The sequence below is a fragment of the Nonomuraea thailandensis genome (genome assembly GCF_024172165.1).
Classification (GTDB): domain Bacteria; phylum Actinomycetota; class Actinomycetes; order Streptosporangiales; family Streptosporangiaceae; genus Nonomuraea; species Nonomuraea thailandensis.
The window spans coordinates 113,590-570,297 of the sequence record NZ_JAMZEB010000002.1 but is presented as its reverse complement, the minus strand read 5'-3'; the positions used below and the strand labels follow the sequence as shown (position 1 = coordinate 570,297).

The following is a 456,708-nucleotide window of genomic DNA, read 5'->3' as shown; positions in this document are numbered from 1 at the left end:
GCGACCCAGTCGCCGACGCAGGGCAGCGCAACCGGGTCGGCGGCGGCGGCGCGGCGTACGCGGGCGGTGTACCTGGCCTGGTGCTGGCCGTCGGCGGCGATGACCTCGGCCGCGCCGCGGTCGACGCGGGAGACGCGGGCCGGGACGGTGCCCTCAGGCAGCTCGGCGGCGCGGAAGGCGGTCCAGCCGAGCAGGGAAAGATCGTAAGACAACGTAGTGAAACCTTTGATCGAGAAGGAAATGCGAAGAAGAACGGGCTGGTCAGACGAGAGCCCGGAAGTGAGCTGAGGACACGTTGAACAGGACGACCCGCATAGTCCTCACCTCCTCGATCAGTTGCTGCAGCGACTCTACGCAGAGTGGCCCCGGCGATGCAATCGCATTATCTTCCGCGATCTGTTGAACCGTGCCAGGGCGGCTCCCCGTACCACCTCTCGACGGACTGAGAAAGGGGAATGATGCGAATCAGCACGTATCCCCCGCCCTCGGCCGAGGGAGCCGCCCCGATGGGCAAGCCGCGCTTACGACACCTGATCCGGCGCGTACGCCCGGACGACGAGGTGGTCGTGTCCGCGCTCTACCGGGAATACCACAGGCCGCTGCTGGCCTTCGTGATCCGGCTGACCGCGGGCGATCGGCAGTGGGCGGAAGACGTGGTGCAGGAGACCATGATCCGGGCCTGGCGCAGTGCGGAGCAGCTCGACCCCGACTCGGTCTCGCTGATGCCCTGGCTCGCCACGGTCGCCAGACGTATCGTGATCGATGACCGGCGGCGCAGGGACGCCCGGCCCCAGGAGTCGGGTGACGGACCGCTGGAGAGCATGCCCGTGCCCGACGAGATGGAGGGACTGCTGCACCAGGTGGTCGTGTCCGAGGCGCTGAAGGCGTTGTCGCCGGCACACCGCGAGATCCTCAACGAGACGATCCTGCGGGACCGGTCGGTCAACGACGCCGCGGAAGCGCTCGGCATTCCGGTGGGCACCGTGAAGTCCCGGGTCTACTACGCCGTGCGCGCGCTGCGCATCGCGCTGGAGGAGAGGGGGGTGAAGGCATGACGTCGAGAGTCGAGCACACGGACGTGGGAGCGTACGCGCTCGGGCTGCTGGACGAGGACGACCGGCTGGCCTTCGAGGCCCATCTCCTCGGCTGCTCCGCCTGCCGGTACGAGCTGTCCGACCTGGCGGGGGTGGCCAGCGTGCTGCACGGGATCGGCCCCGTGGAGGACCTCGGCCCTCCTTCCCTTGAGCCCCAGGGCGACGTGGTGGACCTGCTGCGGCGCAAGAAGGCGGCCGACCGGCGGACGCGCAGGGGCACGTTCGTGATCGGGATGGCGGCGGCGGTCACGCTGGTGGCCGGCGGGCTGACGATCGGCACGCAGCTCAGCGCGGGCGAGGCACCGCAGGTGGCGCAGGGGCACGGCGGTCACATGGGGACGAACATGGGCCCGGCCGAGCAGTTCTACGCCGACGGCAAGCCCATCGCGGGCACGGGCGTGGCCGGCGTGACGGGCGGGCTGGTCGTGGAGTCGAAGGGGTGGGGCACGCACGCGGCGCTCAAGCTGTCGGGGGTGAAGGGGCCGCTGGAGTGCGAGCTGATCTCGGTCGGCAAGTCGGGTGACAGACGGGTGATGACGGGGTGGTCCGTGCCTCCAGCCGGGTACGGAGTGCCGGGATCGCCCGATCCGCTCTACATGCACGGCGGCAGCGCGACGCAGTTGCGGGACATCGATCATTTCGAGGTGGTCACGTCGGCGGGCAGGAGACTGCTCACCATCAAGGCCTGACTCTGATCGAGTGATGCCCTCTCACCGCTGGTGGGAGGGCATCTTCGTGTGCCGTTGCGAAGGCGGGAAATTGCCGGCCCAGGGATTGAACCTCTCCGGCTCGCGGCGCGTACTGCCTGCCGTACCGATTGAAATATCGAGCCTTTTATGAGGTTTCCTGATGTCTATCCGTAAGATCGCTATTTGTGCGGTTTTAGGGGCGGGTGTGCTTGCCGCCCCCGCTGTGCCCGCGCACGCGTCCGGTGACGAGGTCCATCTCGCGGCGGCCCTGCGCGGCGCGAACGAGGTGGGCGCCCCCGGCGACACGGACGGCCACTCGACGGTCGTGCTCAGGATCAGCGGGAACGAGGTGACGTTCGCGGCCCGCTGGGACAGGATCGGCACCCCTACCGCCGTCCACGTCCACCTCGGGGCCAGGGGCGCCGACGGCGACGTCCGGCTCGGCCTGCTCACCACGCCCCCGCCGTCCTCCGCCCGCGGCGTCACCGGCACCGTCAGGGCCGGGAACGACCTCGTCCAGGCACTCGTCGCCGACCCCGCAGGCTTCTACGTCAACCTGCACGACGCCGCCCACCCCAAGGGCGCGGTACGCGGCCAGTTCCACCGGCTGAGCAAGCCCGTCGACCTCGGCGGCGTCCTGCACGGCGGCGACCAGGCCACGCTCTCCTCCCAGGCCGGCGGCGGCCGGCACGTGCCGGGCGGCGACGCGGACGGCAGGGCCGTGTGGTGGCTGAGGCCCGGCGGCTCCTCCATCGCCTACACCGTCTCCTGGAGCGGGCTGGGCCGGGTGAGCGCGGGGCGCCTGCACAAGGGCGCGCCGGGCAGGAGCGGCGCGGTGGTGGCCGACCTGTTCGCGGCCGCGCGGGGGCTGCCCGAGAACGTGACCGGCGTCGCGGGGGTGACGCCGGTCAGCGCCGGGGTCGCCGAGCGCATCGCCGCGAAGCCGGACGCGTACTACACGAACCTGCACACGCTGGACTTCCGCGGCGGCGCGGTGCGCGGCCCGCTCTCCGGCGAGCCGTTCACCCACCCGCGCGCGCTCACCGCGGAGGTGCTGCGCGGCTCGCAGATCTACGCCTGCACGCCCCTGCCGGCGGGCGGCCACGGGTTCACCCAGCTCGGCGTGACGGCCAGGCTGCGGCGCGGCATCGACCACTCGTTCGTCACGCCGGGCTCGGGGCCGCCGCAGTGGATCGCCCCGGACGGGAGCGCGGTGCGCGGCTCGGTCGTCACCAGGACGCCGAACGGCGGCCACATCCCCGAGCTGGTCCTCGACGCCGCCCAGGCGGGCGCGGGCACCGGCCTGCTCGCCCACGCCACCCAGATCCTGCGCCTCAACACGACCGGCGGCACCGCGCCCGCGGGGGCCTGCGTGCCGGGCACGGAGGCCAGGGTGCCGTACGGGGCCGACTACGTCTTCCTCGGGTGAGCCTGGAGCTTGAGCCCGAGGCTTGAACCTTGAGGCCTTCAGGGGACGATTCGGTCCCGTCCCTGGAAGGCCGTCCCAGGCCGATCCGGACCAGTCCTCCGGGCCGGGATCGGCCACCGCGACGGGGTACTCCGGCCCACCCCGATCGCACGAAGCACCCCACCGCGCACCGGGAGCCCGCGCGGTGGGGTGCTTCTCTCGTGCCGGAGATTCCTTACAGGCCGGGGGCCGGGAACTGGGCGGTGAGCTCGCTGACCTCGTGGTGGACGCGGGTGATCACGTCCTCGGCGTCGCCCTTGGCCAGGGCGGTGACGACCTCGTCCATCCACGCGCCGATCTGGCGCATCTCGGCCTCGCCCATGCCGCGCGAGGTCACCGACGGCGTGCCGATGCGGATGCCCGACGGGTCGAACGGCTTGCGGGTGTCGAACGGCACCGTGTTGTAGTTGGTCTCCAGGCCCGCGCGGTCGAGCGCCTGGGCGGCCGGCTTGCCGCCGATGCCCTTGGGCGTGAGGTCGAGCAGGATCAGGTGGTTGTCGGTGCCGCCGGAGACCAGGTCGAAGCCGCGCGAGGACAGCTCCTCGGCCAGGGCCTTGGCGTTGCGCACCACCTGGTGGGCGTAGTCGCGGAAGGCCGGCTGGGCGGCCTCGTGCAGGGCGACGGCGATGGCGGCGGTGGTGTGGTTGTGGGGGCCGCCCTGAAGGCCCGGGAAGACGGCCTTGTTGAGCGCCGTGGCGTGCTCGTCGGACGTGGCCATGAGCATGGCGCCGCGCGGCCCGCGCAGCGTCTTGTGGGTGGTCGTGGAGATCACGTCGGCGTGGCCCACCGGGGACGGGTGCGCGCCGCCCGCGACCAGGCCCGCGATGTGCGCGATGTCGGCGGCCAGCACGGCGCCGACCTCGCGGGCGATCGAGGCGAAGCCCTCGAAGTCGATCGTGCGCGGGATCGCGGTGCCGCCGCAGAAGATCAGCTTGGGCCGGTGCTCCAGGGCGAGCCGGCGGACCTCGTCGAGGTCGATGCGGCCGGTGTCCTTGCGCACGCCGTAGCGGACCGGGTTGAACCACTTGCCGGTGGCCGAGACGGACCAGCCGTGCGTGAGGTGGCCGCCGAACGGCAGGCCCATGCCCATCACGGTGTCGCCGGGCTGCACGAAGGCCATGTAGACGGCGAGGTTGGCGGGCGAGCCGGAGTAGGGCTGGACGTTGGCGTGGTTGACGCCGAACACGGCCTTGGCCCGCTCGATGGCCAGGGTCTCGACCTGGTCGATGACCTGCTGGCCCTCGTAGTAACGCTTGCCGGCGTAGCCCTCGGAGTACTTGTTGGTCAGGACGGTGCCGGTGGCCTCCAGCACGGCCTTGGACACGTAGTTCTCCGAGGCGATCAGCTTGACCGTGTCGGACTGGCGGCGCTCCTCGGCCTTGATGAGCTCGGCGATCTGCGGGTCGACGCTAGCGAGAGAACTCATGACTCTCCTGTCATCGTTGACGATGTGCGAAGACCCAGGCGCACGGCCTCCGCTCCTTTCGCTCCCTGGTGGTCGATCCCACCCAATGCGCCAGTCGCGTCTCGTTCCTAGACCTTATCGGATGCGCCAGGGGCTTATTTCTTCGTGATCAGCAGGTTCGCGTAGTGTCCGAGGTTCTTCATGTCCAGGTCGACCGTCGTCACGGCGGCGGGCACGGCGCGGAAGACGGCGAAGAAACGCCGCTCCTGGCCGGCGGGGATGAAGTCGCCGGGAGCCATGCCGGAGCAGGCGCACCGGTCGTCCTGCCACAGGGGCCTGATGGGCAGCGGATCATCGGGCAGGAGCAGCTCGATGTCCCCCAGGTTCGAGGAGTTGGACTCGGTGAGGCCGTAGACGCCGAGCGAGTTCTGCGAGTGGTCGTTGCGGATGGTGAACTCGAGCCTGACGTTCTCCCCCTGCCTGCGGAGCGAGGCGATCCGGATGACGGCCGGGTACTCGTCCCAGCCGTTGTTGATCTTCCTTGACACCACCGCCTGCTTGCTGCCGGGGGTGACGGTGGCCGGCGGCTCGGCGGTCTCGGAGGCGGGTCCCGTCTGTTCCCGGTCCGGGGTGGCGGCGCCCGATCCCGCCGTGGTGGTGACGGTCTCCTGGACGGTGCGAAGGACCGTGGGCGTGCCCGCGCCCGCCTGCCACGGCCGCCACATCGCCAGCGCGCCGCCCATCGTCAGCGCGGACGCGAGCACCGCCGCGGCCGCGGGCGCGACCCAGCGGCCGCCCTGCCGCCGCTCGCGGGACGTCGCGGGGGGCGGGGACGTCGCGGGGGGCGGGGGCGGCGTCCGCCCGTTCAGGAGCGGCGTCCAGGCGTCGCTGACCGCGCGGGTGGCCGAGGCGACCGTGGCGCGCTCGCGGCCGAGCAGCCGGTCCAGGAGCTGCTGGGCGCTCGGCCGCCTGGCCGGGTCCTTGCGCAGCGCCTGCTCCACCAGCTCGCGCAGCCGCTCGTCGAGCCCGTCGAGCCGGGGCTCGTGGTGCGCCACCCGGTACAGCACCTCCGGCACCTGCCCGGTGCCGAACGGCGGCCGGCCGGTTCCCGCGTACGTGACGACGCCGCCCCAGGCGAACACGTCGCTGGCGGCCGTGATGGGCCCGCCGCCCGCCTGCTCGGGCGCCATGTACGCGGGCGTGCCCACGACGACGGCGGACTGCGTGGCGTCCGGCTCGGCCAGGCGGGCGATGCCGAAGTCGATGACGCGCGGCCCGACGGCGCTGAGCAGGATGTTCGACGGCTTGAGGTCGCGGTGCACGACGCCGGCCTCGTGGATGGCGGCCAGCGCGGTGGCCACGCCGACGGCCAGCGCCTCCAGGTTGGCGCCGCGCATGGGGCCGCGCGTCTCGATCATGCCCGTCAGGTCGGGGCCGTCGACGTACTCGGTGACGAGGTAGGCCGTGCCGCCCTCGATGCCGGCGTCGAGCACGGGCGCGGTGCAGAACCTGGCCACCTGCCTGGCCGCCTCCGCCTCTCTGGTGAAGCGGCGCCGGAAGTCCTCGCGGCCGGCCAGCTCGGGCCGCAGCACCTTGAGCGCGACCGGGGCGAAGCCGGGGTCCTGGGCGAGGTAGACGATGCCCATGCCGCCCTCGCCGAGCTTGCGTACGAGGGTGTACGGTCCGATCCGCTTCGTCTGATCATTCACAGGAGACATTCCGTCCGTCGGGGACACCGGGCTCATGCCCCGGTGACGGCCACGTTCTTGATCGAGCCGAGCGGCCCCAGGTTGACGTCCACCCGCTCCGCGGTCTCGGGCAGCCCCTCGAAGACGGCCCAGAGCTGGAGCTGCGCGCCCCCGGGGAACGAGGCCTTGGGGACGGTGAAGCACTGGCAGGCGCCGTCCTTGAAGGCCGGGTAGAGCGGATTGCCGACCCCTGGCGGGACGATGCTCACGCGCGAGACGGTCTCGTCGAACACGCCGGAGCCGAGCTTGCCGACCAGGGGCGCGTTCTCGGTGCCGACGTTCTTGACCGTCCACTGCAGGCGGGCCCTGGCGCCCTCGCGCACCAGCGAGTCGACCCGCACCTCTAGCCGGCTGCCCAGGGCGTCGATCGTGGCGGCGGCCGCCGGGGTGCCCGGCTGGACGCCCGGCCGCTCCCCGGGGCGTACCAGGGCGAAGGTGACGCCCGCCCCGACGGCGGCGGCGACCACGGCGCCGACGATCGCCAGCCAGGGAAACGCGCGACGCGGAGCGGACGGCCGCACGACGGGGGGCCGCCAGCTCTCCGAGACCGCCTCGGTGGCGGCGGAGACCGGCACGCCCGTGCGGCCGAGGAGGCCGTCCACGAGCTGCTGGGCGGTCGGGCGGCGCGCCGGGTCCTTGTCCAGCGCCCGTTCGACCAGCGGCCTGATGCGCTCGTCGAGCCCGTCGAGCTTGGGGGCGTGGTTGATGACGCGGTAGACGACCTCCGCCACGCCGCCGAGGCCGAAGGGCGGCCTGCCGGTGCCGGCGTACGTCACCAGGGCGCCCCAGGAGAAGACGTCACCCGCCGGAGTCACGTGCTCGCCCCTCGCCTGCTCCGGCGACATGTACGCGGGCGTCCCCATCATCGTCGCGATCGTCGCCACCGCGCCCGGGGTGTCGGCGAGCTGGGCGACGCCGAAGTCGATGACCCGCGGCCCGACGGGGCTGAGCAGCACGTTGGACGGCTTGAGGTCGCGGTGCACGACCCCCGCCTGGTGGATGGCGGCCAGCGCGGTGGCCACGCCGACGGCCAGCGCCTCCAGGTTGGAGCCGGTCAGCGGGGCCTGGGCGACCACCGAGGACAGGTCGGGGCCCTCGACGAACTCGGTGACGAGGTAGGCGGTGCCGTTGTCGAACCCGGCGTCGAGCACGGGCGCGGTGCAGAACCTGGCGACCCTCCTGGCCGCCTCGCTCTCCTTGCCGAAGCGCCGCCTGAACTCCTCCCGCCCGGCCAGGTCGGGCCGCATGGTCTTCAGCGCCACGCGCCGCCCCGACGGGTCCTGCGCGAGGTGGACGACGCCCATCCCGCCCTCCCCGAGCTTCCTGAGGAGGGTGTACGGCCCGACCCGCTGCTGCACGTTCACCGGTGGGATTATTCCGGACATGATCCGGCGGCGGAATGGTTATCTGGTACGGCTCACGCCCGGCCAGAGCCGGTCGACCTCGGCGTTCAGGATGGCCCCGATGAGCACGGCCAGCGCCGTGATGTAGAGCCACAGCAGCAGCGCGATGGGCGCGGCCAGCGAGCCGTACACCGAGACGGGCGAGAACCAGGCGGCCAGCACGGCGCGCAGCACGGCCGCGCAGACGATCCACAGGAACAGCGCCAGGATGGCCCCCGGCAGCTCGCGGTACCACTTCGTGCGCACCGGGACGCTGACGTGGTAGAGCACGGTGAGGAACAGCACCGAGCCGATGATCACGACGGGCCAGTAGAGCAGGTCGATGAGGATGCCGTAGTCGGCGGGCAGCGCGTCCTTGATCAGGGTCGGGCCGACGACGAGGATCGGCATGACGATGATGCCGATGATCAGGCCGATGACGTAGAGGCCGAACGACATCAGCCGGGTGCGGATGATGCCGCGCTCCTCCCCCAGCCCGTAGGCGACGGAGATGAGGTCGACGTACACGTACAGCGCCCTGGAGCCGGACCAGAGCGACAGCAGGAAGCCCAGCGAGATGATCGACACCTTGCCGGCGTCGTCGCTGAGCACGTCGGTGAGCAGCGGGTTGATCACCTTGTTGACCGCGTCGTCGGTGAACAGCAGCCCCGCCTGCTCGATCACCCAGGTCTTCACCTGGGTGACGACGGTGGGGCCCAGCCAGGTGCCGAGCTTGCCCAGCACGCCGATCAGGCCCAGCACGAACGGCGGCAGCGAGAGCAGCGCGAAGAACGCCGCCTCCCCCGCCAGGCCGGTGACGCGGTAGGTGACGCCGGCGTTGGTGGCGGCGCGCACGATCGCCCACGTGTTGGTGTCGAGCACCCAGTTCAGCCTGGCCCGGGCATGGGAGACGAGCCCGCGCTTGGGCCGGGGAGGCGCATCGGTGGACGTCATGGCACCCAACGGTATGTCGCAGTGACTCTTCGGGACAGCTTACGTCCCGGCGCCACTGCTAGTCGTTGTCCACGATGCGCGCGCCCAGCGGAAGGAGGGAGACGGGGATGAGTTTGATGTTCGCCACGCCCATCGGGATGCCGATGATCGAGATGAACAGCGGGATCGAGGTGACCACGTGGCCGATGGCCAGCCAGATGCCGGCGACCACGAACCAGATGATGTTGCCGACAAGGGAGAGGACGCCGGCGCCGGGGTCGCGGACCACGGTGCGGCCGAAGGGCCACAGCGCGTACTTGGCGATTCTGAACGAGGCGATGCCGAACGGGATCGTGACGATGAGGATGCAGCAGATGACCCCCGCCAGCGCGTAGCCCATCGCCAGCCAGATCCCCGCGAACACCAGCCAGATGACGTTCAGGATTGTGCGCATGCTCACAGCATGTCACGGATCATGACGTGAGCGTCATCCGGAATGACCCTGATTCACCCCCGATTTGGGGCTCCGTCCCTTTCCGGGTGGCCCCGCGAAGCACTGCGCGATCTCCATCCAGGCCCGCGCGGGCTCGCCCACCGGCTCCAGGGCGGTGTCCGACAGATGGATGCGCTGGGTGACGACGAGGCAGAAGTCCAGGGCGGTGCCGCGGACGAGCGAGGGGGCGTCCGGCGGGCCGGCCGTCCAGGCGCCGCCGCCGGGCAGGACGAGCTCCACGCGTACGGGCTCGGCGGGGGCGGGCAGGCCGCGGACGGCGAAGCTGTACGGGCGGGCCCTGAAGCCCATCATGGCCACGTGCCGCAGCCGCGGCGTCGGCTCCCTGGTGACGCCGAGCGCGTCGGCCACGTCCTGGCCGTGCGCCCACGTCTCCATCAGCCGCGCCGTGACGAACGAGGCGGCCGACATGTCCGGCCCGAACCACGGCAGCCGGTCGCGGGCGTCGAGCCCGGCGAACACCTCCAGGCTGCGGGCGCGGGACGCGCGGAACCAGGCGAGCAGCTCCCGCGGCGCCATCGCGCGGGCCTCGGCCGCGACGTCGTCCACGGACGTGAAACGCGCCAGCGAGGCGCGGTGGCCATCGGGGTCGCCGGCGGCCAGCACGGCGGCGTCGTCGAACCACGCCAGGTGGCTCACCTGGTCGCGGACCGCCCAGCCCTCGGCCGGCGTGGGCCGCTCCCAGTCGCCGTCCCGCACGTCGCGCAGCAGCGCCTCGAAGGACTCGGTCTCGGCGCGCAGATCGGCGAGCAACTCGGCCATGAGGTCCACGCGCGCCAGCCTAACGTGAGCGACGTTCTGGGAGAATAATGTCGTAACGTGATCTGCGAGAGCTGCAAGGACAAACGCCACGAAGACTGCCGCGGCGGCTCGTGGTGCGACTGCCAGCACAAGGAGCAGGCGCTGCCGGAGGAATCGGAGCTCGACTGGCCGCGTCAGGGCTGAGGCCCAGGCAGAGGGGGCCACTATCCCACACTCTGGACCCGGTCTTGGACATCTCGGACAGCCAGAGTACTCTCGAAGCATGCCAGCGGACCCCATGCTCGTCGGTCGACGACACGTCGACCTTCAGCGTGTCCGCAGTGCCATCTGTTGCGACGCCCGCTAACCCACGTCGATTTCCACCGCTGAGCGCGTCGCACTCCATCCTCTCCAGCCCTGCCCTTCGACGATGAAGGCAGGAGGAACGTTGCGCGCGCCCATGATCTTAAGGACGCGCAATGAGCACCCCTGCCAGCCGCACCCCTGCCAGCCGGCACCACAAGCGCCCGCGCGGCGAAGGCCAGTGGGCTCTCGGTTACCGTGAGCCGCTCAACAAGAACGAAGAGAACAAGAAGAACGACGACGGTCTCAACGTCCGCCAGCGCATCATCGACATCTACTCCAAGCGGGGCTTCGACTCGATCGACCCGGCCGACCTGCGGGGCCGCATGCGGTGGTACGGCCTCTACACGCAGCGCAAGCCGGGGATCGACGGCGGCAAGACGGCCATTCTGGAGCCGGAGGAGCTCGACGACAGCTACTTCATGCTGCGCGTGCGCATCGACGGCGGCCAGCTCGACCTGGCCCAGCTCCGGGCGATCGCCGACATCTCCAACGACTACGCCCGCGGCACGGCCGACATCACCGACCGCCAGAACATCCAGCTCCACTGGGTGGAGATCGAGTCGGTGCCCGACATCTGGGAGCGCCTGGAGGCCGTGGGGCTGTCGACCACCGAGGCGTGCGGCGACACCCCGCGTGTGATCATGGGGTGTCCGCTGGCCGGGATCGACGTCGACGAGGTGCTCGACGCCACCCCGCAGATCTCCGAGATCTACGACCGGGTCGTCGGCAACCCGGCGTACTCGAACCTGCCGCGCAAGTTCAAGACGGCGCTGAGCGGCTGCCCGGCGCACTGCACGGTGCACGAGATCAACGACGTGGCGTTCGTCGGCGTGGTCAACGAGCGCGGCGAGGCCGGCTACGACCTGTGGGTGGGCGGCGGCCTGTCGACCAACCCGATGCTGGGCAAGCGGCTGGGCGTGTTCGTCAGCCCCGAGAAGGCCGCCGACGTGCACGAGGGCGTCGTCGGGATCTTCCGCGACTACGGCTACCGGCGGCTGCGGCACCGGGCGCGCATCAAGTTCCTGGTCAACGACTGGGGGCCGGAGAAGTTCAGGGAGATCCTGGAGACCGAGTACCTCAAGGAGAAGCTGCCCGACGGGCCCGCCCCCGAGCAGCCGCGCAGCAACCGGCGCGACCACGTGGGCGTCTTCCCGCAGAAGGACGGCAACTTCTACGTCGGCTTCGCGCCCAAGGTGGGCCGGGTCGACGGCGACAAGCTGCACCTGATCGCCGACATCGCCGAGCGGCACGGCTCCGGCCGGGTCCGCACCACGGTCGAGCAGAAGATGGTCATCCTCGACGTCGCGCCCGAGCGGGTCGACTCCATCGTGGCCGAGCTGGAGGCCAACGACCTGCAGGTCAAGCCCTCGACGTTCCGCCGCCAGACGATGGCCTGCACCGGCATCGAGTACTGCAAGCTCGCCATCGTCGAGACCAAGGCCACGGCCATGGACCTGATCGACGAGCTGGAGCGGCGGCTGCCCGACTTCGAGGAGCCGCTGACCATCAACCTCAACGGCTGCCCCAACTCCTGCGCCCGCATCCAGGTCGCCGACATCGGCCTGAAGGGCCAGCTCGTCGTGGACGAGAACGGCGACCAGGTCGAGGGCTTCCAGATCCACCTGGGCGGCTCGCTCGGCGTCAACGCCGGGTTCGGCAGGAAGGTGCGCGGTCTCAAGACCACAGCCAAGGCGCTGCCCGACTACGTGGCGCGCGTCGTGTCCAACTACGACAGCCAGAAGAAGGAAGGCGAGTCGTTCGCCGACTGGGTTCAGCGAGCAGACGAGGCCGACCTGAAATGACCACACGAGCGGTTCCCTTCCACTGCCCCTACTGCGGCGAAGAGGATCTCGAACCCTACGAGGGTGATGGCGGCTGGTACTGCCGCGCCTGCGCTCGTGCCTTCAAGCTGAAGTTCCTTGGAATCGGAGTGAAGATATGACGCTGGTCGACATCGAGGTCGGACTGAGAGAGCAGCGCGGCGCGCTCGACCTTCAGGACATCGTCGAGTCCGCCGCCAAGTTCCTGGACGACGCCCCCGCGCGGGAGATCATCCGCTGGGCGGCGGCGACGTTCGGCGACCGGCTGTGCCTGACCTCCTCGATGAGCGACGCCCTGCTCATCGACCTGGTCAGCCGGGTCAAACCCGGCGTGGACGTGTTGTTCATCGACACCGGCTACCACTTCGCCGAGACCATCGGCACGCGGGACGCCGTGCGGCAGGTCTATGACGTCAACGTGATCGACATCAAGCCGTCGCGGACGGTCGCGGAGCAGGACCGCGACCTCGGGCCGCGCCTGTTCGGCCGCAACCCCGACCTGTGCTGCTACCTGCGCAAGGTGGAGCCGCTGAACCGGGCGCTGGAGCCGTACCTGGCGTGGATCTCCGGCATCCGCCGCGACGAGTCGTCCAGCCGGACCGGCACCAAGGTCGTGGAGTGGGACGCCAAGCGGCAGATGGTGAAGGTGAACCCCATCGCCGCCTGGACGCAGGAGGACGTGGACAACTACATCGCCGACAACGGGGTGCTGATCAACCCGTTGCACTACGACAACTACCCCTCGATCGGCTGCGCGCCGTGCACGCGGCAGGTCGCGGAGGGAGAGGATCCGCGCAGCGGACGCTGGGCGGGCCTGGGGAAGGTCGAATGCGGCATTCACCTGTGATCCCCAGCGGGGGACCCGTCCCGTTGGCAGGCGGGACGGCCCCCGGCCGCGTGCCACTGGTGGCGGTGGCGCACGGGTCTCGCGACCCGAGGGCCGCCGCCACCGTGGCCGCGTTGCTCGACCGGGTGCCGCTCGACGTGCGGGTGGCGTACCTGGACCACAGCGCCCCGACCCTCGGCCAGGCCCTCACCGGCCTGCGGGAGGCCGTGGTGCTGCCGCTGCTGCTCACCGAGGCCTACCACAGCCGGGTGGACCTGCCGGCGGCGCTGAACGAGGCGCGTGCGCGCGAGCCCCGGCTGCGCGTCCGCTACGGGCACACGCTGGGCCCGCACCCGCTGCTGCTGACCGCGCTGGAGCGGCGGCTGGGCGAGGCGGGCGTGCCGGCGGGCGACCCGGAGACGGCCGTGGTGCTGGTGTCGGCCGGGTCGAGCGACGCGCGGGCCAACGCGGTGATCGCGGAGACGGCGCGGGTGTGGCGGCGGTCCGGCTGGTGGACCGTCACCCCCGCGTACGCCTCCGCCGCCTCCCCCACGCCGGCCGAAGCGGTCGCCTCACTGGTCAGGGCGGGGGCGCCGCGGGTGGTCGTGGCGCCGTACCTGCTGGCTCCCGGGTACTTCGCCGACAAGGTGCGCCGCGACACGCTGGCGGCGGGCGCCTCGGTCGTCTCGGACGTGCTGGGGCCGGCGCCCGAGCTGGTGGACGTGCTGATGGAGCGTTACGAGGCCGCTCAGCGCCAGCCGGTCACCCTGGCCGGCTGACGGCCTCCGGTCACCCGGGCTCGCCGGCTGTCCTGCCCTCCCCGTCCCGCAGGAGCGGGGAGGGGGAGGGCGGGCCGGTCGCGGGGATGGGGCGGCTCGCCCCGCCGGGCCGCAGGTGTGGGACGGCTCGCCCCGCCGGGTCACAGGCCCAGGCGGCGATGGTCCTCGCGCAGCTGGCGGCGCAGCTCGCGTCCCTCCTCGCGGACCTGGCGGCCGATCTCGCGCCAGTCGTCGCCGTGCAGCCGCCGCCAGTGCTCGCGCCACGCCGCGAAGCCGCGCTGGAGCGGCTGCACCTGCGAGTCGCCGATCACCTTGACGTCGCCCATCACGGCGTACGCCTGCACGCGCACCACAGGCACGTTCATGCCGGGAGGCGCCTGCATGACGTTGACCTTCTTGTCGCCCATGACCGCCATGCCGTCGAGGTCCACGTACACCCCGTCGGGCACGATGATCTTGACGTCGCCCATCACGGAGACGGCCAGGATCTCCACCCGGTCCGTGCGCACCTCTGCCTCGCGCAGGTCGAGCAGGACGTCGCCCATCACGGCGACGGCGCCGAGCTCCTGGTCGATGCGCCAGGTGCCGCGGCGCTTGGAGTCGCCCATGACGCCGACGAACCACCGCCGCTTCTTGCGCTCCGGCCCGGCGACGGGGGCGGCGACCCCGGCCGCGGGCAGGTCCTGGGTCAGCATGGCCAGCTCGGCCTGGGTGGTCGCGGTGTAGGCGGCCTCCGTGCGGTCGGTCAGCTCGGCGAGCGTGAGCCGCCCATCGACCGAGGCGACACGGAGCTGCTCGACGACGGCCTCGCGCTCGGCGTCCGACGCGCGGACCTCCCCGGGTTCAGTCATACTCGCAACATATCGCGTTTGTGCCCGGCTGCAGCTCCTCCTTCCGGAGGAATCCCGCCATCCATCGAAACATGCACATTCAGTATGAAATCTGAACCGGTGCGCGGGCGGGGCGCGTACCACGCCATGACACGGGGCCCCGGCCTTGGTCCGGGGCGCGGCCGGACCAGGCTAGGGTCCCTTGTCATGCATGCAGAACAGCTCTACCGCGCGGCGTTGATCGGCGACATCGAGACCGTGGGCAAGCTGCTCGCCGGCGGCCTCGACCCCAACACGCCCAGCGAGGGATCAGAAGAGGGCGGGGCGGAGGGCGGGCTGGCCCTGTGCGCGGCCGCCTCCCGCGACCGCGCCGAGGTGATCACGGCGCTGCTGTCCGCGGGCGCCGACGTCAACGCCACGGAGGACGGCGGCTGGACGGCCCTGCTGTGGGCCGCCGCCAACGGCCACGCCGACGCCGCCAGGCTGCTCATCGAGGCGGGCGCCGACGTGAACGCCACCAACGAGGTCGGCGACATCCCGCTCACGCTCGCCGCCAGCCGCGGCGCCCCCGGCGTGGTGCAGGTGCTGCTGGAGGCGGGCGCCGACCACGAGAAGTACGACGGCGACGGCGACACCCCGCTCGAGGTCGCCCTCGGCTGGGCGGGCGTGCACCTGGAGACCGCGCTGCTGGAGCAGATCGAGCAGGACGGCTGGGAGTACGTCGTGGCCCGCCAGTACGCCAAGGACGGCACCGAGCTCATCACCGTGGCCGGCCGCTCCCCCGACGGCGAGCAGAGCGAGCAGGTGCAGGCCCAGCGCGGCCACGCCGCCGTCGCGACCCTGCTGGAGGACGCGGCGGGCGTCTACACGCCGTTCGAGCAGCTCGTGGCCAGGGCCCTGGCGCACCGCGACGTCGACGAGGACGCCGAGACCTGGTGGATCGTGGCCGACTCGCTGGGCAGGCGGGCCGACGAGGAGACGTACGAGGCGCTGGCCAGACTGTGCGTGAGCGAGGACGCCAGGGAGCGCGAGTTCGGCGTGGACGCGATCGCGCAGTTCGGGTTCGCCGACGGGGAGAAGCCGTACCTGGAGCGGACCCTGCCGCTGCTGCAGAAGATGGTCACCACCGAGGGCAACCCGCAGGTGCTGCGCTCGGTGCTGTCGGCTCTCGGGCACCAGGGCGACCCGCGGGCGCTGCCGTACGTGCTGGACGTCCTCGGCCGTCCCGGGCACAAGCGCACGATGACGGACCCGATCGCGCTGTCCGACGTGCTGCCGCCGGACCACGAGGAGGGGCTGTCGCTGCTGATCTCCATGACGGAGGACGAGGAGTCGGAGATCCGCGACTGGGCCACCTCCGGGCTCGCCGGGCTGGCCGCCGACACGCCGCGGATCAGGGAGGCCCTGGCCGCCCGGCTGTCCGACCCCGACCTGCGCACGGTGGCCGAGGCCACCCGCGGCCTGGCCGACCGCGGGGACGAGCGGGCCGCGCAGGGCGTCTCCCGGGTGCTGGCGGAGAGCGACGACGAGTACGCCAGGGAGCTGGTCACCCGGCCCGCCGCCGGGGCCTGACCCGCCGGCACGAGGGCTCAGTCGCCGTTGAGCACGCGGGTCACCCAGTCGAGCGTCCCCGTGCTCAGGGCCTCCTCGGCCAGGCGCTTGCCCGTCTCGGTGGTGATCGCGGCCAGCGAGCTGTCGATCCACCCCTGGACGTTCTGGTGGCCCTGCTCGCGGTACTCGACGGCCTGGATGAGGCACTCCAGCTTGTCGGCGTCGCGGGCGCACACGGCTTCGAGGGTGGCCTTCTCCTCGTACTCGGCCACGGCGTCGCTGACGATGGAGGCCACCTCGGCCGGCAGGCCACGCACCTGGTCGGCCGTGACGTCCTCGTTGGAGGCGGCCGTGAGGTAGCGCTTGCCGATGTACGGGATGTCGGTGACGCGGGTCTCCTGCGTGTCGTGGAAGAGGCTCATGAACGCGGCCCGCTCCGGATTGCCGCCCTCCAGCCCGGCGATCACGGCTGCGATGACCGCCGCCCGGAAGGAGTGCTCGGCGATGCTCTCCGGATCGCGGACGCCCGCGACCAGCCAGCCGGTTCGTTTGTAGCGCTTGAGCAGCCCGAACTCGTACAGAAACCCCGCGAGACCCGTCACGTCACCCGCCACGAGGACCCCCTTCTCGTCTTGCGCAGAGTCTGATTCCTGCCCCGAAATCACGCCGCGAATGCCGTGACCGGCCGGGCGGCCACGGCTTTCGCGGGACGTCGCGCGTTCAAGCGCCCGGCTCCGGGTCAGCCTTCGTCGCCGCCCTCGTCGCCGCCCTCGTCACCGAAGGGGGACCACTTCTCGACGTCCCACGCGAACGGGTCCTCCTCGTGGTCGTGCTTGACCGGCTTGTGGTCGTCCTTGATCGGGCGGTGGTCCTTGATGGGGCGGTGGTCCTTGATGGGGCGGTGCTCGTCCTTGACGGGCTTGCGAGCGTCCTTGACAGGCTTGCGCTCGGCCTGCACCGGCGGCTCTTCCGGCCGCTCCGGGGCCGGCTCGACGTGGTGGCCGACGCCGGTCGGGACGGCCGACGCGCCGGCGACCCCCTGGCCCGCGGGAAGGAGCATGAGGCCCGCGGTGACGCCGGCCACGGCGAGCGCCGCGAAATGCCGACGCTTGTGTGGAATTTCGGTATTCACATGCATTTTTCATCCTGGGTAGTTCGGCCCGGAATCCCGCGCCCCTTTCCGGGGCACTCGGACAAGGGCAGGCGTACCCATGCACGGAATCGCCTTTACCTCCACCGATCTCAATAACCCGTCAAATCACCAGCACGAATAGCCGCGCGGTAATTAGTCCCTTTTTATGGGGTTACGGGCCTGAAAGGGCGGGGGCGGTGGCCAGCACGTCCCTGGCCAGCGCGAGATCACCCTCCAGGTCTGCGGGGAAGTCGGCGGGATCCCCCCTTCCGCCGAGCAGGAAGCAGAATTTCTTCACGTCGGCCGTGATGCGCGCGTCGGGCTCGCCCGGCGCGGCGTCCTCCACGCCCAGCGCGACCCGCCACTCTCCGCCGCCCTCGCCGGTCAGCGTGAGGTGGAGGGTGCGGCCCGTGCCGTCCACGCCGCCGAAGAGCATCGTGAAGGGCAGCAGGCGGGCGCACAGGTCGGCGGTGGGATGGACGTGCCGCGCGATCGGGTCGGGCAGGCGGATCTCGGCCGTCTCGGCCGCGTCGGAGGTGTGGACCCACGTCTCCAGGCACCTGGCCAGGATGTGGTCGTTGACCGGCGCCTCCAGGCCGTCGACCGTGGCCTGGGTGGTGGGAGGCAGCTCGGCCAGGTGGCGGCAGAGGGCGTCCGCCTGGGCGCGCCAGTCCCTGCGGGTCTGCTCGGGGCTGCGGGCCCGCTCGTAGGCCTGGACGTCGTTCGTCCGGGACAGCGAGTCAACCGCGCCGATCGGCGGGCCCAGCACGGGCGCGCCGACGGAGGCGGCCAGCAGGCCGTCCTTGGCCGCCAGGTGGGCGACGAGCTCCTGGAGCGTCCAGCCCTCGACGATGATCCGCGACCAGTCGTCGTCCACCGCCGAGGCCAGCAGCGCGTCCATCGCGGCCACGCGGCCGGCGTACGGCTCCGCCCAGGCGGCGGTGGGGGCCGCCGGCCGGCGCCTGGCCCGGGCCCCGGCGAGGAGCTGGGGCCGCAGCGAGCGGGCCGGCACCTCGGGGTCCTCCATCAGCGCGTCGAGGTAGAGACGCTCGACGGGGTCCATCACACCTCTTCCTGCGTTTGCGGGTACGCCTCGGCCGTGTGCGGCGGCCCGGCGTCCATCACCCTTCTTCCCCGGACCGTGTGCGGCGGCCGGGCTTCCATCACACTTCTTCCTCTGCCAGCGCGTCCGCCAGGCGCCGCAGCGCCAGCCGGATGCGCGACTTGGCCGTTCCCTCCGGCACGCCGAGCTCCTCGCCGACCTGCCGGTAGGTCCTGCCGCCGAAATAGGCCAGCTCGACGGCCTCACGTAAGCCTTCGGGCAGGGACGTCACCGCTTGGCGTACCCGCTGGGCCTCGTCGGCGGCCAGCACGGTGTCCTCTAGTCTCACGGGCTCGCGCTCGAACAGCCTGGGCCCGAGCGCCGACACGCGCCTGCGCTCCTCGGCCCGCACGTGATCGACCGCACGCCGGTGCGCGATCGTGGCCAGCCAGGCGCGCAGGGTGCCGCGTTCCGGGTCGTAGGCCAGCGGCCGCTCCCAGAAGACCAGGAAGACCTCCTGCGTGATGTCCTCGGCGATCACCCGGTCCCTGGTGACCCGCAGGGCGAGACCGAAGATCAGCGAAGAGAGCCGATCGTAGACCTCCCCCAGCGCGGACTCATCGCCGCCGACCACCCGCTGGTGCAGCAGGCGGTCGTCGTACGGTGCCTCCACTGGCACCACACTCCCGTTTATTCCGGACCAAGGCGGCGGGTGCGCCGCGACCCGAGCATGTCACTATTCGCGCCAAATGTAGAGCCGGATGACCGGCGGGCAAGACTCTTTCGCGCCACGATAAGGTCGAAAGGTAACAACGGAGGGAGCAATCGTCATGGCCACCACCCGCACCGCCACCACCCAGTGGAAGGGCGCCCTGATCGACGGTTCGGGCACCGTCGCGCTCAACACCTCAGGCGTCGGCACGTTCGACGTCTCCTGGGCTTCCAGGTCCCAGTCGGCCGACGGCAAGACCTCCCCCGAGGAGCTCATCGCCGCCGCCCACTCCTCGTGCTTCTCGATGGCGCTCTCGCACGCCCTCGCCGGCGCGGGCACGCCGCCGCAGTCGCTGGAGACCAGCGCCGACGTGACGTTCCAGCCGGGCGAGGGCATCACGGGCATCGTGCTCACGGTGAAGGGGCACGTGCCCGGCATCACGGCCGAGCAGTTCCAGGAGGCTGCCGAGACGGCCAAGGTCAACTGCCCCGTGAGCAAGGCGCTGGCCGGCACGACGATCAGCCTCAAGGCCGAGCTCCTCTAGCCCCCTGCGCACGCGGGAGACAGCGATCCGGTCATTGGAAGACCAAGAGCGCTTTCGCGTGCGACAATCGGGTCACATGCGCGAGGTCTGGCCGGGCGAGCCCTATCCACTCGGCGGCACCTGGGATGGCGTTGGCACCAGCTTTTCGGTGTTCTCCGAGGTCGCCGAGCGGGTCGAGCTGTGCCTTTTCCACGATGACGGTTCCGAGGAACGCGTCGACCTGCCCGAGGTCGACGGGTTCGTCTGGCATGGCTACCTGCCGGGCATCCAGCCGGGGCAGCGTTACGGCTACCGGATGCACGGGCCGTACGAGCCGTCGCAGGGGCACCGGTGCAACCCGGCCAAGCTGCTGCTCGACCCGTACGCCAAGGCCATCGACGGCGACCTGGAGTGGAACCAGGCGCTGTTCCCCTATTACTTCACCGACCCCACCCGGCGCAACACCGAGGACAGCGCGCCGTACATGCCGAAGAACGTGGTGATCAACCCGTTCTTCGAGTGGGGCAACGACCGGCCGCCGCGCATCCCGTACCACCAGACCGTGATCTACGAGGCGCACGTGCGCGGGCTCACCATGCGCCACCCCGACGTGCCGCCGGACCTGCGCGGCACGTACGCCGGGGTGGGGCATCCGGCGATCATCGAGCACCTGCTGTCGCTCGGGGTGACGGCGGTCGAGCTGATGCCGGTGCACCACTACGTGCCCGAGCACTTCCTGGTGGCGCGGGGGTTGACCAACTACTGGGGCTACAACACCATGGCCTACCTGGCCCCCCACGGGCGCTACTCCAGCGCCGGCACCAGGGGGCAGCAGGTGCTGGAGTTCAAGGCCATGGTGCGGGCGCTGCACGAGGCGGGCATCGAGGTCATCCTCGACGTGGTCTACAACCACACGGCCGAGGGCGACCACATGGGGCCCACGCTGGGTTTCAGGGGCATCGACAACGCCGCCTACTACCGGCTGCACGACGGCGACCGGCGCTACTACCTCGACTACACCGGGTGCGGCAACTCCCTCAACGTGCGCTCGCCGCACGCCCTGCAGCTCATCATGGACTCGCTGCGCTACTGGGTGCTGGAGATGCACGTCGACGGGTTCCGCTTCGACCTGGCCTCGGCGCTGGCCAGGGAGCTGCACGACGTCGACCGGCTGAGCGCGTTCTTCGACCTGATCCAGCAGGATCCGGTGATCTCGCAGGTCAAGCTGATCGCCGAGCCGTGGGACGTGGGGCCCGGCGGCTACCAGGTGGGCAACTTCCCGCCGTTGTGGACGGAGTGGAACGGCAAGTACCGCGACATCGTCCGCGACTTCTGGCGGGGCACCCACTCCGCGCTGCCCGAGTTCGCCTCCCGCCTGACCGGCTCCGCCGACCTGTACGAGTCCTCCGGCCGCCGCCCCGTCGCCTCGATCAACTTCGTCACCTGTCACGACGGGTTCACGCTGGCCGACCTGGTCTCCTACGACCACAAGCACAACGAGGACAACGGCGAGGACAACCGCGACGGCACCAACGACAACCGCTCCTGGAACTGCGGCGCGGAGGGCCCGGTCGAGGACCCGCAGATCGTCACGCTGCGCCGCCGCCAGCGCCGCAACTTCCTGGCCACGCTGTTCCTGTCGCAGGGGGTGCCGATGCTCTCCCACGGCGACGAGATCGGGCGCACGCAGCGCGGCAACAACAACGCCTACTGCCAGGACAACGAGCTGGCCTGGATCGACTGGTCGCTGGTGAACGCCGAGTCGGAGCTGCTGGAGTTCGTGCGGGCGCTGGCCAAGCTGCGCCGCGAGCACCCGGTCTTCCAGCGGCGCCGCTTCTTCCACGGCCGCCATCCCGACAACGGGGCCCGCGACCTGGTCTGGCTGACGCCCGGCGGGCGGGAGATGACGGCCGGCGACTGGCACATCAGCTACGCCAAGTCGCTGATGGTCTACCTCAACGGCGAGGCGATCACGGAGATGGGGCCGCGCGGCGAGCGCATCGCGGACGACTCGTTCCTGCTGCTGATCAACGCGCACCACGAGAGCCTGCCGTTCACGCTGCCGGGCGAGGAGTTCGGCACGCGCTGGCTGCCCGTGCTCGACACCACCCATGACGTGGTGGAGGAGGGGTTCGCCGACGACGGGTGGCAGGCGGGCGATGTGGTGGCCGTCACGGCGCGCTCGCTGCAGGTGCTGCGCCGCCCCAGGAGCGCCAAGCCCTGACAGGCCGGCGAGCTCAGAAGACGCGGGTCGCGCTGGCGGTGAGGAAGACCAGCGTGAACGCCGTCACCCCGGCCAGGCCGTGCAGCGTCACGGCCAGGGCGGGGAAGCTCCGGCCCGCCATCTGGTGGCGGCCGGCGCCGAGCCAGCGGGTGAACATCGCGAAGCCGAGGAGGGCGGCCACCGCCAGGCCCGCGAAGGCCGCCCAGGCGAGCGCGCGGCTGCCCGTGGCGAGGCCGGCGGCGTAGCAGACCAGCGCCGACACCGCGAGCGCCGGGTGGGCGAAGACGAGGGCGGCGGGGAAGCGGGTGACCTTGGCGCGGCGCAGGCCGCCGCCCGCCAGCCACAAGGAGAGCAGGTACACCCCGGCGAGCGCGGCGACCGTCCATGCCACGGCGGTGAGCAGCCCCACAGCGTGCCTCCCGTCAATCCCCATCCCTATCGTCACGTTAAGCGGAGAATCGCCGGTACGTCCGCCGATACGGAAAAGCGGTATCCGTGGCGAAACCCTGGCCGATCGAATGTCGGTGGCGTGTGCCAAGGTAGAGGGGTGCGGCGCATCTATCCCGACATACAGGACAACCCGGATATCGTGCAGGCCTACGCCTACCCCGGCGACCGGCCATGGCTGCGGCTCAACATGGTCGCCAGCGCCGACGGCGCCGCCTGGCTGAAGGGGCGCTCTGGCCCGCTGTCGAGCAAGGGCGACAAGCGCATCTTCCAGACCCTGCGCGGGCTGGCCGACGTGGTCGTCGCGGGCGCCGCGACCGTGCGCAAGGAGGGGTACGGCCCCGTCCCGCCGCGCGACGCCTGGGCGGAGATCAGGCAGGGGCGGCCCGAGGTGCCGCCCATCGCCGTGATCACCCGCAGCCTCGCGCTCGACCTCGACGGCGACCTGTTCTGCGACGCCCCCAGCAGGACGATCGTGATCACCTGCGAGGCCGCGCCGCACGAACGGCGCAAGGAGGCGGCCAAGCTCGCCGACCTGATCGTGGCCGGCGAGGAGAGCGTCGACATGCGGCAGGCCGTGGCCGAGCTGCACCGGCGCGGCCTGACCAGGGTGCTGTGCGAGGGCGGCCCCCGGATCAACGCCCAGCTCTCGGCCTGCGACCTGGTCGACGAGCTGTGCCTGTCGATCAGCCCGCTGCTGGTCGGCGGCGGTGCGGCGCGCATTCAGAACGGCGAGCCCGCGCAGGTCGCGCTGGATCTCAGCCAGGTGCTGGAGGAGGATGGCGTCCTCTTCTGCAAGTACACGAGGGCCACTCACGGGGACGAGGGAGAGCAGCCATGACCGACGAGCCGACCGCACCGGAGGTGCCCGAGGAGCCGGAGCCGGTGCCCGACCTGGTGGTGCGGCCGCCGGTGGCGCCGATGCTGGCCAAGCCGGTCAAGGCCATGCCGAAGCAGGACGGCACCCTGCTCTACGAGCCGAAGTGGGACGGGTTCCGCTGCATCATCTTCCGCGACGGCGACGAGGTCTACCTGGGCAGCCGCAACGAGCGGCCGTTCACCCGCTACTTCCCCGAGCTGGTCGACGCGGTCAGGGCCGAGCTGCCCGACAAGGTGGTGATCGACGGCGAGATCGTGCTGCCGGTGGGCACGCAGCTCGACTTCGACGCCCTGCAGCAGCGCATCCATCCGGCCAAGTCGCGCGTGACGATGTTGTCGGAGCGCACGCCGGCCCAGTTCATCGCCTTCGACCTGCTGGCGCTGGGCGAGGAGTCGCTGATGGAGACGCCGTTCTCGCAGCGGCGGGCGCGGCTGGAGGGGTTGTTCGGCGAGAAGGCCGGCTCCGTGCGGCTGACGCCCGTCACGACCGACTACGAGCAGGCCCTCGAATGGTTCGAGACGTTCGAGGGGGCCGGGCTCGACGGCATCATCGTCAAGCCGGGCGACCAGCCGTACATCCCTGACAAGCGCACGATGTTCAAGGTCAAGCACGAGCGCACCGCCGACGTGGTGATCTGCGGCTACCGCGAGCACAAGACCGGGCCGATCGTGGGCTCGCTGCTGCTCGGCCTGTGGGGCGACGACGGCCGGCTGCACCACGTGGGCGTGGCGGCCTCCTTCCCCATGAAGCGCAGGGCCGAGCTGGTCGAGGAGATCAGGCCGTACCTCGCGGAGCTGAGCGAGCACCCCTGGGGCCACTGGGCGGAGCAGGCGCAGGCCAACATCGGCCAGCCGGCCGCCGGGCCCGCGACGGGCGGGCAGCGGGTGCCGGGCGCGGTGTCGCGGTGGAACGCCAAGAAGGACCTGTCGTTCATCCCGCTGCGGCCGGAGCTGGTGATCGAGGTGGCCTACGACCAGATGGAGGGCGACCGGTTCCGGCACACGGCGCAGTTCCGGCGGTGGCGGCCCGACCGTACGCCCGAATCATGCACCTATGAGCAGTTGGAGCGTCCGGTTAGTTACAACCTTGACGACATCCTTGCCCGCTAGCACCGGATCCCGTTATATCTCGACATATGAATACAGGGGATGAGTTACGGGCCGCCGTGTCCGCGCGGCGGGATCTGGGGCCCGAGTACGAGAACGAGGTCGTCGAGTCGTTCCTCGACAAGATGGGGCAGGAGATCGACCGGCGGGTCGACGAGCGGCTGGCCACGACCGCGCCCAAGGCCAGGCCGGTCAACCAGACCGTGGCCGACGGGCAGCGGCTCGCCCTGGCCATCGTCTCGCTGGTGCTGGGCACGGGAGCCACGCTCGCCTTCGTCCTCACGGGCAACGACGCGTCCTACGTCATCCCGGTCTGGATCGGCGTCATCATCGTGAACGCGATCTTCAACAGCAACCGGGCGAAGGGCTAGACCAGCCAGATCAGCCCGGCGAACCGGCCGCCGGGCTGCTCCCTGCGATGGGAGTAGAGCTCCTGCGCCTCGATCGTGCAGCGCGCGTCGTGGCGCACGTCGGCCAGCCCCGCGGCCCGGAGCTGGGCCTCGATGCCGGCCCGCAGGTCGAGCGCGGGCGTCTGCCACGACGTCGTGGACCACGTCGCCGGCACCTTGGACGCCACCCGCTCGCGCAGGTCGGCGGGCACCTCGTAGCAGCGGCCGCACGCGCCGGGCCCGATCAGCGCGAGCATCCTGCCCGGCTCGGCGCCCTTGGCCGCCATGGCCTCCACCAGCGCCGTGGCGATGCCCGCCTCGGTGCCGGGGCGGCCGGAGTGCGCCGCGCCGACCATGCGGGCCACCGGATCGGCCACCAGCACCGCCGGGCAGTCGGCTCCGAGCGAGGCCAGCGCCAGGCCCGGCTCGGTGGTGAACACGCCGTCGAGCGGCGGCGGGTCGTCGCCGAACGGCTCGCTCACGTACGCGACGTCGGCGCTGTGCACCTGCCGCATGAACACCACGGCCCGCACGCCCAGCTCGTCCCGGACGCCGTCGCGGTTGGCGCGCACGCTGGCCGGGTCGTCGCCGACGAGGCCGCCGAGGTTGCGCGAGCCGTAGGGCGGGGCGCTGACGCCTCCGTGGCGGTCGGTGACGGCGACGTGGACACCGGGGGCGAGCTCCATGCCCCCGATCTTAGATCCCCTGCCGGTCAGGAGGGCCGGGACGTCCTCCGGGACCGGGCCGCGCACACGTGCCCAGGGGCGGGTGATATCGAGGGAAGGCAAACGGGCAGAGCTGGAGCTGTGGGGCGAGGACGACACCGGCCGTCGCACCACGCCCGGGCGCGCCGAAGTGATCCATGACGAGGAGACCCCTGATGACCAGCCTTGCCGGCCTCCATGCCCTGATGTCCCGGCTCGGGCACCCGGTTGCGCAGTCCGCCGCGCCCTCCGGGGCCGGGTTCGCGGACGGGGCGCCGTACCGTTTCGAGATCCCCAGTGTCGAGGGGCCCGAGGTGCTGGAGGCGGTGGTCGCGGAGGCCGACCGGCTCGGCGTGCCCGTCGCCAGGACCTCGCAGGGCAGCGGCGTGATGATGCTGACCGACGAGGAGATCACGCGGATGGCCCGGATCGGGGCCGAGCGGGGCATCGAGGTGAACCTGTTCCTCGGGCCGCGCGCCGCCTGGGACACCGGCGGCCAGGCCAAGCTCACGCAGGCCGTCGGCGCCGCCGCGCGCGGCAACGCGATGGTGGCGGCGTGCCTGGCGGACGCGCTGCGGGCCTGCTCGCTGGGCATCCGCAGCCTGCTCGTCGGCGATCTCGGAACCCTGGACGTGCTGCGCGCGCTCAAGGCGGACGGGACGCTGCCCGCGAACCTCGTCCTGAAGACGTCGGTGCTGATGCCGCTCACCAACGGCCCGACCGCGGCCCTGTACGAGCGGCTCGGCGCGACCACCGTCAACGTGGGCACCGACCTCACCGTGCCACACCTGGCCGAGATCCGGGCGGCCACCGGGCTGCCGATCGACCTCTATCTGGAGGTGCCGGATGATCAGGGCGGGTTCGTCCGCTTCTACGAGGCGGTGGAGATCGTCCGGGCAGCCGCTCCCGTCTACCTGAAGATGGGGCTGCGCAACGCGCCCAACATCTACCCCGCGGGCGGGCATCTCGGAGCGGTGCCCAGGGAGCTGGGACGCGAGCGGGTGCGGCGGGCGGCGCTGGTGCAGCGGCTGATCGAGGAGCTCGACCCGGCGCTCGCCAAGCCGTCGCAGACCTCCGACCTGGGCGTGCCCGAGGTCCAGCCGCGCGGGTGATCGGATCGTCATGTGAGCCGAAGGGTTCGGCGAAGGGCCGTGCGCCGGGCCCCGGCCGCCTCACGAGCTCCGCGATGCTGGACGGGCCTCGCGGAACCCGCTCGTGGATCGGAGTGGACGCCTTGTCCCAGACCTATGACCCTCGCCGGACGGCCGTCCTGCTGGTGGACCCCTACAACGACTTCCTGTCGGAAGGCGGCAGGATCTGGCCGCGGGTGGAGGCCGTGGCCACGCAGGTCGGGCTGCTCGACCACCTCCGGTCCGTGATCGCGTCGGCCCGCGAGGCCGGCGTCCACGTGATGTTCGTCCCGCACCGGCGCTGGGAGCCGGGCGACTACGGGACGTGGGACCACCCCAACCCCACCCAGCGCGGCATCATGGAGCGGCACAGCTTCGCCCGCGGGACCTGGGGCGGGGAGTTCCACCCCGACTTCCGGCCGCGGCCGGGCGACGTCGTGGCCCGGGAGCACTGGGCGCAGAGCGGCTTCGCCAACACCGACCTCGACATGCAGCTCAAGCAGCACGGCGTCACGCACGTCGTGCTCGTCGGCCTGCTCGCCAACACCTGCATCGAGTCCACCGGCCGCTTCGCCATGGAGCTCGGCTACCACGTCACGCTGGTGCGCGACGCGACCGCGGCGTTCCTGCCCGAGATGATGCACGCCGCGCACGAGTTGAACGGCCCCACCTTCGCCCACGCCATCACCACCACCGCCGAGCTCACCTCGGCGTTCGGCGCGGCGCGCGCCTGAGCGGCCGCCGGAGGTCAGGCGTGCAGGCGGTGGACCGTGAGAGGGCCGCCGCCCCAGCGCCCGATCGCCTCCTCGTCGGCGAAGGCGAGCACGCGCATCATGTTCCCGCCGTCGCTCAGCTCCACGTTGCGGCGCAGCCGATTGACCAGGTCGGCGGGCAGCCTGGTGGTGCCGGCCTCGATGGTGTCGCCGTAGTGCGGGGCGAAGGCCACCCCGGCGAAGCCGCACCGGCCGAGCAGCGTGCGCACGGTCTCGGAGGAGTAGAACATCAGGTGGTTCTTGGTGAAGCCGCTCCAGGCCGGCCCGTACGCCTTGAGCAGCAGCGAGCGCGCGTTCACCGTCAGGATGAGCAGCACGCCGCCGGGCGCGAGCAGGCTGCGGAAGCGCCGGAAGTCCTCCAGCGGCCTGGGCAGGTGGGCGAGCACCGACCACAGGGTGATCACGTCGAAGCCGCCGGCCGCGATCTCGGGCACGTCCTCGGGGGCCCCGAAGAAGGTGCGGGCCCGGCTGAGCCGCTGGTTGGCCTGCTCGACCGACTCCGGCGACAGGTCCACCCCGTAGGCGTCGAACCCGCGCTGCTCGGCCAGCTCCAGGAACAGCCCGACCCCGGAGCCGAAGTCGAGCAGCCGCCGCTCCTTGCCCTCGTCGAACACCGGGGCGAACGCCCTCATGGTGAGGTCGTAGCGGCGCTGCCGGTTGGCGGCGTACTTGCCGGTCAGGAAGGTGCTGTAGCCGGTGGCGTACAGGTCGCCGAGCCGCTCGGGCAGCACGTTGGGATTGCGGTAGAGGAAGCCGCAGGACGGGCAGCGGACGACGTGGTAACGCCAGCCCTTCCCGCCGGTCGGGGTGAAGAGGGGCTGCTGGCGGGACTCCCCGCACATCATGCAGCTCAGGAACTCCTCGATCTCGCCCAGGGGCCGCAGCTGCTGGTACTCGGCCAGCGACATGACCTTCGCCTGCCTGAGCAGCAGGCGCCACTGCGCCTCCCGGATGAGCCGCTCCCCTGGACGGACATAGACCCTCTGGCCCCAAGGGACCCGGTCGTAACGTGAGCCGTACGCCAGCCGGCCGAGCAATTTGTGCGCCATAGTCACCACCCTTGTGCGTTTGTGCCCATGGGTTTCCCGGCTATGCGCGCGAATCCGGGCGCTTTACATGATCTTTGGACTGGCCGGGCGAGTTGAGCAAGCATATGCTTGGTTTCATGCCTGAGTTCCGCAACCTCATCGGCGGCGAGCTGCTCCCCGCCACCCGCACGATGGACACGGTCAACCCGGCCACGGGCGAGGCGTGGGCCACGATCCCGGCCGGCGGCGCCGCGGAGGCCGAGGCGGCCGTCGAGGCGGCCGGGCGCGCCTTCCCCGCCTGGTCGGCGCTGCCCGCCCTGGCCAGGGCGCACTACCTGCGCAAGGTCTCGGAGGTGTTCGGCCGGCACGCCGAGGAACTGGCCCGGCTGGAGACGCGCGACAACGGCCGCATCCTGCGCGACACCCTCAAACGGGACCTGCCGGGCATGGCGCACCTGTGGCAGCTCGCCGCCGGTCAGTGCCTCGACGCGGTCAAGGGCGACACCGTGCTGCTCGGGCCGGACGCGCTGGGGCTGACGCGGCGCGAGCCGTACGGGGTGGCGGTCTGCATCATCCCGTGGAACTCCCCCATCTCGACCTTCTCCGCCAAGGCCGCGTACGCGCTGGCGGCCGGCAACACGGTGATCGTCAAGCCGGCCGAGCAGGCGAGCGCGTCCGTGCTGCGGCTGGGCGAGTTGCTGGCGGAGGTGCTCCCGCCCGGGGTGCTGAACATCGTCAGCGGCCTGGGTGAGGAGGTCGGCGACGCCCTCGTACGGCACCCCGGCGTCGCCAAGATCAGCCTCACCGGCTCGACCGCCACCGGCCAGGCCATCACGCGGGCCTCGGCGGACGCGCTCAAGCCGATGACGTTCGAGCTGGGCGGCAAGTCGCCCAACATCGTCTTCCCGGACGCCGACCTGGACGCCGCCACCCAGGGCGTCACCGTGAACTCCGTCTACACGGGCAACGCCGGGCAGGTGTGCGTGGCCGGCTCGCGCATCCTCATCCACCGCTCGATCTGGGACGAGATGCTCGGGCGCATCGAGCGGGCCTGCGCCGGGCTGGTCCTCGGGGACCCGCTCGACCTGGCGACGACGATGGGGCCGATCGTGTCGGCCGGCCAGTACGAGCGGGTCACGTCGTACCTGGAGCTGGCCGAGAAGGAGGGCGCGCGGCTCGTCTTCGGCGCGCGGACCGGCGCGGACGTGGTGCCCGCCCTGCCCGGGGGCTACTGGGTGGCGCCCACGCTGTACGCGACCGAGGACAACGCGCTGCGCGTGTGCCAGGAGGAGATCTTCGGGCCGGTCGCGGTGGCCATCCCGTTCTCGGCGGAGGAGGAGGCGGTGGCGATCGCGAACGACTCGCCCTACGGGCTGGCCGCCGGGGTGTGGACGCGCGACCTGGGGCGGGCGCACCGGCTCGTCCGGGATCTGCGCAGCGGTACGGTGTGGGTGAACACCTTCAGGCAGATGCCGCCGGGGCTGCCGTTCGGCGGGGTCAAGGACAGCGGGTACGGCCACGATTCGGTCCTGGAGTACACCCGCGAAAAGGCCGCCATTATCCAGATCTAGTTGGATAGATTTACCCCTCATGAGCGAGGGGATCAAGGACCATTCCGGGCTGTCCGAGGCGGCCGCCCAATCCCGGGCCTCGGTGCTGCGCAGCCGGGCCGAGTCGTACATCGCACTCTCGCGGCACGACGCCGCGATCGCGGACCTGACGGAGGCGATCGCGCTGGCGCCGGACAACGCCCGCGCCTGGCGGCTGCGCGGGGAGAGCCACCGGGTGATCGAGCGGCACGAGGCCGCGCTGGAGGACTTCGGCGAGGCGCTGCGGCTGGAGCCCGACAGCGCCTACGCCCTGGGCTCGCGCGGCCAGACCTACGCCGCGATGGGCCGCCTGGACGAGGCCATGGACGACTTCGAGCACGCGCTCACCCTCGCGCCCGACTCGTTGTGGATCCTGGAGGCGAAGGCGGACGCCCTGGTGGACCTGGACCGGCTGGACGAGGCGCTGGGCGAGCACTCCAAGATCATTTCTTTGAACGAGGGGCTCGCGTACTCGTGGGTGGCCCGGGGCGACCTGTACCAGCGGATGCAGCTCTACACCGAGGCCGTAGACGACTACTCCAAGGCGCTGGAGGCGGACCCCGACTACGTGCGCGCGCTGAGCCGGCGGGGGGAGGCGTTGCGGATGATGGACCGCTACGAGGAGGCGCTGACGGACCTGAACCGGGCGCTGGAGCTCGAACCCGGGAACGACCGGGCGCTCGGGAGCCGGGGGGCGGTGCTGAGCGAGCTGGGGGACAACGAGGCGGCGTTGAAGGACCTGGACGCGGCGATCGAGCTGGATCCGGAGTACGTGTGGGCGTTCCGGGCGCGCGGGGAGATCCTGCAGGAGCTGGATCGGCACGAGGAGGCCATCGCCGACTTCACCCGGGCCCTGCACCTGGACTTCGGCGACTGAACCCTCGGCCGCGACCGGGCGGCGGCCAACCCATGCGGCGGCGGCCTTCGGCCGCCAGCCACTCCACGGCCGCCGTGCCGGACGAGGGCAGCACCGAGATGTGACCGTCACCGGGCGACAGGCGGAGCTCGGCCGTGGGGCAGAGGCGGGCCAGCCGGCCGGCATGGCCGACGGGCACCACGCGATCCCTGTCACCGTGGACGAGCAGGATCGGGGCCGTCACGGCGGCAACGTCGCAGCCCCACGGGCTCACGTAGGCCAGGTCGTCGGCGATGAGCCCGCCGGGCCCCGCCGCCACGGCGGGGCCGACCACGCTGTCGAACCAGGACCACTTCCCCTCGAACGCCGCATGGTCTTCGGGGGTGAACATCTCCGGGTCGTACCCGGCCGCGGCCTCGTGACGTTCCTTGGCCGCCCGCCCCTGGGCGGCGGCGCGCAGGGAGGCCTCGCAGGAAGGCGCCATGCCCGCGAACCAGTCGAAGTCGTCCGCCGCGCGCGCCGCCCGACCGGCCTGACCGCGCGCCGCCTCCCCCGTCACGTCCTGCGGCACGGGCGCCGCCGCGCAGGGCGCCAGGCCGGACACGCCGGCCACGGCCAGCACGCGCTCACCCAGCAGGGCCGCGCAGGCCAGGGCGTGGGAGGCGCCGCCGGAATGGCCCATGACGGCGAAGCGGCCGAGGCCGAGGGCGCCGGCGACGTGGCTCGCGTAACCGGCCGCCGACGCCAGGGTGCGGCCCGGCTCGGGGGTGGAGCCGCCGTAGCCCGGGCGGTCGTAGGAGATCCAGCGCAGGCCGAGCCGGTCGTCGAAGAGAGGCTCGGGCGGCGCGCCGAGGTTGGGGGTGCCGTGGTGCCACAGGACCGGCAGGCGGTCGGTGGCCCCCGGAGCCGTGTCGTAGACGTGCAGGATCCGGCCGTCACCGATCGTGAGTTCGAATTCCTTCGTCACGGGACCAGCCTAGCCCCCGCCGGGACCGCGCACGACGGAAAAGCGAGCACCGGCGGGCGGGAGCGAGGGCCCCGGCGTCCCGCCGCCGGGGCCGCGTGCGGCGGACCCGCCGTCCCGCCGCCGGAACCGCGTACGGCGGCCCCGGCGGGCGGTGTCACAGGGCCAGCAGGGTGCTGACCGGGAGGCGGGAGTCCGACAGGGGGCGGATGGCGATGCGGAGCAGCGCCAGCGCGTTGTCGTCGCCCGCGATGCGGTTGGCGCTGAGCCCGCCGCACGACTGGCAGCAGTGGATGATCAGCCACTCCCCGTCGCGCCGGACGGTGACGCTCAGCGCCGCCATCCGGCCCCGGCAGCCCGCCCGCCGATCCCCCGGGACACGGTGGTCGACGTGCAGGCTGGTCAGGCAGTGCGGGCAGTGGTTGCGGTGCGCGGTGCCCGGCGCGATCATCGGCACGTCCATGCGGCACCCGACGCAGCGGAACGCGTCGCCGGGCTCGCCGTGATGGGCCTTCTTGCGCCGTTGCGGCCGTTCCCGGCCCGGGTTCCTCCTGGGCATGTCACAGATCACCGAACGCCTCGAGCGGGAACGGCGGCTGCGCCAGCGGCCGTACGGCCATGCGCATGAGGATGAGCTGGTTGTCGTCCCCGCAGATGGGGTTGGACGTGAGCGCACCGCACCGGGTGCAGCGATGGATGATCATCCACTCGCCGGTGCGCAGGACGGCGATCGAGATGGGGATCATTCGTGACCTGCACTCGTCGGGCAGATGCAGCGAATGCAGGCAGCTCGGACAGTGGTTGCGGCGAACACCGTCCGGCGCGTGCGCGGTGACCGTGAGGCCGCAGCGTACGCACTGGAAGGTCTCGGTGCTCGCGATGGAACGGGATTTGCCGTTGGCAGACAACCTGGGTACTCCTTGCCGGAATGGTGGATCTCAGGACAGCAAGGAAGCCCTGGCGTGCCTCGCGGGCATGCTCTTGATGCGGCGGGTGGTCGTTAGGGGCAGGATCCGCCGATGACACAGCGAGGCGCGCAGGGCGCGGTGCCAGGCATAAATCCCCCTCCTTGACGGGCGCGACAGGCCCGGATCTCTCCACCGAACGGACGCAAGCGAGCGTAACGGGACACGCTGGCCGATCGCCAACCATTTTCCGGTGGCCATCGACCGAACGAAGTTCTAGGGTCGGCCCATGGGCATCGGGTTGACCGAGGAGCACGTGGCGCTGGCGGCCTCCGTCCACGGGGTGGCCGGGCGGGGCGCCGATCACGCGGCACTGGCGGCGCAGGGGCTGCTGGGGCTGCATCTGCCGGAGGAGTGCGGCGGGCAGGGGTTCGGGCTGCTGGAGCTCTGCGTGGCGGTCGAGGCGCTGGGCGAGCGGCGGATCCGCGGGGCGTACCTGCCGACCGTGCTGGCCTCGGCGGTGCTCGGCGCGTACGGCGCGGAGCTGCCCGCGGGCACCAGGCTGGAGCTGCTGCGCGGGCTCGCCGGCGGCTCGCTGACCGCCGCCGTGGCGCTGCTGCCCGGCTGCGCGATCGGGTCGGCGCAGGCCGAGCTGTTCGTCGTGCCGGCCGGTGACGGCGGGTGGGCGGTGCTCGATCGGGGCGACGTCACCGCCGGCCCCCTGGAGGGGGTCGATCCGGACCGGCCGCTCTGCGCTGTCACCGCCCGCGCCGTCCCCGCCGGCCGGGTGCTCGGCGGGGCGCCCGTACGCGAGCTCGCCGCCGTGCTGCTCGGCGCGGACGCGTGCGGGGTCGCGGCCTGGGCCGTGGCGACGGCGGCCGGGCACGCCAAGGTACGCGAGCAGTTCGGGCGGCCGATCGGGCAGTTCCAGGGGGTCAAGCACCGGGTGGCGGGCGCTCTGGTGGCCTTGGAGCAGGCGCGGGCCGCCGTTTGGGACGCCGCCAGAGCCCTGGACGAGACACGCGGCCCGGCTTCCGGCACGGAGCCGGCCGCTGGAGCGGCCCCGGGGACGGCTGCGGAGCCCGGGGCGGTCACGAAGCCGGAGGCCTTGTCGGAGCCGGGGGCGGTTACGGAGCCGGGGGCGGCGGGTGAGGGGCTTGGCGAGGAGGTGCGGCTGGCCGTGAGCGTGGCGGCCGTGCTCGCGCCGGACGCCGCCGTCCGCTGCACGGCCGACGCGATCCAGGTGCTCGGCGGCATCGGCTACACCTTCGAGCACGACGCCCACCGCTACTACCGCCGCGCCCTGTCCGGCCGCATGCTGGCCGGCGACCCGGGCCCGTGGGCCGAGGAGGCGGCGCGGATGGCGGTGGCGGGGGTCCGGCGGCGGATGGAGCCTGACCTGCCGGCGGAGGCCGCCCCTGTCAGGGACGCCATCAGGGCGCAGGCCGAGTCGCTGCGAGCCGGGGAGCAGGCGGCCAGGCGGGCCCGGCTCGCGCGGGAGGGCTGGATCATGCCGCATCTCCCCCGCCCCTGGGGCCGGTCCGCCACTCCGCTGGAGCAGGTGATCATCCATCAGGAGTTCCGCGACCTCGGCCGCCCCAACCTGGGCATCGCGGCGTGGGCGGTCCCGTCCATCGTCCGTTACGGCACCCGCGAGCAGCAGGAACGTTTCCTGCCCGGAACGTTCGCCGGCGAGATCGTCTGGTGCCAGCTCTTCAGCGAGCCCGGCGCGGGGTCGGACCTGGCCGGGCTGACGACCAAGGCCGCACGGGTGGAGGGAGGCTGGTCGCTGACCGGCCAGAAGATCTGGACGTCCCTGGCGCAGTACGCCCACTGGGGCATCTGCCTGGCCCGCACCTCCCCGGACAGGCCCAAGCACGACGGCATCTCCTACTTCCTGGTGGACATGTCGTCCCCGGGCGTCACCGTCAGGCCGCTCAAGGAGATCAACGGGGACGAGATCTTCAACGAGGTGTTCCTCGACGACGTGTTCGTGCCGGACGACCTGGTCGTCGGCGCGGTGAACGAGGGCTGGCGGGTGGCCCGCGACACGCTCTCCCACGAGCGGGTCGCGCTCGGCGACTCCTGGGGCCCCGGGTCGCGGCACACCGACATGGCCCGGCACATCGCCCGGCTGCCCCCGCTCAGGCAGGCGCAACGCGAGCAGGCGGGCCGCCTGTGGGCCGAGGGCCAGGCCATCTCGGCGCTCGGGCTGCGGGTGACGCTGTCGCAGCTCGCCGGCGCCGACCCGGGCGCGGCCCCGAGCGTGCGCAAGCTGCTCGGCATGCGGCACGCGCAGGCGATCTCGGAGTTCTGCTGGTCGCTGGACCCGTCGGACCGGTACTGGAGCCGCATGATCCTCGGCACCCGGGCGTTCACGATCGGCGGTGGCACGACGGAGGTGCAGCTCAACATCATCGCCGAGCGCGCGCTCGGCCTCCCCCGGGATCCGTGATCAGCGCCCGGGACGGTACGGGGCCGCGAGGTGGGCGTACACGATCGTGTTGTCCTCGTAGCTGTGCGCCTGCCGGTCGAACGCGCCGCCGCAGGTCACCAGCCGCAGCCCCGGGTAGCGGAGCTCGCCGTATACCTTCTCGGCGGGGAAGCGCCGCTTCGGGGTGTGCTCGACCTTTTCGACGACGAAGACGGCCACCGAGCGGTCGGCCCGCAGCACCTGCACCTGGGCGCCGCGCTTGACGTCCTTGAGCCGGGCGAAGACGGCGGGGCCCGTCCGCGTGTCCAGGTGGCCGGTGATCACGGCGGCGCCGCGCTGGCCGGGGACGGGGCCGTAGCGGTACCAGCCGGCCAGGTTCGGCGGGTCGAACGGCGGGTTCTGGATGGCGCCCCTCGCGTCCAGTCCCAGCTCCATCAGCGGGGCGGCCACGCCGATGGAGGGGATGTAGACGGCGGTGGGGCGGGCCGCGCGCATGGGCCCGGCCACCTTGGACGGCGAGATGCCGGCCAGCTCCTTGAGCGGCGCGGCGGTGGCGCCGGGCTGCCGGGCGGCCGGGGCGGGGGCCGTGTCGCCGCCTCCACCGAGCGCGCCGCCGACGCCGAGCACGATCAGCAGCACGCCCGCCATCGACACGGCCGCCGCCCCGCCCAGCACGAGCCGGTTTCCCGGCGTTCGCGGGGGCGGGGGCAGGTCAGACGACATCCCTGCGGCGCCGTACCGCGAAGCCGGTCAGGCCCGCGCCGGTGAGCAGCGCCACCCCGCCCACCGCGAACGGCCACAACGGCCCGCCGGCCGCGAGCCCGCCGCCTCCCGTCTCCGGATGGCCCTCGGGCACCCGGTGCTCGTCCTCTCCCGCCGGCCGCCACGGAGGCTCGGCCCCGGCAGGCCAGGAATCGGTGGGCACGGGGGCGTTCGACCAGGACTCGTTGGGCTTGGGAGCGTCCGGCCCGGACTCGTGGGGCTCGGGGGCGTTCGACCACGAGTCGTGGGGCTGGGGCGCCTCGGAGTGCCCGGGAGCGCTCGACCACGAATCGCCGGGTTCGGCGTCACCCGACCAGGATTCGTCCGCGGGCTCGTCGCAGAGCAGCGGCAGGTGCACCATGCAGGTGGACTCCGCGCCGGGGACCTGGGGATCGGTGCCGGCCCAGGCGGGGCCGGCGAGGCCGGCCGCCAGGCTCGTCCCGGCCACCACGAAGGCGGTCGCCGCTCCAGCCGCCGCGAGACGTCGCGCTCTTGCCATGAGAAGGCTCCAGACTCCGGTTGTCGCCCCCCGATGCATAAGTGAGCCTTGCGAACTATTAGACCGGCAGTCAAGTAATGTGACCGAAGTGAAACCGTCCAGACACGGAGGGTTTGGCTCTGGCGCGGCGTGGCAGGAGATACCCCACAAAGGGGGACAAAACGCCATGAGCAATCCACAACAGCCAGAGCTGCGCAGGTCAGGCAAGGCCAGCACCGACTCCAAGTCCGCGGACGCCGTCAGGGAGACGAAGAAGCGTTCCGGCCGCTCACACGGCACGGACAAGGGCCGCAAGGGCGGCGGCAAGGGCGGCGGCGTGCCCCCGGCCCAGCGACCTCAACATCCGGAGTGAAGTCACGTGAAGGGAAGCCTGCAGTTCATCGGGAACGCCACCACGCTGATCCGTTACAACGGCTTCACGCTGCTGACGGACCCCAACTTCCTGCACCGGGGGCAGCGGGCGTACCTCGGGTACGGCCTGTCGTCGCGGCGCCTCACCGACCCGGCCGTGGAGATCGGGGACCTGCCGCCGCTGGACGCGGTGCTGCTGTCCCACCTGCACGGCGACCACTGGGACAGGGTGGCGCAGCGGGGCCTGGACAAGGCGACGCCCGTCGTCACGACCACCGCGGCGGCCGGCCGGCTGCGCCGCCGCGGCTTCCGCAGGAGCGTGGGGCTGGAGAACTGGCAGCAGCACGAGCTGCGCGGCCCCGGGGGCACCGTGCGGATCACCGCGCTGCCCGCCAAGCACGCGCCGGGCGCGGCCGAGGCGCTGCTGCCGCCGGTGATCGGCACGATGGTGGAGTTCTGCAACCAGGACGAACGGGTCGAGCTGCGCATGCACATCAGCGGTGACACGCTGCTCGACCGCCGCCTGGACTCCATCCCGCGCCGCTTTCCCGACATCGACCTGGCCATCGTGCACCTGGGCGGCACCAAGCTGCTCGGCACCATGCTCGTGACCATGGACGGCGAGCAGGGCGCCGCGTGGGTGGACCTGATCAACCCGCACACGGTGGTGCCGGTCCACTACGACGACTACTCCGTCTTCAGCTCGCCGCTGGACGACTTCCGCCACCACATCGAGCAGGCCGGGCTCGCCGATCGGGTCGTCTACCTGGAGCGGGGCGAGACGCGCGAGCTCGCGCCGCACCACCTGGTACGCCACTGAGCCAGGCCGCGCCACCTCCTCGCCGCGCGGGGCCGGGCGACCTCGGGGCGGCGCGCGCGTTGGCGGAACCGCCGTTTCGGCTTCGGGCAGACCACCGGTGCACTACGATCTGCGACGAAATCGTTTCGCATCGTGACCATCGTCGAAGGCGGGCGGTCATCTCCATGAAGCATGCGCTCAGGCCGGCCGCGGCCGCACTGGTGATCGTGGGCGTGGCGGCGATCGGCTGCGACGGCACGACCTCACTGACCGAGCGGCCCCGGATCATCCCCATGCCGCGCCCCGTGGCTCCGGAGCTCGCGGTGACGATGCTCGTCTCGCCGACGCCGCCCGTGCCGTCGCCCCTTCCGGAGTCGAAGCCGGAGCCGAGCCCGGCGTCCAGCACGGAATCGAGCACAAAATCGAGCACAAAATCGAGCACGGGATCGAGCACGGGGCCGACCTGAGCGAGCGGGCGGGCAGCCGTTACGTGTCGGACCGGGCCTTGCTCGGCTGGACGCGCTTGGGCTCGCCGGGCATCTTCGGATAGTTCGGCGGATAGGGCAGATCGCCCCGCTCGTCCTCGGCGTACAGGTCGAGGAGGGCCTCGATCGAGTACGCCCGGTCGTCGATGGCCGCGTGCGCGTCGCCCAGCTTCGCGAAGCGGGCGGGCACCGTGCGGATGTCGAAGTCGCGCGGGTCGGCGTCGGCGAGCTCGTCCCAGGTCACGGGCGTCGAGACGGGGGCGTGCGGCTGGGCGCGCACCGAGTAGGCGCTGGCCACGGTGCGGTCTCTGGCGTTCTGGTTGTAGTCGATGAACACCCGCTCGCCCCGCTCCTCCTTCCACCAGGCCGTGGTCACCAGGCTCGGGTCGCGGGCCTCGACGGCCCTGGCCAGGGCGATGCCGGCGTGGCGTACCTGGATGAAGTCCCAGCGCGGCTCGATGCGGACGGCGATGTGCGCGCCGCGGTTGCCGGAGGTCTTCACGAAACCCTCCATGCCCAGCTCGCCGAGCACCTCCCTGGTCAGGAACGCGGCCCTGCGCGCGGCGTCGAACTCCAGGCCCGGCTGCGGGTCCAGGTCGATGCGCAGCTCGTCGGGGTGCTCGACGTCGCCGGCCCGCACCTGCCAGGGGTGGAAGTCGATGGTGCCGAGGTTGGCGCAGTAGGCGATGGCCGCCACCTCGGTGACGCGCAGCGACTGCGCGGTGCGCCCGCTGGGGAAGGTCACGGTGACCGATTCCAGCCAGTCGGGGTGCTTGGGCGGCATGCGCTTCTGGTAGATCGCCTCCGTCTGCACGCCGTCGGGGTGGCGCTTGATGTTCGTCGGCCGGTCCTTGAGCGCGCGCAGCGCCCCCTCGCCGACGCTCACGTAGTACTCGACCAGTTCCCGCTTGGTGGCGCCGATCTCAGGAAAGTAGACCTTGTCGGGGTTGGTGACCTTGACGGTCCGCTCCCCCACCTCGAGCTCTATGTACGGCGATGCCATGTCCCCGAACCTACTCCAAGCGGGGTGGGCCCGTCCCGGAGCCTCCTCGGTGGCGGGACCGAGGGCTCGACGAGACGGGCCGCGAGACCATCCGCCGCCGTTCCGGGCGCTGGCGCGCCACCCGGCCGGCCGTGGCGATCCCCAGCGGCGCCAGCACGGGCGTGGGCTGTGCCGCTCAGCGGGATCTGCGGATGATCACCCCTTGGCAAGGAGGCGATGACACCCCCTTGCCTACAAAGACGCAAATTCACCCCAGAACAGATGCTTCACCCTGCGGAGATCTCTTTTTGCACGATCTCGTACGCTGGACGTATGGACAAGGTGGTCAAGAGCGAGGCCGACTGGCGGGCCCAGCTGTCGCCAGAGGAGTTCCACGTCCTCAGGAAGGCCGGGACCGAGCGCCCGTTCACGGGGGAGTACGTCGACACCAAGACCGAGGGCGTGTACTCGTGCCGCGCCTGCGGGGCCGAGTTGTTCCGGTCTGACACGAAGTTCGAGTCGCACTGCGGGTGGCCGAGCTTCTTCGAGCCGTCCGAGACCGACGCGGTGCGGCTGATCGAGGACCACAGCCACGGCATGGTCCGGACCGAGGTGCGGTGTGCCCGGTGCGACTCGCACCTGGGGCACGTGTTCCACGGCGAGGGTTATCCGACGCCGACGGACGACCGCTACTGCATCAACTCGATCTCCCTGCGGCTCGAACCCAAGGGGTGATCAAGCAGCGACGCGGCGTATCGATCGCCTTCCACGGGTACGAGTGCCGCGTGCGCTTTGTCCACCTTCGACACCGGTGGGTGACCATCGAGTCCATCGGGCGCGTCGTCACCCAACGGTGCGAGGTGTGCGCGAAAACGCGGGTCCGAGTCCGCTGACCCGGACCCCGCCGCTCAGCCCGGGGCCGGGTGGGTGACGCGGCAGCTCCGGTCGGCGGGGCCGAGGATGTTGGCGAGCACCGGGTTCCCGTTTCCGCCGAACTCGGCCTGCACGAACACCACCGGATCCTCGACCCCACGGCTGCGGAGGTAGGCGAGGCCGCGTTCGCACAGGATGATCGCGGTCAGCGAGTTGTCCGCCGTTTCCGGCAGGTCCGTATAAATGCGCAAATATCCACCGACGCTGCGGACGTCCTTGAGTCGTTTCATGGCCTTGTCGTCCGGGCCCCAGTTCGTACGGAAGTACTCCGCCGCCTGGTGATCCGTGTGCCGTGAAGGGCCGTCGGCCCGGTAGTCGTCACCGTCCCCGGGGTCGGGGCCGCCCGCCAGCACGTCCTCCGGGGCCGTGGTGCCGGACACCATCCCCGGGCGGGGCCCTCCTGGCTGACCGGAGGTGGCCGCCGGGTCCGGCGCCTGCGAGCGCTGCGCCTCCCGCATCCGCGCCTCCGCGCTCGCCTCCGCGCTCGCCCCCGTGCTCGCCCCCGTGCTCGCCCCCGTGCCGATCCCCTCGGTCCCCGCGGTCCCGCCGTCCCCGCCCGAAGCCGCCGCCGGCCCACCAGGACCGGTCGCGCCCGTCCCGCCCTTCACACCTGCGGAGGCCGGGCCGCCCCCGTCGTGCCCCTCGCCGCCGTGCGTGCCCGCGGCACCGGCACCCGACTGCGCTCCTCCGAGCAGCGCGCCCGGCCCGATCCCGCCGTACGCGCCGAGCACCGCGACCACCCCACCGGCCAGCACCAGCACCACCGCCGCCAACCGGCCCCTCCGCACCGCCGACCGGCCCCTCCGCCATGCCGACCGGCCCCTCCACACTGCCGACCGGCCCCTCCGCACCGCCGACCGGCCCCTCCGCCATGCCGACCGGCGCTCCCTCGCACCCGCACGCCCGCCCGCACGCGCGCCCGCCTCTCCTTCGCGCACCGGAGAGCGCCGCGACCCGGCCGCTCCCGGCCCGCTCCCGATGACCAGCGGCCCCGTTCCCGCCCCGCCGTCCTCCAGGGCCCGACGTCCCGTTCCCGGCCCGCCGTCGTCCGGAGCCTGCCGCCCCTCGCCCGTCGCCGCCCCGCCGCTCCCCGTACGGCGCCGGGCGTGCCGGGGGCGGTGTCCCGCGGCATGGCGTCCGGCCGCGTGCCGACGGCGGCCTCGTCCTCCGGTCTCCTCCACCCCGACCGACCTCCCCGCAATAGGCCCGTTCCCTAGACGCCCGGCCGCCTTGGAACGTTCACATCGGCCCGCCCCCGAAAGCGCGATCCCCCACCGCGCCCATGACTCAAGGAGACCACCGCCGGCCGCGCCAGGCAGCCCGATGGCGCAGAAGGAAGCACGAAGGCGCCCGGCCGGACGAGCGGACGGGCGCCTTCGGACGCGGAGGTTACGGAAGAGCGGCGACGAGCTCCTGCAGCGGCTTGCGCGCCCCGGTGTAGAACGGGATCTCGACACGGGTGTGGCGGCGGGCCTGCGCGCCCCGCAACGTACGCATGAGGTCGACGATCCGGTGCAGCTCGTCGGCCTCGAACGCCAGCATCCACTCGTAGTCGTTGAGCGAGAAGCACGCCACCGTGTTGGCCCGCACGTCGGGGTAGTCGCGCGCCATCCTGCCGTGCTCGGCGAGCATGGCCCGGCGCTCGGAGTCCTCCAGCAGGTACCACTCGTAGGAGCGCACGAACGGGTAGACGCTCACGTACGCCCGCGGCTCCTCCTCGGCGAGGAAGGCCGGGATGTGCGACTTGTTGAACTCGGCCGGCCGGTGCAGCGCCATCGCCGACCACACGGGCCTGGTGTTGCGGCCCAGCCGGGTGCGGCGGAAGCGGGAGTACACGTCCTGGAGATCCTCGGGCGTGGGCGCGTGCCACCAGAACATGAAGTCGGCGTCGGCCCGCAGCCCGGCCACGTCGTAGACCCCCCTGGTCACGACGTCCTTGCCGGCGGCCTGGTCGAGCAGCTCCTGGACCTCGGCCGCGAGCCCGTCGCGGTCGCCAGGACACGGCTCGGTCACCTGGAAGACCGACCACATCGTGTAACGGATCACCTGGTTGAGATCGCGGGCCTTCGGCCGCGGAGCGCCCTCTGTCATGGTGACTATTCTCCTCGCCTGGTGAGGTGGTCCAGAATCCGGGCGGCGGCCGTGCGGGCGGTGCCGACGCAGGCGGGGATGCCGATGCCGTCGTAGGCCGCCCCGCACACCGCCAGGCCCGGCTCGACCGACACCGCGGCGCGCACCCGGGCCACCCGGTCGAGGTGGCCCACGTTGTACTGCGGCAGTCCGCCGCCCCACCGCGTCACCCGCGTGTCGAGCGGCAGCCCGCGCACGCCCATGACGTCGCCCATCTCGGCCGTGGCCAGCGACACCAGCTCGGCGTCCTCGCGCTGGAGCAGGTGCTCCTCGCCGATCCGGCCGACGGAGCAGCGCAGGATCACCAGGTCCTTGGTCAGGTGGGGCCACTTCACCGAGCTGAACGTGACCGCCTTGACCGGCCGCCGCTCCACCGGCGGCACGAGGTAGCCGCTGGTGCCGGGCTGCTCGGGGAAGGCGTCCATCGGGTAGGCCAGCGTGACGACGGCCATGCTCGCGTACTGGATCCGGGCCAGCTCGGCGGCGGCCTTCGGCACCTCGGACTTGAGCAGCCGGCCGGCGGCGGGCCCCGGCGTGGCCAGGATCACCGCGTCGGCCTCGATCACCTCGGGACGCGGCACGGGGCCGGTGACCAGCCGCCAGCCGGTCTCGGTGCGGTGCAGCTCGCGGACGGTGACGCCGGTCCTGACGTCCGCCTCCGACGCCTTGGCGACGGCCTCGGGCAGGGCGCCGACGCCGCCGCGCAGCGAGGTGAAGACCGGCCCCGCGTCCTTGGGCGTCTCCGCGGCCAGGTGCCTGGCCGCGCTCAGCAGGGAGCGCTCGGAACGGGCCACCGCCGCCACCCGCGGCATCGTGGCCTCCAGCGACAACATGTCGGCCCGGCCCGCGTAGACGCCGCCGAGCAGCGGCTCGACCAGCCGGTCCACGATCTCGCCGCCCATCCTGGCGCGGATGTAGGCGGCGACGGACACGTCGGTGCGGACGAGGGTCGGCGGCAGGATCTGGTCGAGCGGCACGCGCAGCAGGCCGCCCGGCGACACGATGCCGGACTTGGCCAGCTCGGTCAGGTCGGACGGCACGCCCATGATCTGCCCCTTGGGCAGGTGGCGCAGCTCTCCCCTGCTGTAGACGGCCGAGCTCAGCGTGCCGGGGAAGACCAGGTCGTCGCCGAGGCCCACGGCCCTGGCCAGCTCCTTGCCCTCGGGCCGCCTGGCCAGCATGGACTCCGCGCCCGCGTCGACGCTCACCCCGGCGACCTCCGAGGCGTACAGCTTCCCGCCGATGCGCGGCGAGCCCTCCAGGACCGTCACCCTGACGCGATCGCCCGCACTCTGGCGGAGATACCACGCGGCGGCGAGGCCGGAGATCCCCGCGCCGACGATGACCACGTGCGCCCGATTCCCTTCCACGCCTCCTGACGCTACCGCCTCAACGGCTCGGCCAGCCGCGCGGGGCACGTGACCGTACCGTGATTCCCCCTGTCAAACCGGGGAGGCCCGCTGCCCGTCATAAGGGGCATGACGAGATTCCGGTACGGCCTGGCTCTCACCGCGGCCTGCTCGGCCGTGTTACTGACCGCCTGCGGTGGCGGCGGCTCCGCTGTCCGGTCCGGCGCGGAGCCGGCCTCCATGTCCTCCTCCGCGCCCGAGGCCGCCGCCCGCGGCGAGAGCGCGGACAAGGAGCCGCAGGCACGGCAGACGGGCCAGAGCGGCGGGGTCGCGTCCGGCGTCGAGGTGGCCCAGCAGCAGCGGCAGGTCATCTACACCGGCAGCATGACCGTGCGGGCCGAGCGGGTGACGCCGGCCGTCCAGCAGGCCAAGCAGGTGGTCACGGAGGCCGGCGGCTACCTGTCGCAGGAGGAGAGCAACTCCTCGGCCGACAGCGAGGCGTCCGCCATGCTGGAGTTCAAGATCCCGACCGCGAAGTACGCCGAGGTGCTGCGGCGGCTCGGGGGTGAGCTGGGCAAGCAGCTCTCGCTGGACCAGAAGGCCCAGGACGTCACGCTGAAGGTGGCCGACGTCGAGAGCCGGCTGAAGTCGGCGCAGCAGTCGCTGGAGTCGCTGCGCACGCTGCTGAAGCGGGCGGACACGATCGGGCAGGTGCTGGACGTGGAGCGGGAGATCTCCACCCGGGAGGCCGATCTGGAGTCGTTGCAGGCCCAGCAGAAGGAGCTGGCCGCCCAGACCGCCATGGCCACGCTGACGTTGCGGCTGGTGGGGCCGGTGACGGAGGTGGACGACCCGGACGACGAGCCCCCCGGGTTCTTCGGCGGGCTGACGGCCGGGTGGCGGGCGCTGGTGTCGTTCACCAAGACGGCGCTGACGCTGGTCGGGGCGCTGCTGCCGTGGATGGCCGCATCGCTGCCGCTGGTCGTGCTGGTGGTCTGGCTCGTACGCCGCGACCGCCGCCGGCGCCCGGCCCCGGCCGCCCGCCCCGGCCCGGAGTCAGCCTGAGGTCACCGGTGCTCGTGGACCAGGTCCGTGAGGCGCTTGAGCTGATCGGGGTCGGTCGAGGGCAGCACGCCGTGGCCCAGGTTGAACACGTGCCCCTCGGCCGCCTCGCCCTGCCGCAGCACCTCGCGGGCCTTGCGCTCGACGACCTCCCACGGCGCGAGCAGGATCGCCGGGTCGAGGTTGCCCTGCAGCGCCCTGCCCGGCCCGACCCGCCGCGCGGCCTCGTCGAGGGGCACCCGCCAGTCGACCCCCACCACGTCGGCGCCCGCCTCGCCGAGCACTCCGAGCAGCTCTCCCGTGCCCACTCCGAAGTGGATGCGCGGCACGTCGGCGACGCTTTCGAAGATGCGCCGCGTGTGCGGCAGGATGAACTCGCGGTAGTCGTCAGGCGCCACGGCGCCGACCCAGGAGTCGAAGAGCTGCACGGCCGACGCCCCGGCCGCGATCTGGATGCGCAGGTGCTCGGCCACGATGCCGGACAGCCGCTCCATGAACTGGTGCCACAGCTGCGGCTCGCCGTACATCATGGCCTTGGTGCGGTCGTGGTTCTTGGACGGGCCGCCCTCGATGAGGTAGGAGCCGAGCGTGAACGGCGCGCCGGCGAAGCCGATCAGCGGGGTGCCGCCGAGCTCCCCGGTGAGGGCCTGGATCGACTCGGTGACGTAGGGCACGTCGCCGGGCTCCAGCGGCCGCAGCGCCTGCAGGCCCCTGGCGTCGCGGATCGGGTCGGCCACGACGGGGCCGACGCCCGGCTTGATGTCGAGGTCGACGCCGATGGCCTTGAGCGGGACCACGATGTCGCTGAAGAAGATGGCCGCGTCGACGCCGTAGCGGCGGACGGGCTGCATGGTGATCTCGACGATCAGGTCGGGCGTCGCGCACGCGGTGAGCATCGGCACGCCCTCGCGGACCTTCAGGTATTCCGGCAGCGACCGCCCGGCCTGGCGCATGTACCAGACAGGGGTGTGCGGGACGGGCTGGCGGCGGCAGGCACGCAGGAACGCTGAGTCGGCGAGGTTCACCTCACCAGGGTAGTGGCTGGGGGCGTGGGTGCGGGGTGCGGGGAACGCGGGCACGGAGGGCCGGGACACGGGTCCGAGGTGTCGGAAAAAGATGCATTGGACACCCCAAATCATGATCAGATAGCCAGATGAAGGTTTACCGGTCTGCTCGGCATCGGCACCGCACACGGGTCGAACACACCCCATGTCCGGCCAGAGAGCCGGTCTCGACTGGGCCAAATGTTCCCCAAGCCACCGCGCGGCATCGATTCAGCGACCACTTTCGGGACACGCCGAGCGCGTTGCGGGGAATTGTCAGCGGCTCGTGCCAACGTCGGAGCCACGACCCGAAGAAAGGCCCCGGTTCGATGACTCGTGCGATGACCGCGTTGTGGACTTCCCCAGAGCGCCGCAGTGAGCGCTGCCCTACCTGCGCCGAGGAACGGGCGTTCGAGCAGCCGCCGTGCCTGGACGGGCACGAGCCGGGCCACTGCCCCGAGTGGGCCTGCGTCGGCTGCGGCCACGCGATCATGTTCGCGACCGCCGAAACCATCCGCCCGGCACGCCAGCTCGTTACGGCATCGGCTTGATCACGAAGGATGAGCACCCCCGTGGTCCCCTTCCGCCCGTCTTCGACCTACGCTTCCGCTATGACACTCGGTGACCAGCCACCGCCTCCGGCCGTGTTCACGCGCGCCGCGCAGAGCCTGCGGCGGGCCGAGGTCAGGCCGGAGATCGAGCTCGAGGACCTGCCCGCGCCGCAGCGGCTGGCCCCCTACTCCGCCGCCATCGGCGCGTCGGTCTACCGCGACGACGACGAGCTCGCGGTCGGCCGGCTGATCCTGCTCTACGACCCCGACGGCCAGCGCGGATGGGAGGGCCCCTTCCGGCTGGTGGCCTACGTCAGGGCCGACATGGAGCCGGAGATCACCTCCGACCCGCTGCTCGGGCCGGTCGCGTGGAGCTGGCTGACCGAGGCTCTCGACGCGCATCAAGCCGACTACTCCGCCGCTGGCGGTACCGTGACAAGAGCCGTGTCCGAGGGGTTCGGCAACAAGGCCGACGACCCGGTCACGACCGAGCTCGAGCTGCGGGCGTCGTGGTCACCCGCGCAGGAGGATCTGTCCGGCCATGTCGCCGCGTGGTGCGACCTCATGTGCCTGGCGGCGGGCATCCCGCCGCTTCCCCCCGACGTGGCCGCCCTGCCCCGCCGACGTGATGATCCGGAGAGTGACCGAACGAAGTGAGGGCACCAGTCAAGACAGCACCAGCGTCATGAGGTCGGTGAGCTCATGACAGAAGAACGCACAGTGGAGCCGCTGCTGGAGCCGCGTGACGGCATACCCGCGGTCATCGCCGACGCCACCGGGCTGGCGGAGGTGGTGGCGAGGTTCGCCGCCGGCAGCGGCCCCGTCGCGGTGGACGCCGAGCGGGCCTCCGGCTACCGCTACGGCAACCGCGCCTACCTCGTGCAGCTGCGCCGGGCCGGGGCTGGCACCGCGCTGATCGATCCGATCGGGTGCCCCGACCTGTCGGCGCTCGACGAGGCCGTGGCCGACGCGGAGATCGTCCTGCACGCCGCCTCGCAGGACCTGCCGTGCCTGATGGAGGTGGGGTTCAAGCCGCGGGTGATGTTCGACACCGAGCTGGCCGGGCGGCTGCTCGGCTACGAGCGGGTCGGGCTGGGCACGATGGTCGAGACCGTGCTCGGGCTGCGCCTGGAGAAGGGGCACTCGGCGGCCGACTGGTCCACCAGGCCGCTGCCCGAAGACTGGCTGCGCTACGCCGCGCTCGACGTGGAGGTGCTGGTCGAGCTGCGCGACGTGCTGCACCAGGAGCTGACGGAGTCGGGCAAGCTGGACTGGGCGCGCGAGGAGTTCGCGGCCGTGCTCGACACCCCGCCGCCGTCGCCGCGCTCCGACCCGTGGCGGCGTACGTCGGGCATCCACAAGGTGCGCAACGTGCGCGCGCTGGCGATCGTGCGGGAGCTGTGGACCATGCGCGACCGCATCGCCAGGGAGGCCGACCTCGCCCCCGGCCGGGTGCTGCCGGACGCGGCGATCGTCACCGCCGCGCTGGAAGGACCCCGCACCAAGAAGGCATTGACCGAAATTTCGGCATTCACCGGGCGAAGCGCGCGAAAGCACATGAGCGACTGGCTCGCCGCCGTGGCCAGGGCGCGCAACCTGCCCGACAACCAGCTCCCCCAGCCCAGCACGCCCGGCGACGGCCCGCCCCCGCCCAACCGCTGGGCCGACCGCGACCCGGCCGCCGCCAAGCGCCTGGCCGCGGCCCGCGCCGTGGTCGCCGCGCTGGCCGAGGAGCACCACATGCCCACGGAGAACCTGCTGCAGCCCGACGCGGTGCGCAGGCTCACCTGGGAGCCCCCCGCCGAGATCACCGAGGAGAGCGTGACGGACAGGCTGCGCGAGCTCGGCGCTCGCGAGTGGCAGCTCTCCCTGGCGGCCGCTCCCATCTCCAAGGCCCTGGCCAGGCTGGGGACGCGCGGCGAGCTCTAAGCTCGGCACCGGGCGCCCCGGCCGGAGGTCCGGCAGGCCCACCTGAGGTTCGCGCTACTTGACGCCTTCGGTGGCCCGGCCGTACGGTTCGGGAAAGCGCTTTCCAGATGTTGTGCCTGAAGGGATCCTCATGAGCGTGCGCACCATCGGCGTCGTGATGAACGGCGTCACCGGACGGATGGGCTACCGCCAGCACCTGGTCCGGTCCGTCCTGGCCATCAACGAGCAGGGCGGCGTGACGCTCTCGGACGGCTCCAGGGTGAAGCTCAAGCCGGTACTGGTCGGCCGTAACGCCGACAAACTTGCAGATATCGCGGCAAAGCATGAAATTGCGGATTTCACCACGGACCTCGACGCGGCACTCGCCGCCGACGACAACCTGATCTACTTCGACGCCCAGGTCACCAGCGCCCGCGTCAAGGCCGTGCTCAAGGCCATCGAGGCCGGCAAGCACATCTACGCCGAGAAGCCGACGGCCGAGTCGACGCAGGAGGCCATCGCGCTGGCCGAGGCCGCCACCGCCAAGGGCGTCAAGAACGGCGTCGTGCAGGACAAGCTGTTCCTGCCCGGCCTGCTCAAGCTGAAGCGGCTGATCGACGGCGGCTTCTTCGGCCGCATCCTGTCGGTGCGCGGCGAGTTCGGCTACTGGGTGTTCGAGGGTGACTGGCAGGAGGCCCAGCGCCCGTCGTGGAACTACCGGGCCGAGGACGGCGGCGGCATCGTGCTCGACATGTTCCCGCACTGGCACTACGTGATGGAGAACCTGTTCGGCCGCGTCACGTCGGTCTACGCCCAGGCCGTGACGCACATCCCGGCCCGCGTGGACGAGCAGGGCAGGGAGTACCCGGCCACCGCCGACGACGCCGCGTACGGGATCTTCGAGCTGGAGGGCGGCATCGTCGCCCAGATCAACTCCTCCTGGACGGTCCGCGTGAACCGCGACGAGCTGGTCGAGTTCCAGGTGGACGGCACGCACGGCAGCGCCGTCGCGGGCCTGCGCAACTGCCGCGTCCAGCACCGCTCCGCCACCCCCAAGCCCGTCTGGAACCCCGACCTGCCCGCCACGGCGCGCTTCCGCGACGGCTGGCAGGAGGTGCCGGACAACGCCGAGTTCGACAACGGCTTCAAGATCCAGTGGGAGGCGTTCGTCAGGCACGTGCTGGAGGACGCGCCGTTCTCGAACGACTTCGCCTCGGGCGCCCGCGGCGTGCAGCTCGCCGAGCTGGGGCTGCGCTCCAACGCCGAGGGCCGCAGGATCGAGGTGCCGGGGCTGTGAGGATCGAGCTTCCCGGGTTCGGCTCGTACCCGCTGAGCGAGCCCACGACCTGGCCGGCGGTGGACCGGCCGGCGACCAGCCGCATCGTGTACGCCGCCGCGCACGTGGTGGCCGACCCGCTCGGCGACAACACCCCCGGCTCCCCCGCCGCCGTCGACTGGGAAGCCACCCTGCGCTTCCGCCGCCACCTGTGGTCGCTGGGCCTGCGCGTCGCCGACGCCATGGACACCGCGCAGCGCAACATGGGCCTTGACTGGGCCGCGACCAGGGAGCTGATCCAGCGCAGCGCCGCCGAGGCCCGCTCGTACGGCGACCCCGCCACGCTGGTCTCCTGCGGCGCCGGCACCGACCACGACCCGGACGCCGGCACCCTGGACGCGATCGCCGCCGCGTACGCCGAGCAGATCGAGACCGTGCAGTCCGCCGGGGCCGGCGTGATCGTCATGGCCTCCCGCCAGCTCGCCAGGATCGCCTCGGGGCCGGCGGACTACCACCAGGTGTACGGCAAGCTGTTCGGCGTGGCCGAGCGGCCGGTGATCCTGCACTGGCTGGGCGAGATGTTCGACCCGCAGCTCGCCGGCTACTGGGGCTCGCGCGACGTGGCGGCGGCCACCGGGTCGTTCCTGGAGCTGATCCACGCCAACGCCTCGATGGTCGACGGCGTGAAGGTGTCGCTGCTGGACGAGGAGCACGAGATCGGCCTGCGGGCCGCGCTGCCCGAGGGCGTGAAGCTCTACACCGGCGACGACTTCAACTACCCGTCGCTGATCAAGTCGGGCTCGCACGCGCTGCTCGGCATCTTCGACGCGATCGCCCCGGCCGCGGCGGCGGCGCTGCAGGTGCTGGACGCGGCCGAGGCGTCCTGCACCGACGAGGGCCGGGAGCGGCTGCTGACCCAGTACGACGAGATCCTCGCGCCGACCGTCCCGCTGTCGCGCAAGATCTTCGAGACGCCCACGTACAACTACAAGACCGGCATCGTCTTCCTGGCCTGGCTGAACGGCCACCAGGACGCGTTCGCCATGGTGAACGGCGCCCAGTCGGCCCGCTCGCTGCTGCACCTGTCGGAGGTGTTCCGCCTGGCCGACCAGGCCGGGCTGCTGGCCGACCAGGAGCTGGCCGTGCGCCGGATGAAGTCGCTGCTGGCGGTGAACGGCCTGTGAGCCTTTCGCTGAACCAGTGGACGACCCGGCACTGGACGCTGCCCGAGGCCGTGGACGGGTGCGTCAGGCACGGCCTGGAGGCGATCGGGCTGTGGCGGGAGAAGGTCGCCGAGACGGGCCTCGCGCAGAGCGTCAAGCTGGTGCGGTCGGCCGGGCTGCGGGTGTCGTCGCTGTGCCGCGGCGGCTTCCTCACCGCGGGCGGGCTGCCGGGCGAGGACGGCCGTACGGCCTTCGCGCAGGCGCTGGAGGAGAACCGGCGGGCCATCGACGAGGCGGCCGAGCTGGAGGCGGCCTGCCTCGTGCTGGTCGTGGGCGGGCTGCCGGGGGTGAAGCCCGGCGAGCCGCTGCCCGCCGCCTTCTCCCGTGACCTGGCAGGAGCCCGCGAGCGGGTGGCCGAGGCGCTGGCGGAGCTGGCGCCGTACGCCGGGGAGCGGGGGGTCAAGCTGGCGCTGGAGCCGCTGCACCCGATCTACTGCCCGGACCGGGCGGTGATCTCCACGCTCGGCCAGGCGCTGGAGCTGAGCCTGCCGTACCCGGTGGAGCAGGTCGGCGTCGTCGTGGACACCTTCCACGTGTGGTGGGACCCGCGCCTGTTCGAGGACATCGCGCGGGCCGGGAGCCGGATCGCCGGCTACCAGGTGTGCGACTACCTGCACCCGCTGCCGGAGGACGTGCTGCTCGGGCGGGGCATGATGGGCGACGGCGTGATCGGCTTCCGGCCGATCACGGCGGCGGTCCAGGCGGCCGGATACACGGGGGACGTCGAGGTGGAGATCTTCAACGCCGACGTCTGGGCGGCGGACCCCGACGAGGTCGTGGCCACGATGAAGGCCCGCTACGAGGAGGTCGTGCTCGCCTGAGCACCGGACGGGCGGCGTCTCGGCCGGAGACTCCGCCCGCCCGCACCCGACTGGATGAGGCGCCGCTCAGATGAGGTGGCGCTAGATGAGGCGGCGTTCCATCGCCACCACCACGGCCGCCGCCCTGTTGTCCACGCCCAGCTTGGCGAAAACGTGCTTGAGGTGCGTCTTCACGGTGGTCTCGCTGATCAGCAGCGCCCGCGCCACCTCCTTGTTGGCGGCCCCGCGCGCGATCAGCCTCAGCACCTCCAGCTCCCGCGGGGTCGGCGCCGCCGCGGGCTTGCGGCCCAGGCCGTCGATGAGCTGCGAGGTGATCCGCTGGGCCAGGACCCGCCCGCCGGCCGCCGCCGTCCGCACGGCCGCCTGGAGCTCCTCGCGCGGCGCGTCCTTGAGCAGGTAGCCGGCCACCCCGGCGGCCAGCGCCCGCGACACGTCGGCATCCGTGTCGTACGTGGTCAGCACCACCACCCGGATCCGCGGATGGTCGGCGGACAGCCGCTCGATCGCGCCGACCCCGTCGAGCCCCGGCATGCGCAGGTCCATCAGCACCACGTCGGGCGAGGCCGCCCTGGCCTGCGCGAGGGCCTCGTGACCGTCGCCCGCCTCGGCCACCACCTCGATGTCCGGCACGCCGTCGAAGATGCCGCGCAGCCCGTCGCGGACCACGGGGTGGTCGTCGACGATCATCAGGCGCAGGGGATGCTCACGCACAACGCCGTCCCTTCTCCCAGCGCCGACTCCACGGTGACGGTGCCGCCCGAGCGCGCGGCCCGTTCGCGCATCGCGATCAGCCCGTACCCGCCTGCCGTGCCTTCGGGGTCGAAGCCCGCGCCGTCGTCGAGCACGTCCAGGGTGACCTCCTCCTCCATGTACGACAACGTCAGGACGGCGCGGCGCGCCCTGGCGTGCTTGGCCACGTTCGCCAGGCCTTCCTGGGCGGCGCGTAACAGCGTGGCCTCCACGTCCTCGGGCAGCCGCCGCGGCCCGCCGTCCACCGAGACGGTCGCCGGCACGCCGGTCGCGGCCGACCAGCGCTCGGCCACGCCTTTCAGCGCCTCGTGCAGCGGGGCCCGCTCCAGCGGCTCGGGGCGCAGCGCGTCCACCGAGCGCCTGGCCTCCTTGAGGCTGTCGCGGGCCAGTCGCTTGGCCTGCGCGATGCGCTTGCGCACCGCCTCGGGGTCGTCGATGCCCTGCTCGGCCGCTTCGAGCTGGGCGATGATGCCGCTGAACCCCTGGGCGAGCGTGTCGTGGATCTCCCTGGCGAGCCTGGCCCGCTCCTCCATCGCGCCCAGGATCAGGTTCTGCTGGCTGTGCCTGACGAGGTCGTGCGTCAGGAGCCCCATGATGAGCGTCAGCGCGGTGCTGCCCACGACGTACGCGAGCACGGACGGGTCGCCGGGGATGGCCTCGAACGCCCCGGCCCCCGCGGCGCTCGACAGCACGAACAGCACCGCTCCGGCGTAGCCCCACCGCCCGGGCAGCAGCACGTAGGGCAGCGCGACCATGCCGTACGCCATCGCCTGGTAGGCGGGGTTGGCCCTGACGAGCGCGTAGTTCAGCGCGACCAGCACCAGGAAGTGCCAGGCCATGGGGTTGAGCCGTTCGAGGAACGCGGGCCTGCGGGCGATGAAGAACGTGTACCAGGCGGCCAGGAGCGTGGCCAGCCCGAGCCCGGCGGGATCGGGCCCCTCCTCCACGGTCGCGATGGTGATCGCCATCGCGAGGCAGGTGTAGAAGAGCAGGTGGAAGACCCGGGGCCAGGCTGCCTCGTCCAACGTGCGATCACTCCCAGCGGAACAACGCGACCGCGATGGCGGTGCCGACCACAATAGTCGCCGAGACGATGAGGAAGGGCATCGCCGAGGGGGCGCCGAACCAGCTCTCCCGCAGCACGGTGACGGCGTGGGTGAGCGGCAGGTACTCGCCGATCTCGCGCAGCTCCCCCGGCACGCCCTCGCGGGGGATGGCCGCGCCCGCCAGGAAGATCATCGGGAACATGACGAGCAGGCCCATCAGGTCCGCCGTCCTGGCCCGGGGCGCGAGTGCGGCCAGCACGAAGCCGATGGCGTAGCACATGAGCGCGCACAGCACGAAGGACAGCACCAGCGCGGCCGGATGCGCGGGCAGCGCCACCCCGAACCCGAGCACCGCCACCCCGACCAGGATGGCGGCCCCCGCGAGCGCCATCACGAGCTGGGCCGCGATCTGCGCGGTGAGCAGCGCGAACGGGGAGACAGGGGTGGTGGCCATGCGGCGCAGCACCTTGCGCTCGCGGTAGCTCGCCATGACGCCGGGCAGCGTGGAGATCCCGCCGATGGCCAGGACCATCGCCAGGTAGCCGGGCACGAAGACTTCGAGGTCGTCGTTGCTGCCGTTCAGGAGCAGCAGCATGGCCGGGAAGGCGACCATGAAGAACAGGGTGCCCGGGTCCCTCGACAGCAGCCGCAGCTCCGACGCCGACAGGTGCGCGAACGCCCTCATCGCCCCTCCTCCGCCAGTGCCAGGTACGCGTTCTCCAGCGAGTCGGTGCCGGTGCGGCCGGTCAGCTCGCGCGGGCTGCCGAGCGCCACGATCCTCCCCTTGCGGAACACGGCGACCCGGTCGCACAGCTCCTCGGCCTCGTCCATGTAGTGGCTCACGAGCACCACCGTGGTGCCGGCCGCCTTGAGGTCGCCGATGAGCGTCCACGTCTCGCGGCGGGCCACGGGGTCGAGCCCGGTGGTCAGCTCGTCGAGCACGACCAGCTCCGGCCCGCCGACCAGGGCCAGGGCGAGCTTGAGCCGCTGCTTCTGGCCGCCGGACAGGTCGCCGTACGCCTTGGCCGCGATGGGGCCGAGGTCCCAGCGCTGCAGCACCGCCCGCCAGTCGTCCGGGCGGTCGTACAGGGCCGCGAACAGCCGCATCGCCTCGGCCACCTTGAGCCGGTCGGGCAGCTCGCCCTCCTGCAGTTGCACGCCCAGACGCTGGGCCAGGGCCCGGCGGCGGCGCGCGGGGTCCTGATCGAACACGCGGACCGTGCCGGAGTCCGGCCTGCGCAGGCCGGACAGGCATTCCACCGTGGTGGTCTTGCCCGCGCCGTTGTGGCCGAGCACGCCGAACGTCTCGCCCTTCGCCACCGTGAACGAGACGCCGTCCACGGCGCGATTGTGGCCGTAGGCCTTGTGGAGGTCCTCGACCTCGATCACTGTCATGCTCCGAGCCTCGCGGGAGGCGGCTCGGAGCGGCATCGCCCGATCGTGCGCCCGGCATCCTCCTTCCGGAGGATGGCGATCAGGCGGGCTTGTCCCAGACCAGCAGGTAGCGGTGCAGCAGCAGGCGGCGGAACCGGCAGCCCGGCAGCGCCCGGCGGGCCAGCCGACCGGTCTCTCCCCAGGACAGGACGGGGTCCATGGCGGGCACGGCCTTGCCGGGGCCGCTCTTGGGGCCGTTGCGCAGGCGCAGCGCGCGGGAGGCGAGCTGCCCGGCGCCGCTGACGATCCAGTCGAGCGGCGTCCGGTTCCTCGCCAGGCCGATCACCACCAGCCGCCCGCCGGGCGCCAGCAGGCGGGCCAGCGCCGCGGCGGCCTCGGTGAAGCCGGCGTGGTGGACGACCGCGACGGCGCTGACGAAGTCGTGCTTGCCCTCGGGGAGCAGGCCGCGCGGGTCGTCGAGGTAGTCGGCCGTGACGAACTCGACGTTGTCCAGGCCGCCGTGGCGCTCGCAGGCCATGGCGACCGCCTCGGGAGCGCGGTCGGCGGCGGTGACGTGGGCGGCCCGGGCGGCCAGCCTGCTCGCCAGCAGCCCGTCGCCGCAGCCCACGTCGAGTGCCCGCCGGCAGCTCGCGGGCATGAGCTTCATGACCAGGCGCTGGTAGTGGACGTTGTGGTTCCAGTACGGCACTGACACGTGATCACGTTAGCGCCGGGGCTCGCGTCAGCGCCTGACATATGGCGATTTGTCAGGATTTTTCGAGGATTGTCACCGTTCCGGCGGCGCCGTTCACCGTGATCTGCTGCCCCGAGGTGATGCGGTGGGTGGCGTCGGGCACGCCGACGACGGCGGGGATGCCGTACTCCCTGGCCACCACCGCGCCGTGCGACATCGCGCCGCCCATCTCCATCACCAGGCCGCCCGCCGTCAGGAACAGCGGCGTCCAGCCCGGGTCCGTGGAGGGGCAGACGAGGATCTCGCCCGGCTCCAGGTGGGCGCCGATCGGGTCGAGCACCACCCTGGCCACGCCCGTGACCGTGCCGGGCGAGGCGGCGCTGCCCGTGAGGGCGCCCTCCGCGGCGGGCTCCTGGAGGGCCTCGGGCTCGGTGCCGTCGGAGAGCAGCACCCGGGGGACGTGCCTGCGGCGCCGCTCCTGCTCGTACGTGGCCCGCCGCCCGGCCACCAGCTCCCGCAGGTCGCCGCCCGCCAGCGCGGCCCTGGTCTCCCTCAGGTCCAGGAAGAACACATCCGCCGCCGCGTCCAGCACGCCCAGGCCCACCAGGTGCTCCCCCACCACGAGCAGGCTGCGCCGGACCGCCGCAAGCGTCTTGACCAGGTAGAACTTGGGCAGCTCGCGCAGCCCGGCGTACCGGCGCGTGCGTCCGAGCCCGAAGCGCACCACGGCGGCCCGCCACCGGCCCCCGCGCCGGGCCCTGGCCGCCACGTGCGCCATGGTCGCGCGGGCCTGCCTCGCCCCGTCGGCGAACTGCTCGGAGGGGGACAGCTTCTGGTCCATGCGCAGGTAGTTGGCCAGCACGCCGAGGATGTGGCCGGGCTCCTCCGACCATCGCGGCACGCCCAGGTCGATCTCGGCGATGCCGCGGTGACCGTACCGGCCGAGGAACGCGGCGATCTCGCGCTGAGCGATCGGCGGGAGCCCGCCCTGGCGATAGCGGGCGACCAGCTCCGGCACGGACAGCTCCCTGAACGGCTCCGGCTCGATGCGGGTGGACAGCTCCCACAACTCCAGGTCCATCTCGGTGGTCGGGTTGTGCGGCAGGCTGCGCAGCACGTCGCTCATCTCGGGCACGGGCACGCCGGAGAGCCTGGAGGCCAGCGCGAACAGGCCGTAGCCGGTGATGACGGTCGGCATGATCGAGATGATCAGGGGGAAGGTGCCGGCCAGGACGCGTTCGGCGTGGTCCAGGCGCTGCTCCGGAGTCGCGGAGGCGGGCACCCTGAGCCTGCCGTCCAGCGCCTCGCCGAGCCGGACCGTGGCGGCCACGGCCTGGTCCGGCCTGGTGAGCGCCGTCAGGATGCGGCGCGGCAGGCGGAGGTTGCCGGCGAACCTGACGAGTCCGCGCAGGAAGGGCCGCATGGACGTGTGCGCCGGAGTCAGGCGCGGGTCCTCGAAGAGCCGTTCCATGACGCCCACGGCGCGGGCCTCGCCCAGCGTCAGCACGCGCGGGAGGATGGCGCGGCCGGGGCGGCTGCGTACGGCGGTGGTGAGGTCGAGCCAGAGCCGCTCCCCCGAGACCGTCACGAATCCGGCCCCGCCGAGGAGGTCGGCGGGCCGGTGACCGGCCAGGCCCGCGCCGCCCGCGCTGATCACCCGGAACGCCGACTGCCCCATCGGCGTCAGCGGCCCCATGACGCCCTGCACGACGTTGACCGAGAAGTACACCCGCAGGCCCGGCCTGGCGTGCTCGGGCAGCGGGTAGAGCGTGGTGATCGGCCTGGCCTGGGTGAGCCAGAGCGTGCCGTCGTGGTCGATGGCCCATTCGGTGTCCTGGGGCGCGCCGTAGTGGGCCTCGACGCGGGCGCCGAGGGCGGCGAGCTCGCGCACCTCGCCGTCGATCAGGCAGAGCCCCTGCCCGTCGGTCTCGACGCGTTCGGTGCCGCCGCCGGGCAGGGAGCGGATGGCCAGCCGCTTGTCGCCCGCGTGGCGTTCGAGGATGCGGCCGTCGTGGACGCGGAAGCGGTCGGGGTTCACCGCGCCGGAGACCACGGCCTCGCCGAGACCGGGGCTCGCGTCGATCACGCTCTCTCGCCGCCTGCCCGTCACCGGGTTGGCGGTGAACATCACGCCCGCCACCCTGGCGTCCACCATCACCTGGACGACCACGGCGAGCCGGACGGCGGCGTGGTCGATGCCGTTCGACTCGCGGTAGGCGACGGCGCGGTCGGTCCAGAGCGAGGCCCAGCACCGGCGTACGGCCTGGACCACCTCCTGCGCGCCCACCACGTTCAGGAACGTGTCCTGCTGCCCGGCGAAGCTGGCGAACGGCAGGTCCTCGGCGGTGGCGGAGGAGCGCACGGCCACGGGCACGTCGTCACCGAGCGCCTCGTACGCCCGCACGATCGCCTCGTGCACGGCGTCCGGCACCGGCGCCTCCATGAGGTGCCGCCTGGCCCGCTCCGCCAAGCCTTCCCCCTCGACGCGCAGGCCCTGCGCGACCTGCCGGTACGCGTCCGTGGTGAGCACCCAGCCCGGGGGCACCGGCAGGCCCGCCCTGGTGAGCTCGCCGAGGTTGGCCGCCTTGCCACCCACTTCGGCGAGCATGCCCGCGTCGATCTCGGAGAAGTCCAGGGCCGTCTTCATCGCGCGTACTCCTGCCGTTCAGCGTCCTGTCATCCCAGTGTTCCGCGTTCCGGCCAAGAATTCAACACTTGATGAATCAGAGGTCCAGCGGGACGCCGTCCAGGCCCCAGGCGGGGTCGACGGGCACGCCGAGGGCGGCCAGCGCGGTGGGCCCCACGTCCACCAGCCGGGGGGCCGCGAGCGGGCGCCCTCCCAGGTCCTCGCCCAGGCGCGCGGCGATGACGAAGACCGTGCGCTCCTCGTCCGAGGTGCCGCCGTGCCCGCCCTCGTCCACGTGGCCGTGGTCGGTCGTGACCAGCACCGTCCAGCGCTCGTCCGCGTACGAGGGGCGGGCGCGGATCGTGTCGAGGAGGCGGCCGAGGTAGGCGTCCTGGGCCTGGAGGGCGGCGGCGTACTCGGGGCAGTGCGGGCCGAGGTCGTGGGCCACCTCGTCGGTGTCGCCGAGGTAGACGAAGCTCGCGTCCGGGCCCTGCCCGGCCAGGTGACGCTCGGCGGCCTCGGCGACCTGCTTGTCCGCGGCGGCCCAGCCGACGGCGTACCCGTCGAGCACGAACCGGTGATCGATCGCCGGGCCGAACGCGCCGTGCTCGGCCAGGGCCGCCCAGCAGAAGAACGCGGAGGTGGTCAGGCCGGGGCGGGAGCTCTTGGCACGCGTCAGAAAGTCCGGATATTTCTGGAACTGCGGGCTTCCGAAGCCGTTGTCCACGACGCCGTGCTTGTCCGGCCAGACCCCGGTGGCGATCGACGACCAGCCGGGGCCGGAGTCGGTACGCGACCTGATCACCCGGCCGCCGTCGCCCGACTCGGGGGTCTTGGGGACGACCTCGCCCGGGGACTCCGTACGGGGTGTCCCGGCTTCGCCGTAGGGGAGCCTGCTGGTGCCGTACGCGCCGGTGGACATCAGGCCGGCCAGGACGGGAGCGTCCAGGGCGAGCAGCCGGTCGAACCTCAGCCCGTCCATGCCGACGACGAGCACCTTGCTTTTAGATGCGGACATCCCCCCATCTAAGCGGTGAAACCGCCGCAAAGCGCGATCCGCCACACGCCACACGCGGCTCGCCGCCGTCACGGGGCGCAGCACCGCACGCGACTCGGGACCATCACGAGGCAAGGCACCACGCGCGGCTCGGGAGCGTCACGAGCCGAAGCGCCGCACCCACTCGGCGGCGCCGGGCAGGATCTCCTCGACCGGGGCCACCTGGGGATACCACGTGCGCTCCCACTCCAGCGACACCCACCCGCCGAACCCGGCCGCCCGCAGCAACTCCCCCGCCTCGTCCAGCGGCACCGAGCCCGTCCACATGGGGACAGGGGTGGTGTCCTGCGCCGAGACCGCGTCCTTGACCTGCACGTAGTCCAGGTACGGCGCCAGCGCCGCCAGCGTCCGCGCCGGCGGCTCGCCGTGCCGCCAGGGGTGCAGCAGGTCCCAGAGGGCACCGGCGGTCCCGGGACAATCGGCCTCGGCGAGCAGCGCGGCCACGGCCTCGCCGGTCGCCATGCGGTCGTGCGTCTCGACGAGCACGCGGCGGCCGAGGTCGCCGGCCGTACCGGAGACGGCTTTGAGGCGGCGGGCGCCGGTGGCGACGTCGTCACCGCGCGGGAACACCCGCACCCCGGGCGCGCCGAGGTCGGCGGCGAGCCGCAGATCGGCGAGGAGCGCCTCGATGACCGGTTCGTCCGGGCCCGGCTCGCAGATGCCGGTATAGCCGGCGAGGGCCGAGATCTCCAGGCCGGCCTGCTCGATCCGCTCCCGCACCGAGCCGCGTTCCGCCGCGTCCAGGCCGGCGTGCACGCCGGTGTCCGGGTGCAGCCGCAGCTCCAGCCCCTGGCAACCGTGCCCCGTCGCGATCTCGATCGCCCTGTCCAGCCCTTCGCCGGGCATCCCCAGCGTGCTGACCGCCAGTTTCACGCCATCCTCCACATCACGTCGTCAGGGTTTCCGCTCGCTCATGCCGGTCCCGCCGCCCGGCTCCCGGCGGCGCCGGCCATGGGCACCATGCGGCCGATGGACGAGCTCGACGGAGCGGGCCTGCGCCCCACGCGACCGACGGACGGCACGCGGCACCCCGGCGGCAGGCGCCACGCGGCCGGCGGCGGCACGCGGCACCGGCGCAGCGGACATGGAATTCCGCGGCCCGGGCGGGCGGCGGGCCGGGCGGAGGGGTCACGCCATTCTCCGGACGCTCTCCCGCAGCACGACCTCGCCGGCGACCTTCTCGACCACGATCGGGTCGTCCTCGTTCAGCGCCAGCTCCAGCGCTCGTGCCCCCATGTCCTTCAGCGGCAGCCGGACGGTCGTCAGCGCGGGCACATGATCACGCAGAGTGACGATGTCGTCGAAACCGGCCACCGAGACGTCCTCCGGCACCCTGACCCCGCGCTCCCGGTAGGCCGCCAGGGCGCCGACAGCCATCACGTCGTTGACGGCGAACACGCAGGTCGCGTCCCCCACCTGCTGGGCGGCCGCGTAGCCGCCGTCGCGGTCGAACGGGCCGTGGATCACCTGAGGGGCGGGCAGCCCGAGCTCGTCGAGGGCCTCGGCGAAGCCGGCGCACCGGTCGGCTGCCGTCACCAGGTGCGGCGGGCCTGCGAGGACCGCGAACTTCGTGTGGCCGAGCCCCGCCAGCGCCCTGGCCAGCTCGGCGGCGCCTTCCCTGTTGGCGGGTGCGACGGTGTCGACGCCGAGGAGGTCCTGGCCGACGCAGGCCGCCCGGCCGCCGCCCGCCTGGTAGCGGGCCAGCTCCTCGCGCAGGCGCTTCGTCACGCCCTGGTCGGCGACGCGGGAGCCGACCAGCAGGACGGCTCGCACGCGCTGGGCGTGCAACGTGGCCAGGTACGCGATCTCCTGCTCCGGGTCGCGATGCGTGGTGCCCACCATGACCAGCAGGCCCTCGGTGGCCGCCGCCCGCATCGCCCCGTCGGCCAGGGCCGCGAAGTAGGGGTCGGTGAGGTCGTGCACGACGATGCCGATGACGTTGCTCGCCCCGCGGGCCAGCGTCTGGGCGGCGATGTTGGCCCGGTAGCCGAGCTCGTCCGCGGCCCGCTCGACGCGTGCCCGCAAGGCGGCGCCCACCTGGCGGGTGCTGCCGTTGAGCACCCGCGAGGCGGTCGCGAGCGAGACGCCCGCCTGCTTGGCGACGTCTTCAAGCGTGACCACGAGACCTCCCGGAAAGCGGTTTCCAAGTCTGCCAGACCGGCACCTGGATCCGCATCCTGCCACGCCCACGGCTCCTGGGGACAGAACGCCCCGTCCAGGAGGGACGCTCCCCGCGCCAGCGCCGGCCAAGCGCCGCCGGCGCTGCATGCCGGCGGGCCACCTTGGGCGAAACTACGACGCTCGACGTCGATGCACCGACGCACGGACGGGCCCCTGCGCGGTGCAGCCCCGCGCGCCGGCCCCGCCCCGGCGCATGGCCGGGCGGGCCGGGGGCGAACAAGTCAGGCGAGGGCCGGGCGATGAGCCAGGCAGGGGCCGCCGGACGGCCAGAGGCCGGAGGCAGGGGGTCAGAGGGTCAGGGAGTCAGGGGTCAGGCCCAGGGGAACAGGATGTCGAGCAGGCCCTTGCGCTCCTCCTGCGTCGGCGTGGGGGCCGGCGCGTGGGTCGTGGCCGGAGGCTGGGTGGACGGCGTCGAGTCACCCGTGTCGTCCGTGCTGTCCTGCTGCTTGTTCGTCCCGGACGACGAGTCGCCGCCCCCGTCGTCCTGCCCCCGCGAGTCCGCCGTGTCGTTCATCGTGCCCTGCGGCTCACGGGTGGGCTTGCGGGTCGGCTCGGCGGTGGTCCTGTCGCGCGTGGCCGTCGGGCTCGGCTCGGCCTCGCGCGTGGGGCGGGACTGCTCCCGCGCCGGGGTCGGGATTGCGGACTCGGGCTCGGTCGGCTCGTCGGTGACCGAATCGGTGGGGTCGGGGGTTTCCTCCGTCGCCTCCTCGACCGGCGTGTCCTCCGGCGCGGCGGACTCGGACGGCGAGGTCACCTCGCCCGCGCTGGCGCACTGGACGCCCGCGCAGGGGTCGTCGGAGGAGGTGCCCGTGAGCATCCAGCCGGCGCCCACGCCGACCAGCACCACCGCCACGGCCGCCACGAGCAGCACCCTGGTACGGCGCCGCACCTCCCCCTCACCTCCGGACGGGCGCCCGTCGTGGGAGTCGCCGGAGTCGTCGGTCCAGCCCGAGCCCAGGAAGCCGCGCTTGGGGCGGTCCTCCTCCAGGTCGTCGTCGCGGGCGTAGCTGCGGTCCAGCGGGAGGTAGGGGTTGTCGTCGCCGTCCTGCACCCGGTGCGGCCCGCTGTGGTCGGCGAGGTCGGCGAGGTCGTCGTAGGTGGCGCCGGTCCGGGCGTCGCGAGCCCCGCTCAGCTCGTCGTAGGCGCCGGCCCGCGTGTCGTGCGGCCCGCTCAGCTCGTCGTAAGCGGCGGCCCGCGTGTCGTGCGGCCCGCTCAGCTCGTCGTACGACGCACCGCCCGGCACGTCACGCGCCCCGCCCAGCTCGTCATAGGCGGCGCCGCCGGAGCCGTAGGAGCCGGCCGCGCCCAGCACGTCGTGGGGCCCGCTCTGGCCACCGAGCTCGTAGGAGGAGCCGCCGAGTGGCGGGGCGGGGTCGTCGAGCACGTCACGCGGGGTCTCACCGATCAGCTGCGGCTCGCCGGTCAGCGCGCCCCTGTCGGGCGGCAGGATGTAGGTCTCGTTGCCGACGACCTGGATGGCGGGCTGCTCGTCGGTGTCGTCGGTGCTCCACCGCGGAGAGAGCACGTCACCCGTCATCTCCGGGTTTAACGACTTACCCTGCCCGCCCTCGTATGGCCTGTCGTTCTCGTCGCGTGCCACGGTGGAACCTCTCTTGTACGAATAGTAACCGCGCCCCTTCCTACCACTACTTGTCCGGAAATTTCACTTGTTTCCCTAAAATCACTCTGAGTAACAATCGCACCAGAGTGTCACCGACCGAGCACTCCCGCGAGCAATTCGTCGAGTGCCGACTTCACCCGCTCGACCGCCACCCCGCACTCCCTGATCCGGTGGGCGAGCAGCGGCGCGGCGAGCGGCGCCAGCAGCGCGTCGGCCAGGCAGGAGGCGTCGGCCTCGGGCCGCTCCAGCCCGATCAGCATGACCAGGTGCGCGTGATAGGCGCCGTACGCGCCGCCGAAGCGCGCCATCGGCCCCGCCGTCTCCGCCATCAGCAGCAGGTCGAGCTGCTCAAGGATCCGGTCCGTCAGCGCCCGCAGGAACGCCCGCGCCCGCTCGGCCGGCTCCGCCCCCGGCCCGAGCGGCGGCGGCCCCTCGATGAACGCCGCCTGGAACTTCCGCTCCCGCGCGTCGATCAACGCGTAGGCCAGCCCGGAACGATCGCCGAAGCGCCGGTAGAGCGTGCCGACCCCGACACCGGCCGCGGCGGCCACCTCGGCCATGGACAGGCCCTGCACCCCGCGCGCGGCCACGATGGCCTCGGCCGCGGCGAGGATCTTGGCGCGGTTGCGGGCCGCGTCGGTGCGCTCGCGTCTCACGATCACCATCCTTGCACCGCTTGTATCCGGAATGCATTCCGCTTAGTTTGAAACGGAATGCATTCCGGATAGGGGGAGTCAGCATGACAAGAAGAGTCGCCCTGGTGACGGGCGGGAGCAGGGGCATCGGCGCGGCCGTCGCGCGCCGGCTGGCGGGTGACGGGTTCGACGTGGCGATCACGTACCGGAGCGCGGGCGACCGGGCCGCCGGCGTGGCCAAGGAGGTCGAGGCGGCGGGCGGGCGCGCGCTCGCCGTGCGGGCCGAGGCCGCCGACCCCGACGCGCTCGTGGCGGCGGTCGAGCGGACGGTGCGCGAGCTGGGCCGGCTCGACGTGCTGGTGAGCAACGCGGGCATCGCGCCGTACGGGCCGCTGGAGGAGGTGACGCGGGCCGAGGTGGACGACGTGTTGGCCGTGCACGCGCGGGCCTCGTTCGTGCTGGCCCAGGCGGCGGCCCGGCACATGGAGGCGGGCGCGCGCATCGTGCTGATCGGCAGCAGCCTGGCCGAGCGGGTGCCGTCCGCGGGGTGGACGGCGTACGCGATGAGCAAGTCCGCGCTGATCGGCCTGGCCAAGGGGCTGGCCAGGGATCTGGGCCCGCGCGGCATCACCGCGAACGTGATCAACCCCGGCTCCACCGACACCGACATGAACCCGGCCACCGGTCCCGAGGCCGGGGAGGAGCGGCGGCTCACCGCGCTGGGCCGCTACTGCGACCCCGAGGAGGTCGCAGCCGCCGTGTCCTACCTCGCGGGAGAGGGCGGCCGGGCCGTCACGGGCGCGTCGATCGCCGTGGACGCGGGCGTGACGGCCTGAGCGCCGGTCACTTGCACGGGTCGGTGTTGCTGTCGACCACCTTGTCCTTGAGCGCGTCCGGGATCGCCGACTGCACCCGCACCCCTGGCCAGTCCTTGCCGATGACGAGCTGGATGACCGGCCCGTCGGGCGCCTGCGCGGGCGGCGTCTTCAGCGCGTACGGCTGCGACGTGACGGCCTTGACCTTACCCTGAACGGGCGTGCGCTTGTCCTTGGACAGCCGCGCCGCCACCGCGTCACCGTAGGCGGGCCCGTCCTGGGCGTCCTTCTTGGCGTACCGGATCGTGGTGGTGTCGGTGGTCGCGGCGTTGCCCACCTGCGTCACCACGAACCCCTGGGCGGCCATCGCGTCCGCCACCTGCAGGGCCTTGCCCTGCTCGCCGGTGCCGTTGAGCACCTGCAGGCGCACCTGCTCGTGCTCGATCTTGGGCGCGCTGGACTTGCCGGGGGACGGGCTGGTCCTGATGTCGGTGTCGTTGCGCACGGCCTCGAAGAAGTCGCGCGCCGCCGGCTGGGCGAACTGCACCCTCGCCTTGTCCTCCGGGTACGCCTCCACCGGCACCGTGATGCCCTTGAGCTCCTTGGCGGTCAGGCCGCTGACGCTCCTGGCGATCTCCAGCATGCGGTCGAGGCCGAGGCCGTCGTCCACGGTGACGGCCTGGGTGGCGGCCCGCAGGAAGGCGTCGAGCTTGCCGGGGTCGGTGAGCAGGCCGCCGCTGGTGACCTTCTCCATCACCTGGGTGAGGAAGATCTGCTGGCGCTCGATCCGGCCGAGGTCGCTGCCGTCGCCCAGGGAGTACCTGGTCCGCACGTACCCCAGCGCCTGCTCGCCGTTGACCACGTGCCTGCCGGCGGGGAGCACGAACTTGGCCTCTTTGTCGTTGACGGCCTTGGGCAGGCAGATCTCGATGCCTTCGAGGGCGTCGATGATGCCCTTGAAGCCGGTGAAGTCGACCTTCACGAAGTGGTCGATCTTGATGTTGGTGAGGGATTCGAGTGTCTTGATCGTGCAGTTGATGCCGCCGTCGTTGAAGGCCGAGTTGATCTGGCGCAGGCCGCCGGGCAGCACGGCACCGTTCCTGCCCTCGCAGTCGGGCACCACGACCATCGAGTCGCGCGGGAAGCTGATCATGGTGGCGGAGTCCCGGTTGGGGGCGATGTGCAGGACCATGATCGTGTCGGTGCGCTCCCCCGCCCCCACGGTCGTGGCGCCGTACTTCTTGTTGTTGCCCTCGCGGGAGTCGGAGCCGACGAGCAGCACGTTGAGCGCGCCGGTGTCGGGCGGGCGGCTCGCGCCGGTGTCGATGGGCACGCGCGGGATGCGGTTGTCCAGGAAGCGGTAGTAGCCGTACGCGCCGAGCGCGGCGGCCACCAGCACCAGCGTCAGCACCACGCTCACCCAGCCGAGCGGCGTCAGCGGGTTGCGCGAGGGTGTGGAGCGGCGCTTGCGCGAGGCAGGCGGAGGCTGCGTGAGGGGCTGAGAGTCGGGCAGCGGGGCGACGCGCCGCCCTGGGCCGCCCTCGTTCCGCCGTTCCCTCACGCGGTCCACCCCTTGCGCCATGATCGCGAAGCATAGCTACAAACTGGTATACGCAAGATAAGTACTGTCATCTCGGCTTGTTCGCCTGTTCATCATCAGCGAGACGATGGCCTCACGGATAGTCCCCTCTCACCCCGATCGAGGGCTCCATCCAATGCGCGGGAATCCGGAGCGTCGCGACGCACGGTGACGCCATCATGACGGTCATGCTGTTGACCGAGATGGCCCCTCCCCCGGGCGCCCAGGAGCTGGCCGGGCTGCGTGCCAGGGCGAGGGCGGCCCGGCGTGGCGCGCTCGTGGCGCTCACCGCCTCGATCGCGCTGCTGACGAGCGTGCAGTTGCTCGCCGACCGGGCCACGACCAGGGAGCAGACGCTGCCGCTGGCCGTACTGTCCCTGGCGCTCTTCGCCGCCGCCCTGCCCGTGATGGCGATCACCCAGTACGTCTGGGGCGCCCGCGCCCGCCAGGTCCGCCGCCGGGAGCGGGAGCTGTACGCGGCGGCCCGCTCCGGCAGGGCGCGCCCGCTGACCCGGATGGCCGTGGCCGCCTGCTGGGCGGTGACGCTGCTGCTCGGCTGGACCGTTCCGCGCTTCTTCCGCGAGGCCGCGCTGCACGCTTTCGCCGGCACCCTGAGCTGGGCCGTCGAGGCGCTGTCGGTGATCAGCGTCGCGGCGGGGGTGTTGTTCCTCCTGTGGTGGGCACGGGACGCGGTGGGGATGCTGGCGCGTGCCCTGCGCTCGGGCGGATCACCTGGCGATCCATGGGACCCCGGCGGCGGCACGCGCCACAGGGAGGGCGCGGCGCTCTGGACGGCCGCGGCCGTGGCGGTCGCGGCCCTGCTCGGAGCCCGCGCCCACCTGTGGGAGCCGGCGACGGGCGTCGTCTACGCGTTGCTCACCGCCGCCCTCGTCTGCGGGGTAGTTACTGACGAGTAGCATGGGCACGGAACCCCTTTCAGCAACGAGGAGCGAATCCGTGCCTTCCTCTCGTGACGTCGTGTTCGTCGACGGCGTACGCACGCCTTTCGGCAGGTCAGGGCCGAAGGGACTGTACGCGGAGACCCGCGCGGACGACCTGGTCGTCCGCGTCATCCGCGAGCTCGTCCGGCGTAACCCCAACCTGCCGCCCGAGCGCGTGGACGAGGTGGCCATCGCCGCGACCACGCAGATCGGCGACCAGGGCCTGACCATCGGCCGCTCGGCCGCCGTGCTGGCCGGGCTGCCCAAGACCGTGCCCGGCTACGCCATCGACCGGATGTGCGCGGGCGCGATGACCGCGGTCACCACGGTCGCGGGCGGCATCGCGTTCGGCGCGTACGACGTCGCCATCGCCGGCGGCGTCGAGCACATGGGCCGCCACCCGATGGGCGAGGGCGTCGACCCGAACCCGCGTTTCCTGTCGGAGAAGCTGGTCGACCCGAGCGCGCTGGTCATGGGCATGACGGCGGAGAACCTGCACGACCGCTACCCGACGATCAGCAAGCAGCGCGCCGACGCGTACGCGGTGCTCTCGCAGGAGAAGGCCGCCAAGGCCTACGCCGACGGCAAGATCCAGCCCGACCTGGTGCCGACCGCGATCAGGACGGCGGAGAAGGGCTGGGGCCTGGCCGTCGAGGACGAGGCGCCCAGGCCGGGCACCACGATGGAGGGGCTGAGCGGGCTCAAGACGCCGTTCCGCCCGCACGGCCACGTCACGGCGGGCAACTCCTCCGGCATCAACGACGGCGCCACCGGCTGCGTCGTGGCCGCCGCGGAGGTCGCCGAGGAGCTGGGCCTGGCACCGAAGATGCGCCTGGTGTCGTACGCCTTCGCGGGCGTGGACCCCGAGGTCATGGGCGTCGGCCCGATCCCGTCCACCGAGAAGGCCCTGCGCCTGGCGGGCCTCGGCATCTCCGACATCGGGCTGTTCGAGATCAACGAGGCGTTCGCCGTGCAGGTGCTGGCGTTCCTGGAGCACTTCGGCCTCGCCGACGACGACGCCCGCGTCAACGCCTACGGCGGCGCCATCGCCTACGGGCACCCGCTCGCCTCCTCCGGCGTGCGGCTGATGACGCAGCTCGCCCGGCAGTTCGGCGAGCGTCCCGACGTGCGTTACGGCATCACCACGATGTGCGTCGGCATGGGCATGGGCGGCACCGTGATCTGGGAGAACCTGGCATGAGCAACATCGAGACCTGGCGCGCGCTGCTGAGCGAGCGCAACACGGACGAGGTCGTCACCAAGGCGCTGGTGCGCGACGTGCAGCTCCCCCACGGGGCGGGCACGATGGCGCTGATCACGCTGGACAACGGCTTCGACCACACCAAGCCCAACACGTTCGGGCCGCACGGCCTGTTCGCGCTGAACGGGGCGCTGTCGGAGATCGCCGCGCGCACCGACCTGGCCGCGGTGGGCGTGACCGGCAAGCCGTTCATCTTCGCCGTCGGCGCCGACCTCAAGGGCGCGGCCTCCGTGACCTCGCGCGAGGAGGCGCTGGCCATCGGCGCGCTCGGCCACCACGTCTTCCGCAGGCTGGGCGAGCTGCCGGTCCCGTCGTTCGCGTTCGTCAACGGCGCGGCCATGGGCGGCGGGCTGGAGATCGCGCTGCACTGCACGTACCGGACCATCTCGTCGGGCGTGCCCGCGGTGGCGCTGCCGGAGTGCTTCCTCGGCCTGGTGCCGGGCTGGGGCGGCACGCAGTTGCTGCCGCGCCTGATCGGCCCGGCGAACGCGGTCAAGCTCATCATCGAGAACCCGCTGTCCAACAACCGCATGATCAAGGGCAGGGACGCGTACGAGCTGGGCGTCGCCGACGCGATGTTCGAGCCCGCCGACTTCCTGGAGGAGTCGCTGCGCTGGGCCGCCCGCGTGGTCAACGGCGAGGTCGCCGTGGCGCGCGAGGAGCACGACGGCTGGGACAAGGCCGTCGCCGACGCCCGCTTCCTGGTGGACATGAAGCTGCGCGGCGCCACGCCGGCCCCGTACCGGGCGCTGGACCTGATCGCGCAGGCCGAGACCGCCACCCGCGACGAGGGCTTCGCGGCCGAGGACGAGGCGCTCGCCGACCTGCTCATGGGCGACGAGCTGCGGGCCGGGCTCTACTCCTTCGACCTGGTGCAGCGCCGCGCCAAGCGGCCCGCGGGCGCGCCGGACAAGTCGCTGGCCCGCAAGGTCACCAAGGTCGGCGTGGTGGGCGCGGGCCTGATGGCCTCGCAGATGGCGCTGCTGTTCGCGCGCCGCCTGGAGGTGCCGGTCGTGCTCACCGACCTCGACCGGGCCCGGCTGGACAAGGGCGTCGGGTACGTGCACGCCGAGGCGGACAAACTGCTCGCCAAGGGCCGCGTGTCGCAGGACCAGGCCAACCGGCTCAAGGCGCTGGTGACCGGCTCGCTGACCAAGGACGCCTTCGCCGACGCCGACTTCGTGATCGAGGCCGTGTTCGAGGACATGGCGGTCAAGAAGCAGGTGTTCGCCGAGGTCGAGGCCGTGGTCTCGGCGGAGTGCGTGCTGGCCACCAACACCTCCTCGCTCTCGCTCACCGAGATGGGCTCGGGCCTGGCCCGCCCCGAGCGGCTGGTCGGGTTCCACTTCTTCAACCCGGTCGCCGTCATGCCGCTGCTGGAGGTCATCAGGGGCGCCTCGACCGACGACGCCACGCTGGCCACGGCGTTCGCGGTGGGCAGGTCGCTGAAGAAGTCGTCGGTGCTGGTCAAGGACGCTCCGGCGTTCGTGGTCAACCGGCTGCTGACCTGCTTCATGGGCGAGGTCGTGGCGGCCGTGGACGAGGGCACGCCGCTGGAGACGGCCGAGCACGCGCTCGACGGGCTCGGGCTGCCGATGACGCCGTTCGCGCTGCTGCAGCTCGTCGGCCCGGCGGTCGGCCTGCACGTGGCCGAGACGCTGCACGAGGCGTTCCCCGACCGCTTCGGCGTCTCGGAGAACATGGCGAAGCTGGTCGAGTCGGGCAAGCCCGGCGTCTACCGGCCGGACTTCACGCTCGACCCCGAGGCGGTGGCCCTGTTCGAGGGCGGCGCCTCCCCGTCCACCGCCGAGCAGGTGCGCGAGCGCGTGCTGAAGGCGCTGGCCAGGGAGATCCGGATCATGCTGGAGGAGGGCGTGGTGGCCGCGCCGCAGGACATCGACCTGTGCATGATCCTGGGCGCCGGCTGGCCGTTCCACCTGGGCGGCATCACGCCGTACCTGGACAGGTCGGGCATCGCGCAGCCGCGTTTCCTCGCATCCGGCGTGGCGTCCGTCCCCGCCTGACTTTGCGCACTCTTTGAGGAGGTCCTGACCGGACCTCCTCACCTGCGCACGCACTCCGTCGTAGCCTTTGGTGCCGTCCTACGAACGGAGAGTAACCATGATGAAGGCAGCCGGCGCCCTCGCGCTCTGCGCCGCCCTCCTGGCGGGCGCCTCCTCGCCCGCCCAGGCCGCGCCGCCCCCGAAGGCCAAGCTCAAGATCGTTGACGGGATGAAGGGCGGGCCGGTGAAGTCGGTCTGGCTCCACTGCGCGCCCGCCGGCGGCACCCACCCCGAGGCGCAGGCCGCCTGCCGCCTGCTGCGGCAGGTGAAGGGCGAGCCGTCACAGCTCAACGTCAGCCCGAAGGCCTCGTGCACCCAGGAGATCAAGCCGCACGCGGTCGCCATCGCGGGCACCTGGTACGGCAGGAGCGTGCGCTGGGCGAAGTTCTTCGCCAACGAATGCCAGATGCGGGCCATGACCGGCTCCGTCACCGCCCTCTGAGCATCCCCGTGCGGTCAGCGGCGGGCCTTCTGCCGGGAGAAGGCCTGCCTGCTGTTCCAGTAGCCGAAGCCGAAGTAGACGACCAGGCCGATGAGCATCCAGACGAGGAAGCGCAGCCACGTCTGCGCCGGCAGGTTCAGCATCAGGTAGAGGCAGGCCAGCACGGACACGATCGGCAGGAACGGCACCAGCGGCGCCTTGAACACCCGTGGCAGGTCGGGCCGCGTCCGCCGCAGGACGACCACCCCGATCGAGACGACCACGAACGCGAACAGCGTGCCGATGTTGACCAGCTCGGCCAGCTCCCCGAACGACACGAACCCGGCCAGCACCATCGTCACGAGCCCGATCAGCACGGTCAGCCTGGCCGGCGTGCCGTAGTGCGGGTCGACCTTCGCCAGCCAGCGCGGCAGCAGCCCGTCGCGGCCCATCGCGAACAGCACACGGGTCTGGCCCAGCAGCAGCACGAGCACCACGGTCGTCAGGCCCGCGATCGCGCCCACGCTGATGATCGTCGCCAGCCAGGCGTGTCCCACCGAGATGAAGGCGTCGGAGAGCGGGGCGGCCGTGCTCAGCTCGCTGTAGCGCTGCATGCCGACGACCACCAGGGAGACGGCGACGTACAGGACGGTGCAGATGGCCAGCGAGCCGATGATGCCGCGCGGCACGTCGCGCTGCGGGTTGATCGTCTCCTCGGCGGCGGTGGCCACGATGTCGAAGCCGATGAAGGCGAAGAACACGATCGCCGCGGCGGAGAAGATGCCGATCACGCCGAAGGCCACCGGCGTGATGCCGAAGATGAGCTGGATGAGCGGCGCCTTCAGCCCCTCCACCCGCGCCGTGGACGTCGCCTCGGGGATGAACGGCGTGTAGTTGGCGGCCTTGACGAAGAACAGCCCCGCCACGATGACCAGCAGCACCACCGCGATCTTGGTGATCACCAGGACCAGGTTCACCCGCGAGGACACCTTGATCCCCGCCACCAGGACCGAGGTGAGCAGCAGCACGATGAGGATGGCGGGCACGTTCACCACCGGATCCTCACCGGCGATGGAGGCGGGCAGCTCCATGCCGATGGAGGCCAGCAGGGAGGCGAAGTACCCCGACCAGCCGGCCGCCACCACGGCTGCGGCCAGCGCCAGCTCCAGGAACAGGTCCCAGCCGATGATCCAGGCGGGGAACTCGCCCAGCGTGGCGAAGGAGAAGGTGTAGGCCGAGCCCGCGACCGGGATCGTGGAGGCGAACTCGGCGTAGCACAGCGCCGCGAGCCCGCACACGATGCCCGCCACGACGAACGAGACCGCCACCGCCGGGCCCGCCATCTCCTTGGCCACCTGACCCGTGAGCACGAAGATCCCGGTGCCGACGATCACGCCGATGCCGAAGACCGTCAGGTCCGTGGCGGTCAGGCGTTTGCGGAGCTGGTGCTCGGGCGCTTCGGTGTCGCGGATCGACTGCTCGACGCTCTTCGTGCGAAAGATGTCCACGCTCGGTGATCCTTCCCACGCCAGGAGTGATCATGCCCGGATCAGGGTGGGATCGGGGACGATCCCGGTGGTGTCGCGCGATCCGGGTAGCAGGCTGAGGCTATGCTCAACGATCTGCTCGACGCCCTGGCCGGGCAAGACCTCGAAGTGGTGCTACCACTGTTGCTGGTCTTCCTGACGCTGGACGCCTCGGTCGGGATCGGCCTCGTCACGCCGGGCGACGGGCTGCTGCTCGTGGCGGGCGCCACGGCCGACAGCGCGGGCGAGGCGCTGGCCCTGATCGGGGCGGGCCTGGTGGCCTGCTTCGCGGGCGCCTCGGGCGGTCACTGGCTCGGCCGGCGCTACGGCTCGCGGCTGCGGCACGGCAGGCTGGGGCGGCGCGTCGGGGAGCGCCGGTGGGCGAGCGCGGAGCGGTTGTTCGAGCGCAACGGGTGGGCGCTGGCGCTGGCGTACTTCCTGCCGGTGCTGCACGCGCTGACGCCGGCCGTGGCGGGCACGGTGGGCATGCCGTACCGCAGGTTCATGCCGTGGGCGATGCTGGGCAGCGCCGCCTGGGTGAGCACGTACGTGACGCTCGGCGCGCTGGCCGGAGAGGTGGCGCGGCGGCACGCGGAGTGGCTGCTGCCGGTCGTGGCCGCGGCGGTGGTCGTCGTGATCGGGATCACCGCCGCGGCCCGCAGGGTCGTCAGCGGCGGGCGGGCTCCACGGAGGAGGTCCGCTTCGCGACCGCCTCGGTGATCTGGCGGGCGAGGTCCTGGCCGGTCAGGCCGACCTTGCCGAGGATCGCGGCCCGCTTGGCGTGGTCGAGGAACTGCTGCGGGATGCCGAAGGTGCGTACGGGCACGTCGACGTCGCCGTCGCGCAGCAGCCGGGCCACGGCGTCGCCCACGCCGCCGACGCGGCCGTTGTCCTCCACGACCGCGACCAGCTTGTGGGCGCTCGCGGCCAGCACCAGCGCCTCGTCCAGCGGCTTGACCCAGCGCGGGTCCACGACGGTGGCCGAGATGCCCTGCGCGTCGAGCAGGACGGCCGCGTCCATGCAGACCTGGGCCATCGGGCCCACGCCGACCAGCAGCACGCCCGGATCGCCGTCGGCGGCCCGCAGAACGTCCATCTCGCCCAGCTTGCCGACCGGCTCGATCGCCTCGGCGACCGGGCCCTTGGGGAAGCGCAGCACGGTGGGGCCGTCGGTGACCGCCACGGCCTCGCCCAGCAGCTCCGTGAGGCGGTCTCCGTCGCGCGGCACCGCGATCCGCAGCCCAGGCACGACCTGGAGGATCGACAGGTCCCACATGCCGTTGTGGCTGGCGCCGTCGTCGCCCGTGACGCCCGCCCGGTCGAGCACCACGGTGACCGGCAGGCGGTGCAGGGCGACGTCCATGAGGAGCTGGTCGAAGGCGCGGTTGAGGAAGGTGGCGTAGACGGCCACGACCGGGTGCAGGCCGCCCAGCGCGAGCCCGGCGGCGCTGGTCAGCGCGTGCTGCTCGGCGATGCCGACGTCGTAGATGCGCTCGGGGTAGGCCTCGGCGAAGGCGTTGAGGCCGGTCGGGTGGAGCATCGCGGCGGTGATCGCGACGAGGTCCTCGCGCTCCTTGCCGAGCCGGACGAGCTCCTCGCTGAAGACGTTGGTCCAGATGCGGCCCTTGGGCTTCTCCGCGCCGGTGGCCCGGTCGAAGGCGCCGGGCGAGTGGAACTGGTCCTCGTCGTGGTTCTCCGCCGGGGTGTAGCCGCGGCCCTTCTGGGTGAGGGCGTGCACGATGACCGGGCCGCGGAAGTCGCGGGCCTGGCGCAGCGCCGCCTCCATGGCCTGCTCGTCGTGGCCGTCGATGGGGCCGACGTACTTGAGGCCGAGGTCCTCGAACATCACCTGCGGCGACAGGACGTCCTTGACACCCTTCTTGAAGCCGTGCAGCGCGTCGTACAGGACGGGAACGTTCCCGATCTTGTCCTTGACGAAGTCGAGCATGTCCTCGTAGCGGCGGTTGACCCGCAGCGAGGACAGATGGGAGGCCAGGCCGCCGATCGTCGGCGAGTAGGAGCGGCCGTTGTCGTTGACCACGATGACGAGCGGCAGGTCCTTGAACGCCGCGATGTTGTTGAGCGCCTCCCAGGCCATGCCGCCGGTCAGCGCGCCGTCGCCGATGATCGCGACGGCCGTGCGGTCGTGCTCGCGGCGCAGCTTGAACGCCTTGGCCAGGCCGTCGGCGTAGGACAGCGCGGTCGAGGCATGGGAGTTCTCGACGAAGTCGTGCTCGGACTCGGCCTGGCTCGGGTAACCCGACAGGCCGCCCTCCTGCTTGAGCGCGGCGAAGCCGGCCGCCCTGCCGGTGAGGATCTTGTGCACGTACGCCTGGTGACCGGTGTCCCAGATCACGGGGTCGTGCGGCGAGTCGAAGACGCGGTGCACCGCGATGGTGAGCTCCACCACACCGAGGTTGGGGCCGAGGTGACCGCCGAACCTGGCGCACGAGTCGACGAGCACGTCGCGGATCTCCCCCGCCAGCCGCGGCAACTCCTCGACACTGAGCCGTTTGACGTCCTGCGGTCCCTTGATCGAGCCCAGCAACCCGCTCACGGATGCGTCTCCCCTCTGCTCTTTTGCGCCGATCCCCCCGAGTCTAGTTCGCGAAGGCCCCACTGACTCCATCGAGTCAAATCCACCCACATATGTCCGATCTTGACCTAGTCTTTCGGTACCTATGAACTCCGTCCCCAAAAGCAGACTCCTGACCCTCGTGGCCGCCGTGCTGGCACTCGTCCTCGCCGCGGCCGCCCTGGTGATGGTGCTGGCGGACGTGGCCACGACGTCCACGGACCCCGTCAACGAGGCCCAGCAGTACGCCTCGCCGCCCGCGAAGGTCTCCAGAGAGAAGACGGGGACGGGCCTGGCGTCCAGGAAGCTGGCCGTGGCCAACCCCCTGTACAAGACCGGGCGGCTCACCGACGTGAACTGCTCGCCCGGCGACCTGCCCGCCGGGAGCATGGTGGCCTACCGGCGCTTCCTGACGCGTGTGACGGCCTGCCTGAACAAGGCGTGGGGGGCGCAGTTCCGCAAGGCGGGCATGCCCTTCAGCAAGCCGCGGCTGCGGATCATCACCAGCAAGGTCAGGACGCCCTGCGGAGCCTGGAACACCGGGGCGGACGGGGTCTACTGCTCCACCGACCGCACGATGTACCTGATGATCAGCAAGGCGCAGCTGCGCAACCCGTTCCCGCTGGGGATCACCCGGCTGGTCGCCCACGAGTACGGCCATCACGTCCAGCAGGTCTCCGGGGTGTGGAGTTACTACTGGACCGCGCGCAGCACCGCCGGCAAGGCCAAGCGGCTGCAGTTGTCGCGCAATTCCGAGTTGCAGGCCGAGTGCTTCTCCGCGGTCTTCATGAGCACGATGAAGGGCACGCCTCTGGTCACTCAGGATGACTGGGCGTACACGGTGAACTGGTTCAAGAAGAACGGCGCCAGGGGCTGGCCGCAGAACGACCACGGAAGGGGCCCCACGCAGGCGTCCTGGATGACCCGCGGGTTCGATCGCGGCGCTCCCGGCGCGTGCAACACCTGGGCCGCAAATCCGCGAAATGTCACCTGATGGCTCTTTAGTCCCGCTTTACCTGGAACTCCCTCTTTAATAGGGTGCGTTCCCATGCGTATCCCTCGATTGGCGCTCATGGCGGGCGCTATGGCCGGCGTGCTGTTCGCCGGCACGGCCCCCGCGGCCGCCTCTTCGGCCCCGTCGTACAAGCCGGTCCTGACGAAGAACGCCCTCTACAAGACGGGCAAGCTGGGCGTGACGGCGTGCGAGGAGCCGCAGGTCCAGAACGGGACGGTCGAAGAGGCCGAGTACTACTTCCAGGCCGTGATGGACTGCCTGAGCAAGGCGTGGTCCCCCATGGTCAAGAAGGCGGGCTACCGCTTCAGCGCGCCGAAGCTCACCGTGGTGACCAAGGAGGGCACGAAGATCGGGAATTGCGGGCGGTTCCCGTGGGGCGCCCAGGCGGTCTACTGCCCCAAGGAAAAGTCGATGTACTTCCTGCTGAGCGACAACGTGATCGAGGAGCCGACGGACCTCGCGCTGATGCAGACGCTCGCTCACGAATACGGCCACCACGTCCAGCAGCTCACCGGCATCCTCAAGGCCACCGACGTGATCATGCGTAAGGACAGCAAGTCGCGTGCGCTGGAGGCTCTGCGCCGCTCCGAGCTGCAGGCCCAGTGCCTGAGCGCGGCGTTCGTCGGCCGCGTGTGGAACTCGCTCGGCCGCGCCGACACCGACTGGAGCATCCTGCTCAAGGGACACCACAACGCGGTCGCCGCCCTGGGCGCCCGCAGTGGCTCCGAGGAGACCCACGGCAGCCACGCCAGCAACAAGCTGTGGCTGGAGAGGGGCTTCAAGGCCCAGTCGGCCAGCGCCTGCAACACCTTCAGCGCACCCAAGAGCAAGGTGCACTAAGGCAAAACCGCACAAGAAGGTCTAAGATCCGCGATCGTGCGCATTCCCCTCACGGCGTTCGCCGTGTGCATGGTCGCGGGTCTCCTCGTTCCCGCACCGGCCGCCGCGGCGGGACGGGTCGGCCAGGCCGGCCTGATGGGCGCGATGGGCGGCGAGGTGGTGCCGCAGAAGTGCGCGGTCCCGGCGATCCGCGTGGGGAGCGTGGCCTCGCTCAGGTCCTTCCACCAGGCGATGGCCGCCTGCGCCGACACGTTCTGGGCGGGCAGGTTCGCCGCGGCGGGGCTGCCGTACAGCTCGCCCGAGGTGACGATCACCACGGGCGGCGACTCGGTGTGCGGGGCGATCACCAGCAGCGGGGCGCAGTACTGCCCCGACCACCGGACGATCGTCATCCGGATCATGAAGCATGACCTGCGGGACCCGTTCAGGATGAACATCGCGCACTCGGTCGCGCACGAGTGGGGTCATCACGTGCAGCAGCTCATCGGGGTGCTGACCGCGCAGGCCGCACTGTACGAGCCGGCCCCGGAGGGGGCGCGCAGGCTGCTGAGCCACCGGCTGGAGATGCAGGCCGAGTGCTTCGCCGGGGTGTTCTACAGCGCGACGCTGAAGTCGATCAGGCCGGGGATCTCGTGGCAGGACTGGCTGTCGGCGGTGCGCAACGCCGACGAGAGCGACGTCCACGGCAAGCCGCGCAACCTGGCGCGCTGGCAGGACCGTGGGTACCGGGGCGGGGCCGCGGGGTTCTGCAACACGTGGACGGCGAGCAAGAACAAGATCACCTGAGCGGGGTCAGGCGTTGGCGCGGGCCAGGACTTCCAAGGGGTCGGACAACACGTGGGCGAAGGCCAGCTCGGCGGCGCCCACCAGGGTCGCGGCGTCCCCGAGCGCCGAGGTGCGCAGCCGTACGCGCTCCCGCTGGGGCGCCATGGCGTGCAGCGTGAGCTGCGAGCGGACCTGGGCGGCCGAGCCCAGGTAGATCTCCCGCAACATCCCCCCGAAGATCACCATCTCGGGGTTGAAGATGTTGACCAGGTTCGCGACGCCGAGGCCCAGCCAGTCGCCGACGCGGCTGAGCCCTTCCTGGGCCACGATGTCTCCGCGGTCGGCCGCGTCCACGACGGCGCGCACCGCGTCGCGGCCCTGGTGACCGGCCGAGACCCGGCCCGCCGACTCCAGCAGGGCCCGCTCCCCCACCTCCGCCTCCAGGCAGCCGTGCGAGCCGCAGGCGCAGGCGCGCCCGCCCGGGTTGACCACCATGTGGCCGACCTCACCACCGTAGCCGTCGTGGCCGCCGAGCAGGTGTCCCGCGGCGATGATGCCGCCGCCGATGCCGACGTCCCCGTGCAAGTAGATGAGGTCGCGTACGGCGACGCCGACACCGCGGCTGTGCTCGGCCAGGGCGGCCAGGTTGGCGTCGTTGCCCACGCTGACGGGCAGGCCGAGGCCGAGCCGACGGCCCAGCTCCTCGCCGAACGGCACCTCCTCGGCCTTCAGGTTGGGCCCGAACGTGACCACGCCGTCGGCCTTGCGCACGCCGCCGGACACGGCCGCGGCAGCGCCGACGCAGACCGTGTCGTCCCTGGTCTTGCGGCGCATCTGCCGGGCGAACCCGGCCAGCGTGCCGGTCAGCTCGTCCACCTCGAACCGGCCGCGGTCGCGTACGGTCTCGCGCCGGTCGAGTATCACCCCGCCCAGCCCGACGCGGGCGACCGCCAGCCGGTCGGGGCCCACGTCGAAGGCGAAGACGTAGACCCGCGCCGACTCCGGGCGCACCACGAGCGAGGGCCGGCCCGCGCGGCCCGTCTCGCGCGGCAGCTCCTCGCGTACCAGGCCCGCGGCGGTGAGATCCGACGTCAGGGCCATGATCGTGCTGCGGTTGAGCCCCATCCTCGAGGTCAGCTCGGCGCGCGAGATCGGCCCGCCCAGGTGGACATGGCGAAGCAGCGCGCCGAGGTTGTGGCGCCTGATGTCCTCTTGGGAGGGGCCGGCACGCATCGTCTGGGGTTCCTTCAGGGGCTGTGAGTCGCTGATCACCTTAGACCAGCGGCAGCCGCCCGCTTGCGCGCCAGGGCGTCGACACCCGCGGCGAGCAGCAGGACGGAACCCGTGACCAGGTACTTCACGCTCGCCCCGTACCCCATCAGACCCATGCCGTTCTCGATCACGGCCACCACGGCGCCGCCGAGCACGGCGTCGAGCACCCTGCCCTTGCCGCCGAAGAGGCTGGTGCCGCCGATGACCGCCGCGCCGACCGCGTACAGCAGGACGGAGCTGCCGCCCGTGTTCGGGTCGACGGAGCTGGCCCGCGAGGCGGCCACGATGCCGCCGACGGCGGCCATCGAGGAGCAGATCACGAAGGCGCTGATCTTGATCCGGTCCACCGGGATGCCGGCTCGCCTGGCCGCCTCGGTGTTGCCGCCGACCGCGTACAGATGACGGCCGAACCCGGTGCGGCGCAGCACCAGCGTCCACGCGACGAGCAGCACCAGGATCACCGGCACCACGATCGGCACGCCGGTGAGCGAGACCAGCGCGGGGTTGCGGCTGCGCTCCAGGTTGAGCGCGGCGACCGCGAGGCCGGCGAACAGCGCCAGCATGCCGACGCGGAAGGCGATCAGCGAGAGCGGGTCGGCGACCAGGCCGCGCTTGGTGCGGTTCCTGGCCCTCCTGAGCTGCACGGCGGCGAAGATCGCCACGCAGAGCAGGTAGAGCGCCCAGCCGAGCCACGGCGGCAGGTTCCTGTTGGCGATGGCGACGACGACGCTGTCGCGGATGGAGATGTTCGTGCCCTCGTCCACCAGCACCAGCACCAGGCCCTGGAAGGCGAGGAAGGCGGCCAGCGTGACCACGAACGACGGGATGCCGACCTTGGCGACCAGCGTGCCGAGCACGGTGCCGATGATCACGCCGGTGAGGATGGCGGCCGCCATGCAGACGTACCAGGGCAGGCCCGCGCTGGTCAGCGTGACGGCGAGGACGGCCGCGCAGACGCCGCTGGCGAAGCCGGCCGACAGGTCGATCTCGCCGAGCAGCAGCACGAACACCAGGCCCATCGCGATGAGCGTGACGGCGGCGCCCTGCGTGAACAGGTTGGCGAAGTTGATCGCGGTGACGAAGGAGGGCCGGGCCACGGCGAAGACCACGCAGAGCACGACCAGGCCGAGCACGGCGGGCAGCGCGCCCATGTCGCCGCCGCGCACCCGCTGGACGTAGGCGAGGAAGCTGTTCTTGATCGAGGGTGCCTGCGCCGCGGCGACGATGGCCTCGCCGGGCAGTTCCTTGACCTTGTTCATGGGGTGACCCCGTTCTTGAGGCCCAGTTCGCCGCTGCGGCCGGAAGTGATCAGTTCGACGACCTGCGCGTGCGTCACGTCGGCGGTCTTGACCTGGGCGGCCATCCTGCCGAGGTAGAGCGCCGCGATCCGGTCGGAGACGGCGAACACGTCGTTCATGTTGTGCGAGATGAGCACCACGGCCAAACCGGTGTCGGCGAGCCTGCGCACCAGCTCCAGCACCTGCGCGGTCTGGGCCACGCCCAGCGCCGCGGTGGGCTCGTCGAGGATGACGACCTTGCTGTTCCACAGCACGGCCTTGGCGATGGCCACGGTCTGCCGCTGCCCGCCGGACAGGCTGGAGACCTGCTGCCTGATGGATTTCACCGTGCGGACGGACAGGCCGCTGAGGGTCTTCTCCGCCAGCTCCTCCATGCTGTCCTCGTCGAGGAAGACGCCGTTCTTGCGCTCCCTGCCGAGGAACATGTTCTGGACGATGTCGAGGTTGTCGCACAGGGCGAGGTCCTGGTAGACGATCTCGATGCCCAGCTCGCCCGCGTCGCGGGGGCTGTGCACGTGGACCTCTTTGCCGTCGAAGAGCAGCTGGCCCGAGTCGATCGGGTAGATGCCGCCGATGCACTTGACCAGCGTGGACTTGCCGGCGCCGTTGTCGCCGACGAGGGCGGTGACCTCACCGGGGTACGCGGAGAGCTCGACGTTGTGCAGGACCTTCACCGGGCCGAAGCTCTTGTCGATCCCACGCACTTCAAGGAGGGGGGTCATGGGGCTCCCTAAAACGAGGGCACGGCCCCCGCTCGTGGCGCGGGCCGTACCCCTCGGTGTTATTGAATTCCTGCCTCGGTGCACTTGGCGGCGAAGTCACCCGTGCACAGTTCCTCCTTGGTGACGTAACCGTCGGCCACCACGTCCTTGACGTTGTCGGCGTAGATGGCCTGCGGGTCCATCAGCTCGGCGGGCACGTCCTGACCCGTCTCCGGGTCCTTGACGCTGCTGCTCGCCGTGGGCTTCTCACCCTTGGCCAGCGCGACGGCGAGCTTGGCCGCCGCGTCGGCCTCCTTCTTGACCGCCTTGTAGACCGTCATGCACTGGTCACCCGCGAGGATGTTCTGCAGGCCCTGGACGGTCGCGTCCTGGCCGGTGACGGGCACCTTGCCGTTGAGGTTGTTCTTCTTCAGCACGGTGATGGCGGCGTTGCCGAGGCCGTCGTTGGCGGCCAGCACCCCGGCGATCTTCGGCTGCTCGGTCAGCATCTGCTCGAAGAGCGTTCCGGCCTGGGTGTTGTCCCAGTCGGGCACCGACTGCTCGGGGCCCTTGACGTACTCGCCGGCGTCGAACTTGGGCTTGAGCACGCCGTCGTAGCCGGCCTTGAACAGCGTCGCGTTGTTGTCCGTCGGCGAGCCGTTCAGGTAGGCCACGATGGGCTTGTCGGCCTTCTTGTCGGTCAGGCACTTGCTCAGGCCCTCGCCCTGGAGCGTGCCCACCTTGGTGTTGTCGAAGCTGACGTAGTAGGCGGCGCCGCCGCCGAGCGTCAGCCGGTCGTAGTCGATCGTGGCCACGCCCTGGGACTTGGCCTTGTCGATGACCGTCTTGCCGGTGCCGCTGTCCAGGTTCACGATCATCAGGACGGTCGCGCCGTTGGTGATCATCTGGTCGGCGATGGTCTGGAACGCCGTCTTGTCGTTCTGGGCGTTCTGGATGTCGTACTGGACGCCGGCGGCCTTGAACGCCTCTTCCAGGTACTTGCGGTCCGCCGTCTCCCACCGGGCGGAGGACTTGCTGTCCGGGAGGATGACACCGATCTTGCCGGCCTTGGCCGCGTCCGTGGCCGAGGCGGTCGACGTCGACGTCGTGGTCTGACCGCCGTCGCCCCCGCAGGCGGTGAGACCGAGGGCGAGCGCGGCTGCCGCGGCGGTCAGGCTGAGGATCCCCTTGCGCATGGTGCAGGGTCCTTTCTTCCGGAGGGGCCCGGATGAATGTTGTTTGCGGCAACGTATTCCGGGACGGACCACATTGGAAGGGGGTGGAGGCGGCTAGTTTGTTGTTTCTGGTAACAATCCAGAAACGTCACCTCAACCTTCTCGACTCCTAAGGGCCAAGGTGAGGGCCGGCCGGGATCGGACCTGTCCCCCGATGGGGGCACATCGGCCGATCAGCGCCGGCCAACGGTGGACAATGCTGCAATGATCCGTACGCGGTTACGCGCGCTGTCTCTCGCGCTGCTCCTGATCCCGGCCTCCGGTTGCGGGCTCCTCGGCTACACCGTCACCATCTCCTCCGAGTCCATGGAGCCGACGATCAAGAAGGGGACGAGCGTCCAGACCCGGCGCGTCGGCGACTACGCTCCCCGCCGCGGCGACATCATCGTCTATCGCACGCCCGAAGGCTGGAACGGCACCACAGCGGGTACGGCCCGGGTCGGACGGGTGATCGGCACGCCGGGCGGCACAGTGAAGTGCTGCGACGCCGCCGGGCGGCTGGAGGTCGACGGCAAGGCGCTGGACGAGCCGTACGTGGCCTCGCCTCCCGCTTCCCACCGGCCGTTCGAGGTGCGGCTCCCGCAGGGCCGGCTCTGGATCATGAATGACAACCGCCACGTCGCCCTGGACTCCCGCGCGTACCAGGACGCCCCCGGCGGCGGAACCGTCGGGGTCTCCGACGTGACGGCCGTCGTCTCGCGCGGCTGACCACGCGCCCGCGTCGAGGTCACCGCGATCTCGACGCGGGCGGGCTCGCATCGGTGACGTCCACATGCGGACACGACTCGTGACAAACCGCCCCGTCATCTGCGATACATCGATCGAGGCCATTCGGCGTGCGGGGACGCTGTTCCTACCCATCTGGGGGTTCCGTGAAGCGGTTCTGCAGCGCCCTGGGCACGATCCTGCTCATCTCCGCCGCCTTGATCGCCGGGAACGTTCCACCCGCGGCGGCGTTACCCGCGCAGTTCCAGAAACAGACGGTCTTCAGCGGCCTGAACCACCCGTCCAACATCGAGTTCTCGCCCGACGGGCGGGTGTTCGTGGCCGAGAAGAGCGGCCTGATCAAGGTCTTCGACTCGCTGAGCGACACCACGCCGGCCACGTACGCCGACCTGCGCACCCAGGTGCACAACTTCTGGGACCGCGGCCTGCTCGGCCTCGCGCTGCACCCGGACTTCCCGTCCGATCCCCGCATGTACGTCCTGTACGCCTACGACGCCGTCCCCGGCGGCACCGCCCCGCGCTGGGGCACCCCTGGCGGCACGGACGACCCCTGCCCGACCCCGCCCGGCGCCACCGCCGACGGGTGCCTGGTCACCGGCCGCCTGTCGGTGATCTCCCCCACCGGGGCCGAGACGCCGCTGATCACCGACTGGTGCCAGCAGCACCCCAGCCACTCCGTGGGCGACCTGCAGTTCGGTCCCGACGGCGCGCTGTACGCCTCCGGCGGCGACGGAGCCAGCTTCAACTTCGCCGACTACGGCCAGGACAACCTGCCCGCCTCCGACATCACCCCGGACAACCCGTGCGGCGACCCGCCGTCCCCGGTCGGCACCGCGCTGACCCCGCCCGCCGCCGAAGGCGGCGCGCTGCGCTCGCAGGACGTGCGCACCGGCGCCGACCCGGCCGGGCTGGCCGGCACGGTTATCCGGATAAATCCGGATACGGGGGCTGCTGCGGCCGGGAACCCCAACGCGAGCAGCGCCGACCCCAACGTCGCCAGGATCGTCGCCCACGGCCTGCGCAACCCGTTCCGCATCACCAACCGCCCGGGGACGAGCGAGATCTGGTCCGGCGAGGTCGGCTGGAGCACGTTCGAGGAGATCAACCGGGTCGCCTCGCCCACGACCGCCGTGCCCAACTTCGGCTGGCCCTGCTACGAGGGCGCCGGCCGCCAGGCTGGCTACGACAACCTCAACCTGAACCTGTGCGAGAGCCTCTACACGGCCGGCGCCGCCGCGCACACCACCCCGTACTTCGCCTGGAACCACAACGCGAGGCCCGCCCCGAACGACCCGTGCCCGACCGGCGGCTCGTCCTCCAGCGGCGTGGCCTTCTACGAGGGCGGCGACTACCCGGCCGCCTACGACGGCGCGCTGTTCTTCTCCGACTACAGCCGCTCGTGCGTCTGGGTGATGACCACCGGCGCGAACGGCCTGCCCGACCCCGCCACCGTGGCCGGTTTCGACTCCGGCATCCCCGCGGTGGAGCTGGAGATCGGCCCCGGCGGCGACCTGTTCGCCGTCGACTACACCAACGGCGCGATCGTCCGCTACATCTACGACAACACCCCGCCCACCGCCGTCATCGACGCCACGCCCGCCTCCGGCGACGCCCCGCTCACGGTGAGCTTCTCCGCCGCCCGCTCGGGCGACGCCGACGGCGACCCCCTCACGTACGCCTGGGACCTGGACGGCGACGGCGACCTCGACGACTCCACCTCCGCCACCCCGTCCTTCACCTACACGCAACCCGGCTCCCCGGTGGTGCGGCTGCGGGTCAGCGACGACCGCGGCGGCCAGGGCGACGCCACCGTGACGATCAACGTGGCCAACACCGCGCCCGCGGCCACCGTCACCGCGCCCACGGCGGCCACCACGTGGGCGGTGGGCCAGTCGATCGCCTTCTCCGGGAGCGGGAGCGACGCGCAGGACGGCACGATCCCCGGCACGCGCATGCGCTGGGCGCTCATCATGCACCACTGCCCCAGCACCTGCCACGAGCACGAGATCACCACGTTCACCGGCGCGAGCGGCTCGTTCCAGGCTCCCGACCACGAGTACCCCTCGCACCTGGAGCTGCGCCTGACCGTCACCGACGCCCACGGGCTGACCGACACCGAGAGCGTGCTGCTGCAGCCCAGGACCGTGCAGTTGACGTTCACCTCCGCGCCGTCCGGGCTGCGGCTGGGCTTCAACAGCGAGCAGGTGGCCACGCCGTTCACGCGCACGGTGATCGTCGGCTCCGGCAACTCGGTCTCGGCGCCGTCGCCGCAGAGCGCGGGCGGCCAGAGCTACGCGTTCGCGTCGTGGTCGGACGGCGGGGCCGCCTCGCACCAGGTGGTGGCGCCCGCGACGGCGAGCACGTATACGGCCGCCTACACGCTGGTGCCGCCCGCGGGCGGGCTCGTGGCCGCGTACGGCATGAACGAGGCCTCGGGCAGCTCGGTGACCGACTCCTCAGGCAACGGCAACACCGGCACGGCCAGCGGCACGAGCCGCACCTCAAGCGGCAGGTACGGCCGGGCGCTGTCCTTCAACGGCCTGCTGAGCTGGGTCGACGTGCCGGACTCCGCCGGGCTGCGGCTGACCGCCGGCATGACGCTGGAGGCTTGGGTACGCCCGTCGAGCGTCAGTGGCTGGCGCACCGTGGTCATGAAGCGGCACTCGGGCGGCCTGGCGTACGCGTTGTCGGCCGGCGCGCCCGACCAGCGGCCCCACGCCCGCGTCCACACCACCGCCGCCGCCGACCTGCCCGGCACCGCCGCGCTCCCGCTCAACACGTGGACGCATCTGGCGGCCACGTACGACGGCTCGCTCCTGCGGCTCTACGTCAACGGCACGCAGGTGGCGCAGCAGCCCGTCACAGGCCCGATCCGCACGGACGGCGGCTCGCTCAGGATCGGCGGCAACGGCCTGCTGAACCAGGTGTTCAGCGGCCAGATCGACGAGGTGCGCATCTACGGCAGAGCCCTCACGGCGGCGCAGATCCAGACCGACATGAACACGCCGGTGAGCTGACCCGCCGAGGCCCGGCGCGGTGCGGCGCGCCGGGCCTCACATGGCGGTGATCACGTTCTGCGCGATCAGCCCCACGGCGGACAGCGCCGCCACCGTCAGCACCGCCACCCGCACCTTGCCCCCGTCGAGGTAGCGCCGCAGCGGCCCCGACACCAGGAACCCGAGCACCATGGGGACGATGAGCACTCCCCCGGTCAGCAGCGCCTGGCCGGGCAGCTCCCCCACGATCTGGAGGATGACCAGCGACTGGGCGGCGCTCAGGAAGAAGAACATCGCGAGTGTGGCCCTGATCTGGGGCCCCTTGGCGTTCTGGTAGACGAGCGCGATGGGCGGCCCGCCGATGCCGGTGGCGGTGCCGGTGATGCCGGAGACGAACCCGGCCGAGGTGATCGTGTACCCGTTGCGCGGCACGCTCAGCGCCCTGGCCGTCAGCGCCACGGCGATCAGCACCATGACGGCGACGAAGATGCCTCGGGTGTAGACGGATACGTAGACAATGATGACTGCGGCGATGGCGCTGCCGGGGAGCCTCCCGAGGAGCGCGAAGCCCAGGCCGCGCCAGTCCACCCGCCGCCATTCCACGGCCAGGGTGAACAGCGGGAGCGTCATGTTGACCACCTGGATCGTGCCCGGCATGAGGTCGGGGGCCAGCATGGTGAGCACGGGCGCGGCGACCAGGCCCAGCCCGAAGCCGACGCCGCCTTGGACGATGGCTCCCACGAAAACCGCCAGGCTGCCCACAATCAGCACCAATGCCGCATTTGTCATGCGGACGAGTCAATCACCTTTACTCTGCGTTGCCATAACCACCCTGAGAGTGAAAGGTGCGCTGTATTGTTTCCGGCAACCCGGGACCGTATCGCGGCACTGGCCAAGAAGGCAGGTGAACCCATGACCGCGATCATCGACCAGGCCATCCGCGAGATGGAGCGCAAACAACGCTGGCAGCACGTCGCGGAGCAGATGGAGCAGACGCGCAGAGAAGATCCACAAGCATGGGCCGACTACCTCGCCGAGTCCGAGCTGGTCCAAGGCCCACCACCACGCTCCACCCGCACCGCACCGGAGTGGGAGGGGCTCATCACGTTTCCCGAGGAGAGAGATGAGGGTGATCCAGGGCGAGATCTGGCTCGCTGACCTGGGCGAGCCGTCCGGCAGAGAGCACGGGCCTGCAGAAGCCCAGCTGGGCCATGGTGGAGCACGTGCGCAGCGTGTCGCCGCACCGGTTCACGGCCAGGATCGGGATCGCACCGGACGAGATCGTCCACGAAGTCACGGACTGGATCACCGACAGCATCTGAGAAGTTCGCCGCCCGGCGAAAAACCGGTTCGCGGGGTGGCGTCTCCCATGCTGTCACAGCCCGCGCATCCCTAAGCTGCCAACCGTGCGATCCACACCCCTCGTCCTCGCCGCGCTCCTCCTGGGAGCCCCGGCCTCCCAGCCCGCGCACGCCGCCACGTCCCCGTTCCCCAAGAGCGCCGGCAGGCTGGCCGTCACCGCGTGCCCCGAGCCGCCGCTCAGCTCCGGCGGGATCCCGCGGACCCGCGAGTACCTCGACACGGTCGTGAAATGCCTGAACAAGTCGTGGTCGGCGTATCTCGCGCGGGCGGGAGTGCGTTTCGAGCGGCCGGCCGTGCGCTACGCCGAGGACGGCACGGTGTGCGGGGTCCCTGTGGCGGACGTGGACGCCTTCTACTGCCATCCCGCCAGGGCCCTGGTGTTCCCGCTGACCGGCCGCTGGATCGAGGGCCGCACCGACCTCTACCCGTTCAAGGTCGCCGCCCACGAGTACGCCCACCACGTGCAGACCCTCACCGGCGTCCGCCGCTCCTACGAGGCCCGCCACCGGGCCGAGCCGCACGCCCGCGGCGAGTTGCGGCGCCGCTTCGAGCTGCAGGCCGACTGCCTGGCCGGGGTATTCATGGGCAGCGTGCGCGCCTCGCTCGCGCGTACGGGCGAGGACTGGTCGGCCCTGTACGAGGCGGTGCGCGCCGGTGGCGACGACGGCGACCGGCGCAGCCACGGCAGGGGCGCCGGCCGGGTCTACTGGTTCAAGCGCGGCGGCGCCACCGTCTCGCCCGCCGCCTGCGACACCTGGTCGGCGCCCGCCGCCAGGGTGGCCTGAGCCGTCACGCCGGTGATGAAGGAGCGCAGCAGGGCGAAGAAGCGCTCGCCCTCGGTGTCCGGGATGAAGTGGCCGGAGCGTTCGAACACCTCCAGGCGCGCGCCCGGCAGGCCGTGCACGATCTCCGTGGCCGCGCCCAGCGGGGTGATCGGGTCGCGGGAGCCGGCCACGACGAGCGCCGGGCACCCGACGGAGGCCAGGCGGGCGGTCAGGTCGAACCGGGCGGTGGACATGAAGCTCATGGTGAGCCCGGGGTTGGGGATCATGCGGGCCATGGCCTGGATGTCGGGCTCCGCGGGGAAGCCCGGGTCCGGGCTGTAGGCGGGGGCGCAGAGCCGGCCGAAGGCGGCGAACGTCTCGGGGGTGCCCTCGGTGAGGAACGCCTTCGCGGCCGTGGCCGCCTCCTCGCCCGCCTCGGTGCGGAAGCCTTCGACGACCCGGTCCAGGTCCCAGCGGGCGACGGTGCTCTGCAGGATCAGCGCGGCCGGGTGGCCGGGGTGGCGGGAGGCGTAGCTCATGGCCACCGCGCCGCCCCAGGACCAGCCGAGGACGATCGGCTTGACGATGCCGAGGGTGTCGCACAGGGCGCGTACGTCGTCGCCCCACTGGTCGAGGTTCCAGGTGGCGGGGTCGGAGCCCTGGCTGCGGCCGTTGCCGCGCTGGTCGACATAGACGAGCTGGGCCAGGTCGGCGAGCTGCCGGTAGGCGGGCTTGAAGATCGTGTGGTCGTGGCCGGGGCCGCCGTGCAGTAACAGCAGGGTCGGTTTCTCGCGCATCGTGTAGCCGTCGGGCTCCAGGGCGGCGCCCTCGACGTCGACGTACAACGACGTGCCGTTCACCTGCACACGCATGGGATCCTCCAGTCGGCGGGCTTCTTGATCAGTCTCGCCGCGCCCGCCGGCGGGGGCCATGAAGGCCACCCCCCGACGCCGGTAGGGAGGACCCCACCGTCAGCCGGTCAGCGCGCCGGCGAGGCGGCCGGCCTGGGCGGCGAGGCCGGGGATGCTGGAGGTGATGAACGACCCGCCTCCGGCCAGGTCCCCCAGCACGTGCAGGCGGGGGTCGGCGGGGACCAGCCCGCCCGTCGGGTGCAGCGCCGCCCGGCCTTCCGCGAGCAGGGCGGTGACCAGCGGTTCCGCCGCGCCGGGCACGGCGTGGGGCGGCGCGTTCACGGCGTTGACCGCGACGTCCACGTCCAGGTCGCCGCCGTCGCCCCGGACCCGGAACCCGCCCCGCGCCGCCTCGATCTTGCGTACGCCGGCGACGACGGACAGTTGCCCCGACTCGAACAGGCGCAGCAGGGCGGCGGCGTTCACCGGCACCATCGGCGAGGCCACGCCGGTGGCCAGGCGGGTGTGGCGGCGCAGCCGCTCGCGGTCGGGCTCGGGCAGCAGCCGCCACGCGAGCGGGCCGACGATGTGGGCGGCCTCCTGCAGCGCCCGCCGCGCGATCGCGGGATCGCCGACGGCGGCCAACTGCCGTCGCAGCCGCTCGACGGGCGGCTCGGACGCCGCCGACAGCAGCTCCCGCGTGAAGGGCGCGAGGTCCTCGCCCGCCGCCTCCAGCTCGGCCCGCAGCTGCCCGGCCAGGTCGTCGAGGGTGACGGCGCCGCGCTCGCGCCGCAGCGCCTCCACCCGTTCGACGGTCAGGTGCCGCCGCTGGTGGCCGAGCGGGCGCTGCCAGACGGCGGGCAGCATGCCGCTGCGGGAGACGAGGGCGATCCGCCCGGCATGACCGCGCGCGGCCAGCGACACGACCACGTCCACGGCCGTCAGCCCGCTGCCGATCACCGCCACGTCGGCCTCGCCCGGCACGCCGCCGAGCGTGCCCGCCAGCGGGTACGGATCGCCGGCGAACCCGGGGGCGCCACGCAGCCCGTAGTGGTCCTGCGGCGTCCCCACGCCCACGCACAGCACGACCTGGTCGGCCGGATGCTCCCGCCCGTCCGCTGAGCCCACCCGGAGCCGGGACCCGTCACCGGCCACCGCGGTGACGCGGGAGGCGACGACGCGGGTCCGCCAGCCCCGGGCCCGCAGCCGTGCCAGGGCGGCCTCGGCGGTCTCGGCCAGGTACTCGCCGTAGCGGGCACGCGGTACCAGTGGCTGCCCCAGCAGCTCGTCCAGGTGGGCGGCGGCACGCTCGGGGCCCAGCCAGGCGGCGTAGTGCCCGGAGTCGGAACCCCGGACGGACATGATCGCGGGCGGCGCGTTGACCAGCACGCTGTCCAGGTCCGGCCCGTAGGGACGGCCCCGCCACAGGTTCGTGCCCGGCTCGAACACGGTGACCTCCGCCCCCTCCGCCTCGCTGACGGCCAGCGCGTCCAGCAGGCCGACCGTGGCGGCGCCCGCCCCGATGATCGCGATATGCACGGCGTTCTCCTTCGTACTCGTCCACGTGACCGGTACGAGCCTCGCGGGCGTCGCGGCCCCGCCCCATCCCCCGCGCGCGGCCGGTCCCCCGGGGAATGACCCCCTCAGACGGGGGGTTGGCGAAACAGGGCAGTCCAGGCAGGCTGGCTCGCGAAGAGGAACCGGGGTGCCCTGAGGAGGCTCGATGACCCGCCCGCACCGCCACGCCGAGGTCCTGACCGCGGCCGAGCGAGCGGCCGACGCGCTCGACTGCTTCGGCCGCGCCTCGGCCCGGCTGCGGCGGCTGGTGCCGTTCGACGCCGCCGTGTGGTCGGCGACCGACCCGGAGACGGGCCTGGTGACCGCGCCCATGCTGGTGCAGAACCTCGGCTCGGGCGAGGGCTGCGGCGCCTACTGGGAGAGCGAGCTCCTGGAGGAGAACGTGCTGCCCTTCCGCGACCTGGCCCGCGCCGCCGTGCCCGTGGCGGGCCTGCGCGCGGCCACCGGCGATCTGCCCGCCCGCAGCGCCCGCTTCCGCAACCTGCTCGGCGGCAAGGGCATCGACGACGAGTTGCGGGCCGTGCTGCGGATCGGCGGCCGCCCGTGGGGCTCGGTCAGCCTGTTCCGCATGCGCGGCGCTCCCGCGTTCGGGCAGGACGACATCGCGCTGCTCGCGGAGCTGTCCGCGCCGCTCGCCGACCGGCTGCGCCGTCTCGCCGTCGCGCACCAGCCGGACGTGGGAGAGAGCAAGGCGGCGCCGGGCCTGCTGCTGTTCGACGAGAACGGCGAGGCCACCTCGATCAACGAGGAGGCGCGTGCCCATCTGGCGTCGCTGCCGGACGGGCCGTCCACGCCGTCGGCGCTCGGCGTGCGGCTGCCGATCTGGCTGGTCGGCACGGCGCTCCAGGCGCGCGCCATCGCCCAGGGCCGCGACCGTGGCAACGCCCGCATCCGCCTGCGCACCCGCGACGGGCGGTGGCTGAGCTGCCGCGCCTCGTCCCTGAGCGGCTCAGGGGGACGGCCGGGCCCTGTCGTGCTCGTCATCGAGCCGGCGGCCCCCGCCGACCTGGCCCTCATCGTCGCCCAGTCGTACGGTCTGACGCCGCGCGAGTTCGAGATCGCCCGGCTCGTGGCGCAGGGGCTGGCCACCTCGGAGATCGCCGCGGCGCTGTTCATCTCCCCGCACACCGTCAGGGGCCATCTCAAGGCCGTCTTCGGCAAGGCGGGCCTCTCCAGCCGTGGCGAGCTCGTCGCCCGGCTGTTCGCCGGCTGAGCCGCTCCGGGAAGGCAAGAGCCGCCTCGCGGGGGGTGTCCCGCGGGGCGGCTCTGTGGGTGTCGGGTGGTTCCCCCGATGCGGGACGCGTGAGGATCGCGCCCCAACCCCCGCCTTCCCGCCCGGCTCATGACCGGGCGGGAACGCGGGAAGACCTAGCTCACTTGGCCAGCAGCGAGCGCAGCACGTACTGCATGATGCCGCCGTGCCGGTAGTAGTCGGCCTCGCCCGGCGTGTCGATGCGGACGACCGCGTCGAACTCGACGTCACCGGCCTTCACGTGCACGGTCCGCGGGATGCCGGTGCCCTTGTTGAGCTCCTCGACGCCCGTGATGTCGAACGTCTCCTCGCCCGTCAGGCCCAGCGCCTGCGCCGAGCCGCCCTCGGGGAACTGCAGCGGCAGCACGCCCATGCCGATCAGGTTGGAGCGGTGGATGCGCTCGTAGGACTCGGCGATGACCGCGCGCACGCCCAGCAGCGCCGTGCCCTTGGCCGCCCAGTCGCGCGAGGAGCCGGAGCCGTACTCCTTGCCCGCCAGCACCACCAGCGGCGTCCCGGCCGCGGCGTAGTTGACCGAGGCGTCGTAGATGAACGACACCGGGCCGTCGGCCTGGGTGAAGTCGCGGGTGTAGCCGCCCTCGGTGCCCGGCGCGATCTGGTTGCGCAGGCGGATGTTGGCGAACGTGCCGCGGATCATCACCTCGTGGTTGCCGCGCCGCGAGCCGTAGGAGTTGAAGTCCTTGACCTCGACGCCGTTGGCCTGGAGGTACTGGGCGGCGGGGGTGCCCACCTTGATGGAGCCGGCCGGCGAGATGTGGTCGGTGGTGACCGAGTCGCCGACCTTGACCAGCACGCGGGCGCCCTTGATGTCGGTGACGGGCTCCGGCTGCTCCGGCATGCCGTCGAAGTAGGGGGCCTTGCGCACGTAGGTGGAGTCAGGGTCCCACTCGAAGGTGTCGCCGGTCGGGATCGGCAGCGAGCGCCAGTGGTCGTCGCCCTTGAACACGTCGGCGTAGTCGCGCTCGAACATGTCGCGGCCGATCGAGGAGTTGACCACCGCGGTGATCTCCTCCGGCGACGGCCAGATGTCGCGCAGGTAGACCGGCTCGCCGTCGTTGCCGAGGCCGAGCGGCTCGGTGTCGAGGTCGAGGTCCATGGTGCCGGCCAGCGCGTAGGCCACGACGAGCGGCGGCGAGGCCAGGTAGTTCATCTTGACGTCGGGGTTGATCCGGCCCTCGAAGTTGCGGTTGCCGGACAGCACCGCGGTGACGGCCAGGTCGCCCGCCTGGATCGCCTCGGAGATCTCCGGCAGCAGCGGGCCGGAGTTGCCGATGCAGGTGGTGCAGCCGTAGCCGACGAGGTTGAAGCCGATCTTGTCGAGGTACGGCTGGAGGCCGGAGCGCTCGAAGTAACCGGTGACGACCTGGGAGCCCGGGGCCAGCGAGGTCTTGACCCACGGCTTGCGGGTCAGGCCCTTCTCGACGGCGTTGCGGGCCAGCAGGGCCGCGCCGAGCATGACGAACGGGTTGGAGGTGTTGGTGCACGAGGTGATCGCGGCGATCGAGACGATGCCGTGGTCGATCTCGAACGAGGTGCCGTCGGCCAGCGTGACGGGCACCGGCTTGTGCGGCCGGCCGCCGTTGGCGCTGGCGTTGGAGGCGGGCGCGTCGGAGGCGGGGAAGGTCTCCTCGACGGCCTCGTCCACGCCGTCGGCCACGTAGTTCTGCACGTCGTGGCGCCAGGTGGACTTGGCCTGCGACAGGACGATGCGGTCCTGCGGGCGCTTGGGGCCGGCGATCGACGGGACGACGGTGGCCAGGTCGAGCTCGATGTACTCGGAGAACTCGGGCTCGGCCGCGGACGGGTCGAGCCACAGGCCCTGGGCCTTGGCGTAGGCCTCGACGAGGGCGATCTGCTCCTCGGAGCGGCCGGTCAGGCGCAGGTAGTCGACGGTCTGGCCGTCGATCGGGAAGATCGCGCAGGTGGAGCCGAACTCGGGGCTCATGTTGCCGATCGTGGCCCGGTCGGCCAGCGGCACGGACGAGACGCCCTCGCCGTAGAACTCGACGAACTTGCCGACCACGCCGTGCTTGCGCAGGATCTCGGTGATCGTGAGCACGAGGTCGGTGGCGGTGGCGCCGGCGGGCAGCTTGCCGCTGAGCTTGAAGCCGACCACGCGCGGGATGAGCATGGAGATCGGCTGGCCGAGCATCGCGGCCTCGGCCTCGATGCCGCCGACGCCCCAGCCGAGCACGCCGATGCCGTTCTCCATCGTGGTGTGGGAGTCGGTGCCGACACAGGTGTCGGGGTAGGCCTTGCCGTCGCGGGTCATGACGACGCGGGCCAGGTGCTCGATGTTGACCTGGTGCACGATGCCGGTGCCGGGCGGGACGACCTTGAACTCGTCGAAGGCCGTCTGGCCCCAGCGCAGGAACTGGTAACGCTCGCGGTTGCGCTCGTACTCGCGCTCGACGTTGCGCTGGAAGGCGTCGGGGTGACCGAAGTAGTCGACGATGACCGAGTGGTCGATGACCATCTCGGCCGGGGCGAGCGGGTTGATGCGCGCGGCGTCGCCGCCGAGGTCGCGCACCGCCTCACGCATGGTGGCCAGGTCGACCACGCACGGCACGCCGGTGAAGTCCTGCATGATGACGCGGGCGGGCGTGAACTGGATCTCCACGCTCGGGGCCGCCTTGGGGTCCCACTCGCCCAGCGCACGGATGTGGTCGGCGGTGATGTTGGCGCCGTCCTCGGTGCGGAGGAGGTTCTCCAGCAGGATCTTCAGGCTGTACGGGAGACGTGCGGCGCCCTCGACGGCATCCAGCCGGAAGATCTCGTACGACGCGTCGCCGACGCGGAGCGTGTCACGGCTGCCGAAGCTGTTCGCGGACACGGTGATTCGCCTCCTCCATAGACAGGTGTTCAGACAGAATCCTCCCGCACTACGGAAGCAGCCAGCACGTTAGGTAACCCTAACCACCTGGCCCTGCGGCAGGTTGTCTCGACGTCAAGATATCCTCAGAATATCTCGACATCAAGTTAAACCGGCGCCAGCCGCCAGAACAGCAGCCCGACGATCGCCACCGACAGGATCGGCGCCAGGATCTTCTGCTCGAACTTCCTGCCCGTCTTGATGCCGATCTTCCACGGCAGCACGAACTTGGCCGCCAATGGCCACAACACCGGGCATCCCCGCTCCGTCATGCAGTCGCCCACGACATGCATCAGGCAGCCGACCCCCACCGCCAGCCCGAGCCAGGCGTAGCCCACGTCGAGCGACATGAACACGGCGTACAGCCCCGCGGTCATGCCGATGTTGACCATGATGGAGCCGATCTTGTTGCCCGGGATGCCCACGCCGATGGCCCGCAGGGCCAGACCGATGAGCAGCACCACCATGATGTCGCGCCCGATCGGGTAGGTGTCGGCCAGCCAGTGCGCGCCCAGCCCGAGCGCCACCGCGAACACCAGCGAGTGCGTCGCCCCGCGGTGCCCGCCGCTGATCCACGAGACGAGCTTGCTCAGCCCCCAGGTGAGCGGCCCGAACGTCTGCGCGATCGTCGCGCTCGGATGGTCGAGGTCGGGCAGCATCGCGGCGCCCGCGCAGATGATCGCACCGGCGATCAGCTCGGCGGGGCTGAGCGCGGTGGCCATGATCCCCGTGTCGATGAAGCGGGAGGACTCGTTCAGCAGCGGCAGCGCCGCCAGAGGGGGAGCCAGCCCCAGCCAGGCGATGGCCCCGGTCATCGCGTGCGTGTGCCCCATCATGATCGGGACTGTACGGCAAAGAAGCTCTTTACGCGCGAGGCGTGCCGCGCGGCCGCTCGCGAGCGGCCTTGAGAGGTCCGCAAACGCAGACGAGGTCGTCTCCGCGGCGACAGCACCCCCCAGCCCTGCCGACGCGGAACGACCTCGTCTGCTGTGAATAACGACGCCCTCCCCAATCCTGTTCCCGGATTCCGCAACTTTTTCGTGATCTGGCTCACTCCCCGGCTGGGCTTGCTGGCGACACACTATCGATATATCGTTGACGCATCGAGAACAGATCGCGATATAGGAGGAAATGACATGACGCACCACTTCGCAGCGAGCGGGCCCTGGCCCGGCGCGCACGAGTACAAGCGCGCGCTCCGCGAGACGCTGCACGCCATGAGCGACGCCTTCGACCAGGTGGGCGAGCAGTTCGGGCGCGGCGGCCGCGGCGAGGGACGCGGCGGTGACCGCGGCGGCCCGCACGACCGGCGACATCGGGGCAGGAGGGGCGGGCCCGGCCCGTTCCCGTTCGACTTCGGGCGCGGCGGCCCGTTCGGCGGCCCAGGCGGGCCGTGGGGCGGCGGTCACCGCGGCTGGGGCGGTCGCGCCCGCAAGGCCAAGCGGGGCGACGTCCGCGCCGCGATCCTGGCCCTGCTCGCCGAGGAGCCGCGCAACGGCTACCAGATCATCCAGGAGATCGCCGAGCGCAGCGAGGGCGGCTGGAAGCCCAGCCCGGGCGCCGTCTACCCGGCGTTGCAGCAGCTCACCGACGAGGGCCTGGTCATCTCGGAGGAGAACGAGGGCCGCAAGACCTTCCGGCTCACCGAGGAAGGGCGCACCTACATCGAGGCGCACGCCGACGAGGTGCGCGCCCCGTGGGACGAGATGCGACCCGACATCGACGACAACACCGCCGATCTCTGGCATATCGCCCGCCAGTCGGCATTCGCCATGATGCAGGTTCTCCAGACCGGAAACGACGCACAAATCCGCGAAGCGCGTAAGACTCTGGTTGAGACCCGGCGCAAGCTCTACCAGATCTTGGCGGACGGCGACGAACCGGGCGAGGAGTAGCGCGAGGGAGTGCCGTCGCCGGGAGGAGCGGCGGGAGCGCGGCGACCAGAGCGGGGGAAGGCGGCGGCGTCCGGCGACCGAGCCCCCGAACGAAGTGAGGCAGTCAAACGCAGCCGGCGTCGCACCGGATGGCCGGTTCGGGGAGAGCGAGGAACCTGGGATGGACCGCAACGATCTCCGCATCGGCGACGCCGAGCGCGAGCAGACGATGGCCGCCCTGCGCGAGCACTTCGCGCAGGGCCGCCTGACCCACGAGGAGCTCGACGAGCGCCTCGACCGGTCGCTGGCCGCCAAGACGGCCCGTGACCTCGCGCAGGTGACGGCCGACCTCCCGGGGCAGGAGCCGGCCCACCGCGAGCCCGCCTCGCCGTACGGGGCGGGCGACTGGCACGCGGCCATGCACGCCCACCGGGCGCAGGTGCAGGCCATGCACCACGCGCAGCGGGAGATGCACCGCGTCGCCTGGATGGCCAGGAGGCACGGGCGCGGGCCCCGTCGCGGGCCGCATCCGGTCCTGCCCGTGCTGGCCGCGCTCGCGGTGGTCGGGCTGATCGTGGGCGGCGCCGGGATCTTCAAGGTGCTGTTCGTGGTGTGGGTGGGGGCGATGGTGTTCAGTCTGGTGCACCGGCGTTTCCACTACCGCGGCTGAGGGCCCCGCCCTGATCGTTTTTGGGCCTTGACCCTGTCAGGGGCCCACCTGATGATCTGGGCGGGCCTTCGACGCGAAAGGGACATCCACATGGCCGAGCAGGGCACTCCGGTCCGCCTCACGAACCCGTTCGCCGCCGTCGCGGGTGCCGGCGGCGTCGTCATGGACGTGCCGGAGTACCAGGCCGGGTTCGACCGCGACCACGCGGTCTGCGCCGAGCCGATGTGGAAGCTGGAACGCGCGCAGGACTTCTACGAGCCCGACGTGGCGAGCTGGCGGGCCATGATGGACGGCGACTGGGAGCGCTCGCTGACCCTCGTCCACGCCATGGCGGGCCCGCTGGCCGACTACTTCCTCCGGTACCAGCCCGTCCGGCGGTTACGCGTGGCCGAGCTGCCGGTCACCCCCTATCTGCAGTGGGAGATGCACGTCCTGGCCCTGCGCGCCGCGGCCGGCTCGCCCTGCCGGGTGGTGCCCGCCGCCCGGGTGGCGGACCTCGATCCGCTGCCGGAGCTGGTGATCTTCTCCCCGTTCCTGATGTACGAGGTGCTCTACGACGAGTACGGCGGCGGGCGCGGCGGCCGCCGGATCACCGACCGCGACGTCGTCGAGCCCTGCCTGCACGCCGTCCGCGCCCTGTTCGACGAGGGCGAGGACGTGCGCGACTTCCACGAGCGCGAGATCGTGCCGCTGCCTCCGCCTGCGGTCACCGACGAGATGCGGGCCGCGCTGCCCGCCTACGCGCACCGTACCGAGGAGTTCAGGATCTGACCTCCTCGTTGAGGCATCTCAGGACCGGGAAGCGGGTCAGCGCGCCCGGGTCCAGCTCGCGGCCGGTGGTCACCTCGAAGACGGCGCTCTCCCCCGGCAGCAGCGTGACGAGCTGGTCGTCCACGCTCGCGGCGGGATCGAGCCGGTCGGGGAAGAGCGCCAGCTCGCGCAGCACGCTCGACGCGGTGACCGTCACCCGGTAGCCGTCCGGCGAGCGCTCCACGTGCGCGTCGTAGGCGGCGGGCGGGTAGGCCACAGCGGGGTCCTCAGCGTAGCAGCGCACCGTGCCCGCCTCGCCGAGCCGGACCGTGAGCAGCTCGCGGGCGGGGTCGTCGGGTGCGGCGACCGACGGCGGGAGCGCCACCCTGAGCACCGAGCGGGGAGCGGCGTGCACGGCGACGACCTCCTTGGCCAGCGGCCGGCCGTCGAGGCCTCTCCGCTCCAGGCGCAGCTCGCCCGACCAGGGCTCGCCGGCGTCGTTGACCAGGGCAGCCTCGCCGTCCTGGACGGTGATCAGCCGGTCGGCGTAGGCGCGGCGCAGCGCGTACCACAGGGGTTTGCGCCGCCCGTCGCCGTCGACGGCCGACCAGGACGTGACCGGCCAGCAGTCGTTGAGCTGCCAGACGATCGTGCCCATGCAGTGCGGCATGAGCGCGCGGAACCGCTCGATGCCGAACGCCATCGCGCGGGCCTGGTTGAGCTGCGTGAGGTAGTGCCAGTCGTCGAACGTCTGCGGCCGCGGCAGGTGGTCGCCGAGGCCGCGCAGCAGCTTGGCCTGCCCGTCGATCGCCTTCTGATGGGCGGAGTCGGGCGTGAGCGGCTCGTCGGAGGAGGCGCGGCGCAGCGTGGCGTGGGCGGGCGGCCCCTGGAAGCCGAACTCGGCCACGAACCGCGGCCGGTAGGCGGCGTAGCGGCGGTAGTCCTCGCGGTTCCAGACGTCCCAGATGTGGATCGTGCCCCGGGCCGGATCGTTCGGGGGCAGGCCGGGAGCGCCCGAGTACGGGCTGCCCGGCCAGTACGGGCGGCCGGGGTCCAGCTCGGCCACGATCGACGGGAGCAGGTCGTGGTAGTAGCCGGCGCCCCAGCTCCGCCCTTCCAGCTTCTCCCGCCAGCCCCAGTCGGCGTGACCCTCCAGGTTCTCGTTGTTGCCGCACCACAGCACCAGGCTCGGGTGCGCGGCCAGCCTGGCGACGTTCTGCCTGGCCTCGGCCTCGACCTCGGAGCGCAGCGGCTCCTCCTCGGGGTAGGCGGCGCAGGCGAACGGGAAGTCCTGCCAGACCAGCAGGCCGAGCTCGTCGGCGAGGCGGTAGAAGTCGTCCGACTCGTACAGGCCGCCGCCCCACACCCGCAGCAGGTTCACCCCGGCGGCCGTGGCCTGCGCGAACCGCCCGGCCAGGCGTTCCCTGGTGACGCGGGAGGGGAAGCAGTCGTCGGGGATCCAGTTGACCCCCCTGACGAACACGGGCACGCCGTTGACCTTGAGCCTGAACGCCTCGCGATCCAGCTCGACGTCCCTGAAGCCGATCCTGCCGCGCCACTCCTGCTGCCCGAGGCGCACGGTCAGGTCGTACAGGGGCTGCTCACCGTAGCCCCGGGGCCACCACAGCGCAGGTCCGGGCACGCGCAGCTCCACCGTCCCGGCGCGCCCGTCCAGGCGCCGCTCCGCGGTGAGCCCGGCGATCTCCGCGGTGAGGGTGAGCGGGTCCTCGGTCGTGCGCTCGACGCGTACGTGCACCTCCACGCGGCCGTCGGCGCGGGCGAGCGGGCGCACCTCGGCCAGCCGGGCGCCCGACCAGCTCTCCAGCCCGATCGGCCGCCAGATGCCCGCCGTCACCAGGGTGGGTCCCCAGTCCCAGCCGAAGTTGCAGGCCATCTTGCGGATGAACGGGTACGGCTCCGCGTAGGCGCCCGGCCGCTCCCCCAGCGCCGCCCGCCGCGCCTCGGCGTAGTCGTAGGCCGAGGAGAAGCGCACGACCAGCTCGTTGGCGCCCTCGCGCAGCAGGTGGCGCACGGGGAAACGGTAGGAGCGGTGCTGGTTGGCCGTCTCGCCGATGGGGACGCCGTTCAGCGTGATCGCCGCGACCGTGTCGAGCCCGTCGCACACCAGGTCGGTGCGCTCGTGCTCGTCCGCCGACCAGGTGAACGCCGTGCGGTAGGTCCACTCCGTACGGCCGATCCAGGCCAGCCGGTGCTCGTTGCCGTCCAGGTACGGATCCTCGATCTTCCCGGCCGCCAGCAGGTCGGTGTGCACGCACCCGGGCACACTCGCGGGGATCTCCCCCGTGTCCCGCGACGACAGAGTCCAGCCGCTGTGCAGCGGACGGTACGTCAAGAAGCTCTCCTTAGCAGGTCTCGAGCCGGGCGCACGCCACGAGATGCCCGGCCTCGGCCTCGAACAGGCCGCCCGAGCCGCCCTCGCGGTGGTACAGGCAGGCCTCCACGGGCACGGCGTCGTCCCAGGCCTCGTGCAGGCGCGGCACGGCCGACAGCAGCTCGCGCGTGTACGGGTGCAGCGGGTCGCCGAAGACCCGCTCGGTCGGCCCCATCTCCACCACGCTGCCCTGGCGCAGCACCACCGTGCGCTCGGCGAGGTAGTTGCCCAGCGACAGGTCGTGCGTGATGTAGAGCACGCTCAGCCCCCGGGTCTTGAGCTCGGCCAGCAGGTTGAGCACGTCGATGCGGGTGGAGGCGTCGAGCATGCTGGTGATCTCGTCGGCGACCAGCAGCTTGATGTCCAGCAGCAGCGCGCGGGCGATGAGCAGGCGCTGGAGCTGGCCGCCGCTGAGCTGGTGCGGGTACTTGCCGAGCACCTGGTCGGGGTTGAGCCGCACGTCGCGCAGGGCCGCGCTCACCCGCCCGGCCCACTCGGGCGCCGGCACGGCCGGGTAGTACGCCTCCTTGATCATGGCGAACACGCGGTCGGCCTTGAACACGGGGTTGAAGGAGCTGAACGGGTCCTGGAAGATGCCCTGGACGCGGCGGTAGTACTCCTTGCCGGAGCGCACGGGCAGGCCGTCGAAGGTGATCGAGCCGCTGGTGACCGGGTTCAGGCCGAGGATCATCCGGCCGATCGTGCTCTTACCGCTGCCGCTCTCGCCGATCAGCGAGACGACCTCGCCGGGCACGACCTCGAACGTCACGCCCTTGACGGCCGCGACGCGTCTGCCGCCGAAGGCGCCGACGCGGAATTCCTTGGTGACGTCGTGGAGCTTCAGCATCAGGCCTTCCAGCAGGCTACGTGGTGGTCGGGGGCGAGCTCGGTCACCGGCGGATCCTGCGCGCACTGCTCGCCCGCGATGGGGCAGCGGTCGCGGAAGCGGCAGCCGGCGGGCGGGTTCAGCAGCGACGGCGGGCTGCCGGCGATGCCTTCCAGCCTGCGGTCGGCGTAGCGGACGCCGACCTCGGGCAGGGAGTCGAGCAGCAGCTTCGTGTACGGGTGCCGCGGCGCCTTGACGATCACGTCGGCGGGCGCCTTCTCGGCCAGCCTGCCCGCGTACATGACCATGATCGTGTCGGCGATGTGGTGGGTGAGCGCGAGGTCGTGGGTGACGAAGATCATGCTCTTGACGTAACCGCTCTCGCGGAAGCCGAGCAGGGCGCGGGCGACGGCCTTCTGGGTGGAGACGTCGAGCGCGGAGGTGACCTCGTCGGCGATCAGCAGCGACGGGTCCAGCAGCGTGGAGATGACCATCACCATGCGCTGCTTCATGCCGCCCGACAGCTCGATCGGGTAGCGGTCGAGCACCTCGCGGGGCAGGCCGACCTGCGACATCCGGCGTTCCAGCTCGGCGAGGTCCGGCGTGGCGCCGCGCGACCTGAGCAGCTCGGTGACCATCCTGCGGATCTTGCGGGTGGGGTTGAGCGCGCTCATGGCGTACTGCGGGATGAGGGAGACCTCACGGAAGCGGAACTCGTTCATCGCGCGGTCGTCGTCGATGGGCAGCTCGCGGCCGTCGAGCACGACCGTGCCGCCGACGCGGCGCATGCGGCCGTCCATGCGGATGAGCGACTTGCCCAGCGTGCTCTTGCCGCAGCCCGACTCGCCGACCAGGCCGAGGATCTCGCCGTCGGCCAGCCCGAACGTCATGCCGTCGAGGGCGCGCACGTCTCCCCTGAGCGTCCTGTAGTGCACCTTCAGCTCGCTGACCTGCAGACTCATGTCTCCCTCAGTTTCGGGTTGAAGACCTCGTCGAGCCCGACGTTGGCCACGTACAGGGCGCCCACGATGGCCGTGATGGCCGCGCCCGGCGGCACGAACCACCACCACAGGCCGAGCTGGAGCGCGCTCCACTGGTTGGCGTTCTGCAACATCAGGCCGAGCGAGACGCCCTCGGTGGGGCCGAGGCCGATGAAGTCCAGCGAGGAGGCGATCAGCACCGAGCCGCCGAACAGCAGGATGAACGTCATGAACAGGTAGGAGCTCATGTTCGGCGCGATCTCCCTGGCGATGATCCTGCCGGTGCCCGCGCCGCTCATCCTGGCCAGGTCCACGAACTCCCTGGTACGCAGCGAGAACGTCTGCGCCCTGATCGCCCGCGCCGCCCACGGCCACTGCGTCAGCCCGATGAACAGGCCCTGCACGGCCACGCTGCGGATGCCCAGGTAGGCGTTGATGATCAGCAGCACGGCCAGCGTGGGGATGACCAGGATGACGTTGGTCAGCATGTTGAGCACCTCGTCCACGATCCCGCCGCGGTAGCCGGCCACGAACCCGACGAGCATGCCGATGACCGCCGCGATGCCGCCGCCGATCACGCCGACCGCGAACGTGCTGCGCAGCCCGTGCACGAACTGCAGGAACACGTCCTGACCGAACGTGGTGGTGCCGAACCAGTGCTCGCCCGAGGGCGGGGTCATGGGCTTGGGGCCGTACTCGTTGGGGACGCCCGCGAACAGCACGGGGCCGAGCAGCCCCAGCAGGAGCAGCACGAGCACGATGCCGAAGCCCGCCATCAGCTTGCCGTTGCGCACCGCGAAGTAGAGCGCCTCGCGCCGCACCCCGGCGGGCTCGCGCGGAGCGACTTCCTGAATCGTGGTCATGCCTGCGCACCCGCCATTCCCGCCCTGGTCCGGGGGTCGACCACGACGTAGACGATGTCGATGATGAAGTTGGCGATCAGCACGCCGAGCACGATGAACAGGAACGCGCCCTGGAGGAGGAAGAAGTCCTTGTTCTGGATGGCCTTGAGGATGAGGCTGCCCAGGCCCGGATAGGCGAAGACGATCTCGGTGACCAGCGCTCCGGCCACCAGCACGCCCAGTTGCAGGGCCAGGCCGGTGATCTGGGGCAGCACGGCGTTGCGGAAGGCGTAGCGGCGGATGAGCCTGCTGGGCGCGCCCAGCGCGGACAGGTAGTTGGAGTAGTCCGACTCCAGCTCATAGATGATCATGTTCCGCATGCCGATGGCCCAGCCGCCCAGCGCCACCAGGAACAGCGACAGGAACGGCAGCGCCCAGTGGTGCACCAGGTCGAGCACGAACGTCATCGACCAGTTGGGCCGCATCGAGAAGCTGTAGCCGCCCGCCACCGGGAACCACCCGAGTATCACGCCGAACGCCCAGGCCAGCAACACGGCCAGCCACATGTACGGCATCGCCGTCAGCACGTAGCCCACCGGCAGCACGGTGTTGTCGAGCAGCTTGCGCCGGGCCGCGTACGCGCCGAACCGGTTGCCCACCACCCAGCTCAGCAGCACCGACGGCACGATCAGAGCCAGCGTGTACGGCACCGCCTGGGTGATCACGTCGCTCACCGGCGTCGGGAACAGCCAGATGCTGACCCCGAAGTCCCCCCGCAGCAGGGCGCCCCAGAAGTTGAGGTACTGCTGCCACAGCGGCTGGTCCAGCCCGAACAGGCTGGTGTAGTACGCCCGCATGGCCTCCACGGCCTCGGGCTTGGTGACGTTGGCCCGCGCGACCATGCTGGCGACCGGGTCGCCCGGCATGAAGCGCGGGATCATCCAGTTGACCGTGACGGCGACGAAGAAGGTCAGTCCATAGATGAGCAGTTTCCTGCCGAAATAACGACGCACGTGTGTTGTCTCCGGGGAGGTCCCTCCGCCCCGGGGATACGCGGGGCGGAGGGATCGGGGGGTTCGTCCGGGCGGCTCGTCAGGAGGCGGCGGGCTGGAGCTGGGTGAGCGTCTCGAAGCCGCCGAGCTCGAGCCAGTTGCGCCACATCACCGCGCCGGTCTTGGGCGCGCTGCCCGCCGCGGCCGGCCAGTTCTTCCACACGCTGGTGCTGGACTGCGCCCACAGGCCGTTGTACCAGAGCGGGATCACCGGCATGTCGTCGAGATGGATCTGCTGGAGCTGCGAGATGACCTTCTGCATGCCCGCCGTGTCGTCGGTCTTGATCTGGTCGAGGTCCTGGACCAGCTTCCAGGCCTGCTCGTTCTCGTAACGGGCGAAGTTGACGGTGTTCTGCTGCTTCTGCACCGGGAGCTGGAACATGTACTCGTAGTAGGTGTACGGCGAGTTCGACAGCTGCCGCTCGTTGTTGATGAGCAGGTCGAAGTCGCCCTTCGCGCGCTGCTCGACCAGCGCGTTGAAGTCGGGGAACTCGGGCGTGATCTGGATGCCGGCGCTCTTGGCGCTGGCGGAGATGGATCTGGCCGACTCCATCCAGTCGGTCCAGCCCGACGGCACGATCAGGGTCAGGCTGATCTTGGAGCCGTCCTTGTTCTCGACGAACCCGTCGCCGTCGGTGTCCTTGTACCCGGCGTCGGACAGCAGCTTCTTGGCCTTGGCGGCGTCGAAGGCGAAGCCGGCGGAGGAGACCACGCTCTGGTCCACGTACTTGTCCCACTGGGGCAGCAGGCCGGTGGGGCTGGCGGCCTTGACGAGGTTGCCGTACACGCCTTCGACGATCTTCTTGACGTCCACGGAGGAGGCCAGCGCCTTGCGGAAGGCCGGGTCGTCCATCGGCTTCTTGGTGGTGTTGGGCACCAGCCACGCGGTGTTGGCCGACAACATGTACGGGGGCTCGTTGTAGTACGTCGTCAGCCCGAAGTTGCCCTTGACCAGGTTGGCCACGCCGGGCAGGAAGTTGTTGCTGAGGTCCAGGCCCTTCTGCAGCAGCATGCCCATCGCCACCTCGTTGCTGGGCGTGGCGATGTCGACGATGTAGCGCGGCTTGGGCTCCATGTTGAGCGCCGTCTTGCCCCACCAGTCGTCGCGCCGCTGCAGGACCACGCGGTCCTGGTCCTTGCTGAGGAACTTGTACGCCCCCGTGCCCACCGGGTTCTCGTTGGTCCCGTCGAGCACGTCCTTCTCCGAGCGGCCCTTCCAGACGTGCTCGGGCACGATGGAGCGGCTGTAGAGGTTGAAGTCCCACTGCTGGTAGTTGGCCTTGGAGAAGGTGAACTTCACGGTCTGGTCGTCGACCGCCTCGACGGTCTTCAGCCAGTCCCACAGGTGGTGGTACGGGATGGTCTCCATCTTGCCGAGCTCGAAGGAGAAGACGACGTCCTTGGCGGTGAAGGGCTGGCCGTCCGACCACTTGATCCCCGGCCGCAGCTTGACCTGGTAGGTGGTGTCGTCGGCCCATGAGCCGCTCTCGGCCAGCCAGCCGTTGAGCTTGGCCGCGTTGGGGTCGTAGTGGAAGAGCGTCTCGTACACCAGGCCCTTGGTGCCGATGGCCGAGTCCCACTCGCGGATCGGGTTGAAGTTGGCCGGCGGCCCCCACTGGGTGCCCGTGGTGTAGAGCGTCTCGTTGCGCGGAAGCTGGTCGGGGTTGGCACTGGCCGCCGCACCCTGGCTCTGCGGCTGGGCGGCCGGCGGGGTCGGCGTGGCTCCGCCACCGGAGCAGGCCGCGGCGAGCAGGCCCGCCGCCACGAGCGGAATCATGATCCGAGCCCGGTTACGCATCGCTTCTCTCCTTCCTCCGCGCCCGGCGCGAAGGGTACGTACGCCTGTCAGACCCCCGAATTCGGCCCCTTGGGAGCGCTCCCAGGGCTGACGCAAAAAGCGCCCGCGCACAAAGGGCCGGTGACCGATTTCTCTGTTCATCAAGTGCGGACCCGGAAGGGCTCGCTGAACCGGATAAGTACCGCGAACGTAAATTCCGCGCGTCCATACAGTCAAGAGCCGTGACGCTTTCGAGACGTGCCCCGCAAACGCTCTCAGAAAACACCCGCCGAACGTTTCAACAGGCGTCACCTGCCAACCAGGCGACACACTCCGCCGTCCTACATCCGTCACATTCGCCACATACGTGAAGGAACTCGACGGTGAGACTTGCCTCCACGCTCGCGACGCTGTTCACCGCGGCCGCGACACTCGGCACGGCGCTCGGCACGGCGCTGCCCGCCCAGGCCGCCGCACCCGCCCTGCAGATCGTGAAGATCTACTACGACTCGCCGGGGGCGGACCGGCGCTCCAACGAGTCGCTGAACGCCGAGTACATCACCCTGCTCAACACCACCAGGAAGGCCATCGACCTGGAGGGGTGGAGCGTGCGGGACAAGACGGGCTACGCCTACGAGTTCGGCGCCGACGTGGTGCTGGGGGCCAAGAAGCGGATCACGGTGCGCACCGGGCAGGGGAACGACGGCACCAGCAGCGTGTTCTGGAACCGCAGGCAGTACGTGTGGAACAACGACCAGGACACCGCCTACGTGCGCAACTCCGGCGGCAAGCTCGTCGACTCCTGCTCCTACAAGGCGCGCAGCACCTCCGCCTACGTGACCTGCTGAGCCTGCGGGACGGGCGGCGGGCTGCCGCTGAACGTCGGAGCGGCCCCGTCGGCCCGCGAGATCGGGCGGCGGCGCTCCCGGCGGCCCCGGGAGCGCCGCTTCGCGCTATTCGCAGAGCGTGACGGTCTCCGCGTCGCACTTGTCGGCGCCGTCACCGCCGTTCGCGCTGTCGGCGCCGTCGCCGCCGAGCAGCACGTCGTCGCCCGTCTGGCCGGCGAGCCGGTCGTCGCCCGCCTCGCCGGCCGCCTGGTCCGTGGCCGTCCCGCCGAAGAACAGGTCCGAGCCCGCACCGAGGACGACCCTCGAGCGCAGCGTGGTCCTGTTCGTCAGCGTGTCGTTCCCCGCGCCCGTGTCGGCCACGATCGTGGTGACGCCGTCGGCGTCGCAGACCGACACGTTCTTGGCGGTCGCGGTGCAGCCGGCGCCGGGGAACAACAACCCGCCGTCGTTCCTGACCACGAGCCTGCCGCCCACCTGCGTGATCGTGATCGCGTCGGCGGCGGCGTCCGCGGTGATCTGCAGCAGCGGCGCCGAGACGCTCACGTTGGCGGCGGCGTGGGCCGGCCCGGCCACGGCGAGCAGCGAGGCGGCCGCGGCGGCGGCCACCGTGGCGCCCGCCGTCAGGGCGCGCACCCCGTGCCGGCGCAGGACGGTGGCCCTCGACCGGCTGCCGGTCCCCCGTGTCGTACTCATACATCCCCCTCTGTCGGATGACAGGCCGCCGCGATCGGCGGCCGAAGATGAGTACAGCTCGGAGGAGGGCCTGGGCTCAGTGCCGGAACGGACACGCCTTCTGTGCCGAATTGCATGGTGTCGCTCGAAGGCGTGGTGTCGCGCTCGATGGCGTGGGGTCGCTCGATGGCGTGGGGTCACGCTCATGGCGTGATGTCGCGCTCGATGGCGTGGGGTCGTGCGGTGGCGTGGGGTCGTTCGGTGGCGCGGGGTCAGAGCCAGCCCATCTGCTGGGCCGTGCGGATGGCCTCCAGCCGGTTCTGCGCGTTCAGCTTGGTCATCGCGCTGGACAGGTAGTTGCGCACCGTGCCCTCGGTCAGGTGCAGCTCGCCGGCGATCCTGGAGATCGTGGCGCCCTCCGCCGCCAGGCGCAGCGCGTCGCGCTCGCGCTCGGTCAGCGGGCTGTCGCCGGCCGCCATCGCCGCCGCCGCCAGCTCCGCGTCCAGGTAGCGGCCGCCGGACTGGACCTTGCGGATGGCCATCGCCAGCTCCTCGGCCGAGGCGTCCTTGCCGAGGAAGCCGCTGACGCCCGCCGCCATGGCCCTGCGCAGGTAACCGGGCCGGCCCAGGCTCGTCAGGATGACGATCTTGCACTGGGAGCTGATCTGCTCGGCCGCGCTCAGCCCGTCCATGCCGGGCATCTCGATGTCGAGCACGGCCACGTCGGGACGGTGCTCGGCGACCGCGCCCACCACCTCGTCCCCCCTGCCCACCTGGGCGACGACCTCGATGCCGTCCTCCAGGTCCAGCAGGGCCGCGATGGCGCCGCGGATCAGGTGCTCGTCGTCGGCCAGCAGCACGCGGGTCGTCATGCGGGCACCGCCGCCCGCAGCAGGTACCGGCCGCCGGCCACCGGCTCGGCCTCCAGGGTGCCGCCCGCCGCGCGCACCCGTTGCGCGAGCCCCGCCAGGCCGATCGGCGCGTGCTCGCCGACCGGTCCGCTGACCCCGTCGTTGGACATCTCCAGCACCCCGTTCTCGATGGTGATCGTGCAGCGTTCGGCCTTGCTGTGCTTGAGGACGTTCGTCGCGCCCTCGCGTACGACGGTGGCCAGCAGCGTCCTGGTCTCGGGCGGCAGCGAGCCGGTGTCGGCCCACACCGTGCAGCGCACGTCGGCCGCCTCCAGCACCGCGCGCACGCTGGCCAGCACCTCGTCCAGGTCGATGGCCCGGTAGTTCTGCACGACGGTGCGCACCTCGCGCAGCGACCTCCTGGACAGGTCGCGCACCTCGAACATCTCGGCCGCGGCCGCCTCCCGGTCGACGGCCAGGGTCCGCTCGGCGTGCTCGGTCCTGACCGCGACGTCGGTGAGGCTGCGGCCGAGCAGGTCGTTCAGGTCGCGGGCGAAACGCAGCCGCTCCTCCGAGACCGCCAGCTTGGCCATCGCCTCCTCCCCCTCGTGCGCCTCCAGGGTGAGCCGCCACAGCTTGAGGTTGGCCAGGACGGCGCCGACGCAGATCGCGGTGAAGAAGGACTGCACCACGAGCAGCAGGGGGACGTTGAATCCCGGGGCGAAGGAGGCGTAGAAGTTGAACAGCACGATCGAGGCGACGGACACGGCGATGATCGTGCGCTTGCGGACGAACGGCGCCAGCAGCGACAGCCAGGTGGGCAGCGCGAACACCTGCCCGGCCGCGGCCAGCAGCACGGCGATCGTCCCGGTGATCGCCAGGATGGCCGTGGGGCGTTTCCCCCCGCGGATCGCGATCCTGAACGGCCGGGTGCTCAGCACGTTGAAGACCAGCAGCAGGCTCGCGCCGACGGCGATCAGCGGCCACGCCACGGCCATCTCCCGCCAGCGGATGTACAGATCGAGGTACCCGAGCACGGGCACCAGGAGCACCAGATCCGTGCAGTAGACGACGAGCCAGCGGACCTTGTCCAGCTTGGACGCGTTCCGCACGCGGTCGAGGACGTTCATGCCGGCACCACCGCGCGCAGGAGGAACCGCCCGTCCGGCGCGGGCTCGGCGGAGAAGGACCCGCCCACGGTGACCAGCCGCTCCGACAGGCCGCGCAGGCCGCTCCCGGGCGCCGCCGGCAGCTCCGTGACCCCGTCGTTGAGCATCTCCAGCACCCCCTCGTCGATTCTGATCTCGCACCGCGTGGCCGCGCTGTGCTTGAGGATGTTCGTGCCGCCCTCGCGGACCGCCCAGGCCAGCAGCATCTTGGCGGACGGCGACAGGCCGCCGGTGCTGGCCTCGATCGCACAGCGGACCCCGGCCGCCTCCAGCGCCGCGCGCACTCCCGCCAGCTCCTCCTCCAGGTCGAGTGCCTGGTAGCCGTGCACCGCCTGCTGCACCTCGAACAGCGACTCGCCGGCGAGCGCGCGCACCTCGGCCATCTCGGCCGCCGCGCGGCCGGCGTCCTTGGTCGCCAGCTTCGCGGCCAGCTCGCTCTTCAGCGTGATGACGGACAGGCTGTGCCCGAGCAGGTCGTGCAGGTCGCGGGCGAAGCGCAGCCGCTCCTCCGCCACCGCGAGCCTGGCCCTGGCCTCGCGGCTCTTGTTGGCGTCCCTGATCACCCACCAGAGCCAGCGCCACAGGACCATGGCGCCGATCGTCAGGGTCGAGTTGACGACCTCGACGAGCAGGACGCCCTGCCAGGGCTGGTCGGTCACCTGGCCGGCGTAGACGGCGATCGCGACGGCCAGCGACGCGGCCATCAAGACCGTCGTGCGCGGTCTGAGATAGAGGGAGGCCAGCGCCGCCCACAGGGTCGGCGTCTGCAACCACGTGGCGACCGAAGCGCCGTCGAGGGGCAGCACCAGGAACAACGCCGCCGAGAACGTGCCCGCGAGCAGCAGCTTCATGGTGGGCCCCGGGCGGTGCTCGAAGGCCTCGTGCAGCAGGAAGGGGGTGAGCGCGTAGAAGCCGGTCGCCAGGACGGCGCTGCACGCCGCTCTGGCGACGGTCAGCCCGCCGCTCGACACGTCCTCGACGATGAAGAGCAGGGACATGAACCAGGCCAGGCCGAGCGTGCCGTACATCCAGTACAGCAGCAGCTTCTTCGCGGTGTCAGGACGTGTCGTCATCACGCCCTCCCCTGCTCGCTGAAGCCACCCTGGTCAGCGAAATCCTATCTTCAGGGCGGAGTTCGCCAAAGAATGCGTGACACGTCCGGCTTCGGGGTGACTCCGCGCAGTGAAAGCCAGGCCAGGCCGTGGCGGGCGGCGTAGTCGGTCAGCACGCGGGCGTCGCGCTCGCTCAGGTCGCCCGCGTCGGCCAGCACCGGGGTCAGCGCGATGCGCCGCCACACCTGGCCGGGGTCCGCCAGCCCCTGGGCCGGCGCGATCTGCTCCGCCGCCGCCCGTACGGACGCCGCCACCCGGCCCAGCCGCGCGCCCGTCGAGGCGCGCGGCTCGATGGGGGCCAGCAGGTTGACGGTGGCGACCTCGGCGCCCGCCTCGTGGGTGGCGCGCAACATCGCGGCGTCGCCGGGGGCCAGGCCGTCGCGGCGCAGCGGCAGCGTGAAGCTGACCCGCAGGCGCCGCTCGCGCTGGACGGCATGGATGGCCCGCGCGCGGCGCAGCACCGCGGCCCGGTCGGCGCTGTCGCGCACCTCGAAGTCCACGGCGGCGGCGTCGAACGCGCCGACCACCCGGCGGTAGGCCGCGGCCAGCCCGCCCGGCCTGGTGCAGGTGGCGGCCAGCTCGGGCCCGCCCGGGCCGCCGAACACGGGCGCGGCGTCGCCGCCCATCGCCCTGAGCCGCCCGATCCGGTTGGCCACCGGGTTCCTGCCCGGGTCGAGCAGGCCCGCACGGCCCACGGCAAGGGCGCCCGCCGAGTCCGCCGATCCGGCCGCAGTGCCTTCCGAGTCCGCCGATCCGGCAGGAGCGCCCGCCGAGTCCGCCCGCCCGGCGCGGCCGGAGGAGAGGTCGCCGTCCGAGTCCACCAGCGCGGTGCGCTCGGGACCGGGAGCGCCGTCCGGCTCCAGCAGGCCGCTCCACTTGGGCGAGCAGCCGTCGCCGCCCGCGATCAGGTGGCCGAGCGCGTACCGGCGCACGCCTGTGCGGCGGGCCTGGGCGGGCAGGTCGAAGGCGGGCTCGCGGGCGGTGTCCACGAACGCCACGAACGCGGCGGGCACCGGCCCCACCGGCGAAGGCGGAGCCGTGACGGGCGGGCGAGCGACGGGGGAACGCGGCTGGGCGGCATCGGCCGGCAGCAGCCGCACCACCGCGGCGGTGCCGGCGGCGAGCGCGAGCGCTCCGAGAACGGCGAGCGGGCGTGGGAGCAGGCCGGGCTCCCTCTTGTGCCGAGGCATGGGCCACCCCGAGTGTCCGGTCGGCTACGTACAGCACTGACCCCGCACGTTAGCAAGCCCGTACGGCGCGGCGCGGGCCTTTTCCGGTTCACGTCCGTTGTGTGCGGATAATGTGGACCATGAAGCTGCGGATCTTCACCGAGCCCCAGCAGGGCGCCACCTATGACGACCTGCTCACCGTCGCCCAGGCCACCGAACGGCTGGGTTTCGACGCTTTCTTCCGGTCCGACCACTACCAGCGCATCGGCCCCGGCGACCCGGGCCCCGGCTCCACCGACGCGTGGATCACGCTTGCCGGCCTGGCCAGGGAGACCTCCGGCATCAGGCTGGGCACGCTGGTGTCGCCGGCCACGTTCCGGCTGCCGGGGCCGCTGGCGATCAGCGTGGCGCAGGTGGACCAGATGAGCGGTGGCCGGGTCGAGCTGGGCTTCGGCACCGGCTGGTTCGATGGAGAGCATGCGGCCTACGGCATTCCGTTCCCGCCGGCGGGCGAGCGTTTCGGCCGCTTCGAGGAGCAGTTGGAGATCGTCACCGGGTTGTGGACCGCGCAGGACACCTACTCCTTCGAGGGCAGCTACTACCGGCTGGCCGACTCCCCCGCGCTGCCCAAGCCGGTCCAGCGGCCGCGCCCGCCGCTGATCATCGGTGGGGTCGGGGTCAAGCGCACGCCGCGGCTGGCGGCCACGTACGCCGACGAGTACAACGTGCCGTTCCACACGCTTGCGGACACCGGCGCGGCGTTCGACCGGGTGCGCGCGGCGTGCGAGGCGACCGGCCGCACCGTGCTGCTGTCGGCGGCGCAGGTCACCGTGGTCGGCAAGGACCGCGCGGAGGTCGAGCGGCGCGCGACCGCCATCGGTGAGGACCCCGACCGGCTGCGCGAGAGCGGGCTGGCGGGCACCCCGGAGGAGATCGTGGCGAAGATCGGGGAGTTCGCCGGGCTCGGGGCCGAGCGGATCTATCTGCAGATCCTCGACCTCGGCGACCTGGACCACCTGGAGCTGATCGCCGCCGAGGTCCTGCCGCACGTGTGATTCCCGGGGTTGCGCCGCCGGTAATCGGTTGGCGGCGCTTTGCTGGGTTACGGCAGACTTGGGGCGTGCTGCTGACGATCACGACCACCGCCAGGCCCGCCACCGACCTGGGCTTTCTCCTGCACAAGCATCCCGGGCGCGTGCAGGAGTTCGGCCAGTCGTTCGGCACGGCCACGGTGTTCTATCCCGAGGCGGGCGAGGAGCGCTGCACGGCGGCGCTCATGCTCGAGGTGGATCCGATCGCGCTGGTCAGGTCGCGCGGCAAGAACTCCCCTGACTTCAGCCTGTCGCAGTACGTCAACGACCGCCCGTACGCGGCCTCGTCGCTGCTGGCCGTGGCGCTGGCCGACGTGTTCCGCACGGCGCGGGCGGGCCGGTGCAAGGCCAGGCCCGAGCTGCCCGGCACGCCGCTGCCGCTGGAGCTGCGGCTGCCCGCGCTGCCCTGCCGGGGCGGGCCCGAGCTCGCGCGGCGGCTGTTCGAGCCGCTCGGCTGGGAGGTGGACGCGCGGCCCGTGCCGCTGGACGAGAACTTCCCCGAGTGGGGCGACTCCCGATATGTCGGGCTCACCCTGCGCGGCACCGTCCGCCTGTCCGACGCGCTCAACCACCTGTACGTGCTGCTGCCCGTCCTCGACGACGGCAAGCACTACTGGGTCGCGCCCGACGAGGTGGACAAGCTGATCAGGGCCGGCGAGGGCTGGCTGGGCGGCCATCCCGAGCGGGGCCTGATCACCCGGCGCTACCTGGGGCGGCGCTGGGCCCTCGCCCGTACGGCGCTGGCGCGGCTGGCCGAGCTGGGCGACGAGACGGAGGAGGAGCTGGAGCCCGCGGTCGAGGAGGACGCGCCCGCGGACGTCACGGCCGCCGACGAGGCGGCCGCCGCCGAAGCCGAAGCCGCCGCCGAAGCCGAGGCCGCCGCTCAGACGGGAGCCCGCGACGCCGCTCAAGCGCAGGCCCCGGACGCCGCCCAGGAGCAGGCGGCACCCGAGCCCAAGGCCAGGCCACTGAACCTGCTGCGGCGCGAGGCCATCCTGGCCAAGCTGGAGGAGCTCGGCGCCGTCAGCGTGATCGACCTCGGCTGCGGCCAGGGCGAGCTGGTCGGCGCGCTGCTGTCCAGGCCCAGGTTCGCCAGGGTCGGCGGCATGGACGTCTCGCCGATGGCGCTCACCATCGCCGCCCGCAAGCTGCGCCTGGAGCGCATGCCCGATGCCAGGCGGGCCCGGCTCACGCTGTTCCAGGGCGCGCTCACGTACACCGACAAGCGTCTGTCCGGCTACGACGCCGCGGTGCTCATGGAGGTGATCGAGCACGTCGACCCGCCGCGCCTGACCGCGCTCGAACGCGTGGTGTTCGGCCGCGCCAAGCCTCAGCACGTGCTGGTCACCACCCCCAACATCGAGTACAACGTCCGCTACGAGTTCCTGACCGGCCTGCGCCACCCCGACCACCGCTTCGAGTGGACCCGGGCCGAGTTCGCCGGCTGGGCCACCCGGGTGGCCGCCCAGTACGGCTACCAGGTCGCCTTCGTCCCGGTCGGCGACGACGACCCCGAGCTCGGCCCCCCGACCCAGATGGGAGTGTTCACCCGTGATCAGCGTTCCTGAGCTCTCCCTCGTGGTGCTCGTCGGCGTGTCCGGCAGCGGCAAGTCCACGTTCGCGCGCAGGCACTTCAGGCCCACGCAAGTCATCTCGTCCGACTTCTGCCGCGGCCTGGTCTCCGACGACGAGAACGACCAGGCGGCCACCCCGGCGGCGTTCGACCTGCTGCACCACATCGTCGGCGTGCGCCTGGCCAGGGGCCTGTTCACGGTGGTCGACGCCACCAACGTCCAGTACCCCGCCCGCAAGAGCCTCATCGACCTGGCCAGGCGGCACCACGTGCTGGCCGACGCGATCGTCCTGGACGTGCCGGAGGAGGTGGCGATCGAGCGCAACGCCGCCCGTCCCGACCGCGACTTCGGCCCCGGCGTGGTGATCAGGCAGCGCAAGGACCTGCGGCGCTCGCTCGGCAAGATCTCGGGTGACGGCTTCCGGCGGGTGCACGTGCTGCGCGGCCTGGAGGAGGTCGAGGCCGCCACGATCACCTACGAGAAGGCGTGGTCCGACAAGACGGAGCTGACGGGTCCGTTCGACATCATCGGCGACGTGCACGGCTGCCGCTCGGAGCTGGAGGCGCTGCTGCGCGAGCTGGGCTGGCAGGGTCCGCGGCACCCCGAGGGGCGCACGGCGGTGTTCGTCGGCGACCTGGTGGACCGCGGCCCCGACACGCCGGGCGTGCTGCGCCTGGTCATGGACATGGTGGAGGCCGGCACGGCGATCTGCGTGTCCGGCAACCACGAGCAGAAGCTGGTGCGCGCGCTCAACGGCCGCAAGGTCAAGGTCGCGCACGGCCTGCAGGAGTCGCTCGACCAGCTCGCCGCGCAGCCGCCCGAGTTCGTGGCGCGGGCCAGGGCGTTCATGGACGGCCTGCTCAGCCACTACCGGCTGGACGGCGGCCGGCTCGTCGTCGCGCACGCGGGGCTCAAGGAGGAGTACCACGGCCGCGCCTCGGGCCGGGTGCGCGCGTTCGCCCTGTACGGCGACACGACCGGCGAGACCGACGAGTACGGCCTGCCGGTCCGCTACCCGTGGGCCGACGAGTACCGCGGCCGCGCCATGGTCGTCTACGGCCACACCCCCATCCCGCACCCCGAATGGGTCAACAACACGATCTGCCTCGACACGGGCGTGGTGTTCGGCGGCCACCTGACGGCGCTGCGCTACCCCGAGCGGCAGCTCGTCCAGGTGCCTGCGGAGAAGGTCTGGTACGAGCCGGCCAAGCCGCTGTCGGCGGCCGGCGGCCGCGACCCGGGCATGCTGGACATCAACGACGTGATCGGCACCCGGCACGTGGAGACCAGGTTCGGCTCCCGGGTCAAGGTCATGGAGCAGAACGCCGCCGCCGCGCTGGAGGTCATGAGCCGCTTCGCGGTGGATCCGCGCTGGCTGGTGTACCTGCCGCCGACCATGGCGCCGCCGGAGACCTCCCGGCTCGACGGCTACCTGGAGCACCCGCACGAGGCGTTCGAGGAGTTCGCGGCGGCCGGGGTGCGCGAGGTCGTGTGCGAGGAGAAGCACATGGGATCGCGGGCCGTGGCCGTGCTGTGCCGTACGCCGGAGGTGGCCGCGGCCAGGTTCGGGGTGGACGACGGCAGCGCGGGCGCGCTCTACACCCGTACCGGGCGGCCGTTCTTCACCGACACCGCGCCGCTGGTGGAGCGGCTGCGGGAGGCGTGCGCGCCGCTGTGGCCGGAGCTGGGCTCCGACTGGGTGGTGCTCGACTGCGAGCTGCTGCCCTGGTCGGCCAAGGCCGGGGAGCTGATCAGGTCGCAGTACGCCTCCGTCGGCGCGGCCGCGGGCGCCGCGCTGCCGGAAGCGGTCGCGGCTCTTGAGGCGGCGGCCGGGCGCGGGCTGGGTGTGGGCGATCTGCTTGACCGCGCCCGACGCCGCACCGGCAACGCTGCCCTGTTCCGCGACGCCTATGCCCGTTACTGCTGGCCCGTCGACGGCCTGGAGGGGATCCGCGTGGCGCCGTTCCAGATCCTGGCCTGCGAGGGGCGGGCCACGGCGCTGGAGCCGCACGCGTGGCACCTGTCCACGCTGGCCCTGCTCGACTCGCCGCTGATCACCGCGACCCGGCACGTGTTCGTCTCCCTGGACTCGCCGGAGTCCAGGGCCGGGGCGACCGAGTGGTGGGAGTCGATGACGGCGGCCGGGGGCGAGGGCATGGTGGTCAAGCCGGCGGCGTACGCGCCCGGCCGGGTGCAGCCGGGGGTCAAGGTGCGCGGGCGCGAGTACCTGCGCATCATCTACGGCCCCGACTACACCGAGTCGCTGGACGTGCTGCGGCGCCGCTTCCTCGGCAAGAAGCGGTCGCTGGCGCTGCGCGAGTACGTCCTCGGCCTGGAGGCGCTGTCGCGGCTGGCGGAGGGGGAGGCGGGCTGGCGGGTGCACGAGCCGGTCTTCGCCGTCCTCGCCCTGGAGTCGGAGCCGGTCGACCCGCGCCTGTGAGCCCTGACCGGGGAATACGTGGGTGATCGACGGGTAGTTCCCCGACCATTCGGGGGAGGTGCCTGCATGGCAACGCAATACACCCATCATGAGCATCTGGGGCATGTCATCTTCATCACGGCAGCCGCGGCCATCGGTGGGTTCCTGTTCGGTTACGACAGCTCCGTCATCAACGGCGCGGTGGTCGGCATCCAGAAGCACTTCCAGGTGGGCTCGTTCGAGACCGGCTTCGTGGTGGCCATCGCTCTGCTGGGCTCCGCCCTGGGCGCCTGGGTGGGTGGCGGGCTGGCGGACCGGTGGGGGCGTACGCGGTCGATGCAGGTCGCGGCGTTGCTGTTCGCGGTCAGCTCCATCGGGCAGATGTTGCCGTTCGCCATCTGGGACCTGGCGCTGTGGCGGATCGTGGCGGGCTTCGCGATCGGCATGGCGTCGGTGCTCGGCCCCGCGTACATCGCCGAGGTCGCCCCGCCCGCCTACCGCGGCCGGCTGGGCTCCTTCCAGCAGCTCGCCATCGTGCTCGGGATCGCGGTCTCGCAGCTCGTCGACTACCTGATCGCCCGCCTGGCGGGCGGGGACGTCAACAACATCCTGTGGGGGCTGGAGGCGTGGCAGTGGATGCTCGGCGCCTGCGTCGTGCCGGCGCTGCTGTTCCTGCTGTTCGCCTCGACCATCCCCGAGTCGCCCCGCTACCTGGTCATGTCGGGGCGGACGCGGCGGGCCCGCGAGGTGCTGTCCGAGATCGAGGGCGACGACGTGGATCTCGACAACCGCATCGCCGAGATCCAGCACGTGCTGCGCACCGAGCGCGTGCCGGGGCTGAAGGACCTGCGCGGCCCGGCGATGGGACTGCTGCCGATCGTGTGGATCGGCATCGTGCTCTCGGCCTTCCAGCAGTTCGTCGGCATCAACGTGATCTTCTACTACTCGTCCGTGTTGTGGCAGTCGGTCGGCATCAACCAGAGCGACTCGCTGCTGATCAGCTTCTCCAGCTCGATCATCAACATCGTGGGCACGTTCATCGCGATCTCGCTGGTGGACAAGATCGGCCGCCGGCCGCTGCTGCTGGTCGGCTCGGCCGGCATGGCGATCTCGCTGGCCACGGCGGCGTGGGCGTTCAGCTCCGCCCAGGGCCAGGGCGAGGCCGTCTCGCTGCCCGACCCGCAGGGCGCGATCGCGCTGATCGCGGCCAACGTGTTCGTGTTGTTCTTCGCTCTGTCGTGGGGTGTGGTGGTCTGGGTCCTGCTGGGCGAGATGTTCCCCAACCGCATCCGCGCCGCCGCCCTGGGCGTCGCGGCGGCGGCCCAGTGGATCGCCAACTGGCTGATCACGGTGTCGTTCCCGGCCCTGGCCGAGTGGAACCTGCCGCTCACCTACACCATGTACGCGATCTTCGCGCTGCTGTCCTTCGTGTTCGTGAACAAGTGGGTCAAGGAGACCAAGGGCCGCAAGCTGGAGGAGATGGGCTGATCACCCTCCTTCATCGGCTACCCTCCGGCACGTGCTCGACGACGTTCTCGGCCCCTCGCTCGACGTGCTGTTCTGCGGCATCAACCCCGGCCTCATGTCCGAGGCCACCGGCCATCACTTCGCCCGCCCCGGCAACCGCTTCTGGCCGGCGCTGCACCTGTCGGGCTTCACGCCGCGCCTGCTGGCGCCCGCCGAGCAGCACCTGCTGCCCTCGTACGGGCTGGGCATCACCAACATCGTGCCCCGGGCCAGCGCCAAGGCCGCCGAGCTGACCCGCGACGAGCTGGTGGCGGGCGGCGAGGCGCTGGCCGCGAAGGTCGCCTTGGCCGGCCCGAAGGTGCTGGCCGTGCTCGGCATCTCCGCCTACCGCACCGCCTTCGCCCGTCCCAAGGCGGTCATCGGGCCGCAACCGGAGGCGGTCGGCGGCGCCCGCGTGTGGGTGCTGCCGAACCCGAGCGGCCTCAACGCCCACTGGACGGTGGCGACGATCGCCGGGGAGATGGGCCGCCTGCGCTCGTCGCTCTGAGGAGCCGCCTTCACGCCGGGGCCAGGGCTCCCGGAGGACCCTGGCCCCGGTCACAGGCGAAACCCGATCACCTGGCCGCGAAGTTCTGGGTCCAGTAGAGGGTGCCCGAGGAGTCCTTGGCCACGCCGACCCCGATGAGGTTGTACTTGCAGTTCATGATGTTGGCCTTGTGCCCGGGGCTGTTCATCCAGGACTGCATGACCTGGGCGGGCGTGCGCTGACCCTTGGCGATGTTCTCGGCCCAGCCGGAGCCTCCGGTGAAGCCGGCCGCCCTGATGCGGTCCATGAAGGAGCGGCCGTCCTTGGACGTGTGGTCGAAGTAGTTCTTCGCCGCCATGTCCGAGGAGTGCCCGAAGGCGGCCGCGCGCAGCTGCGGGTCGTGCTTGACGGCGGAGCAGCCGCCCTTGGCCCGCTCCTCGTTGACCAGCCGCACGACCTCGTTCTCCTCGGCGGTGCCCACGGCGCCGGAGGACGGGGCCGAGGAGGTGGGGCTCGGCGCGGGCGACGTGGGGGCGGGCGAGGTGGGGCTCGGGCTGGGGGTCGGCGTGCCACTGCCCGGCGTGCAGGTCAGCTTGGCGGCCTTGGACTTGACCGGACGGCCGCGGTAGTCGGTGGCCATCGCGTAGTAGGTGCCGGGCTCGCAGGCGAGCGTGAGCGTGAGGCGGCCCTTCCTGGTGGCGCCGCTCTTGACGACCGGGTCCTTGCCGGGAACGGCCCGCATGATGCGGATGCGCAGCAGTGCGGAATTGAAGCAGCCGCGCCGGGCGGCCGAGGTCTGGATCTTCAGTGTGTCGCTGACGTGCGGCTTGGCCACACTCACGCGACACCGCGCCGCTTCCGACGCCGCGGCAGCCTGCGCCCCGCTCACGGGCGTGGCGATCGCTGCCAGGCCGACGGCTGCGGCAAGTACCCCAAGGGGTCTACGCATAGGGGGTTTCCTCCAGTTGCGGTAGACGCTGGATGGCACCGCATTCTGTCGGGACCGATACCGACTTGTCATCTAAAACGGAATATTTCCCTAAAGCGGGTGTAAACCAAAGTGATCGATGAGGCGTCCGCGCAGGCCATCGGCGTCGTCATCCGGCAGGACCGAAAACCCCCCACGCCTGCCTGATACGCTTCGGAATGGACGGCCCAGCGCGGCATCCCGCGCCACTCACCGGCCGGCGCCCGCACTTCGCCTGCGCCGCCATCCGGCCCATCGCCGTCCTCTCAGCCGAACGACCAACGGATCAGGACGATCCGTCGTCCAACGGCGTCCGGATCCACGACCAGTGAGGAACGATCCGGTGAAGCGCTACATCCTGACCGGCACCCCCGGAGCGGGCAAGACCGCCATCCTGCGGTCGCTGGAGCTCGATGGCCACACGGTCGTCGAGGAGGCGGCGACCGACGTCATCGCCCTGCGCCAGGCCCAGGGCGACGACGAGCCGTGGACCGGAGCGTCCTTCGTGGCGGACGTCGTCGCCCTGCAACGGCGCCGCCAGGAGCGGGCCGCCGCCCTGCCCGGCGGCGCGCAGTTCTACGACCGCTCCCCCATCTGCACCTACGCCCTGGCCACCTACCTCGGCCACCCCGTCCCACCGGCCCTGACGCGCGAGCTGGAACGGGTCGAGGAGCGGCGGATCTACGACAGGACGGTCCTGTTCGTGTGCAGCCCCGGGTTCGTCACCCCGACCGCGGCACGACGGATCACCCACGAGGAGGCGCTCCGGTTCGAGCGGATCCACCTGGAGGCCTACACCTCGTTCGGGTACGAGTGCGTCCCCATCCCGCCGGGACCGCTGGCGGATCGGGTGGCGACGGTGACGGAGCGGCTCGGCCGTCACCGGTGACGCCTGGCTCGCGACCCGGCGGGCTCAGTGCTGGGAGAGCAGGTGGGCGAGCTCCTGCTCCACCTCCTGGCTGGCCACGAAGAGCAGCTCGTCGCCGGCCTCCAGCGGGTCGTCGGCCGTCGGGACCAGGACGCGGCCCTCGCGCAGGATCGCCACCAGGGCGGAGTCGACCGGCCACGGCACCGAGCCCGCGCGCTGGCCCACCACCGGCGCGTCCTCCGCCAGGGTCAGCTCCACCAGGTTCGCCTGGCCCTGGCGGAACGTCATCAGGCGCACCAGGTCGCCGACGCTGACCGCCTCCTCCACCAGGGCGCTCAGCAGGCGCGGCGTGGAGACGGCGACGTCCACGCCCCACGACTCGTTGAACAACCACTCGTTGTTGGGGTGGTTGATGCGGGCGACCACGCGCGGCACGCCGTACTCGGTCTTGGCCAGCAGCGAGACCACCAGGTTGACCTTGTCGTCGCCGGAGGAGGCGACGACGACGTGGCAGTTGTTGAGGCCGGCCTCGTCGAGCGAGGCGATCTCGCAGGCGTCCGCGAGCAGCCACTCGGCGCGGGGCACGCTGTCGATCTTGATGGCCCGGGGGTCGCTGTCGATCAGCAGGACCTCGTGGCCGTTCTCCAGGAGCTCTGCCGCGATGGAACGGCCGACGGCGCCCGCTCCGGCGATGGCGACGCGCATCTCACTCGTCCTCTTCCGGTGCCGCGGCGAGCACCTTGTTGATCCGGTCCATGTCGCTCTCCGCGGCGATGACGTGCAGCACGTCGCCCTCCTGCACCACGGTGTCGTGGGAGATCGTGACGGCCTCGCCCATGCGGTTGAGGAAGGCGGCGCGGGAGCGGGTGCGGCTCTCGAGGTCGACGACGCGGGTGCCGATCCAGGAGGTGTTCACGGTGACCTCGGCCAGGACGACGGTGCCGGTGGGGTCGCGCCAGAGCGGCTCGGCGCCCTCGGGCAGGATGCGGCGCATGATCTGGTCGGCGGTCCAGCGCACGGTGGCCACCGTGGGGATGCCCAGCCGCTGGTAGACCTCGGCCCTGCGGGGGTCGTAGATGCGGGCCACCACGTTGTCGACGCCGAACGTCTCCCGCGCCACCCGGGCGGAGATGATGTTGGAGTTGTCGCCGCTGGAGACCGCGACGAAGGCGGTGGCCGACTCGACGCCGGCCTCGGTGAGCACGTCGCGATCGAAGCCGACGCCGGTCACCCGCCGCCCGCGGAACCCGGCGCGCAGCCGGCGGAACGCCTGCGGGTCACGGTCGATGATGGCGACGGAATGTCCGCTGTCTTCAAGGATGTGCGCGAGGGTCGATCCCACCCGGCCACATCCCATGATCACTATATGCATTTCCCCCCGCATCGTCAGCGGTCGGCCGGTTGCTCGACACCAGTATGGCCCCAGGGGGGAGCCGCGCGTTTAGGGCCTCGGCATGGGGCTAGCATCTCGTTACGTGGCGAAGGTAACGGATCTTGTCAAACGCCTGCTCGTGGGACGCGCCCTGCGAAGCGGGCAGCTCCACGAGCAACTACTCCCCAAACGGATCGCACTGCCGGTCTTCGCGAGCGACGCGCTCTCCTCCGTCGCGTACGCCCCCCAGGAGATCCTGGTCATCCTCTCCCTGGCCGGCGTCTCCTTCTACTCCTTCAGCCCCTGGGTCGCCATCGCCGTCGTGGTCGTGATGCTCACGGTTGTGGCCTCGTACCGGCAGAACGTGCACGCCTACCCCAGCGGCGGCGGCGACTACGAGGTCGCCACCACCAACCTCGGCAAGAACGCCGGCCTCACCGTGGCCAGCGCCCTCATGGTCGACTACGTGCTGACCGTCGCGGTGTCCGTCGCGAACGGCGTCGACTACGTCGGCGCCACGATCCCGTTCGTGGGCCAGCACAAGCCCGCCGTCGCCATCGTCATCGTCGTCCTGCTCACCGTGGTCAACCTGCGCGGCATCCGCGAGTCCGGCGCCGCCTTCGCCATCCCCACGTACGCGTTCATGATCGCCGTTCTGAGCCTGATCGCCTGGGGCGGGTTCCGGCTGCTGGTGCTGCACGAGGACATCGAGGCGCCGAGCGCGCACTTCACGATCGAGCCCGAGCAGCACAACCTCACCGCCTTCGCCGCGGCGTTCCTGGTCCTGCGCGCGTTCTCGTCGGGTTGCGCCGCGCTGACCGGTGTGGAGGCCATCAGCAACGGCGTGCCCGCCTTCAGGAAGCCCAAGAGCAAGAACGCCGCCACCACGCTGCTGATGATGGGCCTCGTCGCGATCACCATGTTCAGCGGCATCATCGCTCTCGGCCTGGCGTCGGGCGTGAAGGTGGCCGAGCCGTCGGTGGTCGCCCGCGACCTGCTCAGGCCCGATGGCACGCCCGTCGGCCCCGACTACTACCAGCAGCCGATCATCTCGCAGGTGGCCGACGCGGTGTTCGGCGGCGGCTCCGTGCCGTTCATCGTGATCTCCGCGGTGACGGCGCTGATCCTGTTCCTGGCGGCGAACACCGCCTTCAACGGCTTCCCGGTGCTCGGCTCGATCCTGGCGCAGGACCGTTACCTGCCGCGCCAGCTCCACACCCGGGGCGACCGGCTGGCCTTCTCCAACGGCATCATCATCCTGGCGCTGGGCGCGTGCCTGCTGCTGTGGGGGTTCCAGGCGGACGTCAGCCGCCTGCTGAACCTGTACATCGTCGGCGTCTTCGTCTCCTTCACGCTCAGCCAGACCGGCATGGTCATCCACTGGACCCGCCACCTGAAGACCGAGACCGACCTCAGGATCCGCCACCAGATGCACCGCTCCCGCGTGATCAACTTCTTCGGCGGGGTCATGACGGGGCTGGTGCTGATCGTGGTGCTGCTGACGAAGTTCCTGGTCGGCGCGTGGATCGTGGTGATCGCGATGCCGATCCTGTTCCTCATGATGAAGGGCATCAGGCGCCACTACGACAAGGTGGCGGCCGAGCTGGAGCTCACCGAGGACTACGAGCCGGCCATGCTGCCCGCCCGCAACCACACGATCGTGCTCGTCTCCAAGCTGCACAAGCCGACCATGCGCGCCCTGGCCTACGCCCGCGCCACCCGCCCCTCCACGCTGGAGGCCGTCACGGTCGGCGTGGAGGGCGAGGAGGCGCGCAGGCTGCAGGAGGAGTGGGAGCGGCGGGGCATCCCGGTGCCGCTGAAGATGCTCGACTCGCCGTACCGGGAGATCACGCAGCCGATCCTCGACTACGTCAAGACCATCCGCCGGCGCTCGCCGCGCGACGTGGTGACGGTCTTCATCCCCGAGTACGTCGTCGGCCACTGGTGGGAGCACCTGCTGCACAACCAGAGCGCGCTGCGGCTCAAGGCGCGGCTGCTGTTCAAGCCCGGCGTGATGGTGACCAGCGTGCCGTGGCAGCTCCACTCGTCCGACCGGCTCCAGGGCAGGCCGGAGCCGTTCGCGCCGGGATCGGTGCGGCGGCCCTGGCACCAGACGGTCAAGGAGGAGTCGGAGCAGCTAGCCGACAAGCGCCCGTAGCCGCCACGTGTCGTGCGGGCTCCAGCCCGGCGGCGCGGCCACGGCGGCCCAGCCGTCGACGATGTTGGCGCCGTAGCGGTGGCCGTGGCCCGGCGGCACGTCCAGCGCGCTCGTCATGTCCACCAGCACCTGCCAGAACGTCACCAGCGGGAACCAGTTCATCTCCGGGTTCACCCCCGGCCCGCGCGGGCCCTCCAGCCACGCCGGCCTGCGGTAGATGAGCCGGGGCGACCACCACACGACGGGGTCGGAGGCGTTCTGCAGGTAGACCACGCGCGGGCGCGGCCACGGCGCGCCCGGCAGGTGCAGGTCGGCGGGGTGCTGGGCGAACCTGGCGGTCCTGCCTTCCTGGTAGACGGGCCGCCACACGGGGCTGCCGCGATCGCGGCCGGCAGTGAGGCGCTGCCAGATGGGGTTGGCGTTCGGCGGCCCCACGAACACCGCGCCGTCCGCCCGCGCCACCAGGTCCTCCAGGTCACCGAACGCCTGCTCCAGCTCGTAGGAGCCCAGGCTCTCGCCCGACAGCAGCAGCCTCGGCCGCGCGCCGGTCGGCAGCCGCTCCCACCGCTCGCGCACGGCCTCGAACAGCGCCCTGCCGGCTGCCGCCGCCTTCTCCCTGTCGACCAGGAACGACACCCAGCTCGGCAGGTACGAGTACTGCATCGCGACCATCGCGGTGCGGCCGTTGTACATGTACTCCAGGGTGTCGGCGATGTGCGGGTCGACCCAGCCGGTGCCCGTGGTGCCGAGCACGGCCAGCACCGGCCTGCCGAACGCTCCCGTGCGCTCCAGCTCCCGCACGGCCAGGGCCGCCTGGGCGGCCGTCGAGGCCGCGCTGTCAAGGCCGATGTAAACCCTGATCGGCTCCGTGGCCGGCCGTCCGGAGAAGGCCCGCAGCCGCGACGGCGTCGCGGCCGTGCCGGTGAACCGGCGGCCCTCCCGGCCCAGCGACTCCCAGCTCACCAGCGACTTCGGCCCGCCCGACAGGTACGCCGAGGCCGGTGGGCGCACGCCCGGATGCGTGCCGTCGTTCGCGACCGAGGAGATGTCGCTCATCCTGGCCACGAACCCGTTGAACAGCACGTCGTTGGCGAACACCGCCACCAGCGACCCGATGACCAGCACCCCGACGGCATGACCCACGTACACGGGGACGTACCGGTCGAGCCAGGCGATCAGCCTGCGGCCGCCGAGCCGTACCAGCCGGGCGGCCAGCAGCGCCGCGGCGAACAGGACGAGCGTCACGGCCAGGATCACCGGCGGGAACCACGTGATCCGCGTGTCCATCCCCATCAGCGCCCGCAGGTCGCGCTGCCAGTCGAAGCTGTACCACAGCGCCACCACCGCCAGCACGCCGCAGCCGGCGAGCATCACCCGCCAGGCGGCCCGCCGCCCCCGCTCGGGCAGCCGGATCACCGTACGGCACAGCGCCCCGATCGCCGCGCCCACCGCGTACCCGAGTATGCCGGTGACCGCGCCCATCACCCCCTGGTACAGCCACGTGCGGGGCAGCAGCGACGGCGTCAGCGAGGCGCAGGCGAACAGCGTGGCCAGCAGCGTCCCGCCGAACCCGAGCCGCCGCCGCACCACCCTTCCCATGAACACCCAGCGTAATGGATCAAGTCCGATAAGTGGTCATCCGGGCAAGGGCACTAAGGTGTCGGATGTGGAACAGGCATCTCTCGAGCTGACGGTAGGTCCGGTCGCCCATGGCGGCTGGTGTGTGGCGCGCCACGAAGGGCGGGTGGTGTTCGTACGGCACGCCTTGCCAGGCGAGCGGGTGATCGCCGACGTCACCGAGGAGACCTCCCGCTTCCTCCGGGCCGACGCCGTCGAGATCCTCGAGGCCTCCCCCGACCGCGTCGTGCCGCCCTGCCCCTACGCGGGCCCGGGCCGCTGCGGCGGCTGCGACTGGCAGCACGCCACACTGGAGGCGCAGCGCCGCCTCAAGGCCCAGGTCGTGGCCGAGCAGCTGCGCCGCCTGGCGGGCATCGAGCGCGAGGTCGTCGTGGAGGAGGTGCCCGGGGCCAAGGACGGGCTCGGCTGGCGCACCCGCGTGCAGTTCGCCGCCACCCCCACCGGCGAGCTGGGCTTCCGCCGGCACCGCTCGCACGACATCGAGGTCGTCGACGCCTGCCTGATCGCCCACCCCGAGGTGGAGGCGGCCGGCGCCGAGGACCACCTGTGGCCGGGCGCCGCGGGTGTCGAGGTCATCGCCTCCTCCGGCGGCGACCGCGCCGTCGTCGTCGCGCCCCGCGCCCGGCGCAGCGTCACCGTCCCCGACCTGGAGGCGCCCGCCTCGGTCCTGCTCGACCAGGGCAAGGGCCGCACGGTCCCGCGGCGCGGCTCGGGCGTGCTGCACGAGCAGGTCGGCGACCGGGAGTTCCGGGTCGCGGGCAGCGGCTTCTGGCAGGTCCACCCCGGCGCCGCCGAGACCCTGCTCGACGCGGTGCTCGCCTACGCCGCCCCCGAGCCCGGCGAGTGGGCGCTCGACCTCTACTGCGGCGTCGGCCTCTTCGCGGCCGGCCTGGCGGAGGTGGTGGGCCCGGAGGGAGCGGTGTTCGGCCTGGAGTCGGAGGCCGCCGCCGTGCGCGACGCCCGCGCCAACCTCCGCGACCTGCCCCAGGCCCGGGTGGAGCGGGGGCGCGTGGAGGAGGCCCTGGACCGCTTCCAGATCGAACGCGCCGACCTCGTCGTGGTCGACCCGCCCCGCTCCGGCCTGGGCCGCGACGTGGTCGACCGCATCGTCTCCCTGGACGCCCTGCGCGTCGTCTACGTGTCCTGCGACCCGGCCACCCTGGCCCGGGACCTGGCCTGGTTCAGGGACGGCGGCTACGCCCTCTCCGACCTGCGCGCCTTCGACGCCTTCCCGATGACCCACCACGTGGAATGCGTCGCCCTGCTGGTCAAGGAGTAGGTGGGCCCGCGCACGCCCGCCCGCGGCCTCGGCCCTCCGGCCACCGCGAACACGTACCCCTTGACCACCTCCGCGCCGGCCACCTCGCCGTGACCGGCGACCTCACCGGCCGGCGCGAGGTCGTAGCGCCGGAGCCGGACGCCGAACTCCAGGCGGCCGTCCTCCTCCTCGCCCGCCGGCCAGGTGATGGCGGCGGGTCGAGCACCTGGGCCTGGTCGGCCACCCGGCGGCGCCGTCCGGATGGCCGGCGTGGCGCGTGTCCACCCGGAAGACCTGCCCCGCCTCGGTGAGCGGCGCCTGGTTGACGGACTCCTGGACCCAACCGGCGCCGTCGATCGCCGAATGGCCCGCCGGCACCCCGGACACCTTCCCGACGGGCGCGGCGACGGTCAGGGTCGCGCCTTCGCCGGGGTGACGGCGTACTCGGTGAACCGGCCGCAGGAGCGGAAGCCCAGACGGCGGTAGACGGGTTCGCCGTCCGCGGACGCCTGGAGGACCGCGATGCGGTGATGGCGGCGGGCGGTGTGCAGGGCGGCGAGGGTGATGGCGGCCCCGTAGCCGCGCCGGCGGTGACCGGCGAGGGTGCAGATGTTGTAGATGCCGGCCACGCCCGCGTGCAGGAAGACCTCGGCCGAGCAGACCGGGCGGTCGTCCACGTACCCGACCAGGTAACGGGCCTGGCAACCGGTGGCCAGCGCCTGCGAAGCGGCGCGGCCGAAGAAGCGGCGCACGGTCGCGGCGGGCGGGTCCCAGTTGGCGGCGAGAACCGTGGCGTAGTCGGACAGTTGCTCGGGGGCGGTCACCGCGCGGATCTCCAGGCCGTCCACGGGCGGTCGCGGCGGAGGGTCCCGCAGGTCGGCCCACATGGCCGTCTCGTGTTCCGTGGCCGGCAGACCGGCCGCCGGAAGGCGGGTGTCCAGGTCGTCCGGGGTGGAGGCGGGGCCCACCCACCAGGAGAAGGGGCGGCCGGTGGCGGCCAGCGTCCGGACCGTCTCGGCGATCCGCCGCCGGGCGGTGGCGGGGGTGAAGCGGGCCGCCGCGACGATGTTGAACGTGTCGTCGGCGAGGCCGCTGTCGGCGACCAGGAGGTCGCCGGTCTCCAGGACGGTCGCGCCGTCCAGCCGGCGGTGCAGGTGACAGGCGTGCTCGGCCAGGTTCCGCTCCATCCTGGCCGGCAGGTCACTCTCATCGCGCAACTGACTTCTCATCGCACTCACCCTGATCGATCCCGTCCCGGACACGCGACTTCTTTCCGGCCGTGACAACGATGCTTCCGTCTGAACCAACGAGCCGATACATATAGACCAAGCGATACGCATGGGTCTAGCATGCTGCCATGACCAGGAGTCCTCACACGGTTACAACGCGCAACGCTCGTGCCTGAGCCACCGTCCGCGATGCCCCCGCACGACGATCGACGCGCCGCCGGACTGTCCGCCTTCTGAGCACCCCGCGCCCGACATCCGCAGCGCCCTCATCCACTCCAAGCGCATCCCCCGCCGTCCCTCGGGTTCGACGTGCGGTCACCCAGTCACAGCTAGACGGAGGAGAATCACGTGACCGATACGCATGACCACCACCCCAGAGACGCCCCCATCAGGGAGCGCGAGAACGAAGGCGCTGATGCAGACCCGGGCGCGGACGGGGGTGACCAGGCCGGCAGCAGAGGCCAACGCCGCGCCCCCGCCTTCGACGTCCCGCACGCCTTCCCGCACCCGGCGCCCCCGCAGAACGGCCACATCAGGATCGCCTGGGGCCCTTCGTGGGGCAGGGCCCCCTCCATCAGGATCCGCGACCTCACCTGCGAATGCCTGCCGACCAGCTACGAACTGTGCGCCGGAGGCGGCCTGCTGCACATCCGCCGAACCCAGAGGAGACCTCAAGGCACACGGATCAGCGAAAGCCCCTGGGTCAGAACAGCAGAAGGGCTGGCACTCTGGATCGCCCTGCTCGAAGGCCGCGCCAGATAGGGCCGTCGGGACCCGTTCCAGCGTGAAGCCCCTCGCGACCTTCCCCGCGAGGGGCCTCACGCTGGAACGGGTCCGGTCTCAGTACATGCCGTACCCGTGACCGTGCTCGTCCTCCTCGTCCTCCTCGTCCTCGCACCCGGTGATCGTGGTCCGCACGGACATCGGCGAGCCCATCCTGATGGCGTAGGTCACTCCCTTGTCGCACATGGTGATGGACGGCCCGCGGTAGTCCAGGTCCTCGTCGGCCAGCGCGGGCACGGCGGTGAGGAGCAGGGCGGCGGCGGTCATGGTGAGGGCGGCGATGGCGCTTTTATACATGGTGATCCCCGATGCGGTGTGAGGTGGTCGTTCGCCTGCCTTCGTACCCGCACGAGTGGATCAAGTGGTTCAGGGTTCGATGCGAAGATCTTTACCCGGGGTGGATCCCCCACTCCTCCCGCAGCCCCGCCAGCGCCTCGTGGAAGCCGGGGAACGTCTTCTTCACGCATCCGGGGTCGTCCAGCGTGATCCCCGGCGTGCGCAGCCCCGTGACGCTGAACGACATGGCGATCCGGTGGTCGCCGTGGCAGGCGATCTCGGCGGGACGGGGCCGGGCCGGGGTGATCTCGATCCAGTCGCGGCCGAGACTCACCGGCACGCCCAGCCGCCGCAGGTTCTCCGCGCAGGCCTCCAGCCGGTCGCACTCCTTGACGCGGGTGTTGTACACGTCCTCGATCCGCACCGGGCCGTCGGCGAACGGAGCGATGGCGGCGAGCGTGGGGACGGTGTCGGAGATGTCGCGCATGTTGACGGTCAGGCCACGCAGGCGGCCCGTACCGGTGACGGTCATGGAATCGGGTGACATCTCCACCGAAGCGCCCATCCGCTCCAGCACCCCGGCGAAGCGGACGTCCCCTTGCAGCGCCCCGGAGCCCAGCCCGGGGATCGTGATGGTGTTCCCGGTCAGGGCCGCCGCGGCGAGCGGGTAACTGGCCGTGGAGGCGTCCGGCTCGATGGCGTAGTCGGCCGCCTCGTACCCGTGCGGCGGCACGTGGAACGTGTCCCCCTCCCGCCGCACCTCGGCCCCGAAGCCGCGCATCATCGCCAGCGTGATCTCGACGTACGGCGCCGACACGAGGTCGGTGACGGTGATCTCCAGCCCTTCGGCGGTCAGCGGGCCGACGAGCAGTAACGCGGTGAGGAACTGCGACGACAACCCCGCGTCCAGCGTGATCCGCCCGCCCTTGATGCCGCCGGCCCGCACGGTCAGCGGGTGATGCCCCTCCTGCTCCTCATGCGTCAGGTCCACGCCGAGCTCGCGCAGCGCCCGGGTGAGAGGTCCGAGCGGGCGGCGGCGCATCTGCGCGGAGGCGTCGAAGCGGAACACGCCGCGCCCGGCCGCCGCCAGCGCGGGCAGGAACCGCGCGGTCGTGGCGCCGTCGCGGCAGAACACCTCCGCCTCGCCGTACGCGGGCCCCTCCGGCCGGCCGCCGATCGTCCACGCCCGCGGCCCGCGCTCCACCCGGTAACCGAGCGCGGCCAGCCCCTGCGCGAACCCCTCCGTGTCGTCGGAGACCAGCGGGCGCCGCAGCACGGTCGTGCCCCGCGCGGCGGCGGCGAGGAACAGGGCGCGGGCGGTGACGGACTTCGAGCCTGGAACCTGCATGATCGTCATGCACGGCAGCCTAGACGCGGGGCCGCCCCGCTCGGCTGCCCGCCCCGGCCGCCGACGAAGGCGCCGATCCGGCCCTGGCCAGCACTCCCGCCACTCCCAGCACCGCCACCGACAACGTGACGGTCAGGACCTCGTGCAGCGGATTGATCCCGTGCACCGCCATGACGGCGATCACCGGCACCAGCACGACCGCCACCCGCCGCCCGACGGGTGAGCGCAGCGCCAGCGCCCCCGCGACCAGCACGAGCACGGCCGCGACGGGCAGGCCTGCCCATCTGGCGATCATGGCCGCCAGAACGGACGACCCGGCCACCGCGACCGTCCACTTGAGCAGCCGCGGCGTGCCCGCGGAGCCGGGGCCGGGCGAGGGTGCCACGGCCAGCATGACGGCGCACAGACCGGACGGCACCAGGCCCATGGCGATGTCGCTCACCTCGACGGGATTCGCCTGCACGAGCACACCGTCGGCATTCCCCGCCGCGAATTCGTAGTCCCGCCGAGAGATCGACCACCCCGTTAACAGCGAATATCCCGCGGCGCACGCGACCGCCGCCCAGCGCCGGTTGAGCCAGGCGAACAACGCCAGCAGCCCGTACGGCAGCGCGGACGCCCCCGCCTCCCCCATCAGCCGCAGCCCCTCCCGGTTGAACTCCCCCCGCAACACCCACTCGCCGTAGGCGGCGGCGCCCAAGAGGTGGATCACGAAGAGGGCGAGGGGCGCGAGCAGCGCGGCGATGTTGAGCGCGTCCCGCCAGTACAGGCTCGACCGGTCATCGACGGCGCGCCGCAGCCGGATCGCCAGGCCGCCGCGCACCACGTCGAGGGCGTCCCTGGGCGACGGCCGCCGCCGGCCGGGCGCCGAGCCCGCGAGCAGCACCGCGATCATCTCCTCCTCGTGCCGGGCCCGATGCTCCTTCGGGTAGGCCGCCATCAGCCGCCGGAAGCCCCGCTCCAGGCCCGTCATGCGCCACTTCCCATCGTCCCGAGGCCGTGCCGTGATCGCAGCCGCGCGGTCGCGGTCTCGACGTTGCGCCGCAGCTGCTCGGTCTCGGCCGCCAGCCGTTCCGCCCCGGGCGGGGTCAGCCGGTAGTAACGCCGCGCCCGCCCGTCCACGACCTCCTCCCGCTCGGTCTCGACCAGCCCTTCCCCTTCCAGCCGGTCGAGCGCCGCGTACAGGGTGCCGGCGCGCAGCCGCACCCGCTCACCGGAGATCCGCAGCACGTCGGTGATGATCCCGTACCCGTGCTGCGGCCCGGCCGCCAGCGCCGTCAGGATCAGGAACGTCGGCTCCTGCATCGCTCGTTTCATCACATCGACGATATATACCGGTGATCTGACCATGATGCAAGCGGGGCAAAGTTCACCTGTCTTTCACCTGCCCCACCGGATGCCGGCCTGCCCAGGGGTAGGGGGCGAGCATGCGCTACAACGTGCTGGCCTGCGACTACGACGAAACCCTGGCCAGGGACGGCCAGGTGGACGACGCGACGATCGAGGCGCTGGAGCGGCTGTCCCGGGCCGGGTTCAAGCTGCTGCTGGTCACCGGGCGCGAGCTGGACGACCTGCTCTCGGTCTTCCCGCACCCCGCCCTGTTCGACCTGATCGTGGCCGAGAACGGCGGCCTCCTGTACGACCCGCGCCAGCGCACCTGCGACGCCCTCGCCGCGCCGCCGCCCGCCGAGCTGGCCGAGCGGCTGCGGACGGAGGGGGTGAGCCCGCTGGGCGTCGGCCAGGTGCTGGTCGCCACGCGTGAGCCCCACGACGTGCACGTCCTGGGGCTGATCCGCGAGCTCGGCCTGGAGCTGCAGGTCATCTACAACAAGGGCGCGGTCATGGTGCTGCCTCCCGGCGTGAACAAGGCCACCGGCCTGTGCGCCGCCCTTGACCGCATGGGCCTGTCACGGCACAGCGTGGTCGCGGTCGGCGACGGTGAGAACGACCACGCGTTCCTGACCGCCGCCGAGTGCGGCGCCGCCGTCGCCAACGCCCTGCCCGCGCTCAAGGACGCCTGCGACCTCTGCCTGGACGAGGCGAACGGTCGCGGGGTGAGCGAGCTGGCGGGGCTGCTGCTCACGGGCGACCTCGACGAGCTGGACCTGCCGCGCCACGACGTCCTGCTCGGCCACGCGGGCGAGGAGGAGGTACGCCTGCCCTCGTACGGCATCGGCCTGCTGGTGGCGGGCCCGTCCGGCAGCGGCAAGTCCACAGTCACCACCGCGCTGCTCGAACGGCTCACCGGCGACGGCTACCAGTGCGCGATCGTGGACCCGGAGGGCGACTACGCGGAGTACCCGGGCCTCACCGTGCTCGGCGACCCCGACCGGGTGCCGGCCGTGGACGAGGTCGTGCACGTCCTGGAGCAGCCCGGCCACAGCGTCGTGATCAACCTGATCGGCCTGCAGCTGCGCGACCGGCCCGCGTACTTCGCCGAGCTGCTGCCCCGCCTGACCGGCCTGCGCGCCAAGCTGGGCCACCCGCACTGGCTCATCATCGACGAGGCCCACCACCTGATGCCCGCGGAGGTGCGCCACGTGCCCATCCAGCACCCCGGCGATCTCGGCGCGCTCCTGATGATCACCGTTCATCCCGACGCGATGAGCCCCGCCGCGCTCCGCCTGGTCACCAGCACGATCGCGGTGGGCAGGGAGCCCGGCAACACGCTGGCCGCCTTCGCCACCGCCCGCGGCCTCGACGCGCCCACGGTGCGCCCGGCCCCGAAGGGCGATCTGGCGCTCTGGCGGGACGGCGCGCAGTACGCGCGCGAGCTGACCCTGGCCCCCGCCCGCGCCGAGCGCACCAGGCACCGGCGCAAGTACGCGGCCGGCACCATGGCCAAGGACAAGAGCTTCTACTTCACCGGGCCGCAGGAGCGGCTGCGGCTGCGGGCCAGGAACCTGCACACGTTCGTGGAGCTGAGCGAGGGCGTGGACGACGACACCTGGCTGCACCACCTGCGGCGCGGCGACTACTCGGCGTGGATCCGCGACAAGCTGGGCGACGCCGAGCTGGCGGACGAGGTGGCCGCCGTGGAGCGGGCCGAGGGCGAGCTGTCGCCGCGGGACGGCAGGCAGCGCGTGGCGGACCTCATCGGCGCCCGCTACACCCTGCCCGCCGAGCCCACCGACTTCGACCCCGACCACAGGGACCGCTGACTCCCCGGCGGCGCCGGGGAGCCGTCAGGCGGGTGCGACAGGTGGCTTGATCGGCGTGCGGCCGCGGCCGAGCATCCACAACATGGCCGCCAGCGCGGCGACCTGCAGCGGCCAGCCCATCACGATCTTGGCGAAGCCGAGCGCCGCCACCGCCTCGTCGCCGCCGCCGAACAGGTACACAGGCCCCTGCACGGCCACCCGGACCGCGCAGGGCAGCATGAGCAGCCACGTCAGCCGCGTGCACAGCCGCACGATGCCGGGATCCTTGTGCCAGGCGGTCGGATCGCCCGTCACAGAGCCGATCAGGAAGCCGACGACCGGCCACCGCGTGACGATCGAGATCAGCATCGCCACCGCGTAACCGGCGTTGTACAGGATGCCGGGCAGGAAGTAGTCCTTCGCGTCGCCCGACCTGCTGGCGAAGAACGCGCCGATCGCGATGCCGATCAGGCTGTTGATCACGAACTGCGGTGTGGAGCGCTGGATGAGCCGCACCGCCAGCAGCACCACCGACAACCCGATGCTGATGATGAGCGACAGCTTCAGGTCTTCCGTCGTGATCCAGGACAACGTGAACGCGATCGTCGGGACGGCCGCCTCGATGATGCCGCGCACTCCGCCGAGGGCCTTGGCGAGCTGTGCTCGCACCGCCGCCTCAACGGTGTCGTGGGCGACCTCTTCCGCCTCAGCACTCACCTGATCAACTCCCTGGGCGCAGCTCGTAACGCGGATTGAACATCACCTTGCGCCCGTCCTGCATGCTGACCAGGCCCTCGGCCTTGACCGTGCGGCCCGGCTCGATGCCCGCGATCTTGCGGCGGCCGAGCCAGACCAGGTCGATCACGTCGGACCCGTCGTAGAGCTCGGCCTCGAGAGCAGGGGCTCCGCCCCTCGGACGCAGAGTCACCGTACGTAGCGTACCCGCCACACAGAAGCGGCGGCGACCGCCACACGAGACGATCGGGGTGGCGCCGACCTCGTCGGCGTCCTCCCGGAGTTCCTGGGCCTCGATCTCGGACTGGCTGGTGGCCAGCCGACTGAAGAACCCGCGCAATCCCCCACGTTTAGGGGGCTCTGCCGTACTCATGATGCATCAGCCTATGTGATGTCAGCTCTTAGCGAATCTCACTGATTTCAGGTCCCCGCTTGAACGGGTTGAAACCCTGCCGCTGCTCGCCGGCCTCACCCGCCTGCTCGTTCGGACGGCGCAGCGGGATGGGCTCCTCGCGGGCCATCGGCTCGTCGCCGCGGACCACCACGACGTCCTTGATGAAGTCGATGTACGCCTGCGCGACCGTGTCGTCGGCGGCCGCCTTGCCGGAGATCACCGCCAGCAGGAACCAGCGGGGGCCGTCGATGCCGAGGTAGCGGGCCGGGCGGCTGTTGCCCTCGACCTTCATCTCGCCGGTCAGCTCGCTGCCGAACGGCCCCTCCCGCTCCTCCAGGTGCTTGGCCTGGGCCGAGATCTTGGTCTTGACCTCGTCCCACAGGCCGGAGCTGCGGGGGGCGGCCAGGGCCTGGAGCTGCAGCGAGCTCTCGTCGTACAGGACTACCACCCCGACGTGCTGGTCCCCGACGGAGGCCAGCCGCACGTCGAAGTCGGGGTTGTGCGGCAAACGCAGGCCGCCCAGGTCGATGCGCTCGGCCTCCGGGTGGGGCTCGTCGGCGTCCCACGGGCCGGATTCGCGCGTCGGCTCAGCGGCCTCCTGCTCGACCGCCTGGTCCGGCTGCTCACGACGACGACGTCGGAACACGTTCCTCACTCTCCCTGTTCGTCGGGCCGCTGCCGGGCCCGTAGTTCGCTCGGGCCCCGCAGGGCCCCTTCCCACGCCACGATCAGCGCCCCGCCGATCCGAAACCACCGGTCGGTCCGAAGCCGCCGGTCGATCCGAAGCCGCCGGCGCCGCGCACGGATTCCGGCAACCGCTCGGCCTCCACGAACGCCACGCGTTCCACCCGCTGGATCACGAGCTGCGCCACCCGGTCGCCCCGCCGCAGCCTGAACGGCTCCTTGAGGTCGGTGTTGATCACCGTCACCTTGATCTCGCCCCGGTAACCGGCGTCCACCGTACCCGGCGCGTTGACCAGCGTGACGCCGTGCTTGGCCGCCAGCCCCGAACGGGGATGCACGAACGCGGCATAGCCGTCGGGCAGGGCGATCGCGAGCCCGGTGCCGACGACGGCCCGCTCGCCGGGCATCAGCTCCACGTCCTCGGCGGCGTGGAGGTCGGCTCCCGCGTCGCCCGGATGGGCGTACGACGGGACCGGCAGCCCGGGGTCGAGCCGCTGGATGAGGACCTCTGCTCCGCTCAAGGGTTCACCTCGTAGTCCTGATGTTCGGCGGCGATGGCGGCCAGATCGCCATGCTTGGCGAAGTGTTCCATGTTCACCTCGATGAACAGCGCTGCCGCGCGGACGGCGACCGGACCGTCTGGAGCGCCGATGCGCCCCTCAGCCTCAAGGTACGCCTTTCTGCCGTCGATGCCGTTGCACCAGGCACGCAGGTGGAGTGTCGTGCCCACGGGAACGGGGAGCACGTAGTCGGTCTCCAGCCGCCCTGTCACGTAGGGCTTGTGGAACAGGTAGACGGACATGCCGATGACTTCGTCCATGGCGGCGGCCAGGACGCCGCCGTGCGCCAGCCTCGGCGCTCCCTGGTGCGCCTCCCCCACCGTGAACTCCGCCTCCACGGTGGTGCCGTCGGGGGTCCTGGCGTTGAGGTGCAGCCCGGTCGGGTGACCGGTGCCGCAGCCGAAGCACTGGCTGTAGTGGGAGCCCAGGGCGCTGCCCGCCGGCGGCGCGTCGGGATGCGCGGCGGGCGGCTGCGCGCCGGGCGGCGGGGTGGTGAGGGAGGAACGCGTCACGGGTGACGAGGTTACTCCGTGTCCTTCCCCCGCTCGCCCCCAGCGGCCGCCGACACGATCGGGCCTTCCGATCGCGGCTCGGGGGCGCCGGGCCGCGTCGCCGGAGCGTCGGGCCCCTCGTCGCGGCCGCCGGGCCCGCCTTCGCCGCCGCGGAACCCGCCGCCCGCCTCACCCGGGCCGGGCGGTGGTGACCCGCCCGATGAGGTGTCGTCATGCCCCGGCGGCAGCGCCGGTGGCTGATGCCGCAGCTCCGGCAGCGCCCGGTAGATCACCGCCGCCACCGGCACGGCCACGGCGGCCCCCGCGATGCCCGCCAGGATGCCTCCGATGGACAGCACGAGGATGATGGCCAGCGGGTGGAAGTTGAGCGCCCGCCCCACGATCAGCGGCTGCAGCACGTGGTTCTCCAGCTGCTGCTCCACGATGAGGATGCCGAGGAAGATCAGGGCGTACACGAGCCCCTTGGCCCCCAGCGTGACCAGGGTCGCGATCGTCCCGGCGAAGAAGATGCCGACGATGGGGATGAAGCTGGCGAAGAAGATCAGCACGGCCAGCGGCGCCCACAGCGGCACCCCCATCCCGGCCAGCACGATGCCCATGATCAGGCCGTGCACGGCGGCCACCGCCACCGTGCCCTGCACGTAGTGGGAGAGCGTGGCCCACGCGGCCCGCCCGGCCCGGTCGACGCGCGGCGCCACCCCGCCGAACGCCTTGAGGAACCACGTCCAGATCCGGTCGCCGTCCTTGAGCAGGAAGAACGTCACGAACAGCAGCAGCACGATGGACGCGAGCACCTCGACGGCCACCGCGCCGGCCGACAGCACCGTGCCGGTGATGGCCGTGCGCTGGGCGTTGAGCATGGCGGCGATCTCGTCGACGTAGCCGGTGATCTGCGTCTGCTCCAGATGCAGCGGGCCCTGGATCAGCCACTCCTGCACGGATCTGGCCGTATCCTGCACCTGCTCGACCAGGTTGGGGAACTCCTCGCTGGCCCGCGCCCCGACCAGCCAGCCGGTGCCGACGAGCACGGCCAGGGCCACCAGCATGGTGATCCAGGTGGCGTAGATGGGCCGCATGCCGGCGCTGCGCAGCGAGTTCGTCAAGGGGAAGAGCAGCGCCGTCAGCAGGAGCGCGATCGCCACGGGCAGAGCCACGAACGCCAGGCGGGCGATCGCCTGGACGATGAAGTAGACGACCACGCCGACGAGGATCAGGCACCCACTCCATGCGGCCATCCTGGCCAGCACGGGTGGCACGAGCTTGGTGGGGCGGTCGGTCAGCACGTGTTCAAGACTGGCACGTCCGGGCTCCGGATGCGCGCGGATATCGGGCCGGCAGCTTTGAGCGTAATGGAGCAGCGCCTCCCCGCCCTGTTCTCGGGCGAGATCGGGCCTGTGCAGGGGCGGGGGCCCGTGCCACCGTCGTGGTCATGAAGGCTGTGATGGTCCTCACCGTGCTGGCGTCCCTCGTCGCCGCCCCCGCCCCCGCGTACGCCTCCCGCGCCGCCCTGGCGCTGGAGGTGCTCTCCAGCCGCCCCGACCAGGTGACCGGCGGCGACGCCCTGATCAGAGTCCGCGGCACGGGCGGCGCCCGGCTCAGGGTGCTCCGCAACGGCGAGGACGTCACGGCGGCCTTCAAGCAGACCAGGGACGATCTCACCGGCCTGGTGAGCGGCCTCGCCGCCGGCGACAACACGATCACCGCCACGGCGTGGCCGCACAGGCGCACGATGAGGATCCGCAACCACCCCGTCCAGGGCCCGGTCTTCTCGGGCGCCCACCAGTACCCGTTCCTGTGCAAGACCGAGCGCAGCGGCCTGGGCCCGCCCGTCGCGGACAACCAGGACGGCCAGGGCATGCGCGTCACCGGCGGCTGGAGCAGGGACTGCTTCGCCCCCACGGTCACCGACCGCCTCTACCGCTCCATGGACGGCACGTACAAGCCGATGCCGGAGCAGGGCCGCCCCGCCGACCTGGCCACGACCACGCTGCTGGACGGCCGCACGGCCGACTTCGTGGTCCGGCGGGAGCGCGGCGTGATCAACCGCTTCCTCTACTCGATCGCCATGCTGGAGGACGGCTGGAACGGCAGGGCGATGTACCGCTTCGACGGCGGCGTGGGCATCGGCCACGACCAGGGCACCCTCGGCGGCAGCGCCCTGGACCCGTACGGCCTGGGCCAGGGCTACGCGATCCTGCACTCCTCGGGCACCCGCACCTCGACCCACTACAACCTCATCCTCGGCGGCGAGACGGCCCTGATGGTCAAGGAGCGCTTCGTCGAGCGGCACGGCCTGCCGCTCTACACGGTCGGGGTCGGCGGCTCGGGCGGCGCCATCCAGCAGTACATCTACGCCCAGAACCACGGCGACCGGGTGATCGACGCAGCGATCCCGCAGTACTCCTACCCGGACATGGTCACCCAGACCATCCACGTGGGCGACTGCGAGCTGCTCGAACGTTACATGGACGCGCGTCCCCGCTGGGCGCGGTGGGACGATCGCACGGCCCTGATCGGCATGAACGCCAGCGACACCGTCGTCAACCCGACCACCGGCAGGCCGGGCTCCGACGAGTGCGTCAACGGCTGGCGCGGCCTGACCCCGCTGACCATGAACCCGCTGTGGACGAGCAACAACGATCCCGAGTGGCAGCGCATGGACCCGCCGGGCGTCAAGGACACCGTCCAGTGGACGCACTGGGACGACCTGCGCAAGGTGTACGGGGTGGACGAGCAGGGCTACGCCCGTTCGACGTGGGACAACGTGGGCGTCCAGTACGGCCTCAAGGCGCTGACGGACGGCGTGATCACCCCGGAGGAGTTCCTCGGCCTGAACGCCGAGGCGGGCTCGTGGAAGGAGGCGGCCGACATGGTGCAGGAGGGCTGCCCGTTCGTGCCGTCCGCCTGCCCGGCCGACTTCGACCCGTGGAGCGCCCGCAACGCGAACCTGGGCGGCGATCCCGCCCCGAGGCGTACCGGCGACCCGGTGGCGATCAGGAACGTGCGCGGCAGCGGCCTGGTGTTCGGCGGCGACGTCGACCTGCCGGTCATCGACTGGCGGCACTACCTGGAGGAGCAGCTTGACATGCACAACGCGCACCAGTCGTTCGCCTCCAGGAAGCGCATGCTGGACCACGACGGCCGGGCCGGGAACCAGGTCATCTGGTTCACGGACGCCCGCCCTGACGGGCCGAGGTTCGACCAGACGCCCGAGGCGCTGCGGGTGATCGACGCCTGGATGGCCAATATCCGGAAATATCCGGCGCGCGGCGTCGCCGGGAACCGGCCGCCCCAGGCCGTGGACCGCTGCTTCGCCACCGACGGCACCGAGCTGGCCGCCGGCCCGAACGTCTGGGACGGCGTCCTCGACCGCCGCGCCCCCGGCCCGTGCACCCAGCGCTTCCCGCTCCACGGGACCTCGCGCACGGTGGCGGGCGGCCCGATCGAGGGCGGCGTGTACAAGTGCCGGCTTCAGCCGGTCGAGCGCGCGATCGCCAGGGGCCTGTACGGCTCGTGGCGGCCGGACGCCGGCCAGCGGGCCAGGCTGAAGCAGATCTTCCCGACAGGGGTCTGCGACTACTGACGCTCCTCCACCACGGGCAGCTCCCGCATCGTCCGCATGGGCGAGGTGAACACCCACAGGAACGCCAGGCAGGCCCCGACACCGGCGACCACCAGCGTGCTCCTGACGCCGATCACCTCGCCCAGCACGCCGCCGAGCAGCCCGCCCAGCGGCATCGTCCCCCAGACGAGGAAGCGCATGGTGGCGTTCATCCGGCCCAGCAGTTCCTCGGGCGTCGCGGCCTGGCGGAAGCTGAGCTGGGTGACGTTGTAGACGACCACGCCCGCCCCGACGAAGAACTCGTAGACGACGACCAGGCCGAGCCGCCAGTCGTCCTGCACCCACGGCAGCAGGAACGTCAGCGGCGCGGGGATCACGATGGCCAGCCACATCGTCGGCCCCTGCCCCAGCCACCGGGCCAGCCGGGCGTTGAGCACCGCGCCCACCAGGCCGCCGAGCCCGCCGGCGGCCATGAGCAGGCCGATCGTGCCCGCGCTCACCTTCAGCTCCCCGGCCAGCAGCAGCAGGAGCATGGGGTGGGCGATCGCGCCGAACAGGTTCGCGGTGCCGGTGCAGCCGGCGATGCGGCGCAGCAGCCGGTGCCCGAACACGAACCTGACGCCCTCGCCGATCTCCTTGGCCAGATGCGCGCGGGGCCGCTCCTGGCGCGTCTCCCGCTTGCGGATGGTGCCCAGGCACAGCGCCGACCAGGCGAATCCGGCCACGGTGACGACCAGCGCGAACGGCGCGGTGAGGAACTGGATCAGGTAGCCGCCGACGCTCGGCCCGCCGAGCTGCGCCACCGTCCGCACGATCTCCAGCGTGGAGTTGCCCTCGACCAGCCGCTCGCGCCCGACGAGGTGTGGCAGGTAGCTCTGGTACGCGGCGTCGAAGAACACGGTGAACACGCCGAGCACCAGCGCCACGGCGTAGAGCTGGTACATCGTCAGCACGCCCAGCCACCAGGCGAGCGGCACGGAGGCCAGCGCCAGCGCCCGCGCCCAGTCGCTGACCACCATCACCATGCGCTTGCGCCGCCGGTCCACGATCGCGCCGGCGGGCAACCCGATCACCACGAACGCCAGCGTCTCGCACGCGGTCAGCAGCCCCAGCTCGAACGCCGAGGCGTCCAGCGCGGTCACCGCCACCAGGGGGAGGGCCAGGAACAGGAGCTGGGTGCCCACCTGGCTGGCGGAGTCCGCCAGGAACAGCCCCCGGAAGTCGTGCTCGCGTAAGAGGCTCACGAGTCAGAACCTCTCACAACCGATTGACGAATTTCAACCGGTTGTAGGGTGGCCTCCCATGGGCACCCGACGCCGCCCCGCGACCGAGGCCGAGGCCCGCGCGCTGGCCTCCGCCATCCGGCTGCGCATCCTGCGCCTCTGCCTGGACCAGGCACTGACCAACAAGGAGATCGCCGACCGGCTCGGCGCCAACCCCGCCACGACCCTGCACCACGTCCGCAAGCTGGTGGAGACCGGCTTCCTGGCGGCCGAGCCGAGCAGGCCCGGCCCGCGCGGCTCGACCGAGATCCCCTACCGGGCCACGGGCAAGTCGTGGGAGATGGACGTCCGCGAGAGCGGCGTGACCGGCGGCAGGGCCGCCATGCTCGACGCCTTCCTGGAGGAGGTCAGGATGGTGGACATCGAGGAGGTCAGCTTCACCAGGCTCGGGCTCAGGCTCACCCCCGAGGGCCACGCCGAGCTGCTCGAACGCCTCCGAGAGGTGTTCGACGAGTTCTGCTACCGGCAGCCGCCGGCGGACGGGAAGGCGTACTCGCTGTTCTTCGCCCTCCACAGAGACGTCAGCAGGGACGCCAGCAGGGACATCAGCAGGGACATCAGCAGGGACATCAGCGGAGACATCAGCGGAGACACCGACAGGGACACCGGCGGAGACGCCTGACGCCGGGCGCGCACGCGCCCGGGCGTCAGAAGGGGACCGCTCAGCCCAGCTGCACCTCGACCTTGAGCGTGTCACCGTACTCCAGCACGAACTCCTCGACGTTGCCCGCCGCGCACAGGTCGTCCTGCGCCTGCCGCACCAGCTCCACGTCGGGCGCCCACACGGTCAGCCGCGACACCTCGGCCCGCATCGACTGCTTGGCCTCGGACTTGGCCTTGCGCACCTGCCCGAGCACCTCGGAGGCCACGCTCAGCACGGCCGGGTCGCCCGCGCCGCGCTCCACCGCGGGCCAGGAGGCGTGGTGCACGGAGCCGTCGCGCCACCACGACCACACCTCCTCGGTCACGAACGGCAGGAACGGCGCGAACAGCCGCAGCAGCACGTCCAGCGCCTGCCGCAGCGCCGCGTGCGCCGAGGCCGAGGCGGCGCCGGACTCGTACGCCCTGGCCTTGACCAGCTCCACGTAGTCGTCGCAGAACGCCCAGAAGAACCGCTCCACGGCCTCGATGGCCCGCGTGTGGTCGTAACCCTCGAACGCCGCCGTGGCCTCGCGCACGGCGTCGGACAGCGCCGCCAGCATGGCCAGGTCGAGCGGCTCGCTCACCTCGGCGGCGGACTCCTCGGCGGCCAGCCCCAGCACGAACTTCGAGGCGTTCAGGATCTTGATGGCCAGCCGCCGCCCCACCTTGAGCTGCCCGGCGTCGAAGGCGGTGTCGACGCCGTAGCGGCCGTTGGCCGCCCAGTAGCGCACCGCGTCGGAGCCGTGCTGCTCCAGCAGGTCGATCGGGGTGACGACGTTGCCCTTGGACTTGGACATCTTCTTGCGGTCGGGGTCGAGGATCCACCCCGAGATCGCCACGTCGCTCCACGGCAGCGTGCCGAACTCGTAGTGCGACCTGACCACGGTCGCGAACAGCCAGGTGCGGATGATCTCGTGGCTCTGCGCCCGCAGGTCGGCGGGGTAGACGCCGCGGAACAGCTCGTCGTCGGTGCCCCACCGGCCGGCGATCTGCGGCGTCAGCGACGAGGTGGCCCAGGTGTCCATGACGTCGGGGTCGGCCATGAAGCCGCCGGGCACGCCGCGCTGCTCCTCGGTGTAGCCGGGCGGCACGTCGGAGGACGGGTCGACCGGCAGCATCTCCTCGGTGGGCAGGATCGGCGCGTCGTGGACGGGCTGCCCGGACTCGTCGATCGGATACCACACGGGGAACGGCACGCCGAAGAAGCGCTGCCGCGAGATCAGCCAGTCGCCGGTGAGCCCCTCGACCCAGTTGTCGTAGCGCACCCGCATGTGCGGCGGGTGCCAGGTCAGCTCCCGCCCGCGCGCCAGCAGCCGCTCGCGCAGCTCCTCGTCGCGCCCGCCGTTGCGGATGTACCACTGGCGGGTGGTGACGATCTCCAGGGGCCTGTCGCCCTTCTCGAAGAACTTCACCGTGCGCTGCACCGGACGGGGCTCGCCGTCGAGGTCGCCGGACTCGCGCAGCAGCTCCACGATGCGCTCGCGGGCGCTGTGCACGGTCTTGCCGGCCAGCTCCTTGTACGGCTCGGCGTCCACGCCCTCCGGCGGCTCGGGCAGCAGCCGGCCGTCCCAGCCGATCACGGGCCGGGTGGGCAGGTGCAGCTCCCGCCACCAGGTGACGTCGGTGAGGTCGCCGAACGTGCAGATCATCGCGATGCCCGTGCCCTTGTCGGGCTCGGCCAGGCGGTGGGCCAGCTCCGGCACCTCGACCCCGAACAGCGGCGTCAGCACCGAGGTGCCGAACAGCTCCTGGTAGCGCTCGTCGTCGGGATGGGCGACCAGCGCCACGCAGGCCGGGATCAGCTCGGGCCGGGTCGTCTCGATGTGGACGGGCCCCTTCTCGCCGTAGAAGGAGATCTTGTGGAAGGCGCCGGGCCACTCCCGGTCCTCCAGCTCGGCCTGGGCCACGGCGGTGCGGAACGACACGTCCCACAGCGTCGGCGCCTCGGCCAGGTAGGCCTCGCCGCGCAGCAGGTTGCGCAGGAACGCCCGCTGCGCCACCGCCCGCGACTCGTCGCCGATCGTGGTGTAGAGCAGCGACCAGTCCACCGACAGGCCGATGCGCCGCCACATCTCCTCGTAGGCCTGCTCGTCGATGGCGGTCAGCTTGTGGCACAGCTCCACGAAGTTGCGCCGGGAGATGGAGATCTCCCGCTTGCCCGGCTTGTCCGGCGGCACGAAGTCGGGGTCGTACGGCAGCGACGGGTCGCAGCGCACGCCGTAGACGTTCTGCACGCGGCGCTCGGTCGGCAGGCCGTTGTCGTCCCAGCCGATCGGGTAGAACACCGTCTTGCCGAGCATCCGCTGGTAGCGGGCCATGATGTCGGTGTGCGTGTAGGAGAAGGCATGACCCACGTGCAGGGAACCGGACACGGTCGGCGGCGGCGTGTCGATGGAGAAGACCCGCTCGCGCGGCGCCGACCTGTCGAAGCGGTAGGTGCCCTCGTCCTCCCAGCGAGCTACCCATACCTGCTCCAAGCCGTCAAGGGTCGGCTTGTCGGGCATGGATGCATGGCGTAGTCGCTGTTGAGTCATGCCTCCTTATGGTACGGCTTCGCAGGCCCGGCAGGCGTTAGAGACTAGTGTTCGTTACAAAGGGGAAGGGAGATCGGCATGGCGGAGGACAAGCCCGATATCGCCTGGCGCGTCGTGGGCGGCCTGGTGGGGCTCGTGACGGCGTGGGCGGCCAGGAAGATCCTCGGGTTCGCCTGGAAGAAGGCGACCGGCAAGGAGCCGCCCATCGACACCGACTCGCCCGAGGTCAGCATGGGCGAGGCGATCGGTTACGCCGTCGTCATGGGGGTCGGCATGTCGGTGGCGCAGATCGTGGTCAACCGGACCGCCAAGAAGCGCTACGACGCGTGGAAGTCGCTGAAGCAGGTGACTCCAGGGCAGTGAGGAACTCACTCGCCCAGCGGTCCACGTCGTAGGTGGCGACCCGGCGGCGCATCGTGCGCATCCGCCGGGCCAGCTCGTGCGGCGTGGCCCGCATGGCCGCCAGCATCTGCCGCTTGACGTCCTCCACGTCGTACGGGTTGACCAGGTACGCCTGCCGCAGCTCGTCGGCGGCCCCGGCGAACTCGCTCAGCACGAGCGCCCCGTGCAGGTCGTGGTGACAGGAGATGTACTCCTTGGCCACCAGGTTCATCCCGTCGCGCAGGGGCGTGACGACCATGACGTCGGCGGCCAGGTAGAGCGCGGCCAGCTCGTCGTGGCCGTACGACTGGTGGAAGTACCACACCGGCTGGTAGCCGAGCTGCGCGTGCTCCCCGTTGATCCGGCCTACCTGCAGCTCGATGTCGTCGCGCAGCTTCCTGTACTCGTCCACCCGCTCCCTGCTCGGCGTGGCGATCTGCACGAACACGGCCTCGCCCGGCTGCAGCCGCCCGTCCTTGAGCAGCTCGCCGAACCCTTCCAGGCGCTGCCCGATGCCCTTGGTGTAGTCGAGCCGGTCCACGCCCAGCAGCACGTGCTCGGGGTCGCCGAGCTCGACCCTGATCTCCTTGGCCCGGTCCACGATGCGCGGCTCGCGCACGAGCGAGTCGAGCTGCGCGAAGTCCACGGAGATCGGGAACGCCTGCGTGGTCACGATCCGGTCGTCGAGGAAGATCTCGTTCCCCTTGTACGGCAGCCCGAGCAGCCGCCGGCACAGCCTGCGGAAGTTCGAGGCCCCGCCGGGGAGCTGGAAGCCCACGAGGTCGGCCCCGAGCAGCCCCTCGACGAGTTCCTTGCGCCACGGCAGCCGCCAGAACAGCTCCGTGGGCGGGAACGGGATGTGCAGGAAGAACCCGATGCGCAGGTCGGGGCGGAGCTTGCGGAGCATCGCGGGCACGAGCTGGAGCTGGTAGTCCTGCACCCACACGACCGCGTTCTCCTCGGCCGCCCGCGCGGCGGCCTCGGCGAAGCGCTGGTTGACGCTGCGGTAGGTCTCCCACATCTCCCTGTCGAACACCGGCGTCGCGACCACGTCGTGGTAGAGCGGCCACAGGGTGGCGTTGGAGAACCCCTCGTAGTAGAGCTCGACCTCACGTGCGGACAGCGGGATCGGGATGAGGCTCATGCCGTCCTGTTCGAACGGCTCCAGCGTCTCGTCGGCCGCCCCGTGCCAGCCGGCCCAGGCTCCGTGACGGCGCTGCATCACCGGCGCTATCGCGGTGACGAGGCCGCCGGGACTCCTGCGCCACGAAGCCGTTCCGTCAGGCTCGATCGTGCGATCGACCGGCAACCGGTTCGCGACGATCAGAAACGAGCTACGGCCACTCAACGCAGTCCTCCTATGGGGTCATGTGTCAGGAAAGCCGCCAAGCGCACGGCTAACAGCGGCCGCCACCGACTCCGGCCCCGCATGGGGGATGATCGCGGCGATGTGGGAATCGGGCCTGATGAGCCATGCCTCATCCGGCCCGGCGCCGAGCCTCTCAGCGAGCGAGCCAGTCCCATCCATCTCCGCGAGCCCGCGTACGGCGAGCGGCGCCGGTATGACCTTGCCCAGGACCTGCACAAACAAACTCGAATCGCACATATCGCCCAACAGCACGAGGAATCCGTCCCGCGTGAACTCCCGCAATCTGCCTCCCGGCAGCGGCAGGTCGGGCAGGATCACGCCGGGCGCGGGCGTGCACAGGGCCCCCTTGGGCGGCCGTCCCAGGAAGGGCCGGGCCGGCTCCGGGGTGGTGAGCGGCGAGTCCACGTACCAGAACGGCTCGGCGAACCGCCCCGAGTCCACCTCCTCGATCCGCCCGCCCTCCAGCGCCGCGCGCCTGCGCATCCGCTCCTCGACACTCCCGGGGGCGAGGAAGCGCATGGTGGCGGCGGTGATCTCCAGGTTCTCCAGCGCGGCGGCGTGCCGTTCGGCGTGGTAGGACTCCAGCAGCTCGGGCCCGGCCCAGCCGTTGAGCGCGAAGGCCAGCTTCCAGGCCGCGTTCTCGGCGTCCGGCACGCCCGAGTTGAGCCCGCGCGCGCCGAACGGGGCCACCAGATGGGCGCAGTCGCCCGCCAGAAGGACCCGCCCGACCCGCATCCGGGAGGCGATCCGCGAGTGGAAGCGGTACGTGCTGTGCCAGAGCAGCTCGTACGGCCGATCCCCGATGATTTGCCGGATTTTTCGCGATATATCGACATCTGTTGGGATGAAGTCTGGCGCGATCTGCCAGTCGATCCGGTACGTGCCCCCGGGGCACGGATGAATGAGCACCTGGCGGCCCGGATTCCAGACGGGGTCGAAGTAGAAGCGCCGCTCGCTCTCCAGGCCCGGCAGGTCCGCCTTGATGTCGCAGATCAGGAACTGGTCCGCGAACGTCTCCCCGGAGAACGACACCCCCAGCGACGCCCGGATCCCCTGCGCCCTGGCGCCCGCGCAGACCAGCACGTACGGCGCGCGCAGCCGCCGCTGGCCGCAGTGCACGCTCACCCCGGAGGCGTCCTGGCTCAGCCCCGTGACCTCGTGGTCCCAGCGCACCTCGATGAGCGGCTGCCCGGCGATGGCCTCGTCGAGGATCTGCTCGGTGCGGGCCTGGGAGATGTTCACGCACGGCGGCAGGGGCCCCTCGCGCTCGAACGTCCAGGAGAACAGCTCGCGGTCGCGGTAGTAGGTGCGGGCCGTGGTCCAGGCCAGCCCCTCCTCGGCCACCTTGCCCGCGCCCGCGGCGGCCCAGATGTCGAGCACGTCGCGCTGCTGGCAGATGGACTTCGACCCGCCGCTCCCCCGCCCCGGCCGCTGGTCCAGCACCAGCACCTGCACACCCCACCGGGCCAGCAGCAGCGCCGCGCTCTGCCCGACCGGCCCGGCCCCGACCACGATGACCTGCGCCTGGTTCATGACTGCAGCTCGTCCCACACCTGGCGGTCGCGCTCGGCGGTCCACACGCGCGGCCGCTCGACGCCGTGCAGCTCGTCCCAGAGCCTGGAGACGTTGAACGGCAGGCAGTGCTCGAAGATCGGCCAGCGGCCGTAGCGGGGCTCCAGGGCGCGGTGCGTGCGCTCGAACGCCTCCTTCAGCGACCCGGCCCCGCCCACCTCGCGCAGCATCACGGCCAGGAAGTCGCGGGTCTGCCCGATGGCCGACTCGACGCCCTCCTTGCCTCTGGCCACCGCGCCTCTGCCGCCGACCAGGGTCTCGGCGCCGAGCGAGGCGACCCGGTCGAGGGTGCCGGAGGACCAGTCGCGGTGGAAGGCGTCGCCGGTGTAGAGGGCGGCCTGCGACTCGACGAGGTCGCCGGCGAACAGGATGCGGTGCCTGGGCAGCCACGCCACCAGGTCTCCCTCGGTGTGGCCGCGCCCGCAGTACTGCAGCACCAGGTCGCCGCGCCCGCCGCCGAGGTCGATGGTGAAGCGGTCGCTGAAGGTGGCCGTCGGCCAGGTCAGGCCCGGGATCGAGGCGGGGTCCTTGAACAGGCGGGGCATCCTGGCGTACTCGCTGGCCCAGTCCTGCTCTCCGCGTTCGGCGATCAGCTCGCGGGTCTTCTCGTGCGTCACGATCACGTCCGCGCCGAAGGCCGACGCGCCGAGCACGCGGACCGCGTGGTAGTGCGACAGCACCAGATAGCGGATCGGCTTGGTGGTGTGCTCGCGCAGCCTGGCCAGCCAGTCGCGGGCGGCCACCGGGGTGGCCAGCGCCTCGAAGCAGACGAGGAAGTCCTCGCCCTCGATCGCGCCCACGTTCGGGTCGCCTTCGGCGGTGAGCGCGTACACGCCGTCCGCGAGCACCTCCAGTGACTGTTGTTTCTCGCCGAGATCCGCCGACGAGGCGAACGGCTTGGCCATCGCTGCTCCTCCCGCTCAGGCGTGGTTCCGTGAGAGGCATACCCCGCGGCGCCGCTCGAACCTGCGGCCCGGTCCCTTGACAGGGAAGTCAGGCCGATGATTTGTTTACCGAACATTCGGTCAGTTAACAAGGGAGATCCGCGTTGGAGAGCGCGCGTCGCATGATGGACGCCGACACCGCCTCCGCCGCCCTGGGCATCGAGCTGGCGGAGCTGGGCGAGGGCCGGGCGGTGTGCCGCATGGCCGTGACCGACCAGATGATCAACGGCCACGACCTGTGTCACGGCGGGTACGTGTTCCTGCTGGCCGACACGGCCTTCGCGTGCGCGTGCAACACCTCCGGCCCCGTCACGGTGGCGGCCGGCGCGGAGATCGCGTTCGTCTCCCCCGCCCGCGCCGGTGACGTGCTGGTGGCCGAGGCCGCCGAGCGCACCCGCTACGGGCGCAGCGGCATCTACGACGTCACCGTGCGGCGGCCCGACGGTCAGGTGGTCGCGGAGTTCCGCGGCCGGAGCCGGGAGTTGAGATGAGACTTGGAGATCCCCCCGCCGGCCACGAGCTCGACCCGATCGAGCGCGTGTCCCGCGACGAGCTCATGGCGCTCCAGCTCGAACGCCTTCAGCGCACCCTGCGCCGCGCCTACGAGCACGTCCCGCTCTACCGGGACAAGTTCGACCGGGCGGGCGTGCATCCGAGCGACTGCAAGGAGCTCGGCGACCTGGCGAAGTTCCCCTTCACCACGAAGCAGGACCTGCGCGAGTCCTACCCGTTCGGCATGTTCGCGGTGCCGCGCGAGCAGGTGGTGCGCGTCCACGCCTCCAGCGGCACCACCGGCCAGCCCACCGTGGTCGGTTACACCAAAAACGACATCGACGTCTGGGCGGAGGTCGTGGCCCGCTCGATCCGCGCCTCCGGCGGGCGGCCGGGCGACATCGTGCACGTCGCCTACGGCTACGGCCTGTTCACCGGCGGCCTGGGCGCGCACTACGGGGCCGAGCGGCTCGGCTGCACGGTGGTGCCCGTCTCCGGCGGGATGACGCCCCGTCAGGTGCGGCTCATCCAGGACTTCCGGCCCGACGTGATCATGGTGACGCCGTCGTACATGCTGGCCCTGCTGGACGAGTTCGCCGCCCAGGGCCTGGACCCGCGCGAGTCGTCGCTGCGGATCGGCATCTTCGGCGCCGAGCCGTGGACCGAGAAGATGCGCGCGGAGATCGAGGACCGCTTCGACCTGCACGCCGTGGACATCTACGGGCTGTCGGAGGTGATGGGCCCCGGCGTGGCCAACGAGTGCGTCGAGACCAAGGACGGGCTGCACATCTGGGAGGACCACTTCTACCCGGAGACCGTCGACCCGTTCACCGGCGAGCCCGCCCCCGAGGGCGAGCTGGTCTTCACCAGCCTCACCAAGGAGGCCATGCCGGTCATCCGCTACCGCACGCGCGACCTGACCCGGCTGCTGCCCGGCACCGCGAGGCCGGCCTTCCGGCGCATGGAGAAGGTGACCGGGCGCACCGACGACATGATCATCCTGCGGGGCGTGAACGTGTTCCCGACCCAGATCGAGGAGCTGGTGCTGGGCATCGAGGGCCTGTCGCCGCACTTCCAGCTCCACCTGACCCGCCCGGAGCGGCTCGACGTGATGACGGTCAGGGTCGAGGCGCGCCCCGGCTTCTCAGGCCGGGCGGAGGCGGGCGAGGTGCTGGCCAGGGCGGTCAAGGACACCGTCGGCGTCAGCGTCGAGATCGACGTCGTGGACCCGGAGACGCTGGAACGGTCGGTCGGCAAGCTCAGGCGCGTCGTCGACAGGCGGGACGGCTAGCACCCACCGGCCGGCACCGCCTGGCACCCGCCGGCACTGCCTGGCACCGGGTGGCACCGCCTACTACCACGGCCGCCGGAGCCCCGCGCGGCCGGGCGGTCCGCTCTGCCGCCTAGGGGGCGAGCTCGTCCCGGCCGGGGTCCTGGGGCAGCGAGGGACGCTTGACGCGCAGATCGTTGCGGATGGCCTCGCCCAGTTTCTTGGTGGCCATGCGGTTGAGCGCGCCTCCGGCGATGGCGCCGGTCAGGAACGGGCCGAAGGTGGTCAGATGCCGCCCCAGCGTCCGCATGAGACGGTTGCGCAGAGCCGTCTTGGTGGCGGCTCCCAGAGCCAGGGAGACGGACGCGGGTGCGAGGGGGTCGATGCCGCGTTGTCTGGCCCAGGCCGCGGTGAACGCGATGGCGCGCTGGGTGCCGGTGCCCTGCACGTGTACGCCGTAGACCTCGTGCAGCTCGGCCAGCAGCTTGACCTCGATGGCGGCGACGACGATGGTCTCGGCGACGAGCTGGGCGGGGGCGGAGAGCAGGAGGGGTGGCGCGGCGAACTCGGCCGCTGCCAGTGCTCCGCCGATGGCGCCGACCGTCATCGTGGCCTTCTGCGCGGTGCGCACCAGGTCGTCGGCGAGCTCTTCGCCGGTCAGGCCATGATGATGCTCGGCAAGGGTGTGCAGATCCCTGATCGGGATGCGCGGCGCGATGTTGAGGAAGACGTCGGCCAGCCAGCGGCCCCGGCCCGCGCCGGTCGCCCGTGCCTTCTTCGCCCCGGCGGACAGCGCCTGGGCTAGTCGGCCGAGCAGCCTGCGCCGCTCGGCCGGCTCGAGTTCACCGGGTCCGGTGAGCCTGCCAACGAGCTCGCCGACCTCACGATCGGGGTCGGCGATCTCACTGCCTGGTTGCTGGTCTTTCTCTGGTACGGCCACGCGGTGCCTCCATGTCTCTTGGTCGCGATCGCCCAGGGTGTGCCGTCTCTCTGCCCGCCCCGAGCTCCTTCGCTCCAGGAATTAGGCGGCGCACTCCCGGCAGACCTGCTGGCCGTTCTTCTCGGAGGCCAGCTGGCTGCGGTGGTGCACCAGGAAGCAGCGCGAGCAGGTGAACTCGTCGGCCTGACGGGGGATCACCCGCAGGGAGAGCTCTTCGTTCGACAGGTCCGCACCGGGCAGCTCAAGCGACTCGGCCAGGTCGGTCTCGTCGATGTCGATGCTGCCAGACGACTTGTCGGTGCGCCGCGCCTGCAGCTCCTGGAGGCTGTCCTCCCCCAGGTCGTCGTCTGTCTTGCGCGGGCTGTCGTAGTCGGTAGCCATTGTGCTTACTCCATCCCCCTCATCCATATGTGTTCGCGCTCATCGCGCGTCTTCTAACGTCCGGGAAGCCCATCTTGTGCCCGTTCCGTCGGGGAGATTTCCCATCGGTACCCCGCGGAAACGGACAACGAACCTCCCAACACGTCAGGGCCTGCTGCCGACGGCAATGGTTAGCCAAATATGGCGAAACCCACAGCCTTGGCGTCATGCACCACCGTGTTCGACGGCACATCCAACCACATGTGCGGCGTGGATGAGACGCCCCCCGTGACTCAACACGCACACGAACGCGCCACGGCGGCACAGCCGTTCATCGCCTCGGAAGCCGAATGGTCACGACCAGCCCTCCACCATCGCGCGGCACGGCGGCAACATTCCCGCCGTGCGCCTGCACCACCGCACGGACGATGGACAGCCCCAGACCCGATCCCTTGGCCGAGTCCACACGGTCCGCGTGGAGCCTCCTGAACGGCTCGAACAGGCTGTTCACCTCGTACGCCGGCACATGCTGTCCTGTGTTGGCCACCTGAACAACCAAGGCACCGTCCGCCATTCCCGTCCGGATCCAGACTTTTCCGTTTTCGGGAATGTTGTACTTGACGGCGTTCTCCAGCAGGTTGCTGACAGAGCGTTCCAGCAGCACCGGATCGCCTATGGTAGGCGCGCTGACCAGTTCGGTGGAGACCGTTACGCCGTGCTCTTCGGCGAAGGGCGCGAGCTGTTCCACGGCGGTCTGGGCGACTTCCATGACGTCGAGCGGTTTGCGCACGGCGAGTTCGCGTTCGCTCCTGGCGAGCAGCAGCAGCCCCTCGATGAGCTTCTCGTTGCGCGCGTTGACCTCCAGCAGGGTGCGGCCGAGCGCCTTGAGGTCCTGCGACGCCTCCGGGTCCGACAGGGCGATCTCCAGGACCGTCCTGTTGATGGTGAGGGGGGTGCGCAGCTCGTGCGAGGCGTTGGCCACGAACCTGCGCTGGGTGTCGAAGGCGACGTTGAGGCGGGTGAGCATGGCGTCGAAGGTGTCGGCCAGCTCCTTCAGCTCGTCGTTGGGGCCCTCCAGGGCGATGCGCTGGTGGGCCAGGGTGCTCTCCGACAGCTTCTTGGCCGTGGCGGTCATCTGCGCCACGGGCCGCAGCGCCCGGTCGGCGATGAAGTAGCCGATGATCAGCGCCAGGATGCCGACGCCCACCAGCGCCATCACGGAGCTGGTCAGCAGCGCGTCCCTGGCGTACTGCACCGCCAGCTTCTGGTAGCTGCGCATGTACTCCTGGAACTGCGCGTCCAGAGTGGGCGGCAGGTTGGTCTCGAAGATCGGCCATGCCGCGCTGATGGCGTTGCCGACGATGGCGTAGACGGAGAACAGCAGCGCGGCCGCCGCCGCGAAGACCAGCGCGCTGTAGGTGATCGTCAGCCGCCAGCGGATGCTCACCTTGCCGGGAAGCTCCTTCACACGCTCCATGGTGGAGCGTGGAACCACCGGCTGCGCAGGCGGGGGCGGGCCGTCCCAGGCGGGCGGTCCGCTGGGCGGCGGGGCCGCCTGCACGCGCGTCGCCTTCCTCGCCGAGTGCGGGCTGATCATCGGGTGCGTCGGCCCCGCCTCACGCTCTGGCCGTTCAGTCACAACTTGTACCCAACCCCGGGCACAGTCTCGATCACCTGAGGCTCACCCAGCTTCTTCCGCAGCGTCATCATGGTCACGCGGACCACGTTCGTGAAGGGATCGATGTTCTCGTCCCACGCCTTGTCCAGCAGGTCCTCCTGGCTGACCACGGCCCCTTCGGCCCGCATCAGCTCCTCCAGCACCGCGAACTCCTTCTTGGTCAGCACGACCTCCCTGCCGTCGCGCTCCACCAGCCGCTTGCCGGGGTCGAGCCTGATCCCGGCCCGCTCCAGCACGGGCGGCAGGGCGGGGGCGGAGCGGCGGCCGAGCGCGCGCACCCGGGCGACCAGCTCGATGAACACGAACGGCTTGGCCAGGTAGTCGTCGGCCCCCAGACCGAGCCCCTCCACCTTGTCGTCCACGTCGCCGGACGCGGTCAGCATCAGGATGCGCGAGGCCGTGCGCTGCTCCACCAGCCGCCGGCACACCTCGTCGCCGTGCACCACCGGCAGGTCCCGGTCCAGCACGATCACGTCGTAGTCGATGTAGGAGGTCCGCTCCAGGGCGCCGCCACCGTCGTAGGCGACGTCCACCGCCATGGCCTCGCGCCGCAGCCCCGTCGCGATCGCGTCAGCGAGCACCCGCTCATCCTCTACAACCAGCACGCGCACGCCGGTACACCTCTCTCCGATTCTGGGCACTCATTCTGCCCACAGGCTCGATAAGCGCACGGTAAGGCATGTTCAGGGGTCGGTGACCCCGGCGCGAGTCGAAGCGGCGCGAAATTCATGTTTCGGAAGGCGACAAGCCGGGGTATGCCTGCGGGACACCCCTTGCCCGGTCTTCATCCGGCAACGGGAGACTTCGCCCCCCGCATGAGTCGAACCCCCAGAGAGTAGGTGAGATGGGCGAGTTCACGACCACGATCGAACACCGCCTCGACCAGGCTTACAAGGGCCTTCGGGAGGCCCGTAGCGTCGGCGACGACTACCTCGCCGACACCCTCACCGCCATGATCGAGGACCTGCGCCGTCTGGCCGACGATCACGGCATCCCGTTGCCCCGCTAGCCATGCGAAACGGCCGGAGCCCAGGGCTCCGGCCGTTTCGCCACCAGATCAGGAGTCGCGTTCGGGGTTCAGCGGCGCCAGCAGGTCATGCAGCTCCTCGAACAGCCCCGGGGCCGCGCACAACGCGTAGTCGGGGCTGGCAGGCCGCCCGTTCAGCCCGCCGAACCTGGCGCCCGACTCGGTCGCCAGCAGGCCCGCCGCGGCGTAGTCCCACTGGTTGATGCCGCGCTCGTAGTAGGCGTCCACCCGCCCCGCCGCCAGCGAGCACAGGTCGACGGCGCACGATCCGCCGCGCCGGATGTCGCGGACGCGCGGCAGCACCTGGGCGACCACCTCGCCCTGCACCGCGCGCCGGGTCTCGGAGTAGCCGAAGCCGGTCGCCACCAGCGCCTGGGCCAGCGGCACGCCCGTGTTGCAGCGCAGCCGCGAGCCGCCCAGCCAGGCGCCCTCGCCGCGTGCCGCGGTGAAGACCTCGCCGCGCGACGGCACGTTGACGACGCCGGCCACGACCTCGCCGCGTACCTCGACGGCGATGGACACCGCCCAGTCCGGCAGGCCGTACAGGAAGTTGACGGTGCCGTCGACGGGGTCCACGATCCAGCGCACGTCGGACTCGCCGGGGTCCTCGCCGCCCTCCTCGCCGAGGACGCGGTCGCCGGGCCTGGCGGCCAGGATGCGCTCGCGGATGAGCTCCTCGGACTCCTTGTCCAGCGCGGTGACCACGTCGGTGGGGCTGGACTTGGTCTCGATCTCGCCGGACATCGTGGGCCGCTTGGCCAGCAGCATGTCGCCGGCCTCGCGGGCGATGTCCTCGGCGAGCCTCAGGAAGTCCGTCATCACGCCACCGAGTCCGGGCGCTTCCACTCCTGGCCGAGCACGTGCTGACCGAGGAAGGCCAGGACGGTCTCGTACCAGGCGACGATGTTGCCGGGCTTGAGGATCCAGTGGTTCTCGTCGGGGAAGTACAGGAACTTCGCGTCCACCTCGGTGCGCCGCAGGTCCCACCACAGCCGCAGCGCCTCGCCGATGGGCACCCGGTAGTCCTTGTCGCCGTGGATGACGAGCATCGGAGTGGTGATCTTGTCGAGGGCGTTGTGCGGCGACAGCAGCGAGTAGCGCTCACCGCCGGGCAGGCCGAACTCGCGCTGCCAGTACATCGCGGCGTCCGTGGTGCCGGCGAACTGGTCGAGGTTCCACAGCGAGGCGTGCGTGACGATGGCCTTGTAGCGGTCGGTGTGGCCGGCCAGCCAGTTGGCCATGTAGCCGCCGAACGAGCCGCCCATCGCGGCGATCCGCTCGCTGTCGATGTCGTCCCTGGCCAGGGCGGCGTCCACGATCGCGTCGAGGTCGGCCTGGGTGCGCGGGCCCCAGTCGCCCCAGCCGCGGTCGATCATCTCCTGGCCGTAGCCGGTGGACATGCAGGGGTCGGGCATGAGGACGGCGTACCCGTGCTGGGCCAGGATCCACGACTGCCAGCGCCACTGCCAGTCGTTCCAGGAGCCGAGCGGGCCGCCGTGGATGAACAGCACGAACGGCGCGGGGCTGGCGGCGGAGGCGCCCTCCGGCAGGGCCAGCCAGCCGCGGATCGTGGTGCCGTCGTCGGCGCTGGCGGTGACCTCGGTGAGCGTGCCGGTCACCTCCGGCCGCGGCGCGGGCGAGAGCAGGTCGGCGATCTCGCCGGTGGCGGCGTCGATCCTGGCCGGGGCGGGGGCGAGGTCGACCGCGCTGCGCAGGGCGTAGATCCAGCGGCCGTCGGGCGACGGGTTGAGGCCGAGGTAGGAGGCGTCGTCCTGGGTGAGCCTGGCCGGCTCCCCGCCCAGCGGGACCCGGAAGACCGGGCGGCGGCCCTGGTGGTCGGCCGCGATGTAGACGGCCGAGGAGTCCGGCGCCCAGTCGACGTCCGAGGGCCACAGGCCCGGCGCGTAGGCGCGGCCCTGACCGGTGGCCAGGTCGGCGATCCACAGCTCGCTGTACGCCGAGACGTCGAGCGAGGTGAGCCGGTCGCGCGAGCAGGCCAGCCTGGCGCCGTCGGGCGAGATCGCCAGCGGCCCGGTGAAGTCGTGGGCCTCGTCGGACAGCAGCACGCGCCGCTCGCCGGTGGCCACGTCGATGGCGACCAGCTCGGTGCGCGACTCGCCCTTCGGCAACTGCACGCGCCAGGTGCTGATCACGGTGGTGCCGTCGGGGGTCAGCTCGAACCCGCCCTCGCGCAGCGCGTCGCCCGCGTCGGGGGTCAGGTCGCGCACGTCCTCCAGGCGGTCGGCGCCGAGCCTGGCCGCGAACAGCCTGGGCCGGCCGGGCCCGAGGTCGTGGTCCCAGTAGCGGACGGGGTAGCCCTCGTGCAGGATCGCGCTGATGCCGGCCTCCTTGCGGGCCTTGCGCTTCTCCTCGTCGGCCGACTCCTCGCCGTCGAGCACGTCGGAGACGAACACGACCACGTCGCCGGCCGTGCGCACGCCGCCGATGCCGCCGGGCCGGGTGGCCACCTGGCGGGCCTCGCCGCCCGCCCGGGGCAGCAGCCACAGCGCGGGCACCTCCTCGCCGGGCTCCTTGGCGGTCGGGTCGGGGCGGGCGGAGGTGAACAGCACGTCGCCCGCGTCGGTGAAGACGGCTGCGGACTCGCCCTTGGCCGAGCGCGTCAGCCGGTACGGCTCGCCGTCCAGCGGGACGGCCCAGAGCGCGGTGCCGAACGACTTGCCGTCGGGATTGAGGGACTGAACGGTGGAGATCAACCTGGAGCCATCAGGCGAAAGCCGCAGAGAAAGGACCCGGGGAATGGCCACATAGTCACGAATGTCGTTGAATGCGCTCACTCGATCGAACCTACCTCGCGGGGAGGACCGCCGACACTCCCCCATAGTGTGGTCACGTGGGAATTTACGACGCCTTGCTGGTCCTGTCGTTCGGCGGTCCCGGGGGTCCGGACGACGTGATGCCGTTCCTGGAGAATGTCGTGCGCGGCCGTGGCGTGCCGCGCGAGCGCCTGCTCGAAGTGGCCGAGCACTACCAGAGCTTCGGCGGGGTCAGCCCGATCAACCAGCAGAACCGCGACCTGGTCGAGGCGCTGCGCCCGGTGCTCGACGTGCCGGTCTACTGGGGCAACCGCAACTGGCACCCGTTCGGCGAGGACACCGTGCGCCAGATGCGGGCCGACGGGGTCAGGAAGGCCGCCGTCTTCGCCACCTCGGCGTTCGCGGGCTACTCGAGCTGCCGCCAGTACTACGAGGACATCAGGCGGATCTCGATCGAGGGCGGCCCCGAGCTGATCAAGATGCGCCACTACGGCGAGCACCCCGGCTTCGTGGCGGCCATGGCCGACCACACGAGGGCGGCGCTGGAGCGGCTCGGCCGCGACGACGCCCGGCTCGTCTTCACCGCCCACAGCATCCCCGTCTCCATGGCCGAGACCGCGGGCCCCGAGGGCGGGCTCTACGAGGAGCAGCTGCGCAGGAGCGCCGAGCTGGTCAACCAGGCGCTGGGCCGCACCGGGCCGTGGGACCTGGTGTGGCAGTCGCGCAGCGGGCCGCCGCAGGTGCCGTGGCTGGAGCCGGACGTCTGCGACCACCTGCGCAAGATCGAGGCGCCCGCCGTGGTGCTGGTGCCGATCGGGTTCGTCTCCGACCACATGGAGGTCGTCTACGACCTCGACACCGAGGCCAGGGCCGTGGCCGCCGAGCTGGGCCTGCCGCTGGAGCGGGCCGCGACGGCGGGCACGCATCCGCGGTTCGTGGGGATGGTGCGCGAGCTGATGGCCGAGCCGGAGCCGGTGCCGTGCCCGCTCACCTGCTGCCCGGCCCCCAAGCGGCGGCCTCAGGCGTAGGTCTTCGCGTACGCGTCGGCGATCGACATGACCTTGTTCACGTAGTCCCACGAGTGGTTGTAGAACCAGATCGCCTTGCGCAGCCTCTCGCCGCCCTGCCCGGCCTTGTTGGCGCACAGGTAGTTCGCCGCACCGGGCACGGCGTCGTACGGGCTCCAGATGTCCTTCTTGCCGTCCCCGTCGCCGTCCACGCCGTAGTGCTTCCAGGTGGCGGGCATGAACTGCATGGGCCCCAGCGCGCCCGCGCTCGACGGCCCGTTGTTGCGCCCGTGGCTGCTCTCCACCTGCCCGATCGCGGCCAGCACCGTCCATGACAGCCCGGGGCAGCGGGTGGCGGCGGCCTTGTAGAGCTCCAGGTAGCTGCTCGGCCGGCCCACGCTGACCTGCTGCGGCTGCTCCTGGGCGGGCTGTTGCTGCTGCTTCGGGGCACGCGCGGCGGCGTCGAGCACGACGACCTGGGCGCCCTTGCCGAGCGCCTTGCGCACGCCCGCCTCGCCGATCCTGCCCTCCTTGCCGTGCAGGAGCACCGCCACGCCCTGCGCGAACCCCAGCGTCCTGCCCACGTCCGCGCTGATCAGCCCGTCCACGCCGGTCAGCCCGAGCGCGGCCGAGGCCGCGACGCGCAGCCTGGGCCCGCCGTCCACCTGGTACACCGCGCCCAGGATCATCCCGAGCCTGCGCATCGCGGTCGTCTCGGCGACGAGCTCGCCCCTGGCCAGCGCGCTCCACACGGCGGGCTGGTCGGCGACGGGCTGCGGTGTCCACGAGCGGAAGCCGGACGGGTCCACGGCCAGCAGGTTCAGCCCGGTGCCCGAGATCTTGACCGCACCCGCGTCCACGATGGTGACCTTCTGCACGTGCTTCAGCTTCGCGAGCTTGAGCCTGGTCTCCCTGGGGACGGTGCCCGCGGCGATCGCCAGCACGCGGGCCGGCGTGGAGGTGACGCCGGGGCCGCCGGCGCCGAAGTCCCTGACCGGCTCGGTGGTGGGCACGAGCTGGTCGAGGCGGGGTGCGGCCGCCGGCTGCTGGGTGGCGCGGGGCCGGCCGCGTCCCGGGTCCTGGGCGCTGCCGCTGAGCAGGTCACCGTCCATGAGGACCACGACGCCGCCGGCGGCGGCGGTGACCGCGAGCACGGCGATGAGCATGAGCATGACCGCACGGACAGTGGGAAGACCGGACACTCGGGACACGTTAACTCACGCCAGCCCGAAACCACTTGCGATCCCGACATATGTGCGCAATGGTTAGCTGCTTGAGTAAGGGGGAAACAGCGTGGTCGGGCCTTACCGGGGGTTGTTCGAAAGGCCCGGAACGAAGGCGTTCGTGCTGGCGGGGCTCGTCGGCCGGATGCCGATGTCGATGCTCGGCATCGGCGTCATCCTGCTGATCACCGCGCTGACCGACAACTACGCCACCGCCGGCGCCGTCGGAGCCGTCTCCAACCTGGCCTTCGCCGCCGCCGCCCCGCTGTCGGGCCGGCTCGCCGACAGGTTCGGGCAGGGCCGGGTGATCCCCCCGTTCGCCGTCGTCAACGCGCTGGCACTGGCGGCCCTCATGCTCTCCGCCGGCGGCGGGCTGCCCGAATGGACGCTGTACGCCGCGGGGCTGGTCATCGGCGCCACGTCGCTGTCGCTGGGCTCCATGGTGCGGGCGCGCTGGTCGGTGATCCACGGCGGCACGGACCGGCTGCACACCGCCTTCGCGTTCGAGTCGGTGGCGGACGAGGTCGTCTTCGTCACCGGTCCCGCGCTGGTCACGGTGCTCGCGACCACCGTCAACCCCTACGCCGGCCTGATCGTGGCCCTGGTCTGCATGCTGGCCGGCTCCCTGGCGCTGGCCGCGCAGCGGCGCACCCAGCCACCCGTGCAGCTCGTCAGGTCGTCGGGCGGCACGCCGATCCTCATCCCCGCCGTCGCCCTGCTGGCCGCCGTCTCCCTGGCGCTGGGCGCGATCTTCGGCTCCGTGGACCTGATCACGGTGGCCTTCGCCGAGGAGCAGGGGGTCAAGTGGGCCTCCGGGTTCCTGCTGGCCTCGTTCGCGGGCGGGTCGATGGTGTCGGGGCTCTGGTTCGGCTCGCGCAGCTGGCGGATCTCGCTGCGCGCGCGGTTCGTGCGCGCGCTGGCCCTGTTCGTGGTGGGGCTGTTGCCGATCCTGTTCATCGACACCCCGGGCATCATGGCGGCGGCGCTGTTCCTGGCGGGGTTCGCCATCTCGCCGACGCTCATCACCTGCTTCTCCCTCACCGAGCGGCTGGTGCCGCAGTACCTGCTCACCGAGGGCATGGCGTGGATCTCGACCGCGATCACGCTCGGCGTGGCGCTCGGCTCGTGGGCGGGCGGGCAGCTCACCGAGACGTACGGGGCCTCCGACGCGTACGTGTTCTCCATCGTCGCCGCGGCCGTCGCCGTGATCGTGGGCATCGGAGGTTCGGGTTTGCTGAGACTTCCCGAGGCTCCTTCACCCGCGAAGAGCTGATCCGCTACGGTCGGGACATCCCTCGCAACACCCATCACACTGGAAGCACTAGTTATGTCCCGACAAATCAGTTCACTTCTAGCTATCGCGGCTGTTTGCGTGACCCTTGCTCCGGCGCCGGCCTTCGCGCAGGCTCCGAAGAAGGAGCCCGTGGATTGCGATCAGGTCAAGTGCATCGCGCTGACCTTCGACGACGGGCCGGGCAAGTATGCGGGCACGCTGCTCGACACGCTCAAGAAGTACGACGCCAAGGCGACGTTCTTCCTTGAGGGCCAATACGTGAAGAGCCGCCCGCAGTACGTCAAGCGCATGGTCGCCGAGGGCCACGAGCTCGGCAACCACAGTTACAGCCACCCGGACTTCACCAAGAGCGAGCCCGGGACGATCCGGAGCGAGATCCAGAAGACGCAGGACGCGGTGAAGAAGGCCGCGGGCGTCGAGCCCAAGCTGCTGCGCCCGCCGTACGGGATGGCCGACCTGCAGGTCTCCGACATCGCCGCGGAGTTCGGCATGCCGATGATCCTGTGGACCGCGGGCTCCCAGGACTGGAGCTCCAAGAACGTCGACGCCATCCAGAAGCAGACCCTCGCCGTCGCCAAGCCGAACTCGATCATCCTCATGCACGACTGGGTGAAGCAGACGGTGGACGGCATGCCCGCGCTCATCAAGACCCTGCAGAACAAGGGCTACCACCTCGTCACGGTCTCCGACGTGGTCAAGAACGAGGACCTGAAGCCCGGCGACATCTTCCCCGTTCCCGACGGCTGGGAGAAGTGAGTATCGTTCACGTTTAACCGGAACGATGCTCTGGAGGGGTGCCCGTGGCCTTCGTGAACTGGGCGCGCAACCAGTCGGGCACCCCCGCCGAGGTGCGCTCCCCGTCCTCCGTCGAGGACGTCGTACGCGCCGTGCGCGACGCCGCCGCCTCCGGGCGGCGGCTCCGCATGGTCGGCACGGGGCACTCCTTCACCGGGGTGGCGCTCACCGACGGCATCATGCTGCGGCCCGGCGCCCTGACCGGGGTCAGGACGTGGGCGGACGACCGCGTCACCGTGCTGGCCGGCACTTCCCTGCGGGCGCTGAACGAATCACTCGCCCGGCGCGGCCTGGCCCTGGCGAACATGGGCGACATCACCGAGCAGACCGTCGCCGGCGCCATCCAGACCGGCACCCACGGCACCGGCCGTGACAGCGGCGGCCTCGCCGACCAGGTCACCGAGCTGGAGCTGGTGCTGGCCGACGGCACCGTGGCCACCGTCGCGCCCGGCGAGGACCTGTTCGACGCGGCCCGGGTGGGGCTGGGCGCGCTCGGCGTCCTGACAGCGGTGACCTTACGGGTGGAGCCCGCGTTCCTGCTGCGCAACCGGCGGCGCAGGCTGCCGCTCGGCGACATCCTCGGCACGCTCGACGAGCTGACCACCGCCAACGAGCACCTCGACTTCTTCTGGCTGCCGCACACCGACGCGTGCCTGGTCAAGACCAACAACCGCAGCCCCGGACCGGCCCGCCCGCCGGGCGCGTTCCGCCGCTGGCTGGACACCGTCTTCCTGGAGAACACCCTGTTCGGCGCGGCCTGCGCGCTCGGGGCCCGCGTGCCCGCCCTGATCCCGCGGATCAACGAGCTCAGCGCGGCGGCGCTCGGCGACTCCGAGTCGGTGGACGCCTCGTACAGGGCGTTCACCGCGCGTCGGGACGTGCGCTTCCTGGAGATGGAGTACGCCGTGCCGCGCGAGCGCCTGGCCCAGGCGTTGCGCGAGACGCGCGACCTGGTCGAGCGGATGGACTGGAAGATCACCTTCCCGGTGGAGGTGCGGGTGACGCCGCCCAGCGACGCGTGGCTGTCCACCGCGTACGGGCGGCCGTCGGCGTACGTCGCCTGCCACCTCTACCGCCCGACGCCGAACCCCGACTACTTCGAGGGCGTCGAGGAGATCATGACCCGCCTGGACGGCCGCCCCCACTGGGGCAAGCTGCACACCCGCGACGCCGCCTACCTCGCCAAGGTCTACCCCCGCTTCGCGGACTTCGCGGCCCTGCGCGACCGCCTGGACCCCGGCCGCCTGTTCACCAACGCCTACCTGGACACCGTGCTGGGCGCCTGAGCAGGCGGAGTGCCCCGCTCCGTGCCGGGCGCCTAGCCCGGCGGCGTGCCGTGCTCCGGCTCGGCCCGCTCCGTGTCGGGTGACGGCGCCTCCTCGACCACGTCCGGCTCCTCCTGCGTCGGCGGGGCGCTGGGCGTGCCCTCCTGCGACGGCTCCACCGTCTCGGACGGGGTGGGCGCCGGGGTCGGCGTCGGCTCGGGGGTGGGCGTGACGGTCCTGCTGGGCGTGGGGGTGGGCGTCGGCGCCGGGGTGTCCTCAGGGGTGACCGGCGCGTCCGTGTACGCGGGCGGCCCCTCGCTCACGGTCTCCCGCGTGGCCGGCGCGCGCTCCTCCTCCTGCTGTTTCTGCTGCGCCTTCGCCGGTGTCCTGCCCGTCACCTGCTCGTGCACGGTCTGCTGGGCGGCCGCCTGGTAGACCAGGATGCTGCCCATGCTCACCCCGAACACGATCGCCGCCGCCGCGCCGATCTTCAGCCACGGCAGCCGCCACCTCGGCGCCGGCCGTACGGCGGGCATCACCAGCGTGACGTCGCCACCCGGCCGCTCCTCCTCCTGAGACCCCTCGCGCCGGACTACCAGCGGCGTGCGGTGCTTGACCCGCTCCCCCGTCTGCTTGAGATAGTGCGTGTAGACGGCCGTGGCCACCGTGCTGGCGACGCTGACCACCGCCGCCCCGATCACCGTCCCGGCCACGCCCAGATACGACGCCGCCACCGCCGCGGTGACCGCGGCCAGCGCGCTGCCCAGGATCTGCGGCACGCTCAGCTCGAACTTCCGCTGCTCGCCGCTCATCCCCCGGATCAGTCCTTCCTTGCCCCGCGTTCGGTAAAGACCTGTCTCGTGAATAGACGCGAGCGCGTGTCCTGTTGTTCCTGTGACCTGCGTGACAGGCATCCTTGCCGATCGTGCCCCGACGACTCGGCCTGCCCTCCGTGTACCTCGCCGCGGCCGTGGCAACGGCCGCGGCGACCGCCGCCCCTCTCGCCATGACCCCCGCCGCGGGACTCACGCTGCACCCCGACCATCCCGAGCCCGCCCGGCCCTACATCGTCACCGCGCGCGACCGGGAGGCCGCCCGCGACCTCGTCGGCGAGGTGCGCTGGAGGGTGCGCCGCTACTACACCTCGGCGCTGCCGGGGTTCGCCACCTTCCTCACCGCCTCCGAGCTGGAGGAACTGCGCGCCGACTCGCGGGTGCGCACCATCGAGCCGGACCGCCAGATCCATCCCATGGCCCTGCGCGCCCCCCAACGCCCGCCCTCGGCCCGGGGCGGCGGCGCCGGCACCACCGTGTACGTCCTGGACAGCGGCGTCGCCATGCGCCGCGCCGAGTTCGGCGACCGGGTCTGGCGCGCCTTCGACGCCACCGGCGGCACCGGGCGCGCCTGCGGCCGCCACGGCACACGCGTCGCCGCCCGCGCCCACGACGTCGCCCCCAAGGCGGGGATCGCCTCCGTGCGGGTGCTCGGCTGCGGCGGCTCCGGCACGCTGGCCGACATGCTGGCGGGGCTCGACTGGATCCACCGGCACGCCCGCGGACCGTCCGTGGCGCTCCTGCCCACCGACGGCGCCGACTCGCCCGCCCTCACCCGATCCGCGCGCTCGCTCGTACGCTCGGGCGTGTTCGTCATCGGCGCCGCCAACGGCGGCGCCTGCCGGCTCACCTCTGACGGCCGGGCGTTCTCCGCCCACGCCCCGCACCTCGCCGGAGCCGCCGCCCGCCATCTCGAACGTCATCCGAACACCGACCCCGCGACCCTTTCCGCCTGGCTGGACTGCACGACGGCCCGGGGCGCGATTCGCCAGAACCCGTCGAGGCCAAATAACCTCCTGGTACGCAACGGCGGGCTCTAGAGGGATGGACACCACAAATGTGACCGGCGTCACATCGCCCCGGGGCTATCCCAGGAAGGCGATGTTCGGACATGCCGGGTACGGTGCTGGCAGGCAACCGGCACACGCGAGAGACTCAAGGGTCCGGGGGAAGAATGGCGACGCTGACGAAGGGACTCGCATGCAGGAGCTCCGACTCGTCGCGGTGAGTGAGGACGGCACCTACCTCGTGCTGGCTACTGCGGGGCGAGGTACGCGCTTCACGCTTCCCGTGGACGACCGGCTCCGTGCTGCCGTCCGCGGCAACTTCTCCCGTCTCGGCCAGTACGAGATCGAAGTGGAGAGTCCGTTGCGCCCCAAGGAGATCCAGGCCCGCATCCGTGCCGGAGAGACGGCGGAGGAGATCGCCGCGACCGCCGGGATCCCGGTCGAGCGTGTCCGCTGGTTCGAGGGGCCCGTGCTCCAGGAGCGGGAGTACGTCGCCCAGCAGGCGCAGCGCGTCGCCGTCCGCATGCCGGGCGAGTCCGCCCCCGGTCCCACCCTCGGCGAGCTCGTCGCTGAGCGGCTGACCAGGCGCGGCGTGCCCACCGACGAGATCGACTGGGACAGCGCCAAGCGCGACGACGGCCTGTGGCGGGTCAAGCTCGGCTACGTGTGGAACGGTCACACGCGCCACGCCGAATGGCTCTTCGACCCGCGCAAGCGGCACGTCACCCCGCACGACGACGAGGCCATGCGCCTGTCGGCCGCCGACTTCGACCCCGAGCCCGCCGTGGTGGAGGACACCACGGTGACGCCGTTCGCGCCGCGCGTGGCCAAGCTGCAGCCCGTGCCGCCGCTGGCCTCCGACCCGCTGCCGTTCCCCTCGGTGGTGCGCGGCGAGCCCGAGCCCTACTCCCCCTCGTCCGAGACGGCCTACCCGCCCTCCCGCGAAGCGCCCTTCGATCCGCCGGCCAGAGAAGAACCGCCGTCACGCGAGCCCTTCCGGCCCGAGCCGCCCGCCCGCGAAACCGGCTACGCCCGCCCCGGCGACACCTCGTCCCGCCGCGGCGGGTCTTCGCCATGGCTGCCCGACTTCGGGTCCGGCCGGGCGGAGCACGAGTCCATCTACGCCCCGGCCACCCCGCCGTCGTCCCGCCCGGACCCTCGGCCGGCAGCACAGCCGACGGCCGAGGAGCCCGCACCCCCGTCCAGGCCGGTCCCCGCACCTGCCGCCCAGACCGGGCCCACGGCTCAGCCGGTCGCCGAATCCACCGCGCGCGTCGAGCCGGTCGCCGCACCGGCCGCACAGGCCCAGACCGTGGCGGGACCGGTCGCCGACCCCGCCGCGCGCGCCGAACCCGCAGCCGAGCCGGTCGCCGCGTCCGCACCCCAGGCCGACCCCATGGCGGGCCGTGTCATCGAGGTTCCGACGCCCACGACTCCCGAGGCCCCGGCCAGGCAGGAAGCATCGCCCGCCGAAGCGGAAGCACCGCGCGCCGGGGCAGAGCCGCCGCACGCCGAGGCGGCGCCCGCCCCGAGCGCGGCGGCTTCCACCCAGGCGGCGCCCACCGCAGGCACTGCGGCTTCCACCGAGGTGGCCGCCACTGGCGCGGAGGTGGCCGGTGCGCCGGTCGCCGACCTCGGCACACCCGCCGTCCAGGGAGCGGTCGCCACCGAGCCTGCCCCTGCCGCACTGCCTTCCGCCCAGCCGGACGCGCCCACGGCCACCGTCAGTTCGCCCCCGTCCGCCACGCCGGCCACCGACGCGGAAGCGTCGTCCCGGCCGAGCGTCGCTCCCGAGGTCTCCACCCAGACGAGCACCGACACCGAAGCGGCCCCGGCAGCTCCCGCCGCGGCAGTCGCCGACGCGGCTCCAGCAGCCGCGAGCACCGACACCGCCGCGGCAGCCGCAGGCACCGGCACGGCCAAGGAGCCGACAGCCGTCGCGGAGCCCGACGTGGTCACTGCCACCACGGCAGAGCCCCAGGCGTCCGCCACCCCGAGCCGGCCCCAGGTGGCCACCGCCCCTTCGGGTCAGCCGCAAGTGGCGCAGACGCCCGCTGCACAGGCCGTTGCACCCGAGGCCGTTGCGCCCGAGGCCGTTGCGCCCGAATCCGTTACGCCCGAGGCCGAGTCGGTCTCGAGCCCGGCAGCGGCGGCAAGCCCCACGCAGGACGCGAGCCCCGCACCGGCCGCAGGGGCCGCACCGGCCGGCGGCTCCGAGCTTCCCGCCCGCCCTGAACCGGCTGCGAGCACGCAGGCACCCGCGAACACGGAACCGGCCGCGCGGACGGAAACCGTCGAGAAGGCAGAGGCCGTCGCGAGCGGTGACGCCGTCGCGAGCGGCGACGCAGCCACCGCCCAGACCGCCACTGCCCAAGCCGCCACGGTCGAGGGCGCCGCGGTCGAGTCCGGCACAGCCGAGACCGCCACGGTCGAGGCCGCCGCGACTCGGGCCACTGCGCCTGAGCCGGCGTCAACCGCGACCGAGGAGCCGAAGCCCGCGGCTGAGGAGCCCGCCGCCGAGGAGCCCACGGTCAAGGAGACCGCGGCACAGGAGACTCCGGCACAGGAGGCTGCGGCCCAAGAGGCTGCGGCCCAGGAGGCTGCGGCCCAAGAGGCTGCGGCCCAAGAGGCTGCGGCCCAAGAGGTTGCGGCTGAGGAGACGGCCGCGGTCGTCGCCGAGCAGCCGGTGGTGGCAGAGCCCGAGCCGGTCGTCCCCGAGAAGCCCGCCGTCCCGGAGCCCACGCCGGCCGCCGAGCAGCCGGCCGCGCCCGGGAAGAAGGCGGCGCAGCCGGAGCCCGTCCAGGAGAGCAAGCCTCCCGCGCCCCAGCCCAAGCCGAAGCCCGCTCCCGCGGTCCCGGCGGCGCGGGCCGGCAAGGACGAGAGCAAGGAGGAGCCGCCCGTGCCGGTGCCGTCTCCGCCGCCCGCCCCGGCCGCACGTCAGGCGCGCAAGAACTCGCGGGGGCGCCGGGCGTCCGTGCCGACCTGGGACGAGATCATGTTCGGCGCCCGTCGCCAGGACTGACCGCAGGAGACGACGACACCACCGAGCACGCCGTAACCCCCCGGGCACGCAGCGGCCGCGCGCCAGGAAACCCCTCCACGGCCGCCCACGAGCGACCGGCCCGGCCAGGGTCCACCGCGCTCCAGAACCACCGCGAACCGGCCCGCCGGGATGGCAGCGCCCCGCGAACGGCGCCGGCCGGGTCCGTCAAGACTCGCCGCGCTCCAGGAACGGCGCCAGCCACTCGGGCGTCACCTCCGCGGCGAACTCCACCCCCTGCGCCTCGGCGACGTCGATCGCCGAATAACCCCCCTTGCCGGCCCCGACCCCGGCGATCAGCGTGAGCACCCCGGCCCGCCGCTGGAACCAGGTCTGCCGCAGCCGCCACCCCACCACGGCCCGGCGTTCGACCACGGCCTGCGCCCGCCGCAGCGACCCCGACCGCACCGCCAGGCGCCCGCCGTCGTAGCCGTGCCCCAGCGACGCGTACCTGTCGAGCCCCAGCGGCACCCCGCCGCCGGCCAGGAGCAGCGCTAGCACCAGCAGGACCCACCAGAAGACGCCCCCGGTGGCCCAGAGGCCGGCGACGCTCACGGCGGCCAGCACCAGCCACGGGAAGACGGCCCGGAACAGGCGGCGCCTGCGGGCCACGGGCGGATGAGGGCGCAGGGCCGCGTCGTAGGGGCCGATCGCGTCGCCGGTCACCTGGAACGCGACCGTCCGCGGCACGTCGGGCAGGAGCTGCCCGCGCGTCTCCGAGTCACCGAGCCCCGTCACGATGGCCCACACGCGTACGACCCCGGCCCACCGTTCGGCCAGGCCGTCCACGATCTCGTAGCCGCGCACCCGCTTCGACTCCAGCGACACGCTGCGCCGGTTGATCAGTCCGCGCTCGGCCACCAGGTAGCCGTCGCGGCGCTTGAGCTCGAAGTTCCAGTTGAAGACCGCGTACATCAGCCCGCCCGCGAACGGCATCGCCAGCACGAGCAGCACCGCCACGCCGATCAGGAGGTAGGGGTGCCCCCAGAGCCACTCCCCCGCGCTCAGGGCGTCGTCCTGGCTGAGGCCCAGGTCGTCCCCCCACTGGAAGGCCAGCCCGACCGCGCCGCCGACGAAGGCGAAGGGGGTGAGCAGGTACGCGCCGGACAGCGGCCCGTACAGGAGCCACTTGCGCGGCACGCCGATGATGGTGCGTTCCTTGGGGCCCGCGGCGGCGTGGGGGACGTGCGCGTCCCCGGCGGGTTCGGCCGTGCGGCGCAGGAGGAGCGCCTTGAGGCGTTCGGCCTCGTCCAGGGAGACGCCGGCGAGCTTGGCCTCCTCCTCGTCGCCGCTCGCCCCCGTGTCGATCTTGAGGATGGTCAGGCCGAGCAGCCGGTGCATGGGCGGGGTGGAGACGTCGACGCCGCGGATGCGTTCCAGCGGGATGGTGCGGACGGAGCGGCTGATCAGCGAGCGCTTGGTCTCCAGGCGGTCGCCGACGATCTCGTACGTGAAAGTGGCCCACCTGACGGTCGCGAACACGATGGCGGCCAGGACGCCGACGGCCGCGTAGGCGTACGACCTGGCCGAGAAGCCGCCCACGAACAGGACTCCGACCAGAGGGAGGAGGAGTGAGGGCAGCATCCGCACGGGGTCGATGAGCAGCACCTTGGGGCTGAGCCGCTGCGGCGCCCGCCCCGCAGGCGGCGGCCAGGGAAACGGCCCCCCAGGCCCCGGGTACGGCCCGCCGGCGCCAGGATGCGGCCCGCCAGGCCCGGGATACGGCCCCCCGGGCCCGGGGTAGGGCCCCCCGGGCCCGGGGTAGGGCGGCCCGCCGGGCACCGGTGGTGGCGCTCCGTGCGCGGGAGACGGCCCTACGGGTCCGGGCACGGGGCCTCTGGGAGCCGCGGGCGGCTCGCCACCGGCCGGCGGAGGAGGCGTGGGCGAGGCCCAGCCGCCGTCCGGGCCTGGGGCGGGTTCGTCGGGACGGGGGTCGGTCATGTGGCGTCGTCCCTGAGCTCTTCCGCCCGGCGCGCGAGCTGCTCGGCCAGCTCGGCCGCCACCCGGTAGTCGAGACCCTTGATCGTCGAGGACCCCGCGTGGGAGGCCGTGCGGATCTCCAGCGTGGCCAGCCCGAGCAGCCGCTCGAACCACCCCTGCCCCTTGTCGACGGTCTGGATGCGGCTCACAGGCACGAACACCCACTCCCTGGTCAGGAACCCCGACCGGGCGTAGACGACGTCCCCAGAAAGCTCCCAGCGATGCACGAAGTACCGTACGAACGGCTCGGCCACCAGGAACGGCACCGTCACCGCCATGACCGCGACGGGCAGCAGCCACGCGTCCGCCGCCAGCCATCGCGGCACCCACGACCAGTCGCTGCCGTCGACCCATCGCGACACGAGCAGCGAGCCGCCCAGGAAGAACACGAACGCGACCAGCGACTCCAGCAGCCACATCCGGATGGCTTTGGGCGAGACGCGGTTCGCCGGATCACGCAGAGCGCCCATTGACGTCACAAGGCCAGCTTATGGCGCGAACCCGGCAGGCGATCTGTCAGCGGGCCGGGAAAGGGACGGGCAGGTGCGGATTTCCGCCCGGCGGGGCGGGCAAAGATCCGCGCGCCGTCCCGGCGTGTCTGCCGACCCCCGGCCCGGCCCCGGTGCCATGCTCGGTGGCGGCCCGGCCGCAGGCTGTCGAGCTTGGCCACGTCGGCGGCGCCACGTACGTGCCAGCCAGGTTCGGCCAGCGCGTCGTGACCGCACCACTGCGCGAGCGCCTCACGCGACGTGGCAGCCGCCGTCCGCATCCAGGGGCCCGTTCTTCTCCGGGAAGCCCCGATCTGGCGCGCCTGGTTTCTGCGCCGCCGCCTGCCCGAAACCCATGTCCGTTTCGTGGGGTGGTCGCCGGGTCCACCTCCGCCGCGCGCCATGACATACCAGCAGGCGGATGAGGCTGCCCCGGCGGGGGCTGATCCGCACGCCAGGAGCCCGCGCGCGGGCGTCGTTGTGGCCAAGCTCACTACGCGAATGCCCGCATTCTTGGGCTTTTCGGATCCTTTACCGACCACCGACCATCGAGAAACGGTCTGCGCACCGCCGAGAGCCGCGTAGCATCGTCCGGCATGGGGCTGTGTAACGCGGCATCGCGCATGCGACGCTTCGTCGTCAGTGTGACGGCGGCGGCTGTCGCGTTGTCCCTGTCGGGTTGCAGCAGCCTCAGCTTCATCGGCAGATCCCAGGCTCAGGACATCGCCGAGATGAACGTCACGAGTCCTGAGCTGCGCGAGGGCAAGCCGCTGCCCGGCGACTACTCCTGCCAGAGCGACCAGGGCAGCCCACCGCTGCGCTGGTCCAGCCAGCCGCTGCAGGACGCCAAGTCGATCGCCATCGTGGTCGACAGCCACACGTCCTCGAAGTCGGCGGTGCACTGGGTGCTCTACGACATCCCGGCGACCACGACCGAGCTGGGCCCCAACGCCGCCGCCGACCCTCCAGAGGGCACGGGGCAGGCGAGGGTCACCAGCGGCAGGGTGGGTTACGAGCCGCCCTGCGAGAAGGACGCCAGCTATCGCTTCACGGTGTACACGCTCAGCGGCAAGGTCGCTCTCGCGGCGGGCTCCCCGCTGCCCGCGATCCTGAAGAAGATCGCGGAGCAGACCATCGCCAGGGGTCGTCTCACGGCGGTGAACATCCAGTGAGAGGCCGAACACGGCAGGTAGTGCCGGTGTACCAATTATTCACGTAGGGTGTGACAACTCTCATAGTGGTCCGACACAATCAGATCCAATTGTTAGGCACTGGTGATCAAAGGGGGCAGATCGCGTCGATGGCCGCGCGATCTCATCGGTGCCAGAGGGAGGCCATGGCTTTGAGGGTGGTGCAATGATCGCGGTCGTAGTGAGCTTGGTCGCTGTCGTGCTCCTCGTGCTCGTCGTCGTGGCACTGGGCATGCGCTCGATGAACCGCAGGGAGAGCTCGCTTCCTCCGGAACGGCTGAAGGAGATGGCCGAGAAGGAGGAGCAGACACAGACTCGTTCGACGGACCAGTTCGCGGCGCACGAGCCGCGGATGGCCAATTTCAGCCCGGACTTCAGTCCCATCGACGAGGTCAAGCAGAAACCGGTGCGCACCGGTCAGCGTGGCAGGCGTGGCGTCGACGAGTGGGGCAACCCCACCAACGACGACGATGACGAGGAGTTCTGGGCCAACATCCGCAGCGATGCGGAGGAGGGCGAGTTCGGCGCCGGGGGCACGGTGGCCGCCAGGAAGGCCGCCTCCCGCCCGGTCGAGCGCGAGCGCCCCGCCGCCGAGGCCGAGCGTCCAGCCGAGCGACCCGCCAAACGTTCCGCGCGCGCCGCCAAGCCGCGGCCCGCCACCGCCTCCGCCGACGTCGACCCCAACGCGGCCACCGTCCAGGCCCCCCTGCCGCAGCGCCAGCCCGCCGCCGCGTCGGCCGCGGCCAACCTCGCCGACCTGGTCGAGCCGCAGAAGCGCACCCCCAGCCAGGCCGAGCTGGCCGACCAGCGCACCGTGACGTTCGCGGCGCCGACGGCCGACGTGCTGAGCATCCTCGGCGCGGGCGCCCAGCCGGTGCCCGCCCCCACGCGCCCCGAGCCGTCCCCCTCCCCCCGGCCCGCCCCCGTCTCCTCCAACTCGGTCTCCTCCAACAGCGTTTATCCGGCCGCCGTTAACGGCAGCGGCTCCTTCCCCGCGGTGAGCCCGACCTCCAGCGGCAACTTCCCGGCCGCTCCCGCCCCCATCCACGGCGCGCCGACGAGCGACCCGTTCCCCGCCTACGGCGGCGGCGCGGCCGACCCCGTCGAGACCACCTGGAGCCAGCAGCCCGCGGGCACCACGTCCGGCTCCTGGGCGGCCTCGGCCGACATCCTCGACGACCCGGCCCCCGCCCCCGCCCCCGCCCCCGCCACGCCCTACGCCGGTGCGAGCTCGTGGCCGGCGTTCGAGCAGCCCGCCGCCCGCTCGTCCTATCCCGCCTCGTACGAGGTGCGCTCCGGCTGGGCCGTGGCCGACGACTCCGACCCGCTCACCGGCCCCTCACCCGCCGCCGGCACGCCGACCGTGCCCGGGCGGGCGGTCTCCAACTACGACGTGCTGTCGGCTCCCACCCCGCCGGCTCCGCCGGTCTCCCCGTTCGCCGCAGGCGCCTACGAGACCGGCGACATCACGACCAGTCCCGCGGCCTGGCCCGCGCCGCCGTCGGCGGCCAACGGCGCGCACGGGGGCTGGCCGGCCCAGCCCCCGCAGCCTCAGGCCAACGGCCACGGCAACCACCGGCGAGGCCCGGAGCAGCAGGACCATCCGCACGACTACTACCGGTGATCTTCAGCACCCATTAATCCGTAAAACCAGCGCGACGCCCCCTTAAAGCGAGGACGTCGGAGCAATAGGGTTTGCTCCATGTTCCGCGACACGCAGAGTAGCTGGATGAGCACCCTCCGGCATGATGTGCCAGCCTCGCTCGTGGTCTTCCTCATCGCGGTGCCCCTCTCCCTGGGCATCGCGATGGCCTCCGGAGCGCCGCTGGCAGCCGGACTGATCGCCGCCGTGGTGGGCGGCATCGTGGCCGGTGCCCTGGGCGGCTCGGCCGTCCAGGTGAGCGGCCCCGCCGCCGGTCTGTCCCTGGTGGTCGTGGACCTCGTCCACACCTACGGCTGGCGGGCCACCTGCATGATCACCCTGCTGGCGGGGGCCGTACAACTCGTCCTGGGGGTCTTCAAGGCGGCCAGGGCGGCGCTGGCGGTCTCGCCGGCCGTGATCCACGGCATGCTGGCGGCCGTCGGCATCATCATCGCCCTCTCCCAGCTCCACGTGGTGCTGGGCGGCAGCTCGCAGAAGTCGGCCATCGCGAACGTGCTGGAGCTGCCCGGCCAGATCGCCGACCTCCACGGTCACAAGGTGGCCGTCGGCATCCTCACGATCACCGTCCTGGCGCTGTGGACGCGGCTCCCCAAACGCGTCAAGGTGGTCCCGGCGCCGCTGGCGGCGCTGGCCGCGGCGGCGGTCACCGCGTGGGCGTTCGGCTGGGACGTCACGCGGGTGGACCTGTCCAACAGCCTCACCGAGTGGGCCTTCCCGGTGCTGCCGCAGGGCGACTGGCACCTGGTGGTGTCCGCGGTGCTGCTCGTGGCGCTGCTGGCCGGCTGCGAGTCGCTGCTGTGCTCGGTGGCGGTCGACGGGATGCACGGCGGGCGCCGGGTGGACCTCGACCAGGAGCTGACCGGTCAGGGCGTGGCCAACATGGTCACCGGCGCGCTCGGCGGCCTGCCCGTCGCCGGGGTGATCGTGCGCAGCACCGCGAACGCGCAGGCGGGCGCCCGTACCCGCTGGTCGGCGATCCTGCACGGGGTGTGGGTGCTGGTGTTCGCGCTCGGGTTCGGCTGGACGATCACGCTGATCCCGCTGGAGGCGCTGGCCGCGCTGCTGGTTCTCATCGGCGTGCAGATGGTGAACCTGGGCCACATCAGGAAGGTCCACGGGCACGGCGAGGTGCCGGTGTACGTGGTGACGATGGCCGCCGTGATCCTGCTCGGCCTGGCCGAGGGCGTGCTGGCGGGGCTGGCGCTGGCCGCGCTGCTCGCGCTGCGCCGCCTGACCTGGGTGACCGTGCTCAAGCGGGAGGACCGCGACGGCCGGCTGCACGTGACGATCTCGGGGTCGCTGACGTTCCTGGGCGTGCCGCGGCTGACGCACGAGCTGCGTACGATCCCCGCCGCCACGATCGTGGACCTCGACCTGAACATCGACTTCATGGACAACGGCGCCTTCGAGGCCATCCATTCGTGGCGGCTGGACCACGAGCGGATGGGCGGCACCGTGGTCATCGACGAGCTGCACGACGAGTGGTACGCGCTGGCGGCCAGCGGGGCGCGCATGTTCCCCGCCAAGTCGCCGCCGAAGGCGCCGGACCGCTGGTGGCTGCCGTGGGCGCACCGGCGACGCGAGGCGGAGCCGATCACCATGCCGTCCGACGGCACCACGGAGTGCCTGCTCACGGCCGGGGCGCGCGAGTACCACCGGCACACGGCGCCGCTCGTGCGGCCCATCTTCACCGAGCTGGCCCGCAAGCAGCAGCCGTCGCACCTGTTCATCACGTGCGCCGACTCCCGCATCATGCCCAGCCTGATCACGGCGAGCGGGCCCGGCGACCTGTTCACCGTGCGCAACATCGGCAACCTGGTGCCGCGCAGGGGCACCGAGCCGCACGACGACTCGGTGGTGGCCGCGATCGAGTACGCCACGCAGGTGCTGGGCGTCCACACGATCACGGTGTGCGGGCACTCGGGCTGCGGCGCGATGGCCGGGGTGCTGAGCGGCGGGGTGCAGGCGGGCAGCCTGCCGGGGCTGCGCAGGTGGCTGCGGCACGGGGACCACAGCCTGGCCACGTTCATCGAGACCGAGGGCGACCGGCTGCACGCCGGGGCGCTGGACGTGCTGTGCCGGGTCAACGTGCAGCAGCAGCTGGAGAACCTGCGCACGTACCGGAAGGTCGACGAGCAGGTGCGGGCGGGCAAGCTGGAGCTGGTCGGGCTGTACTTCGACATCGGCTCGGCCAGGGTGCACATGGTGCCGCCGCTGCGTCCTACGCTCTCCGTGAAGACGTTCGATCGCCGGTTGGTGACGAGCGAGGATTGAGCCCATGAAGGTTCTGGTCATGGGTGGGTCGGGGTTCCTGGGGCGCGCCGCCGTGGAGGCGGCGCTGGCCCGGGGGCATGAGGTGACGACGTTCAACAGGGGGCGCAGCGGGGCCGACGTGCCCGGCGTGGAGGCCGTGCGGGGCGACCGTGAGGCGCCCGCTGACCTGTCGCGGCTGGTCGAGGGCCGCTCGTGGGACGTCGTGATCGACACCTGCGGTTACGTGCCGCGCGTGGTGGGCGAGTCGGTGCGGGCGCTGTCGGGCCGGGCGGCCACGTACGCGTTCGTGTCCAGCGTGTCGGCGGTCGACGGCTTCCCCGCCAAGCCGGCCACGGAGGAGGGCCAGGGCTGGGCGTGCGCGCCCGACGCGGGGCCTGACGACGGCGACTACGGCGTGCTCAAGGCGGGCTGCGAGCGGGCGGTCGAGCAGGGCTTCGACGGCAACGCGCTGATCGTGCGGCCCGGCCTGATCCTCGGGCCGCACGAGGACGTCGCCAGGCTGCCGTGGTGGCTGACCAGGATCTCCCGCGGCGGGAGGGTGCTGGCGCCCGGCGACCCGTCCGCCCCGCTGCAGCTCGTGGACGCGCGCGACGTGGCGGCCTTCACGCTCGACCAGGCCGAGCGCGGCGCCTCCGGCGGCTTCCTGGTGACGGGCCCCGCGGGTGAGACGACGTACGGCTCGTGGCTGGCCGCCTGCGTGTCGGCCACGGGCTCCGACGCGGAGCTCGTGTGGGTGGACGACACGTTCCTGGTCGAACGGGAGGCGGGGGCGTTCGTGGAGCTGCCGCTGTGGAGCCCGCCGTCGGAGACCAGGGACAACTTCTGGAGCGTCCCGACGGCCAAGGCCGAGGCGGCCGGGCTGCGTACCCGGCCGGTATCGGAGACGGTGCGCGACACGTGGGCGTGGCTGCGCGAGATCCCTGAGGACAGGCGCAGCTACGGCAAGCGCAACCGGCACGGCATGGACGCGGAGAAGGAGGCGGGCATCCTGGCGGCGTGGGATGCGCGTTCTGCGTAATCCTCCGCAGAACGGGCGGCGGGGGCGGGGTTAGGGTCACTGTGCCAGCGAGGTTCTCCACTTGCCCATGGCGCTCCTCGCGACGCCGGTCCTCACTCCCAGGGGCCGGAGGGGCGGAGGTGCCCGCCGGCGAGCCATGCCCTCTGGACGGGGCCGCCGATGATGGCTCGACGGCAGGACGGATCACCTCCGCCCCTCACCATGCCTGCGTGCGGTCGCGGAGGCCGTCGGGGTTGATCGCGCAGCTCGGCCGTCTCAGGACGGTCGTGTGCCGAGCGCGGCGGTCACTACGGCCGTCTTGGGAAGGACGAGACCGCGCGCCGCCGCCACCTCGGCGGTCTCTGGGCCGGGGCCGAGCGCCGCGGTCGCCTCGGCCGGCTCAGGAAGGGCGGGGCCGAGCCCCATGATCACTTCGGCGCGGTGAACGACGTCCTCCGCGCCGTTCGTCGTGTGCTCAGTGGTTGAAGCCCGCCGAGTGGTCGCCCGACGCGGTCACGGTCACCGTGCCGGCCGTCTCGGCCCGCGCCTCGGCGACCATGGCCCGGAGCCGGGCCGCCAGCTCCTCGTCCGCCGCCATCAGCCTGCGGATCTGCACCCGCAACGCCGCCTGCAGGTCGGGGTCGTCCGGAGCCTGCGCCAGCTCGATGACCGTCTCCGGGACGTCGTCCTCGTCCGGCCGCACGCCGAAGATCTGCTGGAGCATGCGCCGCCCCCACCCCACCGTGGCGTCGGCCGCCTCCTCCTGGGCCCGCGCCAGCACGGTGGCCCCGTACGCGCCCACGGCGGCCGTCACGTACGGTGACAGCTCACCGACCAACGTGGCCAGCTCAGCGCCCATCTCCCCGCCCCCCTCATGACACCCGGTCCTCGACCGAGCCTGGCCAAGAATCTAGCGTGCCCTTCGAGGCTCGGGCTTCGGCTCTCACGAACCCGTCACTTCATGGCTACGGCCTTCGTGCTCTCCAGCCCCGGCTAACACCGTGGAAACAGCAGGGCAGGAATGCTGCCTGCCATGTATTTCATGGCATCGCACGATATTTCCCCTTTTCTCCCCGCTGCGTGCGGGTAGGGCGGCGTGCTGCCCACGAAGCCTGGGCCGCGGCTTCCGCCCGAGCCCGAGGCCCGGCCACCCGCGACGCCCGAGGCGCGGCCACCCGCGACGCCCGAGGCCCGGCCACCCGCGAAGCCCGAGGCCCGGCTGCTTGTACCACCCGAGGCGCGGCCACCAACGACACCCGGGGCTCGGCCGTCCGCAAAGTCTGGGGCGTGGCTGCGCCGACGGGTAGCGCTGGCGGGCGCGCTCGTGCCGCTGGCCCTCCTCGCGTCGAGCGGTGTCCCTCATACCCTGCCCGCAGCCGCGACCCTTCCCCTCTCCCCCGTCGCCATCACGTCCGCGCCGGAGCCGGCCAAGCAGCCCGCACCCAAGCAGCCCGCGTCCAGGCGGCCCTCGTACAGAAAGGGCCTGACCCGATCGCTCGACCGTTACCTCGACGACCTGCCGGGCGACCTCGCCGTGTCGGTGCGCGAGCTCTCCTCCGGCCTCACCTACTCCTACAACCGCCGCCTCAGAACGGCCACGGCCAGCATCGTCAAGGTCAACATCGTGGTGGCGCTGCTGCTCCGCGCCCAGCGGGAGCATCGCAGGCTGACGGGATGGGAGAAGCGCGCGGCGGCACAGGCGATCAAGGTCAGCGACAACGACGCCGCGTCCCGGCTGTGGGCGGCGATCGGCGGCGCCTCGGGGCTGGCCGCGGCCAACAAGAAGCTCGGGCTGCGGGACACCCGTCCCGGGCCCGGCGGCGCATGGGGATCGACCACGACGAGCGCCGCCGATCAGGTACGGCTGCTGAACGCGCTGGTGTCGTCCAGCAGCCCGCTGTCGCCCCGCCACCGCCGCCACGTGCTGGAGCTGATGGGGCACGTGGCGCCGGAGCAGGCGTGGGGCGTCAGCGCGGCCGGCAGCGGCGCGCAGGTCAAGAACGGGTGGCTGCCTCGGGAACGCGACGCAGGGCGATGGACGGTCAACAGCATCGGGCGCGTACGGGAGCGGGGGCGTACGTACCTGATCGCCGTCATCTCGCGCCGGCACCGCTCGCTGGGGGCGGGGATCAAGGCGGTCGAGCACGTGAGCAAGCTGGTCGCCAAGGTCATCGGCAGGGCCGCGAAGAACTGATCGTGCGGCGAGGCATGCTGGAAAGAGCCGTTCTGAGGGGATTCGATGACGCGACAGGCCGATTTCCAGCATCCGCGCTTCGCCCAGGCGTACGCCCGGGTGGCCGAGCTCGTGGACCGGCGGGGCGCCTACGACCACCGCCGGCGGTTGCTGGCCGGGGCCGAGGGGCGGGTGATCGAGGTCGGCGCCGGCAACGGCCGCAACTTCGCCCACTACCCGCCGGCGGTCACGGAGGTCGTCGCCGTCGAGCCGGAGGACACGTTGCGCGACCTGGCCGGGGCGCAGGCCCGGTCGGCGCCGGTACCGGTGTCGGTGACGTCCGGGCACGCCGAGGAGCTGCCCGCCGGCGACGGCGCGTTCGATGTCGTGGTGGTGTCGCTGGTACTGTGCTCGGTGCCGTCGCAGGAGCGCGCCCTGGCGGAGGCCGCCCGCGTGCTCAGGCCCGGCGGCGAGCTGCGGTTCTACGAGCACGTACGGCCGGCCAACCCCGCGCTCGGCCTGCTGGCGGACATCGTGACACCGGTGTGGCGGCGGGCCGCGGGCGGCTGCCGGCCGAACCGGGACACGCTCGGGGCGATCCGCCGGGCCGGGTTCGAGGTGGTCGAGGCCGACACGTTCGGGTTCGCCCCGCAGCCGGGGGTGCCGCGCCTGACGCACGTCCTGGGGTACGCCCGGAAATGACGGTGCCCGCCGCCGGCGAGGCCGCTTTCACCAAGACACGCTGGCGCGAGCGTCAATAACCACGATCGCCCTGGTCAGGGGCCGTAAACTGATGTCGTACCGGTCAGTAGCAGCGCACGATACTCACACCCGCTCGCCCTCACATCCGTTGCGCGGGCCGAGCATGCTTCGCAGACACGTCATCACTCGGAAACGGCGTGCTCCCCAACGGAGGTAGGCGGGATGGACAGTCGCTGGCATGTGACGCTCGCCCTCGGCGTAGCGGCCATCGTGGCCTTGTTCGTGGCGATTTTGGTCCTCGTGGACACCAAGGCCGAGCTGATGGCCGCGGGCACAGCGGCCGGGGCCTCCTTCGTGGGGGTGGCCGGGCTGGCGCTCACGATCGTCGGCCTCAGCCACAGAAAGCCCTGACATCGATGATCAGACCTCGCTGGGGACTCCGCTCACAGGAAGTCCAGCACCAGGTGTACCGCGCCGAGGCCGAGCGCGATCGTCCCCAGCATCAGCCCCGCCACTGACATGCTGCGGTTGGACACCGTGGAGATCGTGGGCTTGCTTCGCAGTCCAGGCCATGCCAGTGCCAGCGCGACGATCCCGAGAGCCGGCATGGTCCAGCTCGATGGTGGTGCTCCCCATCTCTCTCCCAGCGGGGTGCCGGCGAGCACGGCGAGGATGGCGACGATGAGGGAGAGGGGACCTAATCGGTCGAACAAGCCCGTCATGACGAGCGAGTGTAGATCACTCGCCCGCCTTTTTCGCGGTGACCGTACTCTGCTTGAGGGGTGACGAGCCGGCCCGTAGGCCGGGTTCCTTTCTCGGTTCGGCATGAGCTGCTGGGATCTTCGTCATGGGGGTTGCGACCTGCACGTTTCGTTCTCGCAGCTTCTCAACGTTTCGTGCATGATCGTGATGTCATGCGCCCCGAATGTGCCCTGCGCATCATCATCGCCGTGATAGGACTCGAACCAGATTCTCCCGTGTCAGTCAGTTCACGCTGATCCGGATGCGAGGTCAGGCCGGGCAATCGAGTCCAGACCCGTTCACACTGATTCAGCGCGTGTGGCTCTCCACTTGACTCCCCCTTGGGCGTTCAGCCAATCACGCCCTTGCAAGTGTGCCGTGCGATCTGCGAGACGTCGGGAGGATGTCCCCGAGCGTTGGCCGCTGGTCGACAAGAAGGTGGGTACGCCGAACACCCCGGCTATTCTCTGAGGCTCGCGGTACGGCAACTCGACAGCTAATGTCGCATGGATCTCGCGAGATCCCTGACCTGCCGAAGCTGACTCTCGGTAAGACGTCGCACGTCCCAGATCAGCTCGGCCACGTCAGCAACATCTGGTTTCTGAACCGAGGCTGCGCCAGGCAGCGCAACGCCGGTCAACGCTGCCAGGTCGTCGGCGGGGACATCGAGCACAGCGGAGAAATCGGCCAGGAGCTCGGGAGTCAGCTGCGTACGGCCGTGGCCCACCCCACCGTAGGTGGCAGGAGACCAGTACCGCCCTGTGAGTACCAGGAACGTCTTGGCTGTGGCCGTCCAGCCGAGATTTCGGTTCCGGGCCATGCGCATGAGCAGGGCACCAGGACCCGCCAGGTACTGCTCGTGCACCGGTGGTTTGTGAAGGGGCTGGGCCCGCTCCTCCTGCGGCAGGGACGCTACGAACTGGCGTAACGCGGTCCTTTCCTCCGGCGGCAGAGTGACGGCGTCTCGGACCAAGTAGGGAACGTGCCATCCGGCCGTGGCATCCAGGGGAGCGAGGTCCTCGGGTATGTCTAGATCTGCGATGGCAAAGAGGTCTGCCGCGTGCAGACCGAGCACGAGTGCGAGCCGCCGTAGCGGAGACGGGCTCGGCGCCCCACCCTGAAACACTGCCGGCAGCTCGGCCTCGGGGACGGAAGGCAAGGCAACGAGGTCTAGGCGCCTGCGATCCGCTAATCGCTTCAACGCCACACCGAAGCCGTCTTCCCATGCCATCAGGCCAGCCTAGTGCGGTGATCACACCCATGTCAGAATCAGCTGTCGGCACGAGGATGGGATCGAACCCTTGACGCCTTCGATGCGAAGCACTCATGGTAGATCTCTGTGCTGACTGTTTCGCCTGATGGGACCACGTTGCGATGTGCATTGAGGTGCATGATCGAGCAGCCTTGGGCATTGCTGATGTCACTCGGTTTGTCACTCACGGGGATACCCGGGCAGTGAGTTCGTTGGCGACCACTCTAAGAATCCGCAGGTGACAACGATATTTGTCGGAGTCGACTGTCATCATGACGACATGACCCTGCAGCCCCTCGATATCTCGTGGCTTTGCGGCGAATACGCCGAAGAGTGCTACAGCTTCATCTATGTCCGTGCCACACCTGAACAGGTGGTTGCACGTCTCGGTGGTCGATGGGAGGACTTCACGTCGGGGCCCTTCCCCGACAACGCCGATTACTACTCAAGCGGACCCCTCGGCGTCACCTCCATCGGCGATTGGACGTTCGTTTTCGATCCCGACTGGCTCGGCACCGACGAAGACCTGATCACTAGACTCTCCGAGGGCACCTGCCTCGTTTCCCAAGCCGCACTCGGCATCAAGTGCTTGGACTACTTCTATTGGTGTGAGGACGGTGAGATCAGATTCGCTTGGGGAGGCGACGAGGGATACCTGACAGAGATTCCGGACGAACTCGTGGACACGATCACAGAGATCGACATGCTCTTTCCATCGTCTCTCCGGCTCTACGAGGGACCGGCCTTCCTGCTCGTAGAGCACCTGACCGGGATCAGAGCGACGGAGAACCTCCTGAAGAGCTCCCCGTTCAAGTGGGGCGTCGTCCCCAAACCAACCAAGTCGTAGCCCCCTTGGCCTGCCCGTCTGCCGTCGCCCCACCCGAAGAGGTAACGGGGCCGGCCGCGGGGCCGCCCCTGCCGCGCGCCCGGCGCCAGGACCGTGATGGAAGGAAGGCGGCCCGCGGCTGGTCTGCTAGGGCTTGCCCTGGGACGGCGGCAGGCGGGCAGGCTTCCACCGCAACCCGATCGACACGGAACGATCTTGGCCTGCCCGGAGCCGTAGACCCCCGCCGGGACGTCCCCATGCCCGTTCGTCGCGGCGACGATCCGACAGCAGGTCCAGCACTTCGACCTGGCTTCCGATGATGACCTGTGCCTAACCGGCCGGGGCACGTGACCTTCCACGATCTTCGCCGCACGTTCGCGAGTACCGCACTGGAGGAAGGCGTCCCCATCTCTGAGGTGTCCCGGTGGCTCGCCCACAAGTCCATCACCACCGCCGTGGATCTGTACGGCCGTCTGGTACCGGAGCGAGACGCACTCGACAAGGCGTTCAAGCCCGCGCTGAAAGTGCCCTGCGGGATCTTGAGGATGGCTGCGGTGCAGGTCAGAAGGATGATGGGGTGACGAGTCGGCCTGTAGGCCGGGTTCTGTCCTTCGTACGAAGGGGCGACCATCCATCTAGGACCGCCGTTGCCGGCGGTCTCGAGCGGTCTACCCGCGCGGCTCGGGCGGGCAGCCCTCGAACGTCGCGCGCGGAACGCCCCGAAGAGCGTCCCTTCTTGACCTTGCTCCGGGTGGGGTTTACCTAGCCGCCCACGTCACCGTGGGCGCTGGTGGTCTCTTACACCACCCTTTCACCCTTACCTCCCGGCCAGGCCGGGAGGCGGTCTGCTTTCTGTGGCACTGTCCCGCGGGTCACCCCGGGTCGGCGTTACCGACCACCCTGCCCTGTGGAGCCCGGACCTTCCTCGGCGGGCCTGATGAGGCCCGACGCGGTCGCCCGGCCGACTCGTCTGGTGGACTGTATCAAATCTCAAGCCGTTCCCAACTCAACGACAAGATCGATTCGCTGGAATGGCGGAGTCATCGCCTGAGGGGGGCGGTGGCAATGCGGCGGTCGTGCCGGGTGCGTCACTGGTGGCGCCCGGCACGGCTCCGCTCTCAGCGCAGGTGCGAGGTGTCGTTGAAGGTCTTCACGACGGCCGGCCCGTCGGCGTAGTACTCGATCAGCGACAGGCACGCCAGGTCGAGATGCATGCGGTAGAGGGACTGCAGCGGCGCCAGCAGGGCGTCTCTGAGCAGCAGCTTGATCGGCGTCACGTGCGAGACGGCCAGCACGGTCTTGCCTTCGTACCGCTCCACCAGCCGCTCTCTCGCCGCCTGCACGCGGCGGGCGGTCTGCGCGAAGCTCTCGCCGCCCGGCGGGGCCACGTCGGGGTCCGCCAGCCAGGCTGCCAGCTCGGCGGGCCAGCGGCGCTGGACCTCCGTGAACGTGTGGCCCTCCCAGGCGCCGAAATCCGCCTCCCTGAGCTCTTCGAGCACCTCGACCTCGACGCCCGCCTGCTCGGCGACCGCCTGCGCGGTCTGCCTGGCGCGCCTGAGCGGGGAGGTGACGACCACGTCCAGCCGGTACGGGTCGCGCGACAGCCGTGCGGCCGCAGCCGAGGCCTGGGCCAGGCCGTTCGCGGTGAGCTCGGCGTCTCCGCGACCGGAGAACCTGCGTTCGAGCGACAGCTCGGTCTCGCCGTGCCTGAGGAGGAGCAGGGAGGTGGCGACGCGGGTGGGCGGAGCCCAGCCCGTGCCCTTGGCCGTGCCCGTGGCCCTGGCCTGGGCGGTGGCCACGGAGGCCGTGGGGGCGGAGATGTCGCCCCCGTCGAGGAGGTCCGTCTGCCGGCCGGTCGTCGGCGCGGCACCGGTCGCGGCAGCCCGCGCGCCCGTGCCGGCAGGCCCTGACGCGTCGCCCGTGCCGCCCGTGCCGGCAGGCCCCGGCGCGCCGGCGCCGGTCGTGCCGCCCGCCTTCCACTTCAGGCCCTTGGCTGCGGCGTCCATGGCCTCGTTGGCGAGGCGGTCGGCGTGGGAGTTGCGTTCGCGGGGGATCCACGTCCACTCCGTCACCCGCAGCCGCCTCACCAGCGTGCCGGCCTCGGCCGCCAGCGGGCGCAGGCCCTCGTTCTTGATCTTCCAGCGGCCGGCCATCTGCTCGACGACCAGCTTCGAGTCCATCCTGACGGCCACGTGCGCCCCGTCGCCGCCCAGGTCGAGCACGGCCCGCAGGCCGGCGATCAGGCCGCGGTACTCGGCGACGTTGTTGGTCGTGACGCCGATGGCCTCGGCCGCCTCCGCCAGCACCTGGCCGTCGGAGGCGTCCATGACGACCGCGCCGTAGCCGGCCGGGCCCGGGTTGCCGCGCGAGCCGCCGTCGGCCTCGATGACGTACGAGGTCACAGGCCCGACTCTGCGGTGCGGACGAGGATGCGGCGGCACTCCTCGCACCGGAGCACCTCGTCGTGGGGGGCTGCCTTGATGCGGTTCATCTCGGCGATGGACAGGGCCACCTTGCAGCCCTGGCACCGGCCGCCGTGCAGCATGGCGGCGCCCACACCGTACTGCTCCCTGAGCTTCTCGTAGAGCTTGAGCAGGTCGGCGGGGATGTCGCCGACGACGCCCGCGCGCCGGCCCTGCACCTCGCCCGACTCCTTCTCGATCTCGCTCAGCGCGGCGTCGCGGCGGTCCTCCGCCGTGGAGAGCGTGGCGCGCTCCTCGTCACGCTTGGCCACCAGGTCGGTGACCTTGGTGTCGGCGGCCTCCCTGCGCTCCATGATCTCCAGCACGACCTCCTCCAGGTCGCCCTGCCGCCTGTGCAGCGAGGTGATCTCGGACTGCAGGCTCGCCAGGTCGCGCGGCGAGGTCACGGCCCCGGAGTCGAGGCGCTTCTGGTCTCGGTCGGCCCGGGTGCGCACGGCGTCGACGTCGCTCTCGGCCTTGGCCTGCTCGCGGGCGAGGTCGCCGGCCTCGGTCTCGGCCTCGATCACCTGGGTGGAGAGCCTGGCGAACGCCTTGGAGCGCTCGTCGATCTCGGCCAGCTCGGGCAGGGTGCGGCGGCGGTGCGCCAGCCGATCAATCACGGAGTCGAGCTCTGCCAGGTCGAGCAGTCGCTTCTGTGCCTCAGGGGCTGCTTTCATGATCAATATCCTCTTGTCCAAGCATCGGTGACCGTGGCGGAGACACGTGTTTCAACGGTAACGCCACTCTCGCGCAGGATGGACGCCGCACTGTCGAGCCAGGGCCACTCGGTCGCCCAGTGCGCGGCGTCGATCAGCGCGGGCCCGCCCGACTCCACGAACTCGCTGGCAGGATGGTGCCGCAGGTCCGCCGTGAGGAACACGTCGACGCCCGCGGCGGCGGCCGTACCGAGGAGCGAGTCGCCCGCGCCGCCGCTGACGGCCACGCGCAGGACCGGGCGCGACAGGTCGCCCGCCACGCGGATCCCCCACGACGTGCGCGGCAGCCCGTCGGCCGCCCGCCGCGCGAACTCGCCCAGCGTCGTCTTCTCCGGCAGCTCCCCGACGCGGCCGAGCCCGCGCCACGGGTCGTCGGGGAACGGCCGCAGCGGGACCAGGTCGCCGGCCAGCCCGACGGCCCTGGCCAGGGCGTCGGAAACGCCCGGGTTCGCGACGTCGGCGTTGGTGTGGGCGGTGTAGAGGGCGATGTCGTTCTTGATCAGGGTGTGGACGAGCCTGCCCTTGGGCGTGGTCGCGGCCACGGAGGTGGTGCCGCGCAGGTAGAGGGGGTGGTGGGTGACGATCAGGTCGGCGCCGCAGTCGAGCGCCTCCTCGGCCACGGCGGCGACCGGGTCGACTGCGAACAGCACCCGGCGCACCTGCTGGGCCGGGTCGCCGCTGACCAGCCCCACCGCGTCCCACGACTCGGCCCGGGCGGGCGGGTAGGCCGCCTCGAGCACCTCGATCACGTCAGTCAACGTCACAGCAGCCACCTGCGCAGACTACCGGCCCGCGGGACGCCTCGCGGCGGGCGCGGCGAGGGGTGTCTTCGGAACGGGGTTCGGCGTAATGTAAGTGAATCCTGACTTACGTGCGGAGGGCGGCATGGCACCAAGCGTCGCGATCGTCGGAGCGGGTTTCGGCGGGCTGTGCATGGCGATCCAGCTCGAACGGGCGGGGATTCGCTCGTACACGGTCTTCGAGAAGGCCGGGGATCTCGGCGGCACCTGGCGGGACAACAGCTATCCCGGGGCGGGGTGCGACATTCCCTCGCATCTGTACTCGTACTCCTTCGAGAAGTACGCGAGCTGGAGCCGCCGCTACCCGGAACAACCAGAGATTCTCGAATATCTCGAACATTGCGCCGACAAATACCACGTGAGGGAAAAGATCCGCTTCGGCACGGAAGTGCGGCGGGCCGTTTTCGACGGCACGCGATGGCAGGTCACCACGCCGGGCGGCACGGAGGCGTTCGACGTGCTCGTCATGGGGGTGGGGCAGCTCAACCGGCCCCGCCTGCCGGACATTCCCGGCATGGCGGATTTCGAGGGGGTGTCGTTCCATTCCGCCCGCTGGGACCACGAGCACGACATCTCCGGCCGGCGCGTCGCCGTGATCGGGAACGGGTCCTCCGCGGCCCAGCTCATCCCCCGCGTCGCGGAGCGCGCCGAGCACCTGTACGTCTTCCAGCGCACGCCCAACTGGGTGATCCCGAAGCCCGACGCCACGTTCGGCCCGCTCACCCGGCTGGCCTTCCACTACGTCCCCGGGCTGCAGCGGGCCTATCGGGAGTGGATCTATCGGTACGCCGAAGGCACCCTCTACCCGGCACTGTCCGAGGGGTGGAGCACGGGGCTGCTCAAGCAGCGGGCGCTGCGGCACCTGCGCGACCAGGTGCCCGACCCGGGGCTGCGGGCGAGGCTGACGCCCGACTACCCGCCCGGCTGCAAGCGGGTGGTCATCGACAGCAGCTTCTATCCGGCACTGACCAGGCCGAACGTGTCGCTGGTGACCGACAAGATCGTGCGGGTCACGGCCAAGGGGATCGAGACGACCGAGGGGCCGTACGAGGTGGACACGATCGTGTACGCCACCGGCTTCAAGAGCACCGAGTTCCTGGTCCCCATGGAGGTGGTGGGACGCGGGGGGCGGTCGCTGGAGGAGCGGTGGGACAAGGGGGCCGAGGCCTATCTGGGGATCTCGGTGCCCGGGTTCCCGAACATGTTCATGCTGTACGGGCCGAACACGAACCTGGGGCACAACTCGATCATCTTCATGATCGAATGCCAGGTGAACCATGTCATGTCCTGCCTGCCGTACCTGGCGGGGAGCGGCCCCATCGAGGTGCGGGCCGAGGTGATGGCGGCGTGGCGCAGGCGGCTCGACGCGGCGATGGCCGGGATGGTGTGGGGGGCGGGGTGCCAGAGCTGGTACAAGACCGCGTCCGGGCGCGTCACCAACAACTGGCCGGGGACCACGACGCTGTACCGCAGGCTCACGGCCCGGCCGCCGCAGCCCGCCTACCGGCCGACCGGCCCGGCCGGCTGAGGCGAACCGGCGTTCAGCCGGCCCGGCCCGCTGAGGCGAACCGGCGTTCAGCCGGCCCGGTGGGCGGGCAGTCCATCAAACCCAGGTCGTACAACTGATCAAAAAAATCGGACCTGGGACGCATTGGAGCAGGTCCCAGCCTCGCGATACCGTCCTGCCATGACGCTTCCCCTGCACCAGCGCGCTGTCGTGGCCGACACTCACAACGACCTGCTGATGGCGGTCTCCGCCAGGCCTCCGCACCAGTGGGCCTCGTTCTTCCGGGAGAGATGGCTGCCGCAGCTCCTCGACGGAGGCGTCAACCTGCAGGTGCTGCCCGTCTTCATCGACGACCAGTTTCTCCCGGAGGGCGCGCTGCGGCAGACCCTGCGCATGATCGAGTGCGCGCACGTGCTGGCGGAGGGCAACCCCGACCACGTACGCCTCTGCCTCGACGCCTCCGACATCGACCGGGCGCTCGACGACGGCAAGATCGCCCTGGTGCTCGCGATGGAGAGCATGCCCGGCCTCGACGCCAGCGTCGAGCTGATCCCGACCGTGCACCGCCTGGGCGTTCGGGTGGCCTCCATCGCCCACTTCGGCCGCACCCCGCTGGCCGACGGCAGCGGCGAGGACGCCACGGGCAGCGGCCTGACCTCAGCCGGCGTCGCGGCCCTGCAGGAGATGGAGCGCCTGGGCATCGTCTTCGACGTCTCCCATCTGGGCGCCTCGGGCGTCGCCCACGTGCTGGAGCTGGCCACCAGGCCGGTCATCGCCACCCACTCCTCCGCCCGCGCCCTGCGCGACCACCACCGCAACCTCACCGACGACCAGCTCAGGGCCGTCGCCGCCACCGGCGGCGTCATCTGCGTCAACTTCTTCGCCCCGTTCCTCGCCGAGCGCGAGGAGGACATGACGCTCGACCGCCTGCTCGACCACATCGAGCACATCGTGTCCGTCGCCGGCATCGACCACGTGGGTCTCGGCCCCGACTTCATCCGCGAGGTGATGGACGACCTGACGCCGCCCTGCTGCGAGGACCTGCACACCAGAGGGGTGGACCCGAAGCAGGCGATCCAGGGCCTGGAGGGGCCGCGCGGGCTGCCCATGGTCACGGAGGGGCTGCTCGCGCGCGGGCTGCCGGAGAAGGACGTGATGCAGATCATCGGCGGCAACGTCCACCGGCTCTTCGGCGAGCTCCTCTCGTGACAGCCCCGGCCCCTGCCACCCAGCCGCCGCCGAGCCCTGCCACCCTGCCGTCACAGGGCCCTGCCACCCTGCGGTCGCGGGGCCCTGGCGCCCGGCCGTCGCAGGTCTCGCACAGCAGGCCGAAGTCACTTCTCGGAGGACGACGATCATGAGCATGATCGACAACACCTCCCAGCAGGCCGCCGGCATGGTCGAAGACCTGGAGGAGCTGGTCCTGTGCGAGTCCTTCTCCAGTGACCTGGAGGCCGTGGCCCGCAGCGCGAAGGTGGTGGCCGCGATGGGCGCCCGCCACCTGGGCACCGGTCCGGAGTTCCTGGTGATCGACGGCGTCACGCACCTGCGCTGGTCGTTCGGCACGCCCAGGGTCCTGCTGCTCGGTCACCACGACACCGTCTGGCCGATCGGCACCCTCGCCACCCACCCGTGGTCCCTGGTGGACGGGGTGGCGCGGGGGCCGGGGGTCTTCGACATGAAGGCGGGGCTGGTGCAGACGTTCCACGCGCTGGCCGGGCTCGGCTCGCTCGACGGCGTCACCTTGCTGATCACCGGCGACGAGGAGGTCGGCTCGCTCACCTCCTCGCCCCTGATCCAGGAGACCGCCCGCGGGCTGGCCGCCACCTTCGTCATGGAGGCCGGCGCCGACGGCGGAGCGCTGAAGACCGCCCGCAAGGGCACCTCCAACTACACCGTCAACGTGCACGGCAAGGCGGCGCACGCCGGGCTCGAGCCGGAGAAGGGCGCCAACGCCGGCATCGAGCTCGCCCACCAGATCCTGTCGGTCGCCGCCATGGGCGCGGGGGCGACCACGGTCACGCCGACGGTGCTGTCGGGCGGCACGTCCTTCAACACGGTGCCGGCCGCCGCCTCGGTGGGCGTGGACGTGCGGGTGGCGGAGGTCGCGGAGCAGGCTCGGGTGGACGCGGCGATGCACGCGCTGCGCCCCGTGGTGCCGGGCACCCGCCTGGAAATCCTCGGCGGCCCCAACCGGCCGCCCCTGGAGGCCTCGATGTCCGCCGGCCTCTTCGCGCTGGCGCAGGAGCTGGCGGCGGGGCTGGGGCTGGGCACGCTGGCATCGGCCTCGGTGGGCGGCGCCTCCGACGGCAACTTCACGGCCGGGGTCGGCTGCCCCACCCTCGACGGGCTGGGCGCGGTGGGTGGCGGCGCCCACGCGGATCACGAACACGCCATCGTCGCCGAGATGCCGGGACGCACGGCCCTGCTACGGGCGCTCATCGAGGCGGTCCGGTAGGGGCGGGCGGGCGTCAGCGCGCGGGCGGTGTGAGGGTGCTGAAGGGCCGTCCATGCGCGGGCGGCGTGAAGTGCTGAAGGGGCGTCAACGCGCTGGGTTGGGCGTGGGCATGATGCGCGGCCAAGGTGGCGAGGGGCGATGTGATGTCAGGGGCGGTCCCAGATGCGGGCTGTGGCCCAGGCGTACTCCCAGGCCTGGATGTCCGGGGGTTGGATGCCGAAGGCTGTGAGGATGGCGCAGACCTGCTCGCGATGGTGATTGGCGTGGTTGAGAGCCTGGGCCAGGAAGATGCCGGCGCGGACCTCGCGTGTTTCCTGGTCCACGACGATCACTCGTTCCGCGTCGATCGGCTTGGCCAGGATGTCCTCCCAGACCTGCTCCGACGCCGAGGCCCGAGCGAGCAGTTCCTGCAGATCGACCTCGCCCTCGCTGTGCACCCAGGGGAGCTCGGCTCCGGCGAGGCGCTGGGCGTAGCTTCCGTCGCAGTCCACGATGTGGCGGAGAGTGGCGAGAATGCCGCCGAAGGTGCCGACTCCGGGCACCTCGAGTTGGTCCGGCGGAAGGTTCTGGGCCTGGCAGAACTCGATGAGTCGCCTGGTGGCCCAGTTGTTGTGGCGGATCGCGTCGAGCAGGATCTCGTTCATGGCCTTCCTTTCCTTCGTCCGGCACGTCGCCACGATCCTGTTCGGCCGCAGGTCGGAAGCGCAAAGCAATTAGGCGTGGTGGGGGGGCGGGCGAGGGGCGAGGGTGTTCGGTACGGGCCCTGGGCTCGGCTCGCCGGGAAGGTCGTCATCCGGTGCGGGCCAGTGCAGCTCGCAGTGAAGGGCGTACGTGGTGTGGGGAGGGCTGGGCTTGGCAGGAAGGTGGTCATCCGGTGCCAGGCGAACTCGGCTCACCGGGAAGGGGCATGCTCGGTGTGGGCGGCCCTCGGCTCACCGGGAAGGGGCATGCTCGGTGTGGGCGGCCCTCGGCTCACCGGGAAGGGGCATGCTCGGTGTGGGCGGCCCTCGGCTCACCGGGAAAGGGCATGCTCGGTGTGGGCGGCCCTCGGCTCACCGGGAAAGGGCATGCTCGGTGTGGGCGGCCCTCGGCTCACCGGGGAAGGGCATGCTCGGTGTGGGGCGGCCCTCGGCTCACGGAAAAGGGGCTTGTTCGGTGTGGGGTGGGTTGGGCTTGTGGGGAAGGGCGGCGTGCCACTGGTCGACTGCCTTGCGGCTGCGTAGCACGATGACGTTCGTGGGGGCGGTGACGTGCTCGGCCAGCAGGGCGCGGACGCGTGGGGCCATGGTCTTCCGGTAGCGGCAGATGTAGGTGATGAAGTCCCAGGTGATGCGGTCGTACACGCCGGTCTCGGCATGCTGGCCGCCCCGGTGTCGCCATCGGCGGGTGGCGATGCCCCGCAGGCAGGTCAGGGCGGGCAGGTCGAGGAAGATCACTGTGTCTGCGGCGGCGAGGCGGATGGGGAGGGTGGAGGCGTAGTTGCCGTCGGCGATCCATGACTCGCGGGCGACGAGCGACCGTTGCCGCCGGGCGAACTCCTCCTGCGGCAGCGGTGTCCAGGTGTCGTCGTAGTAGAGGGCGTCCAGGTGGGTGACGGGGATGCCGAGTGCCGCGCCGAGGCGGTTGGCCAGGACGGTCTTCCCGCTGCCACCGCAACCGAGCACCGCGATCCTGCGCGGGCTCCGGCCCGCCGGCCATGTCATGCCTGAGTCACCGTCCACCTCACCAGCCGCGTCATGCCCGAACAGCCGTCCGCCCATGCCACCGGCCGCGGCACGCCTGGATCACCGTCCGCCGCCCCGCCGGTCAGGTCGTGCCCGAATCACCGTCCACCCACGTCACCGGCCGCGGCATGCCCGGGTCACCGTCCACCCACGTCACCGGCCGCGGCATGCCCGGGTCACCGTCCGCCCGGCCCGCCGGGCGCTTCAGGTCTGGGTCACTCTCCACCGGGACCGTGCTCTGCTGCGCCCGCGCGGGTGAAGCGGGCGCCCCAGGTGCGGAGCTGGTCGAGCAGCTCGGGTGGGTCGAGAACGTGGAAGTCCGCGTCGAGCACGCCCAAGGCCATGATGGGCCATTCCAGGGAGTCGACGACCATGCGCACCCGGCACCGGCTCTCGTCGATCTCCTCGACCGTGCTCCACCTGCCGATGCGCTCCCGCACCGCCCCGGCAGGGGCGTGCACCAGGACCTCCACCTGGTAGGAGCGGGGCAGGCCGTCCAGGCCGGCGCGGACGAACTCGGCGGCGTCGGCCGTGGGCAGCGTACGGGGGCGGAAGCGGGCGCCGGTGCCCTGCGGCGCCGACAGCCGGTCGACCCGGAAGCTGCGCCAGTCGTGCCGCTCCAGGTCGTAGGCGACCAGGTACCAGCGGCGGCCGAGTGACACCAGCCGGTGCGGCTCGGTGTGCCGGTCGGTGCGCCGGCCGTCGGCGGCGGTGTAGGAGAAGCGGAGCCGTTCGGTGTCGCGGCAGGTCAGCGCGATCGCGGTCAGGACGCCCGGGTCGACGCCCGCCCTGGCCTGGCCGGCCCAGCCTGCGGAGACGGTCATGGCGCGCAGCGCGTCGATCCGCCGCCGCAGCCGGACCGGCATCACCTGCACCACCTTGGCCAGCACCCGGACCGAGGACTCCGCGATGCCCTCCACCGGGTTCTGCGCGGCGGCCTGCAGCCCCACGGCCAGGGCGACCGCCTCCTCGTCGTCGATCACCAGCGGCGGCAGGGCGGCGCCCGCCGCGAGCTGGTAGCCGCCGTCCACGCCGCGCTGCGCCTGGACGGGGTAGCCGAGCTCGCGCAGCCTGCCGACGTCCCTGCGCAGGGTGCGGGCGGAGACGCCGAGCCGCTCGGACAGCTCGGCGCCCGGCCAGTAGCGGTGGGTCTGCAGCAGGGAGAGCAGCCGCAGCGTCCGGGTGCTGGTGTTCGCCATGTTCCCGATTCTTCCGCCATTCAGGTCAGGAAGTGGCCGCTATGGCTGACAGTCTGTTTCTTGAGCGAGAGGAACGCCTCACTGTTCTCGAGCGGCAGAACATCCCAACGGAAGGCAGCGATCATGACCGTCAACACGCCGAACCCGGGCAGCACCAGCGACGTGACCGGGGAGCGCGCCGACCTGCTGGCGGCGCTGGCGCAGAGCCGTCACTTCCTGCGCTTCACCACCCGCGACCTCACCGACGAGCAGGCCGGGACGCGGACGACCGCCAGCGAGCTGACCCTGGGCGGTCTGATCAAGCACGTGGCGCAGATGGAGCGGAACTGGGTGGACTTCATCCTGCAAGGCCCGTCGGCGATGAAGGACTTCACCGCGATGACCGAGGCCGACCTGGCGGAGTTCACGGACGGGTTCCGGCTGCTGCCCGGCGAGACGCTGGCCGGGGTGCTGGCCGAGTACGAGGAGGCGGCCAAGAGGACCGATGAGGTGGTCGTCACCCTGCCGGACCTGGACGTCGATCACCCGCTGCCGGCCGCGCCGTGGTTCCGGCCCGGCGAGCGCCGGTCGGCCAGGCGGGTGCTGCTGCAGCTCATCGCCGAGACGTCGCAGCACGCAGGGCACGCCGACATCATCCGCGAGTCGCTGGACGGCGCCAAGAGCATGGGCTGAGCAAGCGGCTGCGGCGAGCGCGCGGGCCGGCCGAGCGGCCGATCGTGCGGCGAGCGGCTGGAGTGACAGGGCGACGCCTGCCCGGGAGGCAGGCGTCGCCGTCAGGTCTCTGCCGGCTAGCCGGCGACCGGGCCGAGCTCCCGTTCCAGCACGCACCGGTTCGGGAACTCCTCGTAGTACGACTCAGGCCGCCCGTACCAGTGTCCCTGCGCCTCCACCTCCACCGGATCCCAGATCAGCGGACAGGGCCCGGGATCGACCTCCAGGTCGTGCAGGTAGCCGTCCACCGAGCGCAGCGCGTCGCAGGCCGCCCGCGGGTACGGGTGCAGGCCCCCGTCAGGGTCGCAGGTGAGGCGCATCGAGTACGCGCCGCCGTCGCGCGGGGTGACGGTGATGTAGAGGTCCGCCCCGGCGGCGGCGTGGGCGGGAAGCGTCGTGAACGGGCCGGCGATTACCGCGGCGGCGCACAGTCCGAGCGCAGCCAGCCTGCGGGCGGCGGTCAGCACGAGCGACATGATGTCCTCCCTGGTCAATGGGCGTCCCGGCATGGGACGACGCACCCACCATGACTACAGGGAGTGAGATGGCGATGACCAGGATCGGCGTAGGTATCACTCCGTGATGGATCAGATACAGACAGCTATCTTCGCAGCTCATAGGCAGAGCAGCCGTGACCGCGTGCGTAAATGGAGGGATGGAGCATGAGGAGGCGGCGGCCAGGGCCGGCGTGGTGATCAGGGAGCTGCGGGAGATCGGCGAGTTCGAGCAGGTCTACCGGCTCTTCGACGAGATCTGGCATCCGGAGCCGGCGAACGTGCCGGTGACCGTGGAGCTGATGGCCGGGTTCGCGCACACGGGCAACTACGTCGCCGGGGCGTTCGCGGGTGACGCCCTGGTCGGGGCGTCCGTGGGGTTCCTGGCGTCGGGCGAGGCGCTGCACTCGCACGTCACGGGGGCCGTCATCGGCAGGGGCGTCGGGTACGCGCTGAAGCTGCACCAGCGCGCCTGGTGCCGGGAGCGCGGGCTGGCGCGGATCACGTGGACGTTCGACCCGCTCGTCCGGCGCAACGCCCACTTCAACCTGGTCAAGCTGGGCGCGCGGCCGGAGGCGTACCTGACGGAGTTCTACGGGGCGATGGCGGACGCGATCAACGAGGGCGACGCCTCGGACCGGCTGCTCGCGGTGTGGCGCGTCACCGGCGGGCAGGAGGAGAAGGCGTGCCCGGAGGAGGCGTACACGCTGGTGCGGGAGGCGGACGACGGCCGCCCCGTGATCGGGGACCCCGGCGGGCGCCGGGTGCTGCTCGTGGGGACGCCGCGCGACGTGGAGGGGTTGCGGCGGCAGGACGCCGGGAAGGCGATGGCGTGGCGGATGGCGGTGCGCGACGCGCTCGGCGGGGCCATGGCGGCCGGGGCGCGTGTGGCGGGATTCACGGAACGAGGCGAATACGTGGTGGTAATTAACTAGGTATTCCACTGGTGTTTCGGGTCTCTGTAATGTGGCGGGCAAGCAAGCTGAGCAAGGAGATCCGCATGGCGGAATTCACCCCCACCGTTCCTGCGCGAGTCCTACCCACCGTCGCCGTGCGCGACCTACCCGAGCCGCCCCGATCGACGTGGCGGGTCATCGGCCCCGGCCTGGTGGGCGCCGGTGTCGGGCTCGCGTCGGGCGAGTTCATCCTCTGGCCGTACATCGCCTCGCAAGTCGGCCTCGTGTTCATCTGGGGAGCCGCGATCGGCATCATCACCCAGTGGTTCCTGAACATGGAGATCGAGCGTTACACCCTGGCCACCGGCGAGACCGCGCTGACCGGATTCAGCCGCATGTGGAAACACTGGGGCCTGGTCTTCGTAATCATGACACTCTGCTCGAACCTCTGGCCGGGCTGGGTGACCACGTCCGCGACCATGGTCACGTACCTGACCGGCTCGGGCGAGGGCGCCGTACGGTGGATCGCGATCGGCATGCTGCTGCTGATCGCGATCAGCCTGACCATGGCGCCCGTGATCTACATCCTGCTCGAACGGGTCATCTTCGTGAAGATCGCGCTGGTGGCGACGCTGATCGTGGTGGCGATCCTGTTCGCGATCAACGCGGAGAGCTGGGTGGAGCTGGGCAGGGGCCTGACGGTCGGGGCCAGGTTCCCGGTGCCGCCGCTGGAGTTCGCGGTGCTGATGGGCGCCATCGCGTACGCCGGCGCGGGCGGCGGCCAGAACCTGTGCCAGAGCAACTGGATCCGCGACAAGGGCTTCGGCATGGGCGTGTACGTCCCGCGCCTGGTCAGCCCCGTCACGGGTCACGAGGAGGCGGTCTCCTCGACCGGCTTCCAGTTCGCGCCGACGAAGGAGAACCTGGCGCGGTGGAAGCAGTGGTGGCGCTTCGCCAACATCGAGCAGGCGTGGACGTTCGCCATGGTGTCGTTCGTGACGATCGCGCTCATGTCGATGCTGGCCCACTCCACGGTGTTCGGCCGGCCGGGGCTGGAGAACAGCATCGGCTTCCTGGAGGTCGAGGGCCAGGTGCTGCAGAGCACGGTCGGCACGTGGTTCGGCCTGCTGTTCTGGGTGATCGGGGCGCTGGCCCTGTTCGCCTCGGCCATGGGCATCGTCGACTACACCTCGCGGCTGGCCTCCGACACCATCAAGACGGTCTACCTGCGTGACAGGTCCGTCTCGGTGAACCGGGTCTACTTCTACACGGTGTGGGCGATGGCGCTGATCGGCACCGTCATCCTGCTGGCGGGCCTGGACCAGCCGCTGATCCTGCTGGTGTTCTCGGCGTGCTTCGCGGCCGTGATGATGTTCGTGTACTCGATCCTGCTGATCATCCTCAACCGGCGGGCGCTGCCCGAGGCCATCAAGGTGCGGTCGTACCGGCTGGGCGCGCTGGTCTGGTCGGTGGCGTTCTTCGGCACGCTGACCGTGATCGTGGTCGTCCAGCAGGCTCAGCGCCTCATGGGAGGTTGACCTCAACCGAGCTTGAGGTACCACACTCGGCGCCATGAAGATTGCCGAGGTGACGAGGTTCGGCGGTCCCGAGGTGCTGGTGGCCGGGCGGGCGCCCGACCCCGAGGCGGGGCCGGGGCAGGTCGTGATCGGCGTGTCGGTGGTGGACGTGATGTCCGTCGACACGCAGCTGCGTGCCGGGTGGGGGCGTGACTGGTTCCCCGCCCGGCCGCCGTACGTGCCCGGCACCGGCGTGGCCGGGCGGGTGATCGCGGCCGGCGACGGGGTCGAGGCCGGGTGGGCGGGGCGGCGGGTGGCCGCGCTGCTCCCCGGCGGCGGAGCCTACGCCGAGCGCGCCGTGGCGGGCGTGGAGACGGTCGTCGCGGTGCCCGACGAGGTGCCGCTGTGGCAGGCCGCGGCACTCGTCCAGGTCGGTCCGGCCGCGCTGAGCCTGGTGGAGGCGGCGGAGCTGCGGCCCGGCACGCGGGTGCTGGTCACGGGGGCCGGTGGCGCGCTGGGGCTGCCGCTGGTACGGCTCGCGAGCGCGGCCGGCGCCCTGGTGACGGCGGCGGCGCACGGCCCGGCCAAGCGCGAGGCGGCCTTGGCGGCGGGGGCGGCCCAGGCCGTGGACTACTCGGAGCTGACGGGACCGGCCGCCGAAGCCGCCGGGGCCGGAACGAGAGCCGGAACAAGGGCCGACGCGTTCGGCGGGGCCGGAGGCCAGGCCGCTGCTGGGGCTTTCGATGTCGTCTTCGACGGGGTCGGTGGTGAGGTCGGCGCGGCGGCGTTCGCGCGGACCGCACGCGGCGGAACGTTCTTCGCGTACGGAGTGCCCAGCGGTTCGACGGCCCCCGTCGAGAGGGCGGAGGCCGAGCGGCGCGAGGTCCGGGTGATCGGCATGGAGCAGGTCCAGTTCACCCCAGACGAGTTCACCCGCCTGGCCGAGCAGGCGCTGAAGGAGGCGGCGGCCGGACGTCTGGCGACCGCCGTGGGCCTGGTCGTGCCGCTGGAGCGGGCGGCCGAGGCGCACGCCGCGCTGGAGGCCCGCGAGCTGGTCGGCAAGGCCCTGCTGCTGGCCTGCGCGCAGGCCGTCCGCTACGACGGGCACGGCGGCCCCGAGGTGCTGGAGCTGACGGAGATCCCGCTGCCCGAGCCGGGCCCCGGCCAGGTGCGGGTGGCGGTGAGGGCGGCAGGCGTGAACCCCATCGACTGGAAGATGCGGCGCGGCTTCCGCGGCGCCCCGCCCGACGGGCCGCAGGGGACCGGCATGGAGCTGGCGGGCACGGTGGACGCGCTCGGCGAGGGCGTGACCGGGCTGCGGCTCGGCGACCCGGTGTACGGGCAGGTGGCGCCGGGCGCCGTGGCCACGCACGCGATCGCCGAGGCGGACGCGCTGGCGTACAAGCCGGACGACCTCACCTACGAGGAGGCCGCGGCGCTGCCCGTGGCCGTCGAGACGGCCCGACGCGCGCTGCGCGACCTCGCCCTCCAGGAGGGCGAGACGCTGCTGATCCACGCGGTCGCGGGCGGCGTCGGCCTGGCCGCCGCGCAGCTCGCCCTGGCCAGGGGCGCCACGGTCGTCGGCACGGCGAGCGAGCGCCACCACGAGTTCCTGCGCGGGCTCGGCGTGCGGCCCGTGACCTACGGCGAGGGGCTGGAGCGGCGCCTGCCGCGGTCCGTCGATCGGGTGCTGGACGCCTCGGGCCGGGGCGAGCTGGCCCTGTCGATCGAGCTCACCGGCGACCCCGGCAGGGTGATCACGATCGCCGACCGGGAGGGGGCGGAACGGCTCGGGGTGCGCTTCTCGACCGGCGACGGGGCCGTGGCCGCCGCGCGGGCGCTGCGCGAGTCGCCGCACGTACGGCTGCCGGTCGCCGAGGTGTTCCCCCTGGAGCGGGCGGCGGACGCCCACCGCCGCAGCGAGGAGGGCCACTTCCTCGGCAAGCTGGTCATCACCACGGAACTCGTCAACACGGCAGTCGTCAACGTGGAAGCCGTCAACGCGGCGGTCATCAACACGGAAGCGTCCTTGCCGCAATAGCGGGCACACTGGTGCCCATGCTGGAAACCTCGGCCCGCCTGCTCAAGCTCCTGTCCCTGCTCCAGGCGCACCGCGACTGGTCGGGCCCGGAGCTGTCGACCCGGCTCGGCGTCTCGACCAGGACCATCCGCAACGACGTGGAGCGCCTGCGCTCGCTCGGCTATCCGGTGCACGCCACCCCGGGCGTGGCGGGCGGCTACCGGCTGGGGGCGGGGGCGGCGCTGCCGCCGCTGCTGCTGGACGACGAGGAGGCCGTGGCGGTGGCGGTCGGGCTGGGCCGGGCGGCCGGGGGCGGCGTCGAGGGCATCGAGGAGACCTCGGTCCGCGCCCTGGCCAAGCTGGAGCAGGTGCTCCCGTCCCGGCTGCGGCGGCGGGTGAGCGCGCTCAACGCCTACACGGTGCAGATCCCGGGCAACGCGCCGTCCGTGCCGCCGGAGGTGCTGACCACGATCGCGAACGCGGCCCGCGACCACGAGGGCCTGCGCTTCGACTACACCGGCCACGAGGGTGACGCGACGATGCGCAACGTCGAGCCGCACCGTCTGGTGCACCGGCGCGGCCGCTGGTACCTCGTGGGCTACGACGTGGACCGCGGCGGCTGGCGCACGTTCAGGGTGGACAGGATGCGCCTGCGCACGCCGTCGGGCCCCCGCTTCACCCCGCGCGAGCTGCCGGGCGACGGCGACGTGGCGGCGTACGTGGAGAAGGGGCTGAACACGGCGATGTGGCGCTACCGCGCGACGGTGCTGCTGCACGCCCCCGCCGAGCGGATGCGGGAGCTGCCCCTGGGCCTGGAGGTCGAGCCGGTGGACGAGGCCACCTGCCTGCTCAAGCTGGGCGGCGACGACGTCAACGGGATGGCGGTGTGGATCGGGTTCCTCGGCGTGGACTTCGAGGTGCTCGATCCGCCGGAGCTGGCCGAGCACGTGCTGCGGCTGTCAGAGCGCTACCGGCGGGCGGTCAGCGGCCGGTAAGGCGGCGGTCAGCGGGCTCGGCGAGGCTGCCCTACATGAAGAACATGACCCACGTGGCGGGCGGCAAGGACGACTTCCAGCTCGTCACCCACCTCACGCTCACCGGCAGCCAGTACGAGATCGGCAAGGCGCTCGCCGAGGAGGCCCGCAGGCTCGGCTGGTCCGCCATGCCGATCGACCCGGTCGTGGGCCGGGCGCGCCGGACGTGGTTCGAGCGCCACTGGCCGCAGCACCACGCCCGCATGGACGGCGCGGCGGCGGTGCTCGGCCTCGACCCCGACCAGGACGGGCTGGTCCTCGACGACCAGGGCTACATCCCGGCGGGTCACGGCTGCTCGGCCCTGTGGATCCCGCCCTCGGCCGCGACGGACGGCCACGGCAGGGTGGGCCGCAACTACGACTTCTTCCCCACGACCACCAGCGAGATCATGGGCGGCGAGCGCCGGCCGGGCGAGCTGCCCATGGCCTCCCGCCCGTACGTCATCACCACGATCCCCGACGAGGGGCTCTCCTCCACGGTGCTGACGATGTCGGCGCTCGACGGCTGCATGGACGGCATCAACTCGGCGGGCCTGGCGGTCATGCTGCTGGTCGCCGACTTCGAGTCAGCGGAGGCGCCGGAGGGCTTCGCGCCGCAGGTCGGGGTGAACAGCGTGCAGCTGCCCCGTTTCCTGATGGACACCTGCGAGAACGTGGACCAGGCCAAGCAGGCGCTGCTGGGCGCCAAGCAGTACGACCACGGCATGCCCCTGCACTACCTGGTCGCCGACGCGCACGGCCAGGCGTTCGTGTGGGAGCACGGCAGGGACGGCAGCGAGCACATCATCGAGTTCGGCGACGGCCCGCTGTGCGTCACCAACCACCTGCTGCACCGCCACCCCGACCCGATGAGCCTGCCGGAGGACACCGGGTCGAGCTTCGCCTCCTACAGCCGGCTGCGCACGCTGTACGAGCGCAGCAAGGGCGTCACCATGTCGGCCGGCGACCTGCGCGAGAGCCTGCGCGCCGTCGCGCAGCCCGAGGAGGCCGCCGTGCCGTTCCGCACGCTGTGGAGCACGGTCTTCGACACCGCCGACCGTACCCTGTCCACGCGCTTCTACCTGGGCGAAGGCGGGCGTTACAGCGAGGAGCTGGTGTTCCCGGCGAGGTAGTCGGCGCGCACCTTCGAGCGCGACAGCTTGCCGGTGGGGGTGCGCGGGAGCGCCTCCCGGTACTCGATCACCTTCGGGTGCTTGAACCTGGCGATGCGCGGCCCGCAGTGCTCCATCAGCTCGACCGTGAGCTCGGGGCCCGGCTCGATGCCCTCGGCCGGCTGCACGAGGGCGACCACGTTGTGTCCCCATTCCTCGTCGGGCACCCCGATGACGGCCACGTCGGCCACCGCGGGGTGCTCCAGCAGGGCGGCCTCGATCTCGGCGGGGTAGATGTTCACCCCGCCGGAGACGATCAGGTCGGTGCGCCGGTCGCACAGGAACAGGTAGCCGTCCGCGTCGAGGTAGCCGATGTCGCCGGGCGCGTACCAGTCGCCTCTCTTGCTGGCGGCGGTCTTGGCCGGGTCCTTGCGGTACTCGAAGGAGCCCATGCTGGACTTGACGTAGATCATGCCGGGCTCGCCCGGCGGCAGCTCCTCGCCGCCGTCGTCGAAGATCTTGGCCTCGAACGTGGGCGCGGGGCGGCCCACGGTGCCGGGCCTGGCCAGCCAGTCGTGCGGCTTGACCGAGAAGGCGATCGTGGACTCGGTCGAGCCGTAGTACTCGTACAGCACCGGGCCCCACCAGTCCATGATCTGCTGCTTGACGGAGACCGGGCAGGCGGCGGCGGTGTGGATGACCTGGCGCAGGCTCGACACGTCGTACTTGGCCCGGACGTCCGCGGGCAGCTGCAACATCCGGTGGAACATGGTCGGCACCATCATCGCGTTGGACACCCGGTGCCGCTCGACGAGCTCCAGGATGTGCACCGGGTCGAACCGGGGCGTGATCACCACGGTGTGCCCGAGGTGCAGCGCGAACTGGGCGTGCGCGCAGGGCGCGGAGTGGTACATCGGCGAGGTCACCAGGTGCACCGCGTCGCCCGGCCTCAGATCCACGACCTCGCCGAAGAACCACGTGTACAGGGGCACGATCGCCTCCGGCTCGGCGCCGGGCAGGCCGCGCTGGACGCCCTTGGGGAAGCCGGTGGTGCCGGAGGTGTACCACATGACGGCGCCCGAGGTCCGGCCGGTGGGCGCGTCCGCGGGCTGCCCCTCGGCCAGCCCGGCCGTCCCGACCTCCGCGCCGGGCACGGGCTGGTCAGGCCCGGTGACGACGACCTTGGCGTCGCAGTCGCCCAGGATGTACGCGATCTCGGAGTCGGTCAGGTGCCAGTTGATGGGCACGTAGTAGAGGCCGATCTGCCCGGTCGCCATGACCATGATCAGCGCGTCCACGCCGTTGGGCAGCACGCCCGCCACCACGTCGCCGGTGGTGAGCCCGCGGGCGCGCAGGCCGTGCGAGACCTGGTTGACCCGGGCGAGCAGGTCTCCGTAGGTGACGCGGGTGTCGTCGGTGTCGATCACCGCGAGGCGGCCGGGGTCGGCGGCGGCGATGGCGTAGAAGCCCGGTAGCTCGCTGACGTCCATTACAGCTCCAGCAGTTGTCCGAGACGGGCGCGGTGGTTCCGGGGCGGGCCCAGCAGCACTTCGTCCGCCTTGGCCCGCTTGTAGAACAGGTGGGCGTCGTGCTCCCAGGTGTAGCCGATGCCGCCGTGCAGCAGCAGGTGGTCGCGGGCCACCTCGAAGCAGGCACGGCCGACGTAGGCCTGGGCGAGCGCGGCGGCCTCGGGCAGCTCGTCAGGTGACTCGTCGGCGGCCCAGGCGGCGTACCTGACGATCGACTCGGCCTGTTCGAGCTTGCAGTGCATGTCGGCGAGCTTGTGCTTGACCCCCTGGTAGGAGCCGATGTAGCGGCCGAAGGCCACACGGATCTTGGCGTAGGCGACGATGGCGTCGAGCGCCGCCCGCATCACGCCGAGCTGCTCGGCGGCCAGGGCCACGCACAGCCGGTCGAGGACGCCGGTCTCCGTCGCCGGGCCGAGCACGCGCGCGGGCGCGCCGTCGAGCACGACCTTCGCCTGGCCGCGGGTGAGGTCGAGCGTGTCCAGCGCGGTCCGGGTCACGCCGGGCCCCGACAGCTCGACGGCCACCAGGACCAGGGCGCCGGCCTCACGCGCCGGCGCGAGGAGCACGTCGGCCTCGCCGCCCGAGAGCACCTGCGCGAGCGTGCCGCTGGCCGTGCCGCCGTCGTAGGTCAGCTCGGTGCTGTCGAGCGTGGCCGCGATCCGGCCTTCGGCGATGCCGGTCTGCAGCTCCTTGTCGGGCGCCTGGGTCAGCGCGAGCGCCGCGAACGCGGTGGCCAGGAACGGTCCCGGCAGCAGCGCGGCGCCCGTCTCCTCCAGCGCGACGGCCAGCTCCGACATGCCGGCGCCGGCGCCGCCGTACTCCTCGGGGACGATCAGCCCGGACAGGCCCAGCTCGCCGTTGAGGCGCGCGTACACCTGCGGGTCGTAGCCCTCGCGGACCTTGGGCAGCGGCGAGGCGGTGCGCAGGAAGTCGCGCACGGCCGCGCGCAGCTCCTGCTGTTCCTGGCTGAGTACGAGCTTCACGCCTGCGTCCCCACCTTCAGGTCCTTGAACGGCACAGTCTTGTCCACCCGCGGCTCCGGCGGAAGGCCCAGCACGCGGTCGCCGACGATGTTGCGCATGATCTCGTTGGTGCCGCCGCCCAGCGCCATGCCGGGAGCCATCGAGATCGCGCGGGCGAGCGGGTGGTCGGCCAGCGCGGCCTCCGGGCCGACCAGCCGCGTGGCCAGGTCGGCCTGGTAGAGGGTCAGCTCGGCCAGCAGCAGCTTGGCCGCGCTGCCCCGCGCGCCGGGGAAGATGCCGGCCCGGGTCTCCTGGGCCAGCCGCTGGTTGAACAGCGCCAGCGCGCGGCTGCGGACGTGCAGCTCGACGAGCTCGTCGCGGACCAGCGGGTCGCTGGTGTCGAGGGCCTGGCGCAGCGCCTCCAGCGAGGCCGGGTGGTCCTTCTGGCCGCCCATGCCGACGCCCGCCGAGATCGACAGCCGCTCGTGCAGCAGCGTCGTGACGGCGACGCTCCAGCCGTCGTTGACCTCGCCGACGCGGTGCTCGTCGGGGATGGTGACGTTGTCGAAGAAGATCTCGTTGAAGTTGGCCCTGCCGGACATGTCCTTCAGCGGCCGGACGGTCACGCCGGGGTGGTGCATGTCGATCACGAACATGGTCAGGCCCTTGTGCTTGGGCACGTCCACGTCCGTACGGGCGAGCAGCAGCCCCCAGTCGGCGTGGTGGGCGACGGAGGTCCACACCTTCTGGCCGTTGACGATCCAGTCGTCGCCGTCGCGTACGGCCCTGGTCTGCAGGCTGGCCACGTCGCTGCCGGCGCCGGGCTCGGAGAAGAGCTGGCACCAGACCTCCTCGCCGCGCAGCAGCGGCCGGACGAACCGCTCGCGCTGGGCGTCGGAGCCCCGGTCGACGATCGTGGGGCCGGTCATGCCCAGGCCGATCGAGAAGATGTAGGTGGGCAGGGTGTAGTCGCGGGCCTCCTCGGCGAACACCCGGTCCTCGGCCTGGGTCAGCCCCTGGCCGCCCCACTGTTTCGGCCAGGTGATGCCGGAGTAGCCGGCGTCGTAGAGCTTGGCCATGAACTCCTTGGCCCGGGCGATCCCGTCGGCTTCCGGGTAGTCGTCGGTCGGAGCGTTCTCCCGCAGCCAGTCGCCGGCCGCACGCCGATAATCAGCAAGGTTCACATCGACTCCTCGGCATCAGTGCTCACTTACTCTAGTCAGCGCATCCGGGGACGTACAGAGCATTGCTCTGGACAAACGCGCCCGTTTCGTCCTGGGGATGCCGGTAAGGGATCACTGAGGCGGGTTTGCGGGACCCCGGCCGAAGCGCGTTCGGGTAAACGCGGCTACCATGATCAACGTGACTGTCGGTGAACGGGTAAGCCGGATTGTGCCCGGGTTCCTCATACCAGAACAGATCACGCCCGGTTTGTCCTATAAATACTAGTGATCAGAAGTTAGAGTTACTCGCTGTGACAACAGGTTTCAGCCGATTACGGCGCGAGGATTTGCTGAAAACGGCCTGCGAGGTGATCGCGGAGCAGGGATTCGGGCACACCAGGACCCTGGACATCGCCAGGGCCGCCGGAGTCAGCCAGGCGCTGCTCTTCTACCACTTCGAGACCAAGGAGCGGCTGTTCGCCATGGCGTTCAGCTACGCCGCCCGTCAGCATCTCAACGCGCTGACCGACGTCGAGCAGTCGGCGGGCACGCCCATCGACCGCCTGCGCTCCCTGCTGCGGCTCTGCTCCCCCGCGATCCCCACGGAGGGCTGGCGGTTGTGGATCGACGCCTGGTCCGAGGCGATGCGCAGCGACGAGTTGGAGGAGACCTCGCGGCGGATCGACGCCAGGGGCCGCACGCTGATGCGCGGCATCATCGAGGCCGGCGTGGCGTGCGGCGAGTTCGAGTGCCCCGACCCCGACGCGACGACGTGGCGGCTGTTCGCGCTCATCGACGGGCTGGCGGTCCAGACGCACGCCCATCCCAAGGTGTTGTCACGGCGCCGGGTCAACGTGCTGATCCGCTCGGCGGCGGCGAACGAGCTGGGGGTGCCTTCGGAGAAGCTGTGAAATGCCGCGAACCTCACCCTCCCCAGTCTTATTGGATTCTCCGTACAATTACTGGGCGAGGAGAGGAGTGCACGCGATGTCATCCGCACCGAGCTCTACCGCCGCCAGGGAACGCGACGAACAGGTCGCGAGCCGCAGCGCGTACCGAGCGGTCATCGAACGCCTCTCGAAGGCGTCGGTGGACAAGCACTGGGAGCCGTACCGGGACATCCCGTGGGACGACCCGGAGTTCCACGTGGACCAGACCGATCCGCGCTGGGAGCTGCCCGGGGTGGACCGCCTCGGCGGGCACCCCTGGTACCTCAGCCGCTCCCCCGAGGTGCGCGCGCGGATCGGCCTGTGGCGGGTGGCGACGGCCATGAAGGTCGGGCTGCAGTTCGAGAACCTGCTCAAGCGCGGGCTGCTCAACTACGCCTACCGGCTGCCGAACGGGTCCCCGGAGTTCCGGTACGTCTACCACGAGACCACCGAAGAGGCGCATCACGGGATGATGTTCCAGGAGTTCGTGAACCGTACCGGGCTCCCCATCCGCGGCATGCCGGGGCCGCTCTCGGTGGTCGCCCAGGTGGCGCCCTGGATCCCGCTCATCTCGACCGAGCTGTTCTTCGTCTTCGTGCTGGGCGGCGAGGACCCGATCGACCACGTGCAGCGCCGGCTGCTCAAGGACGGCCGGGTGCACCACCCCCTGGAAGAGACGATCATGCGCATCCACATCGCGGAGGAGGCCAGGCACATCTCCTTCGCCCGGCACTACCTGCGCAACCGGGTGCCGCGCATGCCCGCCTACCGCAGGCTGCTGCTGGGCATCGCCTCGCCGATCATCCTCGGCGTCATGGCCCGGATCATGCTGGCGCCGCCCGGGCCGATGATCCGGCGCTTCCGGATCCCGGCGAGCGTGGTGGCCGAGGTCTACCTGCGCAACCCCGCCGCCCGGCAGGAGATCCGCGACTCGGTGGGCAAGACGCGCGAGCTGTGCGCCGAGATCGGGCTGATCAACCCGCTCACCCGGCGCGTCTGGCAGGTCATGGGGATCTGGGAGGCCGCCGCGCCGTCAGCACCTCGGTGATCGACTCCAGCTCCCAGCGGCCCGACGGGTTCGCCGCCAGCAACTGCCGCCTGGCCTCCTCCTTGAAGGCCGCCAGCCGGTCGCCGAGGCGGGCGGGGGCCGAGTAGGAGTACGAGAGCTGCAGCCCGATCACGGCGTCGAGGCCGTACACCTGGCGCTCCTCGTAGTGGGCCCGGTCGAGGACGCTGAACGGCGAGGTGGCCAGCACGTCGTCGTGGTGCTCGCCGGTGGCCTGGAAGGAGCTGGACGCGCTGAAGGTGTTGACGCCGAACTGGTCGCGCACCCGGCGGGTGACCGGCTCCCAGGGCTCCTCACGAGGCTCGCGGGTCGGCCCGACGAGGGCCACGACGCCGTGCGGGGGCAGCAGCTCGTCCAGCTCCGCCAGCACCGCGCGGCGGTCCATCCAGTGGAACGACCTGCCCATGACGACGTGGTCGAACGCGGGGAGCTCGCGCAGCGCCGTCGAGTCGGCGTTGATCCAGCGGATGTTCCGCTCCCGCGCGGCCAGGCGCCTGCCCTCGGCGAGCATCTCCTCGTCGGGATCGACCGCGAGCACCTCACGGACCCGCCTGCTCAGCGGGATGGCGATGGTGCCGGGGCCGCACCCCAGGTCCAGGACGACGCTGTCGCCGCCGAACGTCATGGCCAGGTGCTCGATCGCCGGATCACCCGGTCTCGTGCGGTACTTCGCGTAATACGGTGCCGCGCCGCCGAACAGGTCTTCCATGGATGGGACCATATACGGGTCCGCAACGTGTTTTATGGAAGGTTCTGATCTGTGAGGCGGCTACTCACGGTCCTGCTGCTCGCGTTCGCCGCCGTGGGGGTCACGTACTCCCCGGCCCAGGCGCACAACGTGCTGATCGGCAGCGACCCGGAGGACGGGGCCACGCTGACGGCCTCGCCCTCGCAGGTGACGCTGGTGTTCGACCAGGCGGTGCGTCAGGGGTACGCGCAGGTGGGCGTGACGGGCGCGGACGGGTCGGCGTGGGCCGACGGGAGCGCCGTGGTCGCGGCCGAGCGCGTCTCCGTGAAGGTCAAGCCGCTGCCGGCCGGTGGGTCGTACGTGGTGGGTTACCGGATCCTGTCGGCCGACGGGCATCCGGTCACCGGGAAGATCAGCTTCAGGCTGGCCGCGGATGCGGCCGGGGTGGCGGCGGGGGTCGCGGCGGGCGGTTCCAGCGCCGAGGCCGCCGAGGCGGCGGCCAACGGCGGGGCCGGGATGGCCGTGGTGTGGATCGTGGGGGCGCTGCTGGTGCTCGCGGCCGGGACGGCGGTCGCCCTGCGCCGCGCCGCCCCGGCCGGGCGCGCCGCCTCCGGCACGGACCCCACCTCGGGCACGGACTCCACCCCCGGCACGGACTCCGCCTCCGGCGAGGGCGCCGGGGTGGGGGCTCAGGCCGGAAGCTCGACGGTGGCCGAGGGCGTGGCCGCGGGTGAGGGCGCCGGGGTGGCGGGGCGTCGTGAGGGGGCGGGCGCGTGACCGTCGTCGCTCCTCCGCTGCCGCGGCAGCGGGCCGGCGGGCGGCTGGTGGCCGGCGCGTTCGGCGTGTGCGCGGTCGTCGCGGCCGTGGCGGCCAGCTCGTTCACCGCCCAGGAGTCGGTGCCCGGCATTCCCATGCCCGGCCCGGTCGTGTCGGTCGGGCTGCCGATCGTGCGGGTGCTGCTCGACGTGGCCGCCGTGGCCGTGGTCGGGCTCAGCCTGCTGCCCAAGCTGCTCGGCTTCGGCATGCCGGAGCGTACGGAGCCGGTGATGCTCAGGGTGCGCCCGCTGGCCGTGATGGCCGCCTGGGCCTGGGCGATCTGCGCGCTGCTCACGATCGTCTTCCACACCGCCGAGCTGAATCCCGGCGCCGTGCCGACGTTCGGGTTGATCGCCGGATATGTCGGCAGTGTCGGCACGGGCCAGGGGCTGCTGTTCAGCGCGGCGTGCGCGCTGGCGGCAGCCGGGATCGGGCTGATGGCGGTGCGGTTCGGCGAGAAGGTCCCGGCCGAGCTGCGGATCATCGTGGCGCTGTTCGGGCTGCTGCCCATCCCCGTCACCGGCCACGCGGTCAACTCCGTCTGGCACGACCCCATCATGATCTCGATGGAGATCCACGTCATGGGGGCGGCGGCGTGGACGGGCGGGCTGGTGGCCACGGCCGTGTTCCTGGCGCCGCACCGTGACCTGCTGGCCGTGGTGCTGCCCAAGTTCTCCAGGATGGCCACCGTCTGCCTGCTGCTGGTGGCGCTGTCCGGGCTCGTCACCGGGCTGGGCACGATGGCGCTCACGCCCGGCGTGACCCTGCCCGACGCCATCGTGACCAGCCACTACGGGGTGCTGGTCGTGGTCAAGACGGCGCTGGTCGCGTTGCTGGTGCCGCTGGCGGCGCACATCCGCTTCCGGCTGCTGCCCGTCATCCGCCGCGGCGGGGCCACCGCCCTGGTCGGGTGGGCGGCGGCCGAGGTCGGGGTGATGGGGCTGGCGTACGGGGTGGCGGTGGCGATCACCCGCGCCTCCATCGCCTGAACCACCCCCCACGTACGGCCGGCTGCGGTCGGGAAGGCGGCTGAGGGCCGGTGCCGGAACGGCTGCCGGCCCTTGGGCTCGCTACGGCGTGGCGGGCGCGACGACCGGGAGCGGCGTGGCCCCCGCCGGCTGGGGCCTGCGCCTGCCCGCGACCCACTCGATGGCCAGCCAGGCGGCGAGCAGGCCCAGCCCGGCCCACACCGCCGACGGCGTGGCCGGCGGGGGCGCTCCCAGCAGGCCCTCCTGGCCCTTGATCGCGCCGTACACCGGGCCCATGATCGCGCTCTGCGCCACCAGCGCGCCGTACGTGACCGCCGTCACCCCGGCCGCGCCGAGCACCGCGCGCACGACCGGCATCCGCACCAGGAACGCCAGGTCCACCAGCAGCCCGGCGGCGACCATGAAGAACGGCACCGCCGACGGCGGGAACCCGGTGAAGGTCAGCAGCGGCCAGATCAGCGTCCTGAACAGCACGTAGCCGCCCGCGACGAGCGTGGCCGCGCCGAACCTGCCGACCAGCAGCCTGGCCGCGACCAGCACCGACAGCACCCCCACCACGGCGTAGACCGGGTACAGGTAGTCGGGCACGGGCAGCGTGAACCCGGCCATCATCGTGCGGTCGATCGGCCGCCCCATCTGGTCGGCGGCGAACTCCAGCAGGATCGGCTCGGCGTAGGTCGCGCGGTTGTCCCACGCGCCGAGCGACAGGATGCCGTACTCCTGGTGCTGCTCGGGGAAGTGCATGTTCTCCAGGAAGAACGCGAAGAAGGCGCCGAGCACGACCACGCGCTCGCGCCCCTGCCGGGCCCCCAGGAACCAGCCGCGGATGACGCCCGCGATCATGAAGAACGTTCCAACGTAGAGCAGGATGTGCGACGGGCTCCACGAGGTGATGTCGAGCCCGTTGACGCGGTGGTTGATCAGGTCGAGCGGCACCGCGATGAGGAAGATCCCCGTGCCCCACTGGATGAGCCGCAGCGCCATCTTGTCGACGCCGTACCCGGTGTAGCCGTGGATCAGGGTGAGGGCGACGGCGATGACCGTGCCGGCGGAGTTGAGCAGGTGCGGCGGGGCGAGGTCGTCACGCAGCCACTTGAAGTGCCACGAGACGTCCCAGGCCGAGCCGAGCACCTTGAGCGTGAACGCCGCCAGCCAGCCGAAATAGAGCACCCTGAACAGGTCTTGCGGAGTTTCGCGGCCCGCCTCGCCGCGAGTCCAGTAGGGCAGGGCCCAGGCGGCGGCCCTCTTGAACGATGCTGGAGACTTCACGGCAGAGAATCTTACGGTCATCTGCCCCGTACGGCCCGATCGCGGGGCCCTACTTCGCCCATGCCCGCAGGGAGTACATGAGAGGAACCCTCGGAACGCCTTCCGGGCGGCGGTAGCAGCCGCCGGCCTCCACCAGGTCGGTGAAGCGGCGGAACAGCGTGTGATCGTGCTCGTGCAGGAACTCCAGGCGCAGGCCGGCCGCTGCGACGGCGCTGACGACGTCGCCGAGCCCGTGCTCGAACTGCACGGAGGTCTGGTGTTCGAGGCTCTGGCCGCCGGTGTAGCTGGAGGGGTAGTCCCAGATCTGGGGCTTGCGGTCGAAGTAGTCGTGGGTGACCCGGGTGCCGGTGTCGTCGTCCAGGACGTTGGTGAACGGGTGGAACTCCGCGAGGTACAGGAAACCGCCGGGCTTCAGCAGGGCGGCGACCGTCTCGGCCCAGCGGGTCAGGTCGGGCAGCCACACCAGGGCGCCGATGCCGGTGTAGACGATGTCGTAGGTCTCGCCGAGCGCCCGGGGCGCGTCGTAGACGTCGGCCGTCACGAACCTGGCCGGGACGCCGCACTCGGCCGCGATGCTCCTGGCCTGCTCGATGGCGGCGTCGGAGAAGTCGAGGCCGGTCACCTCGGCGCCGAGCCTGGCCCAGGAGAGGGTGTCGAGGCCGAGGTGGCACTGCAGGTGCGCCAGGCTGCGGCCGGCCACGTCGCCCACCTCGGCCAGCTCGAACTCCCGCAGCGCGCTGCCGCCCGCCTTGAAGCCCGCCACGTCGTAGAAGTCGCTGTCGAGGTGGACGGGGACGCGCGCGTTCCAGTTGGCCAGGTTGATGCGCAGGTAGTCGACCATGCGGGTGATCCTAGGCAGGAGGCGCCGCCTGTTTCCACGCGTTTCACGGCCGGCGGCGCAGGCGTACCGGCAGGTGCTTGAGCCCGTTCTGGAAGTTGGAGGTGAGGCGGCGCGGGCTGCCGGCGAGCTCGACGTCCCAGGTCAGCAGCTCGCGGAAGACGGAGCGGAACTGGGCGCGGGCCAGGTGCGCGCCGAGGCAGAAGTGCGGGCCGAAACCGAAGCTGACGTGGTCGTTCGGGGTGCGGGCGAGGTCGAAGCGGTCGGGGGCGGGGAAGACGGACGGGTCTCGGTTGGCGGAGGCGTGGTAGACCACGACCTTGTCACCTGCGCGGACGGCCTGGCCGGCGAGGGTGACCTCGCGCGCCGCCGTCCGCCTGAAGTGCATGACCGGAGGCCAGAAGCGCAGCATCTCCTCGATCGCGCAGTCCAGCAGGGACGGGTCGGCGCGCAGGCGGGCCAGCTCGGCGGGGTGCTGGAGCAGGGTGAGCAGGCCGCCGGGGATGCCGTTGCGCAGGGTCTCGTTGCCGGCGACGGCGAAGAGGAAGAACATGTTCTCGAACTCCTCCTCCGTCAGGCCGCCCTCGCGCATCGCGGCCATGATGGACTCGCCGTCCACGGGCGTCCGCGCCAGGGCGTGGGCGTAGGCGAACATGTCGCCCAGCGCGGCCCTCGAACGCGGGTTGACGCCCGGCCCGAGCTCGGGCCGGGCCGCGAGCGCCAGGCGCCCGACGGGGGTGAGGGATGCGACGTCCGCCGTGGACAGGCCCGCGTAGTCGTCGTCCTGGTAGCCGATCACGCGTGACGCCCAGTCGTACAACAGCCGCCTGTCCTGCGCGGGAACGCCCATGACGTGGGCCAGCGTCCACACGGGCAGGTCTGCGGCCACCTCCACGAAGTCGCACTCGCCCTCCTCGAACAGCGCCGCCGCCCGCTCGGCGATCGTGCGCTCCAGCGCCCGTACGGCGCGCGGGGTGAACGCGGCCGCCACGATCCGGCGCAGCCTGGAGTGGTCCGGCGGGTCCATGTTCAGCATCTGGGCCTGGACGAAGCGCAGGTCGGCGGAGGTGTCGGGGTCGCGGATCTGGGTGGCGCCGAGGCGGGAGGAGAAGTCTTGTGGGGTGCGGAGCACGTGCTTGACGTCGGCGTGCCTGAACACCGCCCAGAAGCCGGAACCCTCGCGCCAGGGGCCGATGGGCGGCTCGGGGATCCAGCGGACGGGAGATTCCTCCCTGAGGCGGGCGAACAGGTCGTACGGGACGGCCGTGTCGTAGGTGGACGGAGTGAAGATCTCGACCGGAGACCGGCCTGCTGCGTGACCGTCATGCGTCGCCGACATTCCGTCTTTCGCCTCCCATGGTCCGGACGGTCATCCACAGCCGGCCCCGGACCGCGGCGACTTGTCCACAGGCTCCGGGCTCGGCCTCTCGCACACCCCGTCCAGCGTGCATGATGAGCCCGTGACTCCAGAAGACGCAGAGGCGATTCTCCAGGAATACTTCGCCCCCTGGATCCAGCAGCTCGGCCTCCGGGTGGAGGAGGTGGGCGACCGTCACGCGATCGTGCGGCTGCCCTGGTCCGACGAGCTGGCCAGGGAGGGCGGCGGGCTGTGCGGGCAGGCCATGATGGCGGCGGCCGACACGGCCACGGTGCTGGCCGTCTCCTCGGCGCGGGGCGGGTTCGTGCCGATGACCACGGTGCAGCAGGCCACGACGTTCCAGCGGCCGGTGGTGGGCAAGGACGTCCTGCTCGACGTGCGCATCACGAAGCTGGGGCGTACGCTGGCCTTCACCGAGATCACCCTCACGGCCGAGGGCAGCGCGGAGACGGCCGCCCACGCCACGACGGTCTACGCGATCATGGGTTGACCGCGCCCCGATAGCCGTCCCCCTTATCTCTCAGGTAATCGCCAGACCGCACCGATTCGAGGAGACTGACGAGTGCAGACACCGCCATAACGGATTTGGGGGACGAATCATGACGACTCTGGACACGGTGCAGGAGCTGCTTCGCCGGATCGGTGAGGGCGACGCCGACCGGGCCGCCGAGCTGTTCGCCGAGGAGTGCGACTGGCTCTACAACTGGCCGGCCGAGGGGCATCCGGCGGTGCCGTGGATCCGTCCCCGTTCCAGCCGCAGTGACGCGGCGGATCTCTTCCGCGCGCTGCGGAAGTACCACGTGCCCGAGCTCAACGACACCGTCGTCACGCGGATCCTGGTCGACGGCGACGACGCGGTCGTGTTCGGCCAGTTCACGCAGACCGTCGCGGCCACGGGCCGGCCCTACACCTCCGCGTTCGCCCTGCGGCTCACCGTCGCCGACGGCCGGATCGCCCGCTACCACATCTACGAGGACAGCCTCGCCGTGGCCCGGGCGCACTCCGAGGCCGCCACCCCGGATCAGCAGGCCTCGTGATGAGCGGCCCTGGCAGACTCCGTGATCCACCCGTCCCGCCTTTCGGCAGGTCCCGCCGGGAGTGCGTCTCAGCGATCTCTCAGGTGCGGAAAGTAGGCTCGCCGCATGAAGCGTGTGGCCGCCGTGGTTGCGGCACTCGCCCTCATCGGGGTGACGACGTGGCTCGTGTGGCCGTCGGCTCCGGAGGTGCGGGGCCAGGACCAGCGAATAACCGTCGTCGACGGACCAGCCGACGACCAACGGGTCGAGCTCGATACGACGTTCTTCCCGCCCCCTGACGGGGGGAAGGCGCCTGCCGTGCTGCTCGCCCACGGTTTCGGCGGCAGCAAGCAGAGCATGCGCGACCAGGCGGTCCGCCTCGCCCAGCAGGGCTATGCCGTGCTGACCTGGTCGGCTCGCGGCTTCGGGCGCTCGACCGGGCAGATCGCGCTCAACTCGCCCGACTACGAGGTCAAGGACGTCAAGCAGCTCATCGACTGGCTCGCCAAGCGGCCGGACGTCCGGCTCGACGCCTCGGGCGACCCGCGCGTGGGCATCGCGGGCGGCTCGTACGGCGGGGCCATCGCCTTGATGACGGCGGCCCACGACCAGCGGGTCGACGCGATCGTGCCGCAGATCACCTGGTCCGACCTGGCCGACGCCCTCTTCCCCAACGCCGCCGCACAGCCCGCCGTCCCGAGCACTGAGACCACTACGAGCACGGACGCCGGCACAAGCACGGACGCCGGCACAAGCACGAGCGCCGGCACGAGCGCCGAGGCCGGCGCGGCGGGTGCCGCCGGCGCCAGCGGCGTCTTCAAGCGCATGTGGGCCGGGATCTTCTTCGGTCAGGGCGTTTCGCTGGACGCCACGTCGCTGCTGGGCCGCAGGGAGGCGGCGGCGGGTCCGGTGACGGAGGAGCAGGCGCGGTGCGGCAGGTTCCTGCCCGCGATCTGCGACATCTACCAGCAGGTCGCCGAGGACGGCCGGGCCACGCCGGAGGCCGTCGCGCTGCTGCGCAGGTCCAGCCCGATCACCGTCGCGGGCCGGATCAAGGCTCCGACCCTGCTCATCCAGGGCCAGCGCGACTCGCTGTTCCCCCTCGGCCACGCCGACGCCAACGCCAAGGCCATCGCCGCGGCGGGCACGCCGGTGAGCCTGGCCTGGTTCGACGGCGGGCACGACGGCGGCAACGGCGAGGCCGACTGGCTCTTCGACCAGTCGGCGGCCTGGTTCGCGCGCTATCTCAAGGGCGAGGGCTCCGGGCAGGCCGCGCCGCCGGTGAGCGCGTTCACGGTGACGCGTGACGGCGGGCGCGACCCCGGCACCCGCCAGCGCATCCGGCTCCACCCGGAGGCCGCCTCCTACCCCGGCCTCGCGGGCACCGGCACCACCACCGTCGCGCTGAACGGCCCCGAGCAGAACATCGTCAACCCGCCCGGCGGCGCCCCTGCGTCGATCTCGACCGTGCCGGGCATCGGCGGGCTGCTGGGCGGCCAGAACACCGGCGGGGTCTCGATCGACATGCCGGGCCAGAGCGCCGCGTTCGAGTCCGGCCCGCTCAGCGCGCCGCTGCAGCTCACCGGCAGCCCCACCGTCAAGATCAAGGTGACGGGGAAGGGCGAGGCGACGCTGTTCGCGAAGCTGTACGACGTGGCGGACGACACCCAGCTGCCCACGTTGCCGGCCGGGCTGGTGGCGCCCGTCCGGGTGACGATCCCGGAGGGCGCGGGCAGCGCGGAGGCCACCGTCACCCTGCCCGCCGTGGACCACCGCTTCGCCGTCGGGCACCGGCTCCGCCTGGTCGTGACCACGACCGACATGGGCTTCGCCACCCCCGCGCAGCCCGCCGCCTTCAAGGTCTCGCTGGTCTCCCCCGCCGTCAGCGTGCCCACGGTGGGCACGCTGGCCGCGGCTCCGACCGGGGTGGCCTGGTGGGTGTGGGCGATGCCGCTGTCCGCCGTGGTGATCGCCGCGATCCTCCTGGCCACGGGCCGCACCACCTCCCGCCGCCGGCAGGCCGGCCTGGCCCGGAGCGTGCCGCCGGTCACGACGGACACCCCGCTCCTCACGCCCTCCGCCAACGGCACCGCCCATGACGCCACCGCCCATGACGCCACCGCCGACGACGTCACGGCCGAAGGCGCACTCGACGCCGCCGCCTTCCACGGGACGGAAGACGGCAGCGGTGACCGTGCCGGCATCGGAAGCGCCGGCACGAGCGGTGGCGGTAGCTCCGGTGCCCTCGACCCCAGAGATGGCGTCTCCGGCTCCACCGGTGACGGCGCGTCCTCCCACGGCCGTGGCGGGGCCGAGGTGCCGCTGGAGATCAGCGGTCTGACGAAGGCGTACCGCAACGGTGAGCTGGCCGTCGACGACCTGTCGTTCCGGGTCGAGCGCGGCCAGGTGCTGGGCCTGCTCGGCCCCAACGGCGCGGGCAAGACGACGACGATGCGGATGATGATGGGCCTCATCCGGCCGGACGCCGGCGAGATCCGCATCTTCGGCGAGCAGGTGACCCCGGGCGCGCCGGTGCTGTCCAGGCTGGGCTCGTTCGTCGAGGGGCCGGGCTTCCTGCCGCACCTGTCGGGGCGCGACAACATCGCACTGTACTGGGCCGCCACCGGCCGCCCCGTGGCCGACGCGCACTTCGACGAGGCGCTGGAGATCGCGGACCTGGGCAAGGCGCTCGACCGTGCCGTACGCACGTACTCGCAGGGCATGCGCCAGCGGCTGGCCATCGCGCAGGCCATGCTCGGGCTCCCGGACCTGCTGGTGCTCGACGAGCCCACGAACGGGCTCGACCCGCCCCAGATCCGCGAGATGCGGGAGGTGCTCAAGCGGTACGCGCGCGACGGCCGTACCGTGATCGTGTCCAGCCACATGCTGGCCGAGGTGGAGCAGACCTGCAGCCATGTGGTGGTCATGCAGCGCGGGCGGCTGGTCTCGGCCGGTCCCGTGTCGCGGCTGCTGAGCTCGGCCGCCACCGTCGCCAACGGGCACGGGCCGCGCCTGGAAGACGTGTTCCTCGACCTCATCGGAGACAAGTCATGACCGCCGCGAGCGGCTACGCGCCGAACCGCACGCTGCCGTTGCGGGTGGAGATCGTCAGGCAGTTCAAGCGGCGGCGCACGCTGGGCATGTTCGCGCTGCTGCTGGCGCTGCCGTGGATCCTGGTGATCGCGTTCCAGATCGGGCCGCAGTCGAGCTCGCAGGGCCAGTCGGCGCTGCGCATGTCGGATCTGGCGACGCAGAGCGGCCTCAACTTCGCCGCGTTCGTCCTGTCGGTGTCGGCGAGCTTCCTGCTCGTGGTGGCGGTCGCGCTGTTCTGCGGCGACACCGTGGCGAGCGAGGCCAACTGGTCGTCGCTGCGGTACCTGCTGGCGGCGCCGATCCCGCGCGACCGGCTGCTGCGGCAGAAGCTGGTCGTGGCGCTCGGCTACTCGGCGGCGGCGGTGATCTGCCTGCCGCTGATGGGGCTGCTCGCGGGCACGCTGGCGTTCGGCTGGGACGACATCACGGTGCCCGGCACGGGCGAGACCATCCCGGCGCTCGACGTGCTGCCGCGCTTCGGCATCGTGATCGGGTACGCGCTGGTCAGCCAGCTCGTGGTGGCGGCCCTGGCGTTCCTCATCTCGACCATGACCGACTCCCCGCTCGGCGCGGTGGGCGGGGCGGTCGGGCTGTGGATCGTCTCCACCATCCTTCAGGCGGTCGAGGCGCTGGGGGTGCTGCGCGAGTTCCTGCCCACGTTCTGGAACACCGCCTGGACCGACGCCCTGGTGCCCGAGCTGGACTGGAGCGGGATGGCGAAGGGCGCCTCCGTGTCGATCACGTACGCGGCGATCCTGATCGCGGTGGCGTTCCGGCGCTTCCGCCGCAAGGACGTGGTCAGCTAGCAACCACCGCCTCGGGAGGCGGCCGGCCACGAGGTGGCCGGCTGCCTCGGGAGGTCAGTCGGTGGTCCAGTCGAAGGCCTTGGTGACGGCCTTCTTCCAGCCCGCGTACGCCTTCTCGCGCCGCTCCTCGTTCCACGCCGGGTTCCAGCGGCGCGACTCCGCCCAGTGCGCGCGCAGCTCGGCGGTGTCCTTCCAATAGCCGACCGCCAGCCCGGCGGCGTACGCGGCGCCTAGCGCCGTGGTCTCGGCGACGACGGGGCGGCTGACCGGCACGCCCAGGATGTCGGACTGGAGCTGCATGCACAGGTCGTTGGCGGTGACGCCGCCGTCCACCTTGAGCACGTCGAGCACGACCCCCGAGTCCCGCTGCATGGCCTCGACGACGTCGCGGCTCTGGTAGCAGATGGCCTCCAGCGTGGCGCGGGCGAGGTGGGCGTCGGTGTTGTAGCGGGACAGGCCGACGATGGCGCCGCGGGCGTCGGCACGCCAGTACGGCGCGAACAGGCCGGAGAAGGCGGGCACGAAGTACACGCCCCCGGAGTCGGCCACCTGGCGGGCCAGCGTCTCGCTCTGGCCCGCGGAGGTGATGATGTGGAGCTGGTCGCGCAGCCACTGCACGGCCGAGCCGGTGACCGCGATGGAGCCTTCCAGCGCGTACACGGCGGGCTGGTCGCCGAACTTGTAGGCCACGGTGGTGAGCAGGCCGCTCTGGGAGCGTACGCGGTCGGTGCCGGTGTTGAGCAGCAGGAAGTTGCCGGTGCCGTAGGTGTTCTTGGCCTCGCCGGGCGAGAAGCAGACCTGGCCGACGGTGGCGGCCTGCTGGTCGCCGAGGATGGCGGTGATCGGCACCTCGCCGCCGAGGGGGCCGAACCGGGCGGTGGTGCCGTAGCCGGAGGGGTCGGCGGACGGGCGGATCTCCGGGAGCATGGCGCGGGGGATGCCGAAGTACGACAGCAGCTCGTCGTCCCAGTCGAGGGTGTCGAGGTCCATCAGCATGGTGCGGCTGGCGTTGGTGACGTCGGTGATGTGCACGCCGCCGTTGACGCCGCCGGTGAGGTTCCACAGGGTCCAGGTGTCGGTGTTGCCGAAGACGGCCTCGCCGCGGTCGACGGCCTCGCGGACGCCGGACACGTTCTCGAGGATCCACTGGATCTTGCCGCCGGAGAAGTAGGCCTCGGGCCGCAGGCCGGTCCTGTCGCGGATGACCTGGCCGCGCTCGTCCTGGTCGAGGGCGGCGGCGATGCGGTCGGTGCGGGTGTCCTGCCACACGATGGCGTTGTAGTACGGGCGGCCGGTGCGCGGGTTCCACACGACCGTGGTCTCGCGCTGGTTGGTGACGCCGAGAGCGGCCAGGTCGGTGTCGTGCAGGCCGGTGCGTTGCAGCGTGGTCTGGATGACGGCGGCGGTCCTGGTCCAGATCTCGATCGGGTTGTGCTCGACCCAGCCGGCCCTGGGCAGGATCTGCTCGTGTTCGAGCTGGAACTTGGCGACCTCGGCGCCCTCGTGGTCGAAGATCATGAAGCGCGTGCTGGTGGTGCCCTGGTCGACGGCGCCGACGAAGTCCGGCATGGTGCTCTGCTCTCTCCTCGAGGTCCTCAGTCGGACGGCTTCACGGTGTCGCGGTCCTCTCCCTGCGGGAGGAAACGGGCGATGCACGCCTGGTAGAGCCCGGCGCCGAGGACGCCGCCGACCAGCGGGCCGACGATCGGGACCCAGAAGTAGAGGTCTCCGTACTGATCCCGCCACGCGCCGCCGTAGCCGGTGAGGAAGCTGGCCAGGCGGGGCCCGAAGTCGCGCGCCGGGTTGATGGCGTAGCCCGCGTCGGTGCCGAAGGACATGCCGATGCCGACGACGAGCAGGCCGATGACGAACGGCCCCAGGTTCGCGCTCGGGGCCATGTTGGCCGTGTCGGACAAGGCGAAGATCACGAAGAGCAGGATCGCGGTGCCGATGACCTGGTCGCGCAGGGCGCCCCACAGGTCCACCGGCAGGGTGCCGTTGCCGGGCAGGGTGGAGAAGACGATCTGCGTCTTGATCGTGTGGCCGGGGTCGGCCATGGCCAGCACCTCGGAGTAGTTCCAGCGCACGAGGAGCGCGGCGAGGAACGCTCCGGCGGTCTGCGCGACGGCGTACGGCAGGACCTTGTGCCAGGGGAAGCCCCTGAAGAGGGCGAAGCCCACCGTGACGGCGGGGTTGAGGTGCGCGCCCGTGGTGCGGCCGGCGACGTAGACGCCGAGCATCACGCCGATCCCCCACGCCCAGGCGATGCTGTCGTGGTCGCCGAGCTGGGCGGCGACGACCTGGGCGACGACGCCGGCGCCGAACAGGATGAGCACCATCGTTCCCGCGAACTCGGCGACGAGCTCTCCCGTCAGTCTTCTGCGGGCGGGACGTCCGGCCACCGGTCACCTCCTTAACGCGGCGTTGTGTGCATTCCCTGATCCAAGGAATGAACACACTCCGTGATTCACGCATTACAGAAAGCGATGAGGGGCGCGGGCGTGCCAGTGGCAGGCGTAGCCGGGCGGAGACGTGCGGAGACGAACGGGGGCGCAAGGAGGGCGCATGGGGACGCCCGGGGACGCATGGGGACGCGCGGGGACGCATGGGGACGCGCGGGGACGCGCGGGGACGCGCGGGGGCGCATGGGGACGCGCGGGGACGCATGGGGACGCGCGGGCTGCTGGCGCAGAGCCGCGGCCTCGCGGCGGGCAAGCCGGGCCTGGGCACCGGCACGGGTAGGGGCACGCGCATGGCCGGGGCCGGAGCACCGGCATGGGCTGGGGTCTGGGCCGGACCGGGGCCGGGGACGGGGCACGGGGCACGGGCATGGGCATGGGTCGGATCGGGCCGGGGCACGGGCGTGGGCTGGGCGCGGTGGAGCAGGAGGTGGCGGGCTGCGTGGGGCCGGAGTCGCCGGCCCGGCTCAGGCCCTAGAGGGGTCGGCTGAAGGTGACCAGGCTGGTGCCGGGCCCGTGATAGCCCGGGACCGGCTCGCTCGCCGCGAAGCCCATGCGGCGGTGGAAGGCGATGGAGACGCCGTTGACCGGCGCGGTGACGGCCTTGACGACGCGCCGCCCGTCGGCGCGGGCCAGGTCGAAGAAGCGCTCGTACAGGGTGCGGGCCAGCCCGCCCTCGCGCGCGCCGGGCGCGACGCCGACGAAGTGGATGTACGCCTCGTCCGGCAGCGAGGGCGACAGGAACCCGATCAGGAAGCCGGCCAGCTCGCCGGAGGGGCCCTCGGCGACCAGGCTGGTGCGGTGGAAGTGATCGAGGAAGAGCCTGGGCAGGGCGCCCTGGATCGGGCGGCCCCACCAGTCGTCGAGCACGGCGGCGATGGCGTCGTAGTCGGCGGGGGCGGCGGGGCGCAGCGCGTACACGGTAGGGATGCTAGTCCCAGTGGGGCGGGCGGTTCTCCAGGAAGAAGGCGTCGCCGTCGGCCTCGCGCCACTCGCCCCAGCCGAGATCGGTGTCGTCGGCGGTCTGCTCAGGTAGAAAATCCTTCACGACAGACATGCTACCCAGGCGTACAAACCGGCACCGAGCGTGTCCGCGGGATCAAGGACAGGCCGCTACCACGGCGGTACGATGCGAAGGCAGGTGTCGCCTACCCCCGTGAGGCTGCTCATGGCCACCCCGACAGGCTGGCGGCGTGAAGGCAATCTGCCGGCGGAGCTCACGAGCTTCGTCGGCCGCACTCGTCTCCTCGCCAACCTCAAACGGCACCTCAGCGAGTCGCGGCTGGTGACCGTCACCGGCATCGGCGGGGTGGGCAAGTCACGCACCGTGCTGCGCCTGGCGCACCAGGTGCGCTCCCACTACCCCGACGGCGTCTGGTTCGCCGACCTCGCGCGGCTGCAGGACGCGGGCATGGTCAAGCACACCATCGCCTCCGCGCTGGGCATCGCCGACCAGTCGTCGCGGGCGGAGTCGGAGTCGTTGTCGGAGTGGGTGGGCGAGCGCGACATGCTGCTCATCATCGACACCTGCGAGCATCTCGTGCAGGGCTGCGCGGAGCTGGTGCACGAGCTGCTGGAGGCGGCGCCCAACCTGAAGGTGCTGGCCACCAGCCGCCAGTCGCTGCACCTGCCGTACGAGCACGTGGTGCCGGTGCCGCCGCTGCAGGTGCCGGGCGACGACCCGGCCGAGAGCCTGTTCACCAACGAGTCCGTGCAGCTCTTCGCGGCCAGGGCCGGGGCCAGCGTGCCCGACTTCGTGCTCGACGAGGACAACATCGCGCCCGTCGCGGAGCTGTGCCGCAGGCTCGACGGCATCCCCCTGGCGATCGAGCTGGCCGCGGTGCGGCTGCGGGCGCTGTCGGTGGAGCAGATCCTGGGGCTGCTGGCCGACCGGTTCAGCCTGCTGGCCGGCGCGAGCCGTACGGCGCTGCCCCGCCACCAGACGCTGCGGGCGGCCATCGGCTGGAGTCACGAGCTGTGCGAGCCGGCCGAGCGGCTGCTGTGGGCGCGGCTGTCGGTGTTCGCGGGCGACTTCGAGCTCGACGCGGCCCGGTTCGTCTGCTCCGACGGGCGGCTGCCGTCCGAGGACATCACGGACCTGGTCACCGGGCTGGTGGAGAAGTCGATCCTGCTGATCAGGAGCAACCACGCGGGCGTGCGGTACAAGCTGATCGACACCCTGGCCGAGTACGGCGAGGAGTGGCTCGACAAGCTCGGCCAGAAGGAGCAGATGGCCCAGCGGCACCTGGAGTACTACCTGAGCCTGGCCCAGCGCAGCGAGGACGCCTGGTCGGGGCCGCGGCAGATCTACTGGTTCGTCCGCATGCGGCAGGAGCACGACAACGTGCGCGTCGCGCTGGAGCACGCGCTCAAGTCGCCCGGCAAGTCGGCGCTGGCGCTGACCCTGCTGTCGTCGTTGTGGTTCATGTGGGTGTGCTGCGGGTTCGCCCGCGAGGGGCGCCTGTACCTGGAGCGGGCGCTGGAGGCCAACCCCGCGGTGAGCAAGGAGCGCTGCAAGGCGCTGTGGGTGCTGTCGTACGTCAAGAGCGCGCAGGGCGACAGCGCGGGAGCGCTGGCGGCGGCCGAGACGTGCAGCACCGAGGCCGTCCGGGTCGGCGACTCGCGAGCGGTCATCCTGGCCTCGAAGATGCAGGGCACGGCGGCGCTGCTCCAGGGCGACCTGCAGAAGGCCAGCGCGCTCCTCGGCGTGGCGATCGAGTTCAACACCGAGAACAGGGAGCTCAACCCCGGCCTGCTGCCCGCCATCGTCGAGCTGTCGATCGTGCTGACCACGCAGGGCGAGCTGTACGAGGCCGAGTCGCTGCTGCAGGACTGCCTTCAGGTGTGCAAGGAGCGCGGCGAGCTGTGGGTCAGCTCCCACGCGCAGTGGGCGCTGGCGAGCACGCGCATCGCGACCGGCAGGGTCGAGGACGCGTTGCAGAACGCCAGGGAGGCGCTGCGGATCAAGCGGCACTTCCACGACACGCTCGGCACGCTGATGGCGCTGGAGACGGCGGCGCGGATCTTCGTCCTGTCCGACCGGCTCTCGATGGCCGCCCAGCTCCTCGGCGCGCTCCACCAGAACTGGAAGACAGCCGGGCTGCCGCAGCTCGGCGCGCCCTGGATGACCGACGAGCACAACTCGTGCATGCGTGACTGCCGGCAGCGGCTGGGGGAGCTGGCCTACAAGAACGCCTTCGAGGAGGGCGCCCGGCTGGATCTCGATGAGGCGTCCGCGCTCGCGCTGGACGACCCGGACGCCCCCGACGAGAGCTAGGGTTCGCCGACCGTTAGACGGCCTGCGGCCACTGGGTGCCGTCAGGCCAGGCGTGCACGTAACGCGCACTGCCGAGGGAGAACTCGATGTGGCCTCGCACCCAGTGCTCGAGGCCTCGTACGTACTTGCGGACCGGGAGCGGAGCCCACTGCTCCAGCGCCGCGCGCCGGTCGACGAACGCGGCGATGGCCTCGTTGTGCATCTGGGCGACCTCGCTCAGCGCGTCCTGCAGGACGAGGGACTTGTGCGTGGCCAGCACCGTGACCAGGTTGTGCCGGGCCTTGTCGTTGCCGCGCTCCTTGGCGTACGACAGGAGGTCGTTGTCCCAGCCGATGAGGTCGCACGCCAGGTCGGACAGCGCGCGAACGTCGGGATGGTGCCACTCCTCCGCTTCCAGGCGGTAGCCGCCGCCCGCGTCGATGAGGGCGAAGCAGGTGTAGGTGGCTCCGGTGATGCGGCGCATCAGCACGTAGTCGTCGGGTGTCGGGATGAGGTCGACCTCGCGATTGGCGGCCTCCCAGATCTGGGCGAACAGGTATTCCTTGACCGTGATGCGCCACCGGTCCACCTGGGCGGGGGTGGCGTACTCCGAGATGCGGCGCAGCAGCTCGTTGAGCGCCAGGCCGAACGGGTCGTCGGCGTCGGGGTCGCGCCGCCCGTCGAGGATCTCGAGGAGCGGCGGCAGGGCGCGGGCCAGTGCGGAGGCCCGGTGCCCCATCAGCTCGCCCTCGCAGAACGCGTCGTCGAAGGCGAAGAGCCAGTTGTACCAGTCGTTGATCAACCGGAGGCTGTCGCGCGGCACGGTCGGGTTGGTCCGTGCCGCCAGCATGCCGATCTTCGAGCGCCGGAAGTGCTCGATGGTCTCGGCGCCGTTGAGCATCTTTGAGGCGGCCAGCCATGCGTGACTCTCCGCGTCGACCTCCGAGGCATGAACGTTGATCTCGTTCGGGAACGGACATGGCAGCGGAGGGATGTGGAGCGGTCGCCTGCTGAAGGAGTGCGCAGAAGTAGCCACGTCCTCCAGCATGACTATGGAGTGTTCGAAAGGCCACACTCGGCAACTTCGAGCCCTTTAATGCTTATTTCATACTATGAATCGCTTTGCGTGAACCATTGGATAAACTGGTCATTCGCGAACATTCGCGCGGTCTCCATCGCGGACGGCTGCCCCGCGTGCGGGTCGGCCCCGGCGTCCAGCAACGCTCTGACCACAGCAGACTCCTTCTTGAAGACCGCGCCCGCGAGCGGCGTCTGCCCGCGGTCGTTGGCCCGGTTCGGGTCGGCGCCGCTTGTGACAAGCATGCGTACGGTCTCGGCGTGACCGTAATAAGCCGCCAGCATCAGCAAAGTGTCACCTTTGCCGTTGGTCAGGTCGACCGGCACCCCGGCCTCCACGTACGCGCGCAGCGCCTCGGTGTCGCCCGCCCTGGCCAGGCCGAACAGCTTGGTGGCGAACTCTTCGAGCTCGGGATCCCCGTCCATGGAGCCCATTGTGCCCCGATAGGGTGCCGTGCACGGAATCGATCCGACGCGCCGTAGGTTCTGGTGAAGAGTACCTAGGGAAAGGCTGTTCAACCGTGTTCGACCCGAAGGATCTCTACGAGCTCGCAGACGACGCGCCCGAGCTTGCCGATCCGGTGTTGCTGTACCACTTCGACGGCTTCGTCGACGCGGGCTCGGCCGGACGGCTCGCGCTGGGCCACCTGCTGGCCGAGCTGGAGCACCGGGTCGTGGCGACGTTCGACGTGGACCGGCTGCTCGACTACCGGTCGCGGCGACCCATCATGACGTTCGACACCGACCGGTGGGTGGAGTGCGAGAGCCCCGAGCTGGCCGTCCATGTCGCCAAGGACGCGACGGGGACGCAGTTCCTGGTGATGAGCGGGCCCGAGCCCGACCGGGAGTGGGAGCTGTTCGCCAAGGCCGTGGCGGCTCTGGTGGAGCGGCTGAAGGTGAGCAGGCTGGTGACCTTGCACGGCATCCCGATGGCCGTGCCGCACACCCGCCCGCTCGGCATCACGATGCACGCCAGCAGGCCCGAGTTGCTCAACAATGCGCAAAGCAGTGTGTTCGGGCGTGTCCAGGTGCCCGGCAGCGCCGCGGCGCTGCTGGAGCTGCGGCTGGGGGCGCAGGGCCACGACGCGCTGGGCTACGCGGTGCACGTGCCGCACTACCTCTCGCAGGCCGAGTACCCGACCGCCGCGGTGAGCGGGCTGGAGGCCGTGACGCGCGGGACGGGGCTGGTGTTCCCGATGGACGCGCTGCGCGAGGCCGCTCGGCGTACGACGACGGAGATCGAGGAGCAGATCCGCGCCTCCAGCGAGCTGTCCACCGCGATCACCGGGCTGGAGCAGCAGTACGACGCGTTCGCCGCGGGCTCGGAACGCGAGAACCTGATGGCCGAGACCACTCCCATGCCCACCGGCGACGAGCTCGCCGCCCAGTTCGAGCGCTTCCTCGCCGAGCGTGACGACGAATAGACCGGCACCCCCGATACGCTGGCTCGATGACTGAGATCCGCGTCGGCCTCGTCGGTTACGGCACCGCCGGGGCGTACTTCCACGCCCCGCTGATCCACGCCACCCCCGGCCTGTCCCTGGCGGCCGTCGTCACCAGGAATCCCGATCGCCAGGCCGAGGTGGCCGGCCGGTACGGCGCGGCCGGGGTGAGCGACGTGCGGGAGCTGTGGCAGCGCTGCGACCTCGTCGTGGTCGCCTCCCCCAACAGGACGCACGTGGCCACGGCCGCCGCCGCCCTCGACCAGGGCCTGCCCGTCGTCGTGGACAAGCCGCTGGCCAGGACGGCCGAGGAGGGCCGCGAGCTGGTACGGCTGGCCAAGGAGCGCGGGGTCATGCTCACCGTGTTCCACAACCGGCGCTGGGACGGCGACTTCCGCACCGTGCGGCGGCTGGCCGGCGAGGGGCGGCTGGGCGAGGTGCTGCGGTTCGAGTCGCGCTTCGAGCGCTGGCGGCCGGTGCCGAAGGGCGGCTGGCGGGAGGCCGGCGGCCCCGAGGAGGTCGGCGGGCTGCTGTACGACCTGGGCAGCCACCTCGTCGACCAGGCCGTGCAGCTGCTCGGGCCGGTGCGCGAGGTCTACTGCGAGAGCGACGTCAGGCGTGCGGGGGTCTCGGCCGACGACGACACGTTCGTCGCCCTCACCCATGTCGGCGGCGCCCGGTCCCACCTGTGGGCCAGCTCGATGGCCGCCCGCCTCGGCCCCCGCTTCCGGGTGCTGGGCTCCGCCGCGGCCTTCGTCAAGCACGGGATGGACGTGCAGGAGGAGCGGCTGCGGGCGGGGATGACGCCCGATTCGCCGGGGTTCGGCGACGACGAGGAGGACCGCTGGGGCGTGCTCGGCACCGAGGGCGACCGGGAGATCGTGCGGACCGAGCCGGGAGCGTACCTCGACTTCTACCGGGGCGTGGCGGCGGCGCTGCGCGAGGGCGCGGCGCCGCCGGTGGACCCGGACAGCGCGGTGGACGTGCTGGCGATCATCGAGGCGGCCCGCCTCTCGGCTACCCGGCGGATCGTCGTCCACCTGAGCTGACGTACGACGCCCGGCATGCGGCGCCGACGCACGGCATCAACGGACGGTGCCGAGGAGCGGTGCCGACGCGCGGGGCCGACGCACGGGGCCGACGCACGGGGCCGACGCACGGGGCCGACGCACGGGGCCGACGCACGGGGCCGACGCACGGGGCCGATCAGTCGCGCAGGCGGGCGCGCATCACGGCGGTGTCCTCGTCGGTCCAGCCGTTCCGGGCCAGCCAGCCCAGCGGCCCGCCGAAGCGCTCGTCGAGGACGCCGAGGAACTGCTCGATGTAGCGCGCCCTGGGCAGGTGGTCGTCGGCCGGGCGCGAGTCGAGGTCGCCCCGGTAGGTCTCGCTGGCCCGCAGCCGCTTGAGGATCAGCTCCAGCCGCTCCCCCGTGGCCACGTAGTCCTCGACGATCGCTTCCCGGGTCGCCCCGGCGATCTCCAGCGCCAGCGCCGACAGCACCCCGGTGCGGTCCTTGCCCGCCGCGCAGTGCACCAGCGAGGCCCCGTCGCGCAGCGCCATCGCCCGCAGGGCCGCGATCACCGCGTCCGGCCGGTCGCGCAGGTAGCCGAAGTAGAAGCCGGTCACCCGCAGCTCCTCGTCCACCACCCGCTCCACCCACGGCAGCACCCGGTCACCGTCGATCGTGTCGGCCTCCACGTCGGTGTGCCGGCCGCCCTCGGCGAACAGCGTCAGATGGTGGTGCCGCACCTCGGGCACCCGGGTCAGCGGGCCCGGCCCCTCCAGCGACACCTCGGCGTTCGAGCGCAGGTCCACCACGTGCCGCAGCTTCAGCTCGCCCACCAGCAGCTCCACGTCCGCCGGCGTGAGGCCCTGCAGGTTGTCAGCGCGGAAGATCTGCCCGCGACGGGTGCGGCCGCCGTCACGAGTAGGCAGTCCGCCCAGGTCACGCGCGTTGACCGCGCCTTCCAGATCGATCCACCTCGTCATCTCACTCATTATTACGACCCTATATGTCCGCCAAATATGAGCGAATTCGAGGTTCATAACGCAGCATGAACGTATGGATCCACGAGTGCTGCCTCCACGGCTGGTGATCGATCCATCGCTGCACCCGGAGATCTCGGTCGAGCTGCGGTCGAGTCCGCACATTCTCCGCTTGGCTCGGTCGGGCGCGCGAATGGACACCACACGCAACCCCGCCATGCTCTTCGTCCTACCGGCCTTCTTGATGTTTATCCTGATGGTGGCCGGTGTGGAGTACTTCTTCGTAGCGAGCATGGGAGTCGGCCTGATCGTCCTCATCCGGTGGATGGCGATGGACAGCACCTATCGATCCACCAAGCGAAGACTCAGGCTGGCGCGCGAGCACGCCAACCAGTACATCCTCCCGGAGGACCTCGACTACCCCTGCCAGCAGCTCCTGCGCCGCGCGCAGAACGCGGTCGAGGCGATCATGGCCTCGGCGGTCCACAAGGCCGGCCTGATCGACAGCATCGAGAACCAGGTGTCGCTGCCGGAGGAGGTCTGGCAGATCGCCACCCGGCTGCGGAAGCTGTCGTCGATGCACGCCGAGCAAGGGAAGATCATCCCGCGCGAGCTGCCGAAGGGCATGGAGGACGCGTTCAAGCCGTACACCAGCGCGCTCGACGCCGCCTGGACGTCGCTGTCCCAGCGCGTACGCCACCTGGAGAAGTACGCCAAGCAGGTGCTCAAGGCGGACAAGGTCTACCACGCCCACACCCGGCTGGAGAAGCTGGCGGCCAAGACCCCGGAGTACCAGCAGCTCATCGCCGAGACCGTGCGCGACGAGCTCGCCCACGAGCGCATCAGGGAGCTCTCGGACCAGGCGGCGCACGTGCGCAAGCTGTTCGAGGAGAGCATCCTTCAGGCCAGGCAGGCGGCCGGGGAGCTGCTGCGCTCCCCGCTCACGTAGAGGGCACGGCGCGGCGCAGGAGCTCCAGCGTCCTGCGCATGCCGGCCTCGTTGCCGAGGCTGCGGTAGATCTCCCTGGCCTGCTCCAGCGGCTCCACCGCGGCCGCGCGCCCGCCCGCGTCCAGGTGCGCCTCGCCGAGGTAGCGCAGGCTCCTGGCCATCCACCACCGGTCCTCCAGCTCGGCGAACTCCCGCACCGCCCGCCGCAGCTCCTGCTCCGACTCCTCGATGCGCCCGAGCCTGGCCAGCGCCCGCCCGGCGGACACCGCGGTCCTGGCCACCCCCCACGAGTCGGCCAGCGCGACCAGGATCTCCTCGGCGCGCCGGACGTGGTCCAGCTCGCGCAGCCCGTTGTCCGGGTCGCCCACCTCGCCGGCGGCGCGCAGGCAGCGGGCCTCCTCCCATAACTCCCCGCGCTGCTTGAACATCTCCCCGGCCCGGTCGAGGCTGAAGCCGGCCCTGGTGAACAGGTTGGCGGCCAGCCGGTGGTCGCCGTGGCGGTGCTCGCCGCGTGCCTGGGCCGCCAGCACCTCGCCGTAGACGCGCAGGGTCTGCGCCTCGGAGTAGCGGTTGCCCTCCCGCTTGAAGGTCTCCAAAGCGTCCTCCAGCAGCTCCCTGGCCTCCTCCGGGCGCCGCTCCGCCATCCGCATCTCGGCCAGGTTGCGCTGGGTGCGGGCCATCCACCACACGTCGTCCTCGCCCTTGAACGCGGTGATGGCCCCGATCAGGAAGTCCTGCGCCCGGTCCAGGTGGCCGTCGCTGAACAGCGTCATGCCGATCGTGCGCATGGCCCGGGCGGCCCACCAGGTCTCGCCCAGCTCGTTGAAGATCGCCAGCGCCCGCTCGGACTCCTCCAGGCCCCGCTCGCGCAGCCCCAGTCCGCCGTGCACGGCCGCGGCGTCGAGCAGCGCGATGGCCAGGGAGCGGCGGTCGCCGGCCTTCTCCGCGGCCTGGCAGCCCAGCTCCGCCACGGCCACCCAGTCGGCCCAGTACGCGCGCAGCGAGTGGCACAGCGAGCAGAACGCCCTGGCGAGCCCCCACGTCAGCTCCCAGAGCCGGAGCTGGTGAGCCAGGTGGATCATGGCGAGGAGCGAGAGCCGCTCGGCGTTGAGCCAGTCGCCCGCCCCGAGCTGCCCGTCGGCGCTGGCGCGCCGGCCGCCCCTGCTCCAGTCCTGCGGCCAGCGGTTCTGGGCGGCGTCCTCGGCGCGGCGGCGGTAGCCGTAGAGCACGCGCTCGATGGCGGCGCTGCGCCGCTCGTCCTCGTCGCGATCGGCCAGCTCGGCGGCGAAGACCCGGACCAGGTCGTGCAGGCGGTAGCGCATCGTGCCGGTCTGGTCGGTGCCCGAGCACTCGGCGAGCTGGGCGTCCATGAGCGCCTCCAGCTGGTCGGCGCCGTCCAGCCCGGAGATGTCGAGCAGCTCGCCCGCCACCCAGCCGGGCACGTCGGGCGAGGTCAGCGCGCTGAGCAGGCGCAGCAGGCGGCGCTGCATGCCGGTGCAGTCGTCGTAGCTGAGCTGTACGGAGGCGCGCACGCTCTTGTCCACCGTGGGCGCCACTTCCAGCATGTCGAGGATGCGCCGCGTGTCCACCAGCCGGTTGGCCATCTCGCGCATCGTCCACTGCTCGCGGGTGGCCAGCCGGCCGCCGCAGATGTTGATCGCCAGCGGCAGGTAGTCGCACAACCGCACGACCTCCTTGGCGGCCTCCAGGTCGTCCACGACCCTGGCCCCGCCGGCCAGCCTGGCCAGCAGCTCCACCCCGTGCGCCTCGCTGAACTCGCCGAGCCGCCTGTCGTGCGTGCCGTTCAGGAACAGCGGGGAGCGCGAGGTGACCAGCACCGCGCAGCCGGGCTCGGCCGGGATGAGCGCCTTGACCTGCTCAGCGTCGTGCGCGTTGTCGAGGCCGATGAGGATCTTGCGGCCCTTGGTCCAGGTCAGCCAGAGCTTGCGCAGCTCCTCCAGCCCGCCGGGGTCGGTGGTCAGGCGCACGTCCAGCGCCCGCAGGAACCCGATCAGCACCTCATCGGGCCGTACCGGGGCGTCCACGCCGCCGCGCAGGTCGGCGTAGAGCCGGCCGTCGGGGAACCAGCCGGCCACCTCCTGCCCGAACCTGGTCATGAGCGCCGACTTGCCGACGCCGCCGCGCCCGTACACGGAGACGACCAGCGGCGGCGAGAGGTCGGAGGACTTGCGCCGGGCGGAGAACACCTCGCGCAGCTCGGACAGCGCCTCGGCGCGTCCGGTGAAGTGCTCGGGCACGGGCGGCCACTGGTCGGGGGCCATCGAGTCGGGCTCCGCCCGGGGCCGGCTCTTGGCGCCGGCGCGCGACTCGGTGGTGGCCCAGGTGGTCAGGCCGACGAGCAGGGCCGCGGCCACGGTGACGCCGATCTTGGCGACGGGCGGGATCTCCCACTCCACGGACGCGGCCAGCACGCTCGCGGCGGCTGCCGCCAGCCCGGCGGAGACGGGAGCCGCCCAGGGCACCTTTCTGCGTCGCGGCTTCTCCGGAAGGTTGTCCCCTGTCAACGAACACCCCCTTTGGGGGTGATTCAAGCCGATGGGGTACGGCTTGCGCCAGCCGTACCCCATCGTTCACTCAGATTCCGATCACAGGACAGGTGGCCGTCATGGTCTTGCTGGGGTCGCTCTCCGAGGTGGCGGTGAGCTTGACCTTGGCCAGCCGGTCGCCGCCCGCCTCGCGCACGGCGTTGACGCTCACGAGCGCCTGCTTGCCGAACGCGACGGAGGCCAGCGCGTTGGGGAGCTGGGTGGTCCAGCCCTTGCCCTGGACCTCGGCCTTGAGGCGGTAGAGGTCGGACTTCAGGTAGGCGCCGACGTCCTCCGGGTGCTGCCCCTGGGCCGGGGCCGCCTTGCCGGTGTTGAACAGCGGGAACTTGCAGGTGGAGATGTTCCTGGCGGTGGGGATGCCCGCCGCGGGGAGCAGCTTCAGCCCTCTCCGCTGCGGGCCCGCGCCGTCGAGCGAGCGGATCGCGACGGTGTAGGAGAGCTCACCCTCGCGGTTGCGGTGCACGTCGGTGATGTAGAAGTGCAGGCGGTTGGCCTCGTCGACGTACTCGTACTCGCTGCCGGAGTCGGTGCCTGCGTGGAAGAGCGCGTCGGAGAGCTGCCGGTAGTCGCCGATCGTGATCGGCACCTTGGTCCCGTCGGGCAGGACGTAGTCGGTCATGCCGATGTCCTGCGGGTTGGCGTCGATCACCCACTCGAACGCCGGGAGCTTCCAGCCGGGGCCGCGGTCCTCGTTCTTGGTCTTGGCCAGCAGCACGCCCGCGTCGGGGGTGAAGGAGTCGCTGCCCATGCGGTCCACGACCTCGACGGTGTAGTTCTCCCAGCCGCCGCCGTCGCACATCGGATCGGTGGTGACGTCGCAGGCGGGGCTCTTGTCACCGGTGTCGAAGGAGATGTTGACGCCCGACAGCCCGTTCTCGCCCGGTTGCACGGAGCGGGCCGTGACGCGGGCCGTGACCAGCCCGGACTCGTCCAGTGCCTCGCGCGAGAGCCGCAGCACGTTCTGCTCGTCCACCATGCCCAGCTTGATCTTGTTGCGCAGCATGTGGTGGGCGCCCATGGACGCGCCGCCGGTGGGCGGGATCAGCCAGCGGGAGTGCGGGCCGCCCGGGCCGTTGAAGCTGCCGCGGCTGAGCATCTCCCAGATGCCGGTGTAGGCCCTGTTCACCGGGGTGGCGTAGGGGTTGTTGTAGTTGTCGGCGATGCCCATGATGTGGCTCAGCTCGTGGGCGTAGACCGCCATGCCCGAGCTCTCGGCCTGCACCGAGTCGACGCCGAAGCGGGCGTTGGGCCAGAACGTGGAGCCGGCCTGCCAGGAGGTCCACTCGACGTAACGGGTCGGCGACCAGTTGGGCAGGGCGGGGTCCGGCGGGCCCCACTCGTCGGTCACGTCCTCCTTGGTGGGGAACTTCATCATGCCGAACTCCTGCCAGGTGGACGATTCGTCCTGGCCGGCGCTCAGGTAGAAGACGAAGTCGAACTGGGCGAGCACGTCGGGGCCGACGGCGGCGAGCCAGGCGGCGTTGCCGTCGGTGCGCAGGTTCCGCGTGCAGGTGTCACCCGCGGGGCAGGCGCCGCGCTGGTACTCCATGGCGTACTCGTGGTCCTTGCCCGGCATCGTGTAGGGGCCGAAGCCGGTCAGCTCCACGCCGATCCGCCCGCCGGAGTCCTCCATCCAGTACTCGTGGATGGTGTGTCCCTTGTTCAGGTCGTTCGGGGTGTTGAGGAAGTCCTGGTAGAACTTCGCCACCTGCTCGCGCGGGATGTCGTGGGCCTCGGCGCTCGGGTTGCCGAAGACCGTCGAGCCCTTGGGCTGGGTCACCACGAACGGCTGGTTGGCGTAGTCGAGCAGGACGAGCGCGCCCTTGAAGGTGCGCTGCGAGCCCTTGACCGAGGGGTCGTTCCAGTTGGTGCCGGGCGGCTTCTTGTAGTCCGCCCACGTCATGTTGTCGGGGTTCTCCCAGTTCTGCGGGTCGATGGGCTTGATGCCGCCCGGTGCCGGGCGGGTGCGCAGGGCCGGGGCGTCGTCGAGGGATGTGTCCGACTGCCAGGGCTGCGTTTGCGGCCAGTGGTCCAGCCGCCACGGGTGCTCAGGATCTTCGGGGGGTGCTGCGGAAGCAGGGGTCGCCATCAGGCTCACCGGGATCAGCACGATGGCTGCCAGCAAACCCTTCAGCAGCTTCTTCGGGGCGTTCACGGATTGACGGTATAGACGTTATTGACGGAGATCACCGAGCAGTTGTAGGGAAGACTCGTAGTCACGTTTCCGTCAATTGACGAAAAGTCCACGTAGAGGTGGGATTGTGGCGGATCTCCAGCGGACCGTTGACGAGCTCGCCGCCCGGCTCGACCGCCCTCTCCTGCTGGAGGACCGCGTCCAGCGCGTCGTGGCGTACAGCGAGCAGAGCGGCGCCATGGACGACGTGCGGCGCGACTCGATCCTGCGCCGGCACACCGTGCCCGAGGTGCGGCAGTGGTTACGGACGGCGGGCATCCACGAGGCCACCGGGCCCCTGCGCACGCCCGGCGCCCCGCACCTGGGGCTGCTGCCGCGCGTCTGCGTGCCGATCAGGCACGCGGACGGCCTGCTCGGGTTCCTGTGGCTCATCGACGCCGAGCCGGCCATGACGGACGCCGGCGTCGCCGAGGCGGCGGCCGCCGCGCCCGGGCTGGCCCTGGCGCTGTTCCACGAGAGCCTGGCCAGCGGGCTGGCCTCGCACCGGGAGCTGGAGGCGGTCACCGGGCTGCTGCTCGGCGACCGGGAGGCCGCCAAGGACGCCGCCGAGCAGCTCATCGAGGCGGGCGCGTTCCCCCAGGCGCAACCCGTCAGCGTGCAGGTGGCCAGGCCGCGCACGGCCGAGCCGGACGACGCGCTCAGGCTGGCGCTGGAGCAGGGGCTGCTGGCGCTGCGGCGGCGGCTGAGCGGGCACCATCCGCTGCACCTGGTGCGCTACGACCACGCCGTGCTGCTCACCGCCGGGCCGCCGGTCCCGGCCGACGACCTGCACGCGGCCATGCCGGTGCCGGTGGTGGTGGGGATCGGCCGGCCGAGCCCGGCGCTGGCGCGGGCGGCGGGGTCGTACCGGGAGGCCCGGAACGCGGCCGAGGTGGCCGCGCGGGTGCCGGGGCTGGGGCGGACGGCGGAGTGGGCCCGGCTGGGCGTGTACCGGATGCTCACCCAGCTGCCCGACCAGGAGCTGCACCCCGGGCTCGAAGGGCTGCTCGGCGACGCTCAGTACCTGCCGCTGCTGGAGACGCTGGAGACGTATCTGGACCTGGCGGGCAGCGCGGTGGCGACCTCGCGGGCGCTGCGGCTGCACCGCACGTCGCTGTACTACCGGCTGCAGCGGGTGGAGGAGCTGGCGCGGACGGATCTGAAGGACGGCGGCGAGCGGCTGGCGCTGCACCTCAGTCTCAAGCTCGCGCGGCTCTCGGGGCGCTACTTACCTAGGGATTCACATGGTTCGTCCTGATTGCGGTGATGTCTCAGCTTCACGTTTAATGCTCTGAGGGCTAATTCTTGACGGGGAGTGGGGATGCCGTCCGCGAAGCGTGCCAGGCCGATGATGGGCAGGCGCGCGCCCGCGCCGGTCGTGATCCACTCCGCGCCGATCGTCCTGCCCGTGTGCGCCGATCCGGTGCGTGACGGCGCGGTGGCCACGCGCGGCGAGCGGGTGCTCGCCGTGGGCCCGCGCGCGGAGCTGCTGGCCTCCTACCCGGCCGCCGATGAGGTGCGCTGGTGGGGCATGATCGTGGCGGGCCTGGTGGACGCGTGCTCGGCCGTCCCGTCCGCCGCGCCGGGGGTGACCGCCCGCGCCCGCGTGGTGTCCGACCTGGCCGATCCCCCGGACTTCCCCGGCATCTCGTACGTCGCCGTGACCAGCCGGAGCGAGCAGGAGTGGGAGGACAGCGAGCGGGACGCCGTCATCACCGCCATCCGCGAGATCGACCGGCCCTGCGCGGTCGGGATCGCGGTGCACACCCGCGACCCCCTCGTGCTGGAGGACGTCTCCGTACTGGCCAGGACGTTCGGGCTGCGCCTGCTGGTCGACCTGGACCGGCACTCCCCCGCGGCGCTGGACGAGGCCGGGGTGCTGGGGCCGCTGTGCCACGTGGTGTGCGCCAGGCCGCTCGACCCGGGCGAGCGCAAGCTGCTGCGGCTGCGCAGGACCGTGGTGGCCCTGTGCCCGGCCGCCGAGGACGCGCTGGCCCTGATCGAGGAGGGCAACGTCGTCGCCTTCTGCGACACCGGGGCCTCCGGGCCGCTCGGGCTGGCCGCGGCCGTGCGGCGGCACGTGCGCGGGCTCGGCCTGCGGCCGCGCGGGCTGGACCGCAGGCTGGTGGAGGCCGCCACGCTGGGCGGGGCCAGAGCGCTGGGCCTGGACCGGGGCAGGGGCCGCATCGGGGCGCTGGCCCCCGGCGCCCGCGCCGACTTCGCGGTCTACGACGCGCGCGGGCGGTATCCGTACTCCGCGCTGCTGGCCGAGCCGCCGTGCCTGGGCACGGTCGTCGGCGGCACGCTCGCCGCGTCGGCCTGATCTTCCGGACCTGGCGTCCCGGCACCGGCCTGATCTGCCGAACCGGGCGTCCCGGCACCGGCCTGATCTGCCGAACCGGGCGTCCCGACATCGGCCTGGTCACCCCGACCGGGCGTCCACCGGCCTCGGGTTGATCACCTGAACTGGGCGTCCACCAGCATCAGCAGCTCGCCGAGCTGGTCGCGCTGATCCTGCGAGAGCACCGCGAACAACTCCTCCCCCGCCTGCCTGCGCGCGTCGCGGGCCCGCTCCGCCATGTCCCGGCCCTCGGGCGTGATCACGAGCAGGGTCGAGCGGCGGTTGGCCGGATCGACCTCCCTGCGCACCAGCCCGGCCTCCTCCAGCGCGTCCACGACCGGCGTGAGCGAGCGGGGCACGATGCGCAGCTCGTCGGCGAGCCTGACCATGCGCATGGGCCGCTCGGCCTCGGCGACCGCCCGCAGTGCCCGCGCCTGGCCGGGGTTGAGCCCCAGCGGCACCAGCCGATGACTGTAGCCGTGCCGCAACCGCTTGCCGACCAGGAACAAGAGCTCGGAGAGCTCCTTTTCTTCCATGCTGATCAGTCTAGCGGAACAATTATGAGCTAACCTCTGTTTGAGTGGACATCTGAAAGGAGGCAGCACTTGGCGGAGGAACCCCGTGCGCCGCTCGGGCGCATCGTCAAGCTGTTCGGCGCCTACCGCGGCCGCCTGAGCGTGGTGGCCTCGCTCATCCTGCTGTCGTCCCTGGTCTCGCTGGCCTCGCCGTTCCTGCTCCGTGAGGTGCTGGACGTGGCGATCCCGGCCAGGGACGCCGGGCTGCTCACGCTGCTGGCGCTGGGCATGATCGCCGTGGCGGTCACGACGAGCGTGTTCGACACGCTGCAGACGCTGGTCTCCACCACCGTGGGCCAGCGGGTGATGCACGACCTGCGCATCGCGGTCTACACCCACCTCCAGCGTATGTCCCTGGCCTTCTTCACCAGGACCAGGACAGGCGAGGTGCAGTCACGCATCGCCAACGACATCGGCGGCATGCAGGCGGTCGTCACCTCGACCGCCGCCTCCCTGGTCTCCAACCTGACCACCGTGATCGCCACCATCGTCGCCATGATCGCGCTCGACTGGCGGCTGACCCTGGTCTCGCTCGTGCTGCTGCCGGTGTTCGTGTGGATCAGCCGCAAGGTCGGCAGCGAGCGCAAGCGCATCACCTCCGAGCGCCAGCACAAGCTGGCCGGCATCGCCACCATGGTGCAGGAGTCGTTGTCGATCAGCGGCATCCTGCTGGGCCGCACGATGGGCCGCTCCGCCGAGCTGACCGAGCGCTTCGGCAGGGCCTCCGACGAGCTGGCCGAGCTCGGCGTGCGCACCAGCATGGCCGGGCGGTGGCGGCAGTCGTCCATCCAGATCGTGATGGCGGCCATGCCCGCGGCGATCTACTGGGCCGTCGGCCACACCGGGTCGATCTCGGTGGGCACGCTGGTGGCCTTCACCACGCTGCAGACGAGCCTGTTCAGGCCGGCGGTCTCGCTGCTGCGGCTCGGGGTCGAGGTGCAGACCTCGCTGGCGCTGTTCGGGCGCATCTTCGAGTATCTGGACCTGCCCGTGGACATCCGTCCCGGCACGCGGCGGCTCGACGCCGTACGCGGCGAGGTCCGCTTCGAGCACGTCGGCTTCTCCTACGGCGAGGCCCCCACGCTGACCGACGTGGACGTCACGGTCCCCGCCGGCACGAGCCTGGCGATCGTCGGCGAGACGGGCTCGGGCAAGACCACGATGAGCTACCTGCTCCCCCGCCTGTACGACGTCACCGGCGGCCGCGTCACGATCGACGGGGTGGACGTGCGGGAGCTGACGTTCGAGACGCTGAGCGACGCCGTCGGCGTGGTGTCGCAGGAGACGTACCTGTTCCACGCCTCGATCGCCGACAACCTGCGCTTCGCCCGCCCCTCGGCGACCGGCGACGAGCTGGAGGCGGCGGCGCGGGCGGCGCGCATCCACGACCACATCGCCTCGCTGCCCGACGGCTACGACACGCTGGTGGGCGAGCGCGGCTACCGCTTCTCCGGCGGCGAGAAGCAGCGCCTGGCCATCGCCCGCACGCTGCTGCGCGACCCGCCGGTGCTGATCCTCGACGAGGCCACCAGCTCGCTGGACACGCAGACGGAGCTGGCCGTCCAGCAGGCCCTCGACACGCTGGCGCGGGGCCGTACGACGATCACCATCGCCCACCGCCTGTCCACGATCCGCGACGCCGACCAGATCGTCGTGCTGGACCAGGGGCGCGTCGTGGAACGCGGCACGCACGAGGAGCTGATGGCCGGGGGCGGCCACTACGCGGCGCTGGTGAGCCGCGATCAGCCCGTGGAACTCGTCTAATCGCATTTTAAACGTGTCTTGCCTCACATTCCGGTCAGACCGGAATCGGCTCGCGGGAACGGTGCGTTTGTTCCCGCGGTGCATCATCAAGGCAAGGACCCGTTTTGTCTCCCACATCCTCCACGTTCAGAGCCCTGCGTCATCACAATTACCGGCTCTGGGCGGGAGCTGACATCGTCTCGGTCACCGGCACCTGGATGCAGGTGCTCGGCGTCAACTGGCTCGTCCTCACCCTGACCGGCTCGGCGACCAGCGTCGGGCTGAGCCTCGTCATGCAGGCCCTGCCGACGCTGCTGTTCGGCATGTGGGGCGGCGCGCTGGCCGACCGCCTGCCCAGCAGGCCGGTCGTGGTCGCCGCGCAGCTCGCCCAGGCCGGGCTCGCCGCCGTGCTGGCGGTGCTCGCGTTCACGGACGTGCGCTCCGTGCTGCCCCTCTACGCCGTGGCGCTGGCCGGCGGCCTGGTCTCCGCGCTCGGCGGGCCCGCGCTCGGCCGGTTCGGCGCCGAGGTGGTGCCCCCCGCCGACCTGCCGAACGCGATGGCGCTCGGCTCCATCCTGAACTCCGCCGGCCGCATCCTGGGCATGAGCCTGGCGGGCGTGCTGCTGCCGCTCACCGGCATGGGCGGCCTGTTCGTCATCAACGCCGCCAGCTTCTTCGTGGTGATCGCGGCCATGGCGGCCATGCGGCGCGCGGAGTTCCACGTGCTGGCCGCCGCCGAGCGGCAGCCGGGCGCCGTGCTGGAGGGCCTGCGGTACGTGCTGCGCACGCCCTGGCTGCTCGTCGTCCTGGCGCTCTGGTTCGTCTCGGGCAGCGTCGGGCGCAACTACCAGGTCACCATGGCGGCCATGAGCGCCGGGCCCCTGGAGTCGGGCGCCGGCGGGTACGGCCTGCTGTCCACCGTCTTCGCCGTCGGGACCGTGCTGGGCGGCTTCCTGGCCGCCACCAGGCCGCACCTGACCCTCAGGCTGCTGCTGATCACCGCGTTCCTGACCGGCGTGGCGCAGGCGCTGAGCGGGCTGATGCCGTCGCTGTGGACGTTCGCCGCCATGATGTTGCCGATCGCGGCCGGCGCGGTGGCGCTCGACACCACCGTCAACGCCCGGGCCCAGCTCGACAGCCCCGAGAAGATGCGCGGCCGGGTCATCGCGGCCCTGTCCATCGTCAGCGCGGGTGCGGGCGCGGCCGGCGGACCGCTGCTCGGCTGGCTCAGCGACACGCTCGGCCCGCGGGTGGCGCTGGAGATCGGCGGGGTGGCGTGCGTGGCGGCGGCCCTGCTCACGGCCGTGGCGCTGGCCCGGCTGTCCGGGCGTACGATCCGGCAGGCCGTCAGGCTGCGGCCGAGCCTGGAGAACGCCTGACCCCGCCGGGAATTCCCGCTCACCCCTCTTGGCTTGACTTCAGTGAGCAGGTAACCTACAACTGGAGTTAGAGGTTAGCTGCAAACGAGATCCCACGAGGAGGGTGGACCATGTTGTTGACCTCGATCGACCCGTTCTTCCAGGAGTTCGAGCGGCAGTTCAACCGGCTCGCTCGCCAGACCTTCGACAGCAGCGGCGGCGCCGTCATGCCGATGGACGGGCTGCGCCGCGCGGACGACGTGCTCCTGCGCTTCGACCTGCCCGGCATCGACCCCGACTCCATCGAGGTGACGGTGGACCGCGGCGTCCTCAGCGTCAGCGCCCGCCGCGAGGAGGAGATCGCCGAGGACGAGCGGCTGTTCGTCCGGGAGCGCACCATGGGCACGTTCACCCGGCGGGTCTACCTGTCCGAGCACCTCGACAGCGACAAGATCGACGCCGGGTACGCCAACGGCGTGCTCACCGTCCGCATCCCGGTCCTGGAGCGGGCCAAGCCGCGCAAGGTGGCGATCCAGCGCGGCGAGACCAAGGCCATCAAGGCCTGATGCGCGCGGTACGGGGGCGGGTGTTCCGCCCGCCCCCGCGCCACGAGGAGAATGGAAGCATGCCGGACCTGCCGTTCGACGACGAACACGCGCCTCTCTACTCGCTCGGGCAGGTGGCGGAGATGCTCCAGGTCCAGCAGGCGTTCCTGCGGCGGCTCGACCAGCACGACGTCATCAGGCCGAGCCGGTCGAGCGGCGGCCAGCGGCGTTACTCGCGCCGCGACATCATCATCGTGCAGCACGTGACCCGCATGACCCAGGAGGGCATGACGCTCATCGCCATCCGCCGCATCCTGGAGCTGGAGCATGAGGTCGTCGTGCTCCGCCAGCAGCTCAAGGAGGCCCGCGCCCGGCTGCGCGACCTGGAGTGACCTCGGGGGCCGTGGCGGGCGCGGCCTCGTGGCGGCGCCCGCCCTGGTGGCGGGCGCGTACCCTCATCACGTGCACAACACCAGATACGCGCCTTCCGGCATGGTGTGCAGCGTCGATCACCTGGCCTCGGCGGCCGGGCTGACGATGCTGGAGCGTGGCGGATCGGCCGCGGACGCGGCCATCGCCACCAACGCCGTGCTCGCCGTCGTCGCCCCCCACATGTGCGGTCTCGGCGGCGACCTGTTCGCCCTGGTCCACGAGCCGGCCCGGAGAGGCGGGGCGAGCGCGCTCAACGCCTCCGGCCGGGCGGGATCCGGCGCCGATCCCGCCCGGCTGCGCGCCGAGGGTCACACGCGCATGCCGCACCTGCACGACGTCAGGTCCGTGCCGGTGCCCGGCTGCGTGGACGGCTGGGCGGCGCTGCACGCCCGGCACGGCCGGCTGCCGCTGGCGGAGCTGCTCGCGCCGGCGATCAGGCTGGCCGATCACGGCTTCCCCGCCTCGCCGCTGATGCTGGCGGGCGCCGTGGCCGCGGCCCGCCGGCCCGGCGGCGCCGACTTCGCCGCCGTGCGCGCCGCCGGCGACCGCGTCACCAGGCCGGGCGTCGCGCGGGCGCTGCGCGCGGTGGCCGAGCGCGGCAGGGACGGCTTCTATCTGGGCGAGTTCGGGCAGGGCCTGGTCGAGCTGGGCGCCGGCGAGTACACCGAGGGTGACCTGGCCGTGCCGGGCGCCGACTGGGTCGAGCCGCTGAAGGCGCGCGTGTTCGGCCACGACGTCTGGTCGATGCCGCCCAACTCCCAGGGCTACCTGCTGCTGCGCGCGCTGGCCATCGCCGAGGGGCTCGACCTGCCCCGCTCGCCCCGCCATCCCGCCTGGGCCCACCTGCTGGCCGAGTCCGCCAGGGTCGCCGGGCACGACCGGCTCGACGTGCTGCACGAGGCCGCCAAGGACCTGCTCGAACCGGCCGAGACCGCCAGGCGGCGGGCGCTCATCGACCCGGGCTCCCGGCTGCGGCTGCGCGCCCCGGCCGAGCCGGGCGACACGACGTACCTGTGCGCGGTCGACGCCGACGGCATGGGCGTCTCGCTGATCCAGTCGAACGCGGCCGGGTTCGGCAGCATGCTCTTCGAACCCCGTACCGGGATCAACCTCCACAACCGCGGCATCGGCTTCTCCCTCAAGCCCGGCCATCCCGCCGAGTACGGCCCCGGCAGGCGCCCGCCCCACACGCTCACGCCCGCGCTGATCACCCGCCGCGACGGCACGCTCAGGTCCGTGGTGGGCACGATGGGCGGCGACGCGCAGCCCCAGATCCTGCTGCAGGTCATCACCCGCCTGCTGCTGCACGGCGAGGAGCCGGGGCGGGCGATCTCGGCGCCGCGCTGGCGGCTGGGCACCGGCGGCACCGGGTTCGACACCTGGGACTCCCCCGACGACGCCGTGCTCGACCTGGAGGAGGGCGCGAGCTGGGCCGACGGCCTGGCGGCGATCGGCCACCGGGTGGCGGCGCTGCCGTACGGGAGCTCGTTCGGCCACGCCCACCTCATCGACGTCCGGGACGACGGGATGCTGGCCGGCGCCGCCGACCCCCGCTCGCTCGTCGGATCCGCGATTGGACGCTGACCGTCCGGGTAGCGAGCCACACCATGGCTACGGACGTCATCACTCTCATCACGCAGGACCACAGGGTCGTAGAAGGCATCTTCGACAAGCTCAAGAAGCGGCAGGGCGACCAGAAGGCTCTGGTCGCCGAACTGCACGCCCTCCTGATCGCGCACGCGCGCGCCGAGGAGGACCGCGTCTACCCGGGCATCGACGCCCACCACAGCGTCGAGGAGCACAAGGAGGCGGAGGTCCTGCTCGACTCGCTCGTGCGCGCGCAGCCCGGCACGGCGGAGTTCGCCAAGGCCCTCGACGATCTCATCGAGTCCGTCAACCACCACGTCGAGGAGGAGGAGACCAAGCTCCTGCCCTCGCTGAAGAAGGCGGCGGACGCCAAGGAGCTGGAGCGGCTCGGCAAGGCGTTCTGGGAGCGCAGGGCCGAGGAGCTGCAGGCGCTGGGCGGCCCGGCCGGCTCGGCCGACGGCCCCACCAAGGCCGAGCTGAACGAGCGGGCGCAGCAGGCGGACATCCCCGGCCGCTCCCAGATGGGCAAAGAAGAGTTGGCACAGGCCCTGCGGGACACCAAGTCCTAGGATTCCGGCCCGCTCCCTGGGTAGGGGGCGCGTATGACCGAAACACCTCCGAACCGGCACGGCATGGCAGATGAGCAGGAGATCGAGGTCACCGAGTGGACCGACGATCTCGGCCTCCGCCACGAGGTCGTCGAGGACGACCCGCAACGCAGGGACACCCTGGACGAACGGCTGCGGCGAGAGGCTCCCGAGCGCCTGCGCCAGCCCCGCCCCAAGCACCGGCTGACCCAGCCGGACGAGGGCCTGGAGCCTGACCGGGACGACGAGGAGATCGGTGTGGACTACCTCGACGACAACGACGACCTGTCGGCCGAGGAGCGAGCCGTCCGCATCGATCCCGACGAGAATCTCACGTGAGCCGTTCCAGGGCGGGCAGGAGCGCGTGCAGGTCGTCGACGATCACGTCGGCGGCCTGCGCTTCCTGGCGTTCGGCATGCAGGTAGCCCCAGGGGCCGCGGCGCAGCAGCGCCGTGCGCATGCCCGCGGCGGCGGCCGGCAGCACGTCGTTGTCGAGCCGGTCCCCCACGTAGAGGATCTCGGCCGGCTCGCGGCCCGCCACGGCGGCCACCTTGGCGAAGAAGCCCGCCTCCGGCTTGGACACGCCCCAGCCCTCGGAGGTGTGCACGGAGTCGGCGGGCAGGTCCATGGCGACCAGGGCGTCGTAGGCACGCCGGGGCTGATTGCCCGCGATGATCACCTGGTGCCCGGCCGCGCGGATGGCGGACAGAGCCTCGCGCACGTCGGGGTAGAGGTCGTCGGCGTCGAAGTGGTTGCGCAGGCCGCGGGGGTCGTCCCGCTCCCAGGCGGCCTCCTCGGTCTCGAGGTCGAAGCCCGGCCGGATCAGCCGGAAGGCGTCGCCGTGCGGGCGGTCCAGCGCGGCCATCCCGCCCAGCGCGCCCATCAGCACGAAGTGGCTCACGCCCAGCCGCTCGGCCCAGCGCGACCAGATGCGCGTCTCGTCGATCAGCGTCTCCCCGACGTCGAACACCACTGCTTTGATCATCGATCCCCCCACCCTGTTTCACCTCATACATCTGGGCACTAGCACACACCGGACGAACTATCCGTAAGGGGGATCTTTTCATGCAACCAGAGCGTGACGCGAAGGACCGCCAGCTCGACGAGCACCGCGTGCCACTCGACGACCTCAACATGACCACCGATCAGGGCATCCGGGTCGACGACACGGACAACTCGCTCAAGGCGGGCACCCGCGGGCCGACCCTCATGGAGGACTTCCACTTCCGCGAGAAGATCACCCGCTTCGACCACGAGCGCATCCCCGAGCGGGTGGTGCACGCCAGGGGCTCGGGCGCGTACGGGGTCTTCGAGCTGTACGAGCCGCTCGGCGAGTACACCTCCGCCGCGTTCCTGAACGACACCTCCGTCAAGACGCCCACCTTCGTGCGCTTCTCGACGGTGGCGGGCTTCCGCGGCTCGGCCGACACCGTACGCGACGTGCGCGGCTTCGCCACGAAGTTCTACACCACCCAGGGCAACTTCGACCTGGTCGCCAACAACTTCCCGGTCTTCTTCATCCAGGACGGCATCAAGTTCCCCGACTTCGTGCACGCCGTCAAGCCGGAGCCGCACTGGGAGATCCCGCAGGCGCAGTCGGCGCACGACACGTTCTGGGACTTCATCCAGCTCCAGCCCGAGTCGCTGCACATGATCATGTGGCTGATGTCCGACCGGGCGATCCCGCGCAGCTACCGGATGATGCAGGGCTTCGGGGTGCACACGTTCCGGCTGGTGAACGACCGGGGGCAGGGCACGTTCGTCAAGTGGCACTGGCGGCCGAAGCTGGGGACGTACTCGCTGGTGTGGGACGAGGTGCTGCGCATCCAGGGCAACGACCCCGACTTCAACCGCCGTGACCTGTGGGAGGCGATCGAGCAGGGCGCCTACCCCGAGTACGAGCTGTGCGTGCAGCTCGTGCCCGAGTCGCGCGAGCACGACTTCGACTTCGACCTGCTCGATCCCACGAAGATCATCCCTGAGGAGCAGGTGCCGCTGCGGCCCGTCGGCAAGATGACGCTCACCCGCAACCCGCAGAATTTCCACGCCGAGACCGAGCAGGTGGCCTTCCACACGGCCAACCTCGTGCCCGGCATCGACTTCACCAACGACCCCCTGCTCCAGGCGCGCAACTTCTCCTACCTGGACACCCAGCTCCTGAGGCTCGGCGGGCCCAACTTCCCGCAGATCCCCATCAACCGCCCGATCTCCCCCGTACGCAACGACCAGCGCGACGGCTTCCACCAGCACCTGATCCACGAGTCGCGCACCAGCTACGCGCCCAACTCCATCAGCGGCGGCTGCCCGGCGGCCATGGACGGCTACCGGCACTACCAGGAGAAGGTGGAAGGCTCCAAGATCCGCATGCGCAGCCCGAGCTTCGAGGACCACTACAGCCAGGCCACGCTGTTCTGGAACAGCATGGCCGACTGGGAGAAGCGGCACATCGTGGCCGCCTTCCTGTTCGAGCTGGGGCACGTGGAGCGCAAGCACATCAAGGAGGCCATGGTCGTCCACTGCGGCAAGATCCATCCGGATCTGGGCGCGGCGGTCGCCCAGGGCCTCGGCCTGCCCGCGCCGAGCGGCGGCCAGGTGCACTCCGCCGCCTCGCCCGCGCTCAGCATGACCGGCCAGCCCCGCAGCGTCGCCACCCGCAAGATCGCCATCCTGATGGCCGACGGGACGGACGCCGCCGCCGTCACCGCCTTCCGCCAGGCGCTCGAAGGCCAGGGGGCGATCTGCGAGATCGTGGCGCCGCACGAGGGCGAGATCGGCGGCCTGCCGGTGGACCGGCAGCTCAGCGCGGCCAACTCGGTCATCTACGACGCGGTGGTGGCCGCCGATGGGGGCGCGCTCGCCTCCTCCGCGAGGGCCGTCTTCTTCGTGCTGGAGGCGTTCAGGCACGGCAAGGCCGTGGGGGCCGTGGGGTCGGGGCGGCAGCTCGTGGAGGCCGCTCGGCTGCCCAACGACGTGGGAGTGGTCGTGGGGGACGACATCGCCTCCGCCTTCGCCGAGGCGGTGGCGGGGCACCGGTTCTACGACCGGGACGTGTCCGGCGTACCCGCCTGAGACCTGGTCGGCCGCCTCCGCAACGAGCGGAGGCGGCCGATGCCGTCTACAGTGATCAGGGCGTGAGCTTCTCCATCGCCTTCGCGATCCGCTTCTCCGACACAGGCGTGGGAGTGCCCAGCGTCTGAGCGAAGAAACTCACCCTCAGCTCCTCGATCATCCACCGGATCTCCACCACGTCCGGATCCCCCCGCCGCGCCGGATGCAGCCGCTCCAGCACGTCGAGATAGTCGTCCTCGACCTTGTGCACCCGATCCATCCACTCCTGGTCCCGCCAGGGCTCCTCGGGCAGCTTGGCGAGGCGGCGGTCGATGGCCCGGATGTAGCGCAGGATGTCGGACAGCCGGCGATGGCCCGTGGCCGTCACGAAGCCCTTGTACACCAGCTTGCCGAGCTGATCCCGCACGTCCGCCGTCGCCGCGCTCGCCCGCAGCGCGTCCAGGCGCACGTTCGACTCGTGCCAGACGCTGAGGATCTGCTCCACCTTCGCCAGCACGTCCTGCGCCGCGTCGTACAGGTGGGCGCGCACGTGCTGGTAGAGGCGGTCGAAGCCGACCGGGTCCCAGGCGGGGCCGCCGGCGTCGAGCATGAGCTTGTCCACGGCGGCGTTCACCACGTCGTCGAACAGGGCCACCGCCCCGCCGTGGGGGCTGCGTGACAGGGCCAGCTTGGCCTGGTTGGACAGGCCGCCGAGCAGCGACTTGGCGGGGTTGGTGACGTTGAGCAGCAGGAGGCGGCGCACGCCGGGCCAGTGGGAGCGGCGCTGCTCGGCCTGGGTCTCGAAGATCTTGATGGAGACGGAGTCGCCCGCGTCCACCAGAGCCGGGTAGCCCTTCATGCGGCCCTGCTCGAAGACCTTGGGCAGGGTGCCGAAGCTCCAGGTGTGCAGGCCGGTCTGCTCCAGGTCGTCGCCCGCCTGCGAGAGCGTCTGGCGCAGGCGCGGCGCCAGGCGGCGCTTGAGGGCGTCGAGGTCCTTGTCCTCGGCCACCGTGCGCTTGCGCTCGTCGATCACCCGGTAGGTGATGCGCAGGTGATCGGGCACCTGGTCGAGCTGCCAGGCGTCGCGCGGGACGCGGATGCCGGTCAGGCGCAGCAGCTCGCGTTCGACGGCCTCCAGCAGCGGCTCGCCGCCCTGCTTGACGCCGGCGAGCACCTGCTTGGCGTAGTTGGGGGCGGGCACGAAGTTGCGGCGCACGTGCTTCGGCAGTGAGCGGATCAGTGCGGTGATCAGCTCCTCGCGCAGGCCGGGGATCTGCCAGTCGAAGCCGTCGGAGTTGACCTGGTTGAGCACCTGGAGCGGCACGTGGACGGTGACGCCGTCGGCGTCGGCGCCCGGCTCGAACTGGTAGGTCAGCCTCATCCGCTGGCCGAGCTGTTTCCAGGTGTCGGGGTAGTCGCGGGCGCTGATGTCGGCGCCCTCGTTGACGAGCATCTCCGGCGAGAACGTGAGCAGGTCCGGCTGCTCCTGCCTGACCTGCTTCCACCAGGAGTCGAAGTGGCGGGCCGAGACCACCTCGGCCGGCACCCGGTGGTCGTAGAAGTCGAACAGGGCCTCGTCGTCCACCATGATGTCGCGGCGGCGGGCGCGGTTCTCCAGCTCCTCGACCTCGCCGAGCAGCCGGCGGTTGTCCTTGAGGAACTTGTGGTGGGTGTCCCAGTCGCCCTCGACGAGCGCGTGCCTGATGAACAGCTCGCGCGACAGGTCGGGGTCGATGCGGCCGTAGTTGACCTTGCGGCCGGTCACCAGCGGCACGCCGTACAGGGTGACCTTCTCCAGGGCGATCACGGCGCCCTGGTTCTTCTCCCAGTGCGGCTCGGAGTAGGTGCGCTTGACGAGGTGCTGCGCGAGCGGCTCGACCCAGTCGGGCTCGATCTTGGCGTTGACCCGGGCCCACAGGCGTGAGGTCTCGACGAGCTCGGCCGACATGACCCACTGCGGCTGCTTCTTGGCCAGCGCCGAGCCGGGGAAGATGGCGAAGCGGGCGTTGCGGGCGCCGAGGTACTCCTGGATCGGCCGGCGGCCGTCGGCGCCGCGCTTCTCCATGACGTCCTTGACGCCGATGTGCGACAGCAGGCCGACCAGCAGCGAGGTGTGCACGTGGTACGGGTCGGCCGGGCCGCTGTTGGGCTGGGCGCCGAGCGACTGGCGTATCTGGCTGTAGATGTCCTGCCACTCGCGTACGCGCAGGTAATTGAGGAACTCGGCCTTGCACAACCGCCGGAACGCGCTGGAGGACAGCTCCTTCTGCTTGTCGCGCAGATAGTTCCACAGGTTGAGGTAGGCCATGAAGTCGGACTCGGGGTCGGCGAAGCGGCGGTGCTTCTCGTCGGCCTGCTGCTGCTTGTCGGAGGGGCGCTCGCGCGGGTCCTGGATGGACAGGGCGGCGGCGATCACCATGACCTCGCGCAGGCAGCCGTTCTTCTCGGCCTCCAGGACCATGCGGCCCAGGCGCGGGTCCACCGGGAGCTGGGCGAGCTTGCGGCCGACGCCGGTGAGCTTGTTCTGGGCGTCGAACGCGCCGAGCTCGTGCAGCAGGCTGACGCCGTCCTTGACCTGGCGGCGGTCCGGCGGCTCGACGAACGGGAACGCCTCGATGTCGCCCAGCCCGATCGAGGTCATCTGGAGGATGACGGAGGCCAGGTTGGTACGCAGGATCTCGGGGTCGGTGAACTCCGGCCGGCCCAGGAAGTCCTCCTCCTCGTACAGCCGGATGCAGATGCCGTCGGACGTCCGCCCGGAGCGGCCCTTGCGCTGGTTGGCGCTGGCCTGCGAGATGGGCTCGATCGGCAGGCGCTGCACCTTGGTGCGGTGGCTGTAGCGGGAGATGCGGGCGAAGCCGGGGTCGACGACGTACTTGATGCCGGGGACGGTGAGCGAGGTCTCGGCGACGTTGGTGGCCAGCACGACGCGGCGGCCGGTGTGGCGCTGGAAGACGCGGTGCTGCTCGGCGGCGCTGAGCCGGGCGTAGAGCGGCAGGATCTCGGTGTTGCGGAAGTCCGCCTTGGCCAGGGCGTCGGCGGCGTCGCGGATCTCCCGCTCGCCCGACAGGAACACCAGGATGTCGCCGGGGCCCTCGCCGACCAGCTCCCGGCAGGCGTCCACGATGCCCTGCGTCTGGTCGTCGTCCTCCTCCAGCGGCCGGTAGCGCACCTCCACCGGATAGGTGCGGCCGGACACCTCGATGATCGGCGCGTCGTCGAAGTGGCGGGAGAAGCGCTCGGGGTCGATCGTGGCGCTGGTGATGACGACCTTGAGGTCGGGGCGCTTGGGCAGGAGCTGTTTCAGGTAGCCGAGGATGAAGTCGATGTTGAGGCTGCGCTCGTGGGCCTCGTCGATGATCAGCGTGTCGTACTGGTCGAGCAGGCGGTCGTTCTGCAGCTCGGCCAGCAGGATGCCGTCGGTCATGAGCTTGACGAGGGTGCGGTCGCTCGCCTGGTCGGTGAAGCGCACCTTGTAGCCGACCACCTCGCCGAGGCCGGTGCCGAGCTCCTCGGCGATGCGCTCGGCGACCGTGCGGGCGGCGATGCGGCGGGGCTGGGTGTGGCCGATCAGCCCGCGCACGCCCCGGCCCAGCTCCAGGCAGATCTTGGGGATCTGGGTGGTCTTGCCCGAGCCCGTCTCACCAGCGATGATCACGACCTGGTGGTCGCGGATCGCCTCAAGGATGTCGTCCTTGCGCTGCGATACAGGCAGGTTTTCCGGATATTTCACCACCGGTACGGCCTCGCGGCGCCGTACCAGTCGCTGCTCAGCCCGCTCCAGGTCGGCCAGGATCTCCGCGACGATCTTGTCCCGCGCGTCGCGGGAGCGCACGCGGCGCATGCCGTCGAGCCTGCGCCGCAACCGCCGCTGGTCGCGCGGCATGAGCTCGGGCAGGCGGGACTGGAGCTCGGCGAGTGGAGAGGACAACGAAGGCGTTCCCATACTGCTTTCAGGATATTTGAGCCCGGCATCCCCGGAGCCAACCGCCCATGGTGCCTGACGCGTCCGCCTCGCGCATCCCAATATCGCCGTGTCCCCCGGTGATCGTGAAAAGCGATCGCCCTAGCGGTCGTGGATCGTGATCACGTAGCCCTCGGGGCCGGCGAAGCTGAACGTCCGCCCGAAGGGCCCGTCCACCGGCGGCGTCACGATCGGCACGCCCGCCGCCTGGAGCTCGTCGTGCAGCCGCTGGGCGTCGTCGGCCTTGAGCCAGAGCGCCACGCCGGCCCCCGGCCGTTCGGGCAGGTCCACGCCCGGGAGCGGCTCGCGTACGGCGAAGGCGATGGGCTCGGTGGCGAACACGACCGCGTGCGGCGGGCCGGGGGCGCGCTTGAGACCGAGCCGCGTCTCGTAGAAGCCGGCGGCCTTCTCGAGATCGCGAACTTGGAGCGCGACGAAGTCGATCCCGGTGACGGTCATGATGCCCTCTTTCGATGTCAGGATTTTGACATCGAGGAGCTTATGTCAGACTTCTGACATGAGGCAAGACGATGCCACCCGCACCGTCGGGTACCAGCTCAAGCGGGTGCAGGCCGCGCTGCGGGCCGCCATGGACGCCGCGTTGCGCGCGCACGGGCTCACCACGCCGCAGTACGTGTGCCTGGAGCTGCTCGGGCGGCACCCCAGGCTGTCGAACGCGGAGCTGGCCAGAGGGGCGTTCGTGACCCGCCAGTCCATGAATGTGGTGCTGCGCAACCTGGAGGACGCGGGGCTCGTGTCACGGCCCTCGACGGCGCCGTCGGGGCGCGCGCTGCCCACGCGGCTGACGGCGGCGGGCGAACGGGTCCTGGAGGCGGCCAGGGCCGACGTGCTGGCGATCGAGCGCCGGATGACGGCCGGCCTGGACCGGGCCCAGGCGGAGGTGCTGCTGAGGCAGCTCAACGACATGGCCGACGCCCTGTCCGAGCAGGGCTGAGCGCCGCGGGGCACGTTCCACGCGCCCCGCGGCGTCCGCCCGGAGGTCAGCGGACGGTCTCGACGCGGCCCGCGGCCGCCAGGGCGACGCCGATGATGCCCGCCTGGTTCTGCAGCGCGGCGGGCACCACGGGCGTGTCGAGACGTACGTGCGGCAGGAACTTCTCCGCCTTCTTGCTCACGCCCCCGCCGATCACGATCAGCGACGGCGAGAACAACATCTCGACGTGGCGCAGGTACTCCTCCACCCGCTCGGCCCACTTCTCCCAGCTCAGGTCGTGCTTCTCACGGGCCCGGTCCGAGGCGTGGTGCTCGGCGTCCTTGCCGTTCAGCTCCAGGTGCCCCAGCTCGGTGTTGGGCACCAGCACGCCGTCCACGAACAGGGCGCTGCCGATGCCGGTGCCGAACGTCAGCACCAGGACGGTGCCCCGCCGCCCCCGCCCCTCGCCGAAGCGCACCTCGGCCAGACCGGCGGCGTCGGCGTCGTTGAGCACCGTGGCCCCGCCGAAGAGCCCCGCCGCGTCGACGCCGACCCAGGAGCGGTCCACGTTGGCCGCCGTCTTGATCACGCCGCCCACGACGACGCCGGGGAAGGTGACCCCGACCGGACCGGTCCAGCCGAAATGACCGGTGATGGTGCGCACCACCTCGGCCACCGCGTCCGGCGACGACGGCTCGGGGGTGGGGATGCGCAGCCGCTCTTCCAGCAGCTCACCGGCCTCTGTGTCGACCGGCGCGCCCTTGATGCCCGAGCCGCCGATGTCGATGCCCAGCACGTTCATGATCCTTCTCCTACCCCACCGGCGCGAAAAACTCTATTTCTGGCCCGGCTGAACCTGCCTCCTTCCCTCCGCGTATCTCGCGTCACAAGCGCTAACTAGGAGGCAACGGATGCGGCCACGCATCATCACACTCTGCGCTGTTGCGGTCGTCTTGGGAGCGACTCTCACCTCTCCCGCACACGCCACCACCAGGACGCGATTCGACGTCATCAACCTTGTGTCGGACGTTCAGGGCAAAGCCCCGGTCACCGACCCCAAGGTCGTCAACCCGTGGGGCCTGGCCATGGGCAAGACTCTGTGGGTCTCGAACACCGGCACCGGTAGCGCCACCGTCTACTCCGGCACGGGCAAGAAGGAGAAGACGGAGGTCGCCATCCCGGGCGGAGCTCCGACCGGCCAGGTGTTCAACCCCGGTGAGGGCTTCACCGTCAAGGGCAAGCCCGCCACCTTCATCTTCTCCAGCCCGAGCGGCGCCATCAGCGGCTGGAACGCGGAGGTCGACCCGGCCAACGCGATCATCGCGGCCTTCACCCGCGGCGCCGACTACAAGGGGCTGGAGCTCGTCCAGACCGAGGACGAGGCGTTCCTGCTGGCGGCGGACTTCGCCAGCGGGCGCATCCACGCCTTCGACGAAGACTTCAGGCGCATCGGCCTGGCCCGGTGGCAGTTCAGGGACCGGGCACTGCCGAGGGGCTACAACGCCTACAACGTGGCGGTGGCCAACGGCAACATCTGGGTCGCCTACGCCCTGCGCGACCCGAGCACCGGCAAGCCGGTCTTCGGCAACGGCAAGGGCTTCGTCAGCCGCTTCAACGCCGAGGGGCGCCTGACCGGCCGTATCTCCCGCACCGGGCTGAACGCCCCCTGGGGGATCACCGCCGCGCCCGCGGGCTGGAGCCGGAGCGAGTACCGCAACGCGCTGCTGGTCGGCAACTTCGGCGACGGCACCGTCCACGCCTACCGCAGCGGCCGGCACCTGGGCTCGCTGCGCACCTCCGACGGCAAGCCGATCGTGCTGCCCGGCCTCTGGGACCTCGAACCGGGCACCGCCGCCACCGGCGGCGAGAGCTCGCTGTGGTTCTCCGCCGGCATCGACGGCACCAAGCACGGCCTGATCGGGGTCATCGCCCCGCAGGGCACGAAGGTGAGCTCCAACGGTGCGGCGAGCACGCCGTCGAGCAGCCCGACGCATCCGGCGGGCCACCGGTCGAGCGCCCCGAATACCCAGCCGCCCTCCCAGAATCCCTACGGCGGGTACTGACAGGCGCTCCATCGCCGCCGCCCCCTGGCCTGGCGAGAAGCGCAGCTCGCCCAGCACGGCGAGGGGGCGGCGGTCCACCGCGAAGGACAGCCTCTAGAGTCCGAAGTCATGAGTGAGCAGACGTTCAGCGAGTGGCTGAGGCAGCAGTGCGAGCCCGAGTGGACGGCGGTGGTGACGCACCCGTTCGCGATGGCGATCACCGAGGGAACGGCGGCCGGCGATGAGATGCGGCGCTACCTGGAGCAGGACTTCCAGTTCGTGGACTCCTTCACGGCACTGCTCGGCGCGGCCGTGGCCGCCGCCGACACGTTCGAGGCGCGGGTGCCGTACGGCAGGTTCCTCGGGCAGGTGGCGACCACCGAGGAGAAGACGTACTTCCACCGGGCGCTGGCCGAGCTGGGCGGGCGGACCGAGGTGCCGCTGGAGCCGGTGACGGCGGCGTTCAGGCGGCTGATGGACGAGGTGCGCGCGTCGCAGGACTACCTGCTGATCGCCGCCGTGCTGTGCGTGGCCGAGTGGTGTTACCTCGGCTGGGCCTCGCGGGCGGCCGAGCCGCTGCCGGAGAGCTTCGTGCACCGCGAGTGGATCGAGCTGCACGAGGGCGAGGAGTTCCGCGCCTGGGTGGCCTTCCTGCGCGGCGAGCTGGACCGGCTGGGCGAGGGGCTGGGCGAGGCGCGGCGTCTGGAGGTGCTGGGCGTCTTCCGCCGGGCCGTGGAGCTGGAGCGGGCCTTCTTCGACATGGCCGCCGGCTAGCCCAGGACGTCGGCGAGATCCTGGAACGTCCGGTAGTGGATGCCGGTCATGCCCAGAGCCCTGGCGGCCTCCACGTTCGGCAGCCGGTCGTCGACGAACAGGCAGCGCCCGGGCTCGGCCCCGGCCCGCTCCGCCGCGATCTCGTAGATGCGCGGGTCGGGCTTGGCGACGCCGACCCTGGCGCTGCTGACCACGTCGTCGGCGAAGTACGTCAGCCCGAGCCGGTCGATGTGCTCCTCCAGCGTGTCCATGGCGTTGGTCACGATGATCACCGGCACCCGCTCCTGCGCCCTGGCCAGCAGCTCCCTGACCTGCTCGTCCACCCAGAACCCGATCTCGATGAACTCGGCCACGGCCTGCCGCGCGCGCTCGTCGCCGCCGAGCGCCGCCACGATCGACTCCGCCCACTGCGCCTCGGAGACGTGGCCGAGCGTCGGGGGCAGGATCAGCTCGGGGTCGAAGGCCGTCTTCATCAGGGGCAGGCCATAACGGGCCTCGATGTCGGCCTGAGCGGCGTGGTCGAAGTGGCGCAGCACGCCGTCGAAGTCGGTGAGAACCGCGTCGAAGGGGAACACAGAACAGCATTCTGCCTCACACCCGCACCCGGAGGTCCCCGCCACAGGTACCGGGACGACCCGCGGCACTACCATCTCCGAGACAGGATTCGGTATCGGAACGGTAGGGCATGAGCGATCATCGGCTGCCACGCGAGCTGGGCCCCCTGTTCGCCGACGGCGGCAGGGGGCGCCGGCTGCCCGTGGCCCTGCCTCCCGGTGACGTGGTCTGGCCGGATCCCGGCTACACCGGGCAGGGGGTGCCGGCGCGGCCGGCGTTCTGGATGAGCGACGATCCGGTGACCGGCGCGGACTGGACACTGCTGCGCGAGTGGCACGCGCACAGCGGCCTGTGGCCGCTGCTGCTGGACGAGTCGGCGCAGCCCTGGAGCGTGGGGCAGGTCGTGCCGGACGATCCCCGCCAGATCGACCACTTCACCGCCGAGGGGTTCATGGCCGAGGTGTGGCAGGAGTGGGTGGCGCAGATGCCGCCCGACGCGCTGGAGGAGCTGGACCCGTACGGCGCGATCTGCCCCGGCCTGGCGCCGCCCGGCGTGCTGAGGGCCGAGCCGGAGGCGGTCGCCGACTGGCTGGCGGGCGAGCTGGCGGCCAGGGGCATGCCGCTCGGCCTGGTCGCGGCGGGCCGGGGCGCGGACGCGCTGGCGGTGATGGGCTGGCAGGGGGCGCTGCACCACAACGAGTGGATGGTGCCGATGGCGTCGGTGGTGCGGAGCTGGGAGGACCGGTTCGGGGCGCGGGTGGTGGCCGTCGGCTTCAACACGCTGGAGCTGAGCGTGGCGGCGCCGCCGGTCGATCCCGAGCACGCGCTGCACGTGGCGGCCGAGCACTGGACGTTCTGCCCGGACAACGTGGTGCAGGGGCCGGGCGACCTGGAGGGGTACGCCGGCCAGATCGCCGGGCGGCACGTGTGGTCGTTCTGGTGGGACTGAAAGTGGAGGTTTTGCGCTACCTTTAGCTTCCGTGTCATGGGGAGATCTGACGCCGGAGTTACTGCACTCCTCCGTCTGGGCCGACGGGCTCGTCGAGTCGGCGGGCATCCCCATCTACGACATGCCGCTGGTCTCCGTGGGCGGCGGGCTCGGCTCGTTCACGCTGCTCGACGTGCTGCGCATCCGCGGCGTGGCCGCCTCCGCCATGCGGGTGCTGTCGACCAGCGACTCCCCCTGGCAGACCTGGGAGTACCTGACGCGGGTCTCGCAGCTCCCGGCGCACGAGCGCATCCGCTCCGACTCGGGGGCGCGGCCCGACAACATCTGGGGCTTTCCCTCGTACGCGGTGCAGGAGGCCTGGCAGGAGCGCTCCATCGGGCCGCTGTTCCAGGTGCTCACCGAGCCGATCGGCCGCGACTTCTACAGCCCGCGGGCCGCGCTCGTCCTGCGCGGCGTGCAGCGCGAGGCCGACCGCATCGGCTACTGGGAGATGCTGGCCAAGGGCCAGGTCCGCATGGTCAGGAAGCGGCTGGGCGGCGGCTACTTCACCGTGCTGACGCCGCCGGCGGGCAGCGGGCCGACCAAGCGGGTGGCGCTGCGCTCGCGGTATGTGCACCTGGCCGTGGGGTATCCGGGGCTGAAGTTCCTCGACGACCTCCAGGAGTTCCGGCAGCGCAAGGGTGAGCGGTACCGCGTGGTGAACGCGTACGAGCCGCACGAGCACGTCTACGACCAGCTCAGCAAGCGTCCCGGCGTGGTGGTGGTGCGCGGCGCGGGCATCGTGGCCTCGCGGGTGCTGCAGCGCCTCATGGACGACAGGGAGCGGTACGGCCTGCAGACGCAGATCGTGCACCTGTTCCGCACGTTCGTGACGGGCGCGCACGGGCCCCACGCGTTCATGCGGCGCAAGGGCGGCGACGGGTGGGCGTACCAGGCGTTCACGATGCCCAAGTCGGCGTTCGGCGGCCAGCTCAAGGCGCAGTTCCGCAAGGCGCCGCCGGAGCGGCGGGCCCGGCTGGCCGCGCTGGTGGCCGGCACCACCACGCCGAAGCTGGCCCGCTGGCAGGAGCAGATGCACCGGGCCAGGCAGGGAAGCTGGTACCACCCGGTGCACGCCGTGGTGGAGCGCATCGACCAGACGCCCGACGGCCGGCTGGTCACCCACACCCGCAGCGTCAGCTCGGCGCCCATGCAGTACGTCTCGGACTTCATCATCGACTGCACCGGCCTGGAGGCCGACATGCCGGAGCACCGGGTGCTGGCCGACCTGCTGCAGCACGGCGGCGCCCGCCCCAACAAGGCGGGCCGGCTGCAGGTGGGCCCGAGCTTCGAGGTGCTGGGCGCGGAGAACGGCGACGGCCGGCTGTACGCCTCGGGCGCGGCCACCGCGGGCAACCACTTCCTGGCCGTCGACAGCTTCCTCGGCATGCAGACCGCGGCCCTCGACATCGCCGACGACCTGGCCAGGCGGGGGTTCTGCAAGGGGCTGGGGCCGGTCAGGTCGGTGTCGCAATGGCTGAGGTGGGCGGCGAACAGGAGACCGGCTTGATCCCGACGCTGGCCGGGCGCGTGCAGACCCGGTTGTTCGTGCTGGCCACGGTGGGGGTGGTGCTGACGGCGCTGCTCGGCGCCGTGCTGCCGCTGTCGCTGGGCGACGCGTTCGTGATGCTGCTGGCCGTGGCCGTGGTGGGCGTCGGCTGGGAGCTGCTGTACCACCTGCTGATGCAGTTCCGCTGGGACAAGGACTGGCCGACGCTGTTCGGGCTGGTCACGGTGGTGCCGGAAGGGCTGCTCATGTGGGTCCTGCTCGATCTGGAGCTGGTGCCCGGGGTCGAGGGGCCGGTGTCGTTCTGGGCGTTCGCCGTCATGTTCGGGGTCGTGTGGATCGGCCAGTGGCTGTTCGTGAACGGGCCCATGCGGGTGCTGTTCGTGCAGTGGCGGCTGCGGGGCGGCCGCCTGTTGTGAAGGCGGGCGCGTGGGCGGCGCCGAGCCGGCCAGGGGGCCCGGCCGGCGCGCCGGCCGGAACCGCGACCGCTCAGGCGTGACGGGCGTCAGGGGATCCGGGCCACGGCTCCGTAGTTGCCCGACGCGCTGGGCTGATCGGCACAGGCGATGTCGTGGTCGTCGGGCCGCCATTCCGGAACCCACACCAGCCCCGGCTCTACCAGCACCAGACCTTCGAGCAACGCCTCGACCTCCTCCCGGGTGCGAATCGCGTGCCCCGGCAGCGTCATGGCCAGCAGGTCGTGAATGGCCGGCAACAGCTCCGCCGGAATGGCGTCGAACGTGGTCTGCATGACCGACAGGTAACTCCTCTCGGGGACCACCTGGCGAATCCGCTTGATCACGTAATGGAAGTACTCGTCGTCGTTCAGGCTGTGGGTGGAAAGCAGCAGCACGGCCATCGGCCGGTCCCAGTCGAGGAACGTCTGCAGCACCCGGTCATCGAGGATCTCGTCGATCTCGCGCACGTCGCCCTCTACAACGCGGACGAGGTCGGTGACAGGCTCGATGGTCGCCCGCGCTCCGGCCAGCACCATAGGGTCGTTCTCCACGTAGACCACGCGCGGCACCGAGGCGCTCAGGGCGTCACGGGCCACGTCGTGCAACTGCCTGCCCGGCGGCAGGCCACTCGGGACACCACTCCCGACGATCACGAACTGATCCACGCCCTGGCCGGCCAGATGACGGACCACACGGCGCAAATATTCGAGCACGGCCCTGGCGGCCGTCGTCGTGATGGGCGCGGCCTGATCATAACGGTTTATGACCGCCCGGTCCGCCACGAAGTTGTTCTTCCCACCCGCGGCTGCGTCGAGAATGCGAGTGGCACGCGCTTGGGTCATCTCCAGCTTCGCCAGGTTTCGGATGGCACGCTGACGCATTGAGTGTTACCCCTTTCCCCTCGCCCACTATCTCGGGAAAAGCTGATCCTTTCGGACCCCACTCGATGACCCAGACCATATGATCCTCGCCCCACGGCGAAAGACAACCGCAAAAGCCATTGATTATGGATATACCTACGTTACCAATGGTTGGTACGAATGGGCGGGGAGATCAAATACCCAGAGATCGCGAAAGCCTTTCGCGATGGTAATTGAGCATCTCGAACGTCTCGTCGCGGGTGGTCGTCGTCACCGACAGCTTGGTGAACGCCTGGTGGAAGGCCTCCACGGCGGTCGTGTCGGTGATCAGCGCGTCGGACTCGATGCCGTGGGCGCAGGCGATGTCGGGCTCGAAGGCCTCGGTGAAGCGCCAGAGCGTGAAGGGGCCGGTGCGCGGCACGTACGCCGGGTCCTCCATCGGCACCACGTGCAGGGAGACGTTGGGCCGCTTGGCGTGCTCGATCAGCACGTCGAGCTGGCGGAGCTGGACGTGCTGCCCGACGATCGAGCGGGTCAGCACGCTCTCGTCGATCACGGCCCACAACACCACGCCGTTGTCGCGGGGCACCGCCTCCTGGCGGGCCAGCACGAGCGCCAGCGCCTCCTCCACCGTCTGCTGCCCGAGCGTCGCGGGCCCGGCCACGGTGATGGCCGCCCTGGCGTACTCCTCGGTCTGCAGCAGCGGCGGGACGAACTGGTTGTGGTAGGTGCGGATCACCGTGGCGCGCCCCTCCAGGGCGTAGCCGGTGGCCAGCCACACGGGCACCGACTGCGCGTCGTACCAGGCGGCCTCGCGCTCGCCCCTGGCCAGCGAGAGCACGTACTCGCGGATGGGGGCCACGGACACGCCGTAGACGGTCAGCAGGCGCTCGACGGTGATGGGCGCCGGCGCGATGCGGCCCTCCTCGATGGCGGGGATCGCGGCCGCGCCCCTGCCGATCGCGGTCTCGACCTGCTCGACGGAGAGCTGGGCGGCCAGGCGCAGGCCGTGCAGCCGCTTGCCCAGCGCCCGGCGCTGCGGGCCGCTCAGCGGCGCGACGGCCTCGGGGATGTCGGACGTCGGCTCGGGCTCCTCGGGCAGCCCCTCGGCCTTGCGGGCCAGCTCGACCACGCCGCGCAGCACGGCCAGCGAGGTCTCCGACAGCCCGGAGGCGGACAGGCCGATCGTGGCCGCGCGCAGCTGCAGGTCCTCCACCGAGCCGGACTCGAGGTAGTCGTCGCCGACCAGCCAGCCGACGCTCACCTGCAGGCAGGACGCCAGCGCCCTGAGCACCTGGAGCGTCGGGTTGGTCTGCTTGCCGGTGCGCAGCTGGCTGACGTAGGCGCGGGTGATGGGGATGCCGGCCTCCGTCAGGGCGGAGGCGACCTGCGCGCCGGTGAAGCCGCGCTTGGTCAGCGCGAGATCGAGCCGCTCGGCGAAGTTCGCCACGGCACACCTCCTAGCCGCCCGTGAACATTGTCCAGGGTAAGGGACGCGAGCCCCACTGTCCCCTGCCATGCGGGCAAGCTCTGCCACGCAGGCAGGTATCAACTTATGCGCAAACTGTCAGTTGACATAACCCCCTCACGAAGCGGACTATCGGTTCACGTGGTAACTGTGGCTTAACAGTCTCAGGGTTCTGGAGAGTCCCCCTGCGAGGAGGTGGCCGGACGTGACCATGGATTCGACCTTCCTGGACGGCCCGGCCGTCCCCGGTCAGGAGCGGGTGGTCCAGCGCATCTGCGCCCGCGTGGCGGGACCCGTCGCGGGAGCCGGCGTACACGTCGCCGGCCTGCCGCTGGGCGGGGTCCAGGTCTGGCTGGACGACCCCGGGCACCGCTGGCGCTTCTACCACCGGATGGCCCGCGAGCTGCGGCTGGCGGGCTGGCACACCGAGACGGGCCCTGATCGGCTGCTGTTGCTCGGGTGGAGTGCGGTCTGCCTGAGCCACCGCGTCAGGATGCTCGGCGCGGCCCTCGCGGGCCGGCTGGCGGACTTCGACAAGACGGCGTTCACCGCCGTCATGGTCGCCACCCGGCTGCGTCATGAGGGGTTCCCCGCCGCGGAGCTGCCCGTCGAGGTCGAGACCCACTGCGCCGAGGAGCTGCGCTGGCCGGCCAGACTGGCCGACCTCGACGGTCTCGAACGGCGCTCGTCGCTGGAGCCCCTGCGGCTCAGGCTGGCCCAGGTGGCCGGCCTGGAGGCCAAGGTGGGCCGGCGCTGCGGCGAGCACCTGGCGCTCGCCTCCAAGGTCGCGCGCATGGTGGCCGGCGGTGCGGGACCGGCCCGTACGCGCGCGGCAGGACCCAGAGCCGGGCTGACGGAGCGCATGGTCTGCGTCAGCGTGCCGAACGTGGCCGAGAGCGCGGTGACGGCTCGATGAATCTCCCGGCCTCCACCCGCCTGGACGCGACGGCGGTCATCCCGTCCGCGTCCCGGCGACCGCTGCCACCCGGCGGCGCACGGCCACCGGCCGCCCGCGGCCGGCGCGGGCCGTACGCGGCCCGCGTGGCAGCCCTCCCAGCGCTGGCCCCGGCGCTGTCCCACCCCCCCGGCACCGTGGAGCACGTGCCCGACCTAGTCGGCGCGGTGCTGTCGGCCAGCGCGGTAGCGGCTGGCGTGCTGGCCGTTTCGAGGGGTGGCGCCTGGGGCCGGCTTTCTCACCGCCCGCCGGGTCGCGTGCGCGCGTACGCCGTCCTGCCGCTGATCTCGTGGCGGCGGCGTGCCCGCGACCCGCGGCGGTTTCGCGGCTCCCCAGGAGCCGCCACGATGGCGGCGGCGCCTCCGGCCGTGCCGGTCGTCCGCCGCGTCGGGCTCGGCAGGGTCGTCTACGGCGGTGCATCCGGCCTGGACGGCACCATCGGCACGGCAGCGATGCCGGGCGGAACGATCACCGTGACGGGCGCCACGGTTGCGATCGGCCGGCCACCCCCGAGGGGGCCGGCGCCCGGGCACGCCCGCGTGCTCATGGCCGTACTGCCGGCCACCGTTCTGCTCGCCGCCACGGCGCTGGTGCGGGTCGCCGGGGCGTCGCAACGTGAGAACGGACCCCGATCCCGACGCGCGGCCGAAGAGGGGCCGGCGATGCTGCGCCGGCCCCTCGCCGAACCGCGCGCGAGGCTCGACCGGGCCGGGACCCGACCGGCCCGCCCTGGAGATCCACCCCGAGTAACCCACCCGCTGTAAATAGGAGCGACCGACCATGCTCACCGACGAGTTGCGCACGCAACCCCACGAAGTCCACGCGCGGGGCGTACGGCCCGGCGCGCCGCCGCCGTCCTGGGGCGGGGAACCGCGAGGCGAGGAACAGGCGGCGGGACCGGCGCGCACCGTGCACCGGCTGCGCCGCATCCGGCAGGTGTCCGTCGAAGCCATCACCGAGATCGACGAGGCCCTGCGGCACCGGGCTCACTGAACCCCCTCTCTCGCCTTCCCGCACAGGAGGAAAGACCATGCGCACCGTCCGGGGCACCCGATGAGCCGCCGCAGGGTCGGCGTGCTCGTGGCGCCCGCGAACCCGTCGGCGGAGCCCGAGCTGACCAGACTGCTCGGCTCGCGGGCCGACATGCACGTCGCCCGCCTCCCCGTACGGCCGGGGCCGTCCCTGGCCGACCGGCTCGACGGCTACAACGCCGCCCTGCCCGCCATGATCGGCGCGTTCGACGGCCTGCGGCTGGACGCGATGGTCATGGCCTGCAGCCAGCCCCGCTACCTGCTCGGGCCGGACGAGGACCGCGAGCAGTGCGCCGAGCTGACGGCCGCGACCGGGGTGCCGTTCGCCACCGCCACGCTGGCCACCCGGGAGGCGCTCGAACACGTGATGGCGAGCGACATCGTGCTGGTCTCGCCGTACCAGCCGTGGGTGACGGACCTGGCGGAGCGGTTCTGGAAGACGGCCGGGCTGAACGTCACCCAGGTCGTCCAGGTACGCGCGCCGGACGGCTACTCCCCTTACGGGCACACGCCCTCGTCGCTGGTGAGCCAGGTCGAGCTGGCGGAGCCGCCCGGGGACGCCGTGCTGCTCTTCACCGGCACCGGGCTGCCCACGCTGCCCGTGCTCAGGCCGCTGACCAGCGGCAACGACCGTACCTTGCTCACCTCGAACCTCTGCGTGGCCTGGTGGGCCCTGTCCAAGGCCGTCGGCCGGCACGTGACGCTCAGCCGCGTGCCGTACCGCCGCCACCACATGGCGGCCACGGCGCGCGTGGGAGGCCGGCCATGAACGGCGTGATCGTGGTCGGCGCCGGGCCCGCCGGTCTGACCGCCGCGCTCTGCCTGGCCAGGGCCGGGATCCCGGTCACCGTGCTGGAGCGCGAGCACGAGCTGCCCCGGCAGGCGCGCGCCTGCACCTTCCACCCCGCCACGCTGGACCTGCTGGACGACCTCGGCGTGGCGGCCAGGCTGGTGAGCGCCGGCCGGGTGGTGGACCGGGTGCAGTGGCGCGACCGGTCGGGGATCGTGCTGGCCGAGATGGGCATGAACCGGCTCGACGGCCTGACCAAGCATCCGTTCAGGATCCACGCCGACCAGGCCTCCCTGACCCCGCTGCTGCTGGCCGCCCTGAGCGTCCACCCGGACGTGGACGTGCGGTTCGGCACCCACGTGGACGGTGTGGCGGAGGGCGGCACAGGGATCCGGGTCCGCGTCGGCCACACCTGGACGCGGGCCCGGTACCTGATCGCCGCCGACGGCGCGCACAGCACCGTGCGCGGCTCGCTGGGCCTGCCGTTCCCCCGGTCCGCCTATCCGGTGCAGGCGCTGCGGGTGTTCACCGACTCGCCGCTCGACCGGCTGCTGCCGAGCCTGGCGCCGCTGACGTACGTGCGGGACGTGCAGCAGTCGTGCACCCTGCTCGGGCTGCCCGACCACTGGCGGATCATCTTCAAGATCCCCTGCGACTCGCACGAGCCGCTGTCCCCGTCGAACCTGTCGCTGCTGGTCCGCAGGGCCCTGCCCGGCGCGGGCGAGCCGATCCGGATCACCGGCGCCGACCGGTTCGGACTGTCCCGGGGGGTGCTGACCTCCTACCGGTGCGGGCGGGTGCTGTTCGTGGGCGACGCCGCGCACCTGACCTCGACCGTCGGCGGGCTCAACATGAACGCCGGCATCCACGACGCCGCCGAGGCCGGTCAGGTGATGGCGGCCGTGATCGGCGGCTACGCCCGGCCCGCCGCGCTGGAGGCGTGGGCCTGGCGCCGACGATCGGTGCTGCTGCAACGGGTGATCCCGCGCGGCGAGACCCGGCTGGCGGGCGTGCGCGAACGCGACAGCGCCCGGCTCGCGGCGGCCATGGCCGGGCTGCGGGCCATCGCCGGGGACCCTGACGCCACGCGCGCCTACCTGGCGCAGGCGTCGCTGCTCGACACGCCGAGCTCGGCATCCGCCGATTCGGCCGGGAGGACCTGACCTCGCGACCGTGTCCGCGTACCGAATGGAGGAGGTGACACCGGATGTGGCGAACCCTGTCGGACGACGCGCGCCAGGCCATTCGTGACCTGTGCGACAAGCACGGAGCCCGCCTCTACGACTACTGCCGCACCGAGCTCGCCGCGGGCGACGCCGAGCAGGCGGTCGCCGGGGCCGCGATGACGGTGCACCTGTACGCGGATCGCGTGGTGGATCCGGCCCTGCGCCGGCCCTGGCTGTACGCGGTGGCCAGAGCGCATCGGGCGGTCGTCGCCAAGCCCGCGAGCATCGGCTCGTGGTCGCGGCCCGGCCGCATGTCGGAGCTGCTGCCCGAGGCGCTGCTGTCGCTCGAACGCCCGCAGCGCGAGCTGCTCGACCTGTCCGTACGGCACGGCCTGGCCGACAGGGAGCTCGCCGCGATCTTCGAGCTGCCCGAGCCCGAGGTGCGCGCCATCGTCATGCGGGCCGCGGCGGCCCTGGAGGAATGGTTCGCCGCGATCGTCGCCGCCCGCTCCCGTGACGGCTGCCCCGACCTGACGGCACGCATGGCCGAGTGGGTCGCGGCCCCCGGCCGGCGGGCCAGGGCCAGGATCGGCCGGCACATCCAGTCCTGCGCGACCTGCCGGGCCGCGCCCAGGACCATGACGGCGGGCGCGCTGCTGCGCCGCCTGCCGATCGCGGCACTGCCCGGCACACTTCCCAACCGGCTGGCGTTGGCGCAGCCGTTGCCCGGCGAGGGGCCACTCTGGCGGGCCGACGGCTTTCCTGTGCAGGCCCGCACACTGGTGGAGACCGGCTCCTCGTCGCCGGCTCCTCCGGTCGCCGATGCCACGCCGCCCGCCCCGGTCGCCGGCCCCACGACGGCGACCTCGGGAAAGCCCTGGTCGGCGGCGGGCGCGGCTGCCGCCGACCAGGAGCACCCCGAACGTGAACTCCCCGGCGCCGACGTGGAACGCGCCGGTGGCGGGCTCGGGCATCCCGGCGCGCCCGCCGTGCGCGGGCGGCATCCGTTCACGCCGCCGAGCCGTACGCGGCCCTTCCGCGGCGGCGCGTACGGCGACAAGCTCGTCTACACCACCGCCGTCAAGGGCGAGAGCAACGGCACCCACCACAACGGCGCGATCGTCCGCTACGGCGGCATCACCCTGTCCGCCCTGGAGCAGACGCCCAACGGGGGCGGCGCGCAGTGGCAGGAGTACTGGCGGCCGCCCGCGGACGATGACGACGATCCCGAGCCCGGCACCCCGATCAGGGCCGTGGCCAGGCTCGGGCTGATCCTGGGCGTGGGCCTGCTGGCGGCGGGCCTCATCTGGGCCGTGCTGAACTCCCAGTCCCAGCCGGCCACGCTCACCAAGGCCGCCGCGCAGGCGAGCGTGCCGCCGCAGGCGCCGGCGGCCTGGGGCGCCGAGGTCACCGCCCCCGGCTCCACCGGGTCGGCGCTGAAGTCCCTGCCCAGGAAGTCCGCCCTGCCGCGGCCCGCGCCGCCGGTGGCCCGGCTGTCGCCGTCGTCGTTGTGGCTGGGGACGGGGCGCAGCGGGACGTTCTCGCTGGCGTGCACGGGCCGGTGCGAGATCACCTCGGCCACCGGGACGAACGGCATCGCCGTCTCCGGCAACCGGGTCCGCGTCCGTTCCCCTCAGGATCCCTGTGACCTGGAGCCGGGCACGCACCGCGGGAGGGTGGCCGTGCGGTGGACCGGCCGCGCCACCGGTGACGGCCGCACCACGGGCGGCGTCACGACCGGCGGCGGAACGCTGACCTTGGACGTGGCCTGGACGGTCGGGCGCTCCACGGACGACGACATCGTCATGCTCGACGTCCGCGGCGGCACCCGCCTGAGCCCCTGCGACTGACCCCGCACGACCCCCGCCGCGGCACGGCAGGGGTCGTGGGACCGTCCGGGTCTAGAAGAACTGGAACTCCTGCTCGGGCTGAGGCAGCTCGACCCGCTCGGGCCCGCGGAACCTGGCCGTGTCCTGAGGCACGTCCGCCAGCGGCGTCCCCAGCACGAACGGCACGCTCACGCTGCTACGGGCCAGGTCGACGGTGACGCCGGCGCCCGTCCCGGCCTCATCGGTGTAGGTCGAGTCGGTCCCGGCGATGACGAGCCCGATCCGGTGCCCCTTCTTGAACGTGTAGTCCTGCGGCAGCGTCAGCCACCGCACTGTGCCGTACGTGCCCACCGGCAGCGGCGTGGCCTGGCTGAGCGACTGCCGGTTCTGCACGTCGATCCAGCCGCGGGCGACGATCTCCAGGGGCCGGGTGGCGACGTTCGTGACCACCTTGCGGTAGCAGGCGTCGTCGGCCGCGGTGCTCTCCCCGTGGCAGTCCTCCTCCGCGAGGGTGGTGATGCCCTGGCCGCGGCGCCAGTCCACGCGGGTGCTGTCGCCGAAGTCCACCAGGAGCGCCGTCAGGTTGGAGGTGGGCTTGTCGAGCTTGACCCGCAGGTCGGCGGTGGGCGTGCCGGACAGCCGCAGGTCGAGCGGGAGCGCCCCGGTGGTGAACGCCACCCGGCCGGGATGCGCGGTGCCCACGTCGGCCACCATGTCGTTCTCGCTCATGGCGAGGTCGGTGAAGGAGGCGGTGCTGTTCCTGGCGGCGGGCCGCAGGCCGAGCGAGCCGTCGGCCGCGGGCCGCAGCGACGCCCTGATCGCGAACGGGGCCGGCCAGTCGCGCTGCTTGATCCACTGCACCGGGCCGATCTCGACGTCGGCGCGGGGCTCGTTCATGATCCCGTTGCGTACGCCGTGCAGCCAGTGGTCGAACCACCGGTGCAGCGTGTCCACCCACAGCCCGCGGCGCCCCTCGAAGTCGAACGGGTCGACGTGCTGGGTCTGGCCGACCCAGATCTTGCGGGGCACGTGCCGGTCGGCCAGCGCCTTCCACCAGACGGAGAAGTTGTCGGGCTTGACGTTGAGGTCGTTGACCGTGTGCACGACGAACACGCTCGCCCTGACCTTGGAGACGTCGGCGAGCAGGCCCTCGATGTAGTCGCGCTCGGCCCAGAACGGGTTGTGGTCGCCCGTGGCGTCGCCGTCCTCGGCGTCCATCTTGTCGCGTACGGCCTGGCACTTGGCCTCGGGGTCGGTGTCGACGTAGTTGGCCAGCCAGGAGGCGTAGTCGTAGTTGTAGACGACGCCGTTCGAGCGCTGGTACTTGTACCAGGAGCTGATCGCCGAGATGGGCACGATGGTCTTCAGCCCCTCGACGCCGGTGGCGGCGACGGCGTTGGCGAGGGTGCCGTCGTACGACTTGCCGATCATCGCGGACCTGCCGGTCGTCCAGTCGGCCACGGCCGGGGTGCCGTCGGCCCTGAAGGCCTTGGCGCGGCCGTTCAGCCAGTCGATGACGGCCTTGCCGCCCAGCACGTCGGCCTTGCCGCCGACGTCGGGGCAGCCGTCGGACCTGGTGGTGCCGAGCATGTCGACGTTCAGGACGGCGTAGCCGCGCGGGACGAAGTAGTTGTCATAGAAGAGCGGAAATTTCGTGACATTTCCGGCAGCGTCGTAGACCTTGCGCTCCGACTCGTTGCCGCGGCCCGAGTTGTCGTAGTACGGGCTCTCGTCAATGATCACCGGCACCCGGAGCGAGGGGCCGGACTCCTTGGGGCGGATGATGTCCACCCTGACCTTGTCGAGCGCGCCGTCGAGGTCGCTGTCGACGGTCGACTCCACGTACACGTGCTCGCGGACGGCGTCCGCGTACGAGAAGACCGGCTGCGTGCGGCCGTTCTGGACGGTGATCGCAGGAGCGGCTGCGGCTGCCTGGGCAGGGGTCGCTATCGCGAGGGTGAGGGCGACTGCGAAGAGGGCTGGGCGTAATTGTGACACGCGTGACCTCCGGGACGGACGGACCGAAACAAGCGCAATCTCTCAGACGGTCAGAGAGGTGGCAATATCCAGGGCATGGAAGTGTCGGATCGGGTACGGGGCTGCCTCCTGGGCGGCGCGATCGGCGACGCGCTGGGCGCGCCGATCGAGTTTCAGTCGTTGCGGGAGATCCGCAAGCATCACGGGACGGACGGCATCACGGGATATGTCACGACCTGGCGCGGCAGGACCGGCCTGATCACGGACGACACCCAGATGACCCTCTTCACGGTCGAGGGCCTGCTGGACGCCCGCGTCACCGCGGCTCACGCCAGCCGGACGGCGGGCGAGGAGGATGGCGGCGCGCGGGCCGGGGCGAGGGACGGCGCGCCGATCGCGGCGCGAGGCGACGCACCGGACGCGGAGCCCGGCGGTGCCGGGGGCGGTGCGCGCGCGGCGGCCGTCGACGCCGTTCGGCGGGCGTACCTGCGCTGGCTCGACACCCAGCAGCATCAGGCGCCCCCGCCCGGGGGCCTCCCCCACCGGACGGGCCCGCTCCGCGAGGAGGCCTGGCTGTACTCGCGGCGCGCCCCGGGCAACGCCTGCCTTTCCGGCCTGCACCGCTGGTTCCCCGGCCCGTCCCCGTGGGGCGAGCCCGGCCCGGTCAACCCCGGCTCGAAGGGCTGCGGCACCGTGATGCGCTCGGCCCCGTTCGGGCTGGTCGAGCGCGTGCCGCGGGAGGCGTTCGAGCTGGCGGCGGCCTGCGCGCAGATCACCCACGGCCACCCGACCGGTTACCTCGCCGCCGGCGCGTTCGCGGCGATCATCACGCACCTCATGGCCGGACAGGCGCTGGAGCCCGCCGTCCGCCAGGCGATGGAGCTGCTGGCCGAGTATCCCGGCCACGAGGAGACCACCGCCGCCCTGCGCGCCGCCGTGCGCCTGGCGGGCAGCGGCGGGCACTCGCCCGAGGCGGTCGAGTCGCTGGGCGGCGCCTGGGTGGCGGAGGAGGCGCTGGCCATCGGCGTCTACTGCGCCCTGGCCGAGCCCGCCGTGGACAGGGCCCTGCTCCTGTCGGTCAACCACTCCGGCGACAGCGACTCGACCGGCTCGGTGTGCGGCAACCTCCTGGGCGCCCTGCACGGCGCCGCCCCGCTGCCCGCCGCCTGGCTCGGGCCGCTGGAGGGCAGGGACACGATCGAACGCCTCGCCGCCGAGCTGGCCTGAGCACGTCACCATTAGGGTGGATGTTCTTCCAGCCGAACAGGAGTGGGCGCATGCGTAACGTCGCCAGGACCTCGCTCGTGGACGCCGCCATCGCCGAGCTCCGCAGGGAGATCGCCGCGGGGGTGTGGCCGGTCGGCACCAAGATCCCGTCCGAGAGCCGCCTCGCGGAGAGCCTGGGCATGAGCAGGCTGTCGGTGCGGGAGGCGGTGCGGGTCCTGGCGCACGCGGGGCTGCTGCACACCCGGCAGGGCGACGGCACGTACGTGACCGCGACCGACGAGTCCCAGGTCGCGCTGCGGCGCCGGCTCGACACGGCCGCCGCCATGGACATCATCGACGTGCGCCGCGGCCTCGACCTGGTCGCGGCCCGGCTGGCGGCGGGCCGGCGCACCGAGGAGGACCTGGCCGCGCTGCGCGAGACCCTGGCCCGCAGGAACACGGCGGGCCGGGGCGGCGACCTCGACGGGTTCGCCGACGCGGACGTGGACTTCCACCTGCAGGTGGCCGACGCCGCGCACAACGCGCTGCTGGGCGATCTCTACCGCAGCATGAGCGACGCGCTGCGCGACAGCGTCAGGGATCAGGAGGAGGCGGCGCTGGTGCCCGACACCTCGCACGAGGACCTGCTGCGGGCGATCGAGGAGGGGGACGCGGCGCGGGCCGTCGCGGTCTCGGTCGCCATCCTCGACCAGCAGGAACGCGACCTCTGACAGACGCCGTCCCGACCACTCGCAGACGCCGTCCCGACCTCTGACAGACGCCGCCCCGACCACTCACAGGCGCCGTCCCGACCTCTGACGGGCCGGTTCCGCGCTTCCCGCGAGCGGTCAGCGCATCCTGACGATCAGCCGGCGGATCCTGCGCAGGTCACGCAGCCTGTGCTCGTACGTGGCCCCGGTGAACAGCAGGAACGCGCCCGCCACCGCGATCGGCAACCAGCGCGGGCCCTGGCCCATGAGCTCGGCCAGCGCCGGCGCGAACTCGTGCGCCGCCGTCACCACCAGTACCGCCCCGCCGAGGATCAGCGGGGCCTGCAGCCGCGCCCAGGCGCCGGCCAGGGTGGCGGCGAACGCGGCCACGCCCAGCAGCAGCGGCCTGGCCAGGCCGGGGTCGTTCCAGGCGGCGTACACGCTGGGCAGGAACGTCAGCGCCAGCGCCACGCCGTACCCGGTCCAGGAGGAGATCCCGGGGTCGCGCCGCCTGGCCCGCCACGCCATCACCAGCGCGCCCGCCGACAGGAGCACGGTGTACGCCTCCGGGGCGGTGACGCCGTACAGCCCGAGCCGCAGCCACAGCGCCACCTGCAGCAGCGCCAGCCCCGGCCAGACGGCGGACCGCCGGTCGCGGCGCAGCGCGGTGACGAGGGCCAGCACGCCGGCGCCGGCCAGGGCCGCGTCATGCAGCTCCCGATCGTTGCCCGCCATCAGCACCCCCGCCGCCGCCAGCCCCCACCCGGCCACCTCGGCCCCGATCGCCGCCCACGTCCCGGGCGACACCCCGCCCCCGGCGCTCGACCGCGTCCTGCCCGACGCCACACCCTCGGCGCTCGGCCACGTCCTGCCCGACGCCACAGCCCCGGCGCTCGCCGCCGTCGTGTGCGGCGCGGACGCCGACGGCCTGAGTGTCGCGAGACGGGCGGCGGCGAGGAGGGCCAGGGCGGCGACGGCGAGCACCGCGAACGCCGCCTGCTCCACGCGCAGCCCCGCCGCCGCCGACCAGGCCGCGACCAGCCCGCCCGCCGCGACGGTGGCCGTCGCCGCCGCACCCGTCCGCACGGCCTCGCCGCGCGCCACCGCCGCGGCCGCCACCCCCAGCACCACGACCCCGGCGAGGACCAGCAGCGTGTACGCCTCCACGTCCAGCGACCAGGCCACCACGTGCGCGCCGGCGAGCAGCGCCATCACCCCCGCCGCCCCCGCCCGCGCCCCGCCTGCCGCCTGGACGGTCAGCGCCACCAGCACCACCCCGTGGAAGAGCAGCACCCACGGAAAGGCCAGCTCCGCCACCGGAGGCAGGATCCCCAGGCACAACGGCACGGCGACGGTGGCCACGGACCGCGCCGCCACACCCCCGCGCAGCCGCCGGGCAATGATCACCACGGTGGCCACCACGAACACCCCGGCCCCGAGCGCGGTCGCCGCCTCCGCCCGCTCGAACCCGAAGCCCGCGATCAGCGGCCGGCTCGAATCCCACACCTCCGGATGCGGCACCCATCCACCGAAGTACTCCCTCCACGGACGCCCGGCCCGTCCGTACGGGAACCCCAGCACCTCCATCCAGACCGGCACGTGCGGCAGGATCGCCACGCCCGAGGCCACGCCCGCCAGCGCGTACGCCGCCGGCCTGATCCCGCCCGCGAGCCGCCCGGCCGACGCCGCCAGCGCCAGCCCGCCCACGGCCAGCACCAGCGACAGCCGCGCCACGTCCTGCGTCAGCACCATGGCCACCGGCCACAACCCCAGCGCGGCCGCTCCCAGCGGCCCGGCCACGGCCGGGGGCAGCAGCGGCAGCGCGGCGGCCCGCGACAGCAGGACGATCACCAGCAGCAGGACCAGCGCCGCGTCCGGCTCGCCGAGCCCGCCGCTCAGCGCCGCCGCCACGCTCTCCGCACCGACGGCCAGCCCGGTGACCGTGGCGGCCACGCTCGTCACCGGCGAGCCCCTGCCCCGCACGGCGCACAGCAGCCCCGTCACCGCGATCGCGGCCAGCACCGCGAGCGTCGCCGTACGGTCGGCCAGCGACCAGGACACGGCCAGCGTCGCCGTCCACAGGCTCGCGCCGCCCGCCGCCGACCGGTTCACCGCCGACCAGAGCGCCAGCCCGGCCGTGAGCGCGACCAGGAAGGCGAGCGCCGCCCAATACGGCAGGTCGGCCACCACCGGCAGCGTCGTCGCCGCCACGGGGAACGCGATCCCGGCCACCCCCATGGCGGCCTGCCTGCCCCAGCGCGCCCAGGCCGCCATCGCGCCGGCGGTCGCGGCCAGCACCAGCACCGGCATCAGCAGCGGCTGCGCCTGCCAGGAGCCCGCCGGGCTGAGCGCCTCCCGCGCCCCCTCCGCAGCGCCTGCCCAGGCGTGGGTCAGCCAGCCGTACGGGCCGACGAGCGCGGGCACGACGGCCCCGCTCAGCGGCAGCGGCGCGAGCACGGCCAGCACGCACGCCTCGACCGCCGCCACGGTGCGCCAGGCCCCGCGGGGCCTGCGCCAGGCGGAGGCCGCGGCCAGCACCGCGCCGATCGCCAGCAGCAGCGCCGGCGCCTCCCCCGTCCATCCCGCGACGGCCGCGTTCTCCGGGCCGAACGGCACCTGTGCCAGCGCCACCAGCCCGACCGCCACGGCCGCCGCCTCGGCCGGCGTCCGCCCGCCTGGCCGTACCAGCCGGCTCAGCCGGTCGAGGAAGCCGAGGGCGACGGTGGCGCCCGTCCGCCTGGCCCGTACGACGGCGGCGGCCAGCCTGCGCGACGGCCTGGTCACGACGAGCGTGGCGGCCCGCACGCCGAGCATCGCCAGTGCCGCCGCCATCCCACTCCCGGACAGCGTCCAGACCAGCACCGCCGCCGCCAGCGTCGCCCCGGCGCCTCCCACGGCCTGCACGGCCCTCGGCCGGGCGGCCACGGCACAGCCCGCCAGCACGGCCAGCACCCCGGCCGTCACCGCGACCGCGGCCGCCCGATCGGCCAGCGCCCAGACCATGACGAGCCCGGCCGCGTACGCCCCGAGCCACAACGGCGCCGCGTACCCGCGCGCCGACGCGGCGGCCGTCCACAGGAGCGCGCCGGCCAGGGCCACGAGCACGCCGAGGACCACCTCGTACGGCATCCCCGCCGCCACCGGCGCCGTGAGCACGGCCAAGGAGCCCGCGACCAGGCAGAGCGTACGGCGCAGCCCCGGCGTCCACAGCTCCCCCTTGGGGGGCGCCAGCGCCAGCCCCACCGTCACGGCCGCCATCACCGCGGGCGCGGCCCCGGTGCCGTCCCAGCGGACGCCCGGAGCCAGCAGGTCGGACGCCCGGCCGGTGCGCTCTCCCCAGCCCGTCGTGAGCCAGCCGAGCGGGCCGACCGCGACCGTCATCACCACGTGCGCCTTCCAGCAGGCCGCCACCGCCAGCGCGATCCCGCCGCCCGCCCGGACCCCGTCCCGCACCCGCACGGGCAGCCGGAGTGCGGCGACCAGGACCACCAGGCCCCCGCCTGCGACGACCGCGGCCTGCCACGGCGGGCTCACGATCGAGGCGGGCACGGCACAGCAGGCCCCCACCGCGGCGAGCGCGGCACAGGCGGCGATCACCAGGCGCGCGGCCCGCCCACGCGTCATGGCCGCCCACAGGATCGCCACCACCGAGGCGGCGCCGAGCACGAGGGCCGTCGCGGGCATGAGGTGCACGATCGCCAGCGCCGGCCGGGGATCCGAGCCGGGCACGACGGGAAGGGGAACGAAGCCGCCGTTCGCCGTCACCGTCACGAACGCCGCCACCCCCACCCCACCGGCCCACGCCACCGAACCGGCCACGGCGGTGGTCAGGTACTCGGCGGCGACCCTGGCCCGCCGCGCCGCCCGCCACAGGACCAGGTCGAACGCCGCGGTGCCCACCAGCGCCCCGGCGAGCCACGCCGGCCCGGGCGCCTCGCCGCCCCACCCCGGACCGGGCGCCGTCGCGTCCCCTGCCGACCCGGCCGCCAGTGCGGCCAGCGGCAACGGGACCTGGGCCAGGACGATCGCGACCGGTGTGGGCAGGCGCAGCGGGGCCCGCCACGCGTACACGGCCCACACCACGCTCAGCGCGGCGGCCCCCAGCGCGTAGCCCCACAGAGGATCCGGCCCGGAACCCCCGCCGGACCCGCCACCGTCGAACACCTGCATGACGGCGACGCCGTCCAGGGGGATCAGCACGAGCCCGAGCAGCGCCACCGTCTCGGCGGTCGCGACCAGCCGCCGTCGCACCAGCAACCACGGCGCGGCCAGCACCGCCACCGTGAACAGGATCAGAGTGAGCGCCCGCAGCGCCGGCACCTGCCAGCTCACCAGCGTGAACACCACCGCCGCGATCGACAGCAGGGTCCCGCCGAGCAGGAGCAGCAGGTTCTGCACCGCCCGATGCGACAGATCCCGCCGAGGCCCCCGCCCGCGCTCCGCAGCAGGAGCACTCCCAGCCCCCACCCCGCCAGACGGCACCCCGCCAGACGGCACGGCCCCGGACGTCACCGTCTCGGCCGCCGTCACCACCCCGGCTGAGGAGGTGACGACGTCCACCGGCTCCGGCCGTCCGGATGCGCGAGCCGTCGCCACCGCGGCGGGCACCGCGGAGTGCGCGGCCTGCGCCTCGGTGGCCGCTCGCATGCCCGCCAGCGCCTCCTCCCGCCGCCGCAGCAACTCGGTACGCCGGCGCTCGAGCTCGGCGAGCGCGGCGGAGACCTCCAGGTAGCCGGTGGCGGCGGGCCCGTGCAGGAGCAACCGGCACTCGGGGCAGGCCTCCACCGGGCCGGACAGGGCGGCGCGGCAAGCGGGACAGCGGGGCCAGTCCATGCATGAACCTCGCAGAGATCGGCGACCCCACGACCTTGCCGCACATTTCACTATTTGTCTGGCAATCGAAAAAGCCGCAGCCTCGTCGTGACCCACAGGCCGGAGGGGAAGGAGCCGAGGTGAGCCCCCGACGCGTGCCGCTCGGGAAAGAGGGCGTCGGGAGCGCACCCCGGCGGTCTGCCCCCGCCTCTACCCAGAAATGACGATGCTGTCCTCCGGCGAGCGATCCGGCTCCTCCTCCCTGCGCCGCCGCAGCGCCACCGGCAGTCCCAGGGCCGCCCACGCCACCACCGCGCCACCTGCGGCGGCCAGGAGCAGCGTGTACGCGGGCACCCCGCCAGAAGCGCCCTCAGGAGCGGCCGAGACCGCGGGCACGGCGGACACCGGCGCGGGCACAGCGGCGGGCGGGATCGGGACGGTCTGCACGGTCCCGTCACCGGGCTCGAACCCCGGCGGCCGCACCTTGCCCCAGTAATCGTGGCCGCCCTGCCCGATCGCGTCCACGAGCTCGGGCGCCACGGGCTTGATCCGCAGGCCGCCGGGCACGGTGAGCGTCCCCACCTCGTACGGCTGGAACGGCCCCTGGACGCCCTCCACCTTCCACACGCCTTCGGGCACCACCACGGACGCCAGGTAGTGCGCGGCCTCCGGCAGCGCCGTCCCGCTGAACAGCAGGCTCCTGCCGCCCTCCTCGGTGAGGCGCAGCCCGACGGGCTCCATCTTCCCCGCGAACGGGTGGGTGCCGTGCTGCAGCACCCAGAACCCCAGCGCGTACGACGTCCCGCTCTCGAACCGGGACGGCGCGGGATCCAGGTACGTCACCGCCCATCCGCCCGTAGCGGCGGCCGGCGCACCGCCGGCGACCAGCGCGGCGATCAGGGCGGGCACCGCGATCACCGCGGCCAGGACCTTCTTCATGGGACCACCTCCGGTGTAGATACACCGGCGGCCGGGCGGAGGTTCTCCGAAATCCGGCCGGTCCCCGCAAAGGTCTGCGACATTTCCCGAAACGGCGCGCACAATGGCGGGCAAGGGCGAGAATTCGGCGAGGAGCGAGGAGGCTTGCGTCGTGTCCGCCGCCGGACGTGAATATCTGACCGCGATGCTCGATGTGCTCGTTTACGAGAACGTATTGGTCGCGTGGCGGCGGATGCCGCTGGGCGGATACATGATCGTCTCGCACGAGGGCGAGGAGATCAGGCTGACCGCGCAACAGGCGGAGATGTGGGCCCGTGGCGCCTTCGCGGTCTACCTCGCCCTGGTGGATCAGCGACGCATCAATCCCCGGATCCCCGGCGACACCACCCAAAATTAGCCCACATATCACACAAAATGCTTATTTCTGGATATGTGACGCCTTAACCGTGCAATATACGGCTAGTTGCGGCCGGGGTTTCCGGCCCGGCGCCGGCTGGAGGAATTCCGTCGCCGAGGTGGCGGCCGATCCCCCGACCCGCCGCCAGCCCCGTCCCCCTACCCGGGCCGTTCAGAACCCTCGAGCGTTCAGGACGCCTTGTTGTTCATGAACTGCGAGATCTTCCACTCCTCGCCGTCCTTGGTGAGCACGAACAGCTCACGGTAGTTGTCGCTGCCCTGCTTGCTGGTCGAGCGGACGATCGCGTCGGCGTCCCCCGCGGTGCGCGACTCGTCGATCGTGTGCGTGGCCTGCTTCATGCCGTTGCCCTGCATCTGCTTCTGGAACAGGGTGCGGATCGCCTGGCTGCCCTCCGCCGTGGGCTGGCCGTTCACGGCGGCCACCGCGTCGTCGGAGAAGGAGTTGACGACCTGGTCGACGTTCCCGGACTTGATCGCGCTGAAGAAGCCCTGGACGGCCGTCTGCGCCTGGCCGCCGCCCGCGGTGTCCGTCGGGGAGGCCTCGGCCGTGTCCGTGGCGTCGGGGGAGGTGTCGGTCTCCTCCGGCGACATGGAGTCCATGTCGGTGGGCGTGCCAGGGCTGGCCGCGCCCTTCATCGCCTGGGTGTTGTTCCCCGCGGAGCAGCCCGCGACGAGGAGGGCGGGCACGATCGCCGCCAGCAGGAGCGCCCTGCGCTGAGAAATCTTGCTCATGGCCGCTTTGATGCCCCCGCGGGTAGGCGGCGAATGCCCGGTTTAGCCACTCCGCACGAGCCCTTTACCTGGTCCGGGTATTACTCACGGTAACGCTTCACGGGAATGGGCGAGACCGGTCAGAGCCGTGATCGTTGCCCCATCGATACCAGCGCGTACGGCAGCGCCGATAGCGTCCATCCAGTGCCGCGAACCCGGGCGAACCCCGAACCACTCCCCCAGCGCGAGGACGCCGAACGCTGCGAAAGCGTCGACTCCGATCGGCGCTGCGTGTTACCGGCGGCCCATCGCGGAGCGCACGTCTACCCTCCGGCCGAAGTGAGCGCCGTGGAGATCAGAGCGTAGCCTGCGGCCCCGCCGCGGCGCAGCGATTGCCGACAAAAGCGGCCCCGCCGTCGCGCGGCGATTACCGACGAAGCGACCCAGGCCGTCGTGCGAGCCGGCGGCCTGGGCCTCGTCGTGATCGGCGGCGCCCGCTAGACGCCCGCCTCCACCCGCTGTTCGAGGCTGACCTCCACGTGCCCGCCGTCTCCCACCCGCACGGGGTAGACCGGCACGGTCAGCGTCTCGTCGTCCAGGCAACGCCCGCTCACCAGCGAGTACACCTGCTTGTGCAGCGGCGAGGCCACCGTGGGCTCGCCCTTCCTGGTGCCGACGATGCCGCGCGAGAGCACGTACGCCCCGCTGTACGGGTCGAGGTTGGACAACGCGTACAGCTCGCCCTCGTAGGTCAGGAAGACGGCCACCTGCACGCCCTCCACCAGGGCGCAGACGCCGCTCTCCGGCCGCAGCGCGTCGACGGAGCAGATCGTGGTCCAGTTCATCGGGCCATCACCGGCTTGATCTGGCCGCGCTCGCTGGCGAACACGATCGACGGGTCGGGGGTGCCGGGGGCGTTGACGAAGCTGACGAACCGGCTCAGCTTCTCCGGGTCGTCCAGCGTGGCGGCCCACTCGTCGGCGTACGTCGCGATGTGGTTGTCCATCTGCGCGTCGAGGTCGGCGCAGATGCCCAGCGAATCTTCCATGATCACCTCACGGAGGTAGTCGAGCCCGCCCTCCAGCGACTCGAGCCAGGTTGACGTGCGTTGCAGCCTGTCCGCGGTGCGGATGTAGAACATCAGGAACCGGTCGATGGTCCTGATCAGGTCGTCGGTGCTGAGGTCGTTGGCCAGCAGGTCGGCGTGGCGGGGCTTGAAGCCGCCGTTGCCGCCCACGTACAGGTTCCAGCCCTGCTCGGTGGCGATGATGCCGAAGTCCTTCGACCGGGCCTCCGCGCACTCGCGGGCGCAGCCGGAGACGGCCGACTTGAGCTTGTGCGGCGAGCGCAGGCCCCGGTAGCGCAGCTCCAGCGCGATGGCCATGCCCACCGAGTCCTGCACGCCGTAGCGGCACCAGGTCGAGCCCACGCAGGACTTCACGGTGCGCAGCGCCTTGCCGTACGCGTGCCCCGACTCGAACCCGGCGTCCACCAGCCGCCGCCAGATGGCCGGGAGCTGGTCGACCGTCGCGCCGAACAGGTCGATGCGCTGCCCACCGGTGATCTTCGTGTAGAGGCCGAAGTCGCGGGCCACCTCGCCGATCACGATCAGCTTCTCCGGCGTGATCTCACCGCCGGGGATGCGCGGGACGACGGAGTACGTGCCGTTCTTCTGCATGTTGGCCAGGAACTTGTCGTTGGTGTCCTGGAGGGTCGCGCGCTCGCCCTCAAGCACGTGCCCGTTGTGCAGCGAGGCCAGGATCGAGGCCACCGCCGGCTTGCAGATGTCGCAGCCCCTGCCCTGCCCGTGCTGGGTGATGAGCTCGGAGAACGTCGTGACGCCGCGCACCCGGGCGATGTCGAACAGCTCGGCCCGCGAGTACGTGAAGTGCTCGCACAGGGCCTTGCTCACCTCGACGCCCGACTTCTCCAGCAGCTGCTTGAGCATCGGCACGCAGCTCCCGCAGGTCGTGCCGGCCCGCGTGCACGCCTTCAGCCCGGGCACGTCGGTCACGCCCTTGTCGGCGATGGCCGTGCGGATGTCGCCCGCGCACACGTTGTTGCACGAGCACACCTGCGCCTCGTCCGGCAGGTCGAGCTGCGCCCCGGCCCCGCTGAACAGCAGGTCGGACGGCGAGGCGGGCAGCGACTTGCCCACGAACGGCCGCAGCGACGTGTACGGCGAGGCGTCGCCCACGCAGATGCCGCCGAGCAGCGTCCGCGCGTCGTCGCTGATGAACAGCTTCTTGTAGACCCCGGCCACCGGGTCCATGTAGGTGACGTCCAGCGCCCCGTCCATGGCTCCGAACTGCGCCACCTCGACGCCCAGCAGCTTGAGCTTCGTGGACATGTCGGCGCCCTCGAACGCCGAGAGCCCGCCCATGATCCGGTCGGCCGCCACCTCGGCCATCGTGTTGCAGGGCCCGACGAGCCCGTACACCATGCCGCCGGCCAGCGCGCACTCGCCGACCGCGTAGATGAAGGGGTCGGAGGTGAGCATCCCGGAGTCGACCACGATGCCGCCCCGCGGGCCGACCTCCAGCCCGGCCTGCCTGGCCAGCTCGTCGCGCGGCCTGATGCCCGCCGAGAACACCACGACCTGCGCGTCCACCAGGGTTCCGTCCGGCTTGAGCAGCCCGGTCACCTGGCCGGCGGCGTCGGTGACGATCTCCTGCACGCCGGCGCCGGCGTGCACGCTCAGCCCGAGCCCCTCGATGTGCGACTTCAGCACCGAGCCGCCGCCCTCGTCGACCTGGCGCGGCATCAGCCAGGGGCTCATCTCGACGATGTGCGCCTTGAGCCCGAGCGCCCGCAGCGCGTCGGCGGCCTCCAGGCCGAGCAGGCCGCCGCCGACCACGATGCCCTCCACGGCGTCCTTGGCGGCCGTCCTGATCGCGTCGAGGTCCTCGATCGTGCGGTAGACGTAGGCGTGCTCGGCGCCCGGCACGGGCGGCACGAACGGCGCGGAGCCGGTGGCCAGCACGAGCACGTCGTAGGGCTCGGCGCCGCCGTCGGCCAGCGTGACCTGCCTGGCCTCCCGGTCGATGCCGGTGGCGCGGGTGTTCAGCCGGGTGACGATGCCGGTGGGCACCTCGTAGGTGAGGTCCTCGGCGCTGGTGCCGGACAGGTACGAGGTGAGGTGCACCCGGTCGTAGGCCGGGCGCGGCTCCTCCCCGATCACGGTCACGGTGCCGCCGAAGCCCTTGCCCGTCAGGGTCTCGACGAGCCGGTGAGCCGTCGGACCGTACCCCACGACGACGATCCTGTTCATACCGAAACCCCTTCCTGCTCACAAAGCCAGCCGACGATGCCTTCCACGGCGTCGCGGCAGGTACCGCATCCGGTCGTGGCCCTGGTGGCGCTCGCCACCGCGGCCACGTCCCTGGCCCCGGCCTCCCAGCACGCCCTGATCTGGCCCTTGGTCACGTTGTTGCACTGGCAGACCTTGGCCGCGTCGGGCATCAGCGTCGGGCTGTCGGCCACGGGGGCCGAGGCCAGCCCGGGGAACAGCAGCCCGGCCCGGTCGCCGGGCACCGGCCCGCCGCGGTCGAAGAGCTGGGTGAGCGTGCCGACGGCGTCGCTCTCGCCCAGCAGGATCGCGCCGACCAGGCGGCCGTCCCGGATGACGAGCTTGCGGTAGGTGCCGCGCGCCCGGTGGCTGAAGCGCACCACCTCCGCGTGCTCCTCCCCGAGCTGGGTCTCGCCCATGGCGGCCAGCTCGACGCTCTTGGCCTTGAGCCGGGTGACCAGGCGCGAGCCGCGGTAGAGGGCCTTGCCGCCGGTGATGACGTCGGCGGCCACGGAGGCCTGCTCCCAGGCCGGCGCGACCAGGCCGTAGACGGTGCCGTCGTGCTCGGCGCACTCGCCGATGGCGAAGACGGACGGGTCGTCGGTGCGCAGCTCGTCGTCCACGACGACGCCGCGCCGCACCTCCAGGCCCGCTTCGGCGGCCAGGCCGGTGACGGGGCGGACGCCGCAGGCCAGGACGACGAGGTCGCCCTCGACGAGCTCGCCGTCGTCGAGGCGGACGCCGTGCTCCTCGACGCCGGAGGCGGAGACGCCGGTGCGGATGTCGACGCCGAGCCCGTGCAGGGTCTCGCCGAGCACCTCGCCCGCCTCGACGTCGAGCTGGCGCTCCATGAGGTGTCCCGCCAGGTGCAGCAGGGTGACCGGGAGGCCGCGCCCGGCCAGGCCGCGGGCGGCCTCGATGCCGAGCAGGCCGCCGCCGATGACCACGGCCCGCCCGGCGCTCCGGGCTGAGGCGAGGATGCGCTCGCAGTCGTCGAGGGTGCGGAACGGGATGGCCCGCTCGACGCCGGGGATCGGCGGCACGATGGCGTCGCTGCCGGTGGCCAGCACCAGCAGGTCGTACGGCTCGCGCCGGCCGCCCTCGGTGACGACGTGCCGGGTGTCCCTGTCGATGTGCGCGACCGCGTCGCCGAAGGCGGCCTCCACGTGGTGGGAGTCGTACCAGGCGGGGTCGAGCAGCCGGACCTGTTCCGGTCGGGAGCTGCCGGCGAGCACGTTCGACAGCAGCACCCGGTTGTAGGGGTGGCGCGTCTCCGCGCCGAAAACGGTGATCTTCATGTGCGGGTCGCGGGTGCGCACCTCGCTCACGAGCCGCGACCCGGCCATCCCGTTGCCCACGACGACGAGCCTCATGAGTCCCTCTCCACCCTGACAGCGCAGACCTTGAACTCCGGCATCCTCGACGTCGGGTCGAGTGCCGGGTTGGTGAGCCGGTTGGCGCCCTCCCAGTGGAAGGGCATGAACACGGTGTCGCGCCTGATGGCGTCACTGATCCTGGCGACGGCCTTGGCCTCGCCTCTCCTGCTGCTGACACGCACGACGTCCCCGGGGGTGATGTCGAGCTGCTCGGCCAGGTCCGGGTGCAGCTCGACGTACGGCTCGGGGGCGGCCTGGACGAGCGGCGCGATCCTGCGGGTCTGGGCGCCGCTCTGGTAGTGGGCGAGCACCCGGCCGGTGCTCAGGTAGACGGGGTAGTCCTCGTCGGGCTCCTCGGCGGCCGGCCGGTGCTGGACGGGCACGAACCTGGCCCGGCCGTCGGGGTGGGCGAACCGGTCGAGGAACGGGCGCGGCGTACCGGGGTGCCCGGGGGAAGGACAGGGCCAGAAGACGCCCGTCTCCTCGGCGATGCGCTCGTAGGTGATGCCGGAGTAGTCGGCGGCCCCGCCCGCGCTGGCGCGGCGCAGCTCGTCGAAGACCTTGACCGGCTCGGTCTCGAACGTGTGGCCCAGGCGCTGGGCCAGGGCGGCCAGGACGTCGAGGTCGCTCCTGACGCCTTCGGGCGGCGTGGCGGCCCGGCGGCGGAGCAGGACACGGCCTTCGAGGTTCGTCATGGTGCCGCTCTCCTCGGCCCACTGGGTGACGGGGAAGACCACGTCGGCCAGGGCGGCGGTCTCGGACATGACGAAGTCGCAGACCACGAGCAGGTCGAGGGCGCCGATGCGCCCGGCGACGTGCTCGGCGGCGGGGGCGGAGATGACCGGGTTGGAGCCGAACAACATCAGCGCCTTCGGCCCTTCCGGGGTGCCGAGGGCGTCGAGCAGCTCGTACGCCGACCGCCCCGGCCCCGGGATGTCCTCGGCCGGGATGCCCCAGACGCCTGCCACGTGCTCGCGGGCGGCCGGGTCGTCGATCTTGCGGTAGCCGGGGAGCTGGTCGGCCTTCTGGCCGTGCTCCCTGCCGCCCTGGCCGTTGCCCTGGCCGGTCACGCAGCCGTACCCGGAGCCCTGCCTGCCGGGCAGGCCGAGGGCGAGGGCGAGGTTGATGAACGCGGTGACGGTGTCGGTGCCCTTGGCGTGCTGCTCGGCGCCGCGCCCGGTCAGGATGTAGGCCTTGTCCACGGCCGCCAGGGCCCTGACGGCCTGCCGCATGTGGTGGACGGGCACCCCGGTGACGCGCTCGACCTGCTCGGGCCACCAGGCCGACAGCGAGGTGCGAACCTCCTCGAAGCCGGTGGTGCGGGCGGCGACGTACTCCTCGTCGACCAGGCCGTCGGCGATGGCCAGGTGCAGCAGGCCGAGCGCGAGGGCCAGGTCGGTGCCGGGGGTGGGCTGCAGGTGCAGCCAGGCCAGCTTGGCGGTCTGGGTGCGGCGCGGGTCGATGACGATCAGGCGCGGCCCGTCCAGGTGGCGCACGAACGGCGGCATGGTCTCGGCGACGTTGCCGCCGGCGATCATGACGACGTCGGCGTCGTCCAGGTCGGTGATGGGGAAGGGCATGCCGCGGTCCATCCCGAACGCCTTGATGGAGGCGGCGGCGGCCGAGGACATGCAGAAGCGGCCGTTGTAGTCGATCTGGCTGGTGCCGAGGGCGACCCGGGCGAACTTGCCGAGCGTGTACGCCTTCTCGTTGGTCAGCCCACCCCCGCCGAACACGGCCACGGCGTCGGGGCCGTGCTCGGCGCGGATGGCGGACAACCGGTACGCCACGTAGTCGAGTGCGACGTCCCACTCCACGGGCTCGCCGTGCAGAAGGGGGGCGGTCAGGCGCTCGCCGTTGGTGAGCAGCTCGCCCGCCGTCCATCCCTTCTGGCACAGCGCCCCCGAGGCGTTGGCCGGGATGTCGGTCCTGGGGCTGATGGCCAGCTCAGGGCCGATCTGCATGCCGCACTGCAGGGCGCAGTACGGGCAGTGCGTCTTCGTGGCCGTGTTGATCATGGTGTCAGATCCGGGCATGAGCGAGGCTCGCGACGACCTTGACGCCGACCGTCCTGGTGTAGCACCACCAGGTCAGGGCCAGGCAGGACACGTAGAAGAGGCCGAAGGCCAGGAAGGCGGGGGCCGGGGTGCCGGCCGCGGCGAAGGCCATGCCGAACGCCCTGTTGATGAGGAACCCGCCGAGCGCGCCGACCGCCGAGATGATGCCGATGGCGGCGGAGGCCTGGCGCTTGCCGTGCAGCAGCGTCTCCTCGGTCTCGTCGCCGCGCTCGGCGATGGCCTTGGCCTGGAAGATGGCCGGGATCATGCGGTACGTGGAGCCGTTGCCGATGCCGGAGGTGAGGAAGAGGAGCTGGAAGGACAGGAAGAACAGCCAGAAGTTGCCGGAGGTGCTGGCCCACCAGACGAGCAGGACGCCGCCGCCCATGGCGGCGAAGTTCCACAGCGTGACGGGGGCGCCGCCGAGCCTGTCGGCCAGCCAGCCGCCGATGGGCCTGATCAGGGAGCCGATGAGCGGCCCGGCGAAGGCGACGGCGGCGTACGGGGCGTCGGGGAAGAGGCTCTGGCTCAGCAGGGGGAAGGCGGTGGAGTAGCCGATGAACGAGCCGAACGTCCCGATGTAGAGGAAGGACATGATCCAGGTCTGGGCCTTGCCGGCCACCGCGAGCTGCTGGCGGGGGTTGGCCTTGGCGCTGGTCAGGTTGTCCATGAAGAAGAAGGCGCAGGCGGCGGCCACGACGATGAACGGGATCCAGAACCACCCGGCGGCGGCCAGCCCGAGCGAGCCGATGACCAGCGGCATGACGAGCTGGACGGAGCTGACGCCGATGTTGCCGCCCGCGGCGTTCAGGCCGAGCGCGACGCCCTGCTTGCTGCGCGGGTAGAAGTAGGTGATGTTGGCCATGCTGGAGGCGAAGTTGCCGCCGCCGAAGCCGGCCAGCGCCGCGATGACCAGGAAGAGCCAGTAGGGCGTGCCCGGGTTGTTCACCGCCACGCCGAGCATGATGGCGGGGATGAGCAGCAGGATCGCGCTGACCACGGTGAAGTTGCGGCCACCGAACTTGGCGGGCCCGAACGTGTAGGGCACCCGCAGTACCGAGCCGATCAGGTTCGGCAGGGCGACCAGCCAGAAGAGCTCGTCGGTGGTGAACTCGTACGACCCCATCTTGGTCGCCACGATGCTCCACAGCGTCCACACCGTGAAGCCGAGGTGCTCGGCCACGATCGAGAAGATCAGGTTGCGTCGTGCGACCCGCTTGCCTGAACTCTCCCAGAATGCTGGGTCATCGGGATGCCACTCGGCGATCCAGCGCGCCATCGAACTCTCCTACGCTCGGCGTCCGGGGATCTCCAAGGTAGGAAGGGCTCGTTACGCACTCTGACCCTGCGTGGCTGTGCGCCGGTTACGTGTGATTCACCTCGGTAACAAGCCGCGCACAAGCGTCACCGCGGAAACATGCCCGTAATGATCGGTTACCTGCTCTGTGCTGGGGTAACTGCACTTGAGCAAGGGGGGAAACATGATCAAAAAGCTGCATGACATGGGCATCAAGTCCGGTCACATGTATACCGCTGGGCTCTGCTCGATCGGCCTGGCCTTCGGAAGCTGGCTGCTGTCCACCAAGGCCGAGTCGGCAGGGCTCGACCGGGCCGACCGCTGGGGCATCTTCATCGGGGAGTGGGCGCCCACGTTCTTCGCGATGGGTCTGGCTCTTCGCATGGAGGAGACCCACCGCGATCTGGAAGAGCCGTCGGTGGGGATGTTCGAGCAGGAGAGCACGCGGTCCCGCTCGCACGCCGGCGTTTAAACGCAGATGTCACGCAGGTCACGTCACGGTGCGTGACCTGCGTGACGCGTGCGCGGCTCAGTCGCGCCGCTCGGCCAGGCGGGCGAGCGGCTCGTCGGTGAGCCGGTAGCGGTACCAGTCGTCCTGGTTGACCGCGCCGAGCTTCTCGTAGAAGTCGATGCTGGGCCGGTTCCAGTCGAGCACCGCCCATTCGAGCCGCTGGTAGCCGCGCTCGGCGCAGATCTCCGCCAGCTTGCGCATCAGGCCCACGCCGTGGCCGCCGCCGCGGTGCTGGGGGCGCACGTACAGGTCCTCCATGTAGATGCCATGCGTTCCGCGCCAGGTGGAGTAGGTGAGGAACCAGAGCGTGAAGCCCACCACCTCGCCGTCCTGCTCGGCGATGTGCGCGAAGGCGGCGGGGTGGTCGTGGAAGAGGGTGTCGTGGAGCTGCTCCTCGGTCACGCGCACCTCGTGGGCGGCCTTCTCGTACGTGGCGAGCTCGCGGATCATGCTGACGATCTCGGGCACGTCAGCGGGTGTGGCAGGACGAATCATGGCATTGAGGCTACGCGCCGCCGGAAGCAGCCCCGCACCCGTACCGGCTTTGCCTAGAACGGTATTCGGACCGGTGCGGGGACGCTCAGTGCGGTCGTGAGCGTTGCACCAGGGCCGGCTGTGCGCCCGCCGTCATGCCCGGATGTCGAGATGGCCCTCGTACGCGGCGAGCGTGCCCTGTTCGAGCACGGTGACCTGCAGCGCGCCCGGCGCTGGTTCGACACGGCCTACCAGCAGGCGCAGGAGTGCGGCGACCCGGCGGGCCTGGCGCAGGCGGCGCTGGGCATGGGCGGGATCTGGGTGCACGAGCACCGCACGGCGGTCGAGTCGGAGCAGATCCGGGTCCGCCAGCGGCACGCGCTGTCGCAGGTGAGCCCCGGCTCCCCGCTCGCGCTGCGGCTGCGGCTGCGCCTCCAGGGCGAGGAGGACTACCGCGGCGGCACGCACGAGGGCATCCTGCGGCTGCTGGCCCAGGCCAGGAGCTCGGGCGACGCGCTGGCGCTGGCGGAGGCGCTGAGCCTGGCGCACCACTGCGTGCTGGGCCCGGAGCACGGGGCGCTGCGGCTGGCGCTGGCCGGCGAGCTGATCGGCCAGGCGGCGGTGACCGGCCGCAGGAGCGACCTGATCATGGGCCTGATGTGGCGCACGGCGGACCTCTACCTGGCCGGCGACCCGCACGCGGAGCGCTGCGTGCAGGAGCTGCGCGCCGTGCTGGCCGGCCACCCGTTCCTGGCGGTCGAGTACGTGACGAGCGCGATCGAGGTCATGCTCACCATCCGCGCCGGCCGGTTCGAGGAGGCCGAGAAGCTGGCCGCCGGCTGCTTCGAGCAGGGCGTGACCGCCGGCGACATCGACGCGACCGGCTGGTACGGCGGCCAGCTCGGCGCCATCCGCTGGTACCAGGGCCGCGCCGCCGAGCTGCGGCCCGCCCTGGCGGCCCTGGTCAACTCCCCCACGCTCAGCCCCATCGACAACTCCTACGTGGCGGCCCTGGCGCTGGCCGCGGCCGTCGCGGGAGACCGGCGGCCCGCGGCCGGGCACCTGGCCCGGTTACGCGGCCGCGACCTGGCGGAGCTGCCCAGCTCCAGCTCCTGGATGATCGCGATGTACTGCGTGGTGGAGGCCGCTCACCTGCTGCAGGACGCCGACCTCGCCGCGAGCGCGTACGCGTTGCTGCGCCCGTACGCGCACCTGCCGGTGGTCGCCAGCCTGGGCGTGGCCTGCTTCGGCTCCGTGCAGCACTCGCTGGGCATGGCCGCCCTCACCACCGGCGACCTGGACCTGGCCATCGGGCACCTGCGCGCGGCCGTGCACGACAACCTGGCGCTGGGCCACTGGCCGGCCGCCACGCTGTCGCGCTGCCGGCTCGGCCAGGCGCTGGCGCTGCGCGACGGCCCCGCGGACCCGGCGGCCCGCGCGGAGCTGGCCACCGCCGCCCACGAGGCCGCCGACCTGGGCATGGTGCTGCCCGCGGTGGTCGGCCGCCCGCCGGAGGCGGACGGCGCCTGCCGGCTCCGCCGCGACGGGCGGCACTGGCGCGTCGAGCTGAACGGGCGGGTGGCGCTGGTCGACCACAGCGTCGGCCTGGCGCACCTGGCCACGCTGGCCGCCAACCCCGGGCACGAGATCCCGGCCGCGGACCTGGCGGCGGGCACGCCCGGGCGGGAGGGCCCGCGCGAGCCGGCCCAGCCGCTGCTCGACGACGTGGCCAGGGACTCCTACCGGCGGCGGCTGACCCGGTTGCAGGCCGAGATCGACGAGCACGAGTCGATGCACGACCTGGAACGCGCGGCGGCGCTGCGGATGGAGCGCGAGTGGCTGATCGCGGAGCTGGCCGCGGCGGCCGGCATGGGCGGCCGGGCGCGGCCGTTCACGGGCGGCGAGGAGCGGGCGCGGATCGCGGTCGGCAAGGCGATCAGGCGGGCGCTGGCCCGGATCTCGGCCGTGGACCCGGTGATCGGCGAGGAGCTGCGCGCCACGGTGCAGACGGGGGTGCGCTGCTCGTACCGGCCCAGATGAGGCTGGCACGGCGTGGAACGGGATGTCACGCCTCTCAGGTCGGGGGCCTTTTCCCGTACGTCGACTGGGGGACATTCCATGCGCCATCCGCAAAGGCTCAGCGTACCGATCCACCTTGAGCGTGACCTGCCCGAGCCGCTGCAGGACCAGCTCACCGCCCAGCTCAGGAGGGCCATCGTGCGGGGTCAGCTGGCTCCCCGCACCCGGATGCCGTCCACCCGCACGCTGGCCCGGGTGCTGGGGATCTCGCGGGGCGTGGCGCTGGCCGCCTTCGAGAGGCTGCTCGCGGAGGGGTACATCGCCGGGCGGCACGGCTCCGGCACGTACGTGTGCGAGCCGGCGAGCGCGCGGCGCCGCTCCGCCGTCGCCGGGGAGACGCTCATCGACCTGCGGCTGGACCGGCCGAGCGCGCAGGGCTTCCCGCTGGCCGAGTGGCGGGCGGCCTGGCGACGGGCCGGGCTGCACCGCCCGCCGCTCGGCGGGCCGCTACCCGCCGGCCTGCCCGCGCTGCGGGCCGCCATCGCCGCTCACCTGCGGGCCACGCGCGGGCTGGAGCTCGACGGCCACGAGGTGATCGTCACGGCCGGGTACGCGGACGCGCTGCGGCTGCTCCTGCGCGCGCAGGGCGGCTGCGACCCGGTGATCGCGCTGGAGGATCCCGCCCCGCCGGGGCTCAGGGCGGCGCTCGGCCGGCTCGGCACCGTGCTGCCCCTGCCGGTGGACGGCTCGGGCGCGCGTACCGACCGCCTGCCCGCCGCCTGCGACGTCGTCGCGGTCCTGCCGGAGCGGGGCCTGCCGCTCGGCACGCGGATGCCGCTGGAGCGGCGCCTGGCGCTGGCCGAGTGGGCGCGCGACAGCGGCGGCCTGGTGCTGGAGCCGGCCTTCGACGGCCTGTTCAGTACCGAGGCCGGCCCGCTGCCCAGCGTGCTCGCCCTCGGCGACGCGTGGTCCACGGCCATGGTGGGCTCGTTCGCCGAGGTGCTGACGCCGTCGCTGCGGATGGCGTTCGCGGTGGTGCCGCGCCGGCTGGCCGCGGAGATCGAGCAGGTCATGCCGGCCGGGCCGTCGATCACCAGCCAGCTCGCGGTGACGGACCTGCTCTGGTCCGGCTGCGTGGCCGGCCGGGTGGCGGGGCTGTCCGTCCAGTACGAGGCCAAGCGGGCGCTCGTCCGCCAGGCCCTGGCGGCGTACCCGCACATGCGGCTGCTCGGCGCGCGCACCGGCGCGGCGGCCACGCTCCTGCTGCCCGTGTCGGTGCCGGCCGCGTCGGTGGCCGCGGCGCTGCGGGCCCGGCGGGTCGAGGTGTCCGAGCTGGCCGCCTACCACCATCCGGACGCGCAGCCGGGCAACGGGATCGTGCTCGGCTTCGGCCACCTGGACGGGATCTCGCTGCGCCGGGCGCTGCACACGCTCACCCGCACCCTGGACGAGCACCGCCTGGCCCGCCGCACGGCCGCATGACCCGGCGGGGTAGTGGCGGCAGCGGCGCGTGAGGCGCATCTTTCAGTGATCGGCTCTCCACCGGAGGAGGAGATCACATGAACCGACTCATCGCGCTGCTGCTCCTCGCCCCGCTCACCCCGCCTGCCGGCGGCCCGCCCGACGTGGACCCGGTCCGGGCGTGGAACGAGCAGGCCCTCCAGGTCGTACGCGCCGAGCGGGCCTCCGACGCGGACGCCGCCAGGACGTACGCGATGCTCAACGCCGGCATGTACGACGCCGTCAACGGCATCGCCACCGCCCGCGGCGACCATCGCGCCAGGACGCACGCGCTGCGCGACCCCGGGGGCGCGCCCGCGCGCGGCGACCAGCAGGCCGCGGCCGTGGCGGCGGCCCACGCCGTGCTCACCCGCCTGTATCCCGGCCAGGAGGCCGGGCTCACCGAGCGGCTCAACGCGGACCTGGGCCGATTGGGGACGGGGTCGCGCGTCGCCGAGGGCCGCGCCTGGGGCGAGAGCGTCGGCGGGGACGTGCACGCGGCCAGGCAGGACGACGGCTCCTCGCCGGTGGAGACGCAGCCCGCCGGCTCGGGGCCCGGCGTGTTCGGGCAGGCGTGGTCCGGGGTGCAGTATCGCGGCATGCGGCCGTTCGGCATCGCCGACGCGGCCCCGTACGTGGGCGACGGCCCGCCCGCGCTCGCGAGCCTCGACTACGCGGTGGCGCTCGCCGAGGTCAGGCTGGCGGGCGACGCCGCCATCCCCGACGCGGCCCGGTCGGCCGTCTACCAGTACTGGTCGCTGCCCGCCGGCACCGCGCAGCCGCCCGGCGAGTGGATCAAGATCGCTCTCGCCGTGGACCGGCCGCTGCCGCTGGCGGACGAGGGCCGGCTGTTCGCCCTGCTCGGCATGGCGCTGGCCGACACCTCGATCCCGACGGTCCGGACGAAGTACGCCTTCCGCCACTGGCGGCCCCAGGCGGCGATCCAGCAGGCGGACACCGACGGCAACCCCCACACGGAGCCGGTGCCGGACTGGCGGGCGCGGGCCGGCAGCGCGGGCGGTTCCCCGGAGTACATCTCGGGTCACAGCTCCTTCAGCGGCGCGGGCGCGGCCGTCCTGGCGGGCTTCTTCTGCGCCGACCGGATCCCGTTCACGCTGGTCACCGACAGCGCGCCGGTCGATCCCGCCACCGGGCAGCCGTGGCGGCGGAGCTTCCCCGGCTTCTCGGCCGCCGCGGCGGACGCGGGCCGCTCGCGGGTGGCCGGCGGGCTGCACTTCTCCTTCAGCAACCTCGACGGGCTCGCCATGGGCGCGGACGTCGCCGCGGAGGTACTCGCCAGGCGCCTGCTGCCGCGGACCGGCCCCACGCACACCGGCGAGTGCCCCCGCTGACGCGCGGCGTCCCCGGTTGCCCGCCGGTCCCGATCATCCGGGACACTGGTGCTGGTCAGGCACTTACCTGTGAGGTGGACAGATGGAACAGCGGGTGTTGGGGCGTACCGGACGCCGGGTCGGGGTGGTCGGGCTCGGCGCCTGGCAGCTCGGCGCCGACTGGGGCGAGGTGTCGCAGGACGAGGCCGTCGCCACGCTGAGCGCGGCGGTGGAGTCGGGCGTGACGTTCATCGACACCGCCGACGTGTACGGCGACGGGCGCAGCGAGCAGATCGTCGGCCGCTTCGCCAAGGACCACCCCGGGGTCACCGTGGCCACCAAGATGGGCCGCCGGATGGAGCAGATCCCGTCCAACTACGTGATGTCCAACTTCCGCGCCTGGAACGAGCGCTCCCGCCGGAACCTCGGCGTGGACACCATCGACCTGGTCCAGCTCCACTGCCCGCCGACGCCCGTCTACTCGGCGGACGCCGTGTTCGACGCGCTGGACACGCTGGTGGCGGAGAAGAAGCTCGCCGCGTACGGGGTGAGCGTGGAGACCTGCGAGGAGGCCCTGACCGCCATCGCGCGCCCCGGCGTGGCGACGGTGCAGATCATCCTCAACGCGTTCCGGCTCAAGCCGCTGGAGGAGGTGCTGCCGGCGGCCCGCGCGGCCGGAGTGGGCATCATCGCGCGGGTCCCGCTGGCCAGCGGCCTGCTGTCGGGCAAGTACGACGAGCACACCACGTTCTCCGCCGACGACCACCGCACCTACAACCGGCACGGGGAGTCGTTCGACGTCGGCGAGACGTTCTCGGGCGTGGACTTCGGCACCGGCCTGGAGGCGGTGCGCCGCCTGGCGCCCCTGGTGCCCGAGGGCGTCACCATGGCGCAGTTCGCGCTGCGCTGGATCCTCGACCAGGAGGGCGTGTCGGTGGTGATCCCCGGAGCCCGCAACCCGGCCCAGGCCCGGGCCAACGCCGCCGCCGACGCGGTGCCGCCGCTGGAGGCCGCCACGCTGGACGCCGTACGGGGCGTCTACGACGAGCTCATCCGCCCGCAGGTCCACCACCGCTGGTAGCGGCCGCTTCTCGAAGCGTCCCGCCCGGACCAGCCGAGGCACCGTCAAGCGGCGGCAGGTCTGGTGGCCTCGCGGCCACCGCCACCCATCTCGCTGTCCGGGCGGGACAACCCGCCGGAGAGTTCCACTCCGGACGGTCTCGCGCTCACGCGCGGATGCGTACCTCCACCATGTGCCCCTGAACGTGCTCAAACAAGGGCCCCCGCGCCCATGGCGGTCAGCGGGCGACGGTCTTGTCGTACGAGCCGGCCTTGAACGTCCACTCACGCGACCGGCCGTTCGCGATCGCCGGGCAGCGCCCGTCGAAACGCGCACCGATGACGACCATGACCCGCATGGTCCTGCCGCACTCTTCGAGCGGACGCGCACGGCGGGCGGTCGAGGGCACGTCGCGGCACTCCGGCCTTCGGCGTTCAAGCGATCTTGCTGGTGGGAGGCGGAGGTGATCCGTGGCCCCGACCCTGGCGGGTCCACGGTGGCGCGAATGTGGTCAAGCCTTGCTCGGTGCGGCCGCCCTGGCGGCCTGCTCGATCTTCGCGCAGTAGGCTGCACGGGCTTCCTCGTCGATCGGCTGCTCGTGCTCGGCGCGCAACCCGGTCCGGCCGTCGAGGCCCTCGCGCAGGATGTCGGCCTGCCCGGTATGCCGGATGGACTCGCCGAGAACATGGACCATGACGCCGAACAGGGTCGTGCCGGCATGAGGCTCCGGCCACCACGGCACGTGGCCGGGGGCGTCGAGGGGCAGCTCGTTGATCGTCGCGTCCGAGTGTTCCCACGTGCGCCGGTAGAACGCGATGATCTGATCGCGGGTCTCGTCCTCGGTCGCCCACAGATCGCTGCCGTCGGAGTCCTGCCACCGGGGCAGCGGTTGCGGGGAAGGACGGCCGAAGACCTCGCCGAAGTACCTGGCCTCCACGGTGGCCACGTGTTTGACCAGACCGAGGAGGTTGGTGCCGGTCGCTGTCAAGGGCCGGCGGGCGTCGTATTCGGACAGGCCGTCGAGTTTCCAGAGCAGCGCCTTGCGGTCCCGCCGCAGTCTCCCGTGCAGGTGGTCCTTCGCGAAATCGTCGATCATGGGTCACGATTCTGTCAGGCAGATCGAGGACTACGACGCGGGCGGCGTCGTCGTCCTCCGGGAACGCGACGAGCGCGTCGAGACCCCATGACGCGCGGACCGGCGCCCGCCTGTCCGGCGCCGCCCATGCCTTCCCGACGACGACCTGACCGAGGGAGAGGTACCACCTCGACCCGCTCACGGGGCGACTGCGGCGGCCCTGACCCCGCCCGTAGTTGATACAGACGCAAAAGTAAAGCCTTGGCAAGCGCTTTCCGCGCCGATAAAACGTTCTCATTCTCTGATCACTCGGCAGGAGCACGCCTGTGAGGCTCGCACTCATCGCCGCCGCGGTCACGGCCCTGGCCGTCGTCCCGGCGACCCCCGCCATGGCGGCCCCCCTCGACCCGGCCCCCGGGCTCAGGTTCGACTTCGGCTCCACGACCAGCCCCCTGGCCGACGGCTACACGCGCGTCGCGCACAACACCCTCCATACCGCCGACCGCGGCTACGGCCTGGACCGCGCGGTGGGCTACCGCGACCGCGGCACCGCCGACCCCGTGACGCGGGACTTCACCGTCGCCGCCGCGTACGGCTTCGCCGTGGACGTCCCCGACGGCGAGTACGAGCTGACCGTGATCTCCGGCGACGCCATCGCCCCGAACACCACCACGCTCACCGTGGAGGGCGAGGCCCGCGCCACGATCACCGCGAGCACCGGCGCGTACGGCGACTACACCGGCACCGCCAGGGTCACCGACGGCCGGCTCGACCTGGGCTTCGGCCAGGACGGCCGGGTGAACGCGGTCCTGCTCGGCCCGGCCACCGCCCCCACCGGCCTGGCCGCCGGCGGCGTCGAGGCCACCGCCACCCCGGGCGTCACACTGACCTGGAACGCCACGGGCTCGTCCGGCTACGAGATCTACCGCGCCGGAACCGCCGCGGGCCCCTGGGCCAAGCTGGGCGCGAGCTCCGCGCCCACGTTCACCGACACCACCGCCGAGCTCGGCCTCACCTACGTCTACGCGGTCAAGCTCCCCGGCGGCACGCTGGGCGCGCCTCTCACCGTCACCGTCAAGGACGCCGCCCAGCCCGCCCCGGCCGCCCCCGAGGGCCTGCGGCTCGTCACCGCCACCGCCAAGCAGATCACCCTGCGCTGGCAGCCGGTGGACGGCGCCCTCCTCTACCACCTCTATCGCGACGAGCAGCGCATCGGCGTCGTGACGGGCGAGACCTCCTACACCGACGAGCTCGTGCCCCGCGACCGGCACCACTACCGGGTGGTGGCCGCGGGTCCCGGCGGGCTGTCGGCGCCCTCCGCCACGCTGACCTCGCCGGTCACCGCGTACCCGCTGCGCCGGATGCCGGCGCTGGACCGCGGCCTGGTGGCCGTGCCGACCGGGCAGGGCACGCTGGTGAGCTGGCGCATGCTCGGCACCGACCCGGCCGGCGTGCGCTTCAGGCTCTACCGCGACGGCAGGCTCCTCACCACCACGGACGGCACCAATCACCTGGACAGCGGCACCGGCTCCTACACGGTCTCCGCAGTGCTGGACGGCAGGGAGGGCCCCCGCTCGGCGCAGGCGCGGCCGTGGGCGGCGCCGTACCTGGACGTCCCGCTGGACAAGCCGGCCGGCGGCGTGACCCCGGCAGGCAACGCCTACGACTACCGCGCCAACGACGCCGCCGCCGCCGACCTGGACGGGGACGGGCAGTACGAGATCGTCCTGAAGTGGGACCCGTCCAACTCCAAGGACAACTCCCAGGGCGGCTACACCGGCCCGGCCGTCTTCGACGCCTACGAGCTCGACGGCACCCGCCTGTGGCGGATCGACCTGGGCCGCAACGTCCGCGCCGGAGCGCACTACAGCCCGTTCCTGGTGGACGACTTCGACGGGGACGGGCGGGCCGAGTTCGTGGTCAGGACCGCGGACGGGGCCGTGGACGGCGCCGGCACGGTGATCGGCGACCCCGCGGCGAACCACAACACCGGCGGCCGCATCCTGACCGGCCCCGAGTACCTGACCGTCTTCGACGGCCGCACCGGCAAGGCCCTGGCCACCGTGGACTACGAGCCGGCCCGCGGCAACCTGGCCGACTGGGGCGACACCAGCGCCAACCGCTCCGACCGTTTCCTGGCCGCCTCCGCCTACCTGGACGGCGCCCTGCCCAGCATCGTGATGACCCGCGGCTACTACGCCAAGAGCATGCTGGCCGCCTACGACTGGCGTGACGGCAAGCTGACCAGGCGCTGGACGTTCTCCAGCGCCGGCAACCCGGGCTACGGCGGCCAGGGCAACCACAACCTGTCCGTGGCCGACGTGGACGGCGACGGCCGCGACGAGATCGCCTACGGCGCGATGACCCTGGACGACGACGGCACCGGCCTCTACACCACCAGGCTGGAGCACGGCGACGCCATGCACCTGGGCGACCTCGACCCGGCCCGCCCCGGCCTGGAGATCGTCGGCGTGCACGAGCACACGAACATGCCGTGCGGCCTGGAGATGCACGACGCCGACAGCGGCGAGATCATCTGGTGCGTCAGGACCGGCCAGGACACCGGCCGCGGCCTGACCGGCGACATCGACCCGGCGCATCCGGGCGAGGAGGCCTGGGCCTCCAACGGCGCGGGCCTGCGCACCGCCACCGGCGAGCTCATCTCGGACAGGACCCCGGCGATCAGCAACACCATCTGGTGGGACGGCGACCTGTCGCGGGAGATCCTGGACCACGACTACTCCGCCGACAAGTCGGCCGGCGTGCCCACCATCGGCAAGTGGGACCCGGCCGCCCTGAGCACGGCCAACCTCCTCACGGCGACCGGCACGTACTCCAACAACACCACCAAGGGCAACCCGTCGCTGCAGGCGGACCTCCTCGGCGACTGGCGCGAGGAGCTGCTCGTCCGCACCGAGGACTCCACCGCCCTGCGCCTGTACGCCACGCCGTACGCGACGGACCACCGCTTCCCGACGCTCACCCACGACCCCGTCTACCAGTCGGGCCTCACCTGGCAGAACGTCGGCTACAACCAGCCGCCGCACACCGGCTTCTTCCTGGGCACCGGCATGACCGCCCCGACGGCCCCGTACCTGACCACCGGCGCCCCCGTCCGGGCCCGCCTCCGGCTCCACGGGGACCGGCTCCAGGTGAAGCTCGCGGGCACGCGCGCGCAGCCCCTTCCGTCCACGGTGCGGGCGGTCGCCGACGGCAGGCTCGTCCCCCTCGCCGCCACCCCGCTCCCCCACGACCGGCTCCGCGTCGACACCGCCGCCGTCGAGCAGGCCCTGAGCGGCTACACCGGCACGGTGACGGTCACCGTCACCGGCCACCTGTCCGACGGCCGCACCTTCACCGGCGAGCTGAAGCTGCGCCCGTGACGCCTCACGGGATCGCCCGCCCCCGTGCGGGGTGGGCGATCCCGTCGTCTTGATCACTGCCGCGGACGTTCGGCATGATGGGCGCGAGAAGGGCGGGACAGCCCTCGTGACGGGCGAGAGGCGGGCTCACATGTTCCTGACGACCGTGAAGGTGCTCGCCATGACGGGAGCATGCCTGAACTTCGCGCTCGGGCTCCACATGCTGATCACCAACCGGGTTCCCCGCCCGTTCAGCCGCCGTCAGCAGCGCAGGCCCCGGCTCTTCGGGGCAGGTCTGATGCTCGTCGGCACGGGCGTCGTCCCCATGGTCGCCAACAGCATGCTGCCGGACCTGCCTCTCGAACTGTCCCTCGCGCTGGTCGTCGCGAGCGCCGGGTGCTTGTTGTCCGGCCCGGTCCTGGTCGCCATGTCGGTCTCCGGGGTCAGCCCGCCTCCTCGGTGAGCGCGAAGGGCGAGTCGGGGTCGGACGGCGGCAGCGGCACGTCGAGCCGTTCGAACGCCGCCCGCAGCGCGCTCTCGCTGGCCAGGACCAGCTCGAACGCGTTCGCGTGACGTTGCGCGTCCACGATCTTCGCGAAGAGCTCCAGCAGCTTGTCCGCCTTCTCCTTCCGTTCCGCCAGCATCTGGTCGGTGATGTCGGCGACGTCGTTCGGAGCCTGCGTGAGCCGTACGGCGTGCCGGATCGTCGAGTCCTCCATGGCCTCCTTGAGGAAGCTCTGGCACAGGTCCCGGGACTCCCGCAGCTTGCGCATGCGCAGGTCGAGCTGCTCGGCGCGCGTCTCGATCCTGTACAGCGCGCTCTCGTGGGCGCAGCGCAGCTCGCGCACCTCGTCGGGGACCTCGACCTCGATCACCGCGCGCCACCTGCCCGCGACCGAGTCCGCCGGGAGGTTCGCCAGCCAGCGTTGCACCGCCGCGTCGGCGGCCCGCTCCGCCTGCTCCGCGCGGAAGACGCTGTGCCGCCGCAGCGAGCCCCGGACGATCTCCCTGACGTAGTCCTTGATGACGTGGTCCTTGTCCTCCTTCAGCTCCTTCCAGGGACGGAAGACGAGCGAGCCGGTGGCGGAGCGCCGCCACAGCCAGACCTTGACCGTGAACAGGTATCCGTCTCCCTCGGACGGCGCGGCGAAGACGTAGGAGGCCTCCTCGGGCGTGACGTCGGGCTCCGGCCCCGCCTGGAGCGGCTTGGCGGGGGCGCGGTCGGCGGCCTGCTTGGTCGGCCAGCGCATGATGAGCAGCCGGTGCAGCGTGAACGGCATGTCAGTGCTCCTTCAGGAGGAGGAGATAGCGGGTGAGGTTCGCGGCCGAGATCGTCGCGCGGCTGCTCCACAGGTGGAGGTGGAACGTCCAGGACTTCCTGAGCCTGTCCGGGGCCTGCGCCAGGACGGTCGTGAGGATGGCGTCCATGGTGGGGTCGGTGGCCGCCTGCTGCGCCCAGTCGGCCATGAGCTCCCAGGAGATGGGGGTGAAGGCGGGGGATCTGCTCTTGCCGGCCTTCCTCGACAGGCCCCAGCTCAGGGCGTTGGTCCACAGCGCGGCCAGGTCGCTCACCGGCTGGTGCTCGCGCAGCGCGGGGTAGGCGTCCTGCTCCTGCGGCAGGGAGACGAGCCTGACGAACGCGAGCGCCGCGGTCACCTGCTCGCTCGCCTCCCCCGCCGTCCAGCGGGCGAGCTCGCTCAGCACCCGCTGAGCGGTGGAGGCCGTGTAGATCTCGGCGACCGACCTGGCCACGGCGTCGCAGGTCTCCAGGTAGTTGGTCGCGACGGCGATGGTGCGGAACGCGCCGAGGGCGTCGTCGGGGTTGCCGACGCCGATGGCGGAGCCGTACGAGAGGGCGGCGGCCAGGCGCTGGTTGTAGGTGCCGGTGGCCCAGCCCTTGAGCGTGCGCCGGACCAGGGCCGCGACGTCGCGGTCGGCGAGGGCCGCGGACTCCAGCGCCCAGGTCAGCACCCTGGCCTTGCCGCGCTCCACGCTCCACGGCTTGAAGAACCGCTTGTCGATCACCTCGTAGTCGCAGGTGGCCAGCCTCCCGATGGCGTCGGCCGCCTTGACCTGGACCCGCCAGTCGTCGCGGACGACGAGCTCGGCGAGCCAGTCGTAGAGCACCGGGCGGATCGCCGGCAGTTGCGCCCAGAGCGCGGGCAGGAGCCGCCTGTCCAGGCCGGGCCGCACGTCGATGCGCCGCCCCTGCCCTCCCCGCCCGCCCTCCGCCTCGCTCAGGCGCGAGTAGCCGATCCACTGGCTGAGCCGCTCCCACACCTGCAGGGGACGCTCCTCGTCGGGGTCGTCCTCCTTCTGCTCCTCCTGCCTGATACGGGCCGCCAGCGCCAGCGCGGCCTCGGACACCACGGCCTCGGGCAGGCCGAACAGCACGGAGCCGCTGATCAGGAAGTGCCGGGCCAGGCTGGGGGCGTCCTCCAGGCCCAGGTTCTTCTCCAGCTCGGTGAGCGCCGCGTACGGCAGGTTGTCGATCATCTCCGCCGGGGCCCGTCCCTGGCGGTACCCCTCGGCGAACTGGTGGGCCATCTCCACGGCCTCGGCCGGCCGGCAGCCGGCGATGTGCTCGTGCAGGTGGCCGAGATGCTGCTGCAGCTCGTCCACGAGCTCCGGCGCCAGAGAGGCGATCCACCTCCGGAAGACGTCCAGCGCGGACGGCGGCTCGTGCAGCACCACCGATTTGGTGACGGCGCAGCCGGCCGGGACGAGCGCCACGATCACCGCGCCGCTCGCCCCCGCGACGGCTCTGAGCTGGTCGACGACGGTCTCGGGATGGCGGTGCCAGGTGGCGTCGTCCGCACGCAGCAGGTAGCCGTGCCGCGCCAGCAGGTGCGCCGGCCTGACCTTCTTCAGGTCCTTCGCGCCCAGGGTCCGGCAGGTGAGCCCCATCTCCAGCAGCGCGGACAGGGCGGTCGTCGAGCGCCCGCTGTGCGGCTCGCCCCTCAGCAGGGCCACCGACCTGTTGGTCAGCCGTGTCACGAGCTCCCGCTGCGACGGTGTCTCCACGAAGCACGTGCCGATGCACGCCACGCTCTCCGGATGCGGCGGGATCGTGAAGACGTCCTCCTCGGGCTGCTGGATGCACAGGTCGCGGCCGGCCCCGTAGACGGTGCCGCCGTCCTCGGCCCGGTACTCGGAGCCGCCGAACCAGTTCTGCCCGACGCCGATCATCTCCGCCCGGAGGCGGCGTTCCTGCTGCTCGCGTTCGATCTTCTCGCCCAGCGACTCCTCACCCGCGGGTCCTGCGTCGCCCGCGGCGGGGGCGGGGGTGTTCTCCTCGGTCATCGTTGCGGTTTCCGCTCCGGCATCGTGATGTCGCGGCCGGCCACGTAGCTGACGCCCTGGCCGGAGGTGTTCACGACGCTGCCGCCATACCAGTCGCCGCCGACCGACACCCCGCCCGGCGCCTGCCGCTGATCGCCGCTCTCGTCCGGTACGGCCCCGAGGTCGCCGATCGCGTGGACGTTGTGCCCGGGCAGGTAGACGTAGGCGTCGTACTGCTGCTGCTTGACCTTCACCACGACGTGCCGGAACTGGTCCGGCGCGGGGCCGCCGTAGCCCTGGCCGACGTAGTCGCGGTAGAACTCCTCCGACACGACGATCCCCAGGCTCGCCTCCTGGACCACCCGCAGTGCCGCCCGCAGCGGCCCCGCGTCCACCAGCCGGCCGCTGGCGACGGCATGCCGGCCGGGCGAACCGGCGGGGCCGTCCACGTGCAACGGCCCCGCGTGGACCGCCAGCCGCAGCCGCAGCCGCGGCCCGGACGAGGCGTTGTAGTCGTCGAGGGCCGCACGCAGCGCGTCGGCGAAGGCGCCGGTCAGCCGTGCCGGGTGGATGGCGTCGGGCAGCACCACGAACTCGCCGTCGCCCTGCGGCTGCCGCTTCCAGTCGAGCAGCCCCAGGCCCGCCGCTCCCGCGGCGAGGTCGAGCAGCCGGATCATGGCGGCTTGCAGCGCGTACTGGTCGGCGTTGTTACGGGTGCTGTAGCTCTCGATGTCGTAGCTCAGCATCGCGCGGTATTCCGGCTTGTCGTTCATTCACGCTCCTCGTGAGTTCCTGCCGTTTCCGAGAAGGCTGAATCATCCCTGCGCCCGCCGGCCGCGATTTTTATCGGTCGAGCGGGATCGGTTCGCCTTTGCCGGTCGAGCGGGACCGGTTCGCTTACGGGACCGGCTCGCTCATCGGTCGAGCGGCACCAGTTCCGCGAACCTCGCCAGCCCGGCGACGTCCTTGATCACCACTCGCCGCTGGCCGCGCAGGATCAGGCCGCGATCCGCCAGCGTCCGCATGGCCTTCAGCACCGTCGGCTCCCTGACCCCGATCAGCCCGCCGAGCTCCGCCCTGGTCAGCGGCACGCCGGTGTCCCTGCCCTGCGGGGTGTCATACCCGTGCCGCGCGGCGAGCGAGACGAGGATCCTGGCCAGGCAGACATCGGCGCCGAAGCCGACGAACTCCAGCCGCCGCTGGTTGGCCCAGCGCAGGCGGTCGCTCAAGGAGCCCGAAACGGCGAAGCCGGCCACCGGGTTACGCTGCAGGTAGCCGAGAAAGGCGCTGCCGCGGACGCCGAGCAGGCACATCTCGCCGCAGGCCGTCACGTCGGCGCTGCGCACTCCCGTGCCGAGCACGGCCATCTCCCCGACGAGGTCACCCCGCACGCGTACGGCCAGCAGCGCCTGCTCGCCGTTCTCCACCCGAGCCGTGATCTTCGCCAGCCCCTGGAGGATCACGTACACGAGCGTGCCCGGCTCGCCCTGCCGCAGGACGGTGGCGCCGTCGCCGGCCCGGGAGACCGCGCCGAGCTCCAGCAGGTCGGCCCGCGCTCCCTCCGGCAGCCGGGCCAGGAACGTGCCCAGCGGCCACGGGTCATTCCGGTGACTTCCCACGGCGCACCTCCAGCCCTTCTTCCGCACTATGACACCGAAGAAGAGCCGGACCAACACTTACCGTGCAGGCCCGCCGGGGCCGATCGTCAGCGCTGCTGCTTGAGGCGCAGCGCTTCCTTGCGGGCCTCGGCCTGCACGGCCCGCTCGTGCTCCAGCCACTCCGGGTTCTCCGCCTTCAGCGCGTCGATCTCGGCGGTGGTGAGCGGCTCGGTGACGCCGGCCCTGGCCAGGCCCGAGATGGAGACGCCGAGCTTGGCGGCGACGACCTGCTTGGGGTGCGGGCCGTTGCGGCGCAGGTCGACCAGCCAGGCGGGCGGCGCCGACTGCAACGCGTTCAGCTCGTCCCTGGAGACGACTCCCGCCTGGAACTCGGCGGGAGTGGCCGAGAAGAGCACACCCAGCTTCTTGGCCGCGGTCTCGGGCTTCATCGTCTGGATGTTCTTCGGCTTGGACGAGGTCATGCCGCCAAGCGTAGTCAGTCGGGACGGTTTTCCTGACATCGGTACCCTGTGGACGTGACTGATGGTGAGACCGGCAAGGTGTTCCGGCTGGCGTACGTGCCCGGGGTGACCCCCGCGAAATGGGTCAACGTCTGGACCGAGAGGCTGCCCGACGTACCGATCACCCTCGTCCAGGCCCCCGCCGCCGAGATGGCCGCGCTGCTGCGCGACGGCGGCGCCGACGCCGGCTTCGTCAGGCTCCCGGTCGACCGCGACGGCCTCAGCGTGATCCCCCTCTACGTGGAGACCACCGTGGTCGTGGTGCCCAAGGACCACGCGGTGGCCGCCGCCGACGAGGTGACCACCGCCGACCTGGCCGACGACGAGGTGTTCCACCCGCTGGACGACACCATCGAGTGGACGACCCGCCCCGGGCAGCCCGCGTTCACCCGACCGGCCACGACGGGCGACGCGATCCAGCTCGTGGCGTCCGGCGCCGGGCTCCTCCTGGTCCCGCAGTCGCTGGCGCGCCTGCACCATCGCAGGGACCTCACCTACCGGCCGGTGACGGACGCGCCGCAGTCGCAGGTCGCGCTGGCCTGGCCCGCGGAGGCGACCACCGACCTGGTGGAGGACTTCATCGGCATCGTCCGCGGCCGGACGGTGAACAGCTCCCGCGGCCGCAACGCCCCTGCCCCGCGTGCGGAGAAACCGGCCCAGCGGCAGGCCCGCAAACCCGCCCAGAACGGCTCCGGACGCCGAGCGGCGGCACGCCCCAGCCGCAGGGGCAAGGGCCACCGCCCCCGATAAGACCGCGGAGAACAGCGAAGAGCGACAACTCGATCACGCTTCGGCACGTCTCATCTCCTGTCACGGTTCATCCGCCGCAACCGCAGGAGTGCACGTTGCCCCAGCACCTGGCTCTCGCTGTCATCACCGCCGCCGTCCTCACCGCGTGCGGCACCGGCGCCCCGCCGGCCGCCCCCGCCGTCGAAACCGTCACCGCGACCGTCCAGCCCACCCCGGCGACCACCACTCCCGCCACCCCTGCCGCGACCCACCGCCCGCTGCCGGACGTGGTCGGCATGAACCTCCAGGAAGGCCAGGACACGCTGCAGGCGGCAGGCTTCTACGTGCTCAACGACAAGGACGCCACCGGGCAGAACCGGCTGCAGGTGCTCGACCGCAACTGGGTCGTCACCAGGCAGTCGCCGGCCGCGGGCCGGAAGGTGAGCACCGACACCCTGATCACCCTGTACGCCAAGAAGATCGGCGAATAGCGGACCGTGCCCCCGTGTACCTGCACCAAGATTCGAACTTGGGCCCTCCGCATTATGAGTGCGGCGCTCTCACCGGCTGAGCTATGCAGGCGTACGTCCCGACTATCCCATCAGGGCCGAGCCGGCCTCCACCGTTTTCCACCGGCTGCTCTGATCGTCGCGGCCGTGGTTGGCGGGTCAGGGCTCGGGCAGTTGCCGCTCATGGACGACGATGAGAAGCTCCCCGAGGAGATGCCGCCCGCGATCGGACAGGTCTCCGGCGAGTCCGACACCCTCGCCGCACGAGCCGGAGTCGAGGTACGGGCCACCCCACGCCCGATCCCGAGGGAACCGGTCGAGCCGCCGCCCGACCCCGAGCAGAAGGCCGAGGAGGAGCGGCGGGAGGTCGCGGCCGACGCGGACGACGGCGTGGAGCCCGACGTGGAGCCCACCGACTGAGCACGTCTCCACGACCGCACGCCGACCCCGATGGCCTACGGGCGCCCGTGGCCGCTCTCCCTCCCATCCCGGAGGTGCGGACCCGGCGCGGGCGCATGGCTCTGATCATTTCGTTCCACCAGCGCCATGACCGCTGCCGCCGGCATGAAGGCAAGCCCGATGAGGGCGAAGGTGACGCCCGAGGTGCTCGCCGACGTGAACGCGGCGACAATCAAGGCGAGAATGCCGAGCCCGACGAAGCAGAGCAGTATGTCGCGGTTCTTCATGACCGCGATCGTCAAGGGTGAGGCGCCCGGCGCACAGACGGGCCGGATGCCTAAGGGAGAAGGTGCGCGTCCATAGACGTCGGCCCGCTCCGGACATCTGAGCGGAAAACTCGCGAGTGCGCCACGGAATCCCTGCTACCACATTCTAAACGATCTTCGCAAGCCTTGTCTCATTTGACGGCGACGACTACCTTCAATGTCTCGGCAGACCTTTCTCCGAAGGAGAGCCCCCATGAAAAGAATCGTTTTCCTAGCCACTGCTTCCTTGGCGCTGATCACTGCGGCACTCACCTCGACGTCGGCCGCGGCGGACACGGCAGAGCCGATCCTGATCGGCACCCAGAACGTCAATCCCAACAACAGATGACGAGTGACGGCCGCCAACCTGCCGTCTGCCCCGTTTCCTGACCCGGCCCCTCGAAGAGACCGGCCCTGACCTAGCATCCGGTTCTCTTCGATGCCACACTCCAAGAGTGCGCACATCCATTGACAGAACCAAAATGCTCTTCTTATCGAAGAAGAAGCTGAAGCGATGGAGTGAGGCCACCTTCTTCACGACAGGTGCGGTGGTGGTGACATGGGGCGCGGCCCAGAGACGCGGCATGGAACTGGCCATCCTCACCGCACTGGCCTTCGGATCCTTCATCCTGACGAACTGGACCCGGCAGAGCCGGCTGCCACACTGGTGCCAAGAGCCTGCTTTTATCTACATCACATGGCTTCTTATTACGTTATGCGTGTTCGCTGTGAGCCTGACCCCGATGTCCCTCGAAATCTGTCTCGGGATCTCCGCTTTCACGGTGATAAGTGTCAACACTCTGCAGCGACGGAAAATCGAGCGGGAAGCCGCAGAAGCCGATGAAGTAAGACCCGTGGAAGCTCAGCGGGCGAAAGATCAGGACGATCACTGACGCAACCCCGCGCAGCGATGCTCGGACCTCGCAGCCCCAACGTCCACACTCATGGCACGGTCATGGCACACGCGTGGAAAGCTACCGGGATGGACCGGACTACCTTGGCGAAACTCCTGGAAAGAGGCGGCGAGGCGGAATCCGCCTGCCGGGAGGCGGTTCTGGCGGGTGCCGACTTCACCATCTCGGACGGTGAGACTCCGGTGGGAGACCTCCGGAGCATCTACGCGCGCCGCGAAGAGCACATCAGAGCGCTGGGCATCCCGTCCGTGGGATTCGCCGAGGCCGTGAGGAACCTTGAAGCGTGCGAACTTGATCGGGTTCTTCTTGGAGGTGTGATGTGCACCCGGCCGCCCTACTGGTTCGCAGTCTTCCTCTCACCCGACCGATCTCGGGTCGTTGCCTGCCTGGGGGTCAGCCAGGACCCGGTGCATCGGAGCAAGGACCTTCCTGCAGACGCACCCCATCGCCCCACCTGATCTTCCCGTCTGCCTCGTCCACCCGAAGGGCACTCCGGCGAGCTCCTGGCCGGGCCGCCAAGTCGACAAGAGCGATCCGGACGATGACGATGGATCTTCGGGAGCGCTCGTCCGTGTGAGCTGATGGCCCGTTGACGGCACGAAGCCCCGTGGCAAGATCGCTGCGGGGCTTCTTGATGCAGGTGGGCGGTACTGGGTTCGAACCAGTGACCCCTCGCTTGTAAGGCGAGTGCTCTACCGCTGAGCTAACCGCCCCTGATCGGCACTACACCTTACGACACCAACGGCCCCGATCGCACATCCACCACCCACCCGGCACCCAGCTCAGGTCGCCCGGCCGCGCGCCACCCCAGCAGTGCCGCGCCGAGCATGCCGGCGTCCACCCCGAGGGCCGCCGGGACCAGCGGGGGCGCGTCGCGGAAGGCCAGGCGCTTGATCAGGCGGGTGCGGACCGGGTCGAACAGGGCCGGTCCGGCCTCCGCGAGGCCGCCGCCGAGGACGATGACGGAGGGGTCCAGCAGCAGCGTGTACGTGGCCAGCGCCAGCGACAGCGCCTCCACGGCCTCGTCCCAGACCTCGATGGCGATCGGGTCGTCCGAGGAGACCACCTGCTCCGCCTTGACGCCCTCCACGCCGGCCCGCTGGCTGTAGCGGCGGCCGACCGAGGCCGCCGACGCGTACGTCTCCAGGCAGCCGAACTGGCCGCAGGCGCACTGCTCGCCGTCGGGGAAGACCGGGGTGTGGCCGATCTCGCCGGCCCAGCCGGAGGAGCCGCCGTACGGCTCGCCGCGGATGATCGAGGCGCCGGCGATGCCCGTGCCGATGGGCAGGAAGAGGAAGTCCGTCAGGCCGCGGCCCGCGCCGAGGATGCTCTCGGCCAGGCCGCCCGTGCGGACGTCGTGCCCGAGCATCACCGGGATGTCCAGGGTGGTGAAGCTGGAGGCGGGGACGTCGCGCCAGCCGAGGTTCGCCGCGTAGACGGCCGCGCTGTCGGTCACCAGGCCCGGCACGGCGAGGCCGACGCCGGCCGGGTTGCCGTCGCCGGAGGAGGCCAGGTGGCTGATGAAGTCGGAGATGGCCGTCACGACCGCCTCCGGGCCCTCGGCTCGGGGGGTCGGGCGCCGCTCGCTCAGCAGCACCGCGCCGGACTCGCTGACCAGGCCGCCCTTCATGGACGTGCCACCGACGTCGAGCGCGACGACGAACGAACTCATTGCGGACACGATAGGAGACGATAGCGCAGCTCAGTAAATGTCCGGAAAGGGTGTGAGGGGAAACCGCTCACAAGCCCCGCAGCCCCTCGTGAAGCACCTCAGGGCACGGTCGAGGCCCCCGCGGCCCCAGCGCGGCCTCACAGGGCCACAGAGCTCCTCAGGCCCGTCCCAGCACCCGGTTGAGCGCCGCCTCGACCTCGGCCGACAGACCGGGCGGTGGCGCCACGGGAGCCGGGGGATCGAGCGTCTCGGACGAGCGGGCCAGCCACACGGCCCCGCAGGCCCGGCACTCCACCTCGCCCAGCCGGCAGATCAGCGCCGTGGACGCGCAGGTGGAGCAGGAGTCGAGGTCGAGGTCGTGCAGCCGTTGACAGTCCGGGCAGATCAGCACCTGGGACTCGTTGCGCACCCCGCGCTGCCACGGGCTGGCGCCGCGCACCGGGTCCGTCTGCCGGGCCCCGCAGCGGTAGCAGGGCATCCTTCCCTCCGAAAGTCACGAAGCCGTGAAGTCATGAAATATCGGCGAGTGCCTTGACATAGTCGGCGACGTCGCGTGCCGAGGAGATCGGATTGACCACCGACCACCGGATCACGCCCTCGCCGTCGATGATGAAGGTCCCCCGCCGGGCGAGCCCCCTCGCATCATCGAACACACCGTACGCCTGCGCGACCTGTCCGTGTGGCCAGAAATCAGAGAGCAGGGAGAACGTGTAACCCTCGCGATCCGCCCACGCACGATGCGTGAAGACGGAGTCGACGGAGACGGTCAGCAGCCGCGCGCCCTCGATCGGCTGATCGCGCAGGGCGGACAGCTCGCTGGAGCAGATCCCGCTGAACGCCAGCGGGTAGAAGACCAGCACGACCTTCTCGCCCCGGAGCCGAGCCAGGCTCACCGGGGTGCCGTGCTGGTCCTGCAGCTCGAAATTCGGAGCCGGGACGCCGACCTCGGCAGGATGTGCGTTCACAGCCATCATCCTGCCGTACGGCAGGCGCTCGGGCTCCCTACCTCTTGCCCTTCGGCGGGACGAGCCTGGTCCCGGACCAGTCGGGTGCGGCGGAGATGCTGCTCGTCTGCGAGAGACCCGCGGTGGCGGCATCCTCCCCGACGTCGCTCGGCTCCACGTGGCCCTCGCGCCCCGCTTTGGGAGTCAGCAGCCAGATCTGGCCGCCATCGGCGAGTGCTCGCATGGCGTTGGTCAGAGCGTCGAAGAGATCCCCGTCGCCGTCGCGCCACCACAGCAGCACGACGTCCACGACGTCGTAACTGTCCTCGTCCAGCAGCTCGTTGCCGGTCAGGTCTTCGATGGACCCGCGAAGCTCGTCGTCGACGTCCTCGTCCCAACCGATCTCCTGCACCACCTGACCCGACTTGAGGCCGAGTCGTTCGGCCAGGCCGCGCTCGCCCTGCGCCTGACCCGCGGTCGCGCTCACGTTTATCCCTCCTGCTTGAGTGGCCCCGCTTATGCGGTTTATCGCTTCGGCACAGTCCACACGCTGTGACCCTCAGTCGTCAACGGTCGCCACGGGTACGGCCGTAGTCGGTCAGAATCAATCAGACAAAAACGACAGGCGAACCTGGCGTTGCGGGTTGTCGACGTTCAGGTCGATCAACGCCACCGACTGCCACGTGCCCAGCGCCATTCGCCCGCCCAGCACGGGGATGGTCGCGTACGGCGGGATCAGCGCCGGCATCACGTGCGACCTGCCGTGCCCTTCGGACCCGTGGGCATGACGCCACCGGTCGTCGGCCGGCAGCAGGTCACGCAGCGCCGCCAGCAGGTCGTCGTCGCTGCCCGACCCCAGCTCGAGCAGCGCGATGCCCGCCGTCGCATGCGGCACGAAGACATGCAGCAGGCCGTCCTCACCCTGGGCACGTACGAAATCGGCGCATTCGGCCGTGATGTCGTGCACCGTCTCTCGTGAACCCGTGGCCACAGAGATGATTTCAGATCTCACACGGAAATCCTACTTAGGCACGACGACGGCATCGGGGCCGGGAAACACCAGCCCAGTGTGCCCGTCGTCGAACCGCACCACGTACGGAGGCTCGCCGTTCGTGCCCTGCACCTCCGTGATTACGCCGCTCCGGTCCCTTTCGCCAACGGTATTCCCGTGGACCAGGAGCCGGTCGCCAACCATCGCATTCATACCTCCCACATTGGTACGCCGATAGCCGGACGAAAAGAGTGATTCCGAACTTTTGCGGAGGGCGCGGAGAGAGATCAAATGATGACCGAATCGTTACCAGCCACGGGGCCGCGACCCGCCGCGCGGGCGGGCCACTACGGCGCGAGGCGGCCGCGGACGCCCCTGCGAGCCAGTGCCGTGTGCTATGTGACGTCTCCGCACGCGTGGACCCGCGCAGCCGTACCACGCACCCGCGCCACCTGTCACTTCAGGGGCACGCGGCCTGGTCTACAGGAGAGACGGCTAGACTCGCCCGCCGCGAGTGAGAAGCCTCCCTCCCGGGGAGGCTACGAGCTACAGAGGGAGGCATCCCGGGCGCAACGAGGATTCGAGCGAAATTTCGTCCGTTTTCCTGTCTTGTTAAATTGCTCCCGGGATGTAACCTTTGGTGGCGATTCGTCCTACCATCGGTGGTCTAGGCCATCGCAGATGGCCCTGCCAGCAGGGACACTCTGGTTACCGGCCAGTAGAGATGCGTTTTCTACGGCTAGCGACCAGGATGGAAGGCGACCCAGACCAGACATCAGTCCATCTCGGAAGGCGAGACCCAGTGGCTTCCGGACGCCAGCGATTCTCGATCATCAGCGACGGCCTACCCAGCCAGCTGCCTGATGTCGACCCCAGCGAGACCAACGAGTGGCTCGAGTCCCTCGACAACGTCGTCAAGACCGAGGGCCGCACCAGAGCCCGCTACCTCATGCTCCGCATGCTGGAGCGCGCCCGCGAGCACCAGGTCGGCGTGCCGGGCCTGCGCAGCACCGACTACATCAACACGATCCCGCCGGAGCGCGAGCCCTGGTTCCCGGGCGACGAGCACGTCGAGCGCCGCATCCGCGCCTATATCCGCTGGAACGCGGCCGTCATGGTGTCGCGGGCGAACGCGCGCACCAACGTGGGCGGCCACATCGCCACCTACGCCTCGGCCGCCTCCCTGTACGAGGTGGGCTTCAACCACTTCTTCCGCGGCAAGGACCACGGCGAGTCGGGCGACCAGGTCTTCTTCCAGGGGCACGCGGCCCCGGGCATCTACGCCCGCGCCTTCCTCGAGGGGCGGCTCAACGAGTCGCAGCTCGACGCCTTCCGCCAGGAGTTGTCGCACGGTTTCCACGGCCTGCCCTCCTACCCGCACCCGCGCCTGATGCCGGACTTCTGGGAGTTCCCGACGGTCTCGATGGGCCTGGGCCCGATCGGCGCGATCTACCAGGCGCGGTTCAACCGCTACCTGCTCAACCGGCAGATCAAGGACACCAGCCGCAGCCACGTGTGGGCGTTCCTCGGCGACGGCGAGATGGACGAGCCCGAGTCGCTCGGCGCGATCGGCCTGGCCGCGCGTGAGGAGCTCGACAACCTCACGTTCGTGATCAACTGCAACCTGCAGCGGCTCGACGGCCCGGTACGCGGCAACGGCAAGATCATCCAGGAGCTGGAGTCGTACTTCCGCGGCGCCGGCTGGAACGTCATCAAGGTCGTGTGGGGCCGTGACTGGGACCCGCTGCTGGCGGCCGACGTCGACGGCGTGCTGGTCAACCAGATGAACACCACGCCCGACGGCCAGTTCCAGACCTACTCGGTCGAGGCCGGCGGCTACATCCGCGACAACTTCTTCGGCTCCGACCCGCGCCTGCGCAAGATGGTCGAGCACCTGACCGACGACGACATCCGCAAGCTGTCGCGCGGCGGCCACGACTACCGCAAGGTCTACGCGGCGTTCAAGGCGGCCCGCGAGCACGTCGGCCAGCCGACGGTGATCCTGGCCCAGACCATCAAGGGCTGGACGCTGGGCAAGGACTTCGAGGCGCGCAACGCCACCCACCAGATGAAGAAGCTCACCAAGGCCGAGCTGAAGGAGTTCAGGGACCGGCTCTACCTGCCGATCCCCGACTCGGCTCTGGAAGGCGACCTGCCGCCCTACTTCCACCCGGGCGAGAACGACCCGGAGATCCAGTACATGAAGGAGCGCCGCGCGGCGCTCGGCGGCGTGCTGCCCAAGCGCGTGGTGCGCGCCAAGCCGCTGCAGCTTCCCGGCGACGACGTCTACAAGCAGTTCTCCAAGGGCTCGGGCAAGCAGCAGGTGGCCACCACCATGGCCTTCGTCCGGCTGCTGAAGGACCTCATGCGCGACAAGGAGATCGGCAAGCGGTTCGTGCCGATCATCCCCGACGAGGCCCGGACGTTCGGCATGGACGCCATGTTCCCCAGCGCCAAGATCTACTCGCCGCACGGCCAGACGTACGAGGCCGTCGACCGCGAGCTGCTGCTGTCGTACAAGGAGTCGACCGTCGGTCAGATCCTGCACGAGGGCATCAACGAGGCCGGGTCGATGGCCTCCACGACCGCGGCCGGCACGTCGTACGCCACGCACGGCGAGCACATGATCCCGATCTACATCTTCTACTCGATGTTCGGCTGGCAGCGCACCGGCGACCAGATGTGGCAGATGGCCGACCAGATGACGCGCGGCTTCCTGCTGGGCGCCACGGCGGGCCGCACCACGCTGAACGGCGAGGGCCTGCAGCACGAGGACGGCCACACGCCGCTCATCGCCTCGACGAACCCGGCCGCCGTCTCCTACGACCCGTCCTGGGCCTACGAGACCGCCTACATCGTCAAGGACGGCCTGCGCCGCATGTACGGCGAGGAGCAGGAGAACATCTTCTACTACCTCACCGTCTACAACGAGCCCTACGTCCAGCCCGCCGAGCCGGCGAACCTCGACGTACAGGGCCTGCTCAAGGGCCTGTACAAGTTCGCCGACGGGCCGCAGACGCAGGGCCCGAAGGCCAACATCCTGGTCTCCGGCGTGGCGGGCCCGTGGGCGATGGAGGCGCAGCGCCTGCTGGCCGAGGACTGGGGCGTCTCGGCCGACGTGTGGTCGGCGACGTCGTGGTCGGAGCTGCGCCGCGACGGGCTCGCGTGCGACGAGCACAACCTGCTCAACCCCGACGCCGAGCGCCGCGTCCCCTACGTCACCCAGGCGCTCTCGCAGGCCCAGGGCCCGTTCGTGGGCGTCAGCGACTACATGAAGGCCGTCCAGGACCAGATCGCGCAGTGGGTGCCGGGTGACTGGTCCTCGCTGGGCACCGACGGGTTCGGCCTGTCCGACACCCGCTCGGCGCTGCGCCGCCACTTCCACGTGGACGCCGCCTCGATCACGCTGGCCGTGCTGACCAGCCTGGTCAAGCGGGGCGAGCTCGACGGCGAGGTGCTGCGCGAGGCGATCGCCAAGTACCACCTGAAGAACGGCGTCACCGAGGCCGGGGGCGCGGAGAGCAACGACACCCAGTCCATGGGAGTCTGAGTCATCCAGCAAAGGGCGCTCCCGCGAATTCTCTTCGCGGGAGCGCCGTCATATCCGGCCGTCCGCGCCGTTTGGCCTAGTGAGGCGGCACGTTCAGGAGGGGTACGTGCCGCCTCACCCTGGTTTGGTGCACGGTCACGTATTGTGGGCACTACTTCCCCCTGAGAGATGTGAGGGGAAGTTCGTCATGCGTCGCGTTACAGCCGCCGCCCTGCTCCTGGCGGCCGCCGCCGGTTGCTCCACGGCACCCGCAGAGCCCGCCTCCGGGCCCTCAGCGGACTCCACAGCCGCTTCCGACAAGATCTCCTGGGGTCCCTGCACCGACATCAAGCGCCCGGACGGCGAGCCGCCGGCCCGGCAGGACGCCTCGATCCGGTGCGGCAAGCTCGCGGTGCCCCTCGACTACGCCAAGCCCGACGGCGAGACGCTGGACCTGGCGCTGATCAAGCTGCCGGCCACGGGCGGCGCGAGCAAGCGGCTGGGCTCGGTGGTGTTCAACTTCGGCGGCCCCGGCGCCTCCGGCGTGGACACGCTCGACCAGGCCGGCAAGGCGCTCACCACGCTGCGCGCCCGCTACGACCTGATCAGCTTCGACCCGCGCGGCGTCGAGCGCAGCTACGGCGTGCGCTGCGGTGACGGCGCCGAGATGGACAAGTTCGTCGCACTGGACACGCTGCCTCCGGACGACGAGACGGACCGGCAGCTCTCGGCGGCCAACAAGCGCTTCGCCGCGCTCTGCCAGCAGAACTCCGGCAAGATCCTGCCCTACGTCGGCACCGTGAGCGCCGCCCGCGACATGGACCGCATCCGCGACGCCGTGGGCGACCCCAAGCTCAACTACGTCGGCATGTCGTACGGCACGCAGCTCGGCGCCGTCTACGCCACCCTGTTCCCCAAGGGCGTGGGCCGCATGGTGCTGGACGCGCCGCTGGACCCGACGGTCACGTTCGAGCAGCGCACGCTGGCCCAGACGCGCGGCTTCCAGAAGGCGTACGAGAGCTTCCTGCGCGCCTGCGTGAAGGAGACCTGCGCGCTCGGCAAGGACCAGGCCACCGCCAACACGAACGTCGAGAACCTGCTCAACCAGCTCACCGCCCAGCCGCTGAAGGTCGGCGACCGCGAGCTGAGCCAGGGCCTGGCCTCCACGGGCGTGGCCGCCGCGCTGTACTCGGAGCTGACCTGGCCGTTCCTGGAGGAGGCGCTGGGCGCGGCGCTCAAGGGCAACGGGGAGGCGCTGCTGTACCTGGCCGACTCCTACACCGGGCGCAGCCCCGACGGCAGCTACTCCACGCAGATGACCAGCTTCCCGGCCATCACCTGCGTGGACACCGCCGAGCGGCCCGACGAGGCGACGCTGCGGCGCACCGAGCAGGCCTCGCTGAAGATCTCGCCGCTGTTCGGCAGCGAGGGCTCGGGCGGGCTGTGCCGGGTGTGGCCGGCCAAGGGCAGCGACGAGGCCAGGCGCGTCAACGCCACCGGCTCGGGGCCGATCGTGGTGGTGGGCGGCAAGGGCGACCCGGCCACGCCGTACGAGTGGGCGCCCAAGCTGACGGCCCAGCTCAAGACCGCGACGCTGGTCACGTACGAGGGCGAGGGGCACGGGGCGTACCTGTCGGGCAGCAAGTGCATCCAGGGGCTCGTGGACGCCTACCTGATCGACGGCAAGGTGCCCGCCAAGGGCGCGAGCTGTCCGGCGGCCTAGTCTGGGCGGCGTGACGGACTACCACTCCCAGATCGAGACGGAGGCCGCCCGCCTGGCGGCCCTGGCCGGCGACCTGTCCGTCCCGGTGCCGACGTGCCCGGGATGGACGATCGCCGAGCTGATCACGCATGTCGGCCAGACCCATCGCTGGACCGTGCACATGCTGCGCAACCGCGTGCAGGAGCGGGTCTGGTCGCGGCAGGTGCCCAGCGGGCTGGCCGAGGGGCGGAGCGGCGACGCGGCCTGGCTGGCGGCCGGCGCCGCGGAGCTGCTGGAGGTCCTGCGCGAGACCGACCCGTCCATGGAGGTGTGGACGTGGGGCCCGGACAAGCGGGCCTCGTGGTGGCCGCGCCGGATGCTCTTCGAGCTGGTGGTGCACCGGGTCGACGCCGAGCTCGCGCTGGGCGTCGACCCGGAGATCCCGGCGGGGACCGCGATCGACGGGATCGAGGAGTTCCTCCACAACCTGCCGTCGGCCGCGTGGGTCACCAAGTCCCTGACGGAGCTCGGCGTGGAGGGGGCCACGATCCACCTCCACGCGAGCGACGCCGACGGCGAATGGACCATCACGCAGGGCACCGCCGGGAAGATCGAGTGGGCGCGCGGGCACGCCAAGGGCGACGTCGCCGTGCAGGGGCCGGTGAGCGAGCTGCTGCTCCTGCTCTACGGCCGCCGCTCCCCCGACGCCCTCACCGTCCACGGTGACCGGGCGCTGCTGGAGCGCTGGCTGCGGGCCGTTGACTTCTAGCCGCCTGCTAGCCGCTTTCGGGCCAGGGGCCCTGGACACGCCGCCGCTCGGCGATCGGCGGCGTGTCCAGGGCGAGGGGTGAACCGTCCCCGGGTCGGGGCCCGGCCCGCTCGCCCGCCGGGTGGTCGCGGGGAAGGCGCTGCCCCGGCGTGCGAACGATCATCAGTTGCCCCTCGCTTTTCGAACAAGTCAACGATCTACTGTGATGGCGACAACCCTATGTCGGTGTTTTCGATCAATCAGTCGAGCAGAGTGCCGTGCACGGCCATCTCCGGCACCTCGGTGGCGAAGCCTTCGAGCGGCCGGTCGGGGCATCGCTCGCCGGTGACGATGGCGGCGGCGATGCGATCGAGGCGGAAGACGCGTACGTCGTCGCGCAGCCGGCACCACGCCACGAGATACCAGAACCCGCCCCGCCCGCCCAGGAACACGCCCGGCTCCACGTCACGCGAGGTGAGCGCGCCCTTGGCGTCGGCGTATTCGAGCCTGAGCACCCGCCGCCGCAGCAGCGCCTCCTCGATGGCCCGCGAGATGCCCTCGGCGCCGAGCGGCTGGATCTCGCCGCCCTGCTCCGGTGGTGACCGGACGAGCTGCACGCGCCGCGCCAGCTCCCTGGCCAGGTCACCCTCGGGCCCCGGCATCGCGGCCACCACCTTGCGTAACGCGCTGCGCGCCTGGCGCCCGAACGGCTGGTCGCCGGCCTGGCTGAGCGCCACGGCGATGGCCACGGCCTCGGCCGGGGTGAAGTTGAGCGGGGGCAGCGACATCTTCTTGTCGATGGCGTAACCGCCCTTGCGGCCCGGCTCGGCGTAGATCGGCACGCCGGACTCCTGCAGCGCCGCGATGTCGCGCTCGATCGTGCGCACGCTCACCTCGAACCGCCGGGCGATCTCGCGGGCGGATCGGCAGCGGGGCGCGATGGCGCGCAGGTCTTCGACGAGCGCGTAGAGCCGGTCGGTACGGTTCACAGCCGGAACGCTACGCCCCGCCACCGACAATCGCGGGGCGCTCGCCTGCCCCGGGCACACTCCCGTAACCGCCGGGCCACAGGAGTCTCACGCCTGGGCCACTGCCCCAGGCTCCTCTCCGGGGAGAGTACGCCTGATCCGGCTTTCCCGCCACGCAACGACGCGCCATTTTCCGACGGCGCTCACGCCCCGGGCTCTCCCCGGGTCCAGGAGAGCAGGCGGTCGAGGGGCCAGGCGTTGACGATCCGCTCCGCCTCGATCCCGCACCTGGCGGCGCGCTCGCACCCGTACCGCTGCCAGTCGAGCTGCCCGGGCGCGTGCGCGTCGGAGTCGATCGAGAACACGCATCCCATCTCGTACGCCAGCCGCATCAGCCGCTTCGGCGGGTCCAGCCGGTCGGGCCTGGAGTTGATCTCGACCGCCACCCCGAACCGCCGGCACGCCTCGAAGACCAGCTCCGCCTCGAACTCCGACTCCGGCCGCTTCACCCCCCGCTTCCCACCCGCCTGCACCACCCGCCCGGTGCAGTGACCGAGCACGTCCACCAGCGGGTCGGCGATGGCGGTGACCATGCGGCGGGTCATCTCCTCGCCGCCCATCCGCAGCTTGGAGTGCACGCTGGCGACCACCACGTCGAGCCGCTCCAGCAGCTCGGGCTCCTGGTCGAGCGAGCCGTCGAGGTTGATGTCCACCTCGATGCCGGTCAGGATCCTGAACGGCGCCATCCGCTCGTTCAGCTCGGCCACCACGTCGAGCTGCCGCGCCAGCCGCTCCGCCGACAGGCCCTTGGCCACGGTCAGGCGCGGCGAGTGGTCGGTCAGTGCCCAGTACTCGTGCCCGAGCGCGACGGCCGCCTCGGCCATCTCCTCGATCGGCGAGCCCCCGTCGGACCAGTCGGAGTGGCTGTGCAGGTCGCCCTTGAGCGCGGCCCGCAGCTCGGCCGTCTCGGCGTCGAGCTCCACCCCGGCCGTCGCCCGCATCCGCCGCAAATATGTCGGAACCTGCCCATCGAGGCTTTCGTTGACCACAAGTGCGGTGACTTTCCCGATCCCGGGCAGGTCGCCGAGCGCGCCGCTGTGGGCCAGGTGGGCGAGCTCGTCGGGGGACAGCTCGTCCACGACCGCGGCGGCGCGGCGGAAGGCACGCACGCGGTACGTGGGCTCGCCCGCGCGCTCCAGGAGAAAGGCGATCTCGCGCAGGGCCTCGACCGGATCCATGCGTTCATTCATACCCAAGTGAACGACAAGCGCAGGGCGCTACCAATTGAACGGGGACAAGGGCCGCCGCTAGGCTGATCGGCCCAGGAAAGCAGGAGTTTGATGGCAAAACCGCCGCAGGCGACCACAGAACCGCCGCGCAAATCGTCCAAGGTCGTCCCGCTGGTCGTACTCGGGGTGCTGTCCGTGATGGTCGTCGGCTACTGTGCCGCCGTGTCGGATGACGACGACGACGTCACGGCCGACTGCGTGATGCTGGTGGAGGACGACGACGCCACCCCCACCCCCTTCCCGTCACCGTCACCGTCGCCGAGCGCCGCCACCTCGTCGCCCCCCGCCGGGTCCTACGTGGTGGTCGACGACTCCTACTGCGACGACGACGGCAGATCGACCCACTACTACGGGGGTTCGCGCGGAGCGTACGTCTGGTACTACGGCGGTCACCGGGTCGGCAACCGCGTCCAGGGCGGCACCACGCTCAAGCCCTCCGACGTGACGATCACCAGCCGCACCGGCAAGGAGATCCAGCGCGGCGGCTTCGGCCGGAGCTGGACCGGCGGGAGCTGACCGTGCGCCGTGAACACGCCGCTCCCAGGAACGGCTGGGAGAAGACGATCGAGAGCCAGGGGCTGGCCTACCACCGCGCCGCCCACCCGTCCGGGCTGAGCAGGCCGTACTGGGACGAGTCCGTCCACTACGTCTTCTCCATGGACGAGGTGGAGGAGCTGGAGATGCAGGTCGAGGAGCTGCACGGGATGTGCCTGCGGGCCGTCGACCACGTGGTCGAGGCCGGCCGCTTCGCCGACTTCGCCATCCCCGAGTGGGCCTGGGAGGAGGTCGCGCGCTCGTGGGAGCGCCGCGACGCCTACCTTTATGCCCGCTTCGACCTGCGCTACGACGGCGCGGGCCCGGCCAAGCTGCTGGAGTACAACGCCGACACGCCCACCTCGCTGCTGGAGTCGTCGGTCGTGCAGTGGTTCTGGCTGCAGGACGTCTTCCCCGGCGACGACCAGTGGAACTCCATCCACGAGCGGCTCATCGACCGCTGGCGGGAGCTGCGACTGCCGCCAGGCCCCACGCACTTCGCGTTCACCAACGCCGACGAGACGGGCGAGGAGGCCATGACGGTGGCCTACCTGCAGGAGACCGCCGAGCAGGCGGGCCTGCAGACCGTGGCCGTGGCCATGGAGGACATCGGCTGGGACTCCCTCAACCGCCGCTTCGTGGACGTCGAGGATCGCGTGATCCGCTCGGCGTTCAAGCTCTACCCGTGGGAGTGGATGCTGTCGGACGACTTCGGCCGGCACGCCGTGCGGCACGCCACCTGGTTCGAGCCGCTGTGGAAGACGCTGCTGTCGAACAAGGCGCTGCTGGCGGTGTTGTGGGAGCTCAACCCGGGCCACCCCAACCTGCTGCCCGCCTACCTCGACGGCCCTCGCGACCTGACCTCCTACATCGCCAAGCCGCTGCTCGGCAGGGAGGGCGCCTCGATGCGCATCGTCACGCCGGAGGGCACCCAGGAGACGCCGGGCGGCTACGGCCGGGAAGGCTACGTCTTCCAGGGCTTCGAGGCCCTGCCCGTCTTCGAGGGGCAGCGGCCGGTGCTCGGCGCCTGGATGGTGGCCGACGAGTCCGCCGGCCTGGGCATCAGGGAGACGACCGGCTACATCACCGATGACACCTCCTCGTTCGTCCCCCACCGCATCGCCCTCTGATGTTTCCCCCCACACCCATGCCTTTTGCACGAATGGAACTGACGTGACCCTTCTCGAAACCCTCGCCCGCGGCTCGGGAGCCATCGCCGCCTACGCCGCCGTCGGCCTGATCCTGATGATCGTCGGCTTCTACGTGATCGACTGGGCCACCCCCGGCAAGCTGAGCGAGATCATCCGCAGCGAGCGGAACCCGAACGCCACCCTGCTGGCCACCTCCGCCCTGGCCGCCGTCGGCCTGATCGTGGCCGCCTCCATCTGGGCCTCCGGCGGCCGCCTGGCGGAAGGGCTGGCGGGCACGGCGGTGTTCGGTCTGGTCGGCATCGTGGTGCAGACGGTCGCGATGCTGGTGTTCGACCGGATCGTCGGGATCTCCGTACGGGATCTGGTCAAGGAGCCCGAGCTGCAGCCCGGCGCGCGGCTGCTCTCCGTGACCCACCTGGCGATCGGCCTGATCACCGCGGTCGCCGTGATCTAGCACAGGCGCGAACCACCGTTCCGGTCATCCGGAGGGACCTGGCACTCTAGGAGGCGTGACAGACCGGACCCGGGAGGACACCACCCGCAGGCTCGAGCGGGCCATGGGCTCGCTCGGCACCGCGGCCATGGCCCGCATGGACGAGCAGCTTCCCTGGTTCCGCGCGCTCAGCGCCGAGGACCGGTCATGGGTCGGGCTCGTCGCGCAGGCCGGCATCGCCGCGTTCGTGGAGTGGTTCCAGCACGCGGGCAAGGACCGGCCCACACCCAGCATCGAGTTCTTCGGCACCGCGCCGCGCGAGCTCAAGCGCTCCATCTCGCTGCAGCAGACCGTCGACATCGTCCGGGTCGTGGTCGAGGTGGTCGAGGCCCAGACCCACGAGCTGGCCTCACCCGGCGGCGAGGACCAGCTCCAGCAGGCCATGCTGCGCTACACGCGCGACGTCGCCTTCGCCGCCGCGCACGTCTACGCCCGCGAGGCCGAGGCCAGGGGCTCGTGGGACGCCCGGCTGGAGGCCCTGATCGTCGACGCCCTCGTGCGCGGCGAGGTGGACGACGGCCTGCACTCCTGGGCCGCCGCGCTCGGCTGGACCTCCTCCCCCGTGGTCGTCATCGCCGGGCACGCCCCCGACGACGACCCGCGCGCCGTCATCGACGGGCTGCGCGAGAAGGGCCGCCGCATCGGCATGGACCTGCTGGCCGGGGTGCAGGCCGACCGGCTGATCGTGATCGTCGGCGGCGCGGGCAGCGTGGACGACGCGGCCAAGCAGGTCGTGGCCCGCTTCGGCGTGGGCCCCATCGTCATCGGCCCCGAGGTGCCCGACCTGCACGCCGCCGCCCGTTCCGCGAGGGCGGCGCTGGCCGGGCTGAAGGCGTCCTGCGGCTGGCCCGACGCGCCCCGGCCGGTGCACGCCGAGGACCTGCTGGCCGAGCGGGCGCTCGACGGCGACACCGACGCCAGGGAGCAGCTCATCGAGAACGTCTACCTGCCGCTGGCCGGCACCCCGCTGCTCGACACGCTCGCGACGTACCTGGAGCAGGGCACGTCGCTGGAGGCGACGGCGCGGCTGCTGTTCGTGCACCCCAACACCGTGCGCTACCGGCTGAAGAAGATCACCGAGCTGACCGGCTACCAGCCCACCGAGGGCAGGTCCGCGTTCACGCTGCAGGTGGGCCTGATCCTGGGCAGGCTGTCGGAAAGTGCTGAAACGTGGCGGGCTCTAACGTAATGGCACCGAAATCCCCACTGTAGGGTTCCTACAAATCACCCAGGACAAAGTTCGTACGGATCTCCATCCGCGTGTCGAAGTTCTACAGGGCAAGGTGGTTTTTGTGCTTGTACTCGTCGCCCCGGGCCAAGGTGCCCAAACGCCGGGCTTCCTGACTCCATGGCTCGAGCTGCCCGGACTGGCCGACAGGCTGGGCGCCTGGTCGGAGGTGGCGGGGATCGACCTGGTCGCCTACGGCACCACCGCGGGCGCCGACGAGATCCGCGACACCGCCGTCGCTCAACCCCTGCTCGTGGCAGCCGCGCTGGCCGCCGCCGAGGCGCTCGGCGCGACCCCCGACCTGCTGGCCGGTCACAGCGTCGGCGAGTTCGCCGCCGCCGCGCTGGCCGGGGTGCTCACCCCCGAGCAGGCGCTCCACCTGGTACGTGAGCGCGCCCAGGCCATGGCCAAGGCCGCCGCCGTCACCGAGACCGGCATGACCGCCGTGCTCGGCGGCGTGGCGGAAGAGGTGCTGGCCTCCATCGAGAAGCACGGGCTGACCCCCGCCAACATCAACGGCGCCGGCCAGATCGTGGCCGGCGGCACCCTGGAGCAGCTGGCCGCGTTCAAGGAGGACGCGCCGGCCCGCGCCCGGCTCATCCCGCTCTCCGTCGCGGGGGCCTTCCACACCCGCCACATGGCCCCGGCCGTCGAGAGCCTGCGCGAAGCCGCCTGGAACGTCGTTCCCGGCGACCCCGGCATCACCCTGCTGTCCAACTCCGACGGGCAGGCGGTCGCGACCGGCGCCGAGTTCCTCCAGAGACTGGTCGACCAGGTCAGCAACCCCGTCAGGTGGGACGCCTGCATGGAGACCATGGCCGGGCTCGGCGTCACCAGGATGATCGAGTTGCTGCCCGGCGGCACGCTGACCGGCCTGGCCAAGCGTGGCCTGCGCGGCGTGCAGACCGTGGCGCTGAAGACCCCAGACGACCTTGACGCGGCCAGGGAGCTGATCAAGTGAGGATCCCCGACATCGCCCCAGGCGGCAGGGTGCTGGCCCTCGGCCACTACCAGCCGTCGAACGTCGTCACCAACGACGACCTGGCCAAGACCATGGAGACCAACGACGAGTGGATCCAGTCCCGGGTCGGCATCAAGGAGCGCAGGGTCGCCCCGGCCTCGGAGTCGCTCGAGGACATGGCCACCATCGCCGGCGGCAAGGCGCTGGCCGCCAGCGGCCTGTCCCCCGACGACATCGACCTGGTCATCGTGGCCACCTGCACGCTGGAGACGCAGATCCCCAACGCCTCCGCCGTCGTGGCACACCGCCTCGGCATCACCTCTCCCGGCGCGTTCGACGTCAACGCCGCCTGCGCCGGGTTCTGCTACGCGCTCGGTACCGCCAGCGCCGCCGTACGCGCAGGATCGGCACGCAATGTGCTGGTCATCGGCGCGGAGAAGCTCTCGCAGTGGGTCGACTGGACCGACAGGTCCACCGCCGTGATCTTCGCCGACGGGGCCGGCGCGGCCGTGGTCGGCCCGTCCGAGACCCCCGGCATCGGCCCCGTGGTGTGGGGCAGCGCCGGCGACAAGGCCGACGCGATCATCATCAAGGATCGCGACGACTTCCTCCACCAGGAGGGCCAGACGGTCTTCCGCTGGGCCACGACCGCCCTGGCCCCGGTGGCGCTGGAGGCCTGCGCCCGCGCGGGCGTCGACCCGTCGGAGCTGGCCGCGTTCGTGCCGCACCAGGCCAACCTGCGCATCATCGAGGCCATCGCCCGCAAGCTGGGCGCCGACAAGGCCGTCGTCGCCCGCGACATCGTCACCGCGGGCAACACCTCGGCCGCCTCGATCCCGCTGGCGCTCTCGCGCATGCTGGAGCGCGGCGAGGTGCGCTCGGGCGAGCTGGCGCTGGTGCTCGGCTTCGGCGCGGGCCTGACGTACGCGGGCCAAGTGATCGAGATCCCCTAAGTGCTCCGATCGGTCCTGATGGCAGCCCCGCGCGGGGCTCCCCGTAGGATCCGATCGTCCTACAAGCTTGTGCGGCACCGCTCGCACAGAAACCCTGAAACACCAAAAGGAGAACTAGCGACATGGCTGCCACCGAGCAGGACATCCTCCAGGGCCTCGGCAAGATCATCAACGAGATCACGGGCATCCCGGCGTCCGAGGTCACCCCGGAGAAGAGCTTCGTGGACGACCTCGACATCGACTCCCTGTCCATGGTCGAGATCGCCGTGGCCGCCCAGGACGAGTTCGGCGTCGAGATCCCCGACGACCAGCTCAAGAACCTGAAGACGGTCAAGGACGTCCTCAACTTCATCCAGAACTGAGAAGTAGCAGAGATCCATACCCGCTGATCAGTAAGGAGCGCGAAACAGTGAGTGCGAACCGGGTACGTGTCGTCGTCACCGGGCTTGGCGCGACGACGCCCGTCGGTGGAGACGTCACCTCGACCTGGACGGCCCTCCTCGCCGGTCAGTCGGGTATCGAGACCCTCACCACGGATTGGATCGACGCCGTTCCCGTGAAGTTCGCGGGGACGGCGGCGGTCGATCCCGCCGAGGTGCTGCCCCGGCCCGAGTCCCGCCGCCTCGACCGCAGCGAGCAGTTCGCGCTGGTCGCCGCCAGGGAGGCCTGGAAGGACGCGGGCACGCCCGAGGTGGCGCCCGAGCGGCTCGGCGTGGTGGTCTCCAGCGGCATCGGCGGCATCTCGACCACGCTCAGCGCGTACGACACGTGGAAGGAGCGCGGCTGGAACCGGCTGTCTCCCTTCACCGTGCCGATGCTCATGCCCAACGGCCCTGCCGCCTGGATCGGCCTCGATCTGGGCGCGCAGGCGGGCGTGCACGCCACGGTGTCGGCGTGCGCGTCCGGCGCCGAGGCCATCGGCTACGCGATGGACATGATCAGGGCCGGCCGGGCCGACGTGGTGGTGGCCGGCGGCACCGAGGCCGCCATCCACGGCCTCAACATGGCCGCCTTCGCCGCCGCGCGGGCCATGTCCCAGCGCAACGACGACCCGCAGGGCGCCTCCCGTCCCTGGGACCGCGACCGCGACGGGTTCGTACTCGGCGAGGGCGCCGGCATCGTCGTGCTGGAGTCGGAGGAGCACGCCAGGGCGCGCGGCGCGCGGATCTACGCGTACTGCGCGGGCATCGGCTACTCCGCCGACGCCCACCACATCACCCAGCCCGAGCCCGAGGGCCGGGGCCAGATCATGGCGATGACGCAGGCTCTCACCGACGCCGGCATCACCGGTCTCGACGTCAAGCACGTCAACGCGCACGCCACCTCGACCCCGTCGGGTGACGTCGGCGAGGTGGCGGCGGTGGCCAAGGCCATCGGCACCCACCCGCTGGTGACCTCCACCAAGTCCATGACCGGCCACCTGCTCGGCGGCGCCGGCGGCATCGAGTCCGTCTTCACCATCAAGGCGCTGCAGGAGCGGATCGTCCCCCGCACGATCAACCTCGACAACGTCGACGACGGCATCGAGGTGGACCTCGTCCACGGCGAGAACCGCACGCTGCCCGATGGCGACATCGCCGCGGTCAACAACTCCTTCGGCTTCGGCGGCCACAACGTGACGGTCGTGTTCAAGGGAGCCTGAATGACCCTGCTCGACGGGGTGGTGAGCGAGGGCTCCGACCAGGAGCCCGCCGATCCGCGCGATCCCATCGTCCGGCTGGAGGCGCTACTCGACGAGGGCACGCCGAAGCTGATCACCCCGGAGGGCACCGGCGGCGTCCTGGCCGCCATGGGCCGCGTCGAGGGCGTGCCCGTCGTCGCCTTCTGCAACGACGCCCGCATCCAGGGCGGCGCCATGGGCGGCGAGGGGTGCGAGCACATCGTGCACGCCTACGACGTGGCCGTCCGCGAACGGGTGCCGATCATCGGGATCTGGCACTCCGGCGGTGCGCGACTCGCCGAAGGCGTCGAGTCGCTGCACGCCGTCGGGCGGGTCTTCGCCGCCATGACCAGGGCGTCGGGCGTCGTGCCGCAGATCTCCGTGGTGGTCGGGCCCGCCGCCGGCGGCGCCGCCTACGGCCCGGCGCTCACCGACCTCGTCATCCTGGCCGACTCCGGCCGCATCTTCGTCACCGGCCCCGACGTGGTCCGCAGCGTCACCGGCGAGAGCGTCGACAGCGCGGCGCTGGGCGGCCCCGAGCCGCACGGCAGGCGCAGCGGCGTCGCGCACGTCGTGACCCGCACCGAGACCGAGGCGTTCGCCACGGCGCGCCGGCTCGCCACGCTCCTCGGCCATCAGGGCCGCATCCGCGCGGGCGAGGTCGCCGACGTGGACTTCTCCACGCTGCTGCCCGCGTCCGCCCGCCGGGCCTACGACGTCAAGCCGCTGGTCAGCGGCCTGCTCGACGAGCCCGGCGTCGAGCTGCACCCGAGGTGGGCGCCGAACATCGTCACGTCGCTCGGCCGCCTGGGCGGCCGCACGATCGGCGTGATCGCCAACAACCCGCTGCGGCTCGCCGGCTGCCTCGACGCCACGTCCGCCGAGAAAGCCGCCCGCTTCGTACGTATGTGTGACGCTTTCGGCGTGCCACTGGTTGTCCTCGTGGACGTTCCCGGTTACCTGCCGGGTGTCGGCCAGGAGCACGGCGGCGTGGTGCGGCGCGGCGCCAAGCTGCTGCACGCCTTCGCCGAGGCGTCGGTGCCTCGGGTCACGCTGGTGACGCGCAAGGCGTACGGCGGGGCGTACGTCGCGATGAACTCCCGCTCGCTCGGCGCCACCAAGGTCTTCGCCTGGCCGACGGCCGAGGTGGCGGTCATGGGCGCGGTCGCCGCGGTCCGCGTGCTCAAGCGGCGCGAGCTCGCCGCGGCCGCGGAGGACGAGCGGGCCGGGCTGGAGCTACGGCTCGCCGAGGAGCACGAGAAGCTCGCCGGCGGGCTGGCCAGGGCTCAGGAGCTGGGCGTCATCGACGAGGTCATCAAGCCGGAGGAGACCCGCGGCGCCATCGCCAGGGTCCTGGCCGACGCCACCCCGGCCCGGGGCGCCCACGGCAACATCCCGCTGTAGCGATCCTGTCCGGCAACATCCCGCTGTAGCGATCCTGTCCGGCAACATCCCGCTGTAGCGATCCTGTCCGGCGGCTCGCGGAGGCCGGCGAGCACACCGGTTCGTCCTTCCGGCGGCCCTAGACGGCCGCGTGCAACCACCGCACCGGCGCGCCGTCGCCGGCGTACCTGAACGGCTCCAGCTCCTCGTCCCACGGCTTGCCGAGCATCTTGTCCAGCTCTTCTTCCAGCACGCACCGCCCCTGGGCGGCCATCATCATCGCGGCGCGCAGCCGGTCCTCAGGGATCATGATGTCGCCGGCGACGCCGATGACCGCCGTGAAGGCGCCGAGCGTCGGCGTGTAGGCATGCCGGGAGCCGTCCACTCCTGGCGAGGCGTCCTCGGTGATCTCGAACCTGAGGCGCTGCCAGCCCATGAGCGAGGAGGCGATGGCCGCCGCGATGCCCGGCCGGCCCTCCCACTCCGCCTGCGCGCGCACGACGTTGGGCGCGGCGGGTTGCGGAGTCCACGTCAGATCTACGGGCACGCCAAGGACACCCGCGACTGCCCATTCGATGTGAGGGCACAGCGCGGGCTGAGCCGAGTGGACGTAAAGGACGCCACGAGCAGACACCGGACCTCCCGTTTCGGTACGAGGTGCGCCTTCCCCAACGGCCTCGCCCCGGGATGATCACAAGTGACTAGGGAGAGACTACCGTCGGTCGCCACGTGACACCAGAGGGGGGCCATACCAAGTTGGTGCGGGAGTGGCGGGTGACGGCGGTCCCGCAAGGGAAACACCCCCGCTTATGGAAATGCAATCTGCCGGCGAGGCGTTCATCCGGCCAGGTCAGGTGCTGACCGACCGGACCGCGCTGGCCGCCGTGTCGCGCTGGACCCAGGCGGTCTCGGAGGCCGACGGCGTCTGCGTCGTGCACCTGGCGCCCGGCGTCGACCCCTGCGAGCTCACCGCCGAGCTCCGCGGCCAGGGCCTGCGGGCCTCGCCCAACCACGTGCTGCGCGGCCAGCCGCTGTTCTTCGGCGGGCCCGCATCCAGGCCCTTCCCCACCCCGCCGATCTCCTACAAGGCGGGCCGGGCCCGGTCCGACGTGGTGGTGGGCCTGCTCGACACCGGCGTCGCCCGGCATCCCTGGTGGGCGGGCAGCGACTGGTACGCCCGGGTCGGCCCGGAGGACGCCGACGCCACCGAGGGCTCGCAGGCGGGTCACGGGACGTTCATCGCGGGGCTGCTGACGCGCCGGGCGCCGGGCGTGCGGCTGCGCGTGCACCGGGTCCTCGACGGTGACGGCCTGGCCGACGAGGCCTCCGTCGTACGCGTGCTCCACCGCATGCGGGAGTGGGCCCCGCAGGTGCTCAACCTGTCCTTCGGCGGCCACACCTTCGACGACCGGCCGCCGCCCCTGCTGTCGGACGCCATCGGCGCGCTGTCCGACACCGTGACCGTGGCCTGCGCCGGCAACACCGGCTCCGACCGGCCGTTCTGGCCGGCCGCGCTACCCGGCGTGGTCGGGGTGGCGGCGGTGGACGCCACCCAGCAGCGCCGGGCGCCCTACTCCGGCTACGGCACCTGGGTCGACGCGTGCGCCCGCGGCGACTGGCTGGCGAGCAGCTATCTCGACACCGGCGAGTACGCCGGCTACGCGGCGTGGAGCGGCACGTCGTTCGCGACCGCGCTGGTCGCCGGCGCCATCGCCGACGCGGCCAGGCACGAGCCGGTCAAGAAGTGGATCAGGAACCTCCTTGACTCCGAGGAGACCCCGCAAATTCCCGATCTGGGGGTTCTCTTCCCGGCGAGTCTGTAGAGTTTACGCTCAGTCCCCGGACAAACACGAGGAGGAATGATCTCCTCCTCGTGCCGGCGAAAGGAGGCCGCATGCGCGATCCGGCGGAGCTGCTCGCCGCCGCCGACGACGGCGATCGGTCGGCCTGGGACGAGCTCGAATCGAGGTTCGGCCCGCGCATGTGGGCCGTGGCCCGCGCGTGCGGCCTGAGCCCCGCCGACGCGGCCGACGCCGTCCAGGGCACCTGGCTGCGCCTGCTGCAGAATCTGCGGAGCATCAGGGACCCGGCGGCGGTGGGGGGCTGGCTCATGACGACCGTGCGCCGCGAGGCCCTGCTGCTGCGGCGCAAGGAGCTGCCGGTGATCTCCTCCACGGAGGCGGTCAGCGAGCTCGACCCCGCGGCCGTCGTTCTGGAGGCCGACGACCGGCACCTGCTCTGGAAGACCGTCTCCACCCTGAACGAGCCCTGCCGCACGCTGCTCCAACTGGTCGCGATCGACCTCGGCAACCAGCAGGTGGCCTCGCGGATGGGGATGCCCGCCGGCAGCGTCGGCCCGACCAAGGCGCGCTGCCTGGAAAAACTGCGCACTCTGATCTCGCTACAGGAGACAGCGCAATGATCAACGACGAATACTTCCTGGCGGCTCTCCGGCTCGCCTCCGGGAACGACCCGATCCCCAGCCAGGTGTCGGCCGCCGCGCGCGACGCCTGGCGGCTGCGGATCCCCCAGGCGGTGACCGCCGCCCACGAGGCCGCCACGATCCGGAGCGTGCGCGCCGACGACAGCTCGCACCTGGTGCGCTTCGTCGCGGCGGGTCTCACCTTCGACCTGGAGGTGACGGAGGGCGACGGGCTCATCGACGTGGCGGGGCACATCTCCCCCTATCCGGGAGAGGGCGCCCTCGTCGATGTGAGATCCCCGCACCTGACCCTGACCAGACGCATCGCGCACACCGGCCACTTCGTCGCCACCGGCCTGCCGCCCGGCTGGCTCAGCGTGGTGTGCCACCGGCCCGGCCACGCGCCCATCCAGACCACCTGGGTGCGCATCCGCCCCTGACCCGCCACTGATCCGCCACTGACCCGGCCGGGAGGGCGCGCCCCGCTCCCGGCCGTCTTCGATCGAGGCCGGCCATGAGTGCGACAGCCGACGGGAAGGACCCGTCCGACGACCTGCACCCGCTCGTCAGGGCGGGCGAGGCCGCCCTGATGCGTGCCCTGGTCGACCCCGACCAGGCCCTGCGCGCGGGCCGCGTGATCACCGAGTCCGCGCGCCGCGACCACTGCCCGGAGGCCGAGGTCATGGGGCTGCGGACGATGGCACTGGCCTCCCGCGAGCTGGGCGACCTGGAGAAGGCCGAGCTGCACCTGCGCGAGGCCCTCGCCGTGCGCGGCGCACCCGCCTCGCGGCTCGCCCAGGTGCGCCTGTCCCTCGTCACCGTGCGCACCGAACGCGGCCATCCGCTCCAGGCCCTGCGCGTGGCCGCCCTGGCCTGGGCCTACTTGTGCCCGCTCGACCGCGCCAAGCTCGACACCCAGCGCGCGGTCGCCCTGGCCCACCTCGGCCGCCACCAGGAGGCCATCGCCTCCTGCGACCGGGCGCTGCTGGCCCTGGTGACCGCGCCGGGCAGCATCGACGACCGCAGGTTCCTGGCCGGCGGCCTGCTCAACCGCGGGCTCATCCACGCCTACCGCGGCGACTGGGACGCCGCGATGCGCGACCTGACCGCGTGCCTGCAGATCTCCCAGTACGCCGGGCTGTGGCACCTGGCCCGCCTGGCCGCCGCCAATCTGCCCTTCCTCGCCGTCCGCCGCGGCGACATCGCCGGCGCGTTCCGCCACTACCGCGACGCCGAGGAGACCCTGTTCGGCTACCCCGAACGGCTGGCCGCGATGCGGGCCGACTTCGCCGGCGCCCTGCTGGCGGCGCAGATGCCCGGCGAGGCGGGGACCATGCTGCGCATGGCCGTACCCGACCTGGAGGCGTCGGCCTCGCACACCGCGCTGGCCGAGGCGCGGCTCAAGCTGGCCCAGGTGGAGCTGCTGACCGGCGACCCGCACCGGGCCAGGCAGGTCGCCGAGCAGGCGGCGGCCGAGCTGGCCGCGCAGGACAGGACGTCGTGGCTGCCGCTGGCCACGGAGGTCGTCCTGCGCTCGCGGCTGGCGCTCGAACCCGTCACGCCCGAGCTGGTCGCGGAGCTGATCGCGTGCGCCGACGAACTGGAGGACGGGTTCACCCACCGGGCGGGCGCGGCGGCGCTGCGGCTGGCCGCGGCCGAGGCGGCGCTGACCGTGGACGACCACCCGACCGCCTCCGCCCAGCTCGCCCGGCTCACCCGGCACGCCGAGCGGCGCGAGCGGTGGATGCCCGCCGGCACCCGGCTGACCTCGCTGGCCTCCGAGCCGCAGGCCAGGCAGCTCGCGCAGGCGTCGCAGATCCCGGTGCCGGTGCGCCAGCACGCGCTAGCCCTGCAGGCGGCGCTGCAGGAGGACGTCACGAGTGCCTTCCGCGCCGTCCGCGACGGGCTGGCCGAGGTGAGCGGGCGGGTGGAGGCGTTCGAGGACCCGTCGCTGCGTGCCCACGCGGCCAGGGCCGGGGAGCGGCTGGCGGCCTACGGGCTGGAGCTGGCGGTGCGCGACGGGTGCCCCAAGGAGGTGTTCGAGTGGGCGGAGCGGTGGCGGGCCGTGGCGGCTCCCGCTCACGCGTGCGCGCTGGTGGACCCCGACCGCATCCGCGCCGAGCTGGGGCGGGGGGCGCTGATCGAGTACGTCGCCGACCGGGACACGCTGCTGGCCGTGCTGCTGAGCGAGGACCGCGTGCTGCTGCGGCGCCTGGGCAGCCTCCGGCAGGTCACGGACGCCATCGTGCGCCTGCGGTACGCGCTGCGCCGCCTCAGCCGCCGGCACGACGTCGAGGCCGCAGCCGCGGAGCTCGAACGGCTGGTGCTGCGGCCCCTGGCCGCCGAGCTGTCCGACCGACCGCTGGTCGTGGTGCCGGTGGGGGCGCTGCACACCGTGCCGTGGGGCGCGCTGCCGTCGCTGCGCGAGCGGCCGGTCAGCGTGGCGGCCGGCGCCGCCGCCTGGCTGCGCGCCCGCACCGCCCGAGGCTCCCGCTCCGGCGGCCGGCCGCGGGTGGTGGCGGCGGCCGGGCCCTCGCTGTCGCACGCAGAGGGCGAGGTGGCGCACGTGCTGTCCTGCCACCCCGGCGCACGGCAGGTGCCCGGCCGCGTCCAGCCGGTGCTGGAGGCGCTCGGCACGGCCGACATCGTGCACCTGGCCGCGCACGGGACGTTCCACGCGCGCAGCCCGCTGGTGTCCGGGATCACGCTGGAGGACGGCCAGCTCATGGCCTACGACCTGCTGGACGTCTCCCGCTCGGCCGGGCTGGTGGTGCTGTCGGCGTGCAACTCCGGAATGTCCCGCACGCCGATGGAGGGGGCGCCGCTGGGGCTGCCGGGGACGTTCCTGGCCAAGGGGGCGGCTTGCGTGGTGGCCGGGATGGTGCCGGTGGGGGATGAGATGGCGCGGGCGGTGATGAGCACCTTCCACGAACTCCTGGCCGCCGGCCGTCCGCCGGACGCGGCACTGGCCCTGGCTGCGGCGAAAACCGATGAACTGGGCTTCGTCTGCTTCGGCGCAGGCAACGAGCCCTTCTGCTGAAGATCCTCAACCCGCCCCTTCGTCACGGCACAGCCACCCGCCGCACGTTTGCTGAGGGCCTCCAGGCGAACGCCCTCACCCCCGCCCATTCGTTACGGCACAGCCAACGGCACCGCCACTCGCCGCACGTGGCCGAGGGCCTCCAGGAGAACGCCCGCTGAGCCCGCACGTGGCCGGGCGCCGTTACGTGCGCGTTCTTGACCGTCCACGTGGTCATGCCGGCACCAGGCTGCGATGGAGGACGCCCACGGCCCGCGCCTGACCACGCTGATGGCCCACGGGGCGCGCGTTGCGGCGATCAGCCGGTGAACCGGCGGAGCGTCTCCCTGGACAGGTGCCGGCCACGTGCGGCGGGTGGGGTGACGTTGGCCTTGCCGTAAAGGATGGGTGGAGAGCCTAAGCCCCCGTCGCGACCGGACGAGAGGGGTCGGCGGACCAGTCGGACCAGGAGCCCACGTACAGGGACGCGGGCAGGCCGGCCACCTCCAGGGCCAGCACCTCGTGGGCGGCCGTCACCCCGGAGCCGCAGTACGCGCCGGTCGCCACCCCTTCGCGCACGCCCAGGCCGGCGAAGCGGTCGCGCAGCGCGTCCGCGGCGAGGAACCGGCCGCCGGGGCCGAGGTTCTCGGTCGTGGGTGCGCTGACCGCGCCGGGGACGTGCCCCGCCACCGGATCGATCGGCTCCACCTCGCCCCGGTAGCGCTCCCCCGCCCGGGCGTCGAGCAGCACGCCCTGCCCCGCCAGCGCCGCCGCCTCGTCGGCCGTCAGCGCGGGCATCCCGCCCGGCCGCGCGGTGAAGTCGCCCTCCGCGGGCCGCGGGACGTCCTTCGTGATCGGCAGCCCGGCCTCGATCCAGGCGGGCAGGCCGCCGTCGAGGACACGCACGTCCTGGTGGCCGAAGTAGCGCAGCGTCCACCAGGCCCTGGCGGCGACGGTGGCGCCGGCGTCGTCGTAGACGACCACCGGCCGCCCGCTGAAGACGCCCAGCCGTCGCATGGCGCTCTGGAACGCCCCCGCCTCCGGCAGCGGATGCCGCCCGCCACCGCTGGGCGGGGCCGCGAGGTCGGCGTCGAGGTCGCAGTAGACGGCGCCCTCGATGTGGCCCTCGCGGTAGAAGTCCAGCCCGGGCGGGCCGCCGAGCCGCCAGCGCACGTCGAGCACGGTCGGGCCGTCGAGGGCGGCCAGCTCGGCAGGGCTGATCAACGGGCTGGTCACGACTGAACCTCCAGAAGCGGGACGTGCTGCTCGGCCGCCGTGAGCGAGCCGTGGTAACCGGTGAAGAGCGCCTCGATGCGGTGCGTCGAGGGGGCGGTGATGGCCAGGTCGGTGTGCGGGACGGCCACGACGTCGCCGATGCGGGCGAGCCACGCGTCGGCCACGCGGGGGCCGAACCAGCCGGACTCGACCGCCTCCTGCCTCGACACCACCCACGCCTTGCCGTGCAGGGTCTCGCGCCACGACTCCAGCACCTGCTTGGCGGCCCCCGGGCGGGCGTACACGTGCCTGGCCCTGGCCTCGCCGCCGAGCAGCGCCACCCCTTCGGTCAGCTCCGGGACGCTCTCCGCGTCGATCTTCTCGGTGGCGTTGATCATGCCGTGGTCGGCGGTGACGTACAGGGCGGAGCCGGGCGGCAGCCCCTCGGCCAGCCGCCGCGCCATGTCGTCGACGATGCCGAGCTGGCGCAGCCACTCGTCGCTGCCCCAGCCCACCATGTGTCCGGCCGCGTCGAGGTCGCCGTAGTAGACGGTCACGTACGCGGGGCGCCGCTCGCGCAGCGTCTCGTGGACGCGGGCCACGCGGTCGTCGATGGAGTCGGCGGCCACGTAACGCACGCCGCGGTAGACGGCCCTGGTCAGGCCGGTGCCCTCGAACTCGGCGGGCGCCACGTAGACGGGCTCGACCCCGGCCTCGGCGGCGCGCTGGTAGACGGTCGCGGCGGGCTGCCACTCGTCGGGGTCCATCGTCAGGCCGTCGGGGAGCGTCCAGCGCAGGCAGTTGAACAGGTGGCCGGTGCCCGGCACGGCCAGCATCAGCCCGACCATGCCGTGCTCGCCCGGCGTCAGGCCCGTGCCCAGCGTGCACAGGCTCGTGACGGTCGTGGCGGGGAAGCCCGCGGTGAGCGTTCTGCCGGTCATGCCGGACAGGAACGGTGCGGCCTCTGGGTGTGCGCGCAGCAGATCGGCGCCCAGGCCGTCGACCACGAACAGGCAGACCCGGTCGACGGGGTCGAGGGCCAGCGCGTTGGGCTCGCGCAGGCCGAGGGCGGCCAGCAGCGACCGCGGCACGTCCGCCAGCGATCCACTGCCGTATCCCGGCACCAGCATGCCCTCAGTGTAGTCCTTGGGTGATCTCCGGCCTCGTGTCGTTCTCGACCGTCCGGGATCCGCCCGCCTCCCGGCCGGCATCGCCACCTCGCCGCGTGCTCCTGGCGCCTGCTTCCCGCTCCTGTGGCTGGGCGATCAGCGGTGTCGGGCCGGCTCGTGCGATCGGCAAGGCGCCGCCTTGCCACCGTGAGGGCTCAACGATCACAAGCCGTGTACGCCGGTGGGCCACCATCGGCGCAACGCCGCTTCATACATCGCGCGCCGTGGCAACACGCGCTTTGTGCACCGCGCGCTTCAGGCACCCGGCAGCCGGTCCGTGCCGCCGTTCACGCACACCGCTCCGAGCAGCGGTCATCACGCCGCAGCCACAAGTCACCAGGCCCAGCACCGGCCGCCGCACAGCGCAGCGCTCGCCGTCGTGCCAGGGTGCCGCAGCGTCGCGCCGCATGAGCCGCCAGGCCAGAGCCGGCTCGGTCAGGGGGTGGCGCGGATCGGGCGTGGCGCGGGTCAGGCCGTGGCGCGGGCTGTGGCTTCGGAGAGGGCCTTGGCGAAGGCGAGGACGTGGGTGACCGCCTCCGGGCCGTCGGCGGCCTCGCTGACCCGCAGCGACAGGTCGTCGGCCGTGATGGCGCCCGTGTAGCCGTGGTCGGCCTCGCAGTTCTCGTCGCCGCACGTCGCCGGCTCCAGGTCCACGTGCGAGATGGCGCCCCAGCCGATCGTGAGCGTCACCTCCGTGGGAGGGACGCCTGGAACGTAGGAGGCGGGGTCGGGCACGACGCGGGTGACGGCCACCGACTGGACGCGGCTCAGCCGGACCGCCTCGGTGGTGGTGGAGGCGTGGGACGCCGAGACGCCCTCGACCGCCGGGTGCTCGTCGGTGTGGCAGACCAGCAGCCTCGTCGCCGACAGCACGAGCACGGTGACGTGACGGCGAACCTCCATCGCGGGATCGAAGGTCGCCTCGTGGTGGACCACGAACGCGGTCACGGCCTCCTTGCCCAGCGCGGATTCGACCGCATCGGTGACGAGGTCGGGGTAGTAGCCGCTGCGCTCGATCGCTTCACGCAGGCCCGCGGCTGAGACTCGGGTTTCCCTCATGGCTCCATCCTGCCAGGACCGGGCAGTGCACTCACCCGCCGGACATAACGCTCTATAACGTCTTCTGTCTGGGCAACAGCGGGCACTTGGGTCACTTCATTCGCTGAGGGCGGATCCGCTGACGGCAGACGCCCGAGCCGGCCTCCGCCCGGCCCGGAAGTCCCCCGTCGAGGCGGGCATGAGCACGGCCGCGCGCGGCCGGACCGCCTGTGTCGAGGCGCCGCGAGGGCGCCCGTGTCAGGGGCTGCCCGCACGGCCCGTGCCGAGGCGGCCGGAAGCGCGGGCGGAACCGCTCGGACCGGCCTGTGGCGGGCGGCCCGAGCGACGAGGCCGGCGGGGTCAGGAGAGTGGGCGGGGGCCGACGTCGAGGCGGGCGGGTCAGGAGAGCCGGCGGGGGCCGACGTCTAGGCGGGGGCCCGCAGGGGTGCGGAGGATGGCGCGGGCGCCGAGGATCATGACGTCCGACTCCCCCACGAGCACCTGGTCCAGGTCGAGCCGGGCCACCTCCGGCAGGTCGTGGGCCAGCCGGCCCACCCGTACGAGCAGCTCCTCGAGGGCGTCCACCGCCACGGGCGGGTAACCGTACTCGCCGAACAGCAGCGGCGCGGCGCGGACGGTCCGCACGAGGGCGGCGGCGTCCTCGCCGGTCAGCGGCGCCAGGCGGAAGCCCTGGTCCTGTAGCAGGCGCGCGGTCACCTCGCCCAGCCCGAACGACACGACCGGCCCGAACGCGGGGTCCTCGACGACGCCGACGACCGTGGGCACGGCGGGCTGCGGCGCCATGCGCTGGACCGCCAGCTCCACCCCTTCGCCGAACAGCTCGGCGAACTCGGTGTAGGCGTTGCGCACCATCTCGGGCCCCGTCAGCCCCAGCCGCACGGTGCCGGCGCGGCGGGAGGCGCCGGGGTCGGCCACCTTGACCACCACCGGCCAGCCGAGGCGTTCGGCGGCGGCCACGGCCTCGCCGGCGGAGCGCACGACCTCGGCGGGCCAGACGGTCAGACCGTAGCAGGACAGCAGCTCGGTGGCGTCGATCTCGACCGGCGGCCCGGCCTGCGCGAACCCGGCGGGTGCGGCCTCGGCGTCGGGCGCGCTGCCGGACAGCGTCTCGTGGACGAGCGCCCTGGCGCGCACGGTGTCGATGCCGTCGAGCTCATGCGGCGGTGTCGAGGGCTGGGCGCGCCACGTGGCGTAGCGGACCACGTGGGCCAGGGCCCGCACGGCCTCCTCCGGCGCCGCGTACGACGGGATGGAGCCGCGCGAGGGCGCCGAGGGGCCGGGCACGCGCAGGGCGGGATGCATGCCGAGGTGCCCGCGGAAGGTTGCCAGCACCGGCTTGCCCGAGCCCTTCGACGCCTTCAGCAGCTCGTCGGCGACCTCCTCGGTGCGTCCGGGGATGGGCGGCATGTAGATGACGACGGCCGCGTCGACGTCGGGCGAGGCCAGCTCGCCGGCGAGGGCGGCGCCGTACTCGGCGGCGCCGGCGGCGGGGCCGAGGTTGACGGGGGCGCGCGGCTCCAGGCCGACGGCGCGGCAGGCGTGCGCGGCCAGCAGGCCGAGCGCGTCGGAGTTGGTCACGAGCGCGACCCGCGGGCCCGCGGGCAGCGGCTGGTAGGCGAGGAGCTGGCCCACGTCGAAGAGCTGGATGAGGTCGTCGACCCTGATCAGGCCCGCCTGCTCGAACAGCGAGCTGATCGCCGAGTCGGGCAGGCCCAGCTCCTCGGCCGAGTGCCCGGAGGGGGTGCCGCCGCTCTTGACCACCACGACGGGCTTGCTGCGCGCGATGCGCCTGGCCAGCCGGGTGAACTTGCGCGGGTTACCGAGCGACTCCAGGTAGAGCAGGATGACCTCGGTGGAGTCGTCCTCCTCCCAGTACTGCAACAGGTCGTTGCCCGAGACGTCGGCCCTGTTGCCCGCGGAGACGAACGAGGAGATGCCCATGCCGCGCTGCGCCACCCGCTGCAGGAGCGCGGTGCCGAGCGCGCCCGACTGGCTGAAGAAGCCCACCCTTCCCCTGCCGGGGACGGTGGCGGCCAGGGTGGCGTTGAGCTTGACGGCCGGGTCGGTGTTGGCGATGCCGAGGCAGTTGGGGCCCACGACGCGCAGGCCGTAGGAGCGGGCGATGCGGGCCAGCTCGTCCTGCCTGGCCCTGCCCTGGTCGCCGGTCTCGCCGAAGCCGGAGGAGACCACGACCAGGCCGTGCACCCCCTTCTCCGCGCACTCCTTGACGACGTCGAGCACGCCCTCGGCCGGCACGGCCACCACCGCGAGGTCGACGTCGCCGTCGATCTCGCTCACGCTCGGGTACGCCCGCACGCCCGCCACCGCCCGCACCTCGCGGTGCACGGGATAGACGGGGCCGGTGAAGTCGGCGGCCAGGAGGTTGCGCAGCACGGTCTGGCCCACGCCGCCCGGCTCGCGGGAGGCGCCGATGACGGCGACGGAGCCGGGGGTGAGGAGCCTGGCGATCGAGCGGGACTCCGCGCGGTGCTCGCGGGAGATCGTCACCTCGGTGGAGGTGTCGGTGGGGGTGAGGTCGAGCGTCATGCGGACGACGCCGTCCTCGAACTGGCTCTGGGCCGTGTAGCCGGCCTGCCGCAGCAGCCCCGTCATGCGCATGTTGGCGGGCAGCACGTCGGCGACGAACCGCTCGATGCCGCGCTCGCGCGCCGTGGCCGCCAGGTGCTCCAGCAGGACGGAGGCCACGCCCCTGCCCTGGTGCGCGTCCTCGACGAGGAAGGCGACCTCGGCCTCGCCGGGGCCGGTGCGGTCGTAGCGGATCACGGCCACCATCTCGGCGCCGATGGTGGCGATCAGCGCGACGCGGCCGACGTAGTCGACGTTCGTGAAGCGCTCGACCTCGCGGTCGGAGAGCCGGGGACGCGGCCCGAAGAACCGGAAATAGATCGACTCGTCGGACAGCCTCGAGTAGAAGGAACGGAGGCGGTCGGCGTCGGCGGGCCTGATCGGGCGGACGTGCGCGGTGCCGCCGTCGGCCAGGACGACATCGGCCTCCCAGTGAGCCGGATATTGTGCCTCCACAGTCTCGACTGTAAACCCGCATCCCATATGCCAAGACCAGGGGCCCTGTTGGGCAACGCTTGTGCATCGACTCCTGCCCGGTCTCCGGGGTACGCCCCACGAGCAGCCCGGAAGCTGTTACTTTTGCCGTGGCGTCTCAGCCGTGGTCAGGCTCGATCTGAAGGCAGCAAGGTGGTGACATCATGACGCGGGTCGTCGTGGTGGGCGATCTCATGACCGACGCGGTCGCTCGCGCCCGTTATGCGCTCGCCCGGGCGAGCGACACCCCGGCGATCGTGACCATGCACGGCGGTGGCTCGGGGGCCAACATCTCCTCCTGGCTGGCCGTCGAGGGCGCCGAGGTGGCCTTCATCGGCCGCAGGGGCGCCGACATCACGGGCCGCAACCGCGACATGGAGCTGATGGGCTACGGCGTCGACGCCCGGCTCGTCATGGACCCCGAGCGGCCGACCGGCACCTGCGTGGTGCTGGTCACCCACAAGGGCGAGCGCACGATGCTCTCCGACCCCGGCGCGAACGCGGCCCTGTCCCCCGAGGACCTGCCGCGCGACCTGTTCACCCAGGGCGCGCACCTGCACCTGTCGGGCTACACGCTGATCAACGAGGGCTCGCGCGACGCCGGGCTCGCGGCGCTCGACATGGCCAGGCGCTCCGGGATGTCGATCTCGGTCGACTGCGCCTCCTCCGCGCCGCTGGAGCGCACGGGCGCCGAGCCGTTCCTGGAGTGGACCAACGGCGCCAAGCTGCTGTTCGCCAACATCGACCAGGCCAAGGTGCTGACCGGCCGCGACGACGCCGAGGCCGCCGCCAAGGTGCTGACCGCGTGGTTCCCGCAGGTCGTGATCAAGATGAACTCCGAGGGCGCGCTGTGGTTCAGCAACGGCCGCCCCGACCCGGTGCACGTGGCCGCCGACCCGGTCGACAAGATCGTTGACGGCACGGGCGCGGGTGACGCGTTCTGCGCCGGGTTCCTGCCCGCCTGGCTGGAGGGCAAGCCGCCGGCCGAGGCGCTGTCCTCCGGTTGCCGGCTGGCGGCCAAGGCGATCATGCACCTGGGTGCGCGACCGCCGTTCTAGGCCCGTTCGACGGCGTTAGGGTGGAAGATCCCTGACTGCCCGCGGATGAGGAGGCCGATGGCCGGCGTGCGCCCGTTGCGTTCGAGTGATCCGTCCTCCATCGCCTCCTACGAGCTCACCGGTTTCCTCGGGGAGGGCGGGCAGGGCAGCGTCTACCTGGGGCTGGCGCCGTCCGGGGAGCAGGTGGCCGTCAAGCTGCTGCACACGAGGTTCGCCGAGGACGAGCGGGCCGTGCGGCGCTTCCTGCGCGAGGCCGACTCCGCGCGGCGGGTGGCCGAGTTCTGCACGGCGCGGGTGCTGGACGTGGGCGAGGCCGACGGGCGGCCGTACATCGTCGGCGAGTACGTCGACGGGCCCTCCCTGCACCGGCAGGTGACCACCGAGGGGCCCCTGCAGGCGACGGCGCTGGCGCGGCTGGCCGTGGCCACTGCCACCGCGCTGGCCGCCATCCACCGGGCCGGGGTGATCCACCGGGACTTCAAGCCGGGCAACGTGCTGCTCGGGCCGGGCGGGCCGCGGGTGATCGACTTCGGGATCGCGCGGGCGCTCGACGTGAGTCAGAGCGTGAGCACGAGCGTGGTGGGCACTCCCGCGTTCATGGCGCCCGAGCAGTTCCTGGGGGAGCCGCTTCCGGCCAGTGACGTGTTCGCGTGGGCCGGGACCATGGTGTTCGCGGCCACGGGGCGGGGGCCGTTCGGGTTCGGGGCGTTGCCGGTGGTGATGCACCGGATCATGAACATGGAGCCTGACTTATCGGGGGTGCCCGGCTCGATCGTGCCGTTGCTGCGGGCCGCACTGTCCAAGGACGCGCGTCAGCGGCCCACGGCCGATCGGCTGCTGCAGGAGCTCATCCGCACCTCGGCGCCGGCCGGCGTGCCGCAGGCCGGCCCGACCGTTCCGGTGCCGCGTGCCGGCAGCGGTGCGGGCGGGCCCGGGGCCCGATGGGAGCCGGCGCCGTATCCGCCGGCGCCGCACTCGACCGCCCCGGCGGCGGCCAAGGGCGGGCGGAGGTTGCTGGTGTCGCTGAGCGCGGCGGCGACGGCGCTCGTCGTGGGGCTCGCGGCCTGGGCGGTCGTGCGGCTCAACGACTCAGGGAGCCCGGCGCCGACCCCCACGGCGAGCCTCGCCGAAAACCCCGCGGCGAGCCCGCCCGCCACCGGGTACGGCAGCGCGCTCACCTCCGTCGTGCGCCCGTCCCGCGAGAAGGGCGGCACGGTACGCGTGTCCTCGCAGGCGCTGCTGGAGTCCACCGATCCGGGGGACATGTTCTCCACGTACTCGCGGAACATGGTGCGCCTCTACGGCCGCTCGCTGACGATGTTCAGGCCCGCCGCGGGCCAGGCGGGCACGGAGATCGTCCCTGACCTGGCGGAGAGCCTCGGCCGGTCGGGCGACGGGGGCAGGACCTGGACCTACAGACTCCGGCAAGGCGTGAAATATCAGGACGGGACGCCGATCACCTCGCAGGACGTGAAGTACGCGGTGTTGCGCAGCATGGACCCCGGCTTCGCCCAGGGCGGCCTGTTCTTCGACGTCCTGCTCGACCTCCCCACCGGCTACGAGGGCCCGTACAAGTCCCCCGGCACCGGCACCGACCAGGCGATCGAGACCCCGGACGACCGGACCATCGTCTTCCACCTGCGCAAGCCGCTGGCCACGTTCGACCACGTCGTCCAGCTCCCCGAGACGATCCCGGTGCCGAAGGCGCGCGACACGCGCGGCGGCTACAAGTCGGCCGTGGTGTCGTCCGGGCCGTACCGGATCGAGAGCACCCGGCAGGACTACGTCGCGCTGGCCCGCAACCCCCACTGGGACGCGGCCACCGATCCCAACCGCACGGCGCTCCCCGACCGTTTCGTGTTCACCTACGGCATGGACGCCGCCCAGGTGACCGGCCTGCTGGAGGCGGGCAACACCGAGATGGGCGGCTTCCTGCCGGACGACGCGTACGCGCGGATCCTCGCCGACCCCGTGCTCAGGGCACGCGCGGACGCGCCCGTGGTGGCCGTGCGCACCCTGGCGATCAACCCGCAGGTGCCGCCGCTCGACAAGCTGGAGTGCCGCCGCGCCGTGGTCCGCGCGCTCGAACTGGAGGCCGTGTCCACGGCCTCGCGCGCGCTGCCGGAGCAGGTGCCCACGTCCCTGGTGCCGCCGGACCTGCCGGGCGAGCACTACCGTGACCCCGGCCTGTCGCCGGGGGGCGACCAGGCCGGCGCCCGCGAGGCACTGACGCGGTGCGGGCGGCCGGACGGTTTCAGCACCAGGTACATCTACCGGGAGCTCCCCGGCGAGAAGGAGGCCGCGCAGGCCGTGCGGGACAGCCTGGCCAAGGTCGGCATCGAGGTCACGCTGGACCACGCGCCGGTGGAGAGGTTCCACAAGGAGTTCGGGGGTGTCCCGGCGAGCCTGAAGAAGAACGGCGTCGGGCTCGTCGCCAAGGCCTGGGCCCCCGACTGGCCCGACACCTACACCTACCTGCCCGCCCTCGTGGACAGCAGGGAGCTCGTGGAGGACGCGCCTTCGGTCAACCTCACCGTGCGCCTGCCCGCCGTGGACGAGCTCCTGGACAAGGCGAGAGCGGAGCCCGACCCGAAGGCGCGGGCCGGGCTGTGGGCGCGGGCGGAGCAGCGGGTGGCCGAGGAGGCGGTGCTGGTGCCGACGACGTGGCGCCGCACGTTGCTGCTGCGCGGCGCCACGGCGACCAACCTGCACGTCAACCCGGTGTTCGGCGACTACGACCTGGTGAGCATGGGGGTGGGCGCCGTCAGCTCGTGACCGCCAGGGCCAGCGGCAGGACGGCGGGCGCGCCCGCGTGGCGGACCTGGGCCGCGGCGAGCGTCATCGTCCACCCGGTGTCCACGCGGTCGTCCACGAGCAGCACCGGCCCGCCGCACTGGGCGATCGCGACGCCCAGCTCCTTGGGCATGGCCAGGGTGCCCCTGATCGCCTGCACCCGCTTGGCGCTGTTGAACTGCTTGCCCGGCGTGCCGGACCGGTAGCCCAGCTCACCCAGGTACGTCAGCCGCCCGACCTGGGCCAGCCGCTCGGCGAACCCGCGTACCAGCAGGGGCCGCGACGCGGACGGCACGTTCACCACGGCGACGGGCCTCTCGCGCCAGTCCCAGGCGGACAGAACCTTGATCACGGCCGCGAACATGTCGTCCGGCATCGGCCCGTCCTCGCCCGCGAACAGCTCCCGCAGCCGGTTCCCCCACCCGATGTCGGTCAGCCGCCCGAGCGCTCTGCCGGGCTCGGCGCCCAGCTCGGGCTTGATCCGCCCGGACAGGTCGGGCATGCCGGTCGGCCACTGCTTGCGGGCCTCGATCTCGACGCCCGGCCTGCTCAGCCGCTCGCGGGCGCTCTCGACGGCCTGGGCGCCGATGTCCGCGGAGCGGTGCCGCCCCGTGCAGTTGTCACAGCGGCCGCACGGCATGGCGGCGTCGTCGTCGAGGTGCCTGCGCAGGAACTGCTCGCGGCACTCGGTCGTGGTGAGGTAGGCGAGCATGGCCTCCTGCTCGGCCCGGCGCTCGGCGGCGATGCGCTGGTAGCGCTCGGTGTCGTACGCCCACGGCTCCCCGGTGGCCTCCCAGCCGCCCTTGACGCGGCGGACGGCGCCGTCCACGTCGAGGACCTTGAGCATCATCTCCAGCCGGCTGCGGCTCAGGTCGACGGCCGTCTCCAGGGCCGGGGTGGACATGACGCCCCGCTCCTCCAGCGTCCGCAGGGTGGTGCGGACGACGGTCTCGGGCGGGAAGGCCAGCGAGGCGAAGTACGCCCAGATGTCGCGGTCCTCGGTGCCGGGCAGCAGGATGACCTCGGCCCGCTCGACCCCGCGCCCGGCCCGTCCGACCTGCTGGTAGTAGGCGACGGGCGATTGCGGCGCGCCCACGTGCACGACGAACCCCAGGTCGGGCTTGTCGAAGCCCATGCCCAGCGCGCTCGTCGCCACCAGTGCCTTGATCTTGTTGTTGAGCAGCGCCTCCTCGGCGGCCAGCCGCTCGGCGGGCTCGGTCTGCCCGGAGTAGGCGGCCACCTCCAGCCCCTGCTCGCGCAGGTAGCCGGCGATCTCGTGGGCGGCGGCCACGGTGAGGGTGTAGACGATGCCGGAGCCGGGCAGCTCGCGCAGGGTCTGGGCCAGCCAGGCCAGGCGCTGCTCGGCGCCGGGCAGGCGGACGACGCTCAGGTGCAGGCTCTCGCGCTCCAGCGGCCCGCGCAGCACCAGCGTGTCGTCGCCCTCGGGCCGCAGCTCGGCGGGCAGGCGCAGCTGCTCGGCCACGTCGCGGGTGACGCGCGCGTTGGCGGTGGCGGTGGTGGCCAGCACGGGGATGCCCGGCGGCAGGTCCGCGAACAGCGTGGACAGCCTGCGGTAGTCGGGCCTGAAGTCGTGGCCCCAGTCGGAGATGCAGTGGGCCTCGTCGACCACCACGAGCCCGGCGCTCTCGGCCAGCTCGGGCAGGACGTTGTCGCGGAAGTCGGGGTTGTTGAGCCGCTCGGGGCTGACCAGCAGCACGTCCACCATGCCCTCGGCGACCTGGCCGTAGATCTCCTCCCACGCCTCGGGATTGGCGGAGTTGATCGTGACGGCCCTGATGCCCGCCCGCTCGGCGGCGGCGATCTGGTTGCGCATGAGCGCGAGCAGCGGCGAGACGATGACGGTGGGGCCCTCGCCGAGCTCGCGCAGCAGGGCGGTGGCCACGAAGTAGACGGCCGACTTGCCCCATCCGGTGCGCTGCACGACCAGCACCCTGCGCCGGTCGAGCACCAGCGCCTCAATGGCGGCCCACTGGTCGTCACGGAGGCGAGCGTGGTCGCCGGCGAGCGCCTGCAGGCGCTCTTCCGCCTCTTCCCGCAGCATCGCGGCATCGGGGGCATCAATCATGCCCTCCTTGTTACCAGACTCGCCCCCCGGAACCGCCCCCTTCCCTTACGGCAGAGCCGGCGTCACCCCACCCGCCGCACCTGGCCGGCCCCCGTCCGGGGAGACGCTCCTGCGGTTCACGGGCGGGCCGCCGTGACGCGCGCCCCGTGGGCCGTCGGCGTGGCGAGGCGCGGGCCGTCGGTCATGTGTCGGCGTGCTCGGGGAAGGCGTTGATCGTGACGCGGTGCATGCGGCGGCGTTCGGTGTAGTCGGCCACGGCGTAGTGCTGGGTCGGGCGGTTGTCCCAGAAGGCGAGCGTGCCGGGCCGCCACCGCAGGCGGAGCTGGAACTCCGGCGAGCGGATGTGGTCGATCAGGAACGGCAGCAGCGCCTCGTTCTCCCGGTCGCTCAGCCCGACCAGCCGCGTCGTGGAGGCCCGGTTGACGAAGAGCGCCTTGCGGCCGGTCTCGGCGTGCACGCGCACCACGGGCCGCTCGATCGGCGGCCACTTCGCCTGGATCTCCGCCAGGTCGAACGGGTGCCCCTTGGAGATGGCCTTCTTCATCGACATCGTGATGTCGTGCACGGCCGTCAGCTCGTCGCACAGCCGCTGGATCGGCTTGGACAGCGACTCGTACGCCAGGTAGGTGTTCGCCCAGCACGTGTCGCCGCCCACACTGGGGAGTTGCACGCAGCGCAGCAGCGATCCCATGGGCGGTGTCGGCTCGAAGGTGTTGTCGCTGTGCCATTCGTCGCCGCCCTCCCCCTTGGGAGAGGTCTGGTCGAGGATGTGGATGGGGCTGGCGGAGTCCTTCTTGAAGGCCGGGTGGTTGAGCGTGCCGAAGTTCAGGGCGAACTGCAGGTGCTGATCGTCGTCGATGGGCTGGTCGCGGAAGAACAGCACGAGGTGTTTGAGCCAGCCCGCCCGCAGGGTCGCGACCTCTTCCTGCGACAGCGGCTTGCGCAGATCGACCCCGGTGACCTCGGCGCCGATGTGCTTGGTCACGGGATGGAACTCGATCATGTCGCCTCCGGTGAACAGGTGGGAATCCCCCGGACAGAACGTACGACCCAAGCAATTGCTTGGTCAAGACGCCGGATCGCGACCTGCCCGTTGCTCGAACACATCTGCGATAAATCGAGTACGATGCGGGAGAAGACGTTCTCATCGCACCTGTCGACCTCATGCGGAAAGATCGTTACCGTGGCGTGAGCGTCGCCCTTGATATGCCACGCAAGACCCGGCTCGTGCCATCATCTCCAGGGGCACACACGTCGGATCCCCGCGACGGGGGCAGGTTACGTCGACGCCTCGCACGCCGATCTGACGCTTCGCAAGCGGGCTGACGGCTACGGTTACAGCACGAGAACAGAAGGAGGATGCGCTTCCCCTCGGCGCGACGGCCGAGGCAGCCGCGCAGCACAAGATGGCCCGACGCACGACTGCACCCCCGCCTGAGGACTTCGAGGAGCGGATCGTCGACATCGACGTCTCCGCCGAGATGCGCGTGAGCTTCCTCGAGTACGCGTACTCAGTGATCTATCAGCGCGCCCTGCCCGATGCGCGCGACGGTCTCAAGCCCGTGCAGCGGCGCATCCTGTACTCGATGAGCGAGATGGGCCTGCGCCCCGACCGCGGCCACGTCAAGTCGTCCCGCGTTGTCGGCGACGTCATGGGCAAGCTGCACCCCCACGGCGACAGCGCCATCTACGACGCGCTGGTCCGCCTGGCGCAGCCGTTCTCCATGCGGCTGCCGCTGGTCGACGGCCACGGCAACTTCGGCTCCCCCGACGACCTGCCCGCCGCCATGCGATACACCGAGGCCAGGCTGGCCCCGGCGGCCATGCTCATGGTCGAGTCGCTCGACGAGGACACCGTCGACTTCAAGCCCAACTACGACGGCCAGGAGACCGAGCCCACGGTCATGCCGTCGGCGTTCCCCAACCTCCTGGTCAACGGCACCAGCGGCATCGCGGTGGGCATGGCCACCAACATGGCGCCGCACAACCTCGTCGAGGTCGTGGCCGCCGCCCGCCACCTGATCAAGAAGCCCGACGCGACGCTCGACGAGCTGATGAGGTACGTGCCGGGGCCGGACCTGCCGACCGGCGGCTCGATCATCGGGCTGCAGGGCGTGCGCGACGCGTACGAGACGGGGCGCGGCACCTTCCGCATGCGGGCCAAGTGCGCGGTCGAGCAGATCACGCCCCGGCGCAAGGGCATCATCGTCACCGAGCTGCCCTACAACGTCGGCCCCGAGCGCGTGGTCACCAAGATCAAGGAGCTGGTGACCAGCAAGAGGCTCCAGGGCATCGCCGACCTGAAGGACCTCACCGACCGGCACAAGGGCCTGCGGCTGGTCATCGAGATCAAGAACGGTTTCATCCCCGAGGCCGTCCTGGAGGAGCTCTACCGGCTGACGCCGATGGAGGAGACCTTCGGCATCAACAACGTCGCCCTGGTCGACGGCGAGCCGCGCACCCTCGGGCTGCGCGAGCTGCTGCAGGTCTACGTCGACCACCGGCTGGAGGTCGTGCGCCGCAGGTCGGAGTTCAGGCGGCGCAAGCGCGAGGAGCGCCTGCACCTGGTCGACGGCCTGATCATCGCGCTGCTCAACATCGACGAGGTCATCCAGGTCATCCGTTCCTCCGACGACTCCGCGCAGGCGCGCACCCGCCTGATGGAGGTCTTCGACCTGACCGACATCCAGGCCGCCTACATCCTCGACACGCCGCTGCGCCGCCTGACCCGCTACGACAAGCTGGAGCTCGACCGCGAGAAGGAGACGCTGAGCGAGGAGATCGCCAGGCTCACCGAGATCCTCTCCTCCGAGGCCAAGCTCCGCCAGGTGGTCTCGGGCGAGCTGTCCGAGGTGGCCAAGAAGTACGGCACGCCGCGCCGCACGGTCCTGCTGGAGGCGCCCGGCGTCACCCGCACGCCCGTGGTGGATCTTCAGGTGGCCGACGACCCGTGCCTGGCCATGCTCTCCTCGACCGGCCTGCTGGCCCGCACCTCCGACGCCACGCCGCTGCCCGGCGAGGGCGAACGCGCGGCGCACGACGTGCTGCTCAGCGTGGTACGCACCTCCGTGCGCGGCGAGGTCGGCGTGATCACCTCCCAGGGGCGGCTGATCCGGGTGCAGGTCGTCGATCTGCCCACGCTGCCGCCGTCGGCCAACCCGCCGTCGTTGTCGGGCGGGCATCCGGTGTCCGAGTACGTGTCGCTGCAACCCGACGAGAAGGTGGTCGGCCTGGGCTCCCTCGACCCCGACGGCCCCGGCCTGGCGCTGGGCACGGCGCAGGGCGTGGTCAAGCGGGTGGTGCCCGACTATCCGGCCAACCGCGACGACTTCGAAGTGATCACCTTGAAGGACGGCGACACCGTGGTGGGCGCGGCCGAGCTGGAGTCGGAGTCGCACGACCTGGTGTTCATCTCCTCCGACGCGCAGCTCCTGCGCTACTCCGCCTCGCTCGTACGGCCCCAGGGCCGTCCGGCGGGCGGCATGGCCGGCATCCGGCTCGACGGCGGAGCCAGGGTGATCTGGTTCGGGGTGGTCGATCCCGAGCGTCCCGCGCACGTGGTCACCGTCGCCGGCTCCTCCACGGCGCTGCCCGGCACGCAGGTGGGCGGCGGCAAGCTGTCCGACTACGCCGAGTTCCCCGCCAAGGGGCGCGCGACGGGCGGGGTGCGGGCCCAGCGGTTCCTCAAGGGCGAGGACGAGCTGCTGCTGGCCTGGGCCGGCCCGGCGCCCGCCAAGGCCGTCTCGTCCGTGGGCAAGCCGGTGCCGCTGCCGGACGAGATCGGCCGCAGGGACGGCTCAGGCGTGCGGCTGACGCACACGATCGGCGCCGTCGGCGGCGCCCTCGGCTCCGGCCCCGAGCCCGAGCCGGGCGGCCAGGCGCCCGCGGGCGACGACTCCGCGGACGAGTAGCCGCCGCGACGGCATGACCCGTTGCGGCGGCCCGCCCGGGAGCAGTCCCCTATCGCCCGGCCCGGGCCGCCGCAGCGGGAGTCCTACAGGTCCTGGCAGAGGCAGAACGGGTGCCCCGCCGGGTCGAGGAACACCCGGAAGCTGTCATCCTCGCTGGGCTGGTGCTCGTGCTTGGTCGCACCGATCTTGAGCACCTGCCGCTCCGCCTCGTCCATGTTCGTCACCGTGACGTCGAGGTGGAACTGCTGCGGCCGGTCGGTGCTCGGCCACACGGGCGGCTGGTGGTCGGGGGCGAGCTGGAAGGCCAGCCGCTTGGGCGAGCCGCCGTCGCTGACCACCACCCAGTCCTCCTCCACCGAGACGACCGGCCAGCCCAGCAGCTGAGAGTAGAACTCGGCCAGCCCACGGGGGTCCGGGCAGTCCAGCACGACGGTTCTGAACTCGGCGATGCCGCCCATGCCTATCGGCTCCTTTCACGAGACAATGGATGCCATGGCTGCCAAATCGTTCATGGTTCCGCTCGGCACTCCCGCGCCCGCGTTCGACCTGACCGCCATCGACGGCGGCAGCGTATCGCTCGAAGATCTCAAGGGCTCTCCCGCCACTCTCGTGGTCTTCCTCTCGAACCACTGCCCGTACGTGCGGCACATCGAATCCGGCCTCGGCGCCCTGGCGAGGGACTACGGGGCGAGGTTGTCGATCGTGGCCATCTGCAGCAACGACAGCGTGAACTACCCCGACGACGACCCCACACACCTCGCGGAGCAGGCCGCTCGCGCCGGGTTCACCTTCCCGTACCTGCTGGACGACACCCAGGACGTCGCCAAGGCCTACCGCGCGGCCTGCACCCCCGACTTCTTCCTGTACGACTCCCAGCTCCAGCTCGCCTACCGGGGCGAGTTCGACGGCGCGCGGCCCGGCAACGACGTGCCCGTGACCGGCGCGTCCCTGCGGCCCGCCATCGACGCCCTCCTCGACGGCGGGCCGGTGCCCGAGCGGCAGAACCCGTCGCTCGGATGCGGCGTCAAGTGGAAGCCGGGCAACGAACCCGTGTGATCTTGCTGGTCTCCTCCCGCTCCGTCGCTCTATGATCACCAGCAGTCCCGGGCGAGTCACCGACGACGCGAATGGAGACCGCGATGGTCGCACCACGGACTGCCTTACCCGCTCTGGCCCTGGTGGCCCTGCTCGCCGCCGGCTGCGTCAACCCCGCGCAGCAGCCGGGCGGCGCCACGGGCCCGGCTCCGTCCGGCGGGGCGGGCCGGATCGGCTTCTTCGGCTTCGCCAAGGCCAACTCCTTCTCCGCGGCCACGTTCGCCGGGGTCGAGGAGCAGGCCGGGGCGAGCGGCGCCACGGCCGAGTTCCTCGACTCGAACTTCGACGCCCAGGCCCAGGTGCGGCAGCTCCAGGACGCGGTCACGGCCAAGCGGTTCGACGTGTTCGTCGTGCAGGCCAACGACGGGGCGGCCGTGGTGCCCGCGATCCAGTCGGCCGTGCGGGCCGGGATCACGGTCGTCGTGCAGTTCACCCCCGTCGGCACCCGCTACGACACCGCCGAGCCGCAGGTCGAGGGCACGATCACGCTCGTAGACGTGCCCACGCTGAACGGCGAGGGCCTCGGCCGGCTGGCGATCGAGGCCTGCCGGAGCAGGAAGCTGAGCCCCTGCGAGGTCGCCTACCTGGAGGGCCTGAAGGCGCTGCCCCTGGACAACGCCCGCACCCAGGCGGCCGTCGGCGTGCTGGAGGCCGCACCGGGCGTGCGGGTCAAGGCACGGGTCGAGGGCGGTTACACGCAGGAGAGCGGGCGCAAGGCCATGCAGGACATCCTGCAGAAGGACCCCGGCATCGACGTGGTCATCGGCTCCTCCCAGGCCGTGCTCGGCGCCGAGGCCGTGGCCAAGGGCAAGGACATCCTGTACGTGGCCAACGGCGCCTCCCGCCAGACCGTCGAGGCGGTCCAGCAGGGCCGCTGGTTCGGCGCGTACTACCTGCCCGTCAAGACCCTCGGTGCCAAGGCCGCCGAGCTGGGCCTGGCCAGGGCGCGGGGCGGGAGCGTGCCCGCCACGAACGTGATGACCGACGTCGCGCCCGGCACGGCCATGGGCACCAAGGACGCGCTGGCCCAGGTGCGCGGCGAATACGACGAATGACCCGCGACCACGGCATCCTCGCCGCGGCCGCGGGCCTGGTGGTGCTGCTCTGGCTGGCCACGGACACGTTCCTGACGCCGGGGAACCTCGTCAACCTGCTCGACCAGGCCGTCGTGGTGGGGCTGCTGGCGTGCGGCATGACGCTGTGCGTGATCTGCGGCGTGTTCGACCTGTCGGCCGGCGCGGTGCTCGCCGTGAGCGCCATCGTGGCGGTGGTCGTCACCGAGCGCGCCGGCGTGCCCGCCGGGTACGCGGCGGCGGTCGCGACCGGGGCCCTGCTCGGCACGGTCAACGGCGTGATCGTGGTGCTGTCGCGGGTGCACTCGTTCATCGTCACGCTGGCGCTCGGCCTGGTGCACCGGGGCCTGGCGCTGGTCATCACCGGCGGCGCGATCGTCTACCCCGGCCCGTCCCGGCTGGCGGCGTTCCAGTCGCTGAGCTGGCCGACCGTGCTGGGCGGCGTCACCGCGGCCTCGCTGCTGCTGGTCGCGGTGGCCGTCGTCACGTCGGTGCTGCTGTCGGGCACCACGTTCGGCCGCCGGGTGTACGCGGTGGGCGGGAACCCCGCGGCGGCCTGGCTGTCCGGGATCGGCGTGCGCTCGGTCCGCGTGGGCGTCTTCGCGATCAGCGGGGTCTGCGCGGCCCTGGCCGGGCTGGTGCTGGCCGCGCGGGGCGGCTCGGCACAGTCGGACCTGGGCACGCTGCTGGAGCTGACCGCCATCGCGGCGGTCGTGATCGGCGGGACGAGCATCCTCGGCGGGCAGGGCGCGGTCTGGCGCGGCATGGTGGGCGTGCTGATCCTGACGCTCATCGGGAACGGCTTCAACCTGCTCGGCTGGAACACCACCTACCGCCCGATCGTCGAAGGACTGCTGATCCTGGGGGCGGTGACTCTCGATCAGCGGCTCAGGCATCGAGGCGTTTGACAGGAAAGATCCACAAACTTGTCACAAGGGCGTTACGATCTGTTCCATTCGTTTCGCGGATTCCGAAGGGCCCAGATGACCAACCCCCCGCGCGTACCGAAGGGCATCAATCCCCACGTCCCCAACGCCGCGCGCATGTACGACTACTATCTCGGCGGCAAGGACAACTTCGCGGCCGACCGCGCGGCCGCCGAGAAGATCATGGCGCTGGGGCCGAGCCGGGAGATCTGCCTGGCCAACCGGCGGTTCCTGGGCAGGGCCGTACGCCATGTCGCCGGCCTCGGCATCGACCAGTTCATCGACCTCGGCACCGGCCTGCCCAACCAGAACAACGTGCACGAGGTCGCCCGCGAGGTGCACCCCGGCGCGCACGTCGTCTACGTCGACTACGACCCCGTGGTGATCGTCCACGCCCGCGCCCTGCTGGCCGGCGCCGATTCGAGCATCACGATCGTGCACGCCGACATCCGCGAGCCCGCCACCGTCCTCGACGCCCCGGAGACCGCCGCGCTCATCGACTTCAGCCGGCCGGTGGGCGTGGTGTTCCTCGGCGTGCTGCACTGCCTGACCGACGCGGAGGACCCGTGGGGGGTCGTGGGCGCCTTCCGCGAGCGGATGGCGCCCGGGAGCGCGCTCATCGCCTCCCACCTCACCGACGACGCCCATCCCGACGTGGGCAAGGCGGCGCGGGAGGTGTACGACGAGGCCGACGCGCCCCTGATCCACCGCGGCCACGAGGCGGTCGCCCGCCTGTTCGAGGGCTTCGACGTGCTGGAGCCCGGCGTGACGCACGTGGGCGACTGGCGGCCCGACGAGGCGTGGGAGACCGAGCTCGCGGGCGGCGAGTGGTGGTACGTCGGCGTCGGCCGCAAACCCTGACCCGCGCCCTGACCCGCGCCCTGACCCGCGCCCTGACCCGCGCCCTGACCCGCGCCGGAGCCTAGGTGCCGGCGGCGGCGATCGCGGCGGGCAGGGCGAGCAGCAGCTCGTGCGGCTCGCCGCCCTCCCAGTGCCGGATCAGCCGGGTGCCGGCCTCGCCCGGATCGAACCCCTCACACCCCAGCGGCCCGAAACACCCCGCCTGGTCCAGCATCAGGATGAGCGGATCGTCGTCGGGCAGGCCGCCCGCGTAGGCGGCGGCATCGAGGAGGGCCAGGGCACACCTGGCGTTGCGACCGTCATCCCTGGTCTCCACACGATCGAGGCGACGCCGGGCCTGGGCACGCAGGTACACGGCGAGCGATTCTGACCTACTCACGACAAACCTTCTTGGATTACGTACGTACGGCTACGACATCATCACTCAAGGTGATGGGCTTTCGTGGGAGGTTTGCCAAGTCCAGCCTGTCGCCACCCCGCCATCGCGAGATCTGAGGCATGAGGGATTATTTGTGACATGAGTGCGTTCGACGACCTGTATGCCGCCAACGTGAAGTTCGCCGAGACGTTCGGCAACTCCGGCCTCACGGGCCGGGCAGCGCGCGGCCTCGCCGTTGTGACCTGTATGGACTCACGCATCGACCCGCTGGGGCTGCTCGGGCTGAAGCCCGGCGACGCCAAGATCCTGCGCAACGCCGGCGCGCGCGTGACGGACGACGTGCTGCGCACCCTGGTGCTGGCCGTCGTGCTGCTCGGCGTGGAGCGGGTGCTGGTCATGCCGCACACGGACTGCGGGATGGCGAAGGCGACGGACGCGGACGTGCACGCGATGGCGAGCGAGCGCGGGATCGACACGCGCAGCCTGGAGTTCCACACGGTGCCCGACCAGAACGAGGCGCTCAAGCACGACCTGACCAGGATCAGGACGTTCCCGTTCCTGCCGTCGGGGATGCCGGTGGGCGGCGCGATCTACGACGTCCACACGGGCAGGCTCACCCCGTCCGACCACTGACGCCCCTGACCCGATCCCGCACCACCCGGCCGGACCACCCTGCACGGTTCCGGCCGGACCGGACCTGCGCATGGCTCCGGCCGGACCTGCGCATGATTCAGCCGGACTCCTTCATGGTTCCGGCCGGACTCCCGCGTGGCTCGGGCCGGACTCCCGCGTGGCTCCGGCCGGTCCATATCGCGATATCGAGGCGGCACCACCTCGCCCTGCCTGCGCCGGACGGCGACGTCCAGGCATCGTCCCGCCGTCCTGTCCGGGCCGGAACACACCGCAACGCCACGGCGCGCCGACACCGCCATGCCGGGCGCCCGGCTCGGCACTCACCTCGCCCTGTGCCGCCAGGAACGCCCCTCAGAGGCCCCACCCCGTACGAGAACGGCGGGGACGTGCACTGAGAGGCAGGAGACGCACACGAGCCTCTACGGGGCACCACAGCCCCGCAGAGGCCCCAGAACACCACTGGGACGCCGAGCGCTAGCTCCGACGCAGCGCGGGCCCGTCCCGCAGGCCCGCATTTCCAGCGCGCGAGCGTGCACGCGAACGCGGCCGTCACGTCTTGAATCCTGGCGGCCCGCGCCTGGGCAGCCCCTGCCCCGACCGTCGCACAGGCGATCCCCCGCCCCATGACCACAGGCAGCCGCCCCGGCCGGCCCAGCCACAGACAGTCGCCCTGAGCCGCCGGCCACAGTCCCCCAGCCACAAGCAGTCGCCCTGAATCGCCGGCCACAGGCAATCGCCCCGGCCGACCGGCCACCGGCAGTTGCCCCAGGCAGCCGGCCGTAGGCGGTCGCCCCAAGATCGCGGGCAGCAGGCGTCCACCCCCGAACCGCCGACCGTAGGCGGTCGCCCCAGGCTCGCGGGCCGCAGGCGTCCACCCCGAGCTCGCCGGCCACGGGCGTCCACCCCCGAACTCGCCGACCGCGGGCGGTCGCTTCAAGCTCTCCGGGCGTGAGCCGTCGCCTCAAGCCCGGCCCTTCGGCCGGGGGTGGTCGGCCCCGGGCGGCCGGTCAGGCGTCGATGTGGTCGCGGTCCACCTCGGCCGCGCTGCTGACGATGAACTCCCGCCGCGGCGCGACCTCACTCCCCATCAACAGGTTGAAGATCCCCTCGGCACCTTCGGCGTCCTCGATCCGCACCCGCCGCAGGATCCGGTGGCGCGGGTCCATCGTGGTCTCCGCGAGCTGGTCGGCGTCCATCTCGCCCAGACCCTTGTAACGCTGCACCGGGTCCTTCCACCGCTTGCCGCGCCGCTCCAGGTCGCGCAGCACCTTCTGCAGCTCGGCGTCGGAGTAGCAGTAGATGTACTTCTCCTTGCCCCGCCCCGGGTTGGTCAGCTCGATGCGGTGCAGCGGCGGCACCGCGGCGAACACCCGCCCGGCCTCCACCATCGGCCGCATGTAGCGGTGGAACAGGGTGAGCAGCAGGCAGCGGATGTGGGCGCCGTCGACGTCGGCGTCGGCCATGAGGATGACCTTGCCGTAGCGGGCGGCGTCGATGTCGAACGAGCGCCCGGATCCGGCGCCGACGACCTGGATGATCGCGGCGCACTCGGCGTTCTTGAGCATGTCGCTCACGGACGCCTTCTGGACGTTCAGGATCTTGCCCCGGATCGGCAGCAGCGCCTGGAACTCCGAGTCGCGCGCCAGCTTCGCCGTGCCCAGGGCGGAGTCACCCTCGACGATGAACAGCTCGCTGCGGTCGATGTCGTCGCTGCGGCAGTCGACCAGCTTCGCGGGCAGCGCGGAGCTCTCCAGGGCGCTCTTGCGGCGCTGGTTGTCGCGGTGCTCGCGGGCCGCGATGCGGGCCTTCGCGGCGGCCACGATCTTCTCCAGCACCGCCCTGAGCGGCTGCTTGAAGCCGCGCGGCGGGTTGGTGTACAGCTCCTTGAGCTCACGCGAGACGACGTGGGAGACGATGCGGGTGGCCGCGGAGGTGCCGAGCACCTCCTTGGTCTGCCCCTCGAACTGCGGCTCCGGCACCCGGACCGTGACCACGCCGGTCAGGCCCTCGGAGATGTCGTCCTTGGTGACGGGGTCGTCGCCGTTCTTCAGCAGACGGGTCTCGCGCAGCAGCTCGTTGATCGTACGGACGAGGCCGCGCTCGAACCCGGTCACGTGCGTGCCGCCCTTGGGCGTGGCGATCACGTTGACGAAGGAGCGCACGGTGGACTCGTAGCCCTTGCCCCACCGGATCGCCACGTCCACGCTGAGCTCGCGCTGCACCTCGGTGGGCGTCATGTGGCCCTGGTCGTCGAGGACCGGCACGGTCTCGTGGAAGTGACCCACGCCCTGCAGGCGCAGCACGTCGCAGACGGCCTCGTCGCGGGCCAGGAACTCGGCGAACTCGGAGATGCCGCCCTCGAAGCGGAACTCCTCCTCGATGCGCTCCTCGTGCCTGCTGTCGTAGACGGCCAGGGTCAGGCCGGGCACCAGGAACGCGGTCTGCCGCAGGCGCACGTGGATCTCGTCGAGCGAGACCTCGGCGTCGGGCAGGAAGATCTGCTTGTCGGCCCAGAAGCGCACGCGGGTGCCGGTGACGTTCTTGGGGATCTTGGCCCCCAGGCGCAGACCGGACTTCTTCTTGAACTTGGCCGTCGGCCCCTCGCCGTCGAAGACGCCGGTGACGCCGCGGCGGAAGCTGATCTCGTGCACGAGCCCGTCGAGGTCGACCTCCACGTCGAGGCGCGAGGACAGGGCGTTGACCACGGAGGCGCCCACACCGTGCAGACCGCCGGAGGCGCCGTAGGAGCCGCCGCCGAACTTGCCGCCCGCGTGGAGCTTCGTGTAGACGAGCTCGACGCCGGGCAGGCCGGACTTGGGGTGGACGTCGACCGGGATGCCCCGGCCGTTGTCGCGGACCTCGATGGACCCGTCCGCGTAGAGCTCTACCTCGATCCGGTCGCAGTGCCCGGCCAGCGCCTCGTCGACGCCGTTGTCCACGATCTCCCAGAGGCAGTGCATGAGCCCGCGACTGTCGGTGGACCCGATGTACATGCCCGGGCGTTTCCGCACGGCCTCCAGGCCCTCAAGCACCGAGAGGTGACGAGCCGTGTAACCCGCCTCCACAAGCGTCACTCCAGCTCCCCTGGTCTAGGCATCGAACACGTGTGCGTAGCCTACCGTTCTTCCCCTACGCCCGCGTACAAGCTTGCCATGGCGTCACGTTTGCCGTTACCAACCGGCTGATCGTCATTACTTTGGGACACATTCCGCTCTGGGCGTAGAGAGGGGGCGGTTGGGAACGTCCAGGTCCGGTTAGATGTTGTTCCAAGTGACTGACGCCAGATCCTCGCTTCGGCGGGGGTGACCCGAAAGGCGATACGTGACTGGAGCTCTCGCCCCCGTTAAGCCGCTGACGGCCCTCGACCGCTGCGACCGCTGCGGCGCCCAGGCCTACATTCGCGCGACCCTGCCTGTGGGTGGGGAGCTGCTTTTCTGCGCCCACCATGGGCGTCAGCACATTGCAGCGTTGCGTGAAAAGGGCGCCGACATCCTGGACGAGTCGGCTCGACTCAGCGAAACCCCTTCAATTGCCCCCAACGACGAGCGCTGACCTGCGCTGGTCGTGATGAGATAACCACATATTGCACGACAGTACGGCGACCCTGGGCCAGCCCGGGGTCGCCGTTCTGCTTCCACCCGCCTGACCACCCCACCTCACATCCCGCTCACCAACCCCGCCAACGCCCTCCAGCCCAGCCGGCCACGACCAGGCCGCCCAGCGGCGAGGGCTCGCGTCATGGCGTGCCGCGCACCAAGCCGCGCCGCAGTGCACCTCACGCGCACGACGTGGCACAAAACGGCACGAGGCCGCAGCGCGGCCCGGCGTGGGGCGCGCTGCGCGTGGCGCGAGGGCCGACCTGGCGCAGCGCGAGGGCGCGGCCGAGCGTGGCGGGGCGCATGGCGTGGCGCGCATGGCGTGTCTAGCCGCGCGACGCAGCCCCGGCGGGGCGTGGCCGGGCTCATGGCGGGCCCTAGCCGCGCGGCCAGCCCGGGCGTGGCGCGACGTGGCTGGGCGCATGGAATGCGGCCTGCAGGCTTGCCCACGTGACCCGCCGTGATCCGCGGGGCGCGGCCGCGACGCGGAAGTGCCCTTGCTCGGAGTCAGCGGACCCGGTAGTGGTACCGCCCCGCGACCTCGAACCCCTCACTCCGGTACAGCGCCTGAGCCCCCGTGTTCCCCGCCGTCACGACCAGGTAAGCAGCCCCGAAGCCGTCCCCGGCCCGCGCCACCAGGCCCCGCAGCACCGCGCGCGCCAGCCCCCTGCGCCGGGCCTCGGGCAGCGTGGCCATGCAGTAGATCCCGAGCGTGTCGCCCTGCGGGACGCCGCGCCCCACGGCGAGTGGCACGCCGTCCTCCTCGTACGCCGCATACCAGGCAGGCACACCCGTGCAGATGCGCCCGGCCTCCTCCAGGCCGCTCCCGTACCGGCCGTCCACCGCCCACCAGGTCTCCAGCCATCCCGGCCACGGCCGCTCCTCGACCCGCACCCCGCGTACGGGCTCGCCCTTGGGCGTGCCGGCCATCACGAGGGTGGGATCGACCAGGCCGTAGCCACGACGCTCCAGCTCCTTGTCGAGCCCGGGCGGCACCGCGAGGCCCATCGAGAAGACGCAGCGCTGCCCCCGCTCGCCGTAGAAGGCCTCCGCCGCACGGATCGCGCCGTCGAGGTCGGTGGGCAGGCTTGTGGCGAGCACGGAGTTGGCGCGCTTCGTCACCCCGCCCGCGTGGCGGAACACCCATCCGTCGTGGGCGCGCTGCTCGTACGCGGGCCAGGCCTCGTGGACAAGACGGTCGAAATCCATCCGCGCAGACTAACCGCCCCGCCGGCCGGCGGGGTCCGCCGGGTAGGGCGCTGGCCTGGGCCAATAAGGTAAGTGGCTGTGTTGATTCTGTTGCCGCCGTCCGAAGGCAAGGCCTCGGAGGGCAGCGGGCCTCCCGTGGGCGAGCTGTCCTTCCCGGCCCTGGACAAGCCCCGCACGCGGGTGCTGAACGCGCTGATCCGCGCGTCCAGGCGCCGCGACGCCCTCGACGTGCTGGGGCTGACGCCGGGGCTGGCGGGCGAGCTGGCCAGGAACGCGGCACTGAAAACCGCTCCGACCCTGCCCGCCGCCGCCCTCTACACCGGCGTGCTGTACGACAATCTCGGCCTCGACACTCTGGACGAGGAGGCCCGGAGGCGGGCCGAGGAGTCGTTGCTGATCTTCTCGGGGCTGTGGGGTGTGGTGAAGATCACAGACTGGATCCCGCCCTACCGCCTCTCGATGGGCGTCACGCTGCCGCCGGTCGGCGGGCTGGCCGCGTTCTGGCGTCCCAAGGTCACCAAGGAGCTGGATCGGGTTCCGGGGCTGGTGGTGGATCTCCGCTCGGCCACGTACGCGGGGGCGTGGCAGCCGGGCTCGCGCTCGGTAGCGGTACGGGTCTTCCGCGACGGCAAGGTCGTCAGCCACATGGCCAAGGCCACCCGGGGCGAGATCGCCCGCGCGCTGCTACGCCAGGATGCGGCCCCGGCGAGCCCCGACGAGCTGGCCAAGACCCTCGACGAACTGGGCTACACCGTCGCCCTCGCGGAGCCCGCCCGCCCGACCCGCCCCTGGATCCTGGACGTCCACGTCACCGATCCCGCCTGACCGGCCGAACCTGAGACCCCCGGCGGACGCCCGGGCGTGTCGGGGAGACAAAGACACCACATAACGCCGCGCGCCCCGCCGGGAACTCCCAGCGGGGCGCGCGGTACGAGCAGGTCTCAGTCCAGGTAGTCCCGCAGGACCTGGGACCGCGACGGGTGGCGCAGCTTCGACATGGTCTTCGACTCGATCTGGCGGATGCGCTCACGGGTGACCCCGTAAACCTTGCCGATCTCGTCCAGCGTCTTCGGCTGACCGTCGGTGAGGCCGAACCGCATCGACACGACGCCCGCCTCGCGTTCCGACAGCGTGTCGAGAACGGAGTGCAGCTGCTCCTGCAGCAGCGTGAAGCTGACGGCGTCGGCCGGCACGATGGCCTCGGAGTCCTCGATGAGGTCACCGAACTCGCTGTCGCCCTCCTCACCCAGCGGGGTGTGCAGGGAGATGGGCTCGCGGCCGTACTTCTGGACCTCGACGACCTTCTCGGGCGTCATGTCCAGCTCGCGGGCCAGCTCTTCCGGCGTGGGCTCGCGGCCGAGGTCCTGCAGCATCTGCCGCTGGACGCGGGCCAGCTTGTTGATCACTTCGACCATGTGGACCGGGATGCGGATGGTCCGCGCCTGGTCGGCCATGGCACGCGTGATCGCCTGCCGGATCCACCACGTGGCGTAGGTGGAGAACTTGTAGCCCTTGGTGTAGTCGAACTTCTCCACGGCCCTGATCAGGCCCAGGTTGCCTTCCTGGATCAGGTCGAGGAAGAGCATGCCGCGGCCGGTGTAGCGCTTGGCCAGCGAGACCACGAGCCGGAGGTTGGCCTCCAGCAGGTGGTTCTTGGCGCGGCGGCCGTCCTCGGCGATCCACTCCAGCTCGGCCTTGACGTCGACCGGCAGGTTGTCGGTCTCGCCGCCGCCCAGCTGCTCCTCGGCGAACAGGCCCGCCTCGATGCGCTTGGCCAGCTCGACCTCCTGCTCGGCGTTGAGCAGGGGGACCTTGCCGATCTGCTTGAGGTAGTCCTTCACCGGGTCGGCGGTGGCGCCGGCGGCGGCCACCTGGGCCACCGGAGCGTCATCGTCGTCGTCGGAGAGGATCAGGACCTCTTCCTCGGTCTTCTGCACGGCGGCGACGTCGGCGGCCTTGGGCTCGTCGTCGGAGTCGTCGTCGTCGGAGTCGCCCTCGGAGTCGGACTCGTCCTCGGCGACGATCTCCTCGTCGACGTCGATGTCCTCGAGGTCCTCCAGCTCCACGTCGCCGTCGAGCTCGATGTCCTCGTCGTCGTCCGTCTCGCCCCGCGGGGCCTCGGGCGCCTTCGGCTTGGTCTCGGCAGGCCCAGCGTTCTTCTGCTCGGCCTTCTTGGCGGCGGCGGGTGCCGCGGCCTTCTTCGCCGCCGGGGCGGCCTTCTTGGCAGGGGCCGCCTTCTTGGCGGCCGGCTCGGCTTCAGCGGTGCCCACGACCGCGGTCACGGTCTCGGGCTGCTGCTCTTTGGCGGCCGCCGCCGTCTTGGTCTTGACGGGGGCGGCGGTGCGGCGCTTTGCTGGACCACGAGACTTCTTCGGCGCAGCCGAATCCGCGGCGGTCACCACCACGGTCACGCCCTCTTTGCTGAGGTTCCGCAAGAACGCGGCGGCGTGCGACATGGGGATGTCCGCCTCCTCGAAGGCCTGACGGACATCCTCAGACTCGAGGAAACCCTGCGAGCGCCCACGCTCGAGCAGTCGCTGAATGACGGGCTCGTTCAGCTCTTGTGGCTTCGAGCGAGTCGAACTTGCAGGCGACACGAACACCTCTCGAACGAACGCGTGGCGACAATGGACCCAGATGCCCGCTGGGGGGCTGTTGCCTCTCTCGGAGATCGGTGAGGCCGTGCGGACCGCGACGGACCTGCACAGCATTGTGGCACGACCCCGCACTCCATACGGCCACCTCCCGGCGGTTGACCTCCACCCTAGGCCGACCGAGACAGTAGTGCGTACGTAAGCGGGGCACTGATACCCGAAAGCAACCGTTATGACTGTTTCATTCAGTCACTCTTCGTGGCTGGTGGGACGTGAATTGCGAGCGCGGTAACGTCATCATCCTGTTCATATCCAGACAACATCCGGTCAACCAGGAAGTCCAGCAGCATGTGAGGACTACTCACCACCTCAGGCGGCGCTTCGGTCACAACACTGCAAAGCTCTGCGAGACCGGCGTCGAGCCCCCGCTTCCTGTTCTCGACGAGTCCGTCGGAGTAGAGCACGGCGGTATGGCCGGGCGGCACCACGAACCGGAACTGCCGACGGCTGGTCGGCCAGCCTAGCGGAGTGCCCGGCTCGGCGTCGCACAGAATCGCCGTGCCCTGCGGGGAAACCAGGACGGGTGGCGGGTGACCCGCCAGAGCGAGGGTGCCCTCGCCGGTGACGGGCTCGACCACCATGTACGCCAGCGTCGTGACCTGCTCTTCCTCCTCCGTCGCCTCGAAGACCCGGTCGAGACCGGTGAGGACGGCGGCGGGCGGCGGATTGGTCAGCGCCAGGGCGCGCATGGCGTTGCGGATGCGGCCCATCCCCGCGGCCGCCTTGACGCCCTTGCCCATGACGTCGCCGACGACGGCCGCGACGCGCCCGTCCTGCAGCACGAACGCGTCGTACCAGTCGCCGCCGACCTGCACGTGGCGGCTGCCGGAGCGGAAGCGCTGGGCCAGCACCAGGCCCTTGACCACCGGCAGGCGGTCGGGCAGCAGGCTGCGCTGCAGCGTCTCGGCGGTGCGGTGCTCGCGCTCGAAGAGCGTGGCCCGCTCCACGGCGAGCGCGCACTGGCCGGCCAGCGCCTCCAGGAAGACGCCGTCCTCCTGGGAGATCTTCTGCGGCCTGGTGAAGGAGAACCGGAGCGCTCCCAGGGCGCGTCCCGCGGCGAGCAGCGGCAGGCCCACCCAGGCCCGCTCGTCGCCGTGCGCGAGGAACCCGGCCAGCACCTCCTCGTCGCCGCCGGCCTCCAGGAGCTGGGCCTTCAGCGACTCGGGCGACTCGGCGAACACGGGCCGGCGGCTGTTGACGGCCATGGTCATCACGTTGGAGTGGGACAGCGGGATCTCGTCGCCCGTCGCCCCGGAGGCCTCCAGGATGCCCTCGCCGTTGATCAGCTTGAGCGCGGCGCGGTCGGTGTCGAGCAGCGCGACCGCCGAGCGGTCGGCTGCCAGCGCGGTGCGGCCGACGTCGATGATGACCTGCACCACCTGCTCGACCGTCAGCGCCTCGGCCAGCATGGCGGTGGCGCCCTGCAGCCGGGCGGTGCGCAGGGCGGCGGCGCCGAGCTGGTCGGTCAGCCTGCCGCGCATCTCCTCGGCCTCGCGCTGCGGCGTGACGTCGGTGTTGGCGCCGACCCACTCGACCACCCTGCCGTGGCGGATGATCGGCACGGCGCGCACCTCGAAGTGGCGGTAACCGCTGGCGCGGGTGCGCACGCGGTAGTTCCACTCGAACATGGTGCGCCCGCGCAGCGCCTCGCGCCACGCCTCCTCGGTGTGCTGGCGCTCCTCGGGGTGCACGACCTCCAGCCAGCCGCTGGCGAGGTACTCCTCCAGGCCCTGGCCGGTGATGGCGCGCCACTGCGGGGCGTCCTCGACGACGGCGCCGGTGGGCGAGGTGATCCAGACGAGCTGGGACTGCGCCTCGACCAGCGAGCGGTAGCGCTCCTCGCTGCGGCGCAGCGCCTCCTCGGTCTGGCGGCTCTCGGTCACGTCGAGGCCGACCAGCGCGATCGCGCGCAGCTCGCCGGCGTCGTCGTGGACCGGCGAGAACGACAGCGACCAGTGCCGGGTGTCGCCCTCGGCGGAGCGCACCCGCACGCGGCCCTCGGTCACGGGCGCGTCGGACTCGATGACGGCCTGCACGGCATGGGTGATGATCTGGCTGAGGTCGGCGGCCAGCACCTCGACGGGCTGACGGCCCACCATGCGCTCCGCGGGCACGTTGACGACATCGCTGAACACGTCGTTGACCCGCTGGATGCGGCTGTCGGCGTCGAAGAACGCGAAGGCGAACTCTGCCTCCGACAACATGCCCTTGAAGAGGGCGGAGTCTGAGATGTCCACATCCGACTCCCGGGGACGGGGAACGGAGGTCTCGGCGCTCATGGTCCGCACCTCCGTCGCGTGCCAGGGTCTCCCACGCGGCACATCTCCATAACTGTGTATCGGCGTAGCGCAGCTCCGGGCGACCGGATCCTGCAGTACATCATCGACGATGGGCATGTACGGACGGAAGCCCCCGCCGCGGCCCGGTCGCCTCTAGGGTCTACGCATCCTGTCAAAGTCGCTCCACATTGCGCAGCAAGATCAGGTTACAGCGTCAGATCGCCGGGGCCGGATCGCCGGGGCGGACGCCCGTCAGGCTACTTGCCCTACTGGCTCTTCGCCGCCCGCTTGGCCTCCTGCTTGGCGGCCCGCACGCGGCCCAGACTGTCGGCGTCGACCACGTCGGCGACCGACCGGTGTGACCCCTCCTCGCCGTAGAGCCCGGCCGCCTCACGCCAGCCTGACGGCTGCACGCCCAGCTGCTTGCCCAGCAATGCCAAAAAGATCTGGGCCTTCTGCTTGCCGTATCCCGGCAGGGCCATGAGTCGTTTCAGCAACTCTTTGCCGTCGGCGGCGTCGGCCCAGATCTTCTCCGGCTGCCCGTCGTAGTGCTCGACGAGATAGGCCGCGAGCTGCTGGACCCGGCCCGCCATGGACTTGGGATAGCGGTGCACGGCCGGCTTGTCGGCCAGCAGCGCGACGAACGCCTCGGGATCATAGGAGGCGATCTCCTCCGCCGTCAGGTCGTGCCCGAGCCGCTGGGAGATCGTGTACGGCCCCGTGAACGCCCACTCCATGGGGATCTGCTGGTCGAGCAGCATGCCGACGAGCAGGGCGAGCGGGCTGCGGCCGAGGAGCTCGTCGGCCTCGCTCCGCTGGGCGAGCTGGATGCGCATGGAGACAGCTTCGCACGAAAGCTCGCCCGGTGAAGTGAACACAGACGCCGTGGAGCCTTGACACGAGCCCGAGAAAAGGTGAAATGAGAGCGCAAGTCGCCCTGCAGACATTCCTGGGGGTTTGCCCCCGGGCCTCCAGAGGAATCTCACTCCTATGCTCGCTCTGGCCACACGGTTCCTGCGGGAGCCGGTCAGTCTCAGGCTGGCCGAAGAGTTCCTGACCGTACCCGTGGACACGATCGACCGCTGCGTGGCCGACGTGTGCGCGTGCGCACAGCATCTGGGCATCTCCGCCACGCCCGAGATCGTGGAACGCATCGCCCGCGAGCACCTGCTCGCGATCGTCAACTCCGCGCCCCCTCCCAGGAGCCTGCGCTAGGGGCGTCCGGGGAGGGGCGGCGGTGCCCGTATCGGCGTGCCCGCCGATAACATCGGGGTCACCGGGCCGTGTTCTCCGCACCGTTCGCGTCCGGAATACGAGAGAGTGAGGGTGTGCGCCGACACCGACGAGATCCCCGGGAGAGCACCCCGCCAGACGACGTGTTCAAGGAGATGGTGCAGGCGGCCCGCGAGCTGCTGGCCGTACGCACCCCTCTCGACGCGGAGCTGATGGTCTCCGACATGATCGGAGCCTGGTGGGGCAGGCGGGTCAGGGGCGGCGACGTCGAGCAGGTGCTCGGTGAGGGGCTGGTCGACTACGCGGCCAAGGCCGGCACGCCTGCCTCGCTGACGTTGCTGATCTGCCTGGCCTATCTCGGCACGGCCCGGCAGGGCGCCAAGGCCGAGGGCGCGGCGCTGGCGATGATGGAGTCGGGCGTGGCCAGGCCGGGCTGGGCCGACCGGGTGGGCGCGGTCAAGCCGGCCGGCTGCTACGTCTCGCGCGACGCGTACGGCGACCAGGACACCGTGATCTGCACCTTCGCCTACCGCTGGAACGACAGCGACCAGCCGATCGACCGCCACGCGCTGGTCATGGTGGTCGACCACAACATGAGCGGCATGGCGCGCGACGCCTGGGTGTCCTCCCAGGTCGACAAGCTGCTGGAGCAGGCCAGGGCCGAGGCGGCGGGCAACCCGCTGCTGCTGTTCGAGGAGATCCAGCCGGAGCAGGCCAGGGCGCTGCTGGAGTCGGCGATGAAGGCCACCAGGGAGCCGAAGACGCCGCCGCCGGTGAGCGACAGCTACAGCGCCTACCACGCCTTCGCCCGCGCCCGCCTCAAGGCGCTGCCGCCGGGGCGCAAGCGGCCGGCGCCGCTGCACATCGAGGCTCCGTACAGCAGGGAGCGGCGGGCCATGCTGGCGGCGGAGTTCCTGGCCTCCGACGCGGCCGAGCACCTGTCCGACCCGTCGGCCGCCTCGCGCTGCGCCGACCACATCATCGACTACGGGTGCGAGCAGGACTTCAACCGGCCGCTGCGGGTGAGCCCGACCAAGTGCGAGACGTTCCTGCTCGACTGGCTGCCGCGCAAGGTGATGCTGAGCGTGGCCGAGCAGGAGGCGATGCCGCACGTGCTGTCGGCGTGGGTGCGCTTCGCCGCGCACCGCACGGCGCTGCCCGAGCAGGGGCTGAAGGCCACGCTCGACGCGGTGTGGGAGGCGACCGGGAAGTTCCCCGAGGCCTACCGTGACCCGACGTCGTTCGGGCTCGACCGGCCGCTGCTGGAGCGGCTGCTGCCCGACGGCGACCTGTCGGCGCTGGCCAGGCGGGCCTTCGCGTTCCCCTATCTCCAGGGCACGCACAACGGCATCGAGCTGGACAAGCTCGATCCGGCCGACCAGGCCGACCGGCGCACGTTACTCGAGATCGACCACGGCGGCGTGATCGACCAGGAGCACCTGGCCTGGCACGAGGAGATCGCGACGAGGTTGTGGGACGGCGATCCGCCGCAGCTCTGGGAGGCGGCACAGCGCCTGCTCGACCTGGGGCACGACCGCCACGACGTGCTCCACGTGCTGATCGAGATCGCCGAGCGGATCGGCGGCGACCCGGACGAGCTGGCGGCGGCCCTCGACGACATCGCCGACATCCCTGACGAGTTCTGACCATGGCCATGTACGAGCGGCTGAGCGAGGGCCGTTACCTGGCCTCCGAGCACACCCAGGGCCCGTGGGACCCGCGCACCCAGCACATGGGCCCGGTCACCGCGCTCGTGGCGCACGAGCTGGCCCGCACCGCGCCGCGCCCGGGCCTGGAGCTGTCCCGGCTGGTGGTGGACGTGTTCGCCCCCGTGCCGGTGGCCGAGCTGGAGGTGGCGACCGACGTCGTACGCGACGGCAAGCGGGTGCAGTGCCTGTCGGCGAGCGTGTCGTCCGGCGGACGCGAGTTCGTCAGGGCCACCGCGTGGCGCATCCGCGAGGCCGACACGCCGCCCACGCCGGTGCGGGAGGCCCCGCCCATCCCGGCGCGCGAGGAGGGGCACGCGCGGTCGTGGCTGCAGTCGGGGTTCGGCTACGGCAAGGCGCTCGACTGGCGTTTCGTCACCGGCGGCCCCCTGGAGCTCGGCCCCGCCACGGTCTGGGGCAGGCTCACGATGCCGCTGGTGGAGGGCGAGGAGATGACGCCGGTGGAGCGGGTGGCGGTGTTCGCCGACAGCGGCAACGGCATCAGCCTCGCCCTCGACTTCGACACCCACGTGTTCGTCAACGTGGACCTCACGATCTCGCTGTTCCGCGCGCCGGTCGGCGAATGGGTCTGCATGGACGCGGAGACCGTCATCGGCCCGTCGGGCCGCGGGCTGACCCGTTCGGCGTTGTTCGACGTGGCGGGTGAGATCGGGGCGGCCACGCAGACGCTGTTCGTCGCGCCGAGGCAGGGGTAACCGCCATGATGGACGCATGGTGATCGACCTCAACGCGGACCTGGGCGAGGGTTTCGGCATCTGGAAGCTGGGCGACGACCTCGCCCTGCTCGACGTCGTCACGAGCGCCAACGTGGCCTGCGGCTTCCACGCGGGCGACCCGGTGACGATCAGGCGCACGTGCGCGGCGGCCGTCGACCGGGGCGTGGCGATCGGGGCCCAGGTGTCCTACCGGGACCTGGCCCACTTCGGGCGCAGGGAGATGGAGGTGGAGCCGGAGGAGCTGTGCGCCGAGGTGCTCTACCAGCTCGCCGCCGTCGACGGCATCGCCAGGGCGATGGGCGGCCGGGTCTCCTACGTCAAGCCGCACGGCGCCCTGTACAACCGGATCTGCCGCGACGAGGGCCAGGCTGCGGCGGTGATCGAGGCGGTGGCCGACTACGACCCGTCGCTGCCGGTCCTCACGCTGCCCGGCTCCGTGGTGCACAAGGTGGCGGCGGCCGAGGGCGTGGCGACGGTGAGCGAGGCGTTCGCCGACCGCGCCTACACCCCCGCGGGGATGCTGGTGCCGCGCCGGGAGCAGGGCGCGGTGATCCACGACGCCGCCGCGGTGTCCGCCCGTGCGCGCCAGATGGCCGTGGAAGGCTCTGTGACGGCCTCTGACGGGAGTTCTGTGCCGATATCGGCGCGTTCCATCTGCGTCCACGGAGACACGCCTGACGCGGTCAGACTGGCGCAGGGAGTGCGTGACGAGCTGCTGGCGGCCGGAGTGGTCCTGCAGGCGTTCGCGTGATCCGCACGGCCGGGGAGCACGCGCTGCTCGTGGAGACCGGGTCGCTGGAGCTGTCGCACCGGCTCGACGCGGCGCTGCGCGCCCGGCGGCCGGAGGGGGTCGTGGAGATCGTGCCGGGGCCCGAGACGGTGCTCGTGGTGGCGCCCGGGGCGGATCAAGCCGGGTTGCGGGCGCGGCTGGAGGAGGTCGCGCGCGAGCAGCGGGACCAGGCCGTGGCGGGAGCCGCGGAGGGGCAGCCGCTGGTGACGATTCCCGTCGTCTATGACGGAGCGGATCTCGATTCCGTGGCGGCGCTGGCCGGGATCTCCGCCGAGGAGGTGGTCGCGCGGCACACCGGGCGGGAGCTGGTCGTGGGGTGGCTCGGGTTCGCCCCCGGGTTCGCCTATCTGACGGGGCTGGATCCGGTGCTGGAGACGCCGCGGCTGGAGACGCCGCGCACGTCGGTGCCCGCCGGGTCGGTGGCGGTGGCGGGGCCGTACTCCGCGGTGTATCCGGCGGCCTCCCCCGGCGGGTGGCGGCTGATCGGGCGCACGCCAGTGCGGGTGTGGGACGTGGCGGGCGATCCGCCGTCGTTGTTCCGGCCGGGCATGCGGGTGCGGTTCGAGGCCGCATGATCGAGGTCGTCCACCCCGGGCCGTACGCGACCGTCCAGGATCTGGGCCGGCCCGGTCACGCCCATCTGGGGGTGCCGCGGTCGGGAGCGGCCGACGCCCCGAGCCTGCGCCTGGCCAACCGGCTGGTCGGCAACGCCGAGAGCCTGGCCGGGATCGAGCTGACGTTCGGCGGGGCGCGGCTGCGCTTCCTCGACGGGGCGTGGGCCGCGCTGGCCGGGGCGCCGCTCGCCGAGGCCGGCATGGGGGCGCCGTTCTGGGTGCCCGCGGGCGGCGAGCTGCGGCTGGGGGCGCCCGCGTGGGGGTTGCGCACGTACCTGGCGGTGCGGGGCGGGATCGCGGTCGAAACCGTGCTGGGCAGCCGCTCCACCGACTCGCTGTCGGGCCTGGGGCCCGAGCCGCTGCGGGCCGGCACGCTGCTGCCGGTCGGGCCGCCGCAGGGCGTGATCTCGGTGGACCTGGCGCCGCTGCCGGGCCCCCGGGCGGCGGTGCTGCGCGTGCTGCCGGGGCCGCGGGACGACTGGTTCGTGCCGGAGGCGATGGCCGAGCTGTGCGGGCAGGCGTACACGGTGACGCCCGACAGCAACCGCGTCGGCGTGCGCCTGCGCGGCCCGCGGCTGGAGCGGGCCAAGGAGGGCGAGCTGCCCAGCGAGGGCATGGTGCCCGGGGCCGTGCAGGTGCCGCCGAGCGGGCAGCCGATCGTGTTCCTGACCGATCATCCGCCGACGGGCGGATATCCGGTGATCGGCGTCGTACGCGGCGCCGACCTGCCGGTCCTCGCCCAGCTCGCGCCGGGCGAGGAGGTGCGGTTCACAACTCGACGTGACCCGTGACGCAGGTGATCACCTCGCCGCCCACCCGGACGGCGTCGTCGGAGCCGACGGTGATGTCGACGCGGCCCGCGCGGCCGATCGCCGTGCCCTGCGCGGCCACGTACGGGGCCTTGGCGCGGCCCGTGCGCAGCAGCCACTCCGCCAGCGAGCCGTTCAGGCTGCCCGTCACGGGGTCCTCCACCGTGCTGCCCTGGGAGGGGAAGAACGCCCGCACCTCGAACGCGCACGGCGAACCCTCGGGGTACGGCCCCGCCACGCCGATGTCGTGCGGCACCATCCGGGGGCGCAGCGCGAGCACGGCCTCGGCGTCCTGGAGCAGCACGCCCACCCAGCCGGGGCCGTTGTCGATCCACTCGGCGTCCACGACGTCGTCGCGCGTGATCCCGAGCGACTCGACGATCTGGTCCAGCAGCTCCTCCTCCACGGGCCCCGAGCGGATCAGCGGCGGCGTGCGGAAGGCCAGCCCCGCGTCCGTGGCGTCCACGTGCACCAGCCCGGCGCCGCACTCCTGCACGACCAGGCCCGCCGTGCGGGGCTTGCCCCCGGCCTCCAGCCAGGCGTGGCAGGAGCCCAGCGTGGGGTGACCGGCGAAGGGCAGCTCGGTGTCGGGGGTGAAGATGCGGACCCGGTAGTCGGCCTCCCCCGTGGTCGGCGGCAGCAGGAAGGTGGTCTCCGACAGGTTCGTCCACCGGGCGAAGCTCTGCATCTCCTGCGTGCTCAGCCCGTCGCCGTCGACCACGACCGCGAGCGCGTTTCCCGTGTACGGCCGCCCGGAGGCGAACACGTCGACTTGCGTGAATCTGCGCAACATACTCCGAAGTCTTCCAGACGGGTCTTTCCCCGTGGACACGCCGCCCGCAGACTGGACGGCGTGGCGGACTTTGATGTGGTGGTCCTCGGCTCGGGACCAGGTGGGCAGAAGGCCGCGATCGCGGCGGCGAAACTCGGCAGGCGCGTCGCGATGGTCGAGAAACGGCACATGATCGGCGGCGTGTGCATCAACACGGGCACGATCCCGTCCAAGACGCTGCGCGAGGCCGTCCTCTACCTCACGGGGCTCAACCAGCGGGAGCTGTACGGCGCCAGCTACCGCGTCAAGGACGAGATCACGGTCGCCGACCTCGGCATGCGCACCCAGCACGTGATCGGCCGCGAGATCCAGGTGATCCGCAGCCAGCTCGCCCGCAACCACGTGACGGTGCTGCATGGCACCGGCCGCTTCCTCGACGAGCACACGATCGGGATCACCGGCGAGGAGGAGGAGAAGAAGGTCACCGCCGACAAGATCGTGATCGCCACGGGCACCTCCCCCGCCCGCCCGTCCAGCGTCGAGTTCGACGACAGGACGGTGATCGACTCCGACGCCATCCTGCACCTGGACAAGGTGCCGGAGACGCTGGTCGTGGTGGGCGCCGGGGTGATCGGCATCGAGTACGCCTCCATGTTCGCCGCGCTCGGCACCAAGGTGACGGTGGTGGAACGGCGCGAGCGCATGCTGGAGTTCTGCGACCTGGAGATCGTCGAGGCGCTCAAGTACCACCTGCGCGACCTGGCGGTGACCTTCAGGTTCGGTGAGAACGTGGCGGCCGTCGAGCGCCGCCCGCGCGGCGCGCTGACCCTGCTGGAGAGCGGCAAGAAGATCCCGGCCGACTGCGTCATGTACTCGGCGGGCCGCCAGGGCAAGACGGCCGAGCTCAACCTGGGGGCCGCCGGCCTGGCCGCCGACGACCGGGGCCGGATCAGGGTGGACGAGAACTACGCCACCGAGGTGCCGCACATCTACGCCGTGGGCGACGTGATCGGCTTCCCCGCGCTGGCGGCCACCTCGATGGAGCAGGGGCGGCTGGCCGCGCAGCACGCCTGCGGGGAGCCGGCCGGCGACCTGCACGACCTGCCGCCGATCGGCATCTACACCATCCCCGAGATCAGCTTCGTCGGGAGGTCGGAGGACGAGCTGACCCGGGACAAGGTGCCGTTCGAGGTGGGCATCTCGCGGTACCGGGAGCTCGCGCGCGGGCAGATCATCGGCGACTCGTACGGGATGCTCAAGCTGCTGGTGTCCTCGGAGGACCGGCGGCTGCTGGGCGTGCACGTGTTCGGCACGCAGGCGACGGAGCTGGTGCACATCGGGCAGACGGTCATGGGCTGCGGCGGGACCGTGGACTACCTGGTCAATGCGGTGTTCAACTATCCGACGCTGGCGGAGTCGTACAAGGTGGCGGCACTGGACGCGATGAACAAGATGCGGACGGTGGCCCGGCTCACCGCGGAGATGTGAGCCGGGCCCCTGGTCCTACGGCAGGGTCCACTTCTGGTTGGCGGCGCCCGTGCAGGTCCAGAGCTGCACGGGGGTGCCGTCGGCACTGGTGTTGCCGGTGACGTCGGCGCACTTGTCCGCCGCCGGGTTCACCAGGTCGCGGGCCGCGGTGTGGGTCCACTGCTGGTTGGCGGCGCCGGTGCAGGACCAGAGCTGCAACCGGCTGCCGTCGGCCGTGCCGTGGTCGCGGACGTCGAGGCACTTGCCGAGGGCGCGCAGCGTGCCGTCGCCGGGACGGGTCCACTGCTGGGCGGCGGTGCCGTTGCAGGTGTAGAGCTGTACGGCGGCGCCGTCGGCGCTGCTGCCGCCCGCCACGTCCAGGCACTTGCCGGCCGGCCCGGTGATCCGGCCGCCTGAAGACGTCGTTCCCGGCCAGGTGAACGTGGCCGTGGTGCGGGCGGGCAGCGTGTAGAGGAAGGACTGGCCGCCCCAGTCGACCCTGACGGACTGGGCTGAGGTGCCGCCGTTGTGGGCGATCAGGGCCTTGGAGCCGTCGGGGTTGCGGTAGGCGACGTTCTGGATCGCGGCGCTGGCCGTGGAGTCGATGCGGTAGGCGCCCGGCCTGACGAACTTGGTCAGGTGGCCGGTCGTGTAGTACTCGATCGTGTAGTCCACCTGGCCGGCGCGGGAGCCGCCCTCCTGCACGGTGATCAGGCCGGTGCAGGTGCCGCAGCCGCCGTTGTGCGGGCCCATGTTCTGGTTGAGCGCCAGGCTCCACTTGACCAGGCTGCCGCTCCAGTTGCGGGCGTAGGACACGATGTCGGCCAGGTCCTCGTTGTGCTGGTTGGCGATCCAGGTGCCGCCCGAGTGCTCGGTGCTGAACTGCCTGACCGACGGGTACTGGTTGTGCACCTGGGTGCCGACGGCCGGGTCACCCCAGTAGCCGTGCCAGGCGATGCCGCCGAACAGGGGGTCGTTCCTGAGCGTGGCGTCGGCCAGGATGGGCTGGCCGATCTGGGCGTAGTCGCCGTAGTTCCAGTCGTGGACGAGGATCTTGGTGTTGATGCCGGCGGCCCGGAAGGCGGGGTAGACGAAGTTCTTGGTGAGCTCGATCAGGCCGGAGGCGTTCCAGGACATGCCGGGGTAGTTCATCGCCGTCGGGTTGGACGCCTGGCAGCAGTTGGGCTCGTTCTGGACGGAGACGTAGTCCACGGGCACGCCGGCGGCCTGGTAGCTCTGCACGTACTTGACCAGGTACTGGGCGTAGGTGCCGTAGTGCTCCCACTTGAGCCAGCCCATCTGGTCCATCCGGCCGTTGTCCTTCATCCAGCCGGGCGCGCTCCACGGCACGCCCTTGACGCGCAGGGCCGGGTTGAGCTGCTTGGCCTGGGCGGTGAGCAGGCGCACGTTCGTGTCGTAGCCGTTGGCGCCGAAGTCGTTCAGGTCGCAGCAGGTGTCGTCGAGCGAGACCATGCCGGGGCGCGACAGGTCGGAGGCGCCGATCGGGTTGCGCACGAACGACAGGCCGATCCCGTCCGTGGGATGGAACAGCCTGCGCATGACAGCGTCGCGCGTGGCGGCGCTGACGGGGCCGCCCCGCAGCAGGTGGGCGGTGGTGTCGGTGATCGACGCGCCGCCGCCCTCGAACTGCTGGTACGTGGTGCCCTCGTTGACGGTGATCGTGTGGTTCGCGGAGCCGCCGGCGGGGCCGAAGGCGATCGGGGCCTGCTGGGCCAGGCCGCGGGTGACGGTGCGGCCACCGGAGTCGGAGGTGGTGGTGAGCCAGACGTTCACCGGCTCGTTCGCGGCGGCGGCCGGCAGGGGCGCGGCGGCCACCAGGGCGAGCGCGCAGGCGAGCGCCAGAAGAATTCTGGACACGGCAGAGGTCCTCTCAGGGCCGGGGGGTGATGCCCTTGTAACAAATGAAACAAAGGTGTAACACTGCCTTGCACTGAGCAGCAGAGCACGGGTCAAGACGGCGAGTCAACCGATGTAACGAATGAAACAGTCAGCGCGGGGCCGGGCCCGTGGAGCCGCGCACGACCAGCTCGGTGCCGAGGGATACGTGCAGCGCCTCCAGCGTGTGCCTGCTGAGCAGCCGCATCAGCAGGGTGACCGCCATCCGGCCCATCTCCTCCAGAGGCTGGCGCACGGTGGTCAGGGCGGGCGAGGCCGCCCTGCTGATGTCGATGTCGTCGAAGCCCGCCACCGACAGGTCGCCGGGCACGCTCAGCCCGGCCTCGGCCGCCGCGCGCAGCGCGCCGACCGCCATCTTGTCGTTGAACGCCACCAGCGCCGTCGGCCGGTCCGGCAGGCCGAGCAGCTCGCGGGCCGACAGGTAGCCGTGCTCGATGTTCGGCTCGGGCACGTGGCGCAGCAGCTCGGGGGCCGGCAGCACGCCGGCGTCGGCCAGCGAGGCGGTGTAGCCGGCCAGCCTGGCCTCGCTGGGCAGCCACTTCACCGGGCCGCCGATGATCCCGACCCGCCGGTGGCCCAGCTCCACCACGTGCGCCATCAGCTTGCGGCCACCCGCGAAGTGCGCGGCCGAGACGGCCACGATGTCCTTCGGCGGCGGCGTGCGCGGGTCGATCACCACGAAGGGGAAGCCGCGGTCGCGCAGGCGTACGAGCTCCTCGCCCGGCTCGGGCGGCAGGACGAGGATCGCGCCCGCGACACCCTGCCGGTCGGGCAGGCCCGGCAGCACCGCGCTGCGCTGCGCCGCCTCCCCCGCCCCGAGGATCATCTGCCTGCCGTGCAGCTCGATCGTCTCGCCCACCGAGGAGACGATCAGCCCGAAGTAGTCGGTCAGCACGTACGGGCAGCGCACGTACACCGCACCGCCCCGGGCGTCGGGCGTGGCGCGCGGCCGGGGCGCCTGGTCGCCGAGCCGGCCGACCGCCTGCAGCACCAGCTCGCGGGTGTGCGGGGCGACGTTCGACTGGCCGTTGAGCACGCGGGAGACGGTGGCGATGGACAGGCCCGTCTCGGCCGCGACGTCCCTGACCGTCGCCCGCGCCCTGCCTGTCATCTTCGGCTCCCCGCTCGGCTGTGCCGACAGGATATTCACCGGGTGAAGCTCATCTCCACCCTGCGGTTCCTGGCGCGGCCCTCGGGGTTGTCGCCGCCGTCAGCTCCAGGTTGCAGGAGCCGGAGCCCCTCGCGTCGGTGTATCCGTCGACCCTGCTTGCCCGCCTCGGCCTTCAGCGAGCCCGCCGCCTGTCGCAGGCGGCTCCTGGCCTTGCCGGTCAGCGTGGCCTCGTCGAAGGTCGGCGGCGGCTGTGTGGGGCTGAGCGGGCCGAGCAGCGCGGCCGCGACGCCAAGAGATCGGTACATTCGCCGGCGTCCCCACGTTCGGGATGTGCACGTCCACCGACAGGCGGGCCGGCGAGCTGACATCCCGCGGCGACCGCGGCGAGGGGCACGACCGTCAGGGCTCTCGTCAGCGCCATGGGGCGGGGAGCGTGGCGACGTATCGGGGGAAGATCCGAAGACTCGCCCCGATACGTGCTACTCGGTCGAGGTGCGGCGCGTACGGGCCTGAGGCTTCTTGCGGCCCGCCACCAGCGTGTCACCCGGCGGCGCGGGGGCCGGAGCGGGCTCCTCGTTGCGTTTCTGCTCCACCTGCCCGCGGGGCCGCGGGTGCGGCGCCGTGTCCTCGGTGGGCGAGATCTCCGGCTCGGGCTCCGGCGGCGGGGACTCCTCCGGCTCCCTGAGCGAGGCGATGACCCGGTCGGCCTCGTTGTCGGCGGCGAACTCGCTGGCCGCCTCCGACTCCCTCCGGCGGATCACCACCATGTGGTCCACCGAGATGCGGCCCGCGCCGACCACGGCGAGCAGGAGCGAGGCGGCGCCGAGCAGGATGAGCTCGTTCATGGTGATGGGATTGAGCGGCGGGGCGACCAGGAAGACCGCCAGCGCCTCGGCGAAGAGGATCAGCCCCGTCGCGGAGACCGCCAGGCCGGCGATGAGCAGCGCGCCGCCGATGAGCTCGGCGAGCATGGTGACCGTGGCCCAGGCGCCGGGCGCGGGGGCGCCCTGCTCCAGGAACTTCGCCCCGGTGATCTTCAGCCCGTCTTCCAGCTTGGTCCACCCGTTGGCGAAGAAAATACCGCCCACACCGATGCGGGCGACTAAAGCAGCAAGATCACGGAGGACCTGTTTCACGGTAGTTGTCTGCCCTAATCGGGACATGGCACACCTCAATCACGGCTGAGCAGCATGGCCACCACGGCGGCGGTCAGGCTGAGCAGGACGACGCTCACGACCACGGTCGTGTGCAGGGCGTTGACGAAGGCCCACCGGGCGGCGTCGAGCAGCGCGCCGCCGGCCGAGCCGCCGACCTCGTCCGCGACGTGCGCGGCGGCGGCCAGCGACTGTCTGGCCTTGTCCATGCCGCCCTCCGGCACGCCGGGCACGGACGGCAGGCCGGGGGCGTACACGATCGTGGTGATCGTGCCGAGCACGGCCACGCCCAGGCCGGCCCCCAGCTCGTACGCGGTCTCCTCGATGGCCGCGGCCCCGCCCGCCTGGGACTCGGGGGCGGCGGCCATGATCGTGTCGGAGGCGGCGAGCAGCGCCACCTGCACGCCGAACCCGATGCCCACGAAGCACACCGCCAGCATCACGGGATGACCCTCGACACCCCAGCTCAGGGTGGGGGTCAGGGCCAGCGCGACGAGGCCGAGGCCGCCGCTCATGGTGGCCCGCATGCCGAGCCTGGGCAGGATGTGGGCGGCGGCGAGCCCGCCGGCGATGGCCGACAGGACCAGCGGCAACATCCGCAGCGCCGCGCGCACGGGGCTGTCGCCGAGGACGAGTTGCAGGTACTGGGCGAGCATGAGCTGCAGGCCCACCAGCGCGAACACGCCGAGCAGCACCCCCGCCACGCCGGTCGTGAACTCCCGCCGCCTGAACAGGCCGATCTCCAGGAACGGCGCCGGCAGCCGGGTCTGCCGCCGGACGAACGCGACCAGCAGCCCCACCCCGGCCAGGAACACCGCGACCGACGCCCAGAACGGCATCAGGCTGCCCGAGCCCGCCTCCTTCAGCCCGAACGCCAGTGCCAGGATGCCGGCCACCGACAGGACGGCGCTGACGGCGTCCCAGGGCCGGTGGCGACGCTCGCGCGACTCGGGCAGCAGCCGCATCGCGGCGGGCAGCAGCACCAGCAGGATCGGCACGTTGATCAGGAAGACCGCGCCCCACCAGATGCCGACGAGCACGCCGCCGATGAGCGGCCCGACGGCGGCGCCCGCCGCCGCGACGGCGCTCCAGACGCCCAGGGCGATGGCGCGCTCGCGCCGGTCGGTGAAGACCTGCCGGATGAGCGAGAGCGTGGCCGGCATGATCATCGCGCCGCCCACGCCGAGCAGCGCCCTGGCCAGGATCAGGGTCAGCGGGGTCGGTGCCCACGCGGCCGCGGCCGAGGCGAGGCCGAACAGCACCATGCCGTACAGCACGAGCCGCTTGCGACCGTACTTGTCGCCGAGCGTGCCGAACATGATCAGCAGCGGCGCGACCACCAGCGAGTAGACGTCGATGATCCACAGCAGTTGCACCGCGGAGGGTTCGAGCGCGGCCGTGAGCGCGGGGACCGCGATGTGCAGGACGGTGGCGTCGACCGTGATCAGCAGCAGGGCCAGACAGAGCAGCACCAGAATGGACCAGCGGCGGTCCTGGGGGCTTCGGTCGGCAGTGCGTACGAAGGATGCGGCCTGTGTGACGGTCATGGGCCTCCTCGCAGGCCGATCCGCTTCACAGGGCCCGCACGTGCTGGTGGTCGGCGGCGGCGGAACCGCGGCTCGTCTCTCGCTCCTCCCGAGCTCTGCGGCCTGATTCCGGCGCTCCCGGCTTGCGTGGCAGCTTAGGCCATGCCGGGGGGTTGTGATAGCGGTATCGGCCGATCCACGGTCACCGCACACCTCTCTAGAGAGATACAGCCATATGTCTGGATCTATCCAACATTGGCCCGCCAGCCGATCATGGGACGCGTGGGGACCGACGAAAGCGGCAAAACAGGCAACCATCCCGACCGGTCCTCACGCGAATGGTGCGAGGAGGCCCTGACCAGGCTGAACGCCGGCCGCCCCGAGTCCGCTCTGGACGCCGCCCGCCGCGCCGCCGACCTCGACCCCGGCTCCGAGTGGGCGCACCGGCTGATCAGCCTGGCCCACGAACGGCTGGGCCGCGAGGCCGAGGCCGTGCCCGCCGCCGAGCGGGCGGTGGAGCTGGCCCGTGGCTCGTGGCAGGCCCGGCTGCGCCTGGCCGCGGTGCTGCGCCGGGCGCCCGGGCGGTGGGCGGAGGCGGTCGAGCAGGCCGAGCTGGCCAGGAAGTTCGCACCCGAGGAGGCGGGGCCCGAGATCATGCTCGGCGACCTCGCCCTGCTGCGCGGCGACCACGCGCGGGCCGAGCACTCCTACCGGGCCGCGCTCGCCATCGACCCCGAGGCCCCGCAGGCCCGCGTCAACCTCGGACTGGCGCTGCTGCGCTGGGACCGGCCCCGGCCGCACCACGACCCGGCCTGGCCGGTCGACCCGCGCGAGACGGGCCGGGCCAGGCGCGCGCTGGAGGTCTGGTCCCGCCAGGTGCGGCTGCTGCTCGCCGTGGCCACGCTGGGGATCGCCGCGTGCGCGCTGCTGCTCGACCGGGGCGCCGAGGCCAGGCTCGCCGGTTGCGCGGTGCTCCTGCTGCTGGTGCCGCTCACGGTGCGGCAGGCGCGGCGGGTCGGCGTCTGGCCGTACGCGGGGGCGATGCTGGGCCGGGACCCCTGGCTCGGGGTGTCGGTGGTGTCGGCGGCCCTGTCGGTGGTGGCGTTCGCCGCGTGGCTGCTGCTCGGCGCCGTACGGGTGCTGCCGCCCTCGTTCGATCCCGTCTGGGCCGGGCTGGCGGGCATCGTCGTGCTGGGGTGGCCCGCGCTGGCGGCGGTGCGGGCCCTGGCCGAGTCGTGGCGGGGGCGCCCGCTGCGGGCGCTGGCCGTGACGGAGCCGGCGCGGGAGAGCGAGCGGACCGCCCGGCGCAACGCGGGGGTGGCCCTGTGGATCGTGCTCGGCCGGACCTGGTCGGTGCTGGTGGCGGTGGTGGCGGGGGCGCTGGTGGTGGAGCCGCGGGCGGCGGTGGCCGCGGTGGCGGTGCCGTACCCGGTGGTGCGGGGTTACCTGCGTGCCCGGCGCCGCGGCCACCAGCGGGGTGATCCGTGGCTGGCCGCCGCGACCTGGCTGGTCGTGCCCGCGGCCGTGGCCTGCGCGGCGGGCGGGCTGCTCGGGGCGGCGGAAGGGCTCTTCGGGACAGCGGGCGGGGCCCGGTGGTCGCAGGCGCCGTCGGAGGCCTGGTCGGGGGCCTGGTCGGGGGCGTGGGCGTGGCGGATCGGGCTCGGCGCGCTGGCCGCCGCTGCGCTGGTGTTCCTGCTGCGGGGGCTGCAGGCGTGGTGGCGGGGCGGGCCGGGGCCGTGGCGTTCCTCCCTGCTCATGTGCGACCTGCCCGTGGGCGCCGGGCCGTCGGTGGCGCTGGACCCCGAGGTGCGCCAGACCTTCTCCTACGCCCGCAGCATCGTGCTGTCGTACGGGGACGCGCTCGGGCCCCGGGTCGCGGGCGCGGTGGCGTCCGTCACCTCCTCCGGTGAGCTGCGGCTGATCGCCGAGACGGCGGCGTGGGCGGCGATCGAGGAGGACCCGAGGGTGGCGGTGTTCGCCACCGATCCGCTGCAGCGGCGGTTCTGGGTCGAGGTGCGCGGCGTCGCCAGGGCCGACTCCGACGTGCTGCGCGTGACGCCCAAGCAGGTGCTGTTCGGCGAGTTCCCCGGACGGCACCAGCGCCGCTGACGCGGTGGGTGCGCTCTGGCGCGGGGCGGCACCAGCGGGTAGAACCTTGTTCTATGCGGATCCTGCGCACGCCGGACGATCGCTTCACCGACCTGCCCGGCTTCCCCTACGAGCCCCGTTACGCCGAGGTCGGCGACGGCCTGCGCATGGCCTACGTCGAGGCCGGCCCCACCGGCGGCGAGCCCGTCGTGCTGCTGCACGGCGAGCCGAGCTGGTCCTTCCTCTACCGGCACGTCATGGCCGAGCTGGCCGCGGCCGGGCTGCGCGCGATCGCGCCGGACCTGATCGGGTTCGGCCGCTCCGACAAGCCCGCGGACCTCGCCGACCACACCTACGCCCGGCACGTCGAGTGGACCCGGGCGCTGCTGCTCGACGCGCTCGGCCTGAGCGGCATGACCGTGGTCGGCCAGGACTGGGGCGGGCTGATCGGCCTGCGGCTGGCCGCCGAGCACCCGGAGCGCGTGGCGCGGATCGTGGCCGCCAACACGGGCTTGCCGACGGGTGACATTCCCATGCCCGAGGTGTGGCACCGCTTCAGGAACGCGGTGCTCAAGGCCCCGGTGCTGGACGTCGGCAGGCTCGTCCAGGCCGGGTGCGGGAGCGAGCTGCCGAAGGAGGTGCGGGCGGCCTACGACGCGCCGTTTCCCGACGAGTCGTACAAGGCGGGGCCGCGGGCGATGCCCGGGCTGGTCCCGATCGCGCCCGACGACCCCGCCGCTCCCGCCAACCGCGCTGCCTGGCAGGTTCTCACCACACTCGACAGGCCGTTCCTGGTGGCCTTCTCCGACGGGGACCCGATCACGGGGGGCATGGCTCCCATCTTGCGCAAATCGCTGCGCGGCACGGCTGGCCTGCGACATCCCGTGATCAAGGGCGCCGGGCACTTCCTCCAGGAGGACGCGGGGCCCGAACTCGGGCGTCAGATAGCCCTTTTCGTGACCTCCACCTAGCGTGTCAGGACCGCCCAACAGTCGGTCCCGTGCGGTATAACCGGGGGCGGACCGGGGAGGCGTGATGCGTGAGTCCGGCAGGGCCCAGACCGCGGGGCGGGCCGCGGCGCGGGATCTGTTCGAGAAGGTTCGGCTGCGGTATTTCCAGATTCCCCCGGCCGTGCGCCGGGTGCTCTACGTGGCCGCGCTCGTGGTCACCATGGGCGTGGGCGCAGCCCTCGGGTGGGACCTGCTCAAGACCTTCCCCCTCGTGCTCCTGCTGCTCGCGTTCGTGGCGCTGACCATGCGCTATCCCAGGGCCGCCGCCACCGCGCTGGTCGTGGCGGGCTGGATGGCGCTGGCGCTGCAGGTCTTCGGGCGGCTGTTCCCCGACGGCGCGGCCACCGTGCACGTGATGGTCTTCCTCGCCCTGCCCGTCGCCGGAGCGGCGCACCTCATCCGCTGGGTGACGCCGTGGGTGAGCACGCTGATGGCGCTGGCGCCCGCCGGGCTGCTCGCCGCCGCGATCTCCCCCGTCTCCGACAGCACGGCCGTCTGGGTGGCCTGCGCCGCCGCCGTGGCCGTCCTCGGCTACCGGTTCGTGCTGGCCAGGAAGGTCCGCGCGGAGAGCGTCCTCGCCGAGGAGCAGCAGGTGCGCGTCAGGGTCCGCGAGGGCAGGCCGGAGGCGCCCCACGACAGGTCGGGCGCGCCGCCGCAGATCTCCGTCGAGGACGCGCTCGCCGAGCTGGAGAGCATGATCGGGCTGGCCCCGGTCAAGGAGCAGGTGCGCTCGATCGCCGCCTCCATCGAGGCGTCGCGGCTGCGCGCCGAGGCCGGCTACACCGCCGAGCGGCCCACCAGGCACTTCGTGTTCGTGGGCCCGCCCGGCACCGGCAAGACGAGCGTGGCCCGCGCGCTGGCCAAGATCTTCTACGCGTTCGGCCTGCTGGAGACGCCGTACGTGGTGGAGGCGCAGCGGGCCGACCTGGTGGGCGAGTTCCTGGGCGCGACCGCGATCAAGACCAACGAGCTGGTGGACCGGGCGCTGGGCGGCGTGCTGTTCATCGACGAGGCGTACGGGCTGGTCAACTCCTCCGACGGGCAGCCCGACCGGTTCGGCGCCGAGGCCGTGCAGACGCTGCTCAAGCGGGCCGAGGACGACCGCGAGCGGCTGATCATCATCCTGGCCGGCTACGAGCAGGAGATGGGCTCGTTCCTGACCAGCAATCCCGGGCTGGCCAGCAGGTTCGCCACGCGGGTGCGCTTTCCCGGCTACTCCCCCGCCGAGCTGGTCGAGGTCACAGAGCTGCTGCAGCGGCGCAGGGGCGACCAGATGGACGAGGCGACCAAGCGGGTGCTGCTCGGCCTCTACGACGACGTGCACCGCCGCGGCCTGGTCGACGAGCTGGGCAACGCCCGGTTCGCGCGCAGCCTGGTGGAGGCCTCCGCGCAGGCCCGCGACGTCCGGGTGGTGGGCGCCGGCGGCACGCCGAGCACGCAGGACCTCGTCACCACGACCACGCCCGACGTGACCAAGGCGTTCGAGGAGCTGACCGCCCGCTTCCGCGGCTACGTGGCCACGCCCACGCTGGAGGAGGCGCTGGCCGACCTCGACAGGATGGCCGGGCTGGCTCCGGTCAAGCGGCAGGTGCACGCGATCGCGGCCCAGCTCCAGGTGGCCAGGATGCGCCAGGAGCGCGGGCTGCCCACGCCGCAGCAGATGCGGCACTTCGTGTTCGTCGGCCCGCCGGGCACCGGCAAGACCACGGTCGCCCGCGTGCTGGGCCGCGTCTTCGCCGCGCTCGGCCTGCTGGCCAGGCCCGACGTGGTGGAGGCGCACCGGGCCGACCTGGTCGGCCAGCATCTCGGGGCGACCGCCATCAAGACCAACGAGCTGGTGGACCGGGCGCTGGGCGGCGTGCTGTTCATCGACGAGGCCTACAGCCTGGTCAACCCCGGCTACCAGGGCGGCGACGCGTTCGGCGCCGAGGCGGTGCAGACGCTGCTCAAGCGGGCCGAGGACGACCGCGACCGGCTGGTCGTCGTGCTGGCCGGCTACGAGCGCGAGATGGACGCGTTCCTGGCCACCAACCCCGGCCTGGCCAGCCGCTTCAACCAGCGCGTGGCCTTCCCCAGCTACTCCCCGCGCGAGCTGTCGCAGATCGCGGTGCTGCTGGCGGAGAAGTCGGGCGACACCTTCGACGACGAGGCGCTGCACCGGCTCGACGAGGTGTTCACCTGGGTGTGCGAGGACCGGCTGATCGACGGGCTGGGCAACGGCCGCTTCGCCAGGTCCCTGTTCGAGCGGGCGGCCATGCGGCGCGACGTGCGGCTGGCCGCCCACGCCTCGCGCGGCGGCTCCGCCAGCGCGGCCGACCTGACGACGATCACCAGCGAGGACGTGCGCACAGCGGTGGACGAACTCTCCGGACGCTGACCTTCTTCACATGTTCCGTGCGGCGCGGGGCTCACATGGTGTAGCAATGTGACTACGATGAGTCCGGTGGCTCGGTCGTGCGTGCGGGGCGCGTAGGAGGGGGAGCGATGGCGGGGTTCCTGGCCCGCAGGCTGCTCAACTACGCCGTGCTCGTGGTCGTGGCCGCCAGCCTCGCCTACCTGCTGGCGGCGACGGCGCTCGACCCGCGCTCCAACTACGCCGACCGCACCCCCAAACCGCCGCCCGCCGTGGTCGACGCCCAGCTCGCCGCGCTCAACCTCAACGACAAGACGCCACTGCTGCAGCGCTACGCCGTCTGGGCCGGCGGCGTGCTGCGCGGCGACTTCGGCCGCACGGTGGCGGGCGCGCCGGTCAACGAGGATCTCAAGCGCCGCATGGGCGTGACGTTCCGGCTGGTCATCCTCGGGCTGCTGTGCGGCAGCCTGCTGGGCGTGCTCGTGGGCGCGCTGGCGGCCGTGCGGCAGTACGGCTGGTTCGACCGGCTGTCCACCGGGCTGTCGTTCCTGGTGCTCGCGGTGCCGGTGGTGGTGCTGGCCAACATGCTGATCCTGGTCGCGGCGTGGGCCAACCAGCACCTGTTCGGCCGCCAGGTGCTCCTGGTCAGCGGCGAGTACAGCGCCGACGTCGAGGGCCTGTGGAACCAGGCGGTCGACCGGCTGCAGCACCTGGTCCTGCCGACGATCTCGCTGTCGGTGGGGCTGATCGCGGTCTTCAGCCGCTACCAGCGCAACATGATGCTCGACGTGCTCGGCGCCGACTTCGTCCGCACGGCCAGGGCCAAGGGGCTGAGCAGGCGCAAGGCGCTGACCCGCCACGCGCTGCGCACCGCGATGATCCCGGTGGTGACCTACTTCGCGTTCACGTTCGGGGCGCTGCTGACGGGCGCCACGTTCACGGAGAAGATCTTCGGCTGGCACGGGCTGGGCGAGCAGCTCATCAACTCGATCTTCAGCAACGACGTCAACACCGTCGCCGCCATCTCCCTGCTGGCCGCCGTCGCCGTCCTGTGCGCCTCGCTGGCCGCCGACCTCCTGCGTGCCGCGCTCGACCCGAGGGTGCGGGCCTGATGACGCTGTCGGAGGAGGAGCAGGCGGAGGAGCTCGCCGACGGCGTGCTGACCAGGGCGCCGTCCAGGTCGCGGATGGTCGCCGGGCGGTTCTTCCGCTCCACTCAGGGGCTGATCGGGTTCGCGGTGCTGGCGCTGATGTTCCTGCTGGCCTTCGTGGGGCCGCTGTTCAGCCCGTGGACCTACACCGACAAGGACTTCACCGCGTTCATGCAGCCACCGTCGGCCCGCCACTGGTTCGGAACGCTCCAAACGGGCTCCGACGTGTTCGCCGTGACGCTGCGCGGCATGCAGAAGTCGCTGGTCGTCGGGCTGCTGGCGGCCCTGGTCTCCACGGCGCTGGCGGCGGTCGTGGGCGCGTTCGCGGGCTACTTCCTGGGCTGGACGGACCGGGTGCTGAGCTGGGTGACCGACCTGCTGCTCGTGCTGCCCGCGTTCCTCATCCTGGCGATCCTGTCGCCGCTGTTCGGGTCGGGGCAGTGGCCGCTGTTCGTGGTCATGCTGGCGTTGTTCCTGTGGATGGTGACCTCGAAGATCGTGCGCGGGATGGCGATCTCGGTCAAGGAGCGCGAGTTCGTCCAGGCCGCCCGCTACATGGGCGTGCCGCCGGTGCGGATCATCTTCCGCCACGTGATCCCCAACCTGTCGTCGCTGCTCATCGTGGACGCCACGCTCAACGTGAGCAGCGCGATCCTGACCGAGACGTCGCTGTCGTACTTCGGGTTCGGCATCCAGCCGCCCGACGTGTCGTTCGGGACGCTCATCGCCGACGGCTCCAAGACCGCGGTGTACGCGCCGTGGACGTTCTGGTTCGTGGCCGGGCTGCTGGTGGTCACCGTGCTGGCGGTCAACCTCGTCGGCGACGCGCTGCGTGACGCGTTCGACCCCTCCTCCGGGAAGGCGTGATGGACGAGCCGGTGCTGGAGGTCACCGACCTCAACGTGTCCTTCGGCGACGTGCGCGCCGTGCGCGGGGTGAGCTACGCCGTACGGCCGGGCGAGGTGCTCGGCATCGTGGGCGAGTCAGGCTCGGGCAAGTCGGTCACCTCTGCCGCCGTGATGGGCCTGCTGCCGCCCGGGGCGCGCGTCACCGGCTCGGTACGCCTGCACGGCAAGGAGCTGATCGGCGCACCCGAGCGAGCCCTGAACTCCTTCCGCGGCAAGTCCATCTCGATGGTCTTCCAGGACCCGCTGTCCGCCCTCACCCCGGTCTACCGGGTGGGCGACCAGATCGCCGAGGCCGTGCGCGTGCACCAGCGGGTCGGCAAGGAGACGGCCCTGGTCAAGGCGATCGAGCTGCTGGAGCTGGTGGGCATCCCGCGGCCGGCCGAGCGGGCGCTGGCCTTCCCGCACGAGTTCTCCGGCGGCATGCGGCAGCGCGTGGTGATCGCGATGGCCATCGCCAACGACCCCGACGTGATCATCTGCGACGAGCCGACCACGGCGCTCGACGTGACCATCCAGGCGCAGGTGCTGGAGGTGCTCAAGCGGGCGCAGGCCAAGACCGGCGCGGCCATCATCATGATCACCCACGATCTCGGGGTGGTGGCCGGGTTCGCCGACCGGGTGCTCGTCATGTACGCCGGGCGGCCCGTCGAGGTGGGCGGCGTGGACGACATCTACTACCGCACGCGGATGCCGTACACCGCGGGCCTGCTCGGCTCGGTCCCGCGCGTCGACCGGCGCGGGCGGCAGCCGCTGACGCCCATCGAGGGCAGCCCTCCCTCGCCCGCCGCGCTGCCGCCCGGCTGCCCGTTCGCGCCGCGCTGCCCGATGCGGATCGGCGCGTGCGACGAGCAGGAGCCGCCGCTGTTCGAGGTGGGCCCGGCGCACCGGGCGGCGTGCATCCGGTGGGAGGAGGTGCATCCGCGCGGGCCGGGCCGGCACGAGGCGCCGTCCGGCGGCCCCCGGCTGAGCGTGCGCGGCGAGCGCAGCGTGCTGGAGGTGCACCACCTGGTCAAGGACTACCCCCTGCTCAAGGGGGCGGTGTTCAAGCGCCGGGTGGGCACCGTGCACGCGGTGGCCGGGGTCAGCTTCGACATCCGGCAGGGCGAGACGCTGGGCCTGGTCGGCGAATCGGGCAGCGGCAAGACGACCACGCTGACGCAGATCCTGGAGCTGGTCCCGCCCCAGGAGGGCGGCATCGTGGTGCTCGGGCACGACATCGCCAGGCTGGGCCGGGCCGAGCGCAGGGAGATCCGGCGCGACATGCAGGTCGTCTTCCAGGATCCGCTGGCCTCGCTCGACCCGCGCATGACCGTGCACGACATCCTGGCCGAGCCGCTGCGTACGCACGGGCGGCCCGGCGTGGGGCGGCGGGTCCGCGAGCTGCTCGCCCTGGTCGGCCTCGACCCCTCCCACGCCGCCCGCTACCCGCAGGGCTTCTCCGGCGGGCAGCGGCAGCGCATCGGCATCGCCAGGGCGCTGGCGCTGGAGCCCCGGCTGCTCGTGCTCGACGAGCCGGTCTCCGCGCTCGACGTGTCGATCCAGGCCGGCGTGATCAACCTGCTCGGCTCGCTCAGGGCCAGGCTCGGGCTGTCCTACCTGTTCGTGGCGCACGACCTGGCGGTGGTGCGGTACATCGCCGACCGGGTGGCGGTGATGTACCTCGGCAGGATCGCCGAGCTCGGCCAGGTGGACGCGGTCTACGACAACCCGGCCCATCCGTACACCCAGGCGCTGCTCTCGGCGATCCCGCTGCCCGATCCGGTACGCGAGCGCGCCCGCGAGCGGATCCTGCTCGAAGGCGACCTGCCCAGCCCGGCCAACCCTCCGACGGGCTGTCGATTCCGCACCAGGTGCCCCAAGTTCCGCAACGAGCTCACCGACGCGGAGCGCGCGCTCTGCGTCGGCGTCGAGCCCGAGGTGCGGCCTGTGGGCGAGGACCAGGGTGCGGCCTGCCATTACGCAGAGAGACGCGAAGTCGTATAGACCTCGCTCGATCCAGGAGGAATGTCGCGCGATGAAAGCATCACGTCTGGCCGTGGCCGTCGCCGTGGCGGCTTCGCTGCTGCCCGCGGGCTGCGGTGGAGGCCACGGCAGCGGGCCGGGGGGCCATGAGAGCGCCGGGGACGAGCGGACGATCAAAGCCTCCGACCTCAACCCACAGCCGCGCGAGAAGGTCAAGGACGGCGGCACGCTGCGCTGGGGCATCAACGAGTTCCCCACCCAGTGGAACCGCACCCACGTCGACGGCAACCTCGCGATGGCGGCCGTGATCAGCAACGCGCTGCTGCCGTCGCCGTTCACGTCCAACGAGAAGGCGGAGATCGCGGTCGACCCCGACTACGTGCTCGACGCCAAGGTCACCGAGCAGCGGCCGAAGCAGGTCGTGACGTACACGCTGAACCCGAAGGCCAGGTGGTCGGACGGGAAGCCGATCACGTGGGCCGACTACCAGGCGCAGTGGCAGGCGCTCAACGGGCGTGACCCGGCCTTCCACATCGTCTCCTCGACCGGTTACCAGGACATCGAGAAGGTGGCGCGGGGCAAGGACGACCACGAGGTGGTGGTGACGTTCCGCAAGCCGTTCGGTGACTGGCAGGCGCTGTTCGGGCCGCTGCTGCCGGCCGCCACGAACCGCAGCGCGCAGACGTTCAACAACGCGTGGGTGAACCGGATCCCGGTGACGGCGGGGCCGTTCAAGTTCGGCGGGTTCGACCAGACGGCCAAGACCATCACGATCGTGCGGGACGACACGTGGTGGGGCGAGCGGGCCAAGCTGGACAAGATCATCTATCGGGCCTCGGAGCAGGACTCGCTGATCGGGGCGTTCAACAACGGCGAGCTCGACGTCATCGACGTCGGCACGTCCGCGCCCGACTACGCGCGCGCCAAGGCCACCGCGGGCGCCCAGGTACGCCAGGCGGCCGGCCCCGACTTCCGGCACCTCACCTTCAACGGCTCCAGCGAGCTGCTCAAGGACCGCAACGTCCGGCAGGCCATCCAGCTCGGCATCAACCGCCAGGCCATCGCCCAGTCGGACCTGCAGGGCCTCGACTGGCCGATCGCGCTGCTGAACAACCACTTCTTCATGAACACCCAGGAGGGCTACCAGGACAACGCGGGCGCGCTGGGCGCCTACAACCCCGAGAAGGCCAAGCAGATGCTGGACGCCGCCGGGTGGCGGCTGAACGGCACGGTCAGGCAGAAGGACGGCAAGCCTCTCGACCTGCGGTTCGTGGTGCCGTCCGGGGTGCAGATCAGCAAGGCGGAAGGCGAGCTGGTGCAGAGCATGCTCGGTCAGATCGGCGTCAAGATCACGATCAGGGCCGTGCCCAGCGACGACTTCTTCACCAAGTACGTGATCCCCGGCAACTTCGACATCACCCCGTTCGCCTACATCGGCACGCCCTTCCCCGTCTCCAGCAGCTTCGGCATCTACGCCAACGCCGCCAACGGCCAGAACTGGAACGCCAACTTCGGCCGCACCGGCTCGCCGGCCATCGACGAGGCCATGAGCAGGGCCGCCCAGAGCCTCGACCCCGTACGCGCCCGCGCGGCCACGCAGGCCGCCGACCGGCTCATCTGGGAGCTGGTGAACGTGCTGCCGCTCTACCAGCGGCCGCAGATGGTGGCCGTGCGCAAGGAGCTGGCGAACATCGGGGCGCGCGGCTTCGACGACCTGCGCTACCAGGACATCGGTTTCACGGACTGAACCTGTCCGCGATCCGGTGTAGTAATGGCCAGGTGAAACTGACGTGGTCCCAGATCCTTGCCTGGCGGTTGAGCAGGCAGTTCGTGAGCGCGGCCGACGGCGCCGGCGCGGTGGCGGTCGCGCGGCGGCTGTGCGGGGTGCAGGCGCAGGTCGCCTCCTCCGCCCGGCTCGCCGTGGCCGTCAGGAGCGCCCGGCCCGATCCCGGGGAGATCGACCGGGCGTTGTGGAGCGATCGCACGCTCGTCAAGACGTGGCTCATGCGGGGCGGCACTCTGCACCTGGTGCCGTCGGACCAGCTCGCCGACTACTGCGCGGCGCTGAGCACGCTGCGCTTCTGGGAGAAGGGCGCCTGGCTGCGCGGCCAGGGCGTCACCGCCGGGGAGATCGCGGCCATCCTCGACGCCGTGCCCGCCGCGCTCGGCGACCAGGCCCTGACCAGGGAGGAGCTGGTCGACGCCGTGGTGGCGCGGACCGGTGACGCGCACCTGCGGGAAGCGCTCTCCTCCGGCTGGGGCGCGCTGCTCAAGCCGCTGAGCCGGCTCGGTGAGCTGTGCTACGGGCCGCCGCGCGAGGGCAAGGTGACGTTCACCACGCCGCGTTCCTGGATTCCCGGCTGGCCCGGCTCGCTGCCGCCGCAGGAGGAGGCGGGGGTGCGCCTGGTGCGGGCGTTCCTGGGCGCGCACGGGCCGGCCACGCCGCGGATGTTCGACACGTGGCTCTTCGGCGGGACGGCTCCCAAGGCCGTGCTGAAGGGCTGGTTCCGGGAGCTGGAGCGCGAGCTGACGGAGGTGGAGACCGACGACGGCGCCACGCTGGTGGCGCTGACCGCGCACCTCGACTCCCTCGCCGCCACCGCGCCTTCGGCCGAGGTGCACCTGCTGCCCGGCTTCGACCAGTACATCCTGGGCGCGCCGCGTGACCTCGCACCGCTGCTGCCGCCTGAGCTCAAGGCCAAGGTGAGCAGGCAGGCAGGCTGGATCTCCCCCGTGGTCGTCCACGAGGGGCGGGTCGCCGGGGTGTGGGAGACCAAGGGCGGGGACATCACGCTCGATCTCGCCGCCCCTGTGCCTCAGGAGCCGCTGGACGCGGCGGTCTCACGCATGCGCGAGGTGCTCGGCGCGTTCAGCGCCTAGCTTCGCGCGCCGCCGTCGCCTCAGGTGCCCTGGCGCCCTGGCGCCCTGGCGCTCAGGCGCTCAGGCGCTCAGGCGCTCAGGCGCTCAGGCCGAGGTGCCGGCCATGACGCGGTCGACGATGCCCTCGCTGCCCTCCTCACGCGCGCAGTGGGCGCAGCAGTACCAGTGTTCGCCGGACTGCACGCCGTGCCCGATGACCTTGGTGCCGCAGTGCTCGCAGACGGGCGCCATGGCCTCGATCGCGCACTGGAAGCAGTCGAAGGTGTGCACCGCTCCCTGGGCGTGCACCTCGAAGGCCATGTCGTAGTCGTTACCACAGGTCTCGCAGACAGCCATGGTGATCCCCTTCGCAGTCGATCCGCCGAGGGGGATACCCGGTTCTGTGGTCTCTTTTCCCCAAGAAAGCACCATAATCAGGCTCGCGGGCGCTCGAAGGCGGCCCGGGCGACCAGGGGCAGGCCCAGCAGACCCAGGGCGGCCAGCGCGACGGGCAGGCCGAGCCACCCGCTCAGGCCCGCCACCAGCAGCGGGCTCACCACGAACCCCGTGTAGGAGATCGTGGACACCCCCCACACCATCGTCCCGCTGGGGTCGTCGGCCGCGGCCCGGCTGAGCAGCGCCGGCACCACCGGCCCGAGCGCCAGCCCGGTGAGCCCGAACCCGGCCAGCGAGACCAGCGCTCCCGCACCGAGCCCGGCCAGCGCGATGCCGGCGCCGCCGCCGAGGCCCGCCACCAGGAACAACACGTTGAGCGGCGTCCTGGGCAGCGCCTGCGCGACCAGCCGGCCAGCCGTCAGCGCCGCCATGTAGACCGCGGGCGCGGCGCTGGCCACCAGCGGCGTGGCGCCCCGGTGCTCCTCCAGCAGCAGGACCGACCACTGCTCCACCGAGTTCTCGATGATCAGGACGCAGGCGGCCAGCACCCCGAGCACCACCGCCGCGCCCCACAGCCGCCGCCCGTCGCCCCCGCCGCGCTCCGGCAGCCCGCGCCCCAGGGGCAGGGCCAGGAGGGTGAGCGAGGTGGCGGCCACGATCAGGGCGATGATCAGGAGCACGGTGGGGACGCCGAGCCCGTACGAGCGGGCCAGGCCGGTGAGCGGCGCCGCGGCGATGACCGCGACCGGGAAGGCGGCGTGCACCGGCTGGAACAGGCGGCGGCCGCTCTCGCGCTCGGCGCGCCCCGTGGCCAGGTTCAGCGTGATGTCGAGGGCGCCGCTGGCGGCGCCGACCAGCAGCAGGGCCAGCGCGAGCTGCCAGGCGTCGCCCGCCGGCCCGATGGCGGCCACGGCGAGCGCGAACAGGATCATGGTCGTCGCCAGCGCGCCCCGTTCGCGCCCCCTGGCCAGCCGCCCTGCCAGCGTCATCGCCGGCAGGGCGCCCACCGGTACGGCACTGAGCGCCAGGCCGAGCTCGCCGGCCGTGAGACCGAGCTCCAGCTTGACGGCGGGCAGCAGGGCCGACCACGACCCCCAGAACACGGCCCAGGCCGCACAGACCGCGATCAACGGCATCTACCAGCACTCCTTGAAATTCCGGTCAGGACTCAGTAAAGATCAGCCTTGCCCACATCGCCCTTCGAAGGGAAGCTCGTGCTCCTCCGCTCGGTCATCGCGGCCTGCCTCGTCGCCGCCGGTATCGCCGCCGTCCCGTCCTCCGCGTACGCCGCCACGGCCGCGTACACTCCCGAGCGCGTCTGCGGCAAGGGCTTCCACCGGGTCAAGGACGGTCACCGCGCGATGCGGACGCGCGGCGGAGCCGTGTTCGGTCATGTGTACCTGATGTACAGCAAGCGCAGCGGCAAGAACTGCGTCGCCGCGATCAAGACCGCCTACACCGGCACGCGCACGGTCACCGGCGCCTACCTGGAGGTCCGGGGCGGCGGCCGCAGCGAGGACGCGCAGCGCTACAAGTACTACGCCGAGACCGGGCACATCGACGGGGCCTGGAAGTGCGTCAGGTACGAGGGCTGGACCCACGACCCCGACAACCGCGTCACGGCGTGGGGCGGCCGCAAGAGCTGGGGCAACTGCGACGGCTGATCGGGGGTAGGGGTCTCCTGACGGTCCAGAAGAACCTTTTTCGCCGTAACTGTCACAACGGGACGGGCTGCCCCGTCCTGCTGGCGTACGGACGAGACCTAGGAGGTTCACCATGACCCAGCGGATCAATGTCGCCCAGCAGGTGCCCGAGGCCTACCACCACTTCCTGGCGGTGGAGAAGCTGCTGCACGACAGCGAGTTGCCCGTCGCCACGATCGAGCTGGTCAAGCTGCGTGCCAGCCAGATCAACGGCTGCGGCTACTGCGTGGACATGCACAGCCGTGACATGAAGAAGGCCGGTGAGAGCGACGAGCGGCTGTGGTCGGTGGTGACGTGGCGCGAGGCCACGGTGTTCACCCCGGCGGAGCGGGCCGCGCTGGCGCTGACGGAGGAGGCCACCAGGCTGCCCGACCGGGAGGCCGTGCCGGACGCGGTGTGGCAGCAGGCGGCCGAGCACTACAGCGAGAAGCAGCTCGGGCTGCTCATCGTGGCCATCGCGATGATCAACGCCTGGAACCGCATCGGCGTCACGGCGCGCCTGACTCCCGGCCACTGACCGGGAGCCCCCGCTCATCCGTAGAAATGCATTGAGCGGTCACGCGTGCCCGGATTAGGTTGGCGCGCATGGCGGGCCTCACACCCGTCATGCCGCCGCCCAGCGGCGTCGGAAGGGGAGAGCATGAAACGCGTCAGGATCGCCAAGCCCGCGGCCAAGCGGCGCACCTGGCCGGCAGAGCTGGATCTGCGCTCGCCGGCGGGTCGCAGGCTTCCCTATTGACCTGCTCCTTACACCGAACTTACGGGGGTATCGGTAGATAACTGAGGTAACAGGAACATCACGGGGGGCTCACGATGAAGAGGCTTGCGGCGGTGCCGCCACCTGTCGCGCGGCACAAGATCCGCGACATCCGTTCGGCCGGTCGCCGCAGGCCCCCCAGCGATCCCAAGGTGATCGACCTGCACGCCTACACCGGCAAGAACGTCATCCGCTTCCCCGGCGGGCCCACTCCGGCCGCCTGAGGAGCCGGAGCGGGCGCCCGGCGTCAGCCGCCGTACAAGCGCTTGGCGTAGCTCTCGCCGTAGTAGCTTTCGAGCTGTTCGAGGCTCTCCTCCACCGACTGCACGTCCTTGACCATCCTGGCGTGCGACGGCAGCGTGTCGGGGGCCCAGGAGTCGGGCTTCCACAGGCCCGAGCGCAGGAACGCCTTGGGGCAGTGGAAGAAGATCTGCTCGATCTCGACGACGAGCGCGAGATGCGGGCGGTGCCCCTTCACGATCAGCTCGTCGAAGAACGGGGCCTCGCGGACGAGCCGGGCCCGCCCGTTGATGCGCAGCGTCTCGTTCCTGCGGGGGATCAGGAAGAGCAACCCCACGTGCGGATTCTTCAGGATGTTGAGGAATCCGTCCGCCCTGCGGTTGCCCGGGCGGTCGGGGATCGCGATCGTGGTGTCGTCGATGACGTGCACGAAACCGGCCGGGTCGCCCTTGGGCGAGACGTCGCAGTTGCCCGCCTCGTCCGAGGTGGCGATGAGGCAGAACGGCGAGGCCGCCAGCCATTCGCGGTCGCGCTCGTGCAGGCGCTGCCGTTCCTTGGTCGCGGCCCTCGGCATGACCTCGCCGAGCAGCTCGCGCAGCTCGGCCTCCGACCCGATCTCGGCCCAGCTCATGTGATCTCCCTTCGGGGGTAACACCCCATTTTGTCAGGGAATCGGGTCGAGCATCCGGTGTGGCGTCCGAAGGGCGAGACTGACCTGGTCCTGTCGCGCGTCGGCGGCCAGGCCCGGGCCCGGGCGCATCTCGACGTCCTCCAGCTTGACGACGGCGCCGCAGGTCATGCAGGACGACGTCGGCTCCAGCCGGCCTCCGCAGGTCACGTGGTGGAACACGCGGAGCGGGCCCTTCGTGGCGAGGTTCCGCTCGCCCCACTGCGCCAGCGCCAGCACGGGCAGCCAGAGCTCGCGGCCGACCGGGGTCAGGACGTACTCGTCGCGGGGCGGCGTCTCCTGGTAGCGGCGGCGCTCGAACACGCCGGCCTCGACGAGCGTGGCCAGCCGCTGCGACAGCACCGCCTTCGGGATGTCGAGGTGGGCCTGGAAGTCGCCGAAGCGGCGCACGCCGTACAGGGCGTCGCGGACGATGAGCAGCGTCCAGCGCTCGCCGATCACCTCCAGGGCGCTGGCCAGCGCGCAGCTCTGGCCGTCGTAGTTCTTGCCGAGTGCCATGGATCCCATGTTAGTTCATTCACCGAACCGTGTTAGTGTGCGCGGCATGAGTTCAATCACTGAACCGACAATCACTGAACCGGCAGTGCGCCAGGGGACGCTCGCCGTGGCCTCGTCGGTGCCGCTGCTCGTGCTGACCAACTTCACGCTGCCGATGGCGACGCTGCCGCAGACCGCCGCGTCGCTGGGGGCCGGGCCGACGGGGCCGGTGTGGATCCTCGGCTCGATCGCGCTCGGGCTGGCCTCCCTGTTGCTGGTGGCCGGCGGGCTGGCCGACGACCATGGACGCAGGCGGGTGCTCGTGGCGGGGACGTCCGTGATGGGCGCCGCCGAGATCGTGGCCGCGCTGAGCCCGGACGTGCCGGTGTTCGTGCTGGCCCGGCTGGTGCAGGGCGGGGCGGGGGCCGCCATGCTGGCCGCGAGCCTGGGCATCGTGGGGCACGCCTACCCGTCGGGGGCGCGGCGGGTGCGGGCCACCGCTCTGTACGGGGCCATGATCGGGCTGGGCACGGCCGTGGGGCCGCTGCTGTCCGGCGTGCTGGCCGCCGTGGCGAGCTGGCGGTCGGCGTACTGGGTGATGGCGGCCGGAGCGCTGGTGCTGGCGGTCGCGGCGGCGCGCACCCTGGAGGAGTCGCGCTCCGCGGCGCCGCGCAGGTTCGACGTGCCAGGGGTGGTGCTGCTCAGCCTGGGCGTGGCGGCGCTGGTCGCCGGGGTGACCGAGGGGCGGGCCGGGTGGACGCGGCCGGTCGTGGTCGTGGCGTTCGTGCTGGCCGTGGTGCTGGTGGGGGCGTTCGTGGCGATCGAGCGGCGGCGGGCGGAGCCGCTGCTGGACCTGGAGTTGTTCCGGCGGCCGTTGTTCCTGGTCGCGACCGGCGGGGCGCTGGTCGTGGGCGCTGCGGTGGTGGGGCTGCTCAGCTACCTGCCGACCGTGCTGCAGGTGGCTCACGGGCTGACGCCGCTGGACACGGCGCTGCTGTTCTGCGTGTGGTCGGGGTTGTCGTTCGTGGCCTCGCTGCTGGGCGGGCTCGTGCCGCTGCGGGCCGCCGCGCGGCTGGCCCTCGGGCTCGGGCTGAGCGCGCTCGGCTTCGCCGGGCTGCTGGGCGTGGGCTTCTCGCTGTCGCTGCCGCTGGTCGCCGGCGGGCTGGCGGTGAGCGGGGTCGGGTCCGGGCTGATCAACTCCTCGATCACGCACCTGGCGATCGAGAGCGTGCCCGCGCATCGGGTGAGCATGGGCTCGGGAGCGAACAACACCGCCAGGTACATCGGCTCGTCGCTGGGGGCCGCCGGGATCGCGGCGGTCGTCGGGAGCCTCGGGCCGGGGCAGGGAGCGACGGTCGCGGTGGCCGGATGCGTGGTGCTGACCGGGGTCACGGCGCTCGCCGCCCTGCTCGTCCGGGCCTGAGGCTCGTCCGGACTGGGGGCTCGTCCGGGCTGGGGGGTCGTCCGGGCCTGAGGCTCGTCCGGGCTGGGGGGTCGTCCGGGCTGGGGGTTGCCGCCGCTACCAGCGGCGGGTGCGGGCCATCGCGCCGAGCAGGGCGTCGCGCTCCAGCGCGAACCTGCGCGGCTCCACGCCCTGCCGTTCGGCCCGCAGGTGCAGCATGGTCAGCTCGGTCGCCGCCTGCTGGTAGTCGCTCATGGCCTGGCCGACGCCCGCGCCCCTGGCCCACTTGCGGGCCGCCTTGCGGGCGGACAGCGTGGTGAGCATCCGTACGTCGGCGTCGCTGATCAGCCCCGTCTGACTGTAGGCGGGCAGGTAGTAGGCCATCCTGGCGATGAGGTGCCGGCGCTCGACGACGGTGACGACGATGAGCAGGACCAGTGCCGCCATGATGACCAGGTAGGCCACGCCCAGCCACTCGAGCGAGCCGGTGGTGGCCGCACCGTTCCAGAGACCGTGCAGGAAGACCGCGGCCACGTAGCCGAACGGGATCGCCGCGTACCTGGCGGTGTTGTTGCGGGTCAGCGCGTACGCGACGCCAAGGCCGATCATCGAGGTGTAGATCGGATGGCCGAGCGGGTCGATCAGCCCGCGCAGCACGAAGAGCTGGACGGCCGCCCCCGCGCCGTCCTCGCCGAACGCCAGCAGGTAGTAGCCGACGTTCTCCACGGCGGCGAAGCCCAGGCCGGCCATGGAGGCGTACACGATGCCGTCGGTCAGGCCGTCGATCTCGGCCCGCCGGCGCAGGAGCAGCAGCAGGGCCGAGCCCTTGAGCGCCTCCTCCACGAGCGGGGCGATCACGACGACCCCGATGTTCTCGACCGCGGCGGAGGTGTAGCCCGCCCTGACGAAGAACTGCTGGCCGAGGAGCGTCAGCGCGATGCCCGCCACGATGGCCACCCCCGCGCCCCACGCGAAGGCGAAGGCGAGGTGCAGCTTCGGCTCGGGCTCGAGCCTGTCGAGCGAGAGCACCGCCGCGAGCAGCACCGGCAGGGGCGCCACGGCCAGCAGCGCTGACAGGCCGAACCCGAGGGGGCCACCGGAGAGCAGCATGATGACCAGCACGATCAGCGCGAGGACTCCGGAGACGACCAGCCCGATCAGCAGAGCCTTGCTGGGGCGCTGGGCGAGCGGAGGAGCAGTCATGGTGATGCCTCTCTTCCCGTTGGCTTCGCCCACTATGCGCGCCACGCATCTACAAGCGCTTAACGGTGACTTGAATCGCGGTAGTAGGGATCGGCCACCACGGGCTCGCCGTCGGTGTACGCGTACACCTCCCGGCCGTCGATGAACACCTTCAGCGCCCGGCTCATGACGTCCAGCGGGTCGCCGGACCAGATGACGACGTCACCGTCGAGCCCGGGCCGCAGCGCGCCCACCCGGTCGTCGAGGCCCATGATGCGGGCCGGGTTGACGGTGATCGAGCGCAGCGCGGCCGCCGGGTCGAGCCCTTCCCTGACGGCGAACGTGGCCGAGTGGACCAGGAAGTGGATGGGCACCACGGGGTGGTCGGTGGTGATCGCCACCTCCACGCCCGCGCGGTCGAGGATGCCGGGGTTGCGCAGCGAGCGCTGCCGCAGCTCGACCTTCGACCGGCTGCCGAGCAGCGGGCCGATGATGACCGGCACGTTCCGCTCGGCCAGGGTGTCGGCCAGCAGGTGCCCCTCGGTGCCGTGGTTGAGCACCAGGCGGTAGCCGAACTCGTCGGCCAGGCGCAGCGCGGTGGCGATGTCGTCGGCCCGGTGCGTGTGCTGGCACCAGGGCAGCTCGCCGTCCAGCACGCGGACCAGGATCTCCAGCGTGCCGTCACGGTCGAACGGCTTGCCCTCCTGCTCGGCGGCGGCCCTCCTGGCCCGGTAGTCCTGCGCCCGCAGGAACGCGTCACGGATCACCGCGGCCACGCCCTGCCGGGTGGAGGGCAGCTTCTTCTGGTCGCCGTACACCCGCTTGGGGTTCTCACCGAGCGCGCTCTTGACGCTCACCGGCTCCTTGAGCAGCATCTCGTCCACCGACCTGCCCCAGCACTTGATCGCCACGGTCTGGCCGCCGATCGGGTTGCCGGAGCCCGGCTTGATCACCGCGGTGGTGACCCCGCCGGCCAGCGCGTCACCGAAGGCCAGGTCGGCCGGGTTGATGGCGTCCAGCGCGCGCAGCCGGGCACCGTTGGGGTCGGTCATCTCGTTGGTGTCCTGACCGGCCCAGCCCTCGGCCTCCTCGTGCACGCCGAGATGGCCGTGGGCCTCCACGAAACCGGGCAGCACCCAGGTGCCGGCGGCGTCCACGACCGGGGTCCCCTCCGGCACGGCCACGTCCCGGCCGACCGCCGTGATCTTCCCGTTCTGGATGAGCACGGTCCCGCCGTCGATGGGGTCGCCATCGACGGGTACTACATATCCGCTGGTAATAGCAAGATTCATGACTCGTAACCTACCGGTGAGTGGGTAGTGGGTCCGGATGATCTCAGACCTGTACAGACGATGGCTGCTCGAGCTCTGGAACGGTGAGTTCGAGCTGGCGCACGAACTCGTCACCCCCGACTTCACCGGCCACTGGCCCGGTATGACGGTTTCGGGGCCGGACGAGCTGGTCGAGGCGCTGCGGCAGGGGCACGCGCCGTTCGACGACGTCAAGGTCACGCTGGACGTGGGGCCGATCGTGGACGGGGATCTGGTGTCGGCACGTTGGACGTTCGCGGGCGCGTACCGGGGCGGGCTTCCCGGCGTGACGGCGGCGCAGGGCTCCGGGATCGCGTTCAGCGGGCACGACATCCTGCGGGTGCGGGAGGGGAGGTTCGCCGAGTACTGGGTGATCTCGGACGTCCAGACGCTCAACCGCCAGCTCGGTATAGGGTGAAATTTCCCGATTTACGAGGGCTGGTGGATGGCGGAGAACTACGGTCTCGACGCGGGGCCGGGCCCCCAGTCGCTGAGCGACGAGGAGCTGTCGAACCTGGTGGCCGAGCAGCGCTTCGGCGCGCTGGCCACGATCAGGGCCGACGGGCGGCCCCAGCTGTCCACCGTCACCTACACCTGGGATCCGCGGCAGCGCGTGGTGCGGATCTCCACCATCGCCGACCGGCTCAAGGTGCGCCAGCTCCAGAAGGACGCGCGGTGCTCGCTCTACGTGGCCAGCGACGACTTCCGGTCGTTCGCCGTGGCCGAGGGCGAGGCGGAGCTGTCGCCGGTGAGCCTCGATCCGGGTGACGAGGTGGGGCTGGAGCTGCTGGGCATGCGGCCGCCGCTCGCCGATCCGGTGGGTGAGCTCGCCTTCCTGCGGCAGATGGTGGCCGATCGGCGGCTGGTGATCCGGCTGCGGGTGTCACGTCTGTACGGCACCGAGCTGCCCGTCGGCTGAGCCGGCGAGCACGTACGCCGCCACCCGACACCCATGCGCGCAGACGCCACGCCGCACCCGGCGAGCGCCGCAGCGTTGCCGGCACAGCCGGCGCGGGCCCTGACCCTGTGCGGCGCGCAGCTCTGGGACCCAGTGCGGGCGCGAGGGCCTTGCCAGGCGTGCGAGGCGGGCTTACGATCCGGCTAATTGTTAGGAAACTTTCTTTACTGAAAGGTCTCCGACGTGCGCCGATTAGCCACCCCCCTGCTGGCCGTCCTCGTGATCGCCGCCCTGTGCGCTCTCCCCGCACAGGCCGCGAGCCGCCTCGTCGCCACGTTCACCCTGTCCGGCACCACCGGCACGTTCGTGGTGAGCAACCCGGGCACGACCGCCGTGACCGGCTGGTCGATCGTCTTCGAGCTGCCCTCCGGCGTCACCGCGTCCAGCCCGCAGAACGCCACCATCAGGCAGAACGGCACCAGGGTGACCCTCGCCCCCGCGTTCTACATCAACACCGTGCAACCGGGCAGGAACACCGAGCCGTACAGCCCCAAGATCACGCTCAGCTCCGCCGTCCAGCCGGTGAGCTGCCTGATCGACGGGGCGAACTGCGACGGCAGCGGCGGCGACCCGCCCGCCAAGCCGCCGGTCAGCGCCACCTATGACGTGAACGGGAGCGCGGCCAGGTTCGTGGTGGCCAACAACGGCACGGCCCCGCTCAACGGCTGGACGATCGTCTTCGAGCTTCCGGCCGGGGTCACCGCGGGCAACGCCCAGCACGCCTCGCTCAGCCAGAGCGGCCGTACGGTGACGCTCACGCCCGCGCACTACAACACGACCGTGAACGCGGGCGCGACCACCGAGCCGTACAGCCCGTCCTTCACCGTCAGCACCGCGGGCGCCGAGCCGGTGAGCTGCCGGGTCAACGACGTCAACTGCGACGGCAGCCCCGACGCGCCGCCCGGCACGCCAGGGAACCTGCGCTCGCCCGCCAGGACCACCAGGACCGTCGCACTGGCCTGGGACGCCGCCGCACCCGGCAGCCTGCCGATCACCGGGTACGAGGTCTACAACGGCTCCGCGGTCGCCGCCTCCGTCACCGGCACCACGGCGACCGTCTCCGGCCTGTCGCCCTCGACCGCGTACACGTTCACCGTCAGGGCCAAGGACCGCAAGGGCACGCTGTCACCGGCGTCCGCGCCGCTGGCGGTCACCACCCGCAACCCGGCCGACGACACGCAGCCGCCGACCGCGCCGGGCGACCTGCGCAGCACCGCGCGGACGTCGTCCAGCGTCACTCTGACCTGGGCGGCCTCCTCCGACAACTCCGGCATCGCCGGCTATGACGTCCTTCTCGGCTCTTCGGTGGCGACGACCGTCTCCGGCACCACGGCGGTCGTCTCCGGGCTGTCGCCCTCGACCGAGTACACGTTCACCGTGCGGGCCCGCGACCTGTACGACAACCTCTCCCCGGCCGGCGCGGCGGTGAGGGTGACCACGGCGGACATCGTCGAGACCGGCTACGCCCGCGTCGGATATTTCGTGCAGTGGGGCATCTACGGCCGCCAGTACTTCGTCCGCAACCTCGACACGACCGGCGCGGCGGCGAAGCTGACCCACATCAACTACGCCTTCGCCAACATCGACCCGCAGAACCTCACCTGCCTGCAGGGCGTCACGAAGGGCACCAGCACCGACCCGCAGGATCCCGACCAGGGCGACGGCGCGGGCGACGCCGAGGCCGACTACGGCCGGCCGTTCAGCGCCGCGCAGTCGGTGGACGGCGTGGCGGACACCGGCTGGGAGAAGCTGCGCGGCAACTTCAACCAGATCAAGAAGCTCAAGGCCAAGCACCCGCACCTGAAGGTGCTGATCTCGCTGGGCGGCTGGACGTACTCGAAGTACTTCTCCGACGTGGCGGCCACGGACGCGGCGCGCAAGAAGTTCGTGGCGTCGTGCATCGACATCTACATCAAGGGCAACCTGCCCGCCTACAACGGCGCGGGCGGACCCGGCACGGCGGCGGGCGTCTTCGACGGCATCGACCTCGACTGGGAGTGGCCGGGCGCCGAGGGGCATCCGGGCAACCACGTCAGCCCGGCCGACAAGGCGAACAACACGCTGCTGATCGCCGAGTTCCGCCGCCAGCTCGACGCGCTGACGGCCACGACGGGCAAGCGGTACCAGCTCACGGCCTTCACCCCGGCCGACCCGGCCAAGATCGCCGCCGGCTGGGACCTCCCCGAAGTCACGAAATCTCTGGACATCTTCAATGTCCAGGGGTACGACTTCCACGGCGCGGGCAGCGACAACTCCTGGGAGCCGAACCGTACCGGCCACCAGGGCAACCTCCATCTCGACACCGACAGCCCGTACGACCCGGACTTCAGCGTGGAGAAGGCCGTGGACGTCTACCTCCAGGCCGGGGTCCACCCCCGCAAGATCACCATCGGCCTGGCGTACTACGGCCGCGGCTGGCAGCGGGTGGCCGACGGCGGCAGGTACGGCGAGTGGCAGCAGGCTGGCGGCGCCGCTCCCGGCCAGTTCCAGGAGGAGGCCGGCACCCGCGGCTACACGAACCTGCTGGCCATGGTGCCCGGCTGCACGGTCAGGCACGACGAGCAGGCGGTGGCCACGTACTGCTTCACCGGCGACGGCGGGCAGTGGTGGACGTTCGACGACGCCTGGTCGATCGGGAAGAAGACGGCCTGGCTGCGGAGCAAGGGGCTGCTCGGGGCGATGATCTGGGAGATGTCCGGCGACTCGGGCACCCTGACCACCGCACTCGACGCGGGCCTGCGCTAGGACCGTCCGCACCGAGGGCGAACGCGCCGGGGCGGACCTGCGCTAGGACCGTCCGCACCGGGGGCCGAACGCGCCGGGGCGGGCCGAGCCCGAAAGGGCCCCGCTCCGGCGCGTACGCGCGTCGAATGCTCATCCGCGCGGCACCGTCGAGTTACTCTGCTCTCAACTCCAAGTCACGGGATCTTGTCACCGTCGAGTCGTTGTCTCTCCCCAGCCGAGGAGACCCATGTTCAGGCGACTCGCCGTCCTCATCGCGACCTCCCTCATCTCTCTCACCTTCCTCCCTCCCGCCACCCCCGCCGAAGCCGCGACCATCGTGAACGTCGCCCACCGGGGCGCCTCCGCCTACGCCCCCGAGAACACGATCGCCGCGTTCGAACTGGCCACCACGCAGGGCGCCGACCTGTTCGAGCTGGACGTCCAGGAGACGGCGGACCACGAGCTGGTCCTGATGCACGACACGACGCTGTCCCGCACCACGAACGCCGAGCAGGTCTTCCCCGACCTGTCGCCGTGGAACGTCGGCGACCTCACGCTTGACCAGATCCGCGAGCTGGACGCCGGCTCCTGGCTGTCCGGCCAGTACGACGGCGAGCCCGTCCCCACCCTGGGCGAGGCCCTGCGCGAGATGAGCGGCTCAGGCATGGGCCTGCTGCTGGAGGTCAAGGCCCCGGAGCGCTACGAGGGGATCGAGGCCCGCATCGCCGCCGAGCTGCGCCGCCACCCCTCCTGGCTGGCTCCCGGCAAACTGGTGGTGCAGTCGTTCGACTGGGACTCGATGCGCAGGTTCGACCGGCTGCTGCCCGAGGCGCCGATCGGGCTGCTCGGCACGCCCTCGACCGGTGAGCTGCCTGGGCTGGCGAAGTTCGCCGACCAGATCAACCCGCCGTACACCACGCTCACGGCCTCCTACGTCCGCCGCGTGCACGCCCTCGGCCTGGACGTCCTCACCTGGACCGTCGACAGCTCGGCCGCCATGCGCCGCATGATCGGCTACAAGGTGGACGGCATCATCACCAACCGGCCCGACGTGCTCAGCGACGTGCTCGACTCCTGAGCATTCACGCCGCACGACCGCCTCCACCGGCAGCGCCGCCTGACGCACGGGCCGGTCAGGGCGCGAAGACCGGTCAGGGCGTGGAGGCCGGTCAGGAGGTGGAGGCCGGTCAGGGCGTGGGGGCCGCCGTGGCCGTGGTGTTCGTGGCCCGGTCCCAGGCTGCCCGCAACCCCAGCCAGAAGATCAGCGCATACCCGGCGAACAGTCCCAGCATCGCCGCCATCAGCGCCATCTCCGGCAGCCCGGTCGCGTCCATCAGGTAGTCGATCACCGCGACGTAGTCGCGCTCCGCCCAGTGCCACACCGCGTACACGATGAGCTGCAACAACGGGCTCACCACGAACGCGGTGCCGGCCAGGGTCGCCAGCACCCGGGCGGAGCCGCGCCGCGCCGCCAGCAGCCCGATGGCCGCCCACGCCACCATCTGTGTGGCGAGCACGCCGGACACGGCGACCAGCACGTTCCCCCACGGGTCAGGGGCGTTCCTGTGGTAGTCGACGCAGCAGTCCAGCCCGACGATCATGTCCTGGTTGCCGATCAGCCACGCGACGGCCACCATGGCCAGCCTGTGCACCCCGTACAGCACCGCTCCGAACAGCACGGCGAGCCCCGCGATCCGCCTCATACCCGGCAGCATGACGACCGCAGCGCGCCCGATCCATCCCGCTGTCCGCTACTGGACATCCCCGCGCAGGTACCGGGCGGCCCCGGCGTCGACCGGAAGGTACGCCTCCACCGCGATCTCCTCCAGCCTGGATCTCATTCATCACGACCTCGCCCCTGGCCGCCACCCGCCTCGACCTCAAGGGGGTCATCGCCGAAGGTGACCTCGTCATGCTGCACCATCACCTGACCCCGGCGGGCGAGGAGCGCGGCGTCGCCGTCGTGGACATCTGGCGGCTGGTGGACGGGCAGATCGCCGAGCACTGGGACGTCGTGCAGCCGGTGCCAGATCCCGCACGGCATGTTCTAGGGCGCTCAGCCGCGGCCGGAGGGCTCCGGCGGAGCAGTCATCGGACGCCCTGATCAGTACTGCCAGATGGCGTTGCGACGGTGCCGTGCGGGGTGCACTTCGAGATCATCGATCGCTTCTGAGGCGGAAGAGCCGTCGGCTGTGGCGTTGGCCCTCCGCCGGATGGCTTCGAGCCTGAGACGCAGGCTCTGGCGGGCCCGTCGCTCCTCGATCTCCGCCCACTCCGACACGGACCGGTCCCGGGGATTCGACCTGGCCCAGGAGTAGACGTCGACCTTGCGGCGCAGGAGCATCGGGCGCGGCCGGTGACCCTCTTGCCGGGCCTGTCGCAGGCATGCGGCACTGTAACGGAGATCAACTATCGTCACCGATCGCCAGGGGACTCCCCCGCCGGGAACCGGACGATCAATGTGATGAGCAGTGCGGGACATGAGACTCCCTTGATCACACCGCCAGGTCCGCCGCCCACCGCCATCACCCTGCCCCAACTCGCCGAAGGGGGCCCGGAACGATGTCCGGGCCCCCTTCTCAAGCAGGCACCACGGGCCTCAGCCGATCAAGCCAGGCCGGGTGTCGCCTGTCAGCTGCAGCCGCTGGTCGAGCCGCAGCCCTCGCACACGTAGCAGCTACCGGCCGGACGCATCTTCGTGCCGCACGTCATGCAGAGCGGCGCGTCGGCGGTGAAGCGCTGGTGGCTCTCCAGCGTCAGCTCCTGGACGGCAGGCTGCGGGTCCTCCTTCGGCTGGGCGGCCTCGATCGGCGCCGACTGGGCCAGCGCCTCCCGGTCGACCGTCTCCTGCAGGGCCGCCGGGTCCTCGCCGCGCTGCTGCGCCGCCCGCTCGGCCGCCGAGAAGATGCCCAGCGCCGCCCGCTCGTCGTACGGCAGGTGGTCCAGGGCCAGGCGGCGGAAGATGTAGTCCATCACCGAGGTCGCCATGCGGATGTCGGGGTCGTCCGTCATGCCGGCCGGCTCGAAGCGCATGTTGACGAACTTGCTCATGTACGTCTCCAGCGGCACGCCGTACTGGAGCCCGATGGAGATCGCCACCGAGAACGCGTCCATGACGCCCGCCAGCGTCGAGCCCTGCTTGGACATCTTGAGGAAGACCTCGCCGAGCCCGTCGTCAGGGTAGGACGAGGCGGTCATGTAACCCTTGGCGCCGCCCACCGTGAAGCGGGTGGTCATGCTCGGCCGCTGGTTCGGCATGCGCCTCCGGGTCGGCCGGTTGACCTCGATGACCTTGACCTCGGGCTCGGCCTCCTTCGGCTGCTCCTGCTGCTTCTTGGAGCCGTCGCCGGCCGACAGCGGCTGGCCGACCTTGCAGTTGTCGCGGTAGACGGCCAGCGCCTTGAGGCCGAGCTTCCAGCCCTCCAGGTAGACCTGCTCGATGTCGTCGATCGTGGCCGACTCGGGCAGGTTGACCGTCTTGGAGATCGCGCCGGACAGGAACGGCTGCGTGGCCGCCATCATGCGGACGTGGCCCATGGGCGCGATCGCCCGCTCGCCCATCGCGCAGTCGAACACCTCGTAGTGCTCGGGGCGCAGGCCGGGCGCGTCGACGACGTGGCTGTGCTCGCCGATGTACTCGACGATGGCCTCGATCTGCTCCTGCTGGTAGCCGAGCTGCTTGAGCGCCCGCGGGATCGTCTGGTTGACGATCTGCATGGAGCCGCCGCCGACGAGCTTCTTGAACTTGACCAGCGCCAGGTCCGGCTCGATGCCGGTCGTGTCGCAGTCCATCATCAGGCCGATCGTGCCGGTGGGCGCGAGGAGGCTGGCCTGGGCGTTGCGGTAGCCGTTCTTCTCGCCCAGCTTCAGGCACTCCGACCACTGGCGCGACGCCTCGGCGTGGATCTTCGCGTCCATCGAGCCGACCGTGCGCAGGTCGTCGTTGGCCGCGGCGTGCTTGCGCATCACACGCTTGTGCGGCTCGGCGTTCCTGGCGTAGCCGTCGTACGCGCCGACGACCCCGGCCAGCTCGGCGCTGCGACGGTAGGACACACCAGTCATCAGCGACGTGATCGCCCCCGCCACGGCCCGGCCGCCGTCGGAGTCGTAGGCGTGGCCGGTCGCCATGAGCAGCGCGCCCAGGTTGGCGTAGCCGATGCCGAGCTGGCGGTACGCGCGCGTCGTCTCGCCGATCTTCTCCGTCGGGAAGTCGGCGAAGGTGATCGAGATGTCCATCGCGGTGATGATCAGCTCGGTCAGCTTGACGAAGTCGGCCACGTTGAAGGAGTTGTCGTCCTTCAGGAACTTCAGCAAGTTGATGCTGGCCAGGTTGCAGGAGGAGTTGTCGAGGTGGACGTACTCGCTGCAGGGGTTGCTGGCCGTGATCCGGCCCGTCTCGGGCGTGGTGTGCCAGTCGTTGATCGTGTCGTCGTACTGCACGCCGGGGTCGGCGCACTCCCACGCCGCCTTGGCCATCTTGCGGAACAGGTCCTTGGCGTCGATCTTCTCGATGACCTCGCCGGTCAGGCGGGCCCGCAGGCCGAAGTCGCCGCCCTGCTCCACCGCGCGCATGAACTCGTCGGAGACGCGCACGGAGTTGTTGGCGTTCTGGTACTGGACGGAGACGATGTCCTTGCCGCCGAGGTCCATGTCGAAACCGGCGTCACGCAGCGCGCGGACCTTGTCCTCCTCGCGCGCCTTGGTCTCGATGAACTCCTCGATGTCGGGGTGGTCGACGTCGAGCACGACCATCTTGGCCGCCCGCCGCGTCGCGCCGCCCGACTTGATCGTCCCCGCGCTGGCGTCGGCGCCGCGCATGAAGGAGACCGGCCCGCTGGCCGTGCCGCCGCTGGACAGCAGCTCCTTGGACGAGCGGATCCTCGACAGGTTCACCCCGGAACCCGAACCGCCCTTGAAGATCACACCCTCTTCCTTGTACCAGTCGAGGATCGACTCCATCGTGTCGTCCACGGAGAGGATGAAACACGCGCTCACCTGCTGCGGCGACTGCGTGCCCACGTTGAACCACACCGGCGAGTTGAACGCGAACACCTGGTGCGCCAGGGCGTGCTTCAGCTCGTGGTCGAAGATCTCGGCGTCCTCTTCGCTGGCGAAGTAGCCGTTCTCGAGCCCCGTCCTGGTGTAGACGCCGACGACCCGGTCGATCAGCTGCTTCAGGCTCCACTCGCGCTGCGGGGTGCCCACGGCGCCGCGGAAGTACTTGGTCGTCACGATGTTGGCCGCGTTGACCGACCAGAACGCGGGGAACTCGACGCCCCGCTGCTCAAAGTTGATGGACCCGTCGCGCCAGTTCGTCATGACGACGTCGCGGCGCTCCCACTGGATCTCGTCATACGGGTGCACGCCGGGCTTGGTGAAGATCCGCTTCATCTTCAGTCCCTTACGCGGACGCTTGCCCCCGCGCGCCACTGAACCGCTGGCCGTCTCCGTCATGACTCCCCCTTCTCCGCCTTCAACGATTTGATCTCGGCCTCGAAGTCCGCCAGGCTCTCGAAACCGCGATACACCGATGCGAACCGCAGGTAGGCCACCTCGTCCAGCTCCCGCAGCGGGCCCAGGATGGCCAGGCCCACCTCGTTGGAGGGGATCTCGGCCGCGCCCTTCGCCCTGATGGCCTCCTCCACCCGCTGCCCGAGCTGTGCCAGCGAGTCCTCGCTGACCGGCCTGCCCTGGCACGCCCGCCGCACGCCCGCGACGACCTTGTCCCGCGAGAACGGCTCCGTCACTCCGCTGCGCTTGCTCACCATCAGCAGTACGGTCTCCTGCGTGGTGAACCTGCGCCCGCACTCGGGACAGGTACGGCGGCGCCTGATGGCCGCCCCGTCATCCGTGGAGCGGCTGTCGATGACCCTGGTGTCAGGGTGGCGACAGAACGGACAATGCACGCTTTCGCCTCCAAGAAACCTGTGGCCACCACACGCGCCCTCACCCGCCATGACGGGACGCTCGCGCACACTCCACAGCTGTCCATAGAGCGGTCACAGAAACACAAGGTGTGGTGAACTACATCGGTGTAACTACTAGATGTTGTGGTCCAACCGTAGAAGCGCGCGACCATGAACGCAAGTTGAGCGGTGCCCTCCCGCTGAAGTCGCTGATCAGCCCACCATCATCATCCGTCCCGGGCGTGTCGTCCGGCGATTGCGATCTTCCCGCAGGTCGGAGCGTCACATCGGTTGCTTCCAGCCACGGTCGTGAACAAACCTCACAAAGGTACCCGAGGCCACACCCCGCCCTCGCCCATCCCTTCCCTCGCCCCCTGAGCGACGCTTCCGGCTCTCGCCAGCCGACTGCCGGCAGTACCGTCGCCAGCCGACTGCCGACTGCCGACTGCCGGGCCACCGACCGAGGGCCGAGGGCCGGGCGCGGCTCGCGGCGGACCTCGGTCAGCCTTCGGTTCGCGGCGCGCCGCGGCCGAGCTTCGGCACGCAACGCACCGCGACCGAGCTTCGGTACGCAGCGGGCCACGCCGAGCTTCGGTTCGCGGCGCACCGCGACCGAGCTTCCGTACGCAGCGGGCCACGGCCGGGCTTCGGCACTCGGCCGATCGCAGACCGACTCAGCTTCGGTTGGGCGGCGAGCCGCAGTTGAGCCCGGCAGGACGCCCGCAGCGTTGCCGCCAGCGACGTTCATCATGGCGACAGCAGACGACCACGCGACGGCGACATGCCAGGACAGCAAGCAGGCCAGCGGCACAGCTCACCCACAACGCACCTGTCGCCAGGCTCCCATGCAGCCAGCCCCGCGCGTACGCCGGCAAGGCCCGGCCACAGCACCGCCACAGCGCGCGCAGTTTCGCCGCCAAGGAACAGCGCGACACCGCACACAACGCCAGCGCGGCACCACACAACACCCGGGGCACAGCAACGCCAGCGCGGCACCCCGCAACGCTCCGGCACGGCACAGCTCAGGGCGGCCCGCCACCATGGAGTGGCGTGACGCGACACCAGCGCGGCATAACGCCCCAGCGCGAGGCGGCATACCGGCGCAGCCGACCACGACGGCCCGGAACCGGCAGAGTGTGCCGCGCAAGCGGGTGAGCCACATCGCGACCTTGCCGACGGCGAGGCGAGGCAGACCGCGATACCCCGACCGCACAACACGTCGCGGCCCGATCTGGCCCGATCCGAACTGACCCGCCCCGATCCGAACTGACCCGGCCTGACCCGCCGCAACCGGCCCCGCCTTGCCAGCCCAGTCCGCCCGCCCCAACGCATCCTGTCCGGCCAGCCTGGCTCAGCGGATCCTGTCCGGCCAGCCCAGCACGGCCCGGCTCACCTGACCCCGCCCGGCTTAGTTCGCCTGGCGAAGCGCTGCTTGGTTTGCCCAGCTTGCCCGACCCAGCCCTGCCCTGCTTGCCTGGCTTGTCGCTCCAGCCTGGCCGACCTGCCCTACCTGCCCGGCAAGGCAAGCACTACCCGGCTCGCCTGACTCCGCCCTGCCCTGCCATGCCTGGCCGACCTGCCCTGCCTGCCCAGTTCAGCCCCGCTCGATCCAGCCCCGGCGGCATGGTCAGCGTAAGGCGGCGGTGTCCTTCGGGACGTAGATCCGGGTGCCCGGCCGGATGAGCGAGTCGGACAGGCCGTTCAACCGCTTGATGTCCTCCACCAGAGCCCCCGGGTCATCCCCCTCGGAGAGCGCGTCGGCGATCTCCCACAATGTGTCCCCCTTGTGCACCTCGACCCACGGCAGCCCGGCATGGCCGGCCATCACTACCCGCACCTCCGCGTGCCCCGCCGCCCGCGTACCGAGCCAGAACCCGCCCAACGACAGCAACGCCACAACCACCACCAGCACGACCCGCCCCCGCCGGGTCAGCCGCACAGGAGCGGCGCCCCTCCCGGAACCTCCCCGACCTGCAGAAGCGGCCGCCTGCGCAGAAGCGTCCCGCCGCCCGAAGACGCCCGACCGCCTGGAGACATCCGACTGCCTGGAGACGCCTGACTGAGCGGACACACCTGACCGTCCAGAGCCAGCCGCCTGCCATGAGACAACTGGCTGCCCGCTGGCAGCCGACGGGCCCGAAACAGCCGACCGGCCGGAGACCTCTGAGCGGTCGGAGACCCGTGAGCGCCCGGAGGCACGTCGCCGGCCGAAGACGCCCCGCCGCCCGAAGACCGCCAGCTTTCGAGCCGCGGCGCTCCGCCTCCGCTCGGAGACGCCGTCATTTCGAGCGGAGGCACCACCACCGCGAGCGGAGTCAGCACCGGCCCGAACAGAGCCGGCACCGGCCCGAACCGTGACGGAGCCAGCCCGAACCGAGACGGCGCCCTTCCGAGCACGGCCGCTTCCCTTGGTACGACCGATTCCCTCCCTCGCACGACCGTTCTCCTCCACCGCGCGGAGGCTGCCCTTCCCCGTGGAGGTGGCACGCTCTCGAACGTAGCCCCCGCCGCGCTGCCGAGCGTCGATATCGCCCCGTCGCCCCATGGAGCCGCCGTTGCCCGACGAAGCAGCGGCCCGCCGTGCCCTCTCTCGCCCCCTCGTGCCCTTACCCCCTCCGCTTCGTGCCCCTCGCACCCCGCCCTTGTCGCCGGACCTGCGACCCGCCACGGTGTCATCGCCGTCGCCCCGCCCCTGCCGCCTGACGCCCCTCCCCGGGGGCGGCGGAACGGTGGCATCCGAGCCCTCATCGCCCGAACGCGGTGACGGGACGAGCCGCAAATGGGATCTTCCCCCTCCAGCCGAACGGGGCCCCAGGCTCTTGCCGGAATTCCCGCGAACCGCAGCCCCCGCCCGCGTATTGTCGGCCCGTCGATCCTTACTCTGCGTGGCATCGGCGATCAGTGTCAGCCGGTTGACGTCTTCGCTGGTCGTGTCCGTATTTGTGGGCGTTCGCATGGATGACCTCCTGCCGTGTGGCCTGAGGAAAGGCCAAATAAAGATCAGCAAATCGAACACGATGTCGATCGAACTCCCGTACGATGTTGTACACCACGCTGGCGACAATTTCGAGGAAGACTCGAACAATTGTTTGAAGATGATCTTCAACAGCGATACGGTCGCTGTGTGCGACATCAGGACCACGGACCGGGAGGTTCGCCGGTGAGGCGGGCCGCCAGGCGAGGAGGAAGAGCATGACCGAGCGGGATGACGCAAACGGGGTCAGCGACCTCGCGGTGCGCCGGCGAGACTCCCTGGGCCTGACGCCCAGGCAGCGCAAGATCCTCGAAGTGATCCGCGACTCGGTGCAGCAGCGCGGATATCCACCGTCCATGCGCGAGATCGGCGAGGCGGTGCAGCTGACCAGCACGTCCAGCGTGTCGCACCAGCTCACCGCACTACAGCGCAAGGGTTACCTGCGCCGCGACCCGCACCGGCCGCGCGCGCTGGAGGTCCGCCTCCCGGGCGAGCCCGTGCTCTGGGTCGACCCCGACGCCACCGACGAGGAGCCCACGATCAACCGGCCGACGGCCGCCTACGTCCCTCTCGTGGGCCGCATCGCCGCCGGTGGGCCGATCCTCGCCGAGGAGAGCGTCGAAGACGTCTTCGCCCTGCCCAAGCAGCTTGTCGGTGAGGGCACGCTGTTCCTCCTGCAGGTCGCCGGCGACTCGATGATCGAGGCCGCCATCGCCGACGGTGACTGGGTGGTCGTACGCCAGCAGCCCGTGGCAGAGAGCGGCGACATCGTGGCCGCGATGATCGAGGGCGAAGCCACGGTCAAGACCTTCAAGCGCAAGGACGGCCATGTGTGGCTGGTCCCCCACAACGCCAACTACGAGCCCATCCCCGGTGACGAGGCCAGCGTCCTGGGCAAGGTCGTAGCGGTCCTGCGCCGCCTCTAGCAGGAGCGGGTCACCGTCTCCGGCCGACGAGACAGGCGGGCAACCGCCTGTGGCCAAGGCAGCCTCCGTCTCCAGCCGAGGCGGGTCACCAGGCAGGCCTCTCTCGGGCCGAGGTGGTCATGAGACAGGTCCCCTCTCGGGCCAAGGCGGTCATGAGACAGGTCCCCTCTCGGGTCAAGGTGGGTCAGGGCCTGCAGTGAAGGCAGGTCTCGCTCCCGTTCCAAGGTGGGCCACAGCCTGCGGAGGAGATGATCGCTGTCTCGGCCGAGGCTGGTCGCGACCGGAAGCCAAGGCAGGGCTCCGTCTCCAGCGCAGGCGGGTCACAGCCCTGGCGGAGACGAGTCACCGTCTGGAGCCGAGACCGGTCAGGGCCCGGGCGCGCGTCCGACCGCGCGCCGCGAACCAGCGCGCGCCGAAACATGACCCATGGGTACGTCGCCACGGGGTCCATAGGGCACCGAATGTCGCGTGGTCCCGGTGCCGCCCTACCGCGCCGGGGATCCGTGCCTCGTTGCACAGTGAGTGATGTTGCGCAGCCCTGGGATCGGCAGAGATTTGGAACGTTCCTGGTCCTGATGCTCTTGGAGCGTTCTCCCGCCCCTGCCGGGGTGCGTCCGACTTGGTCGTGGCTTCGCGAGCGGTGTCCGGATGTGACAGAACCGCGTCATAGCGGTCATGAAGGCATTCTGGTGACAATAGGTGCATGCCCGCTTCGCACCGTGTCGTTGTCGCTGTGTTCCCCGACGTTGACCTCCTCGATGTCACCGGTCCCGCGGAAGTCTTCGCGGTCGCGAACCGGGAGATGACCGGCCGCACGCCGTACGAGGTGCTGCTGGCCGGGCCGGACGGCGGCCAGGTGCGCACCAGCGCCGGGGTACGGCTCGCCACCGACCTGACCTTCGACCAGGTCGGCGATCGGGTCGACACACTGGTGGTGCCCGGCGCGGTGGACCGTGACGGTGCACCGGTGATCGATCCGGAGCTGGTCGGCTGGATCGCCGACACCGCCCCGCACGCCCACCGGGTCGCCTCCGTATGCGTCGGGGCGCACCTGCTGGCCGCCGCGGGCCTGCTGGCTGGACGGACGGCCACCACTCACTGGGCCACCGCCGACCGGCTGGCCACCGACCACCCCGATGTCACCGTCGATCCCGACCCGATCTACATCCGATCCGGGAAGGTGTGGACGGGCGCGGGCATCAGCTCCTGCATGGATCTGGCGCTCGCCCTGGTCGCGGAGGACCATGGCGAGCGGATCGCTCTGGCGGTCGCTCGGCAACTCGTGATGTACCTCAAGCGGCAGGGCGGGCAGAGCCAGTTCAGCGTTCCGCTGTGGCAGGCGCCTACCGAGCGCCGCGACATCGACGAGCTGCGGGTGTGGATCACCGCGAACCTCTGCGCCGACCTGTCGGCGGCGGCGCTCGCCGAGCGCGTGTGCCTGAGCGAGCGGCACTTCGCCCGGGTCTTTCGCAAGGAGACCGGGGCCACTCCGGCCGCCTTTGTCGAGTCGGCCCGGGTGGAGGAGGCGCGGCGGTTGCTGGAGGGGACAGATGAGCCGCTCGATCGGGTCGCGGCGGCGTGTGGGCTGGGGTCGGCTGAGACGTTGCATCGGGCGTTCCGGCGGCGCCTCGGCACCACCCCTGTCTCCTATCGGCGACGGTTCCGCACGGCCGCCTGACCTGCCCACCGCCCCTCGGCCTCAACGGGGTCCTCTTCCGGTCCTGGCAGGGGTTTGGTGGGGCGCGGCCGAACCGCCTCCACCTGACCAGCCCAGGCGGAGGGCCTCCGCAGCCTGCGCCAGGTCCAGGCGGGGGCGCGCTCGCAAGGCGTCCGCCCGAGGCGCGCAGGCGGCGGGGCCCGGCACGACGCTTCTGAGCGACAGGTGCGGGGGCACGTTCGCACGGCGTCCGCCCGACCGGCGCAGGCGGCGGGGCCCCGCGACGCTCCTGTGCAACAGATGCGGGGGCACGTTCGCGCGGCGTCCGTCTGATCGGGCAAGACGGAGGCGCGCTCGCTGCGCCTCCGCTCGATCGACGCAGGCGGGCCGCGGTCGCAGCGCCCCTTCCCGATCGGGCACGGCGGGCGTGTGTGGTCGCGCCGTCTGCGCCCGGCGAGGCTGGCCCCTTACTACGGCCGTTGACGGATCCACGTCTGACCACGGCCGGTGATTCACCATGTCCTGTTTCGTACTACTCCAAGGAGAATGAGATGACCGTTTCGACCACTCTGCGCGAAGTGATCGGCCTGGACGGGGCTCTGCCGTCGTTGTCCGCCAGCACCCTGGTCCTGATCGACTTCCAGAACACCTACCGCACCGGCGTCATGGCCCTTCCCGATGCCGACCGCGCTCTGGACGCCGCCGCTCGCCTTCTCGACCGCGCCCGTAGCGCCGGGACGCCGGTGGTGCACGTCGTCAACGACGGTGGCGAGGGGACCCCGTACGACATTCGCGCCGAGATCGGCCAGATCGATTCGCGCGTCGCGCCTCGGGACGGTGAGCCGGTTGTGGTGAAGGGGTTCCCGAACTCCTTCCACGAGACGGATCTGCCGGCGACGCTGCGCCGTCTGGACGCCGGGCCTGACCTGGTGCTGGCGGGCTTCATGACTCACATGTGCGTCCAGTTCACCGCTCAGGGGGCGTTCAATCTCGGCTACCGCCCGACGGTGGTGGCGGAAGCGTGCGCGACGCGGCCGCTGGCCGGTCCGGACGGCACACCGATCCCTGCGGACGCCCTGCACGCCGCGGCCCTGACCACGATCGGCGACCTGTTCGGCTTGGTCGCCGCCCGGGCGACCGACCTGCCCGCCTGAACGAGACCGGGCATGCCCTGCCCCTGTCTGGAAGTGCCGGACAGGGTCCAGCCGGAGCGATGGGGCGGGAACGCTGTGCCTGCTGGGCCGGGCCGGGCGGGCGGCGCAGGACGGGGCGGGCAGGGCCGAGGGGTCAGGCTGGACCGTGCTGAGCCGGCTCGACTGGGCTAAGCCGGACCGGGCTGTGCGTGCCGGGCTGGGCGGGGACCGTGGTGGGCGGGCGCCGGTCTGCCGGTCTGTCCGACCTGACCGTGCCGTGCCGGGCCCGGTCTGCCCGCCCCGAACGTGCCCGGGCCGTGCCTACCGGACCCGGGCCACACCCCGGTTCACTCCAGGACGAAGCTCGCGCTCCCCCGGAAGGCGCTCGACCCGTCATCCCGCTCCACCCACACCTGCCCCGCCCGATGCCGCAGGTAGTACCCGGGAAAGTTCACCGACTCCAACGACACGGTCCCACTGCCGGCGAGCCCGCTGCGCCGCACGAAGCTGGCGTCCGCGGCGAACAGCGCGGAGCCGTCCCGCTGCTCCACCCACGCCTCGTGGTTACGATGCCGCAGATAGTGGCCGGGGAAGTTGGCCGACTCCAGCGACACCGCCCCGCTCCCCGACAGCCCGCTCACCAGCCGGAACTGGGAGTCCGCCAACGGTGACACGTTGGCTTCGAGCCGCGCCCGGTAGTTCCAGTGCCGCACGTACGACCCCGGCGTGTCGTACGACAGGAGGCGCGCCGGCGTGACGCCGTCGGCGACCGGGATGCCGAAGTCGGGGGTGCCGTCCGCGCGCCAGTACACCTTCTGGACGCGCGTACGACGGTTGGGGTCGTTCAACGGGTCGCCGGAGATGTCCCGGTAGGACCGGTCGTGGTAGACGAGGAGGTCGCTCTGCCCGTCCTCCGAGGTGGTGAAGGAGTTGTGGCCGGGGCCGTACTGGCTGGTGGCGGTGTTGGTGGCGAAGACCGGGCCGGGGCTCTTGGTCCAGGACGACGCCTGGAGCGGGTCGGCGGTGGCGGAGGCGGTCAGCAGGCCGAGGCAGTAGTTGGCGTCCGTGGCGCTGGCCGAGTACGTCAGGAAGAGGCGGCCGTTGCGCTGCAGCACCGAAGGCCCTTCCGCGACCTTGTACCCGCGCGTCTCCCAGGCCAGCGTCGGGACGGTCAGGCGGGTCGTGGCGCCGGTGATCGTCCACGGGTTGGCGCCCATCCGGGCGATGTACAGGTTGGAGTTGGTGGCGATGCCGGGCTCCTGCTGGGCCCAGAGCAGGTAGCGCACGCCGCCCGCGACGAACGTGGTGGCGTCGAGGGAGAAGGTGTCCCAGGGGGTGGCGATCCGGCCGCGTTCGGTCCAGGCGCCGGTCAGGGGGTTGGCGGCGGTGCTCTCCAGGACGTACATGCGGATGCGCCAGACGTCGTCGGCGCGGCCGGCGGCGAAGTACACGTACCACTTGCCGTTGATGAAGTGGATCTCCGGCGCCCAGATGTGGGCGCCCATCTCGCCGCTGGTGTGCCTGCGCCAGATGACGCTCTCGGGCGCGGTGGCCAGGCCCTGGATGGTGGTGGCGCGGCGCAGCACGATCCGGTCGTACTGGGGGACGGTGGCGGTGAAGTAGTAGTAACCGTCGGTGTGGCGGAAGATGTGCGGGTCGGCGCGCTGTGCGGCCAGCGGGTTGGTGTACTGCACCGCCGGTGAGGCGTGCGCGGCACCGGGCGACAGGAGGTTGGCGGTCACGGTGAGCAGCGTAACCAGGACGAGGAGGACCGCTTTCCTGCGAGAGGGGCGCATGGGTGTCGTCCTTCAGGAGAGGGGGGAGGTGACCGTGTACGAGGCGTCGGAGGCGAACACCGAGCCGGACGTCCACAGGTCCAGCCGCAGCTCGTAGTTGTAGTGCCGCAGGTATCGCCCGGGCAGGTTGTAGGACTCGAACGACATCGTGCCCCCGCCCGCCAGACCGGCCCGCCCGCAGAACGTGGCGTCGCCCTTGAAGATGGCCGAGCCGTCGTCACGCTGCAGCGCGAGCCGCATGTTGGAGTGCCGCAGGTAGTAGCCGGGCTGCCCGGCGGACTGGAACGAGTAGCACCCGGAGTGCGCCAGCCCGGCCGTGACGGTGAACGTGGCGGACTGCCGGTCGGCGAGCGCGCTGGACGTCGTCAGCGGGTCGAGGTAGGCCAGGCCGCCGCGGTGGCGTACGTACCGGTCGGGGAAGTTGGCCGAGCGCAGCGACCGGTTGCCGGTGGGCACGGCGGTCGTGTCGCCGGCGTCCTCGCGCAGCACGGTGAAGTGCCTGGCCGTCCCGGACAGGCCGGGCAGCTCGGTCCTGGCCCCGAACGACGAGAGGTTCGTGCTGTCGGCGTAGTAGTAGCGCCCGCCGGTGTAGTTGTCGAAGTAGAGCCGCCAGCGGCCGTCCGGCAGCCGCGTCAGCGCCGGGCCCTCCAGCCCGGAGCCCCATCCGGCCCAGTTGCCCGTGCCGGTGAACGTCCACGGCCCGGAGAGCGAGGTGGCGGTGGCGTGCTCGATGTACTTGGTCGTCTCGTTCTTCAGGAAGTTGTGGTAGGTCGAGCCGGACTTGACGAGGAAGCTGTCGATGTAGTTCGCCGGGATGCCCAGCGGGGCCGGGGCGCTCCACGCGGACAGCGCGCTGTTGGTGGCGGTGATCCGGTACGGCCTGAACTGCCCGGCGGTGCCGGTCGTGGACGCGGAGTAGATCACGTGCACGCTGCCGTCGGAGTCCTTGAACCACTCGGGCGCCCAGGTGCTGCCGGTGGCGCCGTTCAGGCCGACGGTCACGTTGCGCAGGAACGTCCAGGTCACGGTGTCGGCGCTGCGGGCGAAGCCGATGGTGTCGCCCGTCCAGTTGGTGGTGTGGACGAGGTAGTAGTAGCCGTCGGTGTGCCGCATCACGCTGGGGTCGCGGATGAGCCCGGACGGCGGCCTGTAGGCGTTGGCCCTGATGAGGTTGAAGGTCCCGGCGTTGAAGGAGTCGTAGACGTACATGTTGGACTCGCTGGCGTTGGTGAACGCCGTCATCAGGTAGTGCGGCGCCGGCCCGGCGGCGTGCGCGGCGCCGGCCGGCACCAGCACGGTGGCCCACAGCACCAGGCATAACGCGAGTAGACGGGTACGCATCCGGCGGCCCTCCGCGATGTTAGCGTTAACACCTCACCGCGCCCGGACGGGCCGCAGTGAGCGCATTCGTACCCCGCCGACGCGCCCCCGTCAATATCAGCGCCGTCAAGATCAGCGCCGTCAGGATCAGCGCGCCCGGTACAGCGCGTGCGCCGCCGAGATCGCCTGGTCGCCGAAGCCGAGCACGTCCCGCCTGCGCTCGAACGGCGAGCCGTACAGCGAGCGCCGCGGCGTGCCGAAGTGGTCACCGAGCCCCGCGATCACGCTGCCCGCCGACGGCAGCGCGGTGTCCTCCTCGCGCAGCCGCAGCGCCTCGTCCACCACGCGGTGCCAGCGCTCGGGGAAGGTCTCGCGCGCGTGCCGCGCCGCCTTCGACTTGGAGGTGATCTCGCCGGTGGCGAGCGTGTAGTGCAGCCGGGCGACGCCGGTGACGACCCAGACGGTGCCGTACCCGCCGAGGCAGATCAGCCCCCACGGGGTGAACGGGCGCCAGGCCCGGGTCACCAGGCGGCGCCAGTAGAGGTCGAGGTTGCGATCGGTCCAGGCGGCCAGGGCGCCGGGATCGTTCCAGATCTTCAGCTCCTCCGGCTTGGGCCCGCGGCAGGTCAGCCCGTGGCGGGCCAGCGTGTGCCAGGTGACGGGGTTGACCGAGCCGCGCCGGTTGAGCCGCCCGGCGTGGGCCTGCGGGCGCTCCCCCAGCTCTGCCGGGTCGCGGCCGAGGTCGTCCCAGGTGAGGTAGACGCCGTCGAAGGGATGGGCGCCGAGTCTGGTGTGGATGCGCTCCAGCACCCCGGCCGGCGGCGGCTGCGACGTCACCGCGACGAAGTCGACGTCGCTGGCGCCCGGCCGGTAGTCGCCGAGCGCCGCGGACCCCTCCAGGTACAGCCCCTCCACCAGCCCTGGAGCCTCCGCGTCGGCCAGGGTGAGGTACGTCTCGACGATCGCGTCGATCTTCGGGTGGGGCGTCATGGCCGCCCAGCCTGCCACACTCCGCGCCACCGCCTCATCACAATCAAGAATCCTAGAATGGCCGAGTGAATGACGCATATACCCCGTTAACCCTTAAATCCACGCATGATGGTCTCAAGTGGGCGGCGGTCGAGCCGGGAGTGATCCCGGCCTGGGTGGCCGACATGGATCTGCCCACCGCGCCCGCGGTCGCCGACGTGCTGCGCCGCCGGGCCGACGGCGACCTGGGTTACCCGGTCTGGCTGCTGGATCAGAACGCGGGCCCGCTGGCCGAGGCGTTCGCCGAGCGCATGACGGCCAGGTTCGGCTGGCAGGCCGACCCCGGGCTGGTGCGTCCGTTCAACGATCTCAACCAGGCGCTCCAGGTCCTCCTCCAGATCTGGACGAAGCCGGGCGACGGGGTGGCGGTGCACGTCCCGGCGTACCACCCGTTCCTGGACACGCTGAGCGTCATGGAGCGCCCGCCGCGCCCCATCCGGATGGAGCCGGACGGCGACACGTGGCGCTTCGAGGTGCCCGACCTGTCGGGCTGCCGGGTGCTCCTGCTGGTGAACCCGCACAACCCGACAGGCCGCGCGTTCACCGAACGGGAGCTGACCGAGCTGGCCGAGCACGCCGAGCGGCACGACCTGCTGGTCATCGCGGACGAGATCCACGCCGACCTGGTGTACGAGCCGCACCGGCACATCCCCTTCGCCACGATCCTGCCCGAGCGCACGGTCACGCTGACCTCGGCGACCAAGGCGTTCAACCTGGGCGGCATCCGCTGCTCGGTGGCCCACTTCGGGCACGAGGGCGCGCGCAGGGCCCTGGAGGCGCAGCCGCCTTTCGTGTACGGCTCCCCCAGCGTGTTCGGCGTGGAGGCGACCGTGGCGGCCTGGCGGCACGGGGACGAGTGGCTGGCGCAGACGGTGGCGCTGCTCGACCGCAACCGGCGCACGATCGCCTCCCGCCTGCCCGCCACGTTCCGGTACCGGATCCCGGAGGCGACCTATCTGGCCTGGCTGGACGTGGGCAGGCCGGGCATGGCGGAGGTGTTCGAGCGCGAGGCGAAGGTGCGCCTGAACGACGGCGCGGCCTTCGGCCCCGGTGGTGAGAGCTGCGTACGGCTCAACTTCGCCACCACCGAGGCCATCCTCGCCGAGATTCTCAGCCGGCTGGCTGGCTGAGCGGCGGCAGGTCGGGGGGCGTGGCGGCCGGCTGCTCGTCGAGCGCGGCCAGGGCGAGCTCGATGGCCCTGTCGAGCTGCGGGTCGCGGCCCGCCACCCGGTCCTGCGGCGTGATCACCACCTCGATGTCGGGATCGACGCCGTAGTTCTCCACCCCCCAGCCCGGCCCGTCGAGCCAGAACGAGTAGCGGGGCTGCGTGACCCGGGTGCCGTCCACGAGCGAGTACCGGGAGTCGATCCCGATCACCCCGCCCCACGTCCGCGTCCCCACCAGCGGCCCGACCCCGCGGGCCTTGATGCCCGCGCTCACGATGTCGCCGTCGGAGCCCGCGAACTCGTCGGTGACCGTCACCACCGGCCCGCGCGGCGAGTCGTCGGGGTAGCGCATCGGCTGGTAGCCGCGGGCCCGCGCCCAGCCGGTCACCTTGCGGGACAGCTTCTCCAGCACCAGCTCCGACAGGTGCCCGCCGCTGTTCTCCCGCACGTCCACGACCAGCCCGTCGTAATCCATCTCGGTACGCAGGTCGCGGTGGAACTGCGCCCACCCGGAGGCCACCATGTCGGGCACGTGCAGGTAGCCGAGCCTGCCCTCCGACGCCTGCCTGACGTAGGCCCGGCGGCCCTCCACCCAGTCGTGGTAGCGCAGCTGCGTCTCGTCGGCGATGGGGCTGACCACGACCCGCCGCACGTCGCCGCCGGAGCCGTGCCGCACGGTCAGCTCGATGGGCTGGTTGGCGGTGCCGGCCAGCAGCGGGAGCGGCCCGCGTACCGGATCGACCGGCCGGCCGCCGACGGCGAGGATGGCGTCGCCGGGGCGGACCGCGACGCCGGGCGCGAGCAGCGGCGAGCGGGCGGCGTGGTCGGACGACTCGCCGGGCAGGATGCGCTCGACCCGCCAGACCCCGTCGCCGTCCCTGGCCAGGTCGGCGCCGAGCAGGCCCTGGCGGCGCCTGGGGTCGACGCCGGAGCCGTTGGGCACGGCGTAGGCGTGGGAGGTGCCGAGCTCGCCCTGCGTCTCCCAGAGCAGGTCGATCAGCTCGGAGTGGGCGCCGATCCGGGAGACCAGCGGCTCGTAGCGGTCGAGCACGCCCTGCCAGTCGACGCCGTTCATGTCCTCGCGCCAGAAGTGGTCGCGCATGAGGCGGCCGGCCTCGCGGAAGCCCTGCCGCCACTCGGCGACGGGGTCGATCTGGACGGTGATCCGGTCGAGCTCGATGGTGACGACCTCGTCGCCCTCGCTCGCGGCGCGGGTCTGCAGGCCGTTCTTGCCGTTGGTGACGAGCCTGGAGCCATCGCCGCTGACCTCGAACGCGCGGATCTCCTTGCCCAGCTCGGCCTTGGCGCGCTTCTTGAGGTCGTAGCGCTCCAGCACGGTCTCGGAGCTCTGCTCGCTGCCGTCGCCGAGCACGCCGCTGAGCGGGTAGCGCAGCCAGAGCAGGGCGTCCTTGGCCGTACGGAGGTTGCCGTAGCTCCCGGCGGGCACCGGCACGGGCACCACGCGGGAGCCCATCCCGTCGGGGTCGACCTCGGTGCGTGGCGGCGCGTCGTCCTTCTTGTCGTCCTTGGACGGCTTGTCGTCCTCGCCGTTGAACCCGCGTCCCTGCAGCGAGGGGTCGAACGGCGACGGCGTGGCGGCCTTCAGCGGCACGATGTACGGCTTGCACCCGTGGGGGAACGACAGGTCGAAGACGTGCGCGTCGTACACGGGGTCGAACGTGCGCACCGACAGGAACGCCAGGTGCTTGCCGTCCTTGGTGAACGCCGGATCGTAGTCCACGAAGCGCGGCGGCGTCACCTCGATCACCGACGTGCCGTCCAGCCGGCCCATCTTGATCTGCGTCAGCCGCCTGTGGTGCGGGAACTCCCAGGCCAGCCAGGTGGAGTCGGGCGAGAACGCCAGCCCGCTGACGTCGCCCTGGTCGGTGCGGTCCAGCTCCCGGACGTTCTCGGTCTCGAGGTCGACGACCAGCAGCCGCCCGTCGTGCGTGGCCACGGCCACGTGCTTGCCGTCGGGCGCGGCGGCCAGCTCCAGAACCCGCCCGAGCTGCCCGGCGGCCAGGGTCCTGGCCTCGCCGCCGGGGGTGCCGAGCTCCAGCCCGTCCTCGCCGCCGGCGTCGGAGACCCACACGGCCCTGCCGTCGGCGTCGAGCACCTGCGGCAGGCGTACGCGCACGCCGGGCTCGGCCCGCAGCACCCCCGCCGGCCCGTCGCGGTGGGTCACCCAGTGCGCGGTGCCCCTGATCTCCACGGCGCTGGCCCGCCCGGTGGCGTCCGGCGAGAACGCGCCCGCCCGCAGGGGCGCCGGCCGCCGGGCCCGCCCCGGCCGCGGCCCGCCGAGCCGCACGTCCAGCCGGTACGGCTCGGCGTCCAGGCTCTCCAGCAACCACAGGTCACCGGCGTGGCTGTAGATCACCCGCTGCCCGTCGCCCGTGGCGTGGCGGGCGTAGAACTCCTCGTGGGAGCTGTGCCTGCGCAGGTCGGAGCCGTCGGGCAGGGCGGAGTAGAGGTTGCCCGTGCCGTCGGTGTCGGACAGGAACACGATCCGGTCGCCTACCCAGCTCACCGACCAGTACTGCGCCGTGCTGTCGGCGAACAGCCTGGCGAACTCGCCGTTCCCCTCGGCGTCCACCCAGATCTTGGCCGCCGTGCCGCCGCGGTAACGCTTCCACTGCGACGGCTCGCGCCACACCACCGACACGGTGGCGACCTTCTCCTCACTGACGGCCGCCTCGCCGACCCATCCGTACGGCAGGCGCGTGGCCGGCCCGCCGTCGAGCGGCACCGCGTGCGCCCAGCGCCGGTTGTCGGAGCTCTGCCCCGCGGCGGTGATCGCGAGCACGTCGCCGCCGGGGGTCCACCCGCGGACGGAGGTGGTGCGGTCGCCCCAGTAGGTCAGCCGTTCGCCTTCCGGCCCGTCGAGCTCGGCCGTGAACGCCTCGGGTGCGCCCTCCTTCGTGCTGGTCCACGCGATCCGGCCGCCGTCGGGTGAGAAGCGCGGATGCGACACGGCCACGCGGTCGGCGGTGAACCGCCAGGCTCTGCCACCGCTCAGCGGAGCGAGCCAGACGTCGTCGTCGGCGACGAAGGTGACCAGGTCACCGTGCAGGTGCGGGTATCTCAGGTATGCGCCATATGCCACCCCTGAACACTAAACCGCGCCACCAAGAGCAGCTCAAGAATTCCGCTGCCAGTGGACGGTCCGCTATGTGGGGGAAGGAGGGCATAAGCCCGATTTCGGAGGAAGCATGAAGATCTTCGCCCGCGCGCACCAGCTCCCGCCCCGCCTGTCCGCCGCCGCCGTCATCCTGAACTCGGGCCTGGACCTGATCGAAGCCGACGAGCAGCGGGCCGTCTCCACGCACGGCATGGCGGCCGGCGCCTACCCCTTCCTGCGCCGCATGGACCCGGCGCTGTTCACCCGGCTGCTGGCCAGGAGCGAGGTCGCCGTCGGCATGGCCCTGCTGGCGCCGTTCGTGCCGTCGCTGCTGGCAGGGGCGGCGCTGACGGGCTTCGCGGCGGGGCTGATCGGCCTGTACCTGCGCACGCCGGGCATGCACCACGAGGGCAGCGTACGGCCGACGCAGCAGGGCATCGGCGTGGTGAAGGACGTCTGGCTGCTGGGCATCGGCCTCGGCCTGGTGATCGAGGAGCTGCGCGAGCGCCGCCAACATTGATCTCCGGACCTTGGCCACTAATGTGAGCAAAGACGGGTAGCCGGGGCGCATGGTACAAATCGGCTACACCTTGATGTCCGAGCAGACGCCGGCCCGCGAGCTGGTCGACTACGCCGCAGCCGCCGAACGGATCGGATTCGACTACGCCGTCATCTCCGACCACTACTTCCCATGGGTGGAGGAGATGGGGCACTCGCCCTACTGCTGGTCGGTGCTGGGCGCCGCGGCCCAGGTCACCGAGCGACTGCCGCTGATGACGTACGTGACCTGCCCCATCATGCGCTACCACCCCGCGGTCGTGGCACAGAAGGCGGCCACGATGGGCGTGCTGAGCCAGGGCAGGTTCACCCTGGGCCTGGGCGCGGGCGAGAACCTGAACGAGCACGTCATCGGCGAGGGCTGGCCGCCCGTGGACACCCGGCACCGCATGTTCGCCGAGGCCGTCCAGATCATCAGGAAGCTCTTCAGCGGCGAGTACGTCACCCACCAGGGCGAGTTCTTCGACGTGGACTCGGCCAAGCTGTACGACCTGCCCGAGCGGCCCGTGCCCATCGGCATCGCCGCCTCCGGCGGCCAGTCGGCCGAGCTGGCCGCGGAGTACGGCGACGTGCTGGTCATCAACGACCCGATGCCCGAGGTGGTGCAGCAGTTCAACGCCTCGGGGGGCGACGGCAAGCCGGTCTACGGCCAGCTCGCCCTCGCCTACGACACCGACGCCGAGGCCGCCAAGCAGCGCGCGCACGAGCTGTGGCGCTGGTCGAGCGTCGGCGGCTGGAAGGTCATGGCCGAGCTGCCCGGGCCGGTGAACTTCGCCGCCGCGGCCGGCACGGTGCGCCCCGAGGACGTGGCGCAGAGCGTGCCGTGCGGCAGCGACGTGGACGCCGTCGTGCAGGGCGTCAAGGAGTTCGCCGACGCCGGGTACACCCACGTGGCGCTCGTCCAGATCGGGCACGACCAGCAGCAGCCGTTCTTCGACTGGGCGGAGAAGGAGCTGCTGCCGGCCTTGCGCAACCTGTGACTAGGGGACGATGTTCACCAGCTTCGGCGCCCGGACGATCACCTTGCGGGGCATGCCCTGCACGTAGGGGGCGATCTTGTCCGAGGCCAGCGCCAGCGCGCGCAGCTCGTCCTCGCTGATGTCGGGCGAGACCTCCAGGCGGTCACGCACCTTGCCCGCCACCTGCACCACGCACGTGACCGAGTCCTGCACCAGCAGCGCGGGGTCGGCCACCGGCCATCCGGCGAACGCGACGGACCCGGTGCGGCCCAGCCGCTCCCAGCCCTCCTCGGCGGTGTACGGCGCCACCAGCGACAGCAGGACCGCCAGCGTCTCGGCGGCCTCGCGCACCGCCGGGTCCGCGGCGCCCGGGCCCGAGTCGATGGCCTTGCGCGCGGCGGAGGTCAGCTCCATCATGCGCGCCACCGCCACGTTGAAGCGCTGGCCCTCGACCAGCTTGGTGGCCTCGTCGATCGTGTGGTGCGTCACCTTGCGCAGCTCGACGTCACCGCCGCCGAACGCGACGCCCGGCTCGCTGGTCACCTCCGACATCACGCGCAGCGCGCGGGCCAGGAACTTCTGCGAGGCGGCGGGCGAGACGTCGGCCCAGTCGATGTCGTCCTCGGGCGGCCCGGCGAACACCATGGTCAGGCGTACGGCGTCGACGCCGAAGTCGTCGATCTGCTGGCCCAGGTCCACGCCGTTGCCCAGGGACTTCGACATGGCCTTGCCGCCGTTGATCACCTGGCCCTGGTTCAGCATGCGCAGGAACGGCTCGGTGAAGTCGACCATGCCCATGTCGTGCAGGACCTTGGTGAAGAAGCGCGAGTACAGCAGGTGCAGCACCGCGTGCTCGATGCCGCCGACGTACTGGTCGATCGGGCCCCACTTGCGCACCTGCTCGGGGTCGAACGGGCCGTCGGTGTAGCCCGGCGAGCAGTAACGCAGGAAGTACCACGACGAGTCGACGAAGGTGTCCATCGTGTCGGTGTCGCGCTTGGCGGGGCCGGCGCACTTCGGGCACTCGACGTTGACCCACTCGGTGGCGCTGGCCAGCGGCGACACGCCCTTGGGCGCCAGCGCCTCGCCGCGCAGGTCGGGCAGCGTGACCGGCAGCTGCTCGTCGGGGACGGGCACCTCGCCGCAGTCGGGGCAGTGGATGATCGGGATCGGCGTGCCCCAGTAACGCTGGCGGGACAGCAGCCAGTCGCGCAGCCGGAAGTTGACCGCGCCGGCGCCCCTGCCCTGCGTCTCCAGGATCTCGATGATCTTGGCGATGGCCTCGGCCTTGGTCAGGCCGTCCAGCGGGCCGGAGTTGACCAGCGTGCCCTCGCCGGGCGTGGCCTCGCCCGTCTCGCCCGGGTCGGCCAGGCCGGTGTGCACGACGACCTTCACCGGCAGGTCGAACTTGCGCGCGAAGTCCAGGTCGCGCTGGTCGTGCGCGGGCACCGCCATGATGGCGCCGTGGCCGTAGTCGGACAGCACGTAGTCGGCCGCCCAGACCTGGATGCGCTCGCCGTTGACCGGGTTGATCGCGTGGCGGCCCAGGAAGACGCCGGTCTTCTCCTTGTCGGTGGCCAGCCGCTCGATGTCGCTCAGCTTGGCGACCTCGGCGCGGTAGGCCTCGAACGCCGGGCGCTGCTCGTCGGTGACGATCTCCTCGGCCAGCGCGGCGTCGGCGGCGACGACGAAGAACGTGGCGCCGTACAGCGTGTCGGGGCGCGTGGTGTAGACGTGGACCGGCTCCTCGCGGCCCTCGATCTCGAACAGCACGTCGGCGCCCTCGGAGCGGCCGATCCAGTTGCGCTGCATGGTCAGCAGCCGCTCCGGCCAGCCGGTCAGCTGCCCCATGTCGTCCAGCAGGCGCTGCGCGTAGTCAGTGATCTTGAAGTACCACTGCGTCAGCTCGCGGCGGATGACGTCGGCGCCGCAGCGCTCGCACTTGCCGGCCACGACCTGCTCGTTGGCCAGCACCGTCTGGTCGTTGGGGCACCAGTTGACCAGGCCGCCCTTGCGGTAGGCCAGGCCGCGCTCGAAGAAGCGGTTGAACAGCCACTGGTTCCAGCGGAAGTAGTCGGGGTCGCTGGTGTGCAGGCGGCGCGACCAGTCGAAGGAGATTCCGTAGCGCCGGAACGAGTTGGCCTGCGTCTCGATGTTGGCGTAGGTCCACTCGGCGGGGTGGGCGTTGCGCTTGATCGCGGCGTTCTCCGCGGGCAGGCCGAAGGAGTCCCAGCCGATCGGGTGCAGGACGTTGTAACCCTTCTGCATCCAGTAGCGCGCGATGACGTCGCCCAGGGCGAACACCTCACCGTGGCCCATGTGCAGGTCGCCGGAAGGGTAGGGGAACATGTCGAGCATGTAGCGGCGCTCGCGCGGGTCCGCCGGGTCCTCGCCGGCCCGGTAGGTCTCTTGCTCCTCCCACCGCTGCTGCCACTTGGCCTGCAGCGCCTGCGGATCGTACTCACTCACGGCTACTGTCCTTCTGGCTTGATTCGGACCCATAAGAAAACCCCTCGTGCACACAACGAGGGGTGGAGCCGCGACGGCGGAGATCTTCTAGGGCCGTCGCGGCCCGCTAAGAAGCAGGGTCGCGGAACGCATGTATCAAGCCTAGCGCACGTCTTCGGCTGAATGCAGGCACTGGATCGAGGTCGGAAGGCACAATGGACCCTTCAGGTCTGGCGAGACCTGATGGTGATGTATCCGTTGTGACCTCATTCGTCCCACGAGAATAGCCTTGACGCCGTGGTATACCCAGCTGAGCCTGATCGACCGGAGGGTGACCTGCCGTTGCAGGATCCGCCCACCGATCCTCATGGCTTCCCTCGTTTCGCTGCGGAACCACCTGTATCTCCTGGAAAATCCCATGAGATCATGCGTCAGACGTCAAATCCGGATATAACGGGACATCCGGACACACACTCGGGAGGGCCGGCAGCAATGGCAACGGAGAATTCCGGACCTCACCTGCCATCCTCCTGGCCGGAGCCGCCACGCCGCGAGCCCGCCCGGAACGACTCCCCCTCCGAGGTTCCCACCTCCTGGCCCAGCGCGCCCGCCGCCGAGGTCCCCACCTCCTGGCCCGAGGCCCCGCGGCCGGGCCACCCCGAGCCGTCATGGCCGGAGCCGCCGCGCAAGGACCCGTCCTGGCCCGAACCGCCGGGCGCCTCCCGCCCCGGTCCCGGCCCCTCCCACCAGGCTCCCCCCGGACCGCCGCCGCAGGGCGCCGCCTGGCCCGACGCCGTTGTGCCCACGGCCTGGCCCGACAACGCCTCCTCGCCCGACGTGCGTGCCGCGTGGCCCGACAACGCCTCCTCGCCCGACGTGCGTGCCGCGTGGCCCGACAACGCCTCCTCGCCCGACGTGCGCAACCCGTGGCCGGAGAACGCGTCGTCGCCGAACGTGCGGACCTCGTGGCCGGAGAACGCCTCCTCGCCCGACGTACGCGCCGCCTGGCAGGACGGGCCGCCGCCGCAGAGCGCCGCAGGCCCCGCCGCCTGGCCCGAGGTGTCGTCGAAGGGCGCCCCGCCCCCTGCAGGGCAGGCGCCGGGCGCGCCGGGGCCCGGGCAGCCCGCGGACCCGGTCCCCGCGTGGGCGCAGCCGCCCACCCCGTCCGGCGACGCCTGGTCCAACCTGTCCAGCCCCGCCCCGTGGCCACCGGCCGACCGCGCGGCGCCCGCGGAGCCGGGAGCCGAGCGCACCGCCGTCCACAACATCGCCGGCGGTCCGCCGCCCGCGATGCACCCGGCGGACGAGCGCACGGTCACCTACGCCCAGCACACCCAGAACCTCCTGAACGATCGCGCGGTGCCCTCCTCCCCCATGGACTCTGCCCAGCCTCACATCGACGCCCCCCAGGGCCCGCCGCCCGGCATGCCCCCGGGCCCGCCCCCCGGCGAGGACCATCCCGGCCGCCCGGGCTCCAACCTGAGCCGCGACCCCTCCGACCCGGAGAACCGGTTCGTCACGGCCGGCCAGATCAGCGGCTCCCGCACCCCGCCGCCCGAGCGCCAGCAGGAGCTCTGGAACACCGTCTTCGGCGACAACTACCAGTCCATGGGCGACCAGGACGTCCTCGACGACGAGGAGCCGGGCAAGCCCCTCTGGATCTACGCCCTCGGCGGCTCCGTGGCGGTCGCGCTGGTGGCCGCGCTGCTGTGGGCGTTCCTGTGGGGCCCGCTGGCGGGCGACGACTCCTCCAGCGCGAGCCTCGCCGCCCAGCAGTCCGCGTCGGCCACGCCCAAGGCGAGCACCACCAGGTCCTCGACCTCGATCGGGCCGCTGCCGAAGTACACCGGCAAGGCCTCGCCCGTCATCGGCCGGGTGCCCGACGCCGGCGCCGGGATCTCGGTGCCGCGCCTCGGCGGCACCTGGCAGCTCGACCAGCGCGCCACGGTGAAGGGCACGTACGGCTTCAACACCCGCCAGTACGTGCAGGTGGCGCCCGAGCGGTACGCCACCGTCATGTCGGGGCCGCTGGCGCAGCGGCTGTCCTCCTACTACGACGCGGACGACCTGGAGCCGGTGATCAAGCAGGTCGTGCTGAGCGCCCGGCGCAGCTTCTTCCCCGACGGCAACAAGGTCCGCAAGATCGCCCAGCAGCCGATCAAGGTGGGCGACCAGACGGGCCGGCTGATCGCCTACTCGCTGACGTCGGAGACCGAGAAGGCCACGATCGTGACGATGGCCGTCAACACCGGCGCCGACGTCCCGGCCATCGTCTACATCTCGATCCCGTCGGAGAGCAAGCAGCTCCTGCCCGACGTCCGCACGGTGATGAACCAGATCCGCCTGACCACCCAGTAGCGGCGGGGGCCCTAGAAGGTGCACTCCATGTGCTTGATCCCGTTGATGAAGCTGGAGTGCAGCCGGTCGGGCTTGCCGACCTCGATCCGCGGGACGCGCCGCAGCAGCTCGCGGAACATCACCGTGATCTCCCGCCGGGCCAGGTGAGCCCCCAGGCAGAAGTGCGGGCCGGGGCCGCCGTAGCCGACGTGCGGGTTGGGGTGGCGGGTGATGTCGAAGCGCCGCGGGTCGTCGAACACGGCCGCGTCCCTGTTGGCGGCCCAGTAGAACAGCACGACCTTCTGCCCCGCGCGGTAGAGGTGGCCGTTCATCTCGAAGTCCCTGGTGGCCTTGCGGCGCATGAAGTTCACCGGGGAGGCCAGCCGGACGATCTCCTCGACGGCTCCGGGCGCGCGGTCGTCGACGTCCTCCAGCCAGAGCGCGCGCTGGTCAGGGTTCTGGGTGAGCAGGCGCATGCCGTAGGAGATGGCGTTGCGTGTGGTCTCGTTGCCCGCCACGACCAGCAGGATGAAGAACGAGCCCAGCTCCTGCATGGTCAGCCGCTCGCCGTCGATGTTGGCGTTGACCAGCGAGGAGGTGAGGTCGCCCGTCGGGTTGTCGGCGCGGTGGGCGGCCAGGTCCTGGACGAGCTGCTGCAGCTCCATGCCGGCGTTGAGCAGGCGCTCGGCGAGCTGGCTGAGGTCGTCGCCGGCGTACTCGGGGTCGAAGCCGCCCAGGATGATGTTGGAGCGGTCGAAGACGAACTGGTAGTCGCGCTCCGGGATGCCCATCATGTCGCAGATGATCTTCAGGGGCAGCCGCGCGGCCACCTCGGTCACGAAGTCGCAGCCGGAGCCCTTGGCGAGCAGGTCGTCCACGATGCCGACGGCCGCCGACTCCACGTCCGACTCGAACTGCTTGATCATCTTGGGTGTGAAGGCGCGGGAGACGATCCTGCGCAGCCGGGCGTGGCGCGGGTCGTCCATGTTGATCATCGAGCCGAAGTACTCGGCGAACTCCGCGGGCATGTCGGGGATGTTCGTCGCACCGCCGTCGCCCGAGCAGAACACCTCGGGGTTGCGACTGGCCTCAAGGATGTCGGCATGCTTGACCAGCGCGTAGTAGCCCGGCCCCTTGGGCATGTACGCCATCTCCGCTTCCTCGAAGAAGGCCGGGGTGTCGAGCGAACGCAGCCGCTCGAACGCTTCCTCGCGCTCGCTCATGGGCTTGGCCCAGAAGTCGCGATCCGACAGGTCGAAGTCCAGGACGCTCATGAGGCCATCATTCGAAAAGCGGCCACTTACGTCAATGGGTTGGACGTACACCGTACGTACGTGGCGCGGAAAAATCCGTGGCTCGTGGTGCGCCGGGGGTCCTAGGCTGGCTCCGTGTTCTTCTTCCGACGTTAGCGATCCGCCGGCGGGTCGCGGACGACCCCACCGCCGGTGATGCGGGACGGCTGACTGACCGCCGTCCCGGGTCGCGACGTGGGAGAAGACAGTTGCATACCTTTGCCGTGGCCAGGGCCGTGCGTGGCATCGAGCCCCTGGTGGCCATGGAGATCCGGCGTTCGCACACGGGCGTGGTGCGCGGGGTGCGCCATCGCGAGGTGTGGTTCGAGGCCCGGCCGGAGGCCGATCTGCTCGGGCTGCGCACGGCCGACGACGTGCTGCTGGCCGCGGCCGTCGTGGACGGGATCGGGTCGGGCCGCTCCGCGCTGCTCCGGCTGGCGCGGGCGGCGCGGGAGGTGGATCCCAGGCTGATGGGCGCCCCCGGGAGCGGGGTGGAGGTGTCGGCGTCGTTCGTGGGGCGGCGCAACTACACCAGGTTCGAGATCGAGGACGCGGTGGGGGCCGAGCTGGCGCGGCCGTTGCGGGTGCCGTACCACTCCAGGCGGGACGGCCGGCGGCCGCCCGCGGGCGCGCGGTCCTGGCGGGTGACGATCGAGGACGATCAGGCGGTCATCGCGGTACGGGTGGCCCCGCGGCCGTTGCACCGGCGGGCGTACAAGACGGCCTCGATCCGGGGCACGCTGCATCCGCCCGTGGCCGCCGCCATGGCGCAGCTCGCCCGGCTCGGCGGGGCCGGGACGGTGCTCGACCCCTGCTGCGGCGCGGGCACCACCTTGATCGAAGCCCGCGCGCTGGCGAGCGAGGGCGCGGGCGCCGCGCGGGTGCGGTTCCTGGGCTTCGACCACGACCCCGCCGCCGTGACGGCCGCGACCCTCAACGCCCGCGCCGCCGCACCCGGAGGGCAGGCCGCACCGGGAGGGCAGGCCGCGGGCGCCGGGGCGACCGTCGCGTGGGCGGTGGCCGACGGCGGGCGCGTCCCGGTGGGTGACGGGTGCGCGGACCGGGTGCTGGTGAACCCGCCGTGGGGACGCCAGGTGCCGCCCGCGGGCCTGCTCTCCCGCGGCCTGGCCCCGTTGTGGCGGGAGGTGCGGCGGGTGCTGGCTCCGGGCGGGCTGGCCGTGGCGCTCGTGCACGACGGCATCCCGCGCGGATTCGCGGTGGAGGAGGCGGTCGAGGTGAGCCTGTCGGGGCAGCACCCGCTGATCGCCGTGCTGGCGCCCCGCTGACCAGGATCGGTCAGGAGGCGGGGCCGAGCCAGTCCAGGATGAGCCGGTTGACCTCGGCGGGCCGTTCCAGGTGGAGGAAGTGCCCGGCGCCCGCCACCTGCTCGGCCCGCGACCCTTCGGGCAGGTGGTCCAGAGCCCCCTTGACCAGGTCGGCGCTCAGGCACCCGTCCTGCGCCCCGTGCAGGTAGAGGACGGGCCCGCTGACCCCGCGCTCGACGTCGGGGTAGCGGCCGGAGCGCGGCGTGGTGCCGAGCATGGCGCGGTAGTAGCCGATGGCCGCGCCGAGGTTGGCTGGGTCGCCGAGGCTGCGCCGGACGAACTCCAGGTCCTCGCTCGCGTCGTACCCGGGTGACCAGTCACGCCAGAGGTTGTCGATGAAGCCGGGCGTGGCGGCGGCCGGCTCGGCCAGCGCGGTCTGGAACAGGAAGATGTAGAACGAACGCTTGAGCTGCTCGTAGTCCAGGAAGAGGCCCGCCAGCGAGCCGGGCGGCGGCACGGCGAGCGTGACGGCCCGCCGGAAGCGCCCGGCGGTGGCGTAGGCGGGGAAGGCGCCCCAGTCGTGCCCGATGACGACGGCGTCGTCCCCGCCTCCGAGCTCCTCGTGCAGCGCGCGCACGTCGGCGACCAGCGCGGCGTCCTCGTAGGCGCCGTCGGCCGGGACCTCCGTGGGCGCGTAGCCGCGCATGAAGGGCGCGACGGCGCGGTAACCGCGCTCGGCCAGCGCGGGCATCAGGTGCCGCCAGGTGTGCGCGGTGTCGGGGAAGCCGTGCAGGCACAGCGCCAGCGGCCCCTCCCCCAACGATAGATACGCGAACTCCACCCCATTGGCGTGGATAGTCCTGATCTCCATGACTGCGAAACCTAGCACGCCGGATCTTCCATCACCGGACATCTCAGAACGCCCACCTCAGATGCTTGACGCCGTTGATGAAGTTGGACAGCAGGAAGTCGGGCTCCCCCACCGCCCTGACCTCCGGCAGCCGGGTGAACAGCTCGCGGAACATCACCGTCATCTCCCTGCGCGCCAGGTGCGCGCCCAGACAGTAGTGCGGCCCCGGGCCGCCGAAGCCGACGTGCGGGTTGGGGTCGCGGGTGATGTCGAAGCTGTCGGGGTCGCGGAAGACCGACTCGTCGCGGTTGGCCGAGTTGTAGAAGAGCAGCACCTTGTCGCCCTTCTTGTACGCCGTCCCGTTCAGCTCGTGGTCCCGCGTCAGCGTGCGGCGGAACTGGATCACCGGCGTGGCGTAGCGCACGATCTCGTCGCAGGCCCCCACGACGCGCCCGTCGAAGTCCGCCAGCAGCAGCTCCCGCTGCTCGGGATGGTCGGTGAAGAGCTTGAGCCCGTACGCGATCGCGTTGCGGGTGGTCTCGCTGCCCGCCACCACCAGCAGGATGAAGAACGAGCCGAGCTGCTGCGAGGTGAGCCGCTCCTCCCCGTTGACCAGCAGGCTGACCAGGTCGCCCGTGGGGCGCCTGCGCCGCTCGTCGCCGAGGCGGGCGGCCAGCCGGTTGAGCGAGTAGCCGGCGTGCAGCAGCTTGACCAGGCCGCGGGCGACGTTGACGCGGCTGAAGTCGGGCGACAGGCCGGTGTACTCGGGATCGGCGTTGCCGAGGATGACGTTCGTCCGCCGCAGCACCATGTCATGAAATTTCGCGGGGATGCCCATCATGTCGCAGATGACCCGTACGGGAAGCCTGGCGGCCACCTGGGTGACGAAGTCGCCGGGCCCCTCCTCGATCGCCCGGTCCACGATCTCGGCGGCGGCCCGCGCCAGGTCCTCCTCCATCTTCGACAGGATGCGCGGGGTGAACGCCCGCGACACGATGCGCCGTAGCCGCGCGTGCCGCGGGTCGTCCATGTTGATCATCGAACCGAAGTACACGCTCAGCCAGCGCGGCATGTCCGGGATGCTGTTGGAGCACGGCTCGCTGCTGAACACGGCCGCGTTCCTGCTGGCCTCGCTCACGTCGGCGTGGCGCACCAGGGCGTAGTAGCCGGGGCCGCCGCCGATGAACGGCACCGCCTGCTCCGGCACGAACGCCGGGCGCTCCAGCTCGCGCAGCTTGCGGAAGGCCTCCATGCGCTCGGCCTGCGACCGCCCCCAGAAGGGGATCTGCGACAGGTCGAGGTCCGCCGGCAGAGTCATACCGTCGAGACTACGCAAGTGACCACTTACGTCAAGCCTTGCTCGCCCTGATCAGGTCGGCCCCCTTCTCGCCGATCATGATCGCGGGGGCGTGGGTGTGGCCGCGGTTCAGCGTCGGCATGATCGACGCGTCGGCCACCCTGAGCCCTTCGACGCCGCGCACCCGCAGCTCCGGGTCCACGACCGAGTTCTCGTCGGTGCCCATGCGGCAGCTCCCGACGGGGTGGTAGAGCGTCTCGCCGCGCTCGCGTACCCACTGGGCCAGCTCCTCGTCGCTCTCCGGCCCCCAGTAAGGCGCCATCGGCCCGCCCGCGTACGGCTTCATCGCGGTCGTCGCGAACACGTGCTTGGCCGCCTTCAGCCCCTCGACCAGGCGCTTGACGTCGGCCTCCGCCGTCAGGTAGCCGGGGTCGATCACCACGTCCCTGCCGCTCAGCCCGATCCTGCCGCGGCTCTCCGGCTGCAGCAGCACGACCCCGACGGTGAGCCCGTGACCGGTCGGCGGCGTGAAGCCGTGGTCCACGAACGGCACCGGCGCGAAGATGAGCTCGATGTCGGGCGCGGGCTCCTCCGGCGAGGTCTTGATGAAGGCCACGGCCTCCCCGACGTTCGTGGTGAGCATGCCGGAGCGCAGCACGATGTAGCGCAGCAGGTTGACCAGCGACTCGGCCTTGGTCAGCGTCACGGGCTGCCTGCACTCGACGAACACGCCGCTCGACAGGTGGTCCTGAAGGTTCTTGCCGACCTCGGGCAGCTCGTGCACGATCGGCACCCCGGCGTCGCGCAGCTCGTCGGGCGCGCCCACGCCGGAGCGCATGAGCAGGTACGGCGAGCCGATCGCGCCCCCCGCCAGGATGACCTCCAGCCTGGCCTTGATCGGGGCGCCGCCGCTGTGCTCGATGCCCGTCGCGCGCCTGCCGTCGAACGTCACCCTGTCCACGGTGGTGTTCGTGATCACGTGGAGGTTGGGCCGGGAGAGGGCGGGGCGCAGGTAGGCGTCGGCGGAGCTCCATCGCCTGCCCCGGTTCTGGGTGACAGGGGTGGGGCAGTAGCCCTCGTTGCTGCGGCCGTTCAGCTCGGCCAGCCGGGTGTAGCCCAGCTCCTCGCACGCCTTCAGGAAGACGCCGGTGGTGACGTTGGGGCTGCGCAGCTCGGAGATGTGGAGCGGGCCGTCGGTGCCGTAGACGCCGCCCTGGTTGCTGCCGATGCGGCGCTCGGCCTTGGTGAAGTAGGGCAGCACGTCGTCGTAGGCCCAGCCGGGCACGCCCCACTGGTCGTAGTCCTGCTGGCAGCCGCGCACCCACATCTGCGCGTTGAGCGAGGAGGAGCCGCCCAGCACCCGGCCGCGGGGCCAGTAGAGCTCGCGGCCGGACATCTCGCTCTGCTTGGCCGTCTGGAAGGCCCAGTCGTACTCGGTCTTGAACAGCTTGGCGAAGCCGGCCGGCATGCGGATCTCGAGCTTGTCGTCCTTGCCGCCCGCCTCGACCAGCGCCACCGATATGCCGGGATCCTCCGACAACCTGCCGGCCAGCACGCAGCCGGCCGAGCCCGCTCCGACGATCACATAGTCGAACTCCATGACACCCCTCCAAGGGGTAAGTAACTTCCTACTTGCTTACTTCACGCGGGGCGGGCGCGTCCATATGCACTTGTGACCTGAGTTACCTACCAGTCGGTATGCGGGTCCTGCGAAGATGTCGCCGAAGCCGTGCTAAAGGGAGGAAGGCGTCATGCTCAACCTGTCGATCGTCCTGGAGGACAGCGCCAGGAACACCCCGGATGGCACCGCGATCGTCTTCGGCGACATGCGGCTGCCGTTCTCCATGATCGACACCGTAGCGAACCAGGTTGCGAACCTGTTGGTGACACGCGGCATCGGCAAGGGCGACAAGGTCGCGCTGGCCTGCCCGAACCTGCCGTACTTCCCGTTCGTCTACTACGGCATCCTGAAGGCCGGGGCGACGGTGGTGCCGCTGAACGTCCTCCTCCAGCCGCGTGAGATCGCCTACCACCTCGACGACAGCGACGCCAAGGCGCTGTTCTGCTTCGAGGGCACGCCGGAGCTGCCGCTGGGCGAGCGCGGCAAGGCCGGGTTCGAGGCCGCCGAGGGCTGCGAGCACTTCTTCGTGCTGCCCGCCACGCCGCTGGCGACCGAGTCGGAGTACGGCGAGTCCTTCTGGGCGGCGCTCGGCGGGATGGCGGCCGAGTTCGAGACCGTGCAGACCGCGCCCGACGACACCGCGGTGATCCTCTACACCTCGGGCACCACCGGCCAGCCCAAGGGCGCCGAGCTCACCCACCAGAACATGCTGATGAACGCCATCATCAGCGACCGCATGTTCCCCCGCACCGAGGGCGGCGACACGTACCTGGCGGTGCTGCCGCTGTTCCACTCCTTCGGCCAGACGACCGTCATGAACACCGGCTTCCTGCGCGGCTCCACGGTCGTGCTGATGCCACGCTTCGAGCCGGGCGAGGCGCTCGCGATCATGGCGAAGGAGGGGGTCACGTACTTCGCGGGCGTGCCCACCATGTACTGGGCCATGCTCACGAAGATCCACAGCGAGGGCGCCGAGCTGCCGCGATCGCTGCAGGTCGCCGTCGCCGGCGGCGCGTCCTCGCCGGTCGAGGTGCTCAGGGACTTCGAGGAGACGTTCGGCGTCGGCATCCTGGAGGGCTACGGGCTCTCGGAGACCTCGCCGGTGGCCTGCTTCAACCAGATCGGCAAGCCCGCCAAGCCCGGCACGATCGGCACCCCGATCTGGGGCGTGGAGATGAAGCTGGTCGACGGCGACTGGAAGACCATCGAGGGCGAGGGCCCCGGCGAGATCGCCATCCGCGGCCACAACGTCATGAAGGGCTACTACGGCCGCCCCGAGGCCACGGCCGAGGTGATGAAGGACGGCTGGTTCCGCACGGGCGACATCGCCACGCGCGACGCCGACGGCTACTACGCCATCATCGACCGGGCCAAGGACATGGTCATCCGGGGCGGCTTCAACGTCTACCCGCGCGAGGTCGAAGAGGTCCTCATGACCCACGAGGCCGTGTCGCTGGCCGCCGTCGTCGGCGTCCCGCACGACTCGCACGGCGAGGAGGTCAAGGCGTACGTCATCCGCACGCCCGGCGCCACGATCAGCGAGGACGAGCTGGTCGCCTGGGCCAAGGAGAACCTGGCCGCCTACAAGTACCCGAGGATCGTCGAGTTCCGCGACGCCCTGCCGATGACGGCCACGGGCAAGATCCTCAAGCGCGAGCTCCGCTGACCTGATCGTCGTCGAGGCGCGGGCGCACTCGTCCGCGCCTCTCGCCTTCCTGGACGGAGGCCTGGTGCTCGCCCTCTTCGACCTGGACAACACGCTGGTCGACCGGCTGGACGCGTTCCGGCGGTGGGCCGCCGAGTTCGCCGCCGAGCGGAAGCTGGGGCCGCGGGCCGTGCCGTGGCTGGAGGCGGCGGACGCCGACGGGTCGGTGCCCATGGACGCCTTCTTCGCCCGCGTACGCGATCGGTTCGGGCTGCCGGAACCGGCCGGGGAGCTGTGGCGGGCCTACCGGGCGCGGCTGCCGCACCTGATCCGGTGCCGGCCGGAGGTGCTGGACGGGCTGGAGCGGCTGCGGGCGGCCGGCTGGACGGTCGGCATCGCGACGAACGGGATGACCGACAACCAGACCGGCAAGATCCGGCACAGCGGGCTGGCCACGCGGGTGCACGGGTGGGCCGTCTCGGAGGCGGAGGGCGTGCGCAAACCGGATGCCCGGCTCTTCGCGATCGCCGCCGCGCGGTGCGGGACGTCCCTGGAGGGCGGCGGCTGGATGGTCGGCGACGACGCCGTGAACGACATCGAGGGCGGGCGGAGCGCGGGACTGCGCACGATCTGGATCGATCGGGGCCGCACCCCGCAGGCGCCCGCGTCCGACCACGTCGTGGGCGACGTGGTCGCCGCCATCGGGCTGCTCGCCGGGATGCGCCTCCCCGGCGCGGACCGGTAGCTTTCCCCCATGCGTGATCGACCGGACGACTTCGACGAAGAGCTGCTGCGCCCCGCGCTGAACGACTGGGGCATCAAGGCGGCCACGCTGGACTACGCGCCGGTCGGTTTCGGCGACTTCCACTGGATCGCGACCGGCGGCGGGCGGCGCTGGTTCGTGACGGTGGCGGACGTGCGGCGGCGGACGTACGACGAGCTCCGGCTGGCCATGGAGACGGCGGCGGCGCTGCGCGAGGAGGCGGGCCTGGGCTTCGTCGTCGCCCCGCTGCGCGCCGCCGACGGCAGCACGCTGCGCCGCCTCGACGCCCACCGGTACGCCATGAGCGTGTTCCCGTACGAGGAGGCCACGGGCGGCGACTTCGGCGACGAGCTGCCGCCCGCCGAGCGCGGCCACGTCATCGACCTGCTGGCCGAGCTGCACGCCACCCCGCCACCGCTGTCCACCCCCGACCGCCCGCCGGCCCTGAACGGCCGGGCGGCGCTGGAGCGGGCGCTGGCCGACACCACCCTGCCCTGGCTCGGCGGCCCCTACTCGGAGCCCGCCCAGGACCTGATCGTCCAGTACGCCGGCCCGTTGCGGAGCAGGCTGGCGGAGTTCGACCGCCTGGCGGGCAGGCCGGGCGAGCCGGTGCTCACGCACGGGGAGCCGCACCCGGGCAACCTCCTGCGGGCCGGCGAGCGCCGCCTGCTGATCGACTGGGACACCGTCGGCATGGCCGTGCCGGAGCGGGACCTGTGGCTGGTGGCCAGAGACGACGACGACCTGGCTCGCTACACGAAGGCGACGGGGCGGGCGGTGGATCACGAGCTGCTGGCGCTGTACCGGCTGCGATGGGCGCTGGACGACGTGGCGGAGTTCGTGGAGTGGTTCCGCTCACCGCATGGGCGCACGGCGGACGCCGAGCAGTCGTGGGACGCGCTCACCGGCACGCTGGAGCAACTGACGCGGTAAGCGCCGAAACTTTCATCGCTGCGCACCCTTTCCAGGAGCTTCTTCGCAGCTCACTGGTCCGTAGTCATGCCCGCATACACCAGGCATGTTGCGCCGCCGAAATTTTCTGTGGACACTCGCAATATTTCGGCTGCCCAGCGAGAGGAACTCGATGAAGCTGAGAGCTCGCATAGCAAGCGCCATCATCGCCGCCGCGGCCCTCGTGGCGGCCGCCCTCATCACCGCGCCACCGGCCGCGTCCGCCCAGCTCACCGAGGTGACGGGCTTCGGCACGAACCCCACGAACCTGCGCATGCACCTGTACGTCCCCGACGGCGTGGCGGCCAGGCCCGCCCTGCTCGTGGCCGTGCACTACTGCACCGGCTCCGGCCCGGCGTTCCACTCCGGCACCGAGTTCGCCTCGCTGGCCGACCGGCACAAGTTCATCGTCGTCTACCCGTCGGCGACCAGGAGCGGGTCCTGCTTCGACGTCTCCTCGCCGCAGTCGCTCACGCACAACGGCGGCAGCGACCCGGTGGGCATCGTCTCCATGGTCAGGTACGTCCAGCAGCGCCACAACGCCGACCCCGAGCGCACGTACGTGACGGGCGCCTCCTCCGGCGGCATGATGACCAACGTGCTGATCGGCGCGTACCCGGACGTGTTCAAGGCGGGGGCGTCGTTCATGGGCGTGCCGTTCGGCTGCTTCGCCACCACCGACGGTTCGAGCTGGAACAGCACCTGCGCCAACGGCCAGCTCGTCAAGACCGCACAGCAGTGGGGCGACCAGGTACGGGCGGCCTATCCCGGCTACAGCGGGCCGCGGCCGCGCATGCAGATCTGGCACGGCACCGAGGACACCACGCTGCGGTACCCGAACTTCCAGGAGCAGATCAAGCAGTGGACCAACGTCCACGGTCTGAGCCAGGCGCCCAGCCTCACCGACCAGCCCCGCTCCGGCTGGACCAGGACCCGCTACGGCGGCACGGGCACGAAGGCGCCGGTGGAGGCGATCAGCCTTCAGGGCGTGGGCCACAACCTGCCGCAGGGCGGGATGGCTGCCATGGTGATCGACTTCTTCGGCCTCTCCGAGGGCGGCACCGACCCGTCGCCCACCATCACGCCCACCATCACGCCCACGGTCACGCCGCCGGTCGGGGCGTGCAAGGTCACGTACACGATGAACACGTGGAACACCGGCTTCACGGCCGCGGTCACGATCGCCAACACGAGCACGACCCCGCTCTCCTCCTGGAGCCTGGGCTTCACCCTGCCGGCCGGCCAGAGCGTCACCTCCGCCTGGAACGCCTCGCTATCGCCCAGCAGCGGCCAGGTGACGGCCAGGAACGTCGCCTACAACGGCGCCGTCGCCCCGGGCGCGTCGGCCTCGTTCGGCTTCCAGGCCACGCACGGCGGCAACACGGGCAAGCCGCCGGCCTTCACTCTGAACGGCACGGCCTGCACCGTCTGAGATGCTCCCCGGCCGGTCGGACCAGCGGTGATTGCGGGGCCGCGAACCGATCGGCCGGGGCCCGCCCGGCCCTGGAAAGGGCTTCACCTTTACCGCGCACGCGCTTGCCCCGACGCCGACTGTAGCCATACGGTCACTTTAAGCAGTCGGCGAGGGGAAGGAGAGCACACGTGGGCAGGCACGCGAAGCCCCACAACCCCAAGGAGCAGGCGCAGGAGTCGCAGGAGGATTCCGGCGCCGACGAGCATCGCCCGAGCAAGGGCCGGCACGCCAAGGACCGGCAGTGCCGCACGCCGGCCGGTCCGGCGCAGTCCTTGTCCGGGTCGGCGGGGTAGGAACGGAGCTTGCGGCAGCCGCAAGCTCCGTTCTCGTCTCACGCGACGGCGCGAGGGGTGGGCAGCGGCCCACCCCTGTACACCACCGGTCAGGGCCAGTCGCGGGCCGGGCGCAGCGGCACGCCGGAGCGGCCGTTCTCGTCCAGCTTGACGCCGAGCACCTGGTGGAGCTGGACCTTGTTGCGTTCGAAGCCGACGATGCAGCCCGCCATGTACAGGGCCCACACCCGGGCCGTGCCCATGCCGACCTCCTGGACCGCGTCCTCCCAGTTGGCGTCCAGGTTGTCGCACCAGTGGCGCAGCGTCCTGGCGTAGTGCTCGCGCAGGTTCTCCTCGTGGCGGATCTCGAAGCCGAGGTCCTCCATCTGCCTGATCAGCCAGCCCACCGACTCCAGCTCGCCGTCGGGGAAGACGTAGCGGTTGATGAAGCCGCCCTTGTTGAACGTCTTCTCCTTGCCGGTCGGCCGGGTGATGCAGTGGTTGAGGATGCGGCCGCCCGGCCTGAGCTTGCCGTACAGGAACTCGAAGTAGGACGGCACGTTGGCCTTGCCGATGTGCTCGGTCAGGCCGATCGAGCTCACCGCGTCGAAGCCGGACTCCTGGACGTCGCGGTAGTCCATGAAGCGCACCTCGGCCAGGTCCTGGAGGCCGGCTTCGGCGATCGCCTTCTGGGCGTACTCCGCCTGCTGGCGGCTGAGGGTGACGCCGAGGGCCTTGACGCCGTACTCCTTGGCGGCGTGCATGACCATGCCGCCCCAGCCGCAGCCGACGTCGAGCAGGCGCATGCCGGGCTCCAGGCCGAGCTTGCGCGCCACCAGGTCGAACTTGGCGTACTGCGCCTCCTCCAGCGTCGAGTCCTCCGTCGGGAAGCAGGCGCACGTGTAGGCCATGGACGGGCCGAGCACCCACTCGTAGAACCGGTTGGAGACGTCGTAGTGGTGGTGGATGGCCTCGGCGTCGCGCTGCTTGGCGTGCCGGGAGCCGAGCCTGGCCAGAGCGCTCTGGCGCATCTCCTGCGGGGGCGGCGGCACCCGCATGAGGAGCGGCTTGACGCCCAGCGCGCGCACCGCGTCGATCTTCTCGGACGTGGTCAGGTCGTTGGTGGTGATGTTCCACATCCGGTCCAGCAGCGAGTACATGTCGCCGTGGACGTCGATGTGGCCCGAGATGTACGCCCTGGCCAGCCCCAGCTCCCCCGGTGCCTGGGCCAGGTAGCCCACGGCGATCGGGGATTTCACCTCGATGGCCAGGTCGGCGCCGTCGGGCCCCGCCTTGCTGCCGTCGTAGGCCATGAACGAGATGTTCGCGCCAGAGCCGACGATCTTCTCAAAGATGGATGCGAGAGCCATCTGCTTGCTCACCTTCCCCGTACACACTTTTCGTACAGGTCCAGCAGGCGCCCATTCGGGTCGTATTCCCGCTTGACCGGCCAATAGGCATCGCCGTTGTACAGCTGCCAGAACTGATCACGGGCGTAGAACGAGGTCGAGTAGAGCGACTTGTGCCCGTCGAGATCGTGCACCGCACGCTCGATGAGCCGGTTGTAGTAACCGTCGAACTGCCCCCGTGGCAGTGGCACCATTCCCCAGAAACCGAAGTTGACGTAGAGCTTGCCCGGCTCGAGCGGGTAGATCGGCCAGCGGGAGCTCGCCCGCAGCGGACACATCCACACCGGGGTCATGCCCACCTTGTCGTGGAAGAACTCCAGGAACTCCGCGCCGCGCTCGACCGGCGTCTCGACGTCCTGGATGACCGATTCGCTCACGGGCTGGTCGCGCCACCTGCCGACGCGGGCCGTGAGGCCGTACTTGCGATCGAGCGCCACCAGACGCCGGTAGACGTCGGAGCGCATCCAGCGGCGCGGCATGAGCGAGCGGACGACCGACTGCTGCACGCCGAAGGCTCGCGAGCACCAGAACCAGTCGGTGTCCCAGCGCCACAGGTAGTCGCGGACCGTCAGCCAGTCGCGGCTGCGCTGCCTGATCGACTGGTAGTAGATCCGCATCCCCGTGTAGTCGGAGATGTAGGGCGCGCGCTCGGAGAAGCGGCCCAGCGTCAGGTACAGCTCGCCGGGCTCGAAGAACACGCCGTCCACGAAGTCGACGCGCTCGCCGTCGTAGACCATGCTGTCGCAGATCTCCTGCATGGCCAGCATGCACTTGCCCGCGTCGGTGAACTTGACGTGCGTCAGGTGCACGTACGGCTGGACCTTGCGCAGCCTGATCTTGATGCGCAACGCGTAGCCGAGCGTGCCGTAGGAGTTGGGGAAGGCGCGGAACAGGTCCCGGTGCTCGTTGTCGTCGCGGGCCACGACGACGCGCCCGTCGCCCGTGAGGATCTCCAGCTCCTCCACCGACTCGTGCGGCAGGCCGTCCCTGAAGCTGGTGGACTCGATGCCGAGCCCGGTCACGGCGCCGCCCAGCGTGATCGTCTTGAGCTGCGGCACCACGTACGGCATGAGCCCGTACGGCAGCGTGGCGTCGACCAGGTGCTCGTACGTCGTCATGCCCTGGACCTCGGCGGTCATGGTCTCGGGATCGACGCTGATGACCTCGTCGAGGTCCCTGGCCGAGAGCTTGGCCGTCCTGCCCCCGTCGCGGAACCTGAAGAGGTTGGACGTCGCCTTGGCCAGCCGGGGCGCGGCGCCGCCGGGGATCTCGGCGTACGACTGCCTGATCTGCTCTACTGCCCGCCGGTGTGTCGACATCGTCGTCGTCACGAAAGCACCCCCTTGAGCTGGTAGAGATCGTCCGTAAGACCGTATCTCCCAAGGGCGACCTCGAACAGACCGGGGTCGTTAAAGACACGAAAACTGTTCATCGTGCCAGGTGAAACCCCTACGGGGTAGGCGATTGCGTAAACTTCCTGGAGATCATAGGCGAAACGCCGTTCACCACTCCCTGCACCGCGCGGCCCTCGACGGCGGCGGCGAGGTTGTCCAGGACCGCGGCGACCAGACGCCCGGTGGACTCCGGCGTGACGCCCGCGACGTGCGGGGAGAGCAGCACGTTCGGCAGGTCGCGCAGCGGGTCGGCGGCCGGGAGCGGCTCGGTGTCGAAGACGTCCAGCGCGGCGCCGCCGAGGTGGCCGGCCGTCAGCGCCTCGACGAGCGCCCCCTGGTCGACCACGCCTCCTCTGGCCGCGTTGACGAGCAGGGCGCCCTGCTTCATGCTTCGGGGGTCGACCAGGCCGCGGGTCTCCTCCGACAGCGCGATCACCACGACCACCACGTCGCTGCCGGACACCAGCGCGTCGAGGTCCTGGTAGCCGGGGTCCTGGCGGGGCGTGCGGGTCCAGTAGGTCACCTCGCAGCCGAGCGCGCGGAACAGGTCGGCGCACATGGCGCCGATCGGGCCGTAGCCGATCACGCCGGCGCGGCGGCCGCGCAGCTCGTGCGGGAGCAGGCCCTGCTGGGGCCACTCGCCGGCGCGGACCGCCGCGTCGGCAGCGAGCAGCTTGCGCGACAGCGCCATCGTGGCGGCCAGGCACCACTCGGCGACCGCGCCGGCGCTGACGCCCGGCGTGTTGGCCAGCGGCACCCCGGCCGCGGCCAGGGCGGCGAGATCGTGGCCGTCCACGCCCACCGACGGCTGCTGCACGAACGCCAGCCCGGGCGCCGCCGCCACCGCCTGCGCGTCCATGACGAGGGCGCCCGTCCAGTCGCCGAGCACGATCTCCGTGCCGGGCAGCGCCGCGAGCAGCGCCTCCCTGTCGCGGGAGGCGGGCACGCGCAGCGTCACCCGGTCGCCGAGCGGGGCGAGCAGGCGGCGCATGGCCTGCTCGGGAAGCGGCGGGAGGGCGAGCAGGTTCCAGGGGCTCATCCCCCCACAGTAAAGCTGTTGATCACCTGCCGCATCAGTGCCCTGTTGCGCTGCCACTGCTCCTCGGCGACGGTCCACGACAGCACGTACGCCGTGTCGCCGATCGCCACGGCTCGGCGGATCTCGTGGTAGCGGGCGCCGGGGCGCACCCAGGGGGCGTCGTTCACCTCGCCCGCCGTCCAGGAGAACTCCCACTGCACGGCCTTGGCGCCCTGGTGCGTGACCGTCCTGCGGCCGCAGTTGACCACGCTCTGCGCGTTCTGCCGCAGCGTCTCCTGCCCGTCGCGGATGATCTGGTTCGGGTCGAGGCTGGCGTACACGGCCTCGACGCCGAGGTGGGCGTTGCCGTCCCTGCGGGTCCACTCGGTGTACGCCTCGCCGAGCGCGCCGCGCCAGCCGGTGGGCCGCATGATCGACCAGCCGTCCCGCGACCTCCACGCCCGCACCGCGGGCACGGCCCTGGTCGCGGTGGGCGACGGGGTGGCCGAGGGCGTCGCGCTCGGCGTCGGCGCCGCGCTGGGCGAGATCGCCTGCGTCGCGGCGGCCGGCTGGGTGGTGGCCCGCGGCGTGCCCTCGGCGGGCGAGGCGGTCCTGAAGTAGACGACCGCGCCGCCCGTGAGCACCAGCACCACCGTCGCGGCGGCGGCGAGCAGCGCCCTGCCGGGGCCCTGCCGCTTCTTCTTCTCCGGGACGTCGAGGTCCTGGGCCGCGGGCCTGGTGGCGATGATCGCCGCTAGCAGCCGGTCGGCCTCCTCGGCGTCCACACGGTCCTGGGGCTCCTTCTGGAGCAGCCCCTTCAGGACCGGGTGCATGGCCGGCGGGATCCTGCGGTAGTCGGGCTCCTCGGTGAGCAGCGCGTTGAGCGTGGCCATGGGGTCGCCGCGCTCGAACGGCGAGCGGCCGACCATGCACGCGTACAGGGTGGCGCCCAGCGACCACAGGTCGGAGGCGGGCCCCGCGTTCTCGGCGCGGACCCGTTCCGGCGCCAGGAAGCTCGGCGAGCCGGTCACCATGCCGGTCCTGGTCAGCGACGCGTCACCCTCGACCGTGGCGATGCCGAAGTCCATCAGCACGGCGCGGCCGTCCTCGGACAGCAGGATGTTGCTCGGCTTGACGTCGCGGTGCAGGATGCCCGCGGCGTGGGCGGTGCGCAGCGCGGACAGCACCTGCCTGCCCAGGTCCGCCGCCTCCCGCACCGGGAGCGCGCCCGTGGTGAGCACGACCTGCTCGACCGTCGGATGGCTGACCAGCTCCATCACGATCCACGGCCGGCCGTCCTCCTCGATCACGTCGTACACGGCGACGACCGAGGGATGGTTGAGCTTGGCCGCCGTACGGGCCTCCCGGGCCGTTCGCAAGAGCTGGCGCTCCTGGTCGCCGGGCGACATCGTGTCCGGCAGCAGCACCTCCTTGATGGCCACCTGCCGGTTCAGCAAAGTGTCGTGGCCTTCCCAGACCACGCCCATCCCCCCGCGGCCCAGTTCGCGCAGTAACTGGTAGCGCCCTGCGATGAGCCGGTTGCTATCCGAAACCATTTCCTACCCCTGTTGACCACCCGACAGTGGGCAAGTTTCCCATACCTCCCAGATCTTCGCCGGAAGTCGGAAAGGCCGCTTGCACCAGTTCACCGAATGTTGTTCTACTGGGGCAGGGTCCACAGCTGAGGAGGGGTCGATGCCTGAGGTTCGCCGAGGTCCGCTGTCCGGGGTGCGAGTGCTGGAGCTCGCCGGGCTCGCCCCTGGGCCGTTCGCGGGGATGATGCTAGCCGATCACGGGGCGGAAGTCCTGCGTATCGACCGGGTGAAGGCGGTTTCCGACCGCCCGCGCGCCGACGTCATGGACCGCGGCAAGCACACGATCGGGCTGGATCTGAAGGCGCCCGAGGGGGTGGCCACGTTCAAGGAGCTCGTCCGGCACGCCGACGTCGTGATCGAGGTGTTCCGCCCGGGGGTGGCCGAGCGGCTCGGCATCGGGCCCGACGACCTGCACGCGATCAACGAGCGGCTCGTCTACGGCCGGATGACCGGATGGGGGCAGGACGGGCCGCTGGCCCCGACCGCCGGGCACGACATCGACTACATCGCCGTGTCGGGCGTGCTGTCGATGCTGGGCCGGGAGGGGGACAAGCCGACGCCGCCGATCAACATCCTCGGCGACTTCGCCGGCGGCGGGCTCATGCTGGCGTACGGCGTGCTGCTGGCCCTGTTCGAGCGGGAGCGCACCGGCCTGGGACGGGTGATCGACGCGGCCATGGTGGACGGCGCGGCGATCCTGTTCTCGATGTTCTACCAGGCGGTCCAGAGCGGGCACTGGGGGCCGCACGGCACGAACCTGCTCGACACCGGCGCCCCGCAGTACGACACGTACGAGACGGCCGACGGGAAACACGTGGCCGTCGGCTCCCTGGAGCCGCAGTTCTGGGAGGCCATGGTCACCCTCATGGGCCTGACCGACCTGCCCGACAGGAACGACCGGGCCCAGTGGCCCGCGCTCAGGGCCCGCCTGTCCGAGGAGTTCAGGAAGAGGACGCGCGCCGAGTGGGAGGCGCTGTTCGACGGCTCCGACGCCTGCGTCTCGCCCGTGTTGTCGATGGCCGAGGCGCCCGCCCACCCGCACAACGCCGCCCGGGGCTCCTTCGTCCAGGTCGGCGGCGTCACCCACCCCGCGCCCGCGCCGCGCCTGCTCGGCGTGCCGGCGCAGGACCTCTCCCCCGCCACCCGCCTGGCCGACCTGTCCGGCTGGGGCCTGTCCCAGGAGGAGGCGGACAAGCTACGCAGCCAAGGGGTACTCGCATGATCGACTTACTCGACGGCGACCTGTACGCCGGCGACCCCTCCCCCGTCTACGCCTGGCTCCGCGAGCACGCCCCCGTCTACCGCGACGAGCCCAACAACCTGTGGGGCGTCTCCCGCCACGCCGACATCTCGGCCATCGAGCGCGACGCCCGCCTGTGGACCAGCACCGTCGGCTACCGCCCCCAGCTCCCCTCGGAGCCGTCCATGATCGGCCTGGACGACCCCGAGCACGCGGAGCGGCGCCGCCTGGTCTACCGCCGCTTCACCCCGCGCCACGTGCACGCCCGCTACGCCGCCCGGGTGCGCGAGGTCGTCGTCGAGCTCATCACGAGCGCGCTGGAGCGGGGCACGGTCGACGCGGTGGGCGAGCTGGCCGCGCCGCTGCCCGCCCGCATGATCGGATGGCTGATCGGCTTCCCCGACGAGGACTGGCCCCGGCTCAAGCACTGGTCGGAGACCACGATCGTGGCCGGCGGCGGCCTGCGCTACGTCACGCACGAGGCCGCCGTGGCCGCCGGCGAGTACGGCCAGGCCGTGCTGGAGCTGGCCGCCGAGCGGCGCGCCCACCCGCGTGACGACCTGCTGTCCCTGTGGTGCGCCACGCCGGGCTACGACGACGAGTGCCTGGCCAACGACGCGCTGCTGCTGCTCGACGGCGGCGCCGAGACCACCCGGACGGTCATCGCGACCACCATCGACGCGCTGATCCGGCATCCGGACCAGTGGCGCCTGCTGCGCGAGGACCGGGGGCTGATGGAGGGGGCGGTGGAGGAGTTCATCCGGTGGACCACGCCGGTCCTGAACATGTGCCGGGCCGCCACCCGCGACACCACGCTGCACGGGCAGGAGATCCGCCAGGGACAGCAGGTGCTGCTCATGTACGGGTCGGCGAACAGGGACCCCGAGGTGTTCGACGACCCGGACGCCTTCGACGTGGCCAGGAAGCCGGGCGGGCACATCGCGTTCGGTCTGGGCGCCCACTTCTGCCTGGGCGCGGCGCTGGCCAGGCTGGAGCTTCGGATCTTCTTCGAGGAGTGGCTGGACCGGGTGGGTTCGGCCGAGTGGGCCGACGCCGAGGGGCCGCGCATCCTGCCCAACGCCTTCGTCAGGGGCGTGACGTCGTTTCCCGTGGTGCTGCGTAGTCCTTGAGCGCGATCGAGTCGTGCAGGCGCACGCCCTTGCTGCCGAGCTTGACCGCGGCCCTGGTCAGGGCGACGGGCAGGCGGTTGACCAGCCGCACGCCCTTCAGGAGCGCCCACAGGTCCAGCCGGCTGCCCGGCACGAGCCGCCTGGCCGCGTTGATCGCGAACGTGCGGCTGCGGCGCACGTACTCGCCGAGCTCGGCCTCGTAGGCCGGGAAGGCCCGCGTGTGGTCGCCGCCGTGCGCGGCCAGCTCGCCCGCCAGCACGTACGCCCCCACGACCGCCAGGCTCGTGCTGCCCCCGACCGCCGGGCCCGGGCAGTAGCCCGCGTCGCCGGCGAGCGTCACCCGGCCGCGTGACCAGGTGTCGAGGCGGAGCTGGGTGATCGAGTCGAAGTAGAAGGCCGAGGCCCGATCCAGCTCCGCCAGCAGCCTGGGCACCTCCCAGCCCACGCCGGCGAAGCGCTCGCGCAGCAGCTCCTTCTGCCTGGCGACGTCCCTGTGGTGGTAGTCGAGCGGCTCCGGCGTCCTGAACAGGAACAGCGCCCGGGCGTCGGGCAGCCGCGCCGCCCCGTACATCGCGGCCAGCCTGCCCACGCCCGTGACGCCCTCCATGCGGCCGTCCAGCCGCAGGTGGTTGGGCACCGAGGCGACCGCCAGGTAGGCGCCGATCCAGGTCGTGAAGCGCGACTCGGGGCCGAAGACCAGGCGGCGCACGTTGGAGTGCAGGCCGTCGGCGCCGATCACCAGGTCGAACCTGGCGGGCGCGCCGCGCTCGAAGGTGACCTCGCCGTCTTCGGAGATCGAGGTGATGGAGTCGCCGAAGACGTACTCGGCGTCGTGACGGGTCGCGTCGTAGAAGATCTCACTCAGGTCGTCGCGCATGATCTCGACGTGCCGGTCGGAGACCGCGCCCATGACGCGCCCGATCTCCAGCACGGCGGGCCGGCCGCCGCGCTCACCACGCACGGTGAGGTGCTCCGTCCCGGTCTTGGCGGCCAGGACCTGCTCCAGCACCCCCATGCGCTCGACGATGTCCATCGCTGGCCTGAACAGGTCGACCGCGTGGCCGCCCGTCCTGCGCAGCGCCGGAGCCCGCTCGACGACGGTGACGGTGAAGCCGTACCTGGCCAGCCAGTACGCCAGCGCCGGCCCCGCGACGCTCGCCCCCGAGATGAGAACCCTCATGACCCCTCCTTACCTACCGTTAAGTAAGCACGCTAGCACGCAGACTTACTTAACGGAAGGTAAGGACTATCCTTGATCCATGCCCAGTGACACCAAGGCCCGCATCCAGGCGGTGGCCCGCGAGCTGTTCGTGCGGCAGGGCGTGCAGAACACCAGCCTGCGCCAGATCTCCGACCGGCTGGGCATCACCAAGCCCGCGCTCTACTACCACTTCTCCTCACGCGACGACCTGGTGCGCAGCATCGTGCAGCCGCTGGTCGAGGACATCGAGGGGTTCCTGCGCGACCGGGCTCAGGCGGGCGACCCCCGCGAGCTGCTCGACGACTACTTCGAGCTGATCTGGCGGCACCGCGAGGTGATCGTGATGATGGTGCGCGACCTGTCCACGCTCGGCTATCTCGACCTGGGCACGCGCATGTTCGAATGGCGGCGGGAGCTGGTGGCCAGGCTGCTCGGGCGGGAGCTCGCGCTGGAGCAGCAGATCCGCGCGACGGTGGCGCTGGGCGGCATGTCGGACTGCGCGGTCGAATTCGCGCACCTGCCGCTGGAGGAGGTCAAGCCGACGGCCGTCGAGGCGGCGGCCGTCGCGCTCGGATTCCGTCAGACGGCCACGTAGAGATCCACCCCGTCGGGGTGGTGCACCTCCAGATCCGTCGTGAAGGCACGCGGTGGCGTGCCGCCCGACTCGGTGTGCTTCCACACCGCCTGCCACGACTCGGCCAGCGCCTGCGGCATCGGGCCGCGGGCCTCCAGTCTCAGCGCGTGGGCCGCGGGAACGCGCACGGCCACCATGCCCTCCGGCAGCCGCGGCACCGTGCGCACACCCGTGCCGACGATCTGCGTGAAGGCCCCGTGATGGTCGCTTTCATAGTCGGTGAGCACCGCGTACAGGTTCTCGTCGACGCGGCCGGGCACGTGCGCGAAGGCCCCTGGCGCACCGGCCCGCCGCCACAACCCGGGCAGCTTGGCCCGCGCCGGATCGAGTTCGTCGGCGTTGGTGGTGCGTACGGCGAAACCGACCACCACCAGTTCGGCCCGTTCGGTGACGTTCACAGACCCTCCCTCCCCCAAAAGTGTCCCGGCCGATCATAAGGCCCCGCGAAACGGGGAAAAGCCTTGTTGACCTGTCAGCACATAAGATGGATGAACGTGAGATTTCTCAACGACCTAGAGCCGCATTACGACCTGACCTACAGCGACGTGTTCATGGTCCCGTCGCGTTCCGCGGTCGGTTCCCGGCTCGCAGTCGATCTTTCGACGAACGACGGCACGGGCACCACCATTCCGATCGTCGTGGCGAACATGACGGCCGTCGCCGGCAAGCGCATGGCCGAGACCGTGGCGCGCCGCGGCGGCATCACCGTGATCCCTCAGGACATCCCCGCCGACGTCGTGGCGGACGTCGTCGACTGGGTCAAGAAGCGCGACCTCGTCCACGACACGGCCCTCACCCTCACCTCGCACGACACCGTCGGCGAGGCCCTGCAACTGCTGCCCAAGCGGGCGCACGGCGCCGTCATCGTGGTCGACTGGGAGAACCGCCCCGTCGGCGTCGTGACCGAGGCCGACTGCCGCGACGTCGACCTGTTCACGCAGCTCTCCCACGTCATGTCGAGCGAGCTGCTCACGCTGCCCGCCGGGCTCGACCCGCGCACCGCCTTCGACCGCCTGCACGAGGGCCGCCACCGCCTGGCGCCCATCGTGGACGAGGAGGGGCGGCTGGTCGGCATCCTCACCCGCACGGGCGCCCTGCGCGCCACCCTCTACCAGCCGGCCGTGGACGCCGAGGGCAGGCTGCGCGTCGCCGCCGCCGTGGGCGTGAACGGCGACGTGGCCGCCAAGGCCAAGGAGCTGCTGGAGGCCGGGATCGACTGCCTGGTCGTGGACACCGCGCACGGCCACCAGGAGAAGATGGCCTCCGCCCTGCGCGCCGTCACCGCCATCGATCCCGGCGTGCCGGTCGCGGCGGGCAACGTGGTGACCGCCGACGGCGTGCGCGACCTCGTGGACGCCGGTGCCGACATCCTCAAGGTCGGCGTCGGCCCCGGCGCCATGTGCACCACCCGCATGATGACCGGCGTCGGCCGGCCGCAGTTCTCCGCCGTGCTGGAGTGCTCCGCCGAGGCCCGCCGCCTGGGGCGGCACGTGTGGGCCGACGGGGGCGTGCGCCATCCGCGCGACGTCGCGCTGGCCCTGGCGGCCGGGGCGTCGAACGTGATGATCGGGTCGTGGTTCGCGGGCACGTACGAGTCGCCGGGCGACACCCACATCGACGCCAACGGGCGGGCGTACAAGGAGAACTACGGCATGGCCTCGGCGCGGGCCGTGCGGCTGCGGACCGCCGACGACTCGGCGTTCGAGCGGGCCAGGAAGGCGCTGTTCGAGGAGGGCATCTCGACGTCCAGGATGTATCTCGATCCGAAGCGGCCCAGTGTGGAGGATCAGATCGACGCGATCGTGGCCGGGCTGCGGTCGTCGTGCACGTACGCCGGGGCGTCGGACCTGGAGGAGTTCCACGCCAAGGCCGTCGTGGGGATCCAGAGCACGTCCGGGTACGCCGAGGGGATGCCGCTGCACCAGAGCTGGTGAGCCGCCGCGTCCGGCACCCGGGCCGCGCTCAGGCCCCGCCGGACGCCGTGCTCAGGTTCTGCGCCAGCCGCCCGCGGCGTTGATTCCGCCGTCCACGTGCAGCGTCGTGCCCGTCACGAACCTGGCCAGGTCGCCGGCCAGGAACAGGGCCGCCGCGGCGGCGTCGCGGGGGTCGCCGAGGTGGCCGAGCGGCGGCACGCGGACCGGCTCGTAGGGCAACGGGCGGGCCAGCATGCGCTCGCGCACGCCCTCCTCTCCCTCGGTCCTGATGGCGTCGGGGGCGATGGCGTTCACCCTGATGCCGCTGGGCGCCAGCTCCAGCGCCAGCGACTTGGTCAGGCTCGCCACGCCTGCCTTCATGGCCGCGTACACGGCGAAACCGGGCGCGGCCTGGTGGGCCTCGCTCGACGTCACGTTGATGATCGACGCGCCCGGCGACATCATCGGCAGCAAACTCCGGATCATGCCGGTGACCTGCGTGAAGTTCTCCTCGATGAGGGTCTGCTCGCCGCGCGGCGAGGTGTCGGCGAACCCCGCGTGAAAGGTGCCGCCCGCGTTGTTGACCAGCACGTCCACGCGGCCCCACCGCTCGCGTACGGCCTGGGCGAACACCTCGACCGCCACGTGGTCGCGCACGTCGAGCGTCATCGCCAGCTCACCGTCCGGCTTGTCGCGGTCGCAGACCGCGACGTGGGCGCCGAACGCCGCGAACGCCTCGGCGATCGCCAGGCCGATGCCCCTGGCCGCCCCGGTGACGACGGCCACGCGGCCGGTGAGCAGGAACGCGTCGGGAGAAAGGGCGGCCATGAACGTTGACCATATCCCGAGCGCATAGAGTCGTCGGGTCCATTCTCTTCGAGAACAACCGTCAACAGGAGCACTTTCGTGGCACTCCAGAAGCCCGAGATCGATTTTCCGGGCGGCGAACCGCCCAAGGACCTCGAGATCGAGGACCTGACCGTCGGCGACGGCCCCGAGGCCAAGCCCGGCCAGAACGTGCGCGTCCACTACGTGGGCGTGTCGTTCTCGACCGGGGAGGAGTTCGACGCGTCGTGGAACCGCGGCGACGCGTTCGAGTTCCCGCTGGGCGCCGGGCGCGTCATCGGTGGCTGGGACCAGGGCGTCGCGGGCATGAAGGTCGGCGGCCGGCGCAAGCTGGTCATCCCGCCGCACCTCGGCTACGGCACCCGCGGCGCGCCTCCGCGCATCAAGCCGAACGAGACGCTCATCTTCGTCGTCGACCTGCTCGGCGTGAGCTGACACCTGCACGGTGACGCGCCGGCGTGCCCGCGGCACGTCCGGCGCGGTGAGGCCCGGGCGTGCCTGTGTACGCCCGGGCGCGCTGAGGCGTCACCGCCCCTCGGCCCTGCCTTGTGGGCCCTGCCGGTCGTGCCTTCCCCCGTGGGCCCCGCCCCCCTTGGCCCTGCCCCGTCGACCTCACACCCCTTGGCCCCGCCCCGTCCGGCCCGCACGCGGCCCCCTCCGGCCCCATGTCGCCAACGTCTTGCCCCCTCCGACCTCGGCGGACCGGGCGGCCCCGGGTGGCACCGCTGCCCTGGCGGCCCGGCGCCTTTCCCCGTTATCGACACATCGCGTGGATATGCCGTTATCAAGTGGGGAAATGTCGCCGACGTAAGGCACCATAGGCGTGTGCTTCTGATCGACGTGGTCCGGGTGTCCGAGGCGGTGACGCGCACGTCCGCGAGGCTGGGCAAGGTGGGTCACCTGGCGGAGTTGCTGGGCCGGGTCGGGCCGGAGGAGGCGGAGATCGCGATCTCCTACCTGTCCGGCGAGCTGCCCCAGCGGCAGGTCGGCGTGGGCTGGCGCACGCTGGAGGACATCCCGCAGCCCAAGCTGGCCGCCACCGCCACGCTCACCGCCGTCGACCGGCTGCTGAGCCGGATCAAGGCCGTGTCGGGCGCCGGCTCGCAGGCCGCGCGCAAGGCGCTGGTGGCCGAGTTGTTCGCGGGGCTGACCAGTCAGGAGCAGCAGTTCATGCGGCGGCTGCTGCACGGCGAGCTGCGCCAGGGCGCGCTCGACGGCGTCATGATCGAGGCGATCGCCAAGGCCTCCGGCGCGCCGTCGGCCGACGTCCGCCGCGCGCTGACGCTGCGCGGCTGGCTCCCGGCCGTCGGCGCGGCCGCGCTGAGCGGCGGGGTGGCGGAGCTGCACGCGTTCCGGCTGGAGGTGGGGAGGGCGGTCGCGCCCATGCTGGCGGGCAGCGCGCCGAACGTGGCGGCGGCCCTGGAGAAGGCCGGCGCGCCGGCGGCGCTGGAGTGGAAGCTCGACGGCGTACGCGTCCAGGCCCACCGCTCCGGCTCGGAGGTGCGGGTGTTCACCCGTACGCTCGACGACATCACCCCGCAGGTCCCCGAGCTGGTCGAGGCGGTGCTGGAGATGCCGTCCGACGACCTCGTGCTCGACGGCGAGGTGATCGCGCTGCGGCCCGACGGGCGGCCGCACCCGTTCCAGGTGACCGCCAGCCGCGTCTCCAGCAAGACGAACGTGGCCGCGCTGCGCACGCAGACCCCGCTGAGCGTGTTCTTCTTCGACGCGCTGCGCGTGGACGGCGCCGACCTGCTCGACCTGCCGTACGCCGAGCGCCAGGAGGTCCTGGCCCGTACGGTCCCGCAGGGCCTGCTGACCCCCCGGCTGGTGACGGGGGAGGTCTCCGAGGCCGAGAAGTTCTTCATCGACGTCGTCAAGGCCGGCCACGAGGGCCTGGTGGTCAAGGCGCTAGCCTCCCCCTACGCGGCGGGCCGGCGCGGGGCGGGCTGGATCAAGGTCAAGCCGCGTCACACGCTCGACCTGGTGGTCCTGGCGGCCGAGTGGGGGCACGGCCGGCGCGAGGGCAAGCTGTCCAACCTGCACCTCGGGGCTCGCGACCCCGAGGGCGGGTTCGTGATGCTCGGCAAGACGTTCAAGGGGCTGACGGACGAGCTGCTGGCCTGGCAGACCGAGCGCTTCCTGGAGCTGGCCGAGGGGCCGACGGACGAGTGGACGGTACGGCTGCGGCCGGAGCTGGTCGTGGAGATCGCCTTCGACGGCGTGCAGCGCTCGCCCCGTTACCCGGGAGGCATGGCGCTGCGCTTCGCCCGGGTGCTGCGCTACCGGCCGGACAAGCGCGTCGAGGACGCCGACACCGTCGAGACGGTGCGCTCCCTGATGCTCTGATCGTTTCCGCGTTCTCCGGAAACGATCAATTCATGGGCGTATGGTCGTCCCTCAAAGCACCCTGTGCGGCATAAGTGAGAAATTTCACTGGATGTCCCATTAAGTTGCCTTTACCTGCTCTTTGTCGCATATGTTCGTGCCCATCGCGCGGGATCCCCCACCCCGCAGCGGGATCGGCCGCCGCATGCCCCCACCCCTCACGGCTCTGGCCTTTCCCTGCCCTATCCCCTATCTAGGACCGTGGTTTACCTTGGGCCAGCACACCCGCAACCCGTCTGCTCAGGACCGCAAGCAGTCCGCTCAGGACCGTAAGCGGTCCGCCCACGACCGCAAGCCGTCCGCTCAGGGCCACCAGGCCAGCGCGAACAAGCGCCGCTGGACCACCGTCGCCGTCGGCGCGGCCGTCCTCGCGGCGGCTTCCACCACCGCCTGGGCCGCCATCGGCAACGACGACTCCCCCGACCGGACGACGGCCCTCACCCCGCTCTCGCCGAAGTCCGCCTCATCCGCAGCCCCCAAGCCTCCTGCCGCGGCGGCGGCCCAGCCGAACGCCACCCGGTCCCCGCAGCCCGGCGGCACGTCCTCCCCCGCACACACCCCGCAGCCCTCCGACGCCTCCTCCCACCCCGGCGAGACCTCGCGATCCTCCGAGACCTCCGGACCCGCCGGATCCCCCCGGCCCTCCGAGACCTCCGCGCCCGCCGGGACTTCCCGGGGCTCCGAGACCTCCCGAGGCGCCGGAGCCCCGCGTCCGGCCGAGACGCCTTCCGAGCCGCCGCAGTCCAAGGCCAAGGCGGAGACGACGAAGCCGAAGTACCGCGTCCTGTCCTCCGGCAGCTGCGGCGCCTCCTACTACGGCGACCCCCAGATGACGGCCAGTGGCGAGCGCTTCAACCCCGCCGCCATGACCGCCGCCCACAAGACCCTCCCGCTGGGCAGCAAGGTCCGCGTCACCAACCCGGACAACGGCGAGTCCGTCACGGTCCGCATCAACGACCGTGGCCCGTACATCGGAGGCCGCTGCCTGGACCTGTCCAAGGCCGCCTTCGCCGCCATCGGGAACATCAACTCCGGCGTGATGCGAGTCAAGTACCAGGTACTGGGCCGCTAGTCACTTCACCAGGCGGATGGTCATGGGATAGCGGAAATTCCCCTCCGACAGCGCCGAGACGCCACCGACGACGGCGAGCACCACCGCCGCGACCCAGATGAACGGCACCAGCACGATGCCGACGAAGGTCAGCGGCAGCAGGATCGAGGCTCCGACCACGGTGATCTGGAAGTTGAGCGCCTCGAGAGCGTGCTTGCGGATGTAGGGCGAGGTCTTGCCCCCGGTGAGCAGCAGGAGCAGCGGGCCGATGACCGGGAAGCCGATGATCGGCAGCGCATGGGCGAGCGCTCCGCCGAGCCGCTCGTTGCTCTCCGCCGTGCCTGCCTGCGGCGCCGGATGCGGGAGCGCGGCGGCGGCCCTGGGCACGGCCTGAGGGCCGTACAGCTCGTTCATGATGGGCACCAGGTCGCCGTGCGTGCGCGCCGTCATGGCGCGCTCCAGCCGGTCGTCGAATTCGAGCTTGTCGAAACGACCTTCCGCGTACGCGGATTTGACGTGCTCGACCACGTTCTCCCGGTCCTGGTTGGTGACGCGCAGATGAGCTGGCGGCACCTGTCCCGGCCCGGGGGTTTTCGGTACCCCAGCCATAATCGTCATGCCTCTCCTCAGGGATTCGAACGGTCACCTCACATACTGCGTCCCGGGTGCTCGCGGTGCCATCGGGAGAATCCCGGATTCGTCCCCGAGATCATCCCCGACGCAAGGGCTTCAGACGGTATAAAAAGGATTCATGAGATGGCGAGACCGCTACGGCATTCGTCGACTGCGCGGCCGCAAGATCGCGAAGTTCGACCGAGAGGCGACCGACGCCGACATCGAGGCGCTCATCGCCTTTGCCCGTTCGCGGCGCGGTGTCGAGTTCTACGTCGAGCCAGAGACATTTGCCACCGATACGACCGCTGTGGCGGTGGCCGACGACGGCGAGTGGACCAGGCGCAGGGTCGGCTCCCCGGCCGTGATCCACAAGGTCGCCCGTGATCTTGCCTTGCCTGTCTACGACGTTCAGCTCACCGGATACCCGCCGCGGATGCGTGCGTACAACGAGCGTCGCAGGAAGGAAGAAGGCAGCCTCTGACCCCCCGCGACCCCCACTGATCCCGCCACGGACCTGAAGGCGGCCTCTCGCCTGGTGGCGTTCGGCCGCCTCGTCGTGACCCAGGCCGGCTCCGGCTGTGCGGCCGGTCGCGTCCAGCGCACCGGCCGGCTCCCGGCGCGAGCTCACGCCGAGCTTCATGAACACGTGCGCAAGCGCTCCTCGGCGAGCTGCCGGCGAAGGAACAGCCGGGCACCGATCTCGGGGCTGCTGCGCCCCGCGACGGCGAGCCGCTCGACACAACCGCCCGCACCCCCTGGCATCCGGACGCACGGGCACACAGCCCGGCAAGACTGCGGGCCCCTGACATCCCGGACGCACTGGCGCGCAGCCCGGCGAGGCTGTCCTGCCGATGTCCGCTTCCCGGAGACCAGAACCTTGCCCTGGCCGGTGCGCATGCCCTCCAGCAGCAGGTCCCGGGTTTCGCCTTCGCGATGCCGGCCACGCCGCAGGGCGGGGAGGGAATCATCGCGCACCCGGCCGGTTGCCCTTGTTCCGGGACTTGCTGCGTGACCTTGGAGGCTCACATCAGGGTGCGGGCGTGTTCGGAGTTGGTGTAGTCGCGCCACTCGACGATCCGGCCGTCCTGGAGCCGGTAGATCGCCATGTTCCTGATCGGGGCCAGAGGGCGGCCGGGCAGGGCGAGTCCGTGAAGTTGTTCCGCGATCACGATGTCGCCGTCGACCGCCTGGTGGAGGGTGCTGAACTCGACCCGTTCCATGGCGGAGAAGACTCCGGCCCACAGGTTGACCACCGCGTCGCGGCCCTTGATCTCGGGGCTGCCGTAGTTCTCGAAGACGATGTCCGGGTGGAAGTAGGGGGCGAGCCTGGTGGCGTCCTTGAGGGCGAAGAGGTCCAGGAACTCTTTGATGATCTTGTCGTTGTCGATGGCGGACGCGTTGTCACGCATGGTCGTGGCTCCTGCCTGGTGAGGTGGTCGGTGTGCGGCCGGGTCCGGGGATCGGCGAACGGTGGAGGTGCTCCGGAGGGAGCTGGGCCGGAGGCCCACCGGGGGCTGGTCAGCGCAGCTTCCTGAAGGTGACCCGGAGGTCGCCGACGAAGGCTTCGGGGTTCTCGTAGTGGACGAAGTGGCCGCCCTTCATGTGGGCGTTGACGTTGATCACGTTGAAGGAGTCGCGCGTCGGGCCGTTCTCGAAGGCGGCGATGCGCTCCTCGACGGTGTTGACGCCGGGCGGGTAGGCGTCGCCGAGCAGGAAGGTGAAGCCGGCCGGCGCCTCGACGACGGGCCTGCGGTCGTGGGAGGGCACCCACGGGTAGCGCACCGCGTTGCGGTACATGCGGATGGAGGAGCCGATGGCCTGGTTCACCCAGAAGGTGGTGGCCTCGGTGAGGATGAAGTCGCGCGGGAAGTTCGCCGCGAAGTCGCCCCGCTTGTCGCTCCACTTCTTCCAGCGCCGCAGCAGCCAGGCGAGCATGCCGATGGGCGAGTCGTTCAGGCCGTGGGTGAGGGTCGAGGCGTCGAGCATGTGCACCGCGACGTGGGAGGCGTAGGTGCTGACGAAGTTCTCCAGGCCCGCCCGCAGCTCCGGTGTGGCGTCCTCGGGGATCTTGGCGCCGTCGGTCAGGTCCCAGAAGCGCTCGTTCGCGAACATGCCGGGCGGCAGGTCCTGGCCGTAGTGCAGGCCGATGATGCTGTCGGCGTACTTGTGGCCGAGCGCGCTGGTCACGAGCGCGCCGTAGTCGGAGCCCGCCGCGGCGTACTTGTCGTAGCCGAGCACCTCGGTCATCAGCTTGTGCATGATGTCGGCGATCTTCCAGTAGTTCAGATCGCCCCTGGCGGGGGTGGACCAACCGAACCCCGGCAGGTCGGGGATGACGACGTCGAAGGAGTCGGCCGGGTCACCGCCGTGCGCGGCGGGATCCGTCAGCGGCCCGATCAGCGGGAGGCTGAACCCGCTGGACCACGGCCAGCCGGAGTGCACGGCCAGCGGGACGGGGTTCGGGCCCTTGCCGCGTACGTGGTAGAAGTGCACGGGCGTGCCGTCGATCTCGACCTTGAACTGCTCGTGGGCGTTCAGCCGCTGCTCCTGCGCACGCCAGTCGAAGCCGTCGGCCCAGTATTCGACGAGCGGCTTGAGGTAGGCGGTGCTGATTCCGTAGTACTCCTCCTCGTTGTCCAGGTCGTCGAAGAATCGGGTCCTCTTCAGCCGGTCCCTGAGGTCGTCCAGGGCCTCCTGGGGGACATCGATCTTGTACGGCTCCAGGTCGCGGGGCTTGTCGTCGCTGCTCATGGCAAGGCTCTTTCCGTGTGTGTCGGACGTGGTTCAGGCGGTGAAGTCGAGGCGGATCCGGGTCTGCTTCAGCTCGGCGATGCACCAGGAGCCGTTCGTCCTGACGAAGCGGGCGTGGTAGTGGCCGAAGCCGTGCATGCCCCGGAACGGGATGTCCTCGGACACGGCGGCAGCCTCGGGCCGGGTGACGATGTCCTCCATCGCCCACACGCCGTGGGCGGCGGTCGAGGAGTCGACGTCGATCTCGTCGGAGAACAGGTGGTGGACCAGGGTGACGCCGGGGCCCCCGCTGGCGCCGACCGTTGCGGCGACCTGCTCCCTGCCCTCCATGTGCAACCAGACCGATCCGTCCGGCTTGTGCGGGGTGAACGTGCCGTCCGGGGTGAACAGGTTCGCCAGGTCCTGCCAGCGTTGGTGATCCGCGTAGCGGACATAGCGAGCCATCAGACGGCGTAGCTCTTCAACGATGCTCAGACGCTCGATGGCATCCATGGTCGATCATTCCTCTGCCGATGATGTGGACGGACCTTCGGCCGGTGCTGCAACACAGCCGGCCGGATCCGCCCAGCGGACTACTCCGCCATTTCCTCTTCTGGACTCCGCGGTCCATTCATGATGCGTCGCCAAAAATGGACTCGCAAGTCCAAAACAGAGGAGACGCCGGCTGCTCGAACCGTCGTCGACCGCCCCCGCCGAACCCGCCGCCAGACGCCGTGACCGCGCCCTTGCCCAAGGGCCGGCGACCGGCCCCAGGCGAACGGAGGGTGGCCGCCTCACGGCAAGGGTGTGGCGACCGCCCGCAGCAAGGTGGCGGCGACCAACACCAGTAGAGCGGCGGCGACCGGTTCCCGCCGGAGTGGTGGCAACCCAGTCCAGGCTCCTTGATGACGCCCGTGGACTGGCCGCGCTTCTTCCGTCCAGCGCTTGGGGCCTGGCCGGCGGCGACTCGCCGGGCAGAGGGGCCGGATCGTCGGCCGTGCCTTCAGTCGAGTGCGGGGAGCGGGTCTTCCTCGTCCAGGAGGCTGATCAAGGGGAGCAGCCAGGCGGCGCAGGCCGAACCCATGGTTTCGTCCAGTTCGGCCGGGGTCGGGAGGCGACCGCGGAGGATGGCCGGGGAGAGCAGGTTCTGGAGGGCGTGCATGAGGAGGTTGGCCATCGAGTAGCCGGGGTCGGCGGTCAGGGCGCGTTCGAGGGCGATGGTGGCCTGGACGCTGTTCCCGGAACGCCAGGCCGCCATCGCCAGCAGCGACGCCACCGGTGGGATGAAGCGCGGCTCCAGCCTGCGGGTCAGGTCCTTCCAGAGCAGGGCGTGGGAGTCGTCCATCAGAGTCCACGCCTCGTCGCGGACTCGCATGATCGTCAGGTCCAGGCCCAGCCTCGCCGCTTCCGCGTCGTTGAGACGGCCGCCGTCGGCGTGGGTCTCCAGCGCCGAACGGACTCTGGTCAGGGCTTCGGACACGAACTGCTCGGCGAAGGCGTTCAGGTCGGTGGCGGTCATGATGCGAGCCTGGAAGTCCGCGATCGCCGCTGACGTGGCTCGGCGCATCGCCATCCGTACGGGGCCCGTGACCGGGGCCAGGGTGCGCTCCAGTGCCTCCCGGTTGGGCAGGGCCACCAGGCCGCGTACGGTCGCCT

409 protein-coding genes, 2 tRNA genes, 1 other RNA gene and 1 riboswitch (2 of these 413 cut by a window edge) are annotated in these 456,708 nt (G+C 71.6%); of the genes, 209 read left to right on the top strand and 203 right to left on the bottom strand.

Translation table 11 applies throughout. The features are described 5' to 3' along the window. Window positions 1–212 carry the start of a ribosome small subunit-dependent GTPase A gene (gene rsgA, locus HD597_RS06710; protein ID WP_253740853.1) on the bottom strand. The gene continues 886 nt to the left of window position 1, outside the view, so the window shows 212 of its 1,098 coding nt (coding positions 1–212); its start codon is at window positions 210–212; its stop codon lies off the left edge, out of view. 294 nt (window positions 213–506) lie between these two features. On the opposite strand from rsgA, the gene HD597_RS06705 reads away from it, so the two are divergent. The 3 genes from HD597_RS06705 to HD597_RS06695 all read left to right on the top strand — a co-directional run bounded on the left by HD597_RS06705 (window position 507) and on the right by HD597_RS06695 (window position 3,212). After that, complete coding sequence (locus HD597_RS06705; RefSeq protein ID WP_253740852.1) at window positions 507–1,055, top strand: sigma-70 family RNA polymerase sigma factor; 549 nt, start codon at window positions 507–509, stop codon at window positions 1,053–1,055. Further along, window positions 1,052–1,783 (top strand): anti-sigma factor family protein, encoded by a 732-nt coding sequence (locus HD597_RS06700; protein WP_253740851.1) that lies wholly within the window; start codon window positions 1,052–1,054, stop codon window positions 1,781–1,783. Before HD597_RS06705 ends, HD597_RS06700 begins: the two co-directional genes overlap by 4 nt. Before the next feature lie 205 nt (window positions 1,784–1,988). Further along, window positions 1,989–3,212, top strand: coding sequence for a CHRD domain-containing protein (locus HD597_RS06695; RefSeq protein ID WP_253740850.1), 1,224 nt, complete (start codon window positions 1,989–1,991; stop codon window positions 3,210–3,212). Window positions 3,213–3,426: 214 nt separating this feature from the next. Here the strand turns inward: HD597_RS06695 and glyA are convergent, their stop codons facing one another. The 6 genes from glyA to HD597_RS06665 all read right to left on the bottom strand — a co-directional run bounded on the left by glyA (window position 3,427) and on the right by HD597_RS06665 (window position 9,992). Next, window positions 3,427–4,701, bottom strand: a complete 1,275-nt coding sequence (gene glyA / locus HD597_RS06690; RefSeq protein ID WP_425572338.1) for a serine hydroxymethyltransferase — start codon at window positions 4,699–4,701, stop codon at window positions 3,427–3,429. A 1-nt stretch (window position 4,702) separates the two neighbouring features. Next, window positions 4,703–4,785, bottom strand: a riboswitch (ZMP/ZTP riboswitch). A 26-nt stretch (window positions 4,786–4,811) separates the two neighbouring features. Continuing rightward, window positions 4,812–6,365 (bottom strand): serine/threonine-protein kinase, encoded by a 1,554-nt coding sequence (locus HD597_RS06685; RefSeq protein WP_253740848.1) that lies wholly within the window; start codon window positions 6,363–6,365, stop codon window positions 4,812–4,814. A 32-nt stretch (window positions 6,366–6,397) separates the two neighbouring features. Beyond that, the gene (locus HD597_RS06680; protein WP_253740847.1) at window positions 6,398–7,768 is read right to left on the bottom strand and encodes a serine/threonine-protein kinase; all 1,371 of its coding nucleotides are present in this window, start codon (window positions 7,766–7,768) and stop codon (window positions 6,398–6,400) included. A gap of 39 nt (window positions 7,769–7,807) precedes the next feature. Further along, window positions 7,808–8,740 carry a YihY/virulence factor BrkB family protein gene (locus HD597_RS06675; protein ID WP_253740846.1) on the bottom strand — a complete coding sequence of 311 codons (933 nt, stop codon included), beginning with the start codon at window positions 8,738–8,740 and terminating at the stop codon, window positions 7,808–7,810. Window positions 8,741–8,798: 58 nt separating this feature from the next. Continuing rightward, window positions 8,799–9,173: a YccF domain-containing protein gene (locus HD597_RS06670; protein WP_253740845.1), complete on the bottom strand. Its 375-nt coding sequence runs from the start codon at window positions 9,171–9,173 to the stop codon at window positions 8,799–8,801. A 33-nt stretch (window positions 9,174–9,206) separates the two neighbouring features. After that, entirely contained in the window at window positions 9,207–9,992 is a 786-nt protein-coding gene (locus HD597_RS06665) for a TIGR03084 family metal-binding protein (protein ID WP_276083431.1), read from the bottom strand. Between the two features lie 57 nt (window positions 9,993–10,049). On the opposite strand from HD597_RS06665, the gene HD597_RS64245 reads away from it, so the two are divergent. From HD597_RS64245 to HD597_RS06645, 5 genes are all read left to right on the top strand, one after another. After that, the gene (locus tag HD597_RS64245; RefSeq protein WP_276082843.1) at window positions 10,050–10,175 is read left to right on the top strand and encodes a hypothetical protein; all 126 of its coding nucleotides are present in this window, start codon (window positions 10,050–10,052) and stop codon (window positions 10,173–10,175) included. Window positions 10,176–10,254: 79 nt separating this feature from the next. Further along, a complete protein-coding gene (locus HD597_RS66680) occupies window positions 10,255–10,338 on the top strand; it encodes a putative leader peptide (RefSeq protein ID WP_311132608.1) in 84 nt (27 codons plus the stop codon). A gap of 112 nt (window positions 10,339–10,450) precedes the next feature. Then, window positions 10,451–12,139: a nitrite/sulfite reductase gene (locus HD597_RS06660; protein WP_253740843.1), complete on the top strand. Its 1,689-nt coding sequence runs from the start codon at window positions 10,451–10,453 to the stop codon at window positions 12,137–12,139. A 136-nt stretch (window positions 12,140–12,275) separates the two neighbouring features. Beyond that, a complete protein-coding gene (locus tag HD597_RS06650; RefSeq protein WP_253740842.1) occupies window positions 12,276–13,004 on the top strand; it encodes a phosphoadenylyl-sulfate reductase in 729 nt (242 codons plus the stop codon). Continuing rightward, window positions 12,986–13,762 (top strand): sirohydrochlorin chelatase, encoded by a 777-nt coding sequence (locus tag HD597_RS06645; protein WP_372513361.1) that lies wholly within the window; start codon window positions 12,986–12,988, stop codon window positions 13,760–13,762. The genes HD597_RS06650 and HD597_RS06645 overlap by 19 nt, the downstream gene beginning before the upstream one ends. A 140-nt stretch (window positions 13,763–13,902) precedes the next feature. Here the strand turns inward: HD597_RS06645 and HD597_RS06640 are convergent, their stop codons facing one another. Beyond that, complete coding sequence (locus HD597_RS06640) at window positions 13,903–14,613, bottom strand: DUF1707 domain-containing protein (protein WP_253740840.1); 711 nt, start codon at window positions 14,611–14,613, stop codon at window positions 13,903–13,905. Window positions 14,614–14,799: 186 nt separating this feature from the next. On the opposite strand from HD597_RS06640, the gene HD597_RS06635 reads away from it, so the two are divergent. Next, complete coding sequence (locus HD597_RS06635; protein WP_253740839.1) at window positions 14,800–16,164, top strand: ankyrin repeat domain-containing protein; 1,365 nt, start codon at window positions 14,800–14,802, stop codon at window positions 16,162–16,164. A 17-nt stretch (window positions 16,165–16,181) separates the two neighbouring features. Here the strand turns inward: HD597_RS06635 and HD597_RS06630 are convergent, their stop codons facing one another. The 4 genes from HD597_RS06630 to HD597_RS06615 all read right to left on the bottom strand — a co-directional run bounded on the left by HD597_RS06630 (window position 16,182) and on the right by HD597_RS06615 (window position 18,996). Then, window positions 16,182–16,757: an HD domain-containing protein gene (locus HD597_RS06630; protein WP_253740838.1), complete on the bottom strand. Its 576-nt coding sequence runs from the start codon at window positions 16,755–16,757 to the stop codon at window positions 16,182–16,184. Between the two features lie 125 nt (window positions 16,758–16,882). Further along, a complete protein-coding gene (locus HD597_RS06625; protein WP_253740837.1) occupies window positions 16,883–17,203 on the bottom strand; it encodes a hypothetical protein in 321 nt (106 codons plus the stop codon). A gap of 244 nt (window positions 17,204–17,447) precedes the next feature. Then, a complete protein-coding gene (locus tag HD597_RS06620; RefSeq protein WP_253740836.1) occupies window positions 17,448–18,338 on the bottom strand; it encodes a maleylpyruvate isomerase family mycothiol-dependent enzyme in 891 nt (296 codons plus the stop codon). Window positions 18,339–18,438: 100 nt separating this feature from the next. Next, on the bottom strand, window positions 18,439–18,996 hold the full coding sequence (locus tag HD597_RS06615) for a sigma-70 family RNA polymerase sigma factor (protein ID WP_225267796.1): 558 nt from the start codon (window positions 18,994–18,996) through the stop codon (window positions 18,439–18,441). Window positions 18,997–19,147: 151 nt separating this feature from the next. On the opposite strand from HD597_RS06615, the gene HD597_RS06610 reads away from it, so the two are divergent. Both HD597_RS06610 and glgX read left to right on the top strand, forming a co-directional pair. Next, the gene (locus HD597_RS06610; RefSeq protein ID WP_253740835.1) at window positions 19,148–19,573 is read left to right on the top strand and encodes an OsmC family peroxiredoxin; all 426 of its coding nucleotides are present in this window, start codon (window positions 19,148–19,150) and stop codon (window positions 19,571–19,573) included. Window positions 19,574–19,649: 76 nt separating this feature from the next. Next, window positions 19,650–21,776 carry a glycogen debranching protein GlgX gene (gene glgX, locus HD597_RS06605; protein WP_253740834.1) on the top strand — a complete coding sequence of 709 codons (2,127 nt, stop codon included), beginning with the start codon at window positions 19,650–19,652 and terminating at the stop codon, window positions 21,774–21,776. Window positions 21,777–21,789: 13 nt separating this feature from the next. On the opposite strand, the gene HD597_RS06600 is transcribed toward glgX, so the two are convergent. Beyond that, entirely contained in the window at window positions 21,790–22,209 is a 420-nt protein-coding gene (locus HD597_RS06600; protein WP_253740833.1) for a hypothetical protein, read from the bottom strand. A gap of 114 nt (window positions 22,210–22,323) precedes the next feature. On the opposite strand from HD597_RS06600, the gene HD597_RS06595 reads away from it, so the two are divergent. From HD597_RS06595 to HD597_RS06585, 3 genes are read left to right on the top strand one after another with little or no spacing between them, the layout of a single operon-like run. After that, the gene (locus tag HD597_RS06595; RefSeq protein ID WP_253740832.1) at window positions 22,324–23,064 is read left to right on the top strand and encodes a pyrimidine reductase family protein; all 741 of its coding nucleotides are present in this window, start codon (window positions 22,324–22,326) and stop codon (window positions 23,062–23,064) included. After that, complete coding sequence (locus HD597_RS06590) at window positions 23,061–24,212, top strand: ATP-dependent DNA ligase (protein WP_253740831.1); 1,152 nt, start codon at window positions 23,061–23,063, stop codon at window positions 24,210–24,212. The genes HD597_RS06595 and HD597_RS06590 overlap by 4 nt, the downstream gene beginning before the upstream one ends. Before the next feature lie 26 nt (window positions 24,213–24,238). Next, window positions 24,239–24,580 carry a hypothetical protein gene (locus HD597_RS06585; RefSeq protein ID WP_253740830.1) on the top strand — a complete coding sequence of 114 codons (342 nt, stop codon included), beginning with the start codon at window positions 24,239–24,241 and terminating at the stop codon, window positions 24,578–24,580. Here the strand turns inward: HD597_RS06585 and pgeF are convergent. Further along, on the bottom strand, window positions 24,577–25,284 hold the full coding sequence (pgeF, locus tag HD597_RS06580) for a peptidoglycan editing factor PgeF (RefSeq protein WP_253740829.1): 708 nt from the start codon (window positions 25,282–25,284) through the stop codon (window positions 24,577–24,579). The genes HD597_RS06585 and pgeF overlap by 4 nt on opposite strands. Before the next feature lie 194 nt (window positions 25,285–25,478). On the opposite strand from pgeF, the gene HD597_RS06575 reads away from it, so the two are divergent. Together HD597_RS06575 and HD597_RS06570 are read left to right on the top strand one after the other, a co-directional pair. Next, on the top strand, window positions 25,479–26,414 hold the full coding sequence (locus HD597_RS06575; protein ID WP_253740828.1) for a U32 family peptidase: 936 nt from the start codon (window positions 25,479–25,481) through the stop codon (window positions 26,412–26,414). 122 nt (window positions 26,415–26,536) lie between these two features. Next, window positions 26,537–27,166, top strand: a complete 630-nt coding sequence (locus tag HD597_RS06570) for a cysteine hydrolase family protein (protein WP_253740827.1) — start codon at window positions 26,537–26,539, stop codon at window positions 27,164–27,166. 14 nt (window positions 27,167–27,180) lie between these two features. Here HD597_RS06570 and HD597_RS06565 read toward each other — a convergent pair whose 3' ends face one another. After that, window positions 27,181–28,254 (bottom strand): class I SAM-dependent methyltransferase, encoded by a 1,074-nt coding sequence (locus tag HD597_RS06565; RefSeq protein ID WP_253740826.1) that lies wholly within the window; start codon window positions 28,252–28,254, stop codon window positions 27,181–27,183. 116 nt (window positions 28,255–28,370) lie between these two features. Between HD597_RS06565 and HD597_RS06560 the strand changes: the two genes are divergently transcribed. Next, window positions 28,371–29,804, top strand: coding sequence for an aldehyde dehydrogenase family protein (locus HD597_RS06560; RefSeq protein ID WP_253740825.1), 1,434 nt, complete (start codon window positions 28,371–28,373; stop codon window positions 29,802–29,804). A gap of 19 nt (window positions 29,805–29,823) precedes the next feature. Next, a complete protein-coding gene (locus HD597_RS06555; RefSeq protein WP_253740824.1) occupies window positions 29,824–30,699 on the top strand; it encodes a tetratricopeptide repeat protein in 876 nt (291 codons plus the stop codon). On the opposite strand, the gene HD597_RS06550 is transcribed toward HD597_RS06555, so the two are convergent. The 3 genes from HD597_RS06550 to HD597_RS06540 form a co-directional block, all read right to left on the bottom strand. Beyond that, window positions 30,665–31,645, bottom strand: a complete 981-nt coding sequence (locus HD597_RS06550) for an alpha/beta fold hydrolase (RefSeq protein WP_253740823.1) — start codon at window positions 31,643–31,645, stop codon at window positions 30,665–30,667. The two genes, HD597_RS06555 and HD597_RS06550, sit on opposite strands and share 35 nt — an antisense overlap. Window positions 31,646–31,799: 154 nt before the next feature. Next, window positions 31,800–32,201: an RNHCP domain-containing protein gene (locus HD597_RS06545; protein ID WP_253740822.1), complete on the bottom strand. Its 402-nt coding sequence runs from the start codon at window positions 32,199–32,201 to the stop codon at window positions 31,800–31,802. A 1-nt stretch (window position 32,202) separates the two neighbouring features. Further along, window positions 32,203–32,550, bottom strand: a complete 348-nt coding sequence (locus tag HD597_RS06540; RefSeq protein WP_253740821.1) for an RNHCP domain-containing protein — start codon at window positions 32,548–32,550, stop codon at window positions 32,203–32,205. 286 nt (window positions 32,551–32,836) lie between these two features. Here HD597_RS06540 and HD597_RS06535 point away from each other — a divergent pair, with 286 nt between their 5' ends. Next, window positions 32,837–35,002 (top strand): acyl-CoA dehydrogenase family protein, encoded by a 2,166-nt coding sequence (locus HD597_RS06535; protein ID WP_253740820.1) that lies wholly within the window; start codon window positions 32,837–32,839, stop codon window positions 35,000–35,002. On the opposite strand, the gene HD597_RS06530 is transcribed toward HD597_RS06535, so the two are convergent. Beyond that, window positions 35,003–35,704, bottom strand: coding sequence for a class F sortase (locus HD597_RS06530; protein WP_253740819.1), 702 nt, complete (start codon window positions 35,702–35,704; stop codon window positions 35,003–35,005). It abuts the gene before it with no gap. Next, window positions 35,694–36,242: a hypothetical protein gene (locus HD597_RS06525; protein WP_253740818.1), complete on the bottom strand. Its 549-nt coding sequence runs from the start codon at window positions 36,240–36,242 to the stop codon at window positions 35,694–35,696. Before HD597_RS06525 ends, HD597_RS06530 begins: the two co-directional genes overlap by 11 nt. Before the next feature lie 166 nt (window positions 36,243–36,408). Here HD597_RS06525 and HD597_RS06520 point away from each other — a divergent pair, with 166 nt between their 5' ends. The 3 genes from HD597_RS06520 to HD597_RS06510 all read left to right on the top strand — a co-directional run bounded on the left by HD597_RS06520 (window position 36,409) and on the right by HD597_RS06510 (window position 37,859). After that, window positions 36,409–36,594, top strand: a complete 186-nt coding sequence (locus HD597_RS06520) for a hypothetical protein (protein ID WP_253740817.1) — start codon at window positions 36,409–36,411, stop codon at window positions 36,592–36,594. 6 nt (window positions 36,595–36,600) lie between these two features. Continuing rightward, on the top strand, window positions 36,601–37,413 hold the full coding sequence (locus tag HD597_RS06515; RefSeq protein ID WP_253740816.1) for an MBL fold metallo-hydrolase: 813 nt from the start codon (window positions 36,601–36,603) through the stop codon (window positions 37,411–37,413). Between the two features lie 164 nt (window positions 37,414–37,577). Further along, window positions 37,578–37,859: a hypothetical protein gene (locus HD597_RS06510; protein WP_253740815.1), complete on the top strand. Its 282-nt coding sequence runs from the start codon at window positions 37,578–37,580 to the stop codon at window positions 37,857–37,859. 19 nt (window positions 37,860–37,878) lie between these two features. On the opposite strand, the gene ligD is transcribed toward HD597_RS06510, so the two are convergent. Beyond that, entirely contained in the window at window positions 37,879–38,880 is a 1,002-nt protein-coding gene (gene ligD, locus HD597_RS06505) for a non-homologous end-joining DNA ligase (protein ID WP_253740814.1), read from the bottom strand. Window positions 38,881–39,192: 312 nt separating this feature from the next. On the opposite strand from ligD, the gene msrB reads away from it, so the two are divergent. Next, on the top strand, window positions 39,193–39,594 hold the full coding sequence (gene msrB, locus HD597_RS06500) for a peptide-methionine (R)-S-oxide reductase MsrB (RefSeq protein WP_253740813.1): 402 nt from the start codon (window positions 39,193–39,195) through the stop codon (window positions 39,592–39,594). A 173-nt stretch (window positions 39,595–39,767) separates the two neighbouring features. Here msrB and HD597_RS06495 read toward each other — a convergent pair whose 3' ends face one another. The 3 genes from HD597_RS06495 to hemG form a co-directional block, all read right to left on the bottom strand. Then, window positions 39,768–40,565: a hypothetical protein gene (locus tag HD597_RS06495; RefSeq protein WP_253759997.1), complete on the bottom strand. Its 798-nt coding sequence runs from the start codon at window positions 40,563–40,565 to the stop codon at window positions 39,768–39,770. A 616-nt stretch (window positions 40,566–41,181) separates the two neighbouring features. Beyond that, a complete protein-coding gene (hemQ, locus tag HD597_RS06490; protein WP_253740812.1) occupies window positions 41,182–41,883 on the bottom strand; it encodes a hydrogen peroxide-dependent heme synthase in 702 nt (233 codons plus the stop codon). Window positions 41,884–41,888: 5 nt separating this feature from the next. After that, window positions 41,889–43,292, bottom strand: coding sequence for a protoporphyrinogen oxidase (gene hemG, locus HD597_RS06485; protein WP_253740811.1), 1,404 nt, complete (start codon window positions 43,290–43,292; stop codon window positions 41,889–41,891). A 108-nt stretch (window positions 43,293–43,400) separates the two neighbouring features. Here hemG and HD597_RS06480 point away from each other — a divergent pair, with 108 nt between their 5' ends. Next, a complete protein-coding gene (locus tag HD597_RS06480; protein ID WP_253740810.1) occupies window positions 43,401–44,336 on the top strand; it encodes a DUF4349 domain-containing protein in 936 nt (311 codons plus the stop codon). Between the two features lie 2 nt (window positions 44,337–44,338). Here HD597_RS06480 and hemE read toward each other — a convergent pair whose 3' ends face one another. Beyond that, a complete protein-coding gene (hemE, locus tag HD597_RS06475; protein WP_372513360.1) occupies window positions 44,339–45,358 on the bottom strand; it encodes a uroporphyrinogen decarboxylase in 1,020 nt (339 codons plus the stop codon). A 629-nt stretch (window positions 45,359–45,987) separates the two neighbouring features. Between hemE and HD597_RS06470 the strand changes: the two genes are divergently transcribed. From HD597_RS06470 to HD597_RS06450, 5 genes are all read left to right on the top strand, one after another. Beyond that, entirely contained in the window at window positions 45,988–46,584 is a 597-nt protein-coding gene (locus tag HD597_RS06470; RefSeq protein WP_253740809.1) for a DUF3000 domain-containing protein, read from the top strand. A gap of 45 nt (window positions 46,585–46,629) precedes the next feature. Continuing rightward, a complete protein-coding gene (locus tag HD597_RS06465; protein ID WP_253740808.1) occupies window positions 46,630–47,856 on the top strand; it encodes a ribonuclease D in 1,227 nt (408 codons plus the stop codon). 130 nt (window positions 47,857–47,986) lie between these two features. Further along, window positions 47,987–49,132 carry a Gfo/Idh/MocA family protein gene (locus HD597_RS06460; RefSeq protein ID WP_253740807.1) on the top strand — a complete coding sequence of 382 codons (1,146 nt, stop codon included), beginning with the start codon at window positions 47,987–47,989 and terminating at the stop codon, window positions 49,130–49,132. Continuing rightward, the gene (locus HD597_RS06455) at window positions 49,129–50,295 is read left to right on the top strand and encodes a dihydrodipicolinate synthase family protein (RefSeq protein ID WP_253740806.1); all 1,167 of its coding nucleotides are present in this window, start codon (window positions 49,129–49,131) and stop codon (window positions 50,293–50,295) included. The genes HD597_RS06460 and HD597_RS06455 overlap by 4 nt, the downstream gene beginning before the upstream one ends. Further along, window positions 50,292–51,155, top strand: a complete 864-nt coding sequence (locus HD597_RS06450) for a sugar phosphate isomerase/epimerase family protein (RefSeq protein WP_253740805.1) — start codon at window positions 50,292–50,294, stop codon at window positions 51,153–51,155. Before HD597_RS06455 ends, HD597_RS06450 begins: the two co-directional genes overlap by 4 nt. Window positions 51,156–51,236: 81 nt before the next feature. On the opposite strand, the gene HD597_RS06445 is transcribed toward HD597_RS06450, so the two are convergent. The 11 genes from HD597_RS06445 to HD597_RS06395 all read right to left on the bottom strand — a co-directional run bounded on the left by HD597_RS06445 (window position 51,237) and on the right by HD597_RS06395 (window position 63,169). After that, window positions 51,237–51,866: a response regulator gene (locus tag HD597_RS06445; protein WP_253740804.1), complete on the bottom strand. Its 630-nt coding sequence runs from the start codon at window positions 51,864–51,866 to the stop codon at window positions 51,237–51,239. After that, the gene (locus HD597_RS06440; protein ID WP_253740803.1) at window positions 51,842–52,930 is read right to left on the bottom strand and encodes a sensor histidine kinase; all 1,089 of its coding nucleotides are present in this window, start codon (window positions 52,928–52,930) and stop codon (window positions 51,842–51,844) included. Before HD597_RS06440 ends, HD597_RS06445 begins: the two co-directional genes overlap by 25 nt. Before the next feature lie 7 nt (window positions 52,931–52,937). Then, on the bottom strand, window positions 52,938–53,636 hold the full coding sequence (locus HD597_RS06435; protein ID WP_253740802.1) for an ABC transporter permease: 699 nt from the start codon (window positions 53,634–53,636) through the stop codon (window positions 52,938–52,940). Next, window positions 53,633–54,346, bottom strand: coding sequence for an ABC transporter ATP-binding protein (locus HD597_RS06430; RefSeq protein ID WP_253740801.1), 714 nt, complete (start codon window positions 54,344–54,346; stop codon window positions 53,633–53,635). Before HD597_RS06430 ends, HD597_RS06435 begins: the two co-directional genes overlap by 4 nt. Before the next feature lie 79 nt (window positions 54,347–54,425). After that, window positions 54,426–55,040 carry a methyltransferase domain-containing protein gene (locus HD597_RS06425; protein ID WP_253740800.1) on the bottom strand — a complete coding sequence of 205 codons (615 nt, stop codon included), beginning with the start codon at window positions 55,038–55,040 and terminating at the stop codon, window positions 54,426–54,428. Window positions 55,041–55,092: 52 nt separating this feature from the next. Continuing rightward, window positions 55,093–57,666: a PEP/pyruvate-binding domain-containing protein gene (locus HD597_RS06420; RefSeq protein WP_253740799.1), complete on the bottom strand. Its 2,574-nt coding sequence runs from the start codon at window positions 57,664–57,666 to the stop codon at window positions 55,093–55,095. A gap of 76 nt (window positions 57,667–57,742) precedes the next feature. After that, window positions 57,743–58,663, bottom strand: coding sequence for an alkaline phosphatase family protein (locus HD597_RS06415; RefSeq protein ID WP_253740798.1), 921 nt, complete (start codon window positions 58,661–58,663; stop codon window positions 57,743–57,745). Between the two features lie 138 nt (window positions 58,664–58,801). Next, window positions 58,802–59,575 (bottom strand): sugar phosphate isomerase/epimerase family protein, encoded by a 774-nt coding sequence (locus HD597_RS06410; protein ID WP_253740797.1) that lies wholly within the window; start codon window positions 59,573–59,575, stop codon window positions 58,802–58,804. A gap of 255 nt (window positions 59,576–59,830) precedes the next feature. Next, on the bottom strand, window positions 59,831–60,823 hold the full coding sequence (locus tag HD597_RS06405) for a LacI family DNA-binding transcriptional regulator (RefSeq protein WP_253740796.1): 993 nt from the start codon (window positions 60,821–60,823) through the stop codon (window positions 59,831–59,833). A gap of 370 nt (window positions 60,824–61,193) precedes the next feature. After that, window positions 61,194–62,483, bottom strand: coding sequence for a hypothetical protein (locus tag HD597_RS06400; RefSeq protein WP_253740795.1), 1,290 nt, complete (start codon window positions 62,481–62,483; stop codon window positions 61,194–61,196). 110 nt (window positions 62,484–62,593) lie between these two features. Continuing rightward, complete coding sequence (locus HD597_RS06395; RefSeq protein WP_276082842.1) at window positions 62,594–63,169, bottom strand: TetR family transcriptional regulator; 576 nt, start codon at window positions 63,167–63,169, stop codon at window positions 62,594–62,596. A gap of 74 nt (window positions 63,170–63,243) precedes the next feature. On the opposite strand from HD597_RS06395, the gene HD597_RS06390 reads away from it, so the two are divergent. Then, window positions 63,244–63,975, top strand: a complete 732-nt coding sequence (locus tag HD597_RS06390; protein WP_253740793.1) for an SDR family NAD(P)-dependent oxidoreductase — start codon at window positions 63,244–63,246, stop codon at window positions 63,973–63,975. A gap of 7 nt (window positions 63,976–63,982) precedes the next feature. On the opposite strand, the gene HD597_RS06385 is transcribed toward HD597_RS06390, so the two are convergent. Beyond that, window positions 63,983–65,515, bottom strand: coding sequence for an LCP family protein (locus HD597_RS06385; RefSeq protein WP_253740792.1), 1,533 nt, complete (start codon window positions 65,513–65,515; stop codon window positions 63,983–63,985). Window positions 65,516–65,721: 206 nt separating this feature from the next. Here HD597_RS06385 and HD597_RS06380 point away from each other — a divergent pair, with 206 nt between their 5' ends. The 4 genes from HD597_RS06380 to HD597_RS06365 all read left to right on the top strand — a co-directional run bounded on the left by HD597_RS06380 (window position 65,722) and on the right by HD597_RS06365 (window position 70,240). Continuing rightward, a complete protein-coding gene (locus tag HD597_RS06380) occupies window positions 65,722–66,450 on the top strand; it encodes a hypothetical protein (RefSeq protein WP_253740791.1) in 729 nt (242 codons plus the stop codon). Window positions 66,451–66,511: 61 nt separating this feature from the next. Then, window positions 66,512–67,675, top strand: coding sequence for a thiolase family protein (locus HD597_RS06375; RefSeq protein WP_253759255.1), 1,164 nt, complete (start codon window positions 66,512–66,514; stop codon window positions 67,673–67,675). Then, a complete protein-coding gene (locus tag HD597_RS06370; protein ID WP_253740790.1) occupies window positions 67,672–69,759 on the top strand; it encodes a 3-hydroxyacyl-CoA dehydrogenase NAD-binding domain-containing protein in 2,088 nt (695 codons plus the stop codon). Before HD597_RS06375 ends, HD597_RS06370 begins: the two co-directional genes overlap by 4 nt. Before the next feature lie 97 nt (window positions 69,760–69,856). Further along, window positions 69,857–70,240 (top strand): SSI family serine proteinase inhibitor, encoded by a 384-nt coding sequence (locus HD597_RS06365; RefSeq protein ID WP_253740789.1) that lies wholly within the window; start codon window positions 69,857–69,859, stop codon window positions 70,238–70,240. A gap of 14 nt (window positions 70,241–70,254) precedes the next feature. Here HD597_RS06365 and HD597_RS06360 read toward each other — a convergent pair whose 3' ends face one another. Beyond that, complete coding sequence (locus tag HD597_RS06360; RefSeq protein WP_253740788.1) at window positions 70,255–71,727, bottom strand: amino acid permease; 1,473 nt, start codon at window positions 71,725–71,727, stop codon at window positions 70,255–70,257. A 102-nt stretch (window positions 71,728–71,829) separates the two neighbouring features. Here HD597_RS06360 and HD597_RS06355 point away from each other — a divergent pair, with 102 nt between their 5' ends. Beyond that, complete coding sequence (locus tag HD597_RS06355; RefSeq protein WP_253740787.1) at window positions 71,830–72,465, top strand: DedA family protein; 636 nt, start codon at window positions 71,830–71,832, stop codon at window positions 72,463–72,465. On the opposite strand, the gene dxs is transcribed toward HD597_RS06355, so the two are convergent. Beyond that, on the bottom strand, window positions 72,413–74,293 hold the full coding sequence (gene dxs, locus HD597_RS06350) for a 1-deoxy-D-xylulose-5-phosphate synthase (RefSeq protein WP_253759253.1): 1,881 nt from the start codon (window positions 74,291–74,293) through the stop codon (window positions 72,413–72,415). The genes HD597_RS06355 and dxs overlap by 53 nt on opposite strands. 133 nt (window positions 74,294–74,426) lie before the next feature. Between dxs and HD597_RS06345 the strand changes: the two genes are divergently transcribed. Genes HD597_RS06345 through HD597_RS06335 form a run of 3 tightly spaced genes read left to right on the top strand, consistent with a single transcriptional unit; the run spans window position 74,427 to window position 76,961 of the window. After that, window positions 74,427–75,314, top strand: a complete 888-nt coding sequence (locus HD597_RS06345; RefSeq protein WP_253740786.1) for a neutral zinc metallopeptidase — start codon at window positions 74,427–74,429, stop codon at window positions 75,312–75,314. 54 nt (window positions 75,315–75,368) lie between these two features. Continuing rightward, on the top strand, window positions 75,369–76,175 hold the full coding sequence (locus tag HD597_RS06340; RefSeq protein ID WP_253740785.1) for a neutral zinc metallopeptidase: 807 nt from the start codon (window positions 75,369–75,371) through the stop codon (window positions 76,173–76,175). A 36-nt stretch (window positions 76,176–76,211) separates the two neighbouring features. Next, on the top strand, window positions 76,212–76,961 hold the full coding sequence (locus tag HD597_RS06335) for a neutral zinc metallopeptidase (protein WP_253740784.1): 750 nt from the start codon (window positions 76,212–76,214) through the stop codon (window positions 76,959–76,961). A gap of 6 nt (window positions 76,962–76,967) precedes the next feature. Here HD597_RS06335 and HD597_RS06330 read toward each other — a convergent pair whose 3' ends face one another. From HD597_RS06330 to HD597_RS06315, 4 genes are read right to left on the bottom strand one after another with little or no spacing between them, the layout of a single operon-like run. Further along, window positions 76,968–78,173 carry an ROK family transcriptional regulator gene (locus HD597_RS06330; protein ID WP_253740783.1) on the bottom strand — a complete coding sequence of 402 codons (1,206 nt, stop codon included), beginning with the start codon at window positions 78,171–78,173 and terminating at the stop codon, window positions 76,968–76,970. Window positions 78,174–78,208: 35 nt separating this feature from the next. Then, on the bottom strand, window positions 78,209–79,471 hold the full coding sequence (locus tag HD597_RS06325) for a sugar ABC transporter permease (protein ID WP_253740782.1): 1,263 nt from the start codon (window positions 79,469–79,471) through the stop codon (window positions 78,209–78,211). Beyond that, on the bottom strand, window positions 79,468–80,232 hold the full coding sequence (locus HD597_RS06320) for an ATP-binding cassette domain-containing protein (protein ID WP_253740781.1): 765 nt from the start codon (window positions 80,230–80,232) through the stop codon (window positions 79,468–79,470). The genes HD597_RS06325 and HD597_RS06320 overlap by 4 nt, the downstream gene beginning before the upstream one ends. A gap of 59 nt (window positions 80,233–80,291) precedes the next feature. Beyond that, window positions 80,292–81,407 carry a sugar ABC transporter substrate-binding protein gene (locus HD597_RS06315; protein ID WP_253740780.1) on the bottom strand — a complete coding sequence of 372 codons (1,116 nt, stop codon included), beginning with the start codon at window positions 81,405–81,407 and terminating at the stop codon, window positions 80,292–80,294. A 243-nt stretch (window positions 81,408–81,650) separates the two neighbouring features. On the opposite strand from HD597_RS06315, the gene lepB reads away from it, so the two are divergent. Beyond that, window positions 81,651–82,154, top strand: coding sequence for a signal peptidase I (gene lepB / locus HD597_RS06310; protein ID WP_253740779.1), 504 nt, complete (start codon window positions 81,651–81,653; stop codon window positions 82,152–82,154). 164 nt (window positions 82,155–82,318) lie between these two features. Further along, window positions 82,319–85,189, top strand: a complete 2,871-nt coding sequence (locus HD597_RS06305; protein WP_253740778.1) for a LamG-like jellyroll fold domain-containing protein — start codon at window positions 82,319–82,321, stop codon at window positions 85,187–85,189. Window positions 85,190–85,225: 36 nt separating this feature from the next. On the opposite strand, the gene HD597_RS06300 is transcribed toward HD597_RS06305, so the two are convergent. Then, on the bottom strand, window positions 85,226–85,909 hold the full coding sequence (locus HD597_RS06300) for a sulfite exporter TauE/SafE family protein (RefSeq protein ID WP_253740777.1): 684 nt from the start codon (window positions 85,907–85,909) through the stop codon (window positions 85,226–85,228). A gap of 171 nt (window positions 85,910–86,080) precedes the next feature. Here HD597_RS06300 and HD597_RS06295 point away from each other — a divergent pair, with 171 nt between their 5' ends. The 3 genes from HD597_RS06295 (at window position 86,081) to HD597_RS06285 (ending at window position 87,315) form a co-directional block, all read left to right on the top strand. Next, on the top strand, window positions 86,081–86,326 hold the full coding sequence (locus HD597_RS06295) for a hypothetical protein (protein ID WP_253740776.1): 246 nt from the start codon (window positions 86,081–86,083) through the stop codon (window positions 86,324–86,326). Continuing rightward, entirely contained in the window at window positions 86,323–86,490 is a 168-nt protein-coding gene (locus HD597_RS06290; RefSeq protein WP_308210956.1) for a type II toxin-antitoxin system PemK/MazF family toxin, read from the top strand. The genes HD597_RS06295 and HD597_RS06290 overlap by 4 nt, the downstream gene beginning before the upstream one ends. 84 nt (window positions 86,491–86,574) lie before the next feature. After that, window positions 86,575–87,315 (top strand): neutral zinc metallopeptidase, encoded by a 741-nt coding sequence (locus HD597_RS06285; RefSeq protein ID WP_253740774.1) that lies wholly within the window; start codon window positions 86,575–86,577, stop codon window positions 87,313–87,315. Here the strand turns inward: HD597_RS06285 and HD597_RS06280 are convergent. Together HD597_RS06280 and HD597_RS06275 are read right to left on the bottom strand one after the other, a co-directional pair. Beyond that, entirely contained in the window at window positions 87,234–88,166 is a 933-nt protein-coding gene (locus HD597_RS06280; RefSeq protein ID WP_253740773.1) for an alpha/beta fold hydrolase, read from the bottom strand. The two genes, HD597_RS06285 and HD597_RS06280, sit on opposite strands and share 82 nt — an antisense overlap. 99 nt (window positions 88,167–88,265) lie before the next feature. Beyond that, the gene (locus HD597_RS06275) at window positions 88,266–89,684 is read right to left on the bottom strand and encodes an FAD/NAD(P)-binding protein (protein WP_253740772.1); all 1,419 of its coding nucleotides are present in this window, start codon (window positions 89,682–89,684) and stop codon (window positions 88,266–88,268) included. 184 nt (window positions 89,685–89,868) lie between these two features. On the opposite strand from HD597_RS06275, the gene HD597_RS06270 reads away from it, so the two are divergent. Then, on the top strand, window positions 89,869–90,936 hold the full coding sequence (locus HD597_RS06270; RefSeq protein WP_253740771.1) for a helix-turn-helix transcriptional regulator: 1,068 nt from the start codon (window positions 89,869–89,871) through the stop codon (window positions 90,934–90,936). Between the two features lie 160 nt (window positions 90,937–91,096). Here HD597_RS06270 and acnA read toward each other — a convergent pair whose 3' ends face one another. Continuing rightward, window positions 91,097–93,829 (bottom strand): aconitate hydratase AcnA, encoded by a 2,733-nt coding sequence (gene acnA, locus HD597_RS06265; RefSeq protein ID WP_308210570.1) that lies wholly within the window; start codon window positions 93,827–93,829, stop codon window positions 91,097–91,099. Between the two features lie 146 nt (window positions 93,830–93,975). After that, complete coding sequence (locus HD597_RS06260) at window positions 93,976–94,704, bottom strand: metal-dependent hydrolase (RefSeq protein WP_253740770.1); 729 nt, start codon at window positions 94,702–94,704, stop codon at window positions 93,976–93,978. A 300-nt stretch (window positions 94,705–95,004) separates the two neighbouring features. Here HD597_RS06260 and HD597_RS06255 point away from each other — a divergent pair, with 300 nt between their 5' ends. The 3 genes from HD597_RS06255 to HD597_RS06245 all read left to right on the top strand — a co-directional run bounded on the left by HD597_RS06255 (window position 95,005) and on the right by HD597_RS06245 (window position 97,183). After that, entirely contained in the window at window positions 95,005–95,763 is a 759-nt protein-coding gene (locus HD597_RS06255; protein WP_253740769.1) for a PadR family transcriptional regulator, read from the top strand. A gap of 160 nt (window positions 95,764–95,923) precedes the next feature. Next, complete coding sequence (locus HD597_RS06250; RefSeq protein ID WP_253740768.1) at window positions 95,924–96,412, top strand: DUF1707 SHOCT-like domain-containing protein; 489 nt, start codon at window positions 95,924–95,926, stop codon at window positions 96,410–96,412. Between the two features lie 90 nt (window positions 96,413–96,502). Continuing rightward, window positions 96,503–97,183, top strand: coding sequence for a DUF6879 family protein (locus tag HD597_RS06245; RefSeq protein WP_253740767.1), 681 nt, complete (start codon window positions 96,503–96,505; stop codon window positions 97,181–97,183). Here HD597_RS06245 and HD597_RS06240 read toward each other — a convergent pair. The 6 genes from HD597_RS06240 to HD597_RS06215 all read right to left on the bottom strand — a co-directional run bounded on the left by HD597_RS06240 (window position 97,173) and on the right by HD597_RS06215 (window position 105,052). Next, window positions 97,173–99,515: a glycoside hydrolase family 2 protein gene (locus tag HD597_RS06240; RefSeq protein WP_253740766.1), complete on the bottom strand. Its 2,343-nt coding sequence runs from the start codon at window positions 99,513–99,515 to the stop codon at window positions 97,173–97,175. The genes HD597_RS06245 and HD597_RS06240 overlap by 11 nt on opposite strands. Before the next feature lie 10 nt (window positions 99,516–99,525). Then, window positions 99,526–100,401: an ABC transporter ATP-binding protein gene (locus tag HD597_RS06235; protein ID WP_253740765.1), complete on the bottom strand. Its 876-nt coding sequence runs from the start codon at window positions 100,399–100,401 to the stop codon at window positions 99,526–99,528. Then, complete coding sequence (locus HD597_RS06230; RefSeq protein ID WP_253740764.1) at window positions 100,401–101,342, bottom strand: ABC transporter ATP-binding protein; 942 nt, start codon at window positions 101,340–101,342, stop codon at window positions 100,401–100,403. The genes HD597_RS06235 and HD597_RS06230 overlap by 1 nt, the downstream gene beginning before the upstream one ends. Continuing rightward, on the bottom strand, window positions 101,339–102,223 hold the full coding sequence (locus HD597_RS06225) for an ABC transporter permease (RefSeq protein ID WP_253740763.1): 885 nt from the start codon (window positions 102,221–102,223) through the stop codon (window positions 101,339–101,341). The genes HD597_RS06230 and HD597_RS06225 overlap by 4 nt, the downstream gene beginning before the upstream one ends. Continuing rightward, window positions 102,220–103,215: an ABC transporter permease gene (locus HD597_RS06220; protein WP_253740762.1), complete on the bottom strand. Its 996-nt coding sequence runs from the start codon at window positions 103,213–103,215 to the stop codon at window positions 102,220–102,222. Before HD597_RS06220 ends, HD597_RS06225 begins: the two co-directional genes overlap by 4 nt. A 79-nt stretch (window positions 103,216–103,294) precedes the next feature. Next, complete coding sequence (locus HD597_RS06215; protein ID WP_253740761.1) at window positions 103,295–105,052, bottom strand: ABC transporter substrate-binding protein; 1,758 nt, start codon at window positions 105,050–105,052, stop codon at window positions 103,295–103,297. Window positions 105,053–105,414: 362 nt separating this feature from the next. Between HD597_RS06215 and HD597_RS06210 the strand changes: the two genes are divergently transcribed. Next, the gene (locus tag HD597_RS06210; RefSeq protein WP_253740760.1) at window positions 105,415–105,879 is read left to right on the top strand and encodes a lamin tail domain-containing protein; all 465 of its coding nucleotides are present in this window, start codon (window positions 105,415–105,417) and stop codon (window positions 105,877–105,879) included. A gap of 105 nt (window positions 105,880–105,984) precedes the next feature. Here HD597_RS06210 and HD597_RS06205 read toward each other — a convergent pair whose 3' ends face one another. The 5 genes from HD597_RS06205 to HD597_RS06185 form a co-directional block, all read right to left on the bottom strand. Then, complete coding sequence (locus HD597_RS06205; RefSeq protein ID WP_253740759.1) at window positions 105,985–106,572, bottom strand: calcium-binding protein; 588 nt, start codon at window positions 106,570–106,572, stop codon at window positions 105,985–105,987. A 251-nt stretch (window positions 106,573–106,823) separates the two neighbouring features. Then, the gene (locus HD597_RS06200) at window positions 106,824–107,423 is read right to left on the bottom strand and encodes a response regulator transcription factor (RefSeq protein ID WP_185102564.1); all 600 of its coding nucleotides are present in this window, start codon (window positions 107,421–107,423) and stop codon (window positions 106,824–106,826) included. Further along, window positions 107,420–108,532 carry a sensor histidine kinase gene (locus HD597_RS06195; RefSeq protein WP_253740758.1) on the bottom strand — a complete coding sequence of 371 codons (1,113 nt, stop codon included), beginning with the start codon at window positions 108,530–108,532 and terminating at the stop codon, window positions 107,420–107,422. Before HD597_RS06195 ends, HD597_RS06200 begins: the two co-directional genes overlap by 4 nt. Further along, window positions 108,529–109,644: a sensor histidine kinase gene (locus HD597_RS06190; RefSeq protein ID WP_253740757.1), complete on the bottom strand. Its 1,116-nt coding sequence runs from the start codon at window positions 109,642–109,644 to the stop codon at window positions 108,529–108,531. Before HD597_RS06190 ends, HD597_RS06195 begins: the two co-directional genes overlap by 4 nt. Before the next feature lie 50 nt (window positions 109,645–109,694). Beyond that, complete coding sequence (locus HD597_RS06185; protein ID WP_253740756.1) at window positions 109,695–110,873, bottom strand: glycoside hydrolase family 18 protein; 1,179 nt, start codon at window positions 110,871–110,873, stop codon at window positions 109,695–109,697. A gap of 119 nt (window positions 110,874–110,992) precedes the next feature. Here HD597_RS06185 and HD597_RS06180 point away from each other — a divergent pair, with 119 nt between their 5' ends. The 5 genes from HD597_RS06180 to mug all read left to right on the top strand — a co-directional run bounded on the left by HD597_RS06180 (window position 110,993) and on the right by mug (window position 117,950). Continuing rightward, a complete protein-coding gene (locus HD597_RS06180) occupies window positions 110,993–111,907 on the top strand; it encodes an LLM class F420-dependent oxidoreductase (RefSeq protein WP_253740755.1) in 915 nt (304 codons plus the stop codon). A gap of 65 nt (window positions 111,908–111,972) precedes the next feature. Further along, complete coding sequence (locus HD597_RS06175; protein WP_253740754.1) at window positions 111,973–113,511, top strand: 3' terminal RNA ribose 2'-O-methyltransferase Hen1; 1,539 nt, start codon at window positions 111,973–111,975, stop codon at window positions 113,509–113,511. Next, a complete protein-coding gene (locus HD597_RS06170) occupies window positions 113,495–115,957 on the top strand; it encodes a polynucleotide kinase-phosphatase (RefSeq protein ID WP_253740753.1) in 2,463 nt (820 codons plus the stop codon). The genes HD597_RS06175 and HD597_RS06170 overlap by 17 nt, the downstream gene beginning before the upstream one ends. A 66-nt stretch (window positions 115,958–116,023) precedes the next feature. Continuing rightward, a complete protein-coding gene (locus HD597_RS06165; protein ID WP_253740752.1) occupies window positions 116,024–117,424 on the top strand; it encodes a sugar porter family MFS transporter in 1,401 nt (466 codons plus the stop codon). Window positions 117,425–117,455: 31 nt separating this feature from the next. After that, window positions 117,456–117,950 carry a G/U mismatch-specific DNA glycosylase gene (gene mug / locus HD597_RS06160; protein ID WP_253740751.1) on the top strand — a complete coding sequence of 165 codons (495 nt, stop codon included), beginning with the start codon at window positions 117,456–117,458 and terminating at the stop codon, window positions 117,948–117,950. A gap of 67 nt (window positions 117,951–118,017) precedes the next feature. On the opposite strand, the gene HD597_RS06155 is transcribed toward mug, so the two are convergent. Next, complete coding sequence (locus HD597_RS06155; RefSeq protein ID WP_253740750.1) at window positions 118,018–118,770, bottom strand: CAP domain-containing protein; 753 nt, start codon at window positions 118,768–118,770, stop codon at window positions 118,018–118,020. A gap of 469 nt (window positions 118,771–119,239) precedes the next feature. Between HD597_RS06155 and HD597_RS06150 the strand changes: the two genes are divergently transcribed. Next, a complete protein-coding gene (locus HD597_RS06150; protein WP_253740749.1) occupies window positions 119,240–119,785 on the top strand; it encodes an AAA family ATPase in 546 nt (181 codons plus the stop codon). A 24-nt stretch (window positions 119,786–119,809) separates the two neighbouring features. On the opposite strand, the gene HD597_RS06145 is transcribed toward HD597_RS06150, so the two are convergent. Then, window positions 119,810–120,469: a potassium channel family protein gene (locus HD597_RS06145; RefSeq protein ID WP_253740748.1), complete on the bottom strand. Its 660-nt coding sequence runs from the start codon at window positions 120,467–120,469 to the stop codon at window positions 119,810–119,812. Between the two features lies 1 nt (window position 120,470). Further along, window positions 120,471–121,136: a potassium channel family protein gene (locus tag HD597_RS06140; RefSeq protein WP_253740747.1), complete on the bottom strand. Its 666-nt coding sequence runs from the start codon at window positions 121,134–121,136 to the stop codon at window positions 120,471–120,473. A gap of 103 nt (window positions 121,137–121,239) precedes the next feature. On the opposite strand from HD597_RS06140, the gene HD597_RS06135 reads away from it, so the two are divergent. Continuing rightward, the gene (locus tag HD597_RS06135; protein ID WP_253740746.1) at window positions 121,240–123,294 is read left to right on the top strand and encodes an APC family permease; all 2,055 of its coding nucleotides are present in this window, start codon (window positions 121,240–121,242) and stop codon (window positions 123,292–123,294) included. On the opposite strand, the gene HD597_RS06130 is transcribed toward HD597_RS06135, so the two are convergent. After that, window positions 123,274–124,893 (bottom strand): alpha/beta hydrolase, encoded by a 1,620-nt coding sequence (locus HD597_RS06130; protein ID WP_253740745.1) that lies wholly within the window; start codon window positions 124,891–124,893, stop codon window positions 123,274–123,276. The two genes, HD597_RS06135 and HD597_RS06130, sit on opposite strands and share 21 nt — an antisense overlap. Before the next feature lie 67 nt (window positions 124,894–124,960). Between HD597_RS06130 and HD597_RS06125 the strand changes: the two genes are divergently transcribed. Beyond that, the gene (locus HD597_RS06125; protein WP_372513359.1) at window positions 124,961–126,211 is read left to right on the top strand and encodes a class I SAM-dependent RNA methyltransferase; all 1,251 of its coding nucleotides are present in this window, start codon (window positions 124,961–124,963) and stop codon (window positions 126,209–126,211) included. A 389-nt stretch (window positions 126,212–126,600) separates the two neighbouring features. On the opposite strand, the gene HD597_RS06120 is transcribed toward HD597_RS06125, so the two are convergent. After that, entirely contained in the window at window positions 126,601–127,419 is an 819-nt protein-coding gene (locus HD597_RS06120) for a GNAT family N-acetyltransferase (protein WP_253740743.1), read from the bottom strand. Between the two features lie 348 nt (window positions 127,420–127,767). Here HD597_RS06120 and HD597_RS06115 point away from each other — a divergent pair, with 348 nt between their 5' ends. Then, the gene (locus HD597_RS06115) at window positions 127,768–128,181 is read left to right on the top strand and encodes a hypothetical protein (RefSeq protein ID WP_253740742.1); all 414 of its coding nucleotides are present in this window, start codon (window positions 127,768–127,770) and stop codon (window positions 128,179–128,181) included. Window positions 128,182–128,259: 78 nt separating this feature from the next. On the opposite strand, the gene HD597_RS06110 is transcribed toward HD597_RS06115, so the two are convergent. The 4 genes from HD597_RS06110 to HD597_RS06095 all read right to left on the bottom strand — a co-directional run bounded on the left by HD597_RS06110 (window position 128,260) and on the right by HD597_RS06095 (window position 131,143). Continuing rightward, window positions 128,260–128,499 carry a hypothetical protein gene (locus HD597_RS06110; protein WP_253740741.1) on the bottom strand — a complete coding sequence of 80 codons (240 nt, stop codon included), beginning with the start codon at window positions 128,497–128,499 and terminating at the stop codon, window positions 128,260–128,262. 91 nt (window positions 128,500–128,590) lie between these two features. Further along, a complete protein-coding gene (aroA, locus tag HD597_RS06105) occupies window positions 128,591–129,835 on the bottom strand; it encodes a 3-phosphoshikimate 1-carboxyvinyltransferase (protein WP_253740740.1) in 1,245 nt (414 codons plus the stop codon). Window positions 129,836–129,845: 10 nt separating this feature from the next. Next, complete coding sequence (locus HD597_RS06100) at window positions 129,846–130,799, bottom strand: hypothetical protein (RefSeq protein ID WP_253740739.1); 954 nt, start codon at window positions 130,797–130,799, stop codon at window positions 129,846–129,848. Continuing rightward, the gene (locus tag HD597_RS06095; protein WP_253740738.1) at window positions 130,796–131,143 is read right to left on the bottom strand and encodes a PadR family transcriptional regulator; all 348 of its coding nucleotides are present in this window, start codon (window positions 131,141–131,143) and stop codon (window positions 130,796–130,798) included. The genes HD597_RS06100 and HD597_RS06095 overlap by 4 nt, the downstream gene beginning before the upstream one ends. A 110-nt stretch (window positions 131,144–131,253) precedes the next feature. On the opposite strand from HD597_RS06095, the gene HD597_RS06090 reads away from it, so the two are divergent. Beyond that, window positions 131,254–132,987 (top strand): HAD hydrolase family protein, encoded by a 1,734-nt coding sequence (locus HD597_RS06090; RefSeq protein WP_253740737.1) that lies wholly within the window; start codon window positions 131,254–131,256, stop codon window positions 132,985–132,987. Window positions 132,988–133,011: 24 nt separating this feature from the next. Here HD597_RS06090 and HD597_RS06085 read toward each other — a convergent pair whose 3' ends face one another. The 6 genes from HD597_RS06085 to HD597_RS06060 all read right to left on the bottom strand — a co-directional run bounded on the left by HD597_RS06085 (window position 133,012) and on the right by HD597_RS06060 (window position 137,134). Then, window positions 133,012–133,683, bottom strand: a complete 672-nt coding sequence (locus HD597_RS06085) for a DUF3159 domain-containing protein (protein ID WP_253740736.1) — start codon at window positions 133,681–133,683, stop codon at window positions 133,012–133,014. Window positions 133,684–133,687: 4 nt separating this feature from the next. Then, window positions 133,688–133,894, bottom strand: a complete 207-nt coding sequence (locus HD597_RS67250; RefSeq protein WP_225289212.1) for an OB-fold nucleic acid binding domain-containing protein — start codon at window positions 133,892–133,894, stop codon at window positions 133,688–133,690. A gap of 208 nt (window positions 133,895–134,102) precedes the next feature. After that, window positions 134,103–134,741: a DUF3710 domain-containing protein gene (locus HD597_RS06075; RefSeq protein ID WP_253740735.1), complete on the bottom strand. Its 639-nt coding sequence runs from the start codon at window positions 134,739–134,741 to the stop codon at window positions 134,103–134,105. Window positions 134,742–134,823: 82 nt separating this feature from the next. Continuing rightward, on the bottom strand, window positions 134,824–135,300 hold the full coding sequence (gene dut, locus HD597_RS06070; RefSeq protein ID WP_253740734.1) for a dUTP diphosphatase: 477 nt from the start codon (window positions 135,298–135,300) through the stop codon (window positions 134,824–134,826). Further along, entirely contained in the window at window positions 135,297–135,851 is a 555-nt protein-coding gene (locus HD597_RS06065) for a PaaI family thioesterase (protein WP_253740733.1), read from the bottom strand. Before HD597_RS06065 ends, dut begins: the two co-directional genes overlap by 4 nt. 11 nt (window positions 135,852–135,862) lie before the next feature. Further along, on the bottom strand, window positions 135,863–137,134 hold the full coding sequence (locus HD597_RS06060; protein WP_253740732.1) for an AI-2E family transporter: 1,272 nt from the start codon (window positions 137,132–137,134) through the stop codon (window positions 135,863–135,865). A gap of 146 nt (window positions 137,135–137,280) precedes the next feature. Here HD597_RS06060 and HD597_RS06055 point away from each other — a divergent pair, with 146 nt between their 5' ends. Beyond that, window positions 137,281–139,434 (top strand): DUF6351 family protein, encoded by a 2,154-nt coding sequence (locus HD597_RS06055; protein ID WP_253740731.1) that lies wholly within the window; start codon window positions 137,281–137,283, stop codon window positions 139,432–139,434. Here the strand turns inward: HD597_RS06055 and HD597_RS06050 are convergent. Further along, window positions 139,428–140,657 carry an MFS transporter gene (locus tag HD597_RS06050; RefSeq protein ID WP_253740730.1) on the bottom strand — a complete coding sequence of 410 codons (1,230 nt, stop codon included), beginning with the start codon at window positions 140,655–140,657 and terminating at the stop codon, window positions 139,428–139,430. The two genes, HD597_RS06055 and HD597_RS06050, sit on opposite strands and share 7 nt — an antisense overlap. 58 nt (window positions 140,658–140,715) lie before the next feature. On the opposite strand from HD597_RS06050, the gene HD597_RS06045 reads away from it, so the two are divergent. Further along, window positions 140,716–141,318, top strand: a complete 603-nt coding sequence (locus HD597_RS06045; RefSeq protein ID WP_253740729.1) for an ArsR/SmtB family transcription factor — start codon at window positions 140,716–140,718, stop codon at window positions 141,316–141,318. 40 nt (window positions 141,319–141,358) lie between these two features. Here the strand turns inward: HD597_RS06045 and valS are convergent, their stop codons facing one another. Beyond that, window positions 141,359–143,842: a valine--tRNA ligase gene (gene valS / locus HD597_RS06040; RefSeq protein WP_253740728.1), complete on the bottom strand. Its 2,484-nt coding sequence runs from the start codon at window positions 143,840–143,842 to the stop codon at window positions 141,359–141,361. Between the two features lie 108 nt (window positions 143,843–143,950). On the opposite strand from valS, the gene HD597_RS06035 reads away from it, so the two are divergent. Continuing rightward, window positions 143,951–144,235 (top strand): DUF4235 domain-containing protein, encoded by a 285-nt coding sequence (locus HD597_RS06035; RefSeq protein WP_185102531.1) that lies wholly within the window; start codon window positions 143,951–143,953, stop codon window positions 144,233–144,235. On the opposite strand, the gene HD597_RS06030 is transcribed toward HD597_RS06035, so the two are convergent. The 3 genes from HD597_RS06030 to HD597_RS06020 are packed head-to-tail and all read right to left on the bottom strand — an operon-like array spanning window position 144,168 to window position 148,099. Then, on the bottom strand, window positions 144,168–145,601 hold the full coding sequence (locus HD597_RS06030; RefSeq protein WP_253740727.1) for an alpha,alpha-trehalose-phosphate synthase (UDP-forming): 1,434 nt from the start codon (window positions 145,599–145,601) through the stop codon (window positions 144,168–144,170). The two genes, HD597_RS06035 and HD597_RS06030, sit on opposite strands and share 68 nt — an antisense overlap. 18 nt (window positions 145,602–145,619) lie before the next feature. After that, on the bottom strand, window positions 145,620–147,155 hold the full coding sequence (locus HD597_RS06025) for an FAD-dependent monooxygenase (RefSeq protein ID WP_253740726.1): 1,536 nt from the start codon (window positions 147,153–147,155) through the stop codon (window positions 145,620–145,622). Continuing rightward, window positions 147,152–148,099: an MBL fold metallo-hydrolase gene (locus tag HD597_RS06020; RefSeq protein ID WP_253740725.1), complete on the bottom strand. Its 948-nt coding sequence runs from the start codon at window positions 148,097–148,099 to the stop codon at window positions 147,152–147,154. The genes HD597_RS06025 and HD597_RS06020 overlap by 4 nt, the downstream gene beginning before the upstream one ends. A 161-nt stretch (window positions 148,100–148,260) precedes the next feature. Between HD597_RS06020 and paaI the strand changes: the two genes are divergently transcribed. After that, the gene (paaI, locus tag HD597_RS06015) at window positions 148,261–148,629 is read left to right on the top strand and encodes a hydroxyphenylacetyl-CoA thioesterase PaaI (RefSeq protein ID WP_253759249.1); all 369 of its coding nucleotides are present in this window, start codon (window positions 148,261–148,263) and stop codon (window positions 148,627–148,629) included. After that, the gene (gene paaK / locus HD597_RS06010; RefSeq protein ID WP_253740724.1) at window positions 148,626–149,921 is read left to right on the top strand and encodes a phenylacetate--CoA ligase PaaK; all 1,296 of its coding nucleotides are present in this window, start codon (window positions 148,626–148,628) and stop codon (window positions 149,919–149,921) included. The genes paaI and paaK overlap by 4 nt, the downstream gene beginning before the upstream one ends. A 112-nt stretch (window positions 149,922–150,033) precedes the next feature. Here the strand turns inward: paaK and HD597_RS06005 are convergent, their stop codons facing one another. The 4 genes from HD597_RS06005 to HD597_RS05990 all read right to left on the bottom strand — a co-directional run bounded on the left by HD597_RS06005 (window position 150,034) and on the right by HD597_RS05990 (window position 153,489). Next, a complete protein-coding gene (locus HD597_RS06005; protein WP_253740723.1) occupies window positions 150,034–150,840 on the bottom strand; it encodes a hypothetical protein in 807 nt (268 codons plus the stop codon). An 81-nt stretch (window positions 150,841–150,921) separates the two neighbouring features. Then, entirely contained in the window at window positions 150,922–151,221 is a 300-nt protein-coding gene (locus HD597_RS06000) for a DUF4193 domain-containing protein (RefSeq protein WP_020542847.1), read from the bottom strand. A gap of 310 nt (window positions 151,222–151,531) precedes the next feature. Then, window positions 151,532–152,797, bottom strand: a complete 1,266-nt coding sequence (locus HD597_RS05995) for a sensor histidine kinase (RefSeq protein WP_372513614.1) — start codon at window positions 152,795–152,797, stop codon at window positions 151,532–151,534. Window positions 152,798–152,835: 38 nt separating this feature from the next. Next, window positions 152,836–153,489 carry a response regulator transcription factor gene (locus HD597_RS05990; protein WP_043614151.1) on the bottom strand — a complete coding sequence of 218 codons (654 nt, stop codon included), beginning with the start codon at window positions 153,487–153,489 and terminating at the stop codon, window positions 152,836–152,838. Window positions 153,490–153,722: 233 nt separating this feature from the next. Between HD597_RS05990 and HD597_RS05985 the strand changes: the two genes are divergently transcribed. After that, a complete protein-coding gene (locus HD597_RS05985) occupies window positions 153,723–153,887 on the top strand; it encodes a hypothetical protein (protein WP_253740721.1) in 165 nt (54 codons plus the stop codon). A gap of 48 nt (window positions 153,888–153,935) precedes the next feature. Here HD597_RS05985 and HD597_RS05980 read toward each other — a convergent pair whose 3' ends face one another. After that, a complete protein-coding gene (locus tag HD597_RS05980) occupies window positions 153,936–154,724 on the bottom strand; it encodes an inositol monophosphatase family protein (protein WP_253740720.1) in 789 nt (262 codons plus the stop codon). Continuing rightward, window positions 154,724–156,745 carry a S9 family peptidase gene (locus HD597_RS05975; protein WP_253740719.1) on the bottom strand — a complete coding sequence of 674 codons (2,022 nt, stop codon included), beginning with the start codon at window positions 156,743–156,745 and terminating at the stop codon, window positions 154,724–154,726. Before HD597_RS05975 ends, HD597_RS05980 begins: the two co-directional genes overlap by 1 nt. 11 nt (window positions 156,746–156,756) lie before the next feature. On the opposite strand from HD597_RS05975, the gene HD597_RS05970 reads away from it, so the two are divergent. Beyond that, complete coding sequence (locus HD597_RS05970; RefSeq protein ID WP_253740718.1) at window positions 156,757–157,707, top strand: ferrochelatase; 951 nt, start codon at window positions 156,757–156,759, stop codon at window positions 157,705–157,707. Here the strand turns inward: HD597_RS05970 and HD597_RS05965 are convergent. Then, entirely contained in the window at window positions 157,698–158,888 is a 1,191-nt protein-coding gene (locus HD597_RS05965; RefSeq protein WP_253740717.1) for a lytic transglycosylase domain-containing protein, read from the bottom strand. The genes HD597_RS05970 and HD597_RS05965 overlap by 10 nt on opposite strands. Before the next feature lie 91 nt (window positions 158,889–158,979). Here HD597_RS05965 and HD597_RS05960 point away from each other — a divergent pair, with 91 nt between their 5' ends. From HD597_RS05960 to HD597_RS05950, 3 genes are all read left to right on the top strand, one after another. Beyond that, the gene (locus HD597_RS05960; protein ID WP_253740716.1) at window positions 158,980–160,182 is read left to right on the top strand and encodes an MFS transporter; all 1,203 of its coding nucleotides are present in this window, start codon (window positions 158,980–158,982) and stop codon (window positions 160,180–160,182) included. Between the two features lie 150 nt (window positions 160,183–160,332). After that, window positions 160,333–160,959 (top strand): polysaccharide deacetylase family protein, encoded by a 627-nt coding sequence (locus HD597_RS05955; RefSeq protein WP_253740715.1) that lies wholly within the window; start codon window positions 160,333–160,335, stop codon window positions 160,957–160,959. A gap of 44 nt (window positions 160,960–161,003) precedes the next feature. Further along, a complete protein-coding gene (locus HD597_RS05950) occupies window positions 161,004–162,284 on the top strand; it encodes a D-arabinono-1,4-lactone oxidase (protein ID WP_253740713.1) in 1,281 nt (426 codons plus the stop codon). A gap of 32 nt (window positions 162,285–162,316) precedes the next feature. Here the strand turns inward: HD597_RS05950 and HD597_RS05945 are convergent, their stop codons facing one another. Next, window positions 162,317–163,075, bottom strand: a complete 759-nt coding sequence (locus HD597_RS05945; protein WP_253740711.1) for a hypothetical protein — start codon at window positions 163,073–163,075, stop codon at window positions 162,317–162,319. Between the two features lie 113 nt (window positions 163,076–163,188). Between HD597_RS05945 and HD597_RS05940 the strand changes: the two genes are divergently transcribed. After that, entirely contained in the window at window positions 163,189–164,136 is a 948-nt protein-coding gene (locus HD597_RS05940; RefSeq protein ID WP_253740709.1) for a protease inhibitor I9 family protein, read from the top strand. Window positions 164,137–164,296: 160 nt separating this feature from the next. Continuing rightward, window positions 164,297–167,125 carry a septation protein SepH gene (gene sepH, locus HD597_RS05935; protein ID WP_253740708.1) on the top strand — a complete coding sequence of 943 codons (2,829 nt, stop codon included), beginning with the start codon at window positions 164,297–164,299 and terminating at the stop codon, window positions 167,123–167,125. Between the two features lie 186 nt (window positions 167,126–167,311). Here sepH and HD597_RS05930 read toward each other — a convergent pair whose 3' ends face one another. Together HD597_RS05930 and HD597_RS05925 are read right to left on the bottom strand one after the other, a co-directional pair. Next, window positions 167,312–168,751, bottom strand: coding sequence for a PH domain-containing protein (locus HD597_RS05930; RefSeq protein ID WP_253759247.1), 1,440 nt, complete (start codon window positions 168,749–168,751; stop codon window positions 167,312–167,314). A 329-nt stretch (window positions 168,752–169,080) separates the two neighbouring features. After that, window positions 169,081–169,593, bottom strand: a complete 513-nt coding sequence (locus tag HD597_RS05925) for a PH domain-containing protein (protein ID WP_253740706.1) — start codon at window positions 169,591–169,593, stop codon at window positions 169,081–169,083. A gap of 641 nt (window positions 169,594–170,234) precedes the next feature. On the opposite strand from HD597_RS05925, the gene HD597_RS05920 reads away from it, so the two are divergent. The 4 genes from HD597_RS05920 (at window position 170,235) to HD597_RS05905 (ending at window position 175,756) form a co-directional block, all read left to right on the top strand. Further along, a complete protein-coding gene (locus HD597_RS05920; protein ID WP_253740705.1) occupies window positions 170,235–170,783 on the top strand; it encodes a YbhB/YbcL family Raf kinase inhibitor-like protein in 549 nt (182 codons plus the stop codon). Between the two features lie 184 nt (window positions 170,784–170,967). Then, window positions 170,968–172,425, top strand: coding sequence for a hypothetical protein (locus tag HD597_RS05915; protein WP_253740704.1), 1,458 nt, complete (start codon window positions 170,968–170,970; stop codon window positions 172,423–172,425). Window positions 172,426–172,530: 105 nt separating this feature from the next. Continuing rightward, window positions 172,531–174,738: a SulP family inorganic anion transporter gene (locus tag HD597_RS05910; protein ID WP_253740703.1), complete on the top strand. Its 2,208-nt coding sequence runs from the start codon at window positions 172,531–172,533 to the stop codon at window positions 174,736–174,738. 4 nt (window positions 174,739–174,742) lie between these two features. After that, a complete protein-coding gene (locus tag HD597_RS05905; protein WP_253740701.1) occupies window positions 174,743–175,756 on the top strand; it encodes an NAD-dependent epimerase/dehydratase family protein in 1,014 nt (337 codons plus the stop codon). A 255-nt stretch (window positions 175,757–176,011) separates the two neighbouring features. On the opposite strand, the gene HD597_RS05900 is transcribed toward HD597_RS05905, so the two are convergent. After that, window positions 176,012–176,167, bottom strand: coding sequence for a hypothetical protein (locus tag HD597_RS05900; protein ID WP_253740700.1), 156 nt, complete (start codon window positions 176,165–176,167; stop codon window positions 176,012–176,014). A 43-nt stretch (window positions 176,168–176,210) separates the two neighbouring features. After that, a complete protein-coding gene (locus HD597_RS05895) occupies window positions 176,211–176,594 on the bottom strand; it encodes a hypothetical protein (RefSeq protein ID WP_253740699.1) in 384 nt (127 codons plus the stop codon). A gap of 465 nt (window positions 176,595–177,059) precedes the next feature. Here HD597_RS05895 and HD597_RS05890 point away from each other — a divergent pair, with 465 nt between their 5' ends. The 3 genes from HD597_RS05890 (at window position 177,060) to HD597_RS05880 (ending at window position 179,021) form a co-directional block, all read left to right on the top strand. Continuing rightward, window positions 177,060–177,929 carry a serine hydrolase gene (locus HD597_RS05890; RefSeq protein ID WP_253759245.1) on the top strand — a complete coding sequence of 290 codons (870 nt, stop codon included), beginning with the start codon at window positions 177,060–177,062 and terminating at the stop codon, window positions 177,927–177,929. A 45-nt stretch (window positions 177,930–177,974) separates the two neighbouring features. Then, complete coding sequence (locus HD597_RS05885) at window positions 177,975–178,610, top strand: class I SAM-dependent methyltransferase (RefSeq protein WP_253740698.1); 636 nt, start codon at window positions 177,975–177,977, stop codon at window positions 178,608–178,610. A gap of 222 nt (window positions 178,611–178,832) precedes the next feature. Then, window positions 178,833–179,021 (top strand): hypothetical protein, encoded by a 189-nt coding sequence (locus HD597_RS05880; RefSeq protein ID WP_225267930.1) that lies wholly within the window; start codon window positions 178,833–178,835, stop codon window positions 179,019–179,021. A 32-nt stretch (window positions 179,022–179,053) separates the two neighbouring features. On the opposite strand, the gene HD597_RS05875 is transcribed toward HD597_RS05880, so the two are convergent. Together HD597_RS05875 and HD597_RS05870 are read right to left on the bottom strand one after the other, a co-directional pair. Next, window positions 179,054–179,332 (bottom strand): hypothetical protein, encoded by a 279-nt coding sequence (locus HD597_RS05875; RefSeq protein WP_253740696.1) that lies wholly within the window; start codon window positions 179,330–179,332, stop codon window positions 179,054–179,056. A gap of 515 nt (window positions 179,333–179,847) precedes the next feature. Further along, complete coding sequence (locus tag HD597_RS05870; protein WP_253740695.1) at window positions 179,848–180,582, bottom strand: hypothetical protein; 735 nt, start codon at window positions 180,580–180,582, stop codon at window positions 179,848–179,850. Between the two features lie 301 nt (window positions 180,583–180,883). Between HD597_RS05870 and HD597_RS05865 the strand changes: the two genes are divergently transcribed. After that, window positions 180,884–181,450, top strand: coding sequence for a DUF6461 domain-containing protein (locus HD597_RS05865; protein WP_253740694.1), 567 nt, complete (start codon window positions 180,884–180,886; stop codon window positions 181,448–181,450). A 326-nt stretch (window positions 181,451–181,776) separates the two neighbouring features. Continuing rightward, window positions 181,777–182,010, top strand: a complete 234-nt coding sequence (locus HD597_RS05860; RefSeq protein ID WP_253740693.1) for a tyrosine-type recombinase/integrase — start codon at window positions 181,777–181,779, stop codon at window positions 182,008–182,010. Here HD597_RS05860 and rnpB read toward each other — a convergent pair. The 4 genes from rnpB to HD597_RS05840 all read right to left on the bottom strand — a co-directional run bounded on the left by rnpB (window position 182,007) and on the right by HD597_RS05840 (window position 185,371). Beyond that, window positions 182,007–182,398, bottom strand: an RNA gene (rnpB, locus tag HD597_RS05855) — RNase P RNA component class A. The two genes, HD597_RS05860 and rnpB, sit on opposite strands and share 4 nt — an antisense overlap. Before the next feature lie 149 nt (window positions 182,399–182,547). Beyond that, window positions 182,548–183,831, bottom strand: coding sequence for a bifunctional RNase H/acid phosphatase (locus tag HD597_RS05850; protein WP_253740692.1), 1,284 nt, complete (start codon window positions 183,829–183,831; stop codon window positions 182,548–182,550). Next, window positions 183,828–184,568: a zinc ribbon domain-containing protein gene (locus HD597_RS05845; RefSeq protein ID WP_253740690.1), complete on the bottom strand. Its 741-nt coding sequence runs from the start codon at window positions 184,566–184,568 to the stop codon at window positions 183,828–183,830. The genes HD597_RS05850 and HD597_RS05845 overlap by 4 nt, the downstream gene beginning before the upstream one ends. A gap of 2 nt (window positions 184,569–184,570) precedes the next feature. Beyond that, window positions 184,571–185,371 (bottom strand): Nif3-like dinuclear metal center hexameric protein, encoded by an 801-nt coding sequence (locus HD597_RS05840; RefSeq protein WP_253740688.1) that lies wholly within the window; start codon window positions 185,369–185,371, stop codon window positions 184,571–184,573. A 121-nt stretch (window positions 185,372–185,492) separates the two neighbouring features. On the opposite strand from HD597_RS05840, the gene HD597_RS05835 reads away from it, so the two are divergent. From HD597_RS05835 to HD597_RS05825, 3 genes are all read left to right on the top strand, one after another. Then, window positions 185,493–186,935, top strand: a complete 1,443-nt coding sequence (locus HD597_RS05835; protein WP_253740686.1) for a flavin-containing monooxygenase — start codon at window positions 185,493–185,495, stop codon at window positions 186,933–186,935. A gap of 159 nt (window positions 186,936–187,094) precedes the next feature. After that, window positions 187,095–188,123, top strand: coding sequence for a dipeptidase (locus HD597_RS05830; protein ID WP_253740685.1), 1,029 nt, complete (start codon window positions 187,095–187,097; stop codon window positions 188,121–188,123). Between the two features lie 148 nt (window positions 188,124–188,271). Next, on the top strand, window positions 188,272–189,372 hold the full coding sequence (locus HD597_RS05825) for a M20 family metallopeptidase (protein ID WP_253740684.1): 1,101 nt from the start codon (window positions 188,272–188,274) through the stop codon (window positions 189,370–189,372). 146 nt (window positions 189,373–189,518) lie between these two features. Here HD597_RS05825 and HD597_RS05820 read toward each other — a convergent pair whose 3' ends face one another. From HD597_RS05820 to HD597_RS05810, 3 genes are all read right to left on the bottom strand, one after another. Further along, window positions 189,519–190,016 (bottom strand): DinB family protein, encoded by a 498-nt coding sequence (locus HD597_RS05820; protein ID WP_253740682.1) that lies wholly within the window; start codon window positions 190,014–190,016, stop codon window positions 189,519–189,521. A gap of 489 nt (window positions 190,017–190,505) precedes the next feature. Further along, window positions 190,506–191,075 (bottom strand): P-loop NTPase family protein, encoded by a 570-nt coding sequence (locus tag HD597_RS05815; protein ID WP_253740681.1) that lies wholly within the window; start codon window positions 191,073–191,075, stop codon window positions 190,506–190,508. Window positions 191,076–191,311: 236 nt separating this feature from the next. Next, window positions 191,312–192,295: a helix-turn-helix transcriptional regulator gene (locus HD597_RS05810; protein ID WP_253740679.1), complete on the bottom strand. Its 984-nt coding sequence runs from the start codon at window positions 192,293–192,295 to the stop codon at window positions 191,312–191,314. Window positions 192,296–192,418: 123 nt separating this feature from the next. Between HD597_RS05810 and HD597_RS05805 the strand changes: the two genes are divergently transcribed. Continuing rightward, complete coding sequence (locus tag HD597_RS05805) at window positions 192,419–192,967, top strand: DinB family protein (protein WP_253740678.1); 549 nt, start codon at window positions 192,419–192,421, stop codon at window positions 192,965–192,967. A gap of 116 nt (window positions 192,968–193,083) precedes the next feature. Here the strand turns inward: HD597_RS05805 and HD597_RS05800 are convergent, their stop codons facing one another. After that, window positions 193,084–193,482, bottom strand: a complete 399-nt coding sequence (locus tag HD597_RS05800) for an SSI family serine proteinase inhibitor (protein ID WP_253740675.1) — start codon at window positions 193,480–193,482, stop codon at window positions 193,084–193,086. A gap of 179 nt (window positions 193,483–193,661) precedes the next feature. Between HD597_RS05800 and HD597_RS05795 the strand changes: the two genes are divergently transcribed. The 5 genes from HD597_RS05795 to HD597_RS05775 all read left to right on the top strand — a co-directional run bounded on the left by HD597_RS05795 (window position 193,662) and on the right by HD597_RS05775 (window position 200,079). Then, window positions 193,662–194,435 carry a GNAT family N-acetyltransferase gene (locus tag HD597_RS05795; RefSeq protein WP_253740674.1) on the top strand — a complete coding sequence of 258 codons (774 nt, stop codon included), beginning with the start codon at window positions 193,662–193,664 and terminating at the stop codon, window positions 194,433–194,435. 65 nt (window positions 194,436–194,500) lie between these two features. Further along, window positions 194,501–195,934 (top strand): Nramp family divalent metal transporter, encoded by a 1,434-nt coding sequence (locus HD597_RS05790; protein WP_253740672.1) that lies wholly within the window; start codon window positions 194,501–194,503, stop codon window positions 195,932–195,934. A 34-nt stretch (window positions 195,935–195,968) separates the two neighbouring features. Continuing rightward, window positions 195,969–197,954, top strand: coding sequence for a zinc-binding dehydrogenase (locus HD597_RS67245; RefSeq protein WP_253740670.1), 1,986 nt, complete (start codon window positions 195,969–195,971; stop codon window positions 197,952–197,954). A 17-nt stretch (window positions 197,955–197,971) separates the two neighbouring features. Then, window positions 197,972–198,928: a helix-turn-helix transcriptional regulator gene (locus HD597_RS05780; protein ID WP_253740668.1), complete on the top strand. Its 957-nt coding sequence runs from the start codon at window positions 197,972–197,974 to the stop codon at window positions 198,926–198,928. A 35-nt stretch (window positions 198,929–198,963) separates the two neighbouring features. Further along, complete coding sequence (locus tag HD597_RS05775; protein ID WP_253740667.1) at window positions 198,964–200,079, top strand: C45 family autoproteolytic acyltransferase/hydrolase; 1,116 nt, start codon at window positions 198,964–198,966, stop codon at window positions 200,077–200,079. Here the strand turns inward: HD597_RS05775 and HD597_RS05770 are convergent. From HD597_RS05770 to HD597_RS05760, 3 genes are read right to left on the bottom strand one after another with little or no spacing between them, the layout of a single operon-like run. Beyond that, the gene (locus HD597_RS05770) at window positions 200,046–201,548 is read right to left on the bottom strand and encodes an AMP-binding protein (protein ID WP_253740666.1); all 1,503 of its coding nucleotides are present in this window, start codon (window positions 201,546–201,548) and stop codon (window positions 200,046–200,048) included. The genes HD597_RS05775 and HD597_RS05770 overlap by 34 nt on opposite strands. Further along, window positions 201,548–202,570, bottom strand: a complete 1,023-nt coding sequence (locus HD597_RS65715; RefSeq protein WP_253740665.1) for an acyl-CoA dehydrogenase family protein — start codon at window positions 202,568–202,570, stop codon at window positions 201,548–201,550. Before HD597_RS65715 ends, HD597_RS05770 begins: the two co-directional genes overlap by 1 nt. Then, complete coding sequence (locus HD597_RS05760) at window positions 202,567–203,733, bottom strand: acyl-CoA dehydrogenase family protein (protein ID WP_253740664.1); 1,167 nt, start codon at window positions 203,731–203,733, stop codon at window positions 202,567–202,569. Before HD597_RS05760 ends, HD597_RS65715 begins: the two co-directional genes overlap by 4 nt. Window positions 203,734–204,023: 290 nt before the next feature. Between HD597_RS05760 and HD597_RS05755 the strand changes: the two genes are divergently transcribed. Then, entirely contained in the window at window positions 204,024–204,623 is a 600-nt protein-coding gene (locus HD597_RS05755; RefSeq protein ID WP_253740663.1) for a TetR/AcrR family transcriptional regulator, read from the top strand. A 76-nt stretch (window positions 204,624–204,699) separates the two neighbouring features. Then, window positions 204,700–205,689, top strand: a complete 990-nt coding sequence (locus HD597_RS05750) for an AurF N-oxygenase family protein (protein WP_253740662.1) — start codon at window positions 204,700–204,702, stop codon at window positions 205,687–205,689. Here HD597_RS05750 and HD597_RS05745 read toward each other — a convergent pair. Continuing rightward, window positions 205,646–206,416 carry a class I SAM-dependent methyltransferase gene (locus HD597_RS05745; protein WP_253740660.1) on the bottom strand — a complete coding sequence of 257 codons (771 nt, stop codon included), beginning with the start codon at window positions 206,414–206,416 and terminating at the stop codon, window positions 205,646–205,648. The genes HD597_RS05750 and HD597_RS05745 overlap by 44 nt on opposite strands. Window positions 206,417–206,467: 51 nt before the next feature. Between HD597_RS05745 and HD597_RS05740 the strand changes: the two genes are divergently transcribed. Further along, window positions 206,468–207,172, top strand: coding sequence for a copper resistance CopC family protein (locus HD597_RS05740; RefSeq protein WP_253740659.1), 705 nt, complete (start codon window positions 206,468–206,470; stop codon window positions 207,170–207,172). Continuing rightward, on the top strand, window positions 207,169–208,200 hold the full coding sequence (locus tag HD597_RS05735) for a CopD family protein (RefSeq protein WP_253740658.1): 1,032 nt from the start codon (window positions 207,169–207,171) through the stop codon (window positions 208,198–208,200). Before HD597_RS05740 ends, HD597_RS05735 begins: the two co-directional genes overlap by 4 nt. A gap of 81 nt (window positions 208,201–208,281) precedes the next feature. On the opposite strand, the gene HD597_RS05730 is transcribed toward HD597_RS05735, so the two are convergent. The 3 genes from HD597_RS05730 to HD597_RS05720 are packed head-to-tail and all read right to left on the bottom strand — an operon-like array spanning window position 208,282 to window position 211,646. Beyond that, window positions 208,282–209,469 (bottom strand): hypothetical protein, encoded by a 1,188-nt coding sequence (locus tag HD597_RS05730; RefSeq protein WP_253740657.1) that lies wholly within the window; start codon window positions 209,467–209,469, stop codon window positions 208,282–208,284. Between the two features lie 49 nt (window positions 209,470–209,518). Then, window positions 209,519–210,310: a class I SAM-dependent methyltransferase gene (locus tag HD597_RS05725; RefSeq protein ID WP_253740656.1), complete on the bottom strand. Its 792-nt coding sequence runs from the start codon at window positions 210,308–210,310 to the stop codon at window positions 209,519–209,521. Window positions 210,311–210,353: 43 nt separating this feature from the next. Continuing rightward, the gene (locus HD597_RS05720; RefSeq protein WP_253740655.1) at window positions 210,354–211,646 is read right to left on the bottom strand and encodes a cytochrome P450; all 1,293 of its coding nucleotides are present in this window, start codon (window positions 211,644–211,646) and stop codon (window positions 210,354–210,356) included. 121 nt (window positions 211,647–211,767) lie between these two features. On the opposite strand from HD597_RS05720, the gene HD597_RS65710 reads away from it, so the two are divergent. The 4 genes from HD597_RS65710 (at window position 211,768) to HD597_RS05700 (ending at window position 216,600) form a co-directional block, all read left to right on the top strand. Further along, on the top strand, window positions 211,768–212,175 hold the full coding sequence (locus HD597_RS65710) for a PaaI family thioesterase (protein WP_253740654.1): 408 nt from the start codon (window positions 211,768–211,770) through the stop codon (window positions 212,173–212,175). A gap of 109 nt (window positions 212,176–212,284) precedes the next feature. Further along, a complete protein-coding gene (locus tag HD597_RS05710) occupies window positions 212,285–212,722 on the top strand; it encodes a nuclear transport factor 2 family protein (RefSeq protein WP_253740653.1) in 438 nt (145 codons plus the stop codon). 105 nt (window positions 212,723–212,827) lie between these two features. Then, the gene (locus tag HD597_RS05705; protein ID WP_253740652.1) at window positions 212,828–215,755 is read left to right on the top strand and encodes an alpha/beta fold hydrolase; all 2,928 of its coding nucleotides are present in this window, start codon (window positions 212,828–212,830) and stop codon (window positions 215,753–215,755) included. Next, entirely contained in the window at window positions 215,752–216,600 is an 849-nt protein-coding gene (locus HD597_RS05700) for an ABC transporter permease (RefSeq protein ID WP_253740651.1), read from the top strand. Before HD597_RS05705 ends, HD597_RS05700 begins: the two co-directional genes overlap by 4 nt. A gap of 54 nt (window positions 216,601–216,654) precedes the next feature. Here the strand turns inward: HD597_RS05700 and glpK are convergent, their stop codons facing one another. The 3 genes from glpK to HD597_RS05685 form a co-directional block, all read right to left on the bottom strand. After that, window positions 216,655–218,169 (bottom strand): glycerol kinase GlpK, encoded by a 1,515-nt coding sequence (gene glpK / locus HD597_RS05695; RefSeq protein ID WP_253740650.1) that lies wholly within the window; start codon window positions 218,167–218,169, stop codon window positions 216,655–216,657. A 26-nt stretch (window positions 218,170–218,195) separates the two neighbouring features. Then, a complete protein-coding gene (locus HD597_RS05690) occupies window positions 218,196–219,002 on the bottom strand; it encodes an MIP/aquaporin family protein (RefSeq protein ID WP_253740649.1) in 807 nt (268 codons plus the stop codon). A 531-nt stretch (window positions 219,003–219,533) separates the two neighbouring features. Beyond that, complete coding sequence (locus HD597_RS05685; RefSeq protein WP_372513358.1) at window positions 219,534–219,980, bottom strand: GNAT family N-acetyltransferase; 447 nt, start codon at window positions 219,978–219,980, stop codon at window positions 219,534–219,536. 235 nt (window positions 219,981–220,215) lie between these two features. Here HD597_RS05685 and HD597_RS05680 point away from each other — a divergent pair, with 235 nt between their 5' ends. After that, window positions 220,216–222,336 carry an ATP-binding protein gene (locus tag HD597_RS05680; RefSeq protein WP_253740647.1) on the top strand — a complete coding sequence of 707 codons (2,121 nt, stop codon included), beginning with the start codon at window positions 220,216–220,218 and terminating at the stop codon, window positions 222,334–222,336. Window positions 222,337–222,349: 13 nt separating this feature from the next. Here the strand turns inward: HD597_RS05680 and HD597_RS05675 are convergent, their stop codons facing one another. Both HD597_RS05675 and HD597_RS05670 read right to left on the bottom strand, forming a co-directional pair. Then, complete coding sequence (locus tag HD597_RS05675; RefSeq protein ID WP_253740646.1) at window positions 222,350–223,216, bottom strand: terpene synthase family protein; 867 nt, start codon at window positions 223,214–223,216, stop codon at window positions 222,350–222,352. Between the two features lie 209 nt (window positions 223,217–223,425). Next, window positions 223,426–223,827 (bottom strand): ankyrin repeat domain-containing protein, encoded by a 402-nt coding sequence (locus HD597_RS05670; RefSeq protein ID WP_253740645.1) that lies wholly within the window; start codon window positions 223,825–223,827, stop codon window positions 223,426–223,428. A gap of 86 nt (window positions 223,828–223,913) precedes the next feature. Here HD597_RS05670 and HD597_RS05665 point away from each other — a divergent pair, with 86 nt between their 5' ends. Next, on the top strand, window positions 223,914–224,816 hold the full coding sequence (locus tag HD597_RS05665) for a proteasome assembly chaperone family protein (protein ID WP_253740644.1): 903 nt from the start codon (window positions 223,914–223,916) through the stop codon (window positions 224,814–224,816). Window positions 224,817–224,842: 26 nt separating this feature from the next. After that, entirely contained in the window at window positions 224,843–225,883 is a 1,041-nt protein-coding gene (locus HD597_RS05660) for a Gfo/Idh/MocA family oxidoreductase (protein WP_253740643.1), read from the top strand. A 157-nt stretch (window positions 225,884–226,040) separates the two neighbouring features. On the opposite strand, the gene HD597_RS05655 is transcribed toward HD597_RS05660, so the two are convergent. Continuing rightward, complete coding sequence (locus tag HD597_RS05655; protein ID WP_308210569.1) at window positions 226,041–226,823, bottom strand: tyrosine-protein phosphatase; 783 nt, start codon at window positions 226,821–226,823, stop codon at window positions 226,041–226,043. Between the two features lie 253 nt (window positions 226,824–227,076). On the opposite strand from HD597_RS05655, the gene HD597_RS05650 reads away from it, so the two are divergent. Next, the gene (locus HD597_RS05650) at window positions 227,077–227,769 is read left to right on the top strand and encodes a hypothetical protein (protein WP_253740641.1); all 693 of its coding nucleotides are present in this window, start codon (window positions 227,077–227,079) and stop codon (window positions 227,767–227,769) included. On the opposite strand, the gene HD597_RS05645 is transcribed toward HD597_RS05650, so the two are convergent. Continuing rightward, on the bottom strand, window positions 227,762–230,293 hold the full coding sequence (locus HD597_RS05645) for an ATP-binding protein (protein ID WP_253740640.1): 2,532 nt from the start codon (window positions 230,291–230,293) through the stop codon (window positions 227,762–227,764). The two genes, HD597_RS05650 and HD597_RS05645, sit on opposite strands and share 8 nt — an antisense overlap. A 70-nt stretch (window positions 230,294–230,363) precedes the next feature. Further along, window positions 230,364–232,490, bottom strand: a complete 2,127-nt coding sequence (locus HD597_RS05640) for a M6 family metalloprotease domain-containing protein (protein ID WP_253740639.1) — start codon at window positions 232,488–232,490, stop codon at window positions 230,364–230,366. A gap of 106 nt (window positions 232,491–232,596) precedes the next feature. Here HD597_RS05640 and HD597_RS05635 point away from each other — a divergent pair, with 106 nt between their 5' ends. Further along, a complete protein-coding gene (locus tag HD597_RS05635) occupies window positions 232,597–233,766 on the top strand; it encodes a PucR family transcriptional regulator (RefSeq protein ID WP_253740638.1) in 1,170 nt (389 codons plus the stop codon). 63 nt (window positions 233,767–233,829) lie between these two features. Continuing rightward, complete coding sequence (locus HD597_RS05630; protein WP_253740637.1) at window positions 233,830–234,831, top strand: amidohydrolase family protein; 1,002 nt, start codon at window positions 233,830–233,832, stop codon at window positions 234,829–234,831. A gap of 134 nt (window positions 234,832–234,965) precedes the next feature. On the opposite strand, the gene HD597_RS05625 is transcribed toward HD597_RS05630, so the two are convergent. Then, window positions 234,966–235,385, bottom strand: coding sequence for a MarR family winged helix-turn-helix transcriptional regulator (locus HD597_RS05625; protein WP_253740636.1), 420 nt, complete (start codon window positions 235,383–235,385; stop codon window positions 234,966–234,968). A 69-nt stretch (window positions 235,386–235,454) separates the two neighbouring features. Here HD597_RS05625 and HD597_RS05620 point away from each other — a divergent pair, with 69 nt between their 5' ends. From HD597_RS05620 to HD597_RS05590, 7 genes are all read left to right on the top strand, one after another. After that, window positions 235,455–237,188 carry an ABC transporter ATP-binding protein gene (locus tag HD597_RS05620; protein ID WP_253740634.1) on the top strand — a complete coding sequence of 578 codons (1,734 nt, stop codon included), beginning with the start codon at window positions 235,455–235,457 and terminating at the stop codon, window positions 237,186–237,188. Between the two features lie 104 nt (window positions 237,189–237,292). Then, a complete protein-coding gene (locus HD597_RS05615; protein ID WP_253740632.1) occupies window positions 237,293–238,546 on the top strand; it encodes an MFS transporter in 1,254 nt (417 codons plus the stop codon). Between the two features lie 110 nt (window positions 238,547–238,656). Continuing rightward, complete coding sequence (locus HD597_RS05610) at window positions 238,657–239,091, top strand: Hsp20/alpha crystallin family protein (protein ID WP_253740631.1); 435 nt, start codon at window positions 238,657–238,659, stop codon at window positions 239,089–239,091. Further along, entirely contained in the window at window positions 239,091–239,462 is a 372-nt protein-coding gene (locus HD597_RS05605; RefSeq protein WP_308210568.1) for a MerR family transcriptional regulator, read from the top strand. Before HD597_RS05610 ends, HD597_RS05605 begins: the two co-directional genes overlap by 1 nt. Before the next feature lie 70 nt (window positions 239,463–239,532). Beyond that, window positions 239,533–241,086: a gamma-glutamyltransferase family protein gene (locus HD597_RS05600; RefSeq protein WP_253740630.1), complete on the top strand. Its 1,554-nt coding sequence runs from the start codon at window positions 239,533–239,535 to the stop codon at window positions 241,084–241,086. A 23-nt stretch (window positions 241,087–241,109) separates the two neighbouring features. Then, window positions 241,110–241,658: a hemerythrin domain-containing protein gene (locus tag HD597_RS05595; RefSeq protein ID WP_253740629.1), complete on the top strand. Its 549-nt coding sequence runs from the start codon at window positions 241,110–241,112 to the stop codon at window positions 241,656–241,658. A gap of 33 nt (window positions 241,659–241,691) precedes the next feature. Then, complete coding sequence (locus HD597_RS05590; RefSeq protein WP_253740628.1) at window positions 241,692–242,015, top strand: DUF5709 domain-containing protein; 324 nt, start codon at window positions 241,692–241,694, stop codon at window positions 242,013–242,015. Here HD597_RS05590 and HD597_RS05585 read toward each other — a convergent pair. Next, entirely contained in the window at window positions 242,008–242,661 is a 654-nt protein-coding gene (locus tag HD597_RS05585; RefSeq protein ID WP_253740626.1) for an HAD family hydrolase, read from the bottom strand. The two genes, HD597_RS05590 and HD597_RS05585, sit on opposite strands and share 8 nt — an antisense overlap. 80 nt (window positions 242,662–242,741) lie before the next feature. Between HD597_RS05585 and HD597_RS05580 the strand changes: the two genes are divergently transcribed. Further along, a complete protein-coding gene (locus HD597_RS05580; RefSeq protein ID WP_253740625.1) occupies window positions 242,742–244,745 on the top strand; it encodes a catalase in 2,004 nt (667 codons plus the stop codon). A 55-nt stretch (window positions 244,746–244,800) separates the two neighbouring features. On the opposite strand, the gene hrpA is transcribed toward HD597_RS05580, so the two are convergent. Then, complete coding sequence (gene hrpA / locus HD597_RS05575) at window positions 244,801–248,670, bottom strand: ATP-dependent RNA helicase HrpA (RefSeq protein ID WP_253740624.1); 3,870 nt, start codon at window positions 248,668–248,670, stop codon at window positions 244,801–244,803. Window positions 248,671–248,790: 120 nt separating this feature from the next. Beyond that, on the bottom strand, window positions 248,791–249,147 hold the full coding sequence (locus HD597_RS05570) for a VOC family protein (RefSeq protein ID WP_253740623.1): 357 nt from the start codon (window positions 249,145–249,147) through the stop codon (window positions 248,791–248,793). Between the two features lie 58 nt (window positions 249,148–249,205). On the opposite strand from HD597_RS05570, the gene HD597_RS05565 reads away from it, so the two are divergent. Then, window positions 249,206–249,643 (top strand): MarR family winged helix-turn-helix transcriptional regulator, encoded by a 438-nt coding sequence (locus HD597_RS05565; protein WP_253740622.1) that lies wholly within the window; start codon window positions 249,206–249,208, stop codon window positions 249,641–249,643. Window positions 249,644–249,689: 46 nt separating this feature from the next. Here the strand turns inward: HD597_RS05565 and ppgK are convergent, their stop codons facing one another. Continuing rightward, window positions 249,690–250,424, bottom strand: a complete 735-nt coding sequence (gene ppgK / locus HD597_RS05560) for a polyphosphate--glucose phosphotransferase (protein ID WP_253740621.1) — start codon at window positions 250,422–250,424, stop codon at window positions 249,690–249,692. A 217-nt stretch (window positions 250,425–250,641) separates the two neighbouring features. Here ppgK and HD597_RS05555 point away from each other — a divergent pair, with 217 nt between their 5' ends. Then, complete coding sequence (locus HD597_RS05555) at window positions 250,642–251,685, top strand: TIGR03118 family protein (protein ID WP_253740620.1); 1,044 nt, start codon at window positions 250,642–250,644, stop codon at window positions 251,683–251,685. A gap of 108 nt (window positions 251,686–251,793) precedes the next feature. Continuing rightward, the gene (locus tag HD597_RS05550; protein WP_253740619.1) at window positions 251,794–252,438 is read left to right on the top strand and encodes a TenA family protein; all 645 of its coding nucleotides are present in this window, start codon (window positions 251,794–251,796) and stop codon (window positions 252,436–252,438) included. On the opposite strand, the gene HD597_RS05545 is transcribed toward HD597_RS05550, so the two are convergent. Then, window positions 252,435–253,013, bottom strand: a complete 579-nt coding sequence (locus HD597_RS05545; protein WP_253740618.1) for an HAD family hydrolase — start codon at window positions 253,011–253,013, stop codon at window positions 252,435–252,437. The genes HD597_RS05550 and HD597_RS05545 overlap by 4 nt on opposite strands. A gap of 110 nt (window positions 253,014–253,123) precedes the next feature. On the opposite strand from HD597_RS05545, the gene HD597_RS05540 reads away from it, so the two are divergent. Genes HD597_RS05540 through HD597_RS05530 form a run of 3 tightly spaced genes read left to right on the top strand, consistent with a single transcriptional unit; the run spans window position 253,124 to window position 255,907 of the window. Beyond that, on the top strand, window positions 253,124–253,942 hold the full coding sequence (locus HD597_RS05540) for a DUF4253 domain-containing protein (RefSeq protein ID WP_253740617.1): 819 nt from the start codon (window positions 253,124–253,126) through the stop codon (window positions 253,940–253,942). A 31-nt stretch (window positions 253,943–253,973) separates the two neighbouring features. Further along, complete coding sequence (locus HD597_RS05535; RefSeq protein WP_253740616.1) at window positions 253,974–255,491, top strand: hypothetical protein; 1,518 nt, start codon at window positions 253,974–253,976, stop codon at window positions 255,489–255,491. Next, window positions 255,488–255,907 carry a hypothetical protein gene (locus HD597_RS05530; RefSeq protein ID WP_253740615.1) on the top strand — a complete coding sequence of 140 codons (420 nt, stop codon included), beginning with the start codon at window positions 255,488–255,490 and terminating at the stop codon, window positions 255,905–255,907. The genes HD597_RS05535 and HD597_RS05530 overlap by 4 nt, the downstream gene beginning before the upstream one ends. Window positions 255,908–255,993: 86 nt before the next feature. Here HD597_RS05530 and HD597_RS05525 read toward each other — a convergent pair whose 3' ends face one another. Beyond that, entirely contained in the window at window positions 255,994–256,827 is an 834-nt protein-coding gene (locus HD597_RS05525; RefSeq protein ID WP_253740614.1) for an SAM-dependent methyltransferase, read from the bottom strand. Window positions 256,828–256,999: 172 nt separating this feature from the next. Further along, complete coding sequence (locus tag HD597_RS05520; protein ID WP_253740613.1) at window positions 257,000–258,256, bottom strand: Scr1 family TA system antitoxin-like transcriptional regulator; 1,257 nt, start codon at window positions 258,254–258,256, stop codon at window positions 257,000–257,002. Between the two features lie 223 nt (window positions 258,257–258,479). On the opposite strand from HD597_RS05520, the gene HD597_RS05515 reads away from it, so the two are divergent. Genes HD597_RS05515 through HD597_RS05490 form a run of 6 tightly spaced genes read left to right on the top strand, consistent with a single transcriptional unit; the run spans window position 258,480 to window position 264,066 of the window. After that, entirely contained in the window at window positions 258,480–259,190 is a 711-nt protein-coding gene (locus HD597_RS05515) for a hypothetical protein (RefSeq protein ID WP_253740612.1), read from the top strand. Next, a complete protein-coding gene (locus HD597_RS05510; RefSeq protein ID WP_253740611.1) occupies window positions 259,187–259,993 on the top strand; it encodes a hypothetical protein in 807 nt (268 codons plus the stop codon). The genes HD597_RS05515 and HD597_RS05510 overlap by 4 nt, the downstream gene beginning before the upstream one ends. Window positions 259,994–260,009: 16 nt before the next feature. Continuing rightward, complete coding sequence (locus HD597_RS05505) at window positions 260,010–260,222, top strand: hypothetical protein (protein WP_253740610.1); 213 nt, start codon at window positions 260,010–260,012, stop codon at window positions 260,220–260,222. A gap of 60 nt (window positions 260,223–260,282) precedes the next feature. Next, window positions 260,283–261,029, top strand: a complete 747-nt coding sequence (locus HD597_RS05500) for a maleate cis-trans isomerase family protein (protein ID WP_253740609.1) — start codon at window positions 260,283–260,285, stop codon at window positions 261,027–261,029. Then, window positions 261,026–262,213 carry an FAD-dependent oxidoreductase gene (locus HD597_RS05495; RefSeq protein WP_253740608.1) on the top strand — a complete coding sequence of 396 codons (1,188 nt, stop codon included), beginning with the start codon at window positions 261,026–261,028 and terminating at the stop codon, window positions 262,211–262,213. The genes HD597_RS05500 and HD597_RS05495 overlap by 4 nt, the downstream gene beginning before the upstream one ends. A 44-nt stretch (window positions 262,214–262,257) precedes the next feature. Next, entirely contained in the window at window positions 262,258–264,066 is a 1,809-nt protein-coding gene (locus tag HD597_RS05490; RefSeq protein WP_253740607.1) for an RNA polymerase sigma factor, read from the top strand. 51 nt (window positions 264,067–264,117) lie between these two features. Here HD597_RS05490 and HD597_RS05485 read toward each other — a convergent pair whose 3' ends face one another. After that, window positions 264,118–266,043, bottom strand: coding sequence for a Xaa-Pro dipeptidyl-peptidase (locus HD597_RS05485; protein WP_253740606.1), 1,926 nt, complete (start codon window positions 266,041–266,043; stop codon window positions 264,118–264,120). A 75-nt stretch (window positions 266,044–266,118) separates the two neighbouring features. Between HD597_RS05485 and HD597_RS05480 the strand changes: the two genes are divergently transcribed. Together HD597_RS05480 and HD597_RS05475 are read left to right on the top strand one after the other, a co-directional pair. Next, entirely contained in the window at window positions 266,119–267,249 is a 1,131-nt protein-coding gene (locus tag HD597_RS05480) for an ADP-ribosylglycohydrolase family protein (RefSeq protein WP_253740605.1), read from the top strand. 50 nt (window positions 267,250–267,299) lie between these two features. Then, window positions 267,300–267,959, top strand: coding sequence for a FadR/GntR family transcriptional regulator (locus HD597_RS05475; protein ID WP_253740604.1), 660 nt, complete (start codon window positions 267,300–267,302; stop codon window positions 267,957–267,959). A gap of 117 nt (window positions 267,960–268,076) precedes the next feature. Here HD597_RS05475 and HD597_RS05470 read toward each other — a convergent pair whose 3' ends face one another. Beyond that, window positions 268,077–272,771, bottom strand: a complete 4,695-nt coding sequence (locus HD597_RS05470; RefSeq protein ID WP_253740603.1) for an SCO7613 C-terminal domain-containing membrane protein — start codon at window positions 272,769–272,771, stop codon at window positions 268,077–268,079. A gap of 189 nt (window positions 272,772–272,960) precedes the next feature. Next, entirely contained in the window at window positions 272,961–273,689 is a 729-nt protein-coding gene (locus tag HD597_RS05465) for a hypothetical protein (protein WP_253740602.1), read from the bottom strand. Between the two features lie 103 nt (window positions 273,690–273,792). On the opposite strand from HD597_RS05465, the gene HD597_RS05460 reads away from it, so the two are divergent. Beyond that, window positions 273,793–274,086, top strand: coding sequence for a VOC family protein (locus tag HD597_RS05460; protein WP_253740601.1), 294 nt, complete (start codon window positions 273,793–273,795; stop codon window positions 274,084–274,086). A 188-nt stretch (window positions 274,087–274,274) separates the two neighbouring features. On the opposite strand, the gene HD597_RS05455 is transcribed toward HD597_RS05460, so the two are convergent. The 6 genes from HD597_RS05455 to HD597_RS05430 form a co-directional block, all read right to left on the bottom strand. Continuing rightward, a complete protein-coding gene (locus HD597_RS05455) occupies window positions 274,275–274,838 on the bottom strand; it encodes a YybH family protein (RefSeq protein ID WP_253740600.1) in 564 nt (187 codons plus the stop codon). Window positions 274,839–275,314: 476 nt separating this feature from the next. Then, window positions 275,315–275,662 (bottom strand): nitrite reductase small subunit NirD, encoded by a 348-nt coding sequence (gene nirD / locus HD597_RS05450; protein ID WP_253740599.1) that lies wholly within the window; start codon window positions 275,660–275,662, stop codon window positions 275,315–275,317. Next, entirely contained in the window at window positions 275,659–278,088 is a 2,430-nt protein-coding gene (gene nirB / locus HD597_RS05445; RefSeq protein ID WP_253740598.1) for a nitrite reductase large subunit NirB, read from the bottom strand. The genes nirD and nirB overlap by 4 nt, the downstream gene beginning before the upstream one ends. Continuing rightward, window positions 278,085–279,479 (bottom strand): FAD-dependent oxidoreductase, encoded by a 1,395-nt coding sequence (locus HD597_RS05440; RefSeq protein WP_253740597.1) that lies wholly within the window; start codon window positions 279,477–279,479, stop codon window positions 278,085–278,087. The genes nirB and HD597_RS05440 overlap by 4 nt, the downstream gene beginning before the upstream one ends. Then, window positions 279,476–281,518, bottom strand: coding sequence for a molybdopterin oxidoreductase family protein (locus HD597_RS05435; RefSeq protein ID WP_253740596.1), 2,043 nt, complete (start codon window positions 281,516–281,518; stop codon window positions 279,476–279,478). The genes HD597_RS05440 and HD597_RS05435 overlap by 4 nt, the downstream gene beginning before the upstream one ends. Continuing rightward, the gene (locus HD597_RS05430; RefSeq protein WP_253740595.1) at window positions 281,505–282,818 is read right to left on the bottom strand and encodes an MFS transporter; all 1,314 of its coding nucleotides are present in this window, start codon (window positions 282,816–282,818) and stop codon (window positions 281,505–281,507) included. Before HD597_RS05430 ends, HD597_RS05435 begins: the two co-directional genes overlap by 14 nt. A 202-nt stretch (window positions 282,819–283,020) precedes the next feature. On the opposite strand from HD597_RS05430, the gene HD597_RS05425 reads away from it, so the two are divergent. Further along, window positions 283,021–283,308, top strand: coding sequence for a hypothetical protein (locus HD597_RS05425; RefSeq protein WP_253740594.1), 288 nt, complete (start codon window positions 283,021–283,023; stop codon window positions 283,306–283,308). Window positions 283,309–283,365: 57 nt separating this feature from the next. On the opposite strand, the gene HD597_RS05420 is transcribed toward HD597_RS05425, so the two are convergent. Beyond that, window positions 283,366–283,842: a GNAT family N-acetyltransferase gene (locus HD597_RS05420; protein ID WP_253740593.1), complete on the bottom strand. Its 477-nt coding sequence runs from the start codon at window positions 283,840–283,842 to the stop codon at window positions 283,366–283,368. Window positions 283,843–283,992: 150 nt separating this feature from the next. Here HD597_RS05420 and HD597_RS05415 point away from each other — a divergent pair, with 150 nt between their 5' ends. The 4 genes from HD597_RS05415 to HD597_RS05400 all read left to right on the top strand — a co-directional run bounded on the left by HD597_RS05415 (window position 283,993) and on the right by HD597_RS05400 (window position 289,752). Next, window positions 283,993–285,861, top strand: coding sequence for a hypothetical protein (locus HD597_RS05415; protein WP_253740592.1), 1,869 nt, complete (start codon window positions 283,993–283,995; stop codon window positions 285,859–285,861). A gap of 78 nt (window positions 285,862–285,939) precedes the next feature. Further along, window positions 285,940–287,322, top strand: a complete 1,383-nt coding sequence (locus tag HD597_RS05410) for an aminotransferase-like domain-containing protein (RefSeq protein WP_253740591.1) — start codon at window positions 285,940–285,942, stop codon at window positions 287,320–287,322. Between the two features lie 77 nt (window positions 287,323–287,399). Then, the gene (locus HD597_RS05405; RefSeq protein ID WP_253740590.1) at window positions 287,400–288,692 is read left to right on the top strand and encodes a vanadium-dependent haloperoxidase; all 1,293 of its coding nucleotides are present in this window, start codon (window positions 287,400–287,402) and stop codon (window positions 288,690–288,692) included. Window positions 288,693–288,774: 82 nt separating this feature from the next. Next, window positions 288,775–289,752, top strand: coding sequence for an aldo/keto reductase (locus tag HD597_RS05400; RefSeq protein ID WP_253740589.1), 978 nt, complete (start codon window positions 288,775–288,777; stop codon window positions 289,750–289,752). A gap of 490 nt (window positions 289,753–290,242) precedes the next feature. Here the strand turns inward: HD597_RS05400 and HD597_RS05395 are convergent, their stop codons facing one another. Next, window positions 290,243–290,827: a DinB family protein gene (locus HD597_RS05395; RefSeq protein WP_253740588.1), complete on the bottom strand. Its 585-nt coding sequence runs from the start codon at window positions 290,825–290,827 to the stop codon at window positions 290,243–290,245. A gap of 305 nt (window positions 290,828–291,132) precedes the next feature. Between HD597_RS05395 and HD597_RS05390 the strand changes: the two genes are divergently transcribed. Beyond that, complete coding sequence (locus HD597_RS05390) at window positions 291,133–294,189, top strand: rhamnogalacturonan lyase family protein (protein WP_308210567.1); 3,057 nt, start codon at window positions 291,133–291,135, stop codon at window positions 294,187–294,189. 130 nt (window positions 294,190–294,319) lie between these two features. Beyond that, complete coding sequence (locus tag HD597_RS05385) at window positions 294,320–294,631, top strand: hypothetical protein (protein ID WP_253740587.1); 312 nt, start codon at window positions 294,320–294,322, stop codon at window positions 294,629–294,631. On the opposite strand, the gene HD597_RS05380 is transcribed toward HD597_RS05385, so the two are convergent. The 5 genes from HD597_RS05380 to HD597_RS05360 all read right to left on the bottom strand — a co-directional run bounded on the left by HD597_RS05380 (window position 294,612) and on the right by HD597_RS05360 (window position 299,530). Next, complete coding sequence (locus tag HD597_RS05380) at window positions 294,612–295,448, bottom strand: hypothetical protein (protein ID WP_253740586.1); 837 nt, start codon at window positions 295,446–295,448, stop codon at window positions 294,612–294,614. The two genes, HD597_RS05385 and HD597_RS05380, sit on opposite strands and share 20 nt — an antisense overlap. Window position 295,449: 1 nt before the next feature. Beyond that, window positions 295,450–297,471 (bottom strand): hypothetical protein, encoded by a 2,022-nt coding sequence (locus tag HD597_RS05375; RefSeq protein WP_253740585.1) that lies wholly within the window; start codon window positions 297,469–297,471, stop codon window positions 295,450–295,452. Further along, window positions 297,468–298,223 carry a nucleotidyl cyclase domain-containing protein gene (locus HD597_RS05370; RefSeq protein ID WP_253740584.1) on the bottom strand — a complete coding sequence of 252 codons (756 nt, stop codon included), beginning with the start codon at window positions 298,221–298,223 and terminating at the stop codon, window positions 297,468–297,470. The genes HD597_RS05375 and HD597_RS05370 overlap by 4 nt, the downstream gene beginning before the upstream one ends. Window positions 298,224–298,364: 141 nt before the next feature. Continuing rightward, window positions 298,365–299,069, bottom strand: coding sequence for a Crp/Fnr family transcriptional regulator (locus HD597_RS05365; protein ID WP_253740583.1), 705 nt, complete (start codon window positions 299,067–299,069; stop codon window positions 298,365–298,367). A gap of 86 nt (window positions 299,070–299,155) precedes the next feature. Further along, window positions 299,156–299,530, bottom strand: a complete 375-nt coding sequence (locus HD597_RS05360) for a DUF5997 family protein (protein WP_253740582.1) — start codon at window positions 299,528–299,530, stop codon at window positions 299,156–299,158. A 54-nt stretch (window positions 299,531–299,584) separates the two neighbouring features. Between HD597_RS05360 and HD597_RS05355 the strand changes: the two genes are divergently transcribed. Both HD597_RS05355 and HD597_RS05350 read left to right on the top strand, forming a co-directional pair. Further along, window positions 299,585–300,319: a LysR family substrate-binding domain-containing protein gene (locus tag HD597_RS05355; RefSeq protein WP_253740581.1), complete on the top strand. Its 735-nt coding sequence runs from the start codon at window positions 299,585–299,587 to the stop codon at window positions 300,317–300,319. Window positions 300,320–300,414: 95 nt separating this feature from the next. Continuing rightward, complete coding sequence (locus HD597_RS05350; protein ID WP_253740580.1) at window positions 300,415–300,789, top strand: PASTA domain-containing protein; 375 nt, start codon at window positions 300,415–300,417, stop codon at window positions 300,787–300,789. 17 nt (window positions 300,790–300,806) lie between these two features. On the opposite strand, the gene HD597_RS05345 is transcribed toward HD597_RS05350, so the two are convergent. After that, a tRNA-Met gene (locus tag HD597_RS05345) sits at window positions 300,807–300,880 on the bottom strand. A gap of 110 nt (window positions 300,881–300,990) precedes the next feature. Here HD597_RS05345 and HD597_RS05340 point away from each other — a divergent pair. Then, window positions 300,991–301,227, top strand: coding sequence for a hypothetical protein (locus HD597_RS05340; RefSeq protein ID WP_253740579.1), 237 nt, complete (start codon window positions 300,991–300,993; stop codon window positions 301,225–301,227). Between the two features lie 35 nt (window positions 301,228–301,262). Here the strand turns inward: HD597_RS05340 and HD597_RS05335 are convergent, their stop codons facing one another. Next, a complete protein-coding gene (locus HD597_RS05335; RefSeq protein WP_253740578.1) occupies window positions 301,263–301,493 on the bottom strand; it encodes a hypothetical protein in 231 nt (76 codons plus the stop codon). Between the two features lie 232 nt (window positions 301,494–301,725). Here HD597_RS05335 and HD597_RS64220 point away from each other — a divergent pair, with 232 nt between their 5' ends. Continuing rightward, window positions 301,726–301,860 (top strand): hypothetical protein, encoded by a 135-nt coding sequence (locus HD597_RS64220; RefSeq protein ID WP_276082833.1) that lies wholly within the window; start codon window positions 301,726–301,728, stop codon window positions 301,858–301,860. 106 nt (window positions 301,861–301,966) lie between these two features. Continuing rightward, window positions 301,967–302,404, top strand: coding sequence for a hypothetical protein (locus HD597_RS05330; RefSeq protein WP_253740577.1), 438 nt, complete (start codon window positions 301,967–301,969; stop codon window positions 302,402–302,404). A 662-nt stretch (window positions 302,405–303,066) separates the two neighbouring features. Here the strand turns inward: HD597_RS05330 and HD597_RS05325 are convergent. From HD597_RS05325 to HD597_RS05295, 7 genes are all read right to left on the bottom strand, one after another. After that, window positions 303,067–303,138: transfer RNA gene (locus HD597_RS05325), tRNA-Val, on the bottom strand. 17 nt (window positions 303,139–303,155) lie between these two features. Beyond that, window positions 303,156–304,097: an ROK family protein gene (locus HD597_RS05320; RefSeq protein ID WP_253740576.1), complete on the bottom strand. Its 942-nt coding sequence runs from the start codon at window positions 304,095–304,097 to the stop codon at window positions 303,156–303,158. A 157-nt stretch (window positions 304,098–304,254) separates the two neighbouring features. Beyond that, window positions 304,255–304,575 (bottom strand): hypothetical protein, encoded by a 321-nt coding sequence (locus HD597_RS05315; protein ID WP_253740575.1) that lies wholly within the window; start codon window positions 304,573–304,575, stop codon window positions 304,255–304,257. Window positions 304,576–304,606: 31 nt separating this feature from the next. Then, window positions 304,607–305,068 (bottom strand): peroxiredoxin, encoded by a 462-nt coding sequence (locus tag HD597_RS05310; RefSeq protein ID WP_253759239.1) that lies wholly within the window; start codon window positions 305,066–305,068, stop codon window positions 304,607–304,609. Window positions 305,069–305,099: 31 nt separating this feature from the next. After that, window positions 305,100–305,528 carry a DUF3052 domain-containing protein gene (locus HD597_RS05305; protein WP_253740574.1) on the bottom strand — a complete coding sequence of 143 codons (429 nt, stop codon included), beginning with the start codon at window positions 305,526–305,528 and terminating at the stop codon, window positions 305,100–305,102. Window positions 305,529–305,645: 117 nt separating this feature from the next. Beyond that, complete coding sequence (locus tag HD597_RS05300; RefSeq protein WP_253740573.1) at window positions 305,646–306,053, bottom strand: secondary thiamine-phosphate synthase enzyme YjbQ; 408 nt, start codon at window positions 306,051–306,053, stop codon at window positions 305,646–305,648. A 9-nt stretch (window positions 306,054–306,062) separates the two neighbouring features. After that, complete coding sequence (locus tag HD597_RS05295) at window positions 306,063–306,245, bottom strand: DUF1918 domain-containing protein (protein ID WP_253740572.1); 183 nt, start codon at window positions 306,243–306,245, stop codon at window positions 306,063–306,065. 589 nt (window positions 306,246–306,834) lie between these two features. On the opposite strand from HD597_RS05295, the gene aceE reads away from it, so the two are divergent. The 3 genes from aceE to HD597_RS05280 all read left to right on the top strand — a co-directional run bounded on the left by aceE (window position 306,835) and on the right by HD597_RS05280 (window position 312,032). Beyond that, window positions 306,835–309,582 carry a pyruvate dehydrogenase (acetyl-transferring), homodimeric type gene (aceE, locus tag HD597_RS05290; RefSeq protein WP_345694425.1) on the top strand — a complete coding sequence of 916 codons (2,748 nt, stop codon included), beginning with the start codon at window positions 306,835–306,837 and terminating at the stop codon, window positions 309,580–309,582. 187 nt (window positions 309,583–309,769) lie between these two features. Continuing rightward, complete coding sequence (locus HD597_RS05285; protein ID WP_253740571.1) at window positions 309,770–311,284, top strand: alpha/beta hydrolase; 1,515 nt, start codon at window positions 309,770–309,772, stop codon at window positions 311,282–311,284. A 10-nt stretch (window positions 311,285–311,294) separates the two neighbouring features. Further along, the gene (locus tag HD597_RS05280) at window positions 311,295–312,032 is read left to right on the top strand and encodes a maleylpyruvate isomerase family mycothiol-dependent enzyme (RefSeq protein WP_253740570.1); all 738 of its coding nucleotides are present in this window, start codon (window positions 311,295–311,297) and stop codon (window positions 312,030–312,032) included. Between the two features lie 7 nt (window positions 312,033–312,039). Here HD597_RS05280 and HD597_RS05275 read toward each other — a convergent pair whose 3' ends face one another. From HD597_RS05275 to HD597_RS05265, 3 genes are all read right to left on the bottom strand, one after another. Further along, complete coding sequence (locus tag HD597_RS05275) at window positions 312,040–312,195, bottom strand: hypothetical protein (RefSeq protein WP_253740569.1); 156 nt, start codon at window positions 312,193–312,195, stop codon at window positions 312,040–312,042. A 76-nt stretch (window positions 312,196–312,271) separates the two neighbouring features. After that, window positions 312,272–313,000: a helix-turn-helix transcriptional regulator gene (locus tag HD597_RS05270; protein ID WP_253740568.1), complete on the bottom strand. Its 729-nt coding sequence runs from the start codon at window positions 312,998–313,000 to the stop codon at window positions 312,272–312,274. Between the two features lie 182 nt (window positions 313,001–313,182). Beyond that, the gene (locus HD597_RS05265; protein ID WP_253740567.1) at window positions 313,183–314,217 is read right to left on the bottom strand and encodes a PHP domain-containing protein; all 1,035 of its coding nucleotides are present in this window, start codon (window positions 314,215–314,217) and stop codon (window positions 313,183–313,185) included. Window positions 314,218–314,319: 102 nt separating this feature from the next. On the opposite strand from HD597_RS05265, the gene HD597_RS05260 reads away from it, so the two are divergent. From HD597_RS05260 to HD597_RS05220, 9 genes are all read left to right on the top strand, one after another. Next, window positions 314,320–314,784 (top strand): hypothetical protein, encoded by a 465-nt coding sequence (locus HD597_RS05260; protein WP_253740566.1) that lies wholly within the window; start codon window positions 314,320–314,322, stop codon window positions 314,782–314,784. Between the two features lie 2 nt (window positions 314,785–314,786). Next, the gene (locus HD597_RS05255) at window positions 314,787–315,932 is read left to right on the top strand and encodes a glutathionylspermidine synthase family protein (protein WP_253740565.1); all 1,146 of its coding nucleotides are present in this window, start codon (window positions 314,787–314,789) and stop codon (window positions 315,930–315,932) included. Between the two features lie 43 nt (window positions 315,933–315,975). Continuing rightward, on the top strand, window positions 315,976–316,407 hold the full coding sequence (locus tag HD597_RS05250; RefSeq protein WP_253740564.1) for a DUF350 domain-containing protein: 432 nt from the start codon (window positions 315,976–315,978) through the stop codon (window positions 316,405–316,407). 103 nt (window positions 316,408–316,510) lie between these two features. After that, entirely contained in the window at window positions 316,511–317,635 is a 1,125-nt protein-coding gene (locus tag HD597_RS05245; RefSeq protein ID WP_253759235.1) for a PucR family transcriptional regulator, read from the top strand. Window positions 317,636–317,738: 103 nt separating this feature from the next. Continuing rightward, window positions 317,739–318,635 carry an ACP S-malonyltransferase gene (locus HD597_RS05240; RefSeq protein WP_253740563.1) on the top strand — a complete coding sequence of 299 codons (897 nt, stop codon included), beginning with the start codon at window positions 317,739–317,741 and terminating at the stop codon, window positions 318,633–318,635. Further along, a complete protein-coding gene (locus HD597_RS05235; protein ID WP_253740562.1) occupies window positions 318,632–319,588 on the top strand; it encodes a beta-ketoacyl-ACP synthase III in 957 nt (318 codons plus the stop codon). Before HD597_RS05240 ends, HD597_RS05235 begins: the two co-directional genes overlap by 4 nt. A gap of 122 nt (window positions 319,589–319,710) precedes the next feature. Beyond that, a complete protein-coding gene (locus HD597_RS05230) occupies window positions 319,711–319,950 on the top strand; it encodes an acyl carrier protein (protein ID WP_225268039.1) in 240 nt (79 codons plus the stop codon). Between the two features lie 47 nt (window positions 319,951–319,997). Next, a complete protein-coding gene (gene fabF, locus HD597_RS05225; RefSeq protein ID WP_253740561.1) occupies window positions 319,998–321,230 on the top strand; it encodes a beta-ketoacyl-ACP synthase II in 1,233 nt (410 codons plus the stop codon). After that, window positions 321,231–322,652, top strand: coding sequence for an acyl-CoA carboxylase subunit beta (locus HD597_RS05220; protein ID WP_253740560.1), 1,422 nt, complete (start codon window positions 321,231–321,233; stop codon window positions 322,650–322,652). Window positions 322,653–322,770: 118 nt separating this feature from the next. Here HD597_RS05220 and HD597_RS05215 read toward each other — a convergent pair whose 3' ends face one another. Then, window positions 322,771–323,265: a DUF3145 domain-containing protein gene (locus tag HD597_RS05215; RefSeq protein ID WP_253740559.1), complete on the bottom strand. Its 495-nt coding sequence runs from the start codon at window positions 323,263–323,265 to the stop codon at window positions 322,771–322,773. Window positions 323,266–323,440: 175 nt separating this feature from the next. Here HD597_RS05215 and HD597_RS05210 point away from each other — a divergent pair, with 175 nt between their 5' ends. The 4 genes from HD597_RS05210 (at window position 323,441) to HD597_RS05195 (ending at window position 328,093) form a co-directional block, all read left to right on the top strand. After that, window positions 323,441–324,454, top strand: a complete 1,014-nt coding sequence (locus tag HD597_RS05210; protein WP_253740558.1) for a S8 family peptidase — start codon at window positions 323,441–323,443, stop codon at window positions 324,452–324,454. 71 nt (window positions 324,455–324,525) lie between these two features. After that, window positions 324,526–325,053 (top strand): RNA polymerase sigma factor, encoded by a 528-nt coding sequence (locus HD597_RS05205; RefSeq protein ID WP_253740557.1) that lies wholly within the window; start codon window positions 324,526–324,528, stop codon window positions 325,051–325,053. Continuing rightward, window positions 325,050–325,493: a hypothetical protein gene (locus HD597_RS05200; protein ID WP_185102401.1), complete on the top strand. Its 444-nt coding sequence runs from the start codon at window positions 325,050–325,052 to the stop codon at window positions 325,491–325,493. Before HD597_RS05205 ends, HD597_RS05200 begins: the two co-directional genes overlap by 4 nt. Before the next feature lie 74 nt (window positions 325,494–325,567). Beyond that, a complete protein-coding gene (locus tag HD597_RS05195; protein WP_253740556.1) occupies window positions 325,568–328,093 on the top strand; it encodes a CHAT domain-containing protein in 2,526 nt (841 codons plus the stop codon). Between the two features lie 396 nt (window positions 328,094–328,489). On the opposite strand, the gene HD597_RS05190 is transcribed toward HD597_RS05195, so the two are convergent. The 4 genes from HD597_RS05190 to HD597_RS05175 all read right to left on the bottom strand — a co-directional run bounded on the left by HD597_RS05190 (window position 328,490) and on the right by HD597_RS05175 (window position 334,584). Then, window positions 328,490–329,308, bottom strand: a complete 819-nt coding sequence (locus HD597_RS05190) for a sulfurtransferase (RefSeq protein WP_253740555.1) — start codon at window positions 329,306–329,308, stop codon at window positions 328,490–328,492. Further along, entirely contained in the window at window positions 329,305–330,417 is a 1,113-nt protein-coding gene (locus HD597_RS05185) for an alkaline phosphatase family protein (protein ID WP_253740554.1), read from the bottom strand. The genes HD597_RS05190 and HD597_RS05185 overlap by 4 nt, the downstream gene beginning before the upstream one ends. Window positions 330,418–330,924: 507 nt before the next feature. Next, window positions 330,925–331,515, bottom strand: coding sequence for a DUF5998 family protein (locus HD597_RS05180; protein WP_052422317.1), 591 nt, complete (start codon window positions 331,513–331,515; stop codon window positions 330,925–330,927). Window positions 331,516–331,893: 378 nt separating this feature from the next. Then, window positions 331,894–334,584 carry a bifunctional acetate--CoA ligase family protein/GNAT family N-acetyltransferase gene (locus HD597_RS05175; protein WP_253740553.1) on the bottom strand — a complete coding sequence of 897 codons (2,691 nt, stop codon included), beginning with the start codon at window positions 334,582–334,584 and terminating at the stop codon, window positions 331,894–331,896. A gap of 155 nt (window positions 334,585–334,739) precedes the next feature. On the opposite strand from HD597_RS05175, the gene HD597_RS05170 reads away from it, so the two are divergent. Beyond that, window positions 334,740–335,633 (top strand): carbohydrate kinase family protein, encoded by an 894-nt coding sequence (locus HD597_RS05170; protein ID WP_253740552.1) that lies wholly within the window; start codon window positions 334,740–334,742, stop codon window positions 335,631–335,633. A gap of 57 nt (window positions 335,634–335,690) precedes the next feature. Further along, window positions 335,691–338,408 (top strand): ABC transporter substrate-binding protein, encoded by a 2,718-nt coding sequence (locus HD597_RS05165; protein ID WP_253740551.1) that lies wholly within the window; start codon window positions 335,691–335,693, stop codon window positions 338,406–338,408. Here HD597_RS05165 and HD597_RS05160 read toward each other — a convergent pair. Together HD597_RS05160 and HD597_RS05155 are read right to left on the bottom strand one after the other, a co-directional pair. Further along, entirely contained in the window at window positions 338,398–340,512 is a 2,115-nt protein-coding gene (locus HD597_RS05160) for a RecQ family ATP-dependent DNA helicase (protein WP_253740550.1), read from the bottom strand. The genes HD597_RS05165 and HD597_RS05160 overlap by 11 nt on opposite strands. Window positions 340,513–340,693: 181 nt before the next feature. Then, the gene (locus HD597_RS05155; RefSeq protein WP_253740549.1) at window positions 340,694–341,515 is read right to left on the bottom strand and encodes a TauD/TfdA dioxygenase family protein; all 822 of its coding nucleotides are present in this window, start codon (window positions 341,513–341,515) and stop codon (window positions 340,694–340,696) included. 403 nt (window positions 341,516–341,918) lie between these two features. Between HD597_RS05155 and HD597_RS05150 the strand changes: the two genes are divergently transcribed. Further along, entirely contained in the window at window positions 341,919–344,423 is a 2,505-nt protein-coding gene (locus HD597_RS05150) for a DNA gyrase/topoisomerase IV subunit A (protein ID WP_253740548.1), read from the top strand. Between the two features lie 83 nt (window positions 344,424–344,506). On the opposite strand, the gene HD597_RS05145 is transcribed toward HD597_RS05150, so the two are convergent. Further along, the gene (locus HD597_RS05145; RefSeq protein ID WP_253740547.1) at window positions 344,507–344,881 is read right to left on the bottom strand and encodes a VOC family protein; all 375 of its coding nucleotides are present in this window, start codon (window positions 344,879–344,881) and stop codon (window positions 344,507–344,509) included. Between the two features lie 34 nt (window positions 344,882–344,915). Here HD597_RS05145 and HD597_RS05140 point away from each other — a divergent pair, with 34 nt between their 5' ends. The 4 genes from HD597_RS05140 (at window position 344,916) to HD597_RS05125 (ending at window position 348,378) form a co-directional block, all read left to right on the top strand. Beyond that, a complete protein-coding gene (locus tag HD597_RS05140; RefSeq protein ID WP_253740546.1) occupies window positions 344,916–345,479 on the top strand; it encodes a thioredoxin family protein in 564 nt (187 codons plus the stop codon). Window positions 345,480–345,562: 83 nt separating this feature from the next. Next, window positions 345,563–346,573, top strand: coding sequence for a sugar ABC transporter substrate-binding protein (locus tag HD597_RS05135; RefSeq protein WP_253740545.1), 1,011 nt, complete (start codon window positions 345,563–345,565; stop codon window positions 346,571–346,573). After that, on the top strand, window positions 346,570–347,499 hold the full coding sequence (locus HD597_RS05130) for an ABC transporter permease (RefSeq protein ID WP_253740544.1): 930 nt from the start codon (window positions 346,570–346,572) through the stop codon (window positions 347,497–347,499). Before HD597_RS05135 ends, HD597_RS05130 begins: the two co-directional genes overlap by 4 nt. Before the next feature lie 75 nt (window positions 347,500–347,574). After that, a complete protein-coding gene (locus HD597_RS05125; RefSeq protein ID WP_253740543.1) occupies window positions 347,575–348,378 on the top strand; it encodes an SAM-dependent methyltransferase in 804 nt (267 codons plus the stop codon). A 61-nt stretch (window positions 348,379–348,439) separates the two neighbouring features. On the opposite strand, the gene HD597_RS05120 is transcribed toward HD597_RS05125, so the two are convergent. Next, window positions 348,440–348,757 carry a hypothetical protein gene (locus HD597_RS05120; protein WP_253740542.1) on the bottom strand — a complete coding sequence of 106 codons (318 nt, stop codon included), beginning with the start codon at window positions 348,755–348,757 and terminating at the stop codon, window positions 348,440–348,442. A gap of 138 nt (window positions 348,758–348,895) precedes the next feature. Here HD597_RS05120 and HD597_RS05115 point away from each other — a divergent pair, with 138 nt between their 5' ends. Continuing rightward, entirely contained in the window at window positions 348,896–349,390 is a 495-nt protein-coding gene (locus HD597_RS05115; RefSeq protein WP_253740541.1) for a beta-class carbonic anhydrase, read from the top strand. 1,007 nt (window positions 349,391–350,397) lie between these two features. Here the strand turns inward: HD597_RS05115 and HD597_RS05110 are convergent. After that, window positions 350,398–352,464 carry a DNA gyrase/topoisomerase IV subunit B gene (locus tag HD597_RS05110; RefSeq protein ID WP_253740540.1) on the bottom strand — a complete coding sequence of 689 codons (2,067 nt, stop codon included), beginning with the start codon at window positions 352,462–352,464 and terminating at the stop codon, window positions 350,398–350,400. A gap of 247 nt (window positions 352,465–352,711) precedes the next feature. Here HD597_RS05110 and HD597_RS05105 point away from each other — a divergent pair, with 247 nt between their 5' ends. Beyond that, window positions 352,712–352,942, top strand: coding sequence for a DUF7455 domain-containing protein (locus HD597_RS05105; protein ID WP_043614520.1), 231 nt, complete (start codon window positions 352,712–352,714; stop codon window positions 352,940–352,942). Window positions 352,943–353,493: 551 nt separating this feature from the next. On the opposite strand, the gene HD597_RS05100 is transcribed toward HD597_RS05105, so the two are convergent. Then, on the bottom strand, window positions 353,494–354,195 hold the full coding sequence (locus tag HD597_RS05100) for a GNAT family N-acetyltransferase (protein ID WP_253740539.1): 702 nt from the start codon (window positions 354,193–354,195) through the stop codon (window positions 353,494–353,496). A 78-nt stretch (window positions 354,196–354,273) separates the two neighbouring features. Between HD597_RS05100 and HD597_RS05095 the strand changes: the two genes are divergently transcribed. Then, a complete protein-coding gene (locus tag HD597_RS05095) occupies window positions 354,274–355,020 on the top strand; it encodes a YaaA family protein (protein WP_253740538.1) in 747 nt (248 codons plus the stop codon). 116 nt (window positions 355,021–355,136) lie between these two features. Here HD597_RS05095 and HD597_RS05090 read toward each other — a convergent pair whose 3' ends face one another. From HD597_RS05090 to HD597_RS05080, 3 genes are all read right to left on the bottom strand, one after another. Beyond that, window positions 355,137–356,792, bottom strand: coding sequence for an RNA polymerase sigma factor (locus tag HD597_RS05090; RefSeq protein ID WP_253740537.1), 1,656 nt, complete (start codon window positions 356,790–356,792; stop codon window positions 355,137–355,139). Between the two features lie 242 nt (window positions 356,793–357,034). Beyond that, window positions 357,035–359,128: a SpoIIE family protein phosphatase gene (locus tag HD597_RS05085; protein WP_253740536.1), complete on the bottom strand. Its 2,094-nt coding sequence runs from the start codon at window positions 359,126–359,128 to the stop codon at window positions 357,035–357,037. A gap of 266 nt (window positions 359,129–359,394) precedes the next feature. Next, a complete protein-coding gene (locus HD597_RS05080) occupies window positions 359,395–359,964 on the bottom strand; it encodes an HhH-GPD-type base excision DNA repair protein (protein ID WP_253740535.1) in 570 nt (189 codons plus the stop codon). A 154-nt stretch (window positions 359,965–360,118) separates the two neighbouring features. Here HD597_RS05080 and HD597_RS05075 point away from each other — a divergent pair, with 154 nt between their 5' ends. The 6 genes from HD597_RS05075 to HD597_RS05050 all read left to right on the top strand — a co-directional run bounded on the left by HD597_RS05075 (window position 360,119) and on the right by HD597_RS05050 (window position 364,999). Further along, on the top strand, window positions 360,119–360,343 hold the full coding sequence (locus tag HD597_RS05075) for a hypothetical protein (protein ID WP_080046301.1): 225 nt from the start codon (window positions 360,119–360,121) through the stop codon (window positions 360,341–360,343). A 173-nt stretch (window positions 360,344–360,516) separates the two neighbouring features. Further along, window positions 360,517–362,007 carry a hypothetical protein gene (locus tag HD597_RS05070; RefSeq protein ID WP_253759233.1) on the top strand — a complete coding sequence of 497 codons (1,491 nt, stop codon included), beginning with the start codon at window positions 360,517–360,519 and terminating at the stop codon, window positions 362,005–362,007. 2 nt (window positions 362,008–362,009) lie between these two features. After that, a complete protein-coding gene (locus tag HD597_RS05065) occupies window positions 362,010–362,783 on the top strand; it encodes a thioesterase family protein (RefSeq protein WP_253740534.1) in 774 nt (257 codons plus the stop codon). A 16-nt stretch (window positions 362,784–362,799) separates the two neighbouring features. Next, window positions 362,800–363,555, top strand: a complete 756-nt coding sequence (locus tag HD597_RS05060) for a LamB/YcsF family protein (RefSeq protein WP_253740533.1) — start codon at window positions 362,800–362,802, stop codon at window positions 363,553–363,555. Further along, on the top strand, window positions 363,552–364,169 hold the full coding sequence (locus tag HD597_RS05055) for a 5-oxoprolinase subunit B family protein (protein ID WP_253740532.1): 618 nt from the start codon (window positions 363,552–363,554) through the stop codon (window positions 364,167–364,169). The genes HD597_RS05060 and HD597_RS05055 overlap by 4 nt, the downstream gene beginning before the upstream one ends. Next, entirely contained in the window at window positions 364,166–364,999 is an 834-nt protein-coding gene (locus HD597_RS05050; protein ID WP_253740531.1) for a 5-oxoprolinase subunit C family protein, read from the top strand. The genes HD597_RS05055 and HD597_RS05050 overlap by 4 nt, the downstream gene beginning before the upstream one ends. On the opposite strand, the gene HD597_RS05045 is transcribed toward HD597_RS05050, so the two are convergent. Next, window positions 364,977–365,810, bottom strand: coding sequence for a PhzF family phenazine biosynthesis protein (locus tag HD597_RS05045; protein ID WP_253740530.1), 834 nt, complete (start codon window positions 365,808–365,810; stop codon window positions 364,977–364,979). The two genes, HD597_RS05050 and HD597_RS05045, sit on opposite strands and share 23 nt — an antisense overlap. 60 nt (window positions 365,811–365,870) lie before the next feature. On the opposite strand from HD597_RS05045, the gene sthA reads away from it, so the two are divergent. Then, a complete protein-coding gene (gene sthA, locus HD597_RS05040) occupies window positions 365,871–367,277 on the top strand; it encodes a Si-specific NAD(P)(+) transhydrogenase (protein ID WP_253740529.1) in 1,407 nt (468 codons plus the stop codon). 15 nt (window positions 367,278–367,292) lie between these two features. Here the strand turns inward: sthA and HD597_RS05035 are convergent, their stop codons facing one another. From HD597_RS05035 to HD597_RS05015, 5 genes are all read right to left on the bottom strand, one after another. Beyond that, on the bottom strand, window positions 367,293–369,134 hold the full coding sequence (locus tag HD597_RS05035; RefSeq protein WP_253740528.1) for a ricin-type beta-trefoil lectin domain protein: 1,842 nt from the start codon (window positions 369,132–369,134) through the stop codon (window positions 367,293–367,295). Between the two features lie 130 nt (window positions 369,135–369,264). Beyond that, window positions 369,265–370,284: a LacI family DNA-binding transcriptional regulator gene (locus HD597_RS05030; protein ID WP_253740527.1), complete on the bottom strand. Its 1,020-nt coding sequence runs from the start codon at window positions 370,282–370,284 to the stop codon at window positions 369,265–369,267. Window positions 370,285–370,319: 35 nt separating this feature from the next. After that, window positions 370,320–370,589, bottom strand: coding sequence for a hypothetical protein (locus HD597_RS05025; protein ID WP_253740526.1), 270 nt, complete (start codon window positions 370,587–370,589; stop codon window positions 370,320–370,322). Between the two features lie 174 nt (window positions 370,590–370,763). Next, window positions 370,764–371,447 carry a DoxX family protein gene (locus HD597_RS05020; RefSeq protein WP_276082828.1) on the bottom strand — a complete coding sequence of 228 codons (684 nt, stop codon included), beginning with the start codon at window positions 371,445–371,447 and terminating at the stop codon, window positions 370,764–370,766. An 8-nt stretch (window positions 371,448–371,455) separates the two neighbouring features. Continuing rightward, complete coding sequence (locus HD597_RS05015) at window positions 371,456–372,985, bottom strand: MFS transporter (RefSeq protein WP_253740524.1); 1,530 nt, start codon at window positions 372,983–372,985, stop codon at window positions 371,456–371,458. A 261-nt stretch (window positions 372,986–373,246) separates the two neighbouring features. Here HD597_RS05015 and HD597_RS05010 point away from each other — a divergent pair, with 261 nt between their 5' ends. The 8 genes from HD597_RS05010 (at window position 373,247) to HD597_RS04975 (ending at window position 385,315) form a co-directional block, all read left to right on the top strand. Next, complete coding sequence (locus tag HD597_RS05010) at window positions 373,247–375,073, top strand: CHAT domain-containing protein (protein ID WP_253740523.1); 1,827 nt, start codon at window positions 373,247–373,249, stop codon at window positions 375,071–375,073. A gap of 53 nt (window positions 375,074–375,126) precedes the next feature. Next, window positions 375,127–376,023, top strand: a complete 897-nt coding sequence (locus HD597_RS05005) for a haloalkane dehalogenase (RefSeq protein WP_253740522.1) — start codon at window positions 375,127–375,129, stop codon at window positions 376,021–376,023. Window positions 376,024–376,087: 64 nt separating this feature from the next. Then, window positions 376,088–378,439, top strand: a complete 2,352-nt coding sequence (locus HD597_RS05000) for an AAA family ATPase (protein ID WP_253740521.1) — start codon at window positions 376,088–376,090, stop codon at window positions 378,437–378,439. Between the two features lie 107 nt (window positions 378,440–378,546). Further along, complete coding sequence (locus HD597_RS04995; RefSeq protein WP_253740520.1) at window positions 378,547–379,527, top strand: ABC transporter permease; 981 nt, start codon at window positions 378,547–378,549, stop codon at window positions 379,525–379,527. Further along, entirely contained in the window at window positions 379,527–380,432 is a 906-nt protein-coding gene (locus HD597_RS04990) for an ABC transporter permease (RefSeq protein ID WP_253740519.1), read from the top strand. The genes HD597_RS04995 and HD597_RS04990 overlap by 1 nt, the downstream gene beginning before the upstream one ends. Beyond that, window positions 380,432–382,456, top strand: coding sequence for a dipeptide ABC transporter ATP-binding protein (locus tag HD597_RS04985; protein ID WP_253740518.1), 2,025 nt, complete (start codon window positions 380,432–380,434; stop codon window positions 382,454–382,456). The genes HD597_RS04990 and HD597_RS04985 overlap by 1 nt, the downstream gene beginning before the upstream one ends. 31 nt (window positions 382,457–382,487) lie before the next feature. Next, window positions 382,488–384,182, top strand: a complete 1,695-nt coding sequence (locus HD597_RS04980; protein WP_253740517.1) for an ABC transporter family substrate-binding protein — start codon at window positions 382,488–382,490, stop codon at window positions 384,180–384,182. A 32-nt stretch (window positions 384,183–384,214) separates the two neighbouring features. Next, window positions 384,215–385,315 carry a winged helix DNA-binding domain-containing protein gene (locus HD597_RS04975; RefSeq protein ID WP_253740516.1) on the top strand — a complete coding sequence of 367 codons (1,101 nt, stop codon included), beginning with the start codon at window positions 384,215–384,217 and terminating at the stop codon, window positions 385,313–385,315. A gap of 84 nt (window positions 385,316–385,399) precedes the next feature. Here the strand turns inward: HD597_RS04975 and HD597_RS04970 are convergent, their stop codons facing one another. Then, entirely contained in the window at window positions 385,400–385,651 is a 252-nt protein-coding gene (locus HD597_RS04970; RefSeq protein WP_253740515.1) for a metallothionein, read from the bottom strand. Between the two features lie 77 nt (window positions 385,652–385,728). Next, complete coding sequence (locus HD597_RS04965; RefSeq protein WP_253740514.1) at window positions 385,729–386,826, bottom strand: MFS transporter; 1,098 nt, start codon at window positions 386,824–386,826, stop codon at window positions 385,729–385,731. Between the two features lie 48 nt (window positions 386,827–386,874). On the opposite strand from HD597_RS04965, the gene HD597_RS04960 reads away from it, so the two are divergent. The 3 genes from HD597_RS04960 to HD597_RS04950 all read left to right on the top strand — a co-directional run bounded on the left by HD597_RS04960 (window position 386,875) and on the right by HD597_RS04950 (window position 388,374). Further along, a complete protein-coding gene (locus tag HD597_RS04960) occupies window positions 386,875–387,354 on the top strand; it encodes a hypothetical protein (RefSeq protein ID WP_253740513.1) in 480 nt (159 codons plus the stop codon). A gap of 112 nt (window positions 387,355–387,466) precedes the next feature. Further along, window positions 387,467–387,910 (top strand): carboxymuconolactone decarboxylase family protein, encoded by a 444-nt coding sequence (locus HD597_RS04955; protein WP_253740512.1) that lies wholly within the window; start codon window positions 387,467–387,469, stop codon window positions 387,908–387,910. Between the two features lie 296 nt (window positions 387,911–388,206). Continuing rightward, window positions 388,207–388,374, top strand: coding sequence for a hypothetical protein (locus HD597_RS04950; protein WP_253740511.1), 168 nt, complete (start codon window positions 388,207–388,209; stop codon window positions 388,372–388,374). Between the two features lie 23 nt (window positions 388,375–388,397). Here the strand turns inward: HD597_RS04950 and HD597_RS04945 are convergent, their stop codons facing one another. Beyond that, entirely contained in the window at window positions 388,398–389,021 is a 624-nt protein-coding gene (locus tag HD597_RS04945; protein ID WP_253740510.1) for a pyridoxamine 5'-phosphate oxidase family protein, read from the bottom strand. Window positions 389,022–389,054: 33 nt separating this feature from the next. Then, on the bottom strand, window positions 389,055–389,576 hold the full coding sequence (locus tag HD597_RS04940) for a winged helix-turn-helix transcriptional regulator (RefSeq protein WP_253740509.1): 522 nt from the start codon (window positions 389,574–389,576) through the stop codon (window positions 389,055–389,057). A gap of 85 nt (window positions 389,577–389,661) precedes the next feature. Here HD597_RS04940 and HD597_RS04935 point away from each other — a divergent pair, with 85 nt between their 5' ends. After that, on the top strand, window positions 389,662–390,978 hold the full coding sequence (locus tag HD597_RS04935; RefSeq protein WP_253740508.1) for an MFS transporter: 1,317 nt from the start codon (window positions 389,662–389,664) through the stop codon (window positions 390,976–390,978). A gap of 96 nt (window positions 390,979–391,074) precedes the next feature. On the opposite strand, the gene HD597_RS04930 is transcribed toward HD597_RS04935, so the two are convergent. Together HD597_RS04930 and HD597_RS04925 are read right to left on the bottom strand one after the other, a co-directional pair. Continuing rightward, the gene (locus tag HD597_RS04930; protein WP_253740507.1) at window positions 391,075–392,160 is read right to left on the bottom strand and encodes a PrsW family intramembrane metalloprotease; all 1,086 of its coding nucleotides are present in this window, start codon (window positions 392,158–392,160) and stop codon (window positions 391,075–391,077) included. 59 nt (window positions 392,161–392,219) lie between these two features. Beyond that, window positions 392,220–393,431 (bottom strand): amidohydrolase, encoded by a 1,212-nt coding sequence (locus HD597_RS04925; RefSeq protein WP_253740506.1) that lies wholly within the window; start codon window positions 393,429–393,431, stop codon window positions 392,220–392,222. Window positions 393,432–393,468: 37 nt separating this feature from the next. On the opposite strand from HD597_RS04925, the gene HD597_RS04920 reads away from it, so the two are divergent. The 4 genes from HD597_RS04920 to HD597_RS04905 all read left to right on the top strand — a co-directional run bounded on the left by HD597_RS04920 (window position 393,469) and on the right by HD597_RS04905 (window position 398,209). Continuing rightward, window positions 393,469–393,867 carry an ester cyclase gene (locus HD597_RS04920; RefSeq protein WP_253740505.1) on the top strand — a complete coding sequence of 133 codons (399 nt, stop codon included), beginning with the start codon at window positions 393,469–393,471 and terminating at the stop codon, window positions 393,865–393,867. Window positions 393,868–393,894: 27 nt separating this feature from the next. After that, entirely contained in the window at window positions 393,895–394,368 is a 474-nt protein-coding gene (locus HD597_RS04915; protein ID WP_253740504.1) for a PPOX class F420-dependent oxidoreductase, read from the top strand. 222 nt (window positions 394,369–394,590) lie between these two features. After that, window positions 394,591–397,152, top strand: coding sequence for a glycosyl hydrolase family 18 protein (locus tag HD597_RS04910; RefSeq protein WP_253740503.1), 2,562 nt, complete (start codon window positions 394,591–394,593; stop codon window positions 397,150–397,152). Between the two features lie 226 nt (window positions 397,153–397,378). Then, window positions 397,379–398,209 carry a glycerophosphodiester phosphodiesterase gene (locus tag HD597_RS04905; RefSeq protein ID WP_253740502.1) on the top strand — a complete coding sequence of 277 codons (831 nt, stop codon included), beginning with the start codon at window positions 397,379–397,381 and terminating at the stop codon, window positions 398,207–398,209. Window positions 398,210–398,318: 109 nt separating this feature from the next. Here HD597_RS04905 and HD597_RS04900 read toward each other — a convergent pair whose 3' ends face one another. Continuing rightward, window positions 398,319–398,834, bottom strand: a complete 516-nt coding sequence (locus tag HD597_RS04900; RefSeq protein WP_253740501.1) for a hypothetical protein — start codon at window positions 398,832–398,834, stop codon at window positions 398,319–398,321. Between the two features lie 131 nt (window positions 398,835–398,965). On the opposite strand from HD597_RS04900, the gene HD597_RS04895 reads away from it, so the two are divergent. Further along, window positions 398,966–399,235: a nuclear transport factor 2 family protein gene (locus HD597_RS04895; RefSeq protein WP_308210954.1), complete on the top strand. Its 270-nt coding sequence runs from the start codon at window positions 398,966–398,968 to the stop codon at window positions 399,233–399,235. Window positions 399,236–399,762: 527 nt separating this feature from the next. Here the strand turns inward: HD597_RS04895 and HD597_RS04890 are convergent. The 3 genes from HD597_RS04890 to HD597_RS04880 form a co-directional block, all read right to left on the bottom strand. Then, the gene (locus tag HD597_RS04890) at window positions 399,763–402,585 is read right to left on the bottom strand and encodes a vitamin B12-dependent ribonucleotide reductase (RefSeq protein ID WP_253740500.1); all 2,823 of its coding nucleotides are present in this window, start codon (window positions 402,583–402,585) and stop codon (window positions 399,763–399,765) included. Next, a complete protein-coding gene (nrdR, locus tag HD597_RS04885; RefSeq protein ID WP_185102343.1) occupies window positions 402,582–403,037 on the bottom strand; it encodes a transcriptional regulator NrdR in 456 nt (151 codons plus the stop codon). The genes HD597_RS04890 and nrdR overlap by 4 nt, the downstream gene beginning before the upstream one ends. Before the next feature lie 1,627 nt (window positions 403,038–404,664). Further along, window positions 404,665–404,976, bottom strand: a complete 312-nt coding sequence (locus tag HD597_RS04880; protein WP_253740499.1) for a LysM peptidoglycan-binding domain-containing protein — start codon at window positions 404,974–404,976, stop codon at window positions 404,665–404,667. 946 nt (window positions 404,977–405,922) lie between these two features. Here HD597_RS04880 and HD597_RS04875 point away from each other — a divergent pair. The 4 genes from HD597_RS04875 (at window position 405,923) to HD597_RS04860 (ending at window position 409,748) form a co-directional block, all read left to right on the top strand. Beyond that, window positions 405,923–406,201, top strand: coding sequence for a hypothetical protein (locus tag HD597_RS04875; protein WP_253740498.1), 279 nt, complete (start codon window positions 405,923–405,925; stop codon window positions 406,199–406,201). A 28-nt stretch (window positions 406,202–406,229) separates the two neighbouring features. Continuing rightward, entirely contained in the window at window positions 406,230–406,937 is a 708-nt protein-coding gene (gene lexA / locus HD597_RS04870) for a transcriptional repressor LexA (protein WP_253740497.1), read from the top strand. Between the two features lie 703 nt (window positions 406,938–407,640). Further along, window positions 407,641–408,615 (top strand): GlxA family transcriptional regulator, encoded by a 975-nt coding sequence (locus HD597_RS04865; protein ID WP_253740496.1) that lies wholly within the window; start codon window positions 407,641–407,643, stop codon window positions 408,613–408,615. 530 nt (window positions 408,616–409,145) lie between these two features. Continuing rightward, a complete protein-coding gene (locus HD597_RS04860) occupies window positions 409,146–409,748 on the top strand; it encodes an isochorismatase family protein (RefSeq protein ID WP_253740495.1) in 603 nt (200 codons plus the stop codon). Window positions 409,749–410,074: 326 nt separating this feature from the next. Here HD597_RS04860 and HD597_RS04855 read toward each other — a convergent pair whose 3' ends face one another. The 3 genes from HD597_RS04855 to HD597_RS04845 form a co-directional block, all read right to left on the bottom strand. Next, the gene (locus tag HD597_RS04855; RefSeq protein ID WP_253740494.1) at window positions 410,075–411,469 is read right to left on the bottom strand and encodes a family 43 glycosylhydrolase; all 1,395 of its coding nucleotides are present in this window, start codon (window positions 411,467–411,469) and stop codon (window positions 410,075–410,077) included. 66 nt (window positions 411,470–411,535) lie between these two features. Next, window positions 411,536–412,864 carry a glycoside hydrolase family 43 protein gene (locus HD597_RS04850; protein WP_253740493.1) on the bottom strand — a complete coding sequence of 443 codons (1,329 nt, stop codon included), beginning with the start codon at window positions 412,862–412,864 and terminating at the stop codon, window positions 411,536–411,538. A 126-nt stretch (window positions 412,865–412,990) separates the two neighbouring features. Then, complete coding sequence (locus HD597_RS04845; RefSeq protein ID WP_253740492.1) at window positions 412,991–413,833, bottom strand: nucleotidyltransferase domain-containing protein; 843 nt, start codon at window positions 413,831–413,833, stop codon at window positions 412,991–412,993. A 65-nt stretch (window positions 413,834–413,898) separates the two neighbouring features. On the opposite strand from HD597_RS04845, the gene HD597_RS04840 reads away from it, so the two are divergent. After that, the gene (locus HD597_RS04840) at window positions 413,899–415,002 is read left to right on the top strand and encodes a MalY/PatB family protein (RefSeq protein ID WP_253740491.1); all 1,104 of its coding nucleotides are present in this window, start codon (window positions 413,899–413,901) and stop codon (window positions 415,000–415,002) included. Here HD597_RS04840 and HD597_RS04835 read toward each other — a convergent pair. After that, entirely contained in the window at window positions 414,983–418,141 is a 3,159-nt protein-coding gene (locus HD597_RS04835; RefSeq protein WP_253740490.1) for a S41 family peptidase, read from the bottom strand. The two genes, HD597_RS04840 and HD597_RS04835, sit on opposite strands and share 20 nt — an antisense overlap. Window positions 418,142–418,247: 106 nt before the next feature. Between HD597_RS04835 and HD597_RS04830 the strand changes: the two genes are divergently transcribed. Both HD597_RS04830 and HD597_RS04825 read left to right on the top strand, forming a co-directional pair. Further along, window positions 418,248–418,676: a hypothetical protein gene (locus tag HD597_RS04830; protein WP_253740489.1), complete on the top strand. Its 429-nt coding sequence runs from the start codon at window positions 418,248–418,250 to the stop codon at window positions 418,674–418,676. Between the two features lie 49 nt (window positions 418,677–418,725). Then, complete coding sequence (locus tag HD597_RS04825; RefSeq protein ID WP_253740488.1) at window positions 418,726–419,694, top strand: TIGR03557 family F420-dependent LLM class oxidoreductase; 969 nt, start codon at window positions 418,726–418,728, stop codon at window positions 419,692–419,694. Here HD597_RS04825 and leuS read toward each other — a convergent pair whose 3' ends face one another. Further along, window positions 419,695–422,175, bottom strand: a complete 2,481-nt coding sequence (leuS, locus tag HD597_RS04820) for a leucine--tRNA ligase (protein ID WP_253740487.1) — start codon at window positions 422,173–422,175, stop codon at window positions 419,695–419,697. It abuts the gene before it with no gap. Between the two features lie 438 nt (window positions 422,176–422,613). Between leuS and HD597_RS04815 the strand changes: the two genes are divergently transcribed. After that, a complete protein-coding gene (locus HD597_RS04815; RefSeq protein ID WP_253740486.1) occupies window positions 422,614–424,479 on the top strand; it encodes a hypothetical protein in 1,866 nt (621 codons plus the stop codon). An 11-nt stretch (window positions 424,480–424,490) separates the two neighbouring features. Here the strand turns inward: HD597_RS04815 and HD597_RS04810 are convergent, their stop codons facing one another. After that, window positions 424,491–425,732, bottom strand: a complete 1,242-nt coding sequence (locus tag HD597_RS04810) for a cytochrome P450 (RefSeq protein WP_253740485.1) — start codon at window positions 425,730–425,732, stop codon at window positions 424,491–424,493. Window positions 425,733–425,959: 227 nt separating this feature from the next. On the opposite strand from HD597_RS04810, the gene HD597_RS04805 reads away from it, so the two are divergent. After that, a complete protein-coding gene (locus HD597_RS04805) occupies window positions 425,960–427,036 on the top strand; it encodes a TRM11 family SAM-dependent methyltransferase (RefSeq protein ID WP_253740484.1) in 1,077 nt (358 codons plus the stop codon). Between the two features lie 10 nt (window positions 427,037–427,046). Here HD597_RS04805 and HD597_RS04800 read toward each other — a convergent pair whose 3' ends face one another. Genes HD597_RS04800 through HD597_RS04790 form a run of 3 tightly spaced genes read right to left on the bottom strand, consistent with a single transcriptional unit; the run spans window position 427,047 to window position 430,762 of the window. Beyond that, on the bottom strand, window positions 427,047–427,886 hold the full coding sequence (locus tag HD597_RS04800; protein WP_253740483.1) for an alpha/beta fold hydrolase: 840 nt from the start codon (window positions 427,884–427,886) through the stop codon (window positions 427,047–427,049). Between the two features lie 43 nt (window positions 427,887–427,929). Continuing rightward, the gene (locus HD597_RS04795; protein WP_253740482.1) at window positions 427,930–429,183 is read right to left on the bottom strand and encodes a cytochrome P450; all 1,254 of its coding nucleotides are present in this window, start codon (window positions 429,181–429,183) and stop codon (window positions 427,930–427,932) included. Window positions 429,184–429,214: 31 nt separating this feature from the next. Next, the gene (locus HD597_RS04790; protein ID WP_253740481.1) at window positions 429,215–430,762 is read right to left on the bottom strand and encodes a GMC family oxidoreductase; all 1,548 of its coding nucleotides are present in this window, start codon (window positions 430,760–430,762) and stop codon (window positions 429,215–429,217) included. A gap of 151 nt (window positions 430,763–430,913) precedes the next feature. Between HD597_RS04790 and HD597_RS04785 the strand changes: the two genes are divergently transcribed. From HD597_RS04785 to HD597_RS04765, 5 genes are all read left to right on the top strand, one after another. Next, a complete protein-coding gene (locus HD597_RS04785) occupies window positions 430,914–432,449 on the top strand; it encodes a long-chain-fatty-acid--CoA ligase (RefSeq protein ID WP_253740480.1) in 1,536 nt (511 codons plus the stop codon). Window positions 432,450–432,513: 64 nt separating this feature from the next. Further along, window positions 432,514–433,173: an HAD family hydrolase gene (locus tag HD597_RS04780; RefSeq protein ID WP_253740479.1), complete on the top strand. Its 660-nt coding sequence runs from the start codon at window positions 432,514–432,516 to the stop codon at window positions 433,171–433,173. 9 nt (window positions 433,174–433,182) lie between these two features. Next, on the top strand, window positions 433,183–434,124 hold the full coding sequence (locus HD597_RS04775; RefSeq protein ID WP_253740478.1) for a phosphotransferase: 942 nt from the start codon (window positions 433,183–433,185) through the stop codon (window positions 434,122–434,124). 151 nt (window positions 434,125–434,275) lie between these two features. After that, window positions 434,276–435,574, top strand: coding sequence for an extracellular catalytic domain type 1 short-chain-length polyhydroxyalkanoate depolymerase (locus HD597_RS04770; RefSeq protein ID WP_253740477.1), 1,299 nt, complete (start codon window positions 434,276–434,278; stop codon window positions 435,572–435,574). Between the two features lie 170 nt (window positions 435,575–435,744). Next, a complete protein-coding gene (locus HD597_RS04765) occupies window positions 435,745–435,909 on the top strand; it encodes a hypothetical protein (RefSeq protein WP_253740476.1) in 165 nt (54 codons plus the stop codon). Window positions 435,910–435,998: 89 nt separating this feature from the next. On the opposite strand, the gene HD597_RS04760 is transcribed toward HD597_RS04765, so the two are convergent. The 4 genes from HD597_RS04760 to HD597_RS04745 all read right to left on the bottom strand — a co-directional run bounded on the left by HD597_RS04760 (window position 435,999) and on the right by HD597_RS04745 (window position 441,265). Continuing rightward, window positions 435,999–437,258, bottom strand: coding sequence for an SAM-dependent methyltransferase (locus HD597_RS04760; RefSeq protein ID WP_253740475.1), 1,260 nt, complete (start codon window positions 437,256–437,258; stop codon window positions 435,999–436,001). A gap of 8 nt (window positions 437,259–437,266) precedes the next feature. Further along, window positions 437,267–438,616 carry an FAD-binding oxidoreductase gene (locus HD597_RS04755; RefSeq protein WP_253759229.1) on the bottom strand — a complete coding sequence of 450 codons (1,350 nt, stop codon included), beginning with the start codon at window positions 438,614–438,616 and terminating at the stop codon, window positions 437,267–437,269. Between the two features lie 130 nt (window positions 438,617–438,746). Next, window positions 438,747–439,730: an NAD(P)-dependent oxidoreductase gene (locus HD597_RS04750; RefSeq protein WP_253740474.1), complete on the bottom strand. Its 984-nt coding sequence runs from the start codon at window positions 439,728–439,730 to the stop codon at window positions 438,747–438,749. After that, complete coding sequence (locus tag HD597_RS04745; RefSeq protein ID WP_253740473.1) at window positions 439,727–441,265, bottom strand: serine/threonine-protein kinase; 1,539 nt, start codon at window positions 441,263–441,265, stop codon at window positions 439,727–439,729. Before HD597_RS04745 ends, HD597_RS04750 begins: the two co-directional genes overlap by 4 nt. Before the next feature lie 139 nt (window positions 441,266–441,404). On the opposite strand from HD597_RS04745, the gene HD597_RS04740 reads away from it, so the two are divergent. Both HD597_RS04740 and HD597_RS04735 read left to right on the top strand, forming a co-directional pair. Beyond that, window positions 441,405–442,526 carry a CaiB/BaiF CoA transferase family protein gene (locus tag HD597_RS04740; protein WP_253740472.1) on the top strand — a complete coding sequence of 374 codons (1,122 nt, stop codon included), beginning with the start codon at window positions 441,405–441,407 and terminating at the stop codon, window positions 442,524–442,526. Beyond that, the gene (locus HD597_RS04735; RefSeq protein WP_253740471.1) at window positions 442,523–443,674 is read left to right on the top strand and encodes a cytochrome P450; all 1,152 of its coding nucleotides are present in this window, start codon (window positions 442,523–442,525) and stop codon (window positions 443,672–443,674) included. The genes HD597_RS04740 and HD597_RS04735 overlap by 4 nt, the downstream gene beginning before the upstream one ends. Here HD597_RS04735 and HD597_RS04730 read toward each other — a convergent pair. Beyond that, window positions 443,631–444,854: an FAD-dependent monooxygenase gene (locus tag HD597_RS04730; protein ID WP_253740470.1), complete on the bottom strand. Its 1,224-nt coding sequence runs from the start codon at window positions 444,852–444,854 to the stop codon at window positions 443,631–443,633. The two genes, HD597_RS04735 and HD597_RS04730, sit on opposite strands and share 44 nt — an antisense overlap. 79 nt (window positions 444,855–444,933) lie before the next feature. On the opposite strand from HD597_RS04730, the gene HD597_RS04725 reads away from it, so the two are divergent. Next, window positions 444,934–445,470, top strand: a complete 537-nt coding sequence (locus HD597_RS04725) for a TetR/AcrR family transcriptional regulator (protein ID WP_253740469.1) — start codon at window positions 444,934–444,936, stop codon at window positions 445,468–445,470. Here the strand turns inward: HD597_RS04725 and HD597_RS04720 are convergent. Beyond that, window positions 445,455–445,907 carry a GyrI-like domain-containing protein gene (locus HD597_RS04720; protein WP_253740468.1) on the bottom strand — a complete coding sequence of 151 codons (453 nt, stop codon included), beginning with the start codon at window positions 445,905–445,907 and terminating at the stop codon, window positions 445,455–445,457. The genes HD597_RS04725 and HD597_RS04720 overlap by 16 nt on opposite strands. Window positions 445,908–446,003: 96 nt before the next feature. Here HD597_RS04720 and HD597_RS04715 point away from each other — a divergent pair, with 96 nt between their 5' ends. Then, on the top strand, window positions 446,004–447,443 hold the full coding sequence (locus HD597_RS04715; RefSeq protein WP_253740467.1) for a GuaB1 family IMP dehydrogenase-related protein: 1,440 nt from the start codon (window positions 446,004–446,006) through the stop codon (window positions 447,441–447,443). A 51-nt stretch (window positions 447,444–447,494) separates the two neighbouring features. Here the strand turns inward: HD597_RS04715 and HD597_RS04710 are convergent, their stop codons facing one another. Further along, window positions 447,495–448,250: an SDR family NAD(P)-dependent oxidoreductase gene (locus HD597_RS04710; RefSeq protein ID WP_253740466.1), complete on the bottom strand. Its 756-nt coding sequence runs from the start codon at window positions 448,248–448,250 to the stop codon at window positions 447,495–447,497. A gap of 78 nt (window positions 448,251–448,328) precedes the next feature. Here HD597_RS04710 and HD597_RS04705 point away from each other — a divergent pair, with 78 nt between their 5' ends. The 3 genes from HD597_RS04705 to HD597_RS04695 all read left to right on the top strand — a co-directional run bounded on the left by HD597_RS04705 (window position 448,329) and on the right by HD597_RS04695 (window position 451,728). Next, a complete protein-coding gene (locus tag HD597_RS04705) occupies window positions 448,329–448,703 on the top strand; it encodes an FKBP-type peptidyl-prolyl cis-trans isomerase (protein ID WP_185102311.1) in 375 nt (124 codons plus the stop codon). Window positions 448,704–449,093: 390 nt separating this feature from the next. Continuing rightward, entirely contained in the window at window positions 449,094–450,617 is a 1,524-nt protein-coding gene (locus HD597_RS04700; protein ID WP_253740465.1) for an ATP-dependent DNA ligase, read from the top strand. Window positions 450,618–450,867: 250 nt separating this feature from the next. After that, window positions 450,868–451,728 (top strand): septal ring lytic transglycosylase RlpA family protein, encoded by an 861-nt coding sequence (locus tag HD597_RS04695; RefSeq protein WP_253740464.1) that lies wholly within the window; start codon window positions 450,868–450,870, stop codon window positions 451,726–451,728. On the opposite strand, the gene HD597_RS04690 is transcribed toward HD597_RS04695, so the two are convergent. Next, window positions 451,729–452,325, bottom strand: coding sequence for a DUF1707 and DUF4870 domain-containing protein (locus HD597_RS04690; RefSeq protein WP_253740463.1), 597 nt, complete (start codon window positions 452,323–452,325; stop codon window positions 451,729–451,731). Window positions 452,326–452,458: 133 nt separating this feature from the next. Here HD597_RS04690 and HD597_RS04685 point away from each other — a divergent pair, with 133 nt between their 5' ends. Beyond that, the gene (locus HD597_RS04685; protein WP_185102309.1) at window positions 452,459–452,803 is read left to right on the top strand and encodes a hypothetical protein; all 345 of its coding nucleotides are present in this window, start codon (window positions 452,459–452,461) and stop codon (window positions 452,801–452,803) included. Between the two features lie 541 nt (window positions 452,804–453,344). Here HD597_RS04685 and HD597_RS04680 read toward each other — a convergent pair. From HD597_RS04680 to HD597_RS04665, 4 genes are all read right to left on the bottom strand, one after another. Continuing rightward, window positions 453,345–453,731, bottom strand: a complete 387-nt coding sequence (locus HD597_RS04680; protein WP_253740462.1) for a nuclear transport factor 2 family protein — start codon at window positions 453,729–453,731, stop codon at window positions 453,345–453,347. Between the two features lie 109 nt (window positions 453,732–453,840). Beyond that, complete coding sequence (locus HD597_RS04675) at window positions 453,841–455,073, bottom strand: epoxide hydrolase family protein (protein WP_253740461.1); 1,233 nt, start codon at window positions 455,071–455,073, stop codon at window positions 453,841–453,843. Between the two features lie 33 nt (window positions 455,074–455,106). Further along, complete coding sequence (locus HD597_RS04670; protein ID WP_276082823.1) at window positions 455,107–455,565, bottom strand: nuclear transport factor 2 family protein; 459 nt, start codon at window positions 455,563–455,565, stop codon at window positions 455,107–455,109. A gap of 490 nt (window positions 455,566–456,055) precedes the next feature. Continuing rightward, on the bottom strand, window positions 456,056–456,708 hold the 3' portion of the coding sequence (locus HD597_RS04665; RefSeq protein ID WP_276082822.1) for a DUF4192 domain-containing protein. 415 nt of this gene lie beyond the right edge of the window; the window shows 653 of its 1,068 coding nt (coding positions 416–1,068); its start codon lies beyond the right edge, outside the window; it ends in the stop codon at window positions 456,056–456,058.

What these genes read in the sequence shown, in the direction of transcription:
- HD597_RS06095 (WP_253740738.1), bottom strand. Translation starts at nt 131,143, where the DNA reads ATGAAACGAGCGATGCAGGAGCCGACGTTCCTGATCCTGACGGCGCTG.
- HD597_RS04790 (WP_253740481.1), bottom strand. Translation starts at nt 430,762, where the DNA reads ATGGAGTTCGACTATGTGATCGTCGGAGCGGGCTCGGCCGGCTGCGTG.
- hemQ (WP_253740812.1), bottom strand. Translation starts at nt 41,883, where the DNA reads ATGACAGAGGGCGCTCCGCGGCCGAAGGCCCGCGATCTCAACCAGGTG.
- HD597_RS05015 (WP_253740524.1), bottom strand. Translation starts at nt 372,985, where the DNA reads ATGACCGTCACACAGGCCGCATCCTTCGTACGCACTGCCGACCGAAGC.
- valS (WP_253740728.1), bottom strand. Translation starts at nt 143,842, where the DNA reads ATGCCCGACAAGCCGACCCTTGACGGCTTGGAGCAGGTATGGGTAGCT.
- HD597_RS06600 (WP_253740833.1), bottom strand. Translation starts at nt 22,209, where the DNA reads ATGGGGATTGACGGGAGGCACGCTGTGGGGCTGCTCACCGCCGTGGCA.
- HD597_RS06585 (WP_253740830.1), top strand. Translation starts at nt 24,239, where the DNA reads ATGAATACAGGGGATGAGTTACGGGCCGCCGTGTCCGCGCGGCGGGAT.
- HD597_RS04770 (WP_253740477.1), top strand. Translation starts at nt 434,276, where the DNA reads ATGAAGCTGAGAGCTCGCATAGCAAGCGCCATCATCGCCGCCGCGGCC.
- HD597_RS05945 (WP_253740711.1), bottom strand. Translation starts at nt 163,075, where the DNA reads ATGAGCGGCGAGCAGCGGAAGTTCGAGCTGAGCGTGCCGCAGATCCTG.
- HD597_RS05275 (WP_253740569.1), bottom strand. Translation starts at nt 312,195, where the DNA reads ATGATCGTTCGCACGCCGGGGCAGCGCCTTCCCCGCGACCACCCGGCG.
- HD597_RS05580 (WP_253740625.1), top strand. Translation starts at nt 242,742, where the DNA reads ATGCAACCAGAGCGTGACGCGAAGGACCGCCAGCTCGACGAGCACCGC.
- HD597_RS66680 (WP_311132608.1), top strand. Translation starts at nt 10,255, where the DNA reads ATGCCAGCGGACCCCATGCTCGTCGGTCGACGACACGTCGACCTTCAG.
- HD597_RS06145 (WP_253740748.1), bottom strand. Translation starts at nt 120,469, where the DNA reads ATGCGCGTCGCCATCGCCGGAGCGGGCGCCGTCGGCCGTTCCATCGCG.
- HD597_RS06200 (WP_185102564.1), bottom strand. Translation starts at nt 107,423, where the DNA reads ATGACGACCCGCGTGCTGCTGGCCGACGACGAGCACCTGATCCGCGGC.
- HD597_RS05570 (WP_253740623.1), bottom strand. Translation starts at nt 249,147, where the DNA reads ATGACCGTCACCGGGATCGACTTCGTCGCGCTCCAAGTTCGCGATCTC.
- HD597_RS06560 (WP_253740825.1), top strand. Translation starts at nt 28,371, where the DNA reads ATGCCTGAGTTCCGCAACCTCATCGGCGGCGAGCTGCTCCCCGCCACC.
- HD597_RS05905 (WP_253740701.1), top strand. Translation starts at nt 174,743, where the DNA reads ATGAAGGTTCTGGTCATGGGTGGGTCGGGGTTCCTGGGGCGCGCCGCC.
- HD597_RS04940 (WP_253740509.1), bottom strand. Translation starts at nt 389,576, where the DNA reads ATGGCACTCGGCAAGAACTACGACGGCCAGAGCTGCGCGCTGGCCAGC.
- HD597_RS05195 (WP_253740556.1), top strand. Translation starts at nt 325,568, where the DNA reads ATGAGTGCGACAGCCGACGGGAAGGACCCGTCCGACGACCTGCACCCG.
- HD597_RS05115 (WP_253740541.1), top strand. Translation starts at nt 348,896, where the DNA reads ATGAGTGCGTTCGACGACCTGTATGCCGCCAACGTGAAGTTCGCCGAG.
- sepH (WP_253740708.1), top strand. Translation starts at nt 164,297, where the DNA reads ATGCAGGAGCTCCGACTCGTCGCGGTGAGTGAGGACGGCACCTACCTC.
- HD597_RS05460 (WP_253740601.1), top strand. Translation starts at nt 273,793, where the DNA reads ATGGCGGGCAAGGGCGAGAATTCGGCGAGGAGCGAGGAGGCTTGCGTC.
- HD597_RS05590 (WP_253740628.1), top strand. Translation starts at nt 241,692, where the DNA reads ATGACCGAAACACCTCCGAACCGGCACGGCATGGCAGATGAGCAGGAG.
- HD597_RS05895 (WP_253740699.1), bottom strand. Translation starts at nt 176,594, where the DNA reads ATGGGCGCTGAGCTGGCCACGTTGGTCGGTGAGCTGTCACCGTACGTG.
- HD597_RS05130 (WP_253740544.1), top strand. Translation starts at nt 346,570, where the DNA reads ATGACCCGCGACCACGGCATCCTCGCCGCGGCCGCGGGCCTGGTGGTG.
- HD597_RS05790 (WP_253740672.1), top strand. Translation starts at nt 194,501, where the DNA reads ATGGCGGAATTCACCCCCACCGTTCCTGCGCGAGTCCTACCCACCGTC.
- HD597_RS06000 (WP_020542847.1), bottom strand. Translation starts at nt 151,221, where the DNA reads ATGGCTACCGACTACGACAGCCCGCGCAAGACAGACGACGACCTGGGG.
- HD597_RS06195 (WP_253740758.1), bottom strand. Translation starts at nt 108,532, where the DNA reads ATGAACGTCCTCGACCGCGTGCGGAACGCGTCCAAGCTGGACAAGGTC.
- HD597_RS06225 (WP_253740763.1), bottom strand. Translation starts at nt 102,223, where the DNA reads ATGACCACGATTCAGGAAGTCGCTCCGCGCGAGCCCGCCGGGGTGCGG.
- HD597_RS04950 (WP_253740511.1), top strand. Translation starts at nt 388,207, where the DNA reads ATGAAGAGGCTTGCGGCGGTGCCGCCACCTGTCGCGCGGCACAAGATC.
- HD597_RS05710 (WP_253740653.1), top strand. Translation starts at nt 212,285, where the DNA reads ATGACGACTCTGGACACGGTGCAGGAGCTGCTTCGCCGGATCGGTGAG.
- HD597_RS06480 (WP_253740810.1), top strand. Translation starts at nt 43,401, where the DNA reads ATGACGAGATTCCGGTACGGCCTGGCTCTCACCGCGGCCTGCTCGGCC.
- HD597_RS06345 (WP_253740786.1), top strand. Translation starts at nt 74,427, where the DNA reads ATGAACTCCGTCCCCAAAAGCAGACTCCTGACCCTCGTGGCCGCCGTG.
- hrpA (WP_253740624.1), bottom strand. Translation starts at nt 248,670, where the DNA reads ATGGGAACGCCTTCGTTGTCCTCTCCACTCGCCGAGCTCCAGTCCCGC.
- HD597_RS06100 (WP_253740739.1), bottom strand. Translation starts at nt 130,799, where the DNA reads ATGACGGGCCTGGAGCGGGGCTTCCGGCGGCTGATGGCGGCCTACCCG.
- HD597_RS05420 (WP_253740593.1), bottom strand. Translation starts at nt 283,842, where the DNA reads ATGATTCGTCCTGCCACACCCGCTGACGTGCCCGAGATCGTCAGCATG.
- HD597_RS06635 (WP_253740839.1), top strand. Translation starts at nt 14,800, where the DNA reads ATGCATGCAGAACAGCTCTACCGCGCGGCGTTGATCGGCGACATCGAG.
- HD597_RS05975 (WP_253740719.1), bottom strand. Translation starts at nt 156,745, where the DNA reads ATGGGGGAGTGTCGGCGGTCCTCCCCGCGAGGTAGGTTCGATCGAGTG.
- HD597_RS05145 (WP_253740547.1), bottom strand. Translation starts at nt 344,881, where the DNA reads ATGGGCGGCATCGCCGAGTTCAGAACCGTCGTGCTGGACTGCCCGGAC.
- HD597_RS05005 (WP_253740522.1), top strand. Translation starts at nt 375,127, where the DNA reads ATGCGGATCCTGCGCACGCCGGACGATCGCTTCACCGACCTGCCCGGC.
- HD597_RS06665 (WP_276083431.1), bottom strand. Translation starts at nt 9,992, where the DNA reads ATGGCCGAGTTGCTCGCCGATCTGCGCGCCGAGACCGAGTCCTTCGAG.
- ppgK (WP_253740621.1), bottom strand. Translation starts at nt 250,424, where the DNA reads ATGAACGTGCTGGGCATCGACATCGGCGGCTCGGGCATCAAGGGCGCG.
- pgeF (WP_253740829.1), bottom strand. Translation starts at nt 25,284, where the DNA reads ATGGAGCTCGCCCCCGGTGTCCACGTCGCCGTCACCGACCGCCACGGA.
- HD597_RS05150 (WP_253740548.1), top strand. Translation starts at nt 341,919, where the DNA reads ATGGCCCGACGCACGACTGCACCCCCGCCTGAGGACTTCGAGGAGCGG.
- HD597_RS06315 (WP_253740780.1), bottom strand. Translation starts at nt 81,407, where the DNA reads ATGCGCAAGGGGATCCTCAGCCTGACCGCCGCGGCAGCCGCGCTCGCC.
- HD597_RS05070 (WP_253759233.1), top strand. Translation starts at nt 360,517, where the DNA reads ATGGTGCAGGCGGCCCGCGAGCTGCTGGCCGTACGCACCCCTCTCGAC.
- HD597_RS05495 (WP_253740608.1), top strand. Translation starts at nt 261,026, where the DNA reads ATGAACGGCGTGATCGTGGTCGGCGCCGGGCCCGCCGGTCTGACCGCC.
- HD597_RS06660 (WP_253740843.1), top strand. Translation starts at nt 10,451, where the DNA reads ATGAGCACCCCTGCCAGCCGCACCCCTGCCAGCCGGCACCACAAGCGC.
- HD597_RS04915 (WP_253740504.1), top strand. Translation starts at nt 393,895, where the DNA reads ATGGCGGAGAACTACGGTCTCGACGCGGGGCCGGGCCCCCAGTCGCTG.
- HD597_RS05050 (WP_253740531.1), top strand. Translation starts at nt 364,166, where the DNA reads ATGATCGAGGTCGTCCACCCCGGGCCGTACGCGACCGTCCAGGATCTG.
- HD597_RS06280 (WP_253740773.1), bottom strand. Translation starts at nt 88,166, where the DNA reads ATGCGTGTGCAGGTGAACGGCACGTCGTTGTACGTCGACGTCGAGGGC.
- HD597_RS05100 (WP_253740539.1), bottom strand. Translation starts at nt 354,195, where the DNA reads ATGGATTTCGACCGTCTTGTCCACGAGGCCTGGCCCGCGTACGAGCAG.
- HD597_RS05885 (WP_253740698.1), top strand. Translation starts at nt 177,975, where the DNA reads ATGACGCGACAGGCCGATTTCCAGCATCCGCGCTTCGCCCAGGCGTAC.
- HD597_RS05835 (WP_253740686.1), top strand. Translation starts at nt 185,493, where the DNA reads ATGGCACCAAGCGTCGCGATCGTCGGAGCGGGTTTCGGCGGGCTGTGC.
- HD597_RS05245 (WP_253759235.1), top strand. Translation starts at nt 316,511, where the DNA reads ATGGGCTCGCTCGGCACCGCGGCCATGGCCCGCATGGACGAGCAGCTT.
- HD597_RS05360 (WP_253740582.1), bottom strand. Translation starts at nt 299,530, where the DNA reads ATGACCTCGTCCAAGCCGAAGAACATCCAGACGATGAAGCCCGAGACC.
- HD597_RS05985 (WP_253740721.1), top strand. Translation starts at nt 153,723, where the DNA reads ATGGGCGAGTTCACGACCACGATCGAACACCGCCTCGACCAGGCTTAC.
- HD597_RS04890 (WP_253740500.1), bottom strand. Translation starts at nt 402,585, where the DNA reads ATGACGGAGACGGCCAGCGGTTCAGTGGCGCGCGGGGGCAAGCGTCCG.
- HD597_RS04865 (WP_253740496.1), top strand. Translation starts at nt 407,641, where the DNA reads ATGCCCGCTTCGCACCGTGTCGTTGTCGCTGTGTTCCCCGACGTTGAC.
- HD597_RS05480 (WP_253740605.1), top strand. Translation starts at nt 266,119, where the DNA reads ATGGAAGTGTCGGATCGGGTACGGGGCTGCCTCCTGGGCGGCGCGATC.
- HD597_RS04675 (WP_253740461.1), bottom strand. Translation starts at nt 455,073, where the DNA reads ATGAGCAGCGACGACAAGCCCCGCGACCTGGAGCCGTACAAGATCGAT.
- HD597_RS06055 (WP_253740731.1), top strand. Translation starts at nt 137,281, where the DNA reads ATGAAGGCTGTGATGGTCCTCACCGTGCTGGCGTCCCTCGTCGCCGCC.
- HD597_RS05700 (WP_253740651.1), top strand. Translation starts at nt 215,752, where the DNA reads ATGACCGCCGCGAGCGGCTACGCGCCGAACCGCACGCTGCCGTTGCGG.
- HD597_RS05670 (WP_253740645.1), bottom strand. Translation starts at nt 223,827, where the DNA reads ATGGGCTCCATGGACGGGGATCCCGAGCTCGAAGAGTTCGCCACCAAG.
- HD597_RS05920 (WP_253740705.1), top strand. Translation starts at nt 170,235, where the DNA reads ATGCGACGCTTCGTCGTCAGTGTGACGGCGGCGGCTGTCGCGTTGTCC.
- HD597_RS05705 (WP_253740652.1), top strand. Translation starts at nt 212,828, where the DNA reads ATGAAGCGTGTGGCCGCCGTGGTTGCGGCACTCGCCCTCATCGGGGTG.
- HD597_RS04760 (WP_253740475.1), bottom strand. Translation starts at nt 437,258, where the DNA reads ATGGCTCTCGCATCCATCTTTGAGAAGATCGTCGGCTCTGGCGCGAAC.
- HD597_RS06270 (WP_253740771.1), top strand. Translation starts at nt 89,869, where the DNA reads ATGACCCGCCCGCACCGCCACGCCGAGGTCCTGACCGCGGCCGAGCGA.
- HD597_RS06470 (WP_253740809.1), top strand. Translation starts at nt 45,988, where the DNA reads ATGACACTCGGTGACCAGCCACCGCCTCCGGCCGTGTTCACGCGCGCC.
- HD597_RS05125 (WP_253740543.1), top strand. Translation starts at nt 347,575, where the DNA reads ATGACCAACCCCCCGCGCGTACCGAAGGGCATCAATCCCCACGTCCCC.
- HD597_RS04810 (WP_253740485.1), bottom strand. Translation starts at nt 425,732, where the DNA reads ATGAGCGTCCTGGACTTCGACCTGTCGGATCGCGACTTCTGGGCCAAG.
- HD597_RS04750 (WP_253740474.1), bottom strand. Translation starts at nt 439,730, where the DNA reads ATGAGCCCCTGGAACCTGCTCGCCCTCCCGCCGCTTCCCGAGCAGGCC.
- HD597_RS06325 (WP_253740782.1), bottom strand. Translation starts at nt 79,471, where the DNA reads ATGAACAAGGTCAAGGAACTGCCCGGCGAGGCCATCGTCGCCGCGGCG.
- HD597_RS05200 (WP_185102401.1), top strand. Translation starts at nt 325,050, where the DNA reads ATGATCAACGACGAATACTTCCTGGCGGCTCTCCGGCTCGCCTCCGGG.
- HD597_RS04990 (WP_253740519.1), top strand. Translation starts at nt 379,527, where the DNA reads ATGACGCTGTCGGAGGAGGAGCAGGCGGAGGAGCTCGCCGACGGCGTG.
- HD597_RS05030 (WP_253740527.1), bottom strand. Translation starts at nt 370,284, where the DNA reads ATGACAGGCAGGGCGCGGGCGACGGTCAGGGACGTCGCGGCCGAGACG.
- HD597_RS05650 (WP_253740641.1), top strand. Translation starts at nt 227,077, where the DNA reads ATGGTGGCCGGTGTGGAGTACTTCTTCGTAGCGAGCATGGGAGTCGGC.
- HD597_RS06390 (WP_253740793.1), top strand. Translation starts at nt 63,244, where the DNA reads ATGACAAGAAGAGTCGCCCTGGTGACGGGCGGGAGCAGGGGCATCGGC.
- HD597_RS05825 (WP_253740684.1), top strand. Translation starts at nt 188,272, where the DNA reads ATGAGCATGATCGACAACACCTCCCAGCAGGCCGCCGGCATGGTCGAA.
- HD597_RS06020 (WP_253740725.1), bottom strand. Translation starts at nt 148,099, where the DNA reads ATGGCCAAGCCGTTCGCCTCGTCGGCGGATCTCGGCGAGAAACAACAG.
- HD597_RS05745 (WP_253740660.1), bottom strand. Translation starts at nt 206,416, where the DNA reads ATGGAAGACCTGTTCGGCGGCGCGGCACCGTATTACGCGAAGTACCGC.
- HD597_RS06120 (WP_253740743.1), bottom strand. Translation starts at nt 127,419, where the DNA reads ATGAGAAGTCAGTTGCGCGATGAGAGTGACCTGCCGGCCAGGATGGAG.
- HD597_RS05585 (WP_253740626.1), bottom strand. Translation starts at nt 242,661, where the DNA reads ATGATCAAAGCAGTGGTGTTCGACGTCGGGGAGACGCTGATCGACGAG.
- HD597_RS04905 (WP_253740502.1), top strand. Translation starts at nt 397,379, where the DNA reads ATGTTCAGGCGACTCGCCGTCCTCATCGCGACCTCCCTCATCTCTCTC.
- HD597_RS04830 (WP_253740489.1), top strand. Translation starts at nt 418,248, where the DNA reads ATGAAGATCTTCGCCCGCGCGCACCAGCTCCCGCCCCGCCTGTCCGCC.
- HD597_RS05415 (WP_253740592.1), top strand. Translation starts at nt 283,993, where the DNA reads ATGGCCCTCGTACGCGGCGAGCGTGCCCTGTTCGAGCACGGTGACCTG.
- HD597_RS05490 (WP_253740607.1), top strand. Translation starts at nt 262,258, where the DNA reads ATGTGGCGAACCCTGTCGGACGACGCGCGCCAGGCCATTCGTGACCTG.
- HD597_RS06700 (WP_253740851.1), top strand. Translation starts at nt 1,052, where the DNA reads ATGACGTCGAGAGTCGAGCACACGGACGTGGGAGCGTACGCGCTCGGG.
- aroA (WP_253740740.1), bottom strand. Translation starts at nt 129,835, where the DNA reads ATGACGATCATGCAGGTTCCAGGCTCGAAGTCCGTCACCGCCCGCGCC.
- HD597_RS06130 (WP_253740745.1), bottom strand. Translation starts at nt 124,893, where the DNA reads ATGGGAAGGGTGGTGCGGCGGCGGCTCGGGTTCGGCGGGACGCTGCTG.
- HD597_RS04815 (WP_253740486.1), top strand. Translation starts at nt 422,614, where the DNA reads ATGGCAACGGAGAATTCCGGACCTCACCTGCCATCCTCCTGGCCGGAG.
- HD597_RS05510 (WP_253740611.1), top strand. Translation starts at nt 259,187, where the DNA reads ATGAATCTCCCGGCCTCCACCCGCCTGGACGCGACGGCGGTCATCCCG.
- glpK (WP_253740650.1), bottom strand. Translation starts at nt 218,169, where the DNA reads ATGCCGGACTTCGTCGGCGCCGTCGACCAGGGCACCACCAGCACGCGC.
- HD597_RS05165 (WP_253740551.1), top strand. Translation starts at nt 335,691, where the DNA reads ATGGCCGGCGTGCGCCCGTTGCGTTCGAGTGATCCGTCCTCCATCGCC.
- HD597_RS06025 (WP_253740726.1), bottom strand. Translation starts at nt 147,155, where the DNA reads ATGAACCAGGCGCAGGTCATCGTGGTCGGGGCCGGGCCGGTCGGGCAG.
- HD597_RS05500 (WP_253740609.1), top strand. Translation starts at nt 260,283, where the DNA reads ATGAGCCGCCGCAGGGTCGGCGTGCTCGTGGCGCCCGCGAACCCGTCG.
- HD597_RS06555 (WP_253740824.1), top strand. Translation starts at nt 29,824, where the DNA reads ATGAGCGAGGGGATCAAGGACCATTCCGGGCTGTCCGAGGCGGCCGCC.
- HD597_RS05085 (WP_253740536.1), bottom strand. Translation starts at nt 359,128, where the DNA reads ATGAGCGCCGAGACCTCCGTTCCCCGTCCCCGGGAGTCGGATGTGGAC.
- HD597_RS06545 (WP_253740822.1), bottom strand. Translation starts at nt 32,201, where the DNA reads ATGCCCAGGAGGAACCCGGGCCGGGAACGGCCGCAACGGCGCAAGAAG.
- HD597_RS06090 (WP_253740737.1), top strand. Translation starts at nt 131,254, where the DNA reads ATGCGCTACAACGTGCTGGCCTGCGACTACGACGAAACCCTGGCCAGG.
- HD597_RS05720 (WP_253740655.1), bottom strand. Translation starts at nt 211,646, where the DNA reads ATGTCGGCGACGCATGACGGTCACGCAGCAGGCCGGTCTCCGGTCGAG.
- HD597_RS05995 (WP_372513614.1), bottom strand. Translation starts at nt 152,797, where the DNA reads ATGATCAGCCCGCACTCGGCGAGGAAGGCGACGCGCGTGCAGGCGGCC.
- HD597_RS05780 (WP_253740668.1), top strand. Translation starts at nt 197,972, where the DNA reads ATGCTGGAAACCTCGGCCCGCCTGCTCAAGCTCCTGTCCCTGCTCCAG.
- HD597_RS06235 (WP_253740765.1), bottom strand. Translation starts at nt 100,401, where the DNA reads ATGCTGAAGCTCCACGACGTCACCAAGGAATTCCGCGTCGGCGCCTTC.
- HD597_RS05475 (WP_253740604.1), top strand. Translation starts at nt 267,300, where the DNA reads ATGCGTAACGTCGCCAGGACCTCGCTCGTGGACGCCGCCATCGCCGAG.
- HD597_RS06370 (WP_253740790.1), top strand. Translation starts at nt 67,672, where the DNA reads ATGAGCAACATCGAGACCTGGCGCGCGCTGCTGAGCGAGCGCAACACG.
- HD597_RS04740 (WP_253740472.1), top strand. Translation starts at nt 441,405, where the DNA reads ATGCCTGAGGTTCGCCGAGGTCCGCTGTCCGGGGTGCGAGTGCTGGAG.
- HD597_RS06320 (WP_253740781.1), bottom strand. Translation starts at nt 80,232, where the DNA reads ATGACCCCCCTCCTTGAAGTGCGTGGGATCGACAAGAGCTTCGGCCCG.
- HD597_RS06185 (WP_253740756.1), bottom strand. Translation starts at nt 110,873, where the DNA reads ATGCCTCGGCACAAGAGGGAGCCCGGCCTGCTCCCACGCCCGCTCGCC.
- HD597_RS05180 (WP_052422317.1), bottom strand. Translation starts at nt 331,515, where the DNA reads ATGAGGGAAACCCGAGTCTCAGCCGCGGGCCTGCGTGAAGCGATCGAG.
- HD597_RS05980 (WP_253740720.1), bottom strand. Translation starts at nt 154,724, where the DNA reads ATGACGGACTTCCTGAGGCTCGCCGAGGACATCGCCCGCGAGGCCGGC.
- HD597_RS04955 (WP_253740512.1), top strand. Translation starts at nt 387,467, where the DNA reads ATGACCCAGCGGATCAATGTCGCCCAGCAGGTGCCCGAGGCCTACCAC.
- HD597_RS04775 (WP_253740478.1), top strand. Translation starts at nt 433,183, where the DNA reads ATGCGTGATCGACCGGACGACTTCGACGAAGAGCTGCTGCGCCCCGCG.
- HD597_RS05315 (WP_253740575.1), bottom strand. Translation starts at nt 304,575, where the DNA reads ATGCCCTGCTACCGCTGCGGGGCCCGGCAGACGGACCCGGTGCGCGGC.
- HD597_RS05910 (WP_253740703.1), top strand. Translation starts at nt 172,531, where the DNA reads ATGAGCACCCTCCGGCATGATGTGCCAGCCTCGCTCGTGGTCTTCCTC.
- HD597_RS06035 (WP_185102531.1), top strand. Translation starts at nt 143,951, where the DNA reads ATGGCGGAGGACAAGCCCGATATCGCCTGGCGCGTCGTGGGCGGCCTG.
- HD597_RS05335 (WP_253740578.1), bottom strand. Translation starts at nt 301,493, where the DNA reads ATGAAGAACCGCGACATACTGCTCTGCTTCGTCGGGCTCGGCATTCTC.
- HD597_RS04755 (WP_253759229.1), bottom strand. Translation starts at nt 438,616, where the DNA reads ATGTCGACACACCGGCGGGCAGTAGAGCAGATCAGGCAGTCGTACGCC.
- HD597_RS05605 (WP_308210568.1), top strand. Translation starts at nt 239,091, where the DNA reads ATGCGCGCGGTACGGGGGCGGGTGTTCCGCCCGCCCCCGCGCCACGAG.
- HD597_RS04745 (WP_253740473.1), bottom strand. Translation starts at nt 441,265, where the DNA reads ATGGTTTCGGATAGCAACCGGCTCATCGCAGGGCGCTACCAGTTACTG.
- HD597_RS06330 (WP_253740783.1), bottom strand. Translation starts at nt 78,173, where the DNA reads ATGCGTGCCGGCCCCTCCCAAGAGGACATCAGGCGCCACAACCTCGGC.
- nirB (WP_253740598.1), bottom strand. Translation starts at nt 278,088, where the DNA reads ATGAACAGGATCGTCGTCGTGGGGTACGGTCCGACGGCTCACCGGCTC.
- HD597_RS05170 (WP_253740552.1), top strand. Translation starts at nt 334,740, where the DNA reads ATGACGCGGGTCGTCGTGGTGGGCGATCTCATGACCGACGCGGTCGCT.
- HD597_RS06530 (WP_253740819.1), bottom strand. Translation starts at nt 35,704, where the DNA reads ATGTCGTCTGACCTGCCCCCGCCCCCGCGAACGCCGGGAAACCGGCTC.
- HD597_RS05160 (WP_253740550.1), bottom strand. Translation starts at nt 340,512, where the DNA reads ATGATTGATGCCCCCGATGCCGCGATGCTGCGGGAAGAGGCGGAAGAG.
- HD597_RS05440 (WP_253740597.1), bottom strand. Translation starts at nt 279,479, where the DNA reads ATGAGGCTCGTCGTCGTGGGCAACGGGATGGCCGGGTCGCGGCTCGTG.
- HD597_RS05845 (WP_253740690.1), bottom strand. Translation starts at nt 184,568, where the DNA reads ATGAAAGCAGCCCCTGAGGCACAGAAGCGACTGCTCGACCTGGCAGAG.
- HD597_RS04725 (WP_253740469.1), top strand. Translation starts at nt 444,934, where the DNA reads ATGCCCAGTGACACCAAGGCCCGCATCCAGGCGGTGGCCCGCGAGCTG.
- HD597_RS05220 (WP_253740560.1), top strand. Translation starts at nt 321,231, where the DNA reads ATGACCCTGCTCGACGGGGTGGTGAGCGAGGGCTCCGACCAGGAGCCC.
- HD597_RS06535 (WP_253740820.1), top strand. Translation starts at nt 32,837, where the DNA reads ATGGGCATCGGGTTGACCGAGGAGCACGTGGCGCTGGCGGCCTCCGTC.
- HD597_RS04845 (WP_253740492.1), bottom strand. Translation starts at nt 413,833, where the DNA reads ATGACGCCCCACCCGAAGATCGACGCGATCGTCGAGACGTACCTCACC.
- HD597_RS05880 (WP_225267930.1), top strand. Translation starts at nt 178,833, where the DNA reads ATGGACAGTCGCTGGCATGTGACGCTCGCCCTCGGCGTAGCGGCCATC.
- HD597_RS05405 (WP_253740590.1), top strand. Translation starts at nt 287,400, where the DNA reads ATGAACCGACTCATCGCGCTGCTGCTCCTCGCCCCGCTCACCCCGCCT.
- HD597_RS06255 (WP_253740769.1), top strand. Translation starts at nt 95,005, where the DNA reads ATGACGCACCACTTCGCAGCGAGCGGGCCCTGGCCCGGCGCGCACGAG.
- HD597_RS06380 (WP_253740791.1), top strand. Translation starts at nt 65,722, where the DNA reads ATGCTGTTGACCGAGATGGCCCCTCCCCCGGGCGCCCAGGAGCTGGCC.
- HD597_RS06590 (WP_253740831.1), top strand. Translation starts at nt 23,061, where the DNA reads ATGACCGACGAGCCGACCGCACCGGAGGTGCCCGAGGAGCCGGAGCCG.
- msrB (WP_253740813.1), top strand. Translation starts at nt 39,193, where the DNA reads ATGGACAAGGTGGTCAAGAGCGAGGCCGACTGGCGGGCCCAGCTGTCG.
- HD597_RS06230 (WP_253740764.1), bottom strand. Translation starts at nt 101,342, where the DNA reads ATGAGTCTGCAGGTCAGCGAGCTGAAGGTGCACTACAGGACGCTCAGG.
- HD597_RS06140 (WP_253740747.1), bottom strand. Translation starts at nt 121,136, where the DNA reads ATGCATATAGTGATCATGGGATGTGGCCGGGTGGGATCGACCCTCGCG.
- HD597_RS05595 (WP_253740629.1), top strand. Translation starts at nt 241,110, where the DNA reads ATGGCTACGGACGTCATCACTCTCATCACGCAGGACCACAGGGTCGTA.
- HD597_RS05820 (WP_253740682.1), bottom strand. Translation starts at nt 190,016, where the DNA reads ATGAACGAGATCCTGCTCGACGCGATCCGCCACAACAACTGGGCCACC.
- HD597_RS05020 (WP_276082828.1), bottom strand. Translation starts at nt 371,447, where the DNA reads ATGTCCCGATTAGGGCAGACAACTACCGTGAAACAGGTCCTCCGTGAT.
- HD597_RS64220 (WP_276082833.1), top strand. Translation starts at nt 301,726, where the DNA reads ATGAAAAGAATCGTTTTCCTAGCCACTGCTTCCTTGGCGCTGATCACT.
- HD597_RS05830 (WP_253740685.1), top strand. Translation starts at nt 187,095, where the DNA reads ATGACGCTTCCCCTGCACCAGCGCGCTGTCGTGGCCGACACTCACAAC.
- HD597_RS05075 (WP_080046301.1), top strand. Translation starts at nt 360,119, where the DNA reads ATGCTCGCTCTGGCCACACGGTTCCTGCGGGAGCCGGTCAGTCTCAGG.
- HD597_RS06525 (WP_253740818.1), bottom strand. Translation starts at nt 36,242, where the DNA reads ATGGCAAGAGCGCGACGTCTCGCGGCGGCTGGAGCGGCGACCGCCTTC.
- HD597_RS04785 (WP_253740480.1), top strand. Translation starts at nt 430,914, where the DNA reads ATGCTCAACCTGTCGATCGTCCTGGAGGACAGCGCCAGGAACACCCCG.
- HD597_RS06645 (WP_372513361.1), top strand. Translation starts at nt 12,986, where the DNA reads ATGCGGCATTCACCTGTGATCCCCAGCGGGGGACCCGTCCCGTTGGCA.
- HD597_RS05080 (WP_253740535.1), bottom strand. Translation starts at nt 359,964, where the DNA reads ATGCGCATCCAGCTCGCCCAGCGGAGCGAGGCCGACGAGCTCCTCGGC.
- HD597_RS05505 (WP_253740610.1), top strand. Translation starts at nt 260,010, where the DNA reads ATGCTCACCGACGAGTTGCGCACGCAACCCCACGAAGTCCACGCGCGG.
- HD597_RS05370 (WP_253740584.1), bottom strand. Translation starts at nt 298,223, where the DNA reads ATGAACGACAAGCCGGAATACCGCGCGATGCTGAGCTACGACATCGAG.
- HD597_RS05155 (WP_253740549.1), bottom strand. Translation starts at nt 341,515, where the DNA reads ATGATCGAGTTCCATCCCGTGACCAAGCACATCGGCGCCGAGGTCACC.
- HD597_RS06165 (WP_253740752.1), top strand. Translation starts at nt 116,024, where the DNA reads ATGGCAACGCAATACACCCATCATGAGCATCTGGGGCATGTCATCTTC.
- HD597_RS05210 (WP_253740558.1), top strand. Translation starts at nt 323,441, where the DNA reads ATGGAAATGCAATCTGCCGGCGAGGCGTTCATCCGGCCAGGTCAGGTG.
- HD597_RS04900 (WP_253740501.1), bottom strand. Translation starts at nt 398,834, where the DNA reads ATGAGGCGGATCGCGGGGCTCGCCGTGCTGTTCGGAGCGGTGCTGTAC.
- HD597_RS05565 (WP_253740622.1), top strand. Translation starts at nt 249,206, where the DNA reads ATGAGGCAAGACGATGCCACCCGCACCGTCGGGTACCAGCTCAAGCGG.
- HD597_RS05175 (WP_253740553.1), bottom strand. Translation starts at nt 334,584, where the DNA reads ATGGGATGCGGGTTTACAGTCGAGACTGTGGAGGCACAATATCCGGCT.
- HD597_RS06705 (WP_253740852.1), top strand. Translation starts at nt 507, where the DNA reads ATGGGCAAGCCGCGCTTACGACACCTGATCCGGCGCGTACGCCCGGAC.
- HD597_RS05660 (WP_253740643.1), top strand. Translation starts at nt 224,843, where the DNA reads ATGACTGAGATCCGCGTCGGCCTCGTCGGTTACGGCACCGCCGGGGCG.
- HD597_RS05410 (WP_253740591.1), top strand. Translation starts at nt 285,940, where the DNA reads ATGCGCCATCCGCAAAGGCTCAGCGTACCGATCCACCTTGAGCGTGAC.
- HD597_RS06420 (WP_253740799.1), bottom strand. Translation starts at nt 57,666, where the DNA reads ATGAAGACGGCCCTGGACTTCTCCGAGATCGACGCGGGCATGCTCGCC.
- HD597_RS04980 (WP_253740517.1), top strand. Translation starts at nt 382,488, where the DNA reads ATGAAAGCATCACGTCTGGCCGTGGCCGTCGCCGTGGCGGCTTCGCTG.
- paaK (WP_253740724.1), top strand. Translation starts at nt 148,626, where the DNA reads ATGAGACTTGGAGATCCCCCCGCCGGCCACGAGCTCGACCCGATCGAG.
- HD597_RS05230 (WP_225268039.1), top strand. Translation starts at nt 319,711, where the DNA reads ATGGCTGCCACCGAGCAGGACATCCTCCAGGGCCTCGGCAAGATCATC.
- HD597_RS06295 (WP_253740776.1), top strand. Translation starts at nt 86,081, where the DNA reads ATGACCGCGATCATCGACCAGGCCATCCGCGAGATGGAGCGCAAACAA.
- HD597_RS06180 (WP_253740755.1), top strand. Translation starts at nt 110,993, where the DNA reads ATGAAGCTGCGGATCTTCACCGAGCCCCAGCAGGGCGCCACCTATGAC.
- leuS (WP_253740487.1), bottom strand. Translation starts at nt 422,175, where the DNA reads ATGGGTCCGAATCAAGCCAGAAGGACAGTAGCCGTGAGTGAGTACGAT.
- HD597_RS05810 (WP_253740679.1), bottom strand. Translation starts at nt 192,295, where the DNA reads ATGGCGAACACCAGCACCCGGACGCTGCGGCTGCTCTCCCTGCTGCAG.
- HD597_RS06045 (WP_253740729.1), top strand. Translation starts at nt 140,716, where the DNA reads ATGGGCACCCGACGCCGCCCCGCGACCGAGGCCGAGGCCCGCGCGCTG.
- HD597_RS67245 (WP_253740670.1), top strand. Translation starts at nt 195,969, where the DNA reads ATGAAGATTGCCGAGGTGACGAGGTTCGGCGGTCCCGAGGTGCTGGTG.
- nirD (WP_253740599.1), bottom strand. Translation starts at nt 275,662, where the DNA reads ATGAACTGGACCACGATCTGCTCCGTCGACGCGCTGCGGCCGGAGAGC.
- HD597_RS05655 (WP_308210569.1), bottom strand. Translation starts at nt 226,823, where the DNA reads ATGACGAGGTGGATCGATCTGGAAGGCGCGGTCAACGCGCGTGACCTG.
- lexA (WP_253740497.1), top strand. Translation starts at nt 406,230, where the DNA reads ATGACCGAGCGGGATGACGCAAACGGGGTCAGCGACCTCGCGGTGCGC.
- HD597_RS04920 (WP_253740505.1), top strand. Translation starts at nt 393,469, where the DNA reads ATGATCTCAGACCTGTACAGACGATGGCTGCTCGAGCTCTGGAACGGT.
- HD597_RS04800 (WP_253740483.1), bottom strand. Translation starts at nt 427,886, where the DNA reads ATGGAGATCAGGACTATCCACGCCAATGGGGTGGAGTTCGCGTATCTA.
- HD597_RS06430 (WP_253740801.1), bottom strand. Translation starts at nt 54,346, where the DNA reads ATGACAGTGATCGAGGTCGAGGACCTCCACAAGGCCTACGGCCACAAT.
- HD597_RS05775 (WP_253740667.1), top strand. Translation starts at nt 198,964, where the DNA reads ATGAAGAACATGACCCACGTGGCGGGCGGCAAGGACGACTTCCAGCTC.
- HD597_RS05340 (WP_253740579.1), top strand. Translation starts at nt 300,991, where the DNA reads ATGGACGACGATGAGAAGCTCCCCGAGGAGATGCCGCCCGCGATCGGA.
- HD597_RS05875 (WP_253740696.1), bottom strand. Translation starts at nt 179,332, where the DNA reads ATGACGGGCTTGTTCGACCGATTAGGTCCCCTCTCCCTCATCGTCGCC.
- HD597_RS04945 (WP_253740510.1), bottom strand. Translation starts at nt 389,021, where the DNA reads ATGAGCTGGGCCGAGATCGGGTCGGAGGCCGAGCTGCGCGAGCTGCTC.
- HD597_RS05375 (WP_253740585.1), bottom strand. Translation starts at nt 297,471, where the DNA reads ATGACCGAGGAGAACACCCCCGCCCCCGCCGCGGGCGACGCAGGACCC.
- HD597_RS06620 (WP_253740836.1), bottom strand. Translation starts at nt 18,338, where the DNA reads ATGGACCCCGTCGAGCGTCTCTACCTCGACGCGCTGATGGAGGACCCC.
- HD597_RS05470 (WP_253740603.1), bottom strand. Translation starts at nt 272,771, where the DNA reads ATGGACTGGCCCCGCTGTCCCGCTTGCCGCGCCGCCCTGTCCGGCCCG.
- HD597_RS05550 (WP_253740619.1), top strand. Translation starts at nt 251,794, where the DNA reads ATGAGTGAGCAGACGTTCAGCGAGTGGCTGAGGCAGCAGTGCGAGCCC.
- HD597_RS05205 (WP_253740557.1), top strand. Translation starts at nt 324,526, where the DNA reads ATGCGCGATCCGGCGGAGCTGCTCGCCGCCGCCGACGACGGCGATCGG.
- HD597_RS06190 (WP_253740757.1), bottom strand. Translation starts at nt 109,644, where the DNA reads ATGACGACACGTCCTGACACCGCGAAGAAGCTGCTGCTGTACTGGATG.
- HD597_RS06575 (WP_253740828.1), top strand. Translation starts at nt 25,479, where the DNA reads ATGACCAGCCTTGCCGGCCTCCATGCCCTGATGTCCCGGCTCGGGCAC.
- HD597_RS06565 (WP_253740826.1), bottom strand. Translation starts at nt 28,254, where the DNA reads ATGGCGCACAAATTGCTCGGCCGGCTGGCGTACGGCTCACGTTACGAC.
- HD597_RS04795 (WP_253740482.1), bottom strand. Translation starts at nt 429,183, where the DNA reads ATGACTCTGCCGGCGGACCTCGACCTGTCGCAGATCCCCTTCTGGGGG.
- HD597_RS04710 (WP_253740466.1), bottom strand. Translation starts at nt 448,250, where the DNA reads ATGGCCGCCCTTTCTCCCGACGCGTTCCTGCTCACCGGCCGCGTGGCC.
- HD597_RS06460 (WP_253740807.1), top strand. Translation starts at nt 47,987, where the DNA reads ATGAGCGTGCGCACCATCGGCGTCGTGATGAACGGCGTCACCGGACGG.
- HD597_RS06355 (WP_253740787.1), top strand. Translation starts at nt 71,830, where the DNA reads ATGCTCAACGATCTGCTCGACGCCCTGGCCGGGCAAGACCTCGAAGTG.
- HD597_RS05725 (WP_253740656.1), bottom strand. Translation starts at nt 210,310, where the DNA reads ATGGTCGACTACCTGCGCATCAACCTGGCCAACTGGAACGCGCGCGTC.
- HD597_RS05135 (WP_253740545.1), top strand. Translation starts at nt 345,563, where the DNA reads ATGGTCGCACCACGGACTGCCTTACCCGCTCTGGCCCTGGTGGCCCTG.
- HD597_RS06365 (WP_253740789.1), top strand. Translation starts at nt 69,857, where the DNA reads ATGATGAAGGCAGCCGGCGCCCTCGCGCTCTGCGCCGCCCTCCTGGCG.
- HD597_RS05455 (WP_253740600.1), bottom strand. Translation starts at nt 274,838, where the DNA reads ATGAGCAAGATTTCTCAGCGCAGGGCGCTCCTGCTGGCGGCGATCGTG.
- HD597_RS05675 (WP_253740646.1), bottom strand. Translation starts at nt 223,216, where the DNA reads ATGCTCAACGGCGCCGAGACCATCGAGCACTTCCGGCGCTCGAAGATC.
- HD597_RS06610 (WP_253740835.1), top strand. Translation starts at nt 19,148, where the DNA reads ATGGCCACCACCCGCACCGCCACCACCCAGTGGAAGGGCGCCCTGATC.
- HD597_RS05060 (WP_253740533.1), top strand. Translation starts at nt 362,800, where the DNA reads ATGGTGATCGACCTCAACGCGGACCTGGGCGAGGGTTTCGGCATCTGG.
- HD597_RS04680 (WP_253740462.1), bottom strand. Translation starts at nt 453,731, where the DNA reads ATGCGTGACAACGCGTCCGCCATCGACAACGACAAGATCATCAAAGAG.
- HD597_RS05815 (WP_253740681.1), bottom strand. Translation starts at nt 191,075, where the DNA reads ATGACATGGCCGGCGGGCCGGAGCCCGCGCAGGATCGCGGTGCTCGGT.
- HD597_RS04860 (WP_253740495.1), top strand. Translation starts at nt 409,146, where the DNA reads ATGACCGTTTCGACCACTCTGCGCGAAGTGATCGGCCTGGACGGGGCT.
- HD597_RS06245 (WP_253740767.1), top strand. Translation starts at nt 96,503, where the DNA reads ATGGCCGAGCAGGGCACTCCGGTCCGCCTCACGAACCCGTTCGCCGCC.
- HD597_RS06435 (WP_253740802.1), bottom strand. Translation starts at nt 53,636, where the DNA reads ATGAGGGCGTTCGCGCACCTGTCGGCGTCGGAGCTGCGGCTGCTGTCG.
- HD597_RS06520 (WP_253740817.1), top strand. Translation starts at nt 36,409, where the DNA reads ATGAGCAATCCACAACAGCCAGAGCTGCGCAGGTCAGGCAAGGCCAGC.
- HD597_RS06415 (WP_253740798.1), bottom strand. Translation starts at nt 58,663, where the DNA reads ATGTCCGCATCTAAAAGCAAGGTGCTCGTCGTCGGCATGGACGGGCTG.
- HD597_RS05805 (WP_253740678.1), top strand. Translation starts at nt 192,419, where the DNA reads ATGACCGTCAACACGCCGAACCCGGGCAGCACCAGCGACGTGACCGGG.
- HD597_RS05295 (WP_253740572.1), bottom strand. Translation starts at nt 306,245, where the DNA reads ATGAATGCGATGGTTGGCGACCGGCTCCTGGTCCACGGGAATACCGTT.
- HD597_RS05000 (WP_253740521.1), top strand. Translation starts at nt 376,088, where the DNA reads ATGCGTGAGTCCGGCAGGGCCCAGACCGCGGGGCGGGCCGCGGCGCGG.
- HD597_RS06670 (WP_253740845.1), bottom strand. Translation starts at nt 9,173, where the DNA reads ATGCGCACAATCCTGAACGTCATCTGGCTGGTGTTCGCGGGGATCTGG.
- HD597_RS05630 (WP_253740637.1), top strand. Translation starts at nt 233,830, where the DNA reads ATGCCGTCCGCGAAGCGTGCCAGGCCGATGATGGGCAGGCGCGCGCCC.
- HD597_RS05025 (WP_253740526.1), bottom strand. Translation starts at nt 370,589, where the DNA reads ATGTACCGATCTCTTGGCGTCGCGGCCGCGCTGCTCGGCCCGCTCAGC.
- HD597_RS06260 (WP_253740770.1), bottom strand. Translation starts at nt 94,704, where the DNA reads ATGATGGGGCACACGCACGCGATGACCGGGGCCATCGCCTGGCTGGGG.
- HD597_RS05795 (WP_253740674.1), top strand. Translation starts at nt 193,662, where the DNA reads ATGGAGCATGAGGAGGCGGCGGCCAGGGCCGGCGTGGTGATCAGGGAG.
- HD597_RS05385 (WP_253740587.1), top strand. Translation starts at nt 294,320, where the DNA reads ATGTTCCTGACGACCGTGAAGGTGCTCGCCATGACGGGAGCATGCCTG.
- HD597_RS05800 (WP_253740675.1), bottom strand. Translation starts at nt 193,482, where the DNA reads ATGTCGCTCGTGCTGACCGCCGCCCGCAGGCTGGCTGCGCTCGGACTG.
- glgX (WP_253740834.1), top strand. Translation starts at nt 19,650, where the DNA reads ATGCGCGAGGTCTGGCCGGGCGAGCCCTATCCACTCGGCGGCACCTGG.
- HD597_RS05065 (WP_253740534.1), top strand. Translation starts at nt 362,010, where the DNA reads ATGGCCATGTACGAGCGGCTGAGCGAGGGCCGTTACCTGGCCTCCGAG.
- HD597_RS06675 (WP_253740846.1), bottom strand. Translation starts at nt 8,740, where the DNA reads ATGACGTCCACCGATGCGCCTCCCCGGCCCAAGCGCGGGCTCGTCTCC.
- HD597_RS06205 (WP_253740759.1), bottom strand. Translation starts at nt 106,572, where the DNA reads ATGAGTACGACACGGGGGACCGGCAGCCGGTCGAGGGCCACCGTCCTG.
- HD597_RS05435 (WP_253740596.1), bottom strand. Translation starts at nt 281,518, where the DNA reads ATGCCCGGATCTGACACCATGATCAACACGGCCACGAAGACGCACTGC.
- HD597_RS06395 (WP_276082842.1), bottom strand. Translation starts at nt 63,169, where the DNA reads ATGGTGATCGTGAGACGCGAGCGCACCGACGCGGCCCGCAACCGCGCC.
- HD597_RS05915 (WP_253740704.1), top strand. Translation starts at nt 170,968, where the DNA reads ATGATCGCGGTCGTAGTGAGCTTGGTCGCTGTCGTGCTCCTCGTGCTC.
- HD597_RS06640 (WP_253740840.1), bottom strand. Translation starts at nt 14,613, where the DNA reads ATGACTGAACCCGGGGAGGTCCGCGCGTCGGACGCCGAGCGCGAGGCC.
- HD597_RS05770 (WP_253740666.1), bottom strand. Translation starts at nt 201,548, where the DNA reads ATGGACGTCAGCGAGCTACCGGGCTTCTACGCCATCGCCGCCGCCGAC.
- HD597_RS04930 (WP_253740507.1), bottom strand. Translation starts at nt 392,160, where the DNA reads ATGACTGCTCCTCCGCTCGCCCAGCGCCCCAGCAAGGCTCTGCTGATC.
- ligD (WP_253740814.1), bottom strand. Translation starts at nt 38,880, where the DNA reads ATGGCATCGCCGTACATAGAGCTCGAGGTGGGGGAGCGGACCGTCAAG.
- HD597_RS05380 (WP_253740586.1), bottom strand. Translation starts at nt 295,448, where the DNA reads ATGCCGTTCACGCTGCACCGGCTGCTCATCATGCGCTGGCCGACCAAG.
- HD597_RS06340 (WP_253740785.1), top strand. Translation starts at nt 75,369, where the DNA reads ATGCGTATCCCTCGATTGGCGCTCATGGCGGGCGCTATGGCCGGCGTG.
- HD597_RS05925 (WP_253740706.1), bottom strand. Translation starts at nt 169,593, where the DNA reads ATGGGCGCTCTGCGTGATCCGGCGAACCGCGTCTCGCCCAAAGCCATC.
- HD597_RS04690 (WP_253740463.1), bottom strand. Translation starts at nt 452,325, where the DNA reads ATGACGATTATGGCTGGGGTACCGAAAACCCCCGGGCCGGGACAGGTG.
- HD597_RS05465 (WP_253740602.1), bottom strand. Translation starts at nt 273,689, where the DNA reads ATGAAGAAGGTCCTGGCCGCGGTGATCGCGGTGCCCGCCCTGATCGCC.
- HD597_RS04730 (WP_253740470.1), bottom strand. Translation starts at nt 444,854, where the DNA reads ATGAGGGTTCTCATCTCGGGGGCGAGCGTCGCGGGGCCGGCGCTGGCG.
- HD597_RS05285 (WP_253740571.1), top strand. Translation starts at nt 309,770, where the DNA reads ATGCGTCGCGTTACAGCCGCCGCCCTGCTCCTGGCGGCCGCCGCCGGT.
- HD597_RS06250 (WP_253740768.1), top strand. Translation starts at nt 95,924, where the DNA reads ATGGACCGCAACGATCTCCGCATCGGCGACGCCGAGCGCGAGCAGACG.
- HD597_RS05610 (WP_253740631.1), top strand. Translation starts at nt 238,657, where the DNA reads ATGTTGTTGACCTCGATCGACCCGTTCTTCCAGGAGTTCGAGCGGCAG.
- HD597_RS05260 (WP_253740566.1), top strand. Translation starts at nt 314,320, where the DNA reads ATGGCAAAACCGCCGCAGGCGACCACAGAACCGCCGCGCAAATCGTCC.
- HD597_RS05870 (WP_253740695.1), bottom strand. Translation starts at nt 180,582, where the DNA reads ATGGCATGGGAAGACGGCTTCGGTGTGGCGTTGAAGCGATTAGCGGAT.
- HD597_RS05625 (WP_253740636.1), bottom strand. Translation starts at nt 235,385, where the DNA reads ATGGAAGAAAAGGAGCTCTCCGAGCTCTTGTTCCTGGTCGGCAAGCGG.
- HD597_RS04995 (WP_253740520.1), top strand. Translation starts at nt 378,547, where the DNA reads ATGGCGGGGTTCCTGGCCCGCAGGCTGCTCAACTACGCCGTGCTCGTG.
- HD597_RS06215 (WP_253740761.1), bottom strand. Translation starts at nt 105,052, where the DNA reads ATGCGTAACCGGGCTCGGATCATGATTCCGCTCGTGGCGGCGGGCCTG.
- HD597_RS04850 (WP_253740493.1), bottom strand. Translation starts at nt 412,864, where the DNA reads ATGCGTACCCGTCTACTCGCGTTATGCCTGGTGCTGTGGGCCACCGTG.
- HD597_RS04985 (WP_253740518.1), top strand. Translation starts at nt 380,432, where the DNA reads ATGGACGAGCCGGTGCTGGAGGTCACCGACCTCAACGTGTCCTTCGGC.
- HD597_RS05265 (WP_253740567.1), bottom strand. Translation starts at nt 314,217, where the DNA reads ATGGATCCGGTCGAGGCCCTGCGCGAGATCGCCTTTCTCCTGGAGCGC.
- HD597_RS04825 (WP_253740488.1), top strand. Translation starts at nt 418,726, where the DNA reads ATGGTACAAATCGGCTACACCTTGATGTCCGAGCAGACGCCGGCCCGC.
- HD597_RS05750 (WP_253740662.1), top strand. Translation starts at nt 204,700, where the DNA reads ATGTCATCCGCACCGAGCTCTACCGCCGCCAGGGAACGCGACGAACAG.
- HD597_RS05185 (WP_253740554.1), bottom strand. Translation starts at nt 330,417, where the DNA reads ATGCTGGTGCCGGGATACGGCAGTGGATCGCTGGCGGACGTGCCGCGG.
- HD597_RS05140 (WP_253740546.1), top strand. Translation starts at nt 344,916, where the DNA reads ATGGCTGCCAAATCGTTCATGGTTCCGCTCGGCACTCCCGCGCCCGCG.
- lepB (WP_253740779.1), top strand. Translation starts at nt 81,651, where the DNA reads ATGATCCGTACGCGGTTACGCGCGCTGTCTCTCGCGCTGCTCCTGATC.
- HD597_RS04685 (WP_185102309.1), top strand. Translation starts at nt 452,459, where the DNA reads ATGAGATGGCGAGACCGCTACGGCATTCGTCGACTGCGCGGCCGCAAG.
- HD597_RS06510 (WP_253740815.1), top strand. Translation starts at nt 37,578, where the DNA reads ATGAAGCATGCGCTCAGGCCGGCCGCGGCCGCACTGGTGATCGTGGGC.
- HD597_RS05395 (WP_253740588.1), bottom strand. Translation starts at nt 290,827, where the DNA reads ATGATCGACGATTTCGCGAAGGACCACCTGCACGGGAGACTGCGGCGG.
- HD597_RS05430 (WP_253740595.1), bottom strand. Translation starts at nt 282,818, where the DNA reads ATGGCGCGCTGGATCGCCGAGTGGCATCCCGATGACCCAGCATTCTGG.
- HD597_RS06625 (WP_253740837.1), bottom strand. Translation starts at nt 17,203, where the DNA reads ATGCTCCTTCCCGCGGGCCAGGGGGTCGCCGGCGCGTCGGCCGTCCCG.
- HD597_RS06110 (WP_253740741.1), bottom strand. Translation starts at nt 128,499, where the DNA reads ATGTATAAAAGCGCCATCGCCGCCCTCACCATGACCGCCGCCGCCCTG.
- HD597_RS05310 (WP_253759239.1), bottom strand. Translation starts at nt 305,068, where the DNA reads ATGGCTGTGAACGCACATCCTGCCGAGGTCGGCGTCCCGGCTCCGAAT.
- HD597_RS04670 (WP_276082823.1), bottom strand. Translation starts at nt 455,565, where the DNA reads ATGGATGCCATCGAGCGTCTGAGCATCGTTGAAGAGCTACGCCGTCTG.
- HD597_RS06650 (WP_253740842.1), top strand. Translation starts at nt 12,276, where the DNA reads ATGACGCTGGTCGACATCGAGGTCGGACTGAGAGAGCAGCGCGGCGCG.
- HD597_RS05540 (WP_253740617.1), top strand. Translation starts at nt 253,124, where the DNA reads ATGAGCGATCATCGGCTGCCACGCGAGCTGGGCCCCCTGTTCGCCGAC.
- HD597_RS05320 (WP_253740576.1), bottom strand. Translation starts at nt 304,097, where the DNA reads ATGAGTTCGTTCGTCGTCGCGCTCGACGTCGGTGGCACGTCCATGAAG.
- paaI (WP_253759249.1), top strand. Translation starts at nt 148,261, where the DNA reads ATGATGGACGCCGACACCGCCTCCGCCGCCCTGGGCATCGAGCTGGCG.
- HD597_RS04970 (WP_253740515.1), bottom strand. Translation starts at nt 385,651, where the DNA reads ATGGCTGTCTGCGAGACCTGTGGTAACGACTACGACATGGCCTTCGAG.
- HD597_RS05400 (WP_253740589.1), top strand. Translation starts at nt 288,775, where the DNA reads ATGGAACAGCGGGTGTTGGGGCGTACCGGACGCCGGGTCGGGGTGGTC.
- HD597_RS06465 (WP_253740808.1), top strand. Translation starts at nt 46,630, where the DNA reads ATGACAGAAGAACGCACAGTGGAGCCGCTGCTGGAGCCGCGTGACGGC.
- HD597_RS05865 (WP_253740694.1), top strand. Translation starts at nt 180,884, where the DNA reads ATGACCCTGCAGCCCCTCGATATCTCGTGGCTTTGCGGCGAATACGCC.
- HD597_RS05045 (WP_253740530.1), bottom strand. Translation starts at nt 365,810, where the DNA reads ATGTTGCGCAGATTCACGCAAGTCGACGTGTTCGCCTCCGGGCGGCCG.
- HD597_RS05425 (WP_253740594.1), top strand. Translation starts at nt 283,021, where the DNA reads ATGATCAAAAAGCTGCATGACATGGGCATCAAGTCCGGTCACATGTAT.
- HD597_RS04925 (WP_253740506.1), bottom strand. Translation starts at nt 393,431, where the DNA reads ATGAATCTTGCTATTACCAGCGGATATGTAGTACCCGTCGATGGCGAC.
- HD597_RS04965 (WP_253740514.1), bottom strand. Translation starts at nt 386,826, where the DNA reads ATGCCGTTGATCGCGGTCTGTGCGGCCTGGGCCGTGTTCTGGGGGTCG.
- HD597_RS05525 (WP_253740614.1), bottom strand. Translation starts at nt 256,827, where the DNA reads ATGCGTCAGCGTGCCATCCGAAACCTGGCGAAGCTGGAGATGACCCAA.
- HD597_RS04735 (WP_253740471.1), top strand. Translation starts at nt 442,523, where the DNA reads ATGATCGACTTACTCGACGGCGACCTGTACGCCGGCGACCCCTCCCCC.